Origin of the sequence: Serpens gallinarum, assembly GCF_014836765.1 — a bacterium.
In the GTDB taxonomy this organism is placed as follows: domain Bacteria; phylum Pseudomonadota; class Gammaproteobacteria; order Pseudomonadales; family Pseudomonadaceae; genus Serpens; species Serpens gallinarum.
The window spans coordinates 244896-706268 of sequence record NZ_JACSQG010000001.1 but is presented as its reverse complement, the minus strand read 5'-3'; the positions used below and the strand labels follow the sequence as shown (position 1 = coordinate 706268).

The 461373-nt window shown below is 61.3% G+C and carries 416 protein-coding genes, 4 tRNA genes, 1 other RNA gene, 11 pseudogenes and 2 riboswitches (1 of these 434 cut by a window edge); of the genes and pseudogenes, 206 read left to right on the top strand and 226 right to left on the bottom strand.

Annotated features, from left to right (window positions below; all coding sequences use genetic code 11):
• The 10 genes from H9642_RS03285 to H9642_RS03240 all read right to left on the bottom strand — a co-directional run.
• Positions 1–295 carry the beginning of an EAL domain-containing response regulator gene (locus H9642_RS03285; protein ID WP_251834968.1) on the bottom strand. The gene continues 950 nt to the left of window position 1, outside the view, so 295 of the gene's 1245 nt are visible here — the first part of the coding sequence; it begins with the start codon at positions 293–295; its stop codon lies beyond the left edge, outside the window.
• 17 nt (positions 296–312) lie between these two features.
• Positions 313–1362, bottom strand: coding sequence for a protein-glutamate methylesterase/protein-glutamine glutaminase (locus tag H9642_RS03280; RefSeq protein ID WP_251834967.1), 1050 nt, complete (start codon positions 1360–1362; stop codon positions 313–315).
• On the bottom strand, positions 1359–2186 hold the full coding sequence (locus tag H9642_RS03275; RefSeq protein WP_251834966.1) for a CheR family methyltransferase: 828 nt from the start codon (positions 2184–2186) through the stop codon (positions 1359–1361). Before H9642_RS03275 ends, H9642_RS03280 begins: the two co-directional genes overlap by 4 nt.
• 11 nt (positions 2187–2197) lie before the next feature.
• Positions 2198–2719, bottom strand: coding sequence for a chemotaxis protein CheW (locus H9642_RS03270; protein ID WP_251834965.1), 522 nt, complete (start codon positions 2717–2719; stop codon positions 2198–2200).
• 8 nt (positions 2720–2727) lie between these two features.
• Positions 2728–4344 (bottom strand): methyl-accepting chemotaxis protein, encoded by a 1617-nt coding sequence (locus H9642_RS03265; RefSeq protein WP_251834964.1) that lies wholly within the window; start codon positions 4342–4344, stop codon positions 2728–2730.
• 62 nt (positions 4345–4406) lie between these two features.
• Entirely contained in the window at positions 4407–6353 is a 1947-nt protein-coding gene (locus H9642_RS03260; protein ID WP_251834963.1) for a chemotaxis protein CheA, read from the bottom strand.
• 8 nt (positions 6354–6361) lie between these two features.
• Positions 6362–6640 (bottom strand): STAS domain-containing protein, encoded by a 279-nt coding sequence (locus tag H9642_RS03255; protein WP_251834962.1) that lies wholly within the window; start codon positions 6638–6640, stop codon positions 6362–6364.
• Positions 6641–6644: 4 nt separating this feature from the next.
• On the bottom strand, positions 6645–7010 hold the full coding sequence (locus tag H9642_RS03250) for a response regulator (RefSeq protein WP_251834961.1): 366 nt from the start codon (positions 7008–7010) through the stop codon (positions 6645–6647).
• An 11-nt stretch (positions 7011–7021) separates the two neighbouring features.
• Positions 7022–8122 (bottom strand): methyl-accepting chemotaxis protein, encoded by a 1101-nt coding sequence (locus H9642_RS03245; RefSeq protein WP_251834960.1) that lies wholly within the window; start codon positions 8120–8122, stop codon positions 7022–7024.
• 115 nt (positions 8123–8237) lie between these two features.
• A complete protein-coding gene (locus tag H9642_RS03240) occupies positions 8238–8843 on the bottom strand; it encodes a response regulator transcription factor (protein WP_251834959.1) in 606 nt (201 codons plus the stop codon).
• A 268-nt stretch (positions 8844–9111) separates the two neighbouring features.
• Between H9642_RS03240 and H9642_RS03235 the strand changes: the two genes are divergently transcribed.
• Entirely contained in the window at positions 9112–9891 is a 780-nt protein-coding gene (locus H9642_RS03235) for a TatD family hydrolase (protein ID WP_251834958.1), read from the top strand.
• Positions 9892–9929: 38 nt separating this feature from the next.
• Here H9642_RS03235 and H9642_RS18415 read toward each other — a convergent pair whose 3' ends face one another.
• The 4 genes and pseudogenes from H9642_RS18415 to ampD form a co-directional block, all read right to left on the bottom strand.
• On the bottom strand, positions 9930–10634 hold the full coding sequence (locus tag H9642_RS18415; RefSeq protein WP_433962668.1) for a methyl-accepting chemotaxis protein: 705 nt from the start codon (positions 10632–10634) through the stop codon (positions 9930–9932).
• 153 nt (positions 10635–10787) lie between these two features.
• Positions 10788–10970, bottom strand: a pseudogene (locus H9642_RS18410) (HAMP domain-containing protein); the annotation flags it as partial.
• 1178 nt (positions 10971–12148) lie between these two features.
• On the bottom strand, positions 12149–12985 hold the full coding sequence (ampE, locus tag H9642_RS03225) for a regulatory signaling modulator protein AmpE (protein ID WP_251834956.1): 837 nt from the start codon (positions 12983–12985) through the stop codon (positions 12149–12151).
• The gene (ampD, locus tag H9642_RS03220; protein WP_251834955.1) at positions 12982–13545 is read right to left on the bottom strand and encodes a 1,6-anhydro-N-acetylmuramyl-L-alanine amidase AmpD; all 564 of its coding nucleotides are present in this window, start codon (positions 13543–13545) and stop codon (positions 12982–12984) included. Before ampD ends, ampE begins: the two co-directional genes overlap by 4 nt.
• A gap of 532 nt (positions 13546–14077) precedes the next feature.
• Between ampD and H9642_RS03215 the strand changes: the two genes are divergently transcribed.
• The 5 genes and pseudogenes from H9642_RS03215 (at position 14078) to H9642_RS03195 (ending at position 17671) form a co-directional block, all read left to right on the top strand.
• Positions 14078–14896: a M90 family metallopeptidase gene (locus tag H9642_RS03215; protein ID WP_251834954.1), complete on the top strand. Its 819-nt coding sequence runs from the start codon at positions 14078–14080 to the stop codon at positions 14894–14896.
• 96 nt (positions 14897–14992) lie between these two features.
• Positions 14993–15520 (top strand): inorganic diphosphatase, encoded by a 528-nt coding sequence (ppa, locus tag H9642_RS03210; protein WP_251834953.1) that lies wholly within the window; start codon positions 14993–14995, stop codon positions 15518–15520.
• 101 nt (positions 15521–15621) lie between these two features.
• Positions 15622–15819, top strand: a pseudogene (locus H9642_RS03205) (integrase); the annotation flags it as partial.
• Positions 15820–15971: 152 nt separating this feature from the next.
• On the top strand, positions 15972–17291 hold the full coding sequence (locus H9642_RS03200) for a type II toxin-antitoxin system HipA family toxin (protein WP_251834952.1): 1320 nt from the start codon (positions 15972–15974) through the stop codon (positions 17289–17291).
• The gene (locus H9642_RS03195; protein ID WP_251834951.1) at positions 17288–17671 is read left to right on the top strand and encodes a helix-turn-helix transcriptional regulator; all 384 of its coding nucleotides are present in this window, start codon (positions 17288–17290) and stop codon (positions 17669–17671) included. The genes H9642_RS03200 and H9642_RS03195 overlap by 4 nt, the downstream gene beginning before the upstream one ends.
• A gap of 432 nt (positions 17672–18103) precedes the next feature.
• On the opposite strand, the gene H9642_RS03190 is transcribed toward H9642_RS03195, so the two are convergent.
• Both H9642_RS03190 and H9642_RS03185 read right to left on the bottom strand, forming a co-directional pair.
• A complete protein-coding gene (locus H9642_RS03190; protein ID WP_251834950.1) occupies positions 18104–19255 on the bottom strand; it encodes a Fic family protein in 1152 nt (383 codons plus the stop codon).
• A 531-nt stretch (positions 19256–19786) separates the two neighbouring features.
• Positions 19787–20557 (bottom strand): hypothetical protein, encoded by a 771-nt coding sequence (locus tag H9642_RS03185; RefSeq protein WP_251834949.1) that lies wholly within the window; start codon positions 20555–20557, stop codon positions 19787–19789.
• Positions 20558–21370: 813 nt separating this feature from the next.
• Between H9642_RS03185 and H9642_RS03180 the strand changes: the two genes are divergently transcribed.
• From H9642_RS03180 to H9642_RS03165, 4 genes and pseudogenes are all read left to right on the top strand, one after another.
• Positions 21371–22357: an integrase domain-containing protein gene (locus H9642_RS03180; protein WP_251834948.1), complete on the top strand. Its 987-nt coding sequence runs from the start codon at positions 21371–21373 to the stop codon at positions 22355–22357.
• A complete protein-coding gene (locus H9642_RS03175; protein ID WP_251834947.1) occupies positions 22354–22707 on the top strand; it encodes a hypothetical protein in 354 nt (117 codons plus the stop codon). The genes H9642_RS03180 and H9642_RS03175 overlap by 4 nt, the downstream gene beginning before the upstream one ends.
• Positions 22708–22739: 32 nt before the next feature.
• Positions 22740–23019: pseudogene (locus tag H9642_RS03170) on the top strand (transposase); the annotation flags it as partial.
• 157 nt (positions 23020–23176) lie between these two features.
• Positions 23177–24214, top strand: coding sequence for a hypothetical protein (locus tag H9642_RS03165; protein WP_251834946.1), 1038 nt, complete (start codon positions 23177–23179; stop codon positions 24212–24214).
• Between the two features lie 61 nt (positions 24215–24275).
• Here H9642_RS03165 and H9642_RS03160 read toward each other — a convergent pair whose 3' ends face one another.
• Positions 24276–25178, bottom strand: coding sequence for a bacteriophage abortive infection AbiH family protein (locus H9642_RS03160; protein ID WP_251834945.1), 903 nt, complete (start codon positions 25176–25178; stop codon positions 24276–24278).
• 31 nt (positions 25179–25209) lie between these two features.
• Between H9642_RS03160 and H9642_RS03155 the strand changes: the two are divergent.
• Positions 25210–25509: pseudogene (locus H9642_RS03155) on the top strand (tyrosine-type recombinase/integrase); the annotation flags it as partial.
• Positions 25510–25524: 15 nt separating this feature from the next.
• Here the strand turns inward: H9642_RS03155 and H9642_RS03150 are convergent.
• Entirely contained in the window at positions 25525–26946 is a 1422-nt protein-coding gene (locus H9642_RS03150; protein WP_251834944.1) for a DUF6035 family protein, read from the bottom strand.
• 441 nt (positions 26947–27387) lie between these two features.
• Here H9642_RS03150 and H9642_RS03145 point away from each other — a divergent pair, with 441 nt between their 5' ends.
• Complete coding sequence (locus H9642_RS03145) at positions 27388–27885, top strand: hypothetical protein (RefSeq protein WP_251834943.1); 498 nt, start codon at positions 27388–27390, stop codon at positions 27883–27885.
• On the top strand, positions 27882–28988 hold the full coding sequence (locus H9642_RS03140; protein WP_251834942.1) for a helix-turn-helix domain-containing protein: 1107 nt from the start codon (positions 27882–27884) through the stop codon (positions 28986–28988). Before H9642_RS03145 ends, H9642_RS03140 begins: the two co-directional genes overlap by 4 nt.
• 918 nt (positions 28989–29906) lie before the next feature.
• Here H9642_RS03140 and H9642_RS03135 read toward each other — a convergent pair.
• The 3 genes from H9642_RS03135 to H9642_RS03125 all read right to left on the bottom strand — a co-directional run bounded on the left by H9642_RS03135 (position 29907) and on the right by H9642_RS03125 (position 32411).
• Positions 29907–30575 carry a trimeric intracellular cation channel family protein gene (locus H9642_RS03135; RefSeq protein WP_251834941.1) on the bottom strand — a complete coding sequence of 223 codons (669 nt, stop codon included), beginning with the start codon at positions 30573–30575 and terminating at the stop codon, positions 29907–29909.
• Positions 30562–31845: a M20 family metallopeptidase gene (locus H9642_RS03130; protein WP_251834940.1), complete on the bottom strand. Its 1284-nt coding sequence runs from the start codon at positions 31843–31845 to the stop codon at positions 30562–30564. Before H9642_RS03130 ends, H9642_RS03135 begins: the two co-directional genes overlap by 14 nt.
• 110 nt (positions 31846–31955) lie before the next feature.
• The gene (locus H9642_RS03125) at positions 31956–32411 is read right to left on the bottom strand and encodes a hypothetical protein (RefSeq protein ID WP_251834939.1); all 456 of its coding nucleotides are present in this window, start codon (positions 32409–32411) and stop codon (positions 31956–31958) included.
• Between the two features lie 294 nt (positions 32412–32705).
• On the opposite strand from H9642_RS03125, the pseudogene H9642_RS03120 reads away from it, so the two are divergent.
• Positions 32706–32889, top strand: a pseudogene (locus H9642_RS03120) (hypothetical protein); the annotation flags it as partial.
• Here H9642_RS03120 and H9642_RS03115 read toward each other — a convergent pair.
• On the bottom strand, positions 32886–33365 hold the full coding sequence (locus tag H9642_RS03115; RefSeq protein WP_251834938.1) for a VOC family protein: 480 nt from the start codon (positions 33363–33365) through the stop codon (positions 32886–32888). The pseudogene H9642_RS03120 and the gene H9642_RS03115 overlap by 4 nt on opposite strands.
• 410 nt (positions 33366–33775) lie before the next feature.
• Between H9642_RS03115 and H9642_RS03110 the strand changes: the two genes are divergently transcribed.
• The 3 genes from H9642_RS03110 to H9642_RS18305 are packed head-to-tail and all read left to right on the top strand — an operon-like array spanning position 33776 to position 35147.
• Positions 33776–34267, top strand: a complete 492-nt coding sequence (locus H9642_RS03110) for a MarR family winged helix-turn-helix transcriptional regulator (protein WP_251834937.1) — start codon at positions 33776–33778, stop codon at positions 34265–34267.
• The gene (locus H9642_RS03105; protein WP_251834936.1) at positions 34260–35018 is read left to right on the top strand and encodes a class I SAM-dependent methyltransferase; all 759 of its coding nucleotides are present in this window, start codon (positions 34260–34262) and stop codon (positions 35016–35018) included. The genes H9642_RS03110 and H9642_RS03105 overlap by 8 nt, the downstream gene beginning before the upstream one ends.
• On the top strand, positions 35019–35147 hold the full coding sequence (locus tag H9642_RS18305; protein WP_286010173.1) for a hypothetical protein: 129 nt from the start codon (positions 35019–35021) through the stop codon (positions 35145–35147).
• Between the two features lie 110 nt (positions 35148–35257).
• Here the strand turns inward: H9642_RS18305 and bsrA are convergent, their stop codons facing one another.
• Positions 35258–36166 (bottom strand): LysR family transcriptional regulator BsrA, encoded by a 909-nt coding sequence (gene bsrA, locus H9642_RS03100; protein ID WP_251834935.1) that lies wholly within the window; start codon positions 36164–36166, stop codon positions 35258–35260.
• A gap of 87 nt (positions 36167–36253) precedes the next feature.
• On the opposite strand from bsrA, the gene H9642_RS03095 reads away from it, so the two are divergent.
• Together H9642_RS03095 and H9642_RS03090 are read left to right on the top strand one after the other, a co-directional pair.
• On the top strand, positions 36254–37384 hold the full coding sequence (locus H9642_RS03095; RefSeq protein WP_251834934.1) for an SRPBCC family protein: 1131 nt from the start codon (positions 36254–36256) through the stop codon (positions 37382–37384).
• Positions 37360–37631 (top strand): annotated as a pseudogene (locus H9642_RS03090) (LrgB family protein); the annotation flags it as partial. The gene H9642_RS03095 and the pseudogene H9642_RS03090, both read left to right, overlap by 25 nt.
• Before the next feature lie 54 nt (positions 37632–37685).
• Here the strand turns inward: H9642_RS03090 and H9642_RS03085 are convergent.
• The gene (locus tag H9642_RS03085) at positions 37686–38615 is read right to left on the bottom strand and encodes a malate dehydrogenase (protein WP_251834933.1); all 930 of its coding nucleotides are present in this window, start codon (positions 38613–38615) and stop codon (positions 37686–37688) included.
• Between the two features lie 169 nt (positions 38616–38784).
• Here H9642_RS03085 and H9642_RS03080 point away from each other — a divergent pair.
• A pseudogene (locus tag H9642_RS03080) lies at positions 38785–38958 on the top strand (glutathione binding-like protein); the annotation flags it as partial.
• A gap of 296 nt (positions 38959–39254) precedes the next feature.
• Here H9642_RS03080 and H9642_RS03075 read toward each other — a convergent pair.
• From H9642_RS03075 to H9642_RS03060, 4 genes are all read right to left on the bottom strand, one after another.
• A complete protein-coding gene (locus H9642_RS03075; RefSeq protein ID WP_251834932.1) occupies positions 39255–39764 on the bottom strand; it encodes a flavin reductase family protein in 510 nt (169 codons plus the stop codon).
• 149 nt (positions 39765–39913) lie between these two features.
• Positions 39914–40942: a methionine synthase gene (locus tag H9642_RS03070; RefSeq protein ID WP_251834931.1), complete on the bottom strand. Its 1029-nt coding sequence runs from the start codon at positions 40940–40942 to the stop codon at positions 39914–39916.
• A 23-nt stretch (positions 40943–40965) separates the two neighbouring features.
• The gene (locus H9642_RS03065) at positions 40966–41949 is read right to left on the bottom strand and encodes a DUF1852 domain-containing protein (protein ID WP_251834930.1); all 984 of its coding nucleotides are present in this window, start codon (positions 41947–41949) and stop codon (positions 40966–40968) included.
• Between the two features lie 450 nt (positions 41950–42399).
• A complete protein-coding gene (locus H9642_RS03060) occupies positions 42400–43056 on the bottom strand; it encodes a M23 family metallopeptidase (RefSeq protein WP_251834929.1) in 657 nt (218 codons plus the stop codon).
• A gap of 215 nt (positions 43057–43271) precedes the next feature.
• Between H9642_RS03060 and H9642_RS03055 the strand changes: the two genes are divergently transcribed.
• Entirely contained in the window at positions 43272–43832 is a 561-nt protein-coding gene (locus H9642_RS03055; RefSeq protein WP_251834928.1) for a lipid-binding SYLF domain-containing protein, read from the top strand.
• Positions 43833–43867: 35 nt separating this feature from the next.
• On the opposite strand, the gene H9642_RS03050 is transcribed toward H9642_RS03055, so the two are convergent.
• The 3 genes from H9642_RS03050 to scpC all read right to left on the bottom strand — a co-directional run bounded on the left by H9642_RS03050 (position 43868) and on the right by scpC (position 49742).
• On the bottom strand, positions 43868–45349 hold the full coding sequence (locus tag H9642_RS03050) for a sensor domain-containing diguanylate cyclase (RefSeq protein ID WP_251834927.1): 1482 nt from the start codon (positions 45347–45349) through the stop codon (positions 43868–43870).
• A 371-nt stretch (positions 45350–45720) separates the two neighbouring features.
• A complete protein-coding gene (locus H9642_RS03045) occupies positions 45721–47925 on the bottom strand; it encodes an OsmC domain/YcaO domain-containing protein (RefSeq protein ID WP_251834926.1) in 2205 nt (734 codons plus the stop codon).
• Between the two features lie 305 nt (positions 47926–48230).
• Positions 48231–49742 (bottom strand): succinyl-CoA:acetate CoA-transferase ScpC, encoded by a 1512-nt coding sequence (scpC, locus tag H9642_RS03040; RefSeq protein WP_251834925.1) that lies wholly within the window; start codon positions 49740–49742, stop codon positions 48231–48233.
• 532 nt (positions 49743–50274) lie between these two features.
• On the opposite strand from scpC, the gene H9642_RS03035 reads away from it, so the two are divergent.
• A complete protein-coding gene (locus H9642_RS03035) occupies positions 50275–50760 on the top strand; it encodes an LEA/WHy family protein (protein ID WP_251834924.1) in 486 nt (161 codons plus the stop codon).
• Positions 50761–50795: 35 nt separating this feature from the next.
• On the opposite strand, the gene H9642_RS03030 is transcribed toward H9642_RS03035, so the two are convergent.
• The gene (locus tag H9642_RS03030; RefSeq protein WP_251834923.1) at positions 50796–51950 is read right to left on the bottom strand and encodes a toxin-antitoxin system YwqK family antitoxin; all 1155 of its coding nucleotides are present in this window, start codon (positions 51948–51950) and stop codon (positions 50796–50798) included.
• Positions 51951–52205: 255 nt separating this feature from the next.
• Here H9642_RS03030 and H9642_RS03025 point away from each other — a divergent pair, with 255 nt between their 5' ends.
• Positions 52206–53558, top strand: a complete 1353-nt coding sequence (locus H9642_RS03025) for an MATE family efflux transporter (protein WP_251834922.1) — start codon at positions 52206–52208, stop codon at positions 53556–53558.
• A 29-nt stretch (positions 53559–53587) separates the two neighbouring features.
• Here H9642_RS03025 and speA read toward each other — a convergent pair whose 3' ends face one another.
• The 4 genes from speA to H9642_RS03005 form a co-directional block, all read right to left on the bottom strand.
• Positions 53588–55498 (bottom strand): arginine decarboxylase, encoded by a 1911-nt coding sequence (gene speA / locus H9642_RS03020; RefSeq protein ID WP_251834921.1) that lies wholly within the window; start codon positions 55496–55498, stop codon positions 53588–53590.
• 101 nt (positions 55499–55599) lie between these two features.
• Positions 55600–55971 (bottom strand): translation initiation factor Sui1, encoded by a 372-nt coding sequence (locus tag H9642_RS03015; RefSeq protein ID WP_251834920.1) that lies wholly within the window; start codon positions 55969–55971, stop codon positions 55600–55602.
• A 244-nt stretch (positions 55972–56215) separates the two neighbouring features.
• The gene (locus H9642_RS03010) at positions 56216–56752 is read right to left on the bottom strand and encodes an NUDIX hydrolase (RefSeq protein ID WP_251834919.1); all 537 of its coding nucleotides are present in this window, start codon (positions 56750–56752) and stop codon (positions 56216–56218) included.
• 2 nt (positions 56753–56754) lie between these two features.
• Entirely contained in the window at positions 56755–57807 is a 1053-nt protein-coding gene (locus H9642_RS03005) for a DUF2333 family protein (protein WP_251834918.1), read from the bottom strand.
• Positions 57808–58029: 222 nt separating this feature from the next.
• Here H9642_RS03005 and H9642_RS03000 point away from each other — a divergent pair, with 222 nt between their 5' ends.
• The 3 genes and pseudogenes from H9642_RS03000 (at position 58030) to H9642_RS02990 (ending at position 63261) form a co-directional block, all read left to right on the top strand.
• The gene (locus H9642_RS03000; protein ID WP_251834917.1) at positions 58030–59664 is read left to right on the top strand and encodes a diguanylate cyclase; all 1635 of its coding nucleotides are present in this window, start codon (positions 58030–58032) and stop codon (positions 59662–59664) included.
• 1518 nt (positions 59665–61182) lie between these two features.
• Positions 61183–61683: pseudogene (locus tag H9642_RS18405) on the top strand (methyl-accepting chemotaxis protein); the annotation flags it as partial.
• A gap of 258 nt (positions 61684–61941) precedes the next feature.
• Positions 61942–63261 (top strand): bifunctional DedA family/phosphatase PAP2 family protein, encoded by a 1320-nt coding sequence (locus tag H9642_RS02990; protein WP_251834915.1) that lies wholly within the window; start codon positions 61942–61944, stop codon positions 63259–63261.
• A 53-nt stretch (positions 63262–63314) separates the two neighbouring features.
• Here H9642_RS02990 and H9642_RS02985 read toward each other — a convergent pair whose 3' ends face one another.
• Genes H9642_RS02985 through H9642_RS02975 form a run of 3 tightly spaced genes read right to left on the bottom strand, consistent with a single transcriptional unit; the run spans position 63315 to position 64979 of the window.
• Complete coding sequence (locus H9642_RS02985; RefSeq protein ID WP_251834914.1) at positions 63315–63893, bottom strand: LON peptidase substrate-binding domain-containing protein; 579 nt, start codon at positions 63891–63893, stop codon at positions 63315–63317.
• A 10-nt stretch (positions 63894–63903) separates the two neighbouring features.
• Positions 63904–64620 carry an LrgB family protein gene (locus H9642_RS02980; protein ID WP_251834913.1) on the bottom strand — a complete coding sequence of 239 codons (717 nt, stop codon included), beginning with the start codon at positions 64618–64620 and terminating at the stop codon, positions 63904–63906.
• Positions 64617–64979, bottom strand: a complete 363-nt coding sequence (locus H9642_RS02975) for a CidA/LrgA family protein (RefSeq protein WP_251834912.1) — start codon at positions 64977–64979, stop codon at positions 64617–64619. Before H9642_RS02975 ends, H9642_RS02980 begins: the two co-directional genes overlap by 4 nt.
• Before the next feature lie 137 nt (positions 64980–65116).
• On the opposite strand from H9642_RS02975, the gene H9642_RS02970 reads away from it, so the two are divergent.
• Both H9642_RS02970 and H9642_RS02965 read left to right on the top strand, forming a co-directional pair.
• On the top strand, positions 65117–66718 hold the full coding sequence (locus H9642_RS02970) for a C13 family peptidase (RefSeq protein ID WP_251834911.1): 1602 nt from the start codon (positions 65117–65119) through the stop codon (positions 66716–66718).
• 31 nt (positions 66719–66749) lie between these two features.
• Positions 66750–67388 (top strand): oxidoreductase, encoded by a 639-nt coding sequence (locus H9642_RS02965; protein ID WP_251834910.1) that lies wholly within the window; start codon positions 66750–66752, stop codon positions 67386–67388.
• 7 nt (positions 67389–67395) lie between these two features.
• Here H9642_RS02965 and H9642_RS02960 read toward each other — a convergent pair whose 3' ends face one another.
• A complete protein-coding gene (locus tag H9642_RS02960; RefSeq protein WP_251834909.1) occupies positions 67396–68400 on the bottom strand; it encodes a DUF481 domain-containing protein in 1005 nt (334 codons plus the stop codon).
• A gap of 140 nt (positions 68401–68540) precedes the next feature.
• On the opposite strand from H9642_RS02960, the gene H9642_RS02955 reads away from it, so the two are divergent.
• On the top strand, positions 68541–68906 hold the full coding sequence (locus H9642_RS02955; RefSeq protein ID WP_433962657.1) for an MGMT family protein: 366 nt from the start codon (positions 68541–68543) through the stop codon (positions 68904–68906).
• 35 nt (positions 68907–68941) lie between these two features.
• Positions 68942–70477: an AmpG family muropeptide MFS transporter gene (locus H9642_RS02950; RefSeq protein WP_251834907.1), complete on the top strand. Its 1536-nt coding sequence runs from the start codon at positions 68942–68944 to the stop codon at positions 70475–70477.
• 74 nt (positions 70478–70551) lie between these two features.
• Here H9642_RS02950 and H9642_RS02945 read toward each other — a convergent pair whose 3' ends face one another.
• Positions 70552–71031, bottom strand: a complete 480-nt coding sequence (locus H9642_RS02945) for a YajQ family cyclic di-GMP-binding protein (RefSeq protein WP_251834906.1) — start codon at positions 71029–71031, stop codon at positions 70552–70554.
• 125 nt (positions 71032–71156) lie between these two features.
• Here H9642_RS02945 and H9642_RS02940 point away from each other — a divergent pair, with 125 nt between their 5' ends.
• The 4 genes from H9642_RS02940 (at position 71157) to H9642_RS02925 (ending at position 75754) form a co-directional block, all read left to right on the top strand.
• On the top strand, positions 71157–72119 hold the full coding sequence (locus H9642_RS02940; protein ID WP_251834905.1) for a response regulator: 963 nt from the start codon (positions 71157–71159) through the stop codon (positions 72117–72119).
• A gap of 78 nt (positions 72120–72197) precedes the next feature.
• Positions 72198–73109, top strand: a complete 912-nt coding sequence (locus H9642_RS02935) for a putative 2-dehydropantoate 2-reductase (protein WP_251834904.1) — start codon at positions 72198–72200, stop codon at positions 73107–73109.
• Between the two features lie 47 nt (positions 73110–73156).
• Positions 73157–75169 (top strand): HAMP domain-containing sensor histidine kinase, encoded by a 2013-nt coding sequence (locus H9642_RS02930; RefSeq protein ID WP_251834903.1) that lies wholly within the window; start codon positions 73157–73159, stop codon positions 75167–75169.
• A gap of 6 nt (positions 75170–75175) precedes the next feature.
• Entirely contained in the window at positions 75176–75754 is a 579-nt protein-coding gene (locus H9642_RS02925) for a cob(I)yrinic acid a,c-diamide adenosyltransferase (RefSeq protein WP_251834902.1), read from the top strand.
• Between the two features lie 110 nt (positions 75755–75864).
• Here H9642_RS02925 and H9642_RS02920 read toward each other — a convergent pair whose 3' ends face one another.
• The 8 genes from H9642_RS02920 to H9642_RS02885 form a co-directional block, all read right to left on the bottom strand.
• The gene (locus tag H9642_RS02920) at positions 75865–77898 is read right to left on the bottom strand and encodes an LTA synthase family protein (protein ID WP_251835356.1); all 2034 of its coding nucleotides are present in this window, start codon (positions 77896–77898) and stop codon (positions 75865–75867) included.
• A 149-nt stretch (positions 77899–78047) separates the two neighbouring features.
• On the bottom strand, positions 78048–78644 hold the full coding sequence (locus tag H9642_RS02915) for a hypothetical protein (RefSeq protein ID WP_251834901.1): 597 nt from the start codon (positions 78642–78644) through the stop codon (positions 78048–78050).
• Positions 78644–79939, bottom strand: coding sequence for a sialidase family protein (locus H9642_RS02910; RefSeq protein WP_251834900.1), 1296 nt, complete (start codon positions 79937–79939; stop codon positions 78644–78646). The genes H9642_RS02915 and H9642_RS02910 overlap by 1 nt, the downstream gene beginning before the upstream one ends.
• A gap of 327 nt (positions 79940–80266) precedes the next feature.
• On the bottom strand, positions 80267–81211 hold the full coding sequence (locus H9642_RS02905) for a Nudix family hydrolase (protein WP_251834899.1): 945 nt from the start codon (positions 81209–81211) through the stop codon (positions 80267–80269).
• Entirely contained in the window at positions 81208–81846 is a 639-nt protein-coding gene (locus H9642_RS02900) for a glutathione S-transferase family protein (RefSeq protein WP_251834898.1), read from the bottom strand. The genes H9642_RS02905 and H9642_RS02900 overlap by 4 nt, the downstream gene beginning before the upstream one ends.
• A 112-nt stretch (positions 81847–81958) precedes the next feature.
• The gene (gene argJ / locus H9642_RS02895) at positions 81959–83176 is read right to left on the bottom strand and encodes a bifunctional glutamate N-acetyltransferase/amino-acid acetyltransferase ArgJ (protein ID WP_251834897.1); all 1218 of its coding nucleotides are present in this window, start codon (positions 83174–83176) and stop codon (positions 81959–81961) included.
• A 115-nt stretch (positions 83177–83291) separates the two neighbouring features.
• The gene (gene secA / locus H9642_RS02890; protein ID WP_251834896.1) at positions 83292–86048 is read right to left on the bottom strand and encodes a preprotein translocase subunit SecA; all 2757 of its coding nucleotides are present in this window, start codon (positions 86046–86048) and stop codon (positions 83292–83294) included.
• 127 nt (positions 86049–86175) lie between these two features.
• A complete protein-coding gene (locus H9642_RS02885; RefSeq protein WP_251835355.1) occupies positions 86176–87096 on the bottom strand; it encodes a M23 family metallopeptidase in 921 nt (306 codons plus the stop codon).
• Positions 87097–87169: 73 nt separating this feature from the next.
• Between H9642_RS02885 and H9642_RS02880 the strand changes: the two genes are divergently transcribed.
• Entirely contained in the window at positions 87170–87631 is a 462-nt protein-coding gene (locus tag H9642_RS02880; RefSeq protein WP_251834895.1) for a DciA family protein, read from the top strand.
• A gap of 379 nt (positions 87632–88010) precedes the next feature.
• Here H9642_RS02880 and lpxC read toward each other — a convergent pair whose 3' ends face one another.
• The 18 genes from lpxC to rsmI form a co-directional block, all read right to left on the bottom strand.
• Positions 88011–88922, bottom strand: a complete 912-nt coding sequence (gene lpxC, locus H9642_RS02875) for a UDP-3-O-acyl-N-acetylglucosamine deacetylase (protein WP_251834894.1) — start codon at positions 88920–88922, stop codon at positions 88011–88013.
• A 110-nt stretch (positions 88923–89032) separates the two neighbouring features.
• Complete coding sequence (ftsZ, locus tag H9642_RS02870; protein ID WP_251834893.1) at positions 89033–90226, bottom strand: cell division protein FtsZ; 1194 nt, start codon at positions 90224–90226, stop codon at positions 89033–89035.
• Between the two features lie 47 nt (positions 90227–90273).
• Positions 90274–91521, bottom strand: coding sequence for a cell division protein FtsA (gene ftsA / locus H9642_RS02865; RefSeq protein ID WP_251834892.1), 1248 nt, complete (start codon positions 91519–91521; stop codon positions 90274–90276).
• 16 nt (positions 91522–91537) lie between these two features.
• Complete coding sequence (locus tag H9642_RS02860) at positions 91538–92401, bottom strand: cell division protein FtsQ/DivIB (protein WP_251834891.1); 864 nt, start codon at positions 92399–92401, stop codon at positions 91538–91540.
• A gap of 1 nt (position 92402) precedes the next feature.
• Positions 92403–93350 (bottom strand): D-alanine--D-alanine ligase, encoded by a 948-nt coding sequence (locus H9642_RS02855; protein ID WP_251834890.1) that lies wholly within the window; start codon positions 93348–93350, stop codon positions 92403–92405.
• On the bottom strand, positions 93347–94759 hold the full coding sequence (murC, locus tag H9642_RS02850; protein WP_251835354.1) for a UDP-N-acetylmuramate--L-alanine ligase: 1413 nt from the start codon (positions 94757–94759) through the stop codon (positions 93347–93349). Before murC ends, H9642_RS02855 begins: the two co-directional genes overlap by 4 nt.
• A 34-nt stretch (positions 94760–94793) precedes the next feature.
• Positions 94794–95864, bottom strand: coding sequence for an undecaprenyldiphospho-muramoylpentapeptide beta-N-acetylglucosaminyltransferase (murG, locus tag H9642_RS02845; RefSeq protein ID WP_251834889.1), 1071 nt, complete (start codon positions 95862–95864; stop codon positions 94794–94796).
• On the bottom strand, positions 95854–97062 hold the full coding sequence (gene ftsW, locus H9642_RS02840; protein WP_251834888.1) for a putative lipid II flippase FtsW: 1209 nt from the start codon (positions 97060–97062) through the stop codon (positions 95854–95856). Before ftsW ends, murG begins: the two co-directional genes overlap by 11 nt.
• Positions 97059–98408, bottom strand: a complete 1350-nt coding sequence (murD, locus tag H9642_RS02835; RefSeq protein ID WP_251834887.1) for a UDP-N-acetylmuramoyl-L-alanine--D-glutamate ligase — start codon at positions 98406–98408, stop codon at positions 97059–97061. The genes ftsW and murD overlap by 4 nt, the downstream gene beginning before the upstream one ends.
• Positions 98409–98421: 13 nt before the next feature.
• Positions 98422–99507, bottom strand: a complete 1086-nt coding sequence (mraY, locus tag H9642_RS02830) for a phospho-N-acetylmuramoyl-pentapeptide-transferase (protein ID WP_251834886.1) — start codon at positions 99505–99507, stop codon at positions 98422–98424.
• Positions 99507–100877: a UDP-N-acetylmuramoyl-tripeptide--D-alanyl-D-alanine ligase gene (locus H9642_RS02825; protein ID WP_251834885.1), complete on the bottom strand. Its 1371-nt coding sequence runs from the start codon at positions 100875–100877 to the stop codon at positions 99507–99509. Before H9642_RS02825 ends, mraY begins: the two co-directional genes overlap by 1 nt.
• Positions 100870–102330 (bottom strand): UDP-N-acetylmuramoyl-L-alanyl-D-glutamate--2,6-diaminopimelate ligase, encoded by a 1461-nt coding sequence (locus tag H9642_RS02820; RefSeq protein WP_251834884.1) that lies wholly within the window; start codon positions 102328–102330, stop codon positions 100870–100872. The genes H9642_RS02825 and H9642_RS02820 overlap by 8 nt, the downstream gene beginning before the upstream one ends.
• Positions 102330–104054, bottom strand: coding sequence for a peptidoglycan D,D-transpeptidase FtsI family protein (locus tag H9642_RS02815; protein WP_251834883.1), 1725 nt, complete (start codon positions 104052–104054; stop codon positions 102330–102332). The genes H9642_RS02820 and H9642_RS02815 overlap by 1 nt, the downstream gene beginning before the upstream one ends.
• Positions 104051–104344: a cell division protein FtsL gene (gene ftsL / locus H9642_RS02810; protein WP_251834882.1), complete on the bottom strand. Its 294-nt coding sequence runs from the start codon at positions 104342–104344 to the stop codon at positions 104051–104053. The genes H9642_RS02815 and ftsL overlap by 4 nt, the downstream gene beginning before the upstream one ends.
• The gene (rsmH, locus tag H9642_RS02805) at positions 104341–105282 is read right to left on the bottom strand and encodes a 16S rRNA (cytosine(1402)-N(4))-methyltransferase RsmH (protein ID WP_251834881.1); all 942 of its coding nucleotides are present in this window, start codon (positions 105280–105282) and stop codon (positions 104341–104343) included. The genes ftsL and rsmH overlap by 4 nt, the downstream gene beginning before the upstream one ends.
• Before the next feature lie 2 nt (positions 105283–105284).
• Entirely contained in the window at positions 105285–105740 is a 456-nt protein-coding gene (mraZ, locus tag H9642_RS02800) for a division/cell wall cluster transcriptional repressor MraZ (protein WP_251834880.1), read from the bottom strand.
• 287 nt (positions 105741–106027) lie between these two features.
• Positions 106028–106385, bottom strand: an RNA gene (gene rnpB / locus H9642_RS02795) — RNase P RNA component class A.
• Positions 106386–106458: 73 nt separating this feature from the next.
• Positions 106459–107301, bottom strand: a complete 843-nt coding sequence (rsmI, locus tag H9642_RS02790; protein WP_251835353.1) for a 16S rRNA (cytidine(1402)-2'-O)-methyltransferase — start codon at positions 107299–107301, stop codon at positions 106459–106461.
• A gap of 146 nt (positions 107302–107447) precedes the next feature.
• Between rsmI and H9642_RS02785 the strand changes: the two genes are divergently transcribed.
• The 4 genes from H9642_RS02785 to H9642_RS02770 are packed head-to-tail and all read left to right on the top strand — an operon-like array spanning position 107448 to position 110774.
• Positions 107448–109253, top strand: coding sequence for a penicillin-binding protein activator (locus H9642_RS02785; RefSeq protein WP_251834879.1), 1806 nt, complete (start codon positions 107448–107450; stop codon positions 109251–109253).
• The gene (locus H9642_RS02780) at positions 109253–109621 is read left to right on the top strand and encodes a YraN family protein (RefSeq protein WP_251834878.1); all 369 of its coding nucleotides are present in this window, start codon (positions 109253–109255) and stop codon (positions 109619–109621) included. The genes H9642_RS02785 and H9642_RS02780 overlap by 1 nt, the downstream gene beginning before the upstream one ends.
• 29 nt (positions 109622–109650) lie before the next feature.
• The gene (locus H9642_RS02775) at positions 109651–110244 is read left to right on the top strand and encodes a phosphoheptose isomerase (protein ID WP_251834877.1); all 594 of its coding nucleotides are present in this window, start codon (positions 109651–109653) and stop codon (positions 110242–110244) included.
• Entirely contained in the window at positions 110241–110774 is a 534-nt protein-coding gene (locus H9642_RS02770) for a BON domain-containing protein (RefSeq protein WP_251834876.1), read from the top strand. The genes H9642_RS02775 and H9642_RS02770 overlap by 4 nt, the downstream gene beginning before the upstream one ends.
• Before the next feature lie 67 nt (positions 110775–110841).
• On the opposite strand, the gene H9642_RS02765 is transcribed toward H9642_RS02770, so the two are convergent.
• The 9 genes from H9642_RS02765 to H9642_RS02725 all read right to left on the bottom strand — a co-directional run bounded on the left by H9642_RS02765 (position 110842) and on the right by H9642_RS02725 (position 117773).
• Positions 110842–111261 (bottom strand): ClpXP protease specificity-enhancing factor, encoded by a 420-nt coding sequence (locus tag H9642_RS02765; RefSeq protein WP_251834875.1) that lies wholly within the window; start codon positions 111259–111261, stop codon positions 110842–110844.
• 20 nt (positions 111262–111281) lie between these two features.
• Positions 111282–111899, bottom strand: coding sequence for a glutathione S-transferase N-terminal domain-containing protein (locus tag H9642_RS02760; RefSeq protein ID WP_251834874.1), 618 nt, complete (start codon positions 111897–111899; stop codon positions 111282–111284).
• Between the two features lie 85 nt (positions 111900–111984).
• Entirely contained in the window at positions 111985–112764 is a 780-nt protein-coding gene (locus tag H9642_RS02755) for a cytochrome c1 (protein WP_251834873.1), read from the bottom strand.
• Positions 112764–113975: a cytochrome b gene (locus H9642_RS02750; RefSeq protein WP_251834872.1), complete on the bottom strand. Its 1212-nt coding sequence runs from the start codon at positions 113973–113975 to the stop codon at positions 112764–112766. Before H9642_RS02750 ends, H9642_RS02755 begins: the two co-directional genes overlap by 1 nt.
• Positions 113975–114568: a ubiquinol-cytochrome c reductase iron-sulfur subunit gene (gene petA, locus H9642_RS02745; RefSeq protein ID WP_251834871.1), complete on the bottom strand. Its 594-nt coding sequence runs from the start codon at positions 114566–114568 to the stop codon at positions 113975–113977. The genes H9642_RS02750 and petA overlap by 1 nt, the downstream gene beginning before the upstream one ends.
• Before the next feature lie 253 nt (positions 114569–114821).
• On the bottom strand, positions 114822–115214 hold the full coding sequence (gene rpsI / locus H9642_RS02740) for a 30S ribosomal protein S9 (RefSeq protein ID WP_251834870.1): 393 nt from the start codon (positions 115212–115214) through the stop codon (positions 114822–114824).
• Positions 115215–115228: 14 nt separating this feature from the next.
• Positions 115229–115657: a 50S ribosomal protein L13 gene (rplM, locus tag H9642_RS02735; protein ID WP_251834869.1), complete on the bottom strand. Its 429-nt coding sequence runs from the start codon at positions 115655–115657 to the stop codon at positions 115229–115231.
• Positions 115658–115922: 265 nt separating this feature from the next.
• Positions 115923–116612 carry a deoxyribonuclease V gene (gene nfi, locus H9642_RS02730; RefSeq protein ID WP_251835352.1) on the bottom strand — a complete coding sequence of 230 codons (690 nt, stop codon included), beginning with the start codon at positions 116610–116612 and terminating at the stop codon, positions 115923–115925.
• 24 nt (positions 116613–116636) lie between these two features.
• On the bottom strand, positions 116637–117773 hold the full coding sequence (locus H9642_RS02725) for an acyl-CoA dehydrogenase family protein (protein ID WP_251834868.1): 1137 nt from the start codon (positions 117771–117773) through the stop codon (positions 116637–116639).
• Positions 117774–118002: 229 nt separating this feature from the next.
• On the opposite strand from H9642_RS02725, the gene H9642_RS02720 reads away from it, so the two are divergent.
• Together H9642_RS02720 and H9642_RS02715 are read left to right on the top strand one after the other, a co-directional pair.
• Entirely contained in the window at positions 118003–118917 is a 915-nt protein-coding gene (locus H9642_RS02720; RefSeq protein WP_251835351.1) for a GlxA family transcriptional regulator, read from the top strand.
• Positions 118918–118986: 69 nt separating this feature from the next.
• Positions 118987–119946 (top strand): hypothetical protein, encoded by a 960-nt coding sequence (locus H9642_RS02715; protein ID WP_251834867.1) that lies wholly within the window; start codon positions 118987–118989, stop codon positions 119944–119946.
• A gap of 66 nt (positions 119947–120012) precedes the next feature.
• Here H9642_RS02715 and zapE read toward each other — a convergent pair whose 3' ends face one another.
• The 3 genes from zapE to H9642_RS02700 form a co-directional block, all read right to left on the bottom strand.
• Positions 120013–121107 (bottom strand): cell division protein ZapE, encoded by a 1095-nt coding sequence (zapE, locus tag H9642_RS02710; protein ID WP_251834866.1) that lies wholly within the window; start codon positions 121105–121107, stop codon positions 120013–120015.
• Positions 121108–121243: 136 nt separating this feature from the next.
• Positions 121244–122602 carry a tryptophan--tRNA ligase gene (locus tag H9642_RS02705; protein WP_251834865.1) on the bottom strand — a complete coding sequence of 453 codons (1359 nt, stop codon included), beginning with the start codon at positions 122600–122602 and terminating at the stop codon, positions 121244–121246.
• A 38-nt stretch (positions 122603–122640) separates the two neighbouring features.
• Positions 122641–123264 (bottom strand): alpha/beta hydrolase, encoded by a 624-nt coding sequence (locus H9642_RS02700; RefSeq protein ID WP_251835350.1) that lies wholly within the window; start codon positions 123262–123264, stop codon positions 122641–122643.
• 198 nt (positions 123265–123462) lie between these two features.
• Between H9642_RS02700 and H9642_RS02695 the strand changes: the two genes are divergently transcribed.
• Entirely contained in the window at positions 123463–123906 is a 444-nt protein-coding gene (locus H9642_RS02695; protein ID WP_251834864.1) for a Z-ring associated ZapG family protein, read from the top strand.
• A gap of 89 nt (positions 123907–123995) precedes the next feature.
• Here the strand turns inward: H9642_RS02695 and cysN are convergent, their stop codons facing one another.
• From cysN to H9642_RS02680, 3 genes are all read right to left on the bottom strand, one after another.
• Positions 123996–125894, bottom strand: a complete 1899-nt coding sequence (gene cysN / locus H9642_RS02690; RefSeq protein WP_251834863.1) for a sulfate adenylyltransferase subunit CysN — start codon at positions 125892–125894, stop codon at positions 123996–123998.
• Positions 125895–125906: 12 nt separating this feature from the next.
• A complete protein-coding gene (gene cysD / locus H9642_RS02685) occupies positions 125907–126824 on the bottom strand; it encodes a sulfate adenylyltransferase subunit CysD (RefSeq protein ID WP_251834862.1) in 918 nt (305 codons plus the stop codon).
• A 116-nt stretch (positions 126825–126940) separates the two neighbouring features.
• Positions 126941–127699 (bottom strand): Nif3-like dinuclear metal center hexameric protein, encoded by a 759-nt coding sequence (locus H9642_RS02680; protein WP_251834861.1) that lies wholly within the window; start codon positions 127697–127699, stop codon positions 126941–126943.
• A 250-nt stretch (positions 127700–127949) separates the two neighbouring features.
• Here H9642_RS02680 and algW point away from each other — a divergent pair, with 250 nt between their 5' ends.
• Complete coding sequence (gene algW, locus H9642_RS02675) at positions 127950–129101, top strand: Do family serine endopeptidase AlgW (protein ID WP_251834860.1); 1152 nt, start codon at positions 127950–127952, stop codon at positions 129099–129101.
• 57 nt (positions 129102–129158) lie between these two features.
• Here algW and hisC read toward each other — a convergent pair whose 3' ends face one another.
• From hisC to H9642_RS02625, 10 genes are all read right to left on the bottom strand, one after another.
• Entirely contained in the window at positions 129159–130211 is a 1053-nt protein-coding gene (hisC, locus tag H9642_RS02670) for a histidinol-phosphate transaminase (protein WP_251834859.1), read from the bottom strand.
• Positions 130212–130316: 105 nt separating this feature from the next.
• A complete protein-coding gene (gene hisD / locus H9642_RS02665) occupies positions 130317–131627 on the bottom strand; it encodes a histidinol dehydrogenase (protein ID WP_251834858.1) in 1311 nt (436 codons plus the stop codon).
• 328 nt (positions 131628–131955) lie between these two features.
• On the bottom strand, positions 131956–132588 hold the full coding sequence (gene hisG / locus H9642_RS02660; RefSeq protein WP_251834857.1) for an ATP phosphoribosyltransferase: 633 nt from the start codon (positions 132586–132588) through the stop codon (positions 131956–131958).
• Positions 132589–132642: 54 nt separating this feature from the next.
• Positions 132643–133908, bottom strand: a complete 1266-nt coding sequence (murA, locus tag H9642_RS02655) for a UDP-N-acetylglucosamine 1-carboxyvinyltransferase (protein ID WP_251834856.1) — start codon at positions 133906–133908, stop codon at positions 132643–132645.
• A 22-nt stretch (positions 133909–133930) separates the two neighbouring features.
• Positions 133931–134170, bottom strand: coding sequence for a BolA family protein (locus H9642_RS02650; protein WP_251834855.1), 240 nt, complete (start codon positions 134168–134170; stop codon positions 133931–133933).
• Between the two features lie 213 nt (positions 134171–134383).
• A complete protein-coding gene (locus H9642_RS02645) occupies positions 134384–134692 on the bottom strand; it encodes an STAS domain-containing protein (protein ID WP_251834854.1) in 309 nt (102 codons plus the stop codon).
• On the bottom strand, positions 134689–135333 hold the full coding sequence (locus tag H9642_RS02640; protein WP_251835349.1) for an MlaC/ttg2D family ABC transporter substrate-binding protein: 645 nt from the start codon (positions 135331–135333) through the stop codon (positions 134689–134691). Before H9642_RS02640 ends, H9642_RS02645 begins: the two co-directional genes overlap by 4 nt.
• 10 nt (positions 135334–135343) lie before the next feature.
• On the bottom strand, positions 135344–135811 hold the full coding sequence (gene mlaD / locus H9642_RS02635) for an outer membrane lipid asymmetry maintenance protein MlaD (RefSeq protein WP_251834853.1): 468 nt from the start codon (positions 135809–135811) through the stop codon (positions 135344–135346).
• Positions 135811–136608: a lipid asymmetry maintenance ABC transporter permease subunit MlaE gene (gene mlaE / locus H9642_RS02630; protein WP_251834852.1), complete on the bottom strand. Its 798-nt coding sequence runs from the start codon at positions 136606–136608 to the stop codon at positions 135811–135813. Before mlaE ends, mlaD begins: the two co-directional genes overlap by 1 nt.
• Complete coding sequence (locus H9642_RS02625; RefSeq protein ID WP_251834851.1) at positions 136608–137420, bottom strand: ATP-binding cassette domain-containing protein; 813 nt, start codon at positions 137418–137420, stop codon at positions 136608–136610. The genes mlaE and H9642_RS02625 overlap by 1 nt, the downstream gene beginning before the upstream one ends.
• Before the next feature lie 212 nt (positions 137421–137632).
• On the opposite strand from H9642_RS02625, the gene H9642_RS02620 reads away from it, so the two are divergent.
• The 10 genes from H9642_RS02620 (at position 137633) to H9642_RS02575 (ending at position 144643) form a co-directional block, all read left to right on the top strand.
• Positions 137633–138607, top strand: coding sequence for a KpsF/GutQ family sugar-phosphate isomerase (locus H9642_RS02620; RefSeq protein WP_251834850.1), 975 nt, complete (start codon positions 137633–137635; stop codon positions 138605–138607).
• Positions 138607–139131, top strand: a complete 525-nt coding sequence (locus tag H9642_RS02615; protein ID WP_251834849.1) for a KdsC family phosphatase — start codon at positions 138607–138609, stop codon at positions 139129–139131. Before H9642_RS02620 ends, H9642_RS02615 begins: the two co-directional genes overlap by 1 nt.
• 8 nt (positions 139132–139139) lie before the next feature.
• Positions 139140–139709 (top strand): LPS export ABC transporter periplasmic protein LptC, encoded by a 570-nt coding sequence (gene lptC / locus H9642_RS02610; RefSeq protein ID WP_251834848.1) that lies wholly within the window; start codon positions 139140–139142, stop codon positions 139707–139709.
• Positions 139696–140238 (top strand): lipopolysaccharide transport periplasmic protein LptA, encoded by a 543-nt coding sequence (gene lptA, locus H9642_RS02605; protein ID WP_251834847.1) that lies wholly within the window; start codon positions 139696–139698, stop codon positions 140236–140238. The genes lptC and lptA overlap by 14 nt, the downstream gene beginning before the upstream one ends.
• A complete protein-coding gene (gene lptB, locus H9642_RS02600; RefSeq protein ID WP_251834846.1) occupies positions 140238–140963 on the top strand; it encodes an LPS export ABC transporter ATP-binding protein in 726 nt (241 codons plus the stop codon). The genes lptA and lptB overlap by 1 nt, the downstream gene beginning before the upstream one ends.
• A gap of 130 nt (positions 140964–141093) precedes the next feature.
• Positions 141094–142590, top strand: a complete 1497-nt coding sequence (locus H9642_RS02595; protein WP_251834845.1) for an RNA polymerase factor sigma-54 — start codon at positions 141094–141096, stop codon at positions 142588–142590.
• Positions 142591–142719: 129 nt separating this feature from the next.
• A complete protein-coding gene (gene hpf, locus H9642_RS02590) occupies positions 142720–143028 on the top strand; it encodes a ribosome hibernation-promoting factor, HPF/YfiA family (protein ID WP_251834844.1) in 309 nt (102 codons plus the stop codon).
• A 9-nt stretch (positions 143029–143037) separates the two neighbouring features.
• Complete coding sequence (gene ptsN / locus H9642_RS02585; protein ID WP_251834843.1) at positions 143038–143502, top strand: PTS IIA-like nitrogen regulatory protein PtsN; 465 nt, start codon at positions 143038–143040, stop codon at positions 143500–143502.
• 1 nt (position 143503) lies between these two features.
• Positions 143504–144361, top strand: coding sequence for an RNase adapter RapZ (rapZ, locus tag H9642_RS02580; protein ID WP_251834842.1), 858 nt, complete (start codon positions 143504–143506; stop codon positions 144359–144361).
• Positions 144362–144370: 9 nt separating this feature from the next.
• Entirely contained in the window at positions 144371–144643 is a 273-nt protein-coding gene (locus H9642_RS02575) for an HPr family phosphocarrier protein (protein WP_251834841.1), read from the top strand.
• Between the two features lie 54 nt (positions 144644–144697).
• Here H9642_RS02575 and pmbA read toward each other — a convergent pair whose 3' ends face one another.
• Complete coding sequence (gene pmbA / locus H9642_RS02570; RefSeq protein WP_251834840.1) at positions 144698–146044, bottom strand: metalloprotease PmbA; 1347 nt, start codon at positions 146042–146044, stop codon at positions 144698–144700.
• Positions 146045–146177: 133 nt separating this feature from the next.
• Between pmbA and yjgA the strand changes: the two genes are divergently transcribed.
• Positions 146178–146696 (top strand): ribosome biogenesis factor YjgA, encoded by a 519-nt coding sequence (gene yjgA / locus H9642_RS02565; protein ID WP_251834839.1) that lies wholly within the window; start codon positions 146178–146180, stop codon positions 146694–146696.
• Positions 146697–146756: 60 nt separating this feature from the next.
• Here yjgA and tldD read toward each other — a convergent pair whose 3' ends face one another.
• From tldD to mreB, 8 genes are all read right to left on the bottom strand, one after another.
• Positions 146757–148214 (bottom strand): metalloprotease TldD, encoded by a 1458-nt coding sequence (gene tldD / locus H9642_RS02560; RefSeq protein ID WP_251834838.1) that lies wholly within the window; start codon positions 148212–148214, stop codon positions 146757–146759.
• Positions 148215–148216: 2 nt separating this feature from the next.
• Positions 148217–149080 (bottom strand): carbon-nitrogen hydrolase family protein, encoded by an 864-nt coding sequence (locus H9642_RS02555; protein WP_251834837.1) that lies wholly within the window; start codon positions 149078–149080, stop codon positions 148217–148219.
• Positions 149077–152874, bottom strand: coding sequence for a YhdP family protein (locus H9642_RS02550; RefSeq protein ID WP_251834836.1), 3798 nt, complete (start codon positions 152872–152874; stop codon positions 149077–149079). The genes H9642_RS02555 and H9642_RS02550 overlap by 4 nt, the downstream gene beginning before the upstream one ends.
• Before the next feature lie 16 nt (positions 152875–152890).
• Positions 152891–154348 (bottom strand): ribonuclease G, encoded by a 1458-nt coding sequence (gene rng, locus H9642_RS02545; protein WP_251834835.1) that lies wholly within the window; start codon positions 154346–154348, stop codon positions 152891–152893.
• 82 nt (positions 154349–154430) lie between these two features.
• Positions 154431–155018: a Maf family protein gene (locus tag H9642_RS02540; protein WP_251834834.1), complete on the bottom strand. Its 588-nt coding sequence runs from the start codon at positions 155016–155018 to the stop codon at positions 154431–154433.
• A gap of 153 nt (positions 155019–155171) precedes the next feature.
• Positions 155172–155660 (bottom strand): rod shape-determining protein MreD, encoded by a 489-nt coding sequence (mreD, locus tag H9642_RS02535; RefSeq protein ID WP_251834833.1) that lies wholly within the window; start codon positions 155658–155660, stop codon positions 155172–155174.
• Entirely contained in the window at positions 155657–156616 is a 960-nt protein-coding gene (gene mreC / locus H9642_RS02530) for a rod shape-determining protein MreC (protein ID WP_350027852.1), read from the bottom strand. The genes mreD and mreC overlap by 4 nt, the downstream gene beginning before the upstream one ends.
• Positions 156617–156702: 86 nt before the next feature.
• The gene (gene mreB, locus H9642_RS02525) at positions 156703–157740 is read right to left on the bottom strand and encodes a rod shape-determining protein MreB (RefSeq protein ID WP_251834832.1); all 1038 of its coding nucleotides are present in this window, start codon (positions 157738–157740) and stop codon (positions 156703–156705) included.
• A gap of 348 nt (positions 157741–158088) precedes the next feature.
• On the opposite strand from mreB, the gene gatC reads away from it, so the two are divergent.
• The 5 genes from gatC (at position 158089) to H9642_RS02500 (ending at position 163127) form a co-directional block, all read left to right on the top strand.
• Positions 158089–158376 carry an Asp-tRNA(Asn)/Glu-tRNA(Gln) amidotransferase subunit GatC gene (gene gatC / locus H9642_RS02520; protein WP_251834831.1) on the top strand — a complete coding sequence of 96 codons (288 nt, stop codon included), beginning with the start codon at positions 158089–158091 and terminating at the stop codon, positions 158374–158376.
• Between the two features lie 9 nt (positions 158377–158385).
• On the top strand, positions 158386–159837 hold the full coding sequence (gatA, locus tag H9642_RS02515; protein WP_251834830.1) for an Asp-tRNA(Asn)/Glu-tRNA(Gln) amidotransferase subunit GatA: 1452 nt from the start codon (positions 158386–158388) through the stop codon (positions 159835–159837).
• Between the two features lie 11 nt (positions 159838–159848).
• A complete protein-coding gene (gene gatB, locus H9642_RS02510; RefSeq protein WP_251834829.1) occupies positions 159849–161297 on the top strand; it encodes an Asp-tRNA(Asn)/Glu-tRNA(Gln) amidotransferase subunit GatB in 1449 nt (482 codons plus the stop codon).
• A 103-nt stretch (positions 161298–161400) separates the two neighbouring features.
• Positions 161401–161805, top strand: coding sequence for a septal ring lytic transglycosylase RlpA family protein (locus H9642_RS02505; RefSeq protein WP_251834828.1), 405 nt, complete (start codon positions 161401–161403; stop codon positions 161803–161805).
• Positions 161806–162053: 248 nt separating this feature from the next.
• Entirely contained in the window at positions 162054–163127 is a 1074-nt protein-coding gene (locus H9642_RS02500) for a calcium/sodium antiporter (RefSeq protein ID WP_251834827.1), read from the top strand.
• Positions 163128–163141: 14 nt separating this feature from the next.
• On the opposite strand, the gene lptG is transcribed toward H9642_RS02500, so the two are convergent.
• Together lptG and lptF are read right to left on the bottom strand one after the other, a co-directional pair.
• Complete coding sequence (lptG, locus tag H9642_RS02495) at positions 163142–164203, bottom strand: LPS export ABC transporter permease LptG (RefSeq protein ID WP_251834826.1); 1062 nt, start codon at positions 164201–164203, stop codon at positions 163142–163144.
• Complete coding sequence (gene lptF, locus H9642_RS02490; RefSeq protein ID WP_251834825.1) at positions 164196–165323, bottom strand: LPS export ABC transporter permease LptF; 1128 nt, start codon at positions 165321–165323, stop codon at positions 164196–164198. Before lptF ends, lptG begins: the two co-directional genes overlap by 8 nt.
• Positions 165324–165464: 141 nt before the next feature.
• On the opposite strand from lptF, the gene H9642_RS02485 reads away from it, so the two are divergent.
• From H9642_RS02485 to nhaD, 5 genes are all read left to right on the top strand, one after another.
• Complete coding sequence (locus tag H9642_RS02485; RefSeq protein WP_251834824.1) at positions 165465–166955, top strand: leucyl aminopeptidase; 1491 nt, start codon at positions 165465–165467, stop codon at positions 166953–166955.
• A 93-nt stretch (positions 166956–167048) separates the two neighbouring features.
• Entirely contained in the window at positions 167049–167468 is a 420-nt protein-coding gene (locus H9642_RS02480; protein WP_251834823.1) for a DNA polymerase III subunit chi, read from the top strand.
• 20 nt (positions 167469–167488) lie between these two features.
• Positions 167489–167878 (top strand): DNA polymerase III subunit chi, encoded by a 390-nt coding sequence (locus tag H9642_RS02475; RefSeq protein ID WP_251834822.1) that lies wholly within the window; start codon positions 167489–167491, stop codon positions 167876–167878.
• A 221-nt stretch (positions 167879–168099) separates the two neighbouring features.
• Entirely contained in the window at positions 168100–170934 is a 2835-nt protein-coding gene (locus H9642_RS02470; RefSeq protein ID WP_251834821.1) for a valine--tRNA ligase, read from the top strand.
• 211 nt (positions 170935–171145) lie between these two features.
• Positions 171146–172528: a sodium:proton antiporter NhaD gene (gene nhaD, locus H9642_RS02465; protein ID WP_251835347.1), complete on the top strand. Its 1383-nt coding sequence runs from the start codon at positions 171146–171148 to the stop codon at positions 172526–172528.
• Between the two features lie 135 nt (positions 172529–172663).
• On the opposite strand, the gene rhlE1 is transcribed toward nhaD, so the two are convergent.
• Both rhlE1 and H9642_RS02455 read right to left on the bottom strand, forming a co-directional pair.
• Positions 172664–173992 (bottom strand): RNA helicase RhlE1, encoded by a 1329-nt coding sequence (gene rhlE1, locus H9642_RS02460; RefSeq protein WP_251834820.1) that lies wholly within the window; start codon positions 173990–173992, stop codon positions 172664–172666.
• 207 nt (positions 173993–174199) lie between these two features.
• Entirely contained in the window at positions 174200–174676 is a 477-nt protein-coding gene (locus H9642_RS02455) for a LabA-like NYN domain-containing protein (RefSeq protein WP_251834819.1), read from the bottom strand.
• A gap of 108 nt (positions 174677–174784) precedes the next feature.
• On the opposite strand from H9642_RS02455, the gene H9642_RS02450 reads away from it, so the two are divergent.
• Positions 174785–175447 carry a hypothetical protein gene (locus H9642_RS02450; protein WP_251834818.1) on the top strand — a complete coding sequence of 221 codons (663 nt, stop codon included), beginning with the start codon at positions 174785–174787 and terminating at the stop codon, positions 175445–175447.
• Positions 175448–175459: 12 nt separating this feature from the next.
• Here H9642_RS02450 and H9642_RS02445 read toward each other — a convergent pair whose 3' ends face one another.
• Positions 175460–176284 (bottom strand): SDR family oxidoreductase, encoded by an 825-nt coding sequence (locus H9642_RS02445; protein ID WP_251835346.1) that lies wholly within the window; start codon positions 176282–176284, stop codon positions 175460–175462.
• Between the two features lie 130 nt (positions 176285–176414).
• Positions 176415–178925, bottom strand: coding sequence for an ATP-dependent helicase HrpB (gene hrpB / locus H9642_RS02440; RefSeq protein WP_251834817.1), 2511 nt, complete (start codon positions 178923–178925; stop codon positions 176415–176417).
• Positions 178926–179093: 168 nt separating this feature from the next.
• On the opposite strand from hrpB, the gene H9642_RS02435 reads away from it, so the two are divergent.
• From H9642_RS02435 to H9642_RS02420, 4 genes are all read left to right on the top strand, one after another.
• Positions 179094–179510 carry a polyribonucleotide nucleotidyltransferase gene (locus H9642_RS02435; protein ID WP_251834816.1) on the top strand — a complete coding sequence of 139 codons (417 nt, stop codon included), beginning with the start codon at positions 179094–179096 and terminating at the stop codon, positions 179508–179510.
• 20 nt (positions 179511–179530) lie between these two features.
• Complete coding sequence (locus H9642_RS02430; protein ID WP_251834815.1) at positions 179531–180427, top strand: cation diffusion facilitator family transporter; 897 nt, start codon at positions 179531–179533, stop codon at positions 180425–180427.
• A gap of 345 nt (positions 180428–180772) precedes the next feature.
• Positions 180773–181252: an Lrp/AsnC family transcriptional regulator gene (locus H9642_RS02425; RefSeq protein WP_251834814.1), complete on the top strand. Its 480-nt coding sequence runs from the start codon at positions 180773–180775 to the stop codon at positions 181250–181252.
• Between the two features lie 105 nt (positions 181253–181357).
• Positions 181358–181570 (top strand): DUF2788 domain-containing protein, encoded by a 213-nt coding sequence (locus H9642_RS02420; protein WP_251834813.1) that lies wholly within the window; start codon positions 181358–181360, stop codon positions 181568–181570.
• 13 nt (positions 181571–181583) lie between these two features.
• Here H9642_RS02420 and H9642_RS02415 read toward each other — a convergent pair whose 3' ends face one another.
• From H9642_RS02415 to H9642_RS02400, 4 genes are all read right to left on the bottom strand, one after another.
• The gene (locus H9642_RS02415) at positions 181584–182159 is read right to left on the bottom strand and encodes a pseudouridine synthase (protein WP_251835345.1); all 576 of its coding nucleotides are present in this window, start codon (positions 182157–182159) and stop codon (positions 181584–181586) included.
• A 457-nt stretch (positions 182160–182616) separates the two neighbouring features.
• A complete protein-coding gene (locus H9642_RS02410; RefSeq protein WP_251834812.1) occupies positions 182617–183477 on the bottom strand; it encodes an isocitrate lyase/PEP mutase family protein in 861 nt (286 codons plus the stop codon).
• Between the two features lie 284 nt (positions 183478–183761).
• Positions 183762–184019: a DUF2789 domain-containing protein gene (locus H9642_RS02405; protein WP_251834811.1), complete on the bottom strand. Its 258-nt coding sequence runs from the start codon at positions 184017–184019 to the stop codon at positions 183762–183764.
• Positions 184020–184117: 98 nt separating this feature from the next.
• Positions 184118–185023, bottom strand: a complete 906-nt coding sequence (locus tag H9642_RS02400) for a sterol desaturase family protein (protein WP_251834810.1) — start codon at positions 185021–185023, stop codon at positions 184118–184120.
• Between the two features lie 103 nt (positions 185024–185126).
• On the opposite strand from H9642_RS02400, the gene H9642_RS02395 reads away from it, so the two are divergent.
• A complete protein-coding gene (locus H9642_RS02395; RefSeq protein WP_251834809.1) occupies positions 185127–186098 on the top strand; it encodes an AraC family transcriptional regulator in 972 nt (323 codons plus the stop codon).
• A gap of 21 nt (positions 186099–186119) precedes the next feature.
• Here the strand turns inward: H9642_RS02395 and amn are convergent.
• Positions 186120–187621 (bottom strand): annotated as a pseudogene (gene amn / locus H9642_RS02390) (AMP nucleosidase).
• A gap of 223 nt (positions 187622–187844) precedes the next feature.
• Here amn and H9642_RS02385 point away from each other — a divergent pair.
• Positions 187845–188141 carry a type II toxin-antitoxin system Phd/YefM family antitoxin gene (locus H9642_RS02385; RefSeq protein ID WP_251834808.1) on the top strand — a complete coding sequence of 99 codons (297 nt, stop codon included), beginning with the start codon at positions 187845–187847 and terminating at the stop codon, positions 188139–188141.
• 186 nt (positions 188142–188327) lie between these two features.
• Here H9642_RS02385 and H9642_RS02380 read toward each other — a convergent pair whose 3' ends face one another.
• Positions 188328–189221 carry a hypothetical protein gene (locus tag H9642_RS02380; protein ID WP_251834807.1) on the bottom strand — a complete coding sequence of 298 codons (894 nt, stop codon included), beginning with the start codon at positions 189219–189221 and terminating at the stop codon, positions 188328–188330.
• Positions 189222–189284: 63 nt separating this feature from the next.
• Positions 189285–190934: an acyl-CoA dehydrogenase family protein gene (locus tag H9642_RS02375; RefSeq protein ID WP_251834806.1), complete on the bottom strand. Its 1650-nt coding sequence runs from the start codon at positions 190932–190934 to the stop codon at positions 189285–189287.
• Between the two features lie 226 nt (positions 190935–191160).
• Between H9642_RS02375 and H9642_RS02370 the strand changes: the two genes are divergently transcribed.
• The 4 genes from H9642_RS02370 (at position 191161) to H9642_RS02355 (ending at position 194687) form a co-directional block, all read left to right on the top strand.
• Positions 191161–191955, top strand: coding sequence for a hydroxymethylpyrimidine/phosphomethylpyrimidine kinase (locus H9642_RS02370; protein ID WP_251834805.1), 795 nt, complete (start codon positions 191161–191163; stop codon positions 191953–191955).
• A 13-nt stretch (positions 191956–191968) separates the two neighbouring features.
• A complete protein-coding gene (gene thiE / locus H9642_RS02365; RefSeq protein WP_251834804.1) occupies positions 191969–192598 on the top strand; it encodes a thiamine phosphate synthase in 630 nt (209 codons plus the stop codon).
• Between the two features lie 49 nt (positions 192599–192647).
• The gene (gene hemL / locus H9642_RS02360; protein ID WP_251834803.1) at positions 192648–193931 is read left to right on the top strand and encodes a glutamate-1-semialdehyde 2,1-aminomutase; all 1284 of its coding nucleotides are present in this window, start codon (positions 192648–192650) and stop codon (positions 193929–193931) included.
• A 213-nt stretch (positions 193932–194144) separates the two neighbouring features.
• Positions 194145–194687, top strand: a complete 543-nt coding sequence (locus H9642_RS02355) for a tetratricopeptide repeat protein (RefSeq protein WP_251834802.1) — start codon at positions 194145–194147, stop codon at positions 194685–194687.
• Positions 194688–194749: 62 nt separating this feature from the next.
• Here H9642_RS02355 and H9642_RS02350 read toward each other — a convergent pair whose 3' ends face one another.
• Positions 194750–195076, bottom strand: a complete 327-nt coding sequence (locus tag H9642_RS02350) for a DUF1820 family protein (protein WP_251834801.1) — start codon at positions 195074–195076, stop codon at positions 194750–194752.
• Positions 195077–195250: 174 nt separating this feature from the next.
• On the opposite strand from H9642_RS02350, the gene miaB reads away from it, so the two are divergent.
• The 5 genes from miaB (at position 195251) to lnt (ending at position 200821) form a co-directional block, all read left to right on the top strand.
• Positions 195251–196579: a tRNA (N6-isopentenyl adenosine(37)-C2)-methylthiotransferase MiaB gene (miaB, locus tag H9642_RS02345; RefSeq protein WP_251834800.1), complete on the top strand. Its 1329-nt coding sequence runs from the start codon at positions 195251–195253 to the stop codon at positions 196577–196579.
• Between the two features lie 288 nt (positions 196580–196867).
• Positions 196868–197893, top strand: coding sequence for a PhoH family protein (locus tag H9642_RS02340; RefSeq protein ID WP_251834799.1), 1026 nt, complete (start codon positions 196868–196870; stop codon positions 197891–197893).
• Positions 197886–198341 (top strand): rRNA maturation RNase YbeY, encoded by a 456-nt coding sequence (gene ybeY / locus H9642_RS02335; RefSeq protein ID WP_251834798.1) that lies wholly within the window; start codon positions 197886–197888, stop codon positions 198339–198341. Before H9642_RS02340 ends, ybeY begins: the two co-directional genes overlap by 8 nt.
• A 14-nt stretch (positions 198342–198355) precedes the next feature.
• Positions 198356–199195 carry a CorC family transporter gene (locus H9642_RS02330; RefSeq protein WP_251834797.1) on the top strand — a complete coding sequence of 280 codons (840 nt, stop codon included), beginning with the start codon at positions 198356–198358 and terminating at the stop codon, positions 199193–199195.
• A 108-nt stretch (positions 199196–199303) separates the two neighbouring features.
• Positions 199304–200821: an apolipoprotein N-acyltransferase gene (lnt, locus tag H9642_RS02325; RefSeq protein WP_251834796.1), complete on the top strand. Its 1518-nt coding sequence runs from the start codon at positions 199304–199306 to the stop codon at positions 200819–200821.
• Here lnt and H9642_RS02320 read toward each other — a convergent pair.
• On the bottom strand, positions 200818–201249 hold the full coding sequence (locus H9642_RS02320) for a hypothetical protein (RefSeq protein WP_251834795.1): 432 nt from the start codon (positions 201247–201249) through the stop codon (positions 200818–200820). The two genes, lnt and H9642_RS02320, sit on opposite strands and share 4 nt — an antisense overlap.
• Positions 201250–201540: 291 nt before the next feature.
• On the opposite strand from H9642_RS02320, the gene leuS reads away from it, so the two are divergent.
• From leuS to H9642_RS02290, 6 genes are all read left to right on the top strand, one after another.
• Positions 201541–204147 carry a leucine--tRNA ligase gene (leuS, locus tag H9642_RS02315; protein ID WP_251834794.1) on the top strand — a complete coding sequence of 869 codons (2607 nt, stop codon included), beginning with the start codon at positions 201541–201543 and terminating at the stop codon, positions 204145–204147.
• A gap of 51 nt (positions 204148–204198) precedes the next feature.
• Positions 204199–204771 carry an LPS-assembly lipoprotein LptE gene (locus H9642_RS02310; RefSeq protein WP_251834793.1) on the top strand — a complete coding sequence of 191 codons (573 nt, stop codon included), beginning with the start codon at positions 204199–204201 and terminating at the stop codon, positions 204769–204771.
• Between the two features lie 27 nt (positions 204772–204798).
• Complete coding sequence (gene holA, locus H9642_RS02305) at positions 204799–205839, top strand: DNA polymerase III subunit delta (protein ID WP_251834792.1); 1041 nt, start codon at positions 204799–204801, stop codon at positions 205837–205839.
• A gap of 137 nt (positions 205840–205976) precedes the next feature.
• Positions 205977–206135, top strand: a complete 159-nt coding sequence (gene arfA, locus H9642_RS02300) for an alternative ribosome rescue factor ArfA (protein ID WP_251834791.1) — start codon at positions 205977–205979, stop codon at positions 206133–206135.
• A gap of 58 nt (positions 206136–206193) precedes the next feature.
• Positions 206194–207474: a lytic murein transglycosylase gene (locus tag H9642_RS02295; protein ID WP_251834790.1), complete on the top strand. Its 1281-nt coding sequence runs from the start codon at positions 206194–206196 to the stop codon at positions 207472–207474.
• 58 nt (positions 207475–207532) lie between these two features.
• Positions 207533–207850 carry a hypothetical protein gene (locus tag H9642_RS02290; RefSeq protein WP_251834789.1) on the top strand — a complete coding sequence of 106 codons (318 nt, stop codon included), beginning with the start codon at positions 207533–207535 and terminating at the stop codon, positions 207848–207850.
• A 173-nt stretch (positions 207851–208023) separates the two neighbouring features.
• Here H9642_RS02290 and lipA read toward each other — a convergent pair whose 3' ends face one another.
• From lipA to H9642_RS02230, 12 genes are all read right to left on the bottom strand, one after another.
• Complete coding sequence (lipA, locus tag H9642_RS02285; protein ID WP_251834788.1) at positions 208024–208998, bottom strand: lipoyl synthase; 975 nt, start codon at positions 208996–208998, stop codon at positions 208024–208026.
• Positions 208995–209651 (bottom strand): lipoyl(octanoyl) transferase LipB, encoded by a 657-nt coding sequence (gene lipB / locus H9642_RS02280; protein ID WP_251834787.1) that lies wholly within the window; start codon positions 209649–209651, stop codon positions 208995–208997. The genes lipA and lipB overlap by 4 nt, the downstream gene beginning before the upstream one ends.
• On the bottom strand, positions 209651–209929 hold the full coding sequence (locus H9642_RS02275; protein WP_251834786.1) for a DUF493 domain-containing protein: 279 nt from the start codon (positions 209927–209929) through the stop codon (positions 209651–209653). Before H9642_RS02275 ends, lipB begins: the two co-directional genes overlap by 1 nt.
• Before the next feature lie 78 nt (positions 209930–210007).
• Complete coding sequence (locus tag H9642_RS02270) at positions 210008–211168, bottom strand: D-alanyl-D-alanine carboxypeptidase family protein (RefSeq protein WP_251834785.1); 1161 nt, start codon at positions 211166–211168, stop codon at positions 210008–210010.
• Positions 211169–211363: 195 nt separating this feature from the next.
• Positions 211364–212344, bottom strand: coding sequence for a septal ring lytic transglycosylase RlpA family protein (locus H9642_RS02265; protein ID WP_251835344.1), 981 nt, complete (start codon positions 212342–212344; stop codon positions 211364–211366).
• The gene (gene mltB, locus H9642_RS02260; protein WP_251835343.1) at positions 212344–213342 is read right to left on the bottom strand and encodes a lytic murein transglycosylase B; all 999 of its coding nucleotides are present in this window, start codon (positions 213340–213342) and stop codon (positions 212344–212346) included. Before mltB ends, H9642_RS02265 begins: the two co-directional genes overlap by 1 nt.
• Before the next feature lie 8 nt (positions 213343–213350).
• The gene (gene rodA / locus H9642_RS02255) at positions 213351–214454 is read right to left on the bottom strand and encodes a rod shape-determining protein RodA (protein ID WP_251835342.1); all 1104 of its coding nucleotides are present in this window, start codon (positions 214452–214454) and stop codon (positions 213351–213353) included.
• 31 nt (positions 214455–214485) lie between these two features.
• A complete protein-coding gene (mrdA, locus tag H9642_RS02250; RefSeq protein WP_251834784.1) occupies positions 214486–216381 on the bottom strand; it encodes a penicillin-binding protein 2 in 1896 nt (631 codons plus the stop codon).
• A 12-nt stretch (positions 216382–216393) separates the two neighbouring features.
• Complete coding sequence (gene rlmH, locus H9642_RS02245; RefSeq protein ID WP_251834783.1) at positions 216394–216861, bottom strand: 23S rRNA (pseudouridine(1915)-N(3))-methyltransferase RlmH; 468 nt, start codon at positions 216859–216861, stop codon at positions 216394–216396.
• Positions 216862–216870: 9 nt separating this feature from the next.
• The gene (rsfS, locus tag H9642_RS02240; RefSeq protein ID WP_251834782.1) at positions 216871–217230 is read right to left on the bottom strand and encodes a ribosome silencing factor; all 360 of its coding nucleotides are present in this window, start codon (positions 217228–217230) and stop codon (positions 216871–216873) included.
• A 22-nt stretch (positions 217231–217252) separates the two neighbouring features.
• Positions 217253–217897 carry a nicotinate-nucleotide adenylyltransferase gene (gene nadD / locus H9642_RS02235; protein ID WP_251834781.1) on the bottom strand — a complete coding sequence of 215 codons (645 nt, stop codon included), beginning with the start codon at positions 217895–217897 and terminating at the stop codon, positions 217253–217255.
• On the bottom strand, positions 217897–219162 hold the full coding sequence (locus tag H9642_RS02230) for a glutamate-5-semialdehyde dehydrogenase (RefSeq protein WP_251834780.1): 1266 nt from the start codon (positions 219160–219162) through the stop codon (positions 217897–217899). The genes nadD and H9642_RS02230 overlap by 1 nt, the downstream gene beginning before the upstream one ends.
• A gap of 225 nt (positions 219163–219387) precedes the next feature.
• On the opposite strand from H9642_RS02230, the gene dsbD reads away from it, so the two are divergent.
• The 10 genes from dsbD to purD all read left to right on the top strand — a co-directional run bounded on the left by dsbD (position 219388) and on the right by purD (position 230501).
• Positions 219388–221151, top strand: a complete 1764-nt coding sequence (dsbD, locus tag H9642_RS02225; RefSeq protein ID WP_251834779.1) for a protein-disulfide reductase DsbD — start codon at positions 219388–219390, stop codon at positions 221149–221151.
• 187 nt (positions 221152–221338) lie between these two features.
• Positions 221339–221782 carry a type II 3-dehydroquinate dehydratase gene (gene aroQ, locus H9642_RS02220; protein ID WP_251834778.1) on the top strand — a complete coding sequence of 148 codons (444 nt, stop codon included), beginning with the start codon at positions 221339–221341 and terminating at the stop codon, positions 221780–221782.
• 23 nt (positions 221783–221805) lie between these two features.
• Positions 221806–222261, top strand: coding sequence for an acetyl-CoA carboxylase biotin carboxyl carrier protein (gene accB / locus H9642_RS02215; protein ID WP_251834777.1), 456 nt, complete (start codon positions 221806–221808; stop codon positions 222259–222261).
• A 17-nt stretch (positions 222262–222278) separates the two neighbouring features.
• Positions 222279–223631, top strand: a complete 1353-nt coding sequence (gene accC / locus H9642_RS02210; protein ID WP_251834776.1) for an acetyl-CoA carboxylase biotin carboxylase subunit — start codon at positions 222279–222281, stop codon at positions 223629–223631.
• Positions 223632–223737: 106 nt separating this feature from the next.
• On the top strand, positions 223738–224619 hold the full coding sequence (gene prmA / locus H9642_RS02205) for a 50S ribosomal protein L11 methyltransferase (RefSeq protein ID WP_251834775.1): 882 nt from the start codon (positions 223738–223740) through the stop codon (positions 224617–224619).
• 84 nt (positions 224620–224703) lie between these two features.
• On the top strand, positions 224704–225894 hold the full coding sequence (locus H9642_RS02200; protein ID WP_251834774.1) for a DUF3426 domain-containing protein: 1191 nt from the start codon (positions 224704–224706) through the stop codon (positions 225892–225894).
• Between the two features lie 182 nt (positions 225895–226076).
• Positions 226077–227075: a tRNA dihydrouridine synthase DusB gene (gene dusB, locus H9642_RS02195; RefSeq protein WP_251834773.1), complete on the top strand. Its 999-nt coding sequence runs from the start codon at positions 226077–226079 to the stop codon at positions 227073–227075.
• The gene (fis, locus tag H9642_RS02190) at positions 227072–227395 is read left to right on the top strand and encodes a DNA-binding transcriptional regulator Fis (protein ID WP_251834772.1); all 324 of its coding nucleotides are present in this window, start codon (positions 227072–227074) and stop codon (positions 227393–227395) included. Before dusB ends, fis begins: the two co-directional genes overlap by 4 nt.
• 90 nt (positions 227396–227485) lie before the next feature.
• On the top strand, positions 227486–229093 hold the full coding sequence (gene purH / locus H9642_RS02185) for a bifunctional phosphoribosylaminoimidazolecarboxamide formyltransferase/IMP cyclohydrolase (protein WP_251834771.1): 1608 nt from the start codon (positions 227486–227488) through the stop codon (positions 229091–229093).
• 115 nt (positions 229094–229208) lie between these two features.
• Entirely contained in the window at positions 229209–230501 is a 1293-nt protein-coding gene (gene purD, locus H9642_RS02180; RefSeq protein ID WP_251834770.1) for a phosphoribosylamine--glycine ligase, read from the top strand.
• A 55-nt stretch (positions 230502–230556) separates the two neighbouring features.
• On the opposite strand, the gene H9642_RS02175 is transcribed toward purD, so the two are convergent.
• On the bottom strand, positions 230557–232233 hold the full coding sequence (locus tag H9642_RS02175; protein ID WP_251834769.1) for an MFS transporter: 1677 nt from the start codon (positions 232231–232233) through the stop codon (positions 230557–230559).
• A gap of 415 nt (positions 232234–232648) precedes the next feature.
• Here H9642_RS02175 and H9642_RS02170 point away from each other — a divergent pair, with 415 nt between their 5' ends.
• Together H9642_RS02170 and H9642_RS02165 are read left to right on the top strand one after the other, a co-directional pair.
• Positions 232649–235456, top strand: a complete 2808-nt coding sequence (locus H9642_RS02170) for a response regulator (protein WP_251834768.1) — start codon at positions 232649–232651, stop codon at positions 235454–235456.
• 150 nt (positions 235457–235606) lie between these two features.
• On the top strand, positions 235607–236203 hold the full coding sequence (locus tag H9642_RS02165; RefSeq protein ID WP_251834767.1) for a MarC family protein: 597 nt from the start codon (positions 235607–235609) through the stop codon (positions 236201–236203).
• Here the strand turns inward: H9642_RS02165 and H9642_RS02160 are convergent, their stop codons facing one another.
• The 3 genes from H9642_RS02160 to H9642_RS02150 all read right to left on the bottom strand — a co-directional run bounded on the left by H9642_RS02160 (position 236204) and on the right by H9642_RS02150 (position 237947).
• Entirely contained in the window at positions 236204–236647 is a 444-nt protein-coding gene (locus tag H9642_RS02160; RefSeq protein ID WP_251834766.1) for a hemerythrin domain-containing protein, read from the bottom strand. It lies immediately after the preceding gene.
• Positions 236648–236724: 77 nt separating this feature from the next.
• The gene (locus H9642_RS02155; protein WP_251835341.1) at positions 236725–236991 is read right to left on the bottom strand and encodes a DksA/TraR family C4-type zinc finger protein; all 267 of its coding nucleotides are present in this window, start codon (positions 236989–236991) and stop codon (positions 236725–236727) included.
• Positions 236992–237077: 86 nt separating this feature from the next.
• On the bottom strand, positions 237078–237947 hold the full coding sequence (locus tag H9642_RS02150; protein WP_251834765.1) for a DMT family transporter: 870 nt from the start codon (positions 237945–237947) through the stop codon (positions 237078–237080).
• A 218-nt stretch (positions 237948–238165) separates the two neighbouring features.
• On the opposite strand from H9642_RS02150, the gene H9642_RS02145 reads away from it, so the two are divergent.
• The 3 genes from H9642_RS02145 to H9642_RS02135 all read left to right on the top strand — a co-directional run bounded on the left by H9642_RS02145 (position 238166) and on the right by H9642_RS02135 (position 241136).
• Positions 238166–238648 (top strand): GNAT family N-acetyltransferase, encoded by a 483-nt coding sequence (locus H9642_RS02145; RefSeq protein ID WP_251834764.1) that lies wholly within the window; start codon positions 238166–238168, stop codon positions 238646–238648.
• 178 nt (positions 238649–238826) lie between these two features.
• Entirely contained in the window at positions 238827–239792 is a 966-nt protein-coding gene (locus tag H9642_RS02140; RefSeq protein ID WP_251834763.1) for a lysylphosphatidylglycerol synthase transmembrane domain-containing protein, read from the top strand.
• 78 nt (positions 239793–239870) lie between these two features.
• Entirely contained in the window at positions 239871–241136 is a 1266-nt protein-coding gene (locus H9642_RS02135; protein WP_251834762.1) for an Hsp70 family protein, read from the top strand.
• 70 nt (positions 241137–241206) lie between these two features.
• Here the strand turns inward: H9642_RS02135 and H9642_RS02130 are convergent, their stop codons facing one another.
• The 8 genes from H9642_RS02130 to H9642_RS02095 form a co-directional block, all read right to left on the bottom strand.
• Complete coding sequence (locus H9642_RS02130) at positions 241207–241695, bottom strand: copper chaperone PCu(A)C (RefSeq protein ID WP_251834761.1); 489 nt, start codon at positions 241693–241695, stop codon at positions 241207–241209.
• Positions 241696–241757: 62 nt separating this feature from the next.
• Complete coding sequence (locus H9642_RS02125; RefSeq protein ID WP_251834760.1) at positions 241758–242111, bottom strand: DUF2946 family protein; 354 nt, start codon at positions 242109–242111, stop codon at positions 241758–241760.
• A 167-nt stretch (positions 242112–242278) separates the two neighbouring features.
• Complete coding sequence (locus H9642_RS02120; protein ID WP_251834759.1) at positions 242279–243247, bottom strand: hypothetical protein; 969 nt, start codon at positions 243245–243247, stop codon at positions 242279–242281.
• Positions 243244–246468, bottom strand: coding sequence for a toxin VasX (locus H9642_RS02115; protein ID WP_251834758.1), 3225 nt, complete (start codon positions 246466–246468; stop codon positions 243244–243246). The genes H9642_RS02120 and H9642_RS02115 overlap by 4 nt, the downstream gene beginning before the upstream one ends.
• On the bottom strand, positions 246465–247325 hold the full coding sequence (locus tag H9642_RS02110) for a DUF4123 domain-containing protein (RefSeq protein WP_251834757.1): 861 nt from the start codon (positions 247323–247325) through the stop codon (positions 246465–246467). Before H9642_RS02110 ends, H9642_RS02115 begins: the two co-directional genes overlap by 4 nt.
• Positions 247325–249391: a type VI secretion system Vgr family protein gene (locus tag H9642_RS02105; RefSeq protein WP_251834756.1), complete on the bottom strand. Its 2067-nt coding sequence runs from the start codon at positions 249389–249391 to the stop codon at positions 247325–247327. Before H9642_RS02105 ends, H9642_RS02110 begins: the two co-directional genes overlap by 1 nt.
• Before the next feature lie 88 nt (positions 249392–249479).
• Entirely contained in the window at positions 249480–249998 is a 519-nt protein-coding gene (locus H9642_RS02100) for an Hcp family type VI secretion system effector (protein ID WP_251834698.1), read from the bottom strand.
• 281 nt (positions 249999–250279) lie between these two features.
• Positions 250280–251470, bottom strand: a complete 1191-nt coding sequence (locus H9642_RS02095) for a Bcr/CflA family multidrug efflux MFS transporter (RefSeq protein WP_251834755.1) — start codon at positions 251468–251470, stop codon at positions 250280–250282.
• 159 nt (positions 251471–251629) lie between these two features.
• Between H9642_RS02095 and H9642_RS02090 the strand changes: the two genes are divergently transcribed.
• From H9642_RS02090 to cueR, 3 genes are read left to right on the top strand one after another with little or no spacing between them, the layout of a single operon-like run.
• Positions 251630–252256: a TetR family transcriptional regulator gene (locus H9642_RS02090; protein ID WP_251834754.1), complete on the top strand. Its 627-nt coding sequence runs from the start codon at positions 251630–251632 to the stop codon at positions 252254–252256.
• A 53-nt stretch (positions 252257–252309) separates the two neighbouring features.
• Positions 252310–254688: a heavy metal translocating P-type ATPase gene (locus H9642_RS02085; protein ID WP_251834753.1), complete on the top strand. Its 2379-nt coding sequence runs from the start codon at positions 252310–252312 to the stop codon at positions 254686–254688.
• A 4-nt stretch (positions 254689–254692) separates the two neighbouring features.
• The gene (gene cueR / locus H9642_RS02080; protein WP_251834752.1) at positions 254693–255100 is read left to right on the top strand and encodes a Cu(I)-responsive transcriptional regulator; all 408 of its coding nucleotides are present in this window, start codon (positions 254693–254695) and stop codon (positions 255098–255100) included.
• 256 nt (positions 255101–255356) lie between these two features.
• On the opposite strand, the gene bfr is transcribed toward cueR, so the two are convergent.
• The 3 genes from bfr to H9642_RS02065 all read right to left on the bottom strand — a co-directional run bounded on the left by bfr (position 255357) and on the right by H9642_RS02065 (position 258721).
• Complete coding sequence (bfr, locus tag H9642_RS02075; RefSeq protein WP_251834751.1) at positions 255357–255821, bottom strand: bacterioferritin; 465 nt, start codon at positions 255819–255821, stop codon at positions 255357–255359.
• Positions 255822–255933: 112 nt separating this feature from the next.
• Positions 255934–256821, bottom strand: coding sequence for a PA4780 family RIO1-like protein kinase (locus tag H9642_RS02070; RefSeq protein WP_251834750.1), 888 nt, complete (start codon positions 256819–256821; stop codon positions 255934–255936).
• 619 nt (positions 256822–257440) lie between these two features.
• Positions 257441–258721, bottom strand: coding sequence for an acetyl-CoA C-acetyltransferase (locus H9642_RS02065; protein ID WP_251834749.1), 1281 nt, complete (start codon positions 258719–258721; stop codon positions 257441–257443).
• Between the two features lie 162 nt (positions 258722–258883).
• On the opposite strand from H9642_RS02065, the gene H9642_RS02060 reads away from it, so the two are divergent.
• Positions 258884–260233, top strand: coding sequence for a 3-oxoacyl-ACP reductase (locus H9642_RS02060; RefSeq protein WP_251834748.1), 1350 nt, complete (start codon positions 258884–258886; stop codon positions 260231–260233).
• Between the two features lie 102 nt (positions 260234–260335).
• Here H9642_RS02060 and H9642_RS02055 read toward each other — a convergent pair whose 3' ends face one another.
• A complete protein-coding gene (locus H9642_RS02055; RefSeq protein WP_251835340.1) occupies positions 260336–261361 on the bottom strand; it encodes an AraC family transcriptional regulator in 1026 nt (341 codons plus the stop codon).
• A gap of 194 nt (positions 261362–261555) precedes the next feature.
• Between H9642_RS02055 and H9642_RS02050 the strand changes: the two genes are divergently transcribed.
• The 7 genes from H9642_RS02050 to H9642_RS02020 all read left to right on the top strand — a co-directional run bounded on the left by H9642_RS02050 (position 261556) and on the right by H9642_RS02020 (position 265651).
• Positions 261556–262407, top strand: a complete 852-nt coding sequence (locus tag H9642_RS02050; protein WP_251834747.1) for a MaoC family dehydratase — start codon at positions 261556–261558, stop codon at positions 262405–262407.
• 81 nt (positions 262408–262488) lie between these two features.
• Complete coding sequence (locus H9642_RS02045) at positions 262489–262794, top strand: MazG-like family protein (protein ID WP_251834746.1); 306 nt, start codon at positions 262489–262491, stop codon at positions 262792–262794.
• Entirely contained in the window at positions 262791–263540 is a 750-nt protein-coding gene (locus H9642_RS02040) for a methyltransferase domain-containing protein (protein WP_251834745.1), read from the top strand. Before H9642_RS02045 ends, H9642_RS02040 begins: the two co-directional genes overlap by 4 nt.
• A gap of 33 nt (positions 263541–263573) precedes the next feature.
• On the top strand, positions 263574–264218 hold the full coding sequence (locus H9642_RS02035; protein ID WP_251834744.1) for a DUF4136 domain-containing protein: 645 nt from the start codon (positions 263574–263576) through the stop codon (positions 264216–264218).
• 32 nt (positions 264219–264250) lie between these two features.
• Positions 264251–264808, top strand: a complete 558-nt coding sequence (locus H9642_RS02030; protein ID WP_251834743.1) for a DUF4136 domain-containing protein — start codon at positions 264251–264253, stop codon at positions 264806–264808.
• Between the two features lie 10 nt (positions 264809–264818).
• Positions 264819–265190, top strand: coding sequence for a DsrE family protein (locus H9642_RS02025; protein WP_251834742.1), 372 nt, complete (start codon positions 264819–264821; stop codon positions 265188–265190).
• A complete protein-coding gene (locus H9642_RS02020; RefSeq protein WP_251834741.1) occupies positions 265187–265651 on the top strand; it encodes a glycine cleavage system protein H in 465 nt (154 codons plus the stop codon). Before H9642_RS02025 ends, H9642_RS02020 begins: the two co-directional genes overlap by 4 nt.
• A 25-nt stretch (positions 265652–265676) precedes the next feature.
• Here H9642_RS02020 and H9642_RS02015 read toward each other — a convergent pair.
• The 7 genes from H9642_RS02015 to fdnG all read right to left on the bottom strand — a co-directional run bounded on the left by H9642_RS02015 (position 265677) and on the right by fdnG (position 274894).
• A tRNA-Sec gene (locus H9642_RS02015) sits at positions 265677–265772 on the bottom strand.
• A 41-nt stretch (positions 265773–265813) separates the two neighbouring features.
• The gene (gene selB / locus H9642_RS02010) at positions 265814–267730 is read right to left on the bottom strand and encodes a selenocysteine-specific translation elongation factor (protein WP_251834740.1); all 1917 of its coding nucleotides are present in this window, start codon (positions 267728–267730) and stop codon (positions 265814–265816) included.
• Positions 267727–269133, bottom strand: coding sequence for an L-seryl-tRNA(Sec) selenium transferase (gene selA, locus H9642_RS02005; RefSeq protein ID WP_251834739.1), 1407 nt, complete (start codon positions 269131–269133; stop codon positions 267727–267729). The genes selB and selA overlap by 4 nt, the downstream gene beginning before the upstream one ends.
• A complete protein-coding gene (gene fdhE, locus H9642_RS02000) occupies positions 269130–270047 on the bottom strand; it encodes a formate dehydrogenase accessory protein FdhE (protein WP_251834738.1) in 918 nt (305 codons plus the stop codon). Before fdhE ends, selA begins: the two co-directional genes overlap by 4 nt.
• Before the next feature lie 101 nt (positions 270048–270148).
• The gene (locus H9642_RS01995; RefSeq protein ID WP_251834737.1) at positions 270149–270814 is read right to left on the bottom strand and encodes a formate dehydrogenase subunit gamma; all 666 of its coding nucleotides are present in this window, start codon (positions 270812–270814) and stop codon (positions 270149–270151) included.
• A gap of 56 nt (positions 270815–270870) precedes the next feature.
• Positions 270871–271818 carry a formate dehydrogenase subunit beta gene (gene fdxH, locus H9642_RS01990; RefSeq protein ID WP_251834736.1) on the bottom strand — a complete coding sequence of 316 codons (948 nt, stop codon included), beginning with the start codon at positions 271816–271818 and terminating at the stop codon, positions 270871–270873.
• Between the two features lies 1 nt (position 271819).
• Positions 271820–274894, bottom strand: a complete 3075-nt coding sequence (gene fdnG / locus H9642_RS01985; protein ID WP_251834735.1) for a formate dehydrogenase-N subunit alpha — start codon at positions 274892–274894, stop codon at positions 271820–271822.
• A gap of 190 nt (positions 274895–275084) precedes the next feature.
• Between fdnG and H9642_RS01980 the strand changes: the two genes are divergently transcribed.
• The 8 genes from H9642_RS01980 (at position 275085) to H9642_RS01945 (ending at position 283428) form a co-directional block, all read left to right on the top strand.
• Positions 275085–275558, top strand: coding sequence for a DMT family transporter (locus H9642_RS01980; protein WP_433962656.1), 474 nt, complete (start codon positions 275085–275087; stop codon positions 275556–275558).
• A gap of 59 nt (positions 275559–275617) precedes the next feature.
• Positions 275618–275911 carry a hypothetical protein gene (locus H9642_RS01975; RefSeq protein ID WP_251834733.1) on the top strand — a complete coding sequence of 98 codons (294 nt, stop codon included), beginning with the start codon at positions 275618–275620 and terminating at the stop codon, positions 275909–275911.
• A 94-nt stretch (positions 275912–276005) separates the two neighbouring features.
• Positions 276006–277901 carry a 1-deoxy-D-xylulose-5-phosphate synthase gene (gene dxs, locus H9642_RS01970; protein WP_251834732.1) on the top strand — a complete coding sequence of 632 codons (1896 nt, stop codon included), beginning with the start codon at positions 276006–276008 and terminating at the stop codon, positions 277899–277901.
• Between the two features lie 186 nt (positions 277902–278087).
• Positions 278088–278304, top strand: a riboswitch (cobalamin riboswitch).
• Between the two features lie 102 nt (positions 278305–278406).
• Positions 278407–280320, top strand: coding sequence for a TonB-dependent receptor plug domain-containing protein (locus H9642_RS01965; RefSeq protein WP_251834731.1), 1914 nt, complete (start codon positions 278407–278409; stop codon positions 280318–280320).
• A 93-nt stretch (positions 280321–280413) separates the two neighbouring features.
• Complete coding sequence (locus H9642_RS01960) at positions 280414–281193, top strand: ABC transporter substrate-binding protein (RefSeq protein ID WP_251834730.1); 780 nt, start codon at positions 280414–280416, stop codon at positions 281191–281193.
• Positions 281181–282167 carry a FecCD family ABC transporter permease gene (locus H9642_RS01955; protein WP_251834729.1) on the top strand — a complete coding sequence of 329 codons (987 nt, stop codon included), beginning with the start codon at positions 281181–281183 and terminating at the stop codon, positions 282165–282167. Before H9642_RS01960 ends, H9642_RS01955 begins: the two co-directional genes overlap by 13 nt.
• Positions 282158–282886 carry an ABC transporter ATP-binding protein gene (locus tag H9642_RS01950; RefSeq protein WP_251834728.1) on the top strand — a complete coding sequence of 243 codons (729 nt, stop codon included), beginning with the start codon at positions 282158–282160 and terminating at the stop codon, positions 282884–282886. The genes H9642_RS01955 and H9642_RS01950 overlap by 10 nt, the downstream gene beginning before the upstream one ends.
• A 5-nt stretch (positions 282887–282891) precedes the next feature.
• Positions 282892–283428: an ATP:cob(I)alamin adenosyltransferase gene (locus H9642_RS01945; protein WP_251834727.1), complete on the top strand. Its 537-nt coding sequence runs from the start codon at positions 282892–282894 to the stop codon at positions 283426–283428.
• On the opposite strand, the gene H9642_RS01940 is transcribed toward H9642_RS01945, so the two are convergent.
• From H9642_RS01940 to H9642_RS01900, 9 genes are all read right to left on the bottom strand, one after another.
• Positions 283410–283817 (bottom strand): hypothetical protein, encoded by a 408-nt coding sequence (locus tag H9642_RS01940; protein WP_251834726.1) that lies wholly within the window; start codon positions 283815–283817, stop codon positions 283410–283412. The genes H9642_RS01945 and H9642_RS01940 overlap by 19 nt on opposite strands.
• Complete coding sequence (gene ribA / locus H9642_RS01935) at positions 283814–284431, bottom strand: GTP cyclohydrolase II (RefSeq protein ID WP_251834725.1); 618 nt, start codon at positions 284429–284431, stop codon at positions 283814–283816. The genes H9642_RS01940 and ribA overlap by 4 nt, the downstream gene beginning before the upstream one ends.
• A 105-nt stretch (positions 284432–284536) precedes the next feature.
• A complete protein-coding gene (locus tag H9642_RS01930) occupies positions 284537–285181 on the bottom strand; it encodes a retropepsin-like aspartic protease family protein (RefSeq protein ID WP_251834724.1) in 645 nt (214 codons plus the stop codon).
• A gap of 293 nt (positions 285182–285474) precedes the next feature.
• On the bottom strand, positions 285475–285993 hold the full coding sequence (locus H9642_RS01925) for a phosphatidylglycerophosphatase A family protein (protein ID WP_251834723.1): 519 nt from the start codon (positions 285991–285993) through the stop codon (positions 285475–285477).
• The gene (gene thiL, locus H9642_RS01920; RefSeq protein ID WP_251834722.1) at positions 285986–286954 is read right to left on the bottom strand and encodes a thiamine-phosphate kinase; all 969 of its coding nucleotides are present in this window, start codon (positions 286952–286954) and stop codon (positions 285986–285988) included. The genes H9642_RS01925 and thiL overlap by 8 nt, the downstream gene beginning before the upstream one ends.
• 12 nt (positions 286955–286966) lie before the next feature.
• A complete protein-coding gene (gene nusB / locus H9642_RS01915; RefSeq protein WP_251834721.1) occupies positions 286967–287455 on the bottom strand; it encodes a transcription antitermination factor NusB in 489 nt (162 codons plus the stop codon).
• Entirely contained in the window at positions 287452–287928 is a 477-nt protein-coding gene (gene ribH / locus H9642_RS01910; protein WP_251834720.1) for a 6,7-dimethyl-8-ribityllumazine synthase, read from the bottom strand. The genes nusB and ribH overlap by 4 nt, the downstream gene beginning before the upstream one ends.
• A gap of 60 nt (positions 287929–287988) precedes the next feature.
• Positions 287989–289074, bottom strand: a complete 1086-nt coding sequence (gene ribBA / locus H9642_RS01905; RefSeq protein WP_251834719.1) for a bifunctional 3,4-dihydroxy-2-butanone-4-phosphate synthase/GTP cyclohydrolase II — start codon at positions 289072–289074, stop codon at positions 287989–287991.
• A 13-nt stretch (positions 289075–289087) separates the two neighbouring features.
• Complete coding sequence (locus H9642_RS01900; RefSeq protein WP_251834718.1) at positions 289088–289747, bottom strand: riboflavin synthase; 660 nt, start codon at positions 289745–289747, stop codon at positions 289088–289090.
• A 117-nt stretch (positions 289748–289864) separates the two neighbouring features.
• Positions 289865–290016, bottom strand: a riboswitch (FMN riboswitch).
• Positions 290017–290355: 339 nt separating this feature from the next.
• On the opposite strand from H9642_RS01900, the gene mdcA reads away from it, so the two are divergent.
• From mdcA to H9642_RS18395, 9 genes and pseudogenes are all read left to right on the top strand, one after another.
• Positions 290356–292032: a malonate decarboxylase subunit alpha gene (mdcA, locus tag H9642_RS01895; protein WP_251834717.1), complete on the top strand. Its 1677-nt coding sequence runs from the start codon at positions 290356–290358 to the stop codon at positions 292030–292032.
• Positions 292032–292904 carry a triphosphoribosyl-dephospho-CoA synthase gene (locus H9642_RS01890; protein WP_251834716.1) on the top strand — a complete coding sequence of 291 codons (873 nt, stop codon included), beginning with the start codon at positions 292032–292034 and terminating at the stop codon, positions 292902–292904. The genes mdcA and H9642_RS01890 overlap by 1 nt, the downstream gene beginning before the upstream one ends.
• A gap of 2 nt (positions 292905–292906) precedes the next feature.
• Positions 292907–293206: a malonate decarboxylase subunit delta gene (locus H9642_RS01885; RefSeq protein WP_251834715.1), complete on the top strand. Its 300-nt coding sequence runs from the start codon at positions 292907–292909 to the stop codon at positions 293204–293206.
• Complete coding sequence (locus H9642_RS01880; protein WP_251834714.1) at positions 293199–294050, top strand: biotin-independent malonate decarboxylase subunit beta; 852 nt, start codon at positions 293199–293201, stop codon at positions 294048–294050. The genes H9642_RS01885 and H9642_RS01880 overlap by 8 nt, the downstream gene beginning before the upstream one ends.
• Positions 294047–294832, top strand: coding sequence for a biotin-independent malonate decarboxylase subunit gamma (gene mdcE / locus H9642_RS01875; RefSeq protein ID WP_251834713.1), 786 nt, complete (start codon positions 294047–294049; stop codon positions 294830–294832). The genes H9642_RS01880 and mdcE overlap by 4 nt, the downstream gene beginning before the upstream one ends.
• A 100-nt stretch (positions 294833–294932) precedes the next feature.
• The gene (locus H9642_RS01870) at positions 294933–295553 is read left to right on the top strand and encodes a malonate decarboxylase holo-ACP synthase (protein WP_251834712.1); all 621 of its coding nucleotides are present in this window, start codon (positions 294933–294935) and stop codon (positions 295551–295553) included.
• Positions 295550–296485 (top strand): malonate decarboxylase subunit epsilon, encoded by a 936-nt coding sequence (gene mdcH / locus H9642_RS01865; RefSeq protein ID WP_251834711.1) that lies wholly within the window; start codon positions 295550–295552, stop codon positions 296483–296485. The genes H9642_RS01870 and mdcH overlap by 4 nt, the downstream gene beginning before the upstream one ends.
• 224 nt (positions 296486–296709) lie before the next feature.
• Positions 296710–297777: pseudogene (locus tag H9642_RS18400) on the top strand (methyl-accepting chemotaxis protein); the annotation flags it as partial.
• A gap of 12 nt (positions 297778–297789) precedes the next feature.
• Positions 297790–298632: a methyl-accepting chemotaxis protein gene (locus H9642_RS18395; RefSeq protein ID WP_433962667.1), complete on the top strand. Its 843-nt coding sequence runs from the start codon at positions 297790–297792 to the stop codon at positions 298630–298632.
• Between the two features lie 797 nt (positions 298633–299429).
• Here H9642_RS18395 and H9642_RS01855 read toward each other — a convergent pair.
• From H9642_RS01855 to H9642_RS01835, 5 genes are all read right to left on the bottom strand, one after another.
• The gene (locus tag H9642_RS01855; RefSeq protein ID WP_251834709.1) at positions 299430–300746 is read right to left on the bottom strand and encodes a TRAP transporter large permease; all 1317 of its coding nucleotides are present in this window, start codon (positions 300744–300746) and stop codon (positions 299430–299432) included.
• Positions 300743–301306 (bottom strand): TRAP transporter small permease subunit, encoded by a 564-nt coding sequence (locus H9642_RS01850; RefSeq protein ID WP_251834708.1) that lies wholly within the window; start codon positions 301304–301306, stop codon positions 300743–300745. Before H9642_RS01850 ends, H9642_RS01855 begins: the two co-directional genes overlap by 4 nt.
• Before the next feature lie 91 nt (positions 301307–301397).
• Entirely contained in the window at positions 301398–302390 is a 993-nt protein-coding gene (gene dctP / locus H9642_RS01845) for a TRAP transporter substrate-binding protein DctP (protein WP_251834707.1), read from the bottom strand.
• A 432-nt stretch (positions 302391–302822) separates the two neighbouring features.
• Positions 302823–303788 carry a LysR family transcriptional regulator gene (locus tag H9642_RS01840; RefSeq protein WP_251834706.1) on the bottom strand — a complete coding sequence of 322 codons (966 nt, stop codon included), beginning with the start codon at positions 303786–303788 and terminating at the stop codon, positions 302823–302825.
• A gap of 92 nt (positions 303789–303880) precedes the next feature.
• The gene (locus tag H9642_RS01835) at positions 303881–304762 is read right to left on the bottom strand and encodes a 23S rRNA (adenine(2030)-N(6))-methyltransferase RlmJ (protein WP_251834705.1); all 882 of its coding nucleotides are present in this window, start codon (positions 304760–304762) and stop codon (positions 303881–303883) included.
• Between the two features lie 181 nt (positions 304763–304943).
• Between H9642_RS01835 and H9642_RS01830 the strand changes: the two genes are divergently transcribed.
• Positions 304944–306857 carry a methyl-accepting chemotaxis protein gene (locus tag H9642_RS01830; protein WP_251834704.1) on the top strand — a complete coding sequence of 638 codons (1914 nt, stop codon included), beginning with the start codon at positions 304944–304946 and terminating at the stop codon, positions 306855–306857.
• A 7-nt stretch (positions 306858–306864) separates the two neighbouring features.
• On the opposite strand, the gene H9642_RS01825 is transcribed toward H9642_RS01830, so the two are convergent.
• The gene (locus tag H9642_RS01825; protein WP_251834703.1) at positions 306865–307749 is read right to left on the bottom strand and encodes a LysR substrate-binding domain-containing protein; all 885 of its coding nucleotides are present in this window, start codon (positions 307747–307749) and stop codon (positions 306865–306867) included.
• Positions 307750–307856: 107 nt separating this feature from the next.
• On the opposite strand from H9642_RS01825, the gene H9642_RS01820 reads away from it, so the two are divergent.
• The 8 genes and pseudogenes from H9642_RS01820 to H9642_RS01785 all read left to right on the top strand — a co-directional run bounded on the left by H9642_RS01820 (position 307857) and on the right by H9642_RS01785 (position 320512).
• A complete protein-coding gene (locus H9642_RS01820; protein ID WP_251834702.1) occupies positions 307857–309053 on the top strand; it encodes a YbfB/YjiJ family MFS transporter in 1197 nt (398 codons plus the stop codon).
• Positions 309050–310090 carry an NAD(P)H-dependent flavin oxidoreductase gene (locus H9642_RS01815; RefSeq protein ID WP_251834701.1) on the top strand — a complete coding sequence of 347 codons (1041 nt, stop codon included), beginning with the start codon at positions 309050–309052 and terminating at the stop codon, positions 310088–310090. Before H9642_RS01820 ends, H9642_RS01815 begins: the two co-directional genes overlap by 4 nt.
• 264 nt (positions 310091–310354) lie before the next feature.
• Positions 310355–312076 carry a potassium/proton antiporter gene (locus H9642_RS01810; protein ID WP_251835339.1) on the top strand — a complete coding sequence of 574 codons (1722 nt, stop codon included), beginning with the start codon at positions 310355–310357 and terminating at the stop codon, positions 312074–312076.
• A gap of 90 nt (positions 312077–312166) precedes the next feature.
• The gene (gene mscK, locus H9642_RS01805) at positions 312167–315451 is read left to right on the top strand and encodes a mechanosensitive channel MscK (RefSeq protein WP_251834700.1); all 3285 of its coding nucleotides are present in this window, start codon (positions 312167–312169) and stop codon (positions 315449–315451) included.
• Positions 315452–315540: 89 nt separating this feature from the next.
• The gene (selO, locus tag H9642_RS01800; protein ID WP_251834699.1) at positions 315541–316989 is read left to right on the top strand and encodes a protein adenylyltransferase SelO; all 1449 of its coding nucleotides are present in this window, start codon (positions 315541–315543) and stop codon (positions 316987–316989) included.
• A 277-nt stretch (positions 316990–317266) separates the two neighbouring features.
• A complete protein-coding gene (locus H9642_RS01795) occupies positions 317267–317785 on the top strand; it encodes an Hcp family type VI secretion system effector (RefSeq protein ID WP_251834698.1) in 519 nt (172 codons plus the stop codon).
• A 90-nt stretch (positions 317786–317875) separates the two neighbouring features.
• Positions 317876–319813: pseudogene (locus H9642_RS01790) on the top strand (type VI secretion system Vgr family protein); the annotation flags it as partial.
• Complete coding sequence (locus H9642_RS01785) at positions 319796–320512, top strand: pesticin C-terminus-like muramidase (protein ID WP_251835338.1); 717 nt, start codon at positions 319796–319798, stop codon at positions 320510–320512. The pseudogene H9642_RS01790 and the gene H9642_RS01785, both read left to right, overlap by 18 nt.
• A gap of 435 nt (positions 320513–320947) precedes the next feature.
• On the opposite strand, the gene H9642_RS01780 is transcribed toward H9642_RS01785, so the two are convergent.
• Positions 320948–321640 carry an aspartate/glutamate racemase family protein gene (locus H9642_RS01780; protein WP_251834697.1) on the bottom strand — a complete coding sequence of 231 codons (693 nt, stop codon included), beginning with the start codon at positions 321638–321640 and terminating at the stop codon, positions 320948–320950.
• Between the two features lie 188 nt (positions 321641–321828).
• Here H9642_RS01780 and H9642_RS01775 point away from each other — a divergent pair, with 188 nt between their 5' ends.
• From H9642_RS01775 to H9642_RS01740, 8 genes are all read left to right on the top strand, one after another.
• A complete protein-coding gene (locus H9642_RS01775; protein WP_251834696.1) occupies positions 321829–322803 on the top strand; it encodes a sulfite exporter TauE/SafE family protein in 975 nt (324 codons plus the stop codon).
• Positions 322804–322936: 133 nt separating this feature from the next.
• On the top strand, positions 322937–324214 hold the full coding sequence (locus H9642_RS01770) for a bifunctional O-acetylhomoserine aminocarboxypropyltransferase/cysteine synthase (RefSeq protein ID WP_251834695.1): 1278 nt from the start codon (positions 322937–322939) through the stop codon (positions 324212–324214).
• Between the two features lie 290 nt (positions 324215–324504).
• Positions 324505–325932 (top strand): UbiA family prenyltransferase, encoded by a 1428-nt coding sequence (locus H9642_RS01765; RefSeq protein ID WP_251834694.1) that lies wholly within the window; start codon positions 324505–324507, stop codon positions 325930–325932.
• 25 nt (positions 325933–325957) lie between these two features.
• Positions 325958–326311, top strand: a complete 354-nt coding sequence (locus tag H9642_RS01760) for an SMR family transporter (RefSeq protein ID WP_251834693.1) — start codon at positions 325958–325960, stop codon at positions 326309–326311.
• Positions 326308–328266 carry a hypothetical protein gene (locus H9642_RS01755; RefSeq protein ID WP_251834692.1) on the top strand — a complete coding sequence of 653 codons (1959 nt, stop codon included), beginning with the start codon at positions 326308–326310 and terminating at the stop codon, positions 328264–328266. Before H9642_RS01760 ends, H9642_RS01755 begins: the two co-directional genes overlap by 4 nt.
• 146 nt (positions 328267–328412) lie before the next feature.
• Positions 328413–328847: a thioredoxin TrxC gene (gene trxC / locus H9642_RS01750; protein ID WP_251834691.1), complete on the top strand. Its 435-nt coding sequence runs from the start codon at positions 328413–328415 to the stop codon at positions 328845–328847.
• Between the two features lie 95 nt (positions 328848–328942).
• Positions 328943–329386 (top strand): PaaI family thioesterase, encoded by a 444-nt coding sequence (locus H9642_RS01745; RefSeq protein WP_251834690.1) that lies wholly within the window; start codon positions 328943–328945, stop codon positions 329384–329386.
• A 69-nt stretch (positions 329387–329455) separates the two neighbouring features.
• A complete protein-coding gene (locus H9642_RS01740) occupies positions 329456–330244 on the top strand; it encodes a universal stress protein (protein WP_251834689.1) in 789 nt (262 codons plus the stop codon).
• Positions 330245–330277: 33 nt separating this feature from the next.
• Here H9642_RS01740 and H9642_RS01735 read toward each other — a convergent pair whose 3' ends face one another.
• The 3 genes from H9642_RS01735 to H9642_RS01725 form a co-directional block, all read right to left on the bottom strand.
• Positions 330278–332134 (bottom strand): Lnb N-terminal periplasmic domain-containing protein, encoded by a 1857-nt coding sequence (locus H9642_RS01735; protein WP_251834688.1) that lies wholly within the window; start codon positions 332132–332134, stop codon positions 330278–330280.
• An 89-nt stretch (positions 332135–332223) separates the two neighbouring features.
• Complete coding sequence (locus tag H9642_RS01730; protein ID WP_251834687.1) at positions 332224–332712, bottom strand: DUF3015 domain-containing protein; 489 nt, start codon at positions 332710–332712, stop codon at positions 332224–332226.
• 165 nt (positions 332713–332877) lie between these two features.
• Entirely contained in the window at positions 332878–333777 is a 900-nt protein-coding gene (locus H9642_RS01725; protein WP_251834686.1) for a LysR family transcriptional regulator, read from the bottom strand.
• Between the two features lie 193 nt (positions 333778–333970).
• Between H9642_RS01725 and H9642_RS01720 the strand changes: the two genes are divergently transcribed.
• The gene (locus H9642_RS01720; protein WP_433962666.1) at positions 333971–335257 is read left to right on the top strand and encodes an MFS transporter; all 1287 of its coding nucleotides are present in this window, start codon (positions 333971–333973) and stop codon (positions 335255–335257) included.
• Between the two features lie 74 nt (positions 335258–335331).
• Here the strand turns inward: H9642_RS01720 and hemE are convergent, their stop codons facing one another.
• The 11 genes from hemE to H9642_RS01665 form a co-directional block, all read right to left on the bottom strand.
• Positions 335332–336396, bottom strand: coding sequence for a uroporphyrinogen decarboxylase (gene hemE, locus H9642_RS01715; RefSeq protein WP_251834685.1), 1065 nt, complete (start codon positions 336394–336396; stop codon positions 335332–335334).
• Positions 336397–336597: 201 nt separating this feature from the next.
• Positions 336598–338019, bottom strand: a complete 1422-nt coding sequence (locus H9642_RS01710) for an FAD-dependent oxidoreductase (RefSeq protein WP_251834684.1) — start codon at positions 338017–338019, stop codon at positions 336598–336600.
• Positions 338020–338139: 120 nt separating this feature from the next.
• Positions 338140–342588, bottom strand: a complete 4449-nt coding sequence (gene gltB, locus H9642_RS01705; RefSeq protein WP_251834683.1) for a glutamate synthase large subunit — start codon at positions 342586–342588, stop codon at positions 338140–338142.
• A gap of 422 nt (positions 342589–343010) precedes the next feature.
• The gene (locus H9642_RS01700) at positions 343011–344540 is read right to left on the bottom strand and encodes an SPOR domain-containing protein (RefSeq protein WP_251834682.1); all 1530 of its coding nucleotides are present in this window, start codon (positions 344538–344540) and stop codon (positions 343011–343013) included.
• 6 nt (positions 344541–344546) lie between these two features.
• Positions 344547–345653, bottom strand: coding sequence for a 3-dehydroquinate synthase (gene aroB / locus H9642_RS01695; protein WP_251834681.1), 1107 nt, complete (start codon positions 345651–345653; stop codon positions 344547–344549).
• Positions 345654–345704: 51 nt separating this feature from the next.
• On the bottom strand, positions 345705–346223 hold the full coding sequence (gene aroK / locus H9642_RS01690; protein WP_251834680.1) for a shikimate kinase AroK: 519 nt from the start codon (positions 346221–346223) through the stop codon (positions 345705–345707).
• A gap of 4 nt (positions 346224–346227) precedes the next feature.
• The gene (locus H9642_RS01685; protein ID WP_251834679.1) at positions 346228–348303 is read right to left on the bottom strand and encodes a type IV pilus secretin PilQ; all 2076 of its coding nucleotides are present in this window, start codon (positions 348301–348303) and stop codon (positions 346228–346230) included.
• Positions 348304–348360: 57 nt separating this feature from the next.
• The gene (pilP, locus tag H9642_RS01680) at positions 348361–348888 is read right to left on the bottom strand and encodes a type 4a pilus biogenesis lipoprotein PilP (RefSeq protein ID WP_251834678.1); all 528 of its coding nucleotides are present in this window, start codon (positions 348886–348888) and stop codon (positions 348361–348363) included.
• Positions 348885–349508 (bottom strand): type 4a pilus biogenesis protein PilO, encoded by a 624-nt coding sequence (pilO, locus tag H9642_RS01675; RefSeq protein WP_251834677.1) that lies wholly within the window; start codon positions 349506–349508, stop codon positions 348885–348887. Before pilO ends, pilP begins: the two co-directional genes overlap by 4 nt.
• On the bottom strand, positions 349505–350080 hold the full coding sequence (gene pilN, locus H9642_RS01670; protein WP_251834676.1) for a type 4a pilus biogenesis protein PilN: 576 nt from the start codon (positions 350078–350080) through the stop codon (positions 349505–349507). Before pilN ends, pilO begins: the two co-directional genes overlap by 4 nt.
• Positions 350080–351144, bottom strand: coding sequence for a pilus assembly protein PilM (locus H9642_RS01665; protein ID WP_251834675.1), 1065 nt, complete (start codon positions 351142–351144; stop codon positions 350080–350082). Before H9642_RS01665 ends, pilN begins: the two co-directional genes overlap by 1 nt.
• 371 nt (positions 351145–351515) lie before the next feature.
• On the opposite strand from H9642_RS01665, the gene H9642_RS01660 reads away from it, so the two are divergent.
• Positions 351516–353747: a penicillin-binding protein 1A gene (locus tag H9642_RS01660; protein ID WP_433962665.1), complete on the top strand. Its 2232-nt coding sequence runs from the start codon at positions 351516–351518 to the stop codon at positions 353745–353747.
• A 68-nt stretch (positions 353748–353815) separates the two neighbouring features.
• Here the strand turns inward: H9642_RS01660 and H9642_RS01655 are convergent, their stop codons facing one another.
• Positions 353816–355084, bottom strand: a complete 1269-nt coding sequence (locus H9642_RS01655; RefSeq protein ID WP_251834673.1) for a malic enzyme-like NAD(P)-binding protein — start codon at positions 355082–355084, stop codon at positions 353816–353818.
• Positions 355085–355479: 395 nt separating this feature from the next.
• Positions 355480–355692, bottom strand: coding sequence for a 50S ribosomal protein L31 (gene rpmE / locus H9642_RS01650; protein ID WP_251834672.1), 213 nt, complete (start codon positions 355690–355692; stop codon positions 355480–355482).
• Positions 355693–355954: 262 nt separating this feature from the next.
• Between rpmE and H9642_RS01645 the strand changes: the two genes are divergently transcribed.
• Positions 355955–357337 carry a peptidoglycan DD-metalloendopeptidase family protein gene (locus H9642_RS01645; RefSeq protein ID WP_251834671.1) on the top strand — a complete coding sequence of 461 codons (1383 nt, stop codon included), beginning with the start codon at positions 355955–355957 and terminating at the stop codon, positions 357335–357337.
• A gap of 3 nt (positions 357338–357340) precedes the next feature.
• On the top strand, positions 357341–358432 hold the full coding sequence (locus H9642_RS01640) for an anhydro-N-acetylmuramic acid kinase (RefSeq protein ID WP_251834670.1): 1092 nt from the start codon (positions 357341–357343) through the stop codon (positions 358430–358432).
• A gap of 132 nt (positions 358433–358564) precedes the next feature.
• Here the strand turns inward: H9642_RS01640 and erpA are convergent, their stop codons facing one another.
• From erpA to argC, 4 genes are all read right to left on the bottom strand, one after another.
• The gene (gene erpA, locus H9642_RS01635; RefSeq protein WP_251834669.1) at positions 358565–358915 is read right to left on the bottom strand and encodes an iron-sulfur cluster insertion protein ErpA; all 351 of its coding nucleotides are present in this window, start codon (positions 358913–358915) and stop codon (positions 358565–358567) included.
• A gap of 73 nt (positions 358916–358988) precedes the next feature.
• The gene (locus H9642_RS01630; RefSeq protein WP_251834668.1) at positions 358989–359414 is read right to left on the bottom strand and encodes a bactofilin family protein; all 426 of its coding nucleotides are present in this window, start codon (positions 359412–359414) and stop codon (positions 358989–358991) included.
• Positions 359414–360136 carry a DUF6776 family protein gene (locus tag H9642_RS01625; RefSeq protein ID WP_251834667.1) on the bottom strand — a complete coding sequence of 241 codons (723 nt, stop codon included), beginning with the start codon at positions 360134–360136 and terminating at the stop codon, positions 359414–359416. Before H9642_RS01625 ends, H9642_RS01630 begins: the two co-directional genes overlap by 1 nt.
• Complete coding sequence (gene argC / locus H9642_RS01620; protein ID WP_251834666.1) at positions 360136–361170, bottom strand: N-acetyl-gamma-glutamyl-phosphate reductase; 1035 nt, start codon at positions 361168–361170, stop codon at positions 360136–360138. Before argC ends, H9642_RS01625 begins: the two co-directional genes overlap by 1 nt.
• Before the next feature lie 137 nt (positions 361171–361307).
• Here argC and hemJ point away from each other — a divergent pair, with 137 nt between their 5' ends.
• From hemJ to coq7, 3 genes are all read left to right on the top strand, one after another.
• Entirely contained in the window at positions 361308–361736 is a 429-nt protein-coding gene (gene hemJ / locus H9642_RS01615; RefSeq protein WP_251834665.1) for a protoporphyrinogen oxidase HemJ, read from the top strand.
• 90 nt (positions 361737–361826) lie between these two features.
• Entirely contained in the window at positions 361827–362165 is a 339-nt protein-coding gene (locus H9642_RS01610; protein WP_251834664.1) for a histidine triad nucleotide-binding protein, read from the top strand.
• Between the two features lie 84 nt (positions 362166–362249).
• Positions 362250–362897, top strand: a complete 648-nt coding sequence (coq7, locus tag H9642_RS01605) for a 2-polyprenyl-3-methyl-6-methoxy-1,4-benzoquinone monooxygenase (RefSeq protein WP_251834663.1) — start codon at positions 362250–362252, stop codon at positions 362895–362897.
• Between the two features lie 62 nt (positions 362898–362959).
• Here the strand turns inward: coq7 and H9642_RS01600 are convergent, their stop codons facing one another.
• A complete protein-coding gene (locus tag H9642_RS01600; RefSeq protein ID WP_251834662.1) occupies positions 362960–363382 on the bottom strand; it encodes an OsmC family protein in 423 nt (140 codons plus the stop codon).
• Between the two features lie 234 nt (positions 363383–363616).
• On the opposite strand from H9642_RS01600, the gene crp reads away from it, so the two are divergent.
• The gene (gene crp, locus H9642_RS01595; protein WP_251834661.1) at positions 363617–364261 is read left to right on the top strand and encodes a cAMP-activated global transcriptional regulator CRP; all 645 of its coding nucleotides are present in this window, start codon (positions 363617–363619) and stop codon (positions 364259–364261) included.
• Between the two features lie 61 nt (positions 364262–364322).
• Here crp and trpC read toward each other — a convergent pair whose 3' ends face one another.
• The 10 genes from trpC to H9642_RS01545 all read right to left on the bottom strand — a co-directional run bounded on the left by trpC (position 364323) and on the right by H9642_RS01545 (position 374366).
• Entirely contained in the window at positions 364323–365120 is a 798-nt protein-coding gene (gene trpC / locus H9642_RS01590; RefSeq protein WP_251834660.1) for an indole-3-glycerol phosphate synthase TrpC, read from the bottom strand.
• Complete coding sequence (trpD, locus tag H9642_RS01585) at positions 365117–366163, bottom strand: anthranilate phosphoribosyltransferase (RefSeq protein ID WP_251834659.1); 1047 nt, start codon at positions 366161–366163, stop codon at positions 365117–365119. The genes trpC and trpD overlap by 4 nt, the downstream gene beginning before the upstream one ends.
• Positions 366160–366756 carry an aminodeoxychorismate/anthranilate synthase component II gene (locus H9642_RS01580; protein ID WP_251834658.1) on the bottom strand — a complete coding sequence of 199 codons (597 nt, stop codon included), beginning with the start codon at positions 366754–366756 and terminating at the stop codon, positions 366160–366162. The genes trpD and H9642_RS01580 overlap by 4 nt, the downstream gene beginning before the upstream one ends.
• A gap of 12 nt (positions 366757–366768) precedes the next feature.
• Positions 366769–368247, bottom strand: a complete 1479-nt coding sequence (trpE, locus tag H9642_RS01575; RefSeq protein ID WP_251834657.1) for an anthranilate synthase component I — start codon at positions 368245–368247, stop codon at positions 366769–366771.
• Between the two features lie 188 nt (positions 368248–368435).
• The gene (locus H9642_RS01570) at positions 368436–369137 is read right to left on the bottom strand and encodes a phosphoglycolate phosphatase (protein WP_350027850.1); all 702 of its coding nucleotides are present in this window, start codon (positions 369135–369137) and stop codon (positions 368436–368438) included.
• Positions 369134–369808: a ribulose-phosphate 3-epimerase gene (gene rpe / locus H9642_RS01565; protein ID WP_251834656.1), complete on the bottom strand. Its 675-nt coding sequence runs from the start codon at positions 369806–369808 to the stop codon at positions 369134–369136. The genes H9642_RS01570 and rpe overlap by 4 nt, the downstream gene beginning before the upstream one ends.
• Positions 369809–369871: 63 nt before the next feature.
• The gene (locus H9642_RS01560; RefSeq protein ID WP_251834655.1) at positions 369872–370702 is read right to left on the bottom strand and encodes an ABC transporter permease; all 831 of its coding nucleotides are present in this window, start codon (positions 370700–370702) and stop codon (positions 369872–369874) included.
• Between the two features lie 17 nt (positions 370703–370719).
• Positions 370720–371964 (bottom strand): ABC transporter permease, encoded by a 1245-nt coding sequence (locus H9642_RS01555; RefSeq protein ID WP_251834654.1) that lies wholly within the window; start codon positions 371962–371964, stop codon positions 370720–370722.
• A gap of 53 nt (positions 371965–372017) precedes the next feature.
• Positions 372018–373049, bottom strand: a complete 1032-nt coding sequence (locus tag H9642_RS01550; RefSeq protein ID WP_251834653.1) for an ABC transporter substrate-binding protein — start codon at positions 373047–373049, stop codon at positions 372018–372020.
• Between the two features lie 207 nt (positions 373050–373256).
• Positions 373257–374366: an ABC transporter ATP-binding protein gene (locus tag H9642_RS01545; protein WP_251834652.1), complete on the bottom strand. Its 1110-nt coding sequence runs from the start codon at positions 374364–374366 to the stop codon at positions 373257–373259.
• 267 nt (positions 374367–374633) lie between these two features.
• Here H9642_RS01545 and H9642_RS01540 point away from each other — a divergent pair, with 267 nt between their 5' ends.
• Complete coding sequence (locus H9642_RS01540; protein ID WP_251834651.1) at positions 374634–375626, top strand: alpha/beta hydrolase family protein; 993 nt, start codon at positions 374634–374636, stop codon at positions 375624–375626.
• A gap of 140 nt (positions 375627–375766) precedes the next feature.
• Here the strand turns inward: H9642_RS01540 and H9642_RS01535 are convergent, their stop codons facing one another.
• The 3 genes from H9642_RS01535 to H9642_RS01525 are packed head-to-tail and all read right to left on the bottom strand — an operon-like array spanning position 375767 to position 378237.
• Positions 375767–376546, bottom strand: coding sequence for a DnaJ domain-containing protein (locus tag H9642_RS01535; RefSeq protein WP_251834650.1), 780 nt, complete (start codon positions 376544–376546; stop codon positions 375767–375769).
• Between the two features lie 3 nt (positions 376547–376549).
• Entirely contained in the window at positions 376550–377218 is a 669-nt protein-coding gene (murU, locus tag H9642_RS01530; RefSeq protein WP_251834649.1) for an N-acetylmuramate alpha-1-phosphate uridylyltransferase MurU, read from the bottom strand.
• Positions 377215–378237 (bottom strand): aminoglycoside phosphotransferase family protein, encoded by a 1023-nt coding sequence (locus H9642_RS01525; RefSeq protein ID WP_251834648.1) that lies wholly within the window; start codon positions 378235–378237, stop codon positions 377215–377217. Before H9642_RS01525 ends, murU begins: the two co-directional genes overlap by 4 nt.
• A 129-nt stretch (positions 378238–378366) precedes the next feature.
• Between H9642_RS01525 and H9642_RS01520 the strand changes: the two genes are divergently transcribed.
• The 12 genes from H9642_RS01520 to H9642_RS01465 all read left to right on the top strand — a co-directional run bounded on the left by H9642_RS01520 (position 378367) and on the right by H9642_RS01465 (position 393254).
• A complete protein-coding gene (locus H9642_RS01520) occupies positions 378367–381090 on the top strand; it encodes an LPS-assembly protein LptD (RefSeq protein WP_251834647.1) in 2724 nt (907 codons plus the stop codon).
• Positions 381071–382363 carry a peptidylprolyl isomerase gene (locus H9642_RS01515; RefSeq protein WP_251834646.1) on the top strand — a complete coding sequence of 431 codons (1293 nt, stop codon included), beginning with the start codon at positions 381071–381073 and terminating at the stop codon, positions 382361–382363. The genes H9642_RS01520 and H9642_RS01515 overlap by 20 nt, the downstream gene beginning before the upstream one ends.
• A gap of 177 nt (positions 382364–382540) precedes the next feature.
• Complete coding sequence (pdxA, locus tag H9642_RS01510) at positions 382541–383533, top strand: 4-hydroxythreonine-4-phosphate dehydrogenase PdxA (RefSeq protein ID WP_251834645.1); 993 nt, start codon at positions 382541–382543, stop codon at positions 383531–383533.
• 174 nt (positions 383534–383707) lie between these two features.
• A complete protein-coding gene (gene rsmA, locus H9642_RS01505) occupies positions 383708–384520 on the top strand; it encodes a 16S rRNA (adenine(1518)-N(6)/adenine(1519)-N(6))-dimethyltransferase RsmA (protein ID WP_251834644.1) in 813 nt (270 codons plus the stop codon).
• A gap of 32 nt (positions 384521–384552) precedes the next feature.
• Positions 384553–384933, top strand: a complete 381-nt coding sequence (gene apaG, locus H9642_RS01500; RefSeq protein ID WP_251834643.1) for a Co2+/Mg2+ efflux protein ApaG — start codon at positions 384553–384555, stop codon at positions 384931–384933.
• Positions 384933–385799, top strand: coding sequence for a symmetrical bis(5'-nucleosyl)-tetraphosphatase (locus H9642_RS01495; protein WP_251834642.1), 867 nt, complete (start codon positions 384933–384935; stop codon positions 385797–385799). Before apaG ends, H9642_RS01495 begins: the two co-directional genes overlap by 1 nt.
• A gap of 107 nt (positions 385800–385906) precedes the next feature.
• The gene (glpE, locus tag H9642_RS01490; protein ID WP_251834641.1) at positions 385907–386239 is read left to right on the top strand and encodes a thiosulfate sulfurtransferase GlpE; all 333 of its coding nucleotides are present in this window, start codon (positions 385907–385909) and stop codon (positions 386237–386239) included.
• A 268-nt stretch (positions 386240–386507) separates the two neighbouring features.
• Positions 386508–388430: a PrkA family serine protein kinase gene (locus tag H9642_RS01485; protein ID WP_251834640.1), complete on the top strand. Its 1923-nt coding sequence runs from the start codon at positions 386508–386510 to the stop codon at positions 388428–388430.
• A gap of 117 nt (positions 388431–388547) precedes the next feature.
• Positions 388548–389819: a YeaH/YhbH family protein gene (locus H9642_RS01480; protein ID WP_251834639.1), complete on the top strand. Its 1272-nt coding sequence runs from the start codon at positions 388548–388550 to the stop codon at positions 389817–389819.
• Entirely contained in the window at positions 389816–391405 is a 1590-nt protein-coding gene (locus tag H9642_RS01475) for a SpoVR family protein (protein ID WP_251834638.1), read from the top strand. The genes H9642_RS01480 and H9642_RS01475 overlap by 4 nt, the downstream gene beginning before the upstream one ends.
• A 27-nt stretch (positions 391406–391432) precedes the next feature.
• Positions 391433–391945: a DUF4136 domain-containing protein gene (locus tag H9642_RS01470; RefSeq protein ID WP_251834637.1), complete on the top strand. Its 513-nt coding sequence runs from the start codon at positions 391433–391435 to the stop codon at positions 391943–391945.
• A gap of 49 nt (positions 391946–391994) precedes the next feature.
• Entirely contained in the window at positions 391995–393254 is a 1260-nt protein-coding gene (locus H9642_RS01465) for a multifunctional CCA addition/repair protein (RefSeq protein WP_251834636.1), read from the top strand.
• A gap of 128 nt (positions 393255–393382) precedes the next feature.
• Here H9642_RS01465 and folK read toward each other — a convergent pair whose 3' ends face one another.
• Positions 393383–393928 carry a 2-amino-4-hydroxy-6-hydroxymethyldihydropteridine diphosphokinase gene (gene folK / locus H9642_RS01460; protein WP_251834635.1) on the bottom strand — a complete coding sequence of 182 codons (546 nt, stop codon included), beginning with the start codon at positions 393926–393928 and terminating at the stop codon, positions 393383–393385.
• Positions 393919–394272: a dihydroneopterin aldolase gene (folB, locus tag H9642_RS01455; protein WP_251834634.1), complete on the bottom strand. Its 354-nt coding sequence runs from the start codon at positions 394270–394272 to the stop codon at positions 393919–393921. The genes folK and folB overlap by 10 nt, the downstream gene beginning before the upstream one ends.
• 78 nt (positions 394273–394350) lie before the next feature.
• On the opposite strand from folB, the gene plsY reads away from it, so the two are divergent.
• The gene (gene plsY, locus H9642_RS01450) at positions 394351–394920 is read left to right on the top strand and encodes a glycerol-3-phosphate 1-O-acyltransferase PlsY (RefSeq protein WP_251834633.1); all 570 of its coding nucleotides are present in this window, start codon (positions 394351–394353) and stop codon (positions 394918–394920) included.
• Between the two features lie 59 nt (positions 394921–394979).
• On the opposite strand, the gene tsaD is transcribed toward plsY, so the two are convergent.
• On the bottom strand, positions 394980–396005 hold the full coding sequence (gene tsaD / locus H9642_RS01445; RefSeq protein ID WP_251834632.1) for a tRNA (adenosine(37)-N6)-threonylcarbamoyltransferase complex transferase subunit TsaD: 1026 nt from the start codon (positions 396003–396005) through the stop codon (positions 394980–394982).
• A 203-nt stretch (positions 396006–396208) separates the two neighbouring features.
• Here tsaD and rpsU point away from each other — a divergent pair, with 203 nt between their 5' ends.
• The 4 genes from rpsU to H9642_RS01425 all read left to right on the top strand — a co-directional run bounded on the left by rpsU (position 396209) and on the right by H9642_RS01425 (position 400604).
• Entirely contained in the window at positions 396209–396424 is a 216-nt protein-coding gene (rpsU, locus tag H9642_RS01440) for a 30S ribosomal protein S21 (RefSeq protein WP_003085057.1), read from the top strand.
• A gap of 145 nt (positions 396425–396569) precedes the next feature.
• Entirely contained in the window at positions 396570–398522 is a 1953-nt protein-coding gene (dnaG, locus tag H9642_RS01435; protein WP_251834631.1) for a DNA primase, read from the top strand.
• Positions 398523–398579: 57 nt separating this feature from the next.
• Positions 398580–400433 carry an RNA polymerase sigma factor RpoD gene (rpoD, locus tag H9642_RS01430; protein WP_251834630.1) on the top strand — a complete coding sequence of 618 codons (1854 nt, stop codon included), beginning with the start codon at positions 398580–398582 and terminating at the stop codon, positions 400431–400433.
• Between the two features lie 94 nt (positions 400434–400527).
• A tRNA-Ile gene (locus H9642_RS01425) sits at positions 400528–400604 on the top strand.
• A gap of 63 nt (positions 400605–400667) precedes the next feature.
• Here the strand turns inward: H9642_RS01425 and glcC are convergent.
• On the bottom strand, positions 400668–401447 hold the full coding sequence (gene glcC, locus H9642_RS01420) for a transcriptional regulator GlcC (RefSeq protein WP_251834629.1): 780 nt from the start codon (positions 401445–401447) through the stop codon (positions 400668–400670).
• 266 nt (positions 401448–401713) lie between these two features.
• Between glcC and glcD the strand changes: the two genes are divergently transcribed.
• The 7 genes from glcD (at position 401714) to H9642_RS01385 (ending at position 411453) form a co-directional block, all read left to right on the top strand.
• Entirely contained in the window at positions 401714–403213 is a 1500-nt protein-coding gene (gene glcD, locus H9642_RS01415) for a glycolate oxidase subunit GlcD (protein WP_251834628.1), read from the top strand.
• On the top strand, positions 403213–404274 hold the full coding sequence (gene glcE, locus H9642_RS01410) for a glycolate oxidase subunit GlcE (protein ID WP_251834627.1): 1062 nt from the start codon (positions 403213–403215) through the stop codon (positions 404272–404274). The genes glcD and glcE overlap by 1 nt, the downstream gene beginning before the upstream one ends.
• 7 nt (positions 404275–404281) lie before the next feature.
• A complete protein-coding gene (gene glcF, locus H9642_RS01405) occupies positions 404282–405499 on the top strand; it encodes a glycolate oxidase subunit GlcF (protein WP_251834626.1) in 1218 nt (405 codons plus the stop codon).
• A gap of 78 nt (positions 405500–405577) precedes the next feature.
• Positions 405578–405979, top strand: coding sequence for a heme-binding protein (locus H9642_RS01400; RefSeq protein WP_251834625.1), 402 nt, complete (start codon positions 405578–405580; stop codon positions 405977–405979).
• A gap of 34 nt (positions 405980–406013) precedes the next feature.
• Entirely contained in the window at positions 406014–408191 is a 2178-nt protein-coding gene (locus H9642_RS01395) for a malate synthase G (protein WP_251834624.1), read from the top strand.
• 229 nt (positions 408192–408420) lie between these two features.
• A complete protein-coding gene (locus H9642_RS01390) occupies positions 408421–410124 on the top strand; it encodes an L-lactate permease (RefSeq protein ID WP_251834623.1) in 1704 nt (567 codons plus the stop codon).
• 84 nt (positions 410125–410208) lie between these two features.
• Positions 410209–411453, top strand: coding sequence for a malic enzyme-like NAD(P)-binding protein (locus H9642_RS01385; RefSeq protein WP_251834622.1), 1245 nt, complete (start codon positions 410209–410211; stop codon positions 411451–411453).
• Positions 411454–411781: 328 nt separating this feature from the next.
• Here the strand turns inward: H9642_RS01385 and H9642_RS01380 are convergent, their stop codons facing one another.
• Positions 411782–412570, bottom strand: a complete 789-nt coding sequence (locus H9642_RS01380; protein WP_251834621.1) for an exodeoxyribonuclease III — start codon at positions 412568–412570, stop codon at positions 411782–411784.
• 379 nt (positions 412571–412949) lie between these two features.
• Between H9642_RS01380 and H9642_RS01375 the strand changes: the two genes are divergently transcribed.
• The gene (locus H9642_RS01375; RefSeq protein WP_251834620.1) at positions 412950–413162 is read left to right on the top strand and encodes a hypothetical protein; all 213 of its coding nucleotides are present in this window, start codon (positions 412950–412952) and stop codon (positions 413160–413162) included.
• Between the two features lie 17 nt (positions 413163–413179).
• Here H9642_RS01375 and H9642_RS01370 read toward each other — a convergent pair whose 3' ends face one another.
• The 3 genes from H9642_RS01370 to thiI form a co-directional block, all read right to left on the bottom strand.
• Complete coding sequence (locus tag H9642_RS01370; RefSeq protein ID WP_251834619.1) at positions 413180–415096, bottom strand: autotransporter domain-containing SGNH/GDSL hydrolase family protein; 1917 nt, start codon at positions 415094–415096, stop codon at positions 413180–413182.
• Positions 415097–415378: 282 nt separating this feature from the next.
• Positions 415379–417196 (bottom strand): translational GTPase TypA, encoded by a 1818-nt coding sequence (gene typA / locus H9642_RS01365; protein ID WP_251834618.1) that lies wholly within the window; start codon positions 417194–417196, stop codon positions 415379–415381.
• A 202-nt stretch (positions 417197–417398) separates the two neighbouring features.
• The gene (gene thiI / locus H9642_RS01360; RefSeq protein ID WP_251834617.1) at positions 417399–418856 is read right to left on the bottom strand and encodes a tRNA uracil 4-sulfurtransferase ThiI; all 1458 of its coding nucleotides are present in this window, start codon (positions 418854–418856) and stop codon (positions 417399–417401) included.
• Between the two features lie 457 nt (positions 418857–419313).
• Here thiI and glnA point away from each other — a divergent pair, with 457 nt between their 5' ends.
• Positions 419314–420717: a type I glutamate--ammonia ligase gene (glnA, locus tag H9642_RS01355; protein ID WP_251834616.1), complete on the top strand. Its 1404-nt coding sequence runs from the start codon at positions 419314–419316 to the stop codon at positions 420715–420717.
• Positions 420718–421085: 368 nt separating this feature from the next.
• Here the strand turns inward: glnA and H9642_RS01350 are convergent, their stop codons facing one another.
• A complete protein-coding gene (locus H9642_RS01350) occupies positions 421086–421364 on the bottom strand; it encodes a transposase (RefSeq protein WP_251834615.1) in 279 nt (92 codons plus the stop codon).
• Between the two features lie 447 nt (positions 421365–421811).
• Here H9642_RS01350 and H9642_RS01345 point away from each other — a divergent pair, with 447 nt between their 5' ends.
• From H9642_RS01345 to ntrC, 4 genes are all read left to right on the top strand, one after another.
• Positions 421812–422342: a DUF4124 domain-containing protein gene (locus tag H9642_RS01345; protein ID WP_251834614.1), complete on the top strand. Its 531-nt coding sequence runs from the start codon at positions 421812–421814 to the stop codon at positions 422340–422342.
• Entirely contained in the window at positions 422339–422965 is a 627-nt protein-coding gene (locus H9642_RS01340; protein ID WP_251834613.1) for a penicillin-binding protein, read from the top strand. Before H9642_RS01345 ends, H9642_RS01340 begins: the two co-directional genes overlap by 4 nt.
• Before the next feature lie 193 nt (positions 422966–423158).
• Positions 423159–424241 carry a nitrogen regulation protein NR(II) gene (gene glnL, locus H9642_RS01335; protein WP_251835336.1) on the top strand — a complete coding sequence of 361 codons (1083 nt, stop codon included), beginning with the start codon at positions 423159–423161 and terminating at the stop codon, positions 424239–424241.
• Positions 424238–425677: a nitrogen regulation protein NR(I) gene (gene ntrC, locus H9642_RS01330; protein WP_251834612.1), complete on the top strand. Its 1440-nt coding sequence runs from the start codon at positions 424238–424240 to the stop codon at positions 425675–425677. Before glnL ends, ntrC begins: the two co-directional genes overlap by 4 nt.
• A gap of 307 nt (positions 425678–425984) precedes the next feature.
• Here the strand turns inward: ntrC and H9642_RS01325 are convergent, their stop codons facing one another.
• Positions 425985–426422 (bottom strand): hypothetical protein, encoded by a 438-nt coding sequence (locus H9642_RS01325; RefSeq protein ID WP_251834611.1) that lies wholly within the window; start codon positions 426420–426422, stop codon positions 425985–425987.
• On the opposite strand from H9642_RS01325, the gene H9642_RS01320 reads away from it, so the two are divergent.
• A complete protein-coding gene (locus H9642_RS01320) occupies positions 426421–426915 on the top strand; it encodes a tRNA (cytidine(34)-2'-O)-methyltransferase (protein ID WP_251834610.1) in 495 nt (164 codons plus the stop codon). The two genes, H9642_RS01325 and H9642_RS01320, sit on opposite strands and share 2 nt — an antisense overlap.
• Positions 426916–426985: 70 nt before the next feature.
• Here the strand turns inward: H9642_RS01320 and secB are convergent, their stop codons facing one another.
• From secB to H9642_RS01305, 3 genes are read right to left on the bottom strand one after another with little or no spacing between them, the layout of a single operon-like run.
• A complete protein-coding gene (secB, locus tag H9642_RS01315) occupies positions 426986–427471 on the bottom strand; it encodes a protein-export chaperone SecB (protein ID WP_251834609.1) in 486 nt (161 codons plus the stop codon).
• Between the two features lie 30 nt (positions 427472–427501).
• Positions 427502–427756 carry a glutaredoxin 3 gene (gene grxC, locus H9642_RS01310; RefSeq protein ID WP_251834608.1) on the bottom strand — a complete coding sequence of 85 codons (255 nt, stop codon included), beginning with the start codon at positions 427754–427756 and terminating at the stop codon, positions 427502–427504.
• A 1-nt stretch (position 427757) separates the two neighbouring features.
• Positions 427758–428171, bottom strand: coding sequence for a rhodanese-like domain-containing protein (locus tag H9642_RS01305; protein WP_251834607.1), 414 nt, complete (start codon positions 428169–428171; stop codon positions 427758–427760).
• A gap of 147 nt (positions 428172–428318) precedes the next feature.
• Between H9642_RS01305 and gpmI the strand changes: the two genes are divergently transcribed.
• The 4 genes from gpmI (at position 428319) to H9642_RS01285 (ending at position 433493) form a co-directional block, all read left to right on the top strand.
• Entirely contained in the window at positions 428319–429854 is a 1536-nt protein-coding gene (gene gpmI / locus H9642_RS01300) for a 2,3-bisphosphoglycerate-independent phosphoglycerate mutase (RefSeq protein ID WP_251834606.1), read from the top strand.
• Positions 429855–430068: 214 nt separating this feature from the next.
• Complete coding sequence (locus H9642_RS01295; RefSeq protein ID WP_251834605.1) at positions 430069–431322, top strand: murein hydrolase activator EnvC family protein; 1254 nt, start codon at positions 430069–430071, stop codon at positions 431320–431322.
• A 30-nt stretch (positions 431323–431352) separates the two neighbouring features.
• Positions 431353–432675, top strand: coding sequence for a S41 family peptidase (locus H9642_RS01290; RefSeq protein WP_251834604.1), 1323 nt, complete (start codon positions 431353–431355; stop codon positions 432673–432675).
• The gene (locus tag H9642_RS01285) at positions 432672–433493 is read left to right on the top strand and encodes a divergent polysaccharide deacetylase family protein (protein WP_433962655.1); all 822 of its coding nucleotides are present in this window, start codon (positions 432672–432674) and stop codon (positions 433491–433493) included. The genes H9642_RS01290 and H9642_RS01285 overlap by 4 nt, the downstream gene beginning before the upstream one ends.
• 125 nt (positions 433494–433618) lie before the next feature.
• Here H9642_RS01285 and hisF read toward each other — a convergent pair whose 3' ends face one another.
• The 5 genes from hisF to hisB all read right to left on the bottom strand — a co-directional run bounded on the left by hisF (position 433619) and on the right by hisB (position 436754).
• On the bottom strand, positions 433619–434389 hold the full coding sequence (hisF, locus tag H9642_RS01280) for an imidazole glycerol phosphate synthase subunit HisF (RefSeq protein WP_251834602.1): 771 nt from the start codon (positions 434387–434389) through the stop codon (positions 433619–433621).
• Between the two features lie 96 nt (positions 434390–434485).
• Positions 434486–435223: a 1-(5-phosphoribosyl)-5-[(5-phosphoribosylamino)methylideneamino]imidazole-4-carboxamide isomerase gene (hisA, locus tag H9642_RS01275; RefSeq protein ID WP_251834601.1), complete on the bottom strand. Its 738-nt coding sequence runs from the start codon at positions 435221–435223 to the stop codon at positions 434486–434488.
• A gap of 39 nt (positions 435224–435262) precedes the next feature.
• Complete coding sequence (locus H9642_RS01270; RefSeq protein ID WP_251834600.1) at positions 435263–435523, bottom strand: DUF2164 domain-containing protein; 261 nt, start codon at positions 435521–435523, stop codon at positions 435263–435265.
• Positions 435523–436161: an imidazole glycerol phosphate synthase subunit HisH gene (hisH, locus tag H9642_RS01265; RefSeq protein WP_251834599.1), complete on the bottom strand. Its 639-nt coding sequence runs from the start codon at positions 436159–436161 to the stop codon at positions 435523–435525. The genes H9642_RS01270 and hisH overlap by 1 nt, the downstream gene beginning before the upstream one ends.
• Positions 436161–436754 carry an imidazoleglycerol-phosphate dehydratase HisB gene (gene hisB, locus H9642_RS01260; RefSeq protein WP_251834598.1) on the bottom strand — a complete coding sequence of 198 codons (594 nt, stop codon included), beginning with the start codon at positions 436752–436754 and terminating at the stop codon, positions 436161–436163. The genes hisH and hisB overlap by 1 nt, the downstream gene beginning before the upstream one ends.
• A 271-nt stretch (positions 436755–437025) precedes the next feature.
• Between hisB and H9642_RS01255 the strand changes: the two genes are divergently transcribed.
• The 3 genes from H9642_RS01255 (at position 437026) to rarD (ending at position 439399) form a co-directional block, all read left to right on the top strand.
• On the top strand, positions 437026–437424 hold the full coding sequence (locus H9642_RS01255) for an acetyl-CoA sensor PanZ family protein (protein WP_251834597.1): 399 nt from the start codon (positions 437026–437028) through the stop codon (positions 437422–437424).
• 16 nt (positions 437425–437440) lie between these two features.
• Positions 437441–438415 (top strand): serine/threonine protein kinase, encoded by a 975-nt coding sequence (locus H9642_RS01250; protein WP_251834596.1) that lies wholly within the window; start codon positions 437441–437443, stop codon positions 438413–438415.
• A gap of 78 nt (positions 438416–438493) precedes the next feature.
• On the top strand, positions 438494–439399 hold the full coding sequence (gene rarD / locus H9642_RS01245; protein ID WP_251834595.1) for an EamA family transporter RarD: 906 nt from the start codon (positions 438494–438496) through the stop codon (positions 439397–439399).
• A 39-nt stretch (positions 439400–439438) separates the two neighbouring features.
• Here the strand turns inward: rarD and H9642_RS01240 are convergent, their stop codons facing one another.
• On the bottom strand, positions 439439–439975 hold the full coding sequence (locus H9642_RS01240; RefSeq protein ID WP_251834594.1) for a glycine cleavage system transcriptional repressor: 537 nt from the start codon (positions 439973–439975) through the stop codon (positions 439439–439441).
• A gap of 368 nt (positions 439976–440343) precedes the next feature.
• Between H9642_RS01240 and H9642_RS01235 the strand changes: the two genes are divergently transcribed.
• The 6 genes from H9642_RS01235 to H9642_RS01210 all read left to right on the top strand — a co-directional run bounded on the left by H9642_RS01235 (position 440344) and on the right by H9642_RS01210 (position 448789).
• Complete coding sequence (locus H9642_RS01235) at positions 440344–442521, top strand: malate synthase G (protein WP_251834593.1); 2178 nt, start codon at positions 440344–440346, stop codon at positions 442519–442521.
• A 181-nt stretch (positions 442522–442702) separates the two neighbouring features.
• Positions 442703–444322, top strand: coding sequence for a methyl-accepting chemotaxis protein (locus H9642_RS01230; RefSeq protein ID WP_251834592.1), 1620 nt, complete (start codon positions 442703–442705; stop codon positions 444320–444322).
• A gap of 19 nt (positions 444323–444341) precedes the next feature.
• A complete protein-coding gene (locus H9642_RS01225; RefSeq protein WP_251834591.1) occupies positions 444342–445427 on the top strand; it encodes a porin in 1086 nt (361 codons plus the stop codon).
• An 11-nt stretch (positions 445428–445438) separates the two neighbouring features.
• The gene (locus tag H9642_RS01220; protein WP_251834590.1) at positions 445439–445843 is read left to right on the top strand and encodes a phosphate ABC transporter substrate-binding protein; all 405 of its coding nucleotides are present in this window, start codon (positions 445439–445441) and stop codon (positions 445841–445843) included.
• 307 nt (positions 445844–446150) lie between these two features.
• Positions 446151–448085: a putative nucleotidyltransferase substrate binding domain-containing protein gene (locus H9642_RS01215; protein WP_251834589.1), complete on the top strand. Its 1935-nt coding sequence runs from the start codon at positions 446151–446153 to the stop codon at positions 448083–448085.
• Complete coding sequence (locus H9642_RS01210; protein ID WP_251834588.1) at positions 448082–448789, top strand: 3'-5' exonuclease; 708 nt, start codon at positions 448082–448084, stop codon at positions 448787–448789. The genes H9642_RS01215 and H9642_RS01210 overlap by 4 nt, the downstream gene beginning before the upstream one ends.
• A 172-nt stretch (positions 448790–448961) precedes the next feature.
• On the opposite strand, the gene H9642_RS01205 is transcribed toward H9642_RS01210, so the two are convergent.
• From H9642_RS01205 to bioB, 6 genes are all read right to left on the bottom strand, one after another.
• Entirely contained in the window at positions 448962–450767 is a 1806-nt protein-coding gene (locus H9642_RS01205) for a phenylacyl-CoA dehydrogenase (protein WP_251834587.1), read from the bottom strand.
• Between the two features lie 180 nt (positions 450768–450947).
• Positions 450948–451631, bottom strand: a complete 684-nt coding sequence (gene bioD / locus H9642_RS01200) for a dethiobiotin synthase (protein WP_251834586.1) — start codon at positions 451629–451631, stop codon at positions 450948–450950.
• A 2-nt stretch (positions 451632–451633) separates the two neighbouring features.
• Positions 451634–452440, bottom strand: coding sequence for a malonyl-ACP O-methyltransferase BioC (bioC, locus tag H9642_RS01195; RefSeq protein ID WP_251834585.1), 807 nt, complete (start codon positions 452438–452440; stop codon positions 451634–451636).
• On the bottom strand, positions 452437–453162 hold the full coding sequence (locus tag H9642_RS01190; RefSeq protein ID WP_251834584.1) for an alpha/beta fold hydrolase: 726 nt from the start codon (positions 453160–453162) through the stop codon (positions 452437–452439). Before H9642_RS01190 ends, bioC begins: the two co-directional genes overlap by 4 nt.
• Positions 453155–454321, bottom strand: a complete 1167-nt coding sequence (gene bioF, locus H9642_RS01185; RefSeq protein ID WP_251834583.1) for an 8-amino-7-oxononanoate synthase — start codon at positions 454319–454321, stop codon at positions 453155–453157. Before bioF ends, H9642_RS01190 begins: the two co-directional genes overlap by 8 nt.
• Positions 454322–454443: 122 nt before the next feature.
• Positions 454444–455502, bottom strand: coding sequence for a biotin synthase BioB (gene bioB / locus H9642_RS01180; protein ID WP_251834582.1), 1059 nt, complete (start codon positions 455500–455502; stop codon positions 454444–454446).
• Positions 455503–455586: 84 nt separating this feature from the next.
• On the opposite strand from bioB, the gene H9642_RS01175 reads away from it, so the two are divergent.
• The 7 genes from H9642_RS01175 (at position 455587) to H9642_RS01145 (ending at position 461373) form a co-directional block, all read left to right on the top strand.
• Entirely contained in the window at positions 455587–456321 is a 735-nt protein-coding gene (locus H9642_RS01175) for a ComFC family protein (RefSeq protein WP_251834581.1), read from the top strand.
• Positions 456322–456357: 36 nt separating this feature from the next.
• Positions 456358–457464 (top strand): NAD(P)/FAD-dependent oxidoreductase, encoded by a 1107-nt coding sequence (locus H9642_RS01170; RefSeq protein WP_251834580.1) that lies wholly within the window; start codon positions 456358–456360, stop codon positions 457462–457464.
• An 85-nt stretch (positions 457465–457549) separates the two neighbouring features.
• Entirely contained in the window at positions 457550–459769 is a 2220-nt protein-coding gene (locus H9642_RS01165; protein WP_251834579.1) for an AsmA family protein, read from the top strand.
• On the top strand, positions 459766–460833 hold the full coding sequence (gene mutY, locus H9642_RS01160) for an A/G-specific adenine glycosylase (RefSeq protein WP_251834578.1): 1068 nt from the start codon (positions 459766–459768) through the stop codon (positions 460831–460833). Before H9642_RS01165 ends, mutY begins: the two co-directional genes overlap by 4 nt.
• Positions 460830–461102 carry an oxidative damage protection protein gene (locus tag H9642_RS01155; protein ID WP_251834577.1) on the top strand — a complete coding sequence of 91 codons (273 nt, stop codon included), beginning with the start codon at positions 460830–460832 and terminating at the stop codon, positions 461100–461102. Before mutY ends, H9642_RS01155 begins: the two co-directional genes overlap by 4 nt.
• Positions 461103–461191: 89 nt before the next feature.
• A tRNA-Phe gene (locus H9642_RS01150) sits at positions 461192–461267 on the top strand.
• 30 nt (positions 461268–461297) lie between these two features.
• Positions 461298–461373, top strand: a tRNA-Phe gene (locus H9642_RS01145).

The window sequence follows — 461373 nt, the reverse complement described above, 5'->3', positions numbered from 1 at the left end:
CACGCCCACTGATGATCAGCACTTCGGCGAGAATATGTTCCTCAATCAAGCGCTGCAGCAGCTCAATGCCATTCATGACCGGCATTTCCAGATCGATCAGCAGCAGCGGCAATTCATCGCGGCACTCGCGCAAAAGCGCTAACGCAGCGTCCCCATCGGCAACCTGCTGAACGTTAGCGATTCCAAACTCCCTCAGCAATGCGCCAAGCAGTTCACGCTGGAAGGGGCTGTCTTCGACGATAAGTCCCTTTCGCTGCCGGACGGCATCGGGGAGTTCGGGCAACGCTGCACACATAGATCGTTCCGTTGATTTCATACTCTCTGCCCAAAATGGGCGATTCGCTCGGGTATCTCGTCCAGGCTACAAATCTGCGCGACCCCGCCAAGGCGGATGGCCTCCTTGGGCATGCCAAACACCACGCAGCTCTCTTCGTCTTGAGCCACGGTAAAGGCTCCGGCATCGCGCATGGCCTTCAACCCACGGGCGCCATCATCGCCCATGCCCGTCATAATGACACCGAGTGCGTTACTTCCCGCTGCCTTGGCAATCGAACGGAACAGGACGTCCACCGAAGGTTTATGCCGCGACACCGGCGGGCCATCCTGCACCGTTACCTGGTATTGCGCACCATTGCGGCGCACGCTCAGGTGCAAGCCGCCCGGCGCGATAAGGGCCCGCCCCGGCATGACGCGATCGCCATCCTGGGCCTCACGAACGTCTATTTCACAGCCGGCATTGAGCCGCTGGGCGAACTGCCGGGTGAAGTTGGCCGGCATGTGCTGGACGATCACCAACCCCGTGCAGTCCTTGGGCAGTTGCTTGAGGAGAAACTCCAGCGCCCGGGTTCCACCCGTTGAGGTTCCGATCGCAACGATGGCATCGGTGGTGCGGCCCAGTGCAGCGACATTGGCCAGCGGTGCAACGCTACGCGCCTCGGCTTTCATCGTGCGGCCTATCCTGCGCATGCGGCTGGACGCTGCCTGACGCACCGTCTGCACCAGTTGCGCGCGCTGCTCCTGAAGGAACTGACTCACCCCTGCCCCAGGCTTGCACAGGATCGCCACCGCGCCGGCATCCATGGCATCCAGCGCCACCGCCGAGCCTTGTTCGGCCAGGGAGGAAAACACAATGGTGGGGATAGGGTCCTCCAGCATCAGCTGACGCAAAAAGGTCAGCCCGTCCATGCGCGGCATTTCCACATCAACAACCAGCACATCGGGACGCAGGGTGCGCAGCTTCTGGAACGCGAACAGCGGATCAGGTGCGACACCAATCACGTCGATGTCCGGTTCTGCCTCCAGTTGCTCACGCAACAACGAGCGCACCACCGCCGAATCGTCGACGATCATGACCTTGATCATGCCGACACCCTGTGCACCGCGCGCTGTTCAGTGTTTCGATACACCGACGGCGCTAGTTGCTGCAGCGGCAAACGAATGCCGGCCAGGGACTCGCAATGCCCGGTGATCAACCACCCGCCTGGACGCAACGCTGCGCAGAGGTTGTCGATCACCCGTTGACGCGTCGGCTGGTCGAAATAAATCAGAACGTTACGCAGAAAAATCACATCGAAGCCTCCAGCCTCGGGCCAGGAATGCAGCAGGTTATGCTGCTCAAAGCGCACCCGCTCGCGCAGTTCCCGATCCACCATCATCATGCCCTGATAAGCCCCCGTGCCACGCCGGCAATAGCGCTTGAGGTACTCCACCGGCAGCAGCTCCAGGCGTTCCATGCGATACAGCCCACGACTTGCCTGGCTCAGAGCGCGGCCACAAATATCGCTGGCCACCAGCTGCCAGCCGTCCAGGCCCAACTGGTCGGCGAGCACCATCGCCAGGCTATAAGGTTCCTCCCCGGTTGAAGCCGCCGCGCACCAGATCCTGGTCGGGCGCTCCTTGAGGCTGGGCAGTATCTGGTTCTTGAGCCGGGCGAAATGCGCCGGCTCACGGAAAAAGTAGGTTTCGTTAGTGGTCAGGCGATCGAGCATTTCGCTGCGCTCCGCCGTACCTTCAGCACTGAACACGTAAGCGAGGTAGGCCTCGAAATCATCCAGCCCCAGCGCCTCTACCCGGCGCCATAGCCGGCTTACCACCATCGCGCTTTTTTGCGCATTGATGACAATGCCAGCGGTTTCGTAGACCCATTCCTGGATCCTGCGCAAAGACGCGGGGCTGAGCGACAGCATGGACATATCCCCTAATCAGCAGCCGTAGCTGCGCCGGCAGGGTCTGCGCCTGCTTCGATGAGCGCTTCCAGCTCGGCCATGGACAGCACCGAGGCGATATCGAGGATTGGTATGAAGCCCTGTTCGCGACGCAGCATGCCGATGACGAAGTCATTGCGCAGACCAATACCGAACTGCGGCTTGCGCTCCACTTCGGCCGGTTCCACTTCACGCACCTCGGTCACGCCATCGACCAGCACACCCAGCATGTGCAGGGTGTCGCCCTGCGCCACCTCCACCACCACGATGCAGGTGCGACGATTGATGCCGGTGGGTGCGCGATCAAAGCGCACCGACAGGTCCAGCACCGGCACCACCGCGCCGCGCAGATTGATCACCCCATGCATGAAGCGAGGCGCCAGCGGAATCGCTGTCACACCCGGGTATTCAATGATTTCGCGGATAGCGTGAATCCCCACGCCATAGGTCTCACCGCCCAGATTGAACATCAGGTACTGACGTACCAATTCGAGATTTTCCTCGGACTCGGCCATGGAACACCTCAAAAATTAACGAAGAGTTTTTCGTCGACGGTATCCGTCACCGCAACGGTCTTGGAGACGCCACGCTTGGCCACTGGGCGCGCGCTGCGCGCTGCGGTCGGCACACGCTCGCTACGCTGTTCCGTGGTGAAGAACTGCATAACGCTCTGCAGCTGCAGGGCCTGACTGCTCATTTCTTCAGCGGTGGCGGAGAGCTCTTCAGAGGCCGAAGCGTTGGCCTGGGTGGTCTTGGAAAGCTCGACGATGGCGCCATTGATCTGATCGATACCCGAACGCTGCTCCTGAGACGCAGCGGCGATTTCCTTGACCAGGTCAGCGGTGCGGCCGATCGAGGGCAGCATCTCTTCCAGCAAGGTGCCGGCACGCTCGGACATCCTCACGCTGGAGCCGGCCAGTGCACCGATTTCCTGTGCAGCCACCTGGGAGCGCTCGGCCAGCTTGCGCACCTCGGCCGCCACCACAGCGAAGCCCTTGCCATGGTCGCCGGCACGTGCCGCCTCGATGGCCGCATTCAGCGCCAACAGGTTGGTCTGGTAGGCGATGTCGTCGATGATGCTGATCTTGTCCGCGATGGACTTCATGGCATCGACCGTCTCGCGTACCGCATTGCCACCTTCTTTGGCGGACGTGGCGGACTGCGTGGCCATGCTGTCGGTAAGGCCCGCATTCTCGGCGTTTTGGGTGACGGTGGCAGCGGTTTCCTCGATGGATGCGCTGATCTCTTCGACGCTGGACGCCTGCTCGGTGGCGTTTTGGCTCAGGGTTCCGGAAGAAGCAGACACCTGCTCGGACGCGGAGGCCAGCGAATCGGCGGATGACGTAACTTGGCCAATAACGTCGGTCAGGCGCTGCACCATGCCGCTCATGGCGGCCAGCAGGCTGTCTTCGTCGCCCTTGCGCACATTCACCTTTACCGTCAGGTCGCCATCGGCGATGCGACTCACCACGTCACGGGCATAGTCCGGTTCGCCGCCGATCTGGCGCACGACGATACGGGTCAGGAACAGGCCGAAGCCGATCGCGAACAGGGTGGCCAGCGCAATGAGAATAGCCATGACGATCTTCATCGAAGCCACGGTATCCCGAGCACTCTGATCGGCGGCCGCGCCTTGTTGCAGCATCTCGCCAACCAGCGCACCAAAGTCGGTTTCGATTTGGTGGTTTACCGCGCGCAGTGATCCGTTCAACAGCTGCAATCCGTCTAAGCTACGCCCTTGCCGGGCCAGTCTCACCGCGTCCTGCACCCCCTCGATGTAGGCATTCAGCCCCTTCTGGATCTTGTCTGCGATGACGTTCTCCTCTTTGGTCACCGCCGTTTTGCGGTAATCGTCGAAAGCAGCCTGGGAAAGCTGGCGGTATTCAATGGCCCGCTGAATGTTGTTTTCACGCTCCTCGCCTTCCTGGGTCAAGAAGCGAAGTGCGGTACGGCTGTAGACCAGGTATTCGCGAAAGGCGATTTGCGCTTTCGAGGTCGCCACCAAGTTGTTCTCATACATCCGGTGCAGCGAATTGCCGACCGAGATGAGGTTACTCAGGCTGTAAAGGCCCATTCCCGCAGCAATCAGCGCCAGGGTAAAGAATGCGCTGAGCAACTTTTTAGCCAGACTGAGTTTCATGAACCAATTCATCGTTACGCCTCAAGCTTGAAATCGAAAAAAATGAGCGACGGGGATGCCCGTCAGACGGCGCTGCTGACCAGCGCCGGGATGTCGAGAAGCAGGGCGACGCTGCCGTCGCCGAGAATCGTTGAACCGCTGAAGCCCCGCATGCCTCTGAGCAGGTTGCCAAGGGGCTTGATGACCGCCTGGATTTCACCCACGAAGCGGTCCACCACAATGCCGGCACGGTGCTCGCCGCTCTGAACCACAACCAGGCACTCGCGGGCGGCAGGCTTTCGAGCGATGCCAAAACGATCGGCCAGGTGCAGGTAGGGCAAAGGCTGGCCGCGCAGGTTGACCACCTCATTCGTCTGTTCACTAAACTCCAGGCACTCAACGACCAGGTTCAACGGCAAGACGAAGTAGTCGTCCCCCACGGCCACCTGGAAGCCGTCGATGATGGCGAGCGTCAGCGGCAACTGGATGCGGAAGGTCGACCCCTTTCCGCGGGTGCTCTGGATCTCCACGGTGCCGCGCAGCTGCTCGATGTTCTGGCGCACCACGTCCATGCCCACACCGCGCCCAGACAGGTCACTGACCTTGTCCGCCGTGGAAAACCCCGGCGCAAAGATAAGGTTGAAGATGTCGCGCTCGGTCAACTGCGCGTCTGGCTCCACCAGCCCGCGTTCCCGCGCTTTTTTCAGGATGCGATCCGTGTCCAGGCCGCGTCCGTCGTCGCTGATCTCAATGACGACTGTGCCGGACTGGTGATAGGCGTTGAGCGCCAGGGTGCCCTGTGCGGGCTTGCCGGCGGCCAGACGTTCCTCGACGGACTCGATGCCATGGTCCATCGCATTGCGCACGATGTGCAGCAACGGATCGTTCAGCTTCTCGACCATGGATTTGTCCAGCTCGGTCTCGGCGCCGCTGACTTTCAGCTCGATACGCTTGCCCAGTTCATTGCAGACGTCGCGCACCACTCGCGGGAAGCGCTGGAACACTTCGCCGATGGGCACCATGCGCAAGTTCAGGGCGCGGTCGCGGATCTGCTCGACCAGGTGACCCACATCCTCGAGTAGTTCACCCAGCTCCGCATCCTGGCGGATTGCAGGATGGTTGTTGCACGCTGAATTGCGGATCACCAGCTCACCGACGGCATTGATCAACTCGTCGAGTTTGCGAGCGTCGACCTTGATGAAGACCTGCTCCGCAGCCCGGGCCCGGCTGGTTTCCGCAGGGTTCATCACACCGCTGCGCTCGGCTGGCTCGGTGAGCGTGCTCACCTTGTCTTCGCTCAGCACGTCGCCAACGGCGGTGGGCAAGGCCTCGATCAGAATCTCGCAATCCTGCTCAATGAACTCCAGCGCCTGTTCGAGGGCGCTGCGCTCCACATCGGCTCTCAGCTCAAGCACAAAGCCCAGGTGGCAACGCTCCGGGTCCAGCTCGGCCAGCGGGGGCAAGTCATCCTGCAGAACCTGCACGTCGAGCACCTCGCCCATGTCGGCCAGGTAGTGAACGAACGGTATAGGGTCCAGGCCATGGGCGAACACCTGGGCCTGCGGTCTCAGGGTGATGCGCCAATGCGTGCCGCTAGTGGAAGACGGAGTTGCTGCCGGGCCAGGAGCCACTTCAGGCGCCGCATCGAGGTACGCGCTCAACGCTGCGCACAGCATGGCACGCACGGCCGGGTCGGGGTCTTCATCCTCGCGTCCCTGGGCAACCTTGTCGAACAGCCGGCTCAGGTAATCGCCACAATTCAACAACAGCGACACCAGCGGCCCGTCAATGGGCTGCTCGCCCGTGCGCACGTTAACCAGCAGGTTCTCCATCAGGTGGGTGAAGTCGACCACCAGCTGCAGATTGAACATGCCCGACGAACCTTTGAGCGTATGGGCCGCGCGAAAAATAGCGTTGATGCGCTCGCTATCGGCTCCCTGGGTCTCGATTGCCAGCAGCGCCTGCTCCATCTCGGCCAGCAGTTCGCGTGCCTCTTCCAGCAGCACGCTACGCACGGCTTGCATATCCATGGGCTTCCTCAGTTATCCAGCAGAGAGTTGAGCCGCAGCCGAGCAAACATCTGCTGAAGGGCGGGGCTTGGTGCGATCAGTCGAACGGATGGCAACTGGCGCCGTAGCGCCAGCAGCAATTGCAGGCCGGCACAATCTATTTCGCTGATACCTTCCAGGTTGATGGCCTGGGGCGTTCTTTGCTGCAGCTCGTGCAGCAGCAGCGCCTGCAGTTCAGCAGCGCGCTCGATGGTGAAAGCCCCGCCCAGGTGCAGCGTTGTGTCCGGAGAGGTCGGCAGTACGGGCATGGGCTCAGATCACCAGCTTGGAGACAGCATCGAGCAACATCGGCGGCTGGAACGGCTTGGTGATCCAGGCGCGCACGCCGGCGGCCTTGCCTTCGTGTTTCTTGTCGTCGCTGCCCTCGGTGGTGAGCATGATCACCGGGGTGAACTTGTAGGCAGCCAGTTGCTTGGCCGCCTTGACGAAACTGATGCCGTCCATGTTGGGCATGTTCACGTCGGAAACGATGAGGTTGTATTTGCGACCGTCCAGCTTGCTCAGCGCGTCCTTGCCATCCTGCGCTTCGACAACGGTGTAGCCGGCGCCACGCAGGGTCAGGCCGACCATCTGACGCATGCTGGCCGAGTCGTCGATGACCAGAATCGTTTTGCTCATGCTTGTTTCCCTCAAAAGAAAGTAACGGAAGAAGCAGCGCCGGCCGACGTTGCGTTGCGGCCCTCGTGCAGCGCGCGCTGCTCAAGTGTCGTGTAGGTGCCACTGAGCCGTTGCAGCCACTCTGCGACATCGGGTAGATCGGCTCCGCTGGCCTGTTCGAGGCGCTGCATGTCGTCGCTGACGTGGCCCATGATCTGGTCGACGCGGTCCTGGAACTGCAGGTGCACCACCAGTTGGTTGATCTCGCGCTCCAGGTCATACCGCTCCTGATGCAGTTGCTGCAGCGAGCCCTGCAGCATCGTCGCGGTCTCGTTGAAGTCGTGCACGATGTGCTCGACCAGCTGTTGCGATTCCTGGACGAGGCTTTGCTCACGGGTGGCGAAGGACGCGGAGATGTTCTGCGCCTTGTGGATCACCTCGGTGACGGTGTCCACCGTTTCGCGGATCAGCTTGCCGGTCTGCCCGGACTCGCTGGAGAGCTTGCGCACCTCGTCGGCAACCACTGAAAAGCCACGCCCAGCCTCGCCGGCTCGCGCCGCCTCGATGGCTGCATTGAGCGCCAGCAGGTTGGTCTGGTCGGCGATCTTGCCGACCTGGTCGGCCATGCGGCTGAGTTCGTGGGTGTGGCTGGCGATACGATCAATTTCAGCCAGGAGAAGGCCGCGGTACTGCTGGGTCTGCAGCAATGCATCGGTGATGGTGTGCAGGCCCTCTTCGGCACGCTGAATGGTTTCAATTGCGCGGCCGCTCTGCTCGTGTCCGTTTTGCGCCGCACTGGTGCCCAGGCGCTGGCTCAACTCGGCGAAGCCGGACGACAACCCTGTAATGGCTTCGCCGACCTGACCGCGAGCCAGTGTCAGGTGCTGCCCCCACAGAGGTAGGACACCCGCCACGAGCGCCCGCAAGCCTTCGTGGGGCTGCAGCGTCGGGGTTTGGGCAACAGCGTCGACGTGGGTTGCCTGCGTGTCGGTAGCCGATGGTCCCTGAACTACAACCAGCAACAGCAGGACCAGAACACCCCACGCCACGCCCCACCACCATGACGCGGCCAACAATCCACAGAGAATGACGTTGGCCAGTGCCAGGACCCGTGCCGCATTCGGATGTCGCATGACCGCTCAACTCCACAGCTATTCGCAAACGCGGAATTGTGCGTGTATGGCGGTGTGCCAGCATGAGTAGAACTACTCAATGCTTCCGAGAGAAACTACCCCTTCGGCTGACCGGTCAGAGCAACAGGCGAACCAGCTCAACGACCGAGCCGACGTGCAGTTTGTCCATGATTCGTGCCCGATGATTCTCCACGGTGCGCACGCTCAGGTTCGCCAACGCCGCAATTTCGCGACTGGAATGGCCTTGCACCACCCACTGCACGATTTTGCGCTCCTGCGCCGTCAGCAGAGCCAGGCGCGCATCGCGAGCCTGCCGCTGCAAACGCTCACGGTGCCGCTCGCGACTGAGCTCCAACGCGGCGTTTACGCGATCCAGCAACTGCTGACCATGCACCGGTTTTTCCACATAATCGAACGCCCCCCGGCGCATCGCCTCGACGGCAGTCGCTACATCGGCGTGGCCGGTAATAAAAATGATGGGCGTGTCTACGCCACGCTCCAGCAGCTCTGTCTGCAACTGCAAACCACCCACCTCGGGCATGCGCAGGTCCGACAAAATGCATTCACAGGGCAAGGAGACATACTCGTTCAGGAAGGCCCGCGACGAGGTAAACAAGTGCACATTCAAGCCGATTGAACGCAGCAGATCGGCATGCACTTGCAGAATGAACGCATCGTCGTCGACAAGGTAAACGCTGCCTTGCAGCGCGGGGGTATTCATGAGGGCGTGGGGAGATGAGTCATGCTTGCATTGTAAAGGCCAGGCATATCAAAGAGCTATTAACGCGCAAACACGGGCGGTGATTGGCGAACCGCTAATCTCTTCGTTTAGGCTATCCACGCACTGCCTCGCGCCAAAGCCGAGCGGCCACCGAGTCGCAACAGCATAGGGCGGCGGAGTATCCAGCGCGACGGGCGTATCTGCATCCCATCACCTCGCAGCGGGCGAGGCCGTCCCCTTTCGTATATCACCACAGGTCTCCTGGTTCATGCTCCTGATCGACACCCACAACCATCTCGACTTCCCCGACTTCGACGCCGACCGCCCCGCCGTGCTGGCCCGTAGTCGGGCCTTGGGCGTCGAGCGGCAGGTGCTGATCGGCGTTTACCAGGCGCACTGGCAGCGTTTGTGGGATCTGGTGAGCGTCGAGCCAGGCCTGTATGCCAGCCTGGGCTTGCACCCCGCCTTTCTCGACCGCCATCGTCCCGAACACCTGACCCAGTTGCGCGACTGGCTGCAGCGCCTGGCCGGCCACGACAAACTGTGCGCCATCGGCGAAATCGGCCTGGATTACTACGTCGAGCAGCCGGACAAGCCGGCCCAGCAGGCGTTGTTCGAGGTTCAGCTGAAATTGGCGATGGAGTTCGAGTTACCGGTTCTGCTGCACGTGCGACGCGCCCATGCCGATGTTATCGCCACGCTCAAACGCCTGCGCCCCGCGCGCGGTGGCATCGCCCATGCGTTCAGCGGCAGTTACGAGGAGGCACATGAATACCAGAAGCTGGGCTTTTATGTTGGCCTGGGCGGCGCCGGCACCTGGCCCCAGGCACAGCGCATGCACAAGGTGCTTGCGCAATTGCCGCTGGACGCCATCGTGCTGGAAACCGATGCCCCGGACATCGCCCCCGCCAGCCATCCAGGCCAGCGCAACAGCCCCGAATACCTGCCGCAAATCTGCGCGGAACTGGCACGCATCAAAGGCGTTACGCCAGAAGATCTGGCGGCGGCGAGCTACCGCAACAGCTGCACCCTGTTTGGCTGGCGCTAGGCCTACCGATTACTCAGCGATTCCCCAAAGGTCTGTGATCAAACGCGGAACGCCCCGATCAATTGCTGCAAGCGCGCCACCGAGCCAGACAGCTCGCGGCTGGCCTCGGCAGTTTCACTGGCACCCGCCGAGGTCAGTTCTCCGGCCTGGCTGATCTGCACGATGTTCTGATCGATGTCATGGGCGACCACGGTCTGCTGCTCCACTGCCGTGGCGATCTGCTGGTTCTGGTCGACGATGTTGCCGACCGCGGCGAGGATATTGTCCAGCGCCTGCTGGACCGCCCCGGCATGACTGACCGTGGTGTCGGCCTGCTGGTGGCTGGAGTGCATGACCTCTACCGCCGCGCCCACGCCCTGGTGCAAGCGGGCAATCATCTGCTCGATTTCCGCTGTGGACTGCTGGGTACGCTGGGCCAGATTGCGCACTTCCTCAGCCACCACGGCAAAACCGCGCCCTTGCTCGCCAGCCCGTGCAGCCTCGATGGCGGCGTTGAGGGCCAAAAGATTGGTCTGTTCGGCGACGGTCTTGATCACGTCCAATACCTGGCCGATGGCCTGACTGTCACCCGCCAGCCGGTTGATCACGTCCACCGAACGTTCAAGGTCGCCGGCCAATCCCTGGATGCCGGAGACCTGGGTGCCTACCAACGTGCGCCCACCCTCGGTTTCTTCATTCGCACCCTGTGCGCTGACCGCTGCCGCAGCGGCGCTGCGCGCGACTTCCTGGGCGGTGGCGGACATCTCGTTCATTGCGGTCGCCACTTGCTCGATACGGCTGCGTTGTTCGGTGACCGCCTGATGGCTCTGGGCGGAAATCGCCTCTACACGTCGCGCCTGGTTATCCACCTCGCCCACGGTTTGCCCGACGCGCTCAATCAGCACACGAATTTGCGCCACGCTGGCATTGAATACCTTGCCCAGCTCGGCCAGCTCGTCGCGACTGTCGACACGGCACTCGACGGTCAGGTCGCCGGCCGCCACATGCTTCATGGTGCGGCCAAGGGATTTCAGGGTGGTGCGAATGGAAACAAAGAAGGCGGCGTACAGGTACGCGATCAGCAGCACCACCGCCAGCATGGCGCCAACCAGCAGAATCATCTGCTTGCGCTGAGCATCGCGGCGCTCGCCCAGCGCAGCGTCGAGCACCGCAAGGGTGGCATCCTCGAGCCCATGGGTGAGTGCCAGCGCCTGGCTGATCTGATCATGGAACTGCAACCAGGGCGCATCCAGAGTGTCGGCCAGTATCAGTTGTTCATCGAGCAACTCGCTGACACGCGCCAGGCTGCCCTGACTACGTCGCGCCGGCTCGGCAAGGCGTTCAGCGGCCTCATCGTCACGCAGCACAGCATCCAGACTCAGCGCGTATTCACCCCGCAGTTGATCCATTCCCGTCAGCAATTCATCCAGGCGGTTACTGTCGGCAGACGTCAGCGCCCCCTGACCCAGGGCGCTGGAGCCAATGGCCCGCACCTGACTGATCAGGTCAAGCACCTTTGGCGTGGCACGGGTAAACAACTCGATCTGCTGGCGTACGGTACGTTCGGGGTCCTGGCTCAGACCGCTCTCACCACCCACCAGACTGACGAACACTTGGGCCTCGCCGTGCAGTCGCTCAACCATGGCCGCCTGGTTAGCGTGAGAGGTTTCCGCAAGAATGCTTTGCAAACGGTGCAACAGGTCATTGCGCGCCTGCTCAATGGCTTCGCGCTGACGGTCGTCAAGCAGCGGCGCCGCCAAACCCTGCAAGCGCGTCAGCAGGCCGTCCTGCAAGCTGGCAATACGTGTGTCCAGGGCTTGGCGATCGGTTTGTGGTGACCGAGCGCGGATGATCAACAGATCCTTGAGATCGCCCAACTCACGCCGCACGGCCAGGCTGTCACCTAGCAGAGAAAGGCTCGTACGCGCCGCCTCGGTGCGTATGAACTGCTCATAGGCATCGCGCAACAGATAGAAGCTGGTAACCAGAATGGGCAGGAAGAACACCACACTGATCAGGCCGAATTTCTTGGCAAAGCTCAGCCGGTTCATCAGTGCCATGGCAGGGGACAGCAGCGTCTTCATCACGCACCTCTTTTATTATTATTCCTTTTTATTGGTCACCGTACCTTGCAACTCAACAGCCTCACCCTCGCTGTCAAGCGCAGTGGCAACTTGCCTTATCTATAAACGATATCGTCCTCGCTGTGGGTAACTAAACGTAAACACTCGTGACCTTTGCGACGAGTCGCTCAACCCCTCAAGCAAAGCGGAATAGATCAGACCAACAAGGTCCACAGGGCAAACACCGCGTACCAGAATAGGCCCGCCCTCACTAGTAACTGCCAGAGGTTATTCAGACAGGTGACGCCCGCCTCACCCAATTGCGGCTCCTGGCATTCACCCGCCGCCCGGAAGGCGTCGCCCACCAGACGGGGAATCGGCAGTGCCCAGTTCAGCAGCTCGGGCAACAAGACGCGGTTGAGGGCGACAAAGTTGCCAACCAGCCCGAGGCTCGCCGCCAGTGCTCGTGCCGGCAGCCAATCCAGGGCGTGGCGCACCTGCTGGGCGTGTTCACGCATGTCCAGGTGCAGTGACCGCTCGGCGACCAACGCCACCAAGCGATAGCCCAAGGCGGCCAGTGGGCCTAGCAGGGCATACCAGAAAATCACTGCGAAGAATCCTTGATGTGCCTGCCAGCCCACGTAGTCCTGCACGCGGGTCAGCAGGGTCTGGACATCCTCCGCCACGACACCCATGTCCCGCTCGGCGACCAGCAACGCCGCTTCGCCGTCTTCTCGCCGCCAGGCATCGCGGAACGGCCCAAGTGCCGTCTGCAGATCGCCGCGCCCGAGGCTGTAAAGCAGCACCAGCAAATGCACCGGCAACGCCAGCCAGCCATAAGCCAAGGGTTGGAGCAGCCACAGCAACACACCCAGGCCCAGCAAGGGCACGCCAACCAGCAGAATCAGAGTCAGCCAGGGTTTGGTGACCAACCTTGAATTGCCCTCGGCTTTAGCCAATTGCCGCAACCAGGGCTCATCTCGCTGGATACGCTGGCGCCAGGAGGAAAACTTCTCCAGCCAGACCACTAACAGCAACACCAGAAAACTCATGACGAAGCTCCTTGCGTAACCAGAGACGCGCGCAAACGCTGCCAATCAAACGCCGGACCGGGATCGGTCTTGCGCCCCGGCGCAATATCGCTATGGCCGCAGACACGTTGCGGGGTGATCGCCGGCCAGGCCGCACGCAAGCAGGCCACCAGCGCCACCAACGCCTCGTACTGCGCATCGCTGTAAGGCTGCTCGTCAGTCCCTTCCAGCTCGATACCCAGGGAGAAGTCATTGCAGTTCTCCCGCCCCGCAAAGCAGGAAACACCCGCGTGCCAGGCCCGCGCCAGGCAGGAGACAAACTGCGTGATCACGCCGTCGCGCTCGATCAGAAAATGCGCCGACACCTGCAACTGGCAGATATCCGCGAAATAGGGGTGTTCATCGCCGGCCAGACAGTTCTGAAAGAATTGCTGCACCTTGCCGGTACCGAACTGGCCGGGTGGCAGGCTGATGTTATGAATCACCAGCAGAGAAATCTCCCCAGCCGGACGGGCATTGAAGTTAGGTGACGGGCAATGACGCAGGTCGGTAAACCAACCGGTAGCAAGATCAAGCTGCATAAAAACTCCTGTGCACCGCATCACTCTAATGCGGCGACGCGCCGCAGGCCAAGAGGCACGGCAAGGTTGCGGGCACCGTAAGCATGCGATAGCACCCCGATGTGGCCAGCAATCCAACCAAACGCCGCCTCGTAAACAAGGCGCCGCGACGGAGGTGTGTGCTATGCCCCGTCCCAGAGCGGGCGGGTCAGTGCGGCTAGAACGCTCAGTTATCAAACGCTCGTTCGATAATGGAAATTGACCGGCCAGTTCTACCTGATAATCTTGCGCCCGCTCCCGCCCCGGCGATTTCACGATTTCAGGGCGGGAGCACGGCCTTGCCCACGAAGCGGGGTCGTTCTTTTTACCGGTTGATCCGGTTTGTGGGAGCAAGCCCTGCCAATCGCCAGACCCGGCACGCGGGGCTTGGCTCTCCGCTCTGATGCCTCTCCGCCCCGCCCGCCTGATCCTCGAAAAAGCGCCCTGCTGTGAGCCGCTTGCCCAGCCCCTGCGCGGACGATTATGGTGAGTTCCCCCCATTGGAGGCCTTGTCATGTGGTCTTTTCGCGCCTGGCGGCGGCGGCGCGTCCTCGCCCGCTCCCCAATCGAGCCCAGCGTGTGGCAGGCCGTTCTCGACAGCCTGCCCCTGCTGGACGGTCTCGATACCCCTGCACTGGAGCGTTTGCGCGAACGCTGCATCCTGTTTCTGCATGCCAAGCGACTCACCGCCCTGCCGGGCGTCGAACTGGACGCCTTCGCTCGCCTGCGACTGGCCGCCCAGGCCCAACTGCCCTTGCTGGCGCTGCCCGAGCTGAACTGGTACCAGGGGTTCCACGAGCTGGTGCTGTATCCCGATGATTTTGTCAGCCCGCAAAAACACCGCGACGGCAGCGGCGTCGTGCATGAATACGAAGACGCTCGCAGCGGCGAGGCCTGGCAGCAAGGTCCGGTCATTCTCGCCTGGCCCGGCGTGCAGGAAAGCGGCGGCTGGGAAGGCTACAACCTGGTAATCCACGAGCTGGCACACAAGCTGGACATGCTCAATGGTGGTGCCAACGGCCTGCCGCCCCTGCACCGCGACATGCGCTTGCAGGACTGGGCCCAGGCCATGCAAAGCGCCTACGACAGCCTCAACGCCACGCTGGATGCCAACCCGCACGCCGAAACGCCCATTGATCCCTACGCTGCTGAAAATCCGGCGGAATTCTTTGCGGTGACCAGCGAATATTTCTTCACCGCCCCGGATTTGCTGCATCAAGCCTTCCCGGCGGTATATCGCCAGCTTGCGCTGTTCTACCGCCAGGACCCGCTGGCGCGCCTAAAAGAACTGCAGGCTCGGCACCCGGACTACCAACAATCGAACGACAGCTGAGCGCATAGCGGTGGTCGATGGCTGGGAATGTCCCTATAATCCCGCCACTTTTTTCGCCCCCAGGCCAGAAACCGGCCGCCCACGGAGCCATCACCCATGAGCTACAGCAAACTTCCGGCCGGCAAAGACCTGCCGAACGACATCTACGTCGCCATCGAAATCCCGGCCAACCACGCGCCGATCAAATATGAAATCGATCACGACACTGATTGCCTGTTCGTTGACCGCTTCATGGCCACCCCGATGTTCTACCCGGCCAACTACGGCTTCATCCCGCACACCCTGGCGGACGACGGCGACCCCCTCGACGTGCTGGTCGTGACCCCCTACCCGGTCGCTCCAGGCTCCGTCATCCGCTGCCGTCCGGTCGGCGTGCTGAACATGACCGACGAAGCCGGTGGCGACGCCAAACTGATCGCCGTCCCGCACGAGAAGCTGACCCAGCTGTACAACGACGTTAAGGAATACACCGACCTGCCCCCGCTGTTGATCGAGCAGATCAAGCACTTCTTCGAGAACTACAAGGATCTCGAGAAGGGCAAATGGGTCAAGGTTGAAGGCTGGGGCGACGCTGAAGCGGCCCGCGCCGAAATCATCAAGGCTGCTGCGGCTTACCAAAAATAAGCCAAAGCACCGAAGAAAAGCCGGCCACAAGCCGGCTTTTTTATGTCCACGAAAAGCCAAAATGTCGCTGAAACCCAGCAGCCATGAGGGTTCTGACCTACACCCGCCACGGCTTTGGCTCGAGCTTTGGTGACTGGGCCAACGAGTGCACCCACTACCCACGTGAAGTCTGCGAGCTGGCCTTAGCCCACGACGAGCGCAACCAGACCGAAGCCGCCTACTCGCGCTCCGATCTGCTGGAGAAGCGCCGGGCGCTGATGAATGACTGGGCGGCGTTTTGTATGGGCGGTGTGCAGTAGAAGTCACAGGACTAATAGCAAGCCTCACTCACCAGACTCAACTGGAACTAAAGTTCTAGTTAAATGCCGATATCAAGAAAATCTAGAAATATATTGCTTGAAATCTGCTGCTTGGCTAGGATTTCTAGTATTAAATTTCTGGTTACCTCACCATGCCCGAACAGCTGACGATCCAGACCTTTGTTAACGGCCTGTGGCACGATGCCCTAGTGATTACCGTGGATAACCCCACGAAGGTAAGAGAGAGTGCTTGCTCGACAGCCTACACCCCGGACTACCTGATCCACTTCCTGGACTGTATCGACTCGGCCCTCGATCCTGCGGTCAGCGTCAATGTGCCCGTTAACTGGACGAGCACTCGAACCCCAGGCTTTCCCGCATTCATTTACGACATTATTCCCGCCGGTGCAGCGCGAAAGTCGCTGGAAAAGCGTTTCGCAGGCGAAAAGCCGAAGGACGTGGACCTGGATCTCTTTCTGCTGAAGCGTTGCACGCCGGCACCCATCGGCCACATGCGGGTGAAAGAGTCGTTCGAGCTGATCGACACCAGCCGGACTTTCGCCTTCCCGCGCCGGGAAATCATCGATCGAACGAATGACTTCCTCGAGTACGCCTACGAACTCGGCGCAGCCATCGGCGGCGCAACGGGCGCTCAAGGTGAAGCCCCCAAGCTGCTGATGACCGAGGATCTTGATGGCGGTTTTCACGCCGATGCAGTCCTGCCCGACCACCAGGTACGTCGGCACTGGCTTGTGAAGTTCGCTCGAAACAAAATCACCGAGCGCGATAAGAACATCCTACGAGCCGAGTACCACTATTACCGCGCGATCTCAACGCTCGGATTGGACACCATTCCTACCGATGGGCTGGCTCTTGAGGAGGCGGAGAAACCAAGCCTATGGATGCCACGCTTCGACCGCCGTGTGCTGCCGAATGGGTGCGTCGAGCGAATCCCGATGGAATCCATTTATTCGATCTGCAACAACACGGAACCGGGATCGAAGATGCGCCATGAGGATGTCGTGCATCGCCTGCTTGAGCTTTGGCTCGCCAACGACCAGGCCGACGAAACCGCGGACCTGTTGTTTGAATACATACGTCGCGACTTGCTCAACCGCATCCTGGGCAACTCCGATAACCATGGTCGCAACACCTCTATTTTCCGGCATGAAGGGCGCTTCAAGCTCGCGCCGATCTACGATCTGGCCCCTATGGTGCTGGACCCCGAGGGCGTAACGCGTGTGACGAAATGGGAGAACGAGCGACTTGGCGCGCCGGACTGGCCCGCGGTGTGCGCGCTGTTCGGGGAGTACATCGACCCTGGCCATTTATTCGCCCGGCTGCGGGGGGCAGCCAAGGAATTCAGAGCTCTTCCCGGGCTCTTGAAAGACATGCCGGAAGAAATTCGGCTCGCACAGTCGATCCCCCTCAACAATCTGGATGCTCGCCTGAGGGAGTGGGGCTTGCTATGAAAAACCTCACGCCAATGGACCGCCAGCAACTCATCGAAGACATCCAGCTCAAGAGCGCATCGGGTGAAGAAAGCCTCGGAACATCGATTCGACGTTTGCGTCTAGAGATCACTGGGCTAGATCAGGACTCATTCGCCAAGATGTGCAAGCTGACGACAAAGACCCTGTCCACGCTGGAGAACGACAGAGGGAATCCAACGATCAATACCCTTAATGGCATTCTCAAACCGTTCGGGTTAGCGATGACGCTCGGCTCGTTGCGCCATAAACCCATCAAGCCGATTAGCCAGCATGTGGAAGAGCCCAGGCGTAAACGGGGAGCCAGTCCGAAACGCCAGACGGCTGCGCTACAAACGGCGTCCAGGGCTAGGGCTGAGTAACATCTCCTACTGCAGATGGCTGGCCAACGCAGCGGGCTCTCAGGGTTCGCGTCCAGAAGCTCTGGCCCTGCTTTCAATACGCTCTTAACGCTTTTAATACCGCTTTTAAAATACACACAAACGCTTCCAGTACAGCGCTTTTTAGTACCGCTTTTAATACAAACCAGACCGAACCGAACAGGCCCCTCTTAGAGGTGCCGTTCGGTTCGGTCTAAGCTTTTGTCACCTGCGCGCGGTACAGGACTAAATACTAATACTTGTATTGTATGTACTGTGCAGGGTGAGTTCGGATTCCGAACCAGGTGGTGATTCCTTGATTTCAGACTTGGTTCGGAATACGAACCTGGCGCTGCACGAATCCGCAGCTCTACCTGATCAAGTCACCAAGTCTGACCGAAACAGTCGTCGACGCCGCGCTCAAGCCATTCCTCTTCATGTATCTGCGCCTAGATTCGCCGCACCGCAATTAATCTGATAGCGGGTACTCCGCCCACTGCCAGGCAGTCGCATGAGGCAACCTTTTTCAAGCAGGTCGCTCAGGTGGCGGGTGGCCGTGGCTTTGGAAACCTTCGCCACGGCCTGGTATTGGGCAGCACTGATACCCTCTTCAAATCCGCGTTCATTGCCATCAAGTAGGCGGTTGAGCACCTTGATTTGCTCGGCAGACAAGGCTTGGCCACGGTGGGCCTGCCAGAAGCGTGCCTTGGCCAAAACGCGGTCTATGCGCGCAAGCGCTTGTTCCAGGCTCTTGAGCAGCGTGCCGAGGAACCAGTGCAGCCAGGCCGTGATATCCAGGGTGCCTTTCTGACTGGTTTCGAGGATGCGGTAATAGCCGGCGCGATCGTCGAGGATGCTGGCCGACATGGCGTAGAAACGAATGGACTGTTGCTCGCCCTGGGCCAACGCCAAGTCGGTGATGGCGCGCGTCAGACGACCGTTGCCGTCATCGAAGGGATGCAGGGTGACGAACCAGAAATGGGCAATCCCGGCGCGTAACAAGGGGTCGAGACTGTCATCACCTAGGCTGCGTTCGAACCAGGCGAGGAAGTTGGCCAGTTGCTCTTCCAACCCTGCGCGTGGCGGTGCTTCAAAATGCACGGTAGGCCGGTCGATGCGCCCTGAAACCACCTGCATGACCTCTTCGCCACGCAACGCACCAATGCGCAGCGGCCGGGCCAGCAAGTTATCGTCATCACTGGGGAACAGCCAGCCATGCCACTTGTGCAGTCGCTGCAGATCTAGCGGCTGCTGATGTGCGCGGGTGGCATCCAGCAGCAGTTCCGCCAGGCCTTCTGAGCGCGCCGTGGTGCGGGCCTCCTCGCTTAACCCCAAGCGCCGCGCCAGGGATGAGCGCACCGAACAGACATTCAGCTGCTCGCCCTCAATAGCCGATGAGGTCACGATGTTCTGCAGCATGGCATCCAGGCTGCTCTGCACTTCGGTATCACTGCCGACGGCACCGAGCATGCCGAGCAAGCGGCCTTGCGCCTGGGTGCAGGCGCGCAGCAGCGGGGCAAGCGGTTTGGCTTGCCAAGAGAAGTGTGGCCAATCGGTCTGCTGCCAGATCCAGAGGGGTTCGTTCATGGTCTTGCTCATCTGTGAGCCGATTAGCAGATCTATTCGGCTCGCCGCTTGAGCCGATAATGCCACCTATTCGGCTCACTGTCTAAACCACTCAACTCACTGAGGAAAACAGCGAGCTTCACCCCTTGGTATGATGCGCACGCCGAGAATTTATTACCTGTTGCTCGTGGGCCTTATCAAGACCGAACCTATTTGAGTGCCGCCCTCGACGTGCCATCGATGACCATCTACCCCGGCACCTACACTCAGGGCGAAGATGGGTGATGTAGCTGGGCAAGCGAATTCGAGGCCGTTGGTAACCGTTCGCCGACGCACTTGGGCTGGCCTGGTCGCAGACCAGGTAATGCATGCTCGCCATGCTCCGCGCCCTACCCACCATCGCTCGCGACCTGTAGGAACGCCACCGTTTGCGGGCGAGCCGGTGATCCAGCAAATTGTCACGCTAATCCAACCGCGCGCCGCGCTAACCAATCGCCGCCTCCGCCTGGGTGCCTAGGCATTTCGTTTGGCGAGCGTAGTAAGCCACAATAATTAAGAAATCTGCGGAACTCCCAATCTATCGAGCTGCACCCCTACAAGACTGTGAAATCCGACTATGTAATCAGTCCGCTTATTTTCATCTTTATATACCGAAAAACTATTCAGGCGATACATAACATCACGTGGACTAGCCGAGCCGGAAAGAACAATAGAACCACTACAGCTCAAAATAGCGTCGACTGTTGCATTTTCTTTAAGCTCATTACGATGTGAGTAACACGCAAGAGCGAAAAGATTTGCCTCCAACTCCATCCTTTCCGTAACAACCCTCTTCACTTCCGGAAATTCTACTCTCTTAATCCAGCCAGCCGGAATCCCACCTTCCCTGACTATAGCCGCTGTTCGGTAGTCCTCCCAGACAGCCAAAGAATCCTCAACCATTCGCCTTTCAAATTCTTCTTTATATTCCGGACCAAGCTCCCCCTTTGAATCTCGTTCTTTCAGCATAATAAAATCTTCATCACCCACGATCGGGCAATCCTCCCCTAATTCAATTTCAAGAACTACTGGAACAGCACCTTTATTATTACCTACTTGCTCTTTTTCAAGCTGCTTCGCAATATCAGCAAAGCTCAAATATGCCGCATTATAAGCCAGCAAACCACCTACATAAACTCCCCTTCTCGCGATAGGCCCGATCTCGCTCTGACTTCTGTATTTATGGGCGTGAGCCCTAGGCTGGATTCCTTTTTCTAAAATTGAAGGCAGGAGCGAGCTGACTGTCCCATGCTTTACAACAGTCCCTTTCTTTAAGATATACAATATGAAAACTCCATTTTGCTTATATTGGAAACATCAATATGCCATTATAAAATAAATCTCAACCATGCGGGCGAACGACCCTCGAAAGCGATCAAACCCGTTTCGATTTTTCGCTGGACCTGCCGCCCCACCCTTCGCCATCGTCTCCGCCACATGAGCCGTTTGTGACAGACACCCCGGTAGCCAGAACCTTCAAGGCTACGCCGCCCAGGCGGTGGTTCGACCCAAGTGCGCACAGCGTCTGGCAGCGCGCACGGTCGCCGTACCCATTCGGCGATGGATGCCACTTTTTACTACTGCGCCTGTTAATTCGGTGCCCCTCTGTCCCCCGCCGGTCCTTGGCAGGACATAACTCCCAGTCCGTCTCTGAAGTGCTCGCACCCAGAGACGGACACGTAAAACACCTCCGAAGCCCACGCCATACACGGCTTGCCACGCCTCCACCCCGTGACAACTCGGCTGACAACCGCCGTTTTGCCACTCCGCAGCGCTCGCCACTGGATGCCAACGCTCCGCCATTTGGAGCACCTGACCGACCTCAGGCTGGCACCCAGGCGAATGCCGCGACTGCTCCCGCCCAACCGCTCGCGCCGCCGGCCTCGTCAGCCGGCACAGCCTCCACCGCCGCTGCCTTCGGGCAGTTCAGGAGGCCAGATCGTTGGGTTATCGCCCGTGCTCAGGGCCGTACCGAGCCGCCCGTCCCGCGTTAGCGGACACCCCACAGGCGCAGGGGCCTTGCCTCCCTGATAACACTCAACAGCCGAGTCGGAAGGCGTGGGGGAAAGGAATCAACGAATCGGAGCGGAGGTGGCTATGCCACGAGTAGGCAACAAGGACGGACGCAACTTCGGCTATGGCCGGCAACTGAGCCATGCCGGCCCGCAGGCGCTGCACGAGCTGTTCGGCGCAGGTCGCTATGCCACAGTCAAAACGCATGCGGAACGCTGGCAGATGTTCGTGCAGTGGTGCCGCTCACCCGCCGGCCCCGACATCAATGACGCGCGGCTGATCGACCGCCCCCTGCTGGACAACTACGCCCAGTACCTGCGCGAACAGGTCGGCCTGGGCAACCTGAGCATCGCCACCGCGCAGAACCGGTTGTCCACTGTTAACCGCACCCTGGAAGCGCTGCGCGGCGACCGCCGGGTGCGCGTATCCAGCCCCAGCCAGGCGCTAGACCTGTACCGCAATTCGGTTCGCCAAGCCGCCCTGCCCGGCCAGCAGCGCAACCAGGTCGAAGGCCTTGTCGACGCCTTGAGCCAGCAACGACTGGATCGCGTCGCCGCGCGCCTGGCCCGGGAAACCGGCATGCGCTTGCGCGAAACCATCCTCGGCGACCTGCCGCGCCTGCAACGCGAAGCCACCAAACTGGGTCGCATCAACATTCTAGACGGCACCAAGGGCGGCCGTCGCGGCGCCCGGGTACCGCGCTGGGTAGAGCCTACGCCCGGTGTGCAAGACGCCCTGCGCCAGGCCGCAGCGGTATCGCCCAAAGGCAGCCGCAATCTGCTATCGCCCGAGCAAAGCTACGTGCAGCTCCTCCAACAGCAGATTCGCCCGGCCCGCGCACTCTTGCGCGCCCATGGCCTGAAAGGCTTCCACGACCTGCGCGCCGCCTACGCCTGCGAACGCTACCAACAACTCACCGGGCATGCAGCACCGGTCAACGGCGGCCGTTGCCTAGATCGCACACTCGACCGCAGTGCACGCGAGCAGATCAGCCACGAACTCGGCCACAACCGCGTTTGCGTGGTCGCCGCCTACATCGGCAGCCTCGGCCGTCAGGGAGCAAAAGTATGAAACCGTCCTACGACATGGAGCTGTTCCTGACCGCCGTGCTCAAGGGCGCCCACGCCACCCGGCGCCGGCACATCAACCAGGCACGCCTCATCCAGGTGGCAATCCAGCAACGCTGGCAACGCGACAATCCGTGGCGCTGGCAGCTCAAGCACCTGCAGTGGTTAATGCGAGAACACTTGGCCAAGCATGCGCCGCACAGCCGGTACTACTACGGGCTGACGGTGCGGCTGATTGTGAAGCGGCTGGGGAAGGAGCGGGATTGGCAGAAGTTATCGCAGGCAAATCTCCTTAGGCCAGAGTTTGAATGCCCGCATTCGCCCAGGCTGTGTGAAAACGCTGGCCTCGCCTAGAGTTGCCGAAGCAACGTCAGCGGGGGCCACGTATGAAGCGATTCATCGACGAGACGAGTCGAACACAAGGCAGTTTGCTGCCCGAGTGCCTGGATGACTTCGTTGTCGAAGATAATCCGGTTCGAGTGGTCGAAGCTTTCGTCGAGCAACTCGAACCTTGCGGCCCTAGAATTCGACGGCGTGACACCCGCCGCCACTGGGCGACCGTCCTATCACCCCGCAGTGCTGCTTAAGATCTACATCTACGGCTACCTCAACCGTATCCAATCCAGTCGGCGTCTAGAGCGCGAATGTCAGCGCAACCTCGCCATTGGCGATGTCTCCTGCCGGCCAGACATTGGTGATGCTGGTAACGCTGGTAACGTGCTCCTCCTTGTGGGTCTCACTACGGGACTAAGCGTCCTCTAGGGAATTGCGAGCTATTCACTGTAATATCTGCCGAACCATCTGAAGCAAAGATAATTATCATATGGCTCCCAAATTTCCGATGCCGGGACTTGATGCCGCCAAGCTCCGCGAGAACGCACTTACCTCCATTCGGTTAGGCGTTGAGGACTTCGAGCGCTGCAGGCATCAAGAGGGCGATCCAGCGCGGGCGCTCTCGGCTATTCGAAATCTCTTCGCAGGAGTACTGCTCCTGTTCAAGTACAAAATCGCTGCGTGTGTCAATGACCCCGCTGATGCTGCGGCTCTGATCTTCAATCCACCAGAGATCTTGCCTCATTCAAATGGCGATGGAGGTATTGAATGGGTACCGGTGGGCAAGTTCAAGCCCACCACAATCGATGTTGGAACGATCCAAAAGCGCTTCGAAACTTTTGAGATTGATGTCGACTGGGGTGTGATCGAGAAGCTACAAGCGTGCCGCAACCATCTGGAGCACCTACATCCCGCTCACACGCTAGGTGAGGTCGCCGATTTCGTGGCGGAGCTGTTCCCAGTACTACGGGATTTCATTCAGACGGAGCTGGGAGAGTCACCAGCAACAATTCTCGGGGATGCATGGCAACTCATGCTGTTGCATCACAACTTCTTTGTAGATATTACTAAACGATGCGAAGAGGCCTGGTCCGAAGCTTGCCCGCCGGAAGGAATGAAGCCTTGGCTGAAAGAATGTAAGTGCTCGAAATGCAGTTCGACTTTGTTAGCGCCTGCGCAAGAAAACTTGGACGCAGGTGATACCGTTGAATACAACGATGACCGTTTTAAGGCCACCTGTATCGCCTGTGGACACACAGCCTTGATAGCCCCGCTCATGGTCGACGCGCTGGAGAAAGCCCATAGTTACGACCCTCGCGACGGTGGTGAGCCCAGCGTTGAGAACTGCAACCAATGCGGCCGGGGAACGTTCCTTATCCATGAGCAGTCCTGCCTGTGGTGTTCCGCTGAGCTCGAATATACTGAATGCGAGATGTGCGAAGAGGGCCTGGGGCAAGAAGACCAAGACAATGGCGGGCTGTGCTCCTATCACGCTTATTCTTATGAAAAATTCATGCGCGAGGATTGACTAAGGGGTGCGCGACCTGGCTTAGCACTTAAACGGCCAGGCAGGCACCTCACCACGTTCGCTATAGCTCCGACCACAGTTCGCAGTGGATCAGCTCTCTGGGTACTCCCAAATCATTGATGCACTGAATTTTGTGAGGATCTTCATCATGCGATCTGACCGCCACTGTCCAGATTACAGGTCGCCCCTCCAGCGCCTCGACAATCGCTAGGAAATAAGCTTTATCCACCGCCGAAAGGGAGTGGCCAAGCACAGTTACATGAGTGACTGACCGCAGGTTGGAAAAAAAGCCCGCGTTGAGCTTGATAATCTGCCCGCTTGGCTTAAAGGTCTGCTCGAAGTAGTCATCCAATCTGCTGAGCGCCTCCATTATCCGATGGTCTGCTGATTCTCCGTCGAGGCCATTCTGAAGCGATGTACGCTCATCTCGAGTCCAGGCATGGCCCATAATCAGTTCAGAGCCATGCTCATCGCCTTTACCATGTATATGTAAGATACTCTTTGCAGGGATGTCATACAGCTTACTCAGCGTGCTGGTGTAGTTGAAGGTAAGGTATTGGGTGTTGCTCTCCAACGTACCCAGTAGCTGATGGGTTGGACTGCAGTCAGGAACTACGATGGATCTGATCCATTCACCGAATCGTGATTGCAGCGTTCTCGATAATCCGGTGGCGACCCGATCTACTTCATACTGAAATACATGATGTCCCGCGTCGCTCCAATCCTCGTCGGAGTATGACGCGAGGAAGTCTGCCAGATCAGTGACGACTCTTTCTGTGTCCATATCGGCCAGAGCAAGCTCTAGGTCAGACCAATCTTCACCCGCAGGAATATAGGTATCTACCCAGTTGAACACCTGCCGATCAACCATATGCAGGAAGTCTTTGAAATGTTTGTACTGGGTAGGCAGACCATGGTGGAGATCGAAGCCGTTGCCGATGACGTAGAGGGTTTGCGTATCCATCAAGGTTCCTAAAGGGAAGGTCGACGTAGGTCGTGTGCGCGACATTGCCCATGGGGAGCACTTGTCATCACGGTCCACGGTGATGCAGCAAAAAACGCAGCGGCCAGTACAGCTAGAGATCACTGAGCAAACACGCTCTGCTCTCACGGCCTGGATACATCAGGCCCAGCTCCGCAGCGAGGACTGCCTTTTTCCGAGCCTGCTGCATACCTCAGGCCATCTATCCGCTCGTCAATACGCTCGTATCGTCAAAGATTGGGTGAAAGCCATTGGCCTTGATCCAGCCATATATGGCACTCACACAATGAGACATACGAAGGCATCACTAATGGGACTATTCAAAACTCTAGGTTCTCGCCGAGCCTAGGAAAGTTCCCGGCGCCTGAACAAGCTTGTCGCTTATCTCTGGAAATAAAAAACAGAGAAGGTCATCGAACCCTCTATTTGGCATATAGTGGGAATCTCCCCGCCTGAAGGCATCGCGGTATTGCTTCACCTTTGACAGCCACCGCCCGGTAGTGTCATATCGGCGCATGACCTCTTTCTGGTCATAGGCTTCGAGCATCAGCCTGAAAATCCAGAGCGTGTGCTTGCGCTTATCGACAAGGTAGTGAGCCAACTTCACCAAGTCTTCATGGTCAGTGCCAATAGGCACACCAGCACGCGCCGAATACGCTGCTAAAAGATAATGGAATGGTCCTTTAGGATTGTCCGGCCATGCTGGTAACCCCAGCCCTCTTGAGCGAAATCGGCTGAGCAATTCGGGCCATTCGGTCTCAACCTGATCGCTATTCAGCTCACCATTCAAAAAAGGAAGATAAAAATTTTCAAACGCTTGCCGCAGCTCCTGATCACGCTCAGTCTGCGCCCGCTCTGCAAGGCGGTGCTCTGCTTGTAGCCTAGCGCCCTCGTAGTCGTAGAAGTAAGTGCGCGGCACGCCACCTCGGCTAACGTCAAACGTTAGCTGGTCAAATCTAACAATCCCGTGAGCCAGCTTGTCCGAGACACCCCCTCGTGTAAGGGTGGGTACATGCCATACGCACTCAAGCACGAAGTGCTTGCCTGCGCGAGAAAGCTCTACTGTCTTTTCGGTTACCCGAAATGCGTTCCGATTGTTTGAGTAAAAGATGTCTTCTTCCGCGAGCCGAAAATGGCTAACGTCGAGGTCACGGAAGAGCCAGAGCAGCCTTCCTCCATTTCGCCGATAAAACACCATCCGCTCCACTATCACGTGCAGGAACGTAGTCGAGAGCTGAGCTTCAAAGGCGATCCGCTGCCCGTTGCAGTGAGCTTGGACATCAGGTTGCCGCCACTTCACCCCATCCTCATCCACCCAGCGCCGCTCAGCCATGGTGTTAGTAAAGGAGGGGTCTAACTCAAGACTTTCGAGGAGCCTGAACTTGAACCGCTGATGCTCAACGCTTTCCTTCGTCTGACCGAAGCGCAACGCCGCAATAGCCTTCTCGCCTAATCCAGCAACGCCCGAACATGAGCCGTCATCGAACAGATGCTTGAAGTAAAAGCGTTCCTTGGTTCGGTTCTGGATGCGATGGGACGCTAAGATCATCGGTTTCTCGCATGCCGGACAAACATAGCGGTCCTGGCCTTCACTGATCTCGACCCTGACTCCCACTCGGCGATCAGCGATCACATCGCCGTAGTCGCCATCGCCCATGAACTCGCCCAGCGTAAGCCATACACCAACCAAACGATCCAGTATAAATTGGTGCTGTTGCTTATGAGCTGGTTCCACTAATCGATGGAGCATAGCCAGCGTCCCTATATGCGACTCCCTATGCGATCTGACCCCATGGCGTATCAACGGCCTTCTTGGGCCTCACATAGCTTTATGGGTGGGATTGTCCAACATCTCAGTGGTGAATGCTCGGTTGCGGTCGTGGCCAATGCATAGCAAGTCGCTGGGATCGGTAAGTTCGGGATGGATCCAGTTGCCAACGTGCCCTGATGAAAGCTCTGAAGGGTTCTCTTTTTTTGACATCAAATGATGTACCATAAGCGGAACCCCGACAAGAGTATCAGTCAAATGCCGCCACGCTCCCCTAACATTTCCGTCGCAGACCTTTCCCCTGAAGAAGCTATTAAACAGCTCCTAGGCATCAGTCCGGAAGACCTTCGAGCAGTAGCCCTACAGTGCTATCGCTCTGCGGCTTCTGCTGGACCACTCCAACCCAAAGGGTCGGACGGTACCTTGGCATGGATCTTTGGGACCGAGGCCCTGCGTCAGCAGATGCTGCCTAAAGCATGGAAGCTTGCGGACCCCAGCAATCAGCCGCGGGTGGTGTCTCCCAATGGGAAGCATGCGGTGACTGTCGCCTGCGGTGACGCGGATACAGGCAATCCCTATGGCAAGCCGTTAACGCGGAATAAGCGCGGAAACCGGACAACGAAAAGTGTGCATTACAACGTCAGGCAAGCCGACCTCTTTCCGATAGAGAGGAAGTCGCGCCAGGTGTTCACAGAAAATGCTCAGGCGGAGCAGACGTTGTGGATTCTTCTTTTCCATGTCGATGTCGAAAATCGGACCGTACATTACGAACTGTCTCGGCCTATCAACATCGGCGAGAACGGCAAGGTTGACGATTGGAACCCGCGCTTTATCATGCCGCCGCTCAGTCTGGACGCTCCCGACCTAACCGGACCCGAAACAGGTCCAGATATCGATATTCCAGTCACACCGAAATTATGAATGAAACCAGCGATTTCAATCCGGCCCGACTAGTGCTCGCGCGCCAGCGCCGTGGATGGACCAAGAAGTCGCTTGCTGATGCCACATCATTGAGTGGCAAGACGATCTCTTTATACGAGAACGGCGACTTGACTCCATCCAACGAGAGCCTGAGCTGCATTGCCCAAGCTCTTAACTTTCCGCTTGCTTTCTTTACCGGAGCAGATATAGACGCGCCTACTGATGAGAACGCCAGCTTCCGCTCGTTTTCGCGAATGACGTCAGGTCAGAAATTTTCAGCACTCGCTGCGGGCGGAATCGCCTACATGCTTAGCGATTGGATTGATGCGAAATTTCAGTTACCCATTGCGTCCGTACCTGACTGCTCGGGTATGGACCCAGAGGCCGCCGCAGAATCGGTCCGTGCGGAATGGGGCATGGGCCAGTTACCCATAAAGAATTTGGTGCACCTTCTCGAGCTCAAAGGGGTTCGGGTGTTTTCCTTGGCGGAAGAAACAAGCCAGGTCAATGCGTTTTCCTGTTGGCGCCGGGGTGTAACCCCTTTCGTTTTCTTAAACACCCAGAAATCCGCCGAAGCCAGCCGGTTTGACGCAGCCCATGAGCTAGGCCACTTGGTCCTCCATCGACATGGCAGCAACAAAGGCAAGGAAGTCGAGAACGAGGCGAACGCCTTCGCATCAGCATTCCTTATGCCCAAGCAAAGCATTCTGGCCCAAGGGTGGAACTGCCGATCAGTGAAGGACGTTATTCGGATGAAAAAGATCTGGAACGTCTCCGCTATGGCTTTAGCGTATCGCTTGCATAAAACAGGGATCCTCACCGAATGGGTCTACCGAAGCTTCTGTATTGATTTGGCATCGATGGGAGCCAGGACGACTGAGCCTGATCCGTCCCCTCGGGAAACCTCCCAGGTGCTGCAGAAGGTCTTAGGGTATGCCAGGGATCAGGGGAAGTCGCTGGGTGCTATTGCAAACGAACTCTGCGTATCGGTGAATGATCTGAACCCGATACTTTTTGGTATGGCACCGGTGGCTATATCGGGCATAGGTGGTACCGCGTTAGGACCGAAACGTGTTGCCGAGCTTCGATTGGTGAAGGCTTAAAGAGCAAACCCTGCAGTAGCAGGGTTTCGTTCAGGTACGCTATACCAAGAGCAATGATAAGCGCCGCAACGTCCGCATGGATTCGCCTTTGCCATTGCGTCTTGGTCATTTCTAAGCCTACCGGGGAGATTGGTGTAAGGCCCATAACGATTAAGGTAGACGTCCGCTCTTGGCCATAGCGGTCAGGGACATCAGGCTCAACTTTGACTTCTCTCAGAGTCTGGGTGTGGGTCAACACGAAGACCCATTTCATAACCCTCATTCCAGAGCTGTTTAAAGCCTAAACGAAGCCGGCCACAAGCCGGCTTTGTTTAGTCCTTTGTCCCGTCCTGAATAGGTTTACACCTTTCTCTCGAGAATCTGGAGGTCTCGATGGATCAAGGTGTTAAGCGGACCCAGCGTGATTACTCCCTGACTTTTAAGTTGGCCGTGGTCGATCAGATCGAAAAGGTGCTCGATGCCTTACAGGTGCGAGGCCTCCGCGAAGGCGAAAACCCCGCCCGCTGGCGTGGCCACCTAAACACCTCTTGCGCAAGGCGCAGAAGCGCAAGGCTCGTCAGCGGCAACACTTCCCGGCCATGCGCTGGCAAGGATGTGCCTGCCCTCATGAACACCCTCGCCCAGCGCGAGGAACTGCTGCCACTGCCACCCGCCTGCTTATCCTCACCGGCGCCCGTGCGCAGATGGTGCGCTTTGCCACGCAAGACGAATTTGAAGCCGCAGGGCTGATTGCGGTAAACCCGCTGCTTACCCTTGGGATCGGTTTCGGTCATTCATGACCGACAACAACCGGACCCAAAGCAGCCATTAACGAGAGGCAGACATCGGCCAGGAGCAGCCGCTCGGATGTACCTACAAACCAGGGGCGATTCAAACATACTCCTCGCGGGTTCCGTAGGTCGCTTACCGGCTGTAATGCTAGTTGTCACCCCCATCCTTTCGCCCCTCCACCCCGGCCCTCCCCTGCGCAGACAAGTGCGCAACGGGCAAATGCCAGCCGTAGCGAATCGCCATGAACCGCAGGCCAAAGCACAGTAGCCCTCCGGCCAGGGCGGAGATGCCGTAAGGCAGGCCTAGCTGGTCGCCGCTGACGACGATGCCGGCACCGGCCAGGGCGGCAACCGCGTACAGGTCGGAGCGCAGCACCTGGGGAACTTCGGCGACCAGGATGTCGCGGGTAATGCCACCGCCAATACCGGTCAGCATACCCAGCAGCGCGGCCATGACCGGGCTGAGGCCGAATTCGATGGCTTTCTGTGCGCCGGCCACAGCAAAGAATGACAGGCCAGCCGCGTCAAACAGCGCCACCGGACTGCGAAGCCGGTCAACGCCGGAGTACAGGAAGAAGGTGATGAGCCCGGCCAACACCGATACCAGCAGATAGCGCCCATCGCTCAGTGCGGCCGGCGGTACTGCGCCGATCAGTACATCCCGGACGATTCCGCCGAAGTTGCCGGCCACGAACGACAGCACCAGGATACCGAAGAGATCCAGCCGACGATTGACCGCAAGCAGCGCGCCGCTGATGGCGAACACGAAGGTGCCGCCCAGGTCCAGCACACGCACGAAGGTTTCAATCGTGGTCATGTCGGCCCAGCCAGGCCAGGGCGCCGACCACCATTGCCTCGGTTCCCGTTGCCAGGGTGGGGTGCAACACCGGCGCGAATGCCGGGCTGTGATTGACCGGCAGTTGATTCAGCCGGCCTTCTGCCTTTGCGCTGGCCCAGGTCTGTGGATCGGTACCGCCAACGAACCAGTACACGGAGGGTGCCTGCCAGGCTGTGCCGAAGCAGCCAAAATCCTCGCTCGCCGGTGCCGGCCCGGTATGGCTGACCCGCTCCGTGGAGAAATGGCAACGAAACGCCTCGGCGATACGGTTGCTGGCGGTTTCGTCATTGACGTTCAGCGGGTAGCGATCGAGCGGCGTGATCTCCGGTTTGCGCGGCGCTCCCGATGCCTCGGCCTCGGCATTAACGATGCGCTCAATCGCAGCCAGCACATGCTCACGCACGCCGGGATCGAAGGTACGCACGTTGAGCTTGATGATGGCCTCATCCGGGATGACGTTTTCCTTGGTACCCGCTTGCAGCACACCCACCGTGACCACCGCCGCATCGGTGGCAGCCACTTCCCGGGAAACGATGGTCTGCAGACGCAGAACGACGGATGCCGCCATGACGATGGGGTCGACACTCGCCTGGGGCATCGAACCATGGGCGCCACGCCCGAACAAGCGGATCTGCAGGCTGTCCGCCGCCGAGGTAATCGGTCCGGCGCTGCCCGCCACACTGCCGGCAGGACCGACCATGACGTGCTGGCCCAGCACCACATCCGGGGCCGGGAAGCGTTCGAGCAGACCGTCATCGAGCATGGCCTGCGCACCTTCCGCCGTCTCCTCGCCCGGCTGGAATACCACCATCAGTGTTCCCTGCCAGGCATTGCGAGCCTGAGCCAGCAGGCTGGCGGCACCGATCAGCCAGGCGACGTGGATATCGTGACCGCACATATGCCCCACCGGCACCGTATTGCCCTCGGCATCCTGGCTAGTGACCTGGCTGGCGTAATCCAGCCCGGTGCTCTCGGCAATCGGCAGCGCATCCATGTCCGCCCGCAGCATCACTGTCGCCCCGCTGCCATTGCGCAGCAGTCCCACGACACCGGTGCCACCCACCCCGGTGGTGACTTCGTACCCGGCCGCACGCAACCGCTCGGCAGCGATGCCCGCGGTGCGCGTCTCCTGCATCGATAACTCGGGGTGGGCATGAACGTCCTTGTACAGGGATTCCAGATCAGGCAACAGCGCGTTCAAGTTCGCTAATACTGCAGCAGCGCCGCTGTCAGTCGCTTGTTGAGCCATGGTGCTCTCCTGCGTTAAACCGACTCGTCGTACATTGCTTTGCTGCCGGCTTGCTCGCAGGCAAGGATTTCTCGACCCTGATGTCGGTGTTTAAAACTTGACTTGCAGATTCAGGGAGTGACCTGATAGCCACGTTGCTGCAGGCACGTACTGTAGGCGGATGCATTGGCAGCACTGTCCTGCCGTGTGTTTCGGCGATCCTGGCGCTGCCGGGATCCACCTACGACCATGCCTGTTTTTGCGGCATCCTTGGACTGACTCTGGCGGTATTCCTGTTTGGTATCCGAATCCAGCCGGTCATAGGCATTCGAATTCTGACTTGCGCGCACATCGTTGACCACGGCACCGGCTACCGCGCCCTTCGCAGCCCCTCGGGCGCGTCCTCCAGACTGGGAGCTGTCTGTGCTCGCGCTGCTCGTAGTGCCTGCTTGAGTCTGGCAGGCACTCATGTCTTGCTGCATGGTTTCCTGAGACTGCCCTTTTAGTGGTGACACTGTCTGGGCAGTCGCATAAAGACAACACACAGAAAGGAGTGAAGCTACGAGGGGAACAATAGGCTTTTTCATAAAGACTCCGAGAAAGAGCGCTCTCGAACTGACAGCTTAGCTTGCCCTTCCGACCAAGGTCTCTCCAAACGTAGCACTCACCTGGTGTTCCCCTCACTCCAAGGGGCGTCTATTTCGGGAAGATCATTGGTGGTGGCAACGGCCTGTATCTGCAGATAAGCAAAGCCGGCTTCCGAGCACGAGGGAGACGGGAAATGCGGTTGGGGCCCTACCCATCATTTCTCTCGCCGAGGCCCGCAAACTCGCCACTGAGCGATGCGGAATGCTGATCCCAGGCACCGACCCACTCGGCCCAACGAGTTCACCCACTATCCGCGTGAAGTCTGTGAACTGGCCTTGAGCGCAACCAGACCGAAGCCGCTTACTCGCGCTCCGATCTGCTGGAGAAGCGCCGGCATTGATGAATGACTGGGCGGCGTTTTGTGTGAGCGAGTGCAGGCCAAGCCGTATGGCTGTTTACGGTAAGGCCGCTGCTTAACCCTTCAGTGCAGCTTCGATTGCAGCGATATCGATCTTTTGCATACCCATCATCGCTTCGAACGCGCGCTTGGCGGCCGCTCGATCAGGGTTGGTAATCGCGGCCGTCAGAACGCGCGGAGTGATCTGCCACGACAGGCCCCATTTGTCCTTGCACCAACCGCATGCGCTTTCCTGGCCACCGTTTCCAACAATCGCGCTCCACAAGCGGTCCGTCTCGGCTTGGTCGTTGGTCGCAACCTGGAACGAGAAAGCCTCGCTGTGCTTGAACATCGCCCCTCCGTTCAGCCCGAGGCAAGGGATGCCCATGACCGTGAATTCGACAGTCAGAACATCACCCTGCTTGCCTGCGGGATAATCGCCAGGGGCGCAATGGACAGCACCCACCGCGCTATCCGGAAACGTCTCGGCGTAGAACGTCGCAGCATCCAACGCAGTGCCGTCGTACCAGAGACAGACCGTATTTTTATTGATCATCTTGAATCTCCACGGGACTGATCTCGATTCTAGCCGCGCAACTTGCCTTGAGCGTTACAGAGCATGTCGCTTCCTGACCAACGCGGTCTTCAACCCCAGGCTGGGAAAGTTCGTTCGCAAATTGAAATGCAACGAGGATCAGGCTGCGCTGACAGCGCCGCGTCAGGCTGTGGCGCCTCATTTACTTCAATATCGATCAGCTATCGCCCGCATCAAACGCCTGCCGGCTCGCTGCCATCGCACATCCCCTTGATGTTGAGCCCTCGGCAGGTCCAAACACTTAATCGGCCGACCTGTCATTTTGGCGCACTCCACTCTCCGCCTTAGCGGGGCCGATCCTGGAAGGCGGGACGACTTGCAAAGTACATTACAGCTAATGTAATTAACTCCCAACTGTCGGAGGCGCCGCCATGAACAGAAACAACGAGCCCGGCCTGGGCGAACTGCTGCGTTATGTATCGGAGTTGGTGGAGTTCGGGGCCGAGGAGCATTACCAGCAGATGGGCCTGAACTACCGGGCACGCTATACCCCTGTGCTGCGAGCCATCCGTTCGGGCGCGCAGACGGTTACGGAGATCACCACATGTACCCATCTGACCCAGAGCGCCATCAGCCAGACAGTCGGCCACATGGAAGCTGACGGAGTGATTTCCCGCCAGCGCGGCGAGGATGCTCGCAAGAGCGTTATCCAGCTGACACCGGTCGGAAAGGAACTGATGGCGAAGCTGAGCTCGCACTGGACCGCGACCTTCAACGTCATCGAGCAGCTTGAAGAAGAAATCGGCTACCCGCTGCGCTCTGTGCTGAAGGACACGGCCAGAGCGTTGGAGCGACAAGGTTTCTCGCAGCGGCTGACTCATATCAAGCAGAACCTCGCAGCGGGAGGCACCAACGATGAATAGCTCCGCCACAACACTGAAAAACTGGTTTGAGCAGGGTGGGCAGGCCTACGCGCGCTTCAGGCCGGAGTACCCGCCGGAGCTGGCGGCCTACCTGGCCTCGGTGGCCCCTGACAGGAGGCTCGCGGTCGATGTCGGGTGCGGTAACGGTCAACTGACCAAACACCTCGCCGCGCATTTCAGCACGGTGGTCGGGCTCGATCCCAGTGGGGATCAGATCACCCACGCCGTGCCGCAGGAAAACGTGAGCTACGACAGTGCACCGGCGGAAGCCCTGCCGCTTCCAGGCCGCTGTGCCAGCCTGATTACTGCCGCACAGGCTGCGCACTGGTTCGACCTGCCCAAGTTTTATAGCGAGGCCCGCCGGGTGGCGGTACCGAATGCGATTCTGGCGCTGATCAGTTATGGCGTGCTGTGCCTGGGCGGCCCGCTGGGGGCTCGCTTCGAGCAGTTCTACTGCCACGAGATCGGCCCGTACTGGCCCGCCGAACGCAAGCTGGTGGACAGCGGCTACGCAACCCTCGATTTTCCCTTTACCGAATTGGAAGGCCCCTCGATCGCCATTCACCTCGAGTGGTGCCTCGAAGAGTTCCTCGGCTATGTCTCCACCTGGTCGGCGGTGCGCAGCGCCAAGGAATCCGGGCGAGAGGAAGTCCTTCATCGCTTCGCCACAGACCTCGCCGAGCTATGGGGTGACCGCGCGATCCGGCACTCGATCACTTGGCCCATCAACATGAGGATTGGACAATTATGAGTGCCCCTGTCAGTGGGACTCACCCACAGCGAATCCTTCGTTGAGGGGCTGCACCCGTTCCTCTCGACGGCGCAGCGCACGGTGGGCATCCATGTCCATGTCAGCCACGTCGCCCGCTACGCCGATTGAGATGGAAGTGACTGCTAATGTCGAGCTCACCGCCATCGAGGGCAAGCCACTGATTTTCAAGTGGAGTATCGGGAAAGTGAACTAGCCAAAAGCAAACGTTGCCCTCAGATTCATTCGGGGTTTGTTATCGCGGAGAGCTGCTTTCGCAACCACTTAAGTCCGACGGATGCATCTTGCTGCCTGTGCCAGATCAGGCTGACCTGAACGGGCGACATGGCCAACGGGAAGGGAAAAACTTGCAAGGAGTACTGTCGCGCAAAGTGCTCGGCGAGTGGTTTGGGCACGGTTCCCAGCAAATGAGTTTGCGAGACAACTGATGGGATCGCCAGATAATGAGGAACGAATAGCTGCACCTTTCGTTGAACCTTGGCAGAGCCCAGAACGATCTCCAGGGGTGAGCCACGGCCGGCACGGGGATGAACCGAGACGTGATAGGAGTTCTGGTATTGCGATAGGGTCAATTGCCCCTCGATCTCGCGGTGATTCGAACTGGCAATAACCACGAGCTCTTCCTCACGTAATGGCTCGTATCTCAATTCGTCGTCGTCGAAGTGCAAATAGTCGATCGCCAGATCCAACTCGCCGGTCCCCAGGCGCTTGACCAAAATGTCCGCATCGTCCGAGTGCACAGAAAGCACCAACCGCGGCGCTACGGCATGCAACCTCGAAAGTACACCTGGCAGAAACACCGCCTGCGCATAGTCATTCATCGACACCCGAAAGGTTAAATCGCTTTCGACATCAATCTCTTCCTGCGGCCCCAGTCCGATACGCAGCAAATGCAACGCTTGGCGAACCGGCCCATAGATGGCGTGCGCCTGCGGGGTAGGCACCATCCCTCGTGAGGTGCGCTGGAACAGCGGCTCACCGAGTTGATTGCGCAAGCGAGCCAGAGCGTTGCTAACGGTTGATTGGCTCAGGTGCAACCGCACGGCAGCTCGTGAGAGGTTTTGCTCCTGCATCAGTGCGTCAAACACCAGGAGCAGGTTCAAATCGATCTGACGCAAATTCGTAATCACGAATAAATCTCTTTCTTAATATCCATTAGAAAAATAATGCTTCGTGCAATATTGTCCTGTCAATTCCTCGACTGGATGGATACGGATATGCAGTTCGATACGACCGGCTTTCGTGCGCGGTATCGCGCGAGCATCAATCCCCGCTACAGCGCCTGGCTGCATGGCGGCTTTGTTTTTCTGTTCGGCGCGCTTTGCATCGCATTTCTTTGGAGTCGGACCGAGGGCATCAAGTCCTGGGAGTGGCTGGCGGTGCCGGTGGCACTACTTCTTCAAAACTGGGGTGAGTACAAAATTCATAAAAATCTGGGCCACGTCAAACGTCGTTTCAGCAAGATGTTTTATCAACGCCATACCGGCGATCACCACAGCTTCTTCACTTACGGACAGATGAGCTATGAAGGCGCCAGAGATTGGCGGGTTATTTTGTTCCCGGCCTGGCTGATAGTCGTGTTTGCAGCGGTCACCCTGGCGAGTTATTGGGTGCTGAGCCATTGGAATATCAATGTGGCAGCCCTTTTTAGCGGAACGCTGCTGCTCGGCTATCTCGCCTACGAAACATTGCATGCTTGCGAACACCTTCCAGAACAACACCCCCTCTCGAAGCTGCCATGGGTCCGCCATATGCGGCGGTTACACGAACTGCACCACGCTCGCGACTTGATGCATACATTCAATTTCAACATCGTGTTTCCACTCTGGGACTGGATATACGGGACGCTCTACTGGGAAAAAGAGGGGTATGAAGAAGGCAACAAGATGATCTCCATGCAGCACCATATCGATATCAACCGTTCGCAAGAACGGGTGCTGAGCTATCTGGCCGTTCCGACACGTTGGCACGAATGGCATCACTATCCGGTGTCTATCAAAGGCCCCAGCGGTGTCCTCTCTGCCGGAGCCCATTTTGCATACACAGGCGGCCGCGCCGGCCATCTAATCTGGGATGTCATCGAATACGTTCCAGGACAGCGCTGGAAAGCGCGGGCGCGCGGGAGATACGGCCTGGTCATGTTTATGACCTACGAATGCAGTACGATTTCGACGAAAACTCGATTCACTCGCACGCTGGAGTACCGTTTCTCTCACCTATTCGGTCGCCTGGCCAACCGCATCTTTTTGCACAAGCGGATCGAGAAGGATTCCGCAGATCTGCTGAACAATCTCAGCGTTGTAGCCGAGCAGTTAATTCCTACATCCGCGGCCTCTACGCCCCGTTAATATGCTTCTTCGCAGCCTCTTGCCGACGCTGTTCACTCTGGGCCGGCGCCTTTGCCACCGCGCTGGGCGTGGCGCTGGCTTGGCCTGGCGTTGAGCGCATGATGCTGATGAGCTGACGCCGAAATCAGTGACCTCGCCCATCGCCATGCGAGTGGCCGAGCAAATCGGCGGGGTGATAACCCTGGCTGCGGTCTTCGTGCTGTTTACTGGGGTCCGTTTGGGCGCTTCGGCTAGACCTCAGTTACTCTTCTTCCCGGGAGACGAATCTCGTTGCGCCCCAAAGCCCCTCGCATACCCCCGCTCACAATGCATTCATTTCAGCAATATCACGCACCACCTGATCTGCAGAGTGGTCGAACATCACCTGCTCCTGTGCATCCAGAGGCAACTCGATCACGCGCACAATCCCCTTGTCTGCCAGCACACAGGGGACACCCATGGCAATCCCTGTTCGCCCGTACTCGCCCTCGAGAATCGCGACCGCCGGCAAAATGCGGTTTCGCCCATTGGCGATAGCATCCACCATCTGCGCAATGGCCACGCCCGGCGCATCGCAGGCGCTCCCCACCTTCTTCAATCCCAGAATCTCGCCGCCCCCCTGACGTGTGCGCTCCACAATCCGCTCAATCTGCTGACTGGACAGGAAGTGAGACAACGGCACCGAACCGACCGCGCAGTATCGCATCAGCGGCACCATGCTATCGCCGTGCCCTCCCAGCACCAACGCCGTGATATCCCGAGCGGAAAACCCTGTCTCCTCGGCAATGAAACACTTCATGCGCGCCGTATCCAGCACCCCTGCCTGACCGAACACCCTGTCGCGCCCCTGTCCACTGAGACTCCAGGCCCGATAAGTCAGCACGTCGACCGGGTTCGACACCACCAACACCGTCGCCTCCGGGGCATGACGATTAATATCCCGCATGATGGTATCGAGAATTGGCAGATTGATACTCAACACATCCTGACGCGACTGCCCAGGCTTGCGGGGCACACCCGCCGTAATGACCACCAGGTCAGAATCCTGCAGCATTTCGGCGTTGGACCCGCCGTAAACCCTGGTATCAGAACCTGACTCAACTGCCGCCTGCCAGACATCCAGCGCCTTGCCCTGTGCCAATTCACCCTGCACATCAATCAACATCAGTTCACGACAAAGCTCTTCCCGGGCAATGATCAGAGCCGCCGCCTCACCCACCAAACCGGCACCCACAATTGATAGCTTGTTCACTTCACACCTCCCTGCGGCTCGCGCCACCAGCAACACGCCCACCTGAGCAGAGAAGTATTACCCCCAAACGCTAAAAGGCCACCCGAAGGTGGCCTTAGTCGTTGTATCTGCTTTTCGCCTGCCCAGCGCGGCATAACTTCAGCCTCTGCTAAACCCCATCGACCGAAAACACCTAGAGCGAAATGACTGGCTTGCGATTGGTCGGCCCCCGATTGCGGATTGCGCGGTCTACCCTTACGTCGCGCTAGCCCCGGAAGGCGATGTGGATCTAAGACCGTACAGCCACATTGAAGGTTGGATTAAGCGGATAGAGGAACTGCCCGGTTATCTAGCCAAGCCCTGATCAGTGCTTGATGGCTAACGCTCCTCTCGGAAGCGGCCTCGAAACGTGTTCTAGGCCGCTTACGGCGCTTTCAAATCGAGCAGACGGACAGGCCGCTATCGACCGATTCTGTTGAAAAAGTCAGTTTCTGAGAGCGCGGCTATTCAGACGCTCGAAAAACATCTGGTTTAAGTGTTGCTACGCAAAAACCAAGACAGTTACGTCCGCTGAGTGATTTAGATTTCAACGTCGCTCACGCTCTTTCTTGGGAAAATATCGCAACGGGACTTTTTTAACAGAATCGACCCGAGGGCGCTTTAGCAGTGGCTGGGCTTATCGAGCGTGCAGTATTGCCCCTTGAAATACAGCAAGGGGCAATACTCAGAAGACTCATGCACATTCAGCGCCTTCACCTCTCCTACGACAATCACGTGATCCCCCGCCTCATACTCGGCGTGAATTTCGCAATCCAACCAGTTCAGGCAGCCGCCAATCAGCGGATTGCCCAAGGGCGAGGTTTGCCGGTTGATGCCCTGCCATTTGTCTGCGCCGCGCTGTGCGAACTGATTGGAAATCGTTGTTTGCTCATCGGACAGGATGTTGACGGCAAAGCGACCAGCCTGGCGGATTTTCGGGTAGCTCGATGACGTGGCCATCACGCTGAATGAAACCAGCGGCGGATTGACCGAGACGCTGTAGAACGACTGGCAGGTAAAGCCCACCGGCTCATCACCGGCGTCCGAGGTGATCACGGTGATTCCTGATGCGAAGTGCCCGAGCGCTTTGCGAAAGCTCAAAGGTTCGATGACTGGGCTGCCGAGAGACATTACTGATCCTAGCTACAGAGGCGAAACAGGAGTGCCTGGGCAAAGCCACAGCACATACAGAGGGGAAACGTAGGAGCTCGAACGCCATAAAAACATCTGCGCGCACCGCTTACGGGGCGCACAGGTGTTGTGAGCCAGAGCGTGCAGGCTTAGCCCAACAGCTCGCGGCGCACGATCTCGGCACCGGCATTAAGTGCGTGCAGTTTGCCGCGGGCCACGCGGCGCGACAATGGTGCCATGCCACAGTTGGTCGAGGGATAGAGCTTGTCGGCATCCACGAACTGTAGTGCCTTGCGCAGCGTGTCGGCCACTTGCTCAGGGGTTTCGATGCTGTCGGTGGCCACATCAATGGCGCCGACCATGACCTTCTTGCCGCGAATCAGCTCGATCAGGTCCATCGGCACGCGGGAGTTCTGGCACTCCAGCGAGATGATGTCGAGCTTGGACTTCCGCAACTTTGGAAAGGCCTCTTCGTACTGACGCCATTCATTGCCCAGGGTCTTCTTCCAGTCGGTGTTGGCCTTGATGCCGTAGCCGTAGCAGATGTGCACCGCTGTTTCGCACTTGAGCCCTTCCAGCGCGCGCTCCAGGGTGGCTACGCCCCAGTCGTTGACCTCATCGAAGAACACGTTGAAGGCAGGCTCATCAAACTGGATGATGTCGACGCCGGCAGCCTCCAGCTCCTTGGCCTCCTGGTTGAGGATCTTGGCAAATTCCCAGGCCAGCTTTTCACGGCTCTTGTAATGACCGTCGTACAGGGTGTCGATCATGGTCATCGGGCCGGGCAGCGCCCACTTGATCGGCTGGGTAGTCTGGCCGCGCAGGAACTTGGCATCTTCGACAAATACCGGCTTTGAACGCGATACATCGCCTACCACGCTCGGCACATTGGCGTCATAGCGGTTGCGGATGCGGACCGTCTCTCGCTTGGTAAAGTCGACGCCTTCCAGGTGCTCGATGAAGGTGGTAACGAAGTGCTGGCGGGTTTGTTCGCCGTCGCTGACGATATCAATGCCCGCATGCAGCTGCTCTTGCAGGGACACGCGCAGGGCATCCTGCTTGGCCTCCGACAAGGCCTCGCCCTCCAGTTTCCAAGGCGACCAGAGCGTTTCAGGCTCTGCCAGCCAGGACGGTTTCGGCAGACTGCCAGCGGTGGAGGTCGGTAGTAACTTTTTCACAAGGGTAATTCCTTCAACAAAAATCAGGCGGCGAAACGCTTGACCCACTGCTCCAGCGTCGACTGGTAGGGCTTGATGAGCTTCTCTTCGACAAATTGTCCCTGCTCAATGGCCAGACGGCTGCGCTCTTCGCGGTCATACACAATGCGCGTCAGCGAGTAGTCCTCATGGCTCAGGCTGGGCTGGTAGTGTTTGCCGGCCGGCGAGTTGGCGTTGTAGATTTCGGGACGGTAGATCTTCTGGAAAGTATCCATCGTGCTGATGGTGCCGATCAGCTCGAGGTCGCTGTAATCGGCCAGCAGGTCGCCGGAGAAGTAGAACGCCAAGGGCGCCACGCTGTTGGCCGGCATGAAGTAGCGCACAGCCAAGCCCATCTTGTCGAAGTACTCATCGGTCAGTGAGTACTCGTCCTGCAGGTACTCATAGCCCAGGACCGGGTGCTGGTTCTCCGTGCGCTGGTAGGTCTTGGTGCTGGAGACACTCAGGCAAATTAGCGGCTGCTTTTTAAAGTTCTCGCGGTAGGCGCTTGAGCTAACGAAGCTCTTGAACAGTTTGCCGTGCAGCTCACCAAAGCCCTCGGGGGTGTTAAAGCCGGGCTGGTTCTTGTTGTGTTCGAGCAGCAGCACGCTGAAGTCGTAGTCGCGCACATAGGAGGAGAAACTGTTGCCGACCACGCCGTCGATCTTCTCGTTCTTGTGATGATCGATGATGTTGGTCTTGAGCACCTCGATCAGCGGCAGGGACTGATCCGCGCCCTGCCCGTCGAGCTCGATGGCAGCCGAGATGATCTCCAGCTCGACCGAGTAGCGGTCGCCAGTAAGATTGTCCCAATGCGCCAGCGTGTTGAAGCGGTTGTTGATCATCTTCAGGGTGTTGCGCAGATTCTCCTGGCGGCGCTCACCTCGGGCCAAATTGGCGAAGTTAGTGGTCAGACGAGTGTTCTCGGCCGGCACGTAGTGCTCATCAAAACCAATGCTGTAAACGGAGAACTTGAAATCGGCGCTCATATGTCCAGTCGCTCTGATGCTTAAAATTAATCCTGACTGTTGGCATCGGTCTAGTGGCTAAAGACTTTTGTACCGAGGCCATCAATGGGGGCTTTGTCTGGGGGAATTTTCAGCACTGATGACAAATGAGGCAATCTCATTTAATTGATCATTAAGACAAATTTAACTCATGATCGAGGCGAGAGAGCGGCGCGCTTAGAGTTGGGCTGCGGATCGCACCTATTTTGGAGACGTATCAAGGCTTCAATAGGTGGTCTGATAAGCCACTGCGGAACAGGCCGCTTTTTTTGGGCCGATAGCAGCCAGTCTTGGGAGATCAGAGGCCAACCAAGTCAAAGTGCGGGTCAGCACGAAGTCCCTTCAAAACCCTTATTCCAGAGCGGTTATGACCTAAACCAAGCCGGCCACAAGGCTTTTTCTTACTCATACCCCCAGCAGCCATCCCGCCAGTCAGCGCTCCGCATCATTGAGGAATGGATATGGATTTACCGCCTCGCCTTCCCACCATTTCTTGTCGGGCCCCAACCGAAAAATCTCGAAATGCAGATGCGGCGCATCCGCTGCCGCGTTGCCTGTCACCCCAACATACCCGAGCAAATCCCCGCGCTTGAGCGCCGCGCCCTCTCTCAGCCCGGGAGCGAATGCGTCAAGGTGCGCGTAGTAGTAAGCGAACGTCGCATCGGGATCGAACTGGTAGATCGTAAGCCCGCCAGCCACGCTATTGAATAGCTTGGCCACCGTTCCATCGCCGGCGGCGATGACCGGGGCTCGCAGATCGGCTGCAATATCAATTCCTTCGTGTCGACGCTCGCCGCGGCATTCGTAGAAAGAATCCCGCAGGCTCACGCGCGTGACACCCATAACCGGGATGATCAAACGCGCGGCTGTGAGCAACTGCGCGCTCCCCTGCTCAGCCGAATTACCTGTGACGATGGCAGGACCTGCCCTTTCGGCAGAACCTTCGACATCATCGCCGCCGGCAATGCAGGTCTCACCTAGAACCATTTGGCCTGGTGATAGGGCTAACGTGACGATCAATATCTGCGCACCCAGCACTGAAGCTAATCGACCGACAGGCGTATGACGCGTAACCCTGGATTCGGACATGCAGACCCCGCATGGGCGTAGATGTTGAACGGCTCTAAAGCTGCCTTGGCAGGCCGGCGAAGGGATCATCGCTGCATAGCGACCACCGGAACTATCCGTTCTGCAGACCGCCAAAAGGTTAGTTCAGCCTCATACGACCGGGCGGCATTTGCTTCCGGATCATGCACCCGCTCGGCGGGACTCATCGATGCTTTACCGTAGAGAGGAGCATGAAAATGACCCACCCCCTGAGGTTCTATTTCGCAATCATTCTCGCGACCTTCTGGCTGGCATCAGCGAGCCTACTTAACAACGCAAGCGCCGCAACCGCCGAAGACCTGGATGCCGACGCCCGGCAGGCGCTGGAAATACTCTACAAGACCCACCCCTTTGCCGAGACCATTTCGAGCAACGCCAAGGCCGTTCTGGTCTTCCCGAATATCGTCAAGGCAGGGCTGGTGTTCGGGGGTAGTTATGGCGAAGGCGTGTTGATGCGCGGCTCAACCGTGGATGCTTACTACAACTCCGTATCAGGATCCTGGGGACTGCAGGCCGGTGCCCAGTCTTACGGTTATGCCGTGTTCCTAATGACCGACAAAGCGCTGAACTACGTGCGCGAAAGCAAAGGCTGGGAAATCGGTGTAGGGCCGACCGTGGTTGTGGTTGACGAGGGCGTCGCGAAGAACCTGTCGAGTACGACACTGAAGGATGATGCCTATGCGTTCATCTTCGACCAGCAAGGGCTGATGGCCGGAGTCAGCATCGAAGGCACGAAGATTTCTCTGATCAAACGCTGAGTCGACCCGTTTTGCGGCTGAGACAGCAGGGCAATCTAAAACTGACCCTGCTGCTCACCCGCAACACGCACCTGATTGCGACCCTCGTGCTTGGCTGCGTAAAGCGCGCCGTCGGCTTTGGCGATTAGCTGATCGACATCAACACGATCTACGTGCGTGCACGCCAAACCCATGCTGACGGTGATGGGAATGGTCCCGCCTGGAGTCATGATCGGTGCCTGAGCGATGGCAAGGCGAATTTTCTCGGCGACGCAGCGTGCGCCTTCGGCGTCCGTGTGCGGTAAGGCGATGGCAAACTCCTCGCCGCCGAGCCGGCCAAAAAGGTCACGCGAGCGAAGCATGCGGGTGCAGATGGTGGTGAATTGCTTGAGCACCGCGTCGCCGATGGGGTGCCCATAACAGTCGTTGACGCGTTTGAAATGGTCGATATCCAGCATCAGCAGGCTCAGACAATCACCATGACGACCAGTCCGAGCGAGTTCTGCTTCAAGCCTGTGGAGGAATGAGCGGCGGCTGCTGACGCCGGTCAGCGCGTCAGTATTGGCAAACTGGGACAGTTGATCATGAGCCAGACGAAGGCTGGCGGTGTTTTGAAAATACCGACGACTCAGCACGAAGATTAAAATCCCCGCAGCGAACAGCAGCACCGAAATGACGCCCGCCGAGACGATCAGCAATTCCCTGCGCTCCCGGTAGGCCGCCAAGAAATCCTTAGGAGCCAACAGCACAACCACCACGACGCCATACTCGTTGAGGCGCCGATAAGCACCAAGGTGGTACTCGCCGTCAAGGCTGCTTACGCCCTCGAAATAGCCACGCTCGGGGCTGCTCGCGTCAAAGTAGGGTTTGCTCTGGGGCACCTTGAATTGACCGTAACGCTCGATGATGGGCGAGCCGGAGGCGATGGCGCGCACGCTGCGGTCAGTGCCAAGCAACACAATGCTGCCGTTTGGCCCAACATCGATTTGCTCGTAGTAGTCGGCAAAGAAACTGGTGGGCACGGAATGCACCAGTACACCGGCAAATTGGCCGTTCTGGAGAATGGGGCGGGTGAACTGAATCGTCCACTGTTGCGATACCCGACCCAGCACCGGCTTGCTGATGAACAAACGGTCGACGTCGGGGTTGTCACGGTGAATACGGAAGTGTTCACGGTCGCTCAGATCCACTGGCTCGGCTTCCGGAGCGAGATTGGAATACATCAACCGACCTTCCTTGTTAATCACGGCAAACTGCGCAACGAAGCTGCCGTAGGGCTCCACCTCTCCCCTGACATAGCTGTGAAAGTCGGAATGCTCAAGCACGTCCTCGCGCATATCCAACAAAATAATATCCATCAACCTGATCACGCTGTGCACATGCGCTTCAAAGGCTGTTGCCAGGTTCATCGCATCATTTCGCGCAGCGCTTTCGGTCGAGGCGCGTTCATGCTTGATCTCATTCAGAACGAAGGCCCACATGGGCACCAGCGCAAGAAGCAGTATGGAGCCTGTTAAAAATCCCGCTTTGCCTTTCAAGCCTTCACTCCGCTGCACTCTCAGTGTTTCGTACACTGCAATGATACTTAACGCTTATATCGACTGAGCGTGCCACCCCATGAATGCGCTAACGGAAAAGCAACTGAAAAGGAGACCAACGGTAAGGAAACCCGGAAGAGGACAGATTTAGAAGTATGAAACCGAATCCAAATTTTCAAGGCCAAGGGTGTGGGTCCGCACGGAGCTCTCTTTCAAACCCTTATTCCAGGGTTGCCCAAGACTAAACGAAGCAGGCCACCCGTTCTTAACCGCAGAAATCTACCGAAACTCGCTGAATTCAGCGAGGTTGCGGTCGACAGAAAGCCAGCAACAAAAAAAAGCACCCGAAGGTGCTTTTCTTGTCAGCGCGCTTAATGGGTTAGAGCCGACACATTCGCCCGCGCCTTATGCAGCTTTTTAAAGCTGTCGATTAGTCGCAAGTGCCTATCGAGGCCTTCAAGTTTCATGCTCGTCGGCGTCAGGCCGAAGAAGCGTACGGTGCCCTCAACGGACCCCAGCGCGGCGTCCATGCGGGTGCTGCCGAACATTCGGCGGAAGTTGGCTTCGTAATCGGACATTTCCAGCTCGTCGTCCAACACCACTTCCAGCACCACGTTCAGGGCCTGGTAGAACAAGCCACGCTCGACGGTGTTGTCGTTGTACTGCAGGAAGGTTTCCACCAGCTCCTTCGCCTCGTCGAAGCGCTGCAAGGCAACGTAGATCAGCAGCTTCAATTCGAGAATCGTCAACTGACCCCAGTCCGTGTTGTCATCAAACTCAATGCCGATGAGGGTACTGATATCGGTGTAATCATCCAGTTCGCTTTCTTCCAGCCGCTCAACCAGCGCTTGCAGCTCATCGTCGTCCAGGCGATGCAAGTTGAGGATGTCCTCGCGGAAGAACAGGGCCTTGTTGGTGTTATCCCAAATCAGATCATCCACCGGATAAACTTCGGAATAACCCGGCACCAACATGCGGCAGGCGGTTGCGCCCAGGTGCTCATACACCGCCATGTACACTTCTTTGCCCATGTCTTCGAGTATGCCGAACAAGGTCGCGGCTTCTTCGGCGTTGGAGTCAGTACCCTGGCCAGAGAAGTCCCACTCGACGAACTCGTAATCAGCCTTGGCGCTGAAAAAGCGCCACGAGACGACGCCGCTGGAATCGATGAAGTGCTCAACAGAGTTGTTCGGCTCCGTCACCGCGTGACTTTCGAAAGTTGGCTGCGGTAAATCGTTTAGGCCTTCAAAACTGCGGCCTTGCAGCAATTCCGTCAGACTGCGCTCCAGCGCCACTGCCAAGCTGGGGTGTGCGCCGAACGAGGCAAACACGCCGCCGGTACGCGGGTTCATCAGGGTGACGCACATCACCGGGAATTGTCCGCCCAGCGACGCATCCTTCACCAGCACGGGAAAGCCCTGCTCTTCCAGCCCCTGGATGCCGGCCAGAATGCCAGGGTACTTTGCCAACACCGCGTCCGGTACATCAGGCAGTGCGATCTCACCTTCGATAATCTCGCGCTTTACCGCGCGCTCGAAAATTTCCGACAGGCACTGCACCTGCGCTTCGGCCAGGGTATTACCGGCACTCATGCCGTTGCTCAGGTACAGGTTTTCGATCAGGTTGGACGGGAAATACACCACCTTGCCATCCGACTTGCGCACATAGGGCAGCGCGCAAATGCCACGCTCCACGTTGCCCGAGTTGGTGTCGTACAGGTGCGAGCCACGCAATTCGCCATCCGGGTTGTAAACCGCCAGGCAGTGGGCGTCGAGAATTTCAGCCGGTAGCGCATCGTTACGACCCGGCTTGAACCAGCGCTCTTCCGGATAATGCACAAACGCTGCATTGGCGATGTCTTCGCCCCAGAACTGGTCGTTGTAGAAGAAATTGCAGTTCAGGCGTTCGATGAACTCGCCCAGCGACGATGCCAATGCGGCTTCCTTGGTCGCGCCCTTGCCATTGGTAAAGCACATCGGCGAGTGCGCATCGCGAACATGCAGCGACCAGACATTGGGCACGATATTGCGCCACGAGGCGATCTCAACCTTCATGCCCAGGTCCGCCAGAATGCCGGACATGGTGGCGATGGTTTGCTCCAGCGGCAGATCCTTGCCCGCGATATAGGTGCTCGTCTCGGAATCCGGATTCACCATTAGCAACGCCTGGGCGTCGGAGTCGAGATTCTCCACCTCTTCGATGATGAACTCAGGCCCGGTTTGCACCACCTTCTTTACCGTACAACGGTCGATGGAACGCAGGATGCCCTGGCGGTCTTTTTCAGAGATGTCCGCCGGCAGCTCGACCTGGATCTTGAAGATCTGGTTGTAGCGGTTTTCCGGATCGACAATGTTGTTTTGCGAAAGGCGGATATGTTCGGTGGGGATGTTCCGCGTCTGGCAGTACAGCTTTACAAAGTAGGCCGCACACAAGGCCGAGGAGGCTAGAAAGTAATCGAACGGGCCCGGCGCGGAGCCATCGCCCTTGTAACGGATAGGTTGATCAGCCACCACCGTGAAATCATCGAACTTGGCCTCAAGCCGAAGGTTGTCGAGAAAGTTGACCTTGATTTCCATGTGGGATTACCAGAATAACGAGCAGGACGAATTGGCCGCCATTATCCGGTTTTCCAGCGGGATGTCTTGTTCAGAAGCCGCAGCGATTTGCGTGTGGCGCACCTTGCGCACTGGCCATCACGCTCTGGAAAAGGGCTGCGCTGAGGTACGGGCTGAGCAGGACGCCCTCGCCAATCTGATCAGTGGCCAAAATGGCTGTGCCCTGACGGCGCGCCAACTCGCTCGAGCCCGGCCGAGTGTGAACGTCAAAAACAAAAAATCCGATGCCGGATACCCGGCATCGGATTTTAGGTGGTGCGGGTCGATTACTTCTTCAGTTGCATGGTGCCGTGTTCGGCCAGGTTGGTGTGCCAGGAGAAAGCCTTTTCCAGCACGTGCGGGGTATGGCCGCCGCGGGCCTTCGCCTCTTCGAGGTACGCCATGGCCTGATGCTTGTAGTCAGGGTGCATGCAGTTGTTGATGATGCGCTCGGCCGCCTCAACTGGGGCCAGACCACGCAGGTCCGCAAAACCCTGCTCGGTGATGATGCAGTCGACATCATGGTTGGTGTGGTCGACGTGGGTCACGAACGGCACGATCGAGGAGACGTTGCCGTTCTTCGCGGTGGAGGTGGTCACGAAGATGCTGATGCGCGCGTTACGGGCGAAGTCACCTGAGCCGCCGATGCCGTTCATCATGTGAGTGCCGCTGACGTGGGTGGAGTTCACGTTGCCGTAGATGTCCACTTCCAGTGCGGTGTTGAAAGAAATGATACCCAGGCGACGGATTACTTCCGGGTGGTTGGAGATTTCCTGCGGACGGAAAACCACCTTGCCGGCGTACTTGGCCATGTCGGACGCCAGGTTGTCGACACGCTTCTTGGACAGCGAGAACGCGGTACCGGCAGCGAACTTCACCACACCCGCGTCGATCAGGTCGAACACGCCGTCCTGCAGCACTTCGGAAGCCACCACCAGATCCTTGAACTCGGACGTGCGCATGCCGTTCAGGACGGCGTTGGCGACGGAGCCCACACCGGACTGCAGCGGAGCCAGGCTGTTGGTCAGGCGACCTGCCTTGACTTCGGCGCGCAGGAAGTCGAGCAGGTTGTCAGCGATTTGCTGGGTGTCTTCGTTCGGCTCGAACAGTGGCGAAGGGATGTCCGGCTGGCTGGACAGTACGATACCGCGCACCTTGGCCGGATCGACCGGAATGCCCACGGTGCCGATTCGGGTGCTGATGTCGTACACAGGAATGTCTTTACGCGAATTCTCACCGGCGGCGCCCGGCACGTAGATATCGTGCATGCCTTCGTACTCACGCGGAGCAGACGTGTTCAGCTCGATGATCACGTGTTTGGCGGTTTGTACGAAAATCGGCGAGTTGCCTACGGAACCGGTCGGAATGATCTGACCGTCTTCGGTGATAGCAGCGGCTTCAATGATGGCGTAGTCGACTTGCGGCAGGACGCCCTGGCGGATCAGTTCAGCCATGTGCGACAGGTGCTGGTCGATGTACAGCACTTCGCCGGCGTTGATCTTTTTGCGCTGTACCGGGTTGCCCTGATAAGGAATGCGCTTGTTGATGATGCCCGCCTCAGCCATGGACTGGTCGGCGGCCGGGCCCATGGAAGCGCCGGTGAACAGGTTGACCTTGAACTTCTCTTTCTGGCCACGCTCGGACAGTGCCCGAGGGAATTCCTTCGGTTCACCAAACAGAGTGAAACCACTCATACCCAGCGTCATGCCGTCTTCGATCCACGATGCTGCTTCTTCTGCCGATACAACCTTGTCCAGGAAAGCAGCATTGCGAATGTACTTTTTTAGATCCGTTGTCATGAAATCCACCTCTGAATTAATGCTCGCCTATGAGGATCTGCAGCGCATCACATAGCGCCCTGACGGTTCGAGTGTGTCAGGACTTCAAGCGTGGGAGGCTAACGCCATGTCGCTACCACCCAACCTACAGAACCTCACAAGGAATCATGCCGCGCTTAACGTCCGCTTTTTAATCGCTCACCGTATTCTAGGGTTACCCAGTTTTTTGACAGCTATACAAAGGTCGACCATCCGAGCATGTCGGAGCGGCTTGGCACGCACTAAACTCAGACGGTTGGGTTTGCAGCAAAACAGGATCGCCAAAAGAAGGCGGCGCCGGATTATACCGACTCGATTGACCAGGCGCGTGAGAATGTAACGGTCGCCACTCTACCTGATGCGGCCATTCATCTGTGCCGGCGAGGTGATCCGGTATAAGCCGCGATTGCCCAGAACGCACGACCTGCCGTGCGCTACACTCGGCGCCGATCTTCGGGAGCAAAGCAACATCTTAAAGGTCGAACCTCTCCCATAGCCGTAGCGGAAGCCCTCAATGCCCAGTCGTTCGCTGTCCCGAATCTCGCGTGTGCTGATCAGCGCCCTGCTGCTGGCCACGCTTGCCGCCTGCGCCAACCTGGCGCCTCGCGATCCGTTGAAGATCGATCTGGCCGGCCTGGAGCCTTTAGCGGGACAGGGCCTGGAAGTGCGCTTCAAGGTGAAATTGCGCGTGCAGAACCCCAATGACACCAGCATCGACTTTCATGGCGTGGCGCTTGAGTTGGACATCAACGGCCAGCCGCTGGCCAGCGGCGTAAGCGATCAGCGTGGCAAGGTGGCCGGTTTCGGCGAAACGCTGATCGAAGTGCCGGTGACCATTTCCGCCTTTTCAGCCCTGCGTCAGACCTGGGGGCTGGCAGGCTATCAGCCCGGCCAGGGCGTGCCTTATGTGATCCGCGGCAAGCTCGGCGGCAGCATGCTCGGCTCGGCGCGTTTCAGTGATTCGGGCGTACTCGATTGGCCTGCACCGGCCCAGCGCTGAGACGCGCCAATCGGTTGCGGTGCTCAATACGCGCCTCAGAAATAGCCTCGCCCATGTGGCGCAGCAGTGTCGGAGGTCCCGCCTTGCTTTGGCTGCAGATGTTCGGACTGCAGCACGGCGCCGGTCTGGGGGTCATACTCGATGCGCAGTAACGGCGTGCCATTGGGATCCAGGCGAATTTCCAGTCGCAAACGTCCCTGCTCGTCAAAACGCTTGTGGCTGCCCACGCCAACGCCTCCTCTCTGGGCGCCGCGGTAGCTGAGCTTGCCGTTTTCCCAGTAGTGCTCGACCCGCAGCACCGGCTGCGACGTCGCCTCGGTGCCAGGTTTCACAAAGCGGCGTTCCTTTAGCTCTCCGTTGGGATACCACTGAGTACTGTGAGTGATATGCCCTTGCTTCCAGACAGTTTCCTGCACGAGCTGGCCATTTTCTGCCCATTCTCGCTCCCGTCCTTCGCGCAGACCTTCGGCCTGGTTCCGGCCTCGTCCACGAAACGTACTTTCCGCTTTTAACTGACCATTGGGGAAATAACGCACCGTAAGCTGTTCGTCATTGATCAGCCGAAAGGAGCTGCGCAAACGCCCCCATTCGTCCAGCTCGTCGCGACGTTGCAGCTCACCGAGCAGCCAGCTTTCCTGCCTCACCGGCCCATGTTCTCCGTGCAGCACCACTTCGCTGGGTTGCCCGGCAAATCCGCACCACTGCCGATCCAACTCCTCCAGCAAGGGTCGATGGCCGCACTGCAGGTTGCTCAACTGACCGTCGACAAGAAAACTCGCCGCAGCCCGTTCGCGGCCATTGGCATCAATCCAGGCAATCCGGCTCAGCCCTCCGTCCGTGCGATAAAATTTTTCCAGGCCCATCCGGCGCCCATCCACGTGGGCCATCTGGTAACGCACCGTGCCAGTGCTGTAGAACTCGCGCAGGTCCCCGTGCAGATTGCCGGCGGCATCAACCTGAAACTCACGCAGCAAGCGCCCCGCCCCATCGTACTGGCGGCGTATGCCTTGCTCGAAGGTCTCATACGGCTCTGCCGTTGCTGGGCTCGCGCTCTCGTCGAAGCACTCTGGTAAAGCGGCGCCCAACACACCCAATGCATCCAGGCGATAAGTCCACATTGACCAGGCCAACCCAATCAGCACGATCATCCACAGTCCGGTACCCAGCCGGCGACATTGCCAGCGCTTCATTGCCGATCTCCTTATCGTTCTTCTCCGCCATCCTGGCAGGGGTTCCCAGGCCTTTTCAGACACACCGATAGGCCCAGATGCGAAGCTCTGGACCTCTGGATTGCGGAAAAGGAGTGTTGCTTGCCCAAGGGCAGTTATTGCCCCAAGCCTGCTCAGACTAGCAGCGTTCAGAACGCTAACCGGGACTTTCAGTGCCGCTGTGCATGTCCGCTGTGCCTGCAACCGTTATAGTCGGCGGTCGCTGTGGAGTGCCTTATGTCCGTGATGTTGAATGCCTGGCGCCATGCTCCGACCCATCGCCGGGTCTGGGCGCTGGCCGTCCCCATGATCCTGTCCAATCTGTCGGTGCCGCTGGTAGCACTGGTCGACACGGCCGTGGCCGGCCATTTGCCCCACGCCCACCAACTCGGCGCGGTAGCGGTGGGCAGTACTCTATATGTGATGATCGTCGGCACCCTGGGTTTTTTGCGCATGGGTACCACAGGCTTTGCCGCCCAGGCCAGTGGGCGTGAAGATGGCGGCGCCTTGCGACAGGTGTTGCTGCAAGGCCTGGTGCTGGCTGTGCTACTGGCGTTGCTGCTAGGCAGCTTGGCGGTACCGCTGAGCACCTTTGCCCTCGGGCTGATGAACCCCTCAGCCGAGCTGCACGACCTGACGCGCGAATTCTTCCATATCCGCCTGCTCGGCTTGCCCGCCGCCCTGGCCAACTATGCGCTGGTCGGCTGGTTCCTCGGCTCGCAGAATGCCCGCGCACCCCTGGCCGTGCTGCTCACCACAAACATCACCAATATTGTCTTGTCGTTGTGGTTTGTGCTTGGCCTCGAGTGGAGCGTGGCCGGTGCTGCCTGGGCGGCGGTGCTCGCCGAATGGAGCGGGGTTTTGCTCGGCCTGCTGCTGACGCGCTTGGCCCTGCGTCAGCAAACGGGCCGGCTGGACGTTCACGCACTGCACCGCTGGCGTAACTGGCGCCCGCTGCTGGCGGTGAATCGGGACATTTTTATCCGCAGCCTGGCGCTACAAGGCGTGTTCTTTCTGTTCACTGTGCAAGGCGCACGCCTGGGCGACGCCACGGTGGCGGCCAATGCCTTGCTGCTGAATGGGCTGCTGGTCACCGCCTACGCATTGGATGGCCTGGCCCATGCAGTCGAGGCGTTGTGCGGGCACGCCATCGGTGCTCGCGACCGGCTTGCCTTGCGCCGCGCCTTGGTGATCAGCGGGGGTTGGTCGCTGCTGGCCAGCCTGCTCTTTGCCCTGTTGTTTTTCAGTGGTGGCGAGGTGTTCGTCAATCTGCAGAGCGATATTGCCGAGGTGCGCGCGGTGGCCCATGGATACCTGCCGTATCTGGCTCTGCTGCCGCTGATTGCGGTCTGGAGCTACCTGCTCGATGGCCTGTTCATTGGTGCCACGCGAGCCCGCGAAATGCGCAATGCCATGCTCATCGCCGTGGCCCTGAGCCTGCCCTTGGGGCTGGCGTTGCGCCCCATGGGCAATCATGGTCTGTGGCTGGCGTTCCTGACCTTCATGGGCATCCGCGGCCTTTGTCTGGCTACTATGGGTTGGCGACTTGCGCGCCATGACCGCTGGTTTGCGCCGACACCGCAACCGTAGAGCGGCGCGACCGCCCTACGGTTGGGTAATCACGTGGACAGGTACGACGACCGCGTCAGGCCCAGGCGCAGCGCATCGAGGAACTGGGTGCGTTCGCGGGCAGTGAGCGTGGCGCTGGCCACTTTGTCGCGGTAGAAGGTCATCAGTTCTTCCGGCGACAGGTGCACGTAGCGCAGCATGTCCTCAATGGTGTCGTGGGTTTCGATGCCGGCGTGGTAAACGCTGCCATCGGGACGCTGATAGACATTCACCGAGTCGGTGTCGCCGAACAGGTTGTGCATGTCGCCGAGAATTTCCTGGTAGGCCCCGACCAGGAACACACCGAGCAGGTAATCCTCGCCGGGGCGTACCTCATGCACCGGCAGGCTGGTTTCGATGCTCTGTTCGTCTACGTAGTGCTTGATCTTGCCGTCCGAGTCGCAGGTCAGGTCCTGCAGCACGGCGCGGCGCAGCGGCTCTTCATCGTGGCGATGCAACGGCGTGATCGGCAGGATTTGGTCGATTGCCCAGGTGTCCGGCAGGCTCTGGAACACCGAGAAGTTACAGATGTATTTGTCTGCCAGCTTGTCGTTGAGCTCATCGAGCACCGCGCGGTGCGAACGTTGGCGGGCCTTGAGCTGGTTGTACAGGCGCCGGCAGATGGCGAAGTAGCACTGCTCGGCCAGGGCCTTCTGCGGCAGGCTGAGCTTGCCGGCGGAATACTGGCTCGATACCTCGCCAATAAAATGCGTGGCTCGCCAGTACGTCTCGGCGACCATTTCCGGGTCGGTGTCACCCAGCAACCCGATCAACTCCTGCAGCGTCTCAGGATGCTCCACCTCGGCGTCGATGACGGGCGTTTCATCGTTGTGGCGCTCGACATCGGTCACCTGCACCACCAGCACCGCGTGATGGGCAGTCATCGCCCGGCCGCTTTCAGAAAAGATATGCGGATGCGGCAGGTCCTGCAGGTCGCAGAAGCCCTTGAGCATGCCGACCACGGTGGCGGCGTAATCATCGATGTCGTAGTTGATCGAACTGGCGTTGCGCGAATGGGTGCCGTCGTAGTCCACGCCCAGGCCGCCGCCGACGTCGATGTGATCGACCGGCAGTCCCAGCGCGCGCAGCTCACCGTAATAACGGATCGCTTCACGAAAACCCTGGCGGTAATCGGCGATATTGGCGATCTGCGAGCCCATGTGGAAATGCAGCAGACGCACGCCCTGATCCAGCCCGGCGGCGCGAAAGCGTTCGATTACGGTCAGCAACTGCGCGGCGGACAGACCGAACTTAGATTTCTCACCGCCTGTATCGGCCCACTTCGACGAGGACAGCGACGACAGGCGCACGCGCAAGCCGATCTGCGGAGCGACCTTGAGTTCGGCCGCCTCCTCGATGACCAGCGCAACCTCGGATTCCTTCTCGATCACAATAAACACGTTGTGACCCAGCTTCTGGCCGATCAGCGCCAAGCGGATGAACTCGCGGTCCTTGTAGCCGTTGCAGACGATGGTGCCGCCCTTGGGCGCCAGCGCCAGCACCGCCATCAGCTCAGGCTTAGAACCGGCCTCCAGACCAATGGCGACGTTTTCGGTGGCGATGATGTTTTCCACCACCGCTTCCTGTTGGTTGACCTTGATCGGGTACAGCGCGCTGTAGCGGTTCTGGTAGTCGAGCCGCTCGATATGCGCGTCAAAAGCACCCGTCAGTTGGCGCACGCGGTCCTGAAGAATGTCGGGAAAACGCAGTAATAACGGCAGCGACAAACCACTGCCGCGCAATTGCTGCACCTGCTCGAAGACATCGATGGGCTTGCCGAGGCCGGGGCGTGGGTTAACTTCCACCCGCCCGGCATCATTGATCGCAAAATAGCCTGCGCCCCAGTGACGAATGCCATAGACACTGCGACTGTCCGCTACGGTCCAGCTGCTGCCATCGTCCTTGCGTGTACGTCGAGCCATTGTTTTCTCCAGCAAACCTCAAAGTCGCCCAGAGCCTGACAGCTCAATACGGGAATGGGAAGGGTGGGCAAACTATCCGCTGCCGCTTTTTTAACCGGCGCTCAACCGCCGGATTTCTTGGCCTTGAAGCCACGCTTGATCAGTTCGTCCAGCAGCAAGTCGACATGCTCACCCTGGATTTCAATCACGCCCTCCTTCAGACCGCCACCGCAGCCGCAGCGTTTCTTCAGCGCGCTGGCCAGCTCCTTGAGTTCCGCTTCGGCCAGGGGCACGCCCGTGATGGTGGTGACCGTCTTGCCGCCGCGACCCTTGGTTTCGCGGCGGACACGGGCAATACCGTCGCCAGCGGGAATCTGGCTCTGCGAGCAAATGCAAGCGGCCTGCGGCTGGCCACAATCGGGACAATGCCGGCCGGCATCGGTGGAATAAACCAAACCGCCCAAAGCGGCGAAGGAAGAGGTTTTCTTGGACATTACAAAGTCCTCGCAAGAGCACGGGGCGCGCAGTGTAACGACAAACACGCCCTGCCCCAATCGGTGCACAGGCGACGACGGCGCCGAGTTGTAAGGCGGCGTCGCTCGACTCAAAAAGATAGGCGAGTTCACCACAGCTGGATGAGCACCCCGCCAGTGGGGTGTCTTTCTGGCGCGCCGCTGCCGAGCCGATGGGCTGCCGCCGTGCCTGCGTATCCAGCCAGACGAAGGGGGCGCGGCCAGCTTACGAAAGGGAATCCAGATACAGGCGCAGCGCCTGCAGCGAGTCCGGGCAGAAAGACTGCCCTGGAATGCTCGCCAACACTTGATCTACGGGCTGAAAGACCGCTTCCAGTACTTCTTCGGCTTGCAGGCGCAGCGCGGCGTCGGAAACCGTCGAATACACTGCGCCCCACAGGCGATTGCCCGGTGTGTCGTGGAAAAAACGGCCATGGGCCCGTAGCTCGACCCCGGCTATGCCCAGCTCTTCTTCAAGCTCACGGGCCGCGGCTTGGGCATAGTCTTCTCCGGCATCCACCATGCCACCGGCGGCCACGTCCCAGTAGCCTGGATACAGCGCTTTACTCAGGGCCCGCCGATGCACGCAGAGCTCACCGGCCGAATTGAACAGCAGAATGAACGTGCAGCGCCCAATCAGGCCCCGCGCGCGTAATTCGGCGCGCGGCAGGCAACCCAGCAACCGGTCCTGCTCGTCGACCCAGGCGACGGATTCGACATCCGACGCCGCCCGGTGCGCCTGTTCGGCTGCGCTAATCGACATCGTTACCCCTGACTAAGCAATTGGCGCAGATCGATGACTGCGGCATTGGCTCGTGAGATGTAGTTGGCCATGACCAACGAGTGGTTGGCCAGCACGCCATAGCCGCTGCCGTTGAGCACCATCGGACTCCAGATGGTTTCCTGAGCGGCTTCGAGCTCACGAATGATCTGCCGCACACTGATGGTCGCGTTCTTCTTGGCCAACACGTCGGCGAAATCCACTTCGATGGCGCGCAGCAGGTGTGACAGCGCCCACGCCTGACCGCGCGCTTCGTAGAACACGTCGTCGATCTTCAACCAGGGCGTTTCCACAATGTCTTCGCTGAGCTGCAGCGACTGGCCGGCGCCGGTGTTTTCCAGATCGGCGTTAAGGCGTACCCGACCAATGCTCGCAGACAGGCGTTGGGACAGTGAACCGAGGCGAGTGGCGACATCACCCAGCCAGTTGTTGAGGTTGTCGGCGCGGGTATAAAAAAGTGCATGGGTCTGGGCCGGATCGGAGAGCCGCGCCAGATAGCGATCCAGCGCGCGGATACCCTGGCGGTATTCGCCTTCCGACGGCGGCAGTGCCCAACTGTTGTTGTCGAAGTTGAACAGCGGCTCGGCCTTGGCCAGGTCAGGGTCCTCGGTGGACTGCGACTGCGAGCGGGCAAAGTCCTTGCGCAACGCCCGCGCCAGGTCGCGCACCTGCACCAGCGCGCCATATTCCCAGCTGGGCATGTTGTCCAGCCACAAACCCGGCGGGGCGATGTCATTGCTCAGGTAGCCGCCCGGCTTGTCGAGCAGCGTGCGCGCCACCTGTTTGAGGGTTTCCACCGTGGTGTAACCAATCACCAATTGACGCTGGGCCTGCTGCGCTGCGGCCTGGGTGTGCTGTTGCACCGCGAAAGGCGCGGGCTCGCGGCTCCAGTACCAGCCGACGACCCAACTGACCAGCAGGAGCACAGCGATGACGATGAGTAGGCCACGCCCCAACCAGCTGCGTTCCTTGGCCGTCGCGCCGGTAGCGTTTACAGAGTCGTTTGAGCCGCCGCCGCGGTTCTTCCAGTCCAACATGGCAGTGTCCTTCCAGTTTATTTCAGTGCAGGGATTCGACCGTGACTCATCCGGCGGGTTGCGCGCCAGCATGTTTTGAGATCCGGTACCCACTATATAGGGAAGGCCGGCAGCTTGCCGGCGCGACGTTGTGAGAGCTGCTACGCAGCGTGCTCAAATGTGGCTTATCGCCGCCGCCCGGAACGGATAGCCTGTGTCTCTAATCAACAAGAGTCGCGCACCATGAGCGAACATGAACCCAGCCTGCGTCTCAAACAGCATTTTGCCCAACGCGTGATCCACCAGGCCCGTCAGGTCCTGGAATTCTGGCAGCGTTTGCAACGCGGCGACTGGAACCCTGCAGATCTGGCTTCGCTTGCCGAAGCCAACCTGCTGCTGATGCGCCAAGCCGAACGCTTTGGACAAGTCGAGCATGTGGAACTGGCGCGGGGCATCCAGCACTGCGTGGAGCGAGCCGAAGCCAACCAGGGCCGACTCGACAGTGACCTGATCAGCGATCTTGATCAGTTGCTGCAGCGCCTGGCTTACACCGGGCTGCGCTATGGCGACGACAAGCAGGTTTTTCTGCCTTCGTTGCGCAAGCCGATTTACCTGGCGCTGCTGGATCAGGAATGGGCTTCACGCCTGGTTCGTCAATTGGAGTTTTTCGGCATGGTGGCGCACTCGCTGACTACCCCCGAACATTTCCACACCGCACTGCGCGAGCGCCACCCGGCGGCTATCGTCATGGACTTCGACTTTGCCGGGCCCCGCCAAGGCCTGCACCTGATCCAGCAGCTGCAGCAGGCGCGCAGCGACAAGTTACCGGTGCTGTTCTTCAACCCAGGCGAAACCGATGCGCCAACCCGCCTGGCCGCTGTACGCGCCGGGGGGGTGGCTCTGCTCAGTGGCAACCTGGATGCCTCCTGCTTATTAGAAAAAATCGAAACGCTCACCCACAGCGCCCACCAGGAACCCTACCGTGCCCTGGTGATCGACGACTCGCGTGCCCAGGCCACGCATACCGAGCGCATCCTCAACAGCGCAGGAATCATCACCCGCGCGCTCAATGAACCGATCGATGCCCTGGAAGTCCTTGCCGAATTCCAACCCGACCTGATTATCCTCGACCTCTACATGCCCGACTGTACCGGCCCCGAGCTGGCCCGGCTGATCCGCCAGGATGAACGCTACGTCAGCGTGCCCATCATCTACCTGTCGGCCGAAAGCGACCTGGACAAACAGCTCGATGCGATGAATGAAGGTGGCGACGATTTCCTCACCAAGCCGACCCAGCCCCATCACCTGATTGCCACGGTGCGCAACCGTGCTCAGCGCGCCCGCAACCTGAAAGCCCACATGGTGCGCGACAGCCTGACCGGCCTGTACAACCACACGCATATCCTGCAGCTGCTCGAAGATGCCGGCGTGCGTGCCCGCCGCGACGGCAGGCCGTTGTCCTTTGCAATGATCGACATCGATCATTTCAAGCAGGTCAACGATCAGCATGGTCATCCCATGGGCGATCGCGTGATCAAAAGCCTGTCACTGTTCCTCAAGCAACGCCTGCGCAAGACCGACCTGATCGGCCGCTACGGTGGCGAAGAATTTGCCGTGATCCTGCCGGATACCACCGCCACCGCCGCCGCCAAGGTGCTCGACAGCATTCGCCAGCGCTTCGCCGAATTGCGCCATCCGGCCCAGCCCGATGACCTGAGCTGTACCTTCAGCTGCGGTATCGCGGAGCTGAGCGATCAGGACACGGCGACGCTCGGCCAAGAGGCCGACGAGGCGCTGTATCAGGCCAAGCGTGGCGGCCGTAATCAGGTCCGCCTGTTTGGCCCCCTCCTGTCGGCGGGTTTCACGATAACGTCATAAAAATGCAATAACTTCAGGGCATTACAGTTCAAAACCCAGCCGAGGTTGCGGATGCGCCTGAAGTTGCTGTCTCCCTTGATTACCTGCTTGCTGCTGGGCGTCTGCCTGACTCTGGGTGCAACACTCTGGTGGTCGCAGCGTGCCTTGGAGCGCCCCTATGTGCTGATGGGGCAGTACCTGGGGCTGTCCCAGCAGCTCCAGCACCTGACCCGTCAGGTGCACAGCTATCTCGACACGGGTGATGCCGTGCGTCATGCCACCGCACTGCAAGCGCTGGATGACCTCGCAGCCAGTCTCGAACAATTGCCTCCCGCATTGACTGCAACCTTGCGGCCAAGCTTCGCCGAACTGCGACGGTATACCGCCGAAGACCTGCTGGCAGCCGGCAAGCTGGCCGGCGATCCCCAGGGTCTGCTGGTACAGGCCGAACGCGAACTCAACGCTACCTTGGCGCAACTGGCCCGCTATGCAGACGCCGCTGATGGGCTCGACTCGATGCGCTATCGCGCCACACTGCTGGACGCGGCGCTGCAACTGCAACGCTTGGGCCAGACACGCGCCACTCTGGTGAGCAGTGGCCGCGATGATCTGGCTGCGGGCGTGGAACAGGCGCTCGGCAACCTCGCCCAGCGGGCCGAGCAACTGCAACAACTACCGCTGCTCGGCGTCTACGATCAAAGCCCGTCGGCGGCCAACCATTTCGCCGTGTTGCTGGACTTGTCCAGCGCCGACGAGAATGAGGGTTCCGGCGAAGACCAAGGCATTGCCCTCAAGCGCGAGCTGAGTAGTCTGATTGCACGCTATCCGGCGGAACTGCATAGCACGCGCGCGCTGATTCGTCAGCGCGGCGAATTGCACACCCGAACCCTGGAACTCGTTGCCAACCTGCAGAACGCAGTGGCCACACTCGAGCCCACCGTGCGCGATGAACATGGACGCATTCAGAGCGAAGTCGCCCTGCTGCAGGGATTGGCCATTGGCTTGATTCTGCTGGCTGCGTTGCTGGTCTACGCCTTGCAGCAGCATTTGACCCAAACCCTTGGCCGTCTCGTCCCGGCACTGGAAGCCTGGACCAAAGGCGATTTCACTCGCCCCATGGTGTTGCGCTCCAGCCTGCATGAGATCCAGCACATTGCCGCCTCGCTGAACCGGCTGCGCGACTACTTGGCGGGACTGGTCGGCAGCCTGCGCCAACACGCAGGCCAGGTAGGCGAAAGCAGCCAGGCCCTGGCCACGCTGAGCCAGGCGCTGCACCAAGGCGCCGAGCAACAGGTCGAAGGCGATGCTCAGGTAAGCGAAGCGCTGGGCTCGCTGGAGCGCACCATTCAACAGATGGCCAGCGACGCCGATCAGGCAGCTGACGCCACCCAGGCAGCGGGTCAGGCGGTACGCGAAGGGCAACAGGTAATCGACAGCAGCCTGGTCGAATTGCGCAGCCTGGTTGACGCGGTGCGCGGCAACGCGCGCGGCATTGAACAACTGGCGGCGGAAAGCGCCAGCATCGAACAGGTGCTGACGGTGATCCGCGATATTGCCGAGCAGACCAACTTGCTGGCCCTCAACGCCGCCATCGAAGCGGCCCGTGCAGGGGACAGCGGGCGCGGCTTTGCGGTGGTAGCCGCTGAAGTGCGCACCCTGGCGCAACGCAGCGGCGAAGCCACTGAGCAGATTCAGCAACGCATCCTGCAGCTGCAGCGGGCCGCAGCAGATTCACTGCGTGCCATGCACAACCAGGTTGAGCAGGCCGAACGCAGCGCCGCCCAAGCCGAAGCGGCGGATGGGGCGTTGCATGAAGTGGTGCAGAGCATTCAGAGCATCGCGCAGACGGCCCAGCGAATTGCCGCAGCTACCGCGAACCAGTCCGGCGCCGTGAGCCATATTCACGACCATAGCGACCAACTGAACCAGCTCGGCCACACCAACCTCATCCGTATCGCTGAAGCGCGCCAGCAAGGGGCGGATTTGCTGAACCTGGCCGATCGCCTGCAAGACGCGGCCAAGGCGTTCCGCATCGCCTGAAGCGGCTTCCAGAAAAATTTCACGAGCCACGGCCAACCTCCATGGGGACAACGTTTTTCCATTGTCCACCGAACGGAATGGGTAGATGTGAAAGCGACATCCGCCCACAGAGCTCGGGCGGGGTCGTCGCGAGTCGCTTGCCGCTCGCTTCATGTCCAGAATCGACACGCGCTTTTTCGCGGGGGAAAAGCAATTGCCCCTGCACTGCCCCCCACCCGGATTGCTATGCTTCGCGCCTTCGCAATGGGAGCTGCATCCATGGGACCCTGGTTCGACAGCATCAGCCTCTGGCTGGGCAGCAATCCGCAATGGCTGGGACTGGCCATTTTCATCATTGCCTGTGTCGAATGCCTGGCCATTGCCGGCATTCTGGTGCCCGGCACGGTCTTGATGTTCGCCGTCGCGGTCCTGGCCGGCAGCGGCGTGCTGAGCCTGTGGGAAACCCTGCTGCTCGGCTACCTGGGCGGCCTGCTCGGCGACCTGCTCTCCTACGGACTGGGCCGACGCTTTCACCAGAACATCCGGCGCCTGCCCGGCCTGCGTCACCACCCGGAATGGATGGTCGGCGCGGAGCTGTATTTCGAGCGCTACGGCACGGTCAGTCTGCTGCTCGGCCGTTTTATCGGGCCGCTGCGCCCGATGCTGCCGATGATTGCCGGCATGCTCGACATGCCATTCATGCGTTTCTGCCTGGTCAGCATGCTGGCCGCCGCCGGCTGGGTGATTGCCTACCTGGTGCCGGGCTGGGCCACCGGGGCAGCCTTGCGCCTGCCGCTGCCGGAAGGCTTCTGGTCGTCGGCAGGCGTGGTCACCGTCGGACTGGGCCTGGTGCTGATCATCAGTCTGCAACTGAGCCTGCGCCGCAAGCGCCTGGCTACGCCTTTGACCGCCACGCTATGTGCGCTGGCTCTGCTGGCGCTGTTCCTCGGCTGGCCATCTCTGGATGCCTTCGACAAGGGGCTGCTGGAAGTGATTCAAGCCGAGCGCAGCGTTGGCCTCGATCGCGTTATGGTGCTGGTCACGCGCCTGGGCGACTTCAGCACCCAGCTGTATTGCGGCGTGCTGTTGTGCGCGCTGCTGGCCATGCTCAAGCAATGGCGAGCCTTCGTCTTCACGCTCGGAACCCTGCTGGGCACCGCGCTGTGCAACGGTTTGCTCAAGGCACTATTCGCTCGGGTGCGTCCAGATGTACTGCTCGAACCGCTGGCTACCTTCAGCTTTCCCAGTGGCCACAGCTCGGCCGCCTTCGCCTTCTTCCTGAGCCTGGGCATTCTGGCCGGACGTGGACAACCCCCGCGCCTGCACCTGAGCTGGCTGCTGCTGACCATTCTGCCGGCCACGCTGATTGCCCTGTCGCGCGTCTACCTGGGCGTACACTGGCCCAGCGACGTACTCGCTGGGGCGCTGCTGGCCGCCACGGTGTGCGCCGCGAGTCTCAGCCTGGCGCAATGGCATTCTCCACTGCCCGCTCTGCCGTCCAAGGCCTGGTGGATTATTCTGCCCGCCTGCCTGGCGCTGCTGGGCGGCATCGCCACCTGGGAATTGCCTGCGGCCTTGGAGTCGTACCGCTACCGCTGAGACCGCCTCAACAGGGTCAGCAGTTCCCGCTTCGCTGCGAGCGGGAATAGCCCCTAACGCTGCAAATCTTCCAGCCAGCTATTGAGCCGCTTCAGGCGTTCGGCGACATCCTCACACTCGAGCAGGCTCAGCTTCTGCGCGCGACTGAATGGCAGCAGGTAGGCCAGGCGGCTGACCAGCGCTTGAACACCGCTCGGCATATCGCCCATCTCCAGCGAGGAAACCAGCGGATGTTCGCCCAGTGCCGTGAGCAGACCGAGCAAGTCGGCGTGCTCATCGGTCAATGGCATGTCCTGACCCTCCGCCAACCAATGGGCCTCGGCGACCGTCAACTGATCGTGCTGCACCTCGGCATCCTCCACGTTGAAACGCCGACCGCCTTCGACGCGGATACCCAGCAAGCCATTGGGCTGCTGTTGCCAGTCACGGATCAGCGCTTCGCAGCCAACACCGGAAAACGAGCTCGGCGCCGCGCCGACCTCCTCGCCTTCGATCAGAGTGACCACACCAAACCCTTCGCCACGCTTCATGCAGGCACTGAGCATGTCCAAGTAACGCGCCTCGAACAGCTGCAGATCGAGGATGCAACCGGGGAACAGCACAGTATCCAGGGGAAACAAGGGCAGCTTCATGGGCGTCTCCTCAAGCAATCAGCGCCACCACCAGCGGCAGGATCACCGCGGTGGTCACGCCCATCAGGCTCATCGCCAACGCGGCGAACGCGCCGCTTTCCGTACTGTCCTGCAGGGCCCGCGAAGTACCCACGGCGTGCGCGGTCAAGCCAAGCGCCATCCCTTGTGCCGCCGGGTGGGTAACACGCAGCCTGCGCAATATGCTCGGACCACTAATCGCGCCGAGCACGCCGGTGATCATCACGAACACGGCGGCCAGGGCCGCCACGCCGCCGATCTGCTCGGCCACCAGCATGGCAATCGGCGAGGTGACCGATTTGGGCGCCAGGGTCATCAGCATCAACGGTTCGGCGCCCAGCAGCCAGGCCACCAGCACTCCCGTCAGGGTAGCGAATACGCCCGCAATCGACAGGGTCAGCACGATCGGCCAGAACAGCTGGCGAATCCGCCGCATATTGAGAAACAGCGGCACCGCCAGCGCGACCGTGGCCGGCCCCAGCAATAGAGTCAGCGGCAACACGCTGTCGCGATACTCGTCATAGGCCAGCCCGCAGGCCAGCAACACGCCGATGACGACCACCATGGAAAAAAGCACCGGTTGAAACAGCACCGAGCGGGTCCGCTCATAGCCGGCCAGCGCCAACTGATAAACGGCCAGGGTAATGCCCAGACCGAACAGCGGATGGTGGATGACGGCCTGCCAGGCAGCGTGGTAATCGAGGCTCATGGGTCAGTGCTCCGGCGGGCTTGGCGGTCGATGAGTCTTTGCATCAGCCAACCCGTGAAGCCCAGGGAAACCACCAGCGACAGCACCAGCGCACCGACTATCGCCCACAGGTCGGCGGCAATGGCATCGACATAAACCATCACCCCCACCGCTGGCGGAATCAGCAGTAACGGCAGGTAATTCAGCAGCGTCATCGAGGCGCTGTTCAGCGACTCACTGATTTCACCGCGCCAGATGAGCGCAATGAACAGTAACAACAGGCCGATGATCGGCCCTGGCAGGATGGGGAGAAACAACACATTGAGCGCCGTCCCGAGCAATTGAAACAGGATTAGCCAGGTCAAGCCACGTAACAACATCAATTACCTCCGACGGGGGGACAACCCGGCATTATATGCCTCCCGCCAGGCACGTGTGCGCTCTCACCGGTCTGCTCTGGCCGCCCCACTTTGCGGCATACTGCACTCCGCCTCACTCGGTTAATGGAACTGCGACCATGCGCGTACCGTTGTGCTTTGCTCTTGCCTCGCTGCTGGTCGCCTGTGGCGACAGCGCGCCGACGACTTCCTCCACGGCGTTGCTGCCCGATGGCGGGCGATATCGCGGTGCGCTGGTCGATGGGCGCTTGCAGGGCCAGGGCCGCCTCGATTACGCCAACGGCAGCTTTTATGAGGGTGAATTCAAAGACGGCCTGTTTCACGGTGCTGGAACCTGGCAAGGCGTAAGCGGCGATCGTTATGTCGGCAATTTCCACCAAGGCCAGTTCCATGGCATGGGAGAGTTGACCTACAGCAACGGCAGCCTGTACCAGGGTGAATTTGCTCATGGGCGCCTGCAAGGTAGCGGCGTGCTCGAATTGGCCGATGCTCATTACCGCGGTGAGTTTCTCAACGACCGCTACCACGGTCTCGGTAATTTGGAGTGGGCAGACGGCAGCCATTACCAGGGTTATTTCAGCGACGGCGAAATGAGCGGCACGGGTGTGTTGGTGGATGCTGAGGGCAATCGTTACAGCGGTGTCTTCGAGCACGGCCTATTGGAGGGCGAAGGACAGTTCCAGGGCATCGACGGCACGCTGTATATCGGTGCCTTCGTCGAGGAGCGTTTCCAGGGCGATGGCGTCTTCAGCAATGGCGAGGGCGAGACCTGGAGCGGCCAGTTTCGCGACGGTGCACTCAGCGGTCCAGGTGAGTATCGTGGCGCCGACGGCAGTCATTTTCTGGGCGAATTCCACCGCTGGCGTTACCAGGGCCCCGGCACCCTGACCCGCCCCGACGGCAGTCAACTGAGCGGCATCTGGCAAGAGGGCGTACGTGTTCTGGATGACGCAGGCCAGCGACTGAGCGACCCGATGGAACTGGCACTGCTCGAACAGGGCCGGTTATTTGATAACGCCCTTGCCAGCCTGCCCGCGTCCACCCCAGCCGTTGAGTTGTACAGCCTGACCCTGGCCGGCGACGGCAAGCAAAGCGTGTTCATGCGCGAGGCCGACTATGTCTCCACGCTGTTGCGCGAACGCTTCGCGGCCCATGGGCAAATTGTGCTGACCAATCATCGTGACCATCTGGCCGACCGCCCCTTGGCCACCCGCGAAAATCTCAAGCGCGCCCTGGAAACGATTGCACAGCGCAGCGGCCCGGAAGACCTGCTGTTCCTCTACCTGACCAGCCACGGCTCCCCGGACCACGCATTGCACCTGGATATGCCGCGCCTGCAATTGCTCGACCTGCCGGCCAGCGAATTGGCGTCCCTGCTGCGGCCGTTGGCCGACCGACACAAGGTGGTGGTGATTTCCGCCTGTTATTCCGGCGGTTTCATTGCGCCGCTCAAGGACGACAAGACCCTGGTGATGACCGCCGCCCGCGCCGACCGGGTATCGTTTGGTTGTTCTGAAGAAAATGACTTCACCTATTTCGGCCGCGCCCTGTTTTCCGAAGCGCTGCAGCAGACCGATGACCTGGCCCTGGCGTTCGAGCAGGCCCGAAAAAGCGTTGCCGCACGCGAGCTCGCAGACGGCTTCGAGCCTTCGCACCCCCAACTGTGGGCGCCACCCGCGGTACTGACACACTGGCAGCACTATCGACACGGCGGCCACTAATCGCCCACCTTGAAATCCCAAGGAGATACGCATGGACACGCCACGCCACATTCTGTTGGCCGGAGCCACCGGACTCACAGGCGAACACCTGCTCGACCGGTTGCTCGACGAACCTACTGTGGAGCGTGTGCTGGCGCCGAGCCGCCGCGCCTTGGCGGAACACTCGCGCCTGGACAATCCGGTCGGTGAATTGAGCGAACTGCTGCCGCAGCTGACTGGGCCCATCGACACCGCGTTCTGCTGCCTGGGCACGACGATCAAGAAGGCCGGCACGCAGAGTGGTTTTCGCGCCGTCGATCTCGATTTGGTGGTCGCCTTTGCCCAGCGCGCCCGCGAATTGGGTGCACGTCATTTGCTGGTGGTCAGCGCCCTGGGCGCCGATCCGCAGGCGACTGTGTTTTACAACCGTATCAAGGGTGAAATGGAAGAGGCCCTCAGGGCCCAGGCGTGGCCGCAGCTCACCCTGGCCCGACCGTCGCTGCTGCTTGGCGAGCGCAGTGACTTTCGCCTGGGCGAGCGGCTCGCCGCGCCGTTTGCACAATTGCTGCCTGGCAAATGGCGCGGCATCGAAGCAAACCGCCTGGCCCATGCCCTGTGGCGCCTGGCCCTGGAGGATGGGCAGGGGGTGCGTGTGGTGGAGTCTGATGAACTGCGCCGGTTAGGGCGCTAGTGCCGGCTTACCAGCCTACGCCAAAGCCGAGCAGATACCGGGTCTCGTCCAGCTGTTTGTTTTCAGCACCCTTGATCAGATCCCGCTCGGCGCGCATGTTCAGCCAAGCCCAGTCGGTGACCTTGTAACGGACCCCGGCTTCGCCATCCAGCGAGTAATCGGCAACGTTATTCAGCGGCTTGCCGACCTCTCCCTTGCTGTACAGCTCGAAGCGTTTGCCCAGCAGGTAGCGGTTGTAATTCCAGTACAGGCTCACCGCATGGAAACGGTCCTCGCCGTGGACATAGGTGTAGTCGCTGCGGTTGGCCAGTGAGGCCAGGGAAAAACTGCCCAGTTCGTTGTCCCAGAACTGGTAACCGGGACCGCTACCCAGGGAACGCTGGCGGCGCAGATCCTGGATATTGTCGCGTTTGTAGTCGAAGCGACCCTGCCAGAACCACTTGTCATCAATGAAGTGGTCGAGGGCGTAACCCAGCTGGTAGTTGTCCTCAGTCTCGACGTCATTACTTAATTCACGGTTGTACTTGCCCGTGGTGTTGTGACGCCAGCGGCCATGGCGAGATTTAGTGTCGAGGCTGACATGATGATCCTCGGTCTCGCTGTCGGCGTCTTTATAATTCAATGCCACATCAAGCGTCCCGCTCCAACTGAGGTCAGTGAGCAAAGGTTTTGGCTTGACGATTTGCCGGACACTGCTGAGCTCCACTGTCCGCGGCTGGCTGCCATTGACCAGGGTGACATAGCCATCCTCAGCGGGATCGAGGGACTTAGCTATTTCGCCGTAATATTCATCCTGCTTGACCAATAGCGGCCGCGTACTTTCCAGGGTGGCGATAGACGACCAGTCCACGGCGAGCTCACCGCCAAAACTGGTGTAAATAACCAGCTTGCTGCCATCAAAGGCCTTGATAGTGCCGGTCAGCCGGTCGCCATTCTTCAGCCAGAGGGTATCAGCGCTGGCCGGGACAAGAGTAAATAGCAACAAAGAACACAACAGGGAACGGGACAACATGAATACTTCCAACCGTCGACTGGCGAAACAAAGCCGAGCATTATCCGTGAATAAGCCGCTCGGGGAGAAGCGGACCGATGAACGTACCCATAAGTTCATAAATCGGAGCTAATCCACGCGCTCTATTATTTTTTCTTCCCATGGCCCCGCAGGTTGCTATGCCCAGCTTTGATCCTCTGAACAGTCCCCAGGCCCGACGCGAAGCGGTGTACCTGGTGCTCGCACAGGTGCCGTACGGCAAGGTGGTGGGCTATGGCCAACTGGCGCATCTGGCAGGGCTGGGGCGCGCCGCGCGCTGGGTGGGTCGTACGCTTTCTCAGCTACCGGATGACAGCCGCCTGCCCTGGCATCGGGTACTCTCGGCCAGCGGGCGTCTCAGCCTGCCAGCCGCAACGCCGGCGGGTGCCGAGCAGCGGGCTCGGCTGCGTACCGAAGGTCTGATTCTGGCTGGCGATCGAGTCGATATGCAGCGTTACGGCTGGCATCCAACGGATATCTACGGTTAGAGTGCAGAACTTTGTCTGTTCCTGTTCGGACCTCCATGCCCAAACGCTCCTGGCGCGACGCCCTTAACGCCTATGCCAGCCCAGCCACACTGGCCCTGCTTTTGCTCGGTTTTGCTGCCGGGTTGCCGTACATGCTGGTGTTCGCCACCCTGTCGGTGTGGCTGCGTGAAGCCGGCGTCTCGCTGCAAACCATCGGTTTTGCCAGCCTGATCGGCCTGGCCTATGCCTTCAAATGGGTGTGGGCGCCCATGCTCGATCAATGGCGCCTGCCCGTGCTCGGCCGCCTTGGCCGACGGCGTTCCTGGCTAATTCTGTCGCAACTGCTGGTTACCCTCGGGCTGGTCGGCATGGCGTTCTTCGACCCCCAGCACCAGTTGCCCTGGCTGATCGCCCTGGCCGTGCTGGTGGCGTTCGCCTCGGCCACCCAGGACATCGCCGTGGATGCCTACCGCCTGGAAATCGCCGATGGCAGCCGTCAGGCTGCGCTGGCCGCCAGCTACATGGCGGGTTATCGCGTCGCCGCCCTGCTCGCCACGGCCGGTGCTCTGTATTTCGCCAGCTGGTTTGGCTCCACCGGCGGCGACTATCAGTTCAGCGCCTGGAGCAGCACGTACCTGCTGTTTGCGCTATTGATGCTGCCGGGCCTGATCACCAGCATCTGGATGCGCGAACCTCCGCTGACTCCGCAAGTGCAGCAGACTACCGAGCGTTACGGGTTTAGGCGCCAGTTGCTGTCCGTAATGGTGCTGATCGTGCTGCTGGTGTCCGTGCCGGCCCTGTTCACCCAGCTCTACAACACGGGCTTCCAAACCCTGCTTGGCGACAACCCGAGCGAGCTGATCACCGAAGACCGCGCCTTCCTGCGCGCCCTGCTCTACGGCATTCTCACCGCCCTGTGCCTGTCTACCCTGGGTCGCCGCAGCCTAGCGCCGGTGCTGACCCCGGTGAACGACTTCATCACCCGCTATCGCTGGCAGGCGTTGCTGATGCTCGGCCTGATCGCCACCTACCGGCTCTCCGACACGGTAATGGGCGTGATGGCCAACGTCTTCTACATTGACTTGGGCTTCACCAAGGACGAGATCGCCAGTGTCAGCAAGCTGTTCGGCCTGATCATGACTCTGCTGGGCGCCGGAGCCGGCGGCCTGTTGATCGTGCGTTTCGGCATCATGCCGATTCTATTCATCGGCGGAGTGGCCGCTGCGGTCACCAACCTGATGTTCGCCGTGCTGAGCAGCCTGGGAGCCAACCTGCAAATGCTGGTGGTGACCATCAGCTGCGACAACTTCAGCGGCGGCCTGGCCACCGCGGCCTTCGTCGCCTACCTGTCGAGCCTGACCAACCTGAAATTCTCGGCCACGCAATACGCTCTGCTCAGCTCAATCATGCTGCTGTTGCCACGGCTGATTGGCGGCTACTCCGGAGCGCTGGTGGAAATGCTCGGTTACAAGGAATTCTTCGTGCTGACCGCCCTGCTCGGCATCCCCACATTGGTTTTGATCGGCCTGCAGTGGGGGCGCGAGCGCCAACAGCCCTCCGAGGACGCGCTTAGCGAATCCCGCACACCCTGATGTAACCCGCCCCAAAAAAACAAAGGCCAGCCCCTTACGGAGCTGGCCTTTGAAATTTCAACCGCGCAGCAGGATCAATCGCGGAAGTTGTTGTACTGCAGCGGCATGCCGAACTCTTTGGCACGCAGGGCGGCGATGGCCTCCTGCAGATCGTCACGCTTCTTGCCGGTAATGCGTACCTGCTCGCCTTGAATGGCGGCCTGCACCTTGAGCTTGAGCTCCTTGATGTGGGCGACGATCTGCTTGGCCAACTCTTTGTCGATGCCCTCGCGGAACTTCACTTCCTGCTTCATCACCTTGCCTGACGCGTAGGGCTCTTCGGTGTCCATGCACTGGCAGTCGATCTTGCGCTTGACCAGGCTGCTGCGCACGATGTCGAGCATCTGCTCGAGCATGAACTCGGCTTCGGCGGTCAACGTCAGTGCCTTGTCCTTGCTTTCGATGCTGCATTTGCCTTTGAGATCGAAGCGACGATCGAGCTCTTTGATAGCGTTGTCCACAGCGTTGGTCAGTTCATGTTTGTCCAGCTCGGACACTACGTCGAACGATGGCATGAGAATCCTCCAAAAGTTGGCGCGACCGGCTTCACGGAACGGAGCGCACCCAGCTTGACGGTTGAGAAGAGGCAGTCATTATACGCACCCGGTGCCTTGCCACGCCCCTTTTCAGAGCCCTGCCCATGCCCAATCCCCAGCTCAGCATTCTGGTGGTGGATGACGCCAAGTTCTCCAGTGCCATGATCGGCCGCACCCTGTCCCAGGCCGGTTACCAGGACGTGCGCTTTGCCAGCAGTGCCGAGCAGGCGCTGCAGCAGATCGAGGAACGCCCGACCGGTGTGCTGCTCGCCGATTGGCTGATGCCGGACATTGACGGCCTGGAATTGACTGCCCGGGTACGCCAGCTCGACGAGATGTCCGATCACTACACCTACATCATGCTGCTCACCGGCAAGGAAGGCGATAACGCCCTGGGCGAAGCCTTCGACCACGGTGTCGATGATTTCATCAGCAAGACTCAGCTCAGTGAGCAACTGGTGCCGCGCATTTATGCCGGCGACCGGCTGTGCAATACCCTTCACCGCCTGTTGCAGGAGAACCGCCTGCTGACCCAGAGCATTGCCTGCCTGGAACAACGCAACCTGGTGGACCCGCTGACCGGGCTGGGCAATCTTCGCTACCTGCGCCAGAAGCTCGCCGACAGCCTGCGTCAGATCGACTCGCGCGGCGGCGCGCTGTGCTATGTGCTGATTGGCCTGCCCAAACTGCTGGAGCTGCGCACGCGTCATGGCGATGCTTTCCACCAGGAGTTGCTGTCGGGCATCGCCCGACGTCTGCAATTGCTGGTTCGTCCTCTGGACGTCCTGGTGCGCCTGGACGATCAGCACTTCGCCTTGATCGCCCTGCTCAGCGAGCTGAACGAATGCCGTGCCAACAGCTTTACCCGTCTGGCCAAAGGTTTCAGCCAGCAACCATTCAAGACACGCGAAGGCCTCGTGGAACTCAACGCCGTGATCAGCCTCGTCGGACTGGACGCCGAGGCGCTGCCGCAAACCCCCGAAGACCTGATGACACAGGCTGCGCAACATTTACCTCAGGCCCATGCCGGCGGGCGCATCGCGGTGCAGCGTCTGACCGCTCGCTGATACGCGTCATTTCCCCTGACGCCCTGACGCGCTATCGTCGCCCCTTCTCGCATCACTTTGCATGAAAGGCACTACTTGATGACTTGGCACATTCTGGGCGCCGGCAGCCTGGGCACCCTCTGGGCAACCCGTCTGGCCCGCGCCGGCTTCCCCGTCACCCTGCTGCTGCGCAATGCCCAGCGGCTGGCTGCCTATGAGGCCGTCGGCGGCCTGACGCTGGTCGAAGCAGGACACAGCCAGCACATTGCATTGCCGGCACAAAGCCTCGAGGCTTGCGAGCCAATCAGCCGCCTGCTGCTGGCCTGCAAGGCTTATGACGCCCTTTCCGCTATCCAGGCCGTGGCGCCGCGCCTGGCGGCAGGTGCCGAGCTGATCCTGCTGCAAAATGGTCTGGGCAGCCAAGACGCGGTCGCCGCCCATGTTCCCCACGCTCGCTGCATTCGGGCTTCGAGCACCGAGGGCGCCTACCGCGACGGTGATTTTCGCGTGGTGTTCGCCGGACAAGGCCAAACCTGGCTCGGCGACCCCGATAACCCCACTCCACCGGCCTGGCTGAGTGAGCTGGCCAGCGCCGGCATTCCCCATCAGTGGACCCACGACATCCAGGCGCGCCTGTGGCGCAAGCTTGCGCTGAATTGTGCAATCAATCCGCTCACCGTCCTGCTCGACTGCCGTAACGGCGAGCTGGCCGAGCATGGCGCCGAGGTCAAAGCGTTGTGCGCTGAATTGGACCTGCTGCTACGCACTCAGGGTCATGCCGAGGCTGCTGTGGGCCTGCACGAGGAAGTGCTCAAGGTCATTCAGGCCACCGCCGCCAATTACTCCTCGATGCATCAGGACGTTGCTGGGGGGCGCCGTACGGAAATCGCCTATTTGCTCGGCTATGCCTGCACCGCGGCGCGGCGCCTGGGCTTGGTGCTGCCCTACCTGAACGACCTGCAGCACCGCCTGCTCGGCCATCTGCGCGCTCGCGGATTGCCCACCGCCTGAAGCCCGGCTACCCTGCCGGAACCTTCAAGCCATTCTGCGAAGTTCCCATGTCCCTGCGTCGGCGCCTGGACAATCTCCCGGTCGGGCAGAAACTGCTCGTCGCCTTGCTGGTGTTGCTCAGCGCGGTGTTGCTTGCGGCCAACCTGACCTTCATCAGCGCCGCCTACTGGATTTCCCAGCAGAGCGTTACGCCTCAAGCGATGCAGGCTCTTGGCCAACTGATCGCCAGTCCCGCGCTGAGCCGCCAGGCACTGAGCTCGCCCGCTCATGCCCACGCCCTGCTGGAGCGGTTGCAACCTTATGAACCCTTGCGGGCGGCGGCGCTGTATGACCCGCAAGGCCGTAACCTGGCACAGCTTCAGCGAGGCGAGCAGCTTGATCTGCCCGCACATCTGGAGCGCCTGGAGCTGTGGCGGCTGACCGAATTTCGCACCAACCTATTGATCGAGTTGCCGCAAGCCGAGGGGCCGCCGGGCCATCTGCTGCTGGTCGCCTCCAGCGAACTGCCGGGCGCGTTCTATACCGGCACGCTGAGTGCCAGCCTGGCAATCCTGCTGCTCAGCATCCTGCTCTGGCTGGTGGTGGTGCGCGAAATTCGCCGCCTGGTGACCGAGCCTATCCGGCGCCTGGAGGAATTGACACGTCAGGTCACCCGCGAGGAGAACTATGCCTTACGTGCCGCGCCCGGCAACCAGGATGAAATCGGCAGCCTGGCCGAGGCGTTCAACACCATGCTGTCGCGCATGCAGTCTCGCGAGCAGCAACTCAAGCGGGCGCGCGACGAAGCGCAGAATGCCTTCGACCATGCCAGCTCACTGACCGAGGAAACCCGGCACTCCAACCGTCAGCTAGAGCTCGAGGTGCAGGTACGCGGCAAGATCGAAAAACAGCTCACCGGCTTTCAAAATTACCTGAACAGCATCATCGACTCGATGCCTTCGGCCCTTATCGCCCTTGATGACCAGCTGTATGTCACCCAGTGGAATCACGAAGCCAGCCAACTGTCTGGCACCGACCTGGAGCAGGCCTTGAACCAGCCGGTGCTGCTGGCCTTCCCGCTGCTCAAGCCGTTTCTCGCCCAGTTGCGCGAGACGGCGGAACGGCGCAAGGTCGAACGCATCGAACGGGTTTCCCTGCCGCGCCATGGCGAGCTACGCCACTACACGCTGACCTTTTACCCGCTGAGCGGCAAGGTCGGGCGCGGCGTGGTGATCCGTATCGACGACATCACCGAGCGGCTGGCCTTGGAAGACGCCATGGTGCAGTCGGAAAAAATGCTCTCGGTGGGCAGCCTGGCGGCCGGCATGGCCCATGAAATCAATAACCCGCTGGGCGCCATCCTGCACAACGTGCAGAACATTCGCCGACGCCTGTCGCCCGACCTGGAGAAGAACCGCCAACAGGCACTGGAAAGCGGAGTCAGCCTGGAGCGCATCAGTCATTACCTGAGCGCTCGGGAAATTCCACACCTGCTCGATGGCATACAGAGCGCAGGCACACGTGCGGCGCGCATCGTCTCCCACATGCTCAACTTCAGCCGGCGCAGTGACCGCGTGTTGGCGCCCTGCAATCTCGCCCAGTTGATCGATCAGGCAGTGGAAATCGCCGGCAATGATTTCGATCTCAGTGAGGGATTCGACTTCAAATCGCTGCTCATCCAGCGAAAATTCGACCCACAGCTGGAGACGGTGCCCTGCATCGCCAATGAACTGGAACAGGTGCTGCTCAACCTGTTGAAAAACGCCGCCCAGGCTATCCACCATCGCGAAGGCGGGCCGCCGGGACAAATCACCCTGCGTACCCGGTACACTCCACCCTGGGCGGAAATTCAGGTGACAGACAATGGCGTGGGCATGCATGAGGCCGTGCGCAAGCGTATCTTCGAGCCTTTCTTCACCACCAAGGAAGTAGGTCAGGGCACAGGGCTCGGCCTGTCAGTTTCGTACTTCATCATTACCAACAACCACAAAGGCCAGATGGAAGTGAGTTCCAAACCGGGTCAGGGCACGACATTCACACTGCGCCTGCCACTGGCCGAACCTCTCAGTTCAGGACTTTAAACCCCCATGGGATACCGTTTATCCAAGATTTACACCCGTACCGGCGACAGCGGCGAGACCGGCCTGGCCGATGGCCGCCGGGTTGGCAAGGATCATCCGCGCGTCGAGGCGATGGGCGAGGTTGATACCCTCAACTGCCAGCTCGGCCTACTGCTCGCCGATCTGGCAAAACAACAGGCTCGCTGGCCTGGCCTTGCCGAAGTGAGCGACGTGCTGCTTCCCTGCCAACATCGCCTGTTTGACCTGGGCGGAGAGCTGGCGATGCCGGAGTACCAGGCCGTGGATGAGCGTGAAATTGCCCGCCTGGAAGACGTCATAGACCGCTGGAATGACGAAGTCGGCCCGCTCAAGGAATTCATCCTGCCCGGTGGCTCGCGGCTGATCGCACAGGCCCACCTGTGCCGCAGCGTCGCGCGCACAGCCGAACGGCGCTGCCAGCACCTCAACGCCAGCGAAACGCTGCGCCCGGTGCTGCTCGCGTATCTGAACCGCATGTCTGACCTGTTATTCGTCGCCGCACGCGTGATTGCTCTTCGCCAGCAGGTCGCCGAGGTGCTGTGGAAGGCTGCGGCCAAGCCTGAATAACAGGCATAAAAAAAAAGCGTTGCGGGCAAGCGCAACGCTTTTCGATAGACAGGGACCCTTGCGCAGCCCGTCAGCCTCGCCTGCGCGAGGCATGGGTTAGGCAGCTGCCGTCAGCGTACGTTCTGATACATCATTAAGCGCGCTGCTTCATGCAAGCCGTGGGTCAGTTCCAACAGCCGCTGGAACTCTTCTGGATGCTCGTCGGCGACATTATCCAGAGGCATTTGCGAGGCGAGATCGTGCATGGTCGGCTTACTGCCGTCATGGTTCATCTGCACCAGGAAATCCTTGGTGACCCCGCCAATGATTGGGAAGGTGCCTTCGAGCAACACCAGGGGCACCACCCGCTCGCCTTCTGGGGCGGGCTGCTGGATATCACGGCCCAGAGTGCCGTTCTGGAACTCGAAGCCCAGCAGGCCGGCAACGGTCGGCAGTAGGTCAGCCAGGCCGACAGCTTCGTCAAACGTCTTGGGTTGCAGCCATTTCGGCCCGTGAATCAACAACGGTACATGGTTGCTTTCCAGCCCCAGTTTTTCGAAGGCTGGCGGCATGTGCGGCAACTGGGTGATGCGCGTGTTGTGGTCGCCGAACATGACAAAGATGGTGTCGTCGTACCAGCCCCCGGCCTTGGCGATTTCCATCAGTCGACCAATGTTGAAGTCGAGCAGCCGCACGGCTTCATATTGAGCCTTGGTGACCGAACCGTACTCACGAACCTCGTCTTGAGTGAGTTCGCTGACCTGGAAGCCGTCATTGTTCTTGGGAATGGTAAAAGGACGATGGTTGCCGGCTGTCTGGATATAAGCGAAGAACGGCGTGTCGTCGGCAACCGCCTGCAAGATCGTGTCGCTCTCCTTGAACAGGTCGAGGTCGGAAATTCCCCAGACATCCACCAGCGGCGATTGCCAATGGCGCTCTTCATACAGCTGCACATCGTCAATGCTTTGACGAACCAGGGCATTCATGTTGGCCCAACCGGAGTTGCCACCGATCAGGTAAAACTTCTCGTAGCCTTTCAACGCATTGATCAGGGTGTGCTGATTGGTGATCAACGGGTTGCGCGTGGCGGTTTGCTCGCGGGACACATCGGGAATCCCGGTAATGCTCGCCCACACGGTTTTGGCCGTGCCGGTCACCGGCACGTAGAAATGTTCGAAGAACCAACTCTCCTTGGCCAGGCGGTCGATGTTCGGCGTCGGGTTCAGGGGATTGCCGTAAGCACCGACCGCACTGGTACCCAAGGATTCGAGCATGACGAAGACCACATTCGGTCGACGCTCAGCCTGCAATTGATAAGGCTGCGGTGCCTGCGTACGCTGGAAATTCAGCGCTTGGGCATCCGGCTCCTGCACACCCAGGTAGTGACTGATGGCCGGGTAGTACTGGCGCACCACGTCTTCCTCATAAGGCGTGCGGGATACGCGGGAGGTGTCATACAGGAACAGAACGGGGTTCAGGCCCAGGGCGGACACCTGGTTGTCGCCGGAGAAGAATGCATCGCTCCAGCGCAGCGGCACCGGGTTTTCCAGGTTCACACCCGAGATACGCCCGAGCAACGCGAAAAACAGTACCAGCACCATCACGACGCTGCCCCAGACCAGCGACCACCTCTTCAGGCGCTTGGCGGGGCGATCCAGGGTGATGCGTTCCAGACGCACCAGGGCGAACCAGGCCAGTACACTGGTCAGCAGCCAGCCCAGGGTGATCCACACGACCGGATAAGTCTGCCAGACCATGTCGGTGGAAATCTGCGCATCCTCCAGGAAGCGGAACACCGTGGCATTGATGCGCACACCCAAGTAGGCGTAGTGGCCAAAGTCGATGATGTAGATCATCAGCAGCGCGGCCAGCGCCAAGGCCAGATAAGCACGAGCGACCCAGCGCAGCGCCGTTACGCGGGTCAGGTTCCAGCGGGGCAGCCAGGCCAGGACGGCAACCGGCAGCAACACCAGGATCGCCAGGCGCAGGTCGAAACGCAGGCCGATGCCTAGGGTTTCGGGTACGGCTTCAACACCGCTCAGGGCGCTGCTGTCGAGCCCGGAAAAGCCAAAGAAGAACATTAACCGCAACGCGGCGAACAGCGCGAACAGCAGCGCGACTGCGCCGACTACATAGTGCAAACGGCGCGATTGCAGCCAATCCATCATTCCACCTCTTATTCCAGGCACGCCGCCGGCAGCTCGTGGCTCGCTAACAATGCTGGTTATGTACGTTCCAAAGCCGGAGGGGCCTTTCCACAAATGACAATGCGGTCCTGCGCAAAAACGCAGAACCGCAGCTTTGCTCGGGTGATTCAGTCCGCCAGGACGTTGGCGCGTCGCGGCAAGCACAGCCGGACAGCGCCGACAAACAGCGCACCCCAGCAGTACATCGCGACAAACGGATCGAGCAGGTAATCCCAATAGTTATCCGACGAGATCAGCTCCAGGCTAAAGCCCAGCGTGGCCAGCGCGAGCATTGCCACCGCCAGCCCGTTGCGCCAGTACAGCATCAGCAGGGCCAGCGCTCCAATCACCACAATCATTGCGCGCGGATTGTACCCGAGGCGATACGGATCGAAAGGTGTCATTCCCAATGTGGCGGGATAAAGCACTAACCCCATCACCCCAAACAGCACGATGAGCTGCCAGCGCTGCGGGCTGGCCAGGCGTTCGACACAGCCCAAGCGCACCAGGGTGACCCAACCCAATCCCAGCAGGGTAACGATCGACACATCATGGGCAAGCGTGCGCAGGTAAATGGCCAGTGGCAGATCGTCCACCGGCACATAGCTGATCAGCAGCAGACCGGCCAGTACAATGCATTGAGTGCGCAACGACAATTTACCCGTGGGCAGCAGCAGGAACGCCACCAGGGCAAAACTGAGATGGATATGCCATAAATCAAGCATTACAGACGTTCCTCAAGCCAAGCATCGTTGAAACTGACGTGTTTGATGAAAGTGTTATTCCACGAATAGACCACGTGATAAAACCCGTTCGATCCGCGAATGAAATAGGGGTATTCGTATTCGAAATCGCACTCGCCACGCTTGCAGTTGCGCTGATCGATATTGGACATGAAGGCCGGCAGCAGGCCCTGGCGGCGCTCACCACTGGAGCGCATGAACTCTTCACTGATCAGGTTGCGGTACTCCGCCTCGGCAAAGGGATTACCCTGCGGGTCTGGCGACTGATCCAGCTCGACGACCGGACGCCATTGGCTCATGTCTGCATCAGTGCCATACAGACTCAGACGGAACCGACCATTGCTCAGGTCGTTCAGGGCCACCAGCAGACCATGGCCTGACGTGCCCACCGCCGCCAAGGAGGAGTTCGGGTTTTGCGGCTGCAGCGCCTGCGGCTCGCTCCACGTGCGACCGCCATCCTCGGTGCGGCTGGCCAGTACGTGACGTTCTCCCTTGCCCGCATAGCGCAACATCGCCACCGCGCGTTGCTCATCCAGCGGCACCACGGTCGGCTGCAAATTATCCGTGCCGTGACTGATGCGGAATTTGTCGATCACCTGGCCATCGCGATCCAGGTACAGGTATTCGGAAAACTTGCCAAGAAATTCATGATAGACCGGCAGACCGATCGAGCCATCGGCATGCACCACCGGCGCGCTGCGCACCAGCGTGCTGATGTTCAGGAAGGGTGAGGTAACCAGTTGGCGCGGCGTCGACCAGTTGGTGCCCAGGTCGTCCGAGTAAGTGGCGTTGATCGCGCTGCCAGCCCAGCCGCCCAGCGATACCGAGACATAAAACAGCCACAGGCGATTGTCAGGCGTCATGACAATGACGGGGTTGCCCAGTTTGCGGATGTATTTCTGGATTCCATCACGGGTCGATTCACGGGTAGCCAGGACCATTTCCTCGCCCCACTCCCCGGTCTGCGCATCGTAGCGCGCCCCTCGAATCTGCACGTCGGCGGCGCCTTCGCGAGTGCCGGCAAACCAGACCGACATCAAACCACCGTCAGGCAGTGCGGCGACAGCTGAGGAATGCACGAAATCATCCAGGTCCGATGATGCGAAACGGCTGGTGTAGACCGGTACCTGAGCTGAATCAGCGGGAAGTGCTACCTGCGCAACCGCAAAACCTGCCAGCTCGACGCCGGGCTTGTCGAACCAGGCAAATGCGAACACACCGATCAGACCGAGAATGCTCAGGCTCGTCACAAGCCGCTTGGATTGGATAAATTGCATGATGAATCCACGATTAGCCAACTACAGAACCCACACGCACAGCAGGAGGGCTCACTTAGCGCCTGGTCATGCACTGGTGGGCAGACCGGCAGGATGCACACGTGCATCACGAACAAAGCCATAAAATTGGCATTGCTTCGCTATCAACGTCTGCAGGACGCCTCATACAATATTTGGGCCAGCTTTGTTCAGAGCACCTGCTTGTTGTCAAGGCAGGCTCTGCAGGCACCCGTTTCCCCATAAGAAAGAACCGCCAAGCGACGCTGGGCAATGCTGAAGTTTCACGATGAGTTGCGCGGCGGAACTGAGAGGGGGTCAGCCTACCCGCTAGCCCTGGGGCCAAAGCCCTCGGATCGCAGCGATGCCCTGCGCCCCACATTCCCTGGCTCGCATCACACCGTCCGGCGCCAGCCCGCCGAGAAAAAACACCGGTCGCGTGCAGCCCTGGGTCAGCTCTCGAGCATGTTCCCAGCCCAATGGCGCAGCCTCGGGATGAGTCTCGGTAGGCAGCACGGGAGACAGCGTGACGAAGTCCACGCCCATCTGCTCGGCCATGACCAGTTCTTCAGCGTTGTGACAGGACGCCGCTAGCCAGCGCTCCGGTGGGAAGGGCCGTCCATGCTCAACGTAGCGGCGTAGCTGCTGGCTGCTCAGGTGCCAGCCTGCGGATGGAAAATCCCCCAACCATTCCAGCGGTCCCTTGAGCATCAGTTGTGCACGCCCGGCGCACAGCCCAACCGCATCCACGGCCAAGTCCCGGTACTGCGCATCAAACATGGCCGGTGCGCGCAGTTGAATCAGCCGTACACCACGCTCCAGCGCCCGTTTCAGCCCCGTGAGCAATTCCTGCGCCGACAGGCCCTCCGGCGTGATCAGGTAATGCTCCGGCAACCGCGCGGCGGCAACGATGGGCGCATTGGCTGCGGGAAACTCGTACTCCGACAGTTGCCGGGCCGCCGCCCAGGCCAGCGGCTGACCTTCGGCACCATGGGGCTGGCCGTCAAAAGCCGTGACCTCCCAGACATCCAGCAGGACGTGCTTGTCTGGATAATCGTGGGGAATCTGAATCAGCGGTTGTGCCGCGCGCACGACAATCCCCAGCTCCTCATGCAGCTCGCGGGCCAGCGCCTCGAAGACAGGCTCGCCCTCTTCCACCTTGCCGCCCGGAAACTCCCACAAGCCACCCTGATGCTTGTCATCCGGGCGCCGGGCGAGCAGCACGCGGCCGTCGCCGCCACGAATCACCGCCGCGGCCACATGTACACGTTTCATTCCAAGGTCTCCGTTTCCTGCAGGGCCGCCCGGTACCAGCGCTGGAAAGCCGGCCACTGATAAATAATCGCCACATAGTCCGCCGCTACGGGGGGCAGCGCGACTGCGTAGCTGTGAAAGCGCGCGGCCACGGGGGCAAAAAACGCATCGGCAATGCTTGGATGGCCGAAGAGAAAGGGGCCGTCGGCACCAAACCGTTGCCGGCAACTCAGCCACAAGGCGCACATGCGTTCGATATCAACCCGGGCGTCGCTGGGCAGATCAGTCAGCTCGACCTGGCGCTTGAGGTCCATAGGCAGATGGGTACGCAGCGCCACGAAGCCACTGTGCATTTCCGCGCACATCGAACGCGCCAGAGCACGGCCATACTCGCCGCGCGGCCACAAATGGGCCTCGGGAAATCGCTCGGCCAGGTATTCGGCAATCGCTAGAGAGTCCCACACCGGGCCCAGTTCGGTAAGCAGCACGGGGACCTTGCCGCTGGGCGAGAACTCCCGCAGCCGCGCCTGGGTTTCAGGCTGGCCGAGGACAATGCGCCGTTCCTGGTACCGCACGCCGGTCAGCGCCAAGACCAGCGCGGCCCGCAGCGACCAGGAGGAGTAGTTCTTGTTGCCGATTATCAGAGTCAGGGACATAACAGCCTCCGCAAGCTGCCAGGTATTGCAAGGTGGATGGGTGACGGAGCCGTCCAACAGGTTCCGTAACGCGCCTACCCACCCGGCGAACGTGCAGCCTGCGGCCAGCCGATCAGGTGCGGTATTCCGCGTTGATCTTCACGTATTCATGGGACAGGTCGGTCGTCCAGATGGTCTCACTGCACGCGCCACGGCCCAACTCGATCCGAATGGTGATTTCGGCTTGTGCCATGACTGCTGCGCCCTGCTCCTCAGTGTAGGTCGAGGCGCGACCGCCTTGACTGGCGATGCAGACCTCGCCGAGGTAGACATCAATCTTGCCCACGTCCAGCTGGGGCACACCGGCGCGGCCGACAGCCGCGAGAATGCGTCCCCAGTTGGGGTCGGACGCGAACAGCGCGGTCTTGATCAGGGGCGAATGGGCCACGGCGTAGCCGACATCCAGGCATTCCTGATGGGTGCCACCGCCGTTGACCTGCACGGTGACGAATTTGGTCGCGCCTTCGCCGTCACGCACGATGGACTGGGCGACTTCCATGAACACCTCAAACACCGCTTGCTTGAGCTTGGCGAACAGCTCGCCGCTGGCCGCGGTGATTTCCGGCAGGTTAGCCTTGCCAGTGGCGATCAGCATGCAGCAATCGTTGGTCGAGGTGTCGCCATCAATGGTGATGCGGTTGAAGGATTTGTTCGCCGCATCGCGCACCAGATCCTGCAGCACATCACGGGCAACCTTGGCGTCGGTGGCGATGTAACCGAGCATGGTGGCCATGTTCGGCCGGATCATCCCGGCACCCTTGGAAATGCCGGTGACGGTGACGGTCACGCCGTCATGCTGGAACTGGCGGCTGGCACCCTTGGGCAGGGTGTCGGTGGTCATGATGCCCTCAGCAGCCTGGGCCCAATGATCCTCGGCCAGATCGGCCAGGGCCGCGGGCAGCGCAGCTTCGATTTTCTCTACCGGCAGCGGCTCACCGATCACGCCCGTGGAATAAGGCAGCACGGCGCTGGCGGCCACACCAGTCAGCTCCGCCAGCTTGGCGCAGGTGCGCTCGGCGGCGCGCAGGCCCGGCTCGCCGGTTCCCGCATTGGCGTTGCCGGTATTGGTCAGCAGATAACGCACCTCACCCTGGGCACGCTGCTTGGCGAGTATCACTGGCGCGGCGCAGAAGGCATTCAAGGTGAACACCCCGGCTACGCGCGAACCTTCCGCACAGCGCATCACTACCACGTCCTTGCGTCCGACGCGCTTGATGCCAGCAGAGGCGATGCCGAGTTCAAAACCGGGAACCGGATGCAGGGTGGGCAGAGGGCCAAGACCAACAGCCATGGAAGCGCTCCTAAATCAGAAAGTGAAAGTCGCCGTAACGGCGTTGCAGTGTAAGGAAAAACGCCGCGAGCGGAAGATCCGGTCGCGGCGCTGATCAGCAATGAACGGGGTGGCGTTAGCTAACCTGCCCGTGGCAGTGCTTGTACTTCTTACCGGAACCACAGGGGCATGGCTCGTTCCGGCCGATCTTCGGCTCGGTCCGCACGGTTGTCACGGCAGGCGCCTGAGCTGGGACCGGTTCCGGTCGCTCGGGTTCCAGTCCCGGGGCAGCGGCATGCTCAAACTGCATGCGCTGGGCCAGCGCTTCGGCTTCGCGACGCAGACGCGCCTCTTCCTCGGCCGGGTCTTCGCGGCGCACCTGAACGTGCGACAGAACACGAATGGTGTCGCGGCGAATGGTGTCCAGCAGTTCCTGGAACAGGTTGAAGGACTCGCGCTTGTATTCCTGCTTGGGGTTCTTTTGCGCATAACCGCGCAAGTGAATCCCGTGACGCAAGTGGTCCATGGTGGACAGGTGATCCTTCCATAGATCGTCGACCACACGCAGCAGGATCTGCTTCTCGAAGGTGCGCATCGTCTCGGCACCAGCCAGTTCTTCCTTCTGCGCATAAGCGGCCAACAGCGCCTCGCGGATCCTCTCACGCAGCGTGTCTTCGTAGAGCTTGTCGTCTTCGTCGAGCCACTCCTGCAACGGCAGATCCAAGGCGAAGTCGCTTTTCAGAGTGGATTCCAGACCCTTGATATTCCATTGTTCGGGCAGCGATTGCGGCGGCATGTGCTGGTTAATGGCACTGTCCAGCACCTCATCGCGGAATTCACTGATGGTGTCCCCCACATCGGCGGCGGCCAGCAGGCTGTTGCGCATGTGGTAGATCACTTTGCGCTGCTCGTTGGCTACGTCATCGAATTCCAGCAATTGCTTACGAATATCGAAGTTCCGGCCCTCGACCTTGCGCTGGGCCTTTTCAATGGCGTTGGTGACCATGCGATGCTCAATGGCCTCACCGGACTGCATGCCCAGCGCCTTCATGAAGTTCTTCACGCGGTCGGAGGCGAAGATGCGCATCAGGCTGTCTTCCAGCGACAGGTAGAAACGGCTGGAACCTGGGTCACCCTGGCGTCCGGAACGACCACGCAGCTGATTGTCGATGCGCCGCGATTCGTGTCGCTCGCACGCAATCACATGCAAACCGCCGGATTCGATCACCTGCTGGTGGCGCTTCTGCCAGTCAGCCTTGATCTGCGCAATCTGTTCTGCGGTCGGCGGTACTTGGCTGGCTAGCTCTAGCGCGGCGACTTCAACTTCCCAGTTGCCGCCCAGCACGATGTCGGTACCCCGGCCGGCCATGTTGGTCGCAATGGTCAGGCCACCCGGCCGGCCCGCCTGGGCGACGATCTCGGCTTCTTTTTCGTGGAACTTGGCGTTAAGCACGTTGTGCTGAATGCCGGCCTGATTGAGCAGCTGAGAGACGTACTCGGAGCTTTCGATCGAGGCCGTACCCACCAGCACCGGGCGGCCCTGAGCCTGGCATTCCTGGATGTCGGCGATGATGGCCTGGAATTTCTCTTCCTGGGTGAGATAGACCAGGTCATTGAAGTCCTTGCGCGCCACTGGTTTGTTGGTGGGGATCACCACCACTTCCAGGCCATAGATCTGCTGGAACTCGAACGCTTCGGTATCGGCCGTGCCGGTCATGCCGGCCAGCTTCTTGTAGAGGCGGAAGTAATTCTGGAAGGTAGTCGAGGCCAGGGTCTGGCTCTCCGCCTGAATCGGCAGACCTTCTTTTGCCTCGATGGCCTGATGCAGACCCTCGGATAGGCGACGCCCTGGCATGGTACGACCGGTGTGTTCGTCGATCAGCAGGACCTGATCGTTCTGCACGATGTATTCGACGTTGCGATTGAACAGCTTGTGAGCGCGCAGGCCGGAATAGACATGGGTCAGCAGCGACAGGTTATGCGCCGAATAGAGGCTTTCCCCTTCGCCCAGCAAGCCGACCTGGCTGAGCAGTTCTTCGACAAACTGATGGCCAGCTTCATTGAGTTCGACCTGGCGGGTCTTCTCGTCGATGCTGTAGTGACCTTCCTGGATAACTCGCGTTTCCTGCCCTTCGACTTCCTCGACCTGGCGTTTGAGACGCGGGATCAGCTGGTTGATCTGCTGATACAGCTTGGAACTGTCCTCGGCCTGGCCGGAGATGATCAACGGAGTACGCGCCTCGTCGATCAGAATAGAGTCGACTTCGTCGATCACGGCGAAATTCAGTTCGCGCTGGAATTTTTCTTCCAGGCTAAACGCCATGTTGTCGCGCAGGTAGTCGAAACCGAATTCGTTGTTGGTGCCGTAAGTAATATCGGCGGCATATGCAGCGCGCTTTTCTTCCGGCGGCAGGAAGGGAGTGACGATTCCCACGCTCAGGCCGAGGAATTCATACAGCGGACGCATCCAGTTGGCATCGCGGCGGGCTAGGTAATCGTTGACCGTAACCACATGCACGCCTTTGCCTTCCAGTGCATTGAGGTACACCGCCAGGGTGCCGACCAGGGTCTTGCCCTCGCCGGTGCGCATTTCGGCAATCTTGCCATCGTGCAGCGTCATGCCGCCAATCAGCTGGACATCGAAGTGGCGCATACCCATGACCCGCTTGCCCGCCTCGCGTGCCACGGCGAAGGCTTCGGGTAACAACTGATCAAGGGTTTCGCCTTTGCCGAGCCGGGCTCGAAACTCTAGGGTCTTGTCCCGCAATTGCTCATCAGACAGTGCCAGCATCTGCTCTTCGAGCGCATTGACGGCCTGCACCGTCTTGAGCATGCGTTTGACTTCCCGTTCGTTCTTGCTTCCAAAGAGTTTTCTCAACAAAGGCGCAAACATATCGACTAGTTCTTCCACACATAGGAATGGAGGACGACCAGACAGCCGCCCGCGCGACCTGTTGATCGCACACGAAAGACAGCATTCTACCCGGAAACGAAGATCAAGAAAGCGCCCTTATCAGCGCTTACTTGGCACTTTTCGCGTTGGCGATAAAGCTGTACGGGTTGACCTGACGGCCATTCTTGATGACCTCGAAGTGCACATGAGGCCCTGTGGAACGTCCGGAGCTGCCCACTCTGGCGATGGCCTGGCCACGCTTGACCAACTCACCTAACTGCACGAGGTTTTCCCTATTGTGGGCATAAAGCGTCTTGTAGCCATCGCCGTGACTGATTTCCACTGTGGTGCCATAACCACTCTTGCGGCCCGACCACGTCACGACTCCTGCCGCGACCGCGACGACCTCGGTGCCTTCGCGGGCCGCAAAGTCGACCCCCTTGTGCATACGGGGCGTACCGTTGAACGGGTCCGTGCGACGCCCGAAGGGAGAGGACAAATACCCTTGGCGTACCGGACGCCCGGAAACGCTGCCCGCTTCACTCAAGCGGCGCTCAGCCAGCACATCTTCAAGCACTTCAAGTTGCTGTTCGCGGCTATCCAGTCGCTCCAGCAATTCATCTAGCGTCTGCAGGAAGGGTGGCGGCGCGAATGCAGCGCTATCAATCAGTTCTTCAGGACCGCCTTGCCCTACATTAAGAGAGAAATCAAACTCGCGTGCGTCCAGCTTGGCCAGCTCTGTCAAGCGTTCGCCAAGCGCATCAAGCCGCGTCAGGCGCGCCTGCAGCTCGGCAATATGGACGCCAAAGGCATCTAACTGACGTTGTGCGTCACGTCGCGCTTCGCTCAAGGTAGCGTGCTGCTGCTGAAGGTGAGCCTCAACCTTGGCCGCCTTGTCACTGAAAAAAGGCTGCAAGTACCCCCCCAGCGCGATGCCGGATGCCAGCACCACAATCGCCAACGTGGTTATACCCGCCGCGAGCACTCGAGAATCGAGACTGAACGAGCGCGCCGCGCCCTGGCTCCGGCTGAGTAGAATGACTTGCATATATCCCCCTGGTAACGCATACGGCTGCCTGGCTTTGTTACCATGCGCCTTTGTCAACATCAGGCGTCCTGCCATGACTTTTCGTCCCTTACCGGCCCGGGCTCCCGCTGCACTCCTCCGCGAAGCGAAACCCTTGAAAGCGCTGTTTGGCGAGGCCCAACGGCTCTCCATCCTTCAGCGTCTCCTGGAAAGCCAATTACAACCCGCAGCCCGCGAACATTGCCGTGTTGCTTCTTGGCGAGAGGGCTGCCTGTTGCTGATCGTCACCGACGGCCACTGGGCCACTCGCTTGCGTTATCAACAACGCCGATTGCTGCGCCAATTGCAGGCGTGCGAAGAGTTCGCGAACCTAACGAGAATCCTGTTCAAGGTGCAACCACCTCACACCTCGAACCGTGCTCCCAGTCACACACCGGAACTGACTCCTTTTGCCGCACGCAACATTCAGGAAACCGCAGCAGCTATCGATGACCCAAAATTGCGAGAGGCCTTGGAACGCCTGGCAAGTCGTGTCAAAAAACCCGACCGGCCGTGATAGCACAATACGATCATGCAAGAAAAAGACCATGGTGGCAATTAGGCATTTCCGTTGGCGCTACCGTCTGTCGCATGGCTGCAGGAGGCAATGTCTCACCGCTTGCGGCAATTAGCGGCCCATTGTTGCCTCATGGGCAGCCCAGCGGCGCCGAAGCGCAGTCATCGGCTGGACCTCGTTTATAGGCGGCATCGCCTGGGCAACGAGGCCCTGTTGGGAGGCAAAGATGAGCACACGCCGAAACAGGCGGAGCACTGCATTACGAGGCACCAAGATGCTTCGTCCACGCCACATGCCGATGTGGGCGAGGCTGCAGGCAAAAAAAAGGCCACCCAAAGGTGGCCTGAAAAAAGAAAAGAGAAGAGAAGAGTTCGGTGAATCAGACAGCAGCAGCCGGACGCATATAAGAAATGGGGGCATCCTTCGTATCATCGAAGGTTACGACTTCCCAAGCGTCCTTTTGCGCGATCAGCTCACGTAACAGTTGGTTGTTCAAGGCATGGCCGGACTTGTAGCCACGGAACTCGCCAATCAGGCTGTTGCCCAGCAGATAAAGGTCACCAATGGCATCCAGTATCTTGTGTTTGACGAATTCATCTTCGTAGCGCAAACCGTCCTCATTAAGGACGCGGTTTTCATCGACCACGATGGCGTTCTCGACGCTGCCGCCCAGAGCCAGGTTGTGAGAGCGCAAGAATTCAATATCACGCATGAACCCAAAGGTCCGCGCACGGCTGACTTCCTTGACGAACGACGTGCTGGAGAAGTCCACGCTTGCCGTCTGGGTGCGTCCACGAAAAACCGGATGGTCGAAATCGATTTCGAAACTGACCTTGAAGCCCTCGAAAGGCACGAAGGTCGCACGCTTGTCGCCGTCTTGCACGGTGATCTCGCGCTTGATGCGAATGAACTTCTTGTGTGCGTCCTGCTCTTGCAGGCCAGCAGATTGAATCAGGAAGACGAAGGGTCCCGCACTGCCATCCATGATCGGCACTTCCGAGGCGGACAGTTCAACATAAGCATTGTCGATGCCCAACCCGGCCATCGCCGAGAGCAGGTGTTCCACGGTGTCTACCTTGACATCGCCGTTATAAAGCGTGGTGGACATGGTGGTTTCGCCGACGTTTTCAGCCCGTGCGCAGATTTCCACGACGGGATCGAGGTCGACGCGGCGGAACACAATGCCGGTGTCCACGGGTGCAGGCTTCAGGGTCAGGTAAACCTTTTCCCCAGAATGCAAGCCCACGCCAGTGGCGCGGATAATGTTCTTTAAAGTGCGTTGTTTGATCATGACAGTGGCTGCTTTATGCGCGAATGCGTTTCTTGTCAACAAAGGCCGAAATCATAGCAGACCCGGCCTTTGCTGAATACCGAACACGCAAATCATCCTGATAAGCTCCGTCAATCGGCCTGACGACGAAGGAATGCTGGAATATCCAGGTAATCCAGATCTTCCTGCGGATTATGCTTGGGCGCCATGGAGGCCTGCCCCTGATTACGCATGACCGTAGGCCGCTCCAGATCCCGATAGTTAACAGCCGCCGGCTCGCCCCGCTGAGTCGCGGCGACCGGCGTAGAGGCTGCGGTAGCGTTGGTCTGCAGCGTGTTATCGATCACCTTGACAGGCTTCTCGGCTTTGGCCGGGCCAAGCCCTGTGGCGACCACAGTCACATGCAACTCATCGCGCAGATCCGGGTCGACCACCGCCCCCACCTTAACGGTGGCATTGTCGGATGCAAAGGCGTTGACGATCTCGCCCACGGTGGCGTATTCGCCCAGGGACAGGTCCAGACCCGCCGTGATGTTGACCAGAATGCCGCGAGCGCCCTGCAGATTGACGTCTTCCAGCAGCGGATTGCGGATCGCCGCCTCGGTAGCCTCACGGGCACGATTCGGGCCGCTGGCACTGCCGGTGCCCATCATCGCCATGCCCATTTCCGCCATCACGGTTTTCACGTCGGCAAAGTCGACGTTCATCAGGCCTTCACGCAGCATGATGTCGGAGATACCGCGTACCGCACCGCACAGCACGTCGTCAGCCTTGGCGAAGGCGGACAGCAGGGTTGCGTCCTTGCCGAGAATGGTCAGCAATTTTTCGTTGGGGATAGTGATCAGCGAGTCGACGCATTCGGCCAACTGGCGAATGCCTTCATCGGCCACCAGCATGCGCTTCTTGCCTTCGAAGGGGAATGGACGGGTCACCACCGCAACGGTCAGGATGCCCATTTCCTTGGCTACCTGCGCAATGATAGGCGCCGCACCGGTACCGGTACCGCCACCCATGCCTGTGGTGATGAACACCATGTCCGCGCCCTGCAGTACTTCAGCCACGCGCTCACGGTCTTCGAGTGCCGCCTGGCGACCGATCTCCGGATTGGTTCCTGCACCCAGGCCCTTGGTCACGCTGCGGCCCAGTTGCAACACGGTGCGCGCACCAATGTTTTTCAACGCCTGGGCATCGGTGTTGGCGCAGATGAACTCGACGCCTTCGATGTTGCTGCGGACCATGTGATTGACGGCATTACCACCACCGCCACCGACGCCGATCACCTTGATGACCGCGTTTTGCGTAACGTTATCTACGAGCTCGAACATGATTCCCTCTCCTCTCTCTTCTCGTTTTACCTTACTGCTACTGCTTGTCAGAAGTTGCCCTGGAACCACCGCTTCATCCGCTCCAGAACAGGTATCCTGGCGTCTTCGCCAAACGTACCGGGGCTGGGCATGATGAAGCCGTCGGCCTGCTTCTTCAGCCCGTAGAGCAGTAGGCCCACGCCCGTTGAATAAATGGGGTTGCGCACCACGTTGGCCAGTCCCTTGACGCTATGTGGCACGCCTAGACGTACCGGCATGTGAAAGATTTCTTCGGCCAGATCGACTGCGCCTTCCATTTTCGCGGTCCCACCGGTGAGGACGATGCCTGCCGGGATCATGTCCTCATAGCCACTACGCCGCAGTTCGGCCTGAATCAGCGTGAAAAGTTCGTCGTAGCGCGGCTCGACCACTTCTGCCAATGCCTGACGGGACAATTCCCGCGGCGGTCGATCGCCGACACTGGGCACCTTGATGGTTTCCCCGGCGCCCGCCAGATTGGCAAGCGCGCAAGCATATCGAATCTTGATCTCTTCGGCATACTGCGTCGGTGTGCGCAAGGCCATGGCGATGTCGTTTGTGACCTGGTCGCCAGCAATGGGAATTACGGCGGTGTGGCGAATCGCCCCTTCAGTGAAAATCGCGATGTCGGTGGTGCCGCCGCCAATGTCCACCAGGCACACGCCCAGCTCTTTTTCATCCTCAGTGAGCACCGCATAGGCCGAGGCCAGTTGTTCGAGGATGATGTCGTCGACTTCCAGGCCGCAACGACGCACGCATTTTTCGATGTTCTGCGCGGAATTCACCGCACAGGTGACCACATGCACCTTGGCCTCCAGGCGTACGCCGGACATGCCCAACGGCTCGCGCACACCCTCCTGGTTGTCGATCACGTAATCCTGCGGCAGCGTGTGCAATACGCGCTGGTCGGCTGGAATGGCGACGGCCTGTGCGGCATCCAGCACGCGCTCGAGGTCCGCAGTACTGACTTCGCGATCACGAATGGCCACGATGCCGTGGGAGTTCAGGCTGCGAATATGGTTACCGGCCAGGCCGACAAATGCTGAGTGGATGTAGCAGCCCGCCATTTGCTGGGCTTCTTCCACCGCTCGCTGGATGGACTGCACGGTGGACTCGATATTCACCACCACACCCTTTTTCAGGCCGCGGGAAGGGTGCGAGCCGATCCCGACGATCTCCAGTTGGCCGTCATCGCCGACCTCACCGACCAACGCCACCACCTTGGAGGTGCCGATGTCCAGGCCGACGATCATCTTGCCGCTCTGCACAGTTGACATATCTGCTGTCTTCTCCTCAATTCACGGTTCGCCCGGAGGCGGCCGTGTCGCTCACCGGCTCGCGCCACGCCACGGCCAGGCCGTTGGCATAACGCAGATCGATGCGCTCGATGTTGGCTATCTGCGATTTCAGGGCCTTGTCATAAATGGCCACCAGGCGATGCATTTTTTCAACGATATGGTCGCGTCCAAGCAGCAGCTCAAGGGACTGCCCCGCCTCACCCGACCCCAGCGACACGAACCAGCTGCCGCGCTCACGCAATTCCAGGCGGCGGATGCTGAACCCCAACGGGCGCAGCATTTGGCTCAGTACCTGGTAGTGCTGCATGATCCGCTGCTTGGCCCGCTCCGGGCCGTGCAACTGCGGCAGGTAGTGATAAGTGCTCAATTCACGAGGTACGAACGCCTCGCCCTGGTTGTTGAGCAGCCCCTCTTCGCCCCAGCGGGCGATCGGCAGATATTCATGCAACTGGATCTGCACCTGATCCGGCCAGATGCGCCGAACGTCCGCGCTGGCGATCCACGGCATGCTTTCCAGGGCGGCGCGCATCCCTGCCAGGTCCAGGCTGAAGAAACTGCTCTCGACGAAAGGCCCGATGCGTTGCTCCACGGTCTGCGCGCTGGTGTAGTTGAGTTCCCCGTTGATTCCGATCCTGGCAATCGGCTGGTCGATAAAGGGCAACAGGCGCGGGGTCAGTTCATGGCCGCTCCACAGCAATCCCACCAGCATCAGAACCCAGCCGAGGCGCTTGAGGGTTTGCGGTGCCAGCTTCGGCAAACGCGCCCGCAACGGCTCGCGGGCCACCGGGCGACTGGCGCCTCGGGGGGCCGGCTTGCGGCCGGTTGCGGGGGGCTGATGACGAAGCTGGAAAGCGCCCATGTCAGCCCCTTGCTTCCAAGCTGTCGGCCAGGATGGCCAGGACCAGTTGCTGGAAGTCGAGACCTGCCGCCCGGGCGGCCATAGGCACCAGGCTGTGGTCGGTCATGCCCGGTACGGTGTTGACTTCCAACAGCCAGAAATTCCCCTTGGCATCCTGCATGACATCGACCCGGGCCCAGCCCTGAGTGCCCACCGCCGCACACGCCTCGGTAGTCAGTTCGCGCAGCTCGGCTTCCTTTTCGGCATCGAGGCCGCAAGGGATGCGGTACTGGGTGTCGTTGGAGATATATTTCGCTTCGTAGTCATAAAATATATTGGGGGTGCCCAGCGCGATTGGCGGCAAGACTTCGCCGCGCAACACGGCGATGGTGAACTCCGGACCCTGGATCCATTGTTCGACCAGCACCTGGCTGTCATACACACTGGCAGCGCGCCAGGCGCCAATGAGGCCCTCGACATCCGTCACCTTGGCCATCCCGATGCTGGAACCTTCATGGGCCGGCTTGACGATCAACGGGAAGCCCAGCTCCTCAGCGGCAGCACGACAGTCATCCTCGCTGCGCAGTACCGCATGACGCGGCGTCGGTAGGCCCAGACTCTGCCACACCTGCTTGGTGCGCAGCTTGTCCATGGCCAGTGCCGAGGCCAGCACGCCACTGCCGGTGTAGGGAATGTCCAGGCATTCCAGCAGGCCCTGCATGCTGCCGTCTTCGCCGCCGCGACCGTGCAGCACAATAAAGGCACGGTCGATCGTCTCGCTGCCCAAACGCTGCAGAAAGTCCTCGCCGACATCAATTCCGAAGGCATCCACGCCAGCCTGCTGCAGGGCCGCGAGCACCGCGGTGCCCGATTTCAGGGAGACGTCACGCTCAGCGCTCTTGCCGCCGTACAGCACGGCAACACGACCGAACACCTGCGGATCGAGAGTGGACTGCACTGCGGCACTCATTGCGCACTTCCTTCGCCGCTTGCGGCAAACAACGGGTGATTGAACAGTTGCGGCGCCAACCCGCCGATGTCACCGGCGCCCTGGCACAACAGAATGTCGCCGCCACGCAGCAGCGGCTTGAGCACAGGCGCGAGGTCGCTGCCACGCTCGACGTAAATCGGATCGAGCAGCCCGCGCTGGCGAATGCTGTGGCACAAATTGCGGCTGTCGGCACCGGGAATCGGCTCTTCGCCGGCCGGGAAGACCTCCATCAGCAACAACACATTGCTCTCGGCCAGCACCTGCACGAAATCCTCGTACAGATCGCGGGTACGGGAAAAACGATGGGGTTGATAGACCATCACCAGCCGGCGCTCCGGCCAGCCGCCGCGCACGGCCTTGATCACCGCTGCCACTTCGCGTGGGTGATGCCCGTAGTCGTCCACCAGCATCACGCTGCCATCCTCGACCGGCAGTTCGCCATAGACCTGGAAGCGCCGGCCGACCCCCTGAAACCCCGACAGGCCCTGGACAATAGCCTCGTCGCCGATACCTTCATCGGTGGCGATGGCAATGGTGGCCAGGGCGTTGAGGACGTTGTGATTGCCGGGCATGTTGACTGTTACCGGCAGCGGCTCATGACCATGGCGCAGCACGGTGAAGTGGGTACGCATGCCTTCTTGGCGGACGCCCACGGCGCGCAGATCGGCGTCTTCGGTAAAGCCATAGGTCAGAGTTGGTCGGGCGATCTGCGGAAGAATGTCGCGCACCACCGGGTCATCGATACACAGCACGGCCAGGCCGTAGAACGGCAGGTTGTGTAGAAAATCGACAAAGGTGCGCTTCAACTTGTTGAAGTCGCCCTCGTAGGTGCTCATGTGGTCGGCGTCGATATTGGTTACCACCGACACCATCGGCTGCAAGTGCAGGAAGCTGGCGTCGCTCTCATCGGCCTCGGCGATCAGAAATCGACTGCCGCCCAGCTGGGCATTGGTTCCAGCCGCATTCAGGCGACCGCCGATGACGAAGGTGGGGTCCAACCCGGCGGCCGCGAACACCGACGCCAGCAGGCTGGTGGTGGTGGTCTTGCCGTGGGTCCCGGCCACGGCGATGCCATGTCGGTAGCGCATCAGCTCGGCGAGCATCTCGGCCCGCGGTACCACGGGGATCCGGCGCTCGAGGGCGTGGGCGACTTCCGGGTTGCTCTCATTGACGGCGCTGGAGATCACCAGCACGTCGGCTTCTACGACGTTATGCGCGTGGTGGCCGATAAACACATGGGCGCCGAAGCTTTCCAGCCGCGTCGTGACCGGCGAGGCCTTGATATCCGAGCCGGAGACTTCATAGCCCATGTTGAGCAGCACCTCGGCGATGCCACACATGCCGACTCCGCCGATACCGACAAAGTGGATACGCCGGATACGGCGCATGCGCCGGGTTTCAGCCTTTGCAGCAGCGGGCGATTTAGCCACGGGCCACCTCCAGGCAAATATCCACCACCCGGCGGGTGGCATCGGGCATAGCCAGATCGCGGGCGGTGGCGCCCATGGCCTCGAGTCGTTGCGGTTGCATCAGCACCTCGTTCAGCTGCGCAGCCAGCTCGGCCGCATCTGTAGTGGCTTGCGGCAACAGGATGGCAGCGCCCTCCCGGGCCAGAAATTCGGCATTGCGCGTCTGGTGGTCATCTATGGCATGGGGCAGCGGCACCAGAAAAGCCGGCAGCCCGGCGGCGGCCAGTTCGCTGACAGTCAGCGCGCCAGCGCGGCAGATCACCAGGTCGGCCCAGGCATAAGCCCCGGCCATGTCATCGATGAAGGGCGCGACATGGGCCTTGAGGCCGGCCTCGGCATAACGCTGCTGGGTGATTTCGGCATGCTGAGCACCGGTCTGATGCACCACGGCCGGACGCTCCTCTTCGAGCAGGTGCGACAGTGCCGCTGGCACCAGCTTGTTCAAGGGCTCGGCACCCAGGCTGCCGCCCAACACCAGTAGATTGGCCGGACGCCCTGCCAGTGGCGCGCGGGGGGTGTCGAGAAACAACTCACTGCGCACCGGATTACCCGTGGTACGGCGCTTGGCGCTGCGTGTAAAGGTGTTAGGGAAGGCTTCGCAAATGCGCTGGGCAAACCACGCCAGGCTGCGGTTGGCAGTACCGGCCACGGCGTTCTGCTCATGGATGATCAGGGGCACGCCGCACAGGCGCGCCGCCAGCCCGCCGGGTCCCGTCACATAACCACCCATGCCGAGCACGCACACCGGACGCACCGTGCGCACCAGGTCGCGGGCCTGCATCAGCGCCTTGAACAACTGCACAGGCGCCTTGAGCAGCGCCAGCAGACCCTTGCCACGCAGGCCGCTGACCTCAATCAGGTGCAGGGGCAGATTGGCGTCAGGAACCAGGCGGTTTTCAATGCCGCGTGCAGTACCCAGCCAGTGAACACGATAGCCACGCGCCTGGAATTCGCGCGCGCAGGCCAACGCCGGGAATACGTGGCCGCCTGTGCCACCCGCCATGATCAGGACATTACCGCGCATGTCGCACGTCCTCCTCGGCAAAATCCGTTTCGCTGAATTCAAAATTTTCGTTGCCGAGCTGGGAACGTCGTTCCCACTCGATACGCAACAACAACCCCAGGCTTACGCAGCAGATCACCAGCGAACTGCCGCCGTAGCTCAGGAATGGCAAGGTCAGGCCCTTGGTCGGCAGCAAGCCGACGTTCACGCCAATATTGATCAGAAACTGGCCGATCCATAGAAAGGCCAGGCCATAGGCGACATACGCCGAGAAGAACTGCTTGGCCTTTTGCGCCCATAGACCGATGTACAGAGCGCGCACGCTGATCAACACGAACAAGGCCAAGGTGATCAGGGCCCCCACCATGCCCAGCTCCTCGGCCAACACGGCGAAAACGAAATCGGTGTGCGCCTCGGGCAGGTAGAACTGCTTCTGAATGCTGTTGCCCAGGCCGACGCCAAACCATTCGCCACGGCCAAAGGCAATCAGCGCCTGGGTCAATTGGTAGCCCGCACCGAATTGGTCGGCCCAGGGGTCGGTAAAGGTGGTCAGACGCGCCATGCGGTACGGCTGGGTCTTGATCAGCAGGTACAACGCACCGACTGCCAGCCCTGCCGACAGCCCGAAGCGCAGCAGGCCCACGCCGCCGAGGAAAAGCATGGCCGCCGCCGCGGCGAACAAGACGATGGTGGCGCCGAAGTCCGGTTCCAGCAGCAACAGCACCGCCATGGGGATCAACACGAAAATCGGCTTGAGGAAGCCCATCCAGCTTTCGCGTACCTCTTCCTGGCGACGCACCAGGTACCCGGCCAGATAGATCACCACGAAGATCTTGGCGATTTCCGAGGGCTGCACGTTGATCATGCCCAAGCTGATCCAACGAATCGAACCGTTGACCTCGCGTCCGACCAGCAGCACCAAGACCAGCATGGCGAAGGCTGCGGCCAGCAACATCCAGCCCAGGCGCTGCCACGTGGCCATGGGCACCATCAGCACCACGGCACAGGCCACTAGGCCGATGACCATGTACACCAGTTGGCGGGTCATGTGATAAAGCGGATCGCCCAGTTGCGCGGCCGCCACTTCCGAAGACGCCGACGCTACCATCACCAATCCCAGCCCGAGCAACGCCAGACACCCCAGCGACAGCGGGAGGTCCAGGTCGAGGCCGCGCCGACTGAACAACGGCGACGGGTACGGGCGCAGGAAGGCGATCATTGTGGCAAGCCCTCCACTGCACGGGCGAACAGGCGACCACGCTCTTCGAAATTCTTGAACATGTCGAGGCTGGCGCACGCCGGCGACAGCAGCACGGCATCACCGCGCTCAGCCATTTCGGCACAGCGCTGCACCGCTTCGTCCAAGGTTGCGACCTTAGCCTGGGGTACGGCATCCCCCAGGGCGCCGGCAATCTGGTCGGCATCGCGACCGAGCAACACCACCGCGCGGCAGTAGCGGGCCACTGGGGCGCGCAGCGGTGAAAAATCCGCCCCTTTGCCATCGCCACCAGCGATTAGCACCAGCTTGCCGTCAATATCCGCGCCCAAACCCTCGATCGCCGCCAACGCGGCCCCGACGTTGGTCGCCTTGGAGTCGTCGTAATACTGAACGCCGCGCAATTCACGCACCCATTGGCAGCGATGCGGCAGACCGGCAAAGGTTTTCAGGGTAGCCAGCATCGGCTCCAGAGGCAGCCCTACGGCATGGCCGAGGGCCAGCGCAGCCAGCGCGTTGCTTTGATTGTGGGCTCCGCGCATTTTCAACGCGCGTACCGGCAACAGCGCCTCGAATTGGAACGTCAGCCATTTTTCGCCGTGCAGCTCGGTCAGACCAAAGCCCTTGAAATCAGGCTTGCCCAGGCCAAAGCTCCAGCACGGCAGCTGATCGGCCACCAGCGGGCGTGACAGCGCATCATCGCGATTGATCACCACCTGCCGGGCGCCACGAAAGACGCGGTGCTTGGCCAGGTGGTAGGCCTGCAGGTCGTTGTAGCGGTCCATGTGGTCTTCGCTGACGTTCAGGCAAGTCGCCACCTCGGCATTCAGCTGCTCGGTGGTTTCCAGTTGGAAGCTGGACAACTCGATCACATACAGCTCGACGTCATCGGCCAGCAGATCCAGCGCCGGCGTGCCCAGGTTGCCGCCAATGGCGACCTTCCTGCCGGCCGCCGCGGCCATTTCGCCCACCAGGGTGGTCACGGTGCTCTTGGCGTTGGAGCCGGTGATGGCAATGATCGGCGCCTTCGCTTCGCGGGCGAACAGTTCGATGTCGCCGGAAAGCTTCACCCCGCGCTGCGCCGCTGCCTGCAACGCCGGGGAGGCAATGGCCAGGCCCGGGCTGACCAGAAGCTCATCGGCCTGGCAAAGAAACTCGACATCCAGCGCGCCGCAGCGCACTTCAACGTCGGGAAATTCTTGCTGCAGGGTGGCCAGCTCAGGCGGATTGGCGCGCGTGTCAGCCACCGCAAACGACAATCCCCGGCGCGCCAAATGGCGCACCAGGGACATGCCGCTCTTGCCGAGGCCGACAACGATACGGAATTGGTCGGAAGCGATCAGGCTCATGTCATTTTTCGCCTCAACGCAGTTTCAGGGTGGCCAGACCGATCAGCACGAGGATCACCGTGATGATCCAGAAGCGCACGATGACGCGCGGCTCGGGCCAGCCTTTGAGTTCGAAGTGGTGGTGAATCGGCGCCATGCGGAATACCCGCTTGCCGGTCAGCTTGAAGGAGGCAACCTGGACTATCACCGAGAGGGTTTCCATGACGAACACCCCACCCATGATGAACAGCACGATTTCCTGGCGGACAATCACCGCGATGGTGCCCAGCGCCGCACCCAGGGCCAGCGCACCGACGTCGCCCATGAACACTTGCGCCGGGTAGGTGTTGAACCACAAGAAACCCAGGCCGGCACCAATCAGCGCGCTGCAAAACACGATCAGCTCGCCGGCGCCCGGAACATAAGGAATCAACAGGTATTCGGCGAAGCGCACGTTACCCGACAGGTAGCAGAAGACGCCCAGTGCGCCCCCCACCAGCACGGTGGGCATGATGGCCAGACCGTCGAGACCGTCGGTGAGGTTCACCGCATTGCTCGAACCGACAATGACGAAGTAAGTCAGCACGATGAAACCGGCAGCGCCCAGCGGCAAGGCGGCGTCCTTGAACATGGGCACGATCAACGTGGTTTCAATCGGATTTTGCGCAGTCATGAACAGGAAAATCGCCGCGCCCAGACCGAACACCGACTGCCAGAAATACTTCCAGCGACTTGGCAGCCCACGGGAATTCTTCTCGATCACCTTACGGTAATCGTCGACCCAGCCGACAGCACCGAACAGCAGGGTCACGGCCAGCACTACCCAGACGTAACGGTTGCTCAGGTCGGACCACAGCAGGGTGCTGATGGCGATGGACGAGAGGATCAGCGCGCCGCCCATGGTGGGCGTGCCCTTCTTTGACAGGTGCGATTGCGGACCATCGGTGCGCACCGACTGGCCAATCTGCAGGGTCTGCAGGGTGCGAATCATCCAGGGCCCCAGCCATAGGGCCAGGATCAGTGAGGTCAGCACGCCCAGGATGCCGCGCAGGGTCAGGTATTGAAAGACCGCAAAGCCTTTATGGAACTGTTGCAGGTACTCTGCTAGCAGCAGAAGCATCAGTGTTTCTCCTCGGCGGACCCGCACAACGCAGCGACAACCTTGTCCATCGCCGAACTTCGCGAGCCCTTGATCAGAATGGTGGTATCGCCCTGCTCATGTCGCAGGGCGTCGATCAGACCAGCTTGATCGGCAAAATGTTTCGCATTTTTTCCAAAAGCTGCTACCGCATGGGTCATCAGGGGCCCAACGGCATACAGGCAATCGACTTTGCCGCTCGCATAGGCACCGACCTGGCGGTGGCCCTGTTCGGCCCAATCGCCCAGCTCGCCCATGTCCCCCAACACCAAAACGGTGCGCCCGGAGAAGGCCGCGAGTATATCGACCGCGGCACACATCGAGAGCGGATTGGCGTTGTAACTGTCATCAATAATTCTCAGACCGCGGTCCGTCAGCTGCGCCGCGGCGCGTCCTGGCATAGGCTGCAAGGCCTGCAGGCCATGCTGAATGGCTGCGCCCGAAAGCCCCAGGGCATGGGCCGCAGCGGCAGCGGCCAGGGCATTGGCAACGTTGTGGGTGCCTAGCAAATTGAGCTGGACAGACCACTCGCCGAGCGGCGAACACAGAATAAAGGCCATGCAGCCGCGAGCGTCGCGCTGCACCTCGCGTGCATGGAAATCGGCCTGGGTATCGTGCAGGGCAAAACTCACCACAGGCCGCCCTGCGGCTCGCGTTTGCCAAAGGGTGAATGCCGCATCGTCGCGGTTGAGCACAGCCACGCCCTCGGCGGGCAAACCGTCGATGATTTCGCCCTTGGCTTCGACGATTTTCTCCGGGCCGCCAAATTCACCCACGTGGGCATTGCCCGCGTTGCTGATGATGGCTACCTGGGGGCGTGCCAGACTCACGGTGTAGGCGATTTCACCCACGTGATTAGCGCCCAGCTCAATCACCGCACCCACATGTTCAGGCATAAGCTCCAGCAGCGTCAGCGGCACGCCGAGCTCATTATTCAGGTTGCCGCGCGTGGCCAGAACGGGACCATGAAGGCCGGCACGCAGGATGCTGGCGAGCATTTCCTTGATGCTGGTCTTGCCACTGGAACCCGTTACGGCGGCCAGCGGGCCGTGGTAGGCCTGGCGGTTCAGCGCACCGAGGCGTCCCAGCGCCAGACGGGTATCGTCAACCACCAGTTGCGGCAGATCGACACCTGCAACTTCGCGCGACACCAGGGCCGCCACCGCGCCCTTGGCCGCAACATCGGCGAGATAAGCGTGGCCATCGAAATTCGGCCCGACAAGGGCAACGAACAGTTGTCCCGGCGCGATTGAGCGGCTGTCGGTGCTGACCGAGAAAAAAACGGCATCGCCGCCAGACAGGCGACCTTGCAGCGGGGCGGCGATGGCGCTCAGGTGCAATGCATCAAGCATGCTCGACCTCCCAGGCCGCCAGTGCCTTGCTAGCTTCGTCCAGGTCTGAGAAAGGCTGACGAACGCCGTTGATTTCCTGATAGTCCTCGTGCCCCTTGCCGGCCAGCAGCACAATGTCATCTGCGCTGGCACCGGCAATCAGCGAAGCAATCGCCTGGCCACGTCCGGACATGAACTGCACCGTTTCAGGTCGGGTGAAGCCGGCACGAATCTCGGCAAGGATCTCCAGCGGATCTTCGCTGCGCGGGTTGTCATCAGTGACCAGTACGCCGTCGGCATGCCGCTCGGCCACCTCAGCCATCAGCGGGCGCTTGCCGCGGTCCCGATCACCGCCGCATCCAAACAGGCACAGCAAACGGCCACGCACATGCGGGCGCAGTGCTTCGAGAACTTTTTCCAAGGCATCGGGGGTGTGGGCGTAATCCACCACTACCAAGGGCGCAGCGCCGCCCCCCAGGCGCTGCATCCGTCCCGACGGACCTTGCAGATCGGGCAGCACACGCAGGACATCATCCAGCGAATAGTCCATGCCCAGCAAAGCACCGATCACCGCCAGCAAGTTGCTCAGGTTAAAACGCCCCAGCAGTGGGCTGCGCAACAGCCCCTGCCCCAGCGGCGTGATCAGCTCGGCGCGCACGCCGTGGTCGTCGAAGCGCACCTGCCGGCAATACACATAGGCAGCAGCATCATCGATGCTGTAATCGATCAGTCGCGCACCCTCTAGGCCGGCCAGCTGGCGGCCAAACGGATCATCCAGATTGATGACCCGGCAGCGCAATTGGGGCCAGGCGAACAGCATGGCCTTGACCGCGCCATAGGCTTCCATCGAACCGTGGTAATCCAGGTGGTCGCGGGACAGATTGGTAAATACCGCCACATCGAAATCCAGCCCGGCGACACGGCCCTGAGCCAGACCATGGGACGACACTTCCATGGCCACCGCACGCGCTCCGGCCTGCTTGAGCAGCCCCAACGTCGCCTGTACGGCGAGCGGATCGGGGGTGGTGTGACGTCCGCTTTCCAGAGCCCCATAGAATCCCGTGCCCAAGGTGCCGACAATGCCGCAGCGTTCGCCGAGACGATCCAGTGCCTGGGCCAGCAATTGGCTGACGCTGGTCTTGCCGTTGGTGCCCGTTACCCCAACCAGATGCAAACCGCGACTGGGTTCACCATAGAAACGCCCGGCTATCGCCGAGAGCTGCTTGCTCAACCCTTTGATCGGCAGCAAGGTCGCCTGGCTGTCCGGCAGCGGTGGAGCACCTTCGGCTTCATAGGCCACAGCCACGGCACCGCGGGCGATGGCGTCGGCGATGTGCGCGCGCCCATCGTGGCTGACACCCGGCACCGCCAGGAACAGGTCTCCGGGCCGCACTTTTCGACTGTCAAGGGTCAGTTCACGCACCAGCGCAGCGTTATCGGCCTGGGCGAGCAGTTGGTTAAGTGGCATGGGCATCAGCTGCGCCCTCCTTTTCCAGGGACGACGGCAGCGGTCTTGGTCTCAACCGGCAGGTTGTCAGGGGCAATATTCATCAGACGCAGGGCTCCAGCCATGACCCGGCCGAAAACCGGCGCGGCTACCAGGCCGCCGTAATAGCCACCTTTGCTGGGTTCATCGATCACCACCACGGCGGCGATACGCGGGTTGTTCAGCGGCGCCAGCCCGGCAAAAAAGGAGCGGTAGGCGTCATCGGTATAACCGCCAGACGTGGAAACTTTCTTGGCGGTGCCGCTTTTGCCGCCGACGTGATAGCCCGGTACCTTGGCACGCGAACCACCGCCGCCCGGCTCCTCGACTACGGCACGCAGCATGCGCAGCACCTGATGGGCTATTTCGGCCTCCATCACCTGGTGGCCTTCCTGGGCACGGTCGCGGCGAATCAATGAGAGCGGCACGCTTTTACCGTCATTGCCCAGTGTCGCGAAGGCATGGGCAAGCTGCACAGCAGTCACCGACAAGCCGTAGCCGTAACCCAGGGCAGCGATTTCCGCTTCTTTCCAGACACGATGATTGGGCAGCACGCCGACCCGTTCACCCGGAAAGCCCAGCCCGGTGGACTGCCCGAAGCCAGCGGAATGCATCATCGAATAGAGCGGCTCGGCGCCGATATCCAGTGCAATCTTGCTGATGCCGATATTGCTGGACTTCATGAGAATGCCGGTGAGGTCGAGCTGGCCGCCACGGGAGACGTCGCGAATGGTGTAACGGCCGATGCGCATCCAGCCCGGCGTGGTATCCACCACCGATTCCGGCCGCCATTTGCCTGTGGCCAGCGCAGCGGCAATAGTGAAAGGCTTTACGGTGGAACCCGGCTCGAAGACATCAATCATGGCCCGGTTACGGGTGACGCCCGGCTGCAACACACGACGGTTGTTGGGGTTGTAGACAGGCTGATTGACCATGGCGAGAATTTCACCGGTACGCACGTCAATCATGACCAGGCTGCCGGCCTTGGCGCCGAATTCCAGCAAGGAGTTGCGCAACTCGCGGTGCGCCAGATACTGCAAGCGCAGGTCAATGGACAGTTCCAGCTCGCCACCCGGCTTGGCATTGCTGAGCACCTGGACATCCTTGATCACCCGACCGCGGCGGTCCTTTAGTACCTGACGTTCGCCTGGCACCCCTGCCAGCCACTGGTCGAAGGCGAGCTCCATGCCCTCGCGTCCCTTGTCGTCGATATCGGTGAAACCGACCACATGGGCAGCCACTTCGCCCGCCGGATAAAAGCGGCGAAACTCTTCCAGGGCGTTCACACCAGGAATATTCAGGTCGAGTACTTGCTGGCCATGCTCCGGTGTAAGGCCGCGGGCCAGGTAGATGAACTCACGGTTAGCAGCCTGCTCCAGTCGCTCGCTCAGCCTGCCGGGTTTTTGCCCCAACGCCTCGGCCAGCACTGGCCATTGATCGCGCACGGCCTGCAGTTCGCGTCCGTTACCCCAGATGGCCGTCACCGGCGTGCTTACGGCCAGCGGCTCACCGTTACGATCGGTAATCACCCCACGGTGCGCAGGGATCGGGATGTGCCGCACACTGCGTGCATCGCCCTGACCCTGCAAAAAATCGTGATCGAACACATGCAGGTCAACAATCTTCCAGCCCAGCGTGCTGACCATCAAGACGAACAAAAGCAGCACAAAGCCGAACCGGCCGTGCTCGAATACTCGCCTCAAGAAATTCATGGTGTCACCAGCCGGACATCGGCCGCTTCGGGAATGCGCATTTTCAACCGCTCGCTGGCCAAGGCCTCGATCCGGTTATGCGCCATCCAGGTGCTTTGCTCCAACACCAGGCGTCCCCACTCGGCTTGTATCTTGTCGCGCTCGTGCAACTCACCGTACAGGTCATTGACCAATTGTCGGCTCAGGTGCGCGGAATACGTCACCGCAATCGCCGACGCCAGCACAGCGACAAACACGATCACCAGCAGCAGCCCGCCGCCGGGTATTGACCTAGTGGCCAAATGGCTCACCGCACCTTCTCCGCCACCCGCATGACCGCGCTGCGTGATCGTGGGTTGGCCTTGAGCTCGGCTTCGGAGGCATAGTGCGGCTTGCCCAGCACTTTCAGACGAGGTTCAAATGCCTTGGGGATGATCGGCAGATCTCGCGGCAGGTTATCGGCTTCGCCCTTGGCCTGACGGCGCATGAACTGTTTGACGATGCGGTCTTCCAGGGAATGGAAGCTGATCACCACCAGCCGGCCACCGACCTCAAGCGCATCGAGAGCCGCTTCAAGGCCTCGCTCGAGATCGCCCAGCTCATTATTGATATGGATGCGCAGTCCCTGGAAGGCGCGGGTAGCCGGGTTCTTGCCCTTCTCCCACGCCGGATTGGCCTCGGTGAGCACCGCAGCCAAATCGCCGGTACGGGTGAAGGGCTTCTCAGCACGCCGCAGCACCACCGCACGAGCCATGCGCTTGGCAAAACGCTCCTCGCCGTATTCCTTGAAGACTCGGGCGATTTCATCTTCAGTCGCGCTCGCAATCCATTCAGCGGCACTCATGCCGACCCCCGGATTCATGCGCATATCCAGCGGGCCATCATTAAGAAAGCTGAAGCCGCGTTCGGGATCGTCAAGCTGCGGCGAAGACACACCCAGATCGAGCAGCACACCGCTCACCTTGCCTTCCAGGCCGCGGCCAGTTATCTCCTGGCCCAACTCCGCAAAACTGCGCTGCACAATTACAAAGCGGCCATCTTCGGCCGCCAGTGCTTGCCCTGTGGCAATGGCTTGAGGGTCTTTATCGAACCCCAGCAACCGCCCGTGCGCACCGAGATGCTGCAGGATCAAGCGGCTGTGTCCGCCTCGTCCGAAGGTGCCGTCCAGGTAGCAGCCGTCAGGCTGTATCGCGAGGGCGGCAACGGCTTCTTCGAGCAAAACGGTGATGTGGCGAAAGGTGCTGGTCATAATCACAAGGTCAGGTCGAGCAATTCTTCCGGCATTCCGCCGGGCGCTTTAATAGCCTCAAGATCGTCCATCGAAATGGAGGTCCAGGCGTCTTCATCCCACAGTTGAAACTTGTTCAATTGGCCAACCAGCATGACGTGCTTGTCGAGCTTGGCGTACTCGCGCAAGCGAGACGGAATCAGCAGACGCCCACTGGCATCCAGCTCCAGATCGACCGCATTGCCAATCAGCAAGCGTTGCAAGCGGCGGTTTTCCTCTCGCAACGGTGGCAAGGCACGCAGCTTGGTTTCGATCTGTTCCCATTCAGGCAGGGGGTAGAGGCTTAGGCAGGGATCAAGAGCATCAATGGTGACGATGAGCTGGCCGGCACAACGCGAAAGCAGCTCGTCACGGTGCCGACTCGGCATCGCGAGTCGCCCTTTCGCATCAAGGCTGACGGCATTGGCTCCGCGAAACACGTTGGCACTTCCCCGCTTGGCTGGCTGTTACATTCCTAATTCCCACTTCCCGCCACTTTCTACCACTTGGGCACACTATAGGAATGCGCGTCCCTCAGCGTCAAGGCTGCTCACAAATGGAAAACCCTTACAGGACCGTGATTTAGCGACGAATGGCCAGATTTGAGACGAAGCGCAACAAGCAATTGCGACGGAAAGAGAAATGCATCAAAGAGCTGGCTCAGAGAGTTAACGTAATACGTGAGGAGAAGTTGTTTTTACTTCATCAAGACAAGCGGGGAATAAAGGAAGAGAGTCGATCTATAAGCCGGGTTCTGTCGAGGACAGTCATTCCTCTACGACGTACATCACTGCACGCCTTTAGCAACCTACCCGGTTCCAGCGCGGGCCACGCCAATGGAACCCTATTTGGTCTTGCTCCGAGCGGGGTTTACCTAGCCACGGACTGTTGCCAGCCGTGCGGTGCGCTCTTACCGCACCTTTTCACCCTTACCGGCACTTGCGTACTTAGGCGGTTATTTTCTGTGGCACTTTCCGTAGGCTCGCGCCTCCCAGGCGTTACCTGGCGCTCTGCCCTATGGAGCCCGGACTTTCCTCCCTCCTCTTTTGCGAACAAAAGAGAACAGCGACTGTCCGATCGACTCTCCGGCGGCAAGGATAGGGCCGCCACCGGCAAGCTGCAAGACAAAACGGTCCAATCTTCATGAATCCTGACCAATCAGCCTTTGCGCTCCAGCGCGATCTGGTACAGCACATTTTTGCGAGCACCGGTAATTTCTGCCGCCACGGCAGCGGCTCGCTTGACCGGCAGGTCTTCCAACAACAGATCCAGGACGCGCAAGGCCTCAGCCGTGACAGCGCTCTCACCCTCAGGCGCCTGCCAGCCGGCGACCAGCAGGACACACTCACCCCGTTGCTGGTTGGCATCCGCCGCCACCCAGTCACTCAATTCACCCAACGGCAACCCCTTGAGTGTTTCAAAGGTCTTGGTCAGCTCTCGCCCCAACACGGCCAGGCGATCGGCACCGAAAATCTTTCCCATATCGCGCAAGGATTCCAGCAAGCGATGCGGCGCTTCATAAAAGATCAGCGTGCGCGGTTCCTCTTTGATCGATTCCAGGCGCGCACAACGGGCTGCAGCTTTTGCAGGCAGGAAACCCTCGAAAATAAACCGGTCCGATGGCAGGCCAGCCGCGGAGAGCGCGGCAACCAGGGCGCACGCGCCTGGGACAGGCACCACCCGCACTCCCGCGACGCGCGCCTGGCGCACCAGATGGAAACCCGGATCCGAGATCAGCGGCGTACCAGCGTCCGAAATCAACGCAACGTCATCACCTGCCAACAGGCGGGCGATAAAACGTCCGCCTTGGTCACGCTCGTTATGCTCGTGGCAGGCCTGCAGCGGCGTACTGATGCCAAAATGCTGCAAAAGCCGCTGCGAATGCCGGGTATCTTCCGCCGCGATCAACGAGACTTCCGTCAGCACCCGCAAAGCTCGCGCACTGATGTCCTCCAGATTGCCGATGGGCGTGGCCACCACGTAAAGCGTGCCTGCAGACACATTCTGAGCACCGAAATCGGCCACGAAACACCTCAAGAACCTTCAAATTTACCCATTGTATCCCGTTTACCGTTTCGGCATCGCACAGCCGGCAAGGCTTGGGTACAATCCAGGGTTCCTTTCGCCTGTGCAACGGGAAGACTCCCATGATCGCTCGCCTGCTCTCCGTTCTGTGCCTCGTCGGATTTTTGGCGGCCTGCTCCGGCACCCCAACGTCCACACTTGGCGAATTGCCGCGTACGCCCCAGGCAAGCGTTGAGCAATTGCTACAAAAGGCAGAGCAAAGCCCGCCGGCCCTGGCCGCGCAATTACGCCTGGCTGCTGCCGACAAAGCATTTACCTTGAACAACCCGGCGCGCGCGGGGCAAATCCTCCAACAGGTATCGCTGGATCAGTTGAGCCCGGCCGAGCAGGTTTTAGCCAGCACCTTACAGGCTGAGTTGGCGCTGTTGCGCAACCGCCCGCAGAGCGCACTGCAAGCCTTGGAGCACCCCAGCCTGCAGCGTCTGGGCGAACTGCCCGCCGAACAGCAGGTGCGAACACGGCTGGTCCGCGCCCAGGCGCTTGAGGCGGACAATCAACTGCTGCCTGCCGTACGCGAGCGCGTATCGATCGCCCCGCAGCTGACCGGTGCCGCCGCTCAGGACAATCACGAGATAATCTGGGCATTGATCGCCCGCCTGCCCACCGATGAAGCAACCAGCCCGGCCGACGGCGAGCTGGGCGCCTGGCTTGCGTTGGGTGTTGCCGTACGCGACGCCATTACCCTTGAACTTCAGCAGGCCGCCATCGACAACTGGCGCAACGCCAACCCCGATCACCCCGCAGCGCTTCGCCTGCCAGAGCCTTTGAGCAAATTACGCGCCCTGCCCAGCCAGCCGTTAAGCAAGATTGCCTTGCTACTGCCCCAGGAAGGCCAACTGGCGAGCGTGGCTCGAGCCCTACGCGACGGCTTTATGTCTGCCCATTACCAGGCCCAGCAAGCCGGATTCAATCCGCCTGAAATTGTCCTGTATGACAGTACGCAAATAGAGTCACTGGAAGCCTTCTACCGTCAGGCCCAAGCAGATGGCGCACAATTGGTCGTCGGCCCACTGGAAAAGCCCCTTGTCAAACAACTGGGTGATTTGCCGCAGCTGCCGATCCTCACCCTGGCCTTGAATTATGATGATGCGGGCGAAGGCAGCCCGGCACAACTGTTCCAATTCGGCCTGGCCGCCGAGGACGAAGCCCGCTCGGCCGCCCGGCGCGCCTGGAACGACGGCATGCGCCGCGCCGTCGCCCTGGTTCCGCGCGGCGAGTGGGGCGACCGCGTACTGGCCGCCTTCAACCAGAGCTGGCAGGCCGAAGGCGGTACTCTGCTGGACGCCAAACACATCGACCAGCCCGTACAGTTGGCGGGCCAGATTGCCGACCTTTTCCAACTTCGCCAAAGCGAAGCCCGTGCCCAACGACTCAAGCAAACGCTGGGCGTGGAACTGGCCGCCGAGCCTGCGCGTCGTGCCGATGTCGACTTCATCTTCCTCGCCGCCACGCCTTTGCAAGCCCAGCAAATCAAACCCACCCTGACGTTCCAATACGCAGGGGATGTGCCGGTCTACGCCACATCGCACCTCTATTCCGGCGACAGCAACCCCGCCCAATACCGTGACTTGAGCGGCATTCGTTTCTGCGAAACACCTTGGCTGCTCGACGAAAACAATCCCCTTCGCGAACAAGTCATCCAGCAATGGCCGCAAGCCGGCGGCAGCCTGGGGCGTCTCTATGCCATGGGTATCGACGCGTACCTGCTGGCGCCACGCCTGGCCCAACTGAAGGCTTTGCCGGAGACCCGTATCGATGGTTATTCGGGGCGTCTGAGCCTGAATTCTCAGCAGCGTATCGAGCGCGAATTGCCCTGGGCTGAATTTCAGGGCGGCACCATACGCCGCCTGCCGGATTACAACCTCTAATGAATACCGATGTCAGGCTCAGCGGGCCGCAAGCCGAAGCCCTGGCCTGTCAGCATTTGCAACAGCATGGCCTGCGTCTGCTTGAACAGAACTGGCGCTGCCGACGCGGCGAACTCGATCTGGTCATGCTTGATGGCGATACAGTAGTATTTGTTGAAGTACGCTACCGTCAGCATGCCGCTTGGGGTGGTGCGCTGGAGAGTATCGATGCTCGCAAGCGCGCCAATCTGAGTCTGGCCGCACAACACTTTTTACAGCAGGAAAAACGCTGGGCCGCGCATCCGTGTCGTTTCGATGTGGTTGCCATGAACAGCGCCAGCAACCCGGACCAGCGCCTGAACTGGATCCGTAACGCGTTCGATACCTGAACCGCCGCCCTTGTAAAGGTCACCATCCGATGGACATGCAATCCCGTATTCACCAGCACTTCCTGGCCAGCATCGAAACCAAGCAACGCGCGCAGGAAGTTCTCATCCCCTACATCGAGCAGGCCAGCCAAGTCATGGTTCAAGCCCTGCTCAACGAGGGCAAGATTCTTTCCTGCGGGAACGGTGGCTCAGCGGGCGATGCACAGCATTTCTCTTCCGAGCTGCTTAACCGTTTCGAGCGCGAGCGTCCCAGCCTGCCGGCCATGGCCCTGACCACCGACAGCTCGACCATCACCTCAATCGCCAACGACTACAGCTACAACGAAATCTTCTCCAAGCAGATTCGCGCCCTCGGTCAACCTGGCGATGTGCTGCTGGCCATTTCCACCAGCGGCAACTCGGCCAACGTCATCCAGGCCATTCAGGCGGCCCATGACCGGGAAATGACCGTGGTTGCCCTGACCGGCCGCGACGGCGGCGACATGGCTTCGCTGTTGCTGCCAGAAGACGTTGAAATCCGCGTCCCCGCCAAAGTCACCGCGCGCATTCAGGAAGTCCACCTCTTGGTGATTCACTGCTTGTGCGACCAAATCGACTGTCAATTGTTTGGGAGTGAAGAATGACACGCAATCCGCTGATTCTGGCCTTTTTGGCCATGACGCTGCTGTTGGGCGGCTGCAGCAATCGCAGCATTGGCAACAAGATCGACGACCAATTCCTCGAGCCCAAGGTCGCGGGCCAGATCCAGACTGCCCACGCTGACTTGACCTCGCCCACCTCGCATATCGTGGTAACCAGCTATAACGGCGTCATCCTGCTCGCTGGTCAGACGCCCCGCCCGGAGCTGCGCGATCAAGCCGAGGTGGCTGCGCGTCGCGTTGTCGGCGTCAAGAAGGTTCATAACGAAATCCAGGTGCAGGCACCTTCGTCGGGCATGGCGCGCACCAACGATGCACTCCTGACCACGCGCATCAAGACGCGGATGCTGGCTAGCACTGGCGTGCCGTTCGCTGACATCAAGGTCGTGACCGAGAATGGCATCGTTTACCTGCTGGGCCTGGTCACGCGCGAAGAAGCCAACCAGGCCACGGCTGCGATCCAGAAGGTGTCCGGCGTACAGCGTATCGTGCGCCTGTTTCAATATACCGACTGACCAGTAGGCCGCGAGAAATACGCAAACAAGAAAGGGCGCCATAGGCGCCCTTTCTTTGTTCTGAAGCTTACTTGACCACTTTCAAGCTGGGCCGACCACTCGGTCGTGGCGGCTCGGGGTCCGGCCCCTCATCTCCATCTGGGCCAATATCATCGATGCTATCGGAGTCGTCCTGTGGCGGCTCCGGCTCGAACACCATTCCCTGGCCATTTTCCCGTGCGTAAATGGCCATGATCGAACCAATAGGCAAATGCAGACTGTGCGGCACGCCTCCAAAACGGCTTTCAAAGCTCACCGCTTGATTGTCCATGTGCAAGTGGCGCACCGCGCTGGGCGACGCATTGAGCACAATCTGACCGTCATTGGCATAACCGCTTGGCACCTGCACCTGCGGATACTCGACATCCACCAGAAAATGCGGCGTGCAGTCATTGTCCACGATCCACTCGTACAACGCCCGGATCAGATAAGGCCTACTGGAGTTCATGCAAGGCTCCTCATTGTGCTTCAGCGCATGTCGCGCTCAACGGAGGACAGGCTAGCCTGAAAGGCCGGACGGGCAAAAGCCCGCTCCATGTAGTCGAGCAACGGCTTGGCAGGGGCTGGCAATTCTACCCCCAGCTGCGGTAAACGCCAGAGAATCGGCAGCAGGCAGCAATCCACCAGCGACAGATCGTCACTGAGGAAAAAAGCCTTGCTTTCGAACAGCGGCGCCACGCCAGTCAAACTCTCACGCAGCGCCTTGCGGGCTTGGGTTTTCTGCGCTTCCTTGGCGCGCGAATCGAGAATCTGATCGACCAGTACGCACCAGTCACGCTGGATACGGTACATCAGCAATCGGGTATTGGCGCGGGCCAGCGGGTAGGCCGGCATCAACGGCGGATGGGGATAACGCTCCTCCAGATATTCCATGATCACCGTTGGCTCAAAAAGCGCCAAATCCCGATCGACCAGAGTCGGTACATTACCGTAAGGGTTAACGTCACTCAGATCGGTCGGACATTCCCCACCTACTGTATCGATGATGTCCGCTGTTACGTTCTTTTCAGCCAGCACCAGCCGCACACGATGGCAGTAATGGTCGGCGGGATCGGAAAAGCAGGCCAACTTGTTGAACACGGCCATAGCGTCCCTCCTTTAGGTTTTTCAGAAATAGCAAAGCGCGCGCACCCAAATAGGGCGCGCGCGCTTTGGACTGATCAGGCGAGGATCAGTGTACGTCCTTCCAGTATTCGCGCTTGAGCAGATAGGCAAATACGAAGAAGAATGCCAGGAACAGCAGTACGTAAGTACCGATGCGTTGGCTTTCAAGCTTGACCGGGTTGGCCGAGTAGGACAGGAAGGTCACCAGATTCTTGACCGTCTCATCGAACTCCGCCTCGCTTTGCGACCCGGTATTGGGCAGCACAGTCAGCTGATCGCACGCTTCGTGAGTCACCGGAGTGCCCGTCAGCGGATCGTAGATTTTCTTGCCATCCTCGACCACCTGCACCTGCTTGCAGCCGATGACCTGACGACCCTGCAGGTCCGCCATCACGTTAGGCATGCCCACGTTGGGGAATACCGTATTGTTGGCGCCCAGCGGGCGGCTCGGATCTTCGTAGAAGCTGCGCAGGTAGCTGTACAGCCAATCTTCACCACGCACGCGAGCCACCAGGGTCAGATCCGGCGGCGCTGCGCCGAACCATACCTTGGCATCAGCCGGCTGCATGCCGATGTTCATGTGGTCACCAATCTTGGCGTCGGAGAACACAATGTTGTCCATCATCACTTCGTCCGGGATGCCAAGGTCATTGGCAACCCGCTCATAGCGCTGGAACTTAGCGCTATGGCAACCCATGCAGTAGTTGCTGAAGGTACGCAGACCATCCTGCAGTGCCGCCTTGTCGGTCAGGTCAATATCCACTTTATCCAGCTGGACGTTGACCGCAGCCGCGAACGAGGCGACAGGCAGTACAGAAAGAATCAATGCAGCAAAGAGCTTTTTCATCAGCCAGTCACCCTTTCCGGAACCGGTTTGGTCTTTTCCATCCTGGTGTAGAACGGCATCAGGAGGAAATAGGCGAAGTACAGAATGGTGCACACCTGCGACAGCAACGTACGCCCCGGGGTTGGCGACAGAACACCCAGTACGCCCAGGATGACAAAGGAGATGCAGAAGATGACCAACCAAATCTTGCTCATCCAACCCTTGTAGCGCATGGACTTGACCGGGCTACGGTCGAGCCAGGGCAGAACAAACAGCACAGCGATAGCCGCGCCCATCGCAATAACGCCAAACAGCTTGTCCGGAACCGCACGCAGAATCGCGTAGTACGGTGTGAAGTACCAGACAGGAGCAATGTGCTCAGGCGTCTTCAGTGCGTTGGCTTCTTCGAAGTTGGGCTTCTCTAGGAAGTAACCACCCATTTCCGGGAAGAAGAACACAACCGCGCAGAACACGAACAAGAAGACCACGACGCCGACAATGTCTTTGACGGTGTAATAGGGATGGAACGGAATGCCATCAAGCGGAATACCATTGGCATCCTTGGTTTTCTTGATGTCGACACCGTCCGGGTTGTTCGAACCCACTTCGTGCAGTGCCAGGATGTGCAACACCACCAGCCCCAGCAGGACGACCGGCAATGCGATGACATGGAGCGCGAAGAAGCGGTTCAGCGTAATGCCGGAAATCAGGTAATCGCCACGGATCCACTCGGTCAGGTCAGCCCCGATGACCGGGATGGCACCAAACAGCGAAATGATTACCTGAGCCCCCCAATAGGACATCTGGCCCCAGGGCAGCAGGTAGCCCATGAAGGCTTCGGCCATCAGCGCCAGATAGATCAGCATGCCGAAGATCCACACCAGCTCGCGCGGCTTCTGATAGGAACCGTAGAGCAGTCCACGGAACATATGCAGATAGACCACCACGAAGAACGCCGAAGCGCCGGTGGAGTGCAGATAACGCAGGATCCAGCCGTACTCGACATCACGCATGATGTATTCGACGGAGGCGAAGGCCCCTTCAGCGCTCGGGTTGTAGCTCATGGTCAGCCAGATGCCGGTCAGCAATTGGTTGACCAGTATCAACAGCGCCAGGGAGCCGAAGAAATAGAAGAAGTTGAAGTTCTTCGGGGCGTAGTACTTGGACAGATGGTCTTCCCACATCTTAGTCGCGGGGAAGCGCGCATCGACCCATTCCATGAATTTGCTCATCAGACGTTCTCCTGATCCACGCCAACGATGATCACGTCATCCGACTCGTACGAATGTGGCGGCACCGGCAGGTTCAACGGGGCAGGCTGCGATTTGTAGACGCGGCCGGCGAGATCGTATTTGGAACCGTGGCAGGGGCAGAAGTAACCGCCAACCCAGTCTGCGCCCAGGTCCGCCGGAGCGACCTCGGGACGGAAGGACGGCGCACAACCCAAGTGGGTGCACAGGCCAACCAGAACCAGGACCTCGGGCTTGATCGAACGGGTCTTGGCATCTACATAGTCTGGCTGATCGGAAGCTTGCGACTCCGGATCGGCCACTACACCTTCAAGATTGCCCAGATTGTTCAGGATCTCTTCGGTACGACGAAGGATGAACACCGGCTGACCGCGCCATTCCGCCACCATTTGCTGGCCCGGTTCGATCTTGCTGATATTCACCTTCACCGGTGCACCTGCGGCCTTGGCCTTGGCGCTCGGGAACCAGGACCCCACAAACGGGACCGCGGCACCCACCGCTCCTGCCGCACCTACCACAGAGGTAGCTGCAACCAGGAAGCGACGCCGGCCAGCATTCACGCCGTCATTGCTCATTCAGTCGTCTCCCATCAGCTTTGTGGCCTGTTGGTCAGGCCTCTACTAAGTAAAAATCGAGCCGCGCAAAAAAATTCGCCAAATGGTAAAGAAAACCCCCACTTATGACAAGGCAAAAGCCTGATACAAAGTCGGTGCAAGCCTTATGGCGCGGGCTTTTCAAGCCTGTGGCATGTTGTCGCACAAGAATCTTGGCTAACACAAAAACGCCCAGTTCCATGGGGAACTGGGCGCTTTTTGAAACCAGCGTCGATTAACGCTTGGAGTACTGAGGACGCTTACGCGCCTTACGCAGACCAATCTTCTTACGCTCCACTTCGCGAGCATCGCGAGTCACGAAACCGGCCTTGCGCAGAGCGCTGCGCAGGGTTTCGTCGTAGGAGATCAGCGCACGGGTAATACCGTGACGGATTGCACCGGCCTGGCCAGTGACGCCGCCACCCAGAACGGTGACGTACACGTCGAACTTTTCAGTGTTCTCGGTGAGCTCCAGCGGCTGACGAACCACCATGCGGGCAGTTTCGCGACCGAAGAAGTTCTCCAGGGTGCGGTTGTTGATGGAAATCTTGCCAGTACCCGGACGCAGAAAGACGCGAGCGGTAGCGGTCTTACGACGGCCAGTGCCGTAATTTTGAGTCGCCGACATAATAAGCTATCCCGTTAAAACTTCAGTTCTTGAGGCTGCTGAGCGGTGTGCGGATGCGCAGACCCCTTATACACCTTCAGTTTGCGATACATGTCGCGACCCAGCGGGTTCTTTGGCAGCATGCCTTTGACCGCGGTCTCGATCACGCGCTCGGGAGCCTTGGCGATCAGCTTCTCGAAGTTGATCTCTTTGATGCCACCCGGGAAGCCGGAGTGCGAGTAGTAGATCTTATCGGTGGTTTTAGCACCGGTAACACGTACTTGCTCGGCGTTGATCACGACGATGTAGTCGCCGGTATCGACGTGCGGAGTGTACTCGGGCTTGTGCTTGCCACGCAGACGACTCGCGATTTCAGTGGCCAGACGACCCAGGGTCTGACCGGCAGCGTCGACGACAAACCAGTCGCGCTTAACGGTTTCCGGTTTCGCAGTATAAGTTTTCATTCGTTATAAGCCTCAGGGGCCGCCCTGAAAATAAGACGGCGAATCATACTGAATAGTGCTTTTCCTGACAAGGTCAGGCAGCCGGAAACAGACGCTATCGGGGGCTCGGGTCAGCGCGTCCGCTACGGCGGGACTTACAAGGTTCGGCAGGCTAGGCATCCCCACCTGTTTCCTCGACAAGCTAGGCGGTCCCATCGAGAAAGTTGCGGGATTATGCCGAACTCCACGAAAAATGCAAGCCGGGGTCCAAGCACACGCGAACCTTTCAGCGCATACCAGGCCCGCGCCGCGAAGCCAGCCGGTCGGCCAGACGTGTCGGCTCTGGCAGTCGGTAACGAGTCAGGTAACGCGACACCAGTTGCGGTGCAGTCACCAAGCTGACCCGATGGCCCGGCGAAACGATCAACGGTCGCACGCTGTCCTTGCTGCGCAACACGGTGCCGATCCAGTCATCCTTGTCATACAACTCAACCTGGGCGCCACGCTGTAGACCGAGCTCGCCATGCTCACCGACCAGAATCTGCTTAGCCACTCCAATGCTCGGCAGACCAGTGGCCACCCCAAGATGCGCCGCGATACCCAAACGTCGGGGGTGGGCGATACCTTGGCCGTCCACGAACAGCATGTCGGGCACCTCGGGCAATTCACCCAGCGCCTGCAGCAACGCAGGCAGCTCGCGAAACGACAGGAGGCCGGGCACGTAGGGCATGCTGGTAGGTCGACGCACCAGCACCTCGGCAAGCGTTTCAAGACTTTGCGCATCCAGCAGCACGGCAACGGCACGTGTCACAGTGCCGCCCTCTTCGAAACCCACATCCACGCCGGCAATCAGCCGCAGCGGTGAAACGAAATCGTCCTGCAGTCGCACCTGGGTAGCGAGCTGCTTCTGCAAGTCGCGCGCCCCGGCAACGGTGCCATCCCAACCGGGAAAAACCTCCGCGTCAGTTGCGAACATCACAGGCATAGCAGCTCCCCATTTCTACAGTGCCCGGGCAATGATCTCCTTCATGATCTCATTGGTCCCGGCATAGATGCGTTGCACTCGGGCATCGGCCCAGGCACGCGCCACCGGATATTCCCACATGAAGCCGTAGCCTCCATGCAACTGCACGCACTCATCGAGAACCCGGCATTGCAGATCGGTTCCCCAGTATTTGAGCATCGCGGCAGTCGGGACATCCAATTTTCCCTGAAGATGCAGCTCCAGGCAGCGGTCCACGAACACGCGGCCAACCTGGATTTCAGTGGCCATCTCGGCCAGCTTGAAACGCGTATTCTGGAAGTCCGCCACGGCCTTGCCGAACGCCTTGCGCTCACGGGTATAGTCCAACGTCCATTTTAGCGCGGCCTCGGCCGACGCCAGCGCGCCGATACCGACGGTTAGACGCTCCTGGGGCAACTCCTGCATCAGATAGGCGAATCCCATGCCCGGCTGGCCGAGCAGGTTTTCTTTGGGGACCCGCACATCCTGGAAGAACAGTTCGGACGTGTCCTGGGCCTTCATCCCAACCTTTTCCAGTCGCTTGCCTTTGGCGAACCCTGGCGTGCCCGCCTCGACCAGGAACAGGCTGGTGCCCTTGGCCCCGGCATTCGGATCGGTCTTGGCCACTACGATCACGAGGTCGGCCAGATAGCCATTGGTGATGAAGGTTTTCGAGCCGTTGATCACATACTCATCGCCATCCAGCACGGCGGTGGTTTTTACCCCCTGCAGGTCGGAGCCAGCGCCTGGCTCGGTCATCGCGATGGCCGTCACCAGTTCGCCACTGACCATGCGCGGCAGGTATTTGTGCTTCAACGCTTCGGAGCCGTAATGCAGGATGTAAGGCGCCACGATGTCCGAATGCAGCGAAAAGCCGATGCCGGTCAGCCCCAGCCGGGCAACTTCCTCGATCACCACCGTGCTGTAGAGAAAATCGGCACTCATGCCGCCGTACTCTTCCGGAATGTGTGAGCAGAGCATCCCCGCATCACCCGCCATGTTCCACAGCGCACGGTCGATATGACCGTCTTTTTCCCATTGGGCATGGTGCGGCACTGCATGCTGCTCGAGAAATTTGCGCACGCTGTCGCGAAACAGTTCGTGATCGGAGCTGAACAGGGTTCTTGGAATCATTGTTATTCACCTGGAAGAAGTGGCGCAGTCCTTGACTGTAAGCCAAGTCCCGAGCGCAGCACACTGGACAGTTACGCCAAAAAATAAGACGATCCGGCCGCCAACTGGCTAATTCACCCTTATAAGAATAATGACTTTGACCACTCAGCCCCCCTTGCGCCACGTGAGCATTCTGGCTTGCGACGGCGTACTCGCCTCCACCCTGCTGCAGGCCAGCGACCTCTTCCACATGGCCAGCCTGCGCCTGGGCAAGCTTCAAGGGCGCGGCCTAACACCCGCCTTTGCTACCCGCCTGGTCAGTCCGGATGGCCTGCCCGTGCGTAGCTTCAGCGGCATCATGCTTCCGGTGGAGGGCGCGCTGGACGCCGCCGACATCATCATCCTGCCGGCGTTCTGGGGCGATTTCGACCAGCTATGCCAGCGTTACCCCGAGGTTACGGGCTGGCTGCAACAGCGCCACTGCGAAGGCAGCACGCTGTGCGGCGAGGCCAGCGGCGTATTCTGGCTGGCCCAGGCCGGCCTGCTCGACGACAAGGAAGCAACTACCTATTGGCGTTTCTTCGCCGAGTTTGCCGAACGATTTCCTCGCGTACAGCTGAATCAGGACAAGCACCTGACCGATGCCGATCGGCTGTATTGCGCCAGCAGTGTCACCTCCGCCTGCGATCTATACCTGTACCTGATCGAGAGTTTCTGCGGCATCGATGTCGCTCATGCGGTAGCCCGGGATGTTCTTCACGAAGTGCAGCGCAGCTATACGCCAGGGCGAATCGGTTTTGGCGGGCAGAAACTGCACCGCGATGTGGCCATCCTCCAGGTCCAGCACTGGCTGGAAGAGCATTACACCGACAAGTTCCGCTTCGAAGAGGTCGCCCGCGCCCACGGCATGAGCATCCGCAACTTCATGCGCCGCTTTCAAGCGGCAACGGGCGACAAACCGCTGCACTACCTGCAACGCCTGCGCATTGAAACGGCCAAGGGACTGCTCTCCACGTCTCGCAAGAGCATCAAGACCATCAGTTACGAGGTGGGTTACGACGATGCCAGTTTCTTCGCCCGCCTGTTTCGTCAGCACACGGGGCTGTCGCCCAACGAGTACCGCCTGCAGTCACAACGCAAGAGCCCTGAACCCGGCCATTCGTAGGTTTGGGGCCCGCCTGGTGCTCGCTCTTCTATGCTGGCCCATCATCACAACAATAAACGGGTTCCCTCCATGCGCGTCCTTCTGTTCGCCCTATTCTCGCTGTTCAGCCTTGGTGTCCTGGCCGACCCTGGCTGGAAGCCCTTCCCCCATGACCAGAGCACGTTCGATTATTCCGGCGACAAGCTGCGTGAGGCTTGGCCACGCCTGACTCGCGGCTTTGGCGATTATCCGTTCCCGGATGCCGCCTGGGTCCAACAGATGGCCAGCACCTACCCTGAAGCGCTGCAGCAGACCCTGGACGGCGACACCGGCTTCAGCGGCCAACCAGGCGAAGCCCAACAGTATGCCGAGCGCCTGCAAGATGTCTGGCGCGCTGTCTTCCGTGGCGATTTCGCCGCGGCCAAGGCGCAAGGCATGGCGCTTGGCGTTGGCGGTCAGGTGCCTGCGATGTATGCCCAAGTGATTTACGCCATGTTCCTGGCGGACAATCGCGAGGAAAAACACCGTCTGCTCGAGGAGGTTGTCACCCACACGAAAAATGCCGGCGATCTGGCCAAGGCCGACTCCGTCGCCCTGTTCGGCGGTGCTTACGCGAAGGCACGCCTGGGTGAAGAGCTGTCCGTACCGGTGGTACTCAAACGCGGCTACACCACGCAAATCCCCAAGGAACTGGACGCCCTGCTTAGCGCGCACCCGAAGCATCCCTATGCCCTGGCGCTGTATGGCGGCTACCATGCCGGCGTAATCCGCAAGGTCGGCAAAATGGTCGGACGCATGACCTACGGAGCCACCGCCGACAAGATGGAGCTGTACTTCCAGCGCTCCTTCCAGCAGTCGGACGACCTGCCCATCGGCCACTATGAATATGCCAACGCCCTGAATTATGTCTACGGCGATGATGAGGAGCAAAAAGCCCTCGAGCACTTGCAGCGCGCCGTCAGCCTGCAACCGGCCAATGCCATGGAAGCGTTGGAAATTGCCCACGCCAAGAAGCTGCTGGGCGCGCAAAGTCAAGCGTCCAACCGGTAACCAGCGCCGCAATGCAAAACGCCCCGCATCTGCGGGGCGTTTTTGTTTCAGCAGCAACTGCGGCGCTCAGGGTTTGTGCGGTCGGGCCAGGAACTCATGGGACTGCATTTCCAGCAACCGGCTCAGGGTACGCTGGAACTCGAACGTCAAACGCCCGCCCGTATACAGGTCCTTGAGTTCTACCTCGGCGGACAAGATCAGCTTGACGTTACGGTCATAAAACTCATCGACCATATTAATGAAGCGCCGCGCCATATCCTCCTTGTACACATCCATCTGCTCGACGTTGGACACCAGCACCGCTTCATAGATCTTGCCCAGCTCGATGTAGTCGTTTTGGCTGCGCGGGCCGTCGCACAGTTCGCGGAATTCGAACCAGGCGACATCGTTGGCGACCTTGCGCGCACGGATCACCCGATTTTCGACGCTCAGCGCCTCGTTCTCCTGCACAACGCAGTTTTCCGTTAGCAGGCTCTTGAAGCTTTTCTCCAGGCTCGCATCAGCACCGTCGCCCAACGGGCTGTAGTACAGCTCGGCTTGCTCCAGGGCACGCAAGCGGTAGTCGATACCGCTGTCGACGTTGACAATCTCGGTGTGCTTTTTCAACAGGGCGATCGCCGGCAGGAAGCGCGCCCGCTGCAAACCGTCCTTGTACAGGCCGTCCGGCACGATGTTGGACGTCGCCACTAGACTGACCCCATTCTTGAACAGCTCATCGAGCAGGGTGGCCAGAATCATCGCATCCGTAATGTCAGAGACGAAAAACTCATCGAAGCAGATCACCCGCGCCTCGTCGGCAAAACGCTTGCCGATGATGGTCAGAGGGTTCTTCTCGCCTTTGAGGGTTTTCATTTCTTCGTGCACGCGCTTCATGAAGCGGTGGAAGTGGGTCCGCATCTTCTGCTTGAACGGCAGCGCGTCAAAGAAGGTGTCGACCAGGTAGGTCTTGCCGCGGCCTACTCCGCCCCAGAAATAAATGCCCTTGATCGGCTCGGGCTGCTTCTTGGCAAACAACTTGCCCAGCAGGCCGGACTTGCTCTTGTCGGCAGCGACCAGATCATCGTACAGCCGCTGCAGGTGGCGAACGGCATTTTCCTGGGCCGCGTCATGGAAGAATTCGGGGCGTTGCAGGTCGGCCTGATAGCGCTCGAGAGGGGTCATGGCGGAGTCTGGATAATGGAACGGGGTCGCCACTTTAGCGGCGCCCTCGATACTTGGCAATTTGCTCAAATCATTCAACGGTAAAGCCCCCGAAACGTCAGAAACGCCGGGCAAGCCGCCCGGCGGCAGGGATGAGTTACTCGGCCAGGCTGGCCACGGCTTCGCGCAGGCGCAGCATGGCCGCGTCCAGTGCCTCGGGCTCGGCAAATGCTGGGCTGTCGGCCAAACATTCACCATCGAGCCAGAGAGTGAAACGCGCGCCTTCATCGGCGCGCAATTCCAGGGCGTCGGCTCCTTGGGCAATCAGTTGCTGACTGACTACGCCGGCCTTCTTCGGATCACGGAATGGCCGCGAGAGCAGCAGCTCTTCTCCGTCGGCGGCCAGGAAGCGAAAACGGAAGCTACCATCCTGTTCGCGAAAGCTCACGAAGCGCGCCGTCTTGGCAGCCTTCTTCTTGCCGGCACCCGACACATGCACCTGCTCGCGGAATGAGCGCAAGCCCACTGCCTCGCGCAGCTCGCCGAGGAACGGGGTGGCGATCGTGCGCGCCTTGGCGGCCCCGGCCAAAAGAATATCCTCGAGATCCGCCGGCTTGGCGATTAGCGCATGGTAGCGCTCACGAGCTTCGCCCAGCTCGTTATCGAGCAACTCGAACAGGCGCTGCTTGGCCTCGCCCCAGGCCAGGCCGGCTAACAGCTCGGCCCGAAAGTCGGCTTGCTGCTGCACCGTCGCGAATGCTTGGTACAGGGTGAACAGGTGCGAGCTGTCGGGATCCTTCGGCTCGCCGGGCAGACGTGAATCGGTGACGATGCGCGCGATGGCGTCCTTGAGTTGCTTGGCACTGCCGAACAACGGGATGGTGTTGTCGTAGCTCTTGCTCATTTTGCGACCGTCCAGGCCAGGCAAGGTGGCCACGTCATCCTCAATCGCCGCTTCGGGCAGGGTGAATAGCTCCTTGCCCTGGCCAAACAGGTGATTGAAACGCTGGCCGATATCGCGCGCCATTTCCACGTGCTGGATCTGATCGCGACCAACCGGCACCTTGTGGGCGTTGAACATGAGGATATCGGCGGCCATCAGGACCGGATAACTGAATAGCCCCATGGTTACGCCTGCATCCGGGTCTTCACCGGTCTCGACGTTCTTGTCCACTGACGCCTTGTAAGCATGAGCGCGGTTGAGCAGGCCCTTGCCAGCCACGCAGGTCAAGAGCCAGGTCAGCTCGGGAATCTCAGGAATGTCCGATTGACGATAAAACGTCGCGCGCTCCACATCCAGACCACAGGCTAACCAGGTGGCGGCGATTTCCAGTCTTGAACGCTGGATGCGCGTCGGATCGTCGCACTTGATCAGCGCATGGTAATCGGCCAGGAAATAAAACGAATCAACGTTGGCGTCACGGCTGGCAACAATTGCCGGGCGGATCGCACCAGCGTAGTTGCCCAGGTGAGGGGTACCGGTGGTGGTGATGCCGGTGAGGACGCGAGTGCTCATAAATCTTAAGTCCGTAAACGAGTGGTACCGCCCCGGGGTCAGAGGCGGGCGCTGACCAGTTCTTTCAGATCGGTCAGCTTGCCGTGGAAAAAGTGTCCGCATTCTGCCACTTTCAACAACTCATGGGGGCGCGGCAATGCCTCGGACCACGCATACACCAGCGCAGGGTCGATCACTTCATCCTGCTCGGGCTGGATCAGCGTCAGGCTGCCTTGCTGCGGCAAGCGCACGTCGGCATCCAGGCGCATCACCGCCGGCGCGACCATAATCAGTTTGTCCAGCGCCTGTCCGCGCGCCTCGATACGCCCAGCCAGGGTAGCGGCAACGAAGCCACCGAAAGAGAATCCCAGCACGCTTAGCGGCAGATCGGCGTGCTGCGCACGCAACCAGTCGGCCATGGCTTCGGCGTCGTCCACTTCGCCTTGGGCCATATCGTGGCTGCCGGCGCTGCTGCCTACGCCGCGGTAATTGAAGCGCAGCGTGCTGTAGCCCGCATCTCGCGCCGTACGCTGCAAAGTGGAGACCACTTTGTTAAGCATGGTGCCGCCCTGCACCGGATTGGGATGGCACAGCAACGCCATCCCCCGCGCATTGGGCACTGGCAAGTACAGGGCTTCGAGCGGGCCGCAGGGACCTTCGAGCATGTGGGGGGTTTCGCGGATAAGCAAGGCTGGAACTCCGTGACCCCGCTCGGGGTCGACTCGTCTTGGTTTAGGTTCGGGCAACTGCTCGATCACAGCGCGGGATACTCCGCACGTCGTCAACAATGCCCGTGTTGCGCGTCACGGCTGCGCATACGCCTATACAGGGCAGGCTGGAGCCGTTAACGTAAAGCAAAGCTGCTTATAGAGGAAGGACTCGTGGAACAGTCGATCTTGGTCTGGTTAGTACCAGCCTTTACCCTACTCGTCGGGATTGCTATCGGTTTTCTGATTGCTCGCCTGGCCCCCGGCGCTGCGCCCAGCCGCACCCAGAGTCAACTCGATGAGCTGCAGGAGCGTTTCGATACCTATCAGAGTGAAGTGATCACCCACTTCAACACCACAGCCAGCCTGGTGAAGAAACTTACCCAGAGCTACAACGACGTTCAGCAGCACCTGGCTGACGGCGCTGACCAGCTGGCCCTCGATGAACTCACCCGCCAGCGTTTGCTCGCTGCCGTACAGAACGGCAATGACTACGCGGGTTCGCGGGATCGCCTGCAGGCACCCAGCAGTACCGAACCGCCCAAGGATTACGCTCCCAAGCCGGCCGGCTCGCCTGGCACCCTGGATGAAGACTTCGGCGTGCGCAACCGCTTCTGATTCGCCACGCGCCTTGCATAAAAAACCCCGGTTCCCCGGGGTTTTTTATGCCTGTGAGAAAGGAGAGCGAGCCTTCCTGTCTTCTTGGGCTAGATCACATTGCGTTCACGCAGCAGGGCAAGCACCTGACGCACCCCTTCATCGACGCTCAGACTCTGGGTGTCGAGGACCAGGTCGGCATTCAACGGCACGTCGTAGGGAAAGGATTCGCCCGGAATGTTGTCCTCCCCGGCGGCGTACAGCCCCTGGGGATCGCGTTCACGGCACACCTGGGGCGAGGCCTGCACATAGACGGTGATCAGCCGCTCGCCTCCGATCAGGGCCTTGGCCTGTTCGCGACCTTCACCATCCGGCGCAACGAAGGCGGCCAGGGTCAGCATGCCCGCTTCGTTGAACTGGCGCGCCACCTGAGCAGCACGGCGCCAGTTTTCGGCACGCCCGGCGCGATCCAGCGGCAGGCCCTTGTTCAGGTCATGGCGCAGGTTCTGGCCATCCAGCACATACACGGCGCGGCCCATGTCGAACAGCTTGCGCTCCACGGCATAGGCTAGGGTGCTCTTCCCCGCACCGGACAGGCCGCTGAACAGCACAGTAGCCGGCTGCTGACCAAAGCGCGCTGCGCGCTCCTCAGTGGCCACGTGAGCGCGCTTGCCATGCTGTCCACTGCCATGCCCGCCGGCAGGCGACGCAATGATCATGCCGGCCCCAACCGTGCCGTTAGTCAAACGGTCGATGACGATGAAGGCGCCGGTGGTGCGATTATCCTCGTAACCATCCAGAGCAATGGAAGCATCCAGGCTGACCTTGACCCGTGCGATCTCGTTCAATTGCAACGCACTGGCCGAACCTTTCTCCAAGGTATTCACATCCACCGTGTGGTCAATGCTGGCAATCGAGCCCGGCACATAGCTGGTGGCGCGCTTGATGTCGTATTTCTTGCCCGGCAGCATCGGCTCCTCGCCCATCCACACCAACATGGCGTCGAAGCCGTCGCTGATCTGCGGACGATTGTCGGCATGCACCAGCATGTCGCCACGGGACACGTCGATTTCATCTTCCAGAGTCAGGGTGATCGCCTGGCCGGGAATCGCCTGCTCCAGCTCGCCCTCGAAAGTGACGATTGACTTGACCCGGCTGGTCTTGCCGGACGGCAGCACTGCCACGTCATCGCCCTTGCGCACGATGCCGCTGGCCAGGGTGCCGGCGAAGCCGCGGAAGTTGAGGTTCGGACGGTTGACGTACTGCACCGGGAAGCGCATGTCGGTCAGATTGCGGTCGCCCGCCACCTCGACGCTTTCAAGGATTTCCATCAGCGACTGACCGGTATACCAGGGCGAGCGCTCGGACCGGTTGACCACGTTGTCGCCCTTGAGCGCCGACATCGGCACGAAGTGCAGCGAGCCGGTCTTCAAATTGATGCGCTCGGCGAAGTCCAGGTAGTCGGCCTTGATCTGCTCGAACACCCTTTCATCGAAGTCCATCAGGTCCATCTTGTTAATGGCCACGACGATGTGCCGAATACCCAGCAAAGAGGCGATAAAGCTGTGCCGGCGCGTCTGCGTCTGCACGCCGTAGCGGGCATCGACGAGGATGATCGCCAGGTCGCAGGTCGAGGCGCCGGTGGCCATGTTGCGCGTGTACTGCTCATGACCGGGCGTGTCGGCAATGATGAACTTGCGCTTGGCGGTGGAGAAATAGCGGTAGGCAACATCAATGGTGATGCCCTGCTCGCGTTCGGCCTGCAGGCCGTCGACCAGCAGCGCCAGATCGACATCATCGCCGGTGGTGCCGACTTTCTTCGAGTCGCGGGTAATGGCTTCCAGATGATCTTCATAAATCATCTTGGTGTCGTGCAGCAGACGCCCGATCAGCGTGCTCTTGCCATCATCGACGTTGCCGCAGGTGAGAAAGCGCAGCAGTTCCTTGCGTTCATGCTGGGCCAAGTAGGCGAGGATGTCCTCGCTGATCAATTCGGATTGATGCGACATGGTGCGGAACCCCTAGAAATAGCCCTGACGTTTCTTTTCTTCCATCGAACCGGCCCCGTCATGGTCGATGACCCGGCCCTGGCGTTCGGAGGTTCGGGTCAGGAGCATTTCCTGGATGATTTCCGGCAGCGTGCTGGCGGTGGACTCCACCGCGCCAGTCAGCGGGTAGCAACCCAAGGTACGGAAGCGCACCATTTTCTTCTGGATACGCGCCCTTTCCTCGACGCTGAGGTGCTCAAGAATGCGCTCGTCGTCGATCATGATCAGCGTGCCGTTTTTCTCGATCACGTCGCGCTCGGCGGCGAAGTACAGCGGCACGATCGGGATCCCTTCCAGATAGATGTACTGCCAGATATCCAGCTCGGTCCAGTTGGACAGCGGGAAAACGCGGATCGATTCGCCCTTCTTCACCTTGCCGTTGTAAATGCTCCACAACTCGGGCCGCTGGTTCTTCGGATCCCAGCGGTGCTTGCTATCGCGGAAGGAATACACGCGTTCCTTGGCTCGGGACTTCTCTTCATCGCGACGCGCGCCACCGAACGCGGCGTCGAAGCCGTACTTGTCCAGTGCCTGCTTAAGGCCATCAGTCTTCATCACGTCGGTGTGCTTGGCACTACCGTGGGTAAAAGGATTGATGTTCTGGGCGATGCCGTCCGGATTGACGTGGGTAATCAAGTCCAAGCCCATTTCGGCAACCATCTTGTCGCGGAAACGGTACATCTCCTGAAACTTCCATTGCGTGTCGACATGCATCACCGGAAACGGCAGCTTTCCGGGGAAAAACGCCTTGCGCGCCAGGTGAAGCATGACCGCGGAATCCTTACCGATGGAATACAGCATTACCGGGTTATCGAATTCGGCGGCCACTTCACGAATGATATGGATGCTTTCCGCTTCCAGCTGTTTGAGGTGCGTCAGTTTATCGACCATGGCTACTCACGAATTGCAGTTACGGCCAGCGGGCCGTGGACGAGGCCGCACGATATCACAGGCAACTCTTCTAACAAAAAGAGCAATTAGAACAAAAGGATATAGCTATATATCACTCATATGGGGTTCGGACAGTCGGTGAACACGTGTTCGATATTGAACTCCCGCGCCAGGTAATCGCCCAACGCCTGCACGCCATAACGCTCAGTAGCATGGTGTCCGGCTGCGATAAAACTGATGCCGTTTTCACGGGCGCTATGGAAGGTCTGCTCCGACGCCTCGCCCGTCAGGTACAGGTCGACTCCGGCAGCGATGGCCTGATCGATATAGCCCTGACCACCGCCCGTGCACCAGCCCACCCGGCGAATCGGCTTCTGGCCGTCCACCAGCAACGGCTCGCGCCCCAGCACGCTCGCCACCCGGGCCACAAACTCTGCCGCACTCAGCGCTTCAGGAAGGCTGCCCACCAGCGCCACATTGCGTGAATTCTCTGGCTCCAGCGGACCCTCGACAGCGATGCCCAGGCGCTCGGCTAACTGCACGTTGTTGCCCACCAGGGGGTGCACGTCCAGCGGCAGGTGATAAGCCAGCAGGCTGATATCATGGCGCAGCAGGGTTTTCAGTCGGCGCTGCTTCATACCCACCACACAGGGGTTTTCGCCCTTCCAAAAGTAGCCATGATGGACGAGGATCAGATCGGCCTCGGCAGCCACCGCAGCATCGATCAATTCCTGGCTGGCGGTTACCCCGCTGATTATCTTGCGCACGTGACCGCGCCCCTCGACTTGCAGTCCATTAGGGCAGTAATCAGCTATCTTCGCCGCATTGAGATAATGGTCGGCCCGTTTGACCAGGGCGCTGAGTTCTATTGTCATTTTCAGTTCCTTTTAATAGACGGGCGGCTCCTTCTTTGCAGGCGCCTCCGTATAATGCTTGCCCTTTACCCTGCTCTAAACAAGGTCGCGTGTATTGAGAAAGCGAAGTCTACCGCCGCTGCATTCAGTTGCCTTGAAACCTCTTGTCTGGCTTCAGGCAACTCTTGACCCCAGACGGTGGATGCCCGCCTCTTGGCGAAATGTCACGCTGCGAGCTTCTTCGGTCTGGCGACGCCCAGATGCCGCAGCAATGCCCACAACCCTCGGGTATATCGGCTGGCCCTTGCTCGCCGGGGTTCTGCTGGCTTTGCTGCTGATCGAACGCAACCCGGAATGGGTGGGCCTGCCGACCCAGGACGTACGTCTCAGCCAGGCGCCGCTCTCGACACGCCCCAACGAAGGGCCGGTTTCCTACGCCCTTGCTGTGGACCGCGCGGCCCCCGCGGTGGCCAACCTGTACACCACCAAGCTGGTCAACAAGCCCGATCATCCCTTGATTCAGGACCCGATGTTCCGTCACTTCTTCGGTGACAACCTGCCGCGTCAGCGCCGCCTGGAGTCCAGCCTGGGCTCGGCGGTGATCATGAGCAAGGAAGGGTACCTGCTGACCAACAACCATGTCAGCGCAGGGGCCGACCAGGTCGTGGTGGCTCTCAAGGATGGTCGCGAGACGGTGGCTCGGGTGATCGGCAGCGATCCTGAGACCGACCTTGCAGTCCTCAAGATCGACTTGCCCAACCTGCCGGCCATCACCTTGGGCCGCTCGGACGACATCCGCATCGGCGACGTAACCCTGGCCATCGGCAACCCCTTCGGCGTCGGCCAGACCGTGACCATGGGCATCATCAGCGCCACGGGCCGCAACCAGCTGGGCCTGAACACCTATGAAGACTTCATTCAAACTGACGCGGCAATCAACCCTGGCAACTCCGGCGGCGCCCTGGTCAACGCGCACGGCAATCTGATTGGTATCAACACCGCGATTTTTTCCAAATCCGGTGGCTCCCAAGGCATCGGTTTCGCCATCCCGGTCAAGCTCGCGCTTGAAGTGATGCAGGCCATCATCGAAAACGGCCAGGTCATCCGGGGCTGGCTGGGTATCGAAGTGCAGCCGCTGACGCCTGAGCTGGCCGAATCCTTTGGCCTGGAAGGCCGGCCTGGCGTGGTGGTCGCCGGCCTGTATCGCGGCGGTCCAGCGCAACGCGCCGGCCTGCAACCGGGCGATCTGATTCTCAGCATCGATGGCCAACCCGCCAGCGACGGACGCAGCGCCATGAACCAGGTGGCTCGCGCCAAGCCGGGTCAAAAGCTGCGCATTGACGTGCTACGCAATGGCCAGCCGATGAAAATGACGGCCGAAATCGGCATGCGCCCACCGGTGTCGACTAACAGCAATAACTAGTCAGCTCCGACCGGCCCCGCAACCCACAAGCTTGCGGTACCGGTCGAATGCATTGCGTTACAGCTCCCGCAGCGCGTCCACCAACGCCTGATTCTGCTCCGGCGTCCCAATGGAGATGCGCAGGAACTGCTCGATGCGCGCCTGCTTGAAGTGCCGCACGATCACGCCCTGCTGGCGCAGACCAACGGCCAATTCGGCGGCATCCTTGAGCGGATGGCGAGCGAAGATGAAGTTGGCAGCCGAGGGCAGGATGTCGAAGCCCAGACCACTCAACTCACTGATCAAGTGCTCACGACTACTGATCACCTTCTCCCGGCAGGTTTCGAAATACTCGCGATCCTCGAAGGCCGCGGCGGCGCCGACAATGGCCAGGCGGTCCAGTGGATAGGAGTTGAAGCTGTTCTTGATCCGCTCCAGCGCCTCGATCAGCTCGGCACTGCCGATGGCCAGACCGACGCGCATCCCGGCCAGCGACCGCGACTTGGACAGGGTCTGGGTCACCAGCAGGTTCGGGTAACGCTCCACCAATGCAACGGCGCTCTGTCCGCCGAAATCGATGTAGGCTTCATCTACCACGACCACGGAATCCGGGCTGGCCTGCAGAATCTGCTCAATGGCCTCCAGTGCGAGAACACGTCCGGTCGGCGCATTCGGGTTGGGGAAAATGATCCCGCCATTGGGCCGCGCGTAGTCCGCGACGCGGATTTGAAACTCTTCATCCAGGGCCACGGTCTGGAAATCGATGCCGTAGAGGCCGCAGTACACCGGATAGAAGCTGTAGGTGATATCCGGGAACAGCAGCGCTTTGTCGTGCTGAAACAGGCCGTGAAAGATGTGTGCCAGCACCTCGTCAGAGCCGTTGCCGACAAACACCTGGTTGGCTTGCACGTCGTAGTACTCGGCCACTGCGTTTTTTAAGCGCTCGCCGTTGGGGTCCGGGTACAGGCGCAAGCTGTCATTCAGCTCGGCCTGCATGGCCGCCAGCGCCTTGGGGGACGGGCCGTAAGGGTTTTCGTTGGTATTGAGCTTGACCAGCTTGGCCAGCTTGGGCTGCTCACCCGGCACGTAAGGCACCAGGTCCTTGACGAAGGGGCTCCAGAATTTGCTCATTACGCCCTTGTCTCCTCTCAGGAATCGCTAGAAGCAGGAGACTGGAGGTCGGTCGAAGCAGCGCGTGCCTTGTCCAACCTCCAGCCTCCAGCGTTTATTTCGTTTTTAATTCTTGATCCGGTATTCGGCGCTTCGCGCGTGGGCGGTCAGCGACTCGCCGCGCGCCAGCACCGAGGCCACCTTGCCGAGCTCCGAAGCCCCTTCGGCTGAGCAATGGATGATCGATGAGCGTTTCTGGAAGTCGTACACGCCCAGCGGCGAGGAGAAGCGCGCGGTACCCGAGGTCGGCAACACGTGGTTCGGGCCAGCACAATAATCGCCCAGGGCTTCGGCGGTGTAGCGCCCCATGAAAATCGCCCCGGCGTGACGGATCAACGGCAGGTACTGCTCGGGGTTTTCCACCGACAGCTCAAGGTGCTCGGGAGCAATGCGGTTGGCCACTTCAATGGCCTGAGCCATGTCGGCCACCTGGATCAGCGCGCCACGGCCCTGGATCGAGGTACGCGCGATGGCCTCACGCTCGAGGGTCGGCAGCAGCTTTTCGATGCTGGCCGCCACGCGATCAAGAAACTCGGCATCCGGGCTGACCAGAATCGCCTGGGCATCTTCGTCGTGCTCGGCCTGGGAAAACAGGTCCATGGCGATCCAGTCCGGATCGGTCTGGCCATCACAGACAACAAGGATCTCCGACGGGCCGGCGATCATGTCGATGCCCACCTTGCCAAACACGTGGCGCTTGGCAGTGGCCACGTAGATGTTGCCCGGCCCGACGATCTTGTCCACTGGCGGCACACTCTCGGTGCCATAGGCCAGCGCAGCGACGGCCTGGGCGCCGCCGATGCAGAACACCCGATCGACACCGGCAATCGCTGCCGCGGCCAGGACCATTTCGTTGATTTCGCCACGCGGGGTCGGCACCACCATGACCACCTCCGGCACGCCGGCGACCTTGGCGGGAATCGCGTTCATCAATACCGAGGACGGATAGGAGGCCTTGCCGCCAGGCACGTAGAGACCGGCGCGATCCAGTGGTGTGACCTTTTGGCCGAGCACCGTGCCATCGGCCTCGGTGTAGGTCCAGGAGTCCTGCTTTTGTCTTTCGTGGTAGCTGCGTACGCGATCAGCAGCGGTTTCCAGCGCCTGGCGCTGCTCTGGCGTGATGCGGGTCAGCGCTTCTTCGAGTCGTTCGCGGGGCAGGATCAGGTCGGCCATGGAGGTGACCTGCAGGCCATCGAAACGCTGGGTGTACTCCACCAGGGCGGCATCGCCGCGCTCGCGTACGGTTTTGATGATCTCCAGCACTCGCTGGTTGACCGAGTCGTCGGAAACGCTTTCCCAGCTCAACAGATGATCCAGATGGCGGCTGAAGTCCGCATCGGCAGCGTTGAGTCGGCGAAGGGAAAGTGCATCGGTCATGGCGGGCCTCATAATTGGCAATTGCTCGGACGTCGTTAGTGGCCTGTGCGGTTAGTTGATTGAATCAAGTTCGGATGCACGAGGTTCCGAGACAAGGCGCCGCGACGAGTCATAGCAGGGCTATGGCAAGGAGCGGCAACGCCGTATCGGAGCCTCGGGCGCCGAAATTGAACAATTGAACTGACCAAACAGGCCACCACATTATCAAGCCCGCCGCATCGACGCCCGAGAAAGTGGCTATGACACGGATAGGCTGGCCAAGAGTGCATCCTGCGTTCTTGGCAATCCGCCCTTTCTGGCGGACACACGACCCGGAAGTCGTAAAAAATCAGCCTTGGTGTCGCTCGACTGCCTCACGAAGGGTGTCGATCAGCGCCTGGATACGAGCATGCTGCATCTTCATCGACGCCTTGTTGACGATCAGGCGCGAACTGACCATGGCAATCAGATCCTGGGGTTCCAGCCCGTTGGCACGCAGCGTGTTGCCGGTGTCGACCACGTCGATGATCTTGTCGGCCAGGCCGACCAGCGGCGCCAGTTCCATGGAGCCATACAGCTTGATGATATCCACCTGGCGGCCTTGTTCGGCGTAGTAGCGCTTGGCGACATTGACGAACTTGGTGGCCACCTTCAGGCGCCCCTTGGGCTCAGGCGCGCCGATGCGGCCTGCGGTCATCAGCTTGCAATTGGCGATCCGCAGGTCCAGCGGCTCGTATAGTCCCTGACCACCAAACTCCATCAGCACGTCCTTGCCCGCCACACCCAGGTCGGCGGCACCCTGCTCGACATAAGTCGGCACATCGGTGGCACGCACGATCAGCAGACGCACATCGTCCAGCGTGGTGGGGATGATCAACTTGCGGCTCTTGTCCGGGTTCTCGGTGGGCACGATGCCGGCGGCTGCCAGCAGCGGCAGGGTATCGTCGAGAATGCGGCCTTTGGACAGCGCGATGGTGAGCATGGAAAAGCAATCCTTGAAAGCGAAAAGCGGGAGCGCGGCCCCCGCTATGCGGCGTTAGTTCGGAACGCGGCGAATCTTGGCGCCGAGCAGCTGCAGTTTTTCCTCGATGCATTCATAGCCACGGTCGATGTGGTAGATGCGATCGATCAACGTCTCGCCCTCAGCGACCAGCGCGGCGATTACCAGGCTGGCGGACGCCCGCAGATCGGTGGCCATCACCGGAGCTCCCTTGAGGACAGGCACGCCGGTCACAATAGCGGTATTGCCTTCCACCAGGATCTGCGCGCCCATGCGATTCATCTCGTACACGTGCATGAAACGGTTTTCGAACACCGTCTCGATCACGGTGCCAACCCCTTCTGCCACCGCATTCATGGCAATGAACTGGGCCTGCATGTCGGTGGGGAACGCCGGGTACGGCGCGGTGCGCACATTGACCGCGCGCGGGCAGTTGCCCTTCATGTCCAGCTCGATCCAGTCCTTGCCGGTGTTGATATGCGCGCCCGCCTCTTGCAGCTTGACCAGCACGGCCTCCAGCAGAGTCGGATCGGTATCCTTGAGCTTGACCCGGCCACGGGTCGCAGCGGCAGCCACCAAATAGGTCCCGGTCTCGATGCGGTCGGGCATCACGCTGTAACGACCGCCACCGAGGCGCTTCACGCCGTCGATGACGATGGTGTCGGTACCCGCGCCGCTGACCTTGGCGCCCATGGCGTTGAGGAAGTTGGCCAGGTCGACCACTTCCGGCTCGCGTGCGGCGTTTTCCAGCACGCTGCGGCCATTGGCCAGCGCGGCGGCCATCATGATGTTTTCAGTGCCGGTGACACTCACCACATCGAAGAAGAAACGCCCGCCACGCAGACCGCCGGCCGGAGCCTTGGCCTTGATATAGCCGCCTTCCACTTCGATCTCGGCACCCAGGGCTTCGAGACCACGAATGTGCAGATCCACCGGACGCGAGCCAATGGCGCAACCGCCGGGCAGTGCCACTTCGGCCTCCCCGAAACGGGCGACCATCGGACCGAGCACCAGGATCGAGGCGCGCATGGTCTTGACCAGCTCATAGGGCGCGACCAGAGTCTGAATGCTCGAGGCATCCACTTCGACGCTGAGTTTCTCGTCGATCACCGGCTGCACGCCCATGCGGCCGAACAGCTCGATCATCGTGGTGATGTCGTGCAGGTGGGGCAGGTTGCATACGGTGACCGGCGTTTCGGCCAGCAAGGTGGCAGCCAGGATCGGCAGCGCGGAGTTCTTCGCACCGGAAATGCGGATCTCGCCGTCGAGACGGTGGCCGCCGGTAATAATCAGTTTGTCCATAGGTCTCTCGACGCCGTTAGGCTCAGGAACGCTCGGCCCAGTCGGCGCGGCTGAAGAATTTCATGGTGACGGCATGAATGCTGCCATCGGCAATCCAGGGATTGAGGTGTGCATAAATCTGCTGTTGGCGCTTCACCGGGCCCAAGGCCACCAGTTCGTCGCTGATCAGGTTCAGCTGAAAATTGCAGCCTTCCCCTTCCACATCCACCTGGACACCAGGCAGTCGGGCTTCCAGGAAACTCTTCACTTCTAAGGCCTGCATGCTCAACCTCGTTTGGTGTTCTGCATTGATAGCGGGGAGCCTGGGCTCGTCGGCCGGGCATCATACAAAAAAAGGCCACGGGCTGCGAACCCCGAGCACCCCAACGGGATCATCAGTCCATCGAAAAGGCTCTGTCCAATAGGACGGCCGCTACGGCGGTGGCTGACGAACCCTTCCGCCGCCCGCCCGTACTGTTTCACTCGCGTCAGGCCGTCACGCCTCCAGCGGCAACAATTCCAGCAACTGGCACACCTCGGCAATCTGGCGCATGTCGTCGGGCAACGCGCGAACACGCAGCTCCTTGCCGTGCTGCGCCGCATCGCGCATAAATGCCAGCAGCAAGGCAAGACCAACGCTGCTGGACTTTTCCACACTGGAGCAATCAACGGTGACTGTCGTTGCCGAGGTGCCCTTGATCAGCGCCAGCCCCTGCGCACGCAAGGTCGGTCCGCTGTCGGCATCGAGCACCCCGCCCAGCAGCAACTCGCCTGCGGCGTGTTCGCGCAGACTGGCGCTGCTCATTGCCCGCCTGCCTGCTGACCGGTGGCGCTGTCCTTGGCCTGCTCGACCACAGCCGCCCAGCCGTCGATGGTTTTGTCCAGGTCGTTACCGTTGCGTTGCATGGCATCGGCGAACTGATCGCGAAACAGCTTGCCGACGTTGATGCCGTTGATGATCACGTTGCGCAGCAGCCAGGTATCGCCCTGTTTGACCATGGTGTAGGACACCGGGTAGACGGCGCCATTGTTGCCGATCACTTCCATGCCAACGCTGGCGCGGTCGTCATTGGCTTGCCGGCTGGGCAAAACGCGGATGCCCTGGTTGTCGTATTCGAGCAGGGCATTGCCGTAGAACTGCATCAGGCTGCGCTTGAAGTTGTCTTCGAAGCGCTGCAGCTGCTCCGGTGAGGCACTGCGGGAATATTTCACGGTCATGATGCTGCGGGAGATCCCACGAGCATCCACGACCGGACCGAGAATATCGTTCAGCGAACGGTAGAAGGCCTCCCGATCACCCAGATACTGCTGCTTGTTGGTTTTAAGATCGTTCAGCAATTCATCCACGGTCTGCTGGACGACTTGTTGCGCATCGGGCGCGGCCGTGGCCCACAGGGGCAGGCAAGCCAGCAGAACCACTGCACCGCGACGCAAGACAGAAATCATGGCGGACATATCAGTTGGCCTCTTTGTTTACCGAGTTGAGCAAAAACTTGCCGATCAAATCCTCAAGCACCAGCGAGGACTGGGTGTCGTGAATCCGACCGCCATCCTTGAGCACGTCCTCTTCGCCACCGACACTGATGCCAATGTATTTTTCACCCAGCAATCCAGCGGTGAGAATAGACGCGGTGGAATCGACCGGCAGGTTGTTCACCGAGCTGTCCAGCTCCATGGTCACGCGCCCGGTGTAGCTGTCGCGATCCAGATCAACGGCGGTAACCTTGCCGATCGTCACGCCGGCCATGGTTACCTTAGAGCGAATGGTAAGGCCGGCAATATTGTCGAAGTTCGCATACACCTTGTAGGTGTCTCCACCCGCAGAGGCAGACAGGCCGCTGACGCGCAGCGCAAGGAGCAACAAGGCCAACAGGCCGGCCAGCAGGAACAGGCCGACACCGATTTCCAGAGTGCGGGTTTGCATCAGAAATCTCCAAACATCAAAGCAGTCAGAATGAAATCGAGGCCGAGCACGGCCAGCGAGGCATACACCACAGTACGCGTGGTGGCACGACTGATACCTTCGGAAGTGGGTTCACAGTCATAGCCCTGGAACACCGCAATCCAGGTCACCACAAAGGCAAATACGATGCTCTTGATCACTCCATTGAGCACATCGTCGACGAACTGCACGCTGTTCTGCATATTGGCCCAGTAGGAGCCTTCATACACACCCAGCCAGTCCACCGCTACCAGCGCGCCACCCCAGATGCCCACCACGCTGAAGATTATGGCCAGCAAGGGCATGGAGATGAAACCTGCCCACAGGCGCGGCGCAATGATGTACTTGAGCGGATCCACGCCAATCATCTCCAGGCTGGACAACTGCTCAGTGGACTTCATATTGCCAATCTCGGCGGTCAAGGCCGAACCGGCGCGGCCGGCAAACAGCAGCGCGGTGACCACCGGCCCCAGTTCGCGCAACAGAGTCAGGGCGACCATCTGCCCGACCGCCTGTTCGGAGCCGTAGCTGCTGAGAATGTTGTAGCCCTGCAGCGCCAGCACCATGCCGATGAAGACCCCGGAGACGACGATGATCGCCAGCGACATCACCCCCACCGAATACAGCTGCTTGACCAGCAATTGAAAGCCGTTGCCCAAGCCGTCACGCCCGAACAGCACGCGCACTAAAAACAGCGTTGAACGCCCCAGGGAAGCGAGCACATCGAAGCCAGCTTTGCCAAGCAGGCGGATACGCTCCAGAGCGGAGACCTTGCGCATCAGGAACGCCCCCCCAGCAATGCGTCGCGGTAATCGTCCGCCGGGTAATGGAACGGCACCGGCCCGTCGGGGATGCCCTGCATGAATTGGCGAATACGCGGGTTATCGGACGTCATCAATTCGTCCGGCGTGCCGAAGCCCAGCACCTGGGTATCGCCCACCACATAGATGTAGTCGGCAATGCTCGCCGTCTCGGCCAAGTCATGGGAGACCACGATACTGGTGATGCCCAGCGCATCGTTGAGCAGGCGGATCAGGCGCACCAATACGCCCATAGCGATCGGGTCCTGGCCAACGAAAGGCTCGTCATACATGAGAATCTGTGGATCCAAGGCGATGGCCCGGGCCAGGGCTACCCGGCGCTTCATGCCGCCGGACAATTCGTCAGGCATCAGGTCGATGGCGCCACGCAGGCCAACCGCCTGCAACTTCATCAGGACGATGTCGCGGATCATTTCTTCGGGTAGCTGCGTATGTACACGCAAGGGGAAGGCGACGTTCTCGAACACATCGAGGTCGGTAAACAGAGCGCCGCTCTGAAACAGCACGCCCATCTGCTTGCGCATATCGAAGAGTTCGCTGCGGGACAGGTCCGGCAGGTTGACGCCATTCACTTGCACGGCGCCGCTATCGGGCATCAGCTGGGCGGCGATCAGCCGCAGCAACGTCGTCTTGCCGCACCCGGAAGGCCCCATGATGCCGGTAACCTTGCCACGAGGAATGCGGATATCCACTTTATCGAAGATACTCCGGGCTCCGCGCTTGAACGTGACTTCACGCAACTCGACCGCGTAGGCACTGGCCTCACTCATCGAACCTCCTTAGCAAACGACCTTGTTTCACGCGGGCCACTGTATCGCAAAGTGGGACAGCAGCCCACAGAATGGGCGAAACGGTGCGCACTATACCATTGAACATTTTTTCTCGACGCAATCCAGGTAACACCTTTTGTCATCCTGAAAGCGTGAGGCGCCTTACCTTTGTCGCTATAATCCCCGCCTTTTCATTCGCAACCTGACCTGCCATGACTCATACCAGCACGCCGATTCAGTCCGCCCAGCGCACCATCCGCCTCGAACTGCAAGCCATCGAAGCCCTGCTGGCCCGCATCAATGGCGATTTCACTCGCGCCTGCGACTTGATTCTGGCTTGCAAGGGCCGGGTCGTCGTGGTCGGCATGGGCAAATCTGGGCATATCGGTCGCAAGATCGCCGCCACCCTGGCCAGCACCGGTACCACGGCCTACTTCGTTCATCCTGGCGAAGCCAGTCACGGCGACATGGGCATGATCACCCGTGATGACGTGGTCCTGGCCCTGTCCAATTCCGGCAGCACCACCGAAATCGTTACTTTGCTGCCGCTGATCAAACGCCTGGGTATCACCCTGATCAGCATGACCGGCAAAGCCGATTCGCCGCTGGCCCAAGCCGCCGCGGTCAACCTCGACGCCAGCGTCACCCAGGAAGCCTGCCCGTTGAATCTGGCGCCTACCTCGTCGACTACCGTTTCCCTGGTCCTGGGCGACGCCCTGGCCATCGCCTTGCTGGAAGCCCGGGGTTTTACCGCCGAAGACTTCGCGTTTTCACACCCAGGCGGCGCCCTCGGCCGCCGTCTGCTGCTCAAGGTCGAGCATGTAATGCATTCCGGCGACGCACTTCCTCGCGTACAGCGAGGCACTTCGCTGCGCGAAGCGCTGCTGGAAATGACGCAGAAAGGCCTGGGCATGACCCTGGTGCTTGAGGCCGATGGCCGTCTGGCTGGAGTCTTTACCGACGGCGACCTGCGCCGCACCCTGGACAAGGGCATCGATGTGCGCAATGCCGGCATCGACGAAGTGATGACCAGCCCGGGCAAGACCGCTCGCGCCGACATGCTCGCCGCCGAAGCGCTGAAAATCATGGAAGACCACAAGATCAATGGCTTGGTGGTCATCGACGCCCAGGGCATGCCCATCGGCGCCCTGAACATGCACGACTTGTTACGTGCGGGAGTACTGTAATGAACGCTGATCTGCAGCAACGCGCCCAACGCATCAAGCTGGCGATTTTTGATGTCGACGGCGTGCTCACCGATGGCCGTTTGTATTTCCTCACCGACGGCAGCGAATTCAAGACGTTCAACACCCTCGACGGGCATGGCATCAAGATGCTGATGAAGTCAGGCGTACGCACCGCGATCATTACCGGCCGCACCACACCGGTAGTCGAACGCCGCGCACGGGACCTGGGCATCCCCCACCTCTACCAGGGCCGTGAAGACAAACTGGCAGTGCTGGATGAACTGCTCGGCGAACTGGGACTCCATTATGAGCAGGTCGCTTATCTGGGCGACGACCTGCCCGACCTGCCGGTGATTCGACGTGTCGGCCTGGGCATGGCCGTGGCCAGCGCCGATCCCTTCGTTCGCGAACATGCCCACGGCGTCACCCGGGCACGCGGTGGCGAAGGTGCGGCGCGGGAGTTCTGTGAACTGATCATGGGCGCCCAGGGCAGCCTCGAAGCCGCCCAGTCAGCCTACCTGTAGGGAACACCATGCTGCGCAAGCTGCGTAATCTTCTGCCCCTGATCATCGCTGCCCTGCTGCTCGCCGCCGTGGGGTACTGGAACATCGTTCCCCACCAGTTTCTCGACCAACCGGTGACCGACACCGAAGAGAATCCCATCGATTTCTTCGTCGAGAATGCCAGGTCGCAACAGTTCCATGCCGACGGCACCCTGCGTTACGAAATGACCAGCGTGCGCCTTGATCACTTGAAGATCAGCGACATCACCTTGCTGGAGAAGCCCGACCTGTTGCTGTACCGCGACGGCGAACTGCCCTGGCACGTACGCAGCGAGCGGGGCGAAGTCAGCCCGCAGGGCACCGAGGTCGAGTTGATCGACAACGTACGCACTGAGCGCACCGATGCCAAGGGCCGCCATACCCTGCTGACCACCAGCCGCATGACCGTCTTTCCGGAGCGGGAATACGCCGAAACCCAACAAGCTGTCAGAATCGAGGCCGCCAATGGCGTCACCACGGGACAAGGCATGAAAGCGTATCTGAATGAAGGCAGGATGCTCCTGCTCTCCAACGTAAGAGGCCAACATGAGGTTCGTTAACCCTCTCCACCTCCTGCTTTGCCTGTCCGCCGCGCTGGGCAGCACAGCAGCCTGGGCACTGCCCTCGGACCGTGACCAGCCCATCCACATCCAGGCTGACAGCGCTGAGCTGGATGACAAAAAAGGCGTGGCGATTTACCGGGGTGATGTGGTGATTACCCAGGGCACGCTGAAGATCACCGGCGACACCGTAACCATCAACCAGAACACACTGGGCGATATCGAGCGTTTCACTGCCGTCGGCAAGCTTGCCTACTATGAGCAGTTGCCTGAGGCCGGCAAGTCCATCGTGCAAGCCTACGGTCGCACTATTCAGTACTTCGCCAGCAACGAGCGCATCGTGCTGATCGACCAGGCCAAGGTCATCCAGGAAGGCAACACCTTCGAAGGCGAAAAGATCATCTATGACACGGCAACCCAGGTCGTCAATGCCGGGCGCGCCACCGGCGATACCATCACCACCCCGCAGCCCCGGATCGACATGGTCATCCAGCCGCGCAAGAAAACTCCTGGAGAGCAGTCCGAATAATGGCCACCCTCACCGCCCAGCATCTGGCCAAGAGTTACAAGAAGCGCCAAGTGGTTCGCGATGTCAGCCTGACCATCAACAGCGGCCAGATCGTCGGTTTGCTCGGTCCCAACGGCGCCGGCAAGACCACCACGTTTTACATGATCGTCGGCCTGGTGCGCGCCGACCAGGGCCGCGTGCTGATTGACGACCGTGACGTCAGCCATCATTCCATGCACGGCCGCGCCCGTGCCGGGATCGGCTATCTGCCACAGGAAGCATCGATCTTTCGCAAGCTGACCGTGACCAATAACATTCTCGCCATCCTGGAAACCCGCAAGGACCTCGATGCCCAGGGCCGGCAAAAGGAGCTGGAGAGCCTGCTGCAAGAATTCCACATCACCCACATCCGCGACAGCTTGGGCATGAGCCTCTCCGGTGGAGAACGGCGGCGTGTGGAAATTGCCCGCGCGCTGGCCACAGCGCCCAAGTTCATCCTTCTCGACGAGCCGTTTGCCGGCGTCGACCCGATCTCGGTGGGCGATATCAAGCAAATCATTCACCATCTCAAGGCCAAGGGAATCGGCGTATTGATCACCGATCACAACGTTCGCGAAACGCTGGACATTTGCGAAACCGCCTATATCGTCAGCGACGGTCGCCTGATCGCCGAGGGCGATGCGCAAAGCATCCTGGCCAACCAGTTGGTCAAGGAAGTCTATCTGGGCCACGAATTCCGACTCTGATTAATGCCGTGCTCAGTCCGTAATATCAGATACTGGAATTCCCAAGAAAAATCAGGCATATAATTTGCTTCCATGGCGCTGCGGCGCCCGCTAGTGGATGGCGCTTAGACGCCGGCAATCAAGGTCTGCCATGAAACCATCGCTCGTTCTCAAGATGGGCCAGCAGCTGACGATGACCCCGCAGCTGCAACAGGCCATACGACTTCTGCAACTGTCTACCCTGGATCTCCAGCAGGAAATCCAGGAAGCCCTGGAATCCAATCCGATGCTCGAACGTCAGGAGGAGGGCGAGGATTTCGACAACGCCGACCCGCTGGCCGACGGCGACGAACTGCCCAACCCTGGCAGCCAGGAAATAGCCCTTCAGGAAAGCAGCATTCCCACGGTTGAAAACCTTGATGACGGTGGCGAGTGGAATGAACGGATTCCCAACGAGCTGCCTGTGGACACCGCCTGGGAAGACGTCTACCAGACCAGCGCCAGCAGCCTGCCGAGTAATGATGACGAAGAGTGGGACTTCACCTCGCGCACCGCGCCAGGCGAAAGCCTGCAAACGCACCTGCTCTGGCAGCTCAACCTGGCGCCCATGTCCAATACCGACCGGTTGATCGCCGAAACCTTGATCGACTGCATCAACGACCAGGGGTATCTGGAGGAATCCCTGGAGGAAGTGCTCGCCGCCTTCGACCCGGAGCTGGACATCGAGCTCGATGAAATCGAAACCGTTCTGCGTCGTCTGCAACACTTCGAGCCCGCCGGCGTAGCCGCGCGCGATCTGCGCGAATGCCTTCTGCTGCAACTGCGCCAATTGCCGAACAGCACGCCCTGGCTTGTCGAAGCCCAGCGCCTGGTCGGCGATCACCTCGACCTGCTGGGTAGCCGCGACTATGCCCTGCTGATGCGCCGCCTCAAGCTCAAGGAGGATGAGCTACGCCAGGTAGTCGAATTGATCCAGAGCCTCAACCCGCGTCCCGGCTCGCAAATCGAAGCCAGCGAACCGGAATACATCGTGCCGGACGTGATCGTGCGCAAGCACAACGATCGCTGGCTGGTGGAGCTGAATCAGGAATCCGTGCCGCGTCTGCGCGTCAACCCGCAATACGCAGGCTTCGTGCGGCGCGCCGATACCAGTACGGACAACACCTTCATGCGCAACCAATTGCAGGAAGCGCGCTGGTTCATCAAGAGCCTGCAAAGCCGCAATGAAACCTTGATGAAAGTGGCCACGCAGATCGTCGAGCATCAGCGCGGCTTTCTCGAATACGGCGACGAAGCGATGAAGCCCCTGGTCCTGCATGACATTGCCGAAGCGGTGGGCATGCATGAGTCGACCATCTCGCGGGTCACCACACAAAAATTCATGCACACCCCGCGTGGTATTTACGAACTGAAATACTTCTTTTCCAGCCACGTGAGCACCGCCGAAGGCGGAGAATGTTCATCCACCGCGATCCGCGCCATCATCAAAAAGCTGGTCGCGGCGGAAAACGCCAAAAAGCCATTGAGTGACAGCAAGATCGCTGGTCTACTGGAAGCACAAGGTATTCAAGTCGCCCGGCGCACGGTAGCCAAGTACCGCGAATCCATGGGGATCGCACCGTCCAGTGAACGCAAGCGACTGATGTAGCAAGCTCTTGGGGGACAGGCTGGCGCAGGACCGACAACCGTCCATGTCTGCGCAAGTCGCCCAAGCCACAGTGTTCCGGCTGCAGGCCCTTGGTCTGCGCCATCCACGCGGCAAGAAGGAGAATACGGTATGCAAGTCAACATCAGTGGACACCAACTGGTAGTGACCGACGCCCTGCGCGATTATATCGACGACAAATTCACCCGACTGGAGCGCCACTTCGACCGTATCACCAACGTACAGGTGATACTGCAAGTGGAAAAACTGAAGCAAAAAATCGACGCCACACTGCATGTTGCCGGTGGCGAAATCGTGGGCACTGCCGAACACGATGATATGTACGCAGCCATCGACCTCTTGGTCGACAAGCTGGATCGCCAATTAATCAAATACAAGGAAAAGCAGCTCGAACGCGAGCAGGGCGCAACCGTCCGCTGATTCCACACCATGATCCGACTTGAAGATATCCTGACCCCCGGCCGTTCCTTGGTGAACGTGCCGGGAGGCAGTAAAAAACGCGTCCTGGAACAGATCGCCCACTTGCTCGACCGGGAACAGCCCGAGCTCGATGCCAGCACGATCTTTGAAGCCTTGATCGCCCGCGAAAAACTCGGCTCCACCGGTTTTGGCAATGGCATCGCCATTCCCCATTGCCGCATGGCCGGCTGCACTGCACCCATCAGCGCGCTACTACGCCTGGATGCTGCGGTGGATTTCGACGCCATCGATGCCATTCCGGTGGATCTGCTGTTCGTGCTGCTGGTACCGCAATCGGCCACCGATGCGCACCTGGAGCTTCTGCGCCAGATCGCCCACATGCTGGATCGCGACGATGTGCGTGCCCGCTTGCGTCAAGCCGAGACTAACCAAGCCCTGTACCAGGTTGTGCTGGACGTTCAGAACGGGAACTGAAATGCGCCTGATCATCGTCAGCGGTCGCTCCGGCTCGGGCAAGAGCACAGCGCTAAACGTCCTTGAGGACAACGGTTTTTATTGCATCGACAATCTGCCCGCAGGTCTGCTACCTGAGCTGGCCCAAAGTGCGCTGATCCACACCGAATTGCAGCACCCGCAAGTGGCCGTATCCATCGATGCCCGCAATTTGCCCAGCCACCTGCAACGCTTCCCTGATCTGCTGGAGGAAGTCCGCTCGCGGCACATCCTCTGTGATGTTCTGTACCTGGATGCTGACGAGGAAACACTGCTCAAACGCTTCTCGGAAACTCGCCGCCGCCATCCGCTCACCAACGATACCCGCTCGCTGGCCGAGGCCATACGTGACGAAAGCCAACTGCTCGGCCCGATCAGCGACCTGGCCGATCTGAAAATCGACACCACCCACCTGAATCTTTATCAGCTGCGCGACAGCCTTCAACTGCGCCTGCTGGACAAACCCGAGCCGGGTACCGCATTTCTGATCGAATCCTTCGGCTTCAAGCGCGGCATGCCCGTCGATGCCGACCTGGTGTTCGACGTGCGCTGCCTGCCCAACCCGTATTGGCGGCCTGATCTGCGTGACTTCTCCGGCCGAGATCAGCCCGTCATCGAATTCCTCGACGCACAGAGCGATGTCGAAGAGATGTATCAGGATATCCGCGGCTACCTGCAAAAATGGTTGCCACGCTTTGCCGCCAGCAACCGTGCCTATGTCACGATCGCCATCGGCTGCACGGGCGGCCATCACCGCTCCGTCTATCTGGCTGAACGACTCGGTGCCACGCTCAAGACGCAATTGAAGAACGTCCAGGTTCGCCACCGCGATCTGCCATAGGGACCTGCAATGCCTTGCCGCGATATCACCATCGTCAACAAACTGGGCTTGCACGCCCGCGCCGCTGCCAAATTTGTAGGCACTGCCGGGCGTTATCCCTGTCAGGTGCGCGTTGGCCACGCTCCAGATAGCCTGGTCGATGGCAAGAGCATCATGGCGGTCATGATGCTTGCCGCCGGCAAGGGTACGCCTTTGCACCTGCATACCGAAGGCGAACAGGATGACGAAGCCCTCGACGCGCTGATCGACTTGATCAACGATTGCTTTGGCGAAGGGGAATAAACAGCAGGGAGGTCACCTTAGATTCTCCCTGCTGCACCGGCGCGGCTTGAGCGCTTAGCTCCCAGCCACCGTCATTTTTTCAATCAGCACCGACCCGGTCCGGATAGTGCTGCGGGTCTCCAGGTCGCTGCCCACCGCGACGATCTGCCGGAACATATCGCGCAGGTTGCCGGCGATAGTTACCTCCTGCACCGGGAACTGAATTTCACCGTTCTCCACCCAGTAGCCCCCCGCACCGCGTGAATAGTCGCCGGTGACCAGATTCAACCCTTGCCCCATCAACTCGGTTACCAGCAGGCCACGACCCATGCGCTTGATCAGTGCAGCCTGATCATCTTCACCATGCGTAACGAAAAGATTGTGCACACCACCGGCATTGGCCGTGCTTGGCATGCCCAGCTTGCGTCCGGAATAGGTGCCCAGCACATAGGACACCAGCTCGCCATTGAGTACGAAGGGTTTTGCATAAGTGGCCAGGCCATCGCTATCGAAGCTCGCGCTGCCCAGGCCGCGGGCCAGCAACGGCTGTTCATCGAGACTCAGCCACTCAGGGAACAGACGCTGACCGAGCGCACCTTCGAGAAAGGACGCCTTGCGATACAGGTTGCCTCCGGAAATCGCCGCGAGGAAATGACTGAACAATCCAGTCGCCAGTTCGGCTGCAAACAGCACCGGGACCTCGCACGTAGGTACCGGACGGGCGCCCAGTCGGCTGACAGCACGCTCGGCGGCGCGCTGGCCGATAAATACGCCGTCTTTCAAATCTTCGCCACGGCGACTGACGTCATACCAATAATCGCGCTGCATCTGGCCGTCTGCCTCAGCAATCATCACGCAGCTGAGGCTGTGCCGCGTATTGGCGTAGCCGCCTATGAAACCATGGCTGTTGCCATACACCCGGCAGCTTTGATGGCTGTTAAGGCTGGTGCCATCGGCATTGCGAATGCGCGAATCCTTGGCAAACGCCGCCGCTTCGCAACGCAGCGCCAGTTCCACCGCCTGATCCGGCTCGATAGCCCACGGATGATACAAATCCAGATCTGGCAGCTCACGGGCCATCAGTGCTGCATCGGCCAGCCCCGCACACCCATCTTCAGACGCATGCTGAGCGATGGCCAGTGCGGCGGCCACGGTTTCGCGAATCGCCTCGTCGCCACCCGCTGAGGTACTTGCTGCGCCTTTGCGCTGACCGTTGTACAAAATGATGCCAAAGCCCTGATCACGATTGAACTCGACGGTTTCCACCTCGCCCTGGCGCACCGTGGTACTCAACCCTTGCCCGGCCGAAACCGACACTTCACACGCGCTGGCGCCTTGGCGTTTGGCCTCGGCCAGGATGCGCTCGACCTTTTCTTCCAGGTGCGGCAAGGCTTGCGGACCGACCTTATCGACTGAACTCATGGCTACTCCTAAGCTGCAAGCAACGGCTTGCAAGTAAACAAGTGATTCAGCGTGCACCTCACGACTATCGCCCGTGGAAGCCCCGGCACACCGCTGCTGTTATCATGGCGGCATTATCCATTGGACCCGCCCCATGTCTGAATTCCTCGACGATTTCTCCGAAGAGAAAAGCAAATCCCAGATCAAACGCGAACTGCATGCCTTACAGGATCTCGGTCAGCGCCTGACGACCTTCAAGCCGGACGTACTGGACAAGCTGCCCCTGACTGACGTCCTGCGCCGCGCCTTGGCTGAAGCCCCTAAGCACACCGCCAACTCCGCCAAGAAACGCCACATGCAGTTCATTGGCAAATTGATGCGCGAGCAGGACATCGAAGGGATAACCGCCCTGATCGATCAACTGGACGCCTCCACCCGCCAGTACAACGAGCGCTTCCACGCCCTGGAGCGCTGGCGCGACCGCTTGATCGCGGGTGACGATGAAGTCCTGGAAGCCTTCGTCAACGACTACCCCGACACCGACCGCCAGCACCTGCGCGGCCTGATTCGTCATGCCCAGCACGAAGCGGCTCGTAACAAGGTTCCAACCGCCGCGCGCAAAATCTTCAAATACATCCGCGAAATGGACGAAACCCAGCGCGGATTACGCTAACAGCAGCTGCAAGCCTCAAGCACGCTATGGCTTTCGCTTGCTTGCAGCTTGTATCTGCCCTCAAGCTCCCGTCCCACCCACGGTAATCCCGTCGATCTTCAGCGTCGGCTGACCCACGCCCACCGGCACCGATTGGCCTTCCTTGCCGCAGGTGCCGACGCCGCTGTCCAGCGCCAAGTCGTTGCCGACCATCGACACCTTGTTCATCACTTCCGGGCCGTTGCCGATCAGCGTCGCGCCCTTGACCGGCGTGGTGATCTTGCCGTCCTCGATCAGGTAAGCCTCGCTGGTGGAGAACACGAACTTGCCGCTGGTGATGTCCACTTGGCCACCGCCCAGGCTGGCGCAGAAGATGCCTTTTTTCACCGAACGGATGATCTCTTCCGGGTCGCTCTCCCCAGCCAGCATGTAGGTATTGGTCATGCGCGGCATGGTCAGGTGCGCATAGGATTCGCGACGACCGTTGCCGGTGGAAGCCACACCCATCAGGCGGGCGTTGAGTTTGTCCTGCATGTAGCCCTTGAGCACGCCGTTTTCGATCAAGGTGGTGCACTGGGTCGGCGTGCCTTCATCGTCCACGCTCAGCGAGCCGCGACGGTTGGCCAGCGTGCCGTCATCGACGATGGTGCACAGATGGGAAGCGACGCGCTCACCGATGCGGCCGCTGTACGCGGAACTGCCCTTGCGGTTGAAATCACCTTCAAGGCCGTGCCCCACCGCCTCGTGCAGCAGCACGCCGGACCAGCCGGGCGCCAGGACCACCGGCAAGGTTCCCGCCGGAGCGGCCACCGCCTCCAGGTTGACCAGCGCCTGGCGCAGCGCCTCACGGGCGTAACTCATGGCGCGTTCTTCGCCCGTGTTGCCTGGCTGCAGGAAATAGTCATAGTCGGTACGTCCGCCGCCGCCCTGGCTGCCGCGTTCACGACGACCGTTGTGCTCGACGATGACGCTGACATTGAAACGCACCAGCGGACGAATATCCGCCGCCAGGCTGCCGTCGCTGGCGGCGATCAGGATATGTTCCCAAAGACCGGCGAGACTTACTGTGACCTGCTTGATACGCGAATCCAGCGCACGGGTGGCGACGTCGATGCGTTTGAGCAGCTCGACCTTGGCGGGCCGGTCCCACACATCCAGCGGGTTGTCACGGATATACAGACGCTTCAGCGGCACGCCGGTAAAGGCTTGCACGCGGCCCTGCTGGCCGGCACGGGCGATGGAACGCGCCGCCCGCGAGGCGTCGGCCAGGGCCTGGGCGCTGATCGCGTTACTGTAGGCCAGGCCGGTTTTTTCGCCAGACTGGGCCCGTACGCCCACCCCCTGGTCGAGGTGGAAGCTGCCTTCCTTGACGATGCCGTCCTCCAGGGTCCAGGACTCGGAGATCTGCCCCTGGAAATACAGGTCGGCAGCATCGATGCCCGGCCCGGACAGCTCGCCGAGAATGCCCGGCAAGTCATCCACGCTCAATCCGCCGGGAGACAGAAGGTGTTCGCTTACGGGTAGCAAGAGGTCGCTCATATTCACTCCGAGAGATGCGCCCGCGTCACTGCGCACGCCACTGAAATTCGCCGGTGCGCCTGCACCGGCATGCTCTGGCGCACTTGCGCCTGCGCGCTTTCATCGCGCTCGGCCACCAGCACTGCCTCACCCTGGGCCTGCTCGGCGAGCACGCTACCCCAAGGATCGACGATCGCCGAATGGCCAAAGGTTTCACGCGGCCCAGGATGTACACCGCCCTGCGCGGCGGCCAGCATGACGCACTGGGTTTCAATCGCCCGCGCGCGGATCAGCACATGCCAGTGCGCGGCGCCGGTTACAGCGGTGAAGGCGGCCGGCACGCTGATCAGTTCAGCACCTTGGGCACGCAGCGCGCCATACAGTTCGGGGAACCGCACGTCATAACACACCGTCATCCCCAGCCGTCCAACGGGCGTGTCCGCGACTACCACCTGATCACCGGCGGCATAGTCATCCGACTCACGATAGCGTCGACGATTATCGACCACATCGACATCGAACAGGTGCAATTTGTCGTAACGGGCCACCCGTTCGCCGCGGTCATCGACCAGCAGTGAACAAGCACGTGGCTTATCCCCGGGCCGATCGTCGGGCGGCAGCGGCAAGGTGCCAGCGACCACCCACAAACCAAGGTCGCGGGCTGTCTGACGCAACCATGGCAGAATCGGCCCGTGGCCTGCATGTTCGGCGCGTGCCAGCGACGCCAGGTCGGGATGGCCCATGCAGGCAAAGTTTTCCGGCAACACGGCCAGGCGTGCGCCCCGCTCCGCCGCCTGCTCAAGCAAGCGCCGTGCAACGACCAGATTGGCCGACACTTCGGCCTGGCTGACCATTTGAATTACGGCAAGGCTTAGCGGCTCCTTCATGGCGTTCCTGATTTGCGATCGACGGGTTTGCCGTAGGTGATTTGCGGGGACTGCACCGAGCCGCTGACCTCATACTCCACGCCAGCAAAGCGTGCGACGTGGTCGCCGAGCAGCCTGTCCACCAGAAACAGGGCGCCGCCAATGGCCGGCGCACCCGCGATCAACGCGGCCAGGGGCAGGTTATTGGTCAGCGGCAAGGTCACCAGCAGCGTGCCGTCTATGCGATCACGGGGCATGTCCAGCGTACCGGTGAACTCCAGGCCGGCAGAAGGCCCTGTCATCGTCAGTGGCTCTATGTTGGTATAGACCCCATTGCGCACCGCCAATACGCCTTTGACCCGATCATAGCTGAGACCTCGACCGAGCAGATCGGAGAAATCCAGACGCAGGCGCCGGCCAACGGCGTTGAAATTGAGCAAGCCGAACACGCGCAGCGCGGAAGCCGAGCCCTGCACTTCGGAAAATTGTCCTTTGCGCAAATCGGCGTTCAAGGTCCCGGATAGGGTATTCATGCTAAAGGCCGCGGGCGACCCTGGCCAATGAGCATCCGCATCGAGCCGGAAACGTTCACTGCTGGCGGTGGGTGCAAACCCCCAGGCCAGCAGCACGCGTCCTAGGTCCTCGCCCTGCAGACGGCCCTTGTACCAGGTGCGCGGTGCACCGGCCGCCATTTCCCAGCCCGCATCGCCGCCAATTTTCAGGCCTTTGAGGTTGAGATCCAGCTCCTGCAAGCGCAGCCCACTGGACGTGGGGCGAGCCTTGAATGCCCAGGCACCCAACGGGGAATCGCCTAGCATCACCTGACTGATCGTGAGGTCCAGCGCAGGCAGGTTGCGCGGGTCGATGTCCGCCAGCGGATCACGCCGCTGCGTCTCACCACTCGCCGCCGGTAGGCGCAGATGCTGCAGGTTGACTCCGATCGGCGCCTGCGGTGAATCCGGCAGACGGATGCTGCCAGCAATGCGTCGACTGTCCATCTCCACGCCCCAGGCGGCGCCATCACGCTTGAGGCGCAGCATCAGATCCTGCAGCTCCTGCCCAAAGCCGATAAAACGCTCGACATACAATTCGACTTGCAGAGGCAGCTGTCCCCCCTGTTCGGTCGCTTCGTCAAGGTAACGCTCGCGTACCGCTTGCCAGGCACTTACATCCAGTTCGGCCAGTTGCCCGCGCAACACAAAACCGGACTGCGCCGTCATCCGCGCCGGCCCCAGTCCCAGACGCATTTCGCCACGCAGCCGCTGCAGATCGTTGTCCGGCAGCGTCACAGCCAGACTGGCATCGGCGTAATCCAGCCAGTATTGACGCTCCTGACCACCTAGGCTCATGCGCCAGTCGGCATAGCGACTCTCGCGGGCGGTCTTGCCAAACGGCGCCGGCAGGTCGATGGCTACCCCTTGCAAGCTGGAGTCGACGCGCAACTGGCTGCGTTCACCGGCCAGCTGCAGGCGCAGGCGATACGGCAACCGTCCGCTGACCGGCAACGGCCGATCCACACTCAGCCAGTCGCTCAAGGTCTTGACCGGAATCTGCCCCTGCACATCCACCAGGGTTCGCTCAGGTCCTTCGCTGCTGATCTTGCCGCTCAGCCGCTGCCCCAGTGCCTGGGCTCGAACATTGCTCGCGCTCAGGCCGGCCTTGGTATCAAAGCGAAACGCGCCGGTTACTTCTCTGAGCTCCAACTCGGGTTGCGGCAGCCTGAGCCTGGCGCCTTGCGGGGCGAAGTCGACACGTACATACGGCGCGGGACCTTCGCCCAAGGCGATATCCAGATGCAGCTGGGCATCCACCGCGCCGCGCCCCGACCAGCCGGCAAAGGTTTCAGCGGTAGGCAAAGGTCCGTCCTGGAGGATTCTTAGTCCATCCTCGACGCTGCTGTGCAGATGGGCATCGAGCAGCAGATGCGCCGCCTGGCCGGGCTCGGCCCGTGGCACCCGCGCCTGAGCCTCCAGCACCTGGCTGTCCAGCAAGCGTCCATCGCTGATGGTGACGTTCACACCGCTGTCTTCAACGAACACTTCGCCACGTGCTTGCTGGAGGACTGGCCAGCCCGGCTGGTAGTCCAGTTCGGCATCGCGCACCTTGAAGTACAGGCTGAGCGTGCGGGCTCCCGGCTCGGCACCCTTGTTCAGCGAGCCCTGGTATTGAAAGAATCCCTGCTCAATGCTCCCGGCACGGATCGCCGTTTGCAGCCAGGTGGTCAATGCCGGACTGAGCGCCGGACTGCGCGAGGGCAAGTATTTGCCGGCGTAGCGGGCATTGCCGTCGCTCAGCCCGATGCGCAGATCCATGTAGTCTTCGGCCTCGGGGTCACGCTGCAGGCGGATCAGAAAATCACCCGCCAGCCGGCCTTCCTCGCCAACGACGCGCAGATACGGTGACCACAGGCTCAACGCCTCGTCGTCGAAACGCCAGTTCAGCCGGGCTTGGGCCTTACGGTAGCGCCACGGCTCGCTGAACAGCTGGTCCAGATGCAGCGCAAACCCATCGCTGTTCAGACGCAGCTCGCCCTCACGCAGGTCGCCTTCTACGCTACCGCTGACCTGTTCCGCTCCCGGCGCGCCGTGGTAAGGGTCAAACGCGACATCCGTCAGGTTGGCCGCGTAGCGCCAGCGGGCATGCGGCTCGGCGTCAGACTGGTAGGTGACCTGGAGATTGTGCAAGCGCCCACGTGGCTGCAAAGCCTCCAGCGCCACGGTCACGGCCTCGGGCAAGGGCGCCAGGGCACGCACGCTTTGCACCAATGGCGCGAGATCCAGACGATCAGCGGACATCCGCAGGGCCTGCGCCTGTTGGTCGATCAACAGTTTCGCCGGCCCCCAGCGCGTACCATTTAGGGTAGCCGCCAGCGAATCGATCAACAGCCGACGGCCTTGCTCGGTGCGCTGCATGTACAGGTTGAAGCTCAGGTCTTCCAGGTGCAGCGCAGGATGTTCTGCATAGCCGGCCACCACGCTCGGCGCATGCCAGCGGACCACCGCATGCTGCAGATCCCGCTCTGCCCAGTTCAGCCAGATTTCCCCGCCGGCGCGCAGCTGCTGTGTGTGCCACTGCGCGGTAAGTGCGCGAGGCAACCAGCGCGACCAATCGCTCTGCGGCAAACGCAGGTACAGATCAAGCTGGGCATCGCGCCAGGTTGCAGGTCGCAGCCGGCTGTTCAGTTGCCAGGTCAGCGGCTGGCCATCAGGTAGCAGCACGCGTCCATCCAACCGCTTACGCCCACCGCCGCTATCAGTCAGGCTGAGATTCAGATAATTAAGGCTGAGCGGCTGTTCGCCCTGGGCGTGCAGCACCACTTGGCTGTTCATCACTGTGACCTGGGGAAAGCGCCGCAGCTGGCGCAACCAGGGTTCCGGATCCAGCACGCCGGTACTCTCCTGATGGGGCAGGCCCTGCAGCCGCCAGCGACCCTCGGCATCCTGACGTACGATCAGTTGCAGACCGCCCACGGTGAGACCGGCCAGGCGTGGCTGCCAATTCAACAGACTGCCAAGCAAATCCGGACGTACCCGTACACTGTCCAGGCGAATTTCCTGTCCTGGCACGCCAACGACCACATCGCGAGCCACCAGCTCCGGCGCGAAGCTTCGCCAATGTCCCTCCAGGCGGCCTATGCTCAGCGGCATGTGCAGTGCCTCTTCGGCGCGGTCCTGAAGCTCGTCGCGGTACTCGGCCACCAGTGGCATCAGTTCCCGGCCGAGGCTGACGTAGAACGCCGCCAGCACCAGCAGTACGGCAAATATCACCAGACCCCAGCGCAGCAGCCCGGTGAACAGTCGCAACAGTAGCATCATGACGGCTCAGCCACCTTCAGAGCAGGACCACATCGTATTGCTCTTGCGAATACATGGCCTCGACCTGAAACTTGATTGTGCGGCCAATGAAGGCTTCAAGATCGGCGACATTGCCCGACTCCTCATCAAGCAGTCGATCAACTACTTTCTGCTCGGCCAGCACCAGATAGCCTTCGGCCTGGAACGCGCGCGCCTCGCGTAAAATCTCCCGAAAAATCTCGTAGCAGATGGTTTCCGGGGTTTTCAGCTTGCCACGCCCCTGACAGCTGGCGCAGGGTTCACAAAGAATCTGTTCGAGGCTTTCGCGGGTGCGCTTGCGCGTCATCTGTACCAGACCCAGCTCAGTGATGCCGATGATGTTGGTCTTGGCGTGATCGCGCTCCACCTGCTTCTCCAGGGTGCGCAACACCTGGCGACGATGCTCTTCGTCCTCCATGTCGATGAAGTCGATGATGATGATCCCGCCCAGATTGCGCAGGCGCAGCTGACGGGCGATGGACATGGCTGCTTCGAGGTTGGTCTTGAAGATCGTTTCTTCCAGGGTACGATGACCGACGAAGGCGCCGGTATTGACGTCGATGGTGGTCATCGCCTCGGCCGGGTCGACGATCAGATAACCGCCGGACTTGAGCAGGACCTTGCGTTCCAGGGCCTTCTGAATCTCGTCTTCGACCCCATACAGATCGAAGATCGGTCGCTCACCGGGATAATGCTCGAGACGGTCAGCAATTTCCGGCATCAGCTCAACCACGAACTGACTCACCTTCTGGAAGGTTTCCCGCGAGTCGATGCGGATCTTCTCGATGCGTGGATGCACGAGGTCGCGCAGGGTGCGCAGCGCCAGGGGTAGATCCTCGTAGATCACTGACGGCGCCGAGGCGGTTTGCGTCTGTCCGCCGATCTGGTCCCACAACCGGTGCAGGTAGCGGATGTCCGCGAGGATCTCATCGCTTCCGGCCCCTTCCGCAGCGGTGCGCAGGATGAAGCCGCCGCTTTGCTGAATGCCCTCGATCGCCACGCAATCGGCCACCACCTGCTTGAGGCGCTCGCGCTCGTCTTCCCCCTCGATCTTCAGGGATATGCCGACATGGCTGGTACGCGGCATGTACACCAGGTAGCGCGAGGGAATCGACAGGTGGGTGGTCAGCCGTGCGCCTTTGCTGCCGATAGGATCCTTTGTGACCTGCACAACCAGGCTCTGCCCATCATGCACCAGCGCGCTGATCGGCTCGACCGCGCTGCCTTCGCGGGTGGAGATTTCCGAGGCATGGATGAACGCCGCACGTTCCAGGCCAATATCGACGAACGCCGCCTGCATCCCGGGCAGCACCCGAACAACCTTGCCTTTGTAAATATTGCCCACGATGCCGCGCTTTTGTGTGCGCTCGACGTGCACTTCCTGCAGCACGCCATTTTCCACCACCGCAACGCGCGACTCCATTGGCGTGATGTTGATCAGTATTTCTTCGCTCATGGCCGTTTCCCGTTAAAGACATTCAAGGTCGGTCTTGTCGCGCCCGGCCCTGTTGCGCATTTCCATTGCCAGCCTATCGCCTTCAGCGCGTGTCGCTCCAGCATTGCATACCGAATTCTTCCAACAGTTGTGCGGTCTCGCAGAGCGGCAAGCCCACCACACCCGAGTAGCTGCCCTGCAGTTCTCGGACAAAGACGGCGCCCAATCCCTGAATGGCATAGCCGCCGGCCTTGTCGGCCGGCTCACCGCTGTCCCAATACCGTTCGGCTTCGACAGTCGAAACGGGACGAAAACACACTCGGCTCTCGCTTAGGCGCACCTCGCAGCGCGCACGGTCGGCGAGCGCGATGGCCGTCAAGACGCGGTGCTCACGTCCCGATAAAGCGCCTAGCATCTCCAGGCCCTGCTTTCGATCAGCCGGCTTGCCCAGTATTCGCCCATCCAGCACTACCGTGGTATCCGCCCCCAGCACACAAGCCTTGGGATCTTCGCTACGCGCCAGCGCAGCCAGCGCCTTGGCGTGCGCCAAGCGTTGCACGTACGCCCGCGCTTCTTCGCCCGGCAAGACGCTTTCATCAATATCGACGGACAGGACGGAGAACGGCACGCCGATCTGGGTGAGCAGTTCACGGCGCCTGGGCGACGCCGAGGCAAGAATCAGCGCAGGCATGCCGAATCCTTAAAAACAGTTGAGGTTGGATTGCGCTGAAATCAGGCGCGCGAATTTCGCGACCAAGGGTCGCATATCCCTGGGGGTGCCGGAACCCGCAAAGCGCAACTTTCAGGGTTCAGCGGGCTATATCGGCCAGATTACGGAGGAACTTCAGCGTACGTTAAAGCGCAGCCGCAGCCATTGCATGGCCAGGAACAACCAGAACCAGAGCACTGCGCTGACCAAGACAGGAATGAGGAACAGCAAGGTCGGCGGGCGATTGCCGGTCAGCGTGTTGAGCCACAACTGCACCAACTGCGCCAGACCGAAAATGACCAACAGCACGGTTGCCTGCTGCCAGAGGGGAAACATGCGCAGCCGCTGCTGCAAGCTGAGCACGAGAAAAACCACCAGCACCAGCGGCAGGCCGTGCTGCCCGAGTAACGAGCCGGAGAGCACATCCACCGCCAGGCCAAAGCCCCAGGCCATCGCCATACCGCCGCGATGGGGCAAGGCCAACGCCCAGTAGGCAACTACCAAGGCCAACCATAGAGGACGGGCGAGATCCAGGGTACTGGGCAGCGGCGCCATGCTCAGCAGCAGGGCCAGCACCATGGTCGTCCAGATCACCCAGCCATTGTTGGGGCGCTCGGACATCATGGTTGAGGCTCCTGTTCATCGGCCACAGGCTCTGCGGGCTTGGAGCCTGCAGGCCCTGGCGCGACCGGCTCGGAGAGTTTGCCATCCGCCCGCAACTGGGCTTCCGCTGCGGCGCTGGCGCGCTCCTCCGGGCTGCGCGAGTCATTGAAAACCAGCAACAGATAGCGGCTGCGGTTAAGCATCGCTGTAGGTTCCGCACGTACCTGCAGGAAAGGCTGACCGCTGTCGTGATTGACTTCCTTGATCTGCGCCACCGGGTAGCCGGCCGGGAAGCGCTGGCCCAACCCGGAACTCACCAGCAAGTCGCCCACTTTAATATCCGCGGTTTCCGCAACATGGCGCAGTTCCAGGTATTCGGTGTTGCCGGTGCCGGACGCAATGGCCCGCAAGCCGTTGCGATTGATCTGGACCGGAATGCTGTGTGTGACATCGGTGATCAGCAGTACCCGTGAAAAATAGGGCATCACCTCCACCACCTGCCCCATCAGGCCACTGGCATCCAGCACTGGCTGACCGACAAACACACCATCGCGGGCGCCTTTGTCGATAATGATGCGCTGGGTGAAAGGATTAGGGTCCAGGCCAATGAGTTCGCCAACGATGACCTTGTCGTCCACCAGCGCGGAGGAGTTGAGCAGTTCACGCAGTCGTACGTTCTGCTCAGTGAGCGTGGCCAGCTTTTGCAGTCGGCGTTGCAGCAGCAAGGCTTCAGCCTTGAGCTTCTGGTTTTCCGCCAGCAACTCGCTGCGACTGGCAAATTGCTCGCTGATGCCTTCCCAGGCGCGCAACGGCAGGTCAGTAATCCAGTAGACCGGCGTGAGAATCAGGCCCAGCTGACTGCGCACCGGCTTGAGCGCATCGAAACGGGCATCCACCACCATCAGCACAGCCGAAAGCACGGTGAACGCCAGCAGGCGTACACTCAGCGACGGACCCTTGGCGAATAATGGTTTTATGGCTCGCTCCTCACAACGGCAGGCTCCAGGCGGCGAATCTCAGGCAAGGCAGAGCAAGCCTGAAACCGCCGGCGCGGCGTGGAGCCTTATTCCGTGGACAGCAGGTCCATGGAGTGACGATCCATCATCTCCAGCGCACGACCACCGCCCCGCGCCACGCAGGTCAGCGGCTCTTCGGCGATGATCACCGGCAGCCCGGTTTCCTGGGAGAGCAGCTTGTCCAGATCGCGCAACAGCGCGCCACCGCCAGTCAGCACTAGACCGCGCTCGGCAATGTCCGAAGCCAGTTCCGGCGGGGATTGCTCCAACGCGCTCTTCACCGCCTGGACGATAGTCGCCAAGGACTCCTGCAGTGCTTCGAGCACTTCATTGGAGTTGAGGGTAAAGCTGCGCGGTACACCTTCAGCCAGATTACGGCCACGCACATTCATTTCGCGCACTTCACCGCCCGGGAAGGCCGTGCCGATTTCCTGCTTGATGCGCTCGGCGGACGATTCGCCGATCAGGCTGCCGTAGTTGCGGCGCACGTAGGTGACGATGGCTTCGTCGAAACGGTCGCCACCGACACGCACGGACTCGGCGTAGACCACCCCGTTCAGAGAAATCAGGGCGATTTCGGTGGTGCCGCCACCGATGTCGACGACCATCGAACCACGGGCTTCTTCAACCGGCAGGCCGGCACCGATGGCAGCGGCCATCGGTTCCTCGATCAGAAATACTTCGCGCGCGCCGGCACCCAGGGCCGACTCACGAATCGCGCGGCGCTCGACCTGAGTGGATTTGCACGGTACGCAGATCAGCACACGCGGACTGGGTTGCAGGAAGCTATTTTCATGCACCTTGTTGATGAAGTACTGGAGCATTTTTTCGCAGACGCTGAAGTCGGCGATCACCCCATCCTTCATCGGGCGGATGGCATTGATGTTGCCCGGCGTACGACCGAGCATGCGCTTGGCTTCGGTGCCCACTGCAACCACACTTTTCTGATTGCCGCTGCTGCGAATGGCTACGACAGAGGGTTCGTCAAGCACGATGCCGCGTTCGCGCACATAAATCAGGGTATTGGCTGTGCCCAGGTCGATCGAGAGATCGCTGGAAAACATGCCACGCAGTTTCTTGAACATTGGACAGGGACCCTAGGGCAACGCGTGGGGAAAAGAGCGCCGACTCTAACAATGACGAGGATTTTGGGCAAGGCTCCCTCTGTGTTAGATTGCCAGGCCATATCAGGCCGCAGGGCCTGCGAACACGGCTTTTAGCAGAGGCTCGAGCGCTTCAGGCAAGGCAAACCGGACAAGGCGACCTGTTAGAGACCCCCGTCCCGCCCCTAACAATGCACCCCGGAAACCTTTTTTCACACGGTGCATTGGCGGATCAGCCAGGCGACGCCGCACCTGTATCGAAAACTCTGCCAGACGAAACCGCTGCTCGTTCTAGTCTGACTTTTTTGCTGCTTTATCTGGAGACTCCCGATGGCGCTCGAACGCTCCGACGTGGAAAAGATCGCCCATTTGGCCCGTTTAGGCCTGGATGAGGCGGAACTTCCCCGCACCACTGAGACCCTCAACAGCATTCTCGGCCTGGTCGATGCCATGCAGGCCGTCGATACCCAAGACGTTGAGCCGCTGGCCCACCCCTTGGAGGCCACGCAACGCCTGCGCGCCGACCTGGTCGCCGAGGAAAACCACCGCGACGCTTACCAGGCGATCGCCCCGGCCGTGGAAAGCGGCTTGTATCTCGTGCCAAAAGTTATCGAATAAGGGTTTCCCATGCACCAACTGACCCTGGCCGAAATCGCCCGCGCGCTGGCCGCCAAGCAATTCTCCGCCGAAGAGCTGAGTCGCGACCTGCTGGCCCGCATCCGGCAACTCGACCCACAACTGAACAGCTTCATCACGGTTACCGAAGACCTGGCTCTGGAGCAAGCCAAAGCCGCCGACAGCCGGCGCGCCGCCGGTGAAACCGGCACCTTGCTCGGCGCGCCGATTGCCCACAAGGACTTGTTCTGCACCCAGGGCATTCGCACCAGCTGCGGCTCGAAGATGCTCGACAACTTCCAGGCGCCCTATAACGCCACCGTGGTGGAGAAACTCGCCGCCGCAGGCACCGTGACCCTCGGCAAGCTGAACATGGACGAGTTCGCCATGGGCTCCTCCAACGAATCCAGCTTCTATGGCGCGGTGAAAAATCCCTGGAACCTGGAACGCGTGCCTGGCGGCTCGTCCGGCGGTTCCGCCGCAGCTGTCGCGGCGCGCCTGGTCCCGGCCGCTACCGGCACCGACACCGGCGGCTCGATCCGCCAGCCGGCAGCGCTGACCAACCTCACCGGCCTCAAGCCCACCTATGGCCGCGTCTCCCGCTGGGGCATGATTGCCTACGCTTCCAGCCTCGACCAGGGCGGTCCGATTGCCCGCACCGCCGAGGACTGCGCCCTGCTGCTGCAGGCCATGGCCGGTTTCGACACCAAGGATTCCACCAGTGTCGAGCAGCCGCTGGACGATTACCTCGCGGCCCTTAGCCAGCCGCTGGCCGGTTTACGCATCGGCTTGCCGAAGGAGTATTTCAGCGCTGGCCTGGATGCGCGTATCGCCGAAAAGGTGATGGCCGTGGTCGAGGAGCTGAAAAAACTCGGCGCCACGGTGAAGGACATATCCCTGCCGAACATGCAGCACGCCATTCCTGCCTACTACGTGATCGCCCCAGCCGAGGCCAGCTCTAACCTGTCGCGTTTTGACGGCGTGCGCTTCGGCTACCGCTGCGAGAACCCGGTCAATCTCGAAGACCTGTACAAGCGCTCGCGCGGTGAAGGCTTTGGCGCCGAAGTGAAGCGCCGCATCATGGTGGGCACCTACGCCCTGTCGGCCGGCTACTACGACGCCTACTACCTCAAGGCGCAGAAGATTCGCCGCCTGATCAAGAACGACTTCGTCGCCGCCTTCAACGAGGTCGACGTGATTCTTGGCCCGACCACGCCCAACCCGGCCTGGAAGCTGGGCGAGAAAACCAACGATCCTGTGTCGGCCTATCTGGAAGACATCTACACCATCACCGCCAACCTGGCCGGTATTCCCGGCCTGTCGATGCCGGCCGGCTTCGTCGATGGCTTGCCGGTGGGCGTGCAGCTGCTGGCGCCCTACTTCCAGGAATCTCGCCTGCTCAACGTGGCGCATCAGTATCAACAGGTCAGCGACTGGCACCAGCGCGCTCCCGAAGGTTTTTGAGGACTAAACAGATGCAATGGGAAACCGTGATCGGGCTGGAAATCCACGCCCAGCTCAGCACCCAGTCGAAGATCTTCTCCGCCAGTGCCACCACCTTTGGGGCCGAGCCCAACACCCAGGCCAGCCTGGTTGACCTGGGGATGCCCGGCACCCTGCCGGTGCTGAATGCCGAAGCGGTACGCATGGCGTGCAAGTTCGGCCTGGCCATCGACGCCGAGATCGCCGAAAAGAACGTTTTTGCACGCAAGAATTACTTTTACCCGGACCTGCCCAAGGGCTACCAGACCAGCCAGATGGACCTGCCCATCGTCGGCAAGGGCCACCTGGACATCACCCTGGAAGACGGCACGATCAAGCGTGTCGGCATCACCCGCGCGCACCTGGAAGAAGACGCCGGCAAGAGCCTGCACGAAGACTTCCACGGCATGAGCGGCATCGACCTCAACCGTGCCGGCACGCCGCTCTTGGAAATCGTTTCTGAGCCGGATATCCGTTCGGCCAAGGAAGCCGTCGCCTACGTCAAGGCCATGCATTCCCTGGTGCGCTACCTGGGCATTTGCGACGGCAACATGGCCGAAGGTTCGCTGCGCTGCGACTGTAACGTTTCGGTGCGCCCAAAAGGTCAGGCCGAATTCGGCACGCGCGCCGAGATCAAGAACGTCAACTCGTTCCGCTTCATCGAAAAGGCCATCAACCACGAAGTGCAGCGTCAGATCGAACTGATCGAGGACGGCGGCACCGTGGTGCAGGAAACCCGCCTGTACGATCCGAACAAAGATGAAACCCGTTCGATGCGCAGCAAGGAAGAAGCCAACGACTACCGTTACTTCCCCTGCCCTGACCTGCTGCCGGTCGTGATCGAGCAAAGCTTCCTCGATGAGCTGCGCGCCGAGCTGCCCGAGCTGCCACCGCAGAAGCGCGAACGCTTCGAGCGCGAATTCGGCCTCTCCGCCTACGACGCTTCGGTGCTGTCCGCCAGCCGCGAGCTGGCTGACTACTTCGAAGCTGTCCAGCAAGTCTGCGGCGACGCCAAGCTGGCCGCCAACTGGGTGATGGGCGAGCTGTCCAGTCTGCTCAATAAGGAAGGCCTGGATATCGAACAGTCCCCGGTCTCCGCCGCACAGCTGGGCGGCATGATCCAGCGCATTCAGGACAACACCATCAGCGGCAAGCTGGCCAAGATGGTGTTCGAGGCACTGGCTGCCGGTGAAGGCGCCTCCGCCGATGAGATCATCGAGAACAAGGGCCTCAAGCAGGTCACCGACGTCGGCGCCATCGAGGCCATGCTCGATGAGGTGCTGGCCGCCAACGCTGAGCAGGTCGAGCAGTACCGAGCCAGCGATGAGGCCAAGCGTGGCAAAATGTTCGGTTTCTTCGTCGGCCAGGCCATGAAAGCCTCCAAAGGCAAGGCCAACCCCGGTCAAGTGAACCAATTGCTGAAGAAAAAGCTCGAAAGCTGATACCTCAGCCGCATGCGGCCCATATGCGCGTCGACTGCACGTCGCTAAGCCTGACTGGTTGCGACGTGCAGGGCGCCGCCTCGGTGCCGCCCCCGGAGTTTCCATGCGTTTAGTCCTGCTCTTTACCCTCTCGCTGTTTGCTGCCTGCTCCAACCCCATGCACGGCTCTTTGTTCCCCCCAGAGGCAAGTGCCACGGGCATCAAAGGCCAGCTGAAGACCCGCGAAGGCAAAGCCTCCTGGTACGGCAAGCGCTTCCACGGCAAGAAAACCGCCAGCGGTGAACCCTTCAATCAACATGCACTGACTGCCGCCCATCGCAGCCTGCCGTTTGGCACGCTGGTACGGGTTACCAACCTGGCCAACAAGCGCAGTGTGGTGGTGCGCATCAACGATCGCGGTCCCTATGTCGGCAGCCGAGTCATTGATGTATCGCGCAAGGCTGCCGAAAAGCTCGGCATGCTCGACCGGGGCGTGGCGCCGGTGCGCCTACAGCGCCTGAACCACTAGCAGCCTGTCTGGTTAGTTCAATTGGCTAAATTTTCGGCGCCCAAGGTCCGATATTGCGCTGCATCTTCGCCATAGCCTGCTTTGACTCATCGCAGCGCCGTGCTCTTAGAACCCGGTTAGCCGAACTGAATTAATCAACTCGCGTACCGGCCACTAGACTTGGATCGGTCGTCGCTTCGTTGACGCACCCCTAACCCCTTCTTTTCTCCTCGCGGCGCAGCGCGCCCAGGCCTGGAGTCTTTTTGCCCATGCCCTTGACGCTCTTGATGCTTATCCCAGCGGGCTTGCTGCTGCTGGCGGTCGGGGCCCACCTGATAGTGAGCAGCGCCAGCCGTCTGGCCAGGTGGCTGCGCATTCCGCCGCTGGTGATTGGCCTGACGGTGGTGGCCTTCGGCACCAGTGCCCCGGAGCTGACCGTCAGCCTGCGCTCGGCCCTCAATGGGCAAGGCGATATCGCCGTCGGCAATGTGCTGGGCAGCAACATCTTCAACGTACTGGTGATTCTTGGTCTGTGCGCACTGATCGCGCCCCTGCAGGTTCGCCGACAGCTTGTACGCCTCGACGTGCCTCTGATGATCGGAGCCAGCCTGCTCGCCTGGCTGCTCGCCCTGGACCAGCATTACAGCCTGCTTGACGGACTCGTGCTGGTCGCCTGCCTGCTGGGCTACCTGGCGGCGCTCTATGTGCATGCTCGCAAAGGCGCCGCCATCCAGCCGCAGCCGGCATCTGCGCCTGCCGCGCAAGAAACCCACGCCTCGGCGCTCAAGGCTGTGCTCAGCATGCTGGCCGGGCTGGGCTTGCTGGTGGTCGGCGCCGACTGGCTGATCACCGGAGCCGTGGCGCTGGCACGAACCTTGGGCCTGTCCGAACTGATCATCGGCCTGACCCTGGTGGCAGCCGGCACGTCGTTACCAGAGCTGGCCACCTCGGTGTTTGCCGCGCTCAGGAACGAGCGCGACATCGCCGTCGGCAACATCGTTGGCAGTATTCTATTCAATTTGTTGGGTGTGCTGGGCCTGAGTGCGCTGGCCGCGCCGGGCCTGTCGGTGTCGCCTAACGCTCTGGCGTTCGATTTCCCGGTAATGACCGCCGTGGCGGTAGCTTGCTTGCCGGTGTTCTTTGCCGGCTACCGCATCAGCCGCTGGGAAGGACTGCTGTTTCTCGGCTATTACCTGGCCTACATCCTTTATCTGGCGCTGTTTACCACGGGCCAGCCGCTGGCACGCACATTCGCCACTGCCATGCTCGGCTATGCCGTACCGCTAACCATCGTGACCCTGCTGATCGTCGCCGCCCGTGCCTGGCGGCGACAACGCAAGTAATTTTAAACGGCCGGTCAGCCCGCGCGGCGCAGCATCCACACCCCGGCAATTCCGCACACCATGGCCGGCAACACCACGGCGAGCAACGGTGGAAAACCGAACACCAGGCTCGACGGCCCGAGCAGGTCCTGAACAATACGAAACACAAAACCCACCAGCACGCCGGTGAAAATCCGCTGACCCAAGGTAACCGAGCGTAGTGGCCCAAAGATGAAGGAAATCGCCATCAAGACCAGCGCGGCCGTGACCAGAGGCTGCAGCACCTTGACCCAGAAGGCCAGCCAATAGCGGCCGCTGTTCAGGCCTTGCTCATTGAGGTAGCGGGCGTAATTCCAAAGTCCAGTGATCGACAAGGCGTCCGGTGACATCACCACCGTGCTGAGCAGTTGCGGCGTCAGCTCAACATCCCAGCGCTCGCTGGCGGTTTTGTTCACGCGGGTTTCACGCTCGGCAAACTCGGTGGTCACCACATCATCCAGCTGCCAGTAATCGTCGTGGTATTGCGCACGGCGGGCAAAACTGGCAGTTTCCAGACGGCGCTCATCGTCGAAGCGGTAACGCGTCACGCCCAACAGCACGCCACCGGGCTGCACAGCGTTGATGTGCACGTACTCGTCGCCCTGACGGTGCCAGAGCCCGTGCTTGGAGGTTTGCGCCTCTCCGCCACCTTGGGCCAGATCGCGATTAGCCTGGGCGACAGTTTCTGTCCAGGGCATGACGTATTCGCCAATCACCACACCCAGCATCATCAGCAGCAGCATGGGCTTCATCACTGCCCAGACGATCCGTCCCAGGGAGACGCCGGAGGCGCGCATGATGGTCAGCTCGCTGTTGCTGGCCAGCGTGCCGAGGCCGACCAGGCAGCCAATCAGACCGGCCATGGGCAGCATTTCGTAGAGCCGACGCGGCGACGTCAGCAACACATAGCTGAGCGCATCGAGCAGCGTGTAGGTTTCGGAGATGTCGCCCAGCTCGTCGATAAAGGCGAACAAGATGGCCAGGCCAACGATGATCCCCAGCACGGCAATGATTGCGAACAGCACACTGCTGCCGATGTAGCGGTCCAGCTTAACCACGCGCCACCTCCCGTTTTGCCGCGCGCCAGGACGCCCATTTCAGCTGCATTGTTTCCCAGTACAGCAAGGCCAGGCCGATGGACAGGAACAGGCCATGCACCCACCAAAGGCCCAGCCAGGCCGGAATCCGGCTCTTTTCCAGCGAGCCACGCATCGCGATCAGCAAGGCCAGATAGCTCATGTACAGCAAGATGGCCGGCAACAGTTTCAAGTAGCGTCCCTGGCGCGGATTGACCTTGGCCAGCGGCACCGCCAACAGCGTTACCACGAACACCAGCAGCGGCAGCGAGAAGCGCCACTGCAGCTCCGCCACATATTTGGGGTTATTACTGTTGAACAGTTGCGCGGTGGGCACCGCCTCGATGGCCGTGACCTCTTGGCGAATTTCCGGCTTGGGCATCAGCACGCCATAGGTGTCGTATTGAATGGCCCGGTAATCCGCCTCCCCTGGGTTGCCATCGTAGCGATAGCCATTCTCCAGAATCAGGTAGCGACTGCCGTCGGGCTGGATTTCCTGGCGACCGCTCTCGGCGACCAGCACGGTAATGCCCTTCTCCTTCGACTTGTCGCCGGAGAAGCGTTTTTCGCTGATGAAAATGCCGCCCAGTTCACTGCGGTCATCCGACAGCTCCTGGGCATAGGTCACCCGCGAACTGCCACCGCGCATGGACTGGAAGCGCCCCGGCACCAGGGTATCGAATTCGGTCAGCGAGTCCTGGGTATTGAAGATCCGCCACGACGCCGTGACCCCTTGCGGCGCCAACCCCAAGCTCAGCCAGGCGACCAGCAGCGCAACCAGCGTGGCCGGGCCGAAGCTATACAGCAGCAGGCGTTGCGGACTCATGCCGGTGGCCGACAGCACGGTCATTTCGCTTTCCAGGTACAGCCGTCCATAGGCCAACAAAATGCCCAGGAACAGGCCGAGCGGCAGGATCAACTGCAAGAAGCCGGGCATGCGGTAAAGCATGATGTACATCAGCACGTCAGGGTCGAGAATGCCCTGCGCCGCCTGGGCCAAATACTTGATGAAGCGACCGCTCATGATGATGACCAGCAGCACGGCACTCACGGCGCTCAGGGTGATCAACAGTTCGCGGGACAAATAGCGGAAGACGATCAAACCGCACACTCCAGGGTTGTCAGGCTCGGGCGGCAACGCTCACACTAGCCGCTTTATGGCCAGCCCGCCGGCAGGCGGACCACTGAAAACAGCCGGCTATTATCCTGCAAAGCCGGTTCTTTGTCTTGGGGACACCACTGCATGGAATTCCTTGTCAACAACGCCCGTCCGGAAACCCTGAAAACTGCCACCCTCGTACTCACCATCGGCGAAGGGCGCCCACTGGGCGAACAGGCCCTGACGGTTGATACCCTCGCTGAAGGCGCTCTGAGCGCAGTGCTCAAGCGCGGCGACATGAGCGGCAAGCTGGGCCAGACCCTGCTGCTGCAAGGGCTGCCCAACCTGCAGGCCGAACGCATCCTGCTGGTAGGCCAAGGCAAGGAAGACTCCCTCAGCCCGAAGCAGTTCCGCACCTTGCTCGGTGCCACTCTGGGCGTACTCAAGCAACTCGGCGGCAACGATGCCACCCTGGCCCTTGACGATGTAACGGTCAAGGACCGTGACGCCTATGGACGTGCGCGTCTGGCCGTGGAGTGCTTGGCCGATGGCGGTTATGTCTTCGACCGTTTCAAGAGCGAAAAAGCCAAGCCGGTCCAGCTGCAAAAAATCGCCCTGTTGACCGACAAGACGCGCCAGGCCGATATCCAGCGCGCCATCAACCAGGGTCAAGCGATCGCCGCAGGCATGGCGCTGACCCGCGACCTGGGCAACCTGCCACCGAACCTGTGCCATCCGATTCACCTCGCCGAACAAGCCAAGACGCTGGCCCAGGAGCACAAGGGCCTCAAGGTCGAGGTGCTCGACGAACAACAGCTCAAGGAGCTGGGCATGGGCGCGTTCCTCGCCGTGGCCCAGGGCAGCGATCAGCCGCCGCGCCTGATCGTCCTTAACTACCAGGGCGCCAAGAAGAGCGAGCAACCCTACGCCCTGGTGGGCAAGGGCATCACCTTCGACACCGGCGGCATCAGCCTCAAGCCTGGCGCTGGCATGGATGAAATGAAATACGACATGTGCGGCGCCGCCAGCGTGCTTGGCACCTTCCGCGCCGTGCTGGAACTGCAACTGCCAATCAACCTGGTGGGCGTGCTGGCCTGCGCGGAAAACATGCCCAGCGGCGGTGCCACCCGTCCTGGCGACATCGTCACCACGATGAGCGGGCAGACCGTGGAAATCCTCAACACCGACGCCGAAGGCCGCCTGGTACTGTGCGATGCGCTGACCTACGTCGAGCGCTTCAAGCCGCGCGCGGTGATCGACATCGCCACCCTGACCGGCGCCTGCATCATCGCCCTGGGTCACCAGACCTCGGGCCTGCTGGGCAATGACGACGCGCTGATGCAGCAACTGCTGAGCGCCGGCGTCGCCGCCGACGACCGCGCCTGGCAGCTGCCGCTGTTTGATGACTATCAGGAGCAATTGGACAGCCCGTTCGCCGATATCGCCAACATCGGCGGTCGTCCTGCCGGTACCATCACCGCCGCCTGTTTCCTGGCGCGCTTCACCAAGAAGCTGTCCTGGGCGCATCTGGATGTCGCCGGCACCGCCTGGATCAGCGGCGGCAAGGACAAGGGCGCCACCGGCCGGCCGGTGCCCTTGCTGACCCAGTACCTGCTGGAGCGCAGCGGCGTCTGAATGCGCCGACGGTCCCTCCAACCGTCGTAATAATGGTGTCCGCCCTGCGCGGACACCGCGCCAGGTTTCATTGCTTCACTGACCGGAAACAGCATGCCCCGCATCGAGTTCTACGTGCTTCCCGACACCAGCCCTGAGCGCCGCCTGAGCGTCGCCTGCCAGCTGGCGCGCAAGGCGTGGCAAGCGGGGCTGCCCGTTTTCATGCGCTGTGTGGACGACGCGACCTGCGCCACGCTGGACGATCTGCTCTGGCGCTTTCGCGATGCCAGCTTCGTGCCCCACGACCTCTACGACGATAATCCGCACGCGCCCGTCGTGATCGGCATCGACTCGCCGCCCGCCACCCCCCAGGGCCTGCTGATCAACTTGCATCCGCAGCTGTCAGCCGACCTGGATCAGTTCAGCCGGGTCATCGAAATCGTTAATCAGTCACCTGAACTGCTCAACCTCTGTCGCGATAATTTTCGCGAATACCGCCGGCGCGGCTATTCTCCCCAACGTGTCGAACTTTGATCACGCATGCCGGAATATCCATGGACCGCAAGCCGCCGCAACGCCCCACGCACCTGCTCGATGATCTGGAATCGATCCGCAACCTGCTCGATGATAAAAATACCGAGCCACCGCTGCTGACCGACGTTCTGGATACCGACACCATTCCCCTGCTCTCGGATGTCGTCGGCCCGACCCAGACGCCACCCGCCTCCCTGCCACGCACGGCTGGTGCCACACCCAACAAAGCCCCGGCGACTAAAACCGCATCAACGCGGCCCGCCGAACGCCGTGACAATGACGAACTGCGCGCAGCCGCCGATCTGGTCATGCAGGAAGTGGTGCGCGAATACATGCCCAAGATCGAATTCGAGTTCAAGCGGCGCCTCAGGGAACGCATGGCGCACCTGATTCGTACGCCCAAGCCCTGACAACGACAGTCGCCGCCATGGGCACACCAGCAGTTTCGTAGGGCGGATGTCGCTGTTCACATCCACCAACCCCGCTCGGTGGACCCTAAATCGTTGCCCACGCTACCGATACTCCACGCCCTCGGTTGCGCGCCCCGGCAACCCCAGGCAATCCACTCAACGGGTCGGTTTGCCTTTATACTCTCCGGTTTTTCCCGATCAGCCGTTAAGGGTCCCGCCGCATGGACAAGACCTACCAGCCGCACGCCATTGAATCCCGTTGGTACTCCGAATGGGAGGCCAAGAATTACTTCGCCCCGCAGGGTAGCGGCGAGTCCTACACCATTGCCCTGCCGCCGCCGAACGTCACCGGCAGCCTGCACATGGGCCACGGTTTCAACAACGCGATCATGGATGCGCTGATCCGTTTCCGCCGCATGCAGGGCCGCAACACCCTCTGGCAGCCGGGCACCGACCACGCGGGCATTGCCACGCAAATGGTGGTGGAGCGCCAACTGGCTGCACAGAACCTCAGCCGCCACGATCTGGGCCGCGCCAAGTTCCTGGAAAAGGTCTGGGAATGGAAGGAAGAATCCGGCGGCACCATCACCCGGCAGATCCGCCGCCTCGGTTCCTCCGTGGACTGGTCGCGCGAGCGTTTCACCATGGACGAAGGCCTGTCCGAAGCGGTCAAGGAAGCCTTCGTGCGTCTACATGAAGACGGCCTGATCTACCGCGGCAAGCGCCTGGTCAATTGGGACACCAAGCTGCACACGGCGATTTCCGACCTCGAAGTGGAAAATCACGACGAGAAAGGCAGCCTCTGGCACCTGCGTTATCCCTTGGCTGACGATGCCAGGACCGCCGAAGGCCTGGACTACCTGGTGGTCGCCACCACCCGCCCGGAAACCATGCTCGGCGACGCCGCCGTCGCCGTGCACCCGGAAGACGAGCGCTACAGCAACCTGATCGGCCGCCATGTGCTGTTGCCACTGGTCAACCGCCTGATCCCCATCGTTGCCGATGAATACGTTGACCGCGAATTCGGCACCGGCTGCGTGAAGATCACCCCGGCCCACGACTTCAACGACTATGAAGTGGGCAAACGTCACAACCTCCCGCTGATCAACATCTTCGACAAGAACGCCGCCGTGCTGGCCCAGGCCCAGGTGTTCAACATCGACGGCAGCGTCAACGACCGCATCGACACCAGCCTACCCGGCAGCTACGCCGGCATGGACCGTTTCGCTGCGCGCAAGTCCATCGTCGCCGAATTCGAGTCCATGGGCCTGTTGGAAAAGATCGACGACCACGCCCTGAAAGTGCCCAAGGGCGACCGCTCCGGCACCGTCATCGAACCCTGGCTGACTGACCAGTGGTACGTTGCCACCAAGCCGTTGGCCGAGAAAGCCATCGCCGTGGTGGAAAGCGGCGAAGTCCAGTTCGTGCCCAAGCAGTACGAGAACATGTACTTCAGCTGGATGCGCGACATCCAGGATTGGTGCATCAGCCGTCAGCTGTGGTGGGGCCACCGTATCCCGGCCTGGTACGACGAAGCCGGCAACGTCTACGTCGGCCGTGACGAAGATGAAGTGCGCGCCAAGCACAACATTCGCAGCGACGAAGCGCTGCGCCAGGACGAAGACGTCCTGGACACCTGGTTCAGCTCCGGGTTGTGGACTTTCTCGACTCTCGGCTGGCCGCAGCAGACCGAGTTCCTGAAGACCTTCCACCCCACCGATGTGCTGGTCACCGGCTTCGACATCATCTTCTTCTGGGTCGCCCGGATGATCATGCTGTCCACCCACCTGATGGGCGAGATCCCCTTCAAGACCGTCTACGTCCATGGCTTGGTGCGCGACAGCCAGGGCCACAAGATGTCCAAGTCCAAGGGCAACGTGCTTGACCCGCTGGACATCGTCGACGGCATCGACCTGGAAACCCTGGTGCAGAAACGCACCAGCGGCATGATGCAGCCCAAGCTGGCGGAAAAGATCGCCAAGCAGACCCGTGCCGAGTTCCCCGAGGGCATCGCCAGCTACGGCACCGACGCCCTGCGCTTCACCTTCTGCTCGCTGGCTTCCACCGGCCGCGACATCAAGTTCGACATGGGCCGCGTCGAGGGCTACCGCAACTTCTGCAACAAGCTGTGGAATGCCACCAACTTCGTGCTGGAGAACACCGACGGCAAGGACACCGGCGTCAACGATGAGCCCGTTGATCTGTCGGCGGTGGATCGCTGGATCGTCTCCGCCCTGCAACGCACCGAATCGGAAGTCACCCGCCAGCTGGACAACTTCCGCTTCGACCTGGCGGCCCAGGCGCTCTATGAGTTCGTCTGGGACGAGTACTGCGCCTGGTACCTGGAGCTGGTCAAGCCGGTGCTCTGGGACGAGAACGCCAGCATTGAACGCCAGCGCGGCACCCGTCGCACCCTGGTGCGCGTGCTGGAGGCCATCCTGCGCCTGGCTCACCCGTTCATGCCGTTCATCACCGAGGAAATCTGGCAGCGCATCAAGACGCTGGCCGGCACGTCCGGTGACACCATCATGCTGCAACCCTGGCCGGAAGCCGAAAGCGCCAAGGTCGATGCCGCCGCCGAGGCCGACATCGACTGGGTGAAGACACTGATGCTCGGCGTGCGGCAGATCCGTGGCGAGATGAACATCTCCATGGCCAAGCGCATCGACGTGATCCTCGCCAACGCCAACGCCGATGACCTGCGCCGCCTGGCCGACTTCGAACCGCTGCTGGCCAAGCTGGCCAAGTTCGAATCGATCCGTGTGCTGGACGCCGGTGCCGTCGCGCCGCTGGCCGCCACCGCGCTGGTCGGCGACATGCAGGTGCTGGTGCCGATGGCCGGGCTGATCGACAAGGACGCCGAATTGGCCCGCCTGGACAAGGAAATTGGCCGCCTGGAGGGCGAGGTCAAGCGCGTCGGCGGCAAGCTGTCCAATGCCAGCTTCGTCGACAAGGCCCCGGCTGAGGTGATCGAGAAAGAACGCGCCAAGCTCGCCGAAGCCGAACAGGCGCTGGCCAAGCTGGCCGAACAGCGCGGGCGTATCGCCAGCCTCTGATCTGCACCGGGCCGGATCGTGCAACGCGATCCGGCCCGCGCTGGCAGCAATCTTGACCCGCGACAATCCCCCACCCTCTTTGGCAGTGGACAATCTATACGTAAGGTGAATGGCACCCTGCTATCATGCTGTCCGCTTGCGGATCCAGCCAGGCCACGCCCTCGCTCGTGCCATTCCCTAGCAGCTTCCTCATCTTTGGAGAGTCATGTCCATGTACGTCCTGATGGCGGCCATCTTCGTAGTTGGCTATTTGTGCATCGCGCTCGAACACCCCTTGAAGCTCGATAAAGCTGCTTCTGCGATTCTCACCGCAGCGCTCACCTGGGCCGTGCTCGTACTGGGAGCCGATCAGTTGCTCCCGCTGTTGGAACCGGGCACTAATGATCCGGCAAATTCCGCCGCTGTCGTGGTCAGCGAGCTGCGCCATCACTTGGGTGAAATCTCTGAGATCCTGTTCTTCCTGATGGGCGCGATGACCATCGTGGAACTGATCGATGCCCATGGCGGCTTTAAGGTGATCACCGACCGCATTCACACCCGCAAACGGGTTTCCCTGCTGTGGATCGTCGGCCTGCTGACCTTCTTCCTCTCCGCTGTGCTGGACAACCTGACCACGACCATCGTGATGGTCTCGTTGCTGCGCAAACTGATACGCGGCCGTCCCGAGCGCTGGCTGTACGTCGGCATCGTGGTAATCGCCGCCAACGCCGGCGGCGCCTGGTCGCCGATCGGTGACGTGACCACCACCATGCTGTGGATCGGCGGCCAGATTACCGCCACCGGAGTGATCACCCAGCTGTTCGTCCCCAGCCTGGTGTGCCTGCTGGTCCCCTTGACGATCCTCAGTTTCCGCTTACGTGGTGAAGCACCGCGCCCGCGCACCCAAACGCACCTGGGGGAGCGCATACCGCCCACCACCACGGCATTCGAGCGCAATATGGTGCTGGCCATGGGGATTGGTGCCCTGCTGTTCGTGCCGATATTCAAGACCGTAACCGGCCTGCCGCCGTACATGGGCATCCTGTTCGGCCTGGGCGTGATGTGGGTCGTCACCGAACTCCTGCACAGTGACAAGAAGCCCGAGTTCAAGCATCCGCTGTCAGTGGTCGGGGTTCTGCACCGCATCGACATGTCCAGCATCCTGTTCTTCCTGGGCATCCTGCTGGCAGTGTCCGCCCTGGCCACCGCTGGGCACCTGACTCAGGTCGCCAGCCTGTTGCGCGACAGCCTGGGCAACATCTTTGCCATCAACTACGCCATCGGCCTGCTGTCCGCCGTGGTGGACAACGTGCCACTGGTGGCTGGCGCCATGAAGATGTACCCGCTGTTCAGTGATGGCATGCTCGCCGCCACGGCCGCTGAAGAAGCGGGCTGGGCGAGCCAGTTCGTCACCGACGGTCGGTTCTGGGAGTTCCTCGCCTACTGCGCCGGAACGGGCGGCAGTGCCCTGATCATTGGCTCGGCGGCCGGCGTTGCAGCGATGGGCATGGAGAAAATAGGTTTCTTTTGGTACGTCAAGCGTGTCAGCCTGCTCGCCTTCACCGGCTACAGCGCCGGTGCGCTGACGTATATCCTGATGCAGTCGCTGGGCTAAGCGCCACCCACTCGCTGAACTCGGATAAAAAAACGGCCGCCATCCTTCGGGACAGCGGCCGTTTTCGTTGCGCGTCAATAGAAGCGGGGCTGGGATATTTACCGGGACCGGTCAGGCCTAAGCGTCCCCGATCTCTCAACGCTTCTTTTTGCCCGCTGCGCCACCGCTCAGGCTCGGCACCTTGCGGATCGGCGTGGCGTTGGGCTTCTCGCTGGCATCGAACCAGTTGCCCAAGTGGATCTTGCCCTTGCCAGGGACATCCTTGGGCTTTTTCGGCTTCTTCGGTTTTTTCACTACCTGACCGCCCAGGGTGGTCTGCGGCACGCGGTGGTCGGGGATGAAATCCGGCTCGTCATGACGCACCAGCACCTGGCCGATCAGCGTTTCAATCGCCGCCAGCTGATCAACTTCATCGGCAGCTACCAGCGAGATCGCCTCGCCCGTGGCGCCGGCCCGGCCGGTACGGCCGATACGGTGCACGTAATCCTCGGCGACGATGGGCAGGTCGAAATTGACCACCTGCGGCAGGTCGTGAATATCCAGCCCGCGCGCGGCCACATCGGTGGCCACCAGCACCTGCATCCCACCCGCTTTAAAACGCTCCAGGGCGCGCAGGCGCGACGGTTGCGGCTTGTCGCCGTGGATGGCATCGGCGGCAATGCCGGCGGCGTGCAGCTCCTCGACCAGTTGATCGACGCCCTTGCGGGTCTTGGCGAACACCAGCACCTGGCCCCAGCGTTTCTCGGCCAGCAGGTGCAAAAACAGCTCACCCTTGCGCTTCTTGTCCACCGGGATCAGCCACTGCTTGACGCTCTTGGCTGCGGCATTGCGTGGACTGACCTCGATGGACAGCGGGTCGCGCAGCAACTCCTTGGCCATCTGGCGGATCGCGTCGGAAAAGGTCGCGGAGAACAGCAGCGTCTGACGCTTCTTCGGCAGGGCAGCAAACAGCTCATCCAGCTCCTGAGAAAAACCCAGGTCAAGCATGCGGTCGGCCTCGTCGAGCACCAGTACCTGCAGCTGGTTGAATTTCACTGCGTTCTGCCGGTACAGGTCCAGCAGCCGGCCCGGTGTGGCGACCAGCACATCGATGCCTTTGCGCAGCGCCATCATCTGCGGGTTAATGCTGACCCCGCCGTACACAGCGTAGCTGCGCAGCGGCAGGTCCTGGCCATAAGTCTGGATGCTTTGCTGCACCTGCTCGGCCAGCTCGCGGGTCGGCGTGAGCACCAGCGCGCGCACCGCATTGCTCGTCACCCGTGGGCCTTCCATCGTCAGGCGCTGCAACAACGGCAGCGCGAAGGCCGCGGTCTTGCCAGTACCGGTCTGCGCGGCGGCCAGCAGGTCACGCCCCTTGAGCACGGCAGGAATCGCCTCTTTCTGCACCGGCGTGGGCGTGCGGTAATCGAGGGCGTCCAGGGTCCGCAGCAGCGGATCAATCAGGCCAAGGGTGGCGAAGGTCATGGGCAGGGTAACCGGCGGGAAAAACGGGGCGACAGTTTAGCCGAAAGCGCCCAGGCACAATGTATTCGCGAACAGCCCGCAAGGGTCAATCCGTCGGAGTACGGCGAATCGAACAGGTAGGGTGGACAACGTTTTTCTTGTGCACCGAGCAGGGCCATGGTGAATGTAAAAACGGCATCCACCCTACAAAGCTATGCAGCCAGCGTGTCAGCCGCGCAGCAACAGCTCGCCGTCGATCGGCACAAAGCGCGTGGCGGCGCGAACCAACGACTGCGCGGTAAGGGCCGGCACGCCATAGACACTGGCCTCGACGCCAAAATCGCGCACCCGATCGAGTAGCAGGTCGAAATCGCCATCGCCCGACGCCAGCACGATCTCCTCCACGCGGTTGGCGGCGTCGAGCACATCAATGGTAATCCCCACGTCCCAGTCGCCTTTGGCCGAGCCGTCGCTGCGCTGGATAAACGGTTTGAGCTTCACGGTAAAGCCCAGATTGCGCAGGATCTGCTGGAACTGTTGCTGCTTGGCATCGCCACGCTCAATGGCGTAGGCGTAGGCTTCGACGACGTCGCCCCGCGTGCGCAGTTGTTGCATGAGCACGCTGTAGTTGAAGTGGCAGCCATAGGCCTGACGCACGGTGTAATAGAGATTCTGGACATCGACGAATACGGCGATTTTCTTCACATCGGCCTCCCAAGGCTGGCATGGGGATTATGCGTCATTGCCAGGCATTTGGAGCGGCCCATCGGCCTGGGCTACAGTACCGCCCTCGTTTTCTGGTCCCGAATCAACATGAATCCGCTTTCGATCCTGCGTGACGCCTGGTATTTCTTCAGCCGTCATCTGGGCACCATTGCCCTGCTCTGCCTGCCCCTGATCATCCTGGAAACCCTGGCCCAACTGCTGCTGGCCGAGCATTACCGCGCACAATTGCAAGGCGCTGGAGACCTGATCAGCGGCCTGCTGTTCTACCCGCTCTACAGCGCCGCGCTGATTCTCTACCTCGATACGCGCACCCGGGGACTGGCGCCCGGTTTGCCGGCACTCTGGAACATGGCCCTGCGCCTGTGGCCAACGCTGGCGTTGCTCACAGCGCTGAGCAGCCTGCTGATCATGCTCGGCGTGTCGTTGTTCGTGCTGCCCGGCGTGTGGCTGATGGTCAAACTGGCGTTCGCGGAATACCTCCTGGTGCTGCGTGGCCTGCGACCCCTGGCCGCCTTGCGGGAAAGCCTGCGCCTGACCACGGGACAGTTCTGGCCCATTCTGATGCTGCAGTTGTGCATCCTCATTCCGATATGGAGCCTGGAGGCCTGGCTGTTCGGCAGGCTTGGCGAATCTTCCGGCGCGCCACAGGTGCTGCTCGGCTGCGTCACCGGCCTAGGCCAGTTGTTTGCCGGCGTGGTGATGTTTCGCTGCTTCATGGTCTGCAGCGAAACGGTGAAAAGCGCGGACTGACGAGGGCCGGACTCAGCGCGAACGACTCGGCTCCGGCAATACCAATCGCTCAAACAGCCGGGGAAACCAGCGCGCCAGCAGCTGGCCGCGCCAGCCCACATTGGACAGCACCAGCAGGCTCCGACGTTTCAGTGCTGCCCGGTAGATCGCTTCGGCCACATCCTGGGCCGAGGCCACCTTGCCGATACTCAATGCTGGTTGCGCCTGGACCGCGCCGTCGCCTTCCAAGGCATTGCGGTGCATGTCGGTGGCGGTGAAACCCGGGCAGACCAGCATGACATTGACCCCGGAGCCTTCCAGCTCGTGGCGCAAGGTGTCGAACAAACCGTGCAGGGCATGCTTGCTGGCGTTGTAGGCGGCGCGGTAATGCAGCGGCACGAAGCCGGACAGTGAGCTAAGCACGATGACCTGCCCCTGACGCGCCAGCAGGCTGGGCAGCGCCGCCTGGGTGCAGTACAGCGCGCCGAAATAGTTGACCGCCATGACCCGTTCGAACACCTCGCGCGGCGTGTCGGCAAACCGGCTGCGCTGGGTGATGCCGGCGTTGTTGATCAGCACATCGATGCCGCCGCAGCGCTCCAGCACCTGAGCCATCACCCGCTCCACCGCGCCGGCATCGGCGACATCGCAGTGCAGCCCCAGCGCATCGCAGTTGTGGTGATCGCGCAAGTACTGGAGCAGCGCCTCCAGCCCTTCGCTGTCGATATCCACAATCACCAGCCGCGCACCCGCCTGAGCAAAACGCAGCACCAGCGCCCGGCCGATGCCCGAACAACCCCCGGTAATCAGCACCACCTTGCGCTCGAAAACCTTGCTGGCAAACACCTTGCGGTACATGCGCGCCACCTCGGCTATTGGCTTGCCAGCAGCATAGACAAGGCATTGGTAGGTGACACGAAGCATGGTAGGCGCGCCGATCTGGGCGTGTCCGGGCAAAAGGTTCGGCCCGAGGTAGGGACTTCAGCCCCTACCGCCGCGGCTTGGCCCGCGCCGTGGGTTCGGCGATCAGGGGATCGTCGGGCCAATAATGCTTGGGATAACGTCCCTTGAGGTCTTTCTTCACCTCGACATAGGTGTTGGCCCAGAAGCTCGCCAGATCCTGGGTGACTTGCACGGGGCGCCGCGCCGGCGACAACAGGTGCAGCTTGAGGCCGAGCCGTCCGCCCGCAATACGCGGCGTAGCCGCCAGGCCGAACAGCTCTTGCAGCCGCACCGCCAGCACCGGCGGCGACTCACTGTAGTCAATGCGGATCTGTGAGCCGGAGGGCACCGTCAAAGACTTGGGCGCCAGTTCATCGAGGCGCTGCGGCAGCGGCCAGGGCAGCAGGTTGTGCAGGATCGATGACAGATCGAGGTTGGCGAAATGGCTGAGGCGGCTGACCTTGCCCAGATATGGCCCCAGCCAGTCCGCCAGGCTTGCCAGCAGCGCCGCATCGGACACATCGGGCCATTGGCTTTCACCACCTTGTTCCAGATCCAGAGCGCGCAACAGCGTCACCCGCGCCTGCCATTGGCGCAGCTCCGGCGTCCACGGCAACAGCTCCAGCCCCTTGCGGCGCACCAGCTCGACCAGGGCAGTCACCCGCGCGGCCTCATTCAGACCGCTCAGTGGTTCGCGACTGAGCACCAGCTCGCCGATCCGTCGCTGGCGCTCGGCGCGCAGCACCCCTTCACGTTCGTCCCAGTCGAGCACGTTCTGATCGCTCACCAGCTCGCCAAGCACCGAATCAAACAACGTCGGATCAAGCTCGGCGGCCAAGTAGATGCGCTCCTCGCGCTGCCCCTGACGGCTGCCCAGGTCGGCAATCACCAGCCACTCGTGCTTCATCAGCGCATCCGGCTCGCCGAACTGCGCGGCGCGGCCGTTGGCCAGGCGGTAATCACCGCCCCCGGCGCGGCGCTGATGGGCGACGCGATCCGGGTAGGCAAACGCCAGCAGCGCGCCGGGCCAGCGAGGATGCTCGGGGTTGGCCACGGCTTCGCCGGGCGTGCCGCGCAGCTGTTGCCGGTATTGGCGGGCCAACTGACGAATGCGCTGCAACCCGCCGCGACTGCCGCCGCGCACTTCGCCGCTCAACAGCGCCAGGCGGCTCTGCAGGTCGGCGCCTACGCCGCGGGCAATGTCCCGCTCGCCTAGCAATGCGGCCAGCTGACAGGCCAGCTCCGTCAGCCCCAATGCGTGGCCGCGCAACAACAGATGGGCAATACGCGGGTGCGCCGGCAATTCGGCCAGTGCCTGGCCGTGGCTGTTCAGGCTGCCGTTGGCCTGGAAGGCACCGAGGCGCGCCAGCAGTTCGCGCGCCTGGGCATACGCGGCGCCGGGTGGCGCATCCAGCCAGCTCAATTCCTGCGGCGCGACGCCCCAGCGCGCCAATTGCAGGGCCAGGCCGGCCAGATCGGCCTGGAGCATTTCCGGGCTGTCATGGGCGCTCAGCTGCTCATGCTGGGTTTCGCTCCACAACCGGTAGCACACGCCGGGCTCTAGACGTCCGGCGCGTCCGGCGCGCTGGGTGGCGCTGGCCCGCGAGATGCGCTGGGTCGCCAGGCGAGTCATGCCGGTGCCCGGATCGAAGCGCGGCACCCGCGCCAGCCCGGCGTCGATCACCACGCGCACGCCGTCGATGGTCAGGCTGGTTTCGGCAATATTGGTGGCCAGCACCACTTTGCGTTTGCCCTGAGGCGCCGGCTCGATGGCGGCGCGCTGGGCGCTCAGTTCGAGTTCGCCATGCAGCGGGCAGAGCAACACGTCCGGGTAACCCGCCAGGCTGTCGGCCAACTGCTCGGCGACTCGGCGAATCTCCGCCTGGCCCGGCAGAAACACCAACAGGCTGCCGGACTCCTCATCCAACGCCTGCAACACGGTGGACATCACCCGTGGCTCGATGAATTCGCCAGGCTGGGTTGCACGACCCCAGCGCATTGCCACCGGAAACATGCGCCCTTCGCTGCGCACGATGGGCGCGTCGTCAAGCAGTCTGGCCAGGCGTTCGCCTTCCAGGGTCGCGGACATCACCAGGATTTTCAGCGGTGTGTCGCGCAGCAACGCACGGCCGTTCAGGCACAGCGCCAGGGCCAGGTCGGCATCCAGGCTGCGTTCGTGAAATTCATCGAAGATCACCAGGCCAACGCCTTCCAGCGCCGGATCGCTCTGCAGCCGGCGAGTGAGAATCCCTTCGGTGACCACCTCGATCCGCGTGCGCGGCCCGACCTTGCTGTCCAGGCGAATGCGATAGCCCACCGTCTCGCCAACCGCTTCGCCCAGTTCGCTGGCCAGCCGCTCGGCGGCGGCACGGGCAGCCAACCGGCGCGGCTCGAGCATCAGGATGCTCTGCCCTGCCAGCCAGGGTTCATCGAGCAAGGCCAGTGGCACGCGTGTGGTTTTGCCGGCGCCGGGCGGCGCTTCCAGTACCGTTTCGTCTCGGGTGGCCAGCGCGGCGCGCAGGTTAGGCAATACGGCATCGATGGGTAACGACTGCATGGATCAGGGCTCGTGTTCGGGGCGGCGATTATAAAGGAGACGGCGCGAGCCAACCCTGTGCACAACCTTCCTTGCTCCGCGCCGGTCTATTACTGGCGTATCTTGACCGCATCCCGATATTGTTACGCCGCTTGCGATAGAGTGGCGCCACTTCGCCCTGGAGGTTCCATGCGTATTCCCTCTCGCCTGTTATGCGGTGCCCTGGCCGGTGCCCTGTTCACCCAGCTCACAGCCTGCGGCACGCTGTTTTATCCGGAGCGGCGCGGGCAGATCGATGGCAAGATCGATCCGGCGATCTTCCTTCTGGATGCCGTCGGCATTCTGTTCTATGTGTTGCCGGGGCTGATCGCCCTGGGTGTCGACTTCGCCACCGGCGCCATTTACCTCCCAGACGGCACCTACTCCCTGGCACCGCAGTCCCTGCAGGACACCCTCGATGCCGATGGCCAGGTGGACAAAGCCAAACTTCGCGCGCTGATACTCGAGGCTACCGGTCATGATCTGCCCTTGGACCATCCGCAGCTGATCGAATCGCGCGGCGGCCCGGAACAGCTGGCCGCCTACGGCCTGTCTCCGGCGGCGTAAGGTTAGGAGCTCGCCCTGCCATGGCCGTACGTGACGATCATGCCCGGCTGATGCGCCTGGCCACCCGCGCCGCGCTGGCGACCGCCCTGTTCCTGGCGGCGGCCAAGGCGCTGGCCTGGTGGCAGAGTGGCTCGGTCAGCTTGCTGGCGGGGCTGACCGACTCGCTGCTGGATGGCGCCGCCTCGCTGCTCAATCTGCTGGCCGTGCAGTACGCGTTGCGACCGGCTGATGATGACCACCGCTACGGTCACGGGAAGGCCGAAGCCCTGGCCGGTCTCGGCCAGGCGCTGTTCATTGGCGCCAGCGCGCTGCTGGTGGGCAGCCAGGCGATCGACCGGTTGCTGCATCCCCAGCCACTGGAACACACCCACCTGGGCATCGCGGTCATTGTCCTGTCACTGGTACTGACCGGCGTGCTGCTGCGTTTTCAGCGGCGCGTGGTACGCATCACCGGCTCAACCGCCATCCAGGCCGACTCGCTGCACTACCGTTCCGACCTGCTGCTCAATACCAGTATCCTGCTCGCCCTGATACTCGCCGCCGTAGGCTGGCAGCGCGCCGATGCGCTGTTTGGTGTCGGTATAGCCTTGTACATCCTGTGGAGCGCCTACAGCATCGTTCGCGAAGCCGCCTCCGTGCTGATGGACGAAGAGCTGCCGCCGACTATCAGCGAACATATGCATGCCTTGGCGTGCGCCGTGCCCGGCGTCCTTGGTGCCCACGACCTGCGCACCCGGGTGTCCGGCACCCACTGGTTCGTCCAGCTGCATCTGGAGCTGCCCGGCGACCTGCCCCTGTCCCGCGCCCACGACTTATGCGTCGCAGTAGAACAGGCCATCCACAGCCAGTACCCGCGTGCCGAAGTGCTGGTGCATGCCGACCCAGAAGAAGTGGGTCAAGAGTCGGCACAAGTCTAGCGCCGTTAAATCACAGCCTCTAAAACCCAAAAAGGGAGGCCGGAATGACTCCGGCCTCCCTTTTTGGGAATCCTGGTCCGCTTCGGGCGTGGGTAACGCCGCTCGTTCCGCTCACCTGGTTGGGCGATGCGCACCCGGCTGCCACATCTAATCCGGTAAGGATCGGTGGCTACGGCGCGCCTGATTGGGCACGCTGCTGGACGGTCCGGGCTTTGAATGTGAGAACAAGCTTACGCCCTCGGCCGCACAAAGTGATTGCAAACCTTGCGCGACAAACGGTCTATTGCGCAATATTTGTTGAATATCACTCCATTTCGAGCAATTTGCCCCAAGGACCGACCCATCATGAGTACCCTCGACCGCTACGACCTGCGCATCCTCGCCGAACTGCAACGCGACGCGCGCATCTCCAACCAGGAACTGGCCGAACGCATCGGCCTGTCCCCCTCGCCCTGCTCGCGACGCGTCAAGCAATTGGAAGACGACGGCTACATCTTGCGCCAGGTAGCCCTGTTGGATCGCAAGAAGCTCGGCCTGACCCTCACGGCTCATGTGCTGATCGGCATGGACCGGCACACGCCGGAACGTTTCGATCATTTCAAGGAGGTGATCCGCCAGTGCCCGGAGGTGCTCGAGTGCAGCCTGGTGACCGGCATGGATGCCGACTATCAACTCAAGGTAGTGATACCGGACATGGACCACTATCAGAAATTCCTGCTCGGCACGCTGACACGTATTGAAGGGGTGACCAGCGTGCGATCCAGTTTTGTTCTCGAGCAGGTGGTGAGCAGCACCGAGATGCCGCTCAACCATTTGCGCGGCTGAATACCCAAGCCCATGGTGGCGGGCAGAGGGACTGCCTGCCCCGGCGCCGAACAAGAGGCGTATAATCCGCGCCGTCCCGATCCTATTCCCCTATACGAGGTCCCCATGGAAACCGAACAGTTCGAAGCCCTGATGATGTACGTCCTGGTTGGCGGGCTGATTCTGTTCATGTTCTTCATCATCTGGGACTTGGCCAAGACTTCCAAAGCCGGCCGCCTGGGCACCGCCATCCTGTTCCTGGGACTGGGCCTGTGCCTGTTCGCCTTTCTGGCCAAGCCGATGATCAGCTACGTTCTCGAGTTGATGCTGGAGACCTGACAGACCGCTGCTTTCAGTTGCGACTCAGCTGCGCCGGCACTTCTCGCCACTCGCCGGGCTGCAAGCCCTCCAGTTCCCAAGGGCCGATGCGTACCCGCACCAGGCGTAGCGTCGGCAAGCCCACGGCGGCGGTCATGCGCCGTACCTGACGGTTGCGCCCTTCGCGAATCACCAGCTCCAGCCAGGCGGTGGGAATGCTCTGGCGAAAACGCACCGGCGGATTGCGCTCCCACAAATGCGGCGTCTCGATCTGCCGCGCTTCAGCCGGCAGAGTCGGCCCATCATTCAATGTCACACCGTCGCGCAGACGCTGCAGCTGCTCCTCGCTCGGCTCGCCTTCCACTTGCACCCAGTAGGTTTTCGCCAGCTTGTGTTTCGGGTCGGCGATGCGCGCCTGCAGGCGTCCATCGTTGGTCAGCAGCAACAGGCCCTCACTGTCACGATCCAGTCGCCCCGCCGGATAGACACCCGGCACCGGCACAAAGTCCTTGAGTGTGGCGCGGCCTTGGTCGTCGTTGAACTGGGTCAGCACGTCGAATGGCTTGTTGAGCAGGATCAATCGCGGCTCAGCTGGCGGCGCCTTGGCCACCCGGCGTGGTGCGGGCTTGGCGGGACGACGGGAAGCAGCGGGACGTGGGGGGCGCGACATGACTGGATCTGTGGCTACGAGCGGGGGGCGCAGTGTACCCCATCAGGTCTTCAAGACGCCTAGGCTGCGAGCGCCACCACCGTTTTGCATGGCCAGAAAACTCTGGCCACGCATCGGAACGTCATCTATCGATTAAAGCGTTCCACCAACGCATGCATGGCGCGCGCGGTGTCGGCCACTACCTGGGTCAGCCCCGCGTCAGCTTCCGTGCGACCGCTGCGGGCAATGGCCACCGTCGATCCGGAGATGTTCTCCACCTAAAGTCGAGTGCACCAAACTCAGCGGCAACCCGCTTCGACCGACACCCAAGCCCGGCCGCAAGGCGGAGCGAGCGCCGAACCCGCGCACTCGCTCCGCCAACTCTTCTGCCGGGTCTAGTCCTGGCCTTGTGGACTGCTCAGTCTTTGAGATGGAGAAAGTCCCGGGCCCAGGCCCGATATTGGTCAGCGTCGGAGTACTTGGCCACCAGGGCCTTGGGGCCGAGCTCGCCCGTGGCGATCTGGCGCTGTTCGCGCAAGCAATCGTAGGTCGCCTTAAGCGCGGCGTAGTAGGCGGTGTGACCGTCGACCACGATGCGCACGCCGAGGCTCGCCAGGCGGTCGCTGTCGCGCAACTTGGGGTTGCCATAGGTGATCAGCATCAACGGGCCGTCGATGTGTGGGGCGATCTGCTCCAGGTGATCGAAATCCTCGATGCCGACCAGGCAAATTCCATCGACCCCGGTGGCCTGGTAGGCCTGGGCGCGGGCGATGGTTTCTTCAAGGCCGCTGCCGGCATTGGTGCGCGCCAGGATGCTGAACGTCGGATCGATACGCGCCTCCAGTGCCGCGCGCAACTTGCCGACGGCTTCGTCGATGCCGATCAGGTCAACGGCCTTGCCGCCGAAGCGGGCCGGCAGAATCGTGTCTTCGATGGTCAGCGCGGCGATACCGCAATGCTCCAGCTCGGTCACCGTGCGCATCACGTTGAGCGCATTGCCGTAGCCGTGGTCGGCGTCGGCGATCACTGGCAGGCTGGCGACCCGGCCAATACGGGTGGCCTGTTCGACGAATTCAGTCAGGGTAATCAACGCGATATCCGGGGCGCCCAGCACCTCAAGGGAGGCCACTGAGCCACCCAGAATGCCCGCCTCGAACCCGAGGTCGCCGGCCATGCGGGCGGACATGGGATCAAAGACGGACGCGCAGTGATAACAGGCGTCCGACTTCAACAGGGCGCGAAAGGCCTCACGCAGGCGTGTGGGTGAAACTCTATGCATGTTTATTCTTCTCGTGATAAAGCAGATAAGGCTGCGGATACAAGCCAACTCGTCCTTGAGAAAAAAGGCATTGCATACAAGTCTTTGAGGCATGCAAACAGCTTGCCGACACATTTACAGCGCAAGTCGCACCTCGCAGCGCGACCGGCAGCTCGCCTGCACCATAAAACACCACGAACATGACCGTTTAACCACAGGCGCACCATAACGGAGCGCCTTTGGCTGGCCTGCCGAAGCCAAAATATCGTCGCGCCGTCGGACTGTTGGCGCCGCATGCTGTTGGCTCAATACCCCGCCCCAGAGGGGTCCGGCTTACGCAGCGCGACGTTGAGATTGTCGACTACCACCGCCCAGTCGGCGTCATCGAGAATTTCCTCGCGCAGGAAAGCCGCCTGGGCCGGCGTCCAAAATGGCGCATCGGCGAGCAGGACATTTTCGGGCAAGGGCGAATGCTGCTCGATGAACTGGCGAATCGAGTCGTTATCGTTGGGCAGGCCCAACTGTTCGAACAGGCTGTGGAAAGGATGCACCGACAGTTCCATGAGTACCTCCAGCGACACAGTAACAGGTCACTGGAGTATCGTCGGCAAACCGCCCAATCGCATCCCAAGCAGGCGACGCTCGAAACGGGTCGTAGGCATCACGCGTCCGTCCTGCGCACCCCAATCGGCTGCTGCGCCGCCTCACCACTGGCCGGCCGTTCCCACTCCGGGGGTGCCCAGAGGTGCTTGAGCCGCAGCCACAACGGTCCTGGCCGAATCATGTCACGCACGAGATCCACCCACTCATGCAGATTCAGCCACAGTGGGTTGAAACCCTTCGGCTGACGCGGGATGCCATATTCCGGCTTCTCGCGCTCTTCGACGAAGGTGCCGAACAGTCGGTCGAAAACAATCAGCACGCCACCGTAATTGCGATCAATGTACTGCGGGTTGCGTCCGTGGTGGGCACGGTGATGAGACGGCGTGTTGAACAGCCACTCGATCGGCCGTGGCAGCCGGCCTATCGCCTGGGTGTGGATGAAATACTGGTAGGCCAGATCGACCGACAGCATGAAGAGCACCCACTCCGGAGCAAAGCCCAGCATTACCAACGGTAGATAGAACAGCCAGTTACCAGAGAATCCATAGAACAGACTCTGGCGCGAAGAGGTGGTGATGTTCATCTGCTCGGAGCTGTGATGCACCACATGGGCGGCCCAGAACCAGCGGATGCGATGGCTGGCGCGATGGAACACGTAGTAGCAGAACTCGACGCCGAGAAACAGCAGCCCGAACATCAGCGGCGTCATTTCCAGGCGCCAGGGCGTCAGGCCGTACACCGCATGGTAAATCGGCAACACCAGTACCACCACCAGAACAGCATCCACTACTAGGTAAAGACTGCCCAGGCCGATGCTGGCCAGGGAGTCACTCAACCGATAGACGCCACGGTTGCGCATGGCCAACCACTCCACCGCCAGGGTGGCGACAAATAACGGCGTTAGAATCAGCAGCACGTCGCGGCGCAGATCCACCGTCGCCCACAGACTGGAAAGCATTTCCATGGTATTCCTCCGGTCAGTCCTGTCATTAATGATGGCCTCTGCCCACTAGCCAGGCTTGACCGACCCGGCTAACTTCTTGACAAAACACGCCACTCGGTACGCCATGCGAATCGCTGCCAGTTATGCTCCGCTGCTTTATGAATTCCTGACCCGCCAGGAGCTGGATGCCGAGGCCCTGCTCGGCCCGTTGACAGTCAACGACACGGGCCTGCTGCCCATGCAGCTCTGGCAACAGCTGTTGCAGCGTGCCGATGCCGCCCTGGGTGTGCCGGCATTGGGGCTACGCATCGCTGAAGGCATCAACCCGCGCCATTTTGGTGTGGTCGGTTACGCGGCTCTGGCCTGCACCACCCTGGGTGAAGCCCTGCAACGACTGGAGCGCTATCACGCGCTGGTCTACGACGTGAACCCCGTGCAGTTGCGCCATGAAGACGACCGTCTGGTGGTGGAATGGGGCATCGCCCATGGCCGTCCTGGCCAACTGGTGGACGAAACCGGCCTTGCCGCGCTGGTGCAACTGGCGCGCAACATGACCGAACAACCGCTGGCGGTGCTGGGGCTGGATTTCGTCAATCCAGCGCCCGCGGACCTCGCCCCCTACGAGAACTTTTTCGGCGGCCCCGTGCGCTTCGCGCAACCCAGCACGCGCCTGATGCTGCCCCTGGCGTACCTTGAGTTGCCCCTGCGCCAAGCCGATCCCGCCCTGCTGGCGCTGATGGATGACCAGGCCGAGCGTTTCCTGTTGCAGCGGCGCAGCACCTTGGTGGAGCAGTGCCAACAGGTGCTGATTCCGCTGCTGCGTAACGGCGAGGCGAGCCTGGAACACTTGGCCCATCGCCTGCATCGCTCACCGCGAAGCCTGCAGCGTCACCTCGCCAACGAAGGCCTGAACTTTCACGTCTTGCTGGAGGAAACCCGCCGCCAGTTGGCCACGGGTTACCTGCGCGATCCGCACCTGCCGCTCGGGGAGATCGCCGCGCTGCTCGGCTATTCCGAACAAAGCGCCTTTAGCCGCGCCTTCCGTCAGTGGCAGGGCGTCAGCCCAAAAACCTGGCGCCGCCAACAGCTGCGCTGAACCAATACCAAGCGGCAGCGATCAGCGGAACGGCGGCTCGTCGAAGCTGCGCAGCTTGCGCGAGTGCAGCGAATCGAGCTGACCGCGCAACAGATCCAGCGCCGCAATGCCGATTTGCAAATGCTGGCTCACCGCCCGCTCGTAAAACGCATTGGCCGCGCCAGGCAGCTTGATCTCGCTGTGCAGCGGCTTGTCCGACACGCACAACAAGGTGCCGTAGGGCACCCGCAAGCGATAGCCCTGGGCGGCGATGGTGCCGCTTTCCATGTCCACCGCCACCGCGCGGGCCAGGTTGATCAGCGGACGCTCCTGCGCCCAACGCAGTTCCCAGTTGCGGTCGTCATAAGTCAGCACTGTGCCGGTACGCAGGCGCTTCTTCAGTGCCTCGCCCTTGTCGCCGGTAATCTCCGCCGCGGCTTCCTGCAGGGCTTGCTGCACTTCGGCCAGGGCTGGCAGCGGAATGTTCGGCGGCAGCACGCGGTCGAGAATCCCGTCGCGGCGCATATAGGCGTGGGCCAGCACGTAGTCGCCGATGGTCTGCGACTGACGCAGGCCGCCGCAGTGGCCGATCATCAGCCAGCAATGCGGGCGCAATACGGCCAGGTGGTCGGTAATGTTCTTTGCGTTGGACGGGCCGACACCGATGTTGACCAGCGTCACGCCATGGCCATCATCGGCGATCAGGTGATAGGCCGGCATCTGGTAGCGGTGCCAGATCACCCCTTCGAGGATCGCCTGCATCTCGCCTTCCTGCATGCCCCGCTCGATCACCACGTTGCCTGGCAACACCATGCGCACGAAGCGCGTGTCGGCCAACAGCTGATCAATGCCGTGACGGATAAACTGGTCAACGTAGCGGTGATAGTTGGTCAGCAGAATCCACGGCTGCACATGGCGCCAGTCGCTGCCGGTGTAGTGTTGGATGCGCTTGAGGGAGAAATCCACCCGCGCCGCGTCAAACAGCGCCAGCGGCATGGGATCGAGGTTTTCCCACTCGTACAAGCCATCCGCCACGCCATCGGAGGCGGCAGACAAGTCCGTACTGGGGAACACTCGCGCCAGCGCGGCAGCAGTCACCCCCGAGCCCGCCAGTTCATCGCCCTGCTCCACCACATAGGGATAGGGAATGTTCTGCTCGCTGACGCCGACCTCGACCACCACGTTGAACTCGCTCATCAGCGGCCGCAACTGATCGAGCAGATACTCGCGGAAGGCCTGGGGATGGGTAACAGTCACGCTGTAGGTGCCCGGCACCTGCACCTTGGCATAGGCCCGTGTACTGGTCGGCACTTCATCGCCCTGACACTGGTAGGTCAGGCGCAGCGCCGGATAACGAAACAGCGCCCGCTCCTCGGCGGTGGGCAGGGTGCGTGCTTTGAGATAACGCTTGAGCGCTTGACTCAGCGACGAAGTGGCGCGCTGATGCAATGCGGCAAGGCGATTGACCGCCTCTTCAGGCGTAGCGGTGACGATGAAGTGTGCGGAGTCGGTATTCACAACAGTGGCTTCCTGGCAGTTCGCATGCGCGTATCTTGCCTGCTTTGGGTGGCGAAGGCATGACAGGGGAACAGGGTCGCATAATGGTCAACGCAGGATAGGCGAGTAAACGCCCGGTTCAGGAGCTCTGGATAGTCGATTTGCCCAACTTAGCTCAGCGTGCAGGAGTTCATGAGGTTAGCTGGACGCTCCGGCGGACAACCCCAAACGATAGCCTTTTAAAGACTATATTTAGTCTCCGCCAAAATCATGGAGACTGGCATTCGTTCCTCCAATATCAAACCCATCAGCTATCTCAAGGCCAATGCCGCCGAGGTGCTCAAGCAGCTAGCCGAGGAACAGGAGCCACTGATCATCACGCAGAATGGTGAAGCCAAAGCGGTCCTCCAGGATGTGCACTCCTATGAGCAAACACAGGAAACGCTGGCCCTGCTGAAAGTCCTTGCACTTGGTACCCAAGAAGTGGAAGCCGGCCAACTCAGCCCATTGAATGAAGTAGAGGCTCGCCTTCTCGCCAGGACCGGAGCGCGGGACTCATCCCCATGAACTGGCCGAACTAGGTATTCACGATTACCGGCGGGTCTTTTACAAACCGTATCGGATCATCTACCAGACTCTCGACCGACACGTGCTGATTTACCAGGTTGCCGATGGCCGCCGCGACATGCAGAGGCTCCCGGGTAGCGCATCCACGATGCAGCCCAATGACGGTGCGACTGCGCGCCGCCCAGCTCATGCCCGCACCGAAAACCCACCCTCCACTAACGGCGCCGGCTCACTCAGGGCGTGCACCGCCGCGCCGATCTGCTCCAGGTGTTCGTCGATTTGCGCGAAGCGCTTCTGGTCGTCGCGGTCGCGCTTGCGTTGGGCAGCCTTGGCGGCGGTGACCAGAGCCTTGAGTTCGCTCAGCGCCTTGGCGAGCTGCTCGGCATCGGCGCGGCGCTGGGCATCCTGCTGGATGCCAGATACCGGGGCGAAGGCCAGGGTCGGTTGCGGGTCGGAGACCTGCGGTTCGTCTGTCGCTTCGACCGGTGACTGCGGTTCGGCCTTCAGGCTGACCAGTTCGCTCTTGGCCTGCGCCGCAAGGACCTGGGCGGCCTGCTGTTCGGGCTCCGATTGCGCCTCGTTCATGTAAGTTTGCGAGCCGCCGTCGGCCGGCACGCCTGTCTTGCCGGTTTCGGCAGGTACGCCCGTTTCGGTGTACAAAAAGCCCTCCGCCCCGGAGGCGGCCGAACCGCCACCGCCGCCCTCTTTGAGCACATCGGCGGCCGAGGCGAGTGTTCCGGCCAGTTGCTTGAGTTCCCGTAGCAGCGCTTTGGAGCCGCCGAACAGCAGGATCAGTTGCTTAAGCATCTTGATGCGTTCGCGGATTTGCGCGACCTGTTCGCGGGCGCTGTTCTTGCGGGCTTCGTCGAAGCGCGCAGTCAGCGAATCGCCAAACGCGCGAGCCTCCTCGCCGGCTTTCTTCAAAATGGCGCCGAGGCTCTGCTGCGTAGAAGTCTTCGCCTCGACAGGCGCAGCGGTCAACGCAGTACCACGCGACGCCACCTCACGCTCGGCTTCATCAAGGCGTCGGGCGTTAGGCAGCTTCGGAAAAACAGGGATGGAATCGAGGCGGACGATCATGGTTGCACTCCTTGCGATGTAACCGGTTATCGGCCGCCTCGGCAGGAAATTAACAAGGCGGGCCTATTCCGCGTGCGGCGCACTCCGCATCACCAACGTGTCCACATCCACACCACGCGGCAAGGTGCCGTACACCCGGCCATGCCCTTCCAGCCGGCTGGCGATAAAGGCGTCGGACACCGTCGCGTTGCCGGCTTGCAGCAGCAGCGTTGCTTGCAGGGCAATAGCCGTGTCCTCGGTGAGTTGGCGGGCGCGGAACTGGATATCGGCGGTGTCCAAGAAACCGGCCTTGAGGCGCTCGATATGCGCCTTGAGGCGCACGTCGCCATGGCCGTCGCCGAGTTCGTGGAACAGCGCATCGAGCACCCCGGGCTCCTTGGACAGGGCGCGCAGCACGTCCAGGCACTGCACGTTACCGGAGCCTTCCCAGATGGAGTTGACCGGCGCCTCGCGGTACAGGCGCGGCAGGATGGTTTCTTCGACGTAGCCGGCGCCGCCCAGGCATTCGCTGGCTTCGTAGATCATTTCCGGGGCGCGCTTGCAGATCCAGTATTTGCCGATGGCAGTAACCAGGCGAGCGAATTTCGCCTCGTGCGCGTCCCGAGGATGGTCGAGCGCGCGGCCCATGCGCATCGTCAGGGCCAGCGCGGCTTCGCTTTCAAGTGCGAGGTCGGCAAGCACGTTCTGCATCAGCGGCTGGTCGATCAGCAACTTGCCACCGACCTTGCGGTGCGCGCAGTGGTGCGTGGCCTGGGTCAGCGCCTGGCGCATCAACGCGCTGGAGCCGACCATGCAGTCGAACCGGGTCATGGCGACCATTTCGATGATGGTTGGCACGCCCCGGCCTTCCTCGCCGAGCATCCAGGCCAGGGCACCGCGATATTCGACTTCGCTCGAGGCGTTGGCCCAGTTGCCGAGCTTGTTCTTCAAGCGCTGGATATAGAACTGATTGCGTGTGCCGTCCGGGCGATGGCGCGGCAACAGGAAGCAACTGAGGCCCTTGTCGGTCTGCGCCAGGGTAAGGAAGGCATCGCACATCGGTGCCGAACAGAACCACTTGTGGCCGACCAGTTCGTAGGCCTGCCCCGGCCCGGAAGCGCCAACCGGATAGGCGCGCGTGGTGTTGGCGCGCACGTCGGTGCCGCCCTGCTTCTCGGTCATGGCCATGCCGATGGTCACCCCGGCCTTCTGCTCCATGGGCACGTTGCGCGGGTCGTAGGTGGTGGCGAGGATTTTCGGCAGCCACTGCTCGGCGATATCCGGCTGTATTTTCAGCGCCGGCACGCTGGCGAAGGTCATGGTCAGCGGGCAGCCACTGGCCGCTTCAACCTGACTGTGCAGGTAGGTCAATCCGGCACGCACCACATGGGCGCCATCGCGGGGATCCGTCCAGGGCAGCGATGGCAGGCCATGTTCAATGGCGGTTTGCATCAGTTGGTGATACGCCGGATGGAAATCCACCTGATCGATGCGGTGGCCGTAGCGGTCGTGGGTGCGCAGCTCCGGCTTGTGTTCGTTGGCCAAAAACCCTGCCGCCATCAACGGGCCGCCGGCCAGGGCGCCGTAGGCATTCAGCCGCGTCTCGCCCCAGCTGCCGTGGTAACGGCGAATCCACTCCTGCAGGGGCAGGTCGAGACGATAGAGGTTGGCGCCGTCCAGCGGCGGCACCTGGTTGAACACCTCATGGGTTTCGGCATAGTGATGCGGATTCATCGCGGGCTCCTGTGGCAAGGCGATCAGCAATGCACCTGAGTGAAGCATGGCTGATCAGCCGGCCGGGAGCGGGAAAGCGGACAAAAGCGAGGGCAGATGGGACGTGAAGCGGGCTGCAACGCGAAAATCCTGCAAGCTGAACAGCAGTTCTTACCCTCCCCATCAGTCTGACGAGACAGCCGTGGCGTAGAGCCTGTCGCGGCGAAAAATGCTAAGCTCGCGCGCCATGAACAGACATAACTCTCGCCCCGTCGTCCTCTGTCTTTCCGGCCACGATCCCAGTGGTGGTGCCGGTCTGCAGGCGGACATCGAAGCCCTGATTGCCCAGGGTTGCCACGCTGCACCGACCGTCACCGCGCTGACCGTGCAGGATACCGTCGACGTTACTGATTTCCGCGTACTCGACCGCGAGTGGGTGCTCGCCCAGGCCCATGCGGTAATCGCCGACCTGCCGATTGCGGCCGTCAAGCTGGGCATGCTCGGCTCGGTGGAGATGGTCGAAACCGTGCTGGAAATCATGCAAAAACTACCTGGCGTGCCGCTGGTCTGCGACCCGGTGCTGCGCGCCGGGGGCGGCGGTACGTTGGGCAAGGATGAAGTCGGCTACGCCATGCGCGAACGACTGTTCCCGGTCGCGACCATTGCCACGCCAAACCTGCCGGAAGCACAAATCCTCGCCGAACTGCCCAACGGCACGGCCGACGAATGTGCCGAAAAATTGTTGCCTTACGTTCACAACCTGCTGATCACTGGCGGCCATGGCGATGAAGAAGAAGTCGTCAACCGCCTGTATTGCCGCGACGGCAGCCAACACAGCTTCAGCTGCGCGCGCTTGCCGGGCAGCTATCACGGCTCCGGCTGCACGCTGGCCAGCGCCCTCTCGGGTCGCCTGGCGCTGGGTGAAAACATGGTCAGCGCGGTAAAAACCGCTCTGGATTACACCTGGCGCTGCCTGCGCGACGCTGAAGCGCCCGGCCATGGCCAATACATTCCCCGTCGCCTGCCGCTGGATGCCCAGTAATGGAGGGCGCACCATGATGACGCGCGGTCTCTATGCCATCACCGACAGCACGCTGCTCGCCGATGGACGCCTGCTGCCCTACGTCGAAGCCGCCCTTGAAGGCGGCGCCAGGCTGTTGCAATACCGCGAGAAATCACGCGACCAGGCGCGGCGCTTCGATGAAGCCAGCGCCTTGCTGGAGCTGTGCCGTCGCTACGGCGCCGAACTGATCATCAACGATGACCTGCCGCTGGCCGAACGCCTGGGCGTCGGTCTGCACCTGGGCCAGGAAGACGGCTCGCTGAGCGCGGCGCGCGCCCGCCTCGGTGCCGGCCTGCACCTGGGCTCCAGCTGCCATGCCAGCCTTGAACTGGCGGAGCAGGCCCTTACAGCGGGCGCCAGCCATATTGCGTTCGGCCGCTTCTTCACGTCGATGACCAAGCCCGGCGAGGTCACAGCCACCCTCGAGCTGCTGCAGCAGGCACGCGAGCGTTTCGACGCGCCGATCGTGGCCATCGGTGGCATTACTCTGGCCACCGCACCCTTGCTGATTGAGCACGGCACCGACTGGCTGGCGGTGATCAATGCCTTGTTCAGCGCCGATTCGGCCATTGAAGTCGAACGCCGCGCCCGTGCGTTTTCCGCTTTGTTTGCGACCCCCTGATCCTGAGCCGGCAGACGATAGTGTCCGCCCGCCCTTTACGAGGCCCCTCATGTCCCGTTCCGAAATTCTCTTCAGCAACGCCCAGAAACACATCCCCGGCGGCGTCAACTCGCCGGTGCGCGCCTTCAAGAGCGTCGGCGGCGCGCCGCTGTTCATCAAGCACGCCAAAGGCGCCTATGTGATCGATGAAGACGACAAGCGCTACGTCGACTACGTCGGCTCCTGGGGCCCGATGATTCTCGGCCACGGCCATCCGGATGTGCTCGATGCGGTACGTCGTCAGCTGGATCATGGCCTGTCCTTCGGCGCACCGACCGCCATGGAAACCGAGATGGCCGAGCTGGTGTGCTCCATCGTGCCGTCCATGGACATGGTGCGCATGGTCAGCTCCGGCACCGAGGCGACCATGAGCGCCATCCGCCTGGCCCGAGGCTATACCGGCCGCGACACCATCATCAAGTTCGAAGGCTGCTACCACGGCCACTCCGACAGCCTGCTGGTGAAAGCCGGCTCCGGCGCGCTGACCTTCGGCGTGCCCAGCTCCCCCGGCGTGCCGGCGGCCTTTGCCCAGCACACGCTGACCCTGCCCTACAACGACATCGAAGCCGTGCGCGAAACCCTTGCCAAGGCCGGCAAGGACATCGCCTGCATCATCGTCGAGCCGGTGGCCGGCAATATGAACTGCGTACCGCCGGTACCGGGCTTTCTCGAAGGCCTGCGCGAGCTGTGCACTGAGCATGGCGTGGTGTTGATCTTTGACGAAGTGATGACGGGCTTTCGCGTCGCACTCGGTGGCGCCCAGGCGCATTACGGCGTGACGCCGGACCTGTCCACTTTCGGCAAGATCGTCGGCGGTGGCATGCCGGTCGGTGCGTTCGGCGGCAAGCGCGAAATCATGGAATGCATTTCGCCGCTCGGCCCCGTTTATCAAGCTGGCACCCTGTCCGGCAACCCGCTGGCCATGGCTGCCGGCCTGACCACGCTCAAGCTGATCAGCCGTCCGGGCTTTCATGCCGAACTGACCGACTACACCAGCCGCCTGCTGCAAGGTCTGCAAGACCGCGCCGATGCCGCCACTATCCCCTTCGTGACCACCCAGGCGGGCGGCATGTTCGGCCTGTATTTCAGCGGCGCCGACGCGATCCAGACCTTTGGCGACGTAATGGCCTGCGATGTGGAACGTTTCAATCGCTTCTTCCATCTGATGCTCGATGGCGGCGTCTACCTGGCGCCGAGCGCCTACGAGGCAGGCTTCACGTCGATCGTGCATGGCGAAGCGGAATTGAAAATCACGCTGGATGCTGCAGAAAAAGCGTTTGCGCAGTTGAAATAAGCGCCTTCGCCGCCGAGGTGCCCTGTTTGCACGGCACGCAGGGTACCCTACGGCGACACGCACCTCAGGGATGGAAGAAATTGCGTCTGGTCATGGCTTTTTTTGCCGTACGTGTCCAGGCATGGGGCGAAAGGCTTTGTCACCCGTGGTCCGCTTATCCATAATGTGCCGGTCGTCGGAACCCGCCCTGATCCTTGAGGCGCCTTGATTGCAATGATTCGCACCCGATCCATCCTGAGCCTGTGTTGCCTGCTGCTGTCGCTGCAGGTATTTGCCAGCGGCAATTCATTGCTGATCCCGGCGACTGGACGCTGCGTGTTGAATGTCCCCGCGGAAGACCTCAGCGAAGCCCTGAACACCTGCCAGGCACTGGCCGTAGCAGGTGACGACCAGGCGCAGTTCGAACTGGGCGAATACTTCTACACAGGCCAATACACCCAGCAGGATCTGCAACAAGCCCTGCATTGGTACGAGCAGGCGTCCTTGGCAGGGCATGCCGAGGCGCAACGCCGGTTGGGCACCATGTTCTTCAAGGGCGAAGGCGTGCCGGCCAGTAATATCCAGGCGTTCATCGTGCTGAAGATGTCGGCGGTCAACGGCTCGGAAGAGGCGCTGGACGGCGCTGACCTGGTCGCCGAACAAATGACCAAGGAAGAGCTGGCAGTCGCCACGCAGATACTCGGGCATATCTTCCGTAACTACCTGCTGGAACTGCAGACGCTCGACGGCGACTCGCCCTTCGCTCCCCTGCCCTGAGCGACAGTCCCGTCAGGCGACGGACTATTTATCTAAGAATCGTGCGACAGCGCTGGCGCGCGTTACTTATCCGTCATCGGCATGGGAAATGGCATGACATTGCTGGTGCCCTTGGCTTCGCTGATCTTCGGCGTGCCAATACGCTCAACCTCATCAATGCGCACGATGGCGTGCATGGGTACGAAGCTGCGCACCACACCGTCAAACTGAGCCTTGAGTTTTTCCTCACTGGGATCGACGACCATCTGCGTGCGCTCGCCGAAGACGAATTCCTCGATTTCCAGGAACCCCCAGAGCTCACTCTGGAAAATCTGCTTGGCGTACATCTCGTACACCTGACCCTGGTTGAGAAAGATCACCTTGAAGATGGGTGTGTCATGTTTGCTCATGGCGATGCGGCTACTGAAGGCTGTTAAGGCGGGCGCGGAGGATACCACAAGCAGCCCACGACCGGCGGCACACCTGCCGTGCGCAACCCTGCCGCTTGCCTACAAACCTACCCCCTGGACCAGCACTCCCCTATAATCCGCAGTCCTTTCGAACACCCCGATGCGCAGACACTCATGGCCAAGAAGCTTTATATCGAAACCCACGGTTGCCAGATGAACGAGTACGACAGCTCGCGCATGGTGGACCTGCTGGGCGAACACCAGGCCCTGGAAATCACCAGCAAGGCTGAAGATGCCGACGTGATCCTGCTTAATACCTGCTCGATTCGCGAAAAAGCCCAGGACAAAGTGTTCTCGCAATTGGGCCGCTGGCGCGAACTGAAGCTGGAAAACCCCGACCTGGTGATCGGTGTGGGCGGCTGTGTGGCCAGCCAGGAAGGCGCGGCGATCCGCGATCGCGCCCCCTATGTCGATGTGGTGTTCGGCCCGCAAACCCTGCACCGCCTGCCGGAAATGATCGACGCCGCGCGCACCACCAAGACTGCCCAGGTGGATATTTCCTTCCCGGAAATCGAGAAGTTCGACCGCCTGCCCGAGCCGCGCGTCGATGGCCCCAGCGCCTTTGTCTCGGTGATGGAAGGCTGCAGCAAGTACTGCACCTTCTGTGTAGTGCCTTATACCCGTGGCGAGGAAGTCAGTCGCCCGGTGGAAGATGTCCTGGCGGAGATTATTCACCTGACTGAAAACGGCGTGAAAGAAGTCACCCTGCTCGGCCAGAACGTCAACGGCTACCGCGGCACCAACCCGGACGGCAGCCTGTGCGACTTCGCCGACCTGCTGTACCTGGTGGCTGCCCTCGATGGCATCGAACGCATCCGTTATACCACCAGCCACCCGCTGGAATTCTCCGACGCGCTGATCCAGGCCCACGCCGAGATTCCCCAGTTGGTGAAGTTCGTCCATTTGCCCGTGCAGTCGGGCGCCGACCGTGTATTGGCGGCGATGAAGCGCAACCACACCGCATTGGAATACAAGTCGCGCATCCGCAAGCTGCGTGCGGCGGTGCCGGACATTTGCATCAGCTCGGACTTTATCGTTGGCTTCCCTGGCGAAACGGAAAAGGACTTCGAGCAGACCATGAAGCTCATCGAGGATGTCGGCTTCGACTTCTCCTACTCGTTCATTTACAGCTCGCGCCCCGGTACGCCGGCTGCCGAAATGGCTGATGACACGCCCGATGAAGTGAAAAAGCAGCGCCTGTCGATTCTGCAAACCCGCATCAGCCAGCAAGGGTTTGAAATCAGCCGGCGCATGGTCGGCAGCACCCAGCGCATCCTGGTCAGCGATTACTCGAAAAAAGACCCGGGCATGTTGCAGGGGCGCACCGAGAACAACCGCATCGTCAACTTCCGCTGCGACAACCCCCGCCTGATCGGACATTTCGTCAATGTGCACATCGACGACGCTCTGCCGCACTCGCTGCGTGGCTCCTTGATCGACTGAGCAAGGTACGCGGCGTAAGACGGCGTCGCTTGTTACACGCGCACAGGTTGGATGTCCGCGAGCTGAACGAACACCCCGCCAGCAGCGCATTAGCCGCACATGGCGGGTTGCTCGAATAACGCCCTATTCCAACCCGCATGCTGCAACGGGCGAGAAGAGCTTCGCTGGCCTTGCCGTGCAGCGGCCTGTACACCATTCGACCTAAAGCTGCTTGCTTCACGCTTCCCGCATCTTGCTGTCAGCGCTATTCTTCAATCTCCACCATGAAACCGGTTACTGACAAAGCCCTTGAACGCCCCCACAGATTTACACCGTTTTACCCTCGAGCCCTTCGAGGCACGCCGCTTCGCTAATCTCTGCGGGCAATTTGATGAGCACCTGCGCATGATCGAGCAGCGCCTGGCCATTGAAATTCGCAACCGCGGCAATCAATTCGAACTGATCGGCGACTCGCAACAGGCCCACAACGCAGAAAATCTCCTGCGCCGCCTGTACCGCGAAACCAAAAACGACGAACTGTCCCCAGAAACCGTGCACCTGTACCTGCAGGAATCCGCCATGGAAGCCCTGGAGCAGGGCAAGGCCGACAGCCGTCTGGCCTTGCGCACCAAGAAGGGCCTGATTCGCCCGCGCGGCGCCAACCAGCAGCGCTACGTCCAGGCGATCCTCGACAATGACATCAACTTCGGCATCGGCCCGGCCGGCACCGGCAAGACCTACCTGGCGGTGGCCGCCGCGGTTGACGCCCTGGAGCGCGAACAGGTACGGCGCATCCTGCTGGTGCGCCCAGCGGTGGAGGCCGGCGAAAAACTCGGCTTCCTGCCCGGTGACCTGGCGCAGAAGATCGACCCTTATTTACGCCCGCTGTACGACGCGCTGTACGAAATGCTCGGCTTCGAGCACGTGGCGCGGCTGATCGAAAAACAGGTGATCGAAATCGCTCCCCTGGCCTACATGCGCGGGCGCACCCTGAACAACAGCTTCATCATCCTCGACGAGAGCCAGAACACCACGCTGGAACAGATGAAGATGTTCCTCACGCGCATCGGCTTCGGCTCCACCGCCGTGATCACCGGCGACATCACCCAGGTCGACCTGCCGCGCGGCACCAAATCCGGCCTGGCCCATGTCATCAAGGTTTTGGAGGATGTGCCCGGCATCAGCTTCACCCACTTCCAGCCCAAGGACGTGGTACGCCACCCGCTGGTGCAGCGCATCGTCGAAGCCTACGAGCGCTTCGAGGATCAGCAAGCCATAACGCGAACGCCCCGCTCGGCGGACAACGATCCGGGAGCGCGAGCCGACGATGCTTGAGCTTGATCTGCAACTGGCCACCACTGGCAACCATCCCAGCGAAGACGACTTTCGCCGCTGGTGCGAACTGGCTCTGCGCCAGCGCACAGCGGACTCCGAACTGACCATTCGCCTGGTCGACGAGCCGGAAGGCCGTGAGCTGAACCACAGGTGGCGACACAAGGATTACGCCACCAATGTGTTGTCTTTTCCAGCGGACATTCCCGAAGGTCTGTTGGATATTCCACTGCTGGGCGACCTGGTGATCTGCGTGCCGGTGGTCGAGCGTGAAGCGACCGAACAGGGCAAAGCCCTGCAGGCCCACTGGGCCCATTTGGTCATCCATGGCTGCCTGCATCTGCTTGGCTACGATCATCTCGAGGATGACGAAGCCGAAGAAATGGAAGCCCTGGAACGAGAGCTGCTTGGCGAACTGGGGCATCCCGACCCCTACGCCGGCGATGAATGACTGAGCAAGGAAATATGAGCGAAGATCGAGAGAGCAACGGGCACAAGTCCTGGCTGGAAAAAATCACCCAGGCTTTTGCCCATGAGCCAAGAAACCGTGCAGAACTACTGGAAGTCCTGCACGATGCCCACGACAACAAGCTTCTGGACAGCGAGGCGCTATCCATCGTCGAGGGCGCTATCCAGGTCGCCGACCTGCAAGTGCGCGACATCATGGTGCCGCGCTCCCAAGTGATCAGCATCCGCGCCGATCACACGCCTCGGGACTATCTGCCGACCATCATCGAGGCGGCACATTCTCGCTACCCGGTGGTCGGTGAGACCCTCGATGACGTAAAGGGCATCCTGCTTGCCAAGGACCTGCTGCCGATGGTGCTGCACGATGAGGCGCAACCCATCCAGCTCAAGGACTTGCTGCGTCCGGCCACCTTCGTGCCCGAGTCCAAGCGCCTCAACGTGCTGCTGCGCGAGTTCCGCAGCACCCATAATCATATGGCCGTGGTCATTGATGAATACGGCGGCATGGCCGGCATCGTCACCATTGAGGATGTGCTCGAGCAGATCGTCGGGGATATCGAAGATGAGCACGATATCGAGGAAGACAGCTACATCAAGCCGCTGCCCAGCGGTGATTTCATCGTCAAGGCACTCACCCCGATCGACAGCTTCAACGAGTTCTTCGACAGTGAATTCTCCGATGAGGAGTTCGATACCGTGGGCGGTCTGGTGATGCACGCCTTCGGCCATCTGCCCAAGCGCAACGAAGTCGCCACTATCGGCGGTTACCGCTTCCGCGTGCTGAATGCCAACAGCCGGCGCATCCACCTGTTGCGCCTGACCGCGATGGACGCCTGACGCCCGGCGGGTGCGGCAAGCCGCACCCGCATAACATGGCTCGCCGACTTGCCGTCGATGGCTCCTGCCGTTAGCCTGCGGCGATTGCACTTCCATAAGGACTCACGCTTGCGCTGGATTACCCAACCCGGCTGGCCGGGCCATTTGCTGGCCTTGGGCGCTGGCGCACTGACGCCCCTGGCCTTTTCGCCCTTCGATATCTGGCCGCTGTTACTGCTGTCCATTGCCCTGTTCTACCTGGGCTTGCGCCAGCTGAATGGTCGGGCGGCTTTTGCGCGCGGCTGGTTCTACGGTTTCGGCCTGTTCGCCAGCGGCACCAGCTGGGTGTATGTCAGCATCCACGATTACGGCGCCGCGCCGGTGCCCTTGGCAGTCTTCCTGACCCTGGCCTTCGTTGCCGGATTGGGCCTGCTGTTTGCCCTAAGCGCCTGGATCTGGGCACGCTGGCTGCGCCGTGAGCAAGCGCCATTGGGCGACGCCCTGGCCTTCGCCGCCCTGTGGCTGGCCCAGGAAGCTTTTCGTGGTTGGTTTCTTACCGGTTTCCCCTGGCTGTACGCCGGTTACAGTCAGCTGTACGGCCCGCTGGCGGGGCTGGCTCCGCTGGGAGGAGTCTGGCTGCCCTCGTTTATCCTGACGCTTACCGCCGCGCTGCTGATCAATTTGCCGCGCCTACGTGTTCGCACACCGCTGCTTATCAGCGGCCTGGTCCTGATGATCGCCCCCTGGCTGCTTGGCCTGGCCTTGCAGCAGCACGCCTGGACGACGTCGTCGGGTGCGCCGCTGCGGGTCGCCGCGCTACAGGGCAACGTGCCGCAACAACTCAAGTGGGAGCGCGAACAGCTCAGGGCGCAACTGGACTTGTATAGCGGCATGACCCAGGCGACGGCCGATGTCGACCTGATCGTCTGGCCGGAAACCGCCGTGCCGGTATTGCGCAAATACGCCCTGGCCTACCTGCAAGGAATGAGTGCCCATGCCGCTCAACGCGGTGCAGCGCTGATTACCGGCCTGCCGATCCGCCAGCTCAACCAGCATGGCGAGCCGCGCTACTACAATGGCCTGACTGTACTGGGCGACGGGGCCGGCACCTACCTCAAGCAGAAGCTGGTGCCGTTTGGCGAATACGTGCCCTTGCAGGATCTGTTGCGCGGGTTGATCGCCTTCTTCGACCTGCCGATGTCCGACTTCGCCCGCGGCCCGTCCGGCCAACCGCTGCTGCAGGCCAAGGGCTACACACTGGCACCGTATATCTGCTACGAAGTGGTCTACCCGGAATTCGCCGCCAGTCTGGCGGCACAGAGCGACATTCTGCTCACGGTCAGCAACGACACCTGGTTCGGCAGTTCGATCGGCCCGCTGCAGCACCTGCAAATGGCGCAGATGCGCGCCCTGGAAGCCGGACGCTGGATGATTCGCGCCACCAATAACGGGGTTACCGCCTTGATCGACCCGTTCGGGCGAATCAGCGTGCAGATTCCGCAGTTCGAACAGGCCACGCTGTACGGCGAAGTCGAACCCATGCAGGGGCTGACGCCTTACCTGCGCTGGCGCGGCTGGCCGATGGCGCTGCTGTCGATTGCGCTGTTGGGCTGGGCGCTGTATCGGCGGTCACACGCCCGCACCTAATGCTGCGCGCCCGCTGCGCGAAACAACTGCGAGCCGCAGCATGAACACCGGATCAAGCTGCGATTCGCCGCCCAAGTGGATAGCACGCCGCACAACGCGCAGCGCAGCTGGGGATGACGCACAAACCGACGTTTGAGACTGCGCCGCGGCAGCCAGCGTGAACTTCCCGTCCCTGCCGACGAGCGACGGATCAGCTCCATTTCCTCGGCAGCGGCATGCCAACCCCGCAGCCATTGCAGGTCCTGCGCCAGATAGGCGCGAATCAATTCCAGTTCGGCGTCGCTCAGTCCCTGCAACTCCAGCAGCTCGGCCTCTGCGGGGCCCATCTCCCCAGGCGGCTCATCTGTCTGCTCCAAAACCCGCCCCAGACGTTGCAGCAAACGCCCATAAAGCCCGTTTTCATCCTCGACCTGCCGCTCCTCGATCATTCGATTTACCTCATGTCCTGCACTGTCTGCCCTACTACCCGAAGCTTAGCGTTGCCATTTGCCGGGGTTTTTTCGCCGCGACCAGTGGCGCCGATATTAGTTCGCCCAAGGTTCTTAACGGACGGGCAACCGAGCGCCATCCCACGGCCAGGCAAAGGGCTTTAGCGCATCGAATAGCCTCGCCTGGTCAACCAAACGAATGCTGCGCGGCCAACAGAGTTTCCCTATGCCGAGGGGGGTCATGTATGCTAGCGGGCTTCCGTAAGTCCCCCTTTCCTAGCGCCAGAAGCCATGCACGAACAGTATCAGCCCCGCGAAATCGAAGCCGCCGCGCAGTCCCACTGGGACGCGCAGAAATCCTTTGAAGTGAGTGAACAGCCTGGCAAGGACACGTTCTATTGCCTGTCGATGTTCCCCTACCCCAGCGGCAAGCTGCACATGGGGCACGTGCGCAACTACACCATCGGCGACGTGATCGCACGCTACCAGCGTATGCAGGGCAAGAACGTACTGCAGCCCATGGGCTGGGACGCGTTCGGCATGCCGGCGGAAAACGCTGCCATCCAGAACCAGGTCGCGCCCGCCAAGTGGACCTATGCCAACATGGCCTACATGAAGGCGCAGTTCCAGCGCCTGGGTCTTGCCATCGACTGGTCCCGCGAGATCACCACCTGCAAGCCGGACTACTACCGTTGGGAGCAGTGGCTGTTTACCCGCCTGTACAAAAAGGGTGTGATCTACCGCAAGAACGGCACCGTGAATTGGGACCCGGTGGACCAGACCGTACTGGCCAACGAGCAGGTCATCGACGGTCGCGGCTGGCGCTCCGACGCGCTGGTGGAAAAGCGCGAAATTCCCATGTACTACTTCAAGATCACGGCTTACGCCGACGAGCTGCTGGAGAGTCTCGACGAACTGCCGGGCTGGCCCGAGCAGGTCAAGACCATGCAGCGCAACTGGATCGGCAAGTCGCGTGGCATGGAGATCAGCTTCCCCTACGATCCGGCCTCCATTGGCAGCGAAGGCGCACTCAAGGTTTACACCACCCGCCCCGACACGCTGATGGGTGCCACATACGTGGCCGTAGCCGCCGAGCATCCGCTGGCCACCCTGGCTGCCCAGTCCAGCCCTGAGCTGCAGGCGTTCATCGATGAATGCAAGCGCGGTGGTGTGGCTGAAGCCGACATCGCCACCCAGGAAAAGAAAGGCATTGCCACTGCCCTGCGTGTGCAGCACCCGCTGACCGGCGAACTGCTGCCGGTGTGGGTCGCCAATTACGTGCTGATGACCTACGGTGAAGGCGCGGTGATGGCCGTGCCCGCCCACGACGAGCGCGATTTCGAATTTGCCAACAAGTACCAGTTGCCGATCAAGGCAGTAGTCCGCACCAGTGCGGGCGACGAAACGCCTGCGCCCTGGCAGGACGCCTACGGCGAGCACGGCACCCTGATCAATTCCGGCGACTTCAACGGCCTGGACTTTGTCGGCGCCTTTGACGCCATCGAAGCCGTGCTGCAGACGAAAGGTCTCGGCCAGGCCCGCACCCAGTTCCGCCTGCGCGACTGGGGCATCAGCCGTCAGCGTTACTGGGGCTGCCCGATCCCGATTATCCATTGCCCGAGCTGTGGCGATGTGCCGGTGCCCGAAGACCAACTGCCGGTAGTGTTGCCCGAAGACGTAGTCCCGGACGGCGCCGGCAGCCCGCTGGCCAAGATGCCGGAATTCTATGAGTGCAACTGCCCACAATGCGGCGGCGCGGCCAAGCGTGAAACCGACACCATGGACACCTTCGTCGAGTCGTCCTGGTATTACGCCCGCTACGCCTCGCCACAGTACGAGCAGGGCCTGGTCGATCCGGTCGCAGCCAATCACTGGCTGCCGGTAGATCAGTACATCGGCGGCATCGAGCATGCCATCCTGCACCTGCTGTATGCGCGGTTCTTCCACAAACTGATGCGTGACGAAGGCCTGGTGACGTCCAACGAGCCGTTCAAGAACCTGCTGACCCAGGGCATGGTGGTGGCCGACACCTACTACCGCCTGCAGCCCAATGGCAGCCGCCAGTGGTTCAATCCGGCCGAAGTGGACATTGAGCGTGACGCGAAGGCCAAGATCATTGGCGCCACCCTCAACGCCGACGGCTTGCCGGTGATCATCGGCGGCACCGAAAAGATGTCCAAGTCGAAGAACAACGGTGTCGACCCGCAAGCGATGATCGACCAGTACGGCGCCGATACGTGCCGACTGTTCATGATGTTCGCCTCGCCGCCGGACCTCAGCCTGGAATGGTCGGACGCCGGCGTCGAAGGTGCAAACCGCTTCCTGCGCCGCGTCTGGCGCCTGGCCCACAGCCATGTCAGCGCCGGCCTGCCCGGCACTGTGCAGATGGCCAGCCTGAATGACGCGCAGAAAGCCGTGCGTCGCGCCATTCATTTGGCGATCAAGCAGGCCAGCATCGATGTCGGCCAGCACCACAAGTTCAACACCGCCATCGCCCAGGTGATGACGCTGATGAACGTGCTGGAAAAGGCCGCCACTGCCAGCGAGCAGGACCGCGCCCTGCTACAAGAAGGCCTGGAAACCGTGGCTCTGCTGCTTGCGCCGATCACCCCGCACATCTGCCACGAACTCTGGCGGCAGCTGGGCAAGCAGGGGGCGATCATTGATGCCCAGTGGCCGCGCGTCGACGAAAGTGCCCTGGTCCAGGACAACCTGACCCTGGTGGTGCAGGTCAACGGCAAGCTGCGTGGCCAAATCGACGTGCCGGCCAGCGCCAGCCGTGAAGAGGTCGAAGCCACTGCACGTGCCAACGAGAACGTTGTGCGCTTCACTGAAGGCCTGACGATTCGCAAAGTGATCGTGGTGCCGGGCAAACTGGTCAATATCGTCGCCAACTAAACGACTCGAGCCCGGCGCGTGCGCCGGGCCGATGGACAGGAGATCGCCGAGATGCTGCACCGCAACCTGATGGTCATTGCCCTGGCACTGCTGCTCGGTGCCTGCGGCTTCCAGCTGCGCGGTAGTGGCACGCAAACCTTTGCACTCACGGAAATCGATCTGCAGGCCCGCGATGCCTTTGGCGAAACCGCCCGGCAACTGGAAGACCTGCTGACCAGCAGCGGCGTGCGTGTGCATGCCGGAGCGCCTTATCAACTGGTGCTGCTCGACGAACAGCAATCACAACGCACTGCCAGCTTCACCAGCGCAGCGCGCAGCGCCGAATACGAACTCAGCACCTCACTGGCCTATCAAATTCGCACCCAGCAACTCCCTCTCCTGGAGAACCGCCTGGAAGCGCAGAAGATCTACGCCGTCGACCAGAACAACCTGGTGGGTTCGGAACAGGAGCGCGTGCAACTGACTCAGGAAATGCGCCGCGATCTGGTCCAGCAACTGGCCCGCCGCCTACAAGCGCTGACGCCCGATCAGTTGGATCGTCTGCGCCGCGATGCCGAAGCGAAAGCCGAAGCCCAAGCTCCAGCAGCAGACAATGACTCTCCGCTCTCACCTCCCACGCCCTGAGGGGCAGGTGCGCGACAGCGCCAGATCATGAAGCTCAACCCCTCCCAACTCGCCAAACACCTGCAAGGTAACCTCGCCCCGGTTTATGCCATCAGCGGCGATGAGCCGTTGCTGTGCCAGGAGGCCAGCGATACGATCCGCGCCGCCGCCCGCCAGCAGGGGTTCGATGAGCGCCAGGTGTTCAGCGTTGACGCCAGTTTCGACTGGGGCCAGCTCTACGAAGCCGGCGCCAGCCTGTCGCTGTTTGCCCAGAAGCGCCTGATCGAGTTGCGCATTCCTAACGGTAAGCCGGGCGACAAAGGCTCCGCTGCGCTGCTCGACTACTTGGCGCGCCCCGCCGAAGACACTGTGCTGCTGATCGATTTGCCCAAGCTGGACGCCAGCACCCAACGCACCAAATGGGCCAAGGCGCTGATCGAAGGGGGCGCCGTGCAGTTCATCCAGATTTGGCCCGTGGATATACAGCAGTTGCCCAACTGGGTACGCCAGCGTCTGGCCCAGGCCGGTCTGTCGGCGAGTCCCGAGGCGCTGGAAATGATCTGCTCGCGCGTGGAAGGCAACTTGCTGGCCGCCGCCCAGGAAATCGAGAAACTCAAGCTGCTCGCCGAAGGTAGCCAGATCAGCGCCGAGACGGTGCAGGCAGCGGTGGCCGACAGCGCGCGCTTCGATGTGTTCGGCCTGATCGATGCCGCCCTCAATGGCGACGCCGCCCACGCCCTGCGCATGCTTGAAGGTCTGCGCGGCGAAGGCGTGGAAACCCCGGTGATTCTTTGGGCGCTGGCCCGCGAGCTGCGCCAACTGGCCAACCTCGCCCAGCAGTACGAGCAGGGAATCCCCTTGGATCGTGCCTTCAGCCAATGCCGCCCCCCGGTTTGGGACAAACGCCGACCGTTGCTCAGCAAGGCCCTGCAACGTCACTCCGCCGAGCGCTGGGGTCTGCTGTTGCTCGATGCCCAGCGCATCGACGCGCAGATCAAAGGCCAGGCTGCTGGCAGCCCTTGGAGCGGCCTGGCGGGTCTGACATTGGCCATTGCCGGCAAACACCTGTCGTTGCCCCGTGAGACCTGACGTCGACTGCAGCACAACGGGCACTGAATATCCCCGTGCTGCCTCTCACGGGCGGACGCTTCAGAGGCTGGACATTTTTTGAACAAGCACCGATGATGCGCGCGCCTGGCAACTCCAGGCCCAACAGAGGAATTTTTATGGCAAAAACCGGCAAGACTCGCCCCAACAAGGCCAAAAGCCTGATCGCCCAACCCCTGTTCCGCTGCCGTCAGGAACGCCCCAAGAAGGGTAAAGGCAGCTACCGCCGCGAAGCCTCCCAGCAAAACTGGGGGGCTTCCGTCGTTCTGGCCGCCTAAAACTGCGAGCCCGTGATAATGTCAGGTACTGTTTAGCCACAGACCGAGATCGCTTCGCATGCCGTTCATCCCGGCCTCACGCCGCCTCAAGCAATTCCTGTTCGCCTTCACGGCCATTTTCGTGCTCACCGCCTGTATCGAGAACTCTCCCCAGGCTGAATCCATGGCGAGCGAGCCGCACATCTATCCGGCTGACGCACAAGACCCATCCTTTGCCGCCTGGCTGGCCTCTTTTCGCCAGGAAGCCCTTCAGGCAGGGATCAGCGCGACCACCTTCGACCAGGCTTTTGCCGGCGTCACACTGGACCCCAGCATCATTCAAGCGGATCAAGGACAGCCCGAGTTCACACGCCCCGTCTGGGAATACCTTGATAATGCCCTGGCGTCCCAGCGCGTCATTCGTGGACGTATCCTGCTGCGCCGGCACCTCAGCACGCTGGGCCGCATTCAGCACCGCTACGGCGTGCCCCCTGAAATCCTGGTCGCGATCTGGGGACTGGAAAGCAACTTTGGTCAGACCCAAGGCAATAAATCCGTCATCCGCTCCCTGGCGACATTGGCGCACCAGGGGCGGCGCCCCGGCTTTGCCCATGACCAGCTGCTGGCTGCGCTTAAAATTCTTCAGAACGGCGATGTGCGCCCTGAGCGCATGATTGGCTCCTGGGCCGGCGCTATGGGGCAGACCCAATTCATTCCCACCACCTATCAAGTTCACGCGGTGGATTTCGACGGCGATGGGCGTCGCGATATTTGGGATTCTTCAGCCGATGCCCTGGCATCAAGCGCTCATTATCTGGGCAGATCTGGCTGGCGTGCTGGAGTGCCGTGGGGCTTCGAGGTGGAACTGCCAGAGCAGTTCGATTACGCCCAGGCTGACCTCCAGATCCAGAAGCCCCTCAGCGAGTGGCGCCATCTGGGCGTACGGATCAGGACAACGTCGGCACCCAGCGAGGAACCGGCTTCTCTGCTGTTGCCCACCGGCCACCGTGGCCCGGCGTTTCTGGTATTCACCAATTTTCGCGCCGTCCTCAAATACAACAATTCGACGTCCTACGCTCTGGCCATCGGCCTGCTCTCCGAGCGCCTGCAAGGCCGTGGGTTGATTGCCGCCGATTGGCCACGCAATGATCCACCACTCAGTCGCAGCGAACGTATCGCGCTGCAGGAGCGCTTGGCAGCCCAGGGGTTTGACCCAGGCAGTGCCGACGGCATCATCGGTGCCAATACTCGCCAAGCGGTGCGAGCGTTCCAGCAAAGCCGTGGCCTGCCCGCCGATGGTTATGCCAGCCAAAAGCTTCTGGAGCACCTGTTCAAGCCTAACGCGCCGCGGACCCGTTAACGCCCTGGTTGACCATACTCACCACAGCGCGCGGCTAGCTTGCATACGGAGGTTTCCCATGAAACTCAGCCGTCTTGCCATGTTGTCGCTTAACCGCCCGCTCCGTGAGGTGTTCTGGCTCTATGGGGCTGTGCCCAGCAACCTGTTCTGGGCCAGCATCCTGTTTCTCTTCCAGCGCGGCGCCTCGCTCGGCACCTTGGTCCTGCTGTTCGCCGCGCTGATGATCTACACCACCTGGATCCTTATCCAGATCTGGCTGTGCGCCGACAATGTGAAGAATCCCCTATTCGGCGTCATGGCCCGCTTCCTGACCACCGCCTGGGCGATTAACACCCTATTGCTCAGTACGTCACTGCTGCTGCAGCGGCTGACATAACCGGCGGCGTCGCCCTGCTGTAAATACAGAGCCACCGGCAGACCGCCGTTTGGATATACGTGTTGCTCGTCTGCTCATTCAGCAGCAACGCCGCTTTCCTATAGCGATTGCCGTTAACCGAAGCCATAAAAAAACCCGGCCGTTGGGCCGGGTTTTTTGCTTAGCGCTCAGGCTCAGCCGATCTTGTTGCCATGAGCTTGCTGGTCGGCGTGGTAGGAGGAACGCACCAACGGACCGGAGGCGACGTTCTTGAAGCCCATCTTCATGCCCTCTTCGGCGAACCAGGCGAACATATCCGGGTGCACGAAGCGACTGACTGGCAAGTGGTTGCGCGATGGCTGCAGGTACTGGCCGAGGGTGAGCATGTCGATATCGTGCTCGCGCATGCGGTGCATGACTTCGATGACTTCCTCATCGGTCTCGCCCAGGCCCAACATCAGGCCGGACTTGGTCGGCACGCCGGGTACGCGCTGCTTGAACTTTTCCAGCAGGTCCAGCGACCACTCGAAGTCCGAGCCCGGCCGCGAGGATTTGTACAGGCGCGGTACCGTTTCCAGGTTGTGGTTGAACACATCCGGCGGCTGGGTCGCGGTGATGTCCAGAGCGATGTCCATACGGCCACGGTAATCCGGCACCAGGGTTTCCAATTGAATGCCGGGGCTGAGCTGGCGAATCTCGCGCAGGCAGTCGGCAAAATGCTGGGCACCACCGTCGCGCAGGTCGTCGCGGTCCACCGAGGTAATCACCACATACTTCAGGCGCATGTCGGCAATGGCCAGGGCCAGGTTCTTCGGCTCGTCGACATCGAGCGGCTTGGGCCGGCCATGGCCGACGTCGCAGAACGGGCAACGACGGGTACAGATGTCACCCATGATCATGAAAGTGGCGGTGCCGCTGGAAAAGCATTCGCCCAGGTTCGGGCAGGAAGCCTCTTCGCACACGCTGTGCAGCTTGTGTTTGCGCAGGGTTTGCTTGATCTGATCCACTTCCGGAGAGACCGGAATGCGTACACGGATCCAGTCCGGCTTCTTCGGCAGTTCTTCGGTGGGAATGACTTTCACCGGGATCCGCGCGACCTTCTCGGCTCCGCGCAGCTTGACGCCAGCTTCCAATTTGGCCGGCTTACCGGTGTTTTCAACGGTGCTCATAATGATTCGATCCCGCCCGTCAGGGTCTTGTAATCCACATAGTCGAGGTGTGAGACGAGCTGAGTGCGCAGTCGGCCACTCACCTCAGCAAAATCGATGGGCCCAACCAGGTCGCGCAACTGAGTCATGGCCAGCCCAGCATAGCCGCACGGGTTGATCCGCTGGAACGGCGCCAGGTCCATATCCAGGTTCAAGGCCAGGCCATGGAAAGAACAGCCGCGACGGATGCGCAGGCCGAGGGAAGCGATCTTGGCGCCATTGACGTAAACACCGGGTGCGTCAGGCTTGGCCGTCGCGCCAACGCCATAGCTGGCGAGCAAATCGACCAGACTTTGCTCGATGCGACTGACCAATTCACGAACACCCAACTTGTGGCGCTTGACGTCGATCAGCAGGTAGACCACCAGTTGGCCTGGGCCGTGATAGGTCACTTGGCCGCCGCGATCTGCCTGCACCACCGGAATGTCACCAGGAAACAGCACATGCTCGGCCTTGCCTGCCTGGCCCTGGGTGAACACCGGCGGGTGTTGCAGCATCCAGATTTCATCGCCGTGCGTGGCATCCCGCTCATTGGTAAAGCGCTGCATGGCCTGCCAGGTCGGCAAGTAGTCGACCAGGCCGAGTTCGCGTACGCCGAGAAGGTCTTGGGCCATTACAGCACCATGTGTACGCGGCCGGTCGCTCGCAAGTCGATGTGGATCGCTTGCAATTGCTCTTCACCGGTCGCGGTAATCAGCACCTGCACGGTCATGAATCGGCCCTTGCTGCTGTCGCGCAGCACCAGGGTGGTTTCGTCGAAATCCGGGCAGTGGCGCTGCATCACCTCAATGACCTGAGCAGCGAAACCTTCGCCAGCGTCACCGATCACCTTGATGGGATAGCGCTCGCAGGGAAATTCAATTTTCGGAGCTTTGATATCGGAATCAGTCATGGACAGCTTCTATGGCGGACTTGTGATCCGCAAGGACAAAAGCCCGCGGATAGGCGGGCGTTTATCACGGTGGAAAAATCAGTTGAACAAACCGTAGAAAAACAGTCGGATACTATCCCAGAGCTGGCGGAAAATGCCACCCTCGGCAACGCTTTGCATGGCAATCAAATCAGCGCTGTGCACCAGCTCTTCGCCATTGCGCACCTCAACCACGCCAATCACCTGGCCCTGTTCAATGGGGGCAACCAGCGTAGGATCCAGACTCATGCTCGCCTTCAGATTCTTGCCCTGGCCACGCGGCACGGTCAGGGTCAGATCCTCGGCCAGGCCTGCCTTAACCTCACCTTGCTCGCCCTTCCAGATCTTCGCCTTCGCCAGCTCGTCGCCGCGCTTGTAGAAGGTCTCCGTTTCAAAGAAGCGGAAACCATAGGTGAGCAGCTTTTGGGTCTCCGCCGAACGGGCCTCTTCGCTGCTTGTGCCAAACACCACGGAAATCAGTCGCTGGCCATCACGCACCGCTGAGGCCACCAGGCAATAACCTGCTTCATCGGTATGTCCGGTTTTCAGGCCATCCACGGATTTGTCGCGCCACAGCAGCAGGTTGCGGTTGGGCTGTTTGATGTTGTTCCAGAGGAATTCCTTCTGCGCGTAGACCGCGTAATGCTCCGGGTCCTGATAGATGATTGCCCGCGCCAGCTTGGCCATGTCATGGGCCGAAGAGTAATGCTCCGGGTCCGGCAGGCCGGTGGCATTGCGAAAATGAGTATTCTGCAGGCCCAAACGCGTAGCGCTTTGGTTCATCATCTCGGCAAAGGATTCTTCACTGCCGGCGATGTGCTCGGCCAGCGCTACACTGGCATCGTTGCCGGACTGGATGATCACGCCGTGCAACAGGTCATCCACAGTTACCTGGCTACCGACCTGAATGAACATGCGCGAGCCGCCGGTGCGCCAGGCCTTTTCGCTGACAGTCACCAAGTCTTGCTCGCTAATCTGCCCGCGGTTGATTTCCAGCGTGGCAATGTAGGCCGTCATCAGTTTGGTCAGACTGGCCGGCGGCAAACGTTCGTCGCCATTGTTGTCCACCAGCACTTTGCCGCTGGCCGCATCCATCAATACATACGACTTGGCTGCCAGCTGAGGTGGAGCTGGGATAGCCTGCTCGACGGCCATTGCCGCCGGGGTCACAAAACTCAAGACGGAAACGAGCAAGCAAGGCGCAAAACTGAAGATTTTCATTCTTCTCCCTGACATTTTTTAATAGGAACGCAGCCCAATGCTGGAGTGCCGCCCGTAGGGCGTGCTTCAGACCCTGAGCGAGTGACTAAGTTCACCGAGGGGGATGCATGATTGCCCGATAATAGCAGCACGAGCCAATATTCTGCAGGTGGGCCAGCGATACAAACCGAATCAGTCGTGATTCAGATGCGCAGCCTAATCGGGACGCACTAGACGGGGCTGACCAAGATTGGCCAGACGCACACTGTCCTGCACTTGCTGGGCCTCGCTCTGGCTGCCAATCGGCCCCAGGCGAACACGGTGCAGAATCTGGTTATTGTGCAACACGGAGCTTAGGAAAACGGGCACTGAAACAGTTTCAGACAACTTGGCCTTGAGCAGCTCTGCCGCATCCGGATTGGCAAAAGCCCCTACCTGTAAATACAGCGCATTGTTTTGAACCGCCTGAGGATACGCCGAGGCGACCTGCACGGGCAGCACGGCCGCGGCATGCTGCTGTGGCGGCGGTGTGTACTGCTCCATGGGCTGAGTGCTCAGCCTGGAAGCCGGTGCAGCCGCAGCGGGTTGTGCCAGCACGCCAGGCACCGGCTGGCCGCGTGCAGCCCACCATTCATGGGGATCGATGCCTTCCACTCGCACGCGCGCCGTACCGCTCTCGGCGAAGCCGAGCTTCTTGGCCGCAGCGAAGGACAAATCGATGATGCGGTCGGAATAAAACGGCCCGCGATCATTGACCCGCAGCGTCACCTGGCGACCGTTGTCCAGGTTTGTGACCTTTACGTAGCTGGGCAGCGGCAGAGTCTTGTGTGCGGCGGTCATCCCGTAAAGATCATAGGACTCGCCGTTGGCGGTGGCCTGGCCATGGAACTTGGTGCCGTACCAGGAGGCTGTACCCGTCTCCCGATAGTTACGCCCGTCGGGCATGGGGTAGTAGCTCTTGCCCAGCACCGTATAGGGATTAGCCTTGAAGCGTCCGTAGTGCGGCATTGGCGTGGCGTCGGGAATCTGCGAGACATCCACATCCCACCAGGGCGCGCCATCCTGGTGCGGACGGGAGTAGCTCGTCGGCCCGCTCAGCCCTGGCGTACTTGCAGTGGGCTTGGACACGGGCGGGCTGGAGCACCCGGCCACGATCAGCAGGCTAGACAAAGCCAGCGGCAACCCCATCCTGACCATCACTTCATGCCCCGCACGCGGCTTAGTTCGCCGGCCAGTTGATGCACGGCCATGGCGTACATGGTGCTGCGGTTATAGCGGGTGATCACTGAAAAATTATGCAGCCCGAACCAGTATTCATCACCCGCCTCGCCCTCGAAACGAAAGGCGAGGACCGGCAAATCGTCCGCCAAGGCGGTAGCCGGCTGCCAACCCAGCACACGCAGTTGAGCCACCGTGTGCTGTGGGTCAAGGGTCGTGTTGAGACCCTCCTCGATGCGATCGCCTTGGACCTCAGCCCGACTGACCACCGCTTCGCCGCTGGCCCAGCCATGACGCTTGAAGTAACTGGCCACGCTGCCGATGGCATCTACGGGATTATTCCAGATATCGATACGGCCATCGCCGTCGAAGTCCACCGCATAGGCGCGGAAGCTGCCCGGCATGAATTGCGGCAGACCCATGGCGCCCGCATAGGAGCCCTTGAGCTGCAGCGGATCGACCTGCTCTTCACGCGTCAGTTGCAGGAATTCGCGCAGCTGCTGACAGAAAAATGGTGCACGCGGCGGGTAATCGAAGCACAGGGTGGACAAGGCATCGAGCACCCGGTAATTGCCGGTGTTGCGGCCATAGAAAGTTTCCACGCCGATGATCGACACGATCACCGAGGCCGGCACGCCATATTCGCGCTCGGCGCGGCTCAGTGCCTCCTGGTGTTCGCGCCAGAAATCCACACCACGGGCGATACGCGCCTCGGTGATGAAGATCGGCCGGTATTCCTTCCAGGGCTTTACCCGCTCGGCTGGCTTGGAGATGGCATCCAGAATGGCCTGCTTGCGCTCGGCTTCGGCGAACAGGGCCTGGAGCTGTTCTTCGGCGAAACCATAGCTGCGGGTCAGTTCGTCAATCATCGCCTGTGCATGAGGCGAACCTTGGTAAGTCGTAGCGCTGGCAACACCCGAGGCGGCCAGCATCACCGCGGCAAAGGTTGCGGTCAGCCAGCCCTGTACAGTCTGCAACGTGTTCTTCATTGGGGTGCGATCCATTTGCGATGGGTGTGAATGGCCATCAAAACTCCAAACCCTGACAGCAGGGTCACCAACGAGGTACCACCGTAACTGATAAACGGCAGGGGTACCCCCACCACCGGCAGGAGACCGCTGACCATGCCGATATTGACGAATACATACACAAAGAACGTTAACGTCATGCTTCCGGCGAGGAGTTTGCCAAACAGCGTCTGCGCCTGCAGCGTAATTACCGTACCACGGGCAATCAGCAACAAATAAAGAAGAAGAAGCAGGCAAACACCCACCAGACCAAACTCTTCGCTGAGCACGGCAATGATAAAGTCGGTATGGCTTTCCGGCAAAAAGTCCAGGTGTGATTGGGTACCGAGCAGCCAGCCCTTGCCATACACACCGCCCGAACCAATGGCCGCCTTGGACTGGATGATGTTCCAGCCCGAGCCCAGCGGATCGCTCTCCGGATCAAGGAAGGTCAGCACCCGCTGCTTCTGGTACTGGTGCATCACGAAGTACCACATGAACACGGCAATCGGTACCACGGCTGCCACCGCACCGATAATCCAGCGCCAGCGCAATCCGGCAATGAACAATACAAAGGCACCTGAGGCGAGAATCAGCAAGGACGTACCCAGATCAGGCTGACGCAGGATCAATACGAAGGGGATAACGATCAGCAGCAGACTGATGCTGGTGTGCTTGAGGCCCGGCGGCAAACTGCGGCTGGCCAGATACCAGGCAATGGTGGCCGGCATGATGATTTTCATGAATTCCGCCGGCTGGAAGCGAATCACTCCGGGGATATAGATCCAGCGAGTCGCGCCCATGGCGTTGTGGCCCATTACGTCCACCACCACGAGCAGCCCCACTCCGACAACATATGCAAACGGCACCCAACGGGCCATGAAGCGCGGTTCCAACTGGGCGATCACCAACATGGCCGCCAGGCCCAAGCCGAAGGAGCTGGCCTGCTTGGCGAGCAACTCGAGGTTCTTGCCGCTGGCCGAATACAGCACGAACAGGCTGACGGCCGCCAGAACCAGCAACAGCAACAGCAGAATGCCGTCGATATGCAGACGCTGCAGCGGACTGGCCCGGCGGCGCAGCGCATCCTGGTTGGACAGGGTACGGTCAAACTCATTGAACACGGCGAACCACCTCGGCGGGTTGCGGCGGGGCAAACTGAGGCTTGAGGCGACCGTCTTCACCCAGCAGCCAGGCATCCATCACCTGGCGCGCCACCGGACCGGCCACCCCAGAGCCCGACTCGCCGTTCTCGACCATTACCGCCACGGCGATCTGTGGGTCGTCAGCCGGTGCGTAGGCGACAAACAGTGCGTGGTCACGATGCCGTTCATCAAGCTTTTCTCGGTCATATTTTTCGCCTTGTGCAATGGCCACCACCTGAACCGTACCGCTTTTGCCGGCGATCCGGTAAGGCGCATCCAGGCCCACTCTGCGGGCAGTGCCACGGGCCCCGTGGACCACCGCCTCCATGGCGCGACGCCCCTCTTCCCAAAAGCGGGGATTTTTCAATTCGATGTCCGGAAATGGATTGGGATCCACCGTTGGCACACCACCGACACTTTTTGCCAGATGCGGTCGAATCCACTTGCCTCGCGTGGCCATCAGCGAAGTCGCCTGAGCCAGCTGCAGGGGTGTGGACTGCATGTAGCCCTGACCGATGCCGAGAATAACGGTTTCGCCCGGGAACCAGACCTGGCGATAGCGCGCCTGTTTCCATTCGCGCGACGGCATCAAGCCTGCGGTTTCTTCGAACATGTCCAGGGACACGCGCTTGCCGAAGCCGAAAGCCGACATGTAACGATGTAACTCGTCGATGCCCATCTTGTGGGCCAACTCATAAAAATAGGTGTCATTGGAGCGGGCAACCGCCAGCTCCAGACTGACCCAGCCATCTCCATAACGGTTCCAGTTACGGTAACGGTGACTGTGATTGGGCAACTGGAAATAACCGGGGTCGAATATCTTGGTGTCCGGCGTAACTGTGCCGCTGTCCAGCCCGGCGACTGCCACCATCGGCTTGATGGTCGAGCCCGGCGGATACAGACCACGCAACACGCGGTTGTACAGCGGACGATCAATGGACTCGCTGAGCTCCGCGTACTTCTTGAAACTGATGCCGGTGACGAACAGGTTGGGGTCAAAGCTGGGCTGACTGACGATGGCCAGCACTTCACCGGTAGCCGGCTCCAGAGCCACCACTGCGCCTCGGCGCCCGGCCAACGCCTCTTCGGCTGCGGCCTGCAGGTGCACATCCAGACTGAGCACCAGATCCTTGCCGGGCTGCGGCGGGGTGCGCTTGAGCACGCGCAACACACGTCCCCGGGCATTGGTTTCGACTTCTTCGTAGCCGACCTGACCGTGCAACTGATCCTCGTAAAAACGCTCGATGCCGGTTTTGCCGATATGGTGCGTGCCGCTGTAATTAACCGTGTCGAGACGCTTGAGTTCCTGCTCGTTGATGCGCCCGACATAGCCGACCGAATGAGCGAAGTGTTCTTGCTGGGGGTAATAACGAACCAATTGCGCGGCGACTTCGACTCCAGGCAAACGGAACTGATCGACCGCGATGCGGGCAATCTGCTCTTCGGACAGCTCGAACATGATCGGCACCGGCTCGAAGGGCCGGCGCCCCTGGCGCACGCGCTTCTCGAACAACTGACGTTCTTCATCGCCCAGCTGCAGCACCGCGACGATGCGGTCCAACACATCTTCCCAGTCACCGGCCCGCTCACGCGTGACCGTCAGGCTGAAACTCGGTCGGTTATCAGCCAGCAAAATCCCGTTACGGTCATAAATCAGCCCGCGCGTTGGCGGCACGGGCTGCACGTGAACACGGTTGTTCTCCGACAGGGTGGTGTGATGCTCAAACTGGATCACCTGCAGATAAAACATCCGCGCAATCAGCAGCAGGGTCAGCACCACGACACAGGCGGCGCCCACGAGCATGCGCCGCCGCACCAGGCGGGTGTTGCGTTCGTGGTCATGCAGGGGGATCGAGTGCGGCATCGTTACGGCTGACTACTTGTGATAAGGATGCCCGTTGAGGACGGTCCAGGCGCGATAGATCTGCTCGCCGAGCAGAATGCGCACCAGCGGATGCGGCAAGGTCAAGGGCGACAACGACCAACGCTGCTCACTGCGCGCGCATACTTCTGGCGCCAGGCCCTCGGGCCCACCAACCATCAGATTGACATTGCGCGCTTCGAGACGCCAGCGTTCCAGCTCAGCCGCCAGTTGCTCGGTACTCCAGGGCTTGCCATGTACCTCAAGGGTGACGATGCGTTCGCCCGGTTGCACCTTGGCCAACATGGCCTCGCCTTCCTGACGGATCAGCCGCGCCACGTCGGCATTCTTGCCGCGGGTGTGCAACGGAATCTCCACCAGTTCCAGCGGCAGTTCGGGCGGCAGGCGCTTGGCATATTCATGCCAGCCATCTTCCACCCAGCGCGGCATGCGCGAGCCGACCGCAATCAGTTTGATTCGCACGGCTGCGGCTTATTCCGCGTCGGTGCCGTGCTGTGCGCGGCTTTGCTCCGCACCGCGCCACAGGCGCTCCAGGTCGTAGAACTCGCGCGTGGCCGTTTGCATGGTATGCACTACCACATCGCCCAGATCGAGCAGCACCCACTCGCCGCCTTCCATGCCTTCACAGCCGATCGGGCGCACACCTTGCTCCTTGACCTTCTCAAGGACATTGTCGGCCAGCGACTTGACGTGACGGCTGGAAGAACCACTGGCAATCACCATGAAGTCGGTGACGCTGGTCTTGCCGCGCACATCGATAACGGTGACGTCCTGGGCCTTCATATCTTCCAGGGCGGCGACCGCCAGCTGGACCAGTTGTTCGTTTTGCATTCGGAAACTCTTCACTTAAGGTTCAGTTCGACGCAGGGTACAGCCCATGCGCGTGTATGTATGCCAGTACCGCATCGGGCACCAGAAAACGGATCGATCTGCCGCTGGCCAGCCGCTCACGCAATTGCGTGGCGGAGACTTCCAGCGGCGTTTGCCAGATAAACGAGATTTGCCCGCCCGGACCATTCAGCGTCAGTGGGTCACTGACACTGCGCCCGGCCAGCAAGTTGCGCAGTTCATCGGGCGCCTCGCTGTCGGCGTCCGGCCGTTGCAACACGAGGATATGGCAATGGTCGAGCAGTTCTTCCCAGCGATGCCAGCTGGGCAGCCCGCAAAAGGCATCCCAGCCCAGCAGGAGAAACAGTTGATCGTGGACCGCCAACTCCTGGCGCAGTGAAAGCAGCGTATCAACGGTGTAGGACGGCTTGTCCCTGCGCAGTTCACGGTCATCCACCGTCAGTGGCGTGACGCCCTGGACGGCACATTGCACCATGGCCAGCCGGTCTTCGGCAGACACCTGCGGCGTACCCCGATGGGGCGGGCGGGCGCTGGGAGTCAACCGCACCTCATCAAGGTCGAGCAGCTCCGCGACCTCCAGCGCTCCGCGCAGGTGTCCTATGTGCACCGGATCAAAGGTGCCGCCCAGAATACCGATGCGCCGTGTCATCAGCTGCGGGTATGCCCGTCGCCAAAGACCACGTATTTTTCACTGGTCAGGCCGTCCAGGCCGACCGGACCACGCGCATGCAGCTTATCGGTGGAAATGCCGATCTCCGCCCCCAGGCCATATTCGAAGCCGTCGGCAAAACGGGTCGAAGCATTGATCATCACCGAACTGGAATCCACCTCAGTGAGAAAACGCCGCGCATCACTGAAATTTTCGGTGATGATCGAATCGGTATGGTGCGAGCCGTAATGGTTGATGTGCTCGACGGCCTGCTCAAGCGAATCGACCACGCGAATCGCCAGAATCGGTGCGTTGTATTCGGCGAACCAGTCGTCCTCAACGGCTTCCCGCACATCGCTGCCCAGCAGCTCGCGGGTACGTTCGCACCCGCGCAACTCAACCTGCTTATCGCGATAGACCGAAGCCAGCGGCGGCAATACCCGGTCCGCTACATCGGCATGCACCAACAGGGTTTCCATGGCATTGCACGGCGCATAGCGCTGAGTCTTGGCGTTGTCAGCGACGCGAATGGCCTTGTCCAGGTCGGCAGCGACGTCGATGTACACGTGGCAGACACCGTCCAGATGTTTGATCACCGGCACCTTGGCATCGCGACTGATGCGCTCGATCAGCCCTTTGCCGCCGCGCGGCACGATGACGTCGACGAACTCCGGCATGGTGATCAGCGCGCCCACGGCGGCACGGTCCGTGGTTTCCACCACCTGCACGCACGCCGCCGGCAGGCCAACCTCGGCCAAGCCCAGCTGAATGCAGCGGGCAATCGCTTGATTGGAATGAATCGCCTCGGAGCCGCCCCGCAAAATGGTGGCATTGCCTGACTTCAGACACAGGCTGGCAGCGTCAATGGTCACGTTGGGCCGCGACTCGTAGACGATGCCGATCACTCCCAATGGGACACGCATCTTGCCGACCTGAATGCCGGACGGCATATAGCGCATGTCACGGATCGAACCGATCGGATCAGGCAGCGCAGCAACTTGGCGCAGGCCTTCGATCATCTCATCGATACGTGCTGGCGTCAGCGCCAGGCGGTCGAGCATGGCGTCGTCCAGGCCGGAAGCACGACCGGCAGCCAAATCCTTCTCATTGGCAGCCAGCAACTCGACACGGGCGCCATCAAGGGCGCGCGCGACGGCCAACAGGGCATTATTCTTCTGCGCCGTAGTAGCACGCGCAGTCACTCGCGAGGCCTCGCGCGCGGCGCGGCCCAGGCGGGTCATATAGTCGAGCACGGAGTCGGTCATGGCTTCGGATCTGGAAAGAGTCGGAGAAAGCGGCAGATTATAGCCGTGCCGGCTTGTCAAGCACAGCGCGCCGTGCACACGCCCAATCATCTTAGCGCCAGACGCTGATTGCGACCCACTGTAAGCAGCATTTCGCAATAGTTGTAACGCCCTGCGGCCAGTAGTCATCTGACGCTGACGAACAAGTTGGTTATCATGCCGGCAGTTTCCGCCTGCGAGATCCCCATGCCCCGCCTGCTGTTATGCCTGCTACTGCTGTTCACCCTGCCCGCCAGTGCCGGCCTGTTCGACGCCCCTCGCCCACCCTCCGCTTTGTCCGGTGGCGCACTGAACAATAGCCAGGATTTTCTGCCGGTGGACAAAGCCTTTCGGCTTGAGCTTAGCGAGGCCGCCGATGACGGCAGCGCTCACCTGCGTTTTATCAATGCCGATGGCTATTACCTGTACCAGCATCGCTTCACGTTCAACAGTGACCAGCCAGGCGTGACGATTGGCAACCCGCAATTGCCTGCCGGAACTGCCAAGACCGATGAATTTTTTGGCGATGTCGAGGTGTATTACGGCGTGACGGACATTGTCGTGCCTGTGGACAACCCGCAAAACCTGCCGTTTACCCTCAGCGTGGGCTATCAGGGCTGCGCCGATTTGGGCCTGTGTTATCCCCCGGAAACCCGTGCGTTCAGCATCGGCGATGCCCCAGCCGACGCAGCGGGTGAGGCACAGGCCTGGAGCTGGGGCGATTTGGCGTTGTTCTTTCTGGCCGGCTTGGGCCTGACCTTCACCCCGTGCGTACTGCCGATGCTGCCCATTCTCTCCGGTGTCGTTTTGCGCGGGCAGATCGGCGGGATGCGCGGCCTCAGCCTGTCGGTAGCTTATGTGCTGCCGATGGCGGCCTGTTTCGCCTTGCTTGGCGCGCTGATGGGTGTGTTTGGTGCCGGCCTGAATTTGCAGGCGCGCCTGCAATCTCCCTGGATTCTCGTGCCCTTTGCTGCTTTTTTCGCAGCCTTCGCCCTGGCCATGTTCGGCACGTTCGAGCTGCGCCTGCCCCGCGTCATCAGCGAACCGCTGGATAAACTGGCCAGCAATACCCGCGGCGGCTCGTTGTGGGGCGCGGCGCTGCTGGGCGTGCTGTCCAGTCTGCTGGTGTCGCCTTGTGTATCCGCTCCACTGGTCGCCGCCCTGCTCTACATCAGCGTCAGTGGCGATGCCCTTGGTGGCGGGCTCAAGCTGTTCGCCCTGGGCTTGGGAATGGGCACACCGCTAGTGCTGTTCGCCGTGGGCGGCGGTGCCCTTCTGCCCAGGTCCGGCACCTGGATGGTGACCGTGCGCAATGCCTTTGGCGTGCTACTGCTAACGGTTTCGGTATGGCTGCTGGAGCGCGTGCTACCCGGCCCAGCGGCGTTGGCACTGTGGGGTTTGCTGGCGGCCGGCACGGCGCTGTGGCTGGGCGCGCTGGAGTTCATCCCCAAGCCGGGCAAGCAGAAAATCGCCCAACTGGCCGGCCTGGCACTGCTGGTGTACGGCCTGAGTGCCTGGATCGGCGCCCTGCAGGGCGAGTCCGATCCCCTGCGTCCGCTTGGTCGCATGGAGATACAGACCGCCACGCTTTCGTCCCCGGGCAATGGCTGGCAAATGCTGGACACGCCGGCTGCGCTCGACGCTGCCCTGCTCGCGGCGAAGAATGCCGATCAGCCACTGCTGCTCGACTGGTATGCCGACTGGTGCATCAGTTGCAAGGTTATAGAGCGGGAAGTGCTGGAAGCGCCAAAGGTCCGCGAGCACCTCACCGGCTATCAACTGGTGCGCTTTGACATTACCCGCAGCGATGCGTCACAACGTGCCCTACTCGATCGCTACCAGCTGTTTGGCCCACCGGCGCTGCAATTGTTCGCGCCTACCGGAGAGGAATGGCAGGATCTGCGCACCGTCGGCGAAACCGACGCGGCCAGCTTTGCCGCACGTCTGCGCCAGGCGAATAGCCGCTTCTGAGTGAGGCGGTTATTGACCCATCGTCACCGGCGCATCGCTGACCAGGCGGTCGCGCCCTTCGACAAAAGATCCATTTTCCTGACAATTTCGGCAAACCCCCACCAATCGGCGGCCTACTGTTCTTATCTAGACAGCCACCCACCTTTGCCGGCATATTTCACCGCTTTCCACCGTGACAAGGATTCCCATGGCCAGCTTACTGGTGCTGCACGGCCCCAATCTCAACCTGCTCGGCACGCGTGAGCCCGGGCTTTATGGGGCTGTCACCCTCGAGCAGATCAATCAGGACCTCGAGCAACGCGCACACAGCGCCGGCCATACCCTCAGCCATCTGCAGAGCAATGCCGAGTATCAGTTGATCGACCGCATCCACGCCGCCCAAGGCGAAGGCGTGCAGTTCATCATCATCAACCCGGCCGCTTTTACGCACACAAGCGTCGCATTACGTGACGCGCTGCTGGCGGTGAGCATCCCATTCATCGAAGTTCACCTGTCCAACGTACATAAACGTGAACCTTTCCGGCATCACTCCTACTTCTCCGACATTGCGGTGGGAGTGATTTGCGGTCTCGGCGCCAGCGGTTATCGCTTGGCCCTGGAGGCGGCACTAGAACACCTTGAACGCCCCTGACCCCACTTGGGAGTGATTGCTTAATGGATATCCGTAAAGTCAAGAAACTGATCGAGCTGCTGGAAGAGTCCGGTATCGACGAACTGGAAATTCGCGAAGGCGAAGAGTCCGTCCGCATCAGTCGCCACAACAATAAGGTCGCTCAGACCGTCTACGCTCAAGCGCCTGCTCAAGTTGCCGCTCCGGCCGCTGCGCCGGCCGCCGCTCCGGTTGCCGACGCTGCGCCGGCCGCACCCAAGCTGAACGGCCACGTGGTCCGCTCGCCCATGGTCGGCACCTTCTATCGCGCCTCTTCGCCGACCTCGGCCAACTTCGTTGAAGTCGGCCAGACCGTGAAGAAGGGCGACATCCTGTGCATCGTCGAAGCGATGAAAATGATGAACCACATCGAAGCTGAAGCCAGTGGCGTCATTGAATCCATCCTGATGGAGAACGGTCAGCCGGTAGAATTCGACCAGCCGCTGTTCACCATCGTTTGATGCGCGGGGAACCTGCGATGCAGCTGGAAAAAGTTCTGATTGCCAACCGCGGCGAGATCGCCCTGCGTATCCTGCGTGCCTGCAAGGAACTGGGTATCAAGACCGTGGCGGTACACTCCACCGCGGACCGTGAGCTGATGCACTTGTCGCTGGCCGACGAGTCGGTGTGCATCGGCCCAGCGAACGCTGCCCAGTCTTACCTGTCCATCCCGGCCATCATTGCTGCCGCCGAAGTCACTGGCGCCACAGCGATCCACCCGGGCTACGGCTTCCTGGCTGAAAACGCCGACTTTGCCGAACAGGTCGAACGCTCCGGCTTCGCCTTCGTTGGGCCGAAAGCCGAGACCATCCGCCTGATGGGCGACAAGGTGTCCGCCAAGAACGCGATGATCAAATCCGGCGTACCTGTGGTGCCCGGCTCCGACGGCCCGCTGCCGGAAGATGAGCAGGAAGCCCTGCGCATCGCCCGTGAAGTGGGCTATCCGGTGATCATCAAGGCCGCCGGCGGCGGCGGTGGTCGCGGTATGCGCGTGGTGCACAAGGAAGAAGACCTGATCAAGTCGGCCAAGCTGACCCGCACCGAAGCTGGTGCTGCGTTCGGCAACCCGATGGTCTATCTGGAGAAGTTCCTCGGCAATCCGCGTCACGTGGAAATCCAGGTACTCTCCGACGGGCAGGGCAACGCCATTCACCTGGGCGATCGCGACTGCTCGCTGCAGCGTCGTCACCAGAAGGTTCTGGAAGAAGCGCCTGCGCCGTTCATCGACGAAAAGGCCCGCGCCGAAGTGCTCAAGCGCTGTGTCGATGCCTGCATCGAGATCGGCTACCGGGGCGCTGGCACGTTCGAGTTCCTCTATGAAGACGGCCGTTTCTACTTCATCGAGATGAATACGCGCGTGCAGGTCGAGCACCCGATCACCGAAATGGTCACCGGCTTCGACATCGTCAAGGAGATGCTCAGCATCGCCGCCGGCAACAAGCTGTCGATCAAGCAGCAAGACGTGGTGATTCGTGGCCATGCGCTGGAGTGCCGGATCAACGCCGAAGACCCGGCGACCTTTATGCCCAGCCCGGGCAAGATCAAGCACTATCACGCGCCAGGCGGCAACGGCGTGCGCGTCGACTCGCACCTGTACAGCGGCTATGCCGTACCGCCGAACTACGACTCGCTGATCGGCAAGATCATCACCTACGGTGCCACCCGCGACGAAGCCATGGCGCGCATGCGCAATGCCCTGGACGAAATCGTAATCGACGGGATCAAGACCAACGTGCCGCTGCACCGCGATCTGACCCGTGACGAAGGCTTCTGCAAGGGTGGTGTGAATATCCACTACCTGGAAAAGAAGCTGGGGATGGACAAGCACTAAGCAAAAGTCGACAAAAGCGCTGAAGGCTGGATGGCCGGACGGAAAAGCGGATAATCCCCCTTTCGTCCAGCTTTCCAGCCTTCAGCCGTTTTACAACGAGGTTTTTATGCCCTGGCTACAAGTCCGTCTCGCCATCACCCCTGACCAGGCGGAGACCTACGAGGATGCGCTACTCGAAGTCGGCGCCGTCTCGGTCACCTTCATGGACGCCGAGGATCAGCCGATATTCGAACCGGACCTGGGTACCACGCCGCTGTGGAGCCACACCCACCTGCTCGCGCTGTTCGAAGGCGATGCCGATGCCGACCAGGTCGTCGCCCACCTGCGCCTGCTGACCGGTGACCCGCTTCCGGAGCACCACATCGAACGCATAGAGGATCAGGACTGGGAACGCAGCTGGATGGACAATTTCCAGCCCATGCGCTTCGGTCGTCGCCTGTGGATCGTACCGAGCTGGCACGAAGCACCCGAGCCCGACGCCGTCAACCTGCTGCTCGATCCGGGACTGGCCTTTGGCACCGGCACCCATCCGACCACTGCACTGTGCCTGCAATGGCTGGACAGTCAGGCACTGGAGGGTTGTACGGTGCTCGACTTCGGTTGTGGCTCGGGCATCCTGGCCATTGCCGCCCTGCTTTTGGGCGCAGAGCACGCAGTCGGCACGGACATCGATCCGCAAGCCGTAGAAGCCTCGCGCGACAACGCCACCCGTAACGGCATCGACCCGGCGCGCTTCCCGGTCTACCTGCCCGAGAACCTGCCCCAGGAACAGGCTGACGTCGTCGTCGCCAACATTCTTGCCGGGCCGCTGGTCGCCTTGGCGCCGCAGATCACCTCCCTGGTCAAGACGGGCGGGCGGCTGGCGCTGTCCGGTATCCTCGCCGAACAGGCCGAAGAGGTGCGCGCCGCCTATGCTGCAGACTTCAATCTCGATCCCACCGCAGAACAAGTCGGCTGGGTGCGGATCAGCGGCGTGCGTCACGGCTGAACGATCAGATGTTCCCCCAGGCCCTGACCACCAGCCTGGGAGCTTGCGCTAGACTAGACGCCCCTGTTTTCAGCGGATTGTTCCATGACCGAGACATTCGTCGCCCAGTGCCCCCATTGCCGAACCAGCTTTCGCGTCAGCCGCGCGCAGTTGGGCGCTGCCCATGGCGCGGTTCGCTGCGGCGCATGTCTCCATGTGTTCAATGCCGCCCGCCAGGTCCTCGGCGACGCTGCGATTCAAGTCCCAGCTCCGGCGTCCAGGCCTACCACGACGACCACGGCCAAGTCCGCTGCGCAAACCAAACCAGCCGCCCCGGGCGTTTCCCCGCCTGCCCCGACGGCTACCCCGGCAGCACCACGCAATCCCGTGGAGGATGACCTGCGCATCCATGATGACCTAGACCTGGGCGACATGGACCTGGATCGAGAGCTGGAGCGCCTGGAACAGGAGGAACATCAACTTTCTCAGCAGTTCCTCTCTCTGCACGCCACCGACGAGCCCTCATTCGATGACGCGCCGGACGCCCCGATAACGGATGACGAGGCTTGGGCCGAGGCCCTGCTCGACGAAACGACCGACAGCAAAGCCCGCCGCGAGCTGCACATCGAGCCTGCGCTGGGCGAGCTGGAACCTGAGGCACCCACACGTGGTGCGCGCTCCAGCTCCACCACGCCCAAGCTCGAGTCCATGCACGCCCAGCCTGACGGCGATTTGTCCGCCCGCCACTACGAGGGCGGCCTGGATCAGCTCAATGAACCTCCCTTGCAACTGGAATGGCAACGCCCGAAGAAACCCTGGGGACGCTGGATTGGCTGGAGCTTGTTGATCCTGCTCGCCCTGCTGGGTCTGGCCGCGCAGTATGTCTACTACCACTATGCAGAACTGGCACGTCAGGACCGCTACCGCCCCTGGTTCGAGCAGCTGTGTCCGCTGGTGGGCTGCAGCCTGCCGTCCAAGGTGGACATTACCCAGATCAAGAGCAGCAACCTGGTGGTGCGCAGCCACCCACGTTATACCGGCGCGCTGATTGTGGATGCGATCCTGTATAACCGCGCCGCCTTCGCACAACCCTTCCCACTGCTGGAAATGCGCTTCTCCGATATCAACGGCCAATTGCTGGCCAGCCGGCGCTTCAAGCCCAGCGAGTACCTGAGTGGCGAATTGGCCGGTCAGCGGGAAATGCCACCTCAAACGCCGATCCACATTTCGCTGGACATCCTGGACCCCGGCGCTAAGGCAGTGAACTACAGCCTGGGCTTTCATTCGCCGGAATGATGGTGGTTAAAGCCAATTTCGGGCTGCGCTTATCACAAAACAACCCTTGGCGATAAGCCCCAAGCTGCTCAGAATTTGTTCAGTTCGACCTTTATCCGTTCATGAAGAGCGGGTATTATGCCCACCCTTTTTTGCAGTCCCCGATTCGACCTGAACCAGCAGGCCCCATGCAGGGAAGTCCTATGTCAGCGCTACGTATCGGCCCCTACACATTGCCCAACCGTTTGATCCTGGCGCCCATGGCGGGCGTGACGGATCAGCCATTCCGCCAGCTTTGCCGGCGTTTTGGCGCGGGGCTGGTGGTGTCTGAGATGGTCACCAGCGACGTACGGCTGTGGAACAGCCGCAAGTCACGCCTGCGCCTGCCTCATGAAGATGATCCCGAGCCGCGTTCGGTGCAGATCGCCGGCGGCGACGCGCTCATGCTCGCTGAAGCGGCGCGCGCCAATGTCGCATTGGGCGCGCAGATCATCGACATCAACATGGGCTGCCCGGCCAAGAAGGTCTGTAACAAGGCCGCTGGGTCTGCGCTGATGAAAGACGAGCGACTGGTGGCGGAGATTCTCGCCGCCGTGGTAGCCGCGGTCGATGTACCGGTGACGCTTAAAATACGTACGGGATGGGATCGTCAGAACAAAAACGGCATCACAATAGCGAGGATCGCTGAGCAGGCAGGCATAGCCGCCCTGGCGGTGCATGGCCGCACCCGCGCCGACCTGTACACCGGCGAGGCCGAATACGACAGCATCGCAAGCATCAAGCAGGCCGTGTCGATGCCGGTGTTCGCCAATGGCGACATCGACTCACCGCACAAGGCCCACGCGGTGCTCGCACACACAGGCGCCGATGGATTGCTGATTGGCCGGGCTGCTCAGGGACGCCCGTGGATTTTTCGTGAAATCGCCCATTTTCTGGAAACCGGCGAGCAGTTGCCGGGACCAGGCCTGATCGAGGTGCAACACATACTGCTGGAACACCTGGCCGCACTGCATGTTTTCTATGGAGATGTCATGGGCGTTCGCATCGCCCGCAAGCATGTCGGCTGGTACCTGGCAACCCTGCCGGGCGCCAAGGAGTTCCGTGCTCAATTCAATCGTTTGGACAACACGGACGCGCAGCGCGCCAGCATTCGAGAATTCTTCGCCGCGCGAATCGACGCTGAAGAAGAGGTGGCCGCATGACGACGATGACCGAGACCTTTTTAAGTGGAACAACACCCGTGAGTGAGCAAGCCAACCTGAAACAGCACCTGAACACGCCTATTGAGGAGGGTCAACCGACCCTGCGCGGCAGCGTGGAGCAGGCGCTGAAAAATTATTTCGCCCATCTCGAGGGCGCCTCCGTCACGGATGTGTACAACCTGGTGCTTTCCGAAGTGGAAGCCCCGCTGCTGGAAACTGTGATGAATCATGTGAAGGGCAACCAGACCAAAGCTTCCGAGCTGCTCGGCCTGAACCGCGGCACCCTGCGCAAGAAACTCAAGCAGTACGACCTTCTTTAAGCCACAAGCCGCAGGCTCCAAGCCGCAAGCAGATGCGTTTTCCCTGTACTTGCGGCTTGTGCTGTCAGCTAAACCTTTGATGGAATCGCTATGACCGACCAAACCACCCGTCTTTCCGTCCGCCGCGCGCTGATCAGCGTGTCCGACAAATCCGGCGTCGTCGACTTCGCCCGTGAACTCGCCGCCCTGGGCGTCGAGATTCTCTCCACGGGTGGCACCTTCAAGCTGCTCCAGGACAGCGGAATTGCCGCTGTGGAAGTTGCCGACTACACCGGTTTTCCGGAAATGATGGATGGCCGGGTCAAGACCCTGCACCCGAAGATCCACGGCGGCATTCTTGGCCGTCGTGACCTGGACGGCGCGGTGATGGCCGAGCACGGCATCCAGCCGATCGACTTGGTGGCGGTCAACCTCTACCCCTTTGCGGCCACCGTGAGCAAGCCGGACTGCACGCTGCCCGACGCCATCGAGAACATCGACATCGGCGGGCCGACCATGGTGCGTTCCGCCGCGAAAAATCATAAGGACGTGGCCATCGTGGTCAACGCCAGCGACTATGCCGGCATCGTCGAATCCCTCAAGGCCGGTGGCCTCAGCTACGCGCAGCGCTTCGACCTGGCCCTCAAGGCCTTTGAGCACACCGCGGCCTACGACGGCATGATCGCCAACTACCTGGGCACCATCGATCAAAGCAGCGAGACCCTGTCCACGGCAAACCGTGGCCAGTTCCCGCGCACCTTCAACAGCCAGTTCATCAAGGCGCAGGACATGCGCTACGGCGAAAACCCGCACCAGCAGGCAGCCTTCTACGTCGAAGCCCAGCCCGCCGAAGCCTGTATCGCCACCGCCACGCAACTGCAGGGCAAGGAGCTGTCCTACAACAACGTGGCCGACACCGACGCTGCGCTGGAGTGCGTGAAGAGCTTCACCAAGCCGGCCTGTGTGATCGTCAAGCACGCCAACCCGTGCGGCGTCGCCGTGGTACCGGAAGCCGAGGGCGGCATCCGCAAGGCCTATGACCTGGCCTATGCCACCGACAGCGAGTCGGCGTTCGGCGGCATCATCGCCTTCAACCGCGAGCTGGACGGTGCTACCGCCCAGGCCATCGTCGAGCGTCAGTTCGTCGAAGTGATCATCGCCCCAAGCATTTCCGCCGACGCTCGTGCTGTGGTCGCCGCCAAGGCCAACATTCGCCTGCTGGAGTGCGGCCAGTGGCCTGCCGAGCGCGTCAATGGCCTGGACTACAAGCGCGTCAACGGCGGCTTGCTGGTGCAGAGCCGCGACATCGGCATGATCACCGAATCCGACCTCAAGGTCGTGACCCAGCGCGCGCCGAGCGAGCAGGAAATCCATGACCTGATCTTCGCCTGGAAAGTGGCCAAGTTCGTCAAGTCCAACGCCATCGTCTATGCCAAGAACCGCCAGACCGTGGGCGTGGGTGCCGGGCAAATGAGCCGCGTCAACTCCGCCCGCATCGCCGCAATCAAGGCCGAACACGCCGGCCTGCAGGTTCAGGGCGCCGTAATGGCCTCCGATGCCTTCTTCCCGTTCCGCGACGGCCTGGACAACGCCGCCGCCGCCGGCATCACCGCCGTGATCCAGCCGGGTGGCTCGATGCGCGATGCAGAAGTCATCGATGCGGCCAACGAAGCCGGAATTGCGATGGTCTTTACGGGAATGCGTCACTTCCGCCATTGATCCGCTGGTGGATGGCTTCGGCCTCCACTCTACAGGGAACGCCAGACATCGTAGGGTGGATAACGCTCTGCTTATCCACCGCGGGCCACAGGCCCGCCCCCAACGGGAGAAAGAAATGAACGTATTGATCATCGGCAGCGGCGGTCGTGAGCACGCCCTAGCCTGGAAGGTCGCGCAGGACAAGCGCGTCGAGAAGGTTTTCGTCGCACCCGGTAACGCCGGCACCGCCACCGAGGCTAAATGCGAGAACGTCGCCATCGACGTGCTCGACATTGAGGCACTGGCTGATTTCGCCGAAAAAAACGTACAACTGACCATCGTCGGCCCGGAAGCGCCGCTGGTGAAAGGCGTGGTCGATCTGTTCCGCACCCGCAAGCTGGATATTTTCGGCCCGACTGCGGCCGCCGCTCAGTTGGAAGGTTCCAAGGCGTTCACCAAGGACTTCCTGGCTCGCCACAAGATTCCCACCGCCGACTATCAGAACTTCACTGAAGTCGAACCGGCCCTGGCCTACCTGCATGAAAAGGGCGCGCCGATTGTCATCAAGGCCGATGGCCTGGCCGCCGGCAAGGGCGTGATCGTCGCCATGACCCTGGCCGAGGCCGAAGATGCCGTGCGTGACATGCTGTCCGGCAATGCCTTCGGTGAGGCCGGTTCGCGCGTGGTCATCGAGGAATTTCTCGATGGCGAAGAAGCCAGCTTCATCGTCATGGTGGACGGCGAAAACGTGCTGCCCATGGCTACCAGCCAGGACCACAAGCGCGTCGGCGATGGCGACAGCGGCCCGAACACCGGCGGCATGGGCGCCTACTCCCCCGCTCCGGTGGTCACCGATGCCATCCACCAGCGTGTGATGGACGAAGTCATTTACCCGACCGTGCGCGGCATGGCTGGCGAAGGCAATGTCTACACCGGCTTCCTGTACGCCGGCCTGATGATCGATAAGGCCGGAACGCCCAAGGTCATCGAGTTCAACTGTCGCTTCGGCGACCCGGAAACCCAGCCGATCATGATCCGCCTGGAGTCTTCGCTGGTCCTGCTGGTCGAGGCCGCACTGGCCAAGGCGCTGGACAAGGTCGAGGCTACCTGGGACCCACGTCCGACAGTCGGCGTGGTCCTCGCTGCCGGCGGCTACCCAGGCGACTACGCCAAGGGTGACGTGATCGAAGGCCTGGATGCTGCCGCCCAGCTGGACGGCAAGGTGTTCCATGCCGGCACGGCGCTGAATGCACAAAATCAGGTGATCACCGCCGGCGGTCGTGTACTGTGCGCCACGGCAATTGGCAGCAGCGTGGCCGATGCCCAGCAGCAGGCGTATCGTCTGGCAGAAAAAATCCGCTGGAACGGCTGCTTCTACCGCAGCGACATTGGCTACCGCGCCATTGCTCGCGAACGCGGAGAAGGCTGAGTCCCCTCGGAAAAAACAGGCCCCGCATCAGCGGGGCCTTTTCATTTGCGGGTACTCAGTGCCAGTTGCGCAGGTCCCTGTCCTTGGTTTCCGGCATCAGGAACAGGCCAATGAAGAACGTCATCACCGCCACGATGATTGGATACCAAAGACCGTAATAGATATCGCCCGTTGCCGCCACCATGGCGAAGGCGGTCGTCGGCAGGAAGCCGCCGAACCAGCCGTTGCCGATATGGTAAGGCAGCGACATGGCCGAATAGCGGATGCGCGTGGGGAACAGCTCGACCAGCATCGCCGCGATGGGACCGTAGACCATCGTCACAAACAGCACCAGAACCGTCAGCAGCACAACCAGCATCGGTTTGTTGATCTGCTCCGGATCCGCCTTGGCGGGATAGCCGTGGCTGTGAATCGTCTCGGTCATGCTCGCGTTGAAAGCATCGCCTCGTGCCTTGAACTCATCTGCAGGTAGGCCGGCTCCAGAAAACGAGGCAATCGTCTCCTCGCCGATTCTGATGCTCGCAAGAGTGCCTGCCGGCGCCGCTTCGTTGGAATAATTCACCGAGTTGCGGGCCAGAAAGCTCTTGGCGATATCGCAGGACGTCACGAACTTCGAGGTGCCGACCGGGTTGAACTGGAACGAACACTCGCGGGGGTCCGCCACCACCGTCACCGGCGCGCTGGCTTGCGCCTGTTCGAGCGCAGGGTTGGCATAGTGAGTGATCAGGCCGAACAGCGGGAAGTAGGTCAACGCCGCGATAAGGCAGCCGCCCAAGATGATCGGCTTGCGGCCGATCTTGTCGGACAGCCAGCCGAACACGATAAAGAAGGGCGTGCCGATCAGCAGCGAGAGCGCGATCAGGATGTTGGCCGTCGCACCGTCCACCTTCAACGTCTGCGTCAGGAAGAACAAGGCATAGAACTGGCCGGTGTACCACACCACCGCCTGTCCCGCCGTCCCGCCAAACAGGGCAATCAGCGCCACCTTGGCGTTTTCCCAGCGGCCAAAGGCCTCGGTGAGAGGCGCCTTGGACGTCTTGCCCTCCGCCTTCATTTTCTTGAAGGCCGGGCTCTCGCTCAGGCTCAGACGAATCCACACCGAAATAATCAGCAGCACGATGGACAGCAAAAAGGGAATACGCCAACCCCAGGCCGCAAATTCTTCCTCGCCAAGCCAGGTGCGCGTGCCAAGGATGATCAGCAGCGAGAGGAACAAGCCGAGCGTCGCGGTCGTCTGGATCCATGATGTATAGAACCCCCGCCGGCCGTGCGGTGCGTGTTCGGCTACATAGGTCGCGGCGCCTCCGTATTCCCCGCCGAGCGCCAACCCCTGAAACAGACGAAGGGCAATGAGGATGACAGGCGCTGCCATACCCCATGTCGCATAACTGGGCAACACACCGACGATAAAAGTCGACAGACCCATGATCGTAATGGTGATGAGGAAGGTGTACTTGCGTCCGACCAGATCGCCTAGCCGACCGAAGAAGATCGCACCGAATGGCCGCACGGCAAAACCGGCCGCAAAGGCCCCCAGTGCGAGGATGAAGGCTGCCGTAGGGTTGATCCCTGAGAAGAACTGCGCCGCGATGATCGCTGAGAGCGATCCGTACAGATAGAAGTCGTACCATTCAAAAACGGTACCCAAGGAAGAAGCGAAAATGACTTTCCGTTCCTCCGCCGTCATGGCTCTGGCCGGTGGGTGATCGGCCTCCAGCGTTGCGTCGCTCATGGTGCCTCCAGGACGCCAACGGGCAAGCGCGTGATCGCCCTGTGCCGGACGTCTTTTAAGAGTGTTTGCCGAAAAAGCTACTCGTTTAAAGAAAACAGGCGAGGCAAAAACGCCACACTACTTTGTGTTCTCATTAAAGACGGCAGCTCAAAAAATCAGCCAAACGGTGCAACGTGCCGAGCAAGCGCCTGGCAGACACCTGCTTCGAGCGAACGCTGAAAAATATCGAACCAAACGACTCAGCACCTGCGTACAGGCAGTATTTCCTCCACCTAACCTTAGGTTGGTAAGTATCAAGATACGCGCGACTACGCTAAAAACCGCGCTTAAGGCGGATTTATATCTACCTTTCCCTTGTTACACCGATTCTTGTCGCGGCTATAATCGGGCAAATTTTTCGCTGGATGCTCTCTTAGTGCCCAGGCTCAGGACCGCCACTGCATTTCTCTTCGGCCTGCTGCTAATTGCTTGGGCATCACTGGGCCTGTCAGGGCCAGCCATGGCGAATGCCAGCACCTCTTTCAGCGATGCGCCTGGGGCGCCTTCGCAACCTGCCCGTGAAACCTGGGAATTGTTCATCGACGCTACCGCTGAACTGGACCTGGAACAGGTCATTGCGCGAAGTTCACAGTTCCGGCCGTTAAAGCTGCAAGCCCTGACCCATCCGCCCACAAAGAGCGCGGTATGGCTGCACGCCTCCGTTCCGCCACTCAACCAACCTCATTGGCTGTGGTTATTTGCGCCTTATTTGCAGCATGTCGACTTCTACCTGCTGGAAGACGGTCATCTGCAACAAGAAATCCGCACGGGCGAGCATCGGTCGGGCACTGGGCAGATATACGACAACCATCCCTATTATTTTTCCTTGCCCGACGACTCCAGGCCACGCGACATCTACCTGCGCATCACCTCCCAGCACACCTTGATGGCCTGGTTCAACATCCTGGACGGGCCTATGGTGCGTGATCAAGGGCATCCCCTATTGCTGTTTGGCGCCTTGTTCGGCGCGTTGGCGATCTTGCTGGTCTATTGCCTGATTCGTGGCCTGAGTACCCGCACGGCCGCCTATGGTTGCCTGGTCGCGCTGCAGGCAAGCCTGCTGCTGGGACTGGCCGCTCATCTGGGCCTGCTACACCTGCTTCCCGGTACTGGCTGGCAAACGCAGGTGAATGCCTTTACCAAATTAGTCGGCTCACTGAGCTTGCTGAGCCTTGCCCTGACCGCATTCGCTCCACGCCGGAGTCCCTGGCGCACGGTGTTAAAAGTAGAACTGGTGATCGGCCTCGCTCTGGCCGTGCTCATGTGTTTCGAGACCCGGCCCTGGCACTCATCCCTGCTGCACGGATTGCTCTTGGTGGTTTCGTTGAGCGTGTGCAGTCTGGGTGCTTCACACTGGCACAGGGGCCATCAGCCGGCACGGTTGGTGTTTTTTGCCATGCTGCTGTTCAGCGGCACGCTGATGTTTTTCATTCCTGCGCTTCTTGGCTATATGCAACTGCCCTTCGGGGTACTGATCGTGGCCATCTATGGTGTCGCCGCGCTCAGCAATCTCATGCTGTACCACGCCTTGGTAGAACAACAGCGGCTGGTCGAGCAAACCGCCGCCACTGCGCATACGAGGACAGCCGTCACCGATGCAGAGCTGCGTACCAAAGCAGACTTTCTCGCCAAGGTCAGCCATGAAATCCGCACGCCCATGAATGGCGTCCTGGGTATGAGCGAGCTGCTGCTTGGCACCCAGCTATCGACCCGGCAACGCGACTATGTGCAAACCCTGCACAGTGCCGGCAATGAGCTGCTTATCCTGATCAACGAAATTCTGGACATCACACGACTGGAAACGGGCAGCATCGAGCTGGAAGACGTGCAATTCGATCTCCATGCCCTACTCGATGATTGCCTGACAATCTTCCGCAACCAGGCTGAACAGCAGCGAGTCGAGCTGATCAGCTTTGTGCAGCCACGCGTGCCACAGGTCATCTCCGGCGACCCCACCCGATTGCGTCAGGTGCTGGTGAGCTTGCTGCACAATGCATTCAAACAAACCGATACGGGCGAAGTCCTGTTGGTGGCTGCCCTGGATGATGATGGTCCGACACCGCGCCTGCGCATCGCCGTACAGGACAGCGGTCGGCCCTATTCACCAGAAGAACAAGACTCCTTGCTCACGACCCCGTTGCTGAGCCATGACCTGCTTTCAACCCATAAGGTGGACGGACACTTCGGCCTGCTCATCGCCCGCCAGTTGGTGCAGCTGATGCAAGGCCAATACGGTATTCAGGGCGGTACAGAGCAGGGTAATACGCTGTGGCTGTCCTTGCCTCTGGATGAAGAGCATCTGGAGCAGCCGAACGCCAACCTGGAAGCGCCCCTGCAGAACATTCGCCTCCTGGTGGTGGACGACAACGAAACCTGTCGCAAGGTGCTGGTTCAGCAGTGCAGCGCCTGGGGCATGAACGTCAGCGCCGTGGCCACCGGCACCGAGGCCCTGGCCTTGCTGCGTACCCGGGCCCATTTGCAGGACGACTTCGACGTGGTGCTGCTCGATCAGGACATGCCCGGCATGACGGGCATGCAATTGGCCGCGCGAATCAAGGAAGATCCTTTCCTCAACCGCGATATTCTGCTGATCATGCTTACGGGCCTGAGCAACGCGCCAAGCAAGATCATCGCTCGCAACGCCGGCATCAAACGCGTCCTGACCAAGCCCGTGGCCGGCTACACCTTGAAAACCACCATTGCCGAAGAGCTGATTCGACGCAACGGCGGGAATCGTGCACGCGGATTTACCCAGGCGAGCGACGCCCTGCCATTGCCTGCGGATTTCCGCATCCTGGTGGCGGAAGACAACAGTATTTCCACCAAGGTGATCCGCGGCATGCTGGGCAAGCTCAACCTGCAACCGGATACCGCCAGTAACGGCGCTGAAGCCCTACAGGCAATCAAGGAGGGTCATTACGACCTGGTCTTGATGGACTGCGAAATGCCGGTACTTGACGGTTTTTCCGCCACCGAACAACTGCGTGAATGGGAACGTCGCGAACAGCGGCCCCGCACGCCCGTGGTGGCCCTCACCGCACATATCCTCAATGAGCACAAGGAACGCGCCCGCCAGGCGGGCATGGACGGCCACATGGCCAAGCCTGTGGAGCTTTCGCAGTTGCGCGAAACCATCGAGCACTGGGTGCTTGAACGGAACCTGCACCGCAGCGCACTGTCTTGATGCCGTTCCGGCAGTTCTATGGCTCTTGAACGCGAGTTGCCGGTAGCGCGCAGACCTTTACGGCAACGATGGACAGCCCGAGCTTTTGTCTAGCTCCTAGGCTAAAATCGCGGCTATTTTTTCCCGTCCCCCTCCCCCGAGACTCTCGCAATGCTCGCCGAGCTGTTCAGTGTTTACTTGAGGATGCTGGTGCTTTACAGCCCCTTCTTTGTGCTGTCCTGCTTCATCAGCCTGTCCCGTGGCTACACCGTCAAGGAACGCAAGCGCCTGGCCTGGCGCGTGGCCGCTGGCGTGCTGACTTCAAGTTTATTGCTGTACCTGTTCGGCCGGTACATTTTCGATCTATTCGGTATCACCATCGATGCCTTCCGCATCGGTGCCGGCACGGTGCTGTTCATTTCGGCGCTGGGCATGGCCCAGGGCAAGGCTGTGGCGACCAGCGACAATGTGCAGCAGGACGTGACCATAGTGCCGCTGACCATTCCGCTGACTGTAGGACCGGGCACCATCGGTGCTCTGCTGGTTATGGGCGCGGGTGATCAGCTCTGGGACCAGAAGCTGATCACCATCGCTGCTCTGGGCCTGTCTGCACTCACTGTCGGCGCGATTCTTTATCTGTCGAACCAGTTCGAGCGGCTGCTCGGCGATCAGGGGCTGCAGATAGTCAGTCGCTTGATGGGTCTGTTCGTGTGCGCCCTGGCCGCTCAAATCATCTTTACTGGCGTAAAAAACTATCTGCTGGGCTGATCAGGCCTGGTTGAGGCACGCGCGGTATTCCTCCAGGTAGTCACCGGCGAGCAGCAGTTTCTGCTGCGCCTCGAGCACCTTGCCGGCCATCTGGAAGAAGGAATGCTCTTCTTCGTCCAAGTGATGGTGAACCTTCTCCGCGAGCTTTTTCGCCTGAACCAGCCAACTGGAACTGCTCGGGTCGGTCTGTTCCAACGACTCGACCTGTTCATCCATTTCATGGTGTTCGGCAATCGCATGGCGGGAAAGCGTCTGGGTCAGGTCGGCCTGTAACAAAGGGATGTAGAAATGACGCTCTTCGGCCATCGCATGAGCGGCGAGTTCCTGCTTGAGCCGTCCGAACAGCACATGCCGCTCGGGACTGTCGCCCTGCGTGGCGAGCAGCTCGGCACACAAGGCGCGCTGTATTTCGTGACTCTGGCGCAGGGCTTCAAAAATGGTCATAGCGCATCTCCAACGTGATGTGATCACGTAGAGACTAGCTCGCGCCTTACACCCTGAACCAGCCCGCCAATCAGCGCTCAGCGCAGCTGACTGTCCTTGCTCGCGCGGCGGTTATACAGGCTGAACGCCGTTTGCTCTTTGTCGTGCTCGCTCTGGCAAGCGATGCACAGCTGCACGCCAGGTATAGCTTCACGTCGCGCCTGGGGAATGGGCGCGCCGCACTCTTCGCAGTCACGGCGACTCTCGCCCCGTGGCAGTTGGCTGCGGGCACGTTGGATTGCATCCTCGATGCTGTTATCGATCTGCTCTTGCACCGCCCCGTCGTTGGTCCACCCACCGGCCATAACACCCTCCACAACGATCAATGCCTTGGCAGGTATGGCCGAAACCAGCCCGCCTGGCAAGCGCAGCGATGGATTGCAGTCAGGGATCAGGCCGTCGCGGCGCGACGCTGGACCCATACCGAGAACACGCCACTGGCAATGATTACCCCCATCCCAATCAGCCCACCCAGATCAGGAACATGACCAAAGGTAACGAGGCCAACCAGTGCGGCGAAGACGATCTGCCCGTAGGTAAAGGGTGCCAGGGTGGCTGCGCTGGCATAGTTGTAGGCAACGCTCAACATCAGGTGGGCAACCATGGCCAACGCGCCAAGCGAAAGGATCATCAGGCCGTGGATGAGCTCCGGGGTTTCCCAGACAAAGGGCAAGGTCGCCCCGAACAACAGTGTGCCGACCAGGCTGGAGAGGTAATTGCTGGTCACCGGGTTGTCGGTGGCGTTCAAGCGTCGGGTCAGCAGCTGATACACGCCGAAGCAGATGGCGGCGCCCAATGGCAGCAGGATAGCCGGGGTAAACAGCGCACCACCGGGACGCACGATGATCAACACGCCTACCAAGCCCAGCAGCACCGCGCCCCATTGGCCAAGACTGATCGTCTCCTTAAGCAGTAGCACGGACAGTACGGTCACCACCAAGGGCGATAGAAACATCACCGCCGTGGCTTCGCCCAGCGGGATGTAGCGCAGCCCCGTAAGCAGCAAACCACTCACCCCGGTTAGGCACAAACCGCGGGCCAACTGCAACCAAGGGCGTTGGGTGCGCACCATGTTCAGGCCCTTGCGTGGCGCGAAAATCAGCGTCATCAGAAAGAACTGGGCGAAGTACCGCGCCCAGACGATAAGAAAGACCGGATACAACAAACTCATTTGCTTGGAAATGCCGTCGTGGCTGGCCAGCAAGAGGCCAGAACCGAGAATCAGCAAAACGCCGATCAACGGATTTTTCGAAGAACTCATGGAAAATGACTCAGGAAGAAAGCAAGCAGGGTTATAGTTAGCTAGCTAAGTATAGGCGCTGCGCGGTGCTGATTGCCAGTCTTCACACAGGCAAACTCCCAAGGCTTGCCATGGATCATGCGACAAGTCGCACGGCGCACCGTAGAATGCCTGGCCCGCGAACCAACGCCAGCTCACGACACCGGCTGACCGAGATTACGATGTACTCGATACGATTGATGACCGAAAACGACCTGCCCCAGGTTATGGAAATCCAACAGCAAGCCTACGAGACCGCCGTACTGGAAAGCGAAAGCGTAATCCGTGCGCGCCGCAGTAGCAGTCCGCAGCTGGCCTGGGTTGCCGAGGATGCAAGCGGGGTATGTGCCTACCTGTTCTGCTACCCGTCGCAGGTTGGCCAGGTCACCCCATTGGATGGCGACTTCAACAGCCCGGCGGATGCCGACTGCTTGTACCTGCACGATCTGGCGGTGGCTTCTCGCGCAGCCGGGCGTGGCATTGGTCCCGCATTGGTCAAACAAGCCCTGCAACGAGCGCGGCATCACCAGCTGCGCTATTCCGCGCTAGTCTCGGTACAGGATTCCCAGCCGTTCTGGTCGCGCCTGGGGTATGCCGAACACGCTGAGCTGGACCCACCCCATGCCGAACATCTGGCCAGCTACTGCATTCCCGCTACGTACATGGTGTGCCATCTCAATTGAAGTGCCTGACCGCAGGACACACGTGGTTACGTCCCGGTCGTCATCAACTGTTGAGGATCGGCGCATGCTTGGTAATACTGCGCCGCGATCCCCCACTCTACGAGGGGTCTTCCTCCTGCCAACTGTCTTTTGACAGGCCTACCTGTCCGTTACCATTGCATGCCGTGGAGCCAAACCAATGCTAAAGAGGAGCGATGTTGTCTGGAGCCTCGTAGGCCTTGGTGCGGTAGCCCTGTCCTGCTTTTTGCTTTACCAAGAAATTCGCGACATCTCCCTGGATGATCTGGCCGATAGCCTACTGGCCATTCCGCTGAGTAAATGGTTGCTCGCCGCCCTGGCCACCGCCGGCGCTTACTATGCTCTGGCCTGGTACGACCGCATCGCCATCGCCCACCTGGGCAAGAAGATTTCCTGGTGGTTCATCACCCTCTGCTCGTTTACCACCTACGCGCTGGCCCACAACATCGGCGCATCGGTGTTTTCCGGCGCACTGGTGCGTTACCGTGCCTACCGGACGAAGAACCTCAGCCCGCAAGAAATCGGTCTGCTGATCGTGTTCTGCTCCTTCACCTTCACCCTGGGCGCCCTCTTCGCCGGTGGCGTGGTGCTGATCATCCGCCCTGAATTGATCCACCGCGTCGCTGATGTCGACTCGTGGTTGTCGATTGTCATCGGCCTGAGCCTGGTCGGGCTGGTCGGCTTGTACGTGCTTGGTGCCTGGCGCCAGCTCAAACCGCTACGCATCGGCAAGTTCAATATCGAGTACCCGCGACTGAGCATTGTGCGCAAGCAGTTGATAGCCGGCCCGCTGGAACTGGCCTGTGCGGCGGCAATCATCTATTTCGCTCTGCCTAGCGAAGCCAACCCCGGTTACCTGACGGTGCTCGGCGTCTTCCTTGCTTCCTTCTCGCTGGCTCTTCTTTCCCATGCACCGGGTGGTCTGGGCGTCCTGGAAGTCACCTTTCTGGCCGCCATGCCCGAGTTCAGCACAACCGATGTCCTGGCCGCGCTGATCGTGTTCCGCGGTTTCTATTTGCTGCTGCCCTTTGCCCTGTCGCTGCTGGTGGTGCTGGGCTTCGAGTGGTCGCAATGGCATCAGAAGCGGGATGACAGCCTCGGGTCTGCTGAAGAGAACAACCAATAATCAAGCGCGTGCCCGCTTCGTCTGAACATCACTCTCGCCTACACTGCGCGCCCGTTTGACTGCACAGACTGTTGATCCATGACTCTCGCCCTACCCGCCCGTGCCTGCGGCATCGATTTTGGCACCTCCAACTCCACCGTCGGCTGGCTACGTCCTGATCAGTCGCCCCTGATCGCGTTGGAAGACGGCAAGTTCACGCTGCCCTCGGTGGTGTTCTTCAACCAGGAAGAGCGTCGTCCCGCGTTTGGCCGCCTGGCTCTGCACGAATACCTGGACGGCTACGAAGGCCGTCTGATGCGCTCGCTGAAAAGCCTGCTGGGCTCCAAACTGCTGAAAAGCGAGACCACCGTGCTCGGCAGCGCCGTGCCCTTCAAACAGATCCTCGCTCTATTCATTGGCGAATTGAAAAAACGCACCGAAATCGCCGCTGGCCGCAGCTTCGATCAGGTGGTATTGGGCCGTCCGGTGTTCTTCGTCGATGACGACCCCAAGGCCGATCAGGAGGCTGAAGACACCCTGGTAGCCGTTGCCCGCACGCTCGGCTTCAAGGACGTGTCTTTTCAATACGAACCGCTCGCCGCAGCCTTCGACTACGAGTCAGGCATCCAGAAGGAAGAGTTGGTTCTGATCGTCGACATTGGCGGCGGCACCTCGGACTTCTCTCTGGTACGTCTGTCCCCGCAACGCCGGCACAGCGCCGAACGTCAGGACGACATTCTCGCCACTGGCGGTGTGCACATCGGTGGTACTGACTTCGACAAGCAGCTCAGCCTGCAGGGCGTAATGCCCCTGTTCGGCTACGGCAGCCGGATGAAGAGCGATGCGCCGATGCCCACCAGCACCCACATGAACCTGGCCACCTGGCACACCATCAATGCGGTGTATGCGCAGAAGCACCAGTTGGCACTGAAGAACATGCGCTACGACATCGTCGACACTACCGGCATCGACCGCCTGTTCCGCCTAATCGAACAACGCGCCGGGCATTGGCTGGCAATCCAGGTGGAAGACAGCAAGATCGAACTCACCCATCAGGATCAACGATCCATCGACCTGTCACGCCTCGAGCCTGGCCTGAATGCCACGCTCAGCCGACCGCTGTTCGAACAGGCCATTGATGCCCAACTGCAACGCATCCGTACGGGTATCGAGGAATTGCTGACTCATGCAGGCGTGAACGCTGGCCAAGTCGACACGCTGTTTTTTACCGGCGGTTCCAGCAGCGTGCCGGCTCTGCGTGGCAGTGTCGCCACACTGCTGCCCAATGCACGATTGGTGGATGGCGATAGTTTCGGCGGTATCGGCAGCGGCCTGGCCCTGGAAGCCTTCAAACGCTACGGCTAGGCGGCTGGAACGGCTCGATTGCACAACGCAAAAACGAAGAGGGCCCCCGTGAGTACGGGAGCCCTCGTTTTTAGTGGGCGTGGTGCATCATCCCATGCTGCGCGGGAGCGGACTGCGGTGCGTCGGCTTGCACGGCAACCTCGACGGTTACCTCGCCTGCTTTCTCAAAACGCAGCGTCAGGGGAAAACGCTCCCCGGCCTGCATCTGCCGCGACAGCTCAAAGAGCATCACATGGTAGCCCCCCGGTACAAAATCCACCTGTTCGCCTGGCCCGATATCTACGACAGGCACGTGGTGCATCTTCATCAGGCCATCCACATGGGCATGCTCGTGCAGCTCAGCCTTGCCGGCCACAGGTGTACTAGCCCCCAGCAAACGATCTGCCTCGGCCCCGGTGTTCTGCAAGACGAAATAGGCGGCCGCGGCGGGCGCCGTAGGCGGCATGGCTCGCGACCAGGGATGGTCGATATGGATAGCACCGGCTTCATAGCTGTGGGCCTGCGCCAGACCACCAGCGACCAGGAAAACAACGCTCAACAAACATTTTTTCAGCGACATGGAAATTCCCCAAGGAGTGGCAAGAAGGAAGGAGGCCTGACGGCCGGTGTCTTCATTGCCACTTACGGGGCTCGAGGATGTTTCATCGGCCAACGCCGACGTGGCGAACGCTTGCCGAGCCTGCGCGCTATAACGGGTGCGCGGCGAGCTGTCGGTAGTCGCCATCCCGCATTCTGGCCTGTATCGCTGAGAGCCGGCGTTTGACACAGCGGGCATCGCCAATCGTCCGCCCCTTCATCCGCCATTCGCCCATCACTCGGCCCTGCTCCACTGGCCGTACAAAACGCCGTTTTCAGCCCACTCAGTGCCAAACCACTCGCCTGGCCATGGTGCAGGCCACAAAAGTGCAGGCTGAGCAGCACGCCCACGCACAGCGTCCAGGCGAGCAACGGATGGGGATGGCGGAAGAAAGGCATGTGGCGAACTCTAGCATTGCCGGGGGTGCGGGCAAATCGCCGCTCTGTAGCGTGATGCCGCATGCTTGGCCGCTCAAGGGAGCCGTGCGTCGATCACGCTCAGAGAAACTCGGTGACCGGGGGCGCATCACATAGCACAGGCCACGCAGTCCATTCCATATTCCCCCTTACGTCTGGGCTGTTTCGAGTTGCTGGTCCTTGTCCTCGCCGGCCAGCTCCGCTTCCCGCTCGGCGATGGCCCACTCCAGCTCCGGTGAGCGTTTGGCCCACTGTACCGGGGACAATGGCTTGGACCATTCCACCGCATCAGGGGCGGTGAGGTCAGGGAGATAGGCGAGTTTCTTGCGGAGTAGGTATTCCAATAAAATATCGTTGAAGACGATTTGGCCCAACCCTTCCCAGAGAAAGGCGAGCAGTGCGCCCCGCTCAGCCACGGCCTTGCGATAGTCATGCACATAGCTTTGCGAAAGGGTCATGTCGGCATTGGGCACTACGGTTGGCTCCGGTACGGCATGTGGTCCGACCTCCATAAAGCTGCGAATGCACTCCCACTGCGCCATGGCCGAGGTGCCGCCGCCCGGGCTGATCATCATCACCCAGCCTTCCTTGTCGGGGTGGTAGGACTCGTGCTCCTGGCCTTTCAAGGGCAGCCAAATAATCAACGCACCGCTGGTGCCAGCTCCGTAGGGACCGAGCTGGGTGGCGCTGGGGGTCACGGCATGCACCCGCTCCCAGGGCACAAACCAGAAACTGCCGTCTGGGCGTGTGACGCAGACCTCGCGCCGTTGGCGGTTGAAACGTAGAGGTGGGCCGAGGGGCTTGCGCCAAGCGCGGCTGTATTGCCACCACATGAAAGCCAGAAAGCTTACGGCAGGGACAACCATGATTAGATCCCCTGGCGGCGGCATGTAAGCAATGGCCCAAAGGCCAACAACAAACCCAATGAAACTGAGGGCCGACAGGACCAACCACCCCGCCCCCATAGCAAAGCTACCGATATCCAGGTAGACCTCGTTCTTGCGCCAGATCAGGTTGAGCAAATCCCTTGCGGGCTGTCCGGTAGGGATGGGTAGGGGCGCGAGATGCTCCTGTTTCCAGAGCAGCCCCTGGCGGGTTTCTCCGGCGTGGTTGGTCATGTGCGTTCCTTGGGTTTCAGCAGAGTGGAGTCGATTTTATGCGCCGGTAAACGGTCACTGGCCAGGTTACCCGCTGTGCTGTGGTGTTCAGTGACCTGCTTGCCACGAATGAGGTAGCGCACGCCATTCTGGCCGCCGACAGTCAGTGTGTCTTTATCCAGCACGCCGCTGCCCATGGCCAGCGGGTTGTGGTAGAGCACGCGCAGCTCCCAGGTGCCCATTAGAGCCGGCAACTCGCCGCTCAAGCGCAAGCCCATGCCCTGCTGGGCCGGTAGCCATTCCCTGCACAGCGACGGCAGAAACGCGGCGGTGCAGTCTCGAGCCACGTGACCGTCGATATTGGCCAGGCACAGGTACAGCTGGGTGTTGGTATCGGCACCGGGTAAGGTTAACTGCAGCTCCTTGGTCCGGTAGCCGGTGATGGCCGCACCATCGAAGCCAACGCGCTCGACCTGGGCATAGCCCTCGGCCCGCAGGTGGGGCTTGAACAGTAGGGTGAGCAGCGCCTGCAGTTCCTGGCCGCGTTGCTCGGGCGAGTCGTCCCAACGTTGTGCTTGACCCCAGCTGCATTGTTCGAGGAACAGCTGCATCTCGCTGTCCTTGAGCCACTTGTCCCAAGCGAAGTACAACCCCTCGACCAGCAGCACCAGCCAGCCGACCGGCACCATGCGCAGGCTGAACCAGCGCACCGCCTGGGCGGTGGTCCACTGGTTGGTGATTACCATCCAGGTGGCGTGGCCACCCAATCCGGTTTGCACGCCCATCAGACCGCTCATGGCGCCTTCCCGGCCAAGCCTCGCCCAGTGGTCGGTAGTCCAATAGGCGTCTTCCTTCTGCATTTCGAAGGTAAGTTTTGCCAGGCCAGCGATGCTGGCGAAAGCAGCCAGGAGCCCCGTGGTTGCGCCCAGGAGCGTGACGGTAGGCGCTTTAAAGCGACGCCGTTGAAATTCTGTCTTTCCGCGAGCGCCCAAGGCCATAGCTGTCGCCGCCGATAGAGCCGCACCGGTGGAGAAGAAAGCCGCAATATGTTCACTTGCCCGAACCCCAGCATCTCCCCGGCCCTGATCGCGCAGGCTAAGCTGAAACAGGTTTGCGCCGTTGAGCAAGAGCGCGGTCAACGGCAGCACGCCGCCGTAGTGGTTTACCCCGCGTAGAGCATTCGGGGTCAGACCCTGCTGCATCCGCTTTCCAGTCTCCAGGGCCCAGGCACTAAGTTTGCGGCCGTTCTCGCCAGCCAGGCGCAGGCCGTCTCGAGCTTGTTCGAGGGCGAAGTCGTTGAGGGTGGCGCGCAAGCGCAGGAGTAGCGCCTGGATCGGCTTGGGAAACTGCTCGACAAGCGTGGCGGGCAGTGCGCGCAGGCCCTTGAGGTGTTCTTCCAGCAGAGCGGCGAAGGCCGCCGAAAGACGGGTAATCGTCACGTTCAGGGGATGATCAACGGTGTCGTTCAGGCCGGCCAGCCAGTGCAGCTTGCCAGCGGCAACCAACCCGGCGATCCGTTCGCGGGCAGCCTCCGAGGTCGGGGCGGTGAGCACGTCCTGAAGGTTGTTGGCGCGACCTGCGCTGTCCAGAACATTCGTCAAGGTGGGTGTGAAACCGCTCGCCAGCAGGCTGAACGGCTGATTCGGCTGCGGGCTGCGCAGCAGGTTGCTTGCGATTTTCACGCCTGGGCCGGTGCTGCACAGCAGGCCGAGACTCTCCAACGCCAGTCTGGACAGGTGCGCACAATGGTCGGCGTTGTCATAGTCGGCGTACCAGAGCGCCGGGCCATGCAGCGGCAGGACATGCTCCTGGTCCGCATAAATCTGTTCGCGGCGTTCCCTCAGCCAGCGGTGATGCGCATCGGCGACCTCGGTGACCCAGGCTTTCATTTCCTCCAGGCGTACGCGCTGAGACACCTGATGGCCGCTTCGGCTGCCGCTTATGTGGCGTGCCTTATCGGCGCGGTAGGTCATCACCAGATCGCGCAATTGCCCCTCGATGTCGGCGGGCAGGAAGGTGCGCAGCGGTGCCAGGATGGCATCCTGCTGGTGATGTAGATCGGCGATCAGACCGTCCGCCGCTGCATGGCCGATTTGGTGGCGCTGCTGCTGGTTGATGACAGTCTCGCGCGCCCACAGTGGCTGCATGTCACGCTGGGCCTGCAACAGCGCCTCGCCGTGTTCAGGCGCGAGCTGCAGGTCCCGGTCCCTATACCGGTAGGAGAGTTGGCTGGCCAGTTCGGCGCCGTCTTCTTCTACAAGGCTGTTGATAAAGCCGGCGAGCAGGGCCTTGTGACCGTTCGCCTCGTCCCAGTCTTCTTGACGCTGATTGACGGTGGCTTGAGCCTGGTTGAGGTCGCGCAGCACGCCCAAGTGGTCATCCACCACGGCGAAGACACCGTACAGGCCGCTGGCTTGGCGGGTCGCTTGGTCCAGCCAGTCCTCGGCAGCAGGCACATCCCAGGCCTCGGTGCTCCACTCCCCTGGTAGGTTCTGCTCGGCGGAGGGATGCCGCTCCGCAGCGTCTTCACGTTCACGCGTCCAGCGCATGGCGTCGACGTAGGCTTTGATGGTGTCGGGGGTAGGGTTGCTGGCCGCTTGTTGTGCGAGGGTGTCGGTCGCGGCATGGTATTTCTCGCCGTTACGGTGTTGATCGCTCGCCAGGGCGTGGTCACGCACACTGGGCATCAGCTCGGCAATGAGTTTTTGAGCATCCGCCAACGCTGGGCAATGAGTTGCTTGTAACTGTTGCACCACCGTGGTTAGTGCGACCTGGCGCATGCGTTGCTGACGGAAGCCGGGCTCCGTGAGCTTTTGGCAGCTCTCAGCGGCCAGAGGCATATCGGCGTACATCAGCCAGGCATCGTGTTGCTTGTCCAGGGCCAGGCCGGCCAATTTCCCTTCATCAATGGGCGTGTCGCCTTCATCGAGGCCCTGTTCAGTCAGCCAGCCGTTCTTGCCGACGCCGAATCGGCGTAGCGGACCCTGGCCGTGCCAGAGATACAGATAACCCTGGCGCAGCCGGCGCAGTGCCATGGGCTGGCTCTTGAGGGTGTAGCCGGGTTTAGCACAGGCATGGTCGGCTTGTTCTTCCGCCAGCGCATAGCGTGCGGGGACGATGAACAGCTCGGCTTCCCGCGCTGGGCAGGCGCTGACGGGGCTGGACAGATCGTCCCGTTCAAAACCGGCCTGAGCGGCTTGGTCGGCACGACTCAGGGCCAAGGCATTGTCGGGGGCAGTCATACGAGGGTTTCCTTGGCAAGCTGGAGCTGCTGGTACTGCGCATACAGCAGGGCATCTTCCAGGCGCTGATCCGGCAGGCGTCCGGGTTGCGCGAGCAGCGCTCGGTAGTGGTTGTGGTGAGGCGCCTCGGGAAAGTCGTCGCCGAGCAGAACGACCAGGCCGCTCCAACGCGCCACCTCGGCAGCGCTTGCGTAGCCATATAGTTCGGCGCCGTCCCGGCAGCAACGGACCAGGCGCTGTTGCTCTAATGCATCCAGCGCGCCAAGCCGATCGGGAAAATGGTTTTGCAGGTGCTGCGACAAGCGCTTGTCGAACTCAGCCTGCTTGGCTTGATTGAGCAGATCGAGTTGCGCGGCGCTTAACAACAGCCAGGGCTGATCGGTGTAGGGCGTGGGCATGCGAGCGGGCCCGGTGCGCTGCAGGATGACGGGCTGACCTGCCTCGTCGGGGATCACGAAGCGCTCCACGGGCCCCATGCAATAGTCACGCTCTTCAGCGCTGAGGCTTTCGAGCCACAGCGGCAGAATACGTGGATCGTAATAGCGAAAGAGGACGCTGCCACCGTTTTCCAGCCGGGCGTGAACCAGGCTGCGCAGGTGTTCATGCAGATGAGCGTGCTCGGCATCGCTGACCAGGTGTATGCCGGCAGTGGTCTGCCAGTGCGCTTGAAAATGCCCGAACAAGGATGAGCCCGGCTGCGTGCGAACCAGCACGGGACCGCTTTCGGCCAAGCTAGCGTATAGGGTTTTCTGGTAGAGCAGCGCGCAGTCGGTGGCATCTTGCAGCCGGTAAACCTGCTGCATGAGATCGTCGATCTGTGCGCCATCAAGAAGCAGGTAATGGTTCGTGCTGGACATCAGGCCGTCTCCGTCGTCTGGCAAATCTCGCAGACCGGCTGAGCATTACGTGCGGCATTTTTGAGGGCCTGTTTCTGTGCCTGAACCTGCAAGGCTGAACTATCAGTGGATCTCGATGTGCCCGCTGGGGAGGAAGTGACTTCGGGCTGTTCTGATAGCATGGGCAACTCCGGCTTGGCCCCCGAACCACTCCCCGCATTCCCCCCGGAATTAATCTTCACCTGCCCACCCACCAGCGTTACACCGCTGGCATCCAGCTTGACGAAGCTACCGCCGGCCTTGAGGGTGAGTTCGCTGCCGGCTTCCATGACCACTTTCATCCCGCTGGACAGGTGAATTTCCTGACCGGCATCGATGAACTGCCCAGTAGCGATCCTCACATGCTGGCTGCCGTTAACGGTCAGGTGATCATCGGCCTTGAGCTCAACCAGGCGGTTGCCCTGGGTGATGCGGTGTTCTTCGGCGCTCAGTTCGGTGTAGCTGTTGGCGATGACGCGGTCGTGGCGCTCGTGGCCGACGTGCACGACCTGGTCATGTTGAATGTGCTGCTCCCAGTCGCGCTGGGCATGGATATAGATTTGCTCGGCATCTTTGCGATCTTCGATGCGCAGTTCATTGAAGCCGTCGCCTCCGGGCGAGCTGAGGGTTTTGAACACTGTGCGGGTTTTATTTGCCGGCAGCTCGTAGGGCACCGGATTCTCGGTGTGGTACAGGCAGCCAGTGACCAGCGGCTGGTCGGGATCGCCTTCCAGAAAGCTGACCAGCACTTCCATGCCCACGCGGGGGATGCTTAAAGCACCGTAGCGGTCGCCGGCCCAGCCGCTGGCTACCCGCAGCCAGCAACTGGTCTTGTCATCGGCCTGGCCTTCGCGATCCCAATGGAACTGAACTTTGATGCGGCCATAAGAATCGCAGTGGATCTCTTCGCCCTCGGGTCCTGTGACCACAGCGCTTTGGCTGCCCAGCACGCGCGGTTTGGGATGCTGCAACGCGGGCCGATACGGGGCGTCCCACGGCGTAGCGCTGAAGCGGTTGCGATAGCCTTGGATAAAACCATCGACCGACGGACTGTCGCTGCTCATTTCGCCCAAAACCTGGGGCTGTTTACCCTCGTGATGCAGCTCGGTAAGCAGCCAGAGATCGTTCCAGTCAGTGCGGGAGTGATCGGTCAGGGCGAGGAAATGTCCGCTGGCCAGCAGCGGCTGATCGCTTTCACCCTGCGCCAACTCAGCATCGTGGCGATAGCGTTCCAAGGCGCGCTGGCTGAGGTGTTTGCCGCGTTCGCGGTCAACGAAACGACCGGGAAAACCGTAATCCTCCAGCGCGGGACCGGTCTCAACGGCGGCCTCGCCCGTCAGCAGCAGGCGAGGTTTTTCAAAATCGTAATCGCGACGAATCACATGGTTGGTACGCGTCGCCACACGTACGCCGAATTGTTTTATGGCCGGCTCGTCGGCAACCTGCCCGCTGTCAGGTTGGTACAGGGTGGGCGCCAGTTTCGGAAAGGGCGTCTGATCGTCGCCGAAGACCAGAACATGCCCGCCTGAACTGTGCTGGAAGTGGTAATGGATGCCCTCCTCCTCACACAGGCGCTGCACGAAGTGCAGATCGGATTCACCGTACTGCACGCAGTACGTACGCTCGGGATAGGTGGCGCCGAGCTGAAAACGATACGCGTCGGCTTGCATGCTGTGGGCATCGAACACCTGACGGATAATCTCCTCCACCGTCAGTTGCTGAAAGATGCGCTGTGTATAACTGTGGGCCAGGTACGCAAGGTGCGGACGCAAGCCGAACTGATAACGAGTCAGCCGCTCACCGGGGTCGCCCTGGGCGATGCGATAGATCAGCCCATGTATGCCGTTGCCAGCAGACGACAGCGTCAGGAATGCCGGCTGATGCAGCAGGCTGTGCAGATCGAGATCGGCGCGCTCGCTGACCAGTTCCAGCTCGAAGGCATAGGGCTGGCTGATGGCCTCAAAGCCGGTGAAGGCCAGCACCTGGAAGTCGTGCTCGACACCGGGAAGGCTCAGGCGAAACTGGGCGTGATTGGCGGGCGCGAACATCGTGATACCTCGTGATCGTCCGTGAAATGAATCGTCCGTGAAACCCCTTCGGCCTGCGGGGGGAAAGGCCGAAGGGGGAAGCCAGAGGTTAACCGACGTTCGCTGTGCGCCAGTCGTCCGAACCGGAGGTGCCGGCAACTTCGTGAGTCCAGACGATCTTGCGGTAGGTGAAGTAGACGTCTTCCAGGTGGGTGAAATGGGACATGGCCGGGTCCTGGCAGTTGGGCATGCGCGACTGCACGTCGACGATCACCGCATCTTCCAGCTCGATGGTGAAGTAGTGCTCCTGAGTGCCGGTGGCCGAGGTGCGGTACCACTCCAGGCGGCACTTGTTCAGACGCTCGCCGGAGGTCAGGGCGTTGAAGATCAGCGGCGAGGACTTGTCGAACACCTTGGTGATCATCAGCGGCTTGTGCACGCGCTGGCCGGTGGGCTGACCGGACTGCGGGTCGCGGGGGATGATCACCTGGTGGCTGAAGGCCTGGACCAGGATCTGGTCTTCATGGCCTTCCTGGAAGATGTTGCCGACCGAGTCTTCGGTGAAGGTGCCGGCGGTGATCAGGCCTTGCTTGCTGCCTTCGATGGACAGAAAAGAGGGAGTGGGCATATGGGGGTGCTCCTTGCGGGTGGTGATGAATCGCTGTGTCGATTCGGAACCCGGAGCCAGGCGAATTCAGTGCCAGATTTAAATTACCTTTAAATATCAGCCAGATACGCCAATCGCCCAACACCTCTCAAACCATTCAGGCCCATTCTCTCGCAAGAAGCTGCGCACTGCAGGCAATCGCTTGCGCATCACCCTAAGTGACAGCCCACCGAGGCGGCCCGCCCTAGACCGCTCGGGTTACCCCGAACGGCCAGGCAACAAGTGGCGCAACCGCCCGGCCGCTAGGACAGCGTGCTCAGTGCCTGGCGCTCCAACTGTCCGCTGTACCAGGCCAGCACTGCCGCCAACAATGCACAACCGGCAATCACCATTGCCATGGGCAGCGCACTGCCATCGTGCAACACGCCGACCAGTGCCGAGGCCAGCCCCGCCACCGCAAATTGCAGGCTGCCCATCAAGGCCGAAGCGCTGCCCGCCTGGTGGCCCTGGCGAGCCATAGCGCAGGCCGCCGCATTCGGCGCAATACACCCGAGGCAGGCCATGCTGAGAAACAACGGAATCATCAGCAGCCACAGCGGCACCGCGTCCAAACTGGCCAGTGTCAGCAATGACAAGGCGCACAGCAAATACAGCCCGCTCAAGCGCCGCAACCAGAACCCCGGTCCGCGAAAACGCATCAGCCAGGCATTGATCTGCGCCGCGATGATAAAGCCCGCCGCGTTGGTGCCGAACAGCCAGCCATAGTGCTCGGCCGGAATGCCGTACAACTCGATGAATACAAAAGGCGAACCGGCGATATAGGCGAACATGCCGGCCATGGCCAGGCCCCCGGAGAGCCCGAAGGCGAGGAATTCATGATCCCCGAACAACCCTACGTAGCGCTTCAAGGTACCGCGCAGGGGCGCGCGGGGCAGTTGGGTCGGAAGGGTTTCCGGCAACCACAGGGCAATCCCCAGCCCCGCTAGGATACTGAACAGGGTGAGGCTGATGAAAATCGACCGCCAGCTGAACAACTCGAGCAACAGCCCACCGAGCATGGGGGCGAGAATCGGGGCCAGGCCCATGACCAACATCAGCTGGGAAAATACTTTGGCGGCATCCACCGGCTCGCACAGATCACGCACCACCGCGCGTGAGACCACCATTCCCGCGCACCCACCGAGCGCCTGCACAAAGCGCGCAGCAATCAGCCATTCCAGGCTAGGCGCCAGGGCGCAGGCCGCAGACGCCAGGGTAAACAGGCTGACGCCGAACAACAGCGGCCCGCGGCGGCCAAAGCGGTCGGCCAATGGTCCGTAGATCAATTGCCCCAGAGCCAGGCCGATGAAGTACACGGCTAGTGACTGCTGCACATGCTCGACATCCGTCGCAAAATCACGGGCCAGCGCCGGGAAACTCGGCAGATAAAAATCAATGGCCAGCGGCCCGAACGCGGACAACGCGCCGAGCACCAAGAGCAAGCGTAAAGGCATGTGGGGGCAAATCTCCGAGCGAACCGGCAGCGAAGCGCTGTCAAAAAAGAGAACAAGCGGGGCTGGCGACTTTCTTACATACATTGACGTTTGTAAATAGGGGGTCGACAATGCTTGCTCTATGACATCCCCTGGCCAGGTTCTCTCCAAAATATATCTATGCGCCGCACCAAAGAAGATGCCGAAAAAACCCGCACCTCCATTCTTGCCGCAGCTGAAGTGCTGTTTATGGAGAAAGGGGTTGCTCATACCAGCCTGGAGCACATCGCCCGCGCCGCGGGAGTGACGCGGGGCGCGGTGTATTGGCACTTTGAAAACAAGGCGCACCTGTTTAACGACATGCTCAACCAGGTGCGTTTGCCGCCTGAGCAATTGGCGGAAAAGCTCAGCTCCGATCCGGAACTCTCCCTGCAGTCACTGTGCAATCTGTGCATTGCCGGGCTGAAGTTGCTGACCCAAAGCGAGCAAAAACGCCGCCTGCTGACCATTCTCATGCATCGCTGCGAATTCACCGAAGAGCTGCGCGAAGCGGAAGATCGCAACAACCTGTTCATCCAGCAGTTCATCGACATTTGCGAACGCCTGCTGACTGACTGCCAAACCCGCGGGCAATTGCACCCAGGTATCAGTGCCTTTCAAGCCTCGCGCGCCGTACATGGCATGCTGATCGGGCTGATCAGCGATTGGCTGCGCGCGCCCCACTTGTTCGACCCCGAGCGCGATGCCGCCCCCATGTTCGAGGCGCTGTTTCGCGGGCTGATTCGCGACCCACTGCCTAAAGCTTGACCTTGCCACGAGGTCAAGCTTGAGCATAGGGTGACCTTTCAGGAGGACACCTTATGTCGGCCACTGTCGATTTCCCCATCAACGGCATGACCTGTGCCAGCTGCGTCGGTCGCGTCGAACGCGCCTTGGAAAAAGTCCCCGGCGTGCAACGCGTCCAGGTCAATTTGGCCAGCGAGCGCGCCCATGTCGAGACTGAAGGTGTGGCTCTCGATCAGTTGATCGATGCCGTGGACCGCGCCGGCTACAGCGTACCCAGCCAACATGTCGAGCTGGCCATCGAAGGCATGACCTGCTCCAGCTGTGTCGGCCGCGTCGAACGCGCCCTGCTCAAGGCACCTGGTGTGCGCCGTGCCAGCGTCAACCTGGCCAGCGAGCGTGCCCACGTCGAATTACTTGGTCAGCCCGATCCCGCTGCGCTGATTCAGGCGGTGAACAAGGCCGGCTACCGGGCCAACCTCATCGGCGAGCGCCAGCCCGCCACACACACTGCCGAACAGCGCTTGCGCCGCGAGCGCTGGACAGTAATCGCCGCCCTGGTCCTGGCCGCCCCGCTGGTGATCCCCATGTTCGGCGACCTGTTCGGCCAGCACTGGATGCTGCCGGCCTGGGCGCAGTTCCTGCTCGCCACCCCAGTGCAATTCATCCTCGGCGCACGCTTCTACAAGGCGGCCTACAAGGCCGTGCGCGCCGGTAGCGGCAACATGGACCTGCTGGTCGCGCTGGGCACCAGCGCCGGCTACGGGCTGAGCCTTTATCAATGGTGGGCCACGCCGGCCGGGCAGATGCCTCACTTGTATTTCGAAGCTTCGGCGGTGGTCATCGCCTTGGTGCTGCTGGGCAAATATCTGGAAAGCCGCGCCAAGCGCCAAACCAGCGCGGCGATTCGTGCCCTTGAAGCCCTCCGCCCGGAACGCGCTCTGCGCCTGGTCGAGGGACGTGAGGAAAATGTCGCCATTGCGGCTCTGCGCCTGGGTGACATCGTGGTGGTCAAGCCCGGCGAACGCTTCCCGGTGGATGGCGAAGTAATCGACGGCGAAAGCCAGGCCGACGAGGCATTGATTTCCGGCGAAAGCCTGCCCGTGACCAAGCAGCCCGGCAGCCCAGTGACCGGTGGGGCCATCAACGGCGAAGGCCGGCTGATCGTGCGTACCACGGCCCTGGGCGGGGAAAGCGTGCTGGCGCGCATTATCCGCCTGGTGGAAGACGCCCAGGCGGCCAAGGCGCCCATTCAGAAACTGGTCGACCGGGTCAGTGAAGTGTTCGTCCCGGCGGTGCTGGTCATCGCCCTGTTCACCCTTGGCGGCTGGCTGCTGGCCGGCGCTGCGCTGGAAACCGCGCTGATCAACGCCGTGGCCGTGCTGGTCATTGCCTGCCCTTGCGCCCTGGGCCTGGCCACGCCTGCCGCGATCATGGCCGGCACCGGCGTGGCGGCGCGCCACGGCATCCTGATCAAGGACGCCGAAGCCCTGGAAGTCGCCCACGCCGTTACCTCAGTGGCCTTCGACAAGACCGGCACCCTGACCTCCGGCAAACCGCGCATCGTCCATCTGCATGCTGTCGATGGCGATGAAGCCTCGCTGTTGCGCCTGGCCGGCGCTCTGCAACGCGGCAGTGAACACCCGCTGGCCCGCGCCGTGCTGGATGACTGCGCCGAACGCCAATTGGTAGTACCCGAGGTCCAAAACAGCCAGGCCCTCAGCGGCCGCGGCATTGCCGGCGCATTGGAGGGCCGTCAATTGGCCCTGGGCAATCATCGTCTACTGGTGGAAAGCGGCCTGCAGCCAGGGGATTTAGCGCAGCGCGCAGCCGACTGGGAAGCCGAAGGGCGCACCCTGTCCTGGCTGATCGAAACCGCACCGAGCGCTCGCGTGATCGGCCTGTTCGCCTTTGGCGACACGCTCAAGGACGGCGCAGCCGAAGCTGTCGCCGCCTTGCATGAGCGCAGCATCCGCACTCATCTGATCAGCGGCGACAATCGTGGCAGCGCCAACGCCGTAGCCCAGCGCCTGGGCATCGACGATGTGCATGCCGAAGTGCTGCCGGCCGACAAGGCCGCCGAAGTGGGCCGGCTAAAAGAGGATGGTGGGGTCGTGGCGATGGTTGGCGACGGCATCAACGATGCGCCCGCACTGGCCGCCGCGGATGTCGGCATCGCCATGGGCGGCGGTACCGACGTGGCGATGCACGCCGCTGGCATTACCCTGATGCGTGGTGATCCACGCTTGGTGCCCGCCGCGCTGGAAATCAGCCGGCGCACCTATGCGAAGATCCGCCAGAACCTGTTCTGGGCGTTCATTTACAACCTGATCGGCATTCCGCTGGCTGCGCTGGGCTTCCTCAGTCCGGTGGTCGCTGGCGCGGCCATGGCGCTGTCCAGCGTCAGCGTGGTGAGCAACGCGCTGCTGCTGAAAACCTGGAAACCGAAGGAGTAGACCCATGAACATCGGTCAGGCAGCCAAACAGAGCGGTCTATCCGCCAAGATGATCCGTTACTACGAATCCATCGGCCTGTTGATGCCGGCCGGACGTGGCGACAATGGTTACCGCCGCTACAACGCCACTGACCTGCACCGCCTGGCCTTTATCAAGCGCGCCCGTGACCTGGGTTTTTCTCTGGAGGAAGTCGGCAAGCTGCTGACCCTCTGGCAGGACCGCCAGCGCGCCAGCGCCGACGTCAAGGCGCTGGCCAGTGACCACATCGCTGAGCTAAATCGCAAGATTGAGGAATTGACCAGCCTGCGCAACACCCTCCAAGAGCTGGTCGAGCATTGCCACGGCGATGATCGACCGGATTGCCCGATTCTCAAGAGCCTGGAAACCGGAGGTTGCTGCAGCGGGCATTGACGGCAGCATAGTTCGCGTGGGATGGCATGGTTCGGTGCAGGCTCATGGTGGACGAGAAAGCGTCGTCCACGGGTTAATGCTTGCCCTTGGAGCCAGCGTGCTGGCGAAGCTTCTAACTTCGGGTGATCGCGAGCAAGCTCGCTCCTGCATAAGCAGGTAGGGTGGATGTCGTTTTTTACATCCACCATGACCCCGCAGGGTGGGGATCAGAACAGCGCGATCCACCCCGCGAAAAATACAGCGTAACCCATCGCCGTCAGAGCTGCGCCTGCAGATAGTTCTGCAGGCCGATACGCCCGATCAGGCCGAGCTGCTGCTCCAGCCAGTAGGCGTGGTCTTCTTCCGTGTCCTTGAGCTGGGCCTTGAGCATGTCGCGGGTGACATAGTCGCCGTGCTGTTCGCACAGCTCGATGCCTTTGGCCAGCGCCGCACGCACCTTGTACTCCAAGGCGAGATCGCTGCGCAGCATTTCTTCCACCGTCGCGCCGGGATTGATCGCATCGGGGACCATGTCCGGCGTGCTTTCCAGGAACAGGATACGTTTCAGCAGCGCATCGGCGTGCTGGGTTTCCTCTTCCATTTCATGATTGATGCGCTCGTAAAGCTTGCTGTAGCCGAAATCGTCGTACATCCGGGAATGCAGGAAATACTGATCCCGGGCCGCCAATTCGCCCTTTAGCAGGCTTTTCAGATAGTCGACGACCTGTGCGTGCCCCTGCATCTCAAACTCCTCGAACCGATACGAACTAACAAGCGACAAGCTTCGGCGCCACGACAGCGGCGGTCAAGTTTTCCCGCTGATTCAGGCGATTCGCCGCACCCGTGACGGATGTTTATTGCATCCAGGGCGGCGGCGGTTCCATATCGCGCGGTGCATCCTCGGCATTGAGCATCGCCTCACGGCGCGCCTGCTCGGCCAGAGTCGCCTTGATCTCGCGCATGACCGACTCGACATCAGCCTCTTCTTCCGGCTCTTCGAACTCGCCGGTGAGCACCGTGTCCGGCGTCAGCTCGCCGACCTCGTAGAGTGCCCACATTTCCTTGGCGTACTTGGTGTAGCGCAGCTCAGGCGCGAACTGACCAAAGTACTCAGCCATGTTGCGCACGTCACGCTCGAGCATGGCGAAGGCATGGTTGTTGCCGGCGGCGTCCACGGCTTGGGGCAGATCAATGATCACCGGGCCGTAGGGATCGAGCAGCACGTTGAACTCCGACAGGTCGCCGTGCACCAGGCCTTCGCAGAGCATCTTGACGATCTCGCCGATCATGAAGGCATGGAATTCGCGGGCGTCTTCGGGCAACAGATCGACGTCGTTGAGCCGCGGCGCGGCATCGCCGGCGCCGTCGGACACAAGCTCCATCAATAGCACGCCGTCTAGGAAGTCATAGGGTTTTGGAACGCGCACGCCGGCGCCGGCCAGCCTGAACAACGCGGCCACTTCAGCGTTTTGCCAGGATTCCTCCTGCTCCTTGCGACCGTATTTAGAGCCCTTGGCCATCGCGCGCATCGCTCGGCTGCTGCGTACCTTGCGGCCTTCCTGGTATTCGGCGGCCTGGCGGAAGCTACGCTGGTTAGCCTCCTTGTACACCTTGGCACAGCGCAACTCGGAGCCACAGCGCACCACATACACGGCGGCTTCTTTGCCGCTCATCAGCGGGCGTACTACCTCGTCGATCAGGCCATCCTCTTGCAGAGGGAGCAATCGTTTTGGGGTTTTCATCGGCGTTTCTGCACTTCCTTGCCAGGCAGTCAATCGGCGGCACGCAGAGTACGGCAAAGCAACGTTGGCCGCCATGCATGCGCATGGCATTCATCGCTCTGTTTACAAGACAGGCTCACCGAGAGCGTTATCAAGGCGCTGCGCTTACCCCCAGAATGGGTGGATGAACCTGTGCATAACCTGTAGAGCGAGAGTTCCAGGCCAGGCCTGACAAGCCTTAGGAAGTGGCGTTCATTTTTCAGTCAGTGGCAAATGGATCGTGCACAGATAATGTGCACGAGGCTGTGGACAATCTGTTCAACCCTGCCTGGACGCCAGCATTGACGCGCTCTGACGCCGTACGCTCAGTATTTGAGCAGCCCGGGCTATCAGGCCGACAGCGAATGTGCAGATTTATACAGCGGAGCGCTTGCCCACAGTAACCGGGGATGACCCTGTGGAAAAGCTGTTCAGACCACTCCCCGAGCGTGGCAGTCGCTGGCCTTGCCGCCGTCGAACAATTCTTGACCGGTTCTGGAAACTTAGCCACAGACGCTGGGCAACACCCTGTCCAAAGGCTGTGGGTAAGCGCAGCCAAACCACACAATCCGTGGCTTGGCGCGCAGCGTTCAGTTTTTGTTCAACGCTCCAGAATGGCCACCACGCCCTGCCCACCCGCCGCGCAGATGGAGATCAGCCCGCGCTTGCCCTCACCCGCCACGCTGAGCAGCTTGGCCAGGTTGGCAACAATACGACCGCCCGTAGCGGCAAAGGGGTGCCCAGCCGCCAGTGAGCTGCCCTTGACGTTGAGCTTGCTCCGATCAATGGCGCCCAGCGGCGCGTCCAGCCCCAGGCGCGCTTTACAGTAGTCCGCATCCTCCCAGGCCTTGAGCGTGCACAGCACCTGGGCGGCAAAGGCTTCATGGATTTCGTAGTAATCGAAGTCCTGCAGAGTCAGGCCGTTGCGCTCCAGCAAGCGGGGCACGGCATACACCGGCGCCATCAACAGTCCTTCCTGGCCATGCACGAAATCCACCGCCGCCGCTTCGCCATCCTTGAAATACGCCAGAATCGGCAAACCACGCGCCCTCGCCCAGTTCTCGCTGGCCAACAGCACCACAGACGCACCGTCGGTCAACGGGGTCGAGTTGGCGGCCGTCAGCGTGCCCCGGGCACTACGCTCGAACACCGGTTTTAGGGTGGCGAGCTTGTTGAGGTCGATATCGGGGCGCAGGTTCTGATCGCGACTGAGGCTGAGGAACGGACTGAGTAGATCGCTCTGCCAGCCCTCGGCATAGGCTGCGGCCAGTTTTTGATGGCTCTCGTAAGCCAACTGATCCTGTTCATCGCGAGGAATCTGCCACTGCTGGGCCATACGCTCGCAATGCTCACCCATGGACAGCCCGGTACGCGGTTCGCCATTGCGGGGAATGCTCGGGGCCAGATGACCAGGACGCACCTTGAGCAGGGCCCTGATCTTGTCGCCGGTGGATTTGGCCCGGTTGGCCGCCAGCAGAATCTTGCGCAAGCCTTCGTTGACGCCGATTGGCGCGTCGGATGTGGTATCCACGCCGCCCGCGATGCCACTCTCGATCTGCCCGAGGGCGATCTTGTTGGCCACCAGCAGCGCCGCTTCCAGGCCGGTGCCACAGGCCTGCTGCAGGTCATAGGCTGGGGTTTGCGCCGAGAGGCGCGAACCGAGTACGCATTCTCGTGTCAGGTTGAAGTCCCGTGAATGCTTGAGCACCGCACCGGCCACCACTTCACCAAGGCGCTCGCCGTGCAGGTTGAACCGCTCGATCAGGCCTTCCAGGGCCGCGGTGAGCATGTCCTGATTGCTGGTGGTGGCGTAGGCGGTATTGGAACGAGCGAACGGAATACGGTTGCCGCCGACGATGGCGACCCGGCGTAGCTGGGTCATACAGACTCCTGTGCGATAAACGTGCAATGAACATTCGCTACAGGCTAGCCTGCGCTACATCTCTCGCATTGGCCGCCTCGCCGGTTCCTCGTGAATACCGGTCAATGCCAGGAGCCACTCAGCGCGTAGAGTGTTTCGCCATTCGTCCTCAGGGAGACCATCATGTCCGACCGTTATATCGATTTCGCCAACTCCTCGCTGGGCCGCCAGGTGGTGCGCCGCGTCGGCCTGCCCGCGCCGCTGCGCCTGCAACGCTGGATAAGCGGTCAGTCACGCCCTGTAGACGGCGCCTTGCTGGTCGGCGGCGGACCGCTGCTGGCCCAGGCATTGCCGGCGCTGCAGCGTCTGGGCAATGAACTGTATGCCAATGGCGAAGGCGTGGCTCTGCCGGCCTGGAATGCCGCGCTGACGTCCAAACTCAAGGCCCTGGTATTCGATGCCAGCGACCTGCAGCGTCCCGAGCAACTGATCGCGCTGCGCAATTTCTTCCAGCCTGCCCTCGGCCACCTGGACAGCTGCCCGCACATTGTCGTGCTCGGTCGCGCGCCCGAATCCCTCAGCGATCCGTTCGCAGCCAGCATCCAGCGCAGCCTGGAAGGATTTACCCGCTCGCTGGGCAAGGAAGTGCGCCGTGGCGGCACCGTGCAGTTGCTGTATGTCGGTGAAGGCGCCGAAGCGCAACTGGAAGGCGCGCTGCGCTTTTTCCTATCGCCCAAGAGCGCCTATGTGTCGGGCCAGGTGCTGCGCCTCAGCCGAACCGCTGCCGAGGTCAAGGATTGGACACGTCCACTGGCCGGCAAGAAAGCTCTGGTCACGGGGGCGTCACGGGGCATCGGTGCCGCCATTGCCGAAACCCTCGCACGCGACGGCGCCGAAGTGACCCTGCTCGACGTACCCGCTGTCACTACCGCACTTGAAGCCTTGGCCGCGCGCCTGGGCGGGCATAGCCTGGCCCTGGACATCTGCGCCGAGGATGCCCCGCAACAATTGGTGCAGGCGCTGTCCGGCGGCGTGGATATCGTCGTGCATAACGCCGGCATCACCCGTGACAAGACCTTGGCGAAGATGAGCGAGGCGCTGTGGAATTCGGTAATCGACGTCAACTTGCTGGCCCCGCAGCGCCTCACCCAGGCGCTGCTCGACGCCGGCACGCTGCGCAATGACGGCCGCGTGGTGCTGATCGCCTCGATCAGCGGCATCGCCGGTAACCTGGGGCAGACCAACTATGCGGTGAGCAAAGCCGGGCTGATCGGTTTGGCCCAGGCGTGGGCGCCGATTCTGGGCGAGCGCGGCATTACCCTCAACGCCGTGGCGCCGGGCTTTATCGAAACGCAGATGACCGCTGCCATTCCGTTCACCATCCGCGAAGCCGGTCGGCGCATGAACTCCATGAGCCAGGGCGGTCTGCCTCAGGACGTCGCCGAAGCCGTGGCCTGGTTCGCCCAGCCGAGCAGTGGTGGTGTCAGTGGCCAAGTCTTGCGGGTGTGCGGGCAAAGTCTGCTGGGGGCGTGACTGTTGCAATCAGCGGCCTGCAATTGCAAGGCGATTCTTAGCATTGAATTCGCCCTGTTGCCGCGCGCTCGGGAAAGCAGGTGAGCGAAGCCTTGTACCGTGTCAGTCGACACTGACCGTGGGCGCCTTGGCCCTGTTTTGCCGACCCTTGCGACGAAACTCCACCGGCGTCTCGCCGATCCAGCGCTTGAAGGCACGATAGAAAGTGCTCGGCTCGGAGAATCCGGTGCGCTCGACGATCACCTCGATGCGTTCGTCGGTATTGAGCAGAAGCTCCTTGGCCAGGCGGCAGCGGTAGTCAGTGACCAGGTCATTGAAACGCACCCCCGCCATGGCCAGGCGTTCACGCAGTCGCCGCGAAGGCATGTTCAGGCGCAAGGCGACCTGCTCCAGGGTGGCGCCACCGTCCACCAGCAACACGGCGATCAGCTCACGCACCTGGCGTACCAGATCAAGGCGCTCCACTTCATGCAATTGCCGGCGCGCCAGCGACTCATGCATGCGCAGCAGCTCCGGCGCTGCATGGCGCGAGGGTTTTTCCAGAACGCCGGCGCTGAACACCAAGGCATAGCGTGGCGCATTCAGGCGCACCGGACAGCCGTAGACATCGTGGTAGCGCTCGGGCGTCGCGCCTTCGGCATGCATCAACTGGACTTCAAGAGGGGTGAATTCACCGTCGGTGAGGGCGCTAAACAGACGAATCGCCGCGCCCATGAGCATTTCCGGAAAATGCCGCACGGCCCCGGCATCCATGCCCAGCACCAATGTGGCGCGCTCGCCGTCGAGCTCCAGGCTGCCGGCTAGCAGGTCGGATAACAGTCGCGTATAGCGCAAGGCATGGCGCAGGCCTTCACCGAAGGTGGCGCTGGACAGGAACAGGTATTCAAGCAGCAAGCCATGGAAGGCGGGTAAATACCCGGCCAGGTGCAGGCCGACATCCTGCTCTTCGCAAGCCTCGGCGCAGGCCTGCCAGAATTGCAGTTGCGCCGTATGGGGGAAACGGCTCGCCGGTAACGCGCCTTGCGGCAGGCCGACTCGCGTCAGAACCCGTTCGGGATCAACGCCACTGGCGCGCAACGCCTCGATTACCGGGCGCATCAGCGCCACATCGTCGGTCAGATCTTGCATCATTATTTTTAGTTTTTCTTGTTGAGCGTGGCGCAGTCATCTTAGTCAGCTTTAGGGGCGATACTCAAGAACGCCAGGCATTGAGGCAGGCAGAACGATTGGCTGCTTTGTCATGGCCTCTCGTCGCGCGCGGCCAATGTACCCAGGCGCCGGGACGATAAATCTGTAGGTAATCGGAACAAGGGAGATAACCGATGCTGATCCAAGATCTGCCCCATCTGCCAGCCTTGCCCAGCCTGTTCGCCCGTGCCGTGCTGCGCCGTGGCACCCGAGGCGCGACGCTGCCCTTGCGGGGGCTGAGCTGTACGCTGATGGTCGACCCGCATAACCTGGCGCGCTATCGGCAGTTGTGCGGCTTCGCGGACGATGGACTGCTGCCCCCCACCTATCCGCATATCCTCGCTTTCGCCTTGCAGATGAAACTGCTCACGGCCGATGACTTCCCCTTTCCGCTGCTGGGCCTGGTGCATCTGGAAAACCACATCAAGGTGCTGCGCCCGCTCGGCGGCCTCGGACCCTACCGGGTGAGCGTAACGTTGGACGCCCTCGCCCCCCATGACAAAGGCACCACCTTCGGCCTGATCACCCGCCTCGAAGACCAGCTCGGCCTGCTCTGGGAAGGCAACAGCCGCATGCTTTATCGCGGCCTGCACATCGACGGCCCGGCCGTGGAACGCACCGAACACGCATCGTTTCCGCTGGAAGAAATCGCCCGCTGGCGTGCGCCAGCGAATATTGGCCGCCAGTACGCGCGGGTCGCCGGCGATTACAACCCGATCCACATGAGCGCCATCAGCGCCAAGCTGTTCGGTTTTCCCCGTGCCATCGCCCACGGCCTGTGGAACAAGGGTCGCGCCCTGGCTGCCCTTGGTGATCGCTTGCCCAGGGCCGGTTATGACGTAGAAGCGCGCTTTCAGAAGCCGGTCCTGCTGCCCAGCGACGTGCGCCTGCTGGCCAGCTCGCCGGCCGACCATGGCCAGTTCAGCTTGCGTAGCACCCAGGACCTGCCGCATATGGCCGGCCAATGGAATCTGTGGAAGTCATAGACCGCAGACTGACTGACAATGAGTTCGCCCCGGCGCGCCGAGATCCGGGATAATCCGCAGGTTCAGCCCTGCGGAGCCACCATGAACCTCGAAGCCCTCACCCAACGCCTGCATGCCATTCGCGATGCCAACGACTGGCGGCAGTTCCACAGCCCGAAAAACCTGACCATGGCCGCCAGCGTGGAGATGGCCGAGCTGGTGGAAATTTTCCAGTGGCTGAGCGAGGCGCAGTCCCGCCAATTGCCGGCCGACCAACTGGAACACGCCGGCCAGGAAATCGGCGACGTCGTGCTTTACCTGTTGCTGCTGTGTGCCGAGCTTGGACTGGACATGAACGCCGTGGTCAGCGCCAAGCTGGCCGACACTGAACGGCGCTACGCACAATGAACGACCGGCATTTCGATGAGCTAGCGGTGCGTTTCGCCGAAAAAATCTACGGGGGCGCCAAGGGCGCAATCCGCCTGGCCGTGCTGCAGGCGGACCTCAGCGAAATTCTGCCGCAACGCCCGCTACGCGTGCTGGATATCGGCGCCGGCCTGGGCCACATGTCGCTGTGGCTGGCTCAACAAGGCCACATCGTAACGCTCGCCGAGCCTGCCGCACCGATGCTTGAGGGTGCGCGCCAGCGCTTCGCCGAGGCCGGACAAACAGCCACCTTCATCCAGTCGCCTTGGCAGGAACTGGCCGAGCAGTTGCATGAGCCCTATGACCTGGTGCTCTGCCACGCCGTGCTGGAATGGCTGGCTGAACCCGCAGCCATCCTGCCTGTGCTACACCGCCTGACGGCCACCGACGGCTGGCTGTCCCTGGCCTTCTACAACCAGGACGCCTTGATCTACCGCAACCTGCTCAAGGGACACTTTCGCAAACTGCGCAAACAAGAGTTTGCTGGGGAAAAACAAAGCCTGACGCCGCAACGCCCGCTTGATCCTCGCGAACTGGCGGCGCAACTCGCCGCTACCTGGACAGTTGAACACACCAGTGGCGTGCGGGTGTTTCACGACTACATGCCGATGGAATTCCAGACCAAGGCCGAGGGGGCCGCGCTGGTCGAAATGGAACTGGCCTATCGTCGCCACCCGGCCTTCGCCGGCCTGGGTCGCTATCTACACTGGATATGTCGGCCCCACTAACAAGCGTAAAATACCCTCTGGCAGGAGCGTCACATGATCCGCCCCGCCCTTCTCACCCTCAGCCTCGTGCTGGCCGCTTGTCAGGGGAACAATCCCTACACGGCCAGCTCGGCTCCGCTGCCTCCGGCGCCGAGTCTGGCCGCCACCGGCGTCGATGTGAGCGCCTACCCCGCCGCGCCCCGCGATTATGGCCGTTACCGCTCCTGGGCCTGGCAGCCAGGCCTACTTCCGGCGGGCACGACAGAGGCCAGCCCGGAGCAAGTCCAGTCAGCGATTGCCGCAGGGCTTGATCAGGTCGGCCTGCGTCCGGCACGGGACAACCGGACCGCCGATCTACTGGTCAGCGCCGACCTGCGAGTCGAGCGCCGTCTGCAACGACGCTATGACGACTACGGCTATGGCGGTTATGGTTATGGTTATGGTTACCATCCAGGGCTGTACCCCTACGGTTATCACTCGCCTCACCATTCTGGCTATGGCCTGGCCATGAGCGTACCGCTGGTGCGCACCTTCGAAACCGAAGTTCTGGTGGTGGATATTCAATTGCACGATGGACGCGACGGCCAGCCCGTCTGGAGCGGCAGCGCCGAAGCGGTACGCGGCAGTGATCGCCACACGCGCAGCGACAGCCTGCACGATGCCGTACGCCAGGCACTGGCAGGTTATCCGCCATACTGATCAGGCACCTCTCTCGTTTCGGAGAAGCCATCATGCCGTACCGACTCTTGCTGTTACCGCTGCTGCTGGTGCTCGCAGCCTGCCAGACGACCCGTCTGGAACGGGATTTTGACGCTAGCCGCGATTTCGCCGCCTACCGCAGCTGGAGCTGGCAGGAGCCGGCCGTGCAATACGTCCCGGCCGACCCGCGCTTGCACAGCGACCTGACCACCCAGCGCGTACGAGAAGCCGTAGCTGAGGAGCTCGACCAACGCGGCCTGCGCCCGGCCCAAAGCAACCCGGACCTCAAGGTGCAGGTCTGGATGCTGGTTGAGCAGCGCCAGGACCAAGTGACCACTGTCTACGGCGGTGGCGGTTACTGGGGCAACCCGTGGGGGTTCTGGGGCGCGCCGGGTTACGCCGAGACCAGCTCGTACAACTACCGTGTTGGCACCCTGCAAATCGACCTGTTCGACGGCCGTGACGGCAAGCTGGTATGGCGCGGCAGTGCCGAGCAGGTATTGCCGAGCCGTTCGCGAACCCCAACCGAGCGCCGTCTGGACATCTACGAAACGGTGACCAAGGTCCTCAGTCAGTACCCGCCCTATTGAGGTAATACGCATGGAAGCCCAATCGCAACAAGTGCTCATCCTGGTAGCCAGTGGCCCCAGTACGCCGGCGCGTTGCGCCGCACCGTTTCATATCGCCACGCTGCTGGCCTGCATGGACGCGCAAGTGACGTTGTTTCTAACCGGTGAAGCCGTGCGCCTGGCGCAACAGAATATTGCCAACACACTGCGGGCAACCGAGGACGGCGAGCCGCTGCTGCATTTCATCCGTCAAGCCAAGGACGCCGGAGCACGGCTGTTGATGTGCCGCCAACCCGGCGTGCCCCTGGATGAGTCCGCACTGATCGCCGAACTCGACGAAATTTCCAGCGGCGGCGAACTGGCGCAACTGATCCTGGAAGCCGAACGGGTGCTCACGCTATGAATCTGCATGGACTGGAGTTTCCCGATGCGCTGTTCTATGCCCCCGCCCATGGCCTGTGGCTGCGCGAGGAAACCGATGGCACAGTCACGCTGGGCCTGAATGCCTACGGCTGCGCCCTGTATGGCGAAATATTCGCCTTTACCCCCAAACGCATCGGCGCGCGCATCGAACGCGAGCGCAGCTTCGGCGTGGTGGAGTTCGCCAAAGCCGCCACTTCCGCCCGCAGCCCGCTAGCCGGCGAGCTGCGGGCGGTCAATACGCAATTGCTGGAACGCCCGGGCTTGATCAACCGCGACTGCTATGGCGAAGGCTGGATGATCCGCCTGCACCCAGACGATTGGCTGGCCGTGCGCCATGAATTCCCCCAGGGCGAATCGGCGCTCACAGCCCTGGCCGAACAGATGCGCCTGGATAATTTCGACCCGGAGGACCGCCATGTGCAGGCGTTGAAGTGGAAGTAGATCTGACAAGAAGATCAACAGGAAATGGCGGAAGGCAGTAGGAGTCGAACCTACCCGGGAGCGGCTGCCGCCCCCAACCGGGTTTGAAGCCCGGCCGCAGCACCGGCTGCGGTTGCCTTCCAATAGTCGCGAATTCGGCCTCGAACGCGCCAGCCCTCAACCCTAGGTGCTTTCCGTGTCCTGCGCCAATGCGCTGTCGCTGCGCACCTTGCGTTCGTTGCCGAAGCGCCGAGTAAAGCCGATGCGGTCGAGGTGTTCCAGCAATTGAATGCTGCGTTTGCGCCCCAAGCCAACGCGGTCACGAAATGCCGCCGCACGAATCTCTCCAGTTTGCTGATGCAGGGCCAGCACATGCCCAGCCAGCTGGCGCAGCGTAGTTTCCGGGTAGAACAGATCCTTGACCACCTGCTGCACCAGCCCCAGGCGCGCCAGTTTGCGCAGCAGGTGACGCATCTCGGCTTCGTCCGCTGCGGTTTCCCGTGCCAGATCGCGCACCCAGGGCGGGTTGAAACCTCCCGCGACCAACGCTGGCCAGATGCGCGTTTTCAAGCGCTCTTCCGCCTCGCTCAAGCGCACCTGATGTTCAAGACGGTGCAGCCAGGGCCCGCTGGCCAAGATATGACCCGCAGCCATTTGCTGTTCCAGCAAGGCGATAAATACCGGGCGTTCCAACTGTGGCAACGCGTAGCGGCGCAGGCGATCGCGGTCGGGGCCGAGCTCATCCGGCTGCTGCTCGTGAAAACGTTGCAGAGCAGCAGTCAGGCTTTCACCCAGGGCCTGCCATTGTTCGCGGCTGATCACGCGCGGACCGAGCCGGGTGGTGATGTTGAGTACCTGCTCAGGCAACTGCCAGCTCGCCTGCGGGCGGTTGAACTGGCGTGCCAACACCTGTGGATCGAGACCATTAACGGCTTGGGCAAGCAATTCCGGCAGTGCCTTCTCCAGACCACTCTCACGTAAGGCGCGCATTTGCTGCAGTCGCGCCGCACTGCGCCGATAACGCGCTGGGGCGAAGGGATCGAGAACCTGTCCGCCGCCCAGCGTGCGCTGCGCCGACTGGTCACGCAGCACCAGACGGTCACCATGCACGGCATGCACGGGAGCGTTGATAATCAACTGGACCAGCATGCGTTCACCTGGAGCCAGGCGCTCACCTTCCAGTAAGGCAACACGACCGGTGACATCCTGGGCCGCGAGGTGTACGTGCACAGGCGTCCAATGGCGCAGCTCACGGGCTTCGCTTGGCAACAGCTGCAGGTCGATATCGATGCGTGTGGTTGGCGCGTGCAACGGCGGCGCCAGCAGCCAGTCGCCGCGCTGGGAGCTGTCGACACTCAAACGTTCGCCAGCCAGGTTGACGGCTACCCGCTGTCCGGCAAATGCCGCCCGCGCCTCGCAATTCTGCGCATGCAGGCCGCGTACCCTCACGCGCTGGCCGGTGGGACTGAGCACCAACTCGTCACCAACCTGGACCTGTCCGGCAAAAGCCGTGCCTGTCACCACCACACCGGAACCGGTAACACTGAAGACACGGTCGATGGCCAGACGGAAATACCCGTCGCGGCTGCGTGCTCGACACTCAGCGGCAGCGCTCACTAACGCGCCGCGGAGATCTTCGATACCTGCGCGGGTGATGCTGGACACCGGAAAGATCGGCGCTCCGGCCAATGGCCCATCGGCCAGCAGTGCGACAATCTGCTGGCTAACCTCGGCGAGACGCGCAGCTTCCACCCGGTCGATCTTGGTCAACGCCACCAGAGCGCGGCGAACACCCAGCAGTTCAACGATGGCCAGGTGCTCGCGGGTCTGGGGCATCACCCCGTCATCGGCGGCCACCACCAGCAGCACCAGGTCGATGCCGCTGGCGCCAGCCAGCATGTTGTGCACGAACCGCTCGTGCCCCGGCACATCGATAAAGCCGGTCAGGTTGCCTTCACCCAAGTCGGCGTACTGATAGCCGAGGTCGATAGTAATGCCGCGTTCGCGCTCTTCGCGGCGGCGGTCGCCCGCCTGGCCGGTCAACGCCTTGAGCAGTGCGGTCTTGCCGTGATCGATATGGCCGGCGGTGCCGACAATCATCCCAACGCCTCGCGCAGTTGCGGTAGTTGCTCGGTAAACGCGGCCTCATCATCGAGCTGGCGTAGGTCGAGCCACAAAGCGTCATCGTCGATCCGACCGAGCACCGGAATGGGCAGCTCACGCAGCGCCGTTTCCAGCTGGCGCAGGCTGCGTCCGCGCAGGCGTCTGGGCTGTTGCGGACGCAGGCATAGGGCCGCACTGGCCAGGCGCGCCACCGGTTGTGCGCCGCTGCCGATCATGCCCAGCGCATCGCTGGCCGTGACGCTCCAGCATTTATCCATCACCGCTGCCAGTTGCGGCGCCAGACGCTGGGCCTGGTGGCGGATCTCAGCCTGCGGACGCGTCAGCAGACGCAGACTGGACAGACGCTCGGCCAGGCGATCCGGGTCGCGGTACAGGTTGAGCACCGCTTCCAGGGCCGCGAGGGTCAGCTTGTCGACACGCAGAGCGCGCTTGAGCGGGTTCTTCTTGATTCTCTGAATCAGCTCTTTGCGCCCGACGATCAATCCGGCCTGAGGCCCACCCAGCAGTTTGTCACCACTGAAGGTGACGATATCGGCGCCATCACGCAGCGCCTCCTGCACCGTCGGCTCCTTAGGCAACCCCCAGCAGCTCAAATCGACCAGGCTGCCGCTGCCCAGGTCCTCCAGTAGCGGTAGACCATGCTCATGAGCAATGGCCGCCAGCGCGGCGGTGGGCACGCTGGCGGTAAAGCCCTGCACGCTGTAATTGCTGGTGTGCACTCGCATCAGCAGTCCGCTACGTGGGGAGATGGCATTGGCGTAGTCGTGAGGATGGGTGCGGTTGGTGGTGCCCACCTCATGCAATTTCACCCCGGCGCGGGCCATGATGTCGGGGATGCGAAAAGCGCCACCGATCTCGATCAGCTCGCCACGCGAAATAATGCCTTCCTTGCGCGCGCCCAGGCTGTTGAGCGCCAGCAGCACGGCAGCCGCATTGTTGTTGACCACAGTGACCGCCTCGGCACCGGTCAGCTCGCGAATCAACCCCTCGATCAGGTCGTCACGGTCCCCACGTTTACCCGTGGCCAAATCGAACTCCAGATTGAGCGGGTAACGCGCCGCCAGGCAGACCGCCTCGACCGCCTCTTCCGGCAGCAACGCGCGGCCCAGGTTGGTATGCAACACCGTGCCGGTCAGGTTGAAGACGCGGCGTATCCGGCTGCGCTGCTGGTTGGCCAGCCGTTCGCTGGCGCGCCCGGCGAGGACTGCTTCACTGAGTTCCTGCGCTGTCAGTTGGCCGTTGCGAGTGGGCGTGCGCAGCTCATCGAGCAAGTCGCGCAAGGTAGCGAGCAGCGCCTCGCGCCCGTAACGCTGCTGCAGCGGCTGACAGGCCGGCGTGCGCAACAGACTGTCCACCGAGGGCAGCCGCGCGCTGGTCATGTATCACCTCCCGGCGCCAGCAGGAGATTAGGTGCACGACGCTGGAAATCCTGTTCACTCAGCAGCAGATCGAGGTCAAGGGTGGCCAGATCGGCGGAGAGACTTTCACCGTTCGGTTGCAAATCCAGGTAGAGCTGCTTGAGGTACGTACGGCACTCCGGGCAGGCTTCGGCCTTGACCCCCTGGGGAGAATTATCCAGGTGCAGGTAGTCGATTTCCCGCGTGCTGCGACAGTGGCTGCATTTCAGCCGGGTGTAATGCCATTCGCAGGCGCACAATGAGCACACCAGGTAGCGCAGGCCATTCATCGCGCCACGATGGCGGATCACACCAGCCATCGGCAGTGCGCCGCAGCAGGGACACTGGCCCTGATCCTCGCGTTCGCGCAGGTCGGACAAGCCCAGCCCCAGTAACCAATGACTCCAGGCAAGTTGCAGGGCAGCACCGAGGAACGGCACCAGTGCCGCCGGCAGGCTCGAGAATTGCCCCGTCAGCAAGGATAAGGCCCACACCTTGCGTTGGCTGGCATCAGCGCTGCGCAGTTGCTCCAGCGCTAACGCCACCGAGGGCGTGACTGGCGCATCGAACGTCGCAAGCCAGGCATCGAGCATCGGCAACCAATGACCTTCGCGCACTAACGTGTCTGCCGCCAGCGGCGGCATGCCATGATTGATGCATTCACGGCTGCGGTGCTCGTCCAGCGGCTCCAGAGTGGGTGGCAGGTCGAGCACCTGCTGCTGAGCCCGGCATACCGCCGCCAGCAGGTGCAGATAATCGGCCAGCGGATGTTCTGCGGCGATCTGATCCAGGCGCGCCGCACGCCGCGCAAACAGGTCGCGTGGCGGTAACTGTATGAAGGGGGGTTTGTTTGCCGCGGCCTCAATCTGCCCGGGCTCGAGAATGTTGCCTGCCACGCCCTGCTCCTTTTATAGAGTGTTCAGAGCAAGCGTAGTTGGCTTCGCCCGTATCGTGAGATACGGGCGTTTTTGTCTTCCCCTTGTGAACTAGGCCGCCTTTAACGATAAGGCTGTCGGCGGGGCGGAGTGCGTTCCAGATCGCTCTCAGACTCGCCATTGACCTGCCGGTACCAGGCCAGATGATGCTTGCGCGCCCAGGCACGGCTGACCCAGCCGTGGAACATGCCGTACATGGACCCTTTGACCCAGATTCCGGAATACACATGGACGATGATGCTGAGGATCAGCACGAAGGCGGCGAAGGCATGGAGCAAGCTGGCCCAGCGCGCCGCCGTTACCGGGAAATAGTCCCCGAAGAACTCCTGCCACATGAGGATGCCCGTTACCAGCAGGACCAGCAGGCACAGCAGCAGAACCCAGAACAAGACTTTCTGTCCGGCATTGTAGCGCCCCACTTCCGGCAGACGCTCCTCGCGGTTGGCGACAACATCGTTGATCTGTTTCAGCCATTGCCGATCATTGCGGTCGAGCAGGTTATGGCCGGCGAAGCGCACCGCCATAAACAGGAACAGGATGAACATCACCACACCGAAAATCGGATGCAAAATGCGCGTCCAGGTGCCGCCCCCGAACAGCCCCGACAGACCGAACAGCCAAGGGTGGAACAAGGCCAGACCGGACAGGCCCGCGCAGAGAAACAGAATCGCCACCAGCCAGTGGTTGGTCCGGTCCAACCGCGTGTAACGCAGGATTTCTTCTTTCATGGTTGCCTCCAGGGGCAATCGAACACCGGCGTGCCGGGCGGGCACGCCGGTGCGCGTCAGGCTTTCGGATCGCGCGGGTCAACCACATGCACGCTTGGATCGACCTGGTGCACCACCGTTTCGCCGCCGGGTCCATTGTCGTGATCGTGTTCGTCCTCTTTCACACGGTTCGGGCCGACCCCCACATAGTGGAAGAACCCACCGAGCACTGCCGCGCCCATGGCCAGCAGCGCCAGCGGCTTGGTCACACCCTTCCACAAACTGACTAGCGGACTGATCGTCGGCTCGTTGGGCAGGTTGCTGTATAGCATCGGCTGGTCGTTGTGATGCAGCACATACATCACATGGGTGCCGCCAACGCCCTCCGGATCGTACAGACCGGCCTGGTCGAAACCCCGCGACTTGAGATCGGCGATGCGCCCGGCGGCGTGCTCCTTCATGTCCGCCTTGCTGCCGAACACAATGGCGCCGGTCGGGCAGGTCTTCACACAGGCCGGCTCCAGGCCCACCGAGACTCGATCAGAACACAGCGTGCATTTGTAGGCCTTGTTGTCCTTGGCCGAAATGCGCGGCACATCGAACGGGCAGCCGGTAATGCAATAGCCACAGCCGATGCAATTGTCCTGATTGAAATCAACGATGCCGTTGGCGTACTTGACGATTGCCCCCGGGCTCGGACACGCCTTCAGGCAACCGGGGTCGGCACAATGCATGCAGCCGTCCTTGCGGATCAGCCACTCGAGGTCGCCGCTATTGGGGTTTTCGTATTCGGCAAATTTCATCACCGTCCAGGAATCCGCCGTCAGGTCGATCGGGTTGTCGTAGGTTCCATGGTTGGTGCCGACTTCGTCGCGTGTGTCGTTCCATTCCGAACAAGCGACCTGGCAGGCCTTGCAACCGATGCACTTGGAAACATCGATCAGCTTGGCCACCTCGCCAATCTCACGAATCGACGGCATTTGCGTGGTGGTGGCGGAGCGGGCAATTACGTCTTGAGTAGCCATGTCATGCCTTCTCCACGTTGACCAGGAACGATTTGAATTCCGGCGTCTGCGTATTGCCGTCGCCCACAAATGGGGTCAGGGTGTTGGTCATGTAGCCGTTTCTGGCCAGCCCCGAGAATCCCCAGTGCAGCGGAATGCCGACGTGGTGCACCGTGCGTCCGTCCACGGTCATGGGCCTGAGACGCTTGGTCACTACCGCAACCGCCTTGATGAAGCCTCGGTTGGACGACACCTTGACCCGTTCACCGGCGGCGATGCCCAGCTCGCTGGCCAAGGCTTCGCCGATTTCGACAAACTGCTCGGGCTGAGTGATCGCATTCAGGCGACAGTGCTTGGTCCAGAAGTGGAAATGCTCGGTCAGTCGGTAAGTCGTTGCCGCATAGGGGAATTCCTCTGCGGTGCCGAACAATTCCATATCGTTCTTGAACACCCGCGCTGCCGGGTTGCTGGTGGCCTGCGGGTTGTCCGGATGCAGCGGGTTGCGCCCGATGGGTGTTTCGAACGGTTCATAATGCTCAGGGAACGGCCCCTCGGTCATCATGCCCAGGGCGAAGAAGCGCGCCACGCCTTCGGGGTTCATGATGAACGGGTTCATGCCCGCCTCCGGCGGCGAGTCGACTACGAAGTCGGGCACGTCGGTACCGGTCCACCTTCCACCGTCCCACCACACCAGACGTTTCTTCACCGGGTTCCACGGCTGACCCGCGGGATCGGCGGAGGCACGGTTGTATAGAATCCGCCGGTTGGCCGGCCAGGCCCATGCCCAGGCCAGGGTTTGCCCCATGCCGAAGGGGTCGGCGTTGTCACGGCGCGCCATCTGGTTGCCTTGTTGAGTCCAGGCGCCGCAATAAATCCAGCAACCGCTGGAAGTCGAGCCATCGGCGCGCAACTGACCGAAACCAGACAATTGTTCCCCCGCCTTGGCCAACACCGCGCCGCTGGCCGGGTCGACAAGGTCGCTTAGCGCACGGCCGCTGTACTCCCGGGCAATTTCTTCCGGGGTCGGCTCTTCCGGCTGCTTATAGGCCCATTCAAGGTTCAGCAGCGGCTCGGCATACGCGCCACCTTCCGCGCGATACAGCTCGCGTAGCCGATGGAACAGGCCACCCATGATCGCCACATCGGTTCGTGCCTGCCCGGGTGGCTCGGCGCTCTTCCAGTGCCACTGCAACCAGCGACCACTGTTGACCAACGAGCCGTCTTCCTCGGCAAAGCAGGAGGTGGGCAAGCGGAACACCGTGGTCTGGATGCTGGCGGTATCGACGTCGTTGTGCTCACCGGCATTGCGCCAGAACTCGGCGGTTTCGGTGTGCAGCGGGTCCATGATCACCAGGAATTTCAGCCGCGCCAGCGCGGCGCTGACTTTGGCCTTGTTGGGGAAGGAACCGATGGGGTTGAAGCCCTGGCAGAAATAGCCGTTGACCTTGCCCTGGTACATCATGTCGAACACCTGAAGCACGTCGTAGCCGGGAATATCCAGCTTGGGCAACCAGTCATAACCCCAGTTATTTTCTGCCGTGGCGTTGGCCCCGTACCAGGCCTTCATCAGGCTAACGTGGAACTTCTCATAGTTCTGCCAGTAGGACAGCTGCCCGGGGCGCAACGGCTTGCTGGCCCGTTTCTCGATGTAGGCTGCGTAGTCCTGTTCCGAGTCGAGCGGCAAGGTCAGGTAGCCGGGCAACAAGTTCGACAGCAGACCCAGATCGGTCAGACCCTGGATGTTGGAGTGTCCGCGCAGGGCGTTCATGCCACCCCCGGGCATGCCGATATTGCCGAGCAGCAATTGCACCATGGCGCCGCAGCGAATCATCTGTGAGCCCACCGAATGCTGGGTCCAGCCCAGGGCGTACATGATGGTCATCACCTTGCCTGGCGCCGAGGTTTCGGCTACAGCTTCCCAAACTTGGAGCAGCCGGTCCTTGGGTGTGCCACAGATGCTGCTGGCCATATCCGCCGTGTAGCGGCTGTAATGCTGCTTGAGCAGGTTGTATACACAGCGTGGATGGCTGAGCGTCGGATCGACCAGCGCGTAGCCGTCCTCGCCGGTTTCATAGAACCAGCTGCCCTTGTCCGGATAGGCGCGCGCTTCGGCGTCGTAGCCATTAAACAGGCCGTTGGCGAAGCTGTACTCCTCCTTCACGATGAACGGCAAGTCGGTGTAGTTGCGCACGTACTCGTGCTGAACCTTGTCATTCTCCAACAGGTAATTGATCAGCCCGCCGAGGAAGGCAATGTCGGTCCCGGTACGGATCGGCGCGTACATGTCAGCGACCGCGGCGGAGCGGGTAAAGCGTGGATCGACCACGATCAGCCGGGCCTGGTTGTGGGCCTTGGCTTCGGTGACCCATTTGAAACCACAGGGGTGGGCTTCAGCAGCGTTGCCACCAATAATCATCACCAGGTCGGCATTCTTGATGTCGGTCCAGTGATTGGTCATGGCTCCTCGGCCAAACGTCGGGGCAAGACCTGCCACCGTCGGGCCGTGTCAGACACGTGCTTGGTTGTCGAACGCCAACATGCCGAGGGAACGGACCACCTTGTGCGTCATGTAACCCGCTTCGCTGGAAGCAGCCGACGCGGCGAGAAAACCCGTACTCAACCAGCGGTTCACCGTCATGCCCTGGTCGTTCTTCTCGATGAAGTTGGCATCGCGGTCATCCTTCATCAACCGGGCGATGCGGTCCAGCGCCTCGTCCCATTCGATGCGTTTCCACTCGTTGCTGCCAGCTTCACGCACTTCGGGATACTTGAGGCGATGGGGGCTGTGGACGAAATCCAGCAGACCTGCGCCTTTCGGGCAGAGCGTGCCACGGTTGACCGGATGGTCGGAGTCGCCCTCGATGTGAATGATTTCCTGCACGACGTTCTTGCCGCCACTGCCCTGGCTGTAGAGGATCAGGCCACAGCCGACCGAACAGTAGGGGCAGGTGTTGCGTGTCTCGCGGGTATTGGTCAGTTTGAAATGGCGGATCGACTCGGCGAAGGCCGGCGGAGGCGCCATGCCCAACGCCGCCATGCTCGACGCCCCAAGGCCCACTCCGCAGACCTTGAAGAATTGCCGACGGTTCATGTCCATCGAGGTTCTCCTGATTCAGGCTAGGCAGACCGTTTTGGCCTTGAGCGGCGCGACGGCCTCTGTGGCATGCGTGCGACTGACGTCACGCTGTGCCACTGCTTCTAACCCTAGTCAACGGGGTGAAATTGGCAATGTTTGCCCCCCGCTGCTCTTAACATGCGGACCGTTTCCTTTCCCCGTCTGCGGCATAATGCCCGCCCCTCGTTGTCTGGAGTTCGCCATGCATCCCTGGTGGTTACTCGCCCTGCCTTTTATTGCGGGTTCGTTGATGCCCTTGCAGGCCGGGATCAATGGCCAGGTGGCCAGGCAGTTATCCAGCGTGATGGCCGCAGCCCTGCTGTCCTTTAGCGTCGGCACCCTGGCCTTGCTCTGCATTGTGCTCATGCAACGGGGCATGCCTGGCCTCACCGCTTTACGTGAACTGAGCGGGTATCACTGGCTGGGTGGACTGTTCGGCGCCGTGTTCATCGCCGTTGCCGCCTTCGCCGCGCCCCGCATTGGCGGGCTGGTGATGATGGTATTGATCCTCGCCGGCCAACTGGGCATGGCGCTGCTGCTCGATCACTTCGGCTGGGTCGGCTATCGCGAGGCGCCGGTGAGTGCCGGCAAGCTTGGCGGCCTGGCGTTGATTGCCGCTGGCATCTGGTTGATTCAGCGCGGCTGAGGCTTGTGTAGCGAGGTGGTGCTAGACTGCGCCGCTTCAACTTAAGCAAGGCTCAGCGCATGCAGGCAGAAGGTTTTTTCGAAGGGCTCGGCGAAGTGCTGGGGACGATTCTGCGCGTACTGATCGACAGCCTGTACGGCGTCTTTGCCTGGCTGGCGGGGGCCGGCGCCAGCTTTCTCAACGGCCTGTCGAAAGCCCTCGGCATGGACCCGTCACTGCTCAGCCTGGTGGCTGTGGCGATCGGCCTGCTGGTTCTCATTTCCGCATTCCGGGCGCTGTTTCGGCGCGCGCTAATTTCCGGAGTTTTGCTACTGTTGCTGGCCCTGTGGCTGTTCAGCCTGGTCATTCACTGAGCATCGCTTGCCCCTCTCTGAAGGGCCGCTTGGGTCGCCAAGCCCGCATCGGGTAAACTCCGCCGACTTTTACACCTATAAAACGATCAGTCTGATGCCCAAGACGTTCCACGAAATCCCCCGCCAGCGCCCTACCACGCCTCTGCTCGACCGCGCAGCGACGCCCGTCGAGTTGCGCCGCCTGGGCGAAGCGGAACTGGAGCAACTGGCCGATGAGTTGCGCCAGGAGCTGCTCTACAGCGTCGGGCAGACCGGCGGACACTTCGGCGCCGGTCTCGGTGTGATCGAGCTGACCATCGCCCTGCATTACGTGTTCGACACCCCGGATGACCGCCTGGTATGGGACGTTGGCCATCAGGCCTACCCACACAAGATACTTACCGGTCGCCGCCAGCGCATGTCCAGCCTGCGTCAGAAGGACGGCCTGGCCGCCTTCCCGCGCCGCACCGAGAGCGAGTACGACACCTTTGGTGTAGGCCACTCCAGCACCTCTATCGGCGCGGCACTGGGCATGGCCATCGCCGCCCGTCTGCAAGGCCAGAAGCGCAAGTCGATTGCCGTGATCGGCGATGGCGCACTGACCGCCGGCATGGCCTTCGAGGCGCTCAACCACGCCCCGGAAGTTGGCGCCGACATGCTCGTGGTGCTCAACGACAACGACATGTCGATCTCGCGCAACGTCGGCGGCATGTCCAACTACCTGGCCAAGATTCTTTCCAGCCGCACCTACGCAAGCATGCGCGAAGGCAGCAAGAAGGTGCTATCGCGCCTGCCCGGCGCCTGGGAAATCGCCCGCCGCACCGAGGAGTATGCCAAGGGCATCCTGGTGCCCGGCACGCTGTTCGAGGAGCTGGGCTGGAACTACATCGGCCCCATCGACGGCCACGACCTGCCGACCCTGGTCGCCACCCTGCGCAACATGCGCGACCTGTCCGGCCCGCAGTTCCTGCACGTGGTGACCAAGAAGGGCAAGGGCTTCGCCCCGGCCGAACTCGATCCCATTACCTGGCACGCGATCAACAAGCTGGAACCGGTGGATGCGCCGAAAACGCCCAAGGCGCCGTCCGGCCCACGCTACTCCAATATCTTCGGCCAGTGGCTGTGCGATATGGCCGAGGCCGATCCGCGCCTCGCCGGCATCACCCCGGCGATGAAGGAAGGCTCGGACCTGGTGGCCTTCAGCGAGCGCTTTCCGGAGCGCTACTTCGACGTTGCCATTGCCGAACAACATGCCGTGACCCTGGCCGCCGGCATGGCCTGCGAGGGCGCTAAGCCGGTGGTGGCGATCTACTCGACCTTCCTGCAGCGCGCTTACGACCAGTTGATCCACGATGTGGCCGTGCAGAATCTCGACGTGCTGTTCGCCATCGACCGCGCCGGCCTGGTAGGCGAAGACGGCCCGACCCACGCCGGCAGCTTCGACCTGTCGTTCCTGCGCTGCATCCCCGGCATGCTGGTGATGACGCCCAGCGATGAAAACGAACTGCGCCGCATGCTTACCACCGGCTACCTGTTCGACGGGCCGGCGGCGGTGCGTTACCCGCGCGGCACCGGTCCCAACGCCACCCTGGAACCGGGCCTGCAACCGCTGGACATCGGCAAGGGCGTGATCCGTCGCCAGGGCTCCAAAGTCGCCTTGCTGGCATTTGGTGTGCAGCTGGCCGAAGCGCTCAAGGTCGGCGCAACACTGGACGCTACCGTGGTCGACATGCGCTTCGTCAAACCGCTGGACGAAGCCCTGGTTCGCCAACTGGCCGACAGCCATGAGCTGCTGGTGACGATCGAGGAAAACAGCATCATGGGCGGCGCCGGTAGTGCGGTGAGCGAATTCCTCGCCAGCCAGAACCTGGTCATGCCCATCCTTCACCTCGGTTTGCCGGACTGCTACGTCGAACACGCCAAGCCCAGCGTCATGCTCGCCGAATGCGGTCTGGACGAGGCTGGCATCGAGGCGGCGGTGCGCGCGCGGCTGGAGCAACTGAAGGCGTAAGGAGATTGGTGAATGGAGGCCTGGTACCTCCTCTCAATTTCCTTACAAAGCAGGGGCAACCTGGGTTATTAGGCTGTCCCCCTCCTCACTTACCCGCGCGATAAAGCAGCTTCGCCCGCGCCCGAAAATCCGTCAGACATGACAATGCTCATTGTCTTTCCCCGCGCGACGCCGTAAGGTGCGCGCGTTTTACTTATCCGCCCAGGTGTGCGCGACCGCAAGGTGCGCATTAAACGGGAAGCCGGTGCGTTCGATCCGAACAATCCCGGCGCTGCCCCCGCAACGGTAATCGACCGCGATCCCCGAGATCGCCGTCCGCTCAAACGCCACTGTATTTAAATATGGGAAGGCGAGCGCGATGAGAGTCGAGAGCCCGGAGACCGGCCAGAGCGGATTCGACTGGTGTTGCGGAGGGCAGCACCGTCAAGCGCTGTGCCTGCAATCCAGACTCCGTGCTTGTTCCTGCCCTCCTCAAAAGTCTCGATCTTTTGAGGATTATCTCCTGATGAAATTGTCCCGTTTGGCTCTGGCCGTGGCCCTTGCGCCGATTACGGCATTCGCCGCCAACGAAACTCCGCGCTTCGATGAACAACTGAAACTGCCTAATGTGGTGGTGACGGCGTCGCGTATGGCTGAAGCCGCCAGCGACAGCAGCGCGTCGATCAGTGTATTTACCCGTGCCGATATCGACCGCCTGCGCCCAGCCAGCGTGCCGGAACTGCTGACCCATGTACCCGGTGTCCAGGTGGCCAATTACGGCGGTCGTGGTGCCAACTATGGCCTGTACATCAGAGGCACAAGCACCGCACAGACTCTGGTTCTGATTGACGGCGTACGAGTCGGCTCGGCCACTATCGGCGGCGCCAGCCTGCAATTTTTGAGCGTTGATCAGATTGAGCGCGTCGAGGTCCTGCGTGGCTCGCGCTCGGCCATCTACGGTGCCGATGCCATGGGTGGCGTCGTGCAAATTTTCACCCGCCGCAGCCAAGGTGAAGGCCTCACCCCCTACGTTCGCCTGGCAGCCGGCACGGATAACGCGCGGGAGACCAGCCTGGGGCTGTCAGGTGGTAACGCGCTGACGCGCTTCAGCCTTAACGCGAGCCTGGAAGAGACCGACGGTTTCGATCGTACACACGCCTCCTTCCCCAGCGATGCGGATGATGATGGTTATCGCAACCGCTCCTTGTCCATGAGCCTGAGCCACCGTCTCAGCGACAAGGTAGAAGCCGGCTTAAACGTGCTGGATCAGCGCGGCAAGACCGAGATCGACAACCCGTTCGGGCGTTGGGACGACACCCTGTACGCCAGTTTCCCGGCCGAGCCCTATGATGAATTCACTATCAGCAGTACGTCTGTTTATCTCGATGCGCAGCTCACGAATGCCTGGAGCAGCCGCCTGGAATTGGGCCACAGCGAAGACAAACAGGAAAACTTCGACAAGTTGTTCCCCGGCAGCTCGGTGAACAACACCTACCGGGACTCCGCCAGTTGGTTGAATACCCTACACCTGGACGACGCCCACAGCCTGCTGATCGGGCTCGACTATCTAAATGACAAAGTCGGCAGCAGCAACGAATACGATCAGACCAGCCGCTGGAACCAGGCGGCCATCGTCCAACATCAGTTCCATGGCGAGACATTCTCCACTGAACTGGGGATGCGCCACGACCAGAATGAGCAGTTCGGCCATGAGAACACCTTCAACGCCGCGCTGAGCCTGCCGGTGAATGCCGACCACCAGGTGATTCTCTCTTACGCCGAAGGCTTCCGCGTTCCCACCTTTGCGGATCTGTATTGGCCCGATGAAGGCTGGACCAAAGGAAATCCCGACCTTGAGCCAGAGCGCTCAAAGAGCTATGAGCTGAAGTGGCGTGCGCGTCTGGCCGCTGAGACCCGCCTGGAGGCCTCGATCTACCGTACCGACTTCCGTGACCTGTTGGCTTATGTGAGCGACCCCATCACTTGGGTTGGCAGCACGCAAAACCTTGGTGTAGCTCGCATCAACGGTTTTGAAGCCCACCTTGAGCACGACCTGTTTGGCTGGCAGGCCAATTTAGGCGTCAGCATCATTGATCCACGCAACCGCGAAACCGGCGGCATCCTGCCCAACCGTGCCAAACGTACCCTGAGCCTGGATCTGGATCGCCACTTCGGAGCCGTGGGCGTCGGCGCCAGTTGGCGGGCCGTGAGCCGCAGCTTCAATGATGGCGCCAATACTCAGGAAATCGCCGGTCACGGCGTCCTCGACCTGCGCACCAGTTGGCAAGCCAGCGATGAACTGGGCTTCGACCTGAAGTTGGCCAACGTTCTGGACAAGGACTACAGCCGCCTGCTTTACAGCTACGAGGGCCAACAACGCGGCTATCAGGAAGCACCGTTCAGCGTGATGCTCGGCCTGACCTGGACACCCTCCCTGTAGCACCCCCTGCGGTTGCCGGCCAGCCGGCAACCCGCCATATTCCGCAAACGCCGCCGCTGTGGCGTTTTATCTGATCAGACGAGGCGATTTCTGGTGCTGCGTGTCCTGCTGATGCCCTTGCTCCTGTTGCTGGCCCTGCCCGGGCCAGCCCGGGCCGACAGTACGTCGGCGCAGCGCATCGTCTCACTCGATCTGTGCCTGGACTGGATGGTCGCCCATTACCTTCCGCCTGAACGCGTGGCCGCCCTGTCGCAGATGCAGAAGCGCTACCCCATCGACTGGATCGGCCCGCAATGGCCGAGTCATGACGGCAGCCTTGAACAGATCTACGCCCTGCAACCAGACTTGGTGGTGGTCGGGCAGTACGCCGGCACCTTGCTGCGCCAGCGCCTGCAAGCGCTGGGCAAGCGGGTAGAGATTTTCCCATTGCCGCAAAACCTGCAGGATGTGGCGAATTACGAAGTGCACTTCCTGCGAGCCGTGGGCCTTCCGGTATCCCTGGCCAGTCGCCCGCCGCTGGCCAGTTTCACGCCCACACGCGAGCAACGTCTGTTGCTGCTGGGCGCCAACGGCATCGGCACCGGGCGCGGCACGCTGGAAAACGAAATCCTCGAGCGCGCTGGCTGGACCAACTACCTGCGTGGCAACGGCTACCAGCGGCTGGATCTGGAGCAGGTCGTCGCCGATCCGCCGGATGCCATCCTCTGGGCTGCGCCGGAACACCGGGCGCTGGCCAACCAGTTCGCCGAACATGCGGCGCTCAAGCACGCCGTACCCGCCGAACGCTGGCTGACCACCGACTACTGGCGCTGGCAATGCCCCGGCCCCTGGACCTGGGATCTGATAGGACAACTGCACCAATGGCTCGACTGATCACCCCCCTCCTGGCCTTGCTGGCGCTTGTCCTGGCGCTGCTGTCGCTGAGCCTCGGCTCCACCCAGGTGGCGGTATTAACCGGGCTGCTCGATTGGCTCAGCGGCGGCAACGGCCCGGACGCCATTGTCATCGGTGAAATTCGCCTGCCGCGCACGCTGCTGGCCCTGGCGGTGGGCGCGGCGCTGGGGCTGAGCGGCGCAGCCTTGCAAGGCCTGTTGCGCAACCCACTGGCCGATCCGGGTCTGACCGGTGCCAGCCAGGGCGCTGCGCTGGGGGCAGCCGGAGTGTTCTATTTCGGTTTGCTGCCGTGGGCCGGAGCCTTTGCGCCGGCGCTGGCCGGGCTGTGCGGGGCCGGCATCGCCCTGACCCTCATGCTGGGCCTGGCCGGTTCCAGCGGGGCCGGCATGGTGATTCTCGCCGGTCTGGCCATCAGCACCCTGAGTGGAGCGCTGCTGGCCGCCGTGCTCAACTTCGCCCCCAATCCCTATGCCATGCAGGAACTGGTGTTCTGGCTGCTGGGTTCGGTGTCCGAGCGCGGACTGGAGCATCTGCTGCTGCTTGGCCCGGCGTTGTTGATCGGTTTTTTGCTGATCTGGGGCCAGCGCCGTCTGCTGCTGGGCCTGAGTCTGGGCGAACAAGTCGCCCAAAGCCTGGGGCTGGCCCACAAGCGCGGCAGCCGCCTGGTCGTGCTGGGCTGCGCGCTACTGGTCGGCGCTTCCGTGGCCGTGGCCGGCGGCATCGGTTTTGTCGGCCTACTGGTCCCGCACCTCATTCGTCCGCTGGTGCGTCACCGCCCCGACCGTTTGCTGATTCCCTCGGCGCTGGCCGGTGCCTGTCTCGTCTGCCTGGCCGATATGGCTGTACGCCTGTTGCCGGCCGGGCGTGAATTGAAACTGGGCGTGCTCACGGCGCTGATCGGTGCCCCGCTGTTTATCTGGCTGGTGTGGAAGGAGCGCAAGCAATGGATCTGATTCGCCTCGAACGCGTGAGCGTACCCGGCCGCCTCGAACCTGTGCGCTTCTCGCTCGCCGCCGGCGAGATGCTGGGCCTGATCGGCCCCAACGGCGCGGGAAAATCCACCCTGCTGAACGCGCTGGCGGGCATTCAGCCTCACACCGGCAGCCTGAGTTACTTCGGCTTCGACGCCGCTCACCTGAGCCCGAAGCAACGTGCCCAGCGCATCGGTTTTCTGCCGCAGAGCCATCACAGCGCCTGGTCCCTGAGCGTGGAGGATGTGGTCGCCTTGGGCCGCCTGCCATGGGGCGACGAAGACGCTGCGCTGATCACGTCTGCCATGCAACGTACCGGCGTGCTGGAGTGGCGCACGCGCAAGGTTGCGGAACTCTCCGGTGGCGAACAGGCGCGCGTCTGGCTGGCTCGCGTCCTCGCCGGCCAACCCGTGTTACTGCTGGCCGACGAGCCGATCGCCAGTCTCGATTTGCGTCACCAGCGCAAGGTGATGGAGCTGCTGCGCGATCATGCGCACCAGGATCGCTCGGTCGTGCTGTCTATTCACGACCTGGGGCTGGCCGCGCGCTACTGCGACAAGCTGTGCCTGCTCGCTGAAGGACAGGTGCTGGCCTATGGAACCCCGCAAGAGGTGTTGACCGAGGCCCATATCACCGCTGCCTTCCAGGTGGATGTGCATATCGACCTCACCACCAATCCACCCATCATCCTGCCCAAGTGAGCACCATGCTGAAGCTGAGTAAGAACCTCGATGAGGTCTGTTATCCCTTTATTCAGGACGCCTCGTCATTGTGCGATTTCGAGGTCGTTACCGATGAACTATGCGCGCTGATTGGTGGGGTGCTCGCCTACCTGCCGGACGACATGCCCGACCTGCGTGCCGACCTCGAAAAGCTGCAACCGCTGGCGTTTCACGTCAACGGCTCGGTGCGCGGGCGCCTGGCGATCGAAGAAGATGACCTGAGCTGGCTAAGTGCGCGCATGGCGCACTATCGCGAAGAGGTGTCGGAGCGTTTGCAGGGGTTTGTCCTGCCCCGCGGGCACGCGCCGGTGCCGCAACTGCACCAGGCGCGCTCGGTGGCGAAGAAAGCCATCCGCGCCTTGGTGCGTGTGGATCAGGAAGGGATTGAAGTGCCGCTGGTGCTGCCGCGAATGTGCAACCTGATGTGCAATTTCTTCTTTGTGCTGACACTGGTGGTGAACCAGCGTCGCGGTTTTGAAGAGACGTACTTTGCCAGCAAGAGTTACGGCAAAAGCACCTGACGCGGAATACGGTACAGAATAAAAATCATCACGCTGCCGAAGATCAGCAGCAGGCACGCAACGCCTTCCAGACCCGACAACGTACCGAGGGCGGCCATCCAGGCCGGTAGGCTGGCCCAATAGAGTCCTTTGCCCTGTGCTTGTTGCAGAGCGCCCCAGCGGGCCGATTCGTCGGCGTCCGTCTGGCCCATGGCCCAAAGCGCCCGTTTAAAGGCGGGGAAGAATTTCAGGGTGACAAACAGGCTGAGCAGGCCGGCGATAAAAAACGCCATGGGCGGCAGGCCCCAATCCACGTCAACCTGCGCCAGCACCAGCCAGGGCAGCACGCACAGGGCCAAGCGGCCCCACCAGATCAGGTTCAACCGGCGACGGGCGTTGGCGCGGTTCATGGCTGTTCGACTTCGTCCTGATGCAGGCTGCCGAGCATGTGCCCGAGCTTGCCGGCCTTGGTCGCCAGGTATTTGCGGTTATGGGGATTGAGCCCGGTCTTCAGCGGCTTGCGCTCAGTGACGGGGATGCCAAAGCCTTCCAGCGCCTTGACCTTGCGCGGGTTGTTGGTCATCAGCTTGAGTTCGCGGATGCCCAGGTGGGCGAGCATCGGCAGGCAGATGCCGTATTCGCGCATGTCGGCGGGGAAACCCAGGCGTTCGTTGGCTTCCACCGTATCGGCGCCGCCGTCCTGCAGTTCATAGGCGCGGATCTTGTTTAACAGGCCGATGCCACGGCCTTCCTGGCGCAGGTACAGCAGCACGCCACGACCTTCATCGGCGATGGCGCGCAACGCTGCTTCCAGTTGAAAGCCACAGTCGCAGCGCAGGCTGAACAGCGCATCGCCCGTCAGGCACTCGGAGTGCACACGGCCCAGCACAGGCTGGCCATCGCCGACATCGCCCAGGCTCAGCACCACATGCTCTTTGCCGGTCGCCTCGTCGAGGAAACCGTGCATGGTGAATTCGGCAAAAGGCGTAGGCAGTTTGGATGCGGCGACGAAAACGACGGACACCGGAGAAACTCCAGAAAAATAAAGCGCGGAGTATAACCGCAGTGAAGCGGCTTGCGGGCGTGGAAAGCCACGAACGGACTGACTGAAGAAGGTACGCGTGACGACCTACAACTTGGATTCCAGTATCAGTACGCCCTGCTCCTCGCGCCAACGTACACGGCTGAGAAAGCTCATGCCCAGCAGGGCTTCGGTCGGCGCATCGCCTTCCAGCACCACCGTATCCACACCGAGCACTTCCAGGCTTCCGACCTTAACCCGGTCGACGCTGAGCTTCCAGCCCTTGGCCGTACCGCTGGCCGTACTGGCCAGCATCGGTCGGCCCTTGACCCGATAGTCCAACCCCAGGCGCTTGGCGTCCTGCTCGTTAATGGCCAGCGAGGTGGCGCCGGTATCCACCAGAAACTGCATCGGATGGCCGTCTACCGAACCGGCGACCCAGTAATGCCCGCCCAGTCCGCGGGCGATGCTGACCTGCTGCTTGCTCGGCGCGCTGAAGCCCTCACTGTATTCTCGGCTCAACTCAAACCGACGCGTCTGGCCATCGATGCGCAACACCGCGCCGCGACTGTCGGCGCTGACCACTTCGACACCGCCGGGCCCTACCTGGCCAACCTTTACCAGCTTGCGCTGGCCGTCGACATTGAGCACGACGGCATTGGGGAACAGGCCAACCACCAGCACCTGCTCGGGCGCGGCTTGGGCCAGGGAAGCGGCCAGCAACAGGCTGACCAACGGAAGGAGACGACGCATCGGCACTGGCGGCTCGCTAAAAAGATACGGGCGAACAGAATAGCCATCCGCGTGCACGGCAAAGCGTGGCCAGGTCACAGGTGGGGAAATTCCAGTGGGGAGTGAAAACTGGATGAGGCGGCCAGGTTCAGAACTTGATGTCTTTAGCGGGTGCTTGCTTCCAGCCTGACCACCGTCTGGTGGGTCGATAAAGCGTGCCCCCCTACGAAAGCGCGACACGTTTTTCGTCGCCGGTAGGGCGGATGTCGCTTTTTTACATCCACCACAGCACCACTCAGTGGATCGTGATTCACCTACGAAAAGAGCTGAGCGCCGCCGTTAAGCCAGACCCAGATGATGCCCTGCATGGCTATCCAGGCGAACACACCGGCCAGTACGTCGTCGAGCATGATGCCGACGCCGCCATGCACATTGCGGTCGACCCAGCGGATCGGCCAGGGCTTGAGGATGTCGAAGAAGCGGAACACCAGGAAACCGACCAGCAACCACTGCCAGCCCTCGGGCACCAGCCACAGGGTGATCCACATGCCGACCATCTCGTCCCAGACGATGCCTTCGTGGTCGTGCACGCGCAGGTCGTTGGCGACCTTGCCGCACAGCCAGAAGCCGAACAGCATGGTCACGCCGAGCATCAGCCAATAGCCCCAGTCCGGCAGCATCTGCCAGAGTGGGATAAACGGCAGCGCCACCAGCGAGCCCCAGGTGCCCGGCGCCTTGGGCAGGGTGCCGGAGCCAAAGCCGAAGGCCAGGAAATGCCAAGGATTGCGCCACACCGAAGGCGGTACGGGTTCGGAACCAGAGAGCTCAGTCACGGGAAGGCCCAAAATGTTGATAACCACGTTCGGGCAGCGAAAGTTCGCCTCCCTGTTCATCGTACAGGTGCACGCCCTCACCTATCGCTACCCGGCCGATGACCGCCACGTCCGGCCAGTGCGCTTGCACGTCAGCCAGATGCCGCTCCGGCAGCGTGAACGCCAGCCGGTAGTCATCGCCGCCAGACAACGCACACTGCTCGGCTGCTTGGCGTCCCCCAAGGCTCAGCAAGGCCTCGGAGAGTGGCAAACGCGTCCGATCGATATGCAACGCGACCTGTGACGCCTTGGCGATATGCCCGCAATCCCCCAGCAAGCCATCGGAGATATCCAGCGCCGCGCTGGCCTTGCCGCGCAGCAGCAGGCCCAACTCAAGCTGCGGTTGCGGCGACCAGTACCGCGCCAGCAAGGGCTTGGCGATAGACGCCGCTGCGACTCGCTCGCCCAGCACCAGCGGCAACGCGCCGGCTGCATCACCCAGGCTACCGCCCACACACAACAGCTCGCCGGGTTGCGCGCCGGCACGAGTCAGCGCCGAACCACGCGGCACCCGGCCGAACACCGTCATGCCCAGGCTCAACGGCCCGCGCGTGGTATCACCGCCCACCAGGCGCAGAGCGCACGCCTGCGCCATGTGATTCAGGCCACGGGCGAACGCCTGCAGCCACGCCTCGTCGGCAGCGGGCAGGGTCAGGGATAGGGTAAACGCAAGGGGGGTGGCGCCCATGGCGGCCAGATCACTGGTCGACACTGCCAGGGCACGCTGGCCCAGCAGAAAGGGATCGCACGGATCAGGAAAGTGCACACCGGCCACCAAGGTGTCAGTGGACACCGCCAAGTGTTCGCCGGACGGCACGTCAAGCAAGGCGCAATCGTCGCCGATGCCCAGCGCCACGCCCTCGCCGCCCTGCGCACAGGGCGCGGCGGCGAAGAAGCGGCGGATCAGCTCGAACTCACCCATGTGGGCGGATCATCAGCGCTTGTTGCTGCGCACTTCGGCGGCGCGCAGCGTGGGCGCCAGCTTGTCCAGCACGCCGTTGACGAACTTATGCCCGTCAGTGGCACCATAGGTCTTGGCCAGCTCGATCCCTTCGTTGATCACCACGCGATACGGTACATCGACGCGGTAACTCAGCTCGTAGGTGGACAGTCGCAGGATGGCCAGTTCGACCGGGTCGAGCTCCTCCAGCGGGCGGTCCAGGTGCGGTTCGATATGCCCGTCGACCTCGGTCTTGTTGCGCGCCACGCCAGTGAGCAGTTCATGGAAATACGCCCCGTCGACGCCGGCGAAATCGTTGTCGACGCGAAACTGCGCCTCGATTTCGTTCAGACTCTGGCCAGCCATGTGCCACTGATACAGCGCTTGCATGGCCAGGCTACGCGCCACTCGGCGCGTCGCGATCTTGCCCTTGGCCGGCTTGGCCGGCTGGGCATCGGGACTGTCGTCGCGATTCAGGCTCACTTGACCTCCAGGGCGGTCAGCAGGCTGACCATTTCCAGGGCGGACAATGCAGCCTCGGCGCCCTTGTTGCCGGCCTTGGTGCCGGAGCGCTCGATGGCCTGCTCGATGGAATCTACAGTCAGCACGCCGAAGGAAACCGGCACGCCGTATTCCATGGACACCTGGGCCAGGCCCTTGGTGCACTCACCGGCGACGTATTCGAAGTGCGGCGTGCCGCCACGAATGACCGCGCCGAGGGCGATGATCGCCGCGTATTCGTCCAGCTGGGCGACTTTCTGTGCCACCAGCGGGATTTCGAAGGCACCCGGCGCGCGGATGATGGTGATGTCGTCTTCGCTCACACCATGGCGAACCAAGGCGTCAACAGCGCCGCTCACCAGGCTTTCGACAACAAAGCTGTTGAAGCGGCCGACCACCAGGGCAAATTTTCCTTGGGGGGCGATGAAGGTACCTTCGATGGTCTTCAGGGTCATGGACTGGCTTCTCTTCTCTTAAAGAACGAAGGCGCCGCGTTCCGGCGGCGCCTCTGGGCATTATTCAGCGGGCAGGTATTCTACAACTTCCAGGTCGAAACCGGATATCGCGTTGAACTTCATGGGCGAGCTCATCAAACGCATCTTGCGCACGCCCAGATCACGCAGGATCTGCGAGCCCGCACCCACCGTGCTGTAGATCGCCGGCGTCGGTGCCGGGGTCTGCTGGCGGTTGAGCTGGGCGAGCAGTTCGGGACCGGTCAGCGGTTTGCCGAGCAGCAGCACCACCCCGCTGCCGGCCTTGGCCACCTCAGCCATGGCCGCGCGCAGGCTCCAGCGTCCCGGCACGTTGACCAGCAGCAGGTCGCGCAGCGGCTCCATGTTGTGCACGCGCACCAGCGTCGGCACTTCGGGGCTGATCTCGCCCAGGGTCAGCGCCATGTGCACGTTGTCTTCGACGCTGTCGCGGTAGGTCACCAGGTTGAACTGCCCCAGTTCGGTATCCAGCGGCTGCTCGGACACGCGCTGCACCGTGCGTTCATTGACCATGCGGTAATGAATCAACTCGGCGATGGTGCCGATCTTGATGCCATGCTGCTCGGCGAAGGCTTCAAGCTCCGGACGACGGGCCATGGTGCCGTCGTCGTTCATGATTTCGCAGATCACGCCGCTGGCATCGAAACCGGCCATCCGCGACAGGTCACAGGCCGCCTCGGTGTGGCCGGCACGCGACAGCACGCCGCCGGGCTGGGCCATCAGCGGGAAAATGTGCCCCGGGCTGACGATATCCTCGGCCTTGGCGCCCTTGGCCACGGCCACTTGCACGGTGCGCGCACGGTCGGCGGCGGAAATGCCGGTGGTCACGCCTTCGGCGGCTTCGATGGATACGGTGAAGTTGGTACCGAAGCCGGAGCCGTTACGCTGCGACATCAGCGGCAGATCGAGGGCTTCGCAGCGCTCGCGGCTCATCGGCAGGCAGATCAGGCCACGGGCGAAACGCGCCATGAAGTTGATGTGCTCGGCCTTGCAGCATTCGGCGGCCATGATCAGGTCGCCTTCGTTCTCGCGGTCTTCATCATCCATGAGGATGACCATCTTGCCCTGGCGGATGTCTTCGACCAGCTCTTCGATAGTGTTGAGTGCCATGCTGGCAAATTCCTTACTTGAGGTAGCCGTGTTCGGCCAGGAAACCTTCGGTGATGCCGGATGCTGCGGGTTCGGCGGCGTTGTCGCCGAGCAACAGACGCTCGATATAACGCGCCAGCATGTCGACCTCCAGGTTGACCCGCCGCCCGGGGCGATAGTCAGCCATGATGGTTTCCACCAGGGTGTGCGGCACGATGGTCAGCTCGAACTCCGCGCCGTTGACCGCGTTCACCGTCAGGCTGGTGCCGTCCACGGTGATCGAGCCCTTGTGGGCGATGTACTTGGCCAGCTCGCGCGGCGCGCGAATCTTGAATTGCACGGCGCGGGCATTGTCCTCGCGGGACACCACCTCGCCGACACCATCGACGTGGCCGCTGACCAGATGGCCACCCAGGCGGCTGGTCGGCGTCAGGGCCTTTTCCAGGTTGACCGGGCTGCCGGTCTTCAGGTCGATGAAACCGGTGAGTGCCAGTGTCTCGCGGCTGACATCGGCCCAAAAGCCGTCGCCGGGCAATTCCACGGCGGTCAGGCACACGCCGTTGACGGCGATGCTGTCGCCGAGCTTGACGTCGCCCAGGTCCAGCTTGCCGGTGGCCACATAAACCCGCACATCACCGCCCTTGGGCGTGATCGCGCGAATGCTGCCGATGGCTTCGATTATTCCTGTGAACATGGAGCCTCCGTGACGAGGCAGGTGAAGCGATGCATATGACGAACTCCTGTTTTTAAAAACAGGGCACTGCAGATCGAAAGGGATTGGACCGACGCACGAACGGCGCCCGTCGAGGCATCCCGCTCTCTCTCATCCGGACTATACCGTCGGCTCCGGGATCGCACCGGATCTGCTGACCTTGCTCGGGTGGTCCCCTGACAAGCGCTCGCGGGCTAGGCCATCAGGCCATCACCGCCGGTGGGGAATCGCACCCCGCCCTGAGAACGTTGCGCGCCACCTTGGTCGAATGGCGCACGCCGGCGTTTTAACACAAAAGCCCGCGGCGTGCAGCCGCAGGAGCGCTATGGAGGCGTGGCGCGAATATCTGTTTCTGGGGGTCCACCGCACTGCGCGTGAGGATTCGCCCCCCTATCGAGCCACCCAGACACGCTAATCCATACTCTCGTGTCCGCCTCGCGGGGTTTCCAAGTGGGCTTCTCAAAGCGGCTGGCTTGGTGCTGACAACGTAAAAGTTACTCCAAGCGTAACTATCACCCCCTCTGCTTGATTGATGACCAGCGGGGCACTGCCTACTGTGAGTCCACTAAGCGGAAACCTGTGGAGTCATTATGACAACAACAATATCCCCACCGCCGCAATGGTCGCGTCGTCGCGCAGAAAAAGCCCGCCGTCTCGATCAGGTGCGTAGCCTCGCCGATGGGGTGGTCCTGCCTAGCGACAAGATCGTCGCGGCGCTCGAAGCTCTGATCGCGCCAGGCGATCGCGTGGTGCTCGAAGGCAACAACCAGAAGCAGGCTGATTTTCTGTCCCGGTCGCTGGCCAAGGTAGATCCCGGCAAACTGCATGACCTGCACATGATCATGCCCAGCGTCAGCCGCGCCGAGCACCTGGACCTGTTCGAGCGGCAGATCGCGCGCAAGCTCGACTTCTCCTTCGCCGGCCCGCAGAGCCTGCGCATCAGCCAGCTGCTGGAAGATGGCCTGCTGGAAGTCGGCGCCATCCACACCTACATCGAACTCTATTCGCGCCTGTTGGTGGACCTGATCCCCAACGTCGCGCTGGTGGCCGGCTTCACCGCCGACCGCGAAGGCAATATCTACACCGGTCCCAGCACCGAAGACACCCCGGCGCTGGTCGAGCCCACCGCCTTTTCCGACGGCATCGTCATCGTTCAGGTCAACGAAATCGTCGATGACCCGCGCGACCTGCCGCGCGTGGACATCCCGGCGAGCTGGGTGGATTTTGTGGTGCAGGCCGACAAGCCGTTCTACATTGAGCCGCTGTTCACCCGCGACCCGCGCCACATCAAGCCGGTGCACGTGCTGATGGCGATGATGGCGATCCGCGGCATTTACGAAAAACACAACGTGCAGTCGCTCAACCACGGCATCGGCTTCAACACCGCCGCCATTGAGCTGATCCTGCCGACCTACGGCGAATCGCTGGGCCTGAAGGGCAAGATCTGCCGCAACTGGACGCTCAACCCGCACCCGACGCTGATCCCGGCGATCGAGACCGGTTGGGTCGAGAGCGTGCACTGCTTCGGCACCGAGCTGGGTATGGAGAACTACATCGCCCAGCGTCCGGACGTGTTCTTCACGGGCCGCGACGGATCGATGCGCTCCAACCGCATGATGTGCCAACTGGCCGGACAATACGCGGTGGACCTGTTCATCGGCGCCACCCTGCAAGTGGACGGCGACGGACATTCGTCGACCGTCACCCGTGGCCGTCTGGCCGGTTTCGGCGGCGCTCCGAACATGGGCCACGACCCGCGCGGTCGCCGCCATCCGACGCCGGCCTGGCTGGACATGGCCAGCCCCGGCGGCGAAGGCCCGGTCACCATGCTCGAGCGCGGCAAGAAGCTCGTGGTACAGATGGTCGAGACCTTCCAGGAAGGCGGCAAACCCACCTTCGTCGAGCAGCTCGATGCGGTCGAGGTGGCGAAGAAGAGCGGCATGCCGCTGGCACCGATCATGATCTACGGCGACGACGTTACTCACCTGCTCACCGAGGAAGGCATCGCCTACCTGTACAAGGCCCGTTCGCTGGAAGAACGCCAGGCAATGATCGCCGCGGTGGCGGGCGTTACCCGCATCGGCCTGCGCCACAACCCCAAGGACACCGAGCGCATGCGCCGCGAAGGGCTGATCGCGCTGCCGGAAGACCTCGGCATTCGCCGCACTGACGCCACCCGGGAGCTGCTGGCGGCCAAGAGCATCGCCGAGCTGGTCGACTGGTCCGGCGGTCTCTACAACCCGCCTGCCAAGTTCAGGAGCTGGTGATGAGCGCCCTCATTGCAAGGCAGGTACAGCCCTCACTGGCTGAACGCCTGGCGGACGTGGCGGTGCAGGCGCTGATCGACGAGGCGGACCTGTCGCCCAAGCCGGGGCTGGTAGACCGGCGCGGCAACGGTGCGCACGACGACCTGCACCTGGACCTGATGCACGCCTCGGCCAACGCGCTGTGGCCGACCTTCAAGGCGATGGCCGAGGCCGCGCTGATCGCCGGTGAGGTCAGCCAGCCGCTGCGTGAAGCCCTCGGCCAGTTGGGCCGCGATGGCGAGGTCGCGATGCTGCGTGTCACCGGCGGGGTCAACACCCACCGTGGCGCGATCTGGGCGCTGGGCCTGCTCTGCGCGGCGGCGGCACTGCACACCGGTAGCGCCGCGCCCCGACATATCGCCGCAACGGCTGCGGCGCTGGCTCGGCTGGATGACCCCAGCGCACCCGTCAACCCCGACAGTCATGGCGCGCGGGCGTGCCGCACCTATGGCGTACTGGGCGCTCGCGAACAGGCACAGCATGGCTTTCCGGCCGTTATCGAACAGGGCTTGCCGCAACTCGTGGCCAGCCGTCGTGACGGCGAGCAGAACGCTCAGCTCGATGCGCTGCTAGCCATCATGAGCCAGTTGACCGACACCTGCGTGCTGCACCGTGCCGGCCTCGAAGGCCTGACTCGCATGCAGGCCGGTGCCTGCGCCGTGCTCGCAGCCGGTGGTGCTGGGAGTCTTGCCGGCCGTCGGCAGTTGCTGGAGCTGGACCGCGACATGCTGACGCTGCGCGCCTCGCCCGGCGGCGCCGCTGACCTGCTGGCCGCCACTCTTTTCCTCGACCGTCTAGCGCCCGCCGCGTCGGCGCCGATTGGGAGCAATTGATCATGGAAACCCTGTCTTTCGAATTTCCCGCCGGGCAACCCGCCCGCAGCAAAGCTCTGGTCGGCGTGGTCGGCTCGGGTGATCTGGAAGTGCTGTTGGAGCCCGGCCAGGCTGGCAAGTTGTCAATCCAGGTGGTCACCTCGGTCAACGGCGCCGAGCAGCGTTGGCAGCAGCTGTTCGAGCGGATGTTCCGCGAGCACACGCCGCCGGCGCTGAACATCGATATTCACGATTTCGGTGCGACACCCGGCGTGGTACGCCTGCGTCTGGAACAAGGGCTTGAGGAGGTTGGCCATGACTGACATTGCACGTCTGCTGCAGTCACGCAGCTTCGTCGAACTCGGCGCTCGCCAGCGTGCCCGTGCACTGCTGGATGACGGCAGCTTCCGTGAACTGCTCGACCCGTTCGACCGCGTCACCTCGCCCTGGCTGAACAAGCAGGGCATCGTCACTCAGGCCGACGACGGCGTAGTGGTGGCCAAGGGCACCATCGACGGCCTACCCGCAGTGATCGCCGCCATCGAAGGCGCCTTCCAGGGCGGCAGCATGGGCGAGGTCGGCGGCGCAAAGATCGCCGGTGCGCTGGAGCTTGCCGCCGAGGACAACCGCAACGGCATCCCCACCCGCGCCGTGCTGCTGCTGGAAACCGGCGGTGTGCGCCTGCAGGAAGCCAACCTGGGCCTGGCGGCCATCGCCGAGATCCAGGCGGCCATCGTCGAACTGCGCGACCACCAGCCGGTGATCGGCGTGGTCGCCGGCTCGGTCGGCTGCTTCGGCGGCATGGGGATTGCCGCCGGACTATGCAGCTATCTCCTGGTCACTCGCGAGGCGCGTCTGGGCCTGAACGGACCACAAGTGATCGAGCAAGAAGCCGGCATCGAGGAATACGACGCCAGCGACCGGCCGTTCATCTGGAGCCTGACTGGCGGCGAGCAGCGCCATGCCAGCGGCCTGGCGGACAGCTACGTCGCCGACGATACCGATGCCATCCGTAATGAACTGCATCGGCTGTTCGCCCAAGGCAAGCCGGCGCAGCCGCGCAGCCGCCGCCATGCCTGGTTCCTGCAACGCCTGGCTGACGCCGACACTCGCACGCAGCCCGATGCCGCGGCAGTACGTGCCCTCTATCAAGGAGATGCCCAATGAGCCGTGGACTGAACTGGTTGCAAGCTCTGGCCGGCGGCCAGGCCCTGGCCGGCTACCCGGCCTCGGTAAAGGTTATCGACGGCTCACTCGGCGGGCGTGCCGCGCGCTATATCGCCGTGGTGCCCGATGCGGAGAATCCATACCCGCGAGCGCGTAATGGAGAAGTTGGCCTGCTCGAAGGCTGGGGCCTGGGCAAGGCCGTGGACGAAGTAATCGAAGCCGACCGCGAGAAAACCGACAAGCGTGTGGTGGTTGCCGTGGTCGATGTCCCGAGCCAGGCCTACGGCCGCCGCGAGGAGGCCCTGGGTATCCATCAGGCGCTGGCTGGGGCGGTGGACGGCTATGCCCGAGCTCGTCTGGCCGGCCACCCCGTCGTCGCGCTGCTGGTAGGCAAGGCCATGTCCGGCGCCTTCCTCGCCCATGGCTACCAGGCCCAGCGGATCATCGCCCTGCGCGATCCGGGCGTAATGGTGCACGCCATGGGCAAGGCCGCCGCCGCACGCATCACCCTGCGCAGCGTCGAGGAACTGGAGGCGCTGGCCGAGTCGGTGCCGCCGATGGCCTATGACATTGACAACTACGCGACCCTCGGGCTGCTCTGGCAAACCCTCTCAGTGGAAAACATCGAGCAGCCGGCCGGTGAAGACCTGGCCCTCGTGCGTGACTGCCTGCAAAAGGCCGTCGCCGACATCGGCGCCAGCACCGACCTCCGTGGCCGCCTCGGCGCGCCGAATCGCGAGGCGTCATCGCGGGTGCGGGAGATGCTCCGAGCCCAGTGGTGATTGAAACTCGGCCCCTTCCCGTCAAGGAGAGCGGCGGGAAGGGGCCAATAGCGAGCCCCCAAGCTTCACCTCCACAACAACAATCACGAGGAGGCTGCAGATGAACGACACTCCACGCCCCCACGACCTGCTCTGGGGTATGACCCCGACGCAGTTGCCCACTGACGCGCCGGCCTGGGCGCGGCAGGCATTGGCCGCTGGCCAGCCGGTGGTGGTGCGCCGCGCGCTCGTCGCGCCGGGTCAGATTGCGGTCGGCGTGCGCGGCACCCGCCGCGATCAGCGTTATGCCACGGTGATGAGCGTGAACCGGGTGGTGCGTTGCATGAGTCCCGAGCAACTGGTCGCGCAGGTTACCGCTGGTGATTTGCCGGCCTTTAGGGCACTTGCCGTGCTCAAGCCGGTGTTCGACGGTTTGGAGCGCCCCTGGGGCGTCACCGGTTCGGTCGGTTTCCAGTTGGCCACAGGTGTTGCCGTGGCGCGTGTCGAGAGCGATCTCGACCTCCTGCTGCGCACGCCCTACGAGCTGCCACGCACCGAAGCGCGCGAACTGCAGCAGCTGCTGGACACTTCGCCCTGCCGCGTAGACCTGCAGTTGGAAACCCCGGCCGGTGCCGTCGCCCTGCGCGAGTGGGCCGGCGGCTCGCCCCGTATCCTGCTCAAGTGCGCCACAGGTGCTCGGCTGATCGAGAACCCCTGGGCTCCCGGGGAGATGGCGGCATGAGTAGCCTGTTCGCCTTTCCCGGCCAGGGGGCGCAAAAGCCCGGCATGCTGCATCGCCTGCCGGACGAGCCGGAGATCGCCGCTACCCTGATCGAGGCCAGCGAGGCGCTTGGCGAGGACGCGCAGGCCCTGGATTCGGCTGAAGCGCTCGCCTCGACCCGCGCCGTGCAGCTCTGCCTGCTGATAGCCGGGGTGGCTGGGGCGCGCTTGCTGATGCGTGAAGGCCTGCACCCCGACTATGTCGCCGGGCTTTCCATCGGTGCCTATGCCGCCGCGGTTACCGCCGGGGCGCTGGACTATGCCGATGCCCTGCGCCTGGTGGCGCTGCGCGGCGAACTGATGCAGAACGCCTATCCCCAGGGCTATGGCATGACGGCCATTCTCGGCCTCGATCTCGGGCAGGTTGAGGGCCTGCTGGCGCAGGTCCACGGCCCGCACACACCGGTGCATCTGGCCAACATCAACGCCGACAACCAGATCGTCATCGCCGGCAGCGATGCGGCCATGGCGGCGGTCGCGCAGCATGCAAAAGCCTTGGGCGCATCTTGTGCCAGGCGCCTGGCGGTGAGCGTGCCATCGCACAGCGCGCTGCTGGAAACGCCCGCCGCGCAACTGGCCGAGGCGTTCGCACCCGTTACCCTGCGTGCGCCGCGCCTGCGTTATCTCAGCAGCACCACGGCACGGCCCATCACCGACCCCGAGCGGCTGCGCGATGACCTGGCCTTCAACATGTGCCGCGTCGTGGATTGGCACGCCACGCTGCGCACCGCTTACGAACGTGGCGTGCGCCTCCACATCGAACTGCCGCCGGGCTCGGTCCTGACCGGGCTGGCGCGACGGGTAATCGAGCAAGGCACGCTGGTCGCTTTCGATGGCGCCCGGCTCGATACGTTGGACGCCTTGCTGCGTCGGGAGGTAGGTCGAGCCGAGTAGCACAGCAGGAGGGAGGGTCGCGGTGCCGCCTTCCGCCCGAACCGAAATGGGTGCCCTGCAGGTGTGCCTTACCGAGGCGTTCAACACCCCATTGGGCAGCTGTTTCGGCTCGTGTTCGAAGATGCGCGGACTGCTGACTGATGCCTCAGCAGTTCCGCTGATACTCAACGTAACCCGCAGCGCGCCTCTATGGGCGCGTTCGCGCTTCTCAGGATTACCGAACAATGAATATTCTCAAGGTCAGCCACAAACTGGCTCTAGGTTTTGCAGCCATTCTTACGCTGACGGTGGCCGTAGCTTTAATCGGTATCTACGGCATGGATGCATTGATCTCACGCAGCGATAAGGCGCAGGACGCCGCCATTCTGCTGGATGAGGCCAATCAGATCCGCTACGCGCAGGTCAGCTTCGAAACCCGAGGCGACAAGCAGTATGTGGAGGCGGTGGACCAGTCGGTGGCTCGGATCGTCCAGCTCGTGCAAGAGCACAAGGCCCAGTTTAACGACCCAGAGGATCTGCAGCGGCTGGATGTCATTGCCAGTGAGGCACAGCGTTACCAGCAGCACTTCCAGGAGCTGGCCGCACTTTGGCAGCTCAAGGTGACCACGCGCAGCGGCTGGGTGAACGCCGGCAATACCTCCGATGCATTGATCGCGGAACTGGAAGAACGCTGGGCGGGCACTGCGGATGATCCAATTGTTCACACCAGCCGTAAAGCCGCCACCATCGGCCTGCTCGCCGGCGAGGTGTCCAAGCACAACCGGCTGGTGCGCTTCATGGTACGCGGTTACCTGATGACCGAAACCGAGCAATCCCTGCAGCAGTTGCAGCAACAGTTCAAGAGGCTTCAGGCAGCCGTCGACAAGCTCGACAGGCACCTGGCTGGCGCTTCGGCGGAACTTCTGCAGCCCTTGCATGAGTCCGTCGGCACCTACATCAGCCAATTCGCCAAGCTGCCACCGATCGTGGCCTCCCAGGTGCAAGCGCGGCAGGAAATGCAGCGCATTTTCGACAATATCTATCGCAACACTAACGAAATTGTTCAGTCCCAGACAGAAAAGCGCAGCGCTGAAGCAGGAGGAAGACAAGCGTTGCTGTTGGGGATCACATTGCTGGCAGTGGCGCTTGGGTTGTTCATCAGCTGGCTGATCGTAAGGCAGATCACCAACCCGCTGGCTCAGGCCGTGCGCGTCGCCGAGCGCATCGGTGCGGGCGATATGACGGAACAGCCGCGGCAGCAGCGTGGCGACGAGTTCGGGCAGTTGCTCGATGCGCTGGACCTTACGCGCGGCAATCTGCGCGACATGCTCGCCCAGGTGGCCGGCATTACCAGCCAGCTGGCCTCGGCCGCCGAGCAGCTCTCCACAGTGACCGAACAGACCAGCGCGGGTATCCAGAGCCAACGCAAGGAGACCGATCAGGTCGCCACAGCCATGCACGAGATGGCCGCGACGGTGCAGGAAGTGGCGCGCAATGCCGATGAGGCGTCGAGCGCCGCTCAGCATGCTGAGCGCCAGGCAGTCAAGGGCAATGTCGTGGTGGAGCGGGCGCTGGCCCAGATCGACAGCCTGTCTTCGCAAGTTGGCCTGTCCGCCGAAGCCATGGATCAGCTCAACAAGGAAGCCGCGGGTATCAGTACCGTGCTCACCGTAATCCATGGCATCGCTGAGCAGACCAACCTGCTGGCGCTGAATGCGGCGATCGAAGCGGCCAGGGCGGGTGAAGCCGGTCGCGGTTTCGCCGTGGTGGCCGATGAGGTGCGCGGTCTGGCGCAGCGAACGCAGGAATCGACGGCGCAAATCGAAGGGCTTATCGACACGTTGCAGCAAGGCGCACTGAATGCTTCGTCGATGATGGACAGCAGTCGTGGCCTGGCCGCCGAGACCGTGTCGCTGGCGCGTGACGTCGGTGAAGAACTGCAGGCGATCACGCGCAGCATCTCCACCATCCAAACGATGAATTTGCAAATCGCCACGGCCTCGGAGGAACAGAGCTCGGTGGCCGAGGACATCAACCGTAGCGTGCTCAACGTGCGTGACGTAGCTGACCAGTCGGCAGCTGCAGCGGAGCAGACCGCTGCTTCGACGGTGCAACTGGCGAGGCTGGGCAACGAATTGCAAGGCCTGGCTGCACGTTTTCGAGTCTGACTCGCTTCAATCGGTGTTTCAGCGCGAGGGTCGCTCCTGGGCCTTGAGACACACCGCGCCGATGTGCTGCTGCAGGCGACACCTTCGCCTGCAGCGGAATGAACGTGTCCTGCGCTTAGACGGCGAATCTGCCCGAGCCGCCAGCGCGATCCTGGCAGCGATGCAGACCCTTTCCCGGTATGCCGTGCCCTGGCAATCGTTCGCAGCGAACCGAGGTCCTCGGTTTCGCCCCGCGTGACCGGCAGCGCCGCGTTCGAGCGTGCCACGGACATCACGAACTCACGCCGGCTACTCTCGACATGCTGCTGCGCATATTCCAGCCTTTTCGCCAGATCGCACGCGAGCTTTGCGCCTTGCTGTGCATACGCTGTCGGGTCGACGTGCAATGGACAGCCATCTCGCTACGGGGACTTGGCCTGACTTGAACAGGGCGAACTACGTCGTGGGTGAGGTCGAGGACAGCGCCGCGTCTTCGCTACTTGAGTCTGCCTGCCGATCCACAACTGAACTGGTCGCACCTGCGGCACTTACGAGCGTGGCATGCGCCTGCAGGGCTGCCGCTCGGCGCGGTGCTGAAGGTTGGTTCGTTGCCCCAGGTGGCTACATTCGATAGCACTCGCCTTGAAATCTGGTGCGCTGTTGCGCAGAGAGCGACCGTTCCTGATCGGCTGATGACGCAATTCAAGAGCGCCCGGTCTCGCGAGTTATGTGGCTCAAGCCATTCATGGCGTATCGCGAGGCAAAAAAAAGCGGGCTCCCGAGGAAGCCCGCCACATGGTCAATGGTTACAGCTCATCCTAGATGGCAGGGCCCATTACATAGTCCGGCAGGAACGTCGCGATCTGCGGAAACACGCACATGATGACGATGGCCAACACCATCACCAATGCATAAGGTAGAGCGCCCCAGAGGATTTCCTTGGTCGGGACCTGCGGCGTGATGCCTTTGATCACGAACAGGTTCAGCCCCACCGGCGGTGTGATCAGGCCGATCTCCATGTTGACGGTGAGAATCACCGCGAACCAGTAGGGGTCGAAACCCGCCTGAATCACGATGGGGTACAGCAGCGGGGCGGACATCACGATCACCGCGACTGGCGGCAGGAACAGGCCGGCCACCAGCAGGAACACGTTGATCACTCCCATCAGCACCCAGCGGTTGACCTCCAGCGCGGCGATCACTTCGGCCACCGATTGGGTGATATACAGCGACGACAGCGCGAACGCGAACAACTCGGCCGAGGCCAGGATCATCATGATCATGACGCTTTCGCGCATACCGGAACCGAAGATGCCACTGAAGGAGCGCAGCTTGTACAGCCGGTACACCACCATCACCACAATCAGGGTCAGCATGGCGCCGGCACCGGCCGCTTCCGAAGGCGTCGCCACGCCGCCGTAGAGCACGTAGAGTACTGCCACGATGATCAGCATCAGCGGCAGTACTCGCGGCAGCACGGCCAGCTTGTCGCGCAGGGTGTAGACCAATCCGCTGGTGTCGAAGCGGAAGCCCTTGCGGCGTGCGTCGATCAGCGCCCAGGCCATGAACATGGCGGTCAGCATCAGACCCGGGATCACGCCAGCGAGAAACAGACGGCCGATGGACGTTTCCGTGGCGATGCCGTAGACGATCATGGTCACCGACGGCGGCAGCAGGATGCCCAGGGTGCCGCCGGCGGCGATCGAGCCGGTAGCCACTGAAGCCGGATAGCCGCGGTTCATCATTTCCGGGATGCCCAACTTGCCGATGGCCGCGCATGTCGCCGGGCTGGAGCCGGTCATCCCGGAGAAAACGGCGCAGGCGCCGATATTGGACAGCACCAGGCCGCCGGGAACCTTGTATAGCCAGCGATCAAGGGCTCGGTATAAGTCGGCCCCAGCCGGGCTTCCGGCGACGATGGCGCCCATTAGCACGAACATCGGGATCGAGACGAAGGCCAGGTTGCCGATGCCGGCAAACATCGTCTCAGCGACGATGCCGATGACTTCGAAGCCCATCGCCATGAACAGCCCGCCCATAGCCGCCAGGCCAAGAGCAAAGGCGATCGGCATACCGGTGGCGAGGAACAGGAACAGCGTAGCGATCAGAATCATCCCAGACATCGAGGTGGTCATTTCGCATCTCCCAAGGGCTGGTGCCCGGTTACCGGAGCGGCTTGCTCGGAGGGCGTTGGCGCCTGCTCCTCGAGTAGCTGCGGATTCAACAGTTTCACGATCTCGACCAGGTACTGCAGGCAGAGCAGGATGAACCCGACGAGCATGGGTGTGGCGGGAATCCACAGCGGAATGGCGGCGATGGTCGGGGTGGTCCAACCGCCTTCCCAGGCCTCAAACACGTAGATTGCGCTGGCTACGGCCATCAGGCCGCAAAACGCCAGGCCCAGCACGGAGCCAACGCATTGCAAGCGGCGGCGGTTGGCGGATGAGAGTATCAGCTCGAGCACATCGACCCCCACGTGGCCCTTCTTCATCAGCACATAGGGCGCACCGATGAAGATCGCCGCGGTGGCGGTGAACACCACGAATTCGGTCTGCCAAATGGTCGGAGACCGGAACAGGTAGCGCATGAGGATCATCTGGCACATGACAGTCATGGCGGCGATCAGCAGCAGCGCAGCCGCGGCCCCGCCCGTCTTCGATAATGCCTCGACGGCAAGGATTAAGCGTCTGGACATGGGTACTCCTAGAAGGGTTCGGCTCCGCCGGCATTGCGCTGCGGATCGGCACGTTCAGATGGCCGCTGCGAGCAGCGGCCATGGCTGGGCATCACTGAACGGCTAGAGCCTTGTCCAGCAGGTCCTTGCCACCTTTCACCTTTTCGGCGAAATATTTGTAGGAGGATTCGCGGGCGACTTCCATCCAGGCGTCGTGCTCTTCCTTGCTCAGGCTGACCACTTTCACGCCGGCTTTGGTGAAGGTTTCGTTCATGCGTTGTTCGCCCTTCGGGCCTTCCTGAGCGAAGTAGGCCTCGGCTTTGGCTGCAGCGGCCAGCATAACTTCCTTTTGCTCAGGCGTGAGGCGCTCGAAGGTGCGCTTGGAGATCAGCACCGGCTCGTACATGAACCAGATGGCGTGTTCGCCGGGTGCGGTCAGGCATTTCACCTGCTCATACAGACGGTACGAGACGAAGCTGTCATTGGAAGTGTTGGCGGCGTCCAGCACGCCGGTTTGCATTCCTGTATAGATCTCCGACGACGGCATCGACGAAATCGAAGCACCGGCGGCGGCGAGCATGTTTTCAAAGGCCGGCCCGGCGGCGCGAATCACCTGTCCCTTGATGGTTTCCGGCGCGGTGATGCAGTGTTCTTTCGAAGCGAACCCGCCGGCAAGCCAAGCATTGGCGAGAACGATGGCGCCGTTCTTTTCCGCCAGAGCATGGATCTCCTTCATGAAATCGGACTGATTCAGGCGCTGGGCGTGCTCGTAGTTGCGCACCAGACCGGGCATCAAAGTGGCGGAGAATTGCGGCACGCGGCCGGAGGCGTAGTCCAGTGGCAGGGCGGTCATGTCGAGTTGGCCGCGGGTCATCGCGCCCCATTGCTCGTTGGCCTTGTACAGCGAGGAGGCGGGGAAGATCTGGATCTTAAGGCCGACATTAGCGGCGGCAACTTCACGGGCGATGATCTGCACCATCTCGTCGCGCGGGTCGCCCTGATTGCCGGGAAACTGGTGGGAGGCGCGCAAGACGGTCTCAGCGAAACTTGGAATGCTGGCAGCCAGCATTGCAGCCGCAACCGAGGTACGGAATAGGGCTTTCATTGGCATTTTTCTCCTGGCAGAGCGCTGCGGCTCATAATTATTTTTATAACGGCACAGAATTTCTTGTCGTTGTCGCGGGACATGCCCGAGCCAAGGACTTCAACCTAGCGCGTGCAGTAAGGCGGATCAATAACGAGCCACACCCCATCGTTACGGCAAGAGTAATGATTGCAATGCGCCCATCCTTGCTTCTTCGGATGGGTGCTAGCTGAACCGGGGGCGCAGCCGCGTTTCTGGTACAGCGCCAGACCATACACGAAGAGTCGCCGTTGACGGTACGAGGCGAACCGGGGTGGTAGCGGAAGAGATTGCAGCGGACCGCAGCACCGAAGGTGCAATACCAGTAGCGCTCAAGCCAGGACGGCGATCAATGTCAACGCTGAGCCCCTGCGGCTGACCTGGGGTCGTGCAGTCGCTAGAACACGACCGGTGCTAGGGAAAAGGCGTCGCCGTTTCCACCTTACTGCCCGGGGACCCGCTCCGCTCCAGCACACGGCGCGCATACATGCGGCATTCCGCGAGGAGCGCGAGCAGGTTGGGGTCGCGCTCCTTGGCCTTGAGGAACACTGCGCCGATGTGCTGCTGCAGGTGATATCGCGCCTGCAACGGAATGAGCTTGACCCGCGATTCGTAGACCATTGCTACCCGACTTGGCAGAAGGGCGTAGCCAACGCCGGAATTGACCATGCTCAGCAAGGTGAAGATATCGTTTACCTGCATCGCCACCTTGGGCTCGAAGCCTGCCAGCTCGAACACACGGTTGCCGTCCTGATGGGTGGCGAAACCCTGCGTCAGGGTGATAAAGGTGGCATCACGCAGGTCGCTGAGATCGACATCGTCCTGCTGGGCAAAAGGTGATTCAGCCGGAACAGCGAGGAAAATGTCATCGGAGAACAGCGACACCTGCTCGCAGCCCTGATCGATGACGCTCTCATTGAGTGAGACCAGGATCGCGTCCAGCTCCATGTTCTTCAGTTTGTAGAGCAGGTCGACGTTGGAGCCGAGGATTAGGTCGATATTGAGTTCGCTGCGGCGCAGTTTCAGCCCCATGATCAGCTGCGGCACAGTCTTGATGGTCAGCGAGTAGAGCGCGCCTAGCTTGAAGCGCTCTGCCGAGAAACCGGCCGCCTCACGGGTCTGGCGCACCGTCTCGAGCACGTCCTTGACTATGTGCAAGGCCCGCTCTTCCAGCACGTATGCACTATCCAGAGGAACCAGGTTGCGCCCCTCGTGCTTGAACAGCGGGCAACGCAGAGCGCTTTCCAGTGAATGAATGGCACGATGCACGCTGACATTGCTGGTTTTCAGCTCGGCAGCTGCTTTGCTCAGGGTGCCACTGCGCATAAAGGCCAGAAATACCTCTAGTTTCTTAAGGGTTAGTTCTTCGTCGATCTGCATGACGCTCGCTCGGTTAACGGCACATAGGATGTGCGATTGTCGCGTAAAGCCTGAACATGGCGGATTGATGAAGCCTGGCCCACCCTCACGGCTCAGCGCACCTTCTTGTCTTTCACCGCCGGCTTGGCGTTGACCGCACCCTCTTCAACCAGCCAGTCCAGCTTCCAGCCGCCGTGGCTTTGCGCAAGGGTCTGGGCCAGCCAGGGCAGCAGTTCGCGCAGCTCGTCTTCCAGGCCCCACGGCGGGTTGCTGATGGCCAGGCCGGAGCCGTTCAGGCGCGTGGCATCGTCCGGGTTGTGCACGTACAGCTCGGCGCGCAGCAGTTTTGGGGCGTTGCTTTTGCTGAGCTTTTGATAGAAGCGCTTGAGCTGGCGTTCGTCCTTGATCGGATACCAGATCACCACGATGGCCTGGCGCATACGCCCGTGGGCTTCCTCGAGCGCATGCACGCAGCGCTCCAGCTCGTCGGGCTGTTCGAACGGCGGGTCGATCAACAGCAGTACGCGTTTTTCCTGAGTGGGCAGCAGGGCGCGTGGCACCAGCCAGCCTTCACCACGGTGCACGGCCACGCGCCGGTCGCCGCGCATGTTGTTCTTGAGCAGCTCGCCGTCTTCGGGGTGTTTTTCATTGAGGTGCAGACGGTCTTGCTCACGTGTCAGCACCCGTGCCAGTTCCGGTGAACCGGGGTAGTGGCGCAGCTCGCCGTCCGGGTTCATGGCGCGAATCACACCCAGGTAATCGTCCAGCAGCGCCGGCGCCCTCTCGTTCGACCAAACACGGCCGATACCTTCTAGATATTCACCGGTACGGTTGGCCTGGTCGCCACCCAGGTCATAAAGGCCCACCCCGGCGTGGGTGTCCAGATAGGCAAAAGGCGCGGGCTTGCGCGCCAGCAAGGCGATCAAGCGCGCCAGGGTGAGATGTTTGAAGACGTCGGCATGGTTGCCAGCATGGTAGGCGTGACGGTAATTCATGTGGGAAGGCTCCTGCGATGGCGTAGTCTAACAGGCCACACCTGTGCGCCCAGCCTCCTGCCATGCGTTGGCGGTAACAGAAAAGGGAGTTTGTTGCATGGTGTCGTTACTGCGGCAATGGCCGCTGCGGGTGACCTTGACCGCTCTGGTCATCACCCTCGCCGCCCTGTTGCTGGGTGTGATGCTCTGGCAATTGGTGTTTGTCTACCAGCCGAATATCCGCACCGCACAGGCCTATAGCCAAGCCAACCGAATGAGCGACCTGCTCATCGAGGCCGCTGCCGAGTTCGCCCAAGAACGCGGGATGACTGCGACTCATCTCAGCCTGCTGGCTATTGGATCAAGCGACGCCGAGATGGTGGAGCACATCCACACCACCCGCCGTTTGGGCGACGAGCTTTTGGAGCTCGCGCTTGCTCAAGGCGAACAGTTGATTGCTGGCAACCAAATGGCCGAGCCTGTGCGAGCCCACATCTTATCGGTGCAATCTGCGTGGGAGCGCGTACAACTGGCCCGCCAGCGGGTCGATCGTAGCAGCCAGGCTCTTGCCGATATCCAGTCGGTCTACTGGCTGCGGTCGCTCAATACCTTGATCGAGCGAATAACCGTCTTGCGCAGACTGGCGTTTTTACCCACCACAGCGCTGGAAAGCGCCGCATACAAAAATATCGACCTCAAGCAGGCCATCTGGCTTGCATCCGAATATGCCGACCGCGAGCGCGCCTTGCTGGCCATTGCCCTTGCCGAGCGCACTCCCCTGTCGGCGTCGAGAGCCAGAGAGCTGATGGAATACCGCGGCATCGTCGACAGGCAACTAACCTACCTGCGCGAGGCGGGTCTGCCGGTATTGCAGATGACCCAGACAGCCGGAGTGGATGAGGCCTGGGAGCACCTGCAGCGGGAGTTCGTGCTGCGTTTTGGTGCAGTTCGCGCCAACGTTTATGCCGCTACCGCGCAGGGCAATTATCCGCTCACCGAGCGCCAATGGCTGCAGGCCGCAACCAGCGGGATCGACAGCCTGCAAGCTTTCGGCGAGGTGATCAATGCCAGCGCCGCTGAGGATGCCGCCGCCGCGAGCCGTTCGGCGCAACTCAATTATCAGCTTTCCATTGCCATGCTGATCGGCATACTGCTCATCAGCGCCGCCCTGGTTTTGTTGGTCAAGCGCATCTGCCTGCGCCTACACCAGGCAGCGGTGCGCGTTCAGTCCGCAGAGCGCAGCAATGACCTGAGCCTGAGACTCGACGCCACCGGGTGCGATGAACTGGCAACCCTGGGCCGTGCCTACAACGCGCTGCACGACCGTCTCGTCGTGCTCATTCAAGCCGCCCACGATGCCACGGTGGAGATCGGCAACGCGTCCGAACGGATCGGTGCGGAGTCGACGCAAATCGAACAGCGCATCGACCAGCAGCACGCTTCGCTCATTCAGCTGGCAACCGCACTGACCCAGATTGACGCACTGGAAAGGGAATTATTCGGCCATACCCTCGAGACCGCCGCTGCTGCCAAACGCACCGAGCGTGATGCGCTAGAGGGCATACAGCGCGTAGACCAGACGCTCGCGGGTATCGAGTCGCTGAATTTAGAATCTGACCGGGCGGCCGAGGCGGTTTATCACCTGCAAGCCGATTGCCGCGAAATTGGCCGTCTGCTGGAAACCATGGTCGAGAGTGGGTGTGTAACGGAGGCGAGTGTACAGGGCCCAGACTCTTCCACTGCCCGTGCCGAGGGCATGCGCAGCCTAATCTCGCGAATGCAGCAGCATGTATTGCAACTGGCCAGGGCCATTGCCACGAACCAGCACGCTACCGACATCCACCTTGAACACATCCGCACCGCCCGCACCTCTTTCGAGCGCATCGCGGCGGAAACCGGCACGTTCAGTCAGCTCAGCCAGCAGATTGCCGCAGTCGCTGTAGAGCCTTTGACTGTGACCAACACCATGTACCTCACTATTGACACCCTCATGCACCTCGACAAGGAAAACGTCTGTGCTGCCAAGCAGGTCCGGAGGTCGGCGACCGATATCGGCGACCAGATGCAACACCTGGGGTCGCTGGCCAGCCAGTTCAGCCCACCCGACCCCCGCTGAACAATACTCAGGCCGGGGCTGCCGGCGCGCGCAGCAATTCGATCAGCCGCTCCAGTGCCGGGTGCGCCGGTGCATCGCGGCGCCGCACCAGCAGTGTGGGCGCCACAGCCAGCTCAGGGGCGATGGACTGCCAGGCCACCAGAGGGCCTCGTGGGTGAGCTTGCAGCAGACTGCGGGGCAAAAGACCGATGCCCATGCCGGCAGCGATGCCGCCGAGTATTGCCTCGATCGAACCGTAACTTTGCCGAGCCGCGATCAGCAAGGCCTGCTGCTCGCTCCAGCGCTCCAATCGCTCGCGATAATGGCAGCCGTGGGGAAAGCCGAGCAAGGTGACCGGTGTTTGCAGCAGGTTGTGCAGGTTCGCCTGCGCCGGCATCACCAGCACCAGCTCCTCACGCCATAACACCTCGCTGTCCAGCTGCGGATGACTGTATGGGCCACCGATCAGCGCAGCCTCCAAGCGGCCGGCCAGCACTTCTTCGAGCAAATGGCGGCTGGGACCGGTTACCAGACTTAAATCGACCCGAGGCGCATCGCGGTGGAAGGCCGCCAACACTTCGGGAAGACGCACCGCTGCCGTGGTTTCCATTGAGCCGAGGCGCAACTCGCCACTCCACACATCGTCCCGCACGCTGCTCCAGGCCAGTTGACACAGGCGCTCGAGCGACTCGGCATGGGGCAGCAGACGTTTACCGGCAGGCGTTAGCAGTAGCTGCCGGGCCTGGCGCTGGAACAAGCCGGCGCCCAATTGCTCTTCCAGCTGACGCAGGCGCGCCGAGACGTTGGACGGTACGCAATGCAGGTGCTGGGCCGCACCGCTCAACGAGCCCGCGCGATGAATGGCCAGAAAATGCCGCAGCAGCTGCGGATTGAGACGTTCCCAGGATGACACTGTCACCTCGACATTCATTAAAAGTGAACAACAAGCGCAATATTTATCACTGGCAGTCTTGCACCGGCAACCGCTAAGGTTGGCAGCCTCCCTTGACGAGTTCAGCCATGCCTTCGATCCCGTCCCGCCAGATTTTCATTGCCCTACTGGCCGGCAGCGCCGCGCTGGTGGTGGTGCATTCCCTCGGGCGCTTTGCCTATACCCCGCTGCTGCCACTTTTTTTGGGCGACGGTTTGTTCAGCCTGCAACAAGGCGCGCAATTGGCCACCTGGAACTACATAGGCTATCTGCTCGGTGCCCTGCTGGCTGTGGCCATGGCGACACCGGCGCGGATGCGCGTGGCCTTGCCGACGGCGCTGCTCGGCAACGCCCTGCTCACCCTGCTGCAGGGCCTGAGCGAGCACTACCCGAGCCTGGCGGCGCTACGCCTGCTCAATGGCGTGAGCAACGGCCTGGTATTCGTGCTCGCCCCGGCGCTGGTGCTGGAATGGCTGGCCCAGCGTCAGCGCGCCCACCTCAGCGGCCTGGTTTACCTGGGATTTGCCATCGGTCTACTGCTGGCCGGCTGGCTGGCCGAATTGCCGGCCACGCTGCTGCACGGCGCGGCGCGCTGGTGGCCGATGGCGGCGTTGGCCCTGCCGCTGGCCCTGCTCAGTGCCTGGTTGCTTGGTCGTCTGCACCTCGCGCCGCGCCAGATAAGTGCCAGCGCGACGACCAGCCCGCTGTTCGACCGCGCCAGCACACCGCTGTTTCTCGCTTATGCCGGTGCGGGGCTGGGCTACATTCTGCCAATGACGTTTTTGCCGACGCTGGCCCAGGAACATCTCCCGGCCGACCATTCGCTGATCAGTGGCGCGTGGCGCTGGACGGCATTGGCGTGCGTGGTCGCCGTCCCGCTGTGGAACAGCCTCGGTGCCCGTATCGGCGACCGTCATGCGCTACTGGCCAATTATCTGTTGCAAACCGTGGGCTGCGCCGCACCGTTGCTCTGGCCGGGCGCCACTGGCGTGCTGTTGTGTGCGGCGCTAGTGGGTGGCACCTTTATCGGCACGGTGTTTCTTACCCAACGCCTGGCGCGCAGCCTGCAACCGCACCAGGGCCCAAAGCTGTCCGCGGCGCTGATCGCCCTGTATGGCGGCGCCCAGTTGCTGGGCCCGTGGCTGGCCGGTCTCTGGATCGGCGCAGGGGGCACGCTGACGCAAAGTTTCGCGCTGGGTGTTGGCGCCCTCATCTGGGCGTTGGCCTGGACCTGTACCCTGCCCAGCTCTGCTAGTCATTCTTCTCCCGCCGGAGCTTCCTCATGACCCTGACTTCGTTGCTCGGCACCGAGCTGCCAATTATCCAGGCCCCGATGGCCGGTGCTCAGCACCACACCCTCGCCGCTGCCGTGTGCAATGCCGGCGGCCTGGGTTCGCTGCCCGCCGCGATGCTCAGCGCCGAAGCACTGGATACCCAGCTTCGCGAGCTCAGATCCCTGACCGACCGGCCCTTCAACGTCAACTTCTTCGCTCACCAAACCCCCGCTGTCGACTCCGTGCGGGAGCAGGCCTGGCACGCATTACTGGCGCCGTTCCTGGCCGAGTTCGAGGTCGACCCCGCCAGCATCCCCAGCGGTCCCGGACGCCAACCGTTCAGCGCGGCCATGGCCGAGGTGCTGGAAGCCCATCGCCCGGCAGTGGTCAGTTTCCACTTCGGCCTGCCGGAGCCCGAGTTGCTGCAGCGGGTAAAGGCCACCGGCGCGAAAATTCTGTCCAGCGCCACCACCCTTGAAGAAGGCCTCTGGCTGCAGGAACACGGCGTGGACGCAGTGATTGCCCAGGGCCTGGAAGCGGGAGGCCATCGGGGCATGTTTCTCAGTGAAGACCTGTCCACCCAGCTCGGCACCTTCGCCCTGGTGCCACAACTGGTAGATGCCCTGCAGGTACCGGTGATCGCCTCCGGCGGCATTGCCGATGCCCGTGGCGTGGCAGCGGCCATGGTTCTGGGGGCCAGCGGCGTACAAGTGGGCACCGCCTACCTACTATGTCCCGAAACCATCATCAGCGCCTTGCACCGCGCCGCACTGCAGAGCGAAGCCGCGCGCCATACGGTATTGACCACGCTGTTCAGCGGCCGACCGGCGCGCGGAATCGTCAACCGCCTGATCCGCACGCTGGGTGCAATGCCCCAGGGCATTCCCCTCTTTCCGCTGGCCGGCAATGCCATCGGCCCCCTGCGCGCCGCGGCGGAAAAGCGCGGCCTCGGCGACTGCTCGCCTCTCTGGTCCGGGCAAAACGCCAGCGCATGCCAGGCATTACCCGCAGCTGAAATTACCCGTCGCCTGGCTGAGGGCCTCAAGTAATACGTGCCTGGAACTTGAACGGCGGCGGGTGTTCGCCGCCTCCTCCGCGCATGCCAAACCCTGGAGCGACAGGCGACCGCGCTGCGCCAGGCCGGCCTAAACGAGCGTGCAATGCGTTCATAGAGGCTGACGAAGCACCTCTGCCAAGGTAAAGTCATCACCTCGCTGGCCCGCCAGCGTAACCGCTCAAGCCCGCTCATTCCGCCAGCACACTGTTGTCTGCGCGTGTCGAATCTTTGCCTTCACGTATCTGGAGTGTCCATGCTGGATGCCAGCACTATCAACAGCCTCTTTTTCATTGGTGCCTTTCTAGTCGCCATCAGTATTCTGGTCAGCGCCTTTTCCACGCGCATTGGCATTCCGGTGCTGGTGCTGTTTCTCGGCGTCGGCATGCTGGCGGGCGTGGATGGCATTGGTGGCATCGTTTTCAATGACTATTCCATTGCCTATCTGGTCAGCAACCTCGCGCTGGCGGTAATTCTGCTCGACGGCGGCATGCGCACCCGGGCCGCCACCTTCCGGGTGGCCCTGTGGCCGGCGCTGTCGCTGGCCACCGGCGGTGTCATGATCACGGCCGGCCTGACCGGCCTGGCCGCTGCATGGCTGTTCAACCTCAGCCTGCTGGAAGGCCTGTTGATTGGCGCCATCGTCGGCTCCACCGACGCTGCAGTGGTGTTCAACCTGCTCAATGGCAAGGGCCTCAATGAACGGGTGGGACCGACACTGGAAATAGAGTCGGGCAGCAACGATCCCATGGCGATGTTCCTCACTGTGTCGCTGATCGCCATGATCGCCAGTGGTGAAAGCAGTTTCGGCCTGAGCTTCCTTGGTAGCCTGATCCAACAGTTCGGCCTGGGGATCTTCCTTGGCCTGGTCGGGGGCTGGCTACTGTTGCAGCTGATCAATCACCTGAATGTCGCTAATGGCCTTTATCCGCTGCTGGCCGTCAGTGGCGGCATCATGATCTTTGCCATCGCCGGCGCCATCGGCGGCAGCGGCATTCTTGCCGTGTATGTCTGCGGTCTGTTGCTGGGCAACCAGCCGATCCGCAACCGCCACGGCATTGTGCACATGTTCGACGGTTTGGCCTGGCTCAGCCAGATCGGCATGTTCCTGGTGTTGGGCCTGCTGCTGACGCCCAGCGAGCTGCTGCCGATTGCTGTGCCAGCCTTACTGCTGTCGATATGGATGATCCTCTTCGCCCGACCGATCTCGGTGTTCCTCGGCCTGCTGCCGTTTCGCAGCTTCAACCTGCGCGAACGTATGTTCATCTCCTGGATCGGCCTGCGCGGCGCGGTGCCGGTCATCCTCGCGGTTTTCCCGCTGATGGCGGGGCTGGAGCGGGCACAGCTGTTTTTCAACGTGGCCTTCTTCATTGTCCTGGTGTCGCTGGTGCTGCAGGGCAGCAGTCTGGCCTGGACCGCGCGCAAGGCACGGGTATTGGTGCCCCCCATACCGGCACCGATTTCCCGTGCCGGCCTGGAAATTCACCCGACCAGCCAGTGGGAATTGTTCGTCTATCACCTGAGCGCGGAAAAGTGGTTCATCGGCGCACCGTTGCGGGCGCTGAACATGCCGGACGGCACGCGCATCGCCGCGCTGTTTCGCGGCCGGCACCTGCTGCACCCCACCGGCAGCACCACCTTGCAAGTGAACGACATCCTCTGTGTGATCGGCCATGAAAAGGATTTGCCCGCCCTGGGCAAATTGTTCAGCCAACCGCCCAAGCGCAGCCCGGATATGCGCATCTTTGGCGAATTCATCCTGGGGGGGGACGCCGAACTGGGCGCGATTGCCACCCTGTACGGCTTCGCCGTTGAGCCCCAGGAGCAGACAATGCCGCTGGGCCAGTTCATTGCGCGTAAATTTGGTCGCGAACCCGTGGTCGGTGATCAGGTCGAATGGAACGGCCTGACCTGGACCGTGGCCGAAATGGATGAGCACAAGATTCACAAGGTCGGACTCAAATTCCCCGAGAGCCTATAAGCCACGCCGCCGGGGGTGTTTTCTTGACGGGCCTTGCCTGGCTGCCTGTGGCAGACGTAGGCAGGGTCCGATTCGCGATTGATCCCAACCATGCTTGTGTTTCGCTTCTTGTGCCTCACGTTCCTGTTTGTACTGAGCGGCGTCCTGCTGGCCGCCGACCCGCCCAGTCGGGAAGCCGTCGAAGCCAGCCTGGCCGCGCTGGCGGATCGTAAGCTGCCAGAAGCCGAACAGTTGCGGGTGCAGCAGACCCTCGAGCAAACCCTGGCCCAACTCGACCAGCAGCAGGAGCTCCAGCAACGCCTGGAAGCCCTCCAGCAACAATTGGACGTGGCGCCGCAGCAGATCAATGAAGCCCGCCAGGCCTTGGAGGAGCTGCAGCTGCATCCCGCCAAGAACCCCCTCACCCAATATGCGGACACCGACATGGTGGAGCTGGAGCTGATCCTCACCGACCGCAGCCAGCAACTGACCGACTGGCAGAAGCAACTGACCGCCGCCAATAGCCTGATCATCAGCGCCCAAACCCGCCCGGAACGCGCGCAGACCGAGATCAGTGCCAACCAGAACCGCATCCTGCAACTGCAGACGGCCCTCAAGGATGACAAGCTCGAGGGTAAAACCTTGATCCCTGAGCAGCGCGACCTGCTCAACGCCGAGCTGGTCACCCTTGAGCTGCGCAATGAATTGCGCCGCCAGGAGCTGGCCGGCAATAACCCGCTGCTCGATCTGGGCACCAGCCGCCGGGAACTGCTCACCGAGCAGGTCACTCGCCTGGAAAACGAGCTGGAAGGCCTGCAGACCCTGATCAATGAACGCCGCCTGGCGCAGTCCGCGGAAACCCGCGAGGAGGTGTCCCGGGAAGCCCGCAGTGCCGGACCCGGCAGCCTGCTGGCACGGGAAACCGCCACCAACCTGAAGCTCACCGATTATCTGCTGCGCGTTACCGACCGCCTTAACGAGGTGACGCAAGCCAACCTGCGCACCAAACAGCGCCTGGACACTCTGACGCAAAGTGAGCAGGCCCTTGAGGAGCAGATCGATGTCCTGCGCGGCAGCCTGCTGCTCTCGCAGATTCTCCTCGAACAGAAGCGGCGCCTGCCGCAGGTGAAAACCGATACGCGTCTGGCCGACGACATCGCCGATATCCGCCTGTACCAATTCGAGCTCAACCAGAATCGCGAGCAGTTGAACAACCCCCAGCAGTTCGTCGCCACCCTGCTGGAAAAAGAGCCGGGCGCTGACAGCGAGAGCATGCGCGCCTCCCTGCTGGAGCTGGCGAAAAGTCGCAGCGAACTGCTCGACCGTCTCGCCCGTGAACTCAATGCCTTGCTGGGCGAAGCCATCAGCCTGCAGCTCAACCAGACGCAGCTGAACACGCTCGCCAGCCAACTCAGCAAGACGCTGGAAGAGCAATTGTTCTGGATCCCCAGCAACCCGCCGCTGAGCCTGGTCTGGTGGGCGCGCGCACCCGAGCGCCTGGCCGCCCAGATCGCCACGCTGCCCTGGCTGGACACTGTCAAGGACCTGGGTCGGGGCTTGATGGCGCGTCCCTGGGTGTTTTTGCCCTTGTTGCTCAGTGCCCTGCTGTTCTTCAAACGCTCACTGTTTCGGCGCAAGTTGCACGCGCTGCACCAGGACATCGGCCACTTCCCCCGGGACAGTCAGCGGCATACGCCGCTGGCGCTGCTGTTCAACCTGCTGCAAGCACTGCCCGGCACCATGCTGCTGGCGCTGTGCGGGTATGCCTTGCAGATCGATGCGCGCGGGCAGAACACCCACCTGGGGGCGGCGCTGTTCGCCATGGCCGGAGCCTGGCTGGTGATCTACACCTCCTACCGCATCCTCACCCCGGGCGGTGTCGCCGAGCGGCATTTCGGCTGGGCCAGGGCGCAGATCAGCTTCCTCTACCGGAATGTGCGCTGGCTTGGCGTGGTGGTGCTGGTGCTGGTGGGCGTGGTGACTTTCGCCGAAGACCAGCCCACGGTGCTCACTGAAGATGTGCTCGGTGTGCTCTTGTTGCTCTGCAGCTTCGGGGTACTGGCCTGGCTGCTTGGCCGCCTGATGTTCAGCGGCCCGCACAGCGACCAGGCCTCACCGTTTCGCAAGCTTATCGGCGCACTGCTCACCCTGTTGCCGCTGGGTATGATGGTGGCCTTGTTCGCCGGCTACTACTACACCACGCTGAAGCTCAGCGGCCGCCTGATCGATACCCTGTACGCCCTGCTGATCTGGATTTTGCTGGAAGCCATGCTGGTGCGCGGCCTGAGCCTCGCCGCTCGGCGCCTGGCCTGGCAACGGCTGCAGGCCAAGCGCGACGCCGCCCAGCAGGAAACCCCCGACGGCGCCACCGTCGCGGTGGAGGAGCCAGAGCTGGCCATCGAGGACGTCAACGAGCAGTCCCTGCGCCTGATCCGTCTGGGCTTGCTCGCCGGCCTGGTTGCTGTGCTCTGGTGGGTCTGGTCCGACATGCTGACCGTATTCACCTACCTCGATACCATCACCCTCTACCAGTTCACCAGCGGCACCGGCGCCACCGCCAGCCTGGTGCCGATCAGCATGCTCGACGTGCTGGGCGCGCTGCTGATCGTGGCCATTACCGTGATCCTGGCGCGCAACCTGCCCGGTTTACTGGAGGTGTTGATCCTCTCGCGCCTGAAGCTGGCCCAGGGCAGCGCCTATGCCACCACCACCCTGCTGTCCTACGCGATTCTCGGTTTCGGCATTGTCACTACCCTGTCCACCCTCGGCGTGAGCTGGGACAAGCTGCAATGGCTGGTGGCCGCGCTGTCGGTGGGTATCGGCTTCGGCATGCAGGAAATCTTCGCCAACTTCATTTCCGGATTGATCATTCTCTTTGAGCGCCCGGTCCGCATCGGCGACCTGGTGACCATCGGCAACGTCACCGGTACGGTGAAGCGCATCCACATCCGCGCCACGCACATCATCGATGGCGACCGCAAGGAAGTGATCGTGCCCAACAAGACCTTCGTCACCAGCCAACTGATCAACTGGACCCTGACCGACACCATTACTCGTATCGTGCTGTCCTTCGGGGTCAATCGCGGCGCCGACCTGAGCCGCGTGCGTGAACTGCTCCTGCAGGCCGCGCAGCAAAACCCGCGGGTGATGCGCGATCCCGAGCCTGTGGTGCAGATGACCACCTACGCCACCAGTGGGTTGACCCATGAGCTGAAGTTCTATGTCAAGGAGCTCGTCGACCGCGGCCTGGCCACCGACGAAATCAACCGGCGCGTGGATCAACTGTTCATTGAAAATGGCATCAATGTCGTGGGCAGGCCGCAGATGGAAGTCTTCATGGTCAACCGCGAGGGCAAGGAACAAGCCGTCGAACCGGCCAAGTCGGAAACGCCCTGACACCCGTCACCAGGGCAGCGTACGGCTTAGCGCCAGGCAACAGGGTATGCTGACGTTATTCCGATTGAAGCACTCAGGCTTTCGCCCCGATGAAAACCCTTGATCAGTTGCACTTCGACAACCGCTTCGCCCGTCTGGGCGATACATTCTCCACCGCGGTGCTGCCCGAGCCCATCGCCGAGCCGCGCCTGGTGATTGCCAGCAGCGCGGCCATGGCCCTGCTCGATCTCGATCTGGCCGAAGCCAACACCCCCGAGTTCGCCGAGCTGTTCGCCGGCCATAGGCTGTGGAGTACTGCCGAGCCGCGGGCGATGGTGTATTCCGGGCATCAGTTCGGCGTCTACAACCCGCGTTTGGGCGATGGTCGCGGCTTGCTGCTCGGCGAGGTGGTCAATGCCGCCGGCGAGCACTGGGATTTGCACCTCAAGGGCGCTGGCTCGACGCCCTATTCGCGCATGGGCGACGGCCGCGCGGTGTTGCGTAGCTCGATCCGCGAATTTCTCGCCAGCGAGTACCTGGCGGCGCTGGGCATCCCCACCAGTCGCGCGCTGTGCGTGGTCGGCTCAAGCAGCCCCGTATGGCGCGAACGACAGGAAACCGCCGCCATGCTGCTGCGCCTGGCGCCCAGCCATGTGCGCTTCGGCCATTTCGAATATTTCTACTACACCCGCCAGCACGAGGCCCTCAAGCAGTTGCTCGACCATGTGCTGGCCAGCCACTTTCCGCAGTGCGCGGATTATTCGACGATGTTCCGCGAGATAGTCGAGCGCAACGCCGAGTTGATCGCTCGCTGGCAGGCCTACGGTTTCTGCCACGGAGTGATGAACACCGATAACATGTCGATCCTCGGCATCACCTTCGATTATGGCCCCTACGCCTTCCTCGACGACTTCGATGCGCACTTCATCTGCAACCACTCCGACGACGCCGGGCGCTACAGCTTCGAAAACCAGGTGCCCATCGCTCATTGGAACCTCAGTGCCCTGGCCCAGGCGCTGACGCCGTTCATTGCCGTCGACACGCTGCGCGAAAGCCTTGGCCTGTTTCTGCCGCTGTATCAGTCTCATTATCTGGATCTCATGCGCCGCCGCCTCGGTTTTAGCCAGGCCGAAGACGACGATGCCGAGCTGATCCAGCGTCTGCTGCAGCTGATGCAAACCAGCGCCATCGATTACCCGAACTTCTTCCGAGAACTCGGCGACAACCCACCGGATGCCGTGCTGGCTCGCCTGCGCGAGGACTTCATCGATATGGCCGGTTTCGACGCCTGGGCGGTCGACTATAGCGCCCGCGCCGAACGCGACGGCGGCACCCAAGCCGAGCGTCAGGCGCGCATGCATGCAGTGAATCCGAAATACAGCCTGCGCAACTATTTGGCCCAGCAGGCCATCGAAGCCGCTGAACAGGGTGACTATGGCCCTGTCCGCGAGCTGCACGCCGTCCTCTGCCAGCCGTTCGACGATCAACCCGGCATGCAACGCTACGCCGAGCGCCCTCCGGAATGGGGCAAGCACCTGGAGATCAGCTGTTCGTCCTGAGACTCGTCAGGGCTCTCAGCGGGTGTGCAAGTCTTTGCACCTCCAGCTCAAGGAAACAGACCGCCCGGCACGCAGCCAGCGTACTTGGCCGCGTGCGCAACCTGTCGCCAGGCTTGCGCAACTTGTGGGCCGGTTTTATATCCCGAACGCCCAGCGGTCGCGGCCTTCTAGCCTATCTGCTTGATTTATAAGTCGAATTTAGATCTGGCACTGAATTCGCCTGGCTCCGGGTTCCGAATCGACACAGCGATTCATTACCACCCGCAAGGAGCACAGCATGCCCACTCCCTCTTTTCTGTCCATCGAAGGCAGCAAGCAAGGCCTGATCACCGCCGGCACCTTTACCGAAGATTCGGTCGGCAACATCTTCCAGGAGGGTCATGAAGACCAGATCCTGGTCCAGGCCTTCAGTCACCAGGTCATCATCCCCCGCGACCCGCAGTCCGGTCAGCCCACCGGCCAGCGCGTGCACAAGCCGCTGATGATCACCAAGGTATTCGACAAGTCCTCGCCCTTGATCTTCAACGCCCTGACCTCCGGCGAGCGTCTGAACAAGTGCCGCCTGGAGTGGTACCGCACCTCGGCCACCGGCACTCAGGAGCACTACTTCACCATCGAGCTGGAAGATGCGGTGATCGTCGACGTGCAGTCGCGCATGCCCAACTGCCAGGACCCGGCTATGTCCCATTTCACTCACCTGGAAGACGTGTACTTCACCTACCGCAAGATCGTCTGGACTCACGAAGTTGCCGGCACCTCCGGTTCGGACGACTGGCGCACAGCCAACGTCGGTTAACCTCTGGCTTCCCCCCTTCGGCCTTTCCCCCCGCAGGCCGAAGGGGTTTCACGGACGATTCATTTCACGGACGATCACGAGGTACCGCCCATGTTCGCGCCCGCCAATCACGCCCAGTTTCGCCTGAGCCTTCCCGGCGTCGAGCACGACTTCCAGGTGCTGGCCTTCACCGGCTTTGAGGCCATCAGCCAGCCCTATGCCTTCGAGCTGGAACTGGTCAGCGAGCGCGCCGATCTCGATCTGCACAGCCTGCTGCATCAGCCGGCGTTTCTGGCCTTTGCTGCAGACGGCAGCGGCATCCACGGTGTGATCGAACAGCTTGCCCAAGGTGAATCGGGCCCGCGCTTGACCCGCTATCGCATGACCCTGGTGCCGCACCTGAGCCGGCTGGCTCATCGACACAATGCGCGCATCTTCCAACAGCAGACAGTCCTGCAGATCATCGCCCAGTTGCTTGAAGCGCACGGCATTCAGGCCGATGCCTACCGGTTTCAGTTAGGCCCAACGGTTTATCTCGAGCGCGAGTACTGTGTGCAATACGCCGAGAGTGATCTGCACTTTCTGCAGCGCCTGTGCGAAGAAGAAGGCATCCACTATCACTTTCGGCACAGCACACAAGGTCACGTGCTGGTGTTTGGCGATGACCAGACGGCGTTTCCTCAGCGGTGTCAGCCGACGGCCTATCGGCCCGGCAGTGGCCAGGTCGCGGATGCACCAGCCATCCACCGCTTCAGCGTACGCATGACAAATCGCACTAGCCGGGTCAGCCGGCGCGATTACGATTTTGAAAAACCGAGTCTGGTTCTGGACAGCGCCGCCCCTCTCGACGGCAATAGGCTGCGTGAGGATTATGGCTATCCTGGGCGCTTCGTTGATCGCGAACGCGGCCGGCACCTCAGCCAACGCGCATTGGAACGACACCGCTGCGATGTCCGCCAGGCCGAAGGCCAGAGCAATCAACCGCACCTGCTCAGCGGTCACTTCCTGGCGCTGAACGAGCATCCGCGCGATGTCTGGAACAATCTATGGCTGCTCACCGAACTTCATCACGAAGGCAAACAGCCCCAGGTGCTGGGAGAGTTTGCCTCTGGCGATACCGCAGCGGCCGATGGCTTCAACCAGGGCTACCGCAACCGCTTCACCGCCACACCGTGGGATCTTCCTTTCCGGCCAGCGCTGCGCCATCCGAAACCACAGCTCTTCGGCAACCAGAGCGCTGTAGTCACCGGCCCCAAGGGCGAAGAGATCCACTGCGACGAATACGGCCGCATCAAGGTGCACTTCTTTTGGGACAGGGAACATGGAGACCGCGACAGCCCGGCCGACGACAAGAGCAGTTGCTGGCTGCGCGTGGCCAGTAGCTGGGCCGGCGAACGCTACGGCGCAGTTGCCATCCCCCGTGTGGGTATGGAAGTACTGGTCAGCTTTCTGGAAGGCGATCCCGACCAGCCACTGGTCACTGGCTGCCTGTATCACACCGAAAACCCGGTGCCCTATGACCTGCCGGCCCACAAAACCCGCACGGTGTTCAAAACGCTGAGCTCGCCCGGCGGTGGCGGTTTCAACGAGCTGCGCATCGAAGACCGCAAGGATGCCGAGCAAGTCTATATCCACGCCCAGCGCGACTGGGAGCAGCACATTCAACATGATCAGATTGTGCACGTCGGTCATGAACGCCACGACCACGTCGGCGCCAACAGCTACACCGAGCTGAACGCCGAAGAACACCGCCTCACCCATCGCACACGCAAAACCGAACTCAAGGCCGACGATCACCTCAGCGTCGGTCACAGCCAGCACATCAAACTGGGCACCGCCCACCTGCTCAACGCTGGCCAGGAAATCCACCTCAAGGCTGGACAGAAACTGATCATCGAAGCCGGCGACGAACTGACCCTCAAGGCCGGTGGCAGCTTTATCAAGCTCGACCCCGGTGGCGTTAGCTTGGTTGGCCCCCAGGTGAAGATCAATGCGGGTGGGAGTGCGGGGAAGGGCAGCGGTTTTACGCTCATGTCACCCCGACTCCCAACCAGAACAATATTTGGCTTACAAACCGAGCAACAAGACTCGCCCAAAACTTCATTCCCCCAGTCGTTATCTGAAACACAGTCTCCTTACGAACAAGCAAGTAGAAGCCTCACGGGGTGCGCAGCCTGTGACAAGCCTATAGCATGCGAGACTGCTATCGATTTTGACTTTATTTCTGAACTTGAAGGAGGTTTGCTTCTTGAAGGCTACGTCCCCAACCCGGAAAAAAGCAAAAGCGGCGTGACCGTTTCAGTTGGTTTCGATTTAGGGGCCAGAAACCTTAACGACTTAGAAAAACTTGATCTGCCAGTCGACCTGATAGAAAAACTGACCCCATATCTCACGCTCAAAACCCGGGAAGCACTGGAGTATCTAACAGATAACCCACTACTTATAAGCAAAAAAGAAGCCGAAATCATTTATCAGAACGTTAAAAAACAGTCATCTCAAAACCTAATCAGCGCTTATGATAGTGCCAGCCCAACACCTTTCAACTGTCTACCCAAGGAGGCCCAGACTGTTATCGCCTCGGTGGCCTTTCAGTACGGCTCCCTAGTCGCCAGGACTCCAAAATTCTGGAAACAAATCATCAAGCAAGACTGGAATTCTGCCTATGAAAACCTGTTAGATTTTCATGACGACTATCCAACCAGAAGAAAAAAAGAAGCACAATTTCTCAAGGGAGTAATTAATCAATGAAGGTGCATCTACTTTTAACGCTGCTTCTATCTTTATCCTTATCCATAGAATCAACTCAGGCATCACAAGCCAATTTACTTGAAGAAATCTATGAAAAGCTCGATATAACAACCTTCAGAAACTCACTTTTTCAAATGCGAGAGACCGGCCAAAAAACCTTACCTAGTTTGAAGCTTCGAACCTCTTATTTGGACGACAAGAAATTTGAAATAGAGAATGATGACTGGCTCTACAGGGTAGAACTAACCGAAACCCGAGACGGAAACAACGATGGAATCTTGGATTACATAATATGTTTCACTGACAAATCCAAAATCGGAACATATTACGCGCGAAAATCTCTGCTTTTGACTAGGTATACTCGTGACGGCGACCTCATTGCCTTGAACTACTCGGTTGACGCGTGCCCCTAAACGTTTCCCTGCCGCAGATCCACTACCCCAACACCCACTCCAACCCCATCGCCACGTGTTCCTCGGCGCTGTCGATCAGCGCCAGCGGGCTTTCGACACCTTCCAGTAACAACCCGATCTCGGTGCAGCCGAGAATGGCTGCCTTCGCGCCCGCCTGGCGCAGTTGCGCCAAGGTTTCGAGGTAGAAGTCACGGGTTGAGTCGATGAATTGGCCGCGACAAAGTTCTGCAAAAATGCTGCGATCGATTTCATCCATGGTCAATGCATCGGGCAGTAACACCTCGACGCCGAAATGTTGAGTCAGGCGCTCGCGATAAAAATCTTCCTGCATGGTGAAGCGTGTGCCGAGTAATGCGGCGCGTTTGATCCCGCGTTGTTGCAGCGCTGCGCCGACCGCATCGCCGATATGCAGCAAGGGCACCTTAATCGCCGCTTCGATGGCCGGAGCGACCTTGTGCATGGTGTTGGTAGCCAGCAGCAACGCAGTGGCTCCAGCGTGTTGTAGCCCAAGGGCGGCAGCGGCGAGTTGGCGTCCCGCCTCGTCCCACTCACCTCGACTCTGCAAGTCGGCGATTTCGGCAAAGTCCACCGAGTGCAGCAGCAAGGGCGCCGAGTGCAGCCCACCACGGCGCGCGCGTACGCCCTGGTTCAACAAACGGTAATAACTCACCGTTGACTCCCAACTCATGCCACCCAGCACGCCCAAACAGTTCATGGTCGCCTCCGCTTTCCTTGGATCAAGCGTAGCGCCGCAGCGCCGCTCACGATGCGCGTACTCACCCGAACAATCAAACTTAAAGACATATAAATCTTCCAAAACAGTCTTAGACGCTCTAAGGAAATTCTTTTACCGTCCCTTGCCGCTATACAGCGCCTGTTCTACAACTCACTGTCAGGCCCCGCATGAAAATCCGCAGTCTGGACCTCAGCCCAAGTTCGCTAAATGCTGAACACGAAGCCTTGAGCCTGCCGCCCGTCGAAGCCCTTATTGCCCACCCGGCTAATCACCCGGTGTTACGCGCTGCCATGTGGAGCGCCGTGCTGATTCTGCTGGGCCTGCTGCTCTTTCTTGCCTGGCGGGTGTTCTTCGCCAACGGCCTCGACAACGGCTTCGCCATCGTTGACCGTGTGCTGCACAGCCCAGCGTTCTGGAGCGCGGTGGCCGTTGGTTTCCTGGCTCAGGTGATTGATGGCGCGCTGGGTATGGCCTATGGCATTACCGCCACCACCTTTCTGCTCTCCACTGGTGCCAGTCCCGCAGCAGCCAGTGCCAGCGTGCATATTGCTGAAGTGTTCACCACCGGGTTGTCAGGCATTGCCCATGTGAAATTGGGCAACGTCAACAAGTCGCTGTTCCTGCGCCTGCTGCTGCCCGGGATGATCGGTGCGATTCTCGGCGCGGTCCTGATTACCCAGTTCGACGGCGCGGTCATGAAGCCCTTCATTGCCGCCTATCTGTTGCTGATGGGCCTGTACATCCTGAGCAAGGCCTACCGCCACATCGTGCAACGCAAGGAGCCTAGGCATGTCGGCAAGCTGGCTCTGTTTGGCGGCTTCGTGGATGCCGCCGGCGGCGGTGGCTGGGGGCCGGTGGTGACCAGCAGCCTGATCGGCTCGGGCAGCGACCCGCGAACCACCATTGGCTCGGTGAACTTCGCCGAGTTCTTCCTGACCATCACCAGCGCCGCATCCTTCATTCTGCTCGCCGGTGAGCCCGATACCTGGGCCATGGTGGCCGGCCTGGTGTTCGGTGGCCTGTTCGCCGCGCCCTTTGCCGCGCTGCTGTGCAAGAAGCTGCCGGCGCGCACGCTGTTGATCATCGTCGGCGTGCTCATCACGTTGATGAGCGCCTACAACATTTACAGCGCGCTGAGCTGAGATAAAACCGGACCGGTAACGGCACCTACAAAAAGATTCTAAGCAAACAGACTGTTTATTGCGTTGAGCCATTGACCGATAGCGGACGTTTTCTCATGCTGGGCGCTTTCTCTCTGCCGCAAGGAGCGTCCGCATGAAAGCCGAAACCCTCGCCATCCACGCCGGTTACAGCCCCGATCCAACCACCAAGGCCGTGGCCGTACCGATCTACCAGACCACCTCCTACGCCTTCGACGACACTCAGCACGGTGCAGATCTGTTCGATCTCAAGGTCGCCGGCAACATTTACACGCGCATCATGAACCCCACCACCGACGTGCTGGAGCAGCGCGTGGCGGCGCTGGAGGGCGGCGTGGCGGCGCTGGCGGTAGCCTCGGGCATGGCGGCCATCACCTACGCGGTCCAGACCATTGCTGGCGTGGGCGATAACATCGTCTCGGTGGCCAAGCTCTACGGCGGCACCTACAACCTGTTCGCCCACACCCTGCCGCGTCAGGGCATCGAGGTGCGTTTCGCGCCCCACGACGATATCGCCGCCCTCGAAGCACTGATCGACGACAACACCAAGGCGGTGTTCTGCGAATCCATCGGCAACCCGGCCGGCAACATCATCGACCTGCAGGCGCTGGCCGACGCCGCGCACCGCCATGGCGTGCCACTGATCGTCGACAACACCGTGGCCACACCAATCCTCTGCCGGCCGTTTGAGCACGGCGCTGACATCGTCGTGCACTCGCTGACCAAATACATTGGCGGCCACGGCACCAGCATCGGCGGCATCGTCGTCGACTCCGGCAAATTCCCCTGGGCCGACAACAAGGCACGCTTTCCGCTGCTCAACACCCCGGACCCGTCCTACCACGGCGTGACCTACACCGAAGCGTTCGGCCCGGCCGCGTTCATTGGTCGCTGCCGCGTGGTGCCGTTGCGCAACATGGGCGCCGCGCTGTCGCCGTTCAACGCCTTCCTGATCCTGCAGGGCCTGGAAACCTTGGCGTTGCGCATGGAGCGCCATTGCGAAAACGCCCTCAAGGTCGCCGAGTACCTTCAACAGCATCCGCAGGTTAGCTGGGTGAAATACGCCGGCCTGCCCGACAACCCGGAATACGAACTGGCGGTGCGTTACACCGCGGGCAAGCCGGCGGCGATCCTGTCCTTCGGCATTCAAGGTGGCATCGAGGCTGCAGCACGCTTTATCGACGCACTCAAGTTGGTGGTGCGCCTGGTAAATATTGGCGACGCCAAGTCCCTGGCTTGCCACCCGGCGTCCACCACCCACCGTCAGCTCAATGACGAGGAATTGGCTCGTGCCGGCGTATCCCGCGACCTGGTGCGCCTGTCCATCGGCATTGAGCATATCGACGACATCCTCGCCGACCTGAGCCAGGCGCTGGAGGCTGCGCGCGGATAAGCCGCGCTTGTGAAAGGCCGGGTCTCGTTTTGTAGCTACTCCGTTGCACTGGAAGTCAACGGATCAACCTCTGAATGAGACTCCGCCGCCGCATTCAGCCGCTTAGACCGATCGCCATCCTCCTGCAAGCTGAAATTCAACAAGGCACATGCAGGAAATAATCCGAGCTTTCGGACATTTCAATAGCAACATTGTGCACCGGAGCACACGTTCCAAGCGCGACTACCAAAGCGGCTCGGCCGCTCCATATACTCCCGGGTTTTGTATTTCATTAGGATGATGTCATACCGATGCTAAGCCGTCCTCTGGTTGTTGATCTTGATGGAACGCTCCTCAACAGCGACATGTTACTTGAAACGGGACTGGCCTATCTGCGTCAGTACCCCTTGTACTTCTACAGGCCCTTTCTGTGGTTATTGAAGGGGAAGGCACATTTAAAGTCCAAACTTGCTCAAGCCACCAATCTGGATGTCAGCGTTCTGCCCTACAATCCAGATGTTATTGCTCTTATTGAATCGGTACGTAAACAAGGCCGGCGCGTTATCTTGGCAACGGCAAGCCATCGGGTGTTGGCACATAACATTGCCGAGCATCTCGGTCTGTTCGACGACGTGCTGGCTTCGGATGAACAATGCAACCTATCGGCTGTAAATAAGCAGCGAACGTTGGTTGATGCTTTTGGAGAAAGGCAATTTGATTACATAGGCAATTCTGCGGATGATCTCGTCGTCTGGCGTTCAGCCCACTCTGCCGTTGTGGTCAGCCATCCAGACAGCCGTTTAGTACGGCAGGCCCAAGCTCACGGCAACACTGAACAAGTAATTACCCCGGCGAGAGTTCGAATTCGCCATTGGCTTAGAGCCTTGCGCCTACATCAGTGGCTCAAGAACTTGCTGATCATCGTTCCGCTTCTAGCCTCGCATCAGATTACCAATCTTGAGCTTTTATCACACTCCATACTGGCCTTCCTGCTGTTCGGTCTATGCGCCTCCAGTGTCTATATTCTCAACGACCTTCTGGATTTGGCCGACGATCGCCACCACCACCGTAAACGTCGTCGTCCGTTCGCTTCCGGTGATCTCTCCATCCAACGCGGACTCGTGGCATTTCCGCTGCTGCTCGCGCTCTCCTTCACTGGCGCGATACTTCTCCTGCCCTGGACATTTGCAGTGGTTCTAGCGGGCTATTACCTACTCACACTGGCATATTCGTTATTCCTGAAGCGTCAGATGAGCCTGGATGTCATCACCCTAGCCCTGCTCTACACCACACGCCTCGTTGCAGGAGCGGCTGCTTGCCAAATTGCCTTGACGTCGTGGATCTTGGCCTTCTCCATGTTCATTTTCCTCAGCCTGGCGCTGGTCAAGCGGCATACCGAACTCTTGGCCGAACGCAATAAGGGCAGCACAACCCGAACACGTGGGCGCGGTTATTACGCCAGTGATCTAGAAATAATCAGTGCACTGGGTGCCGCCTCAGGCTACTTATCTGTCATGGTGCTGGCCCTGTATATCAATGAGCCAACCACCGCCCTGCTCTACAGCCACCCACACATCATTTGGCTCGCCTGCCCGCTAATGCTCTTCTGGATCAGCCGCATCTGGATTCTTGCGCATCGCGGTCAGGTGCACGATGACCCGGTCGTCTTTGCCGTGAGAGATCGCACCAGCCTCGTGACTGGAATGATCCTGGCAGGTGTGTTTTGGCTGGCCGTATAACGCCATTAACTTTCAGGAGTCATACATGAGTCCCTTGTCGATCACCCTGTTGATAATGGCCATCATTGCTAACGCACTGGCAAGCATCCTGCTCAAGAAGTTTTCCACTCAGGGCGACGCCAGCCACCTGAGCATGTCGACACTGCTCCACTTGGGTGGCTCTGTATTCTTTTACGGACTCGCCTTCCTGGTTTACGCCGCGCTGTTGAAAACCTTGCCTGTCAGTAAGGCCTATACCCTGATGACTTTCGGAGCGCAAACAGCGCTGATTGTGTGCGGTATTTTCTTCTTTGATGAGAAATACAGCATGACAGCCTGGATAGGCCTGGGGCTCGTCGTCGTCGGGCTGCTACTCGTCAGCAAGGGTGCTTTGCAATGAGGAGTCTGCTAATTGATCGCTCGGCGAGCCCCTTCAACAATCTCACGTTAGCCCGGTCCTCTGACGTTGTTGCTCTCTTGCTCATCAGCACTGTTCTGCTTGTGATGGCGTTTATGATGAACCCCATCCGGACGGGCGATGGTCAGTATTACCTTGCGATGCTGGAAGGCCTAGCGAACCACTTCAGTCCGGCCATTACCCATGAGGTAGCCCAGACTGTATTTGACCGAACAGGATTAGATACCCAAGCAGGCATGGTGCTCCGGGGGACAGATGGCAATCTGTACGCCTGGCACTTTTGGGCGTATTCGCTCGCATGCGTACCCGCCTACTGGCTATTAAAGGCATTGGACCTGGATACACTCCAGGCCTTTCAAATAACCAACGCCTTTCTGATTATCTGGTCGCTCCGTTTTCTCGTGCTGCGTTCCAGTCTTGGTAGGGCGGTGCGCTGGTTAATTGCCGGTGGCTTTATCTTGTCCACCGCCACGCTCTATTTCCAATGGACACACCCAGAGGTCTTCACGGCCTCGTTACTGCTGATTGCCTCCGTTCTAGCGGCCAGTCGCCAATACTGTTCGGCGGCCCTACTGGCAGCCATCGCGTCGTTCCAGAATCCTTCGGCCAGCTTCCTGATTTTCCCCCTGGTCCTCGCTCAACTTGTTGAGCTTCGGCACACCGGGATTAGCAAGGACTCGCTTCGCAAGCTCGCCTACACCGCCTGCGCGGCATCCCTAACACTGGTGCCCTATGTCTGGAGCTTGTACCAGTTCCAGCTACTGAATCCTATCGCCGCAAGCGGCCACTACATTGCTTATTCGGATATCAACCTATCCCGGCTAATGTCGTTTATCTTCGACCTGAATCAGGGCCTGACGGTGGGTATGCCTATGCTGGCGTGGTCCTTCCCATTGGCCCTTCTTGCCAGACTCCGCCGTGATCGAGGTATCCGACTTCGCCAGGAAGACCTTCTGTTAGTCGCCTTCGTGATCATGGTGCTGCCCACCCTGGCACAGGCCAACTGGAACGCAGGGCAAAGTGTCTTCTTGCGCTATGCCGCCTGGGCAGGGATGCCAATACTGGTGTGGACGGGCATCACGCTTGGCCGAGCGACGTCCAAGAAAGGATGGTTGATCGCTGTAATTCCCGCCGTGTGCCTGCAGATCGCGCTGTTGGGATACAGTGGTGGCGCCTATGCCAAGAAACACCCGTCCTACGTCAAACTCGCTCCATGGGTACTGCCGCTCTGGAGCGTTAATCCTCATCTCTACCACCCCTTGCCGGAAATCTTCCGTGAGCGTGTTCTACGCAGTGATGGCGCTTCACAAAGCCCTGTCCTGCTTCGCAGTGCGCAAGGCAGCATCCTTCGAGTGCTCACCCAACAACCGACCCTGGAAGACGCGCAGGAGGAGGTGTGTGGCGCCGGCAGAACACTGATACCGATCGATACTCGGCCCACCAGCCAACCCCGCCTTCATAAAACCGAACATGACACCATCTACCTGACCGGCCGTCTCACCTGCTCGACATCATTCCCACTCACCGTGCAGGCGTCGCTTCATTCCGGGGGAGAGATCCAACTACTTTCAGGCTGGTCATTTCCCGAGTCCTGGGGCGTTTGGAGTGTTAATGAAACGGCCTCGCTCAAGCTTAACGTAAACATCCCGGACGTCCCTGGTACGGTCAATGTAACCCTCCAAGGTTGGGTCTTCGTAAATGACCAGCACCCCAAGCAAATGGTGTCGTTCTTCGTTAACGGCAACCTGATACAGCAGGCAACTGTCAATTGGCCCGAAACCACCTTGGAAGTTTCTACCCCCATTCCTCTTGAAACGTTGAACGACACTGTCTTCGGTTTCCACTTCGCGTCCCCGACGTCCCCTTACTCACTAGGTATGTCTAGCGACACGCGCCCGCTCGCCTTTGGGTTGCAGTCTATTAGGCTAGACCGATAGGTCGAGGTCCCCTTTTTTCGCTTCAGATCACTACCACACCGGCATAACAGCCATCCCGTAGCCCATCCATACAACCGCGGTCTCCATAACCTTGATATTCACCGCGGCGAGCGCCACATTCAGGCCATTCAACTGTGGAGCCCCTCATGTCCGAATCCCTGCTGGTCCCCTGCCCTCACTGCAACGGCATCAATCGTATCCCTACTACTCGCCTGGGCGACACGCCGCATTGTGGGCGTTGCAAAAACGACGTGTTGCCGGCTGCGCCGTTCGACCTGACTCAGGCCAGCTATGCCAGTCAGATCAAGGGCGACCTGCCGTTATTGGTGGATGTATGGGCGGCCTGGTGTGGGCCGTGTCGCAGCTTCGCACCTACCTTCGCGCAAGCCGCCACGCAACTGCAGGGCCGTTGCCGGCTGGCCAAGCTCGACAGCGAGGCCAACCCGCAACTTTCGGCGCAACTGGGCATTCGCTCGATACCCAGCCTGATCCTGTTCAAGGCTGGCCAGGAAATCGCCCGGCAAAGCGGCGCACTGCCGTTGCCCCAGCTACTGGCGTGGTTGCGTCAGCACGCCATCTGAGCGCATCGGTCAACATTCACGGGCGACTCGATCATTTGCTGGCCGCTTCGGGCCTCTTAGGCTGGGGACTGACTTATCAGCCGCGGAGCTGCACCATGTCCATGCCCATCGAGCTTGCACGTCAGTTGATTGAAGAACAGATCGCCTTTGTCCAGCGCAGTGGCCTCAAGGCCGAGGTGCTGGAGCCCGGCTTTGTGCGCCTGCGCATGCCTCAGGCCGGCAATCAGAACCATATCGGCAGCCTGTATGCCGGCGCCCTGTTCACGCTGGCCGAGGTACCTGGCGGCGCTTTGTACGTTACCAGTTTCGACGTGCAGCGCTTCTACCCCATCGTTAAGGCGCTGGACCTGCACTTTCTCAAGCCGGCGCTGGGCGATATCCAGGTCGACGCGCGTCTGGATGCGGCCACCGTCGAGCGATTGCAGGCAGAGGCCGCTGCGAACGGCAAGGCGGGATACCGTCTGGAACTCGAACTGACCGACCAGCACGGCGTTGTCGTAGCCCGCAGCAACGGTCTGTATCAACTGCGCAAACGCTGAGCCACGACAAGGCCGGCGACGGTCGCTGCTGCTAGGCTGTCGAATCATCCGCGCCAGAGGCCCTGCCCCATGCACATCCTAATCGCCCATGACCTGAGCCCCGAAGCCGACCTGGCCCTGCAGCGCGCCGCCCAACTGGCCGCTCAGCACAACGCTCGCCTGACGCTGCTACACATCGTGGACCGCCTGCCTGCCGACCCTGCCATCGAGCGCCAACTGACCGAACAGCTCGCGCGCTTCAACCTGCCCGACGCCCAGGTGCGCCTGGCCGGCGGCCAGCCCTCGCAGGCCATCGCCGCACAAGCCGACGGTATAGGCGCCGACCTGTTGGTCCTCGGCGCCCATCACAAGTCTCGGCCCGAGCTGTTCACGGGCACCACCCTGGAACGTCTGGCGCGCACTAGCACACTTCCAGTGCTGCTGGCGGTGAATCAGAACAGCGAGCCGTATCAACAAGCCGTAGTCGCTCTGGATTTTTCCCAGTGCGCCAATGCCGCCCTGCACCAGGCCCATCGCCTGTTGCCGGCCAGCGCCGAGCTGTTTGCGCTGAATATTTGCGAAGTGGCGCCGTCCCGCGCACCTGAAGATCAGGCCGAGCTGGAAATGCAGTGCCAATTGTTCAGCCGCATGGTTGCCGACGAACAAGCGCGGCTGGCTTCACCGGGTCGAGTCGTGCAGTACGGCATTCGCCATGGCGAACGGCAGGATTGCTTACAGGCGGTCATTGGCGAGCGAAGCCCGCAACTTCTCGCCCTCGGTCGCCACACGCGCAACCTGCTGAGCGAAGCGCTGCTGGGCAGCCTGACCCGGGACATGCTGCGCCAGCCGCCCTGCGATGTGTTGGTGGCGCGAGGGTGAAGACCCCGCCTTCGCTCCGGATACGCGCCCGCGCTAGTAGAAGTACCAGCGCGCTTGCACCTGGACTTCGGTGGCCGGCGCCGACCATTGGCCAAACTCGCGCTGCGCGCTAACCCTGACACCGAGGTTGTTACTCACCTCCAGATGCTGAGTGAGGCTGAGACGGCGACGCACTTCACCGTTATGGAAGTAGTCGCCCTGGGCTTCGAGCAGTAAGTTGCCGACCGCGTTCCGCCAGAGCAGACCGGTATCGAAACCGGCTGCCGGACTGAGTGCTGCGGCAAAGTCGCGATTGTGCTCAAGGCGCACGGTGCCCATGGCAAACCCGAGCAGCCCTTCGCCAAGGCTCCAGGAAAACCCACCTCCCCCGGTGAGATAGCCTGCCAGGCGTTCATCATCGCCGAACCCCGGCACCCGCTCGGCGCCTGTTGCGACCTGCCAGGACCAGGGCTTGAGCAGACGGGTGCGCGGCGTCAGCGAGCGAATGCTGATCAGGTCAAACTGCTGTACCTGCCAGTGGTTGCCCTCGTATTGGCGCAGCTTCAATTCACCCAGTTCGATCTGTGCCCCGAGCGGAAAACCGTCGAGGTTGTCGAGCAGGTCATGGTACGCCATGCGCAGACCGTACTCGGCGAAGGCGCGATCTCCACGGTTACCGACACCCAATTGCAAGGCTCGCGAGCGGTGGCCGTCCTCGGGCAACAGCGGCCGCTGAACATCCAGACGTGGCGGCGGGTTGCGGTTGATCGCCTGTAACAGGCGATAACTGCGCTCGGCGCTGGCGGCATCGCGCTCCGCACCGGTCTTCCGATAGCGCAGCAGGCGGTAGGCGCCATCCTGAATCATCGCGCGGCGCTCGGCCGGTAGGGCAAGGTACTCGGCATCCTGGAGCCAGGCGTCGTTTTCGGCCAGGCGTTGCACCCACTCCTGCTCGCGCGCATCCAGCGGTGCCACGCGTGCCAGCAGCTCGTGTTCACGGGAGGGACGATAGTCGATGCGCTCGATCAACCCGGCGTCCTTCACTGCACGCACGGTGTCGGCAGGAATGGCGGTCAGCGGAAATTGATCGGTCAGCTCAAGCCCCGGCCGGGCAATTTCCAGCAGCTCGAGCAACCGGTAGGAGCAGTTTTCGTCGAAGAAGAAATAGTCGAACTGGATCTGCCGCAACTCCCACACATGTTCGAGCATGCGTGCGGTTTCCACCGGGGTGAGGCTCAGGTGGTACTCCCACAGGTCGCGGTTTTCCAGGCGGCTGTACTCACCGATTTTCTCACGGTAGGGCATCAGCGAGAACAGGCCGGGATAGCCGCCCATCAGCCCTTTCCAGGCATACAGGATGCTGTTGTCCATGCCTTCGATATAGGCACCGAAGTTGATTGCATAACTCAGCAGCGGACTGCCTTCGCGGTCGATGTCCACGGGGTCGATGCGCAGCAAGGTATGGCCGAACATCGAGGACGGGCTGTTCAGGTAGGCCGCCGGGAACACCAGCACGGTGCTGTGCGGTGCGATGTCGGTGTACCAAGTGTCGTACTCCGCGCAATTTACCTTCGGCAAATCGTCCAGTGACAGCTGGTCGCGCAGCCAGCGGGTGCGGGCCGGATAGATACACTGCGGATGGCGGTTACCGAGCGCGGGGTCGCGGTACAAGGCCGGGACGGTCGCTTTCAACTCGGCAAGCGGGTCCTTCTCGCCCTGTTCGGCGAGGAAATATTCGTCATCGTCGACATAGCTGTGCCAGCCGCCCAGCGTGCCGCGCTCGTAATGGCCCAAAGAAAGCCAGAACGGTTCACCGGCCAGGGCCTGCAGACGGTCGGGGGCAATGTGCGGGGCAGCCTGCAACAGGCTGCAAGCGCCACTCAGCAAGAGTGGAAGCAGAACTCGAAACATGAAAAGCCAATGGCGAGGGCATAAAAGTATGCCCGCCGTGGCGGGCATACAAAAAAGAGTCGGGCGTCCGGAGAACGCCCGCAGCCTTGTTAGGCCTTGTCGGCGTACTGAGCCAGACGAGCGTCTTTCTTCAGCACGGCCAGGGTAGCGGCATGGACCTGCTCGGCGGTGACGTCGGCGGAGCTGAAAATCTGCTCGAAATGGCTGTGGGTCACGGCGGAGAAGTGAGCGCGGTCTTCCGGCTGCACGCCCAGTACCACGGCGAAGGTGGTCAGCGCTTCGCCTTCACCCTTGGCCATGTCTTCGGACAGCTCGTTCATGATGCTGCCCAGAACCAGCATCGGCTTGCCGCCATAGGTCAGGGTGCCTTCGGCGGAGCAGCCGTTGGTGCCGGAGGTCATGCCGAAGGTAGCGTTGCCGGACGTGCCGTTGGTGATCGAAGCCACTACGTGCGACGGCAGGCCTTTCTGACCTTCGAACAGCATGTTCCCCCAGCCGCAGTTCGGGCCGCCCGGTGCTTCAGCAAAAGCGTTCAGGGAGGCGGCGGCGATCAGGGTACCGAGCAGAATCCGTTTCATGTTTTTTTCTCTTCTTCGAGGTATTCAAGGAGGCGTCGGCCAATCCGACTGCCGTTATAGCTTTCGGCAATAACCCTACAAGTGTCAAGGCTCATCCCGTGCGTATCACACGCCGTTCTCAGCCACGCTGCCGGGGCTTGCCCCTGATCAAAAAACCATACTACTTTAGCGGCGCGTCTGTGCCTCGCGGGTCACCAGATCAACGAACGCCTGAGCCAGAGGGGAATGCTCCAGGCGACGCTTGATCAACCACACTGCCGTTGTAGCCTCGCTGTCGAGCAGCGGGCGAAAGACTACTCCGTCGATGCGAATGCGCTGAAATGACGCAGGTAACACCGAGACCCCCAACCCCGCCGCCACCAGACCGATAATGGTCAGCGCCTCATGGGCCTCCTGGGCGATACGTGGCGTAAAGCCGGCCTGGCGGGTCAAGCCGACAAGCTGATCGTAAAGCCCTGTGCCATGGGTGCGCGGAAAAAACACAAAGGGTTGCCCAGCCAGCTCACTGAGCTGCAGACCGGCATCACCCGCCTCGGCCAATGGGTGATCGGCATGCACCAGGGCCACCAGCGGCTCAGTGAACAGCTCCACCGCTTCCAGCGTATCGGGCAACGCCAAGGGGCGGATCATGCCAATCTGCAGACGCTCATCGAGCACCGCCTGGCTCACCTCGCGGCTGTTCATCTCTTCCAGATTTAGATGCACCGCCGGAAAGGCCTGCCGAAACGCAAAGATCGCCCGCGGAATAATCGACACAAACGGCGCCGACGCCGTGAAGCCGATCTGTAGCTCGCCCAGTTCGCCCTGTTCCGCCCGCCGCGCCACGTCGACCGACTTGTTAACCTGCGCCAGGGTCTGCCGAGTTTCGTCCAGGAACAACCGACCCGCGTCGGTGAGCGATACGCGCCGGTTGGTGCGATCGAACAAGCGCACGCCCAACTCCTGCTCCAAGGCTTGAATCTGCTGGCTCAAGGGTGGCTGGGAAATCCCCAGCACCTCGGCCGCACGGCCAAAGTGCAGCTCTTCCGCAACCGCCACGAAATAACGCAAATGTCGCAGTTCCATCGTCACTCCAATAAGTCGTAAAACATATCAATTATGTCGAATAATATATTGGAAAGATTAAATCAAGCTGCTTATCCTTTACAGCCATAACCCACCCCTAAGCCGCCTACTGCAGCTGCGCGAGATCGTCGTGTGCCTGTTACGGACCGGCTGTGGCCGCCAAAAGCGCCCTAGAGAGGACCTTGTGAGCAACATCCAGAGTTCGCCCCGCGAACTGGTGTCACCCAACGAAGTACCCGCCCCTGCAATTCCGGCCGTGCAGCCCATCGAGACGTACACCGAAAAAGGCACCCGGCACTTTCTACTGACCGCCGTAGCCCTGTTCTGCGGTGGCTTTGCCACTTTTGCGCTGCTGTATTGCGTGCAGCCGATGATGCCGGTGCTGTCCGCCACCTTCGGCATCAGTGCGGTGCAAAGCAGCCTGGTTTTGTCTATTTCCACCATCACCATGGCGATCGGCCTGCTAATTACCGGACCGATCTCCGATGCCATAGGCCGTAAGCGAGTGATGGCCGTGTCGCTGCTCGCAGCCGCCGTGTTCACCATCATCAGTGCCTTCATGCCGACCTGGGAAGCCGTGCTGCTGATGCGCGCCCTGGTGGGCCTGGCGCTGAGTGGCCTGGCGGCTGTGGCCATGACCTACCTCAGCGAAGAAATCCATCCCAAGCACTTGGGCTTCGCCATGGGTCTGTATATCGGCGGCAACGCCATTGGTGGCATGAGCGGCCGCTTATTGACCGGCGTTCTGGTGGACTGGATGTCCTGGCACGCAGCCCTCGGCATTGTCGGCGGGCTCGCACTGCTGGCAGGGCTGCTGTTCTGGCACCTGCTCCCCGAATCCCGCAACTTCCGCCCACGGCCGTTGCGCCTGCGGGGCCTGATCGATGGCTACGCCCTGCATGTTCGTGACTCGGGCCTGCCCTGGCTGTTCGTGCAAGGCTTCTTGCTGATGGGCAGCTTCGTGACCCTGTTCAACTACATCGGTTACCGGCTGATCGCCGACCCCTTCCAGATGAGCCAAACCAGCGTGGGCCTGCTGGCCGTGGTCTACCTGTCGGGGATCTACAGCTCCGCACAAGTGGGCGCGCTGGCTGACCGGCTGGGGCGCGGCAAGGTGCTCTGGGTGGTCATCGGCCTGATGCTGGCCGGGCTGGTTTTGACCTTGTTCGACGCACTGCCCGCCGTGCTGCTCGGCATGCTGATGTTCACGTTTGGCTTCTTCGGCGCGCACTCCGTGGCCAGCAGTTGGGTCGGCCGACGCGCCAAGCAAGCCCGTGGGCAGGCCTCATCGCTTTACCTGTTCTGTTACTACGTGGGCTCCAGCCTGGCGGGTACCCTCGGCGGCGTGTTCTGGCAGGCGGCCGGCTGGGATGGGGTCGGTCTGTTTATCGGCTCGCTGTTGTTGATCGCGCTGCTGGTGGCCCTGCACCTGGCCCGCGTTCCAGCCTTGCCGGAAGCGGTTCAGCGCCCGGCGCACTAAGTCCTGCCTCTAATCGCCGCAGAATGCAAAACGCCCCGCGATGCGGGGCGTTTTGTATCAGCCGTTCACGCTTATCAGACGTGATACTGCGCGGACAACTCGTGAACTGCTTCGATAAAGGCACCCGCGTGGGCCGGGTCGACCTCCGGAGTGATGCCGTGGCCGAGGTTGAACACGTGACCATTGCCGTGACCATAAGCGGCGAGGATGCGCCCCACTTCGGCACGGATCGCTTCCGGTTTGGCATACAACACGCTGGGGTCCATGTTGCCTTGCAGCGCCACCTTGTCGCCGACGCGAGCGCGAGCAGCACCGATGTCGCAGGTCCAGTCCAGCCCCAGCGCTTCAACGCCGGAATCCGCCATGGACTCCAGCCACAGGCCACCGCCCTTGGTGAACAGGATCACCGGCACGCGGCGCCCGTCATGCTCGCGGATCAGACCATTGACGATCTTCTGCATGTAGGCCAGGGAGAACTCCTGATAGGCCGCCGCCGACAGGCTGCCGCCCCAGGAGTCAAAGATCTGCACCGCCTGGGCACCGGCGAGGATCTGGCCGTTCAGGTAGCTGGTCACCGATTGGGCGAGTTTGTCCAGCAATGCGTGCATGGCCTGCGGGTTTTCATACAGCAGCGCCTTGGACTTGCGGAAGTCCTTGCTTGATCCGCCTTCCACCATGTAAGTCGCCAGGGTCCAGGGGCTGCCGGAGAAGCCGATCAGCGGCACGCGGCCGTTCAGCTCGCGGCGAATGGTGCGCACCGCGTCCATCACATAGCCGAGGTCTTTGTCCGGATCTGGGATCGGCAGCGCCTCGATATCCGCCATCGTGTTGACCACTTTCTTGAAACGCGGGCCTTCGCCGGTTTCGAAATACAAGCCCAGGCCCATTGCATCCGGGATGGTGAGGATGTCGGAGAACAGGATCGCCGCATCCAGCGGATAGCGTTCCAGTGGCTGCAGGGTCACCTCGCAGGCGAACTCGGGATTCATGCACAGGCTCATGAAATCACCCGCTTTGGCGCGGCTGGCGCGGTATTCCGGCAGGTAGCGACCGGCCTGACGCATCATCCAGACGGGAGTGACGTCGACAGGTTGCTTGAGCAGGGCACGGAGGAAGCGATCATTCTTCAGAGCAGTCATGTCCAGGTTCCAGCAAAAAAAGTGCCCGCATTGTCGCAAAGCCCACCACAAAAGGCACGGTGGGGGCCCCGCCTTTTGTCTTTGGCTTGATCCACGGCAAGCGGCAAGCCTAGGTCAGACGAATAATCCGCGAGGGAAATGGCGTGTTTTATAGCCACTTCCCGCCTTTTGGCGGGGCCGCCGGCGCTGCTCAGCGCGCCCTTATACGCCGAGGTAATCGAGAATGCCCTCGGCGGCGGTGCGCCCTTCATGGATCGCGGTCACCACCAGATCGGAGCCGCGCACCATGTCACCGCCAGCGAAGATTTTCGGGTTGCCGGTCTGGAACTTGTACGGGCCCTGCTCGGGTGCGACAACGCGGCCCTGGGTGTCGGTAGCGATATCGAAGTCGCCAAACCAGGCCGCCGGGCTGGGGCGGAAACCGAAGGCAATCACCACCGCGTCGGCCGGCAGGATCTGCTCGGAACCGGGGATCGGCTCAGGACTGCGCCGACCACGGGCATCCGGTGCGCCGAGGCGGGTTTCGACGACTTTCACGCCTTCCACCTTGTCCTCGCCGACAATGGCGATGGGCTGGCGGTTGAACAGGAATTTCACGCCCTCGTCCTTGGCGTTCTTCACTTCCTTGCGCGAGCCCGGCATGTTCGCCGCGTCACGGCGATAGGCGCAGGTCACACTCTTGGCGCCCTGGCGGATCGAGGTGCGGGTGCAGTCCATCGCCGTATCGCCACCGCCGAGCACCACCACTTTCTTGCCTTTCATGTCGACAAAATCGGCTGGCGATTGCTCGAAGCCCAGGTTGCGATTGACGTTGGCCACCAGGAAATCCAGCGCGTCATGCACGCCAGGCAGGTCTTCGCCGGGGAATCCGCCCTTCATATAGGTGTAGGTGCCCATGCCCATGAATACCGCATCGAACTCGTCGAGCAGTTGGGCCATGGTCACATCCTTGCCCACTTCGGTGTTCAGGCAGAATTCGATGCCCATGCCGGTGAACACGTCACGGCGACGGGTCAGCACGGTTTTTTCCAGTTTGAATTCCGGGATACCGAAGGTCAGCAGACCGCCGATTTCCGGGTTCTTGTCGAACACCACCGCACTCACGCCGTTGCGCGCTAGCACGTCGGCGCAGCCCAGGCCCGCCGGACCTGCACCGATCACCGCCACACGCTTGCCGGTCGGCACGACCTTGGACAGGTCCGGGCGCCAACCCATGGCAAAGGCGGTGTCGGTGATGTACTTCTCCACGGAGCCGATGGTCACCGCGCCGAAGCCGGTGTCATTCAAGGTACAGGCACCTTCACAGAGGCGGTCCTGCGGGCAGACGCGACCGCAGACTTCCGGCAGGGTATTGGTCTGGTGCGATAGCTCGGCCGCGGCAATGATGTTGCCCTCGGTCACCAACTTCAGCCAATTGGGGATGTAGTTATGCACCGGGCACTTCCACTCGCAGTACGGGTTGCCGCACTCCAGGCAGCGGTGGGCCTGCTCGGCCGCTTGATCGGGCTTGAAGGGTTCGTGAATCTCGACGAACTCCTGCTTGCGGCGGCGCAGCAGTTTTTTCTTGGGGTCCTGACGGCCCACTTCGATGAACTGGAAGTCGTTGTGCAGACGTTCGCTCATTGCATAAACCTCTTAACGGCAGCGGCACTTCAAGTTGCCGCTGCAGGACAATCACGTTGAACCGGCAAACCCTGCGCTGCTTTTCGCTTGCACCGTGGGGGCTTGCCGCTTGCAGCTGCTTTATTGCGGGTTGGCCCGAGTGCTGGCGAGCAGCGTCTTCAGGCTCGCGGCCTTGGGCTTGACCAGCCAGAAGCGACGCAGGTAGTCGTCCAGGTTCTCGGCCAGCTCCGCGCCCCAAGGGCTGCCGGTTTCCGCCACGTATTCGGCGAGCACCTGCTGCAGGTGGCTGCGATAGCCCTCCATCGCCTCGCCGGTGATGCGCTGGATTTCCACCAGTTCGTGGTTCACCCGGTCAAAGAAACTGTTGTCCTCATCCAGCACGTAAGCAAAGCCGCCGGTCATGCCCGACCCGAAGTTGTAGCCGGTCTTGCCCAGCACACACACGAAGCCGCCGGTCATGTATTCGCAGCAATGATCGCCTGTGCCTTCCACGACGGTATGCGCGCCGGAGTTGCGCACCGCAAAACGCTCACCCGCCGTGCCGGCGGCGAACAGTTTGCCGCCGGTAGCGCCATACAGGCAGGTGTTGCCGATGATCGCGCTGTCCTGGGTCTTCAATCGGCTGCCGGCCGGCGGGGTGATGACGATCTTGCCGCCGGTCATGCCCTTACCGACGTAATCGTTGGCGTCGCCTTGCAGGTACAGGTTCAGGCCGCCAGCGTTCCACACACCAAAACTCTGCCCGGCCGTACCCTGGAAGCGGAAGGTGACCGGCGCGTTGACCATGCCCTGGTTGCCATGGCGACGGGCAATCTCGCCCGACACCCGTGCTCCGATGGAGCGGTCACAGTTGCAGATGTCCAGTTCGAACTCGCCGCCCAACTTGTCGGAGATGACGCCGCCCGCCAGCTCGACCATTTTCTCGGCCAGCAGGCCCGGGTCGAACGGCGGGTTGTTTTCGACCTGGCAGAACTGCGGCTTGTCCGCCGGAATATGCGCACTGCCCAGCAGCGGCGACAGGTCCAGCTGGCCCTGCTTGTCAGTCTCGCCGGGTAGTAGCTCGATCAGGTCGGTTCGGCCGATCAGCTCGCCGAGGCTGCGTACGCCCAGCCTGGCCAGCCACTCGCGGGTTTCCTCCGCGATAAAGGTGAAGAAATTCACCACCATCTCCGCGGTGCCGATGAAGTGTTCCTTGCGCAGGTTGTCGTTCTGGGTGGCCACGCCCGTGGCGCAGTTGTTCAGGTGGCAGATGCGCAGGTATTTGCAGCCCAGAGCGATCATCGGCGCGGTGCCAAAACCAAAACTCTCGGCGCCGAGAATTGCCGCCTTGACCACGTCCAGGCCGGTCTTCAGGCCGCCGTCGGTCTGTACCCGCACCTTGCCGCGCAGGTCATTGCCACGCAGGGTCTGGTGCGCTTCGGACAGGCCCAGTTCCCAGGGCGAGCCGGCGTACTTGATGGACGTCAGCGGCGAAGCGCCGGTGCCACCGTCGTAACCAGAGATAGTGATCAGGTCCGCGTAGGCCTTGGCCACGCCGGCGGCGATGGTGCCCACGCCCGGCTCAGCCACCAGCTTCACGGAGACCAGCGCCTGCGGGTTGACCTGCTTGAGGTCATAGATCAGCTGCGCCAGGTCTTCAATGGAATAGATGTCATGGTGCGGCGGTGGCGAGATCAGCGTCACGCCGGGCACGGCGTAGCGCAGCCGGGCAATCAGGCCGTTGACCTTGCCGCCGGGCAACTGACCACCCTCTCCAGGCTTGGCACCCTGAGCAACCTTGATCTGCAGCACTTCGGCGTTGACCAAGTATTCCGGGGTCACGCCGAAACGGCCCGTGGCCACCTGCTTGATCTTGGAACTCTTGTTAGTGCCGTAACGGGCCGGGTCTTCACCACCCTCACCGGAGTTGGAGCGACCGCCGATACGGTTCATCGCCTCGGCAATGGCTTCGTGGGCCTCCGGCGACAGCGCGCCCAGCGAGATACCGGCGGCATCGAAGCGCGTAAAGATCGACTCCAGCGGCTCGACCTCGTCAAGGGACAGCGGCTGGGCCGCCTCCTTGACCTTGAGTAGGTCGCGCAGCATCGACACCGGGCGGTTATCCACCAGTGCGGTGTATTCCTTGAACCTGGCGTAATCGCTCTGCTGCACAGCCGCCTGCAGGGTGTTGACCACGTCCGGGTTGAAGGCATGGTATTCGCCGCCGTGCACGAACTTGAGCAGACCGCCTTGCTGGATAGTCTTGCGGGTATTCCAGGCTTCCAGGGCGAGCAGTTTCTGCTCGGCTTCAATGTCGACGAAACGCGCACCCTTGATGCGGTTGGCCACGCCCTTAAAGCTCAGCTCGACCACGTCGTCGGCCAGGCCGACCGCCTCGAACAGCTGGGCGCCACGGTAGGAAGCCACGGTGGAGATGCCCATCTTCGACAGGATCTTCAGCAAGCCCTTGGAAATGCCCTTGCGGTAGTACTTGAAGACTTCGTACAGGTCGCCCAGCACTTCGCCGCTGCGGATCAGGTCGGCCAGCACTTCGTAGGCCAGGTACGGGTACACGGCGGTGGCGCCAAACCCCAGCAACACGGCGAAATGGTGTGGGTCGCGCGCCGTGGCGGTTTCCACCAGGATATTGCAGTCGCAGCGCAGACCGGTTTCGGTCAGGCGATGGTGCACCGCACCGACCGCCAGCGAAGCATGGGCCGGCAACGTGCCCGGCGCAATGTTGCGGTCGGACAGCACCAGCAACACCTTGCCGGCACGCACCGCCGCCTCGGCCTGATCGGCGATGCTGCGCACGGCCGCTTCCAGGCCGATGGACTCGTCATAATTGAGGTCGATGACGTGGCGATCGAAGCCGGGACGTTCCAGCTCCATGATGGTCCGCCACTTGGCCGGGGAGATCACCGGGTTGCTGAGGATCGCGCGGTTGGCGTGTTCGGGAGTTTCCTCGAACACGTTGCGCTCGGCGCCCAGGCAGGTTTCCAGCGACATCACAATGGCTTCACGCAGCGGGTCGATCGGCGGGTTGGTGACCTGCGCGAATTGCTGGCGGAAGTAGTCATAGGTGGAGCGCACGCGCCGCGACAGCACCGCCATCGGCGTGTCGTCGCCCATCGAGCCGACCGCTTCCTGGCCCTGTTCGGCCAGCGGTCGCAGCACCTGGTCACGCTCCTCGAAGGTGACCTGGAACATCTTCATGTACTGCTTGAGCTGCTCGCCGTTGTATTGCGGACCACCGTGGTCGTTGTCGTCCAGGGTCGACTGAATGCGCAGGGCATTCTGGCGCAGCCACTTCTTATAGGGATGGCGCGATTTCAGACGGCTATCGATATCCTCGGTGTGCAGCACGTCGCCGGTGTGGGTGTCGACGGCCAGGATCTGCCCCGGCCCGACACGCCCCTTGGCGATGACTTCCTCGGGCTGGTAGCCCCATACGCCGACTTCCGATGCCAGGGTGATGTAGCCATTGGTGGTGGTGACCCAGCGCGCCGGGCGCAGACCGTTGCGATCGAGCAGGCACACGGCGTAGCGACCATCGGTAAGTACGATACCGGCGGGACCGTCCCAGGGCTCCATGTGCATGGAGTTGTATTCGTAGAAGGCGCGGCGGTCGGCATCCATGGTGTCAACGTTCTGCCAGGCTGGCGGCATGATCATGCGCAGGCCGCGAAACATGTCCATGCCGCCGGTGACCAGCAGCTCGAGCATGTTGTCCATGCTTGACGAGTCTGAACCGACGCGGTTGACCAGCGGGCCGAGCTCCTGCAGATCGGGGATCAGATCATTGGCGAACTTCAAGCGGCGTGCCAGCGCCCAGTTGCGGTTGCCCGGAATGGTGTTGATTTCACCGTTGTGAGCCAAAAAGCGGAACGGCTGGGCCAGCGGCCACTTCGGCAGGGTGTTGGTGGAGAAGCGCTGGTGGAACACCGCGATGGCGGTCTGCAGGCGTTCATCGCCCAGGTCCGGATAAAAGGCCTGCAGATCCTTGGGCATCATCAGGCCCTTGTAGATCAGGGTCTGCGCCGAGAAGCTGCACACGTAATGGTCGCTGTCGGCGGCGTTGGCCACCGAGGACCGGCGACGCGCGCGGAACAGCTGTACGGCAAAGTCCTGGTCCGACAACCCGTCGCCGCCGACGAATACTTGTTCGATCTGTGGCAGACGCGCTAGCGCCAGCTCACCCAGCACCGAGGTATCCACCGGCACTTTGCGCCAGCCGATCAGTTGCAGGCCAGCGGCGAGGATCTCGCGCTCCATGTTGGCGCGAGCAGCGGCGGCCTTCACCGGGTCCTGGTTGAGGAACACCATGCCCACCGCATATTGCGCCGGCAGTTCGACCGCGAAGGTGTCGCGCGCCACAGCGCGCAGGAACAAGTCAGGCTTCTGGATCAATAGGCCGCAGCCGTCCCCGGTCTTGCCGTCTGCGTTGATGCCGCCACGATGGGTCATGCAGGTCAGGGCCTGGATAGCGGTCTGCAGCAAGTGATGACTGGCCTCGCCCTGCATGTGGGCGATCAGGCCGAAGCCGCAGTTATCCTTGAACTCTTCCGGATGAAACAGACCTGCTTTCATAGGGGACTCTCGCCATGCAGCCTTAAAGGCAAATTACTTTAAATTCAATCACTTACATCGCTAAAACCTCTTCTTGAGAGGTCGTTTGCAGGGATCGCGGTCGGCCATATTACACAGCGACTTTAGGCCAAACAATAAAAAAGCGACTGAAATATGAAAGTTAATGTCGCAAAAGAGAACGATGATAGAACAGGTACGTGATAGCTGAATTAACGGTCCAAGGGACAGCTGACCAGCCTCCTGGGCAGATTCCCAAGCGAGCTTGCTTTACCACCCCCCTTTCCGTCACGGGTGCACAGCGCCTATCCATCTCGCTACAAACCCACAAAAAAAAGCCCCGTCGCCCTTCGTCCAGCTGCTGGACGAAGGGCGACGGGGCCTTGGGTTTGGCGCACCGCCGCGAGCAGCAGGCGCAGCGGTGATTAGCGGCTCTGGGCGATTTCCTGCTGGATACCCGCGAAGGGACGTGCCCAGGGTTTGGCCTCACGCACCGTGGCGGGCAAATTGGCGATTGCGGCCCTGGCTGCAGCCTGGGACGGGAAAGCGCCCATGGTCACCACATACAGCGGCTTGCCCTGATGCAGCTTGCGGTAATAGCGGTACTGACTCCCTTGTGCGCGTACAAAATCACGGGCGGCCGCCTCGGTACTCAAGGCCAACACTTGCAGCGCGTATTGCTTTCCGTTCTGCGCCAAATACCAATCACTGTCGAGTTCGGTTGCCACCGTCGATGGCAGCGGCAGCGGTGTGGTCTTGGCGACGGCAGGCGCAGGTGCTGGCGCCGGCGTAGGTGCTGGCTTGGCAACCGGTGCAGGAGCGGGAGCGGTAACCGGTGCCGGTGCTATGGCCTCTGCCGGTATCGATGGCAAGGGCAAGGCTGTGGTCGCCGATGCTTGCGGAGCGGGGTCGATCGTCCACGTCTGTTCGTCCGGCGCTGGAGCATCGGCGACCACGGCGTTTGGCTGCGCCTCAATGTCGCTACGTGATGGCCGGGGCAACGGCAATGCCTGGCTGCTGGTCGCACTTACGGTACGCGGCGGTGCCGGTTGACGGTTATCGGCAAGCGGGGCAGTCGTCGGCGCTTGCTCGGCGTCATCGCCGCCCAACAACAACCAGCCCACCAGCACCACCAGGAGGATGCCGAGCAAGCCAAGTTGTTGTTGGCGTGGCAGGTTGAACGTGAATCCGGGCGGACGCAGCAGGCCGCGCTCGGTCTGCATATCTTCGATGAGAATTTCGTACGCGACCTCATTGATCGCGCCTGGCCAGCCGCCAGACCGCTCTTGGATCTCGGCCAGCTGTTCTGCACTGAACACGGCTAGACTTTGCCCGGCGCCTTCCAAGCGCTGCGCCAGATATTCGGCAGTCTCTTCCTCGGTGTAGGGTTGCAGCTCAATGGTGTGGAAGCGCTCTTCGTCCCCTTCCTCGCTGAGCGCCTGCAGCCGCTCGGCGGTGTCCGGCTCGCCGAACAGGAAGACATGGGCGCGACCTTCGCGGCGTTCCTGGGCCAGGGCAAGCAATTCGGCCAGTGCCTCGCTATCCAGCCGCTCTGCGTCATCGACCAGCAGATACACCTCCTGCCCGGTCAACGCGCACTGCTCCACATGGGCGCGGATCGCCGCAGCGTCCGCTGCAGGCAGGCCCAGCACCTGGGAGATCTGCAGCAACAAGCTCGCTGCGCTGCCCGCCTCACTGGCGCTGACCACCACCGGCAATACGTTCTGCTTGTTGGTACTGGCTACCAGGGCTTGGCGCAGCAAGGTCTTGCCACTGCCCAGCGGACCACTGACCAGCAGAAGCAACTGGCTGTAGCGCGCCAGATGGTGCAGTTGGCCAAGCACGGGTTTGCGCTGTGCCGGGAAGAACTTGAAGCCGGGCACCCGTGCGGCGAAGGGATCGTGACTGAACTGGTAGTGACTGAGGAAAACTTCCTCGGCATGTAGGCTGGTCATGATGGCTCAGGCATCTCCAAGCTGTTCGACGAGGGCGCGATAATCGGTACTCAGGGTAGCCTGCAATGCGTCCTGGGCATAATCGGCGGTGACCACCGCTTCCCCCAAGCGCTTGAGCAGAACCAGGCGCAGCTGGCCATCGAGTACCTTCTTGTCCACAGCCATGTGTTCAAGAAAATGTTCCGGGGTCATCTCCTTAGGCGGGACCACCGGCAAACCTGCGCGCTGCAGCAGACGAATGCCGCGATCACGCTCGGCGGCGCTGATCCAGCCCAGGCGATGGGACATCTCCAAGGCCATGACCGTGCCCGCGGACACCGCCTCACCGTGCAGCCAAACGCCGTAGCCCATGTGGGTTTCGATGGCGTGCCCGAAGGTGTGGCCCAGATTCAGCGTGGCGCGGATGCCTGACTCACGCTCGTCGGCACCGACCACGCGCGCCTTGGCCTCACAGGAGCGGGCAATCGCCGTGGTCAGCGCGGCATTGTCGAGCTCTCGCAAGACATCCATGTGGGTTTCCAGCCAGCCGAGGAACGGCTCGTCGCAAATCAGTCCGTACTTGATCACTTCAGCCAGGCCGGCGGAGAGCTCGCGAGCCGGCAGGGTGGACAGGCTGGCAATGTCGATCAGCACGGCTTGCGGCTGGTAGAAAGCGCCGACCATGTTCTTGCCCAGCGGATGATTGATGCCGGTCTTGCCACCCACCGAAGAATCCACCTGGGACAGCAGCGTGGTCGGCACTTGAATGAAGTTGACCCCACGCTGGTAACAGGCGGCGGCGAAGCCGGCCATGTCGCCAATCACCCCGCCGCCCAAGGCGATCACCGTGGTACGGCGGTCATGGCGAGCCTGCAACAGGCCATCGAAGATGCTCTGCAGGGTTTCCCAATTCTTATGGGCCTCGCCATCGGGCAACACGATACGGGTGACCTGATAGTCCTTCAGCGCTTGGGCTAGCCGCTCCAGATACAGCGGCGCCACCGTCTCGTTGCTGACAATCGCCACCTGGCGGCCGGCGATGTGCCGGGCCAACAACGCGCTGTCGTCAAGCAACCCGGAACCGATGTAAATGGGATAACTACGCGTGCCGAGATCGACCTGAAGAGTCTGCATGGAACCCCCATATTGGATAGGCCTCTAGGATAACCCAGTTCGCGGCGGCCTTTAACGGTGGGGCAAGTCATCCAGGCGGGCGAGAATTTCCTGCACCACCATGCGCGGTGGGCGCTCGTCGGTTTCGATGATGATGTCGGCAATCTCGCGGTACAGCGGATCGCGGATTTCCAGCAGGTCGCGCAGCACCTGACCCGGGTTGGCAGTGCGCAGCAGGGGCCGGTTGCGGTCACGGGCGGTGCGGGCGATTTGTTGCTCGACCGAGGTATGCAGATAGATCACCCGCCCGCCGGTCCGCATGGCCTGGCGGTTTTCGGGTCGCAGAATCGCGCCGCCGCCGGTGGCGACCACCTGGCCTTGCTCCAGGCACAGCTCGGCAAGCACGCACTGCTCGCGGTCGCGAAAACCCTGCTCACCCTCGACGTCGAATATCCACGGGATATTCGCGCCGGTGCGCTGTTCGATTTCCTTGTCGGAATCCTTGAAGGCCAGCCGCAATTCCTTGGCCAACAGCCGCCCGATGGTGCTTTTTCCAGCCCCCATCGGGCCCACGATGATCAGATTCTGCACAACATTAACGACTCACTGCTATCGCCTGGTTGTGCATGATACGCGGAGTGAGGAAGACCAGCAGCTCGGATTTCTTGTCCTGCACGATATCGCGGCGGAACAGGCGGCCGAGGAACGGCAGGTCGCCCAGGAAGGGCACTTTTTCCACACCCTTGGTCTGGGTGTTGGAGAACACACCACCGATAACGATGGTTTCGCCATCCGCCACCAAGACCTTGGCATTCACCTCGTTCTTGTTGATCGGCGGCACGCCATTGAGGGCATTGGCGAAGTCCGGCGCATCCTTGGTAACTTTCACTTCCATGATGATGCGGTTGTCCGGGGTGATCTGCGGTGTCACTTCCAGCGACAGCGCGGCTTCCTTGAAGGAGGTAGAGGTGGCGCCGCTGGAGCTGGCCTCTTGATACGGAATTTCGGCCCCCTTGAGGATCTTGGCGGTTTCCTTGTCGGCGGTGACCACCTTGGGCTGAGAGACCACTTCGCCGTTACCGCTCTTTTCCATCGCTGTCAGTTCAAGGTCGAGGATCAGGTTGTCGGTCAGGTAACCAATGCCGAACCCTGCCGTGCGGCTGGCTACGCCCAGGTCGACGAAGGGGACGTTACCGGTCATGTCGTCTCCTGTATTACCGCCCTCATCGCCACGGTCATCGTTGCCGTAAAACAGGCCGCGGCCATTGGCGAACGTCTGGCTACCGCCCCAACGCACGCCCAGGCTCTTGTCGTAGTCGACATTGGCCTCGACGATGCGCGCCTCGATCATCACCTGGCGTACCGGCACGTCGAGCAGGCTGACGATGCGACGCATCTCGTCGATGCGCTCCTGCGTCAAGGTCATCAGCAGGCTATTGGTGCGGTCGTCGTAGATCACCGAGCCGCGCATGTCGTCCTTCAAGGCGCCTTTCTGCGACTCGCTCTCATACAGCTTGGCAATGTCGGACGCCTTGGCGTAATTGAGTTGGATGACGTCCTTGCGCAGCGGCGCCAGTTCCGCCACCTGGCGCTGGGCCTCAAGCTCCTGACGCTCGCGGGCAGCAATCTCATCAGCCGGCGCGACCAGCAGCACGTTGCCGATCTGACGCTTGTCGAGCCCCTTGGTCTTGAGTACCAGATCCAGCGCCTGGTCCCAGGGCACATTCTGCAGGCGCAGGGTAATGCTGCCCTGCACCGTGTCACTGGCCACCAGGTTGAGGTCGGTGAAGTCGGCAATCAGCTGCAACACTGAACGCACGTCGATGTCCTGGAAGTTCAACGACAGTTTTTCGCCGGTGTAGGCAAAGCGTTCAGCCTTGCGCTTTTCCAGGTCATCGCGCGACAGCGGCTTGATGCTTACAGTCAGGCGGCTGTCCGTCTGAAACGCCATGTAGTCGTAATGACCGGTCGGCTCGATGAGCACTACCACACGATCACCCTGGCTACTGGCACTGACGAATTGCACAGGGGTGGCGAAGTCCTTGACATCCAGCCTGACGCGCAACGCTTCTGGCAGGTGGGTTTTGGCGAATTCCAGGCGGATCTTGCCGCCTTGTTCCTGAATGTCCGGAGCGGTGGTCGGGTCGCTCAGGTCAATGATCACATTGCCTTCACCTTCGGTGCCGCGTTGAAAGTCGATGCCGCGGATGGTCTTGCCCGCGACCGCCTGGCTCTGCGGCTGCCCCTGTGCCGGGGGTCTCACGGTTGTACTGGGTGCTGCCGAGGCAACGGCCGTATCACCCAGCACGAGGTAAAGGTTATTGCCTTCGGCGCGCGTACTGTAGGGCGCCAACGCCGACAGGTTGACGATCAGCCGCGTGCGGTCCTTGACCTCTACCACGGTGACACTGCGCGCGTTACCGATTCCCAGGTCACGGGTCTTCACACCCAGCTTGTTGCGTACCCCGGGCATGTCCAGGGCGATGCGCGCCGGTTGGTCGATGGTGTAGCCACGCGGCACGGCGACCGGTTCGTCGAAACTGAGCTTCAGCTCGACGCGGTTGCCCGGTAGCGTGGCAACATCCAGTGCCTGCAGATCGGCAGCCATCAGGTGCGGAGCAAGCAAAGCAGCCAGAAGTGGCAGGCCAAAGCGCGGCAGGGTGCTATTCATTGTGTACTTCCGTTGTGCAGACTGGCGTGTTGTTCTCATGTGTACTTCTCCGCCCAATTAGGAACGCTCCTTGAGCGTCATGCTTCGTGGGCGCTCCAACCAGCCCCCTTCTCCATCTGGAACAATTTCCAGCACATCGATCTTCGCCTCGTTGATGGCGATGATCTTGCCGTGGTTGCGCCCCAGATAATCACCAATACGGATCCGGTGAACCCCGCCCGCACCGCGCACCAGGGCGTACATGCCGTCCTCGTTGGACAGACTGCCGACCATCTCGAACAGCTCGATGTTGAACCCTTCGAGGAATTGGCGGATACGTGCCTCATCCGGCTTGATGTCCTTGGACCCTTTCTGCTGATTGGCCAGGTCGATACGGATGGGCGGCTGGAACGGGCTGCGTAGATTCGAGGCGCCGTAGGTAAAGGCCTCATAGGGTTGGAAGGTGGGCAACGGCTCGATGGTGCCTTTGGGCCGTACGCGCACCTCATCCATGAAACTTTGCAGATCATTGAAGTCATGGTTGCCGCTGCAACCGCTGAGCCCGAGGATCAGCGTCAGGCAGACCAGGCTGTGGAAGCGCTTCATTTCTGCACCCCCTTGTCGTTATAGCGGTAGGTTTTGGCTGTGATGCCCATGCGCAGCTTCGCAGCGCTGTCGGCTGACAGCGGCTTAATCTCGAAATCATGCAGGGTAACGATGCGTGGCAGGCTGGCCGCACCACTGACGAAGGTGGCCAGGTCGTGATAGGCCCCCACCACGCTGATCTTGATGGGCAGTTCGATATAGAACTGCTGGGCGACCTCGGGCATCAGCTTGATTTCCTCAAACTCAAGCCCGCTGCCAAGACCCGTACGCGTGATGTCCTCAAGCAGGCCCGGCACTTCGGTGTCGCTGGGCAGTTGGCGCAGCATGGCGCCGAAGGACTCCTCCATCTCTACCATTTGCGCCTGGTAAGCCTCGAGGTTCGCTGCCTGAAACGCCTTGGTGGTGAACTGTTGCTTGAGGGTGACTTCCTCAGCTTCGCGCTGGGCCAGCTGCGACTGCAGGTCCTTGAGGTGAAAGTGGTAGCCCAAAAACAGCACCAGGATCAGCAGCAGAATGCCGGTGATGACCCTGACCGGCGCCGGCCATGAACCCAGATTATTGACATCGAGATCAGCAAGGTCGACCTTGCGCAGACTCTCTAGCGATGCGGCCAGACTCATTGCTTCTTGACTCCTTGCTCTGCAGGTACCGGCTGCGTTTGCTGCACAGTCAACTGGAAGTGGTTGGCCTGCTCGACTGCGCCGGAGGTGACTGCCTTGACCTCGGTGAGATTGGGCGCGGTCAGCCAATCCGAGGCGTCAAGGTTACGCATCAGGTTGGAAACCCGGTTGTTCGACTCCGCAGCACCCTTGATGGCGATGTTTTTGCCAGTCATTTTCAATTCAGAGAAATGCACGCCATCGGGCAGCGTACGCACCATCTGATCAAATACCCGGGCGATGATCGGCCGGTTGCCCTGCAGGTCCTGAATGATCTTCATCCGCTCCAGCAGTTGCTGGCGACGGGTGCGCAATTCGCTGATTTCCTTGATGCGCGCATCCAGGACGGCGATTTCCTTACGCACGAATTCATTGCGGGCAGTCTGGCGGTCGATGGCGGCCGAAAAATATTGATCGGTGAGGAAAACCACGCCGCCTGCTATCAGCAGCACGCCGATCAGAGAAGCGAGAAAACGTTGCTTGCGCTCTTCGCGAAGCTGCTCACGCCACGGCAATAGGTTGATACGCGCCATCAGTCGAAACTCCTCATCGCCAGGCCGCAGGCGATCATCAACGCCGGCGCATCACTGGCCAGCGCGCCAGCGTTGACCTTGCTGCTCAGGGCCATGTCGGCGAACGGATTGGCGATCAGAGTGGGTGTGCCGATTTTCTGCTCGACCAACCGATCCAGTCCGGGGATTGAGGCGGTGCCGCCGGCCAGCATGATGATGTCGACCTGGTTGAACTGGCCTGCTGCGAAGAAAAACTGCAGGGAGCGCGACACTTGCTGCACCACGGCGTCCATAAAGGGCTGCAGCACTTCCCGGGAGTAATCCTCAGGCAACCCGCCGCGCTTCTTGGCCAGGCCTGCCTCTTCGACGGACAAACCGTAGCGCCGCTGGATTTCCTCAGTGAGCTGACGACCGCCAAACAGCTGTTCACGGGTATAAAGCGTGCGCCCGTTGTGCAACACGCTGAGCGTGGTCATGGTGGCGCCGATATCCACCAGCGCCACGGTCAAATCATCGGCCTGATCACCCAGCTGGGCTTTCAGCAGGCTGTAGGTACGCTCCAGCGCATAGGCCTCGACATCCACCACCTTGGCCGTCAGCCCCGCCAAGCCAAGGGCGGCTTCGCGGACCTCGACATTTTCCTTGCGGCAAGCGGCCAGCAGCACATCGACCCGCTCCGGATTGCGCGTCGAGGCGCCCTGCACTTCGAAATCAATGGCGACTTCTTCCAGGGGGTATGGAATGTACTGGTCAGCTTCTAGGGTGAGCTGGGTTTCCAGCTCGTCATCGCTGAGGCCGGCATCCATTTCGATCAGTTTGGTAATGACCGCCGAGCCCGCCACCGCGACCGCGGCTGACTTGGTGGATACCTTGGCCTTGGCGAGCACGCGGGCCAAGGCCTGACCGACGCCGTCCAGTTCGATGATGTTCTTCTCGACGACTGCGTTGGCTGGAAGCGGCTCGACCGCGTAAGCCTCTACTTTGTAGCGGTTTCCCGAACGACTCAATTCGAGGAGCTTGACCGAGGTCGAACTAATATCGACACCCAGCAGCGTGTTCCCCTTCTTATTGAAGAGACTAAGCACGAGCGTATTCCTATAGCTATCGGTTACTTATGAAGTAATCGTGTTGTTTCACATTAAATAGCGCACTTGACACGGGCGTAAATGGTTCACAGGGATGAAAATGCTTATAATGTGACCAGCTTTCCCCTTTCGCCTTTAGCGATGTCCTAACTGCTTCTTGAACCTGGAAATCCGAACACTTGATTCGCCTGCTGAAATTCCTGTCCTGGTCATGTGTTGCTGTTGTGTGTGCCCTGGCACTCAGCATCAGCGGCGCTTTTCTGTATCTGAGCCCCACGCTGCCTTCAGCGGATGCACTGCGTAGCATCCAGTTGCAGATCCCTCTGCGCATCTACAGTAGCGACGGCAAGTTAATCGCCGAATATGGCGAAATGCGCCGGTCGCCTATCGAATTCACCGCTATTCCCAAAGAGTTCATCGATGCGCTGTTGTCAGCCGAAGATGACAACTTTGCGAATCATTATGGCGTCGATGTCACCGGCCTTATGCGCGCTGCCACGCAATTATTGAAGTCAGGGCATATCCAGAGCGGTGGCAGCACTATCACCATGCAGGTGGCGAAAAACTACTTTCTGACCAGCGAGCGCAGCTTCTCGCGCAAGATCACCGAGATCCTCCTCGCGCTACAGATCGAGCGGGAATTGAGCAAGGACGAAATCCTCGAGCTGTACGTGAACAAGATCTATTTGGGGAATCGCGCCTATGGCATCGAGGCGGCGGCGCAGATCTATTACGGCAAGTCCATTCAAGAGCTGAGCCTGGCGCAGATGGCGATGATCGCCGGCCTGCCGAAGGCGCCGTCGCGCTACAACCCGGTGGCCAACCCGGAGCGCAGCAAAGAGCGCCGTGACTGGATCCTTGGGCGCATGTACCGCCTGGGCAAGATTGATCACGAGCGCTATCAGGCGGCACTTGCCGAGCCGGTAGAGGTCCGCCTGCAGTTGCAGGAACCGGAACTCATGGCCCCGTATATCGCCGAAATGGCGCGCGCGGAAATGGTCGGCCGTTTTGGCAGCGACGCCTACACCGAAGGCTTTCAGGTCTATACCACCGTGCCCAGCCAGCTCCAGGAGTACGCCAACACCGCGGTGCGCCAAGGCTTGATCGACTACGACCAGCGCCACGGCTATCGAGGTCCGGAGGCTCGCTATCGCGGCCAGTCCCTGGAAACCTGGAAGCACAAGCTGTCGGAACACCGCACTCAAGGCGGTCTGCAGCCGGCCATCGTCACTGAGTTGAATGACACCGGCATCCAGGTGCTGACGCAACAAGGCGAAGAGGAAAGCGTTGATTGGGAAACCATGAAATGGGCGCGCCCGTATCTAAATACCAACAGCGTCGGGGAATGGCCCAAGAAACCCGCCGATATCGTGCAGCCGGGCGACCTGATTCGCCTCCTGCGCGAGGACGATGGCCGTCTCGTCTTCAGCCAACTGCCCACGGCGCAAAGCGCGCTGGTATCACTCGATCCCTATAGTGGGGCGATCCAGGCGCTGGTCGGGGGCTTTTCCTTCGAGCAAAGCAATTACAACCGCGCCATCCAGGCCAAACGCCAGCCGGGCTCCAGCTTCAAACCCTTCCTTTATAGCGCCGCCCTGGACAAGGGCTATACCGCAGCGACCCTGGTCAATGATGCCCCCATCGTTTACCACGATTCGAGCATGGATGAAGCCTGGCGCCCGCGAAACGACAACAATACCTTCCTGGGTCCGATCCGCCTCCGGGAAGCGCTGTATCGCTCTCGCAACCTGGTATCGATCCGCCTGTTGCAAAACATAGGCATGCAGTACGCCCTGAATTACTTCAGCCGCTTTGGCTTCGACACCCAATCAATGCCTCGTGACCTGTCTCTGGCACTGGGCACCGCAGCGCTTACGCCACTGGAAATCACCAGCGGCTGGAGCGTATTCGCCAACGGCGGCTACAAGATCGAACCCTACCTGATCGAGCGCGTGGAAAGCCGTGACGGCGACATCCTGTTCGCCGCCAATCCTCCCCGCGCCCCCCGGTCCGCACCCGCTGCCGACGCCGTTCCGCATGAAGAAGGCATTATTCCGGCCCAACCGGTGGCCTTCACAGAACCCGAAACCCAGCTGGCCGAGCAGATCGTCGACTCGCGTACCGCCTATATTCTCAACAGCATGTTGCAAGACGTGATCATCCGGGGCACCGGCCGCCGCGCACTGGCGCTGGAGCGCGACGACCTGGCGGGCAAGACCGGGACGACCAACGACTCCAAGGACGCGTGGTTCAGCGGCTACAACGGTGACTATGTGACTACCGTCTGGGCCGGTTTCGATCAACCGGAAAGCCTCGGCCGCTGGGAGTACGGCGGAACTGTCGCCTTGCCCATCTGGATGAATTTCATGGGTCCCGCACTACAAGGCCGTCCGTCGCACCAACTCGCCGAGCCCGAAGGCCTGCTCTCGCTACGCGTCGATCCGCTCAGTGGCCGCGCCGCCTCACCCAGCACGCCGAACGCTTACTTTGAACTGTTCAAGGCCGAGGACTCGCCACCACCCATGAGCGAATTCGACTCCGGCTTCGGTGTTCCGGGCAGCCCGCTGCCAGCTGACGAAGTCGCCCCCATCGACTTGTTCTGAAGCAGCCCAGCAAGCCAATCGAACCCACAAAAAAACCGCCCTAAGGCGGTTTTTTTGTGGCGGCCGGTTTAACCGTTGAACACATCATCCACTGATTTCAGCGGATAGTTCGACGGGTAGGGCAGCGTGGCCACACCCGACTCGATCGCGGCCTTGGCAACCGCATCGGAGACCAGGGTAATCAGGCGCGGGTCCATCGGCTTGGGAATGATGTACTCGCGACCGAACTGCAATTCGCCCAGACCATAGGCTGCACACACATCCGCCGGCACCGGCAGCTTGGCCAGGTCGCGCAACGCCAACGCGGCTGCGATTTTCATTTCCTCATTGATGCGCGTTGCGCGCACGTCCAAAGCACCCCGGAAAATGAACGGAAAACCGAGCACGTTGTTAACCTGGTTCGGGTAATCCGAACGCCCTGTCGCCATGATCACATCGTCACGGGTGGCGTGGGCGAGTTCGGGGCTGATTTCCGGATCGGGGTTGGAGCAGGCGAAGACGATGGGATTGACAGCCATGCGCTTCAAACCCTCGGCGCTGAGCAGGTCTGGGCCGGACAGACCGACGAACACATCGGCGCCGTCCAAGGCATCTTCCAGCGTGCGCCGGTCAGTCTCATGGGCAAACGCTGCCTTGTACTGATTGAGGTCGTCGCGGCCAGCATGGATCACGCCCTTGCGGTCGACCATGAAAATGTTCCCGACCTTGGCGCCCATGCTGATCAACAGTCGCATGCAGGACGTCGCGGCCGCACCCGCACCGAGGCAGACGATCTTAGCGTCCTCAAGAGTCTTGCCGGCGATCTCCAGCGCGTTGAGCATACCGGCCGCCGTGACGATGGCGGTACCGTGCTGATCATCATGGAACACCGGAATGTCGCATTGTTCGATCAGCGTCCGCTCGATCTCGAAGCACTCGGGTGCCTTGATATCTTCCAGGTTGATGCCGCCGAAGGTAATGGAGATGCGCTTGACCGTATCAATGAACGCTTGGGGGCTCTCAGCATCCACTTCGATGTCGAACACGTCGACACCGGCGAAACGCTTGAACAGCACGCCCTTGCCTTCCATCACCGGCTTAGAGGCCAACGGGCCCAGATTTCCCAGACCGAGAATCGCGGTGCCGTCGGAAATCACCGCAACCAGGTTACCCTTGCCGGTATAGCGATAAGCAAGCTCGGGATCGCGAGCAATCTCGCGCACCGGCTCAGCCACTCCAGGGCTATAAGCCAAAGCCAGATCACGGGCGGTGGCCGTGGGCTTGGTCAGCTCGACGCTCAGTTTCCCGGGGCGGGGCTGAGCATGATATTCGAGGGCGGCTGTTTTCAGATCTGACATGGTGGGAGTCCCGCTTTTTTTTCTAGTTAAACCGACTGATCAGCGAGCATACGCAAGATAAATACACCTCACAAGGTCGTCTTGACGCTGCTGCAACCACATGCACAGGGCGGTCTGGCGCAGCCTGTGGCGTGGACGCAACAGTGCGACACAGCGTCGCTGCCAGCGTGAGTTCTAAAGCAACAGCACCATGATTTGGGGCCAGACAAGCAATCAGCCCCGCTCCACTTGATAGCGCAATAATGGCTCGCCACATCCAGCTATCGGCCTCAATGTCCCCCAGGCAACCCGACAACCCGCCGAAAACCACAAACGACAGGCACAAAAAAGGCGCCACCAGGGACGCCTTTTCATCAGCCTGGAAAAGCCCATCAGGCTTTCCCGGCTTGCTGCGCTTATTTGGCGCTGAAGCCACCGAAACGCTGCTTGAAGCGGTCGATACGGCCACCGGTATCCAGCACTTTCTGCTTGCCGGTGTAGAACGGGTGGCACTCGGAGCACACGTCCAGGCTGATGTTCTTAGCAATCGTGGAGCGGGTCTTGATCACGTTACCGCAGGAGCAGGTAGCTTCGATCGCGACATAATTCGGATGGATATCGGCTTTCATAGCAAAGTCCTCAGTCGGCGCGCCGCCACCCGGCCCTATGCCGAATACCGCACGCAAAACAGGCGGCGGATAATACCAGACGATTGAGTCGATGCAAATCTGTCTCGTCCGTGAAACTGACAAGATTTGCACCCGCTTCCTTGAAGTGCGATAAGGGTACCGGCGACATGACCATACGTCTGCAAAGTCTGAACGAAGTTGCCCGACCTTTTTTTTGGTTATATTTTATTCAGTTATTTCATAGCTAGCATTCAATTCGCCAATGAAGCCAACCATTTTACGCACGCCGCTGTATCCAAAAAGCCACCTGCTGGCGGCCAGCGGCGTAGCTGCATTGCTCAGCCTGGCTCTGCTGGTGTTTCCCTCGCGAGAAGTCGAAGCCAAGAAAACTTACCTGACCCAGGAATTGGAATTGGGTTCGGCTGCTTATCTCGAGAAAGACACTCTAGCCAATCCAGCCCCTGAGCTGACTGCTGCGGACACCGCGCCCTTCTCGCACGACGCTGAAGCGATCGACCAGGCGAGCGACACGCCCACTGATCCGCTGCTAAGACAAGTTACCGTCGGCAGTGGCGATACGCTTTCCACTTTGTTCAGCGGCCTGGGCCTTTCTGCTAACACGCTGCATGAAATGCTCAACAGCAGCAAAGAAGCCAAGCAGTTCAGCCGTATCCGGGCAGGTCAGCAAATCGATTTTCGACTCACCCCTGACGGCCAACTGGAGTCGATGAGTTCATCGCTAAACAGCCTGGAAACCATTCGCCTGTCCAGAACGGACCAAGGTTACCAATTCGAGCGCGAGCGCCTCGAACCGGAAACCCGCCAGGCCTATGCTCACGCGACGATCAACAGCTCCCTGTTTGGCGCAGCCCAGCAAGTCGGCCTGAGCCATACCGTCATCATGGATCTGGCCAACGTCTTCGGTTACGACATCGACTTCGCCATGGACATTCGTGAAGGTGACGAATTCGACGTGCTCTACGAGGAGAAGGTACTGGACGGCAAACCTGTCGGCACCGGCAATATCCTCGCGGCTCGCTTCGTAAACCGTGGCACCACCTACACGGCGGTCCGTTATACCGACACCAAGGGGCAAACCAGCTACTACACCGCCGACGGCACCAACGTTCGCAAGGCATTCATCCGCACCCCGGTTGATTTCGCCCGGATCAGCTCGCGATTCTCCACAGGCCGCAAGCACCCGATCCTCAACAAGATCCGCGCCCATAAAGGTGTCGACTACGCAGCGCCACGTGGCACGCCGATCAAGGCCGCCGGTGATGGCAAGGTGATCCTGGCCGGCAACAAGGGTGGTTATGGCAAGACCGTGATCATTCAGCACGGCAGCCGCTACCGCACGCTGTACGCGCATATGCAGGGCTTCGCCAAGAACGTGCGCAACGGCAGCACGGTAAAACAGGGCCAGATCATTGGCTACATCGGTACCACGGGCCTGTCCACCGGGCCACATCTGCACTATGAATTCCAGGTCAATGGCACCCACGTTGATCCGCTGAGCCAGAAGCAGCTGATGGCCGATCCGCTCACCGGCAAGGAAAAAAAGCGTTTCCTGCAAATGAGCCAGCCGCTGGTTGCACACCTGAACCAGCAGCGCACCACTGTATTGGCTGAGAACAAGCAGTAAACCATGCCTCTTTATCTGGGCGTCATGTCCGGTACCAGCCTGGATGGGCTGGACATCGCCCTGATCGAGCAACTGCAACAACCCCGGCTGCTAGCCTCACTGTATCGCCCCATGCCCGACACCCTTCGCCACGAGCTGCTTAGCCTGTGCGCCACGGGCAATGACGAACTGGCGCGTGCCGCCCTGGCGGAGAACCGCTGGGCAGAATTGGCCGCCGAGGCGATCACCCACTTGCTGCAGCGCGAAGGCTTGGAGGCAACCGCTATCCGCGCCATTGGCAGCCATGGCCAGACCGTTCGCCATGAGCCAGCTCGCGGCTTCACGGTCCAGATTGGCAACCCCGCGCTGCTCGCCGAGCGCACCGGCATCAGTGTGGTTGCGGATTTTCGCCGCCGCGATGTAGCCGCCAATGGACAGGGTGCACCACTGGTTCCGGCGTTTCATCAGGCCGTGTTCGACACGGGCGACATGCCCCGCGCAGTTCTAAATATCGGCGGCTTCAGCAACGTCACCCTCCTGCAACCCGAACAGCCTGTCTGTGGCTTCGATTGTGGCCCGGGCAATGCGTTGCTGGATGCCTGGATCGGGGTTCAGCGCGGCCTGACCTACGATGACCGCGGCGCCTGGGCAGCCAGCGGCCACGTGGTCCCCGCCTTGCTACAGCGCCTGCTGGCAATGCCATTCTTCCAGACCCAAGGCCCGAAGAGTACAGGCCGTGAGCTGTTCAACCTGCCCTGGCTACAAGAGCACCTGAACGCCCTGCCGCCCATCGCAGCAGAAGACGTACAGCGTACGTTGCTGGAATTGACCTCACTCAGCATCGTTCACGCCCTGCAGGCGGCCCAAACCGATTGCCGGGAAGTCCTGGTGTGTGGGGGCGGAGCCCATAACCAGACACTCATGAGCCGTCTGGCCGAGCTGTTACCGGGTGTCCATGTGACCACCACGGCACATTACGGCATTGATCCCGACTGGGTAGAAGCCATGGCCTTTGCCTGGCTAGCACACTGCTGCCTGGAACGTATTCCCGCTAATCGGCCCAGCGTGACCGGCGCAGGTGGTCAGCGAATACTGGGCGCCATTTATCCCGCCTAACTCAGAGCCCCAACGGCTGTTCAAGATGCACTATCGGCGGTCGCTCCTTCCCTACAGGACTCGCACCACTTAACGCAGAGCCAAAAAAAACGCCGTGTTGAAACACGGCGTTTTTTAAGCAGGCAACGCGCATCAGATTGAGAATGACTGACCACAGCCACAAGTGGTGCTGGCATTCGGGTTGTTGATCACGAAACGTGAACCTTCCAACCCTTCCTGGTAATCCACTTCCGCACCGGCCAGGTACTGGAAGCTCATCGGATCGACCACCAAGCTGACCCCCTCGCGTTCGACGATGGTGTCGTCCTCGGCCACCTCTTCATCGAAGGTAAAGCCGTACTGGAAACCGGAACAACCGCCTCCCGTTACGAAAACCCGCAATTTCAGGCGGGGATTACCCTCTTCATCGACCAAGTTCTTCACCTTGCTCGCCGCACCCTGGGTGAATTGCAAGGGAGTGGGGGTGAAGGTTTCAACGCTCATGCTGTAGATCTCCCGGCAGCAAGCCAACTACATCGTGATGCGCATTATCCGCTTGTCCGACAAATTTGGTCAACTATTCCTCAACGAGCTCCGCATCCAGCGGTGCCGGCAGTTCTAAAGGAGCCGCGCCATCGCGGGTCGCAAACAAACGCCCCTCTACCTGAGCGCCGATGGTCATTTCCATCAGTCCGTAGTACAGGTTGCCGCGTACACGGGCGTCAGCGCCAAGCTCGACCTGCTCGCTGGCATGCACATCGCCAGTCACTTCGCCGTCCAGGATGACATGCTTTGCATGAATTTCCCCTTCGACCAGACCACCGGTACTGACACGCACCAGTCCGTCCTCAGCGATCAGATTGCCCTGCAAGCGACCATCCAACTGCACTGCACCTTTCACGCGCAGGTCGCCAACCAACAGAGCACCCGCTGCGATGATGCTGGTCTTGCCATTGAACTGCTGCAGATCGGCAGCCACTTTCTTCTTTCCCCACCTAGACATTATTTTTTCTCTTCAATCCAGTTATATGTGCGTTCCAGAGGTTTGCGCTGTCCGGAGATCTCGGCCTGCACATTGACCTGACTGGGGGTGAAATCCTCAGGCAATTGCAACTCGGCGAATCGCCCCCCCTCGGGGATTGCCTGCATATGCTTGAAGGAAAAAGGTGTCGCACCCTGCCATTCCGGCGAGAGTTCGGCCATATCAAGGGTTACGGTTTTGCCGGCTTGCTTGCCGATCACCGTAATCTGTACCTTGCCCTTGAGCGGCTTGTTATCCTCACCAACTCGGCTGAGCAGCAGCTTGTAGCGGAAGTTCCGGGGCGAATCAGTGGCTTGCAGCTCAAAAGAGCGAATTCGCAGCCCTTCCTTGCGACTGGCCGGGGCCAGTACCCCCTTGTAGAACGCCAAATCCTGCTGCAGCTTGTAGATCTGCTCTTCCAGCGACTTGATGGTGAGGCGACTTTGTTCGTTGGCCTGACGCACGAGGCGCTCGCCACTGGCCAGCACCACTTGCATCTGCTGCGCCTGCTCCAGCTCATTGGCGCGTTCCTCGAACTGCTCCTGCATGGCTCGCAGCTCGAGCAGCTCGGCACGACTGTTGTGCCCACCCAGCCAGTACGCCACCGCAAACATGGCCGGAAGGGACGCTATCGCAAGCACGATCAATACCCTGACCTGACGCTGCCGGCGCGGGTTGCGCGCCCGTACTTCCCAATCAGCCATCAGGGCATCATCCCCGCATGGGCGAGCCCCATTCGCTCATCGAAACCAAACAGAATGTTCAGGTTCTGCACCGCCTGGCCGGAAGCGCCCTTGACCAGGTTGTCGATCACTGACAGCACGACAACCAGATCACCACCCTGTGGGCGGTGTATGGCCAGGCGGCACACGTTGGCGCCCCGCACGCTCCGGGTTTCCGGATGGCTGCCAGCCGGCATCACATCCACGAAGGGTTCATTGGCATAACGCTGTTCGTACAAGGACTGCAGATCGACGGATTTATCCGCCACAGTGGCATACAACGTGGCGTGAATACCGCGAATCATGGGAGTCAAGTGCGGTACGAAGGTCAGCCCGATATCGCCCCCAGAGGCGCGACGCAGACCCTGACTGATTTCCGGTAGATGGCGATGGCCCTTTACCGAATAGGCCATCATGCTTTCCCCAGCTTCGCAGAACAGCGAACCGACCTTGGCGCCTCGCCCAGCACCGCTGACGCCCGACTTGCAGTCGGCAATCAGCCGCGAGGTATCGGCCAACCCAGCCTCCAGCAAGGGCAGCAGCCCCAGCTGAGCCGCGGTCGGATAGCAGCCCGGCACTGCAATCAAGCGTGCCGCTTTGATCTTTTCCCGATTGACTTCCGGCAAGCCATAAACCGCCTCGCCCAGCAATTCGGGCGCACCGTGGGGCTGGCCGTACCAGTTGGCCCATTCTTCGGCGTCCTGCAGACGGAAGTCGGCAGACAGGTCGATTACCTTGGTGCCGGCGGCCAGTAGTTCACCTGCCAATGCGTGGGCAACGCCATGGGGAGTTGCAAAGAACACCGCATCGCAGGCTCCGAGGGTGGCAGCATCCGGCACGCTGAAGGCCAGTTGATCATAATGACCACGCAGATTGGGATACATGTCGCTGACCTTGATACCCGCTTCCGAGCGCGACGTAATGACCGCGACGTCGACCTGCGGGTGCTGCGCCAGCAAACGCAACAATTCAACCCCGGTGTACCCCGTACCCCCGACGATTCCAACCTTGATCATGTTGCGTACCTCAAATACGTGTCAGAAAAAACCGCTGATGATAAGACCGCTGCACACACCAGCCAACCGTTGAGGTGACGCCTGACAGCTTTGTCACTACTATCGGCCGCCCCCTGAAAAACCTTAGGACATCCATCATGCTCTACTTGTGGCTCAAAGCTCTGCACGTTATCGCCATGGTCTGCTGGTTTGCGGGCCTGTTCTATCTCCCGCGCCTGTTTGTCTACCACGCCATGAGCGACGACCAAATCAGCCGTGACCGTTTCTGCACCATGGAGCGCAAGTTGTACCGCGGCATCATGCTGCCGGCCATGCTCGCCACGCTGATTTTCGGCATTGCCCTGTTGGCACTCAATCCCACGCTGTTTCTCGGCGGCGGCTGGCTGCATGCCAAGCTGGCCCTGGTGGTGTTGCTGATCGGTTACCACCATGTCTGTGGTGCCCAGGTGAAACGCTTTGCCAAGGGCGAGACACCACGCAGCCATATGTTCTACCGTTGGTTCAATGAAGTTCCTGTTCTGGTTCTGATTGCCATCGTGATTCTGGTCATCGTCAAGCCGTTCTGACTCCCCTGTCGGCCGCTTGCCTGCCGCAGTAGGGCAGGTCGGCCGCAGCACCATTACACTGAAGGCTCTTCTCGCGATTTGGAGCCTTCTGTGGAATGCCTCTTCTGCAAGATCATTACCGGTGAGATTCCGGCACGCATTCTCTACGAAGACGACCAGGTGGTCGCCTTTCATGACGTCAATCCACAAGCGCCTGTGCATTTTCTGGTCATTCCGAAAAGACACATCGCCACCCTTGATGACCTGGCTGATAACGACACCACACTGGCCGGCCATATTCTTCTCACCGCCCAACGCCTCGCCGCGCAACAAGGCTGCAGCCAAGGGTTTCGGGTGGTCATGAATTGCAACGAACACGGCGGGCAAACGGTCAGTCATATTCACATGCATGTTCTTGGCCAGCGGCAGATGCATTGGCCACCCGGCTGACCGGCCAGCTAGTCGTCCCTGATGCGGGTCAAATCACCGCCTCGACAATGGGGTAAACTGCCGTATCTGTTTCCGGAGGTGCCCATGGCCAGCGAACGCCACTATTCCCCTGCCGACCGCCTGCTGCTCCAGGCTGATGCCGCACTGCGCACCCTGTTGCCCTTCAGCGGCCCCCCGACCCGGCCTTCACCCGCCATTTTGCAAACAGAAGCGACGCTCGACCCGGAAACGGCCCGCCACGTCGCCGGCCTGATGCGCGTCAACCATACCGGCGAAGTTTGTGCCCAGGCGCTCTATCAGGGCCAGGCGCTGACCGCCAAGCTGTCGCATATCCGCGATGCCATGGAACACGCCGCCGATGAAGAAATCGACCACCTGGCCTGGTGCGAACAGCGCATCCGGGAACTGGGCAGCCATACCAGCCTGCTCAATCCCCTGTTTTACGGAATGTCCTTTGCCATCGGCGCGGGTGCCGGCCTGATCAGCGACAAAGTCAGCCTGGGCTTCGTCGCCGCCACCGAGGACCAGGTGGTCAAGCACCTGGACGAACACCTGGCGCAGATCCCCGCCGAAGATGCCAAGAGCCGCGCCGTGCTTGAGCAAATGCGCATCGACGAAGAACAACATTCCAGCAATGCCTTGGCGGCGGGTGGCTATCGTTTCCCCGCGCCAGTGAAATTCGGCATGTCGCTGATGGCCAAGGTCATGACCAAGACCGCCTATCGGATCTAGGCTCTGCATGAACGACAAAGGGCGCCTGGGCGCCCTTTGTCGTTCATGCAACAGCAGTAGTCTCAACCCAGCTCGACGATCTCATAGCTGTGGCCCATGTCTACGCCCGCACGACCGAGCATGATCGACGCCGAGCAATATTTTTCTGCCGACAGGTCCACCGCACGCTTCACCTGAGGTTCCTTCAAGCCACGCCCCTTGATTACAAAGCGCAGGTGAATCTTCGTGAACACCTTGGGGTCTTCATCGGCCCGCTCGGCCTCGAGAAAAGCCTCGCAACTCTCCACGGCCTGGCGTGACTTCTTGAGAATGCTCACCACATCGAAACTGGCACAGCCACCCAGGCCCAGCAGTAGCATTTCCATCGGTCGCACGCCCAGGTTACGACCGCCATTTTCCGGCGGACCATCCATGACCACCACATGGCCGCTACCCGACTCACCGAGAAACATCGCCTCGCCGGCCCACTGAATGCGCGCTTTCATCGCTACCACTCGCTCTCACCTGTTGAAAGGCGCGCAGCTTATCACAGCTGTTTGAGCCGCCCTGACCCGCGACTTTTGCCGAAACCAAGCGCAGGATGAGAGGCTGGTCACGAAACGCCGATACCAAAGCAGGGGTGACTGTTAAGTTGCCAGCTGTTAAATGGCACACTCCGCCTATAACTAGAACAAAGGGCTGTTCGCCAGAACGCACCTTACATTTTTGGGAACTTGAGCATGGTCGCTATCAGCATTCCGTCAAAAAACAAACACCTCGATAAACTTTTGGCACATTGCCACCGACGCCGCTACACCGCGAAAAGCACCATCATTTATGCAGGTGATCGCTGCGAAACTCTATTTTTCATCATCAAGGGATCGGTCACCATTCTTATCGAGGATGATGATGGTCGCGAGATGATCATCGCCTACCTGAATACGGGCGATTTCTTTGGCGAGATGGGCCTGTTCGACCAGAACGGCGCCGAGCAGGAGCGCAGCGCCTGGGTACGCGCCAAGACCGAATGCGAAGTCGCCGAGCTGAGCTATACCAAATTCCGCGAACTCGTCCAGCAAGACCCGGACATCCTCTACGCCCTGGGTAGCCAGATGGCCGAGCGTCTGCGCAACACTACACGCAAAGTGGGCGACCTGGCATTTCTCGACGTGACCGGTCGCGTGGCGCGCACCTTGCTCGATCTGTGCAAGCAGCCCGACGCCATGACCCACCCGGACGGCATGCAGATCAAGATCACTCGCCAGGAAATCGGCCGCATCGTCGGCTGCTCCCGCGAAATGGTCGGTCGCGTGTTGAAGGCTCTGGAAGAACAGGGCCTGGTGAACGTCAAAGGCAAGACCATGGTGGTATTCGGCACACGCTGAGCCAACACACCAAAATAAAAAACCGGCCAATAAGGCCGGTTTTTTATGTCCGCTGCGCCACTCAGGGAAAGAACAGTCGCTTGAGCTCCGCACCCGGATCCTCGGCACGCATGAACGCTTCACCGACGAGAAAGGCATACACATCGTTGGCGGCCATCAACTCGACATCCGCACGCCCGAGAATGCCGCTTTCGGTTACCACCAGACGATCCGCCGGCACGCGGTTTTTCAGCTCCAGCGTGGTGTTCAGGCTGACCTCGAAGTTATGCAGGTTGCGGTTGTTGATGCCCAGCAACGGCGTGTCGATGCGCAAGGCACGCTCCAGCTCGTCACCATCATGCACTTCTACCAGCACATCCAGATGCTGCTCTTTGGCCACCGCAGCCAGCTCTGCCATTTGTCCGTCTTCCAAGTTGGCGACGATCAGCAGCACGCAGTCCGCGCCCAGCGCACGGGACTCGACGATCTGGTAGGGATCGATCATGAAGTCCTTGCGAATCACCGGCAGCGAACAGGCAGAACGGGCTTCTTGCAGGTAAGCATCGCTGCCCTCGAAAAAGTCGATGTCGGTGAGTACCGACAGGCAAGCGGCACCGCCCGTTTCGTAGCTGCGCGCGATCTCGGCCGGCATGAAGCGTTCGCGAATGACGCCCTTGCTGGGCGAGGCTTTTTTTACCTCGGCGATCACCGCCGCTTCGCGACGGGCAACGCGATCACGCAGAGCCTGGGCGAAACCACGGGGTGCATCGGCCTGCTTGGCCAGCGCCTCCAGCTCGGCAAGACTGACCCGCGCACGACGCTCAGCAACCTCCTCAGCCTTGCGGGCCACAATTTTATTCAACACGGATGGGATGCTCATTGGGCATTCTCCTGACGGAATATGGCCGTGAAGGAGACCAGCTCCTGCAGCTTGTCCAGGGCCAGGCCGCTGAACAAGGCGTCATGGGCCATATGCACGCCGTCTTTCAAGGTGCTGGCGATATCGGCGGCATACAGCACCGCACCGGCATTGAGCACGATCATGTCGGCAGCCTTCTGACCGTTTTCAGTCTTGCGCTTGCCCAGGGCATCCTTGATCAGCGCCAGGGATTCCTGGGCATCGTTAACAGCCAGGCCAATCAGGGTCTGGCTCTTGATGCCGAAGTCCTCCGGCTTGATCACATATTCGGTGACCACCCCATCTTTAAGCTCAGCCACGTGGGTCGGCGCGGCCAGGCTGACTTCATCCAGACCGTCCTGGGAATGCACCACCAACACGTGCTTGCTGCCCAGACGCAGCAGCACCTCGGCAAGTGGCCGGCACAACGCCTTGCTGAATACGCCGAGCACTTGGTGCTTGACGCCAGCCGGGTTGGCCATCGGACCAAGGATGTTGAACAGGGTACGCATGCCCAGCTCCTTGCGGGCCGTGCCGGCAAAGCGCATGGCGCCGTGGTAGGCCGGAGCGAACATGAAGCCGACGCCAACGGTATCGATACTGCGCGCCACCTGCTCGGGGGTCAGTTCCAGATACAGCCCCGCAGCCTCCAGCAGGTCGGCGCTGCCACTTTTGCCAGACACCGCGCGATTGCCGTGCTTGGCGACCTTGCCGCCCGCCGCGGCGACCACGAAACTGGCGGCGCTGGACACGTTGAAAATGTTGGCGCCATCGCCGCCGGTGCCACAGTTGTCGACCATGCCTGCACCGACCAGCGGCATCGGCGTGGCCAGCTCGCGCATCACCTGCACGGCACCGACGATCTCGTCGATGGTCTCGCTCTTCATGCGCATGCCCATCAGGAAGGCGCCGATCTGCGCATCCGTACACTGGCCGGTCATGATTTCGCGCATCACCGACTGCATTTCCTCGGTGCTCAGATCCAGATGGTTCACCACCCGATTAAGGGCTTCTTTAATATTCATTGGCGCACGCCTCCGGATTGTTTGAGAAAGTTGGCAAAGAGTTCATGGCCTTGCTCGGTAAGGATCGACTCCGGGTGAAACTGCACCCCCTCGATGTTCAGCGTCTTGTGCCGCAGGCCCATGATTTCATCGACACCGCCGTCGTCGAGCTGGGTCCAGGCCGTTACTTCCAGGCACTCCGGCAGCGTATCGCGCTTGACCACCAGTGAGTGGTAACGGGTCACGGTGAGTGGGTTGCTCAGTCCGGCGAACACGCCGTGATGCTCATGGAATACCGGGCTGGTCTTCCCATGCATGGCCACGCGGGCGCGCACCACCTCGCCGCCGAAGGCCTGACCGATGCTCTGATGGCCGAGGCAGACACCGAGGATCGGCAGTTTGCCGGCAAAATGGCGGATGGCTTCCAGCGAGATCCCCGCCTGACTGGGCGTGCAAGGGCCGGGCGACACCACGATGCGCTCGGGTTGCAACGCCTCGATATCCGCCACACTCAGTTGGTCGTTGCGCACCACATGGACATTCGCGCCCAGCTCGCCGAGGTACTGGACCACGTTATAAGTGAAGGAATCGTAGTTATCGATCATCAGCAGCATGGTTGCTCTCCTTCACGTGCCGTGTTGTTCGGCCAGGGCCACCGCGCGGAACATCGCGCGGCGTTTATTCAAGGTTTCTTCCCACTCCAGCGCCGGCTGTGAATCGGCCACGATGCCGGCACCGGCCTGCACATGCAGTTCGCCGTCCTTGATCACCGCCGTGCGGATGGCAATCGCCGTGTCCATGTTGCCGTTCCACGCCAGGTAACCCACCGCACCGCCGTAGACGCCGCGCTTGACCGGTTCCAGCTCGTCGATGATTTCCATCGCACGCACTTTCGGCGCGCCGGACAATGTCCCGGCGGGCAGGATCGCGCGCAGCGCATCCATAGCCGTCAGTTCAGGTTTGAGCTGGCCGGTGACGTTGGACACGATGTGCATGACGTTGGAATAGCGTTCGATGACCATTTTCTCGGTGACTTTCACCGAGCCGGTGTCGGATACCCGACCCACGTCGTTACGACCCAGGTCGATGAGCATCAGGTGCTCGGCCAATTCCTTGGCATCCGAGAGCAGGTCCTGCTCCAGGGCCAGGTCGGCCTCCTCGTTGGCACCACGTGGACGGGTACCGGCGATCGGGCGTACCGTAACCGTGCCATCCTCGACGCGCACCAGCACCTCTGGCGAGGAGCCCACCACGTGGAAATCGCCGAAGTTGAAGAAGTACATGTAGGGCGTGGGGTTGAAGCAGCGCAGGGCGCGGTAGAGATCGATGGGCGCGGCCTGGAAGGGAATCGACATGCGTTGCGACACCACCACCTGCATGCAGTCGCCGGCCAGGATGTAATCCTTGATCCGCGCCACGGCCCCCTCGAAATCGTCACGACTGAAGCTGGAGCGGAACGTGGGCTCGCCCCCCCCGTTCTGGGTGAAATCCAGTCCCAGCCGCGGCGTGATCGGCTGGCGCAGCGTGTCGCGCAATCTACGCAGGCGCGCCTGGCCGTTCTCGTAGGCATTCGCCTCGGCCGGATCGACCAGCACGATGCAGTGCAGCTTGCCAGCCAGATTGTCGAACACCACAACGGCGTCGGAGACCATCAGCAGGATGTCCGGCGTGCCCAGCGGATCAGGGTTGGGACACTGCGCCAGCTTCTGCTCGACATAGCGCACGCTGTCGTAGCCGAAGTAACCCACCAGGCCGCCGTCGAAGCGCGGCAGACCACCAAGAGTCGGCACCTGGTAACGGGCCTTGAACTGCTCAACAAACGTCAGCGGATCTTCTACGTCGATCGCTTCGATCAACTCGCCATGCTCGCGGATTTCGGCATGATGGCCATAAACGCGCAGTACGGTACGGCTGGGCAGGCCGATGATCGAATAGCGCCCCCATTTCTCGCCACCCTGCACCGACTCCAATAGGTAACTGTTGGGCGCATCGGCAAGCTTGAGATACAGCGACAGCGGCGTATCGAAATCCGCCAGGGTTTCGAACGCCAGGGGAATGCGGTTGTAGCCGTCGGCGGCCAAACGCAGGAAGTCTTCGCGGGTCATGTCAGCCTCGTGGTCGGAGGGATATACACATAAGGTCGGGCAAACGGGCCGGCGCCATCAGGGCCGGCGAGGCAAAAGTCAGGCGCGCCAGCGCCAACGGGCCAGGGCCTTGATGACTTTCATCCACTGTTTGCGGGTGACCACCACGATCTGAACTCTTTGGCGGGAAATGACATTGAGCCGCAACACTAGCTCAGCGCCGCAGCGCTGGCAACCAGCGCACGCAGGTCGTCAAGTACCAGCGCCGGCGATTCCTCGGCAATCGGTCGACCGTGGTTGTAGCCGTAGGACAATGCCACGCAAGGCACGCCCGCCGCGTTGGCGGCGTGCACATCATTGCGCGAATCACCAATGAACAGTGCATCCCCAGCACTGACTCCGGCCTTGTCCATGACCCAGAACAGCGCCGCCGGATCGGGCTTCTGCTGGGGCAAGGTATCGCCGCCGACCAGCCAGCGGAAGTAACCGCCCAAGCCCTTCTCTTCCAGCAAGGGCGCAACGAACTCACTCGGCTTGTTGGTTACCACAGCCAACGGAATGTGCTTGTCCGCCAGCCATTCCAGGCACTCGTGCACACCAGGATAGACCGTCGTCAGCACGTGACTGCCGGCATAAGCCTGCATAAATAGCGCCAGGGCCTGCTGCGCCAGTCCGTTGTCCACGTGATCGTGCTCAAGCTCTCCAGCCAGGGCACGGCGTACCAACACCAGCGAGCCGTTGCCCACCCAGTTGCGTACCCGCTCGATACCGACCACCGGCCGACCGAGCTGGGCAAGCATGCTGTCCACCGCTGCCGTCAGGTCAGGCACCGAATCCACCAGGGTGCCATCCAGATCGAACATCACCAGGCGTGGCAGACGACCGTTGAACAGCTGTTCCAGACGCGTCATGAGCGGACCTGCGCCAGCTCGGCGCGCATGGCGTCGATCACTGCCTTGTAGTCGGGCTGATTGAAAATCGCCGAGCCAGCCACGAAGGTGTCGGCGCCCGCTTCGGCAATCGCGCGAATGTTCTGCACATTGACCCCACCATCGATTTCCAGGCGAATGTCGCGGCCGGACGCCTCGATCAGCGCGCGGGCTTCACGCAGCTTGTCGAGCGTACCGGGAATGAACTTCTGCCCGCCAAAACCTGGGTTGACGCTCATCAGCAGGATCATGTCGACCTTGTCCATCACGTACTTCAGGCTGTCCAGCGAGGTGGCCGGATTGAACACCAGGCCCGCCTTGGCGCCACCTGATTTAATCAGCTGCAGGGAGCGATCAATGTGCTCGGAGGCTTCCGGGTGGAAGGTGATATAGCTGGCGCCGGCTTCGAGGAAGTCGCCAATGATGCGGTCTACCGGCTTGACCATCAGGTGGGCGTCGATGGGCGCAGTGATGCCATATTTGCGCAGCGCCGCGCAGACCATCGGGCCGATGGTCAGGTTGGGCACGTAATGGTTGTCCATGACATCGAAATGCACGATGTCGGCACCGGCGGCGAGCACCTTGTCCACTTCCTCGCCGAGGCGGGCGAAATCGGCGGACAGGATCGACGGGGCGATGGCGAAGGGTTGCATGGGCGGCTCCTCGGGGCGAAAGCGGGATGCGGCGCATTGTACCCCTCACCGCCTTCGGCGTGCTCATGGGCCGCTGGTTGCTGTGCGCAGGCGTTCGTTACGTCCACGCAGCCATTCCAGCGTCAGCAGCAGCAACACGGAAAAGGCGATCAGCAAGGTGGCGGCGGCGGCAATCGTCGGGCTGAGGTTCTCGCGGATACCGGTGAACATCTGCCGGGGCAAAGTGGCCTGCTGTGGGCCAGCGAGAAACAACGTGACCACCACTTCGTCAAACGAGGTCGCGAACGCAAATAGCGCGCCGGAAATCACTCCCGGCGCAATGATCGGTAACGTGATGCGGAAGAATGCCGTCAGCGGAGGCGCCCCCAGACTTGCGGCGGCACGCACCAGGTTGCTGTCGAACCCCTGCAACGTTGCCGTCACGGTAATCACCACAAACGGCACGCCGAGCACCGCATGCACCACAATCAGCGACAGGTAGCTGTTGACCAACCCCAGCGGTGCGAAGAACAGGTAACAGGCCACCGCCACGATGATCACCGGCACCACCATGGGAGAAATCAGCAGGCTCATCAGCAGCGCCTTGCCGCGAAACTCGCTGCGCGTCAGCCCCACTGCTGCCAAAGTGCCGAATATAAGCGCCAACAACGTCGCGCCTGGCGCGATGATCAGGCTGTTTTTCAGCGCGCGCATCCAGTCGGCCGAGCCGAAGAACTCCGTGTACCAGCGCAGGGAGAATCCCTGCAGCGGATACACCAGAAAGGAGCCGGAGTTGAACGACAGCGGCACGATTACCAGCACCGGCAGGATCAGAAACAGCAGCACCAAGGCGCAAAAGATGCGCAGGCTGTAATGCCATATTCGCTCGATGGGCGAGGCGTAGGGGGTCAGCATATGGGGCTCCTAGTCCTTTATCCCAGGCGCAGCCGGCCGGCGCCCACAAGCCAGCTGTAGACGATATATAGCAGCAAGGTGGCGAACAGCAGCAGCCCACCCAGGGCCGTGGCCATGCCCCAGTTGATCGAGGTGTTGGTGTAGAACGCCACGAAGTAACTGATCATCTGATCGTTCGGACTGCCCAGCAGCGCCGGGGTGATGTAGTAGCCGATGGACAAAATGAACACCAGCAGTCCACCGGCACCGATCCCGGGCAAGGTCTGCGGGAAATACACCCGCCAGAAACTGGCGAACGGATGGCAACCGAGGGAGATCGCCGCGCGCATGTAAGACGGCGAGATGCCTTTCATCACGCTGTAAATTGGCAGAAGCATGAACGGCAGCATGATGTGCACCATGGCGATGTACACGCCACTGCGGTTGAACACCAGCTGCAACGGCTGCTCGATCAGCCCCAGTTTCAGCAGCGCGCCGTTGATCAGACCACCGGACTGCAACAGCACGATCCAGGCGGCCACGCGGACCAGAATCGACGTCCAGAAGGGCAACAGCACCAGAATCATCAACAAATTGCTTTGCCGGGTCGGCAACGTAGCCAGCAGGTAGGCCAGCGGATAGCCCAGCAGCAGACAACAGACGGTGACGACCGCCCCCATCCAGAAGGTGCGCGCAAAAATATCCAGGTAGATCGCTTGGTCAGGCGTGGTTGCCGATAGCTCACCCTGCTCGTCTATACGCAGATCGAGCGCAGCGAGCAGGTAGTAAGGCGTCACCCCGCGGGCGTTGCGGCGCATGACCTGCCAGTAGGCCGGATCGCCCCAACGTGCATCGAGCTTGATCAATGCGTCCCTATAGCTCACCGGTTCAGGCTTAAGCGGCATGACACGCGCGGTTTTCGACAACAGGCTACGGTAGCCAGGCAATTCCAGATTCAGGCGCTTGGAAAGATCACCGAGCCGCTGTTGCCGGCGCGCCTGATACAGATCCTCGCCCAGCGCGCGATAGGCCCCTTCGCCTGGTAAACCCTGGCCGTCCCAATCGGCGAGAATCGCCAGGGTTTCCGGCAGACCGCCCACCACTTCCGGGTTGTCGACACTGCGCATTAGCAACGCTCCGATCGGCACCAGAAACGTCAGCAACAGAAACAGCAATAAGGGCAGGATCAGCGCCTGGGATTTCAGACGCGTCAGCCGTTCGGCGCGGGCCAGGCGGCGCTTGAGCGACAGCCCGGTCCTGAGTGGCATCGGCGCAATGGCCATAGATCACTCCGTTTGATGAGCGTCCTCGCCCTGTCATGGGCGAGGACGCCTGCTCAGCGTGCAGCCCAGGCGTTGAAACGCTGTTCCAGCTGCTCGCCGTAGTCCGCCCAGAAGGTCACGTCGATGGCCACTTGGTTGGCAATATTTTCCGGGGTGGTCGGCATCAGCGGTAGGCGCGCCGGGTCCATCAGCTTGACGGCGCCCTTATGGGTCGGCCCGTAGGCGATGTTGTCGGAGAAGATCTTCTGCTGTTCGGGCCGAAGCGAGAAGGCAATGAATTCCAGGGCCTGCTCCTGATTCTGGGCGCCTTTGGGAATTGCCCAGGAGTCGAAATCATAGATACCGCCGTTCCAGACGACCTGCAGGTTGCTCTCGTTCTGCACAGCGGCAATACGCCCGTTGTAGGCCGAGCTCATCACCACGTCGCCAGACACCAGATACTGCGGCGGCTGCGCACCGGCTTCCCACCACTGGATATGCGGCTTGAGCTGATCAAGCTTGGCGAATGCCCGGTCAACGCCTTCAGGCGTTGCCAACACGTCGTAGACCTCCGCCGGGGCGACGCCATCGGCCATCAGGGCGAATTCCAGCGTGTATTTGGCCCCCTTGCGCAGGCCCCGCTTGCCGGGGAATTTCTGTACATCCCAGAAATCAGACCAGCCGGCCGGCGCGGCTTTCAATTTGTCGGCGTTGTAGGCGAGCACTGTGGACCAGACGAAGAAACCCACACCACAGGGCTGAAAGGTGCCGGGAATGAAGTCATCCGGATTGCCGAACCGCTCCAGGTCCAGCTCCACGAACAATCCCTCGTCGCACCCGCGCGCCAGCTCAGGCGACTCCACCTCCACCAGGTTCCAGGTCACGCTATTGGTATCGACCATGGCCTTGACCCGGGCCATTTCGCCGTTGTATTCACCGGCCAGGATGCGGTTGTCGGTGGCTTTCGCGAAGGGCTCATAGAACGCCTTGACCTGGGCCTGCTTGCTTGCCCCGCCAAACGACACAGCGGTCAAATCCACCGCCAGGGCGGGTCCCGCAGTCGCCAGAGTGGCGGCCAGGAATGTGATTCTCAGAGTGGTCATCATTGTTGTTGTCCCCGCTCGTTGTGTGGTTGGCATGTTTAATGGCCTGTTTGGCTAGTTCAGTTAGTCAATTTCGGCGCCCGAGGCCCCGATACTGCGTTGCCACTCCTCGCCATAGCCCTGCTATGACTCGTCGTGGCGCCTTGTCTCGGAACCTCAGGCATCCGAACTTGAGGGAACCAACTAACCGCACAGGCCACTAGCGTTTATTTATTCCGTCGTCAGGGGGTCGAGCGCACGCACATGCTCGACCTGCCAGCCCAACGGCACCACGTCGCCGACCCGCAACTCGGGATCGAGCTCGGCAATTGGCTGCTTGACGAAAAAATTGTTTTGCCCGGCAACTTCCAGCCGCATCCGCACGTGGTCGCCCAGGTAAATGAACTCCATCACCCGCCCGGCAAAGCGATTGGCGCATGCGGCACTGTGGCCGTTGAGCAGCACCCGCTCCGGCCGCACGGACAGGCTCACCGGCTCGCCCGGCTGACCGACCTGTACCGCCAGCGCTTCGACGGTTTCGCCTTGGGGCAGTCGAACCACACAATGCTCGCCGCTGCGACTGAGCAACTGGCCATTGATGCGGTTGTTCTCACCAATAAAGTTGGCAACGAAGGCATTTTGCGGCTCTTCGTAAAGCACCCGCGGTGGCGCGACCTGCTGGATCTCGCCCTGATGAAACACTGCCACCCGGTCGGACATGGTCAGCGCCTCGCCCTGGTCGTGGGTGACATACACCACGGTCACGCCCAAGTGCCTGTGCAAATGGCGTATCTCCATTTGCATGTGTTCACGCAGTTGCTTGTCCAGTGCCCCCAGCGGTTCGTCCATCAGCACCAGCTGAGGCTCGAATACCAGAGCACGTGCCAGCGCCACCCGTTGCTGCTGGCCACCCGATAATTGCGCGGGGTAACGATGGGCAAAGGCATCCAGTTGCACCATGGCCAGCGCCCGGCTTACCCGCTCGGCGATTTCCGCCTTGCCTTGCCCTCGCACGCTGAGCGGAAAGGCTAGGTTTTCCCGCACCGTCATGTGCGGAAACAAGGCGTAATTCTGGAACACCATGCCGATATCGCGCTTGTGCGGCGGCACATGCTTGATTGAGCGGCCGTTAAGGAGGATGTCTCCGGCGGTGGGCGTTTCGAAGCCGGCGAGCATCATCAGGCTGGTGGTCTTGCCCGAGCCGGAAGGGCCGAGCAAGGTCAGGAATTCCCCCTGGCGAATATCCAGATTGAGGTCCCTGACAATCAGTGTTTCACCGTCGTAGCTCTTCTGGATGCCACGAAAGCTGACCAAGACTTCGCCTGTCGGTGCATCAACCATTGAAATGACCATTCGAAAGTTTGTAGTCCGGCGATTCAAAGGCCCGGTTTCGTCACCGAGCTGCCTGAAACCTGCCTTTAAAAGCGTAGCGTCAATCGGCAAAAGCGCACCTGACAGGGTTTCAATCAGGCATTCATTCGGTCCATGGGCGGCGTAACCTGACAACCTCTCGATTGGGCTTTAGACTCCCTATTTTTCAGCCCCCGGTCCGTTGCCATGCCGCGTAACCTTGCCGCCCTCCTTCCCCCGCTGACATTGGCTTTCTTCATGTCGGGAGCCATCGCCGAGGAAAACCTCGACGAGGCCACGCAAGCCATTACTCAAGTCGAACAACCGGAAACTGCTGCGCCACGGCCCGCGCCTGACAGCCGCAGCGAAACGGCCGCCGTGGCGTTGCAACGTCAAGTGCCAGTTCATCAGCAGTTGCGACTGGATGGCGGCAATGATGCATTCCTGGGCCTGTGGCAACCGGCTAACCAGGCGCAGGCCAAAGGGCTGGTCATCATTCTGCCCGGCGAGGGCGAAACGGCCGACTGGCCGCGAGCAATCGGCCCGCTGCGGCGCCAGTTGCCGGATACTGGCTGGAGCACGTTGAGCCTGACGCTGCCCGACGCGCCCAATGCCGGTATCGCCCCGCGCCGGGTAGCGGAGGCGCCGCTACCGCTGGAAAGCACCGCAGCCGAAGACGCAGCGCAAGCCCCGGAAACTGCAGAGCTCCCCGTTCCCGCCACGAATGAGGAGATGCAAGCGTCGCTAGAGGCTGAAAGCCTGGAGCTCGGTGACTATGCTGCCGAGCCTGTCGAGGAAGCGGTCATTGATGCCGATCAGGCCCACAACGAGCAGATGCTGGCCCGCATCGACGCAGCCCTGGAGTACGCCTACCAGCAGCAACCGCGCACCATCGTGCTGCTTGGCCATGGCACGGGCGCCTACTGGGCTGCGCACTACCTGCGTGAAAAGCAGCCACACGGGGTTGCCAACCTGTTGCTTGTGGCGCCGCGCGCGCCCGAGGACGTTGTCCCTGGCCTTGATGAAGTCCTCCCCGACCTGCGCCTGGCGACCGGTGATTTCTATTACCGCAATATCCCCGCGCAGCGCAGCGCGGCCCGTGAGCGTCTGCAGGCCAGCAAGCGTCAGAAACACCCAAGTTACGTGCAAGTGGGCCTGCAAGCACTGCCTGGCGACGCACAAGCCGAACAAGGGCAACTGGTACGCCGCGTTCGCGGCTGGCTGGAGCTTGAGCCCCGCGCCAGTCGCTAGGACTATTCGCTAACGATTGGCTCCCGCAACCGCTGGCTCAGCTTCGAAGAGTGGATTTCGAGTTGCGCATCCATTCATCCCCACCTAGTGGTCATGGTTCGTTGCGATGAGAAGCAACGTTTACTGAATGGCGCCTGGAATCAGAAGCCGTGGCGCTCGCGAACCAAAGCGTAGGCACTGTGCAGCTCACCGGTTTTCTCCGTGGCCAGGCGAACTTCGCTTTCGCTGGCGCCAGCGCCCGCTTGCTTATCGGGATGGTACTGACTGAGCAGGCGCCGATACGCGCGCTTGATTTCCTTTTCATCGCTGTTTTCGTTCACGCCCAACAGGTGCAACGCAGCTTCATAAGCGTTGCGTGCCCGCGTGGTGACGGTGGCCGTACTACCGCGCGTTTCATGTTGGGTGCGCTGATAAAGCGATAACACTTGACCCGGCGAACATCCGGCCCAGCGGCCCCAGAGCAGGATCAGGTCGCGCTTGCGGTCACTGACCTTGCCCTCTGCTGCGGCCAGGCGCCAGCAACTGCTGAGCAGACGGCGCACCAGCTCGGGTCGGTTGCGCAGGCGATGCAAGGGCAAGCGCAAGCCGTCGCCGCCCGTTTTACCGCGAGTAAAGGCGGCGATAGCCTTTTTGCGACCTTCGGCATCCAGGTGCAGGCGGCGCATTTCCTCCCGTGTCTGGGCAATATGCGCCTCATCCACACGCCCTTCACTCTTGGCCAGACGGCCAAGCAAAAGAAACTGCAGATCGTTGTCGGGCAGTTCTTCGGCCCAGCCCAGTCGCTTGGCCAGCCCCCCCCAGGATTTCAGGCGCAGGCGTCGATCAACGCTATGGCCCAGCACGCCGCCCAGCAGTGCGCCTGGAATACTGGCCAACGCCAGCCCGGCGACGGCGCCCAACAAAGTGACAGGCCAAAGCATGGGTCAAGATTCTCCAGTCAGCAGGCGCTCGACCTGCGCCAGTCGTTCATGAGTGCCGACATCGATCCAGCGCCCTGAATAATATTCACCACTGGCCTGTCCATCGGACAGCGCCTGGCGCAGCAACGGCGCCAGCTTGAATGCGCCACCTGGGCACTGAGCGAACAAGCGAGGGTGCAAAACGGCGATTCCGCTATAGGTTAGACGCGAGATCGCCTCTTCGGTGGCCAATTGCCCAGCACTCCAGCCAAAATCACCGCCAGGATGATGCTCAGGGTTATCGACCAGAACCAGATGGGCTGAAGTCGACCATTCGCCGCGCAGCCGACTGAAGTCGTAATCGGTCCAGATATCACCATTGACCACAACAAACGGTGCTTCTCCAAGCAGCGGCAGCGCGCGCTGGATGCCGCCACCGGTCTCCAGCGGTTCACCTTCCGGCGAATAGACGATACGCACGCCGAAGCGAGCGCCATCCCCCAGATACTCCTCAATCTGCAAGCCAAGCCAGGCGTGGTTGATAACCAGCTCGGTAAAGCCCGCCGCCGCCAGCGCCCGCACGTGGTACTCGATCAAGGGCACGCCGCCGACCCGCACCAACGGTTTGGGCGTATGCAGCGTCAACGGACGCAGCCGCTCGCCCTTGCCTGCGGCAAGAATCATGGCCTTCATCGCGAGACTTCCTCGGCGCGCAAGGTGGCGAGCAATTCACCCAGCTCCGCAAGCTCCGGCCGGCGGGCTACCACTTCGTCCAGATAGGCGAAGAAGCGCGGCACGTCACCGAGGTAGCGGGGCTTGCCATCGCGATGGCAGATGCGCGCGAAAATACCGATCACTTTCAGGTGCCGTTGCACGCCCATCAGATCGCTGGCACGCAAGAAATCCTCGAACAGCTCGGGCACCTTAATGCCCTGCGCATGCGCTTGCTGCCAATAGCGTTGCAGCCAGGCATCGACACGCGCTTGAGGCCAACTAAGGAAGGCATCTTTGAACAGACACGTAATGTCATAGGTAACCGGGCCGTATACCGCATCCTGAAAATCCAGCACACCAGGATTGGGCTCGCTGAGCATCAGATTGCGCGGCATGAAGTCGCGGTGTACCAACACCTGGGGCTGCGCCAAGGCGTTATCAATCAGCAACGTGCAGACCCGTTGCCAGGCAGCCAGTCGCTCGCCTTGCCATTCGATTCCCCGCTCATGCTTTAAGTACCAGTCGGGAAACAGTTGCAACTCTCGGCGCAGCAGCGCTTCATCGTAAAGCGGCAGACCCGGATCCAGGGGTAGCTGCTGGAATGCCAACAGCGCACGCACCGCGTCCTCGAACAGCACATCGGCATTCGTGTCGTCGATCACATCCAGATACGTTTGGCGTCCCAGATCGTCGAGCAGCAGAAAGCCGTGCTGCAGATCACTGGCGAGTACGCGCGGCACATGCACACCGGCGGTCGCCAGCAACGCAGCCACGTTGACGAAGGGTCTACAGTCTTCTTGAGGTGGCGGCGCATCCATGAGAATCAGGCTGCGTCCCTCGGCCTCCCAGCGAAAATAGCGGCGAAAGCTGGCGTCGCTGCTGGCAGGGGTCAAGGTACCCTGTGGTACGGTTCCCCAGCCATGCTCTGCGAACAGGTGCGACAATTGCTGGTCGAACCAGGCAGATAGTTGTTGCAGACGAACATCAGGTTCAAGCATTCAGGAGTCTCCGACGGCGCTGGCCGTTACGCAGGTCATGTTTTATCATCCAAAATCTTTATCAGCCCATTGAGAGGCGTGCGACGGCTCTTCGCAGGCCCTTCGAGCGCAGGAAGCCGGACCCGGAAGATGGCCGATACCCCCCCCGCATTTCGCAAAAAACTTCCGCTGCTGGTGACCGGAGGCATGCTCGCCTTGCAATCCGTTGCGGCTACATTCGTCAGCGCGGAAGAGCAGTTCGATTGTCGCGCGGTAAGCGCCGATGATTGGGCGTGCGCCCCTGTGGATGACGCCGAAACCGCCGACCTGCCGCCGCGTCCGCAGCATAGCAGCTCCGACCCTGAGCCGGCAGCGACACAAACGCCCCAATCCCAGGCATCCACCGCACTCGCACCCAATCCATACCGTCATCTCGACTGGGTACCCCGCGAGCAACTCAACGCCGCGCAACTGGCCGAAGTCGGCCCGTACTGCATGGGCAGCTACGTCGAACCACAACGCCCGGGCATGTATGACACCACGCCGCGCGACCAATCGCCGACCTACGCGTCGGCCAACGCCTCGGTGTACGAGCAGCGCGATGAACGCACGACCCTGACCGGCGATGTGGTCTTGCGCCAGGGCAGCATGCAGGTCGAGTCCGACACGGCGCACCTGAACCAGCTGCAAAACCGCGGCATTCTGGACGGCAATGTCCGCCTGCGTGACAACGGCATGCTGGTGCTGGGCGATCATGCCGAACTGCAGCTGGACACGGGCGCCGCCCAGGTGGATAACGCCGAGTACGTTATCCACCAGACCCATTCACGGGGCAGCGCACGCTATGCCAAGCGTGAGGAAACCGCCGTCGTGCGCCTCAAAGACGGCACTTACACGCGCTGCGAGCCGGGCGAAAACACCTGGCACCTGAGGGGCAACACCGTCACGCTCAACCCGGCCACCGGCTTTGGTACCGCCACCAACGTGACACTGCGGGTCAAGGACATTCCGGTGTTCTATACGCCGTACATTTATTTCCCAATTGATGAGCGTCGCCAAACCGGTTTCCTGGCCCCCAGCATCAGCACCTCGAGCGACACCGGCTTCAGCTTGCAAACGCCGTTCTACATCAACCTGGCGCCGAACTACGACGCCACGCTCTATCCGCACTATATGACCGAGCGCGGCTTGTTGATGGAAGGTGAATTCCGCTACCTGGGCAAGAACAGCGAAGGCCAGTTTGGCGCCGCCTGGCTGGATGACAAGGAAACCGAACGCGAACTGCAGTCCGAGTACGAATCCAACCGCTGGATGTACAGCTGGCAACACCGTGCCGGTCTGAGTTCACGCCTGCTGGCCGAGGTCGACTACACCGACATCAGCGATCCCTACTACTTCCAGGACCTGTCCACCAACCTGGGCATCGGCACCTCGGACTTTCTCAACCAGCGCGGCAGCCTGAGCTGGCGCGGCGACAGTTTTACCGCGCGCCTGGCCGCCCACGGCTACGAAATGACCTCGGTCACCGACGTGACACCCTACAATCGGATGCCGCAATTGACGGTGAATGGCCGCCTGCCGGTGCAGCCGGGCGGATTGAATTTCAGTTATGGCGCGGAATACGTGCAGTTTGAGCGCAGCCTGCGTAGCGGCCTGTTCACCGATATTGATGGTAACCAGACCCGTTGGTATGACGAGAACTTACGTGGCCTGAAGCGCGCCGAAGGCAGCCGCGTACATCTGGAGCCCAGCGTCAGCCTGCCACTCCAGTGGACCTGGGGATTCATCAAACCGACGGTCAAATACGCCCACACTCAATACGACCTGGATCTGGATACCAGGGGGCTTGCCACGCTGGGCACGGGCAATACATTTGACGATGCCCCGGATCGCGGCATCCCGATCTTCAGCCTCGATGCAGGCCTGTATTTCGATCGCGATACCCAATGGTTTGGCAAACCCTTCCGGCAAACGCTGGAACCACGCCTGTTCTATCTGTACGCGCCCCACGAAGACCAGGATGACATCCCAATCTTCGACACTGGTGAGAGCACTTTCAGCTATTCCTCCCTGTGGCGCGACAACCGTTTCTCTGGCAAGGATCGCATTGGCGACGCCAATCAGCTGTCGTTCGGGTTGACCAACCGCTGGATCCAGGCCAACGGCTTCGAGCGCCAGCGCTTTTCCATCGGGCAGATTTTTTACTTCCGGGATCGCGAAGTCCAGCTACCCGACATACGCTACGAAACCCGTGCCGATGCACTGTCATCGGTGTCGCCTTACGCGCTGGAATATCAGTACCGTTTCAATCAGGACTGGCGCCTTAATTCGACCTTCAACTGGGACCCGGATGCTCACCGCACTCGCTCGGGCAGCGCCATGTTCCATTACCAGCCGGCTGACAATCCCAACAAGATCGTCAATGTGGGTTATCGCTACCGCAACGACATCACCCGTTATGACCCGGTTACGGGCTTGTATGGAACCAACCCGGACTTCGGCACCCCCGGCAGCCCCAACTACGTCAAGAACTACTACAAGATCAGCCAGCATGACTTCTCGACCATCTGGCCCATTGTTCCGCAGTGGAGCCTGATTGCCCGCTGGCAGCATGACTACAGTCGCAACCGCACCCTGGAAGCCATGGGCGGTTTCGAATACGACAGCTGCTGCTGGAAACTACGTCTGGTCAATCGTTACTGGATCGACTACGACGAGACCAGCCTCGACCCCGCCCAGAACGACGACCCAGACCGCGGCATCTTTCTGCAAATTGTCCTCAAAGGACTCGGCGGAGTTACCGGCAACAAGTTAGAGTCCTTCCTCGACCAAGGCATTCAAGGTTACCGAACACGTGAAGACCAAGCTTTCTGATTGTCTGCGCCCCCTGCTGTTGGGCGCGCTGTTGTTCACCGGCACGGTCACGGCCGACGTCCGCCCCCTGGATCGCGTGGTCGCCATTGTCGACAACGATGTGATCATGCACAGCCAACTGCAGCAGCGCCTGAACGAAGTCCAGCAAACCATCGCCAAGCGTGGCGCGGCCCTGCCCCCCGAACATGTGCTCAGCCAGCAAGTGCTGGAACGGCTGATCATTGAAAATATTCAGCTGCAGATCGGCGAACGCTCGGGCATCCGCATCGGTGATGAGGAGCTCAATGGCGCCATGGCCAGCATTGCCCAACGTAACGGCATGAGCCTGGCACAGTTCCAGGCCGCCCTGGCCCGCGACGGCCTGTCCTATGAAGAAGCGCGCGATCAGGTGCGCCGCGAGATGATCATCAGCCGTGTGCGTCAGCGCCGTGTCGCCGAGCGCATCCAGGTTACTGACCAGGAAGTGCAGAATTTTCTCGCCTCCGACCTGGGCAAGCTGCAGCTGTCCGAAGAATTTCACCTGGCCAATATTTTGATTCCGCTGCCCGACGGTTCCTCCAGCGAAACCATCCAGGCCGCCGAACGCCAGGCACGCGAGGTTCACCGGCAACTACGTCAGGGCGCCGATTTCGCCCAGCTGGCGATTACCCGCTCGGCCAGCGAAACGGCCCTGGAAGGCGGCGACATGGGCTGGCGCAAGGCAGCCCAACTGCCGGCCCCCTTCGATTCGATGATTTCCTCCCTGCGCCCCGGCGATATCACCGAGCCCCTGCGAGCACCGGGCGGCTTCATCATTCTCAAATTGCTCGACAAGCGCGGCGGCGGCACCCTGGTGCGCGAAGAAGTGCACGTGCGGCATATCCTGATCAAACCCAGTGAAATCCGCAGCCTGGACGAAAGCCGTCGCCTGGCCGAGCGCCTGCATCAACGCCTGCAAGCCGGCGAGGATTTTGCCACCCTGGCCAAGCGCTTCTCCGAAGATCCGGGCTCGGCCCTCAATGGTGGCGATCTCAACTGGATCGACCCCAATGCCCTGGTGCCCGAATTCCGCGCGGTGATGGCCAATACGCCGGCCGGCCAACTGTCCAAGCCGTTCCAAAGCCCCTTCGGCTGGCACGTGCTGGAAGTCCTCGGCCGCCGCGCAACCGACAGTAGCGCCCAGTTCCGCGAACAACAGGCGCTCACCGCCCTGCGCAACCGTAAATACGACGAAGAATTGCAGACCTGGCTGCGCCAGATCCGCGACGAGGCGTATGTAGAGGTCAAGCTGTAATAAACCTGAAAAGCCGCCTGGCTCCACAATCAGAGCCAGGTAGGCCCGCTTGCAACGCTGCCTTTGTGAGACGTCTGAGTCCCCCAGTTGGCCTCTGCCACAGCCACTGTGCCGGCGTGTCTGTTGTCCCGTCGTTTTGACCCTAGTGTCGCCCGACGCCTGCTATCGAGGTCTGTCATGTCCGAACCCCGTCGCTTTGCCCTGACCCCCGGTGAGCCGGCCGGTATCGGCCCGGACTTGTGCCTGCTCCTGGCCCGCCAGGCTCAACCGCATATTCTGGTGGCCATCGCCAGCCGCGAGCTGCTGGAACAGCGCGCCGCCCAGCTTGGCGTACCGATTACCGTCATCGCTGTCGGACCCTCCGCATGGCCAAGCGCCCCTGCCTCGGCAGGCAGCCTGTATGTCTGGGACACTCCGCTGGCAGCCCCCGCGCAAGCCGGTCACCTGGACCCACACAATGCCGCTTACGTGCTGGAAACCCTGCGTCGCGCCGGCCAGGGCTGCCTGGACGGCGACTTCGCCGGCATGATCACCGCCCCGGTTCACAAGGGTGTAATCAACCAGGCAGGTGTCCCCTTTTCGGGGCACACAGAATTTCTCGCCGAACTGACCCACACCGAGCAAGTGGTGATGATGCTCGCAACCCACGGCCTGCGGGTGGCCCTGGTCACCACCCATCTGCCGCTCAAGGATGTCGCCGCCGCGATTACCCCCGAACGCCTGGAACGGGTCACGCGCATCCTGCATGCGGACCTGGTGGAGAAGTTCGGGATCGCCCAGCCACGCATTCTGGTCTGTGGCCTCAACCCCCATGCCGGTGAAGGCGGCCACCTCGGTCGCGAAGAACTCGACATCATCGCACCCAGCCTGGCGCGCCTGCGCGACGAAGGTTTCGACCTGATCGGCCCGCTGCCGGCCGATACGCTGTTCACGCCCAAGCATCTGGAGCAGTGCGACGCGGTGCTGGCCATGTACCACGACCAGGGATTGCCTGTGCTCAAATACAAAGGTTTCGGCGCTGCGGTCAATGTCACCCTGGGCCTGCCGATCATCCGCACCTCGGTCGATCATGGCACCGCCATGGACTTGGCGGGCACCGGCCGGATTGATACCGGTAGCCTGCAGGTGGCCCTGGAGACGGCATACCAGATGGCTGGCAGCCGGCGTTAAGGCCGCAACCAGACCGCAAGAGTCTGTTTGTGGTGCAAAGATCTCCATCGCCCTGCGCCACAACAGCTGATGACGTGCAGCGTGAGGCAGCGGTTCACTGGTAAACTGCGCCTCTTTCCTTTTTGTCTTGAGCGTTGCGCCTGCCGCGTGCAGCCGAAGCCTGGAGCTGCCCTGATGTCCGAATACCAACACCGCGCACGCAAGCGCTTTGGCCAGAATTTTCTGCATGATGCGGGCGTGATTCATCGCATCCTGCGGGGCATTTATCCGCGTGCCGGCGAGCATCTGGTGGAAATCGGTCCGGGCCAGGGTGCCTTGACCGAGGGTTTGCTGGACAGCGGCGCACGGTTGGATGTCATTGAACTTGACCTTGACCTGATACCGATCCTGCAGGGCAAATTCGGCAGCCTGCCGAACTTTCACCTGAACCAGGGAGATGCGCTCAAATTCGATTTCACCCGGCTCAGCGAAGATGCACACAGCCTGCGCATCGTCGGCAACCTGCCCTACAACATCTCCACGCCGCTGATTTTCCACCTGCTCGATCATGCCCACCTGATCCGCGACATGCATTTCATGCTGCAGAAGGAAGTCGTCGAGCGCTTGGCCGCTGCACCCGGCGGCGGCGATTGGGGCCGCTTGTCGATCATGGTTCAGTATTACTGCCGCGTGGAGCACCTGTTCAATGTGGGCCCCGGGGCTTTCAACCCGGCGCCCAAGGTCGACTCGGCGATCGTTCGCCTGACGCCCCATGACAGGTTGCCGCATCCGGCCAAGGACCCGCGTCTGCTGGCACGCGTGGTGCGCGAAGCCTTCAATCAACGCCGCAAGACACTGCGCAACACACTGAAAAATCTGCTGCCTGCACCGGCCATCGAGGCCGCCGACGTGGACGGCGGCTTGCGTCCCGAGCAATTGGACCTGGCCGCTTTCGTGCGCCTCGCCGACCAACTGGCTCTGCAGACAACGCACGGCGAAACGCCCTAGACTCGAACCTCGCCTTACTGTGAGAGCCTTGCATGTCCGATAGCCGCCACCTCATCGACGTCAGCGTCGTCACCCGCTACCTGCCCGAGCGCTCCCAGCCGGATGCCCAGCGGTTCGCCTTTGCCTACACCATTACCGTGCTTAACAGCGGCGCTGTAGGTGCCCAACTGCTCAGTCGCCACTGGATCATCACCGACGGCGACGGCCAGGTGCAGGAAGTGCGCGGCGAAGGCGTGGTCGGCCAGCAACCTCACCTGCCGCCGGGGCACAGCCATACCTATACCAGCGGTACGCTGATGCACACCGAAGTCGGCAGCATGCAGGGCAGCTTCCACATGCTGGCCGACGATGGCCAGCACTTCGAGGCGATCATCGCGCCCTTTAGCCTGGCCGTTCCCGGAGCGTTGCACTGATGGCGCTGTATGCCGTTGGAGACGTGCAAGGTTGCCTGCAACCGCTGAAATGCTTGCTGGAGCGGGTCCACTTCGATCCGGCCCATGACCACTTATGGCTGGTCGGCGACCTGGTCAACCGCGGCCCGCAATCGCTGGAAACCCTGCGCTTCCTGTATGCCATGCGTGATTCGATGACCACCGTGCTGGGCAACCACGACCTGCACCTGCTGGCCATCGCAAACAACATCGAACGCCTGAAAAAACACGACACGTTGCGTGAAATCCTCGAGGCCCCAGACCGCAACGACCTGTTGGACTGGCTGCGCCGCCAGAAGCTGCTGCACTACGACGCCGAGCGAGACATTGCCCTGGTGCATGCCGGCATTCCGCCGCAATGGACCTTGCAGGAAGCCCTGCAGCGCGCCGGCGAAGTCGAGGAAGCCCTGCGCGACGACGCCCGCCTGCCGCTGTTTCTCGACGGCATGTACGGCAACGAGCCCGAGCAATGGAGCGAGGAGCTGCACGGCGCCGCGCGCTTGCGCGTGATCACCAATTACTTCACGCGCATGCGTTTTTGTACCGCAACGGGCGCCCTTGATCTGAAAAGCAAGGAAGGCCTGGGTAGTGCACCGTCCGGCTACGCGCCTTGGTTCAGCCACCCTGGTCGCAAAACCCGCGGACAAAAGATCATCTTTGGCCACTGGGCGGCCCTGGAGGGCAACTGCAACGAGCCCGGCCTGCATGCCCTGGACACCGGCTGCGTCTGGGGCAACGCGATGACCTTGTTGAACGTGGACAGCGGAGAACTGCACCGCTGTGATTGCCCCAAGAAGCAACCACGCGGCAAAAATGCCAAAACCCAGACGCCTACAGCCCCGGCGTAAAATGGGGTGCTCTTGGGCATCGCTGCGATGCCCCTAAGGGTGCTCGAGGCCGGCATCGCACCAGCAGCCGGCCCTACATGCCCCCTCGCTTTCTACAGGAACCCGCCATGTCCGACACCTATGAACGCATCTCCCCCCAGCAAGCCCAGGCATTGCGCGCCCAAGGCGCCGTGCTGGTGGATATCCGCGATCCGCACAGCTACGCACGCGGCCATATCATCGGCGCCCAGCACCTGGACAATCACAACCTGGCCGACTTCATCGCCGGGGCCGATTTTGACCAACCTCTGATCGTCTCCTGCTATCACGGTATTTCCAGCCAAAGCGCAGCCGCCTACCTGGTCCACCAGGGCTTCAGCGCGGTGTACAGCCTGGATGGCGGCTTCGAATTGTGGCAGGCCACCTTCCCGCAGGACACCGCGACCGCCGGCACGGAATAGTTTTTCCGACGACAAACCGCGTCAGCGCTGGGCTGCTTCGTTACCGCACACCCTCCCTTCGCTCGGCACGAAAGCAACGCACCTTGACCCTGCCGATAACGAACTATCCTTGACCTCAGACCATCCAAAAAGGGGAAAGCCGGACCACCGGCTTCCGGCGATAGCGACCTTTAGGTTCTGGGGGATTTACCTGATCGACGTGTCGACGGGTTGTCAGCACCCGCAAGAACGAGCCACGCCGGCTCCTTAAATCGAGCGAGGTGATGCGATGAGCATTTTTAGCCACTTTCAGCAACGATTCGAGACGACTCGACAGGAAGAGTATTCCCTGCAGGAATATCTCGACCTATGCAAGGAAGACCGTGCCGCGTATGCCAGCGCAGCGGAACGCCTGCTGCTGGCCATTGGTGAGCCGGAGTTGATCGATACATCGATCGATCCGCGCTTGTCGCGGATCTTTTCCAACAAGGTCATTCGCCGCTACCCCACCTTCGGCGATTTCCATGGCATGGAAGAGTGCATCGAACAGATCGTCTCCTTCTTCCGCCACGCCGCCCAAGGCCTCGAGGAAAAAAAGCAGATCCTCTACCTGCTCGGCCCCGTCGGCGGCGGTAAATCCTCACTGGCGGAAAAGCTCAAGCAGTTGATGGAGAAGGTCCCCTTCTATGCCATCAAGGGCTCCCCCGTGTTCGAATCGCCGCTGGGCCTGTTCAGCGCCACTGAAGACGGCGCCATTCTCGAAGAGGAATACGGCATTCCGCTGCGCTACCTGTCCGCGATCATGTCGCCCTGGGCCACCAAACGCTTGCAGGAATACGGCGGCGACATCAGCCAGTTCCGCGTGGTCAAGCTGTACCCGTCGATCCTCAACCAGATCGCCATTGCCAAGACCGAACCGGGGGACGAGAACAACCAGGACATTTCCTCGCTGGTCGGCAAGGTGGATATCCGCAAGCTCGAAGACTTCCCGCAGAACGATGCCGATGCCTACAGCTATTCGGGCGCGTTGTGCCGTGGCAACCAGGGCCTGATGGAATTCGTCGAGATGTTCAAGGCGCCCATCAAGGTGCTGCACCCGCTGCTGACCGCGACCCAGGAAGGCAACTACAACAGCACCGAAGGGCTGGGCTCGATCCCCTTCAACGGCATCCTGCTGGCTCACTCCAACGAGTCGGAATGGCACAACTTCCGCAACAACAAGAACAACGAAGCGTTCATCGACCGCATCTACATCGTCAAGGTGCCCTACTGCCTGCGGGTTACCGACGAGATCAAGATCTACGACAAGCTGCTGACCAACAGCTCGCTGTCCAAGGCCCATTGCGCGCCCGATACGCTGAAGATGCTGGCCCAGTTCTCGGTGCTGTCACGTCTCAAGGAGCCGGAGAACTCCAACATCTATTCGAAGATGCGCGTCTATGACGGCGAGAACCTCAAGGACACCGACCCCAAGGCCAAGTCGATCCAGGAATACCGGGACAACGCCGGTGTCGACGAGGGCATGAACGGGCTTTCCACCCGCTTCGCCTTCAAGATTCTCTCCAAGGTGTTCAACTTCGACCCCCATGAGATCGCCGCCAACCCGGTGCACCTGCTCTACGTGCTCGAGCAGCAAATCGAGCAGGAGCAATTCCCCGCCGAGGTGCGCGAACGCTACCTGCGCTTCCTCAAGGAATATCTGGCGCCGCGCTATATCGAGTTTATCGGCAAGGAGATCCAGACGGCCTACCTGGAGTCCTACAGCGAATACGGACAGAACATCTTCGACCGCTATGTGCTGTATGCCGACTTCTGGATCCAGGATCAGGAATACCGCGACCCGGAGACCGGCGAAATTCTTAACCGCATGGCCCTCAACGAGGAACTGGAAAAGATCGAGAAACCCGCCGGCATCAGCAACCCGAAGGATTTCCGCAACGAGATCGTCAACTTCGTACTGCGCGCCCGCGCCAACAACAATGGCAAGAATCCCAGCTGGCTGAGCTATGAAAAACTGCGCGTGGTGATCGAGAAGAAAATGTTCTCCAACACCGAGGACCTGCTGCCAGTCATCAGTTTCAACGCCAAGGCGAGCAAGGAGGATCAGAAGAAGCACAACGATTTCGTGGTGCGTATGGTCGAACGCGGCTACACGGAAAAACAGGTGCGTCTGTTGTCCGAGTGGTACCTGCGAGTACGCAAATCGCAATAAGGCAGCGGCAAGCGGTGAGCGGCAAGCGGCAAGCGGGAACCCGGCACGCCCAAAGCGCGGCTTTTCACTTGCGGCTTGCAGCTAGAAGCTGACAGCTGCCCCTAAGGGGCACGACCTATGAGTTATGTGATCGACCGCCGACTGAATGGCAAGAACAAGAGCACGGTGAACCGCCAGCGCTTTTTGCGCCGCTACCGCGGCCATATCAAAAAAGCGGTGGAGGAAGCGGTTGGCCGACGCTCCATAACCGACATGGAACACGGCGAACAGATCAGCATTCCAGGCCGCGACATCGACGAACCGGTTTTCCACCATGGTCAGGGTGGGCGCCAGACCACCGTGCACCCCGGCAACAAGGAGTTCGTCGCCGGAGAACGCATCCCCCGCCCTTCCGGCGGCGGCGCAGGCGGCGCCGGCAGTGGTGCCAGCGACAAGGGCGAGGGGCTGGATGACTTCGTCTTTCAGATCACCCAGGAGGAATTCCTCGATTTCATGTTCGAGGACCTGGAACTGCCCAACCTGGTCAAACGCCACATCACCGGCGCCGACACCTTCAAGACCGTGCGCGCCGGGATCAGCAACGAGGGCAACCCGGCCCGCATAAATATCATCCGCACCCTGCGCTCGGCCCAGGCCCGGCGCATCGCCCTGTCGGGCAGCAGCCGCCTCAAGCTGCGGGAGGCGCGGGTCGAACTGGAGCGTCTGAAGCGCGAAGAGCCGGACAATTTCACCGATATCCAGGCCACCGAAGCATTGATCGGTAGATTGCGCGCACGCATCGACAAGATCCCGTTCCTCGATACCTTCGACCTCAAGTACAACCTGCTGGTCAAGCATCCCAACCCCAGTTCGAAGGCAGTGATGTTCTGTCTGATGGACGTGTCCGGCTCGATGACCCAATCGACCAAGGACATCGCCAAGCGCTTCTTCATCCTTCTGTATCTGTTCCTCAAGCGAAACTACGACAAGATCGAAGTAGTGTTCATCCGCCATCACACCAGCGCCAAGGAAGTCGACGAGGAGGAGTTTTTCTATTCTCGAGAAACCGGCGGCACCATCGTGTCCAGCGCCTTGAAACTGATGCATGAAGTCATGGCCGAGCGCTATCCGGTGAATGAATGGAACATCTACGGTGCCCAGGCTTCAGATGGTGATAACTGGAACGACGACTCGCCCCTGTGCCGAGACATGCTGATCGAGAAAATCATGCCCTACGTTCAGTACTTCACCTATGTCGAGATCACCCCGCGAGAACACCAGGCTCTGTGGTACGAATACGAAGCCGTGCGCGAGGCCTTTGAAGACAGCTTCGCCCAGCAGCAGCTGGTCTCTGCCGGCGATATTTATCCGGTGTTTCGCGAACTCTTTCAGCGGAGACTTAGCTCATGAATGCCAGAGAGCCGAGCAGCAGGGAGAAAAAGCGACAACCGCTGTCCGTAGGCTCGGAGTGGACCTTCGATTTGATCCAGACCTATGACCGCGAAATCGGCCGGCTGGCCAAGCGCTACGGCCTGGAAACCTACCCCAACCAGATCGAGGTGATCACGGCCGAGCAGATGATGGACGCCTACGCCTCCGTGGGCATGCCCATCGGCTATCACCATTGGTCCTACGGCAAGCATTTTCTGGCCACCGAGAAGGGCTATACACGCGGGCAGATGGGTCTGGCCTACGAGATCGTGATCAACTCGGACCCGTGCATCGCCTACCTGATGGAAGAGAACACCATGTGCATGCAGGCCTTGGTGATCGCCCATGCCTGCTATGGCCACAACAGCTTCTTCAAGGGTAACTACCTGTTCCGCAGCTGGACCGATGCCAGTTCGATCATCGATTATCTGGTGTTCGCCAAGCAATATATCGTGCAGTGCGAGGAGCGCCACGGCATCGATGCGGTGGAAGACCTGCTGGACTCATGCCACGCGCTGATGAACTACGGTGTCGACCGCTACAAGCGCCCGTACCCTATTTCGGCCGAAGAGGAGCGCCTGCGCCAGAAAAGCCGCGAAGAGCATATCCAGAAGCAGCTCAACGACCTGTGGCGGACCATTCCCAAGAGCGTCGACAAAGACAAGCGCAAGGACGACAGCAAGCGCTTCCCCGCCGAGCCTCAGGAAAACATCCTGTATTTCATCGAGAAGCACGCGCCGCTGCTGGAACCCTGGCAGCGCGAGATCGTACGTATCGTGCGCAAGGTCGCGCAGTACTTCTATCCACAGCGGCAAACCCAGGTCATGAACGAAGGCTGGGCCTCTTTCTGGCATTACACCCTGATGAACAGCCTGTATGACGAAGGCTTGGTCACCGATGGCTTCATGCTTGAATTCTTGCAGGCACATTCCAGCGTGATCTACCAGCCGGGTTTTGACAGCCCGTATTACAGCGGCATCAACCCCTACACTTTGGGCTTTGCCATCTACAGCGACCTGCGGCGTATCTGTGAAGCCCCCACCGCGGAAGACCGCCAGTGGTTTCCCGATTACGCCGGCAGCAACTGGCTGGAAACCCTCAAGTTCGCCATGTCCAACTTCAAGGATGAAAGCTTCATCCTGCAGTTTCTGTCACCCAAGGTGATACGTGACCTCAAACTGTTCAGCGTGCTGGATGACGACCAGAGGGACGAACTGCTGGTGCCCGCCATCCATGATGATGTCGGTTACCAGGCGATCCGCGAGCAACTGGCCGCCCAGTACAACCTCGGCAACCGTGAGCCGAACATCCAGGTGTGGAATGTCGACCGGCGCGGCGACCGTTCACTGACCTTGCGCCACCAGCAACACGAGCGCAAACCACTGGGCACCTCAACCCATGAAGTGCTCAAGCATCTGCACCGCCTGTGGGGGTTCGACGTGCACCTTGATACGGTGCGCGGTGACAAGATCATTCACAGCCAGCACATTCCCTCCCACAGTGGTGGTGGCGAAGGCGGCGAGGACGATTACCCGCACCTGGATCTTGCCCTGCCCCCGATCTGAACCTGCTTCAGGCACTGGAGGCTTGCCATGCGCACGTGTCTCACACTTACGACCAGCCTGCTGCTGATCGCCTGCAGTACAGCAGACACACCTCCACCGGTGGAGGTGCTCCACAGCGCAGCAGACTTCGGTACCGTGCATGACTACCAATTGGTGGCCCCCGACCAGGCCATCAATGGAGAATTGCCCTATCCCGCCGGCTATCCGCTGCTTGCCAAGAGCTTGCGCGAAGGCTTTGCCGACCGTGGTTATCAGGAAACCCGCGAGGGCGCCTTGCAGGTGTATTACTGGCTGGCGATCCGCGAAACCCCGCTGGACTATCACGTCGACATGCCACCACCCAACCCGCTGGGCCCCTACCAGGCGATCCATCGTTTTTCGGATGAGACCGGCACGTTGCGCCTGCGCATTACCGATGCCGACGGCAAGGTGCTGTGGGAAGGGATCACCCGCACCGGACTGAGCCCGGCACATCAGCGCAACGAGCTGCTCAAGCACGCCGTGGACGCTCTGCTCGAGGAATTGCCGCCCGCCCGGTGATCGTCCCTGACCGCGCCGGCTGTTATTCTGAGCGGCCACGGAGGTGACGATGCAAATTTATAAAGTTGGTGGCGCCGTACGTGATCGCCTGCTCGGCAGGCCGGTGACCGAGGTCGATTGGGTGGTGGTGGGCGCAAGCGCCGAACAGATGGGCGAGCTGGGCTATCGCCCGGTCGGTGCGGACTTCCCGGTCTTCCTGCACCCGCATACGGGTGAGGAATACGCCCTGGCGCGTACCGAACGCAAAAGTGGCCGCGGCTATGGTGGGTTTACCTTCCATGCCAGCCCGGATGTCACGCTGGAAGACGACCTGATTCGCCGCGACCTGACCATCAACGCCATCGCCGAAGACGAACACGGCCAGCTTTATGACCCCTACGGCGGCCAGCGTGACCTTGCCGCTCGCCTGCTGCGCCACGTATCCCCAGCCTTTGCCGAAGACCCACTCCGCGTGCTGCGCGTAGCGCGCTTCGCCGCCCGTTACGCCCCCTTGGGTTTTACCGTCGCCCCGGAGACCCTGGCACTGATGCGTCAGCTCAGCGAATCGGGCGAGTTGCGTGCACTCACCCCAGAGCGCAGCTGGAAGGAAATTTCCCGCGCCTTGTTGGAGCCGCGCCCGGACGTGTTCATTCAGGTGCTGCGTGACTGTGGCGCGCTGGCTGAGTTGCTGCCGGAAATCGATGTCCTGTTCGGCGTACCGCAAACAGCGGTGCACCACCCGGAAATCGACACGGGCGATCATGTTCTGCGCGTGCTGCTTCAATGCGCCGAGCATCAGCAACCGCTGACCGTGCGCTGGGCCTGCCTGCTGCACGACGTGGGCAAGGGCCTGACACCCAAGGCCGAATGGCCCCGCCATATCGCCCATGAAAACAAAGGCTACCGGCTGATCAAGGCCATCAACGAGCGCTGCAAGGTGCCCAGGGACTGCGCCGAACTGGCCCTGCTGGTTGGCGAATACCACACCCACAGCCATCGGGCCATTGAACTGCGTCCCAGCACGCTACTGGAGTTGCTCCAGCGCTTCGATGTCTTTCGGCGCCCGCAGCGTTTTGAAGAGTTCATCGCGGCCAGCGAGATGGATGCACGCGGCCGGCTCGGATTGGAACAACGCCCATATCCCCAAGCCGCTTATTTGCGCGGCGCCGCCGCCCGTGCGCGGGCCGTAGCCATCCAGCCGCTGCTGGAAAACGGTCTGCAAGGCGCGGAACTGGGCGAAGCTTTGCAACAGGAGCGGCTCAAGGCCCTCAAGCATTACAAACAGGACTACGCCGAAGCGCTGAAGAAAGGCGCTGAAACACAGCCATAGGATGTGAAAAAGCGACGGTGAGTAGGGATGGGTTGAGGCGCGCGACCAGGATGACTCAGGTTGACCCGGTGGCATCACGCCGAAACCCATCAGGGCCAATGCACGATGGGTATCGCTCGCTCAAAGCCTTACGGGGCAGGCGGCGTCGGATAGGCTTGCAGCAAGTCCACAGGGGTCAATTCACTTCCCCGCCACTGGAAAGGTACCGGCCAGAGCTGTTGATCGATGCGTGCCTCACGCCACAATTCGGCAAAGGTCTTGCCCACACCGGGATGCCGTGTCTGCGGTTCCAACAGCGCCAGCGGCCAGAGCACGAACGCATTCTTGAGAATTTCCGCGCGCGGCAGGATCAGACCATAGAAATTGCCAACCAGCTCGTCGTACAGCAGCACGTCGATATCCAGCGGCAAGCCCTTGCGATCCGGGGCGTAACGGCCATTGTCCGCCTCGATGAACTTCAGTTTACGGTCCAACTCGCCGAGCGGCAGGCGGGTCGTGCCGCTGACCGCCAGGTTGTAGAACGGGCCGCTCTTGATGCCCACCGGCAAACTCTCAAACACTGGCGAACAGTGCAGCTCGCCCAGTAGTTCGCTCAGCGCCTCGAGACCGGCGTGCAGGTGCTCGATACGCTGGATGTTGCTGCCCAGTCCGAGCACGACGCGGCTTACAGACATCCGCGCACGATCTCCACGCCAACGCCTGCAGCCGCCGGCACCGCGCCAGGCTTGGTCACCTTCAGACGCAGCCCAGGAATCTGGAATTCCTCCATCAACACGGCGGCCAGACGCTCGGCGAAGGTTTCCACCAACTGGAATTGTGCCTGGCTGGCAAAGTCTTGAATGCGCTCGGAGACCGCCGCGTAGTCGAGGGCATGGCTCAGATCATCGCTGGCAGCAGCCGCGCGAATATCCCAGGCGAAGGTCAGGTCCAGACGCAGGCATTGGCGAATGCCACGCTCCCAGTCGTACACACCGATGACGGTGTCCACGTCCAGACCTTCGATAAATATTCTGTCCAACTTGCTTGTTCTCCGCCGCACGACAAGGGCGCGACACCCCGTTAGAATCGGGACACCCTCGCCCCGGATTGGCTACCCATGTTCTGGCTGCTGACGCTTCTCGCCTACCTGCTCGGCTCCCTGTCCTTCGCTATCCTGCTCAGCCGGCTGGTGGATGGCCCCGACCCGCGCACCAGCGGCTCAGGCAATCCGGGCGCGACCAACATGCTACGCGTGGCCGGCTGGCGCCTGGCGGCCGTCACCCTGCTCGGCGATCTGCTCAAGGGCTATCTGCCGGTGCTGATCGCCTACCTGGCCGGTCTTTCGGCCCAACAGCAGGCCTGGGTCGGTCTTGCCGCAGTGTTGGGCCATCTGTATCCACTGTATTTTCGTTTTCGCGGCGGCAAGGGCGTGGCCACTGCCGCGGGCTTGCTAATCGGCATCTTCCCGCCGGCCGCCCTGCTCGCCGTGACCGCCTGGCTGCTGGTGTTCCTGCTGACCCGCACCAGTTCGCTGGCCTCATTGATTGCCACGCCCTTGATCCTGCCCTTGCTGGCCTGGCAGCACCCGGCGGTATTGCTGCCCATCAGCATGCTCACCGTGCTGATCGTTTGGCGCCACCGCAGCAATTTGCAGGACCTGCTTGCCAAACGCGAGCGGCATTTTTAAGCCGACATAGCAGCAAAGGTTGGCACGAACGCTCTCAGCCGCACGCTTGGCGCAATGTTTCAGACCGCCGGCAACTGCTCCATCGGCCAACGCGCCCGCACGGAGATCGCCGGGCCATCGCGCTGACCGGCCAGCAAACGCTGACAGCCCGCGTAGGCAATCATCGCTCCGTTGTCGGTGCAAAATCGTGGTCGGGCATAAAACACCTGGCCGTTCATGCCGCCCAGCATTTTTTCCAGCGACTGGCGCAGCGCCTGGTTGGCACTGACACCGCCAGCGATCACCAGCGATTTCAGCCCCGTCTGCTTGAGTGCGCGCTTACACTTGATGGTCAGCGTGTCGACCACCGCCTGCTGGAACGCCAGGGCCACGTCGCAACGACTCTGCTCGGTGTCGTCGCCCGTGGCCTGGCACTGTTGCCAGGTGTTCAAAGAAAAGGTTTTCAGGCCACTGAAGCTGAAATCAAGCCCAGGCCGATCAGTCATCGGACGCGGGAAGACGAAACGTCCCGGCGTGCCGTGCTCGGCCAGGCGAGCGATTTCCGGGCCGCCCGGATAAGGCAAGCCCATCATCTTGGCGGTTTTATCGAAGGCTTCGCCTGCCGCATCGTCCAGCGACTCGCCGAGCAACTGATAACGGCCGATACCATCGACCCGCACCAGCTGCGTATGACCGCCGGACACCAGCAATGCGACGAACGGAAAAGCGGGCGGCTGTTCTTCCAGCATCGGCGCCAGCAAATGACCTTCCATATGGTGTACTCCGACTGCCGGAATCCCCCACGCAAAGGCGAGGGCCTGTGCGCAGGACGCGCCGACCAGCAAGGCGCCCACCAGTCCTGGGCCCGCCGTATAACAGATCGCATCGATCTCGTTCGGCGCGCAGTCGGCCTCGTCCAGCACCTGTCGAATCAGCGGTATCATGCGCTTGACGTGATCACGCGAGGCCAGTTCGGGCACCACGCCGCCATACACACGGTGCTGCTCGATCTGACTGAACAGCGCATCGGCCAGCAGCCCCTTTTCACTGTCGTAAAGGGCGACGCCGGTTTCGTCACAGGAGGTTTCCAATCCCAGCACACGCATGGGCAAAAGCATTCCAGCTAGGCAATTTCGAAGCGCCGCATGATAAACTCCGCACTTCGCCCCGGCCAGCGCTTTTCGATTCAAGGGCTTTGCATTCCGGGCGCCGAACCGTTAACATCCGCAACCCTTGAAAACCGACGTCCTCCTGTGCCGATTGCCCGGAGTGCGTTCACCCCCGGTAATTAATTGAAGGTACGACCTGGATGCCCGCCGTCAAAGTTAAAGAGAACGAACCCTTCGACGTAGCTCTGCGTCGCTTCAAGCGCTCCTGCGAAAAGGCCGGTGTACTGGCCGAAGTTCGCAGCCGCGAGTTTTACGAGAAGCCGACTGCCGAGCGCAAGCGCAAGGCTGCTGCCGCAGTCAAGCGTCACGCCAAGAAAGTACAGCGCGAACAGCGCCGTCGCGAGCGTCTGTACTAAGTTACAGCCGCAGCGCGACACCGCAACGCCCGGCCAACGCCGGGCGTTGGCATTTCAAGCGCCACATTCTCCGCTTCGCAGTCTTGCGAATGGCGGAGCGTTTTCGTTTCCGTCTTCTGACTTCAGAGGCGTATGCTGAGAAACCATGGCCGGCTTGATTCCCCAGTCTTTCATCGATGACCTGCTGAACCGCTCCGACATTGTCGACGTGGTGAGTTCGCGCATCCAGCTGAAAAAGACCGGCAAGAACTACAGCGCCTGCTGCCCGTTTCACAAGGAAAAGACACCGTCCTTCACAGTCAGCCCGGACAAGCAGTTCTACTATTGCTTCGGCTGCGGCGCTGGTGGCAACGCCCTCGGCTTCGTCATGGACCACGACAACCTGGACTTTCCCCAGGCCGTCGAGGATCTGGCCAAGCGCGCCGGCATGGAGGTGCCCCGCGAGGAAGGCGGCCGCGGCCAGAAACCACGCCAGCCCACCGACTCGCCGCTTTATCCGCTGCTGCATGCCGCCTCGGAATTCTATCGCCAGGCCCTGAAAAACCATCCCGCGCGCCAGGCGGCGGTGAGCTACCTGAAAAAACGCGGCCTGTCCGGGCTGATCGCCCGCGACTTCGCCCTGGGCTTTGCTCCGCCGGGCTGGGACAGCCTGCTCAAGCACATGGGCAGCGACCCGCTGCAGCAAAAGGCGATGATCGATGCCGGCCTGCTGATCGAAAATACCGAAACCGGCAAGCGCTACGACCGCTTTCGCGACCGCATCATCTTCCCGATCCGCGACAGCCGCGGACGCGTGATCGCCTTCGGCGGCCGAGTACTGGGCGACGACAAACCCAAATACCTCAACTCCCCGGAAACCCCGGTGTTTCACAAAGGCCAGGAGCTGTACGGCCTGTATGAGGCGCGCAAGCACAACCGCAACCTCGACGAAGTCATGATCGTCGAAGGCTACATGGACGTCATCGCCCTCGCCCAGCAAGGCCTGCGCAACGCGGTCGCCACACTGGGCACCGCCACCAGCGAAGAGCATCTCAAGCGCCTGTTCCGCCTGGTGCCCAGCGTACTGTTCTGCTTCGATGGCGATGCCGCCGGACGCAAGGCGGCTTGGCGCGCCCTGGAATCCACCTTGCCCAGCCTGCAAGATGGCCGGCGCGCGCGCTTTTTGTTCCTGCCCGAAGGCGAAGACCCGGACACCCTGGTGCGCGCCGAAGGCGCCGAGGCGTTTCAGGCACGCATCCACCAGCAAGCCCAACCCCTGGCGGATTATTTTTTTGAACAACTCAGCCAGGAAGCCGACCCACGCTCCCTGGAAGGCAAGGCCCACCTGGCCACACTCGCCGCACCGCTGATCGAAAAGATCCCCGGCGCCAACCTGCGCGCGCTGATGCGCCAGCGCCTGACGCAAATCACCGGCCTGAGCGGTGAAGCGATATCCCAGGCACCCACTCCATCCAGCGCACCGCCAAGCGAGTATTCGCCCTACGATGAGGAGGCTTATTACCAGGCCTCACCCGGCTATGCCGATTACGAAACCGCCTCGCCCGCCCCTGCCTTTGAGCGTCCCCGTCCGCAAAAAAGCGAGTGGAAAAAAGATGGCAAGCGCTGGGAGAAAAAAGGCTCGCGTGACTTCCAGCCGCGCGCGCCGCGCACCGCCGTCAGTGTCGAGCCGCCCAACCTGAGCGCGCTACGCACGCTGCTGCATCACCCCGAACTGGCTCAGAAGGTCGAGGAAGCCAATACCTTCGCCGCCGAAGACGATACCTACGCGCAGCTGCTGGTCGCGCTGATCGAAGCCCTGCAGAAAAATCCCAACCTGCGCACCCTGCAACTCATCGCCCGCTGGCATGGCACCGAGCAAGGCCGCCTGCTGCGCGCCCTGGCAGAAAAGGAGTGGCTGATTTCCGCAGACAACCTTGAACAACAATTTTTCGACACTATAACTAGGTTAACGGCCCGCCAGCGGGAGCGTTGCCTTGAACAACTCCTGCAAAAAGCACGTCTAACCGAGTTGAACGCAGCTGAAAAAGACCAGTTACGCGAGCTGCTCAGCCGCGATGCCGGCATGCCCACACGCACATCTGGCGCGCGTGGTCAATAATCGGCTATAATCCTCGGCTTATTTTTAGCCCGCCAGACCGTCAGTGGATAGGGTGTTATGTCCGTAAAAGCGCAACAGCAATCTCGTTTGAAAGAGTTGATCGCCCGCGGTCGTGAGCAGGGTTACCTGACTTACGCTGAGGTCAATGACCACCTGCCGGAGGATATTTCCGATCCGGAACAGGTGGAAGACATCATCCGCATGATCAACGACATGGGTATCAACGTATTCGAGACTGCCCCGGATGCGGATGCCCTGTTGTTGGCCGAAGGCGACACCGACGAAGCCGCGGCTGAAGAAGCCGCAGCGGCACTCGCTGCCGTGGAAACCGACATCGGTCGCACCACGGACCCGGTGCGCATGTACATGCGCGAAATGGGTACCGTTGAGCTGCTGACCCGCGAAGGCGAAATCGAAATCGCCAAGCGCATCGAGGAAGGTATCCGTGAAGTCATGGTCGCCATGGCCCACTTCCCCGGCATCGTCGATGGCATTCTTGCCGAATACCAACGCGTCAGCACCGAAGGCGGTCGCCTGACCGATGTCTTCAACGGCTATATCGACCCGGACGATGGCACGCTGCCCGCCGAGGAAGTAGCGCCGGTCATCGCCAAGCCCGCCGCGCCTGCGGCCAAGGACAAGGACGACGAGGAAGAGGAAGAGACCGAGACCGAGGAAGCCGAAGAGGAAGGTGATGGCGGCCCGGACCCGGAAGAAGCCCTGCGCCGTTTCACGGCTATTGCCGACCAGCTGGAAGTTGCCAACAAGGCCCTGAAAAAATACGGCCGTGGCAGCAAGCAGGCCAATGCCGAGCTGGACGCCCTGGGCATCTTGTTCATGCCGATCAAGCTCGTACCCAAGCAGTACGATCCCCTGGTCGAGACCGTGCGCAGCGCCCTGTACCGTGTGCGCCAGCAGGAACGCGCCATCATGCAGCTGTGCGTGCGTGACGCGCGCATGCCGCGTACCGACTTCCTCAAGCTGTTCCCGCACAACGAAGTCGACCTGACCTGGAGCGAAGGCCTGGCCAAGGGCAAGGCGAAGTACGCCGAAGCCATTGGCAACCTGCAGGACGACATCAAGCGCAACCAGCAAAAACTGATCGACCTTGAAAACGAAGTCGGCCTGACCATTGCCGAAATCAAGGACATCAACCGCAGCATGTCCATCGGCGAGGCCAAGGCCCGCCGCGCCAAGAAGGAAATGGTCGAGGCCAACCTGCGTCTGGTGATCTCGATTGCCAAGAAGTACACCAACCGCGGCCTGCAATTCCTCGACCTGATCCAGGAAGGCAACATTGGCCTGATGAAGGCGGTGGACAAGTTCGAATACCGTCGCGGCTACAAGTTCTCGACCTACGCCACCTGGTGGATTCGCCAGGCGATCACCCGCTCGATCGCCGACCAGGCGCGCACCATCCGTATCCCGGTGCATATGATCGAGACGATCAACAAGCTCAACCGCATCTCTCGCCAGATGCTGCAGGAAATGGGCCGCGAGCCCACTCCGGAAGAGCTGGGCGAACGCATGGAAATGCCCGAGGACAAGGTCCGCAAGGTATTGAAGATCGCCAAAGAGCCGATCTCCATGGAAACCCCGATCGGTGACGACGAAGACTCGCACCTGGGCGACTTCATTGAAGACTCCGCCATGCAATCGCCGATCGACGTGGCGACCGTGGAAAGCCTCAAGGAAGCCACCCGCGACGTGCTCTCGGGCCTCACCGCCCGCGAAGCCAAGGTCCTGCGCATGCGCTTCGGCATCGACATGAATACCGACCACACCCTCGAGGAAGTCGGCAAGCAGTTCGATGTCACCCGCGAACGTATCCGCCAGATCGAAGCCAAGGCACTGCGCAAGCTGCGCCACCCGACACGAAGCGAGCACCTGCGCTCCTTCCTCGACGAGTGATACCAAAACCCCCGGCCCAAACCGGGGGTTTTGCATTGTGGACGACGGATGGCGCATCCCCGCCGACGCCGTTATAATCGCGCCTTCCTTCTGGGGGCCTATAGCTCAGTTGGTTAGAGCAGAGGACTCATAATCCTTTGGTCCACGGTTCGAGTCCGTGTGGGCCCACCACCTTCAAAGCCGCGCACTGCGCGGCTTTTTTGTGTCGATCAGACTAAAAGCCAGCCCGAGCTCTCACTCCACCCCCTCCAACCGCATCGTCGATCGCACCAATCGCTGCTCTTCTTGCTCGATCTCGCGCAGGTTGTCGCGCACGCTGTTGATATGTTCGCGGGCGGCGCGTTGGGCTTGTTCGGGCAGGCGTTCAATTACCGCGTGGTACAGGCGGGTGTGTTGGCGGTCGATCTGTCGTTTCTGCGGCGGGCGGTGGTAGAGGTTGTTTACCGAGGCAAACACCGTGCTCAGCATCAGTTCGCTCAGCGACTGTAACGTCAGCACCAGCACCGGGTTGTGGGAGGCCTCGCTGATGGCGCGGTGGAAGGCGTGGTCGCGGCGCGCGTGCTCGCGGGGGTCGAGCGGCTGCGGTTCGTCGTAGGCGGCGAGCATTTCTTGGTAGCGGCGCTTGATCAGCAGCAGATCGGCGTCGGTGGCGCGCAGCGCGGCCAAGCGTGCCGACTCCCCTTCCAGCAAGGCGCGTACTTCCAGCAGGTCGAATAAGGTACGCGGCTGCGAGCTGAACAGGTTCATCAGCGGTGTCGCATCGTTGCCCCGGTTCAGGTCGGCGACAAACGAGCCCCGCCCCTGCTCAGTGTCGATGATGCCGCGTCCGCGCAGGATGCGCAGGCCCTCGCGCAGCGCCGAGCGTGAGCAGCCGAGGGTTTCCACCAGGCGCCGCTCGGACGGCAGCGCCTGGCCGACTTTAAGCACCCCGTCGACGATCAGCCGCTCGATGCGCTCCGCCACCTGGTCGGCGATTCGGCTTTTACCCTGCTGATTACCCTTGGCATTTTCCATGTTTTAGCTCTCCAACTGGTAGGACCAGCATACAAGCATATGGCCAACAGCCGAAACCGTACCCGCATGGATACAGGGCTACCGGCCTTTCACCGGTGAGACGAGGACGAAACTGGTAGGACCAGTCCCGCCCCCCATGGACTCCTAAAAGCGGCCTGGGCCACTCTCAAGGTGCCATGGCTCAGCGAGCCCGACCGGTTACGCCTCTAGTGAAGCCAACCGGCGGACTCCGAGAACAATTAAAAAACCACCACCGTGTGAGCCCTATGAATATTCTTTACGACGAACGCGTCGATGGTGCGTTGCCCAAGGTCGATAAGTGCGCGTTGCTGGCCGAGCTGCAAGCGCGGCTGCCCGATCTGGAAATCCTCCACCGCACCGAAGACCTCAAGCCCTACGAGTGCGATGGCCTGTCAGCCTATCGCACCACGCCGATGCTTGTGGTGCTGCCCGAGCACGTCGAGCAGGTGCAAACCCTGCTCAAGATCTGCCACGAACGTGGCGTGCCCGTGGTCGCCCGTGGCGCCGGCACGGGCTTGTCCGGCGGTGCGCTGCCGCTGGAACAAGGCATTCTCCTGGTGATGGCGCGTTTCACCAAGATTCTCGAAGTCGATCCTGACGGTCGCTTCGCCCGCGTTCAGCCTGGCGTGCGCAACCTGGCGATTTCCCAAGCCGCCGCACCCTATGAGCTGTACTACGCGCCGGACCCTTCTTCACAGATCGCCTGCTCCATCGGCGGCAACGTCGCCGAGAACGCCGGTGGTGTGCACTGCCTGAAATACGGCCTGACCGTGCACAACCTGCTCAAGGTGGACATTCTTACCGTCGAGGGTGAGCACATGACGCTCGGCTCCGACGCGCTGGATTCGCCGGGTTTTGACCTGCTGGCGCTGTTTACCGGCTCTGAAGGCATGCTCGGGATCATCACCGAGGTGACCGTCAAGCTGCTGCCCAAGCCGCAAGTAGCCAAGGTGCTGCTGGCCGCCTTCGACTCGGTGGAAAAGGCCGGCCGCGCGGTAGGCGACATCATCGCGGCGGGCATCATCCCCGGCGGCCTGGAGATGATGGACAACCTGTCGATCCGCGCTGCGGAAGATTTCATCCACGCCGGCTACCCGGTGGATGCCGAGGCGATCCTGCTCTGCGAACTGGATGGCGTCGAGGCCGACGTGCATGACGACTGCACACGCGTCAGCGAAGTGCTCAAGCTGGCCGGCGCCACCGAGGTGAGGCTGGCACAAAACGAAGACGAACGCGCACGCTTCTGGGCCGGGCGCAAGAACGCCTTCCCAGCGGTCGGGCGCATTTCGCCAGACTACTACTGCATGGACGGCACCATCCCGCGCCGCGAGCTGCCGGGCGTGCTCAAGGGCATCGCCGACCTCTCCGAGCAGTACGGCCTGCGCGTGGCCAACGTATTCCACGCCGGCGACGGCAACATGCACCCGCTGATTCTGTTCGATGCCAACCAGCCCGGTGAGCTGGAGCGCGCCGAAAACCTGGGCGGCAAGATCCTCGAGCTGTGCGTCGAAGTGGGCGGCAGCATTACCGGGGAACACGGGGTGGGTCGCGAGAAGATCAATCAGATGTGCTCGCAGTTCAACGCCGACGAGCTGACCTTGTTCCACGCGGTGAAGGCGGCCTTCGATCCCAGCGGCCTGCTCAACCCCGGCAAGAACATCCCGACGCTGCATCGTTGCGCCGAGTTCGGCCGCATGCATATCCACAACGGCGAGTTGCCCTTCCCCGAACTGGAGCGTTTCTAATGTCCGTATTTGAAAACGACACCAGCGCCCAGTTGCTGGATCAGGTCAATCAGGCGCTCGCCAGCAAGACGCCACTGCGCATTCAGGGCAGCGGCAGTAAAGGCTTTCTCGGTCGTCCGGTCGAGGGCGAACTGCTCGACACGCGCTCACATCGCGGCATCGTCAGCTACGACCCTACCGAGCTGGTGGTCAGCGTGCGCGCCGGCACGCCGCTGGCGGAGCTGGAAGCCGCGCTGGACGCCGCCGGGCAGATGCTGCCCTGCGAGCCGCCGCATTTCGGTCCGGGCGCCACGGTCGGCGGCATGATCGCCACCGGACTTTCCGGTCCCCGTCGGCCGTGGAGCGGATCGGTCCGCGATTTCGTACTCGGCACGCGCATCATCACCGGCCAGGGCAAGCACCTGCGCTTCGGTGGCGAAGTGATGAAGAACGTCGCCGGGTACGACCTGTCGCGCTTGATGGCCGGCAGTTTCGGTTGCCTCGGCGTGCTCACCGAAGTTTCGCTCAAGGTGCTGCCCAAGCCGCGCCTGTGCAGCAGCCTGCGCCTGGAAATCGACCAGGAGCTTGCCCTGCTCAAGCTCGCCGACTGGGGCCAGCAGCCGATTCCGATCAGCGCGGCCAGCCATGACGGCCAGGCGCTGCACTTGCGACTGGAAGGCGGTGAAGGCTCGGTCAAGGCCGCCCGTGAACGGATCGGCGGTGAAGATCTGGATGCCGGCTACTGGAACGACCTGCGCGAACAGCGCCTGGCGTTCTTTGCCGACGCGCGCCCGCTGTGGCGCCTGTCCCTGCCCAACAATACGCCGGTGCTGGCACTGCCTGGCGAGCAACTGATGGACTGGGCCGGGGCCCAGCGCTGGCTGAAGAGCGATGCCGATGCGGAGATGATCCGTGGCATCGCCCGCGAAGTCGGCGGCCATGCCCAGTGCTACACCTTGGGCGTTACTGACAGCCCGTTCCAGCCGCTGCCGGAGCCGCTGCTGCGCTATCACCGCCAGCTCAAGGCGGCGCTCGACCCGCAGGGCATCTTCAATCCCGGCCACCTGTATTCCGAGGTCTGATGACGCTATGCAAACGAATCTGAGCGAAGCGGCCAAGCAGCTGCCGCGTGCCGAAGAAGCCGAAAGCATTCTGCGTTCCTGCGTGCACTGCGGTTTCTGCAATGCCACCTGCCCGACCTACCAACTGCTCGGCGACGAGCTGGACGGCCCGCGCGGGCGCATCTACCTGATGAAGGAGATGCTCGAAGGCGGCGAAGTAACCCAGAGCACCCAGCTGCACCTGGATCGCTGCCTGACCTGTCGCAACTGCGAAACCACCTGCCCGTCCGGCGTGAAGTACCACAACCTGCTGGACATCGGCCGCGATTTCATCGAGCGCCAGGTACCGCGCACCACCAGCGAGCGTCTGCTGCGCGGTGGCCTGCGCACCGTGGTGCCACGCCCTGCCCTGTTCAAGGCACTCTTGAACACCGGCAATGCGCTGCGCCCGCTGCTGCCGGCCTCGCTGCAAGCTCACTTGCCGCGCGAGATCCGCCCGGCCAAACCGCGCCCGCAGACCACCCACAGTCGCACCGTGCTGATGCTCGAAGGCTGCGTGCAGCCGAGCCTGTCGCCCAACACCAATGCCGCGACCGCGCGGGTGCTGGACCGTCTCGGCATCAGCGTCACGCCGGCCCGCGAAGCCGGTTGCTGTGGCGCGGTGGACTACCACCTTAACGCTCAGGATGCCGGCCTTGAACGCGCCCGGCGCAATATCGACGCCTGGTGGCCCGCCATCGAGGCGGGGGCCGAAGCCATCGTGCAGACCGCCAGTGGCTGTGGCGCCTTCATCAAGGAATACGGTCACCTGCTCAAGGACGATCCGGCTTACGCCGCCAAGGCGGCGCGCGTCAGCGAGCTGGCCAAGGACCTGGTCGAAGTGCTGCGTGGTGCTGAGCTGGAAAAGCTCGGGGTCAAATCCACCATGCGCATGGCCTTCCATTGCCCGTGCACCCTGCAGCATGCCCAGAAGCTGAGCGGCGCGGTCGAAGACGTGTTGAGCCGGCTAGGCTTCCAGCTCACTGCGGTGCCCGATGCGCACCTGTGCTGCGGTTCAGCGGGCAGTTATTCGCTGACCCAGCCGGAGATTTCCAAGCAGCTGCGCGACAACAAGCTCAACGCCCTGGAAAGCGGCAAGCCGGAGGTGATCGTCACCGCCAACATCGGCTGCCAGACCCACCTGGACGGCGCCGGGCGCACGCCGGTCAAGCATTGGATCGAGATTGTCGAGGAGTCGATGCAGTAAGGCTGAAGAAGCCGAGCGAACCTGAACACTTGCAACCCACCTGCGCATTGGCGCAGACCGAATTCGATAGGAGAACGCATGAAAACCAAAGCCGTACTGGGCCAGACCGAAGTCACCGCCATCCTCGCCGCCGCCCGTGCCGAGGCGCAGGCCAATGGCTGGGCGGTGACCGTCGCGGTCGCCGATGACGGCGGCCACCTGCTGGGCCTTGAGCGTCTGGACGGCTGCGCGCCGATCGCCGCCTACATCGCCACCGAGAAAGCCCGCAGCGCAGCGCTGGGTCGTCGCGAAACCAAGGGCTACGAAGACATGGTCAACGGCGGCCGCAACGCCTTCCTGTCAGCGCCAGTGGTGTGCTCGCTGGAAGGCGGCGTGCCGGTGATCGTCGACGGCCAGATCGTCGGCTCGGTGGGTGTGTCCGGCGTCACCGCCGCCCAGGATGCACAGGTTGCCAAGGCCGGCGCCGCCGTCCTCAACTGATTTTTCAGGCCAGACAACAAAGGAGAACAAGAGCATGACTGAGCGTGCAACCCTGGGTCGCCTGCATGTAGCGACCACTCTGCAGCGTTTTATTGAAGACGAAGTCCTGCCGGGTACCGGCCTCGACGCCGCCGCCTTCTGGCAGGGCCTGGACGCCCTGGCCCATGATCTGGCGCCGAAGAACCGTGAACTGCTGGCCGTGCGCGACCGCATTCAGGTCGAGCTGGACGCCTGGCACAAGGCCAACCCCGGCCCGATCAAGGACATGCCGGCCTACCGCGCCTTCCTCGAGTCCATCGGCTACCTGCTGCCGGTGCCCGAGCAGGTGAAGATCGAAACCGCCAACGTTGACGTCGAAATTTCCAGCCAGGCCGGTCCGCAGCTGGTGGTGCCGATCATGAACGCGCGCTATGCGCTGAACGCCGCCAACGCCCGCTGGGGCTCGCTCTACGACGCCCTCTATGGCACCGATGCCATCAGCGAAGAAGGCGGCGCGCAGAAGGGTCCGGGCTACAACGAAGTCCGCGGCGCCAAGGTCATCGCCTTTGCCCGCAACTTCCTCGACCAGGCTGCGCCGCTGGCCGCCGGCAGCCATGCCGACGCGGTCAACTACCGTGTGCAGGATGGCCAGCTGAAGGTCACGCTGGAGAACGGCAACGTCACCGCACTGGCCCAGCCGGAAAAATTCGTCGGCTTCCAGGGCGATGCGCTCGAGCCCAAGGCCGTGTTGCTAAAGAACAACGGCCTGCACGTCGAAATCCAGATCGACCCCAACAGCCCGATCGGCCAGACCGACGCCGCCGGCGTTAAGGACCTGCTGATCGAAGCCGCGATTTCCACCATTCTCGACTGCGAAGACTCGGTCGCCGCCGTCGATGCCGACGACAAGGTGCTGGCCTACCGCAACTGGCTGGGCATTGCCAAGGGCACCCTCAGCGAGGAAGTGGTCAAGGGCAGCACCAGCTTCGTGCGTCGCCTGAATCCGGACCGCGAATACAGCGCACCGAACGGCGGCACCCTGAGCCTGCACGGCCGCTCGCTGCTGTTCGTGCGTAACGTCGGTCACCTGATGACCAACCCGGCGATCCTGCTCGAAGACGGCAGCGAGATCCCTGAGGGCATCATGGACGGCGTGTTCACCAGCCTGATCGCCAAGCACGACCTGGCGCGCAAGGGCAACTCGCGCACCGGCAGCGTCTATATCGTCAAGCCGAAGATGCACGGTCCTGTGGAAGTCGCCTTCGCCGATGAGCTGTTCAGCCGCGTTGAAGACCTGATCGACGTGCCGCGCCATACCCTGAAGATGGGCATCATGGACGAGGAGCGCCGCACCAGCGCCAACCTCATGGCCTGCATCGGCGCCGCCAAGCATCGTGTGGCCTTCATCAACACCGGCTTCCTCGACCGCACCGGCGACGAGATGCACACCTGCATGGAAGCCGGCCCGGTGATGCGCAAGGGCGACATCAAGAATACCCCGTGGATCAAGTCCTACGAGCGCAACAACGTGCTGGTCGGCCTGGCCTGCGGTCTCAAGGGCAAGGCGCAGATCGGCAAGGGCATGTGGGCCATGCCGGATCTGATGGCGGCCATGCTCGAGCAGAAGATCGGTCACCCGCAATCCGGCGCCAACACCGCCTGGGTACCGTCGCCCACCGGCGCCACGCTGCATGCGCTGCACTACCACCAGGTGGATGTGCAGGCCGTACAGAGCGAGCTGGAGAAGGTTGACCTGGCCGCCGAGCGCGAACAACTGCTCAACGACCTGCTGACCATTCCGGTCGTCGCCGAGGCCAACTGGAGCGCCGAAGAGAAGCAGCAGGAGCTGGACAACAACTGCCAAGGCATCCTCGGCTACGTGGTGCGCTGGGTTGAACAGGGTGTCGGTTGCTCCAAGGTGCCGGATATCCACAACGTCGGCCTTATGGAAGACCGCGCCACCCTGCGCATCTCCGCCCAGCACATCGCCAACTGGCTACACCATGGCGTGGTGACGCGCGAGCAGGTTCAGGAAACCCTTGAGCGCATGGCCAAAGTGGTGGACCATCAGAATGCTGGCGATCCGCTATACCGCCCCATGTCCACCGACTACACGCAGTCGATTGCCTTCCAGGCAGCTGCGGACCTGGTGTTCAAGGGACGGGAACAGCCTGCGGGTTACACCGAGCCGCTGCTGCATGCCTGGCGTCGCCGCTTCAAGGAAGCCAACTGAGTAACACAAGGGCAATCACAGCTGCGCAACGCACTGCGCGTTCGCAGCCGTGACGATTTACAAGCCCCAGACAGCCTAAGCTGCCTGGGGCTTTCAAGCATCGGGCTGTAGGTATTCGCATCTGCCAACTTGCAACCCAGGCTTCGTCCACACGACGGGGTTATGCAAAACGCCGGGTACATCCAGGCATTACTGAAAGTGGTTCACAACAAAAAAAAGGGACCCAAGCATGAGTCAAACACTACTGTCCATTCTGGCCTTCGTGCCACTGGTGCTAGCGGGTGTGCTGCTGATCGGCTTTCGATGGCCCGCCAAGTATGCAATGCCGCTGGTTTTCGTCCTGACGGCGGTGATCGGGCTGCTGGCCTGGGACATGACGCTCAACCGGGTCATTGCCTCAACGTTGCAAGGCCTGATCCTCACCGCCGCGATTCTCTGGATCGTCTTCGGCGCGATCCTGCTGCTCAACACGCTGAAGCACTCGGGGGGGATCAGCGCGATTCGGCGCGGCTTCTCCAACATCAGCCCTGACCGCCGCGTTCAGGCGGTGATCGTGGCGTGGCTGTTCGGCTGCTTCATCGAAGGCGCATCCGGCTTCGGTACACCGGCCGCCGTGGTCGCTCCGCTGATGGTGGCACTGGGCTTCCCCGCCATGGCCGCCGTCGTGCTGGGCATGTTGGTGCAATCCACGCCGGTGTCCTTCGGCGCAGTCGGTACGCCGATCCTGGTGGGCGTGGGGGCCGGCCTGGACAAAAGCGGGATCAGCGAGCAGCTGGTCACGATGGGTAGCAGCTGGGAGGTGTTCTTCCACCTGATCTTCTCGCGTGTCGCGATCATTCATGCCCTGTGCGGGATTCTCATGCCGCTGATCATGATCAGCATCATGACTCGCTTCTTCGGCAAGAACCGTTCCTGGACCGAAGGCCTGGCCATCGCGCCGTTCGCCATCTTCACCGGCTTTGCCTTCGTCATCCCTTACGCGGCGGCTGGCGTGTTCCTCGGCCCGGAATTCCCCTCGATGATCGGTGCCCTGGTAGGCCTGGCCATTGTGGTACCGGCCGCCAAGGCAGGCTTCCTAATCCCCAAGCAGAGCTGGGATTTCGCGCCGGCCAGCGAGTGGCCAGCCGAGTGGATGGGCAAGATCGAAATGAAGCTGGACGATATGTCCGGTAAAAAAGCGATTTCCGTGCCCATGGCGTGGGCGCCCTACGTGCTGCTGGCTGTGCTGCTGGTGCTGACGCGCAACGTACCTGAGCTGAAGGCCTGGCTGTTGTCCCTGAGCTTCGGCTGGAAGGACATCATGGGCGAAACGGGCGTATCCGGAACCCTGGAACTGCTCTACCTGCCGGGTGGCCTGCTCTGCATCGCTGCGCTGGGGACCTTCTTCATGCATCGCATGCGGGTGAGTGAGCTGGTGACTGCGTTCAGCGAGTCCAGCAAAACGCTCCTGGGGGCAGGCTTCGTGTTGATCTTCACCATTCCGATGGTGCGCATTCTGATCAACTCCGGGGTCAACGCGTCGGACCTGATCTCCATGCCGGTGGCCATGGCGCGTCTGGTGGCCGACAGCGTAGGCGATGTGTATCCGTTCTTTGCACCGGCAGTCGGTGCGCTCGGCGCGTTCATTGCCGGCTCCAACACCGTGTCCAACCTGATGCTGTCGCAGTTCCAGTTCAACGCCGCTGAGCTTCTGGGCATGTCCGGTGCGTTGATGGTAGCGCTGCAATCCGTCGGTGCGGCGGCGGGCAACATGATCGCTATCCACAACGTGGTGGCGGCCTCGGCGACGGTAGGTTTGCTGGGACGTGAAGGCATCACCTTGCGCAAAACCATGCTACCGACCCTGTACTACCTCATCCTGGCCGGTGGTATCGGGTTGATTGCCGTGTTCATCATGGGCATTACCGACCCCTTGGTGATCGCCAGCAACTGAGCTGCATCGACTCCAAGCTCTAACTGAAAATGATAAAGCACAGCGCCGGTTTAACCGGCGCTGATGCATAGCAAGAGGCTTCAGATGACTACTGACTTCAAACAAGCCGCGCTGGATTACCACGAATTCCCCACCCCCGGCAAAATCAGCATCGCACTGAGCAAACCCGCCGATACCGCCGCCCACCTCGCCCTAGCCTACAGTCCCGGTGTAGCCGAGCCCGTTCGCGCGATTGCCGCCAACCCTGAAAATGCCTACCGCTTTACCGGCAAGGGCAACCTTGTCGCAGTGATCAGCGACGGCAGCGCCATCCTCGGCCTCGGCGACCTCGGGCCGCTGGCCAGCAAACCGGTTATGGAAGGCAAAGCCCTGCTCTTCAAGCGTTTCGCAGGCATTGATTCGGTGGATATCCAGGTCAAGTCGGAAAACCCGCAGGCATTCATCGACACGGTTGCGCGCATCGCCGATACCTTCGGCGGCATCAATCTGGAAGACATCAAGGCGCCCGAGTGCTTTGAGATTGAGAAAATTCTGATCGAGCAGTGCGACATCCCGGTGTTCCACGACGACCAGCACGGCACCGCCATCGTCACCGCCGCCGGCATGCTCAATGCGCTGGAGATCCAGGGCAAGCTGCTCTCTGACGCACGCATCGTCTGCCTCGGCGCCGGCGCGGCGGCCATCGCCTGCATGAAGCTGCTGCTCAGCCTTGGTGCCCGCCGCGAGAACCTGTATCTGGTCGACCGCCAAGGTGTGATCCGTTCCGACCGTGGCGATCTCGTCAGCCACAAGCAAGCCTTCGTCAATGACGGCGGTGCCCGTACCCTGCTGGACGCCATGCAAGACGCCGACGTGTTCATCGGCCTTTCGGGTGGCAACCTGCTGACGGCAGACGCACTGCTGGCCATGGCGCCCAAGCCGATCGTCTTTGCCTGCTCGAACCCCGATCCGGAAATCCAGCCGGAACTGGCCATGAGTCTGCGCGACGACCTGATCCTGGCCACCGGCCGCTCCGATTACCCGAACCAGGTGAACAACGTGCTGGGTTTCCCCTTCATCTTCCGCGGCGCCCTGGATGTGCGTGCAGCGCGAATTAACGAAGAGATGAAGATCGCCGCCGTTGAAGCCCTGCGCCAGTTGGCCAAGGAGCCGACGCCGGTCGAAATGCTGCAAGCATTCAACATCGACCGCCTGGAGTTTGGCCCTGACTACATTCTGCCCAAGCCGCTGGACGCGCGACTGCTGGGTGCCGTGGCCGGTGCCGTGGCTAAAGCTGCGGTCGATTCAGGTGTTGCCCGCTTGCCCTACCCTGCCCACTACCCGCTGTGATCGACTGTCCTTGGTAGAAGTCAGCTTGCTGGCGATGGGCGGAGGGTACGTAGGGTGGATATCGCTTTTTCACATCCACCCACCACCGCTCGGTGGAAAAGGAAAAGCGTTGTCCACCCTACTTGCTGGCTCTGACAACGACGGCAAGCACAGCCACCAACCTCGCGGGTGGACAATGGAAACGGCATCCACCCATCCGGCTTGAACGACCGGCCGTTGTAAGCGATTGGCGAATGTAGCGTAGGGTGGATGTCGCTTTTCACATCCACCACCACCGCTCGGTGGACAAGGAAAAAAAACGTTGTCCACCCTACTGACTTATCCCCTCTTATTCGCTCACCTCTAATTCAACCCACGTCGGCGCATGGTCACTGGCGCGGGGCTGATCGCGTACCCAGCGATCGACACCGGCGTTCTGTAGCCGTGGCGCCAGGTCGGGGCTGAGTAGCAGGTGGTCGATGCGCAGGCCCGAGTCCTTTTCCCAGTGCTGGCGAAAGTAATCCCAGAACGTATAGATGCGCTCCTGCGGAAAGCGCGCACGCAGGGCATCCGTCCACCCCTGGGCCAGCAAGCGTTGATAGCACGCACGGGTTTCCGGTTGCAGCAGCGCGTCCTTACGCCAGGAGCGCGTGTTGTAGATATCGTCGTCGGTGGGCACCACGTTGTAATCACCGGCCAGCACCACCGGATGTCCGCTGGCATACAGCGAGGCGGCGTGCTGGATCAGCCGTTCGAACCAGGCGAGCTTGTAGTCGAACTTGGGTCCTGGCTGCGGGTTGCCATTGGGCAGGTAAAGGCTGGCGACAATCACACCCTTCACTGCGGCCTCGAGGTAGCGACTGTGGGTATCGTCAGGATCACCCGGCAAGCCGCGACGAATCTCCAGTGGTTCCGCATCCCGGGCCAGAATGGCCACACCGTTCCATGACGCCTGGCCGTGCCAGATGGCGCCATAGCCGGCCGCCTGGATATCCAGGATGGGAAAGGCCACATCCGCAGCCTTGAGTTCCTGCAGGCAGGCCACGTCCGGCTGTTCGCGCTCCAGCCACTGCAGCAGCGCCGGCAGGCGTGAGCGAATACCGTTGATATTGAAGGTGGCGATTTTCAAGGTCTGCACGCGGGGCCTCGCTGATCGACAGGACGCAGAGCCTGTTCCGCGCGAGCGTGGAAGCAGGTGGGCTTAACAATAGAAGCCTCGGCGCACCATCGGTTCTACCCCCGCGATGTACAACCGTTGTAGAGCACAGCAAAACCTACCTGGACAGCCGCGCACAATGTGTTCGCTCGTGGCTATGCGCGGCGCCTCGTCTGCACCTATATACCGCCTGAATTGCTCCTGCTGAGGGAACCGCGGCAAGGTTCAACAGTCAGATTTCCGCGCCAGCCGCGCGGGCATTTATTCACCTGATGACTGCACCCCTGACGTCGTGAAACTGTAACGAAGCTGCCGTAAAAAATAGCTGTTAACTCTTCATCACACTGTATTGACGACCAACATGACCACGCTTATCGAATTGGCCCAACACATCGAAAACCTGTATCCCTTGAAGGATAAGCAGGCCGGCACCCGCTACCGCATCGTCAATCAGTTGGCCGGCCTGACCGAGCTGGAAGAGTTAGGCGGAACACCCCGTTACGTGCCTTCCCAGGCCTTGCAGGACGGCACGCTGTGGGATGCGTCTTCTGTACAACTAACAGCCGCCCGCTGATACAGGCGGCTGTCCGCTTAATAGCTCAGGTTCAGGGACAGACTTGCGCCATGCTGGCGCTCCTCCGCATCCCGCAGGTGATAGGCCGCACGAACCGTCACGGTATGCCCCAGCGACAAGCCGAGCCCCAAGGTTGCCAGCGTCTGGTCCTGATAGGGCGTGATGGTCTGTAGGTCATAGTCGAAACCCGGCATTGAATTGAGCCCCATGCGCAGGGTTTGTGGATCGTCCTCGTACTCACGCTCGCGCGCCACTTCGCCGAACACCTGCAAAGTGCGGCTCAGCTGCAGGTTGGCTTCCAGACCCACCCCCAGTCGCTTGCTGTCACGGGTCTGCTCGGCATAATGCAGCGCCGTGGAGTTTTCCCCATCCTCGCGATACGCGTCGATTTCCACGCGCACATAGTCGGCACTCACAAAGGGACTGACCTGCCAACTGCCCCGCCGCCCCAGCGCGTAGCCCAGTCGCAGGGTGGCGGCCGCAAGCTGGCCATCGGTGTCCCCTTTCTCGATGCGCTCGGCGATGCCCAGGTCGAAACGCCGTTCCAGATCGTGGTAATTCAAATGACCCGCCGTCACACCGACATCGGCCCACAGGCGTTTTTGCCGATACTGCGCAAAGGTGCTGAGCAGGTAGCCCCGCAGGTCATAATCGGACTGGCTGTGGTCCATCTCCAGGCTGCTTTCCTGCAAACCCAGGGCAAAACCCAGGCGCCAGCGCTCGCTCAGCCGATAGGTCGCGCCCAGGTTCACGCCCAGGGTTTCACTGTCGCCAGGCGCCACGGCCAGATGCTCGTCGAAATCCCGCCGCTGGCCGGTTGCCGCCGTAAAGCTGCGCCAGTTGCCCCGCGTCTGCCAATCGCCACGGTCAGCCTGCCACTCACTGCGCAGGTGCTGTTGGTGCGTGTTCAAACCGGACAGGGCCATGTCCGGCAGCAGGCCGATTTCCCACGGGGCCGACAGAAGCGAATAGACGTAGTCGGCGCTGATCTGTTGCACCGCCGCTGTGGGGTGAACGCCATCATAGAAAATCAACTTGTCCGGATCTGCCGAAGCATTGCCCTGGCCCCAGGTCGGATCGGGCTGGCATCGGTCCCCGTTGAAGCACACGTCCATCTGCGCAACATTGGGGTCGAAGCCAAAGCGCGCCGGGTCGGCGAGCATTTCAATGAACAGCGCGCGGTAATTGAGCCGAATGACGTTACCGCCCAGCGCCAGCAATTGCCGGTCCAGTTCGGCATTGAACAGCCCACTCAGACCTGACCACGCATCGCGTTGCCCACTGACGAAGCCCGCCGGGCTTAGGCCCACGTTCGGCAAGTCCGAAACGATGATGTAACGCGCCCCGGCGCGCTGCAGTGCCGCCACGCCAGCGACCAGATCGGCTGCGGAGGAAGCCGCGCTGGCTTGATCGTTAATTCGTCCCTGAAGAATGTCGTTACCGCCGCCATTGACATAAAACAGCGTCGAGGCACTCACCCGCGGCACATCAACCAGGTAACCGTCACGGGTGCGCGAAACTAGCCCGGCATCAACCTCCGAGCCATCTTCATCGATGATCGATGCCAGGATTTCATCGGTGCGACTCCCCCCTACCGCATAGTTGGTGCCGTCCGGATTGCCGGTAAGCTCCTCGGGAAGGATCGGCGTCGAGGGGAGTGCCTGCAGCCCAAGCCGCCCGGCCAGCCGCTGGGAGGCGACAGCGGCATACGGCTCATCACGGCCATCGATATAGTCGGGCCCAATGCGGTTGGTAAAACGTATCCCATCGGTGGGAAGGCCATTTTGTGTGGCGCCACCTAGATCTGGAAATTGCCCACTGTCACTGAGCGAATCGCCAAAGATCACCAGTTGCGAATACGGCGAGGCGGAAGAAAGAGCGGGAAGACCGGCAAACAACAGCGCGATGCCCAAGGTGTGGCGTCGAAACGTCATAAAGGACTCCTGTCATTGTTGGTGTTGTAAAAGCACCCTCAACGACTCTAGACCTCGTTTCGTTAGGTCACTGACCGATTGCCGGTTAGTTGAACCAGGCGGACCTCTAACCCATCTGTTTATTGCGGCGTCTCGAGAAGGTTTATCCCAAGGAATGCTTTAGGAGACGGTCATGTGAATAAATATCGCCTACCCCTCCGCCATTGCCTGCGCCACAAACCAACCACAAAAAAGCCCCGCCCGGATCACTCCGGGCGGGGCTTTTCAGTTCAGCTCAGCCGATCAGACCTTGCTGCGCTCGAAGCGCTTGCGGTCGTTTTCGTTGAGGTACTTCTTGCGCAGGCGAATCGACTTGGGGGTCACTTCGACGAGCTCGTCGTCGTCGATGAATTCCAGCGCCTGTTCCAGGGTGAACTTGATCGGCGGCACCAGGGCGATGACTTCGTCCTTGCCCGAGGCACGCATGTTGTCGAGTTTCTTGCCCTTGGTGGGGTTGATGGTCAGGTCGTTGTCGCGGCTGTTGATGCCGCACAGCTGGCCTTCGTAGATATCCTGGCCGGGCTCGAGGAACAGCTTGCCGCGGCTCTGCAGGGTTTCCAGAGAGTAGGTCAGCGCCTTGCCGGTGGCCATGGACACCAGAACGCCGTTCTGGCGGTTGGCGACTTCGCCTGACTTGACCGGCCCATAGTGGCTGAAGGTCGAGGTCAGGATGCCGGTACCCGAGGTCATGGTCAGGAAGCTGTTGCGGAAACCGATCAGGCCACGGGCCGGGATGGTGTATTCCAGGCGCACACGGCCCTTGCCATCCGGGACCATGTTGGTCAGATCGCCCTTGCGCAGGCCCATCTGTTCCATCAGCGGACCCTGGTGGGTTTCCTCGATGTCGATGATGACGTTCTCGTAGGGCTCCTGCTTCTCGCCGTCGACGTCCTTGATCACCACTTCCGGACGGCCCACGGCCAGCTCGAAGCCTTCACGGCGCATGGTTTCGATCAGTACCGACAGGTGCAGTTCACCACGGCCGGAAACCTTGAACTTGTCGGGCGAGTCGCCTTCTTCGACGCGCAAGGCAACGTTATGCAGCAGTTCCTTTTCCAGACGCTCCTTGATGTTGCGGCTGGTGACGAACTTGCCTTCCTTGCCGCAGAACGGCGAGTCGTTGACCTGGAAGGTCATGGACACGGTCGGCTCGTCCACGGTCAACGGCGGCAGGGCCTCGACGTGGTTCATGTCGCACAAGGTGTCGGAGATGTACAGCTCGTCCATGCCGCTGACGCAGACGATGTCACCGGCTTCAGCTTCGGCAACTTCAACGCGCTGCAGGCCGGAGTGGCCCATGACCTTCAGGATACGGCCCTGGCGCTTCTTGCCGTCGGCGCCAATGGCGACCACCGGGGTGTTGGTCTTGATCTTGCCGCGCTTGATGCGGCCCACGCCGATCACACCGAGGAAGCTGTTGTAGTCCAGCTGGGAGATCTGCATCTGGAACGGACCGTCCACGTCGACGTTGGGCGCCGGCACGTGATCGACGATGGCCTGGAACAGGGCGTCCATGTTGTCGGCCAGGTTCTCATGATCGAGACCGGCCAGACCGTTCAGGGCGCTGGCGTAGACAATCGGGAAGTCCAGCTGCTGCTCGGTGGCGCCGAGGTTGTCGAACAGGTCGAAGATCTGATCGACAACCCAGTCCGGACGCGCGCCCGGGCGGTCGATCTTGTTGACCACAACGATCGGGTTCAGGCCGGCCTGGAAGGCTTTCTGGGTCACGAAGCGGGTTTGCGGCATCGGGCCGTCGATGGAGTCGACCACCAGCAGCACGCAGTCAACCATGCTCATCACACGCTCGACTTCACCGCCGAAGTCGGCGTGGCCGGGGGTGTCGACGATGTTGATGTTGTAGTCCTTCCACTTCAGCGCGGTATTTTTCGCCAGGATGGTGATGCCACGCTCCTTTTCCTGGTCGTTGCTGTCCATCACGCGCTCGTTTTCCAGCTCCTTGCGGTCCAGGGTGCCGGACAGGCGCAGTAGCTTGTCAACCAGGGTGGTCTTGCCATGGTCGACGTGGGCGATGATGGCGATATTGCGAAGATTCTCGATCACAGTTTTGTCTCGATATTAAGCTCGTGGCTGAAGGCCCGAGCTGGGAAGCTGATTCCCGCGGTTGTTGCCGCACGGGATGGATGGAAGCGGCGGCGCGAAGGCCGCTCTCTTCCGGGCTCGCTACGCGTCGCGGGACGCGCCAGAGTCGGGAGGTCGGTGGCGGATACTGCCACCTAGCAGCCCAGGCTGCTTCACGGACCTGTCAGGTCGGACGATAAACGCGCACATTGGCATGCCCCTCGGACAGAAGATGATGAGCATGCAGGCGGCTCATGACACCTTTGTCGCAATACAGCAGGTACTGGCGATTGTCATCCAGTTCCTTGAAGCGGTTGTTGACCGCGTAGAACGGCAGCGTCTGAATTTCGATCCCCGGCAACTGCAGCGGTTCATCGTCCACCGCGTCGGGATGGCGAATGTCCAGGACGATCTGCCCCGGCAGCGCTTCACTGACGACTTCCACCGGCACATCTTTACCCAGCTCTTCGATGACCTTGTCCACGGTGATCCGCGTGGCGCGCTCGATCGCGCGCTCGAGAATCGCCATGTCGAACTGTTCTTCTTCATGCTCGATGCGCCCGCGCTTGGCGCGGGTGGTCGGGTTGACCGAAATCACCCCGCAGTATTCCGGCATGTTCTTGGCGAACTCGGCGGTGCCGATGGCGGTCGCGGTGTCGATGATGTCCTGCTTGTGCGCGGCAATCAGCGGGCGCAGCACCAGGGTGTCGGTAACCGAATCGATCACCGACAGGTTAGGCAGGGTCTGGCTGGACACCTGGGAGATGGCTTCACCGGTAACCAGCGCATCGATGTTCAGCTCGGCAGCGATGCGGCTGGAGGCGCGCAGCATCATGCGCTTGAGCACCACGCCCATCTGGCTGTTGTCGACCTTGCCAAGAATCTCGCCGACCACTTCCTCAAAAGGCACGCTGATAAACAGCACGCGATGGGACGAGCCGAATTTTTGCCACAGATAGTGGGCAACTTCCATCACCCCCAACTCATGGGCACGACCACCGAGGTTGAAGAAGCAAAAATGGGTTAGCAGACCGCGGCGCATCATCTGATAGGCGGCCACGGTGGAGTCGAAACCACCGGACATCAGCACCAGCGTCTGCTCGATGGAGCCCAGCGGATAACCGCCCAGGCCCTGATGCTGCGCATGAATGATGTACAAGCGGTCGTAACGCACCTCGAACCGCACCTCGACCTCGGGGCGCTTGAGGTCGATGCCGGCGGCCCCGCACTCCTGGCGCAGGCGGCTGCCCACGAAGCTGGCCAGTTCTACTGAGGTGAACGAGTGGGTGTTACCGGAACGCTTGCAGCGCACGGCGAAGATCTTGCCCGGCAACTGTGCGCCAAAATGCTCGCGGCATTTTTCCAACACATCGTCGAAATCGACGTAGGGGTAGTCGTGCACTTCCAGGCAATGCGCGATGCCCGGCGTGTTGCGCAGGCGCTCCAGCATCTCGGCCAGTAGCTTCGGCTCGGTCTGCCGGGTTTCCAGCTCCAGGTTGTCCCACTCGCCCTGCACATCCAGTTGCGGATCGAGATCCTTGAGCACCATGCGGATGTTCTTCGCCAGCTGCCGGATGAACTGCTTGCGCACCGGACGGCTCTTGATGGTGATTTCGGCGAAGGGCTTGACGATGACTTTCATGGAAGGCGGGACTGGGCGGGCAGCCAGAAAAAAGAGGGGCGCGAATTATACCGGAAATTGTGCAAGCTTTGATCGATTAATTGCAGCGCGCCCGATTGTCATTGAAAACGCAGCCGTTCAGATGAATCGACTGTCCCAATCGGGTGTACAGGTCGTAAACGCAGCGGGGTGCCGACAGAGGGTCGAGGCGAAGCAACTGATGAGGCGCAACTCGCAACTCGCACCACTTTGTATCGAAGTGGGCGAGCACGCACTGTTTTGGTGCAAAAACACGGCTGCAAGCAGAACGAAGCTCCATAATCAGCCCCATCCATGGCATGTCGGGACACTGGCACACTCATTGCTGTCTTGTGGTGGAGGGTGCCCTGGCGGATCATGCCGCCCCAGCATTACCTAATTCTCTGGGAGTCAGCCGCATTCGGCGTGTACCCCGGTTTGCTTTCCCTTGGAGGACACTATGTCGAAATCGCTGCAACTGATTAAAGACCATGATGTGAAGTGGATTGACCTGCGTTTTACCGATATCAAAGGCCAGCAGCACCACATCACCATGCCGGCGCGCGATGCCGACGACGATTTCTTCGAACACGGCAAGATGTTTGATGGCTCCTCCCTAGCCGGCTGGAAAGGCATTGAAGCGTCCGACATGATTCTGCTGCCGGACGACGCCACGGCCGTACTCGACCCGTTCACCGAAGAGCCGACGCTGATTCTGGTCTGCGACGTGATCGAGCCCTCCACCATGCAGGGCTACGACCGCGACCCGCGCGCCATCGCTCGCCGTGCCGAAGAGTTCCTGAAAAGCACCGGCATCGGCGACACCGTGTTCGTCGGCCCGGAGCCGGAATTCTTCATCTTCGATCAGGTCAAGTTCAAGTCCGACATCTCGGGCTCAATGTTCAAGATCTACTCCGAGCAGGCGTCCTGGAACACCGACGCGGACTTCGAGGGCGGCAACAAGGGTCACCATGTCCCGGTCAAGGGTGGCTACCTGCCGACCCCGCCGAAAGACTATGACCACGAAATCCGCACCGCCATGTGCAACGCCCTGGAAGAGATGGGCCAGTTCGTTGAAATCCATCACCACGAAGTGGCGACGGCCGGTCAGAACGAAATCGGCGTGCGTTTCAATACCCTGGTCACCAAGGCCGACGAAGTTCAGACCCTCAAGTACTGCGTGCACAACGTCGCCGATGCCTATGGCAAGACCGCGACCTTCATGCCAAAACCGCTGTACGGCGACAACGGCTCGGGCATGCACGTGCACCTGTCGATTGCCAAAGATGGCAAGAACACCTTTGCGGGCGAAGGCTATGCAGGCTTGTCCGACACTGCGCTGTACTTCATTGGCGGCATCATCAAGCACGGCAAGGCGCTGAACGCCCTGACCAACCCGTCGACCAACTCCTACAAGCGCCTGGTTCCGGGCTTTGAAGCCCCGGTGATGCTGGCCTACTCGGCGCGCAACCGCTCCGCCTCGATCCGCATCCCGTACGTTTCCAGCCCGAAAGGCCGTCGTATCGAAGCGCGCTTCCCGGACCCGGCTGCCAACCCCTACTTGGCCTTCTCCGCCCTGCTGATGGCCGGTCTGGACGGTATCCAGAACAAGATCCACCCTGGCGACGCTGCCGACAAGAACCTGTACGACCTGCCGCCGGAAGAGTCCAAACTGATCCCGCAGGTGTGCGGCAGCTTGAAGGAAGCCCTGGAAGCCCTCGACGCCGACCGCGACTTCCTGCTCAAGGGCGGCGTGTTCAGCAACGACTTCCTCGATGCCTTCATCGAGCTGAAAGCCGCTGAAGAACTCAAGGTGCGCACCTTCGTTCACCCGCTGGAATACGACCTGTACTACAGCGTCTAAGCCAGCGCCGGCCGCTGCCGGTGTAGCAAGCAAGAGGCCTCCTTCGGGAGGCCTTTTTAGTTTGGGCTGTGCCTGCGTGATGCAGGCACTTTAGCCGGCACAGAGGCCGTTGCCGAAATGAATTCGGCCCTCAGGCGAATACCCCACTAGTTGGTGGGCCTGCCTTAACTGTGGGGCCGAATTTACTTCGGCGGCGATGCTCGGCCCGCCGTACAAGCCTGTGCTCCAGCGCTAACACCCAAGAGGCCCCTATAAGGCCTCTCCCGTTACCGCAAGAGTGATACCCAAGGCATGGGCCAGTATTACCGCCGCAGCCGAAATAAATTCGGCCCTACAGGCTGAATACCCCACTAGTGGGTGACACATTCCTACAACCAAACCGCGTCCCAGTGCGGGTACTCACTGATTCGCTCCACCAGGCCCGCCCTCAGCGGGTTCGCCACGATATAACGCGCCAGGCTCGTCAGGTCTTCATCGTGGCGCACCGCTCGATCATGAAACCCACGCTGCCAAAGCGGCACCTGCCGGTTAACACGGCGCCGGGTTGAGCTTGCAACGCGCCCTTTCAACGTCTTGATCAGCACCGAAAGGTTGCTGCCTTCTGCAACTGAAACATCTAATGCAAATGGTCCGGCATGAGCACCCATGCCAGCGAATCAAGCCGACGCTCGTTTTGTAGCCGGCGCATTTCTCGAATCACAAGACGTGCAGTGTCGAAATCATCAAACCAGGCAAGCCGCTGGTAGGTGCAGATCGTCACGTGATAAACCTGATGGGGTAGCGAAACACGTCCTCGACAGAGGTCTTGATAGGGCATGTCCTTTGCCTTTGGATAATGATACCCAGGGCACTTTAGCCAGTATGGGCGCCGCTGCCGAAATGAATTCGGCCCTACAGCTGGACATCCTGCGGTGTGCACAAAGCAGATACCTTCACCTGTGGGGCCGAATTTACTTCGGCAGCAACCCGTCATCAAACCCTTTCCTGGCTCGCACCCAACATTCCATGCACCACCCCACGTCCCGTGCGTCTGCCACTTGCCAGTCGCGAGGTCCGGTGCAAGTCTTGCCAGATTGCCACGGAGGGAAAATCCCATGCGCCTGCTCACCTGCTGCCTGCTTTGCGCTCTGGCTCTGTCGGCCAGCGCCGAGGTCTACAAATACACCGATGCCCAAGGCAAAACGGTGTTCACCAACCAGCCGCCCGAAGGCCAGCCGGTCGAGCGCATCGAGTTGCCCCCCACCAATACGATCCAATCCTCGTTTCCCGAGGGCGCCTCTACACCACCCGCCGCTTCGTCACTCGTTTCCCGCTATCGAGTTTTGCAACTGGTCGGTCTTCCGGATGACGAAGCCTTGCGCGCCAATAACGGCACCTTCACCGTCAGCGTGCAGATCGAGCCGCCCCTGGCGCCAGGGCACAGCCTGCAATTGCTACTCGACGGCAGCCCCCATGGCCCAGCCAGTACCACTACACAGCTGCAGATCAATCAGACCGATCGCGGCACCCACAGCCTGGCCGTACAGGTACTGGCCGATGGCAAGGCGCTGCAGCAAAGCGATGTACTGACCTTTACTGTCCAGCGCATCAGCATCAACAGCCCGGCTCGCAAGGCCGCTCCTTGACGCGCCTGGCGGTTCTGGCTCTGGCGCTTGTCAGCCTGCCGCTGTTCGCGCAGGTCTATACGCACGTCGATGCCGAGGGCAACCGGGTCTTCAGCGGCCACCCATTGCATGAGCACTCTCAGCCTGTCGCCCTTCCTCCCATCAATCGCTTGCCGTCTGTACTGCCGGTTGAGACGCAACTTCGCTCCGTAGCGCCGGCTGAACACAGCCTGCGGCAGGGATACCAATGGGTGCGCATTCTGCAGCCCACGGCGGATGAGACCTACCGGGATGGCGCCGGCAATCTCAGCGTGCTCGCCGGCAGCGAGCCTGCCTTGCACCCTGGCCATGCGTACCAGTTGCTGTTCGATGACCAGCCGCTGGGCAGCGCCGGCTCGAAACCCAGCTTCCAACTGCACAATCTGGACCGCGGCAGTCATCGTTTGGCGGTGGAGATTGTCGATGCCACAGGCACAAGCCTGATCCGCAGTGCCGAGCAAACCGTGCATATCCACCGCCCTTCCCTGGCCCAGAAGCGGCGAGTCAGGCCCTGCCAGGGTGACGACTACGGACGTCGCCTGGAATGCCCGATGCGCGACAAACCTGTCGAGAAGCGCGACATCCCTTACGTCCCCCTCTTCTGACCTTTCGCATCTCGACTCCACCGCACTCTCCCCGTTTACGCACCATACTGGTGCATGGAAGCGCCAATCACGGCACATTTTTAGGGCAACCGGGCCGCAGAAAGCCGCCGGGTGCCCCATCGCTCGTGCCATACGCCGCCTGGTTTGCTTCTTGCATTTCAATGCCGCCAGAAGATGGAACCTACCCATGATGATGAACACTGACGCCACGCATCGGCTGTTGCTGGATAACCTGAACACCGCCATCGTGCTGCTTAACGACAGCCTGCGCCTGGAATACATGAATCCGGCCGCCGAAATGCTGCTGGCCGTCAGTGGTCAACGCAGCCAGGGGCAGTTCATCAGCGAGTTGTTCACCGAATCGCCCGAGGCCTTGCCCGCGCTGCGTCAAGCCGTTGAAGAAGCCCATCCTTTCACCAAGCGCGAAGCCCTGCTCACCACCCTGAGCGGCCAATCGCTGACCGTGGATTACGCCGTAACGCCAATCATCAATCACGGCACCACGCTGCTGTTGCTGGAGATCCATCCCCGCGACCGGCTGTTGCGCATCAGCAAGGAAGAGGCCCAGCAATCGCAGATCGAAACCACCAAAGTGCTGGTGCGCGGCCTGGCTCACGAGATCAAGAATCCACTGGGTGGTATTCGCGGTGCGGCGCAATTGCTGGCACGCGAGCTGCCGGGCGAAGCGCTCAAGGATTACACCAACGTGATCATTGAGGAGGCCGACCGCCTGCGTAACCTCGTCGATCGCATGCTGGGCTCCAACAAGCTGCCGTCGCTTGCTTACACCAATATCCATGAAGTACTGGAGCGAGTCGCCAGCCTGATCGAAGCGGAAAGCCAGGATTGCACCATGTTGGTGCGCGATTACGATCCAAGCCTGCCGGACGTCTTAATCGACCACGAACAGATGATTCAGGCCGTGCTCAACATTGCCCGCAATGCCCTGCAGGCACTGGCTGGATATACCATGACCGAACCGGCCCGCATCACCCTGCGCACTCGCGCGCTGCGTCAGTTCACCATTGGTCACGTCCGGCACCGCCTGGCAATCAGGCTGGAAATCATCGACAACGGCCCAGGCATCCTGCCCGACCTGCACGACACCCTCTTTTATCCCATGGTCAGCGGCCGTCCGGACGGTACCGGGCTGGGCTTGGCGATCACCCAGAACATCATCAGCCAGCATCAGGGGCTGGTCGAATTCGAGAGCCAGCCTGGGCGCACCGTCTTCGCCATCGTCCTGCCACTGGAACAAGGAATTTCTCCGTCATGAACCGAAGCGAAACTGTCTGGATCGTCGACGACGACCGCTCCATCCGCTGGGTGCTGGAAAAGGCGCTGCAACAAGGCGGACTCACCACGCAAAGTTTCGACAGCGCCGATAGCGTGCTCAGTCGCCTGGCCCGCCAGCAACCGGACGTGATCATTTCCGACATCCGCATGCCCGGCGCCAGCGGCCTGGACATGCTGGCGCAGATCCGTGCACAGCACCCCGGCCTGCCGGTGATCATCATGACCGCGCATTCGGACCTGGACAGCGCGGTGGCCTCCTACCAGGGCGGCGCCTTCGAATATTTGCCCAAGCCGTTCGATGTCGACGAGGCGGTTTCGCTGGTCAAGCGCGCCCACTTGCACGCCCAGGAACAGCAAAACCAGGCGGCCCCCGAACCCCAGCACGCCACGCCGGAAATCATCGGCGAAGCACCGGCGATGCAGGAAGTATTTCGCGCCATTGGCCGGCTCAGCCAGTCCACGATCACCGTGCTGATCAACGGTGCGTCCGGTACCGGCAAGGAGCTGGTTGCTCATGCCCTGCATCGTCACAGTCCGCGCGCCGCCTCGCCGTTCATTGCCTTGAACATGGCGGCGATTCCCAAGGACCTGATGGAATCCGAGCTGTTCGGCCACGAGAAAGGCGCCTTTACCGGCGCCGCCAACCAGCGTCGCGGGCGTTTCGAGCAAGCCGATGGCGGCACGCTGTTTCTCGACGAGATCGGTGACATGCCGGCCGACACCCAGACGCGTCTATTGCGGGTGCTGGCCGACGGCGAGTTTTATCGGGTCGGCGGCCATATCCCGGTCAAGGTCGATGTGCGCATCATCGCCGCCACCCACCAGGACCTGGAAAACCTGGTGCGCGACGGCAGGTTCCGCGAGGATTTGTTTCATCGCCTGAACGTCATTCGCATTCATATTCCGCAACTGCGCGACCGTCGCGAAGACATTCCCGCACTGGCCCGACACTTTCTCGGCCGGGCTGCCCGTGAGCTGGCGGTAGAGCCCAAACTGCTCAAGCCGGACACCGAAGAGTACCTGTGCAACCTGCCCTGGCCAGGCAATGTGCGCCAGTTGGAGAACACCTGCCGCTGGATCACCGTGATGGCGTCCGGTCGCGAGGTGCACCTGGATGAGTTACCGCCGGAACTACTGACCCACAGTCAGGATGCCGCGCCCGCCATCAACTGGGAACACGGTTTGCGCCACTGGGCCGACCAAGCCCTGGCCAGCGGGCAGTCGAACATCCTCGACAGCGCCGTGCCGGCGTTCGAGCGGATCATGATCGAGACCGCCCTCAAACACACCGCCGGCCGCCGGCGCGACGCCGCCGTGCTACTCGGCTGGGGCCGCAATACCCTGACACGCAAGATCAAAGAACTTGGCCTGAACATAGACGGCGGTGACGAAGAGGATGGTGAAGAAGGCGGCTAGCGGCCTCTACGAGCACTGCCTGCCTGGCGGACATGTCCACTTCGCACGCTTCGAGGTAGCGGCGAATTTATTCGCCGGCCCCTGCGTCTTACGAAGACGGCTGGGATGCCACTAACCGGGGAATTGGAAACGTTGGTGTCCGTCACAAGGCTCATGCAGCTTGAACGTTATGTGCCAGGCGAAGAATTCGCCTCTACATCCGTACACCCGACCAAGGCTGTCATAAAACATAAACATCCCTGGTTTATTGTCCAAGGACTCCAGTTTTCGGGGCCCCTGGTTCAGGCAGGATTGGGGAACCCCCCTTTTATTCCGTGGCGAGGCTGATGACCAGCCGCCACGTCTCCCCCTCCTCGATGCCCTGCCACTGCGCGGGCAAAGGGCGGGTAGCGACCAGGTAGACCAGCAGGCCCTGCGCCGAGGGCATCACCCGCCACTTCACGTCGCCACCGGCCAGAGAAAGTGTGCCTTGTTCGGCAGCGCCCTGCGCCTGAATCAACAGGGCATAGGCTCCTTCCACATCCTGGGCCTGCACGGCCGGCTCGCGGTCAAAGTACAGCTCGAGGCCATTTGTGGCCTGCACAGCCAGTAACTGCACATCTCCGGGCGCCATTAGCCTGCCCAGCATCAGCCCGACCAGCAGTCCACTTACCGCCAAGCCGAGCAGAAACAGGGGCCACACGCGCCGCCGAGGGTCTGCCGGAGGAGTAGAATGCTGCCCGTCTTCGTGCTGAGAACCGCGCATGTTTCACGTCATCCTTTTTCAACCGGAAATTCCGCCCAATACCGGCAACATTATCAGGCTGTGCGCCAACAGCGGGTGTCAATTGCACCTGATCGAACCGCTCGGCTATGAGTTGGACGACAAGCGCCTGCGCCGCGCCGGGTTGGACTATCACGAATACGCGCCGCTCAAGCGCCACCCCGACCTGAAGCACTGCCTGGACAGCCTTGACCTGCGCCTCGGAGCGCCCATCGATGCCGAGGCGCCCCGCCTGTTTGCCTTCACCACCAAGGGCTCGCAACCCTATCACCAGGTGCACTACCGCGCCGGTGATGCCTTTTTGTTCGGCCCGGAAAGCCGTGGCTTGCCCGCAGAGATACGCGATGCCCTGCCTGAGGCGCAACGCCTGCGCCTGCCGATGCGCGAAGGCAACCGCAGCCTCAACCTGTCCAACACCGTCGCCGTGGCCGTCTATGAGGCCTGGCGGCAACTGGATTTCGCGCAGGAGCAGTGATCGCCGTTCGCTCCGCCAAACAAAAAAAAGCGCCCGAGGGCGCTTTTCGCATCTTGCCGCAGCGTGAAACTTACTGCTGCGTAGCCGTCTGGGCTTCGGCATTGATGCGTTGCAGCTCTTGGGCGTACAGGGCATCAAAGTTCACCGGCGCCAGCATCAGGGCCGGGAACGAGCCACGAGTGACCAGGCTGTCCAGCGCTTCGCGGGCATAGGGGAACAGAATGTTCGGGCAGAACGCGCCAAGCGTGTGGCTCATGGACGCGGCGTCCAGGCCCTTGATCAGGAAGATGCCGGCCTGTTGCACTTCGGCGATGAAGGCCACTTCTTCGCCGGTCTTGACCGTTACCGAGAGGGTCAGCACCACTTCGTGGAAGTCGCCTTCCAGGCTCTTCTGACGGGTGTTGAGGTCCAATGCGACATTCGGCGCCCATTCCTGACGGAAGATTTCCGGGCTTTTCGGCGCTTCGAAGGACAGGTCCTTCACATAGATGCGCTGCAGGGAAAACTGAGGGTTCTCGCCGTTCTGCGCGGCACCGTTGTTTGCTTGTTCAGTCATGGCTGAGCCTTATTGTCGTGCTTGTTGAAATCAGCTTTGGAGCAGCGCGTCCAGCTTGCCAGCGCGCTCCAGAGCATACAGATCGTCGCAACCGCCTACGTGCCGCTCGCCGATCCAGATCTGCGGCACTGAAGTTCGTCCCGCCTTGTCGCGCATTTCGGCACGCACTGCAGGCTGACCGTCCACGGCGATTTCTTCATAGACCACGCCCTTGTGATCGAGGAGCTGCTTGGCGCGGATGCAATACGGGCACCAGGCAGAGGTATAGATCAGGACGTGGGCCATATCATTTCACCACTGGAAGATTGTCACCGCGCCAACTGGCCAGGCCACCGGACAGCTTGGCAGCGGTGTAGCCTGCCTTCTGCAGTTCGCGACACACCGTGCCGGAGTGTTGGCCCATGGCGTCGACGACGATAATGGTCTTGGCTTTATGTTTGTCCAACTCGCTAATGCGCGCAGCCAGTTTTTCGTAGGGCATGTGCAAGGCATCGACGATATGTCCGGCGTCAAAATCCTTTTTCGCCCGCACGTCCAACACGATGCCCTGCTCGCTGTTGACCAGCGCGGTCAGTTCACGGGTGCTGAGACTACGGCCGCCGCGGCTCAGTTCATTGAGCGCAAAGAGGACCACCAGAACGACGAAAATACCGCTCAATACATAGTGGTTAGTGACAAATTCAATCAACGTGGCAAGCATCTAGATGTTCCCGGACGGTAAAATGCCGGCAGTATACACAGGGCCCCGAGCCGGCGGCACCCTGACGCGCCGTGACGCATCGCTCGCCAACGCTTAGAATCCCCGGCCCTTTTCCATTGACCCCATCAAGCGGAACGAGTCGATCTTATGCCTGCCACGCCCAAACCCCTGGTCCTGATGATTCTCGATGGCTTCGGTCACAGCGAAAGCCCCGACTACAACGCCATCCATGCAGCCAATACGCCGGTTTACGATCAACTGCTCGCCACCCAGCCCCACGGTCTGATTTCCGGCTCGGGCATGGACGTCGGTTTGCCGGACGGGCAGATGGGCAACTCCGAAGTCGGCCACATGAACCTCGGCGCCGGCCGCGTGGTGTACCAGGACTTTACCCGCGTCACCAAGGCCATTCGCGACGGCGAATTCTTCGCCAATGAGGCGATCAACGCGGCCGTGGACAAGGCCGTGGCCGCCGATAAGGCCGTACACATCATGGGGCTGCTCTCCGATGGTGGCGTGCACAGTCATCAGGATCACCTGGTGGCCATGGTCGAATCGGCTGCCCGCCGTGGCGCCACACACATCTACCTGCACGCCTTCCTCGACGGCCGCGACACGCCGCCAAAAAGCGCCCAGCCGTCCATCGAGCTGCTCGAAGCCTCCTTTGCCAAGCTCGGCAAGGGCCGTATCGCCAGCTTGATTGGCCGCTACTTCGCCATGGACCGTGACAACCGCTGGGACCGCGTCGAGCAGGCCTACAACCTGATCGTCCAAGGCCAGGGCCACTTCCACGCCGCCACCGCCGTGGAGGGCCTGAACGCCGCCTATGCTCGCGAGGAGAGCGACGAGTTCGTCAAGGCCACCACCATCGGCGCCCCGGCCCGTGTGGAAAACGGCGATGCGGTGATCTTCATGAATTTCCGCGCCGACCGCGCCCGCGAACTGACCCGTGCGTTCGTCGAGGCCGACTTCACCGGTTTTACCCGTGCCCGTGTGCCGCAGTTGTCCGGCTTCGTCATGCTCACCCAGTACGCCGCCAGCATCGACGCGCCCTGCGCCTTCAAGCCGGAGCCGCTGACTAACGTGCTCGGCGAGTACCTGGCCAACAACGGCAAGACTCAGCTGCGCATTGCCGAAACCGAGAAGTATGCTCACGTCACCTTCTTTTTCTCCGGCGGCCGCGAAGAGCCCTTCCCCGGCGAGGAACGCATCCTGATCCCTTCGCCGAACGTCGCCACCTATGACCTGCAGCCGCAGATGAGCGCGCCGGAAGTCACCGACCGCATCATCGAAGCCATCGAGCAGCAGCGCTATGACGTAATCATCGTCAACTACGCCAACGGCGACATGGTGGGCCACACGGGTGTGTTCGACGCTGCCGTGCAGGCCGTGGAGTGCTTGGATGCCTGCATGGGCCGGATCGTTACCGCGCTGGACAAGGTGGGTGGCGAAGCCTTGATCACTGCTGACCACGGCAACGTCGAGCAGATGGAAGACGTCGTCACCGGCCAAGCGCATACCGCGCATACGTGCGAGCCAGTGCCGTTCATTTATGTCGGCAAACGCAACCTGAGCATTCGCGAAGGCGGCGTGCTGGCCGATGTCGCACCGACCATGCTGAACCTGCTGGGACTGCCGCAACCCGCAGAAATGACCGGCACCAGCATCGTCGAACTGCACTGATCATTTTTTTGAGAGCCACCTGCTAAGCTGCTCGCCAGGGACGAATGGAATCGTCCCCAGCGGCATATACCCTGCCCATGATTGGCATCATCCGTAGCCGTACGCGGAAAACCGACCCTGCCAACCATCCGACAGTCTGCCGCCTGGCCTGCAGCTCGCCGCTGCTTTTTTGGGCATACTTGCCCAGTCTTTTGTTCCAGGTGCCGTACGCCCCATGTTTCGAGCCCTTGCCCTTATTCTGCTGAGCTGCCTGCTGGCTCCAGCCTTCGCCGATCAGAAGGCGCAGACCCAGCAACAACTCGAAGCGGCCCGCAAAGACGTGGCCGAACTGAAGAAGATGCTGGAGAAGCTGCAGCAGGAAAAGTCCGGCGTGCAGCAGCAGCTTCGCTCCACCGAGCAGGAGATGGGCGAGCTGGAAAAACAGGTTCGCGAGCTGCAACAGCAACAGAATCAAAGCGAGGCGCAGCTCAAGCAACTCGATCAACAGAAAAAAAAACTCCAGCAATCACGCGCTGAACAGCAACGTGTGATCGGCACTCAAGCGCGCGCTGCGTACCAGAACGGGCGCGGCGAATACCTCAAGCTGCTGCTCAACCAGCAAAATCCCGCCGCCTTTTCCCGCGTCCAGACCTACTACAGCTACCTGAACCAGGCGCGTCTGGAACAGCTTCAGGGGTTCAACGACACGCTCGTGCAACTGCACCAGGTAGAAAGCGACCTGGACGCACAGCAGCAGCAACTGGCCAAGCAAAAACAGGCCGTGGCCGAGCGCCAGGCCCGTCTTGGCGAGGTTCGCAAAGAGCGCCAGCAGGCGCTGGTCCAGTTGAATCAGGATGCAAACAGCCGCAATCAGAAGCTCAAGGCCCGTCAGCAAGACCAGGCCGAACTGCAAAACGTCCTCAAGACCATCGAAGCCACCCTCGCCCGCCAGGCCCGCGAAGCCGAACAGGCTCGCCAGCAGGCCCTGGCCGAAGAGCGCCGCCAACGCGAACGGCAGCGCCCCAGCGGCGCACCGGTCAGCGGCGAGGCATTGGTTTCCAGTAGCGGCTTCACCTTTGGCGGCCCCTTCGCCGACGCGCGGGGTAAATTGCCCTGGCCCGTGGATGGCCGCCTGTTGGCCCGCTATGGTGCCCAGCGTGGCGAAGATGCGCGCAGCACCTGGGATGGCGTCCTGATCGGCAGCCGTGCCGGCCAACCAGTGCGCGCCGTGCACGGTGGCCGGGTCGTATTCGCCGATTGGTTGCGTGGCGCCGGCATGCTGGTCATTCTCGATCACGGCGGTGGTTACCTCAGCCTCTACGGGCATAACCAAAGCCTGCTGAAAACGGCCGGTGACATCGTCAAGGCCGGTGATACCATTGCCACGGTTGGCACCAGCGGCGGCCAGGAAATTCCGGCGCTGTATTTTGCTATTCGTCAGCAGGGTCGCCCCAGTGATCCTGCACAATGGTGCCGCGCGCAGGGTTAGCGCGCCTTTTCATTATTCCTGGAGTTCAACATGCTGCATCTGCGCCCTTTCGCTATCGCCCTCTCGCGCGGACTGACGCTATGCCTGGCGCTGGCCTTCAGTCATGCCTGGGCACAGCAGCCCGCAGCCAGCGGCGAGCGGGTCGCTTTGCCCCAGGCGCCATTGCCACTGGAAGATCTACGCACCTTTGCCGAGGTGTTTGACCGCATCAAGGCGGCCTATGTCGAGCCGGTGGATGACAAGACGCTGCTGGAAAACGCCATCAAGGGCATGCTCAGCAACCTCGACCCGCACTCGGCCTATCTCGATCCGCAGGCGTTCCAGGAACTGCAGGAAAGCACCAGCGGCGAATTCGGCGGCCTGGGTATCGAAGTCGGCATGGAAGACGGCTTCATCCGCGTGGTCTCGCCCATCGACGACACCCCGGCCGCCAAGGCCGGCATCGAAGCGGGCGACCTGATCATCATGATTGACGGCCAGCCCACCAAGGGTCTGTCGATGCAGGAAGCCGTGGACAAGATGCGTGGCAAGGCGGGGACCAAAATCACCCTGACCCTGGTACGCGACGGCGGCAAACCCTTCGATGTGCAACTGACCCGCGCCGTGATCAAGGTGCAGAGCGTGCGCTCTCAGATGCTGGAAAGCGGTTATGGCTACTTGCGCATCACCCAGTTCCAGGTCAATACCGGCAGTGAAGTCGGTCAAGCGCTGGCCAAACTGCGCAACACCAATGGCGGCAAGCTGGAAGGCCTGGTGCTGGACCTGCGCAACAACCCCGGTGGGGTTCTCCAGTCGGCCGTAGAAGTCTCCGATCATTTCATGACCAGGGGCCTGATCGTCTATACGGAAGGCCGTATCGCCAATTCCGAGCTGCGCTTTTCTGCCAACAGCGCCGACGCCAGTGAAGGCGTACCGCTGGTGGTGCTAATCAATGGCGGCAGTGCCTCGGCCGCGGAAATCGTCGCCGGCGCCCTGCAGGACAGCAAGCGCGCCGTGGTCATGGGGACCGACAGTTTCGGCAAGGGTTCGGTGCAGACCGTGCTGCCGCTCAACAATGACCGCGCCCTGAAGCTGACCACCGCGCTGTATTACACGCCCAATGGCCGCTCGATCCAGGCCCAGGGCATCGTTCCGGACATCGAGGTGCGCCGCGCCCGTCTGACCCGCGACAGCAATGACAACGAGAACTTCAAGGAGGCTGATCTGCTCGGCCATCTTGGCAACGGCAATGGCGGGGCTGACAAGCCCAGCAGCCAGAAAGCCCAAAATGAACCCCGTCTTCAGGATGACGACTACCAACTGAGCCAGGCGCTCAACCTGCTCAAAGGATTGAGCATTACCCGCGCTAAATGACCTGCGCGGCACGCGCCCTCATTGGCGCGTTCGGTTTGCTGCTGTCGCTCGGCTCGCTGGCCGCTGACGGCAGCCAGACGCAGAGACCGCGCCTGAGCCTGATCATCGACGATATCGGCAATAACCCGGAACGCGACCGGCGCGTACTGGAGCTGTCTGGTCCGGTGGCACTGGCCGTGCTTCCGGACTCGCTCCACGCCGACGAAGTCGCCCGTGCCGCCAGCCGCGCCGGCAAAACCGTCCTGCTGCACATGCCCATGGCACCCGCCGATGGGCCCTACGCCTGGCGGCCCGGACGCCCGCAGGAAGAATTGCAGGCACGCCTGAAGGCTGCCCTGGCCCGCGTGCCCCATGCCCGCGGTCTGAATAACCACATGGGCAGCCAAATGACCGCCGACCCACAGGCCATGGCCTGGCTGATGCCCGAGCTGCAGCAACGCCACCTGTTCTTTGTCGACAGCCGTACCAATGCCGCCACGGTGGCCGCCGCCGAAGCGCAACGCATCGGTTTGGCCAGCCTGTCGCGGGATGTGTTTCTCGATCACGACCAAAGCCTGCAGGCCGTCGCCCGCGAGTTCGAGCGCGCGGTAAAACTGGCACGCCGGCAAGGTTCAGTGGTGATGATCGGCCATCCCCATCTCAACACCCTGGCGGTGCTGGAACGTGAACTGCCGAACCTGGCCGAGCAAGGTATCGACTGGATCGACGTGCCGGCGATGATTGCCCTGCGCGGCAACCGGGCGATGGCGGCCCATGGCAAAAACGGTGTTTATCGCACGCCGCCGCAAACGCAACCGGTGGCCCACACGCTGCGTTGATCGCCCCAAGAAGGTTGGTTAACAGCTTCGCGGCGAGGTCGCCGCTTCACCTCCACCACTGCGATCAAAAACAAAAAAGGCGGCCAAGACCTAGCCTTGACCGCTTTTTTTTGACGCTACAAAACTTACCGGACGACGATGCCACGCGCGGCCAGGTAAGCCTTGGCCTCCGGCACGGTGTATTCGCCGAAGTGGAAGATACTGGCCGCCAATACTGCATCGGCCTTGCCTTCAATGATGCCGTCAGCCAGGTGCTGCAAGTTGCCCACGCCGCCCGACGCAATCACAGGAATGCCTACGGTCTCGCTGATCGCGCGGGTCACGCCCAGGTCGTAACCGCTTTTCACGCCGTCCTGGTCCATGCTGGTCAGCAGGATTTCGCCGGCGCCCAGATCTTCCATCTTCTTGGCCCAGAGCACAGCATCCAGACCGGTCGGCTTGCGTCCGCCGTGAGTGAAGATTTCCCAGCGCGGGGTTTCACCCGGCTTGGAGACCTTCTTGGCGTCGATGGCGACGACAATGCACTGCGAGCCAAAGCGCTGCGCGGCCTCGCCGACGAACTCCGGATTGAACACTGCGGCGGTGTTGATCGACACCTTGTCGGCGCCGGCATTCAGCAGGTTGCGGATGTCATGCACGGTGCGTACGCCGCCGCCCACGGTCAGCGGGATGAACACCTGGCTAGCCATGCGCTCGACGGTGTGCAGGGTGGTATCGCGGCCGTCGACGCTGGCGGTAATGTCGAGAAAGGTGATCTCGTCGGCGCCCTGCTCGTTGTAGCGGCGGGCAATCTCCACCGGGTCGCCGGCATCGCGGATGTTCTCGAACTTGACGCCCTTCACCACGCGACCGTTGTCCACGTCGAGGCAGGGGATGATGCGTTTGGCCAGTGCCATATTGGTGCTCTCGCAGTTCTGTAGGGTGGACAACGCTGTGCTTGTCCACCATCGACAGGTAGAAAACGCTTCGCGGTTTTCCACCCTACGCCGGATTCACGCTTTGAAGTTGTCGCAGAGCGCCTGGGCTTCAGCCACGTCCAGCGTGCCTTCATAAATGGCCCGACCGGTGATGGCGCCGACGATGCCCGGCGCGCGGGCATTGAGCAGCTTCTGGATGTCACCCAGGTTATGAATGCCGCCGGAGGCGATCACCGGAATGCGGCTGGCAGCGGCCAGGGCGGCGGTGGCTTCGACGTTGCAGCCCTGCATCATGCCGTCTTTGGCAATGTCGGTGTAGACGATGGCGGAGACGCCGTCGGCCTCGAAACGACGGGCCAGGTCCACGGCTTGCACGCTGGACACTTCAGCCCAGCCATCAGTAGCAACGAAACCATCTTTGGCGTCCAGACCGACGATCACCTTGCCCGGGAAGGCCTTGCAGGCCTCGGCGACGAACTCTGGCTCCTTGACCGCCTTGGTGCCGATAATCACGTAGCTGACGCCGGCGCGCACATAGTGCTCGATGGTTTCCAACGAGCGGATGCCGCCACCGATCTGGATCGGCAGGTTCGGATAGCGCTTGGCGATGGCGGTGACGACTTCACCGTTGACCGGCTGGCCTTCGAAAGCACCATTGAGGTCGACTAGGTGCAGGCGGCGGCAACCACCCTCGACCCACTTGGCGGCCATGCTCACCGGGTCATCGGAGAACACCGTGGAGTCTTCCATGCGGCCCTGGCGCAGACGCACGCAGGCGCCGTCCTTGAGATCGATAGCGGGGATAATCAGCATTACTCGAACCTGTTCAAATCAGTGAAATTCCAAGACGGGTCAACTCTTCTCGAGTGCCCAGACATCGCTTTCAATACTGGCGAAACGGTCGGCCAGCACCGTCTGCACATCAGCAATCGCCTTGTCATAGTAATGCGGGGCAATTTCGCGGCCGATGAGCTCCAGCACTTCCTGCACCTCGAACGAACCCAGCTCCAGTTCGAAGCGCTCTTCGAGAAAGCGCTGCAGCACCTGCACCGCAACCTGCTCCTGGGCAGGCTCAAGGCTGAGGGATGGCACCCTGGCCTTCGCGCGACTCATTACCACCTGCCATCCCAGGCGACAAAATTCTGTAGCAACTGCAGGCCGTGGGTGTGGCTTTTTTCCGGGTGGAACTGCACGGCGAAGCGCGAGCCGTCAGCCAGTGCGGCGGCGAAATCCACGCCGTAGTGGCCGCGACCGACCACCTGCTTGGGGTTGCCCGCCTCGATGTAGTAGCTGTGGACGAAGTAGAAGCGCGCCCGGTCGGGGATGTTGTGCCACAGCGGGTGGGGCACGTTCTGCTCGACTTCGTTCCAGCCCATGTGGGGCACTTTCAGGTGCTCGCCGTCCTCATGCAGGTCCTTGCCGAAGTAACGCACCTGACCGGGGAACAAGCCAATGCAATCGACCCCGTCGTTCTCCTCGCTGCGCTCCAGCAACGCTTGCATGCCGACGCAGATACCGAGAAACGGCCGATCGACGCTGACTTCGCGCACCAGCTCATCAAACCCCAGGCGGCGGATCTCTGCCATGCAGTCACGAATCGCACCGACGCCCGGAAAGACCACGCGATCCGCCTCGCGGATCACCTGGGCGTCGCTGGTCACCAGCACCTTGCCGGCGCCGACATGCTCGAGGGCCTTGGCCACCGAGTGCAGGTTGCCCATGCCGTAATCAATAACGGCAACGGTTTGCATCACAGGCATCCCTTGGTGGACGGCATTTGCCCCGCCATGCGCGGATCTTCGCTGATGGCCATGCGCAGGGCGCGGCCAAAGGCCTTGAACACCGTCTCGATCTGGTGGTGGGTATTGGTGCCGCGCAGGTTATCGATGTGCAAGGTCACCAGGGCATGGTTGACGAAGCCCTGGAAGAATTCCTGGAACAGGTCGACATCGAACTTGCCGACCACCGCGCGGGTAAAGGGCACGTTCATGGTCAGGCCGGGACGCCCGGAGAAGTCGATGACCACACGCGACAGCGCTTCATCCAGCGGCACGTAGGAATGGCCGTAGCGCACCAGGCCCTTCTTGTCGCCGATGGCCTTGGCGAAGGCCTGGCCGAGGGTGATGCCGACGTCTTCCACGGTGTGGTGATCGTCGATGTGGGTGTCGCCCTGGCATTCGATGTCCAGGTCGATCAGACCATGACGAGCGATCTGGTCAAGCATGTGCTCCAAAAAGGGCACGCCGATGGCGAAACGCGCCTGGCCAGTGCCATCCAGGTTGATTGAAACCTTGATGCGGGTTTCCAGGGTGTTGCGTTCAACGGACGCCTTACGTTCGACCATTACCAGCTCCGCAATAAAAATCAGGGGGCGAAAGGGCGGACATTATAGGCCGGAACGCCCACGGCTTGAAGCCGCGCGGCGCGCCGGTCGTTTTACGCCGATAACCTGTTCGGCTTTTACCGATAATTGCCGGGCTTACAACGTAACCCACCACCTGTCACACGCCTGGGCGACATACCGCCCCAGTGCGTGCACAAAGCAGTGGCGCTTGATACCGTATTTCGCCGCCAAGCCCAAGGGCTGTACGACTCACGTATTGAAAACCGGAACCATGCCCGTCTACGTCGAAAACCTCAGCCACGCCTCACCCCAGGACCGCCGCGATCTGGAACTCATCTATGCCGATGCGCCCGAGTGGTTGCTGGCGCCTTATCCCCAGGCTAGCGCCTTGATCGACGACGCCCTGGCGAACCAATGCCTGCTGGTCGGCCGCTTTAACGGCCGCCTTCTGGGTGCTGCGCGACTGGAGCGACTGGCGGACCGCTGGCGGCTTACGCACCTGTGCGTGCGCGAACTGACTCGCGGTCGTGGCGTCGCCCAGCGCCTGCTCGACGAAACGCGACGCTTGGCCCGCGAAGCCGACGTGCCGCTGGTACTTGCCGCCAACCCCGGTCAGACTGCTGCGCAACGTCTGGCTGCGCACCATCAGCTGTCCCTGGAAGCACTCTGAACGGAAGTCCACCTCCATGTCGCACCCTTTTTCCAGTCTCACCCCCGATCTGGTGCTGGATGCCGTGGAAAGCCTCGGCTACCTGAGCGACGCCCGCGTGCTGGCGCTCAACAGTTACGAGAACCGCGTCTATCAGGTGGGCATTGAAGACAGCGTGCCGCTGATCGCCAAGTTTTATCGCCCCGGCCGGTGGAGCGACGCCGCTATCCGCGAGGAGCACGCCTTCAGCCAGGAATTGGCCGAGCAGGAAATTCCCGTCGTCGCACCGCTACGTCGCGACAATGAAAGCCTATTCGAGCACGCCGGCTTTCGCTTCGCACTATTCCCCCGCCGGGGCGGCCGCGCGCCGGAACCCGGCAATCTCGATCAGCTGTACCGCTTCGGCCAGTTGCTCGGTCGCATGCACGCCGTAGGCGCCAGCCGGCCGTTTCTGGAACGCGAAGCCCTGACGGTGGATAACTTTGGTCACGAATCCCTGGCGACCCTGCTAGATGGCGGCTTTATTCCGTCGGGCCTATTGCCGGCATACGAATCCGTGGCCCGTGACCTGCTCAAGCGCCTCGACGAACTGTTCGCCCGAGTATGCTACGACAGCATTCGCCTGCACGGTGATTGCCACCCCGGCAACCTGCTGCACCGCGACGACAGTTTCCACATCGTCGATCTCGACGACTCACGTATGGGTCCGGCGATTCAAGACCTGTGGATGATGCTGGCCGGCGACCGCCAGGAACGCCTGCGCCAACTCTCCGAACTGGTGGAGGGTTATCAGGAATTTCACGATTTCCAAACCCGCGAACTGCCATTGATCGAAGGCATGCGCAGCCTGCGCCTGATGCATCACAGCGCCTGGCTGGCACGCCGCTGGGACGACCCTGCCTTCCCGCCGAGCTTTCCCTGGTTCGCCAGCGAGCGTTACTGGGGCGACCAGATACTCACCCTACGCGAACAACTCGCCGCGCTGGATGAAGAGCCGTTGCGCTTGTACTGAACGCTTTGCAGAAACTGCCAAAACCCGCACACAGGCTTACACTAGGCAGCATCGTTAGCGTCCTAATCAAGGATTTCCATGGCTCCCGCCAATCTGCGTCGCGGCTACTTGCTCGGTCTCGTCGCCTACGTCATCTGGGGTCTGTTTCCCCTCTATTTCAAAGCCATTGAAAGTATTCCCGCAACCGAGATCATTGTTCATCGCGTGTTGTGGTCAGCCTTGTGCGGCGCAGTGCTGCTGCTGTTCTGGAAGCACCCCGGCTGGTGGCGCGAGCTGTGCGCCAATCCCAAACGCTTTGCCGTACTGGCCTTGAGCGGCGCGCTGATCGCCGCCAACTGGCTGATTTATGTGTGGGCCGTAAATAACGAGCGGATGCTCGAGGCGAGCCTGGGTTATTACATCAACCCGCTGGTCAACGTGATGCTCGGCATGCTGATTCTCGGCGAGCGGCTGCGGCGCTTGCAGTGGTTGGCCGTGGCGCTGGCCTTGATTGGCGTGGCGCAGCAGATCTGGCAGCTGGGCAGCCTACCCTGGGTGTCGCTGGGCTTGGCCCTGAGCTTTGGCATCTATGGGCTGATCCGCAAGCAAGCCCCGGTAGCCGCGCTCCCGGGGCTGGTGGTGGAAACCTGGCTGCTATTGCCGGTGGCCTTGCTCTGGGTGGCTTTTCACCCGGCTGCGGTCAGCAGTCAGCTGGAGTTCTGGGGCACGCCACTGGCCTGGCTACTGGCCGCCGCAGGTCCCATTACCTTGGTGCCACTGGTGTGTTTCAACGCCGCCGCGCGCCACCTGCCGTACACCACGCTGGGGTTTTTACAATACCTGGCACCCACATTGGTGCTGTTACAGGCCATCTTCCTGTTTGGCGAACACTTCGACCCGGCCCGCATGCTGTCTTTCGCCTTCATTTGGGCTGCGCTGGCAGTTTACAGCGTGGATGCTTGGTTAAGCCTGCGCCGCAGCAAGCCAGGTCGAGTCGTTTCGTAGTGCGAGCGTGCCCTTCGCTACACAGATGCCCGGAGATGTTCATCGGGCGCGGTCCTCGCCGTCATCGACACGCAGATGCACATCGACCATTAGATCATCGGCCAGGGTTTCCAGGCTCGCCTGCAGGTTTTCTATGCTAACCGCCAGCGGCAGGGCCAGCCAGGCATGGGCGCGAAACAGCATTTCGTTACTCATGGGCGCGGCATCGACTTCCGTTTCCAGCTTTTCAATGTTCACTCCCAACTCGGTCAACACGCGAGTGATGTCGTACAGAATGCCCGGGCGGTCATCACCCACCAGCTCCAGTTGTACCGGCCGCCAGGTACAGGCCGGCTCGGGCCCACAAGGCTCGGCCAGTACGCGTATGCCGTGCTGATTCAATGCCTGCAAGGCTTCCAGCAATTCTTCGTGGGACTCGGCAGGCACCGCTACCCGCAGGATTCCGGCAAATTGACCGGCCATGCGCGCCATGCGGCTTTCCAGCCAGTTGCCGCCGTGTTCGGCGACACAGCGGGCGATGCGTTCGACCAGCCCCGGCTGATCCGGGGCAATGATGGTGAATACCAGATGCTCCATGTTCGGCTGCTCCTGTAAGAAGTCGCAAGACGACGACCGCTCACTAGGTATAGAACAGTCCGCCAGAACGGCCGTAGGGTCTGTTGACGTTTTGTCGCGAGCCGCGTTGCTGCGGCAAATGTCGCCAGGCAAGGCGCGGGACGAAGGCAATGGTTATTCCCTTGCCAAGTCCCGCAACGCCGCATGGCGACATTGCCGCGCAACCCGAAGGGTCGGGCCGGCGCGGCCGCGAACGAAACGTCAACAGACCCTAACCACCGGCCCGCTGTTTTTCCATTCGTCTTCATGTAGTATCCGCCAGCTCGGACTACAAGAAGAACAAAAAAGCATCCGAGACCAATCGTAGAGCAGATCAAGTGAGGCGAATAATGACTGAGCGCGTTGAAATCGGTGGCTTGCAGGTCGCCAGAGTTCTTTTTGACTTCGTGAACAACGAAGCCATTCCCGGCACCGGCCTGAATGCCGATGCCTTCTGGGCAGGCGCCGCGGGCGTCATCCACGACCTGGCGCCGAAGAACCGTGCCCTGCTTGCCAAGCGTGACGAGCTGCAAGCGCGAATCGACGCCTGGCATGCTGCTCGCCAGGGCCAGGCCCACGATGCGGTCGCCTACAAGGCCTTCCTGCAGGAAATCGGTTACCTGTTGCCCGAACCGGCCGACTTCAAGGTCACCACCGAAAACGTCGACGCTGAAATCGCCACCATGGCCGGCCCGCAGCTGGTGGTGCCGATCATGAATGCCCGTTTCGCTCTCAACGCCGCCAACGCCCGCTGGGGTTCGCTGTACGACGCGCTCTACGGCACCGACGCCATCAGCGAAGACGGCGGCGCCGAGAAAACCAAAAGCTACAACAAGGTACGCGGCGACAAGGTCATCGCCTTCGCCCGCGCCTTTCTCGACGAAGCCGCTCCGCTGGCCAACGGCTCGCACGTTGACGCCACTGGCTATCGCATCGCCAATGGCCAACTGGACGTCAGCCTGAAAGACGGCAGCACCACCGGCCTGCAACAGCCGGGCAAGTTCATTGCTTTCCAGGGCGAAGCCGCCGCGCCGAGCGCCGTGCTGCTGAACAACAACGGCCTGCACTTTGAAATCCAGATCGACGCCAACAGCCCGATCGGCCAGACCGACGCAGCGGGTGTCAAAGACATCCTGATGGAAGCCGCCGTCACCACCATCATGGACTGCGAAGACTCCACCGCCGCGGTCGACGCCGACGACAAGACCGTGGTCTATCGCAGCTGGCTGGGCTTGATGAAGGGCGACCTCGCCGAGTCCGTCACCAAGGACGGCAAGACCTTTACCCGCACCATGAATCCGGACCGCGTCTACACCAAGGCGGACGGTTCCGAGCTGAACCTGCACGGCCGCTCAATGCTGTTCATCCGCAACGTCGGCCACCTGATGACCAACGATGCGATCATCGACAAGGACGGCTTCGAAGTACCGGAAGGCATCCTCGATGGCCTGCTGACCAGCCTGATTGCCCTGCACAACATCAAGGGCAACACCACCCGCAAGAACAGCCGCACCGGTTCGCTGTACATCGTCAAGCCGAAGATGCACGGCCCGGAAGAAGTCGCCTTCACCAACGAACTGTTCAACCGCATCGAAGATGTCCTGGGCGTGACGCGCAACACCCTCAAAGTCGGCATCATGGACGAAGAGCGCCGCACCACCGTCAACCTCAAGGCCTGCATCAAGGCCGCCAGCGAGCGCGTGGTGTTCATCAATACCGGCTTCCTCGACCGTACCGGCGATGAAATCCACACCTCGATGGAAGCCGGGCCCGTCGTGCGCAAGGCCGCCATGAAGGCGGAGAAGTGGATTGCCGCCTACGAAAACTGGAACGTCGATCACGGCCTCAACTGTGGCCTGTCCGGCCGTGCCCAGATCGGTAAGGGCATGTGGGCCATGCCCGACCTGATGGCCGGCATGATGGAACAGAAGATTGGCCACCCGCTGGCCGGCGCCAACACCGCCTGGGTGCCCTCGCCAACCGCCGCCACCCTGCACGCCCTGCACTACCACAAGGTGGATGTGTTCGCGCGTCAGCAGGAGCTGGCCAGCCGTCAATTCGCTTCGCTGGACGATATCCTGACCCTGCCACTGGCCCAGGACACCAACTGGTCCGCCGAAGAGAAGCAACAGGAGATCGACAACAACGTGCAGGGCATCCTGGGCTATGTTGTGCGCTGGATCGACCAGGGTGTTGGCTGCTCCAAAGTGCCTGACATCAATGACATCGGCCTGATGGAAGACCGCGCCACCCTGCGTATCTCCAGCCAGTTGCTGGCCAACTGGCTGCGCCACGGCATCATCACCGAGGCTCAGGTTGTGGAAAGCATGCAGCGCATGGCCGCGGTAGTGGACCGTCAGAACGCCGACGATGCCCTGTACAAGCCTATGGCACCGAACTTCGACGACAACATCGCCTTCCAGGCGTCGCTGGAATTGATCCTCGAAGGGGCCAAGCAGCCCAACGGCTACACCGAGCCGGTGCTGCACCGCCGCCGCCGCGAGTACAAGGCCAAGAACGGCCTGTAATCGCCGGTACGTTGGAAAAAACCGCCCCTCGCCGGGCGGTTTTTTTATTCCTGCCAACCGCTAAAGGAGCACCGACACACGCCGATAGACTGACGATTTTTTACCTTTTGGTCATAAAACGACATATAGTGTCGTTTTGACATTGCAGTGTTAGGCAGCCTTAGCCGCCATGGAGTTCGTCATGTTCAAGAGCCTGTCGCTGACTGCCAAACTGTCTCTGGTACCGGCTGTTGCTCTGCTGGGACTGATTCTCTTCGTCGGTTACACCTCACTGCAGTTGGCCGAGACCAATGACCGCCTGCACATTTTGGAAAGTCGCAGCTATCCGATTCTGGAACAGAGCGATGCGGTGATTTTTCAGTTCTCCCGCCTGCCGGGACTGCTCAATAACGCCGTCACTGCCGGCGAAGCAACGCTGGTCGATGACGCTCGCCAGTTGCTGAATGAAATCGAAGCTCAACAACGGCAGCTTGGCGCCCTGCTGAACGACACTCGGCGCAGCCAGGAATTGCGGACCTGGCGCAACGCCGTGACAGCCTATGGCAACAACGCACTGGACGTTTCGCGCCAGCTGATCGACGGCTCAGCTTCGTTCGGTGACCTGACTGACAATCTACAACGCATGACCGTCGATCTGGAGCGCGCCCAGGCCTTGGCTTCTGCCTTTCGCTCCAGCGCTTATCAGGACTTCCAGCAGACCTTGGCGCTTACCCGTGCCGGCAACGTTGCGACCACCCAGCTGGGTATCGGTCTTAGCGCCTTGCTGATGGTGATCGTGGGGTGCGGCGCCTGGTGGGTCACGCGCAACATCATGGGCAACGTACATCGGGTGATCGATTCCCTGCGCGCGATTGCCCGTGGCGACGGCGATCTGACCCGGCGCATCGATGTCGTGTCGAACGATGAAATCGGCACCATGATCCAATTGTTCAACCTGTTCCTCGACAAGCTGCAGACCACCATTCGCCAGATTGTCGAGGCGGCCAGCCCGCTGGCGCAGATGTCCCAAGACCTCTATCGACTGACTAGCGAGGCGGAGCGCAACGCCCAATCCCAGCAAGATCACACCGACTCCATCGGCCGTGACATTCAGACCATGTCGACGCGCATCGAAGAAGTCGCACAACGCTCGCGCCAGGCGTCTGACGATGCAGGCACCGCCTCGCAACAGGCCAAAGCCGCCCGGGATAACATCGGCGGCCTGGCCGAGGGTATCCATGATCTGGGCAGCAGCGTGATGGCCTCGGTGGCGGCCATGACACAACTGGAAGTGGAAACCCAGGAAGTCGGCTCGGTGCTTACGGTCATTCGTACCATTGCCGAGCAGACCAACCTGCTGGCCCTCAACGCAGCCATCGAAGCGGCCCGCGCCGGCGAACAGGGCCGCGGTTTCGCCGTGGTGGCCGATGAAGTGCGTAACCTCGCGCAAAAGACGGCCAGTTCCACAGAGCAGATTCAGGACATTATTCAGCGCCTGCAACGCAGCGCCAATGCGGTGCTTGATGCCATGACCGCCAACGGCGAAAAAGCCCGCGCCAGCATCGAACGCTCCAGCGAGGCGACCCGCCTGCTGGAAGACATCGCCCGTACCGTCAGCCAGATCGACACCCTCAACGCTGCCATTGCTCGTTTCACCCAGGAGCAGATCAGCCTGTCGAGCTCGATACAACAAGAAACTCTGGTGCTGCAGCAAGGCGCCCAGACCACTGCTCAAGGCGCCGGCACCACCACCCGGCTCGGCGAGCAATTGGTCACCACCGGCGATCATCTACGGGCAGCCACCGCCCAATTCCGCGTTTAACCTCCTACAGGGACTTTCCATGACTGCACTACGAGTCATTGGGCTGGCAGCCGCCTGCCTGGCCATCACACCCGCCTTCGCACTGGATCAAGGCGACTATCGCTGGAATGCCTTCGGCACCGTCGGCGTCACCTACCTGGGCGGCGAAGAGGATGGCCGCAATTACGGCATCAATGGCCAGACCACCGATACCTGGCGCGGCGACCAACTGTCCAAGTTCGGTACTCAGCTGAGCTATGGCCTCACCGACAGCCTAAACGCCACCGCCCAACTGACTGCCAAGGCCGAGCAGGACTCGTGGGAAGCCAATCTGGAGTGGGCCTACCTGGCCTGGCAGGCCAATGATCAACTGCTGCTGCGCGCCGGCCGCCTGCGCACCCCGGCCTACATGTATTCGGAAACCCTCGACGTCGGCTTCAGCTATCCCTGGCTGCGTTTGCCCGATGAGGTCTACGGGCAGATTCAGCTGTCCAATTACGAAGGTGTCGATGTGGTGTACAGCCTGCCGCTGTCCTTCGCCACACTAAGCGTCCAGGCCGTCGCCGGCCAGGCCAAGGATCGTGACTACTACCTGTTCGACGAGTTCTACGATACCGATTGGGACAACCTGCTGGGCGCCAGCCTGAGCCTGGCCAGCAACAATTACGGAACCCTGCGTGTGGCCTACAACCAGGCCAAGCTGACCATCGACCAGCCGCTGCTGGGCATCGCTGACAGCAAGGGCAGCTTTCTCAGCGTCGGCTACCAATACGATGATGGCAGCTGGATCAGCGCCAACGAATGGACTCAGCGCACCATCGACGGCCCGCTGAGCCCCGACCAGAACGCCTTCTACCTGATGGGCGGCCATCGCTTTGGCGATTTCCTGCCGCACGTGACTTATGCACAGCTGGATGAAGAGAAAGGAGCCCGCCAGTCGTCCTGGACCCTGGGCCTGAATTACAGCCTGGCGCCGAACGTGACCCTCAAGGGCGAGTACAAGCAGGTCGAAACCGAGAACAACTTTGAAGGCATGTTCGTGCCCTCGGGCCGCGAAGTGTTCACTCAAAGCATCCCGAATTTCGACGGCGAGATCATCAGTCTCGGCATCGACTTCGTATTCTGAGGAGCACGACCATGACGTTTATTTCTCACATTGTTGGCGTGTCTGCGCTGAGCGTTCTGGCTGGCATCGCCCAGGCCGACGTCGCCGTGATCATCAACCCCGGCGCGGCCAAAGTGCCGAGCCAGGCAGAAGTGGCCAACATCTTCCTCGGCAAGGACAAGTCTCTGAAAGGCTTCGATCTCAAGGGCTGGAACGCCACCAAGGAAACCTTCTACGCCCAGGTGACCAGCAAGAACGAAGCCCAGCTGAAATCCTACTGGTCGGGTCTGATTTTCACGGGCAAAGGCCAGCCGCTGGCCACATTGGACGATGACGCCGCCGTGGTCGCGCGCGTCGCCAGCGACAGCAATGCCATCGGTTATGTGGACAGCCAGGCTGTCACCGGCTCGGTCAAGGTGCTTTTCACCCTGCGCTAGTCAGGGTGATCGTCGCCCTCGTAAAAAGCGCCGCGATCAATCGCGGCGCTTTTTTGCGTCGTCTTAATAGGAAGCCGGTCCGAAAGACGGGCCGACAGCCTGAAACCGCCCTTTCTACAAACAGAAATGCCAGTTACGCCATAGACTTACGTCCAATGTTGGCTCGCGGGTCCGCGGCCCACCATTACTGACCCGCCGTGTTTGAGCGGCGCACTGGCCACGGGGGAACTCCCGTGCACCTTTTCTGCGGCACCTGAAACCGCTTGGACGAGGCAGTCAGTCTTTTCACACAACACATGGAGTAGCCATGAGCAAGGCGGACGCTTTTGCCGAGGCTGGTAGGACAGCAGTACTGCAGAACATTCAGGGCACCCTTGAATTTCTGCAAAAATTCCCGCCGTTCGATCAGATGGAAAATACCCATCTGGTCACGCTGGTAGAGAATTGCCAGCTGCGTTTCTACGCCCAAGGCGAGCCGATTCTGAGACCCGAAGACGGCCCGGTGGAATATTTCCATATCGTCAAACAGGGACGAATCCAGGGACAGCGCCGCAGCCCGAACGGACACGCCCATGACACCACCTTCGAAATCAGCACCGGCGAGTGTTTTCCCATCGCCGCGCTGATTGGCGAACGTGCCACTCGCACCGCCCATATGGCCGCGACCGACAGTTTCTGTTTGTTGCTCAAGCGCGACGTCTTCCTGCAGTTGCTCAGCCTGTCCAGCGTGTTTCGCGATTTTGCCCTGCGCGGCGTCAGCAGCCTACTCGATCAGGTCAACCAGCAGGTGCAGCGACGGGCGGCGGAAAGCCTGGGCGAGGATTATTCTCTGGATACCCGCCTCGATGCTCTGACCCACCATGCGCCAGTCGTTTGCGTGCCGAGCACGCCATTGCGCACTGCGGTAAGGCTGATGCACGAACAGTCAGTGGGCAGTATCGTCATCGTGGATAGCGAGCATCGCCCGCTGGGCATCTTTACCCTGCGCGACCTGCGCCGGGTGATTGCCGATGCCAGTGCCAACCTGGAGCAGCCGATCCACGACCTGATGACCCATGACCCCTTTTACCTGGGGCCTTCGGCCAGCGCGTTTGACGCGGCCATCGCCATGACTGAGCGGCACATCGCGCATGTCTGCGTGGTGGAAGACGATCGTCTGGTGGGCGTGCTTTCCGAGCGTGACCTGTTTTCCTTGCAACGGGTCGATCTGGTGCATATGGCCCGTGCCATTCGCCATGCGGAAACCATCGAGTCATTGATTGCCCGGCGCAAAAACGTCGGCCTGCTGGTCGAGCGCATGCTGGCCCACGGTGCGAGTTCCACCCAAATCACCCAACTGATCACTCTGCTCAACGACCACACCGTGTGCCGGGTCATCGAATTGAGCATCGAGGAGCTCGGCGATCCCGGCGTGCCCTTCAGCTGGCTGTGTTTTGGCAGCGAAGGTCGCCGCGAACAAACGCTGCACACCGATCAGGACAACGGCATCATGTTCGAGGCCCGTACCGCAGCCGAGGCCGCTTCCCTGCGCGGCCGCCTGCTGCCGCTGGCCGAACACATCAACCAGCGCCTGGATCAGTGCGGCTTCACCTTGTGCAAGGGCGACATCATGGCCGGCAATCCGGAGCTGTGCCTGTCGCGCGCCGAATGGATGCGCCGTTTTCAGGGCTTCGTGCGCGAGGCGACGCCGGAAAATCTGCTCGGCTCGAGCATCTATTTCGATTTGCGTGTGGTCTGGGGCCCGGACCAGGGCTGCCGAGCCGTGCAGAAGGAATTAATGAAACTGATCCACGGCAATACCATGTTTCAACGCATGATGGCCGAGAATTCCCTGCGCCATCGCCCGCCTGTAGGGCGCTTCCGCGATTTCGTGGTCGCCCGCAAAGGCGCGGAAAAAGACACCCTGGACCTCAAGGTGCAAGGCCTGACGCCCTTCGTCGATGGTGCACGGTTACTGGCGCTGGCCCACGGCATCGACGAGACGAATACCCTGGAACGGTTGCGCTTGTTAGTACTCAAAAAAGCCATCGACGCCAAGGACGGAGCGGCCTATGAAGAGGCCTACCACTTTATTCAGCAGATGCGCATGCAGCAGCATCAGCAACAAGCACGACAGGGCCAGCCCTATTCGAACCGGCTGGATCCAGACACCTTGAACCATCTGGATCGCCGCATCCTGCGCGAGTCGTTCCGCCAGGCCCTGCGATTGCAAAGCAGCCTGACACTCCGGTATCAGTTATGAATGCATTCACCACCTGGTTGACTCGACGCAACCCACTCCTCACCGATGCGCAGCGCCGCCGCTGCGAACGACTGCCGCGTGCTGCGGCGCTGAGCGTCGCGCCCTTGAACACTCAGCGCTTTGTTGTAGTGGATGTGGAGACCACCGGCCTGAACCTGCATCGCGATCAGGTGCTGTCGATCGGCGCCGTAGTAATTGATCAAGGCGCGATCCACTTTGCTGAACAGTTCGAGCGCACCCTGCAGCGCGAGTATCAGACGCCTGGGCCCAGCGTCCTGATTCATGGGATCGCACCCAGCGAAATAGCCGCAGGAGACGATCCGGCCGAGGTGCTGCTCGATTTCATGGAGTTCGTTGGCAACAGCCCGCTGCTGGCGTTTCACGCGGGTTTCGATCAGCGCATGCTGACCCGCGCAATGAAGGAAAGCCTGGGTTACAAGCTGCCCAATCCGTTCATCGATCTCGCCCATCTGGCGCCTCTGCTGTGCCCGCAGGTGCGCTTCCCCAATGCCGGGCTCGACGACTGGCTCGAGCATTTTGGGCTGCAAGTGCAGCAACGCCACAATGCCAGTGCCGATGCGCTGGTCAGTGCCGAACTGGCCTTGATCCTGTTCAACCGCGCCCGACGTCAGCAACTCGACAGCCCAGACCTGCTGGCACGGCGTGTCAGCAACTGGAAGCGTCGGCAAGCACACGCGCTGTAAAAATGCCGGCTGTCATGCCCAAGCAGGCGGCCTCGCCGTTACGCGATGTTGCTCGTTAAGCCGGAGTCATCGGGCAGCCGCCTGCAGCGTATCGCAGCTCACCCTCGAGAATAAAAAAGCCGCCTGCCCCCAGAGGGGCAGGCGGCTTTTGACTTTCCAGCACCGCGCGGGATCAGTAGCCCAGTGCGAAGTCTTCTTCAGCCAGGTCCATCAGGTTGTTGGCACCGGACAGCATGGTTGCTGCGTGGGTGCGCGTGCGCGGCAGGATACGCTCGAAGTAGAAGCGGGCGGTCTGCAGCTTGGCCTTGTAGAAGGCTTCTTCGCTGGTGCCAGCAGCCAGTTTCTCGGCGGCCAGGCGAGCCATGTCAGCCCAGAAGTAGGCCAGGCAGGCATAACCGGAGTACATCAGGTAGTCCACCGAGGCGGCGCCGACTTCTTCGCGATCCTTCATGGCAGCCATACCGACCTTCATGGTCAGCTCGCCCCACTCCTTGTTGATCGCCGCCAGCGGCGCGACCAAGTGCTTGACGGCCTCGTTACCTTCGTTGGCCTGGCAGAACTTGTGCACGATCTTGGTGAAACCCTTGAGCGCCTCGCCCTGGGTCATCAGTACCTTGCGACCCAGCAGGTCGAGGGCCTGGATGCCGGTGGTGCCTTCGTACAACATGGAAATACGCGCGTCACGCACGTTCTGCTCCATGCCATGCTCGGCGATGAAACCGTGGCCACCGAAGATCTGCACGCCGTGGTTGGCAGCTTCAAAACCGACTTCGGTCATGAACGCCTTGGCGATCGGGGTGAGGAACGCAAGCATCGCGTCAGCGGCTTTCTTCTCGTCTTCATCCTGGCTGCGCTGGACGATATCCACCTGCTTGGCGGCGAAGTACACCATGGCCCGATTGCCTTCGGCGAAGGCCTTCATGGTCAGCAGCATACGGCGCACGTCCGGGTGCACGATGATCGGGTCGGCGGCTTTCTCAGGCGCTTTCGGGCCAGTCAGCGAACGCATTTGCAGGCGCTCGCGAGCGTAGGCCAGGCCACCCTGGAAACCGATTTCGGCATGGGCCAGACCCTGCAGTGCGGTACCCAGACGTGCAGTGTTCATGAAGGTGAACATGCAGTTCAGGCCCTTGTTGGCCGGGCCGATCAGGAAGCCGGTGGCAGCGTCGAAGTTCATCACGCAGGTGGCGTTGCCGTGGATACCCATCTTGTGTTCGATGGAGCCACAGGACACGCCGTTGCGCTCGCCCACACCGCCTTGGGCGTTGGGCAGGAACTTCGGCACGATGAACAGCGAGATACCCTTGGTGCCGGCCGGTGCGTCGGGCAGGCGGGCCAGCACAATGTGCACGATGTTCTCGGCCATGTCGTGTTCGCCGGCGGAAATGAAGATCTTGGTGCCGGTGACCTTGTAGCTGCCGTCAGCCTGGGGCTCGGCCTTGGTGCGCAGCATGCCCAGGTCGGTGCCGCAGTGCGGTTCGGTCAGGCACATGGTGCCCGTCCATTCACCGGTGACCAGCTTGGTCATGTAGGTGCTGATCTGCTCTTCGGTACCGTGGGCGGAGATGGTGTTCATCGCGCCATGGGACAGGCCGGGGTACATGCCCCAGGACCAGTTGGCCTGGCCGATCATTTCGCTGAAGGCCAGGCTGAGGGATTCCGGCAGACCCTGACCGCCGTGCTCGACGTCGTGGGCCAGGCTCGGCCAGCCGCCTTCGACGAACTGTTGATAGGCTTCCTTGAAACCAGTCGGGGTTTTCACACCCTCAGGGGACCAGACGCAGCCTTCCTGATCGCCCACGCGGTTCAGCGGGGCAATTACTTGTTCGCAGAATTTGGCGCCTTCTTCAAGGATCGCATTGACCGTATCCGGGGTGGCATCTTCACAGCCCGGCAGGCTCTGGTAGTGGGCTTCGTAGCCAAGCAGCTCGTCACGAACGAAACGAATATCGCGCAAGGGGGCCTTGTAGTCGGGCATTGCGGTAAACCTCAGCGGTAGGTCTTTGGGGTGGTGAGCTGCGACACAACCACGCGCGCTCAAACAGTTGTTTGAAACTTACGTTTACCTCCTACCCTTGTCAAGTCCAGGCACACGAACAGGCATAAGCCTAGAAGCCCCCAAACGGGGCTTCCAGACCATCACTATCAACACGGTTTTTCAGCGGGTCAGCAGGGACTGCAGCTGCAGATGTTCAGCTACCTGGGCGGGCTGCGGAGAAGCAAGATGAGGCACGCAACCCAGGCACGGCGCTGGCAGCCGTTCGGTGAGCGTCGCCAGGTTATCCGCCAGTCGAGAGGTGGCCGGATCGACCACATTGGCAACCCAGCCGGCCAATCGCAGGCCGTTGGCGGCAATCGCCTGAGCCGTCAGCAGGGCATGGTTGATACAGCCCAGACGCACGCCCACCACCAGGATCACGGGCAACCGCAGCGCCACGGCCAGGTCGGACAAACAGGCACCGCCGTCCAGCGGCACGTGCCAGCCGCCAGCGCCTTCCACCAGGGTGAAATCCGCCCCAAGCGCGAGCACGCGGCGAGTCGCCGTTACCAGCCCTTCCACGCTCAAGGGCACACCTACTTCCCGGGCCGCCAGATGCGGCGCGATGGCTGGCGCAAAGGCGAAGGGATTCACCGTGGCGTAGTCCAGCGGCAGGCTGCATTCGCCCAGCAAGGCCAGAGCGTCGCCATTGCGCAAACCTTCAGCCGTAACCAGGCAGTCTGAGGCCACCGGTTTGGCCGCCGCCGTGCTCATTCCCAACTGCCGGGCAGCGTGCAACAGACCGGCGGCGATGGTGGTCTTGCCGATTTCGGTGTCAGTACCGGTCACGAAGAACGCGGCCATGCTCAGGAGTCCTTGCGCAGTACGCCGTAGACCACCTGATAGGTGGCCGGTAAACCCTTCGGTTGGCGGAACGTTTCATAGGCCTCGGCCAAGGCGCGCAGCCGCGCCCGCCCGGTCAGACCACCGGGGCGACCCGGATTGAGATTGTGCGCACCGAGCGCCTTGAGCTCATGGGTCAGCTGACGCAGATCGGCAAAATGCAGCACCTCGGCGCGCCGGCTCAAGTGCACCACCTGCAAGTCGCTGTTCGCACACAGGGTCAGATAGTCCTCGAATGCCCGAAAGCGATTGACGTGCACGAAGCCGTCCACCGTCTGCCAGCTGTCGCGCAGTTCCTGCAGCGTGCCGATGCACAGGCTGGAAAATGCCATCACTCCGCCGGGGCTCAGCACGCGGCGCGCCTCGTCGAGCACCGCCGGGAAATCGGCGCACCACTGCAGGGCCAGACTGGAAAAGATCAGCTCCGTCGAGTTGTCCCGCAGCGGCAAGGCCTCGGCATCGCCGGCAATAAAATCCTGCGCACCGCCCAATGGCCGGGCATGGCGCAGCATGCCTTCGGCGATATCCACCGCCACGCCCCGGGCTGCCGGCAGCCGGGCCGACAACTCTCGGGAGAAATACCCGGTGCCGCAGCCCAGGTCGAGCCAGCGCTGTGCCTGCGTGGTGCTTTCCGGCAACTTATCCAGCAACTGCATGCCGACGGTGCGCTGCAACGCCGCAACCCCGTCATAACTGGCCGCTGCGCGGGAAAACGACGCCGCCACCTGGCGCTTGTCGGGCAGGCTTTGGCTGGGGAGCGAAGCATTCATCGTGCGGACTCCTGAATGAACGCCAGCATTGATCCGGCCACCTGCCGCGCATGACTGAAGGGCGCGGCATGACTGGCCTGTTCGATGACTTCGATATGCGCCTGCGGCAGGTGCTGACGCGTGGCCTGCGCTGCCGTTATCGGCACCAACACGTCTTGCTCGGCAAACAGATGCAGTTGCGGTCCCTGCCAGGTCGTCAGAGCGGCCCGGCCATCAAGCTGCGCCAAACATTCCAAGCCGGCAGCCAGCACGCCTTCATCCGCCGCGCTGCGCATACCCTGCAGCTGGCGACGCAAGGCCCGTTGGGCGCTGTCGCCCTGGCTGGCCAGCAGGTCGAAACGCTGCAGCGTTGCGGCGCAGTCCGCTGCCAGCCCCTGGCGAAACGCGGCCAACGTCTCGGCCGGCATGGCGTCGGGCCAATCGCTGCGCTGCTGGAAGCTCGGGTTGCTGGCGATACTGATCAAACCACGGCAAGACACGCCGCGCCGCGCCGCCAGCTGGGCGGCGAGCATGCCTCCCAGCGACCAGCCGCCCAGCCAGGTGTCGCGGGGCAGCTGTGCGTCCAACGCATCGAGCCAGTGCTCGGCTTCGGCCAGCACTGGCAGTTCGGCCAGCTCAACCTGCAGCGCGCCCCTCGAAAAGTCTCGCAGCGCCGTCGCCAGCGGCTGCAGTGCCGCGCTGGAGTAGGACCAGCCGGGCAACAGTAACAGCCGTTCAGCCATGGGCCAGCTCCGCCCAGGCGGTGGCGAGCGCGTCCAGCAACCGCTCCAGATGCGCCTCGCTGTGCGCGGCAGAAAGCGTGACGCGCAAACGCGCGGTGCCGGCCGGTACAGTCGGCGGGCGAATCGCCCCGACCAGAATTCCGAGTTCCTTCAAGCGAGCCGACAGGCGCAAGGCGCGCTGGCTATCACCGATCAGGATGGGCTGGATCGGCGTCGGGCTGTCCATCAGGCTCAGGCCAATCTCGGCCGCGCCCTGGCGAAAGCGTGCGATCAGTCGGTTGAGGTGCTCGCGACGCCAGCCTTCCGTGCGCAGCAGCTGCAGGCTTTTCAGCGTCGCGCAGGCCACGGCCGGTGGTTGGCTGGTGGTGTAGATGTACGGCCGGGCAAACTGGATCAGCGTTTCGATCAGCTCCTCGCTGCCGGCGACGAACGCGCCCGCCGTGCCGAATGCCTTGCCCAGGGTTCCGACCAATACCGGCACGTCGTCCTGATTCAGGCCGAAATGCTCGACGATGCCGCCGCCCGTGGCGCCCAGCGGGCCAAAGCCGTGGGCATCATCGACCAGCAGCCAAGCTCCGGCTTTCTTCGCCTCGGCGACCAGCTCCGGCAGCGGCGCCAGGTCGCCGTCCATGCTGAACACGCCATCGCTGACCACAAGGGTATTGCCTTCGGCCTTGGCCAGTCGCGACGCCAGGCTGGCGGCATCGCTGTGCAGATAGCGCGAAAAGCGCGCACCGCTGAGCAAGCCAGCATCCAGCAGGGAGGCATGGTTGAGGCGATCTTCCAGCACCGTATCGCCCTGGCCGACCAGCGCGGTGACCGCGGCCAGATTGGCCATGTAGCCGGTGGAAAACAGCAGCGCACGAGGCCGGCCAGTGAACTCGGCCAAGGCTTCTTCAAGCTCGTGGTGCGGTGAGCTGTGGCCGATCACCAGATGCGAGGCGCCGCCGCCCACGCCCCAGCGCTCGGCGCCAGCGCGCATCGCCTGGATCACCTCTGGATGGTTGGCCAGGCCCAGATAGTCGTTGGAACAAAAGGCCAGCAGCCGTTCGCCATCGGCCACCACCTCCGGTCCCTGGGGGCTTTGCAGCAACGGACGCTGGCGATAAAGATGCTCGGCACGGCGGGCGGCGAGACGCGTAGCAAGATCGAAACTCATGGGCAGCACCAGAAGCCGGTGGATAACCGCAAGCGGGTTATCCACCCTACAAAAATGGTTGGGCTGGCGTAGGGTGGATCGGGGCGCCCAGCTGACGCTTCATCCATCCACCGAACGTGCCATCAAACCGACGCGGCGTTGTAGAACAGCTTGGAATCACGCTGCTCGACCAGCGCCTGCTCGATGGCGGCTTGGTGCACGTCATCGTCATGCTCTTCGCGGGCTTCCGGCTGGATGCCCAGGCGCGCGAACAGTTGCATGTCCTTGTCGGCCTGCGGATTGGCGGTGGTCAGCAGTTTTTCGCCATAGAAGATCGAGTTGGCGCCCGCAAAGAACGCCAGTGCTTGCATCTGCTCGTTCATCTGTTCGCGACCGGCGGACAGACGCACATGGGATTGGGGCATCATGATGCGCGCCACGGCGAGCATGCGGATGAAGTCGAACGGATCGACATCCTGCGCCTCGGCCAGCGGCGTGCCTTTGACCTTGACCAGCATGTTGATCGGCACGCTCTCCGGGTGCTCCGGCAGGTTGGCCAGTTGAATCAGCAGGCCGGCGCGGTCGTCCAGCGACTCGCCCATGCCGAGGATGCCGCCGGAACAGATCTTCATCCCCGCATCGCGCACGTAGGCCAGGGTTTCCAGGCGGTCGGCATAGGTGCGGGTGGTGATGATGTTGCCGTAGAACTCCGGCGAGGTGTCCAGGTTGTGGTTGTAATAATCCAGGCCGGCTTCAGCCAGGGCTCGGGTCTGCTCCTGATCGAGCTTGCCCAGGGTCATGCAGGTTTCCAGGCCCAGCGCCTTCACACCCTCGACCATCTGCAGCACGTAAGGCATGTCCTTGGCGGAAGGATGTTTCCAGGCCGCGCCCATACAAAAGCGCGTGGAACCGATGGCCTTGGCACGGGCAGCCTCTTCCAGCACCTTCTGCACTTCGAGGAGCTTTTCCTTGTCCAGGCCGGTGTTGTAATGGCCGGATTGCGGGCAGTATTTGCAGTCTTCCGGGCAGGCACCGGTCTTGATCGACAGTAGCGTGGAAACCTGCACGCGGTTCGGGTCGAAATGCTGACGGTGCACCGTCTGTGCCTGGAACAGCAAATCGTTGAACGGCAGCTCGAACAGGCTGCGCACTTCGGCCAGGGTCCAATCGTGACGACTGACAGCGGTTGCGGTGGCGCTCATGGGTTTCCCTTCTTCTTGAACAGCGCCTGCTAGATTTCCCGGCGCGACATGGATGCGCGAAAAACTAGGGGATGGCCCAGGCCTATGTCAACTGCAAAATTTTTACCGGTTTACTACTGGCTAAAAATCAACCACAAATGCCTGCTTTGCGACGAACTCGCCGAACAGTCGTTGCCACTGTGTGCCCCCTGCGAGACCGACCTGCCTTGGCTGGCCGGGCAATGCGCCGTGTGCGCGCTGCCTTTGCCGACCCAGGGGCTGACATGTGGCGCCTGTATGCGTCAGCTGCCGGCCTTCAGTAGGGTCGAAGCACCTTGGCATTACGCCTTTCCAATCGACACCCTGATTACCCGCTTCAAGCATCAGGCTCGTTGGCCACTGGGCCGCTTGCTCGCCGAGCTGCTCGCGCGGCATTTGCGCCATGCGTATGCCGAAGGCCTGCCGCGCCCGCATCGCATTTTGCCGGTTCCCCTGGCCCGCTCCCGACAACGGCAGCGCGGATTCAACCAGGCAGCCATGCTAAGTAACTGGCTGGGTCGCGAACTGCATCTGCCAGTGGACGAGCACTTGCTGCTGCGCGCCCGTGACACGGCCGCCCAGCAAGGCTTGGATGCACGCGCCCGGCAACGCAACCTGCGCCAGGCATTTGCCTTGTCCGCCAGCGCGGCGGCAGTCATTGCGAATCAACATCTGGCGCTGGTCGACGATGTACTTACCACGGGCGCCACCGCCCAAGCCTTGGCTCACCTGTTGCGCCAGGCGGGCGCGGCGCGTGTCGATGTCTACTGCCTGGCGCGCACACCTAAACCCGGCGTTTGAGCTTTGATATGCTCGGCTGAAAAAAACGGGCTTTCCATGGACAGTATTGACACCCTCATCATCGGCGCCGGCGCACTCGGCCTGGCTTGTGCAGCGCGCCTGGCCGACCCGCAGCGCAGTACCCTGATCGTCGAAGCCGAACGGTTGATCGGCAGCCACACCTCCAGCCGCAATTCGGAAGTCATCCACGCCAGCCTGTATTACCCGCCGGGCTCGCTCAAGGCCGAACTCTGCCTGGAAGGTCGCGAGCGTCTGTATGCCTGGTGCCGCCAGTACCAGGTGGCGCACCGGCAGATCGGCAAGCTACTGGTGGCTGTCGAGGATGCCGAGCAAGAGCAATTGGCCGGCCTGCTAGCCAATGCCCACGCCTGTAACGTAAACGACTTGCAGACCCTCGACGCCCGCCAGTTACAGCAGTTGGAGCCGGCCGTGCGTGGCGTAGCCGGGTTGCTGTCGCCGAGCACCGGCATCATCGACAGTCACGCCTACCTGCAGTCCCTGCTCGCTGCCGCCGAACAGCAAGGCGCGCAGCTGGTCCTGGATACCCGGGTCACCCAACTGCAGAAGATGGGTGACGGTTGGCTGGCCAGCGGCATCAGCGCCGGCGAGCCGTTCCAGATCCGGACCCAGCAGGTCATCAATGCCGGCGGGCTGTTCGCCCAACAGCTGGCGGCGGCGACTGAGGGTCTGGCACCTGGGTCCATCCCTGCACTGCACCTGTGCCAGGGCCGCTATTTCAACTACAGCGGACGCTCGCCGTTCAGCCGGCTGATTTATCCGTTGCCGGCAGCCAACCAAGCCGGGCTCGGCATTCACGCCACCCTGGATCTGGGCGGCCAGCTGCGTTTCGGCCCCGATGTGCATTACCTGCAACACATCGATTACGCGGTCGATCCCACTCTGCGGGAGTCTTTCGCTCAGGCCGTGCGCCGCTATTTCCCCGACCTCGACAGCCAGCGCCTGGAGCCCGGCTACAGCGGCATCCGGCCAAAGCTTTCCGGCCCTGGCGAACCTGCGGCGGATTTTCATATCCAATTGCCGTCCAGTCATGGCCTGCCCGGACTGGTCAACCTGTTTGGCATTGAATCGCCGGGGCTCACCGCCAGCCTGGCAATCGCCGACCGTATCGCTCAAGCCCTGTGATCTGCCCGCTTGGCGGTACGCGTCAAGAGCGTCAATGCGTATACTTCCTCGCCAAATCCATCCATTTACCCGTAAGGACTTGTCCATGAAAGCGCTCGGCAAAATCCTGGGCATTATTTTCCTTGGGCTCTTGCTGATCCTGGTCGGTCTGGGTTTCGCCCTCACCCACTGGTTCGATCCCAACGACTACAAGGACGAAATTCGTCAGTTGGCACGCGACAAAGCCAACCTGGAATTGACCCTCAACGGTGACATCGGCTGGAGCCTGTTCCCCTGGCTGGGCCTGGAACTGCACCAGACGACCCTGGCCAGTGCGCAAACACCGCAACAGCCCTTCGCCGAGCTGCGCATGCTGGGTCTTTCGGTGCGTGTACTGCCGCTGCTGCGCAAAGAAGTGCAGATGAGTGACATCCGCATTGATGGCCTCAACCTCACGTTGCAGCGCGACGAACAAGGGCACGGCAACTGGGAAAACATCGGCCAGCCGGCCAAAGACAGCGCCCGCGATGACACGCCGGTCGCACAAAGCACGCCCCCCGAGCCTGCCGAGGGTGCCAAGGACAACGCAGCCCTGCCGATCCAGCTGGATATCGATAGCCTGAAGGTCAACGACGCCCGCTTCAGTTACCACGATGCGCAAACCGGCCAGCAGTTCAGCGCCGAAAGCATTCAATTGGAAACCGACGCGATTCGCGAAGGCGCCTCCATTCCGCTGAAACTAAGCGCCTTCTTCGGCACCAACCAGCCGGTCATGCGCGCGCGCACTGAAGTGCGCGGCAACCTTCGCTTCGATACAGCGCTACAACGCTACCAACTGGAAAATCTGCGCCTGACCGGCGAGGCGTCCGGCGAACCGCTGAATGCCAAGACCGTGACCTTCAGCGCCCAGGGAGAATTGCTGGTCGATCTGGAGGCGCAGATCGCCGAATGGAACAGCCTGAAGTTTTCCGCCAATCAGCTGCATGCGCTAGGCGACCTTAAGGTTCGCGAGCTTGATGACGAGGCACAGATCAGTGGTGGCCTGTCCATCGCCGCCTTCAATCTGCGTGATTTCCTCGAAGGTCTTGGCCAGACGCTGCCGGAGATGGCCGACGCCAATGCTCTGGGCAGGCTCGAAATGTCCACCCGTCTGAGCGGCACGCCAAACAGTATCCTGATGGAAGAGCTGCGCCTCAAACTCGACGACACCACACTCACCGGTAACGTGGCCGTTGCCGACTTTAGCACCCTTGCATTGCGCGCCCAGCTCAAGGGCGATCGGATGGACCTGGACCGCTACCTGCCGCCGAAAAGCGAGGCGGACAGCGCCAGCACTGCGCGCCAGGCCGAGGTAAAAAGCTCCAGCCAGGCCGCCGGAGACGGCAATTCGCCGCTGCCCAACGCACCCACTCAGCAAGCCTGGAGCGATGCGCCGATTCTGCCCATGGACCTGCTGCGTCAGCTGGATTTCCAGCTCGCAGTCAACTTTGGCGAACTGGTCTTCGACAAGCATCCGATCAGCAATGCCAGTCTGAGTACCCAAGGCAAGGCCGGCCTGATCACCCTCAAGGAGCTGCGCGCCGATCTGTATAACGGTCATGTCGACGCTAGCGGCAAGGTCGATGTGCGCAACGCCTTGCCACAGTTGGCCATCGCCAGCACGATCAGCAACCTGCCGGCAGACAAGTTCATCCAACTGGACAACCAGCCCTCGCCCATCAAGGGCCTGCTCGACCTCAAGGCCGACTTCAGCACACGGGGCAACAGCCAGAAAAGCTGGGTCGACAACCTCAATGGCAAAGCCGACTTCCTGTTTAGCGACGGCGTGCTGGTCGATGCCAACCTCGACCAGTACCTGTGCAAGGCCATCGCCACGCTCAACCGCAAGGAGCTGAGCAAGGAATCGCGCAGCCGGGATACGCCGTTCGAGCAATTGCGCGGCAACCTGGTGGTCACTAATGGCGTGGCCAACAACCCGGATTTCAAAGCTAGCATTCCCGGCCTGGCCATCAGCGGCAACGGCAGCCTCGACCTGCGCGTGCTCGGCCTGGATTACCACATCGGCATTCTTATCAAGGGTGACCAGCGCGAAATGCCCGACCCGGCCTGCCAGGTCAATGAACGCTACGTCGGCCTGGAATGGCCGCTGCGCTGCCGTGGCCCGCTGGAGCTGGGCGCCAAGGCTTGCCGTATCGACCAGGACGGCCTGGGCAAGATCGCCGGCAAGCTGGCGGGCGAGAAACTCACCGAAAAGCTCGATGAAAAACTTGGCGACAAGGTCAGCCCGGAGCTCAAGGACGCCCTCAAGGGCCTGTTCAAACGATGAGTCCCGAGTATTTCGGCGCGGCCGTGCTGGCGTGGTATGACCAGCATGGCCGCAAGGACCTGCCCTGGCAACAAGGCATCACGCCTTATCGGGTGTGGGTCTCGGAGATCATGCTGCAGCAGACCCAGGTCGCCACCGTGCTGGGTTATTTCGATCGGTTCATGGCGGCCCTGCCCACCGTCCAGGCCCTGGCCGACGCGCCGGAAGATGAAGTCCTGCACCTGTGGACCGGCCTGGGCTACTACACCCGCGCGCGCAACCTGCACAAGGCGGCAAAAATCGTCGTCGCGCAACATGGCGGTGAATTTCCACGCGACGTCGAGCAACTCACGGAACTGCCCGGCATCGGTCGCTCCACCGCCGGGGCCATCGCCAGCCTGAGCATGGGCCTGCGCGCGCCGATCCTCGACGGCAACGTGAAACGCGTGCTGGCACGCTACGCCGCTCAGGACGGCTATCCGGGCGAGCCCAAGGTTGCCAAGCAACTCTGGGCGCTTGCCGAGCGCCTCACCCCGCACGCGCGCGTCAATCATTACACCCAGGCGATGATGGATCTTGGCGCCACGCTGTGTACACGCAGCAAGCCGACCTGCCTGCTCTGCCCGCTGCGCGAAGGCTGCCGCGCGCAGCTGCTCGGCCAGCAAAGCGCCTATCCGGTGCCCAAGCCGCGCAAGGAGCTGCCGCAGAAGCACACCTTGATGCCGGTGTTCGCCAATGCCGAGGGCAGCATCCTGCTCTACCGACGCCCTTCCAGCGGCCTGTGGGGCGGTTTGTGGAGCCTGCCGGAAGTCGCGGCACTGCCTGACCTGCATGCGCTGGCCCAGCGTTACGGCCTGGAGCTGGGCGAACCCCGTCGCCTGCCCGCCTTCACCCACACCTTCAGCCATTTCCAGTTGAGCATCGAGCCCTGGCTGGTGCCGACCAGCGCCTTGAGCAGCGTCGTGGCCGAAGACGACTGGCTTTGGTATAACCTTGCCACCCCGCCGCGCCTGGGCCTCGCCGCCCCGGTGAAAAAACTGCTCAAGCGCGCGGCCGATGAATTGATCGCAGGAGAATTGTCATGACCCGTACGGTGCACTGCCGCAAATACCACGAAGATTTGCCCGGCCTCGACCGCCAGCCCTATCCGGGCGCCAAGGGCGAAGACATTTTCAATAACGTGTCGAAGAAGGCCTGGGATGAGTGGCAAAAGCACCAGACCATGCTGATCAACGAACGTCATCTGAACATGATGAATGCCGAAGACCGCAAATTCCTGCAGCTCGAGATGGACAAATTTCTCTCAGGCGAAGAATTCGCACAGGCCGAAGGCTACGTGCCTCCAAGTGCCTAAAAAACAGCCAAGTACTTAAATAAACAGCTTTTTCTACCGCCGCCGGTTGACTCGGTGGCGGTAAAACCGGTTTAATGCCGCCCGTTGTTGCCCAGGTAGCTCAGTCGGTAGAGCAGGGGATTGAAAATCCCCGTGTCGGCGGTTCGATTCCGTCCCTGGGCACCACTTTTTATCAGGTGCTCAAATTCCTGATATGCCCAGGTAGCTCAGTCGGTAGAGCAGGGGATTGAAAATCCCCGTGTCGGCGGTTCGATTCCGTCCCTGGGCACCA

What these genes read in the sequence shown, in the direction of transcription:
- H9642_RS03280 (WP_251834967.1), bottom strand. Translation starts at nt 1,362, where the DNA reads ATGATCAAGGTCATGATCGTCGACGATTCGGCGGTGGTGCGCTCGTTG.
- H9642_RS03275 (WP_251834966.1), bottom strand. Translation starts at nt 2,186, where the DNA reads ATGCTGTCGCTCAGCCCCGCGTCTTTGCGCAGGATCCAGGAATGGGTC.
- H9642_RS03270 (WP_251834965.1), bottom strand. Translation starts at nt 2,719, where the DNA reads ATGGCCGAGTCCGAGGAAAATCTCGAATTGGTACGTCAGTACCTGATG.
- H9642_RS03265 (WP_251834964.1), bottom strand. Translation starts at nt 4,344, where the DNA reads ATGAAACTCAGTCTGGCTAAAAAGTTGCTCAGCGCATTCTTTACCCTG.
- H9642_RS03260 (WP_251834963.1), bottom strand. Translation starts at nt 6,353, where the DNA reads ATGGATATGCAAGCCGTGCGTAGCGTGCTGCTGGAAGAGGCACGCGAA.
- H9642_RS03255 (WP_251834962.1), bottom strand. Translation starts at nt 6,640, where the DNA reads ATGCCCGTACTGCCGACCTCTCCGGACACAACGCTGCACCTGGGCGGG.
- H9642_RS03250 (WP_251834961.1), bottom strand. Translation starts at nt 7,010, where the DNA reads ATGAGCAAAACGATTCTGGTCATCGACGACTCGGCCAGCATGCGTCAG.
- H9642_RS03245 (WP_251834960.1), bottom strand. Translation starts at nt 8,122, where the DNA reads ATGCGACATCCGAATGCGGCACGGGTCCTGGCACTGGCCAACGTCATT.
- H9642_RS03240 (WP_251834959.1), bottom strand. Translation starts at nt 8,843, where the DNA reads ATGAATACCCCCGCGCTGCAAGGCAGCGTTTACCTTGTCGACGACGAT.
- H9642_RS03235 (WP_251834958.1), top strand. Translation starts at nt 9,112, where the DNA reads ATGCTCCTGATCGACACCCACAACCATCTCGACTTCCCCGACTTCGAC.
- H9642_RS18415 (WP_433962668.1), bottom strand. Translation starts at nt 10,634, where the DNA reads ATGTCCGCCACCGCCCAGGAAGTCGCGCGCAGCGCCGCTGCGGCAGCG.
- ampE (WP_251834956.1), bottom strand. Translation starts at nt 12,985, where the DNA reads ATGAGTTTTCTGGTGTTGCTGTTAGTGGTCTGGCTGGAGAAGTTTTCC.
- ampD (WP_251834955.1), bottom strand. Translation starts at nt 13,545, where the DNA reads ATGCAGCTTGATCTTGCTACCGGTTGGTTTACCGACCTGCGTCATTGC.
- H9642_RS03215 (WP_251834954.1), top strand. Translation starts at nt 14,078, where the DNA reads ATGTGGTCTTTTCGCGCCTGGCGGCGGCGGCGCGTCCTCGCCCGCTCC.
- ppa (WP_251834953.1), top strand. Translation starts at nt 14,993, where the DNA reads ATGAGCTACAGCAAACTTCCGGCCGGCAAAGACCTGCCGAACGACATC.
- H9642_RS03200 (WP_251834952.1), top strand. Translation starts at nt 15,972, where the DNA reads ATGCCCGAACAGCTGACGATCCAGACCTTTGTTAACGGCCTGTGGCAC.
- H9642_RS03195 (WP_251834951.1), top strand. Translation starts at nt 17,288, where the DNA reads ATGAAAAACCTCACGCCAATGGACCGCCAGCAACTCATCGAAGACATC.
- H9642_RS03190 (WP_251834950.1), bottom strand. Translation starts at nt 19,255, where the DNA reads ATGAACGAACCCCTCTGGATCTGGCAGCAGACCGATTGGCCACACTTC.
- H9642_RS03180 (WP_251834948.1), top strand. Translation starts at nt 21,371, where the DNA reads ATGCCACGAGTAGGCAACAAGGACGGACGCAACTTCGGCTATGGCCGG.
- H9642_RS03175 (WP_251834947.1), top strand. Translation starts at nt 22,354, where the DNA reads ATGAAACCGTCCTACGACATGGAGCTGTTCCTGACCGCCGTGCTCAAG.
- H9642_RS03165 (WP_251834946.1), top strand. Translation starts at nt 23,177, where the DNA reads ATGGCTCCCAAATTTCCGATGCCGGGACTTGATGCCGCCAAGCTCCGC.
- H9642_RS03160 (WP_251834945.1), bottom strand. Translation starts at nt 25,178, where the DNA reads ATGGATACGCAAACCCTCTACGTCATCGGCAACGGCTTCGATCTCCAC.
- H9642_RS03150 (WP_251834944.1), bottom strand. Translation starts at nt 26,946, where the DNA reads ATGCTCCATCGATTAGTGGAACCAGCTCATAAGCAACAGCACCAATTT.
- H9642_RS03140 (WP_251834942.1), top strand. Translation starts at nt 27,882, where the DNA reads ATGAATGAAACCAGCGATTTCAATCCGGCCCGACTAGTGCTCGCGCGC.
- H9642_RS03135 (WP_251834941.1), bottom strand. Translation starts at nt 30,575, where the DNA reads ATGACCACGATTGAAACCTTCGTGCGTGTGCTGGACCTGGGCGGCACC.
- H9642_RS03130 (WP_251834940.1), bottom strand. Translation starts at nt 31,845, where the DNA reads ATGGCTCAACAAGCGACTGACAGCGGCGCTGCTGCAGTATTAGCGAAC.
- H9642_RS03125 (WP_251834939.1), bottom strand. Translation starts at nt 32,411, where the DNA reads ATGAAAAAGCCTATTGTTCCCCTCGTAGCTTCACTCCTTTCTGTGTGT.
- H9642_RS03115 (WP_251834938.1), bottom strand. Translation starts at nt 33,365, where the DNA reads ATGATCAATAAAAATACGGTCTGTCTCTGGTACGACGGCACTGCGTTG.
- H9642_RS03110 (WP_251834937.1), top strand. Translation starts at nt 33,776, where the DNA reads ATGAACAGAAACAACGAGCCCGGCCTGGGCGAACTGCTGCGTTATGTA.
- H9642_RS03105 (WP_251834936.1), top strand. Translation starts at nt 34,260, where the DNA reads ATGAATAGCTCCGCCACAACACTGAAAAACTGGTTTGAGCAGGGTGGG.
- H9642_RS03095 (WP_251834934.1), top strand. Translation starts at nt 36,254, where the DNA reads ATGCAGTTCGATACGACCGGCTTTCGTGCGCGGTATCGCGCGAGCATC.
- H9642_RS03075 (WP_251834932.1), bottom strand. Translation starts at nt 39,764, where the DNA reads ATGTCTCTCGGCAGCCCAGTCATCGAACCTTTGAGCTTTCGCAAAGCG.
- H9642_RS03065 (WP_251834930.1), bottom strand. Translation starts at nt 41,949, where the DNA reads ATGAGCGCCGATTTCAAGTTCTCCGTTTACAGCATTGGTTTTGATGAG.
- H9642_RS03060 (WP_251834929.1), bottom strand. Translation starts at nt 43,056, where the DNA reads ATGTCCGAATCCAGGGTTACGCGTCATACGCCTGTCGGTCGATTAGCT.
- H9642_RS03055 (WP_251834928.1), top strand. Translation starts at nt 43,272, where the DNA reads ATGACCCACCCCCTGAGGTTCTATTTCGCAATCATTCTCGCGACCTTC.
- H9642_RS03045 (WP_251834926.1), bottom strand. Translation starts at nt 47,925, where the DNA reads ATGGAAATCAAGGTCAACTTTCTCGACAACCTTCGGCTTGAGGCCAAG.
- scpC (WP_251834925.1), bottom strand. Translation starts at nt 49,742, where the DNA reads ATGACAACGGATCTAAAAAAGTACATTCGCAATGCTGCTTTCCTGGAC.
- H9642_RS03035 (WP_251834924.1), top strand. Translation starts at nt 50,275, where the DNA reads ATGCCCAGTCGTTCGCTGTCCCGAATCTCGCGTGTGCTGATCAGCGCC.
- H9642_RS03030 (WP_251834923.1), bottom strand. Translation starts at nt 51,950, where the DNA reads ATGAAGCGCTGGCAATGTCGCCGGCTGGGTACCGGACTGTGGATGATC.
- H9642_RS03025 (WP_251834922.1), top strand. Translation starts at nt 52,206, where the DNA reads ATGTCCGTGATGTTGAATGCCTGGCGCCATGCTCCGACCCATCGCCGG.
- speA (WP_251834921.1), bottom strand. Translation starts at nt 55,498, where the DNA reads ATGGCTCGACGTACACGCAAGGACGATGGCAGCAGCTGGACCGTAGCG.
- H9642_RS03015 (WP_251834920.1), bottom strand. Translation starts at nt 55,971, where the DNA reads ATGTCCAAGAAAACCTCTTCCTTCGCCGCTTTGGGCGGTTTGGTTTAT.
- H9642_RS03010 (WP_251834919.1), bottom strand. Translation starts at nt 56,752, where the DNA reads ATGTCGATTAGCGCAGCCGAACAGGCGCACCGGGCGGCGTCGGATGTC.
- H9642_RS03005 (WP_251834918.1), bottom strand. Translation starts at nt 57,807, where the DNA reads ATGTTGGACTGGAAGAACCGCGGCGGCGGCTCAAACGACTCTGTAAAC.
- H9642_RS03000 (WP_251834917.1), top strand. Translation starts at nt 58,030, where the DNA reads ATGAGCGAACATGAACCCAGCCTGCGTCTCAAACAGCATTTTGCCCAA.
- H9642_RS02990 (WP_251834915.1), top strand. Translation starts at nt 61,942, where the DNA reads ATGGGACCCTGGTTCGACAGCATCAGCCTCTGGCTGGGCAGCAATCCG.
- H9642_RS02985 (WP_251834914.1), bottom strand. Translation starts at nt 63,893, where the DNA reads ATGAAGCTGCCCTTGTTTCCCCTGGATACTGTGCTGTTCCCCGGTTGC.
- H9642_RS02980 (WP_251834913.1), bottom strand. Translation starts at nt 64,620, where the DNA reads ATGAGCCTCGATTACCACGCTGCCTGGCAGGCCGTCATCCACCATCCG.
- H9642_RS02975 (WP_251834912.1), bottom strand. Translation starts at nt 64,979, where the DNA reads ATGTTGTTACGTGGCTTGACCTGGCTAATCCTGTTTCAATTGCTCGGG.
- H9642_RS02970 (WP_251834911.1), top strand. Translation starts at nt 65,117, where the DNA reads ATGCGCGTACCGTTGTGCTTTGCTCTTGCCTCGCTGCTGGTCGCCTGT.
- H9642_RS02965 (WP_251834910.1), top strand. Translation starts at nt 66,750, where the DNA reads ATGGACACGCCACGCCACATTCTGTTGGCCGGAGCCACCGGACTCACA.
- H9642_RS02960 (WP_251834909.1), bottom strand. Translation starts at nt 68,400, where the DNA reads ATGTTGTCCCGTTCCCTGTTGTGTTCTTTGTTGCTATTTACTCTTGTC.
- H9642_RS02955 (WP_433962657.1), top strand. Translation starts at nt 68,541, where the DNA reads ATGGCCCCGCAGGTTGCTATGCCCAGCTTTGATCCTCTGAACAGTCCC.
- H9642_RS02950 (WP_251834907.1), top strand. Translation starts at nt 68,942, where the DNA reads ATGCCCAAACGCTCCTGGCGCGACGCCCTTAACGCCTATGCCAGCCCA.
- H9642_RS02945 (WP_251834906.1), bottom strand. Translation starts at nt 71,031, where the DNA reads ATGCCATCGTTCGACGTAGTGTCCGAGCTGGACAAACATGAACTGACC.
- H9642_RS02940 (WP_251834905.1), top strand. Translation starts at nt 71,157, where the DNA reads ATGCCCAATCCCCAGCTCAGCATTCTGGTGGTGGATGACGCCAAGTTC.
- H9642_RS02935 (WP_251834904.1), top strand. Translation starts at nt 72,198, where the DNA reads ATGACTTGGCACATTCTGGGCGCCGGCAGCCTGGGCACCCTCTGGGCA.
- H9642_RS02930 (WP_251834903.1), top strand. Translation starts at nt 73,157, where the DNA reads ATGTCCCTGCGTCGGCGCCTGGACAATCTCCCGGTCGGGCAGAAACTG.
- H9642_RS02925 (WP_251834902.1), top strand. Translation starts at nt 75,176, where the DNA reads ATGGGATACCGTTTATCCAAGATTTACACCCGTACCGGCGACAGCGGC.
- H9642_RS02920 (WP_251835356.1), bottom strand. Translation starts at nt 77,898, where the DNA reads ATGGATTGGCTGCAATCGCGCCGTTTGCACTATGTAGTCGGCGCAGTC.
- H9642_RS02915 (WP_251834901.1), bottom strand. Translation starts at nt 78,644, where the DNA reads ATGCTTGATTTATGGCATATCCATCTCAGTTTTGCCCTGGTGGCGTTC.
- H9642_RS02910 (WP_251834900.1), bottom strand. Translation starts at nt 79,939, where the DNA reads ATGCAATTTATCCAATCCAAGCGGCTTGTGACGAGCCTGAGCATTCTC.
- H9642_RS02905 (WP_251834899.1), bottom strand. Translation starts at nt 81,211, where the DNA reads ATGAAACGTGTACATGTGGCCGCGGCGGTGATTCGTGGCGGCGACGGC.
- H9642_RS02900 (WP_251834898.1), bottom strand. Translation starts at nt 81,846, where the DNA reads ATGTCCCTGACTCTGATAATCGGCAACAAGAACTACTCCTCCTGGTCG.
- argJ (WP_251834897.1), bottom strand. Translation starts at nt 83,176, where the DNA reads ATGGCTGTTGGTCTTGGCCCTCTGCCCACCCTGCATCCGGTTCCCGGT.
- secA (WP_251834896.1), bottom strand. Translation starts at nt 86,048, where the DNA reads ATGTTTGCGCCTTTGTTGAGAAAACTCTTTGGAAGCAAGAACGAACGG.
- H9642_RS02885 (WP_251835355.1), bottom strand. Translation starts at nt 87,096, where the DNA reads ATGCAAGTCATTCTACTCAGCCGGAGCCAGGGCGCGGCGCGCTCGTTC.
- H9642_RS02880 (WP_251834895.1), top strand. Translation starts at nt 87,170, where the DNA reads ATGACTTTTCGTCCCTTACCGGCCCGGGCTCCCGCTGCACTCCTCCGC.
- lpxC (WP_251834894.1), bottom strand. Translation starts at nt 88,922, where the DNA reads ATGATCAAACAACGCACTTTAAAGAACATTATCCGCGCCACTGGCGTG.
- ftsZ (WP_251834893.1), bottom strand. Translation starts at nt 90,226, where the DNA reads ATGTTCGAGCTCGTAGATAACGTTACGCAAAACGCGGTCATCAAGGTG.
- ftsA (WP_251834892.1), bottom strand. Translation starts at nt 91,521, where the DNA reads ATGTCAACTGTGCAGAGCGGCAAGATGATCGTCGGCCTGGACATCGGC.
- H9642_RS02860 (WP_251834891.1), bottom strand. Translation starts at nt 92,401, where the DNA reads ATGGGCGCTTTCCAGCTTCGTCATCAGCCCCCCGCAACCGGCCGCAAG.
- H9642_RS02855 (WP_251834890.1), bottom strand. Translation starts at nt 93,350, where the DNA reads ATGAGTGCCGCAGTGCAGTCCACTCTCGATCCGCAGGTGTTCGGTCGT.
- murC (WP_251835354.1), bottom strand. Translation starts at nt 94,759, where the DNA reads ATGCGCCGTATCCGGCGTATCCACTTTGTCGGTATCGGCGGAGTCGGC.
- murG (WP_251834889.1), bottom strand. Translation starts at nt 95,864, where the DNA reads ATGCGCGGTAATGTCCTGATCATGGCGGGTGGCACAGGCGGCCACGTA.
- ftsW (WP_251834888.1), bottom strand. Translation starts at nt 97,062, where the DNA reads ATGATCGCCTTCCTGCGCCCGTACCCGTCGCCGTTGTTCAGTCGGCGC.
- murD (WP_251834887.1), bottom strand. Translation starts at nt 98,408, where the DNA reads ATGAGCCTGATCGCTTCCGACCAATTCCGTATCGTTGTCGGCCTCGGC.
- mraY (WP_251834886.1), bottom strand. Translation starts at nt 99,507, where the DNA reads ATGCTTCTGCTGCTAGCAGAGTACCTGCAACAGTTCCATAAAGGCTTT.
- H9642_RS02825 (WP_251834885.1), bottom strand. Translation starts at nt 100,877, where the DNA reads ATGCTTGATGCATTGCACCTGAGCGCCATCGCCGCCCCGCTGCAAGGT.
- H9642_RS02820 (WP_251834884.1), bottom strand. Translation starts at nt 102,330, where the DNA reads ATGCCCATGCCACTTAACCAACTGCTCGCCCAGGCCGATAACGCTGCG.
- H9642_RS02815 (WP_251834883.1), bottom strand. Translation starts at nt 104,054, where the DNA reads ATGAATTTCTTGAGGCGAGTATTCGAGCACGGCCGGTTCGGCTTTGTG.
- rsmH (WP_251834881.1), bottom strand. Translation starts at nt 105,282, where the DNA reads ATGACCAGCACCTTTCGCCACATCACCGTTTTGCTCGAAGAAGCCGTT.
- H9642_RS02785 (WP_251834879.1), top strand. Translation starts at nt 107,448, where the DNA reads ATGATCGCTCGCCTGCTCTCCGTTCTGTGCCTCGTCGGATTTTTGGCG.
- H9642_RS02780 (WP_251834878.1), top strand. Translation starts at nt 109,253, where the DNA reads ATGAATACCGATGTCAGGCTCAGCGGGCCGCAAGCCGAAGCCCTGGCC.
- H9642_RS02775 (WP_251834877.1), top strand. Translation starts at nt 109,651, where the DNA reads ATGGACATGCAATCCCGTATTCACCAGCACTTCCTGGCCAGCATCGAA.
- H9642_RS02770 (WP_251834876.1), top strand. Translation starts at nt 110,241, where the DNA reads ATGACACGCAATCCGCTGATTCTGGCCTTTTTGGCCATGACGCTGCTG.
- H9642_RS02765 (WP_251834875.1), bottom strand. Translation starts at nt 111,261, where the DNA reads ATGAACTCCAGTAGGCCTTATCTGATCCGGGCGTTGTACGAGTGGATC.
- H9642_RS02760 (WP_251834874.1), bottom strand. Translation starts at nt 111,899, where the DNA reads ATGGCCGTGTTCAACAAGTTGGCCTGCTTTTCCGATCCCGCCGACCAT.
- H9642_RS02755 (WP_251834873.1), bottom strand. Translation starts at nt 112,764, where the DNA reads ATGAAAAAGCTCTTTGCTGCATTGATTCTTTCTGTACTGCCTGTCGCC.
- H9642_RS02750 (WP_251834872.1), bottom strand. Translation starts at nt 113,975, where the DNA reads ATGAGCAAATTCATGGAATGGGTCGATGCGCGCTTCCCCGCGACTAAG.
- petA (WP_251834871.1), bottom strand. Translation starts at nt 114,568, where the DNA reads ATGAGCAATGACGGCGTGAATGCTGGCCGGCGTCGCTTCCTGGTTGCA.
- rpsI (WP_251834870.1), bottom strand. Translation starts at nt 115,214, where the DNA reads ATGTCGGCGACTCAAAATTACGGCACTGGCCGTCGTAAGACCGCTACC.
- rplM (WP_251834869.1), bottom strand. Translation starts at nt 115,657, where the DNA reads ATGAAAACTTATACTGCGAAACCGGAAACCGTTAAGCGCGACTGGTTT.
- nfi (WP_251835352.1), bottom strand. Translation starts at nt 116,612, where the DNA reads ATGTTCGCAACTGACGCGGAGGTTTTTCCCGGTTGGGATGGCACCGTT.
- H9642_RS02725 (WP_251834868.1), bottom strand. Translation starts at nt 117,773, where the DNA reads ATGATTCCAAGAACCCTGTTCAGCTCCGATCACGAACTGTTTCGCGAC.
- H9642_RS02720 (WP_251835351.1), top strand. Translation starts at nt 118,003, where the DNA reads ATGGCCAGCCTGCGCCTGGGCAAGCTTCAAGGGCGCGGCCTAACACCC.
- H9642_RS02715 (WP_251834867.1), top strand. Translation starts at nt 118,987, where the DNA reads ATGCGCGTCCTTCTGTTCGCCCTATTCTCGCTGTTCAGCCTTGGTGTC.
- zapE (WP_251834866.1), bottom strand. Translation starts at nt 121,107, where the DNA reads ATGACCCCTCTCGAGCGCTATCAGGCCGACCTGCAACGCCCCGAATTC.
- H9642_RS02705 (WP_251834865.1), bottom strand. Translation starts at nt 122,602, where the DNA reads ATGAGCACTCGCGTCCTCACCGGCATCACCACCACCGGTACCCCTCAC.
- cysN (WP_251834863.1), bottom strand. Translation starts at nt 125,894, where the DNA reads ATGTCGCATCAATCCGAATTGATCAGCGAGGACATCCTCGCCTACTTG.
- cysD (WP_251834862.1), bottom strand. Translation starts at nt 126,824, where the DNA reads ATGGTCGATAAACTGACGCACCTCAAACAGCTGGAAGCGGAAAGCATC.
- H9642_RS02680 (WP_251834861.1), bottom strand. Translation starts at nt 127,699, where the DNA reads ATGACAATAGAACTCAGCGCCCTGGTCAAACGGGCCGACCATTATCTC.
- algW (WP_251834860.1), top strand. Translation starts at nt 127,950, where the DNA reads ATGCCCACAACCCTCGGGTATATCGGCTGGCCCTTGCTCGCCGGGGTT.
- hisC (WP_251834859.1), bottom strand. Translation starts at nt 130,211, where the DNA reads ATGAGCAAATTCTGGAGCCCCTTCGTCAAGGACCTGGTGCCTTACGTG.
- hisD (WP_251834858.1), bottom strand. Translation starts at nt 131,627, where the DNA reads ATGACCGATGCACTTTCCCTTCGCCGACTCAACGCTGCCGATGCGGAC.
- hisG (WP_251834857.1), bottom strand. Translation starts at nt 132,588, where the DNA reads ATGCTCACCATCGCGCTGTCCAAAGGCCGCATTCTCGACGATACCCTG.
- murA (WP_251834856.1), bottom strand. Translation starts at nt 133,908, where the DNA reads ATGGACAAACTGATTATTACCGGCGGCCACCGTCTCGACGGCGAGATC.
- H9642_RS02650 (WP_251834855.1), bottom strand. Translation starts at nt 134,170, where the DNA reads ATGCAGGCCTTAGAAGTGAAGAGTTTCCTGGAAGCCCGACTGCCTGGT.
- H9642_RS02645 (WP_251834854.1), bottom strand. Translation starts at nt 134,692, where the DNA reads ATGAGCAGCGCCAGTCTGCGCGAACACGCCGCAGGCGAGTTGCTGCTG.
- H9642_RS02640 (WP_251835349.1), bottom strand. Translation starts at nt 135,333, where the DNA reads ATGATTTCTGTCTTGCGTCGCGGTGCAGTGGTTCTGCTGGCTTGCCTG.
- mlaD (WP_251834853.1), bottom strand. Translation starts at nt 135,811, where the DNA reads ATGCAAACCCGCACTCTGGAAATCGGTGTCGGCCTGTTCCTGCTGGCC.
- mlaE (WP_251834852.1), bottom strand. Translation starts at nt 136,608, where the DNA reads ATGCGCAAGGTCTCCGCTCTGGAGCGTATCCGCCTGCTTGGCAAAGCT.
- H9642_RS02625 (WP_251834851.1), bottom strand. Translation starts at nt 137,420, where the DNA reads ATGAGTGAGGCCAGTGCCTACGCGGTCGAGTTGCGTGAAGTCACGTTC.
- H9642_RS02620 (WP_251834850.1), top strand. Translation starts at nt 137,633, where the DNA reads ATGACTCATACCAGCACGCCGATTCAGTCCGCCCAGCGCACCATCCGC.
- H9642_RS02615 (WP_251834849.1), top strand. Translation starts at nt 138,607, where the DNA reads ATGAACGCTGATCTGCAGCAACGCGCCCAACGCATCAAGCTGGCGATT.
- lptC (WP_251834848.1), top strand. Translation starts at nt 139,140, where the DNA reads ATGCTGCGCAAGCTGCGTAATCTTCTGCCCCTGATCATCGCTGCCCTG.
- lptA (WP_251834847.1), top strand. Translation starts at nt 139,696, where the DNA reads ATGAGGTTCGTTAACCCTCTCCACCTCCTGCTTTGCCTGTCCGCCGCG.
- lptB (WP_251834846.1), top strand. Translation starts at nt 140,238, where the DNA reads ATGGCCACCCTCACCGCCCAGCATCTGGCCAAGAGTTACAAGAAGCGC.
- H9642_RS02595 (WP_251834845.1), top strand. Translation starts at nt 141,094, where the DNA reads ATGAAACCATCGCTCGTTCTCAAGATGGGCCAGCAGCTGACGATGACC.
- hpf (WP_251834844.1), top strand. Translation starts at nt 142,720, where the DNA reads ATGCAAGTCAACATCAGTGGACACCAACTGGTAGTGACCGACGCCCTG.
- ptsN (WP_251834843.1), top strand. Translation starts at nt 143,038, where the DNA reads ATGATCCGACTTGAAGATATCCTGACCCCCGGCCGTTCCTTGGTGAAC.
- rapZ (WP_251834842.1), top strand. Translation starts at nt 143,504, where the DNA reads ATGCGCCTGATCATCGTCAGCGGTCGCTCCGGCTCGGGCAAGAGCACA.
- H9642_RS02575 (WP_251834841.1), top strand. Translation starts at nt 144,371, where the DNA reads ATGCCTTGCCGCGATATCACCATCGTCAACAAACTGGGCTTGCACGCC.
- pmbA (WP_251834840.1), bottom strand. Translation starts at nt 146,044, where the DNA reads ATGAGTTCAGTCGATAAGGTCGGTCCGCAAGCCTTGCCGCACCTGGAA.
- yjgA (WP_251834839.1), top strand. Translation starts at nt 146,178, where the DNA reads ATGTCTGAATTCCTCGACGATTTCTCCGAAGAGAAAAGCAAATCCCAG.
- tldD (WP_251834838.1), bottom strand. Translation starts at nt 148,214, where the DNA reads ATGAGCGACCTCTTGCTACCCGTAAGCGAACACCTTCTGTCTCCCGGC.
- H9642_RS02555 (WP_251834837.1), bottom strand. Translation starts at nt 149,080, where the DNA reads ATGAAGGAGCCGCTAAGCCTTGCCGTAATTCAAATGGTCAGCCAGGCC.
- H9642_RS02550 (WP_251834836.1), bottom strand. Translation starts at nt 152,874, where the DNA reads ATGATGCTACTGTTGCGACTGTTCACCGGGCTGCTGCGCTGGGGTCTG.
- rng (WP_251834835.1), bottom strand. Translation starts at nt 154,348, where the DNA reads ATGAGCGAAGAAATACTGATCAACATCACGCCAATGGAGTCGCGCGTT.
- H9642_RS02540 (WP_251834834.1), bottom strand. Translation starts at nt 155,018, where the DNA reads ATGCCTGCGCTGATTCTTGCCTCGGCGTCGCCCAGGCGCCGTGAACTG.
- mreD (WP_251834833.1), bottom strand. Translation starts at nt 155,660, where the DNA reads ATGATGTCCGAGCGCCCCAACAATGGCTGGGTGATCTGGACGACCATG.
- mreB (WP_251834832.1), bottom strand. Translation starts at nt 157,740, where the DNA reads ATGTTCAAGAAACTGCGTGGCATGTTTTCCAGCGATCTCTCGATCGAC.
- gatC (WP_251834831.1), top strand. Translation starts at nt 158,089, where the DNA reads ATGGCGCTCGAACGCTCCGACGTGGAAAAGATCGCCCATTTGGCCCGT.
- gatA (WP_251834830.1), top strand. Translation starts at nt 158,386, where the DNA reads ATGCACCAACTGACCCTGGCCGAAATCGCCCGCGCGCTGGCCGCCAAG.
- gatB (WP_251834829.1), top strand. Translation starts at nt 159,849, where the DNA reads ATGCAATGGGAAACCGTGATCGGGCTGGAAATCCACGCCCAGCTCAGC.
- H9642_RS02505 (WP_251834828.1), top strand. Translation starts at nt 161,401, where the DNA reads ATGCGTTTAGTCCTGCTCTTTACCCTCTCGCTGTTTGCTGCCTGCTCC.
- H9642_RS02500 (WP_251834827.1), top strand. Translation starts at nt 162,054, where the DNA reads ATGCCCTTGACGCTCTTGATGCTTATCCCAGCGGGCTTGCTGCTGCTG.
- H9642_RS02485 (WP_251834824.1), top strand. Translation starts at nt 165,465, where the DNA reads ATGGAATTCCTTGTCAACAACGCCCGTCCGGAAACCCTGAAAACTGCC.
- H9642_RS02480 (WP_251834823.1), top strand. Translation starts at nt 167,049, where the DNA reads ATGCCCCGCATCGAGTTCTACGTGCTTCCCGACACCAGCCCTGAGCGC.
- H9642_RS02475 (WP_251834822.1), top strand. Translation starts at nt 167,489, where the DNA reads ATGGACCGCAAGCCGCCGCAACGCCCCACGCACCTGCTCGATGATCTG.
- H9642_RS02470 (WP_251834821.1), top strand. Translation starts at nt 168,100, where the DNA reads ATGGACAAGACCTACCAGCCGCACGCCATTGAATCCCGTTGGTACTCC.
- nhaD (WP_251835347.1), top strand. Translation starts at nt 171,146, where the DNA reads ATGTACGTCCTGATGGCGGCCATCTTCGTAGTTGGCTATTTGTGCATC.
- rhlE1 (WP_251834820.1), bottom strand. Translation starts at nt 173,992, where the DNA reads ATGACCTTCGCCACCCTTGGCCTGATTGATCCGCTGCTGCGGACCCTG.
- H9642_RS02450 (WP_251834818.1), top strand. Translation starts at nt 174,785, where the DNA reads ATGAATCCGCTTTCGATCCTGCGTGACGCCTGGTATTTCTTCAGCCGT.
- H9642_RS02445 (WP_251835346.1), bottom strand. Translation starts at nt 176,284, where the DNA reads ATGTACCGCAAGGTGTTTGCCAGCAAGGTTTTCGAGCGCAAGGTGGTG.
- hrpB (WP_251834817.1), bottom strand. Translation starts at nt 178,925, where the DNA reads ATGCAGTCGTTACCCATCGATGCCGTATTGCCTAACCTGCGCGCCGCG.
- H9642_RS02435 (WP_251834816.1), top strand. Translation starts at nt 179,094, where the DNA reads ATGCGTATTCCCTCTCGCCTGTTATGCGGTGCCCTGGCCGGTGCCCTG.
- H9642_RS02430 (WP_251834815.1), top strand. Translation starts at nt 179,531, where the DNA reads ATGGCCGTACGTGACGATCATGCCCGGCTGATGCGCCTGGCCACCCGC.
- H9642_RS02425 (WP_251834814.1), top strand. Translation starts at nt 180,773, where the DNA reads ATGAGTACCCTCGACCGCTACGACCTGCGCATCCTCGCCGAACTGCAA.
- H9642_RS02420 (WP_251834813.1), top strand. Translation starts at nt 181,358, where the DNA reads ATGGAAACCGAACAGTTCGAAGCCCTGATGATGTACGTCCTGGTTGGC.
- H9642_RS02410 (WP_251834812.1), bottom strand. Translation starts at nt 183,477, where the DNA reads ATGCATAGAGTTTCACCCACACGCCTGCGTGAGGCCTTTCGCGCCCTG.
- H9642_RS02405 (WP_251834811.1), bottom strand. Translation starts at nt 184,019, where the DNA reads ATGGAACTGTCGGTGCATCCTTTCCACAGCCTGTTCGAACAGTTGGGC.
- H9642_RS02400 (WP_251834810.1), bottom strand. Translation starts at nt 185,023, where the DNA reads ATGGAAATGCTTTCCAGTCTGTGGGCGACGGTGGATCTGCGCCGCGAC.
- H9642_RS02395 (WP_251834809.1), top strand. Translation starts at nt 185,127, where the DNA reads ATGCGAATCGCTGCCAGTTATGCTCCGCTGCTTTATGAATTCCTGACC.
- H9642_RS02385 (WP_251834808.1), top strand. Translation starts at nt 187,845, where the DNA reads ATGGAGACTGGCATTCGTTCCTCCAATATCAAACCCATCAGCTATCTC.
- H9642_RS02380 (WP_251834807.1), bottom strand. Translation starts at nt 189,221, where the DNA reads ATGATCGTCCGCCTCGATTCCATCCCTGTTTTTCCGAAGCTGCCTAAC.
- H9642_RS02375 (WP_251834806.1), bottom strand. Translation starts at nt 190,934, where the DNA reads ATGAATCCGCATCACTATGCCGAAACCCATGAGGTGTTCAACCAGGTG.
- H9642_RS02370 (WP_251834805.1), top strand. Translation starts at nt 191,161, where the DNA reads ATGAACAGACATAACTCTCGCCCCGTCGTCCTCTGTCTTTCCGGCCAC.
- thiE (WP_251834804.1), top strand. Translation starts at nt 191,969, where the DNA reads ATGATGACGCGCGGTCTCTATGCCATCACCGACAGCACGCTGCTCGCC.
- hemL (WP_251834803.1), top strand. Translation starts at nt 192,648, where the DNA reads ATGTCCCGTTCCGAAATTCTCTTCAGCAACGCCCAGAAACACATCCCC.
- H9642_RS02355 (WP_251834802.1), top strand. Translation starts at nt 194,145, where the DNA reads ATGATTCGCACCCGATCCATCCTGAGCCTGTGTTGCCTGCTGCTGTCG.
- H9642_RS02350 (WP_251834801.1), bottom strand. Translation starts at nt 195,076, where the DNA reads ATGAGCAAACATGACACACCCATCTTCAAGGTGATCTTTCTCAACCAG.
- miaB (WP_251834800.1), top strand. Translation starts at nt 195,251, where the DNA reads ATGGCCAAGAAGCTTTATATCGAAACCCACGGTTGCCAGATGAACGAG.
- ybeY (WP_251834798.1), top strand. Translation starts at nt 197,886, where the DNA reads ATGCTTGAGCTTGATCTGCAACTGGCCACCACTGGCAACCATCCCAGC.
- H9642_RS02330 (WP_251834797.1), top strand. Translation starts at nt 198,356, where the DNA reads ATGAGCGAAGATCGAGAGAGCAACGGGCACAAGTCCTGGCTGGAAAAA.
- H9642_RS02320 (WP_251834795.1), bottom strand. Translation starts at nt 201,249, where the DNA reads ATGATCGAGGAGCGGCAGGTCGAGGATGAAAACGGGCTTTATGGGCGT.
- leuS (WP_251834794.1), top strand. Translation starts at nt 201,541, where the DNA reads ATGCACGAACAGTATCAGCCCCGCGAAATCGAAGCCGCCGCGCAGTCC.
- H9642_RS02310 (WP_251834793.1), top strand. Translation starts at nt 204,199, where the DNA reads ATGCTGCACCGCAACCTGATGGTCATTGCCCTGGCACTGCTGCTCGGT.
- holA (WP_251834792.1), top strand. Translation starts at nt 204,799, where the DNA reads ATGAAGCTCAACCCCTCCCAACTCGCCAAACACCTGCAAGGTAACCTC.
- arfA (WP_251834791.1), top strand. Translation starts at nt 205,977, where the DNA reads ATGGCAAAAACCGGCAAGACTCGCCCCAACAAGGCCAAAAGCCTGATC.
- H9642_RS02295 (WP_251834790.1), top strand. Translation starts at nt 206,194, where the DNA reads ATGCCGTTCATCCCGGCCTCACGCCGCCTCAAGCAATTCCTGTTCGCC.
- H9642_RS02290 (WP_251834789.1), top strand. Translation starts at nt 207,533, where the DNA reads ATGAAACTCAGCCGTCTTGCCATGTTGTCGCTTAACCGCCCGCTCCGT.
- lipA (WP_251834788.1), bottom strand. Translation starts at nt 208,998, where the DNA reads ATGAGCACCGTTGAAAACACCGGTAAGCCGGCCAAATTGGAAGCTGGC.
- lipB (WP_251834787.1), bottom strand. Translation starts at nt 209,651, where the DNA reads ATGGCCCAAGACCTTCTCGGCGTACGCGAACTCGGCCTGGTCGACTAC.
- H9642_RS02275 (WP_251834786.1), bottom strand. Translation starts at nt 209,929, where the DNA reads ATGACTGATTCCGATATCAAAGCTCCGAAAATTGAATTTCCCTGCGAG.
- H9642_RS02270 (WP_251834785.1), bottom strand. Translation starts at nt 211,168, where the DNA reads ATGAAAATCTTCAGTTTTGCGCCTTGCTTGCTCGTTTCCGTCTTGAGT.
- H9642_RS02265 (WP_251835344.1), bottom strand. Translation starts at nt 212,344, where the DNA reads ATGGTCAGGATGGGGTTGCCGCTGGCTTTGTCTAGCCTGCTGATCGTG.
- mrdA (WP_251834784.1), bottom strand. Translation starts at nt 216,381, where the DNA reads ATGCCGCACTCGATCCCCCTGCATGACCACGAACGCAACACCCGCCTG.
- rsfS (WP_251834782.1), bottom strand. Translation starts at nt 217,230, where the DNA reads ATGCAAAACGAACAACTGGTCCAGCTGGCGGTCGCCGCCCTGGAAGAT.
- nadD (WP_251834781.1), bottom strand. Translation starts at nt 217,897, where the DNA reads ATGACACGGCGCATCGGTATTCTGGGCGGCACCTTTGATCCGGTGCAC.
- H9642_RS02230 (WP_251834780.1), bottom strand. Translation starts at nt 219,162, where the DNA reads ATGACCGACTCCGTGCTCGACTATATGACCCGCCTGGGCCGCGCCGCG.
- dsbD (WP_251834779.1), top strand. Translation starts at nt 219,388, where the DNA reads ATGCCCCGCCTGCTGTTATGCCTGCTACTGCTGTTCACCCTGCCCGCC.
- aroQ (WP_251834778.1), top strand. Translation starts at nt 221,339, where the DNA reads ATGGCCAGCTTACTGGTGCTGCACGGCCCCAATCTCAACCTGCTCGGC.
- accB (WP_251834777.1), top strand. Translation starts at nt 221,806, where the DNA reads ATGGATATCCGTAAAGTCAAGAAACTGATCGAGCTGCTGGAAGAGTCC.
- accC (WP_251834776.1), top strand. Translation starts at nt 222,279, where the DNA reads ATGCAGCTGGAAAAAGTTCTGATTGCCAACCGCGGCGAGATCGCCCTG.
- prmA (WP_251834775.1), top strand. Translation starts at nt 223,738, where the DNA reads ATGCCCTGGCTACAAGTCCGTCTCGCCATCACCCCTGACCAGGCGGAG.
- H9642_RS02200 (WP_251834774.1), top strand. Translation starts at nt 224,704, where the DNA reads ATGACCGAGACATTCGTCGCCCAGTGCCCCCATTGCCGAACCAGCTTT.
- dusB (WP_251834773.1), top strand. Translation starts at nt 226,077, where the DNA reads ATGTCAGCGCTACGTATCGGCCCCTACACATTGCCCAACCGTTTGATC.
- fis (WP_251834772.1), top strand. Translation starts at nt 227,072, where the DNA reads ATGACGACGATGACCGAGACCTTTTTAAGTGGAACAACACCCGTGAGT.
- purH (WP_251834771.1), top strand. Translation starts at nt 227,486, where the DNA reads ATGACCGACCAAACCACCCGTCTTTCCGTCCGCCGCGCGCTGATCAGC.
- purD (WP_251834770.1), top strand. Translation starts at nt 229,209, where the DNA reads ATGAACGTATTGATCATCGGCAGCGGCGGTCGTGAGCACGCCCTAGCC.
- H9642_RS02175 (WP_251834769.1), bottom strand. Translation starts at nt 232,233, where the DNA reads ATGAGCGACGCAACGCTGGAGGCCGATCACCCACCGGCCAGAGCCATG.
- H9642_RS02165 (WP_251834767.1), top strand. Translation starts at nt 235,607, where the DNA reads ATGCTCGCCGAGCTGTTCAGTGTTTACTTGAGGATGCTGGTGCTTTAC.
- H9642_RS02160 (WP_251834766.1), bottom strand. Translation starts at nt 236,647, where the DNA reads ATGACCATTTTTGAAGCCCTGCGCCAGAGTCACGAAATACAGCGCGCC.
- H9642_RS02155 (WP_251835341.1), bottom strand. Translation starts at nt 236,991, where the DNA reads ATGGCCGGTGGGTGGACCAACGACGGGGCGGTGCAAGAGCAGATCGAT.
- H9642_RS02150 (WP_251834765.1), bottom strand. Translation starts at nt 237,947, where the DNA reads ATGAGTTCTTCGAAAAATCCGTTGATCGGCGTTTTGCTGATTCTCGGT.
- H9642_RS02145 (WP_251834764.1), top strand. Translation starts at nt 238,166, where the DNA reads ATGACCGAAAACGACCTGCCCCAGGTTATGGAAATCCAACAGCAAGCC.
- H9642_RS02140 (WP_251834763.1), top strand. Translation starts at nt 238,827, where the DNA reads ATGCTAAAGAGGAGCGATGTTGTCTGGAGCCTCGTAGGCCTTGGTGCG.
- H9642_RS02135 (WP_251834762.1), top strand. Translation starts at nt 239,871, where the DNA reads ATGACTCTCGCCCTACCCGCCCGTGCCTGCGGCATCGATTTTGGCACC.
- H9642_RS02130 (WP_251834761.1), bottom strand. Translation starts at nt 241,695, where the DNA reads ATGTCGCTGAAAAAATGTTTGTTGAGCGTTGTTTTCCTGGTCGCTGGT.
- H9642_RS02125 (WP_251834760.1), bottom strand. Translation starts at nt 242,111, where the DNA reads ATGCCTTTCTTCCGCCATCCCCATCCGTTGCTCGCCTGGACGCTGTGC.
- H9642_RS02120 (WP_251834759.1), bottom strand. Translation starts at nt 243,247, where the DNA reads ATGACCAACCACGCCGGAGAAACCCGCCAGGGGCTGCTCTGGAAACAG.
- H9642_RS02115 (WP_251834758.1), bottom strand. Translation starts at nt 246,468, where the DNA reads ATGACTGCCCCCGACAATGCCTTGGCCCTGAGTCGTGCCGACCAAGCC.
- H9642_RS02110 (WP_251834757.1), bottom strand. Translation starts at nt 247,325, where the DNA reads ATGTCCAGCACGAACCATTACCTGCTTCTTGATGGCGCACAGATCGAC.
- H9642_RS02105 (WP_251834756.1), bottom strand. Translation starts at nt 249,391, where the DNA reads ATGTTCGCGCCCGCCAATCACGCCCAGTTTCGCCTGAGCCTTCCCGGT.
- H9642_RS02100 (WP_251834698.1), bottom strand. Translation starts at nt 249,998, where the DNA reads ATGCCCACTCCCTCTTTTCTGTCCATCGAAGGCAGCAAGCAAGGCCTG.
- H9642_RS02095 (WP_251834755.1), bottom strand. Translation starts at nt 251,470, where the DNA reads ATGCCTTTACGCTTGCTCTTGGTGCTCGGCGCGTTGTCCGCGTTCGGG.
- H9642_RS02090 (WP_251834754.1), top strand. Translation starts at nt 251,630, where the DNA reads ATGCGCCGCACCAAAGAAGATGCCGAAAAAACCCGCACCTCCATTCTT.
- H9642_RS02085 (WP_251834753.1), top strand. Translation starts at nt 252,310, where the DNA reads ATGTCGGCCACTGTCGATTTCCCCATCAACGGCATGACCTGTGCCAGC.
- cueR (WP_251834752.1), top strand. Translation starts at nt 254,693, where the DNA reads ATGAACATCGGTCAGGCAGCCAAACAGAGCGGTCTATCCGCCAAGATG.
- bfr (WP_251834751.1), bottom strand. Translation starts at nt 255,821, where the DNA reads ATGCAGGGGCACGCACAGGTCGTCGACTATCTGAAAAGCCTGCTAAAG.
- H9642_RS02070 (WP_251834750.1), bottom strand. Translation starts at nt 256,821, where the DNA reads ATGAAAACCCCAAAACGATTGCTCCCTCTGCAAGAGGATGGCCTGATC.
- H9642_RS02065 (WP_251834749.1), bottom strand. Translation starts at nt 258,721, where the DNA reads ATGACCCAGCTACGCCGGGTCGCCATCGTCGGCGGCAACCGTATTCCG.
- H9642_RS02060 (WP_251834748.1), top strand. Translation starts at nt 258,884, where the DNA reads ATGTCCGACCGTTATATCGATTTCGCCAACTCCTCGCTGGGCCGCCAG.
- H9642_RS02055 (WP_251835340.1), bottom strand. Translation starts at nt 261,361, where the DNA reads ATGCAAGATCTGACCGACGATGTGGCGCTGATGCGCCCGGTAATCGAG.
- H9642_RS02050 (WP_251834747.1), top strand. Translation starts at nt 261,556, where the DNA reads ATGCTGATCCAAGATCTGCCCCATCTGCCAGCCTTGCCCAGCCTGTTC.
- H9642_RS02045 (WP_251834746.1), top strand. Translation starts at nt 262,489, where the DNA reads ATGAACCTCGAAGCCCTCACCCAACGCCTGCATGCCATTCGCGATGCC.
- H9642_RS02040 (WP_251834745.1), top strand. Translation starts at nt 262,791, where the DNA reads ATGAACGACCGGCATTTCGATGAGCTAGCGGTGCGTTTCGCCGAAAAA.
- H9642_RS02035 (WP_251834744.1), top strand. Translation starts at nt 263,574, where the DNA reads ATGATCCGCCCCGCCCTTCTCACCCTCAGCCTCGTGCTGGCCGCTTGT.
- H9642_RS02030 (WP_251834743.1), top strand. Translation starts at nt 264,251, where the DNA reads ATGCCGTACCGACTCTTGCTGTTACCGCTGCTGCTGGTGCTCGCAGCC.
- H9642_RS02025 (WP_251834742.1), top strand. Translation starts at nt 264,819, where the DNA reads ATGGAAGCCCAATCGCAACAAGTGCTCATCCTGGTAGCCAGTGGCCCC.
- H9642_RS02020 (WP_251834741.1), top strand. Translation starts at nt 265,187, where the DNA reads ATGAATCTGCATGGACTGGAGTTTCCCGATGCGCTGTTCTATGCCCCC.
- selB (WP_251834740.1), bottom strand. Translation starts at nt 267,730, where the DNA reads ATGATTGTCGGCACCGCCGGCCATATCGATCACGGCAAGACCGCACTG.
- selA (WP_251834739.1), bottom strand. Translation starts at nt 269,133, where the DNA reads ATGACCAGCGCGCGGCTGCCCTCGGTGGACAGTCTGTTGCGCACGCCG.
- H9642_RS01995 (WP_251834737.1), bottom strand. Translation starts at nt 270,814, where the DNA reads ATGAAAGAAGAAATCCTGCGTTACACGCGGTTGGACCGGACCAACCAC.
- fdxH (WP_251834736.1), bottom strand. Translation starts at nt 271,818, where the DNA reads ATGGCTACTCAAGACGTAATTGCCCGCTCCGCCACCACCACGCAAATG.
- H9642_RS01980 (WP_433962656.1), top strand. Translation starts at nt 275,085, where the DNA reads ATGCCCGCCCCTCGTTGTCTGGAGTTCGCCATGCATCCCTGGTGGTTA.
- H9642_RS01975 (WP_251834733.1), top strand. Translation starts at nt 275,618, where the DNA reads ATGCAGGCAGAAGGTTTTTTCGAAGGGCTCGGCGAAGTGCTGGGGACG.
- dxs (WP_251834732.1), top strand. Translation starts at nt 276,006, where the DNA reads ATGCCCAAGACGTTCCACGAAATCCCCCGCCAGCGCCCTACCACGCCT.
- H9642_RS01965 (WP_251834731.1), top strand. Translation starts at nt 278,407, where the DNA reads ATGAAATTGTCCCGTTTGGCTCTGGCCGTGGCCCTTGCGCCGATTACG.
- H9642_RS01955 (WP_251834729.1), top strand. Translation starts at nt 281,181, where the DNA reads ATGGCTCGACTGATCACCCCCCTCCTGGCCTTGCTGGCGCTTGTCCTG.
- H9642_RS01950 (WP_251834728.1), top strand. Translation starts at nt 282,158, where the DNA reads ATGGATCTGATTCGCCTCGAACGCGTGAGCGTACCCGGCCGCCTCGAA.
- H9642_RS01945 (WP_251834727.1), top strand. Translation starts at nt 282,892, where the DNA reads ATGCTGAAGCTGAGTAAGAACCTCGATGAGGTCTGTTATCCCTTTATT.
- H9642_RS01940 (WP_251834726.1), bottom strand. Translation starts at nt 283,817, where the DNA reads ATGAACCGCGCCAACGCCCGTCGCCGGTTGAACCTGATCTGGTGGGGC.
- H9642_RS01930 (WP_251834724.1), bottom strand. Translation starts at nt 285,181, where the DNA reads ATGCGTCGTCTCCTTCCGTTGGTCAGCCTGTTGCTGGCCGCTTCCCTG.
- thiL (WP_251834722.1), bottom strand. Translation starts at nt 286,954, where the DNA reads ATGGGTGAGTTCGAGCTGATCCGCCGCTTCTTCGCCGCCGCGCCCTGT.
- ribH (WP_251834720.1), bottom strand. Translation starts at nt 287,928, where the DNA reads ATGACCCTGAAGACCATCGAAGGTACCTTCATCGCCCCCCAAGGAAAA.
- ribBA (WP_251834719.1), bottom strand. Translation starts at nt 289,074, where the DNA reads ATGGCACTCAACACTATCGAAGAGCTGGTCGAAGACATCCGCCAGGGC.
- H9642_RS01900 (WP_251834718.1), bottom strand. Translation starts at nt 289,747, where the DNA reads ATGTTCACAGGAATAATCGAAGCCATCGGCAGCATTCGCGCGATCACG.
- mdcA (WP_251834717.1), top strand. Translation starts at nt 290,356, where the DNA reads ATGACAACAACAATATCCCCACCGCCGCAATGGTCGCGTCGTCGCGCA.
- H9642_RS01890 (WP_251834716.1), top strand. Translation starts at nt 292,032, where the DNA reads ATGAGCGCCCTCATTGCAAGGCAGGTACAGCCCTCACTGGCTGAACGC.
- H9642_RS01885 (WP_251834715.1), top strand. Translation starts at nt 292,907, where the DNA reads ATGGAAACCCTGTCTTTCGAATTTCCCGCCGGGCAACCCGCCCGCAGC.
- H9642_RS01880 (WP_251834714.1), top strand. Translation starts at nt 293,199, where the DNA reads ATGACTGACATTGCACGTCTGCTGCAGTCACGCAGCTTCGTCGAACTC.
- mdcE (WP_251834713.1), top strand. Translation starts at nt 294,047, where the DNA reads ATGAGCCGTGGACTGAACTGGTTGCAAGCTCTGGCCGGCGGCCAGGCC.
- H9642_RS01870 (WP_251834712.1), top strand. Translation starts at nt 294,933, where the DNA reads ATGAACGACACTCCACGCCCCCACGACCTGCTCTGGGGTATGACCCCG.
- mdcH (WP_251834711.1), top strand. Translation starts at nt 295,550, where the DNA reads ATGAGTAGCCTGTTCGCCTTTCCCGGCCAGGGGGCGCAAAAGCCCGGC.
- H9642_RS18395 (WP_433962667.1), top strand. Translation starts at nt 297,790, where the DNA reads ATGCTCGCCCAGGTGGCCGGCATTACCAGCCAGCTGGCCTCGGCCGCC.
- H9642_RS01855 (WP_251834709.1), bottom strand. Translation starts at nt 300,746, where the DNA reads ATGACCACCTCGATGTCTGGGATGATTCTGATCGCTACGCTGTTCCTG.
- H9642_RS01850 (WP_251834708.1), bottom strand. Translation starts at nt 301,306, where the DNA reads ATGTCCAGACGCTTAATCCTTGCCGTCGAGGCATTATCGAAGACGGGC.
- dctP (WP_251834707.1), bottom strand. Translation starts at nt 302,390, where the DNA reads ATGAAAGCCCTATTCCGTACCTCGGTTGCGGCTGCAATGCTGGCTGCC.
- H9642_RS01840 (WP_251834706.1), bottom strand. Translation starts at nt 303,788, where the DNA reads ATGCAGATCGACGAAGAACTAACCCTTAAGAAACTAGAGGTATTTCTG.
- H9642_RS01835 (WP_251834705.1), bottom strand. Translation starts at nt 304,762, where the DNA reads ATGAATTACCGTCACGCCTACCATGCTGGCAACCATGCCGACGTCTTC.
- H9642_RS01830 (WP_251834704.1), top strand. Translation starts at nt 304,944, where the DNA reads ATGCTCTGGCAATTGGTGTTTGTCTACCAGCCGAATATCCGCACCGCA.
- H9642_RS01820 (WP_251834702.1), top strand. Translation starts at nt 307,857, where the DNA reads ATGCCTTCGATCCCGTCCCGCCAGATTTTCATTGCCCTACTGGCCGGC.
- H9642_RS01815 (WP_251834701.1), top strand. Translation starts at nt 309,050, where the DNA reads ATGACCCTGACTTCGTTGCTCGGCACCGAGCTGCCAATTATCCAGGCC.
- mscK (WP_251834700.1), top strand. Translation starts at nt 312,167, where the DNA reads ATGCTTGTGTTTCGCTTCTTGTGCCTCACGTTCCTGTTTGTACTGAGC.
- selO (WP_251834699.1), top strand. Translation starts at nt 315,541, where the DNA reads ATGAAAACCCTTGATCAGTTGCACTTCGACAACCGCTTCGCCCGTCTG.
- H9642_RS01795 (WP_251834698.1), top strand. Translation starts at nt 317,267, where the DNA reads ATGCCCACTCCCTCTTTTCTGTCCATCGAAGGCAGCAAGCAAGGCCTG.
- H9642_RS01785 (WP_251835338.1), top strand. Translation starts at nt 319,796, where the DNA reads ATGTCACCCCGACTCCCAACCAGAACAATATTTGGCTTACAAACCGAG.
- H9642_RS01780 (WP_251834697.1), bottom strand. Translation starts at nt 321,640, where the DNA reads ATGAACTGTTTGGGCGTGCTGGGTGGCATGAGTTGGGAGTCAACGGTG.
- H9642_RS01775 (WP_251834696.1), top strand. Translation starts at nt 321,829, where the DNA reads ATGAAAATCCGCAGTCTGGACCTCAGCCCAAGTTCGCTAAATGCTGAA.
- H9642_RS01770 (WP_251834695.1), top strand. Translation starts at nt 322,937, where the DNA reads ATGAAAGCCGAAACCCTCGCCATCCACGCCGGTTACAGCCCCGATCCA.
- H9642_RS01765 (WP_251834694.1), top strand. Translation starts at nt 324,505, where the DNA reads ATGCTAAGCCGTCCTCTGGTTGTTGATCTTGATGGAACGCTCCTCAAC.
- H9642_RS01760 (WP_251834693.1), top strand. Translation starts at nt 325,958, where the DNA reads ATGAGTCCCTTGTCGATCACCCTGTTGATAATGGCCATCATTGCTAAC.
- H9642_RS01755 (WP_251834692.1), top strand. Translation starts at nt 326,308, where the DNA reads ATGAGGAGTCTGCTAATTGATCGCTCGGCGAGCCCCTTCAACAATCTC.
- trxC (WP_251834691.1), top strand. Translation starts at nt 328,413, where the DNA reads ATGTCCGAATCCCTGCTGGTCCCCTGCCCTCACTGCAACGGCATCAAT.
- H9642_RS01745 (WP_251834690.1), top strand. Translation starts at nt 328,943, where the DNA reads ATGTCCATGCCCATCGAGCTTGCACGTCAGTTGATTGAAGAACAGATC.
- H9642_RS01740 (WP_251834689.1), top strand. Translation starts at nt 329,456, where the DNA reads ATGCACATCCTAATCGCCCATGACCTGAGCCCCGAAGCCGACCTGGCC.
- H9642_RS01735 (WP_251834688.1), bottom strand. Translation starts at nt 332,134, where the DNA reads ATGTTTCGAGTTCTGCTTCCACTCTTGCTGAGTGGCGCTTGCAGCCTG.
- H9642_RS01730 (WP_251834687.1), bottom strand. Translation starts at nt 332,712, where the DNA reads ATGAAACGGATTCTGCTCGGTACCCTGATCGCCGCCGCCTCCCTGAAC.
- H9642_RS01725 (WP_251834686.1), bottom strand. Translation starts at nt 333,777, where the DNA reads ATGGAACTGCGACATTTGCGTTATTTCGTGGCGGTTGCGGAAGAGCTG.
- hemE (WP_251834685.1), bottom strand. Translation starts at nt 336,396, where the DNA reads ATGACTGCTCTGAAGAATGATCGCTTCCTCCGTGCCCTGCTCAAGCAA.
- H9642_RS01710 (WP_251834684.1), bottom strand. Translation starts at nt 338,019, where the DNA reads ATGAGCGAACGTCTGCACAACGACTTCCAGTTCATCGAAGTGGGCCGT.
- gltB (WP_251834683.1), bottom strand. Translation starts at nt 342,588, where the DNA reads ATGAAAGCAGGTCTGTTTCATCCGGAAGAGTTCAAGGATAACTGCGGC.
- H9642_RS01700 (WP_251834682.1), bottom strand. Translation starts at nt 344,540, where the DNA reads ATGACCAGCCTACATGCCGAGGAAGTTTTCCTCAGTCACTACCAGTTC.
- aroB (WP_251834681.1), bottom strand. Translation starts at nt 345,653, where the DNA reads ATGCAGACTCTTCAGGTCGATCTCGGCACGCGTAGTTATCCCATTTAC.
- H9642_RS01685 (WP_251834679.1), bottom strand. Translation starts at nt 348,303, where the DNA reads ATGAATAGCACCCTGCCGCGCTTTGGCCTGCCACTTCTGGCTGCTTTG.
- pilP (WP_251834678.1), bottom strand. Translation starts at nt 348,888, where the DNA reads ATGAAGCGCTTCCACAGCCTGGTCTGCCTGACGCTGATCCTCGGGCTC.
- pilO (WP_251834677.1), bottom strand. Translation starts at nt 349,508, where the DNA reads ATGAGTCTGGCCGCATCGCTAGAGAGTCTGCGCAAGGTCGACCTTGCT.
- pilN (WP_251834676.1), bottom strand. Translation starts at nt 350,080, where the DNA reads ATGGCGCGTATCAACCTATTGCCGTGGCGTGAGCAGCTTCGCGAAGAG.
- H9642_RS01660 (WP_433962665.1), top strand. Translation starts at nt 351,516, where the DNA reads ATGCGCCGGTCGCCTATCGAATTCACCGCTATTCCCAAAGAGTTCATC.
- H9642_RS01655 (WP_251834673.1), bottom strand. Translation starts at nt 355,084, where the DNA reads ATGTCAGATCTGAAAACAGCCGCCCTCGAATATCATGCTCAGCCCCGC.
- rpmE (WP_251834672.1), bottom strand. Translation starts at nt 355,692, where the DNA reads ATGAAAGCCGATATCCATCCGAATTATGTCGCGATCGAAGCTACCTGC.
- H9642_RS01645 (WP_251834671.1), top strand. Translation starts at nt 355,955, where the DNA reads ATGAAGCCAACCATTTTACGCACGCCGCTGTATCCAAAAAGCCACCTG.
- H9642_RS01640 (WP_251834670.1), top strand. Translation starts at nt 357,341, where the DNA reads ATGCCTCTTTATCTGGGCGTCATGTCCGGTACCAGCCTGGATGGGCTG.
- erpA (WP_251834669.1), bottom strand. Translation starts at nt 358,915, where the DNA reads ATGAGCGTTGAAACCTTCACCCCCACTCCCTTGCAATTCACCCAGGGT.
- H9642_RS01630 (WP_251834668.1), bottom strand. Translation starts at nt 359,414, where the DNA reads ATGTCTAGGTGGGGAAAGAAGAAAGTGGCTGCCGATCTGCAGCAGTTC.
- H9642_RS01625 (WP_251834667.1), bottom strand. Translation starts at nt 360,136, where the DNA reads ATGGCTGATTGGGAAGTACGGGCGCGCAACCCGCGCCGGCAGCGTCAG.
- argC (WP_251834666.1), bottom strand. Translation starts at nt 361,170, where the DNA reads ATGATCAAGGTTGGAATCGTCGGGGGTACGGGGTACACCGGGGTTGAA.
- hemJ (WP_251834665.1), top strand. Translation starts at nt 361,308, where the DNA reads ATGCTCTACTTGTGGCTCAAAGCTCTGCACGTTATCGCCATGGTCTGC.
- coq7 (WP_251834663.1), top strand. Translation starts at nt 362,250, where the DNA reads ATGGCCAGCGAACGCCACTATTCCCCTGCCGACCGCCTGCTGCTCCAG.
- H9642_RS01600 (WP_251834662.1), bottom strand. Translation starts at nt 363,382, where the DNA reads ATGAAAGCGCGCATTCAGTGGGCCGGCGAGGCGATGTTTCTCGGTGAG.
- crp (WP_251834661.1), top strand. Translation starts at nt 363,617, where the DNA reads ATGGTCGCTATCAGCATTCCGTCAAAAAACAAACACCTCGATAAACTT.
- trpC (WP_251834660.1), bottom strand. Translation starts at nt 365,120, where the DNA reads ATGAGCATCCCATCCGTGTTGAATAAAATTGTGGCCCGCAAGGCTGAG.
- trpD (WP_251834659.1), bottom strand. Translation starts at nt 366,163, where the DNA reads ATGAATATTAAAGAAGCCCTTAATCGGGTGGTGAACCATCTGGATCTG.
- H9642_RS01580 (WP_251834658.1), bottom strand. Translation starts at nt 366,756, where the DNA reads ATGCTGCTGATGATCGATAACTACGATTCCTTCACTTATAACGTGGTC.
- trpE (WP_251834657.1), bottom strand. Translation starts at nt 368,247, where the DNA reads ATGACCCGCGAAGACTTCCTGCGTTTGGCCGCCGACGGCTACAACCGC.
- H9642_RS01570 (WP_350027850.1), bottom strand. Translation starts at nt 369,137, where the DNA reads ATGACGCGTCTGGAACAGCTGTTCAACGGTCGTCTGCCACGCCTGGTG.
- rpe (WP_251834656.1), bottom strand. Translation starts at nt 369,808, where the DNA reads ATGCAACCCTTCGCCATCGCCCCGTCGATCCTGTCCGCCGATTTCGCC.
- H9642_RS01560 (WP_251834655.1), bottom strand. Translation starts at nt 370,702, where the DNA reads ATGCTGACCCCCTACGCCTCGCCCATCGAGCGAATATGGCATTACAGC.
- H9642_RS01555 (WP_251834654.1), bottom strand. Translation starts at nt 371,964, where the DNA reads ATGGCCATTGCGCCGATGCCACTCAGGACCGGGCTGTCGCTCAAGCGC.
- H9642_RS01550 (WP_251834653.1), bottom strand. Translation starts at nt 373,049, where the DNA reads ATGATGACCACTCTGAGAATCACATTCCTGGCCGCCACTCTGGCGACT.
- H9642_RS01545 (WP_251834652.1), bottom strand. Translation starts at nt 374,366, where the DNA reads ATGGTTGATGCACCGACAGGCGAAGTCTTGGTCAGCTTTCGTGGCATC.
- H9642_RS01540 (WP_251834651.1), top strand. Translation starts at nt 374,634, where the DNA reads ATGTCGGGAGCCATCGCCGAGGAAAACCTCGACGAGGCCACGCAAGCC.
- H9642_RS01535 (WP_251834650.1), bottom strand. Translation starts at nt 376,546, where the DNA reads ATGCTTTGGCCTGTCACTTTGTTGGGCGCCGTCGCCGGGCTGGCGTTG.
- murU (WP_251834649.1), bottom strand. Translation starts at nt 377,218, where the DNA reads ATGAAGGCCATGATTCTTGCCGCAGGCAAGGGCGAGCGGCTGCGTCCG.
- H9642_RS01525 (WP_251834648.1), bottom strand. Translation starts at nt 378,237, where the DNA reads ATGCTTGAACCTGATGTTCGTCTGCAACAACTATCTGCCTGGTTCGAC.
- H9642_RS01520 (WP_251834647.1), top strand. Translation starts at nt 378,367, where the DNA reads ATGGCCGATACCCCCCCCGCATTTCGCAAAAAACTTCCGCTGCTGGTG.
- pdxA (WP_251834645.1), top strand. Translation starts at nt 382,541, where the DNA reads ATGTCCGAACCCCGTCGCTTTGCCCTGACCCCCGGTGAGCCGGCCGGT.
- rsmA (WP_251834644.1), top strand. Translation starts at nt 383,708, where the DNA reads ATGTCCGAATACCAACACCGCGCACGCAAGCGCTTTGGCCAGAATTTT.
- apaG (WP_251834643.1), top strand. Translation starts at nt 384,553, where the DNA reads ATGTCCGATAGCCGCCACCTCATCGACGTCAGCGTCGTCACCCGCTAC.
- H9642_RS01495 (WP_251834642.1), top strand. Translation starts at nt 384,933, where the DNA reads ATGGCGCTGTATGCCGTTGGAGACGTGCAAGGTTGCCTGCAACCGCTG.
- glpE (WP_251834641.1), top strand. Translation starts at nt 385,907, where the DNA reads ATGTCCGACACCTATGAACGCATCTCCCCCCAGCAAGCCCAGGCATTG.
- H9642_RS01485 (WP_251834640.1), top strand. Translation starts at nt 386,508, where the DNA reads ATGAGCATTTTTAGCCACTTTCAGCAACGATTCGAGACGACTCGACAG.
- H9642_RS01480 (WP_251834639.1), top strand. Translation starts at nt 388,548, where the DNA reads ATGAGTTATGTGATCGACCGCCGACTGAATGGCAAGAACAAGAGCACG.
- H9642_RS01475 (WP_251834638.1), top strand. Translation starts at nt 389,816, where the DNA reads ATGAATGCCAGAGAGCCGAGCAGCAGGGAGAAAAAGCGACAACCGCTG.
- H9642_RS01470 (WP_251834637.1), top strand. Translation starts at nt 391,433, where the DNA reads ATGCGCACGTGTCTCACACTTACGACCAGCCTGCTGCTGATCGCCTGC.
- H9642_RS01465 (WP_251834636.1), top strand. Translation starts at nt 391,995, where the DNA reads ATGCAAATTTATAAAGTTGGTGGCGCCGTACGTGATCGCCTGCTCGGC.
- folK (WP_251834635.1), bottom strand. Translation starts at nt 393,928, where the DNA reads ATGTCTGTAAGCCGCGTCGTGCTCGGACTGGGCAGCAACATCCAGCGT.
- plsY (WP_251834633.1), top strand. Translation starts at nt 394,351, where the DNA reads ATGTTCTGGCTGCTGACGCTTCTCGCCTACCTGCTCGGCTCCCTGTCC.
- tsaD (WP_251834632.1), bottom strand. Translation starts at nt 396,005, where the DNA reads ATGCGTGTGCTGGGATTGGAAACCTCCTGTGACGAAACCGGCGTCGCC.
- rpsU (WP_003085057.1), top strand. Translation starts at nt 396,209, where the DNA reads ATGCCCGCCGTCAAAGTTAAAGAGAACGAACCCTTCGACGTAGCTCTG.
- dnaG (WP_251834631.1), top strand. Translation starts at nt 396,570, where the DNA reads ATGGCCGGCTTGATTCCCCAGTCTTTCATCGATGACCTGCTGAACCGC.
- rpoD (WP_251834630.1), top strand. Translation starts at nt 398,580, where the DNA reads ATGTCCGTAAAAGCGCAACAGCAATCTCGTTTGAAAGAGTTGATCGCC.
- glcC (WP_251834629.1), bottom strand. Translation starts at nt 401,447, where the DNA reads ATGGAAAATGCCAAGGGTAATCAGCAGGGTAAAAGCCGAATCGCCGAC.
- glcD (WP_251834628.1), top strand. Translation starts at nt 401,714, where the DNA reads ATGAATATTCTTTACGACGAACGCGTCGATGGTGCGTTGCCCAAGGTC.
- glcE (WP_251834627.1), top strand. Translation starts at nt 403,213, where the DNA reads ATGTCCGTATTTGAAAACGACACCAGCGCCCAGTTGCTGGATCAGGTC.
- glcF (WP_251834626.1), top strand. Translation starts at nt 404,282, where the DNA reads ATGCAAACGAATCTGAGCGAAGCGGCCAAGCAGCTGCCGCGTGCCGAA.
- H9642_RS01400 (WP_251834625.1), top strand. Translation starts at nt 405,578, where the DNA reads ATGAAAACCAAAGCCGTACTGGGCCAGACCGAAGTCACCGCCATCCTC.
- H9642_RS01395 (WP_251834624.1), top strand. Translation starts at nt 406,014, where the DNA reads ATGACTGAGCGTGCAACCCTGGGTCGCCTGCATGTAGCGACCACTCTG.
- H9642_RS01390 (WP_251834623.1), top strand. Translation starts at nt 408,421, where the DNA reads ATGAGTCAAACACTACTGTCCATTCTGGCCTTCGTGCCACTGGTGCTA.
- H9642_RS01385 (WP_251834622.1), top strand. Translation starts at nt 410,209, where the DNA reads ATGACTACTGACTTCAAACAAGCCGCGCTGGATTACCACGAATTCCCC.
- H9642_RS01375 (WP_251834620.1), top strand. Translation starts at nt 412,950, where the DNA reads ATGACCACGCTTATCGAATTGGCCCAACACATCGAAAACCTGTATCCC.
- H9642_RS01370 (WP_251834619.1), bottom strand. Translation starts at nt 415,096, where the DNA reads ATGACGTTTCGACGCCACACCTTGGGCATCGCGCTGTTGTTTGCCGGT.
- thiI (WP_251834617.1), bottom strand. Translation starts at nt 418,856, where the DNA reads ATGAAAGTCATCGTCAAGCCCTTCGCCGAAATCACCATCAAGAGCCGT.
- glnA (WP_251834616.1), top strand. Translation starts at nt 419,314, where the DNA reads ATGTCGAAATCGCTGCAACTGATTAAAGACCATGATGTGAAGTGGATT.
- H9642_RS01350 (WP_251834615.1), bottom strand. Translation starts at nt 421,364, where the DNA reads ATGGGTGCTCATGCCGGACCATTTGCATTAGATGTTTCAGTTGCAGAA.
- H9642_RS01345 (WP_251834614.1), top strand. Translation starts at nt 421,812, where the DNA reads ATGCGCCTGCTCACCTGCTGCCTGCTTTGCGCTCTGGCTCTGTCGGCC.
- glnL (WP_251835336.1), top strand. Translation starts at nt 423,159, where the DNA reads ATGAACACTGACGCCACGCATCGGCTGTTGCTGGATAACCTGAACACC.
- ntrC (WP_251834612.1), top strand. Translation starts at nt 424,238, where the DNA reads ATGAACCGAAGCGAAACTGTCTGGATCGTCGACGACGACCGCTCCATC.
- H9642_RS01320 (WP_251834610.1), top strand. Translation starts at nt 426,421, where the DNA reads ATGTTTCACGTCATCCTTTTTCAACCGGAAATTCCGCCCAATACCGGC.
- H9642_RS01325 (WP_251834611.1), bottom strand. Translation starts at nt 426,422, where the DNA reads ATGCGCGGTTCTCAGCACGAAGACGGGCAGCATTCTACTCCTCCGGCA.
- secB (WP_251834609.1), bottom strand. Translation starts at nt 427,471, where the DNA reads ATGACTGAACAAGCAAACAACGGTGCCGCGCAGAACGGCGAGAACCCT.
- grxC (WP_251834608.1), bottom strand. Translation starts at nt 427,756, where the DNA reads ATGGCCCACGTCCTGATCTATACCTCTGCCTGGTGCCCGTATTGCATC.
- H9642_RS01305 (WP_251834607.1), bottom strand. Translation starts at nt 428,171, where the DNA reads ATGCTTGCCACGTTGATTGAATTTGTCACTAACCACTATGTATTGAGC.
- gpmI (WP_251834606.1), top strand. Translation starts at nt 428,319, where the DNA reads ATGCCTGCCACGCCCAAACCCCTGGTCCTGATGATTCTCGATGGCTTC.
- H9642_RS01295 (WP_251834605.1), top strand. Translation starts at nt 430,069, where the DNA reads ATGTTTCGAGCCCTTGCCCTTATTCTGCTGAGCTGCCTGCTGGCTCCA.
- H9642_RS01290 (WP_251834604.1), top strand. Translation starts at nt 431,353, where the DNA reads ATGCTGCATCTGCGCCCTTTCGCTATCGCCCTCTCGCGCGGACTGACG.
- H9642_RS01285 (WP_433962655.1), top strand. Translation starts at nt 432,672, where the DNA reads ATGACCTGCGCGGCACGCGCCCTCATTGGCGCGTTCGGTTTGCTGCTG.
- hisF (WP_251834602.1), bottom strand. Translation starts at nt 434,389, where the DNA reads ATGGCACTGGCCAAACGCATCATCCCCTGCCTCGACGTGGACAACGGT.
- hisA (WP_251834601.1), bottom strand. Translation starts at nt 435,223, where the DNA reads ATGCTGATTATCCCCGCTATCGATCTCAAGGACGGCGCCTGCGTGCGT.
- H9642_RS01270 (WP_251834600.1), bottom strand. Translation starts at nt 435,523, where the DNA reads ATGAGTCGCGCGAAGGCCAGGGTGCCATCCCTCAGCCTTGAGCCTGCC.
- hisH (WP_251834599.1), bottom strand. Translation starts at nt 436,161, where the DNA reads ATGCAAACCGTTGCCGTTATTGATTACGGCATGGGCAACCTGCACTCG.
- hisB (WP_251834598.1), bottom strand. Translation starts at nt 436,754, where the DNA reads ATGGTCGAACGTAAGGCGTCCGTTGAACGCAACACCCTGGAAACCCGC.
- H9642_RS01255 (WP_251834597.1), top strand. Translation starts at nt 437,026, where the DNA reads ATGCCCGTCTACGTCGAAAACCTCAGCCACGCCTCACCCCAGGACCGC.
- H9642_RS01250 (WP_251834596.1), top strand. Translation starts at nt 437,441, where the DNA reads ATGTCGCACCCTTTTTCCAGTCTCACCCCCGATCTGGTGCTGGATGCC.
- rarD (WP_251834595.1), top strand. Translation starts at nt 438,494, where the DNA reads ATGGCTCCCGCCAATCTGCGTCGCGGCTACTTGCTCGGTCTCGTCGCC.
- H9642_RS01240 (WP_251834594.1), bottom strand. Translation starts at nt 439,975, where the DNA reads ATGGAGCATCTGGTATTCACCATCATTGCCCCGGATCAGCCGGGGCTG.
- H9642_RS01235 (WP_251834593.1), top strand. Translation starts at nt 440,344, where the DNA reads ATGACTGAGCGCGTTGAAATCGGTGGCTTGCAGGTCGCCAGAGTTCTT.
- H9642_RS01230 (WP_251834592.1), top strand. Translation starts at nt 442,703, where the DNA reads ATGTTCAAGAGCCTGTCGCTGACTGCCAAACTGTCTCTGGTACCGGCT.
- H9642_RS01225 (WP_251834591.1), top strand. Translation starts at nt 444,342, where the DNA reads ATGACTGCACTACGAGTCATTGGGCTGGCAGCCGCCTGCCTGGCCATC.
- H9642_RS01220 (WP_251834590.1), top strand. Translation starts at nt 445,439, where the DNA reads ATGACGTTTATTTCTCACATTGTTGGCGTGTCTGCGCTGAGCGTTCTG.
- H9642_RS01215 (WP_251834589.1), top strand. Translation starts at nt 446,151, where the DNA reads ATGAGCAAGGCGGACGCTTTTGCCGAGGCTGGTAGGACAGCAGTACTG.
- H9642_RS01210 (WP_251834588.1), top strand. Translation starts at nt 448,082, where the DNA reads ATGAATGCATTCACCACCTGGTTGACTCGACGCAACCCACTCCTCACC.
- H9642_RS01205 (WP_251834587.1), bottom strand. Translation starts at nt 450,767, where the DNA reads ATGCCCGACTACAAGGCCCCCTTGCGCGATATTCGTTTCGTTCGTGAC.
- bioD (WP_251834586.1), bottom strand. Translation starts at nt 451,631, where the DNA reads ATGGCCGCGTTCTTCGTGACCGGTACTGACACCGAAATCGGCAAGACC.
- bioC (WP_251834585.1), bottom strand. Translation starts at nt 452,440, where the DNA reads ATGAATGCTTCGCTCCCCAGCCAAAGCCTGCCCGACAAGCGCCAGGTG.
- H9642_RS01190 (WP_251834584.1), bottom strand. Translation starts at nt 453,162, where the DNA reads ATGGCTGAACGGCTGTTACTGTTGCCCGGCTGGTCCTACTCCAGCGCG.
- bioF (WP_251834583.1), bottom strand. Translation starts at nt 454,321, where the DNA reads ATGAGTTTCGATCTTGCTACGCGTCTCGCCGCCCGCCGTGCCGAGCAT.
- bioB (WP_251834582.1), bottom strand. Translation starts at nt 455,502, where the DNA reads ATGAGCGCCACCGCAACCGCTGTCAGTCGTCACGATTGGACCCTGGCC.
- H9642_RS01175 (WP_251834581.1), top strand. Translation starts at nt 455,587, where the DNA reads ATGTCAACTGCAAAATTTTTACCGGTTTACTACTGGCTAAAAATCAAC.
- H9642_RS01170 (WP_251834580.1), top strand. Translation starts at nt 456,358, where the DNA reads ATGGACAGTATTGACACCCTCATCATCGGCGCCGGCGCACTCGGCCTG.
- H9642_RS01165 (WP_251834579.1), top strand. Translation starts at nt 457,550, where the DNA reads ATGAAAGCGCTCGGCAAAATCCTGGGCATTATTTTCCTTGGGCTCTTG.
- mutY (WP_251834578.1), top strand. Translation starts at nt 459,766, where the DNA reads ATGAGTCCCGAGTATTTCGGCGCGGCCGTGCTGGCGTGGTATGACCAG.
- H9642_RS01155 (WP_251834577.1), top strand. Translation starts at nt 460,830, where the DNA reads ATGACCCGTACGGTGCACTGCCGCAAATACCACGAAGATTTGCCCGGC.